The sequence below is a fragment of the Streptomyces flaveolus genome, assembly GCF_044765825.1.
Taxonomy (GTDB): Bacteria; Actinomycetota; Actinomycetes; order Streptomycetales; family Streptomycetaceae; genus Streptomyces; species Streptomyces flaveolus.
In genome coordinates, this window is record NZ_JBIWKU010000006.1 from 1 (window position 1) to 404,410 (window position 404,410).

Below are 404,410 nucleotides of genomic sequence, written 5' to 3' on the forward strand. Positions count from 1 at the left end.
TCAAGGAACGGACGCTTCCTTTGTACTCACCCTCTCGGGCTTTCCTCCGGGCGCTTCCCTTCGGTCTTGCGTTTCCGACTCTATCAGACCGTTTTCCGATCCGATTTCCTCGGTGCTTTCCAGGTTCTCGCTTTCGCGTTTCCCTTTCCGGCGGTTCCGACTCTATCAGAAGTTCCGGGGCGGTTTGACCGGCCGTTCATTTCCGATTAATCGGGAGGATGGCTTCTCCGAATTCGATGATCCAGGAGGAAGCGTATAGATGCTCACCGTCGCCCTCTGGGGTGACCCCATCTACAGGCAACTGTTTGAATCTACCTCCCCGCCAGCTCCGTGTCAACGGCTCTTGCGGGAACGAAGAGGACACTAGCAGCTCGACGGGGGCTGATGCACATCAGGCGGCCGTCGGCACGCCGGCGCTCCGCTCGGACTCGTCGACGTCCCCCGTGTCCCCGGCGCGTACGGCACGGCCGCCGAGCACGTAGACGTAGGCCAGGAAGGCCAGTTCGGCCATCACACCGATGGTGATGCGGGCCCAGGTGGGCAGGCCCGATGGGGTGACGAAGCCTTCGATGGCGCCGGAGACGAACAGGACCAGAGCCAGGCCTATCGCCATGCCGATGGCGGCCCGGCCCTCCTCGGCGAGGGCGGTGCGCCGGGTGCGCGGGCCCGGGTCGACGAGGGTCCAGCCGAGCCGCAGGCCTGTGCCCGCGGCCACGAAGACGGCGGTCAGTTCGAGCAGGCCGTGGGGCAGGACCAGGCCGAGGAAGGTGTCGAGGCGGCCGGCCGACGACATCAGGCCGAACCCGACGCCGAGGTTGAGCATGTTCTGGAACAGGATCCAGATGACCGGCAGGCCCAGGAAGACGCCCAGGATCAGGCAGAGCGCGGCGGCCCAGGCGTTGTTCGTCCAGACCTGTGCGGCGAAGGAGGTCGCCGGGTGGCTGGAGTAGTACGTCTCGTACTGGCCGCCGGGGCGGGTGAGCTCCCGTAGCTCGCTGGGGGCAGCGATGGTGGACTGCACCTCGGGGTGGGCGCCGATCCACCAGCCCAGGAGTGCCGCGACGGCCGTCGAAAGGAGTGCGGTGGGGACCCACCAGTGGCGTGCCCGGTAGACAGCGGCCGGGAACTGCCGGGTCAGGAACCGGGTCACGTCGCGCCAGGAGGCTCGGCGAGTGCCTGTCACGGCACTGCGCGCGCGTGCCACCAGTTGACTGAGCCGTCCGGTCAGCTGCGGGTCGGGGGCGCTGGACTGGATGAGGGAGAGGTGGGTGGCCGTGCGCTGGTAGAGGGCGACGAGTTCGTCGGTCTCTACACCGGTGAGCCGGCGCCGGCGCCGGAGCAGAGCGTCGAGGCGGTCCCACTCCGCCCGATGGGCGGAGACGAAGACGTCGAGGTCCATCGGTGTGCCTGCTCCTCGGCTATCGTCGGCGGCTCGTCGTGGATCAGCTTGTCGTACTGCGGCGCGGTGCGTCCTCAGCTTGGCAGACTGGCGAGGACGGGGGCGGCCAGGGGAAGGGCGGCAGGCGTGAGTGAGCTGGTGACGGGCGAGGCGGTGGCGCTGGAGCTGCGTCCCGCGAGGCTGCCCAGCAGGGCACTGGCCGTCCTGCTCGATCTGGCGGTCGCCGTGGCCGCCTACGTGGTGGGCACCGTCGCTCTGGTGGCGTCCACCTCGTCCTTGGACATGGCGGCCCAGACGGCGCTGTCCCTCGCCGTTTTCGTCCTGGTGCTGGTGGGCGGGCCGATCGCGGTGGAGACGCTCAGTCACGGGCGGTCGCTGGGGAAGATGGCGTGCGGGCTGCGGGTGGTGCGGGACGACGGTGGGCCTATCCGGTTCCGGCACGCGCTGGTGCGGGGCTTGATCGGGGTGGTCGAGATCCTGCTGACGCTCGGGGTGGTGGCCTGTATCGCCTCTCTGGTCTCGGCGCGGGGTCGTCGCGTCGGTGACGTGTTCGCCGGGACCCTCGTCGTGCGGGAGCGGGTGTCGGCCGCGCCGACGGGCTTTCTGCCGCCCCCTCCGCCGTGGCTGGCGGGGCGCTTCTCGGAGCTCGATCTGTCCGCGGTGCCCGATGGTCTGTGGCTCGCCGTCCGTCAGTACCTCGCGCGGATGGGACAGCTGGATCCCCAGGTCGGCTGGACCATGGCGGAACGGCTCGCCTCCGACGTCGCGGCCCGTACGGGTGCTCCGGCGCCGCAGGGTGTGCTGCCGGCCGCGTACCTGGCGGCAGTGCTGCAGGAACGACAGGCTCGGGAGGCCCGGCGGGCCTTCGGCGGCGGGGCGCCCCAGGGCTCGGCCCCTGCCGCGAGGCCGGACGCGCCTCTGCCGTCGGCGCCGCCGGTGACGTACCCGTCGCCGTCGGTTTCCCCGGCGACTCCTCCCGTGCTGCCTCCGACGGCGGCGCCGCAGGGCACCCGGCCACCGGTGGTGCCGCGGGACGCGCCGCAGGGGGAGCGTCCCGCCACCGGGTTCGTGCCGCCGGCATAACGGTTGCCGCTGTCGCGTCCCGCTTACTGCCTCACCGCGTCACCGCGTCATGTCCCGGCGCCCGGTTCCGGCGAGGGGAACACCGACGGCGGTGACTCCAGGTCCTCCAGCTCGATGCCGGGGGCGGCGAGCACCACGTCGCCGGCGATGTGCACGGCGTGCTGTTCGCCCGTGTCCAGGGCTGTGACCTGGTATTCGTCCACGGTGAGGGGGCCGTTGTCAGTGGCGTGTGCTTCGCTGTTCACCAGTGCCCAGGACTGGTCCACGGTGCGGGGGGCGAGGACCGGATCCGTGAGGGCGACGAGGCGTACGCGGGTGGCCGATGCGGAGGGGGTGAGGCGCAGGAGTCGGGCGGTGGCGACGAGGAAGGCCGGGGACGTGCCGGTGAAGGCGTGGGCGCGCACATTGCCTTCGGTGGCGTGGACTCCGGTGGGATCGGTACGTACCCAGGTGACTCCGTCGATGGCGGCGCCGCGCACCTGCCAGTCGGCGGCGTGGAGTTCGAGGCGGATGGGGCGGCCGAGTTCGTCGAGGGCGAGGTCGACGGAGCCGAGGTGGTCTCCGGTGGGGGCGGTCAGCCGGGAGACGTAGCGCCAGCCGGAGGGGCCGGGGGCGCACTGGAAGTGTTCTTCTGCGAGGGGGGTGTGGTCGTGCGGATCGTGGAGCGAATAACGGCCGCGGGGCATGGGGGGTCCTGGGTGGTGACGGGCTGGTCCGGCCGCTGATGCGGACGTGGCGCCAATGGGGCAGGCCCCCGGCACGGGGGTGCGGGGGCCTGCCTCGGAGGAACCGGTGACTCAGTAGCGGTAGTGGTCCGCCTTGTAGGGGCCCTCGACCTTGACGCCGATGTACTCGGCCTGCTCCGGGCGGAGCGTGGTCAGCTTGACGCCGAGGGAGTCGAGGTGGAGGCGGGCGACCTTCTCGTCCAGGTGCTTGGGCAGCACGTAGACGTCGGTCGGGTACTCGTCGGGCTTGGTGTACAGCTCGATCTGGGCCAGGGTCTGGTCCGCGAACGAGTTGGACATGACGAACGACGGGTGACCGGTGGCGTTGCCCAGGTTCAGCAGGCGGCCCTCGGAGAGGACGATGAGCACCTTGCCGTCGGGGAAGGTCCACGTGTGGACCTGCGGCTTGACCTCGTCCTTGACGATGCCGGGGATCTTGGCGAGGCCGGCCATGTCGATCTCGTTGTCGAAGTGGCCGATGTTGCCGACGATGGCCTGGTGCTTCATCTTGGCCATGTCCGAGGCCATGATGATGTCCTTGTTGCCGGTCGTGGTGACGAAGATGTCGGCCTTGTCGACGACCTCGTCCAGCGTCGTGACCTGGTAGCCGTCCATCGCCGCCTGCAGGGCGCAGATCGGGTCGATCTCGGTGATGATCACGCGGGCGCCCTGGCCGCGCAGGGACTCCGCGCAGCCCTTGCCCACGTCGCCGTAGCCGCAGACGACGGCGGTCTTGCCGCCGATCAGGACGTCGGTGGCGCGGTTGATGCCGTCGATCAGGGAGTGGCGGCAGCCGTACTTGTTGTCGAACTTCGACTTCGTCACGGCGTCGTTGACGTTGATCGCCGGGAACAGCAGGGTGCCGTCGCGGTGCATCTCGTACAGGCGGTGGACGCCGGTGGTGGTCTCCTCGGTCACGCCGCGGATCTCGGACGCCAGCTGGGTCCACTTCTGCGGGCTCTCGCTCACCGTGCGGGTGAGGAGTTCAAGGATGACGCGGTGCTCGTCGGACTCGGCGGTGTCGGGCGAGGGGACCTTGCCGTCCTTCTCGTACTCGACGCCCTTGTGGACGAGGAGGGTGGCGTCACCGCCGTCGTCCAGGATCATGTTCGGGCCGCCGGTGGGGGTGTTCGGCCAGGTCAGCGCCTGCTCCGTGCACCACCAGTACTCCTCGAGGGTCTCGCCCTTCCAGGCGAAGACGGGGACGCCCTGCGGGTTGTCGGGCGTGCCGTTCGGGCCGACGGCGATGGCGGCGGCCGCGTGGTCCTGGGTGGAGAAGATGTTGCAGGAGGCCCAGCGGACCTCGGCGCCGAGGGCGACGAGGGTCTCGATGAGCACGGCGGTCTGCACGGTCATGTGCAGGGAGCCGGTGACGCGGGCGCCGGCGAGCGGCTGAGCCTCGGCGTACTCCTTGCGGATCGCCATCAGGCCGGGCATCTCGTGCTCGGCGAGGGTGATCTCCTTGCGGCCGAACTCGGCCAGGGAGAGGTCGGCGACCTTGAAGTCCTGTCGGTTGTCGACAGTCGTCATTACGAGCTGCTCCTCGGATTGGGGTCGAGGTGGTTACGGCTGACCTGCGCGGCGGCGGACACAGGGGTCCCCGAAGAGGACACAGGCATGCCCGCGTACGCGCAGCGCAGTCCGTCGGAGGCCCTCTCTCCCTCGGCCGGTCCCTCCTGGGACCGCCCGACCGCCATCAGCAGCGACGTCTGGCTCCGTCCCAAGCTACACCGCTGAACCCTTCGTCCCCAGTCCGCCTCCGCAGACTTCCGGCCGTTCCGTGCGTGCGTGAAGCACGACCGGGGCCCGCCGAGAGGTTCGGCGGGCCCCGGTCGGGCGGAGAGTGGGGGCGTCAGTGGTGGCCGGTGGCCGGGCCGCCCGGGGTGGCTTCGCGGTCGGAGCCCTTGGCGGCCTCGGACTCGCTGTAGATGTCGGGTTCGAGGTAGATCACGCGGGCGATCGGGACGGCCTCGCGGATGCGGGCCTCGGCGGCGTCGATGGCACCGGCGACCTCGGCGGCGGACTCGTCGTGCCGGACGGCGATCTTGGCGGCGACGAGGAGTTCCTCGGGCCCGAGGTGGAGCGTGCGCATGTGGATGATGCGGGTGACGGTGTCGCCGTCGACGGTCGCGGCCTCGATCTTGCGGACGTCCTCGATGCCCGCGGACTCGCCGAGCAGCAGGGACTTGGTCTCGGCGGCCAGGACGAGCGCGATCAGGATGAGCAGGATGCCGATGCACAGGGTGCCGATGCCGTCCCAGACGCCGTCGCCGGTGAGCAGGGCGAGGCCGACGCCGCCGAGGGCGAGGACCAGGCCGATGAGCGCGCCGAAGTCCTCCAGGAGGACGACCGGCAGCTCGGGGGCCTTGGCGCGGCGGACGAACTCCGTCCAGGACTGCTTGCCGCGCAGGGTGTTGGACTCCTTGATGGCGGTGCGGAAGGAGAAGCCCTCGGCGATGATCGCGAAGACGAGGACGCCGACGGGCCAGTACCAGTGCTCGAGTTCGTGCGGGTGCTTGATCTTCTCGTAGCCCTCGTAGAGGGCGAACATGCCGCCGACCGAGAAGAGCACGATGGAGACGAGGAAGGCGTAGATGTAGCGCTCGCGGCCGTAGCCGAAGGGGTGTTGGGGGGTGGCCTCGCGCTGGGCCTTCTTGCCGCCGACCAGCAGCAGGGCCTGGTTGCCGGAGTCCGCGAGCGAGTGCACGGACTCGGCGAGCATCGACGAGGAGCCGCTGAAGAGGAACGCCACGAACTTCGATACAGCGATCGCGAGGTTGGCGCCGAGTGCCGCCACGATCGCTTTGGTGCCGCCTGACGCGCTCATCTGTCGCGTTGTCCCTTCGCCTTCGCCTGCGTGTGTACGCCGCTGGGGAGGGGCTGGGCCGGTACCGGCTTTGCCCGTCCTTTGCGGTGGGTCATTGTTGCAGCCCGGCCGGGCGCCGGTGCGCCTGACCGGGTTGCCGCATTCCCGTCAGACACGCACGGTGGCACGGAAGAGCGTGCCGTTGCCGGACACTTCGGCCTTTTCGCCCGCCGGGACGAAAACGGACCGGCCGGGGGTCAGGTCGTGCTCGCCCGCCCGTACCGAGCCGGCCGTGCAGAGCAGGATCTGCGGGGCGGGGAGGGTGAGGTCGTGGGGGGCGGCGCCCTCGGGGAGGACGTAGCGCGAGAGGCGGAACTCGTCGATGGGGGTGTCGTAGACCTCTTCGCCGTCGGGGGACGCCTCGGGGCGGAGGACGCCGGGGTCGCCGGGCTCGAAGCGGACGATGCGCAGGAGTTCGGGGACGTCGACGTGCTTGGGGGTCAGGCCGCAGCGCAGGACGTTGTCGGAGTTGGCCATGATCTCGACGCCGAGGCCGTCGAGGTAGGCGTGCGGGATGCCGGCGCCCAGGTACAGGGCCTCGCCGGGCTGGAGCCGGACGTGGTTGAGGAGCAGGGCGGCGAGGACGCCGGGGTCGCCCGGGTAGTGGTGGGCGATGCCGGCGTAGGGCGCGTAGGCGCCGCCGAGGCGTTCGCAGGCGGCCGCGGTCTCGGCGACCGTGCGGGACATCTCCTCGGGGTCGGCGGTGAGGACCGCGGTGAGGACCTCGCGCAGGGCGGCGTCCTCGGGGTGGGCGCGCAGCAGGTCGACGTACGGCTTGAGGGAGGCGACGCCGAGCCCGTCGAGGAGGTCGGCGGTCTCGGTCGGGGCGCGGAAGCCGCACAGGCCGTCGAACTCGGTGAGGGCGCAGATCAGTTCGGGCTTGTGGTTGGCGTCCTTGTAGTTGCGGTGCGGGGCGTCTAGGGGGACGCCGCGGCGTTCCTCGTCCTCGTAGCCCTCCTTGGCCTGTGCCAGGTCGGGGTGGACCTGGAGGGAGAGCGGGGCGCCCGCGGCGAGGAGCTTGAGGAGGAACGGCAGGCGCGGGCCGAACCTGGCGACGGAGGCGGGGCCCAGTTCCTTGTCGGGGTCGGCGGCGACGACGTCGGCGAGGGTGCCCCGGTCGGTGCGGGAGGGGGCGCCGGGGTGGGCTCCCATCCACATCTCCGCCTGCGGTTCGCCGGTCGGCTCGGTGCCGAGCAGGGTCGGGATGGCGGTGGTGGAACCCCAGGCGTAGGGGCGGACGGTGTTGTCGAGGCGGTCCATGGGCTCTCTCTGCCGGTGCGTGCGCGTGCTTGTCCTGGTGCGTGCCTTGTGGGTACGAGATCAGGCGCCGGAAGCGAGCGCCAGGTAAACGGCGGCGAAATCCGTGATGGCGATCAGTTCGGCGAGGGTCTCCAGTTCGCCGCCCGCCTCCGGTTCGAGCTCGCTGATCGGCGTGTCGTGGCCGAGGGCCAGGTCGCGGGCGGTGGGGGCGGCGGTGAGGCCGCCGCTGGGGCGGTCGCGCAGCAGCACCACGCGCGCGTGCAGGGCGGGTGCCTCGTCGACGCGGTCGCGGAAGAAGTCGTCGGGGTCGGCGGCCGCGGCGAGGCGGCCGGCGAGCAGGGCGCTGTGTGCCGCGAGGGCCTCGGGCAGTTCGGCGACGACGGCGGGGGTGCCGGAGAGCTCGGCGAGCGCGGCGGCGAAGCGGCGGCCCGCCGGACCGGCGGAGGTGCCCTCGGTCCAGACGACGGGCAGGGAGTCCGCCACCTCGGCCGCGAGGGTCTTGGCAGGGTTGCTGTACGTCACGATGGCGGGCCCGCAGCGTTCGGCGACCTGGTCGAGGCGGTCGGCGACCTTCTCCACGGCCTCGGGCGGCGCTTCCAGCAGGCCGGTGCGGTCCAGCAGGGCGAGCAGCGGGGTGAGCAGCGCCCACAGGACGCCGGGGGCGGCTCCGGCGAGGGGCTCGTCGTGGTCGTAGGGGGCGGTCGCCATCGGGATGAACAGGCCGTGGGAGCCGTTGACCGAGTCGCTGAGCGGGGAGCGGTCGGGGGCCACGGCGACGACCGTGCAGCCGCGGCGGTAGGCCTGTTCGGCGAGCAGGGCGAGGCCCGGTTCGGAGCCGTCGGGGGTGGCGATGAGCAGGAGGTCCACGGAGCCGGCCCAGCCGGGCAGTTCCCAGCGCAGGGCGCCCGCGGCGGCCGCTACGCCGGTGGGGGCGAGGCGGGTGACGGGGCTGCCGGCGCCGGCCAGGGTGCCGAGGAGGTCGGCGGCGTGGGTGGCGGCGGCTCCGGGGCCGGCGATGAGGACGGCGCGGGGGCGGCCGTCCGGTTTGAGGTTGCCGACGCCGGCCTCGGCGGCGAGCCGGGCGGCGGTGCGTACGCGGGCACCGGCCTCGGCGGCGCCGCGGAGCAGACCGCGGCGGTCGGCCTCGGCGAGGCCGTCCGGGGCGTCGAGGAGCGATTCGTCGAGCATGGCGGCAGTCTCCGATCGCCGGGGCGTTCGTTCGGTCGCGGGTGCGGCGCCTGGCCGGCGGTTACTCGGGGCGGCGGGCTTCGTCGACGAGGAGGACGGGGATGCCGTCGCGGACCGGGTACGCCAGGCCGCAGTCCTGGCCGGTGCAGATCAGCTCCGCCTCCTGCTCCTTGAGGGGGGCGTGGCAGGCCGGGCAGGCGAGGATCTCCAGGAGGCCGGCTTCGAGCGGCATGGGGGTTCCCTTCGGGGGCGGTGGGGCTTGTGTGGATGTGCTGGTCAGGGTACCGCCGGTCACCGGGCCGGTGTCGGGGTCCGGTGGATGTGCGGCAGGCGGTGGTGGTGCGGGGGCGCTGCCCGGCGTTACGGGTGCGCAGCTGGCGCCGGTGCGCGGGGCGGGTGGCGCGGCTCGGCGTTACGGGGGTACGCACCCGGCGCACCCGGCGCGGGGGGCGCGGGGGCGGTCGCGCGGGCCGGCGTCACGGGTGTCGCTGCGCCCACCGGGGTCCGGCGGATGGGAGGCACCCGGTGGTGGTGCGCGGGGGTGGGTCGCGCGGCCCGGCGCTGCCGGGGTGCCGCTGCGCCCACCCGTGCCGCCCCAGCGGCACGACTGCCCGCAGCTATGGCAACTGTCGCGGCTGCGGCAGCGTGGGCGCAGCGCTGCGGTAGCTGGGGGTGGCTAGCTTCGGATGATCGTCAGTGCCTCGTCGCGGATCTTTGTCATCGTCGCCTCGTCGCGGGCCTCCGCGTTCAGGCGCAGCAGCGGTTCCGTGTTGGACGGGCGGACGTTGAACCACCAGTCGGCCGCGGTGACGGTCAGACCGTCGAGTTCGTCGAGGGTGATGCCGTCGCGGCCCTCGTACGCGGCGCGGATCGCGGCGAGGCGGGCCGTCTGGTCGGCGACGGTGGAGTTGATCTCGCCGGAGCCGGCGTAGCGGTCGTACTCGGCGACGAGAGCGGACAGCGGGCCGTTCTGCTCGCCGAGGGCGGCGAGGACGTGGAGGGCGGCCAGCATGCCCGTGTCGGCGTTCCAGAAGTCGCGGAAGTAGTAGTGCGCGGAGTGCTCGCCGCCGAAGATGGCGCCCGTCCTGGCCATCTCGGCCTTGATGAAGGAGTGGCCCACGCGCGTGCGTTGCGGTGTGCCGCCGTTCTCCTTCACGACCTCCGGCACGGACCAGGAGGTGATCAGGTTGTGGATGACGGTGCCCTTGCCGCCGTTGCGGGCGAGTTCGCGGGCGGCCACGAGGGCGGTGACCGCGGACGGGGAGACCGGGTCGCCGTTCTGGTCGACGACGAAGCAGCGGTCGGCGTCGCCGTCGAAGGCGAGGCCGAGGTCGGCGCCCTCCTCGCGGACGCGCTTCTGGAGGTCGACGAGGTTGGCGGGGTCGAGCGGGTTGGCCTCGTGGTTGGGGAAGGTGCCGTCCAGCTCGAAGTACATCGGCACCAGGTCGAGGGGCAGGCCGGCGAAGACCGTGGGGACGGTGTGGCCGCCCATGCCGTTGCCCGCGTCGACGACGACCTTCAGGGGCCTGATGGCGGTGAGGTCGACGAGGGAGCGCAGGTGGGCGGCGTAGTCGGCGAGCGTGTCGCGCCGCGTGACCCTGCCTGGGCGGGAGGACGGCTCCGGGGCGCCGGACGTGCTCCAGCCCTCCACGAGGGCGCGGATCTCCGCGAGGCCCGTGTCCTGGCCGACGGGCGCCGCACCGGCGCGGCACAGCTTGATGCCGTTGTACTGGGCCGGGTTGTGCGAGGCCGTGAACATGGCGCCCGGCAGGTCCAGCGCGCCGGAGGCGTAGTACAGCTGGTCGGTGGAGCACAGGCCGATCTCGGTGACGTCGGCGCCGCGGGCGGCCGCCCCGCGCGCGAAGGCGCCGGACAGGCCCGGGGAGGAAGGCCGCATGTCGTGGCCGACCACGATGGCGTCCGCGCCGGTCAGCTCGACGAAGGCCGCGCCGAACAGCTCGGCCAGCGACTCGTCCCACTGGTCCGGGACCACACCGCGTACGTCGTACGCCTTCACGATCTGCGACAGATCAGCAGCCACGGCCAACCTTCCTGAAAGTCCTGTCGGAGCCCACAAACTACCCGTACGCACCGGCGCGGGTCAGGGCAGCATCCAGCCCAGGACCGGTGTGGACTGTCCGACCACGATCAGGCACATCACCAGCAGCAGGCCGAGGCTCCACGGCAGGACCTTGCGCAGCAGGTCGCCCTCGCGGCCGGCGAGGCCGACGGCGGCGCAGGCGATGGTGAGGTTCTGCGGAGAGATCATCTTGCCGAGGACGCCGCCGGAGCTGTTGCCGGCGGCCAGCAGCTCCGGTGACAGGCCGGACTCGCGTGCGGCGGTCACCTGGAGGGCGCCGAAGAGGGCGTTGGCGGAGGTGTCGGAGCCGGAGACGGCGACGCCGAACCAGCCGAGCACCGGGGAGAGGAAGGCGAGTCCGGCGCCGGCCGCCGCGACGAAGTGGCCGATGGTGGCGGCCTGCCCGGAGAGGTTCATGACGTAGGCGAGGGCCAGCACGGAGGTGACGGTGAGGATCGCGTACCGCAGTTCACGCACGGTCGCGAGCCACTCCCGGAACGCCACGCGCGCGTGGACGCCGAGGACGACGGCCGTGGCCAGCCCGGCGAGGAGCACGAGGGTGCCGCCGGTGGAGACGACCGGCCAGGAGAAGACGTTGCCGCCGACGGGCCTGCCCTGTGGATCGGCAACGTCCAGGAACGGCCAGTCGTACGTCTGGGTCGCCTGGGCCAGCCAGTCCTTGACCGCGGGGATCTGGGCGACCGAGAAGACGGCGACGATCAGGGCGTACGGGGCGTAGGCGCGCAGCACCTCCCGGCGGGGGTCGTCCTCGTCGAGTTCCTCGCTGCGGGCGCCGGTCAGCACGGACGCCCGGACGGGCTCGGCGGCCGGCCTGCGGGCCTGCGGTACGGCGACCAGGGCGCCCGCGCCGACCAGGGCGGCGCCGATGTCGGCGAGCTGGGCGGAGACGTAGTTGGAGGCGACGAACTGGGCGACGGCGAAGGCCACGCCGCAGGCCAGGGCGGGCACCCAGGTCTCGCGCAGTCCGCGCCGCCCGTCGACCAGGGCGACCAGCAGCAGCGGGACGACGAGGGCCAGCAGGGGTGTCTGGCGGCCCACCACGGAGGCGACGTCGTCCAGCGGGAGCCCGGTGACCTGGGCGAGCGTGACCACGGGGGTGCCCATCGCGCCGAAGGCGACCGGTGCGGTGTTGGCGACCAGCGAGACGACCGCCGCGCGCACGGGGTCGAAGCCGAGCGCGACGAGCATGACCGAACAGATCGCGACGGGCGCCCCGAACCCGGCGAGGGCCTCCAGGAGGGCGCCGAAGCAGAAGGCGACGACGAGGGCCTGGATGCGCGGGTCGTCGGAGAGCCGGCCGAAGGAGCGCCGCAGGATGTCGAAGTGCCGGGTGCGGACGGTCATCCGGTAGACCCACAGGGCGTTGACGACGATCCACAGGATGGGGAAGAGACCGAACACGGCGCCCTGCGCGGCGCTGGAGACCGTCTGGTCCAGCGGCATGCCGTAGGCGAGCCAGGCGACGAGTACGGCCGCCAGGAGGCCGGTGAGGCCCGCCAGGTGTGCCTTCATGCGGACGCCGCCGAGCAGGACGAGGACGATCACCAGCGGCAGGGCCGCCACGAGGGCGGACAGGCCGAGGGAGTCGGCGAGGGGTTCCAGTTCCTGGACGTACACGGGCGCCTCCCCGGATTCCGCCATGCGAAAGCGTTTTCTCACGACTTCCGGAATGGTCGTGTCCGCGACAAGGCGACGTCAATGGTTGTGCGGGAAATGGATGTTCAGGAACGGGCGCCCGTGACCGTGGCGCACCGACGGAGGGAGCGGGCCGGGCTCAGTTGTCCGGCGAGCGCAGGACGCGCAGGTGGCCGCGCCGCGCGACCTCCATCGGGTCGGCCGATCGCGCCCCGCCGCCGGCTCCCGCCGCGCGCTCCTGGGGGCGGGCGGCCTCGCGCACCGCGTTGGCGAGCGCTTCCAGGTCGTCGCCACTGGGGCGGGCCGGGGCCGAACCGTCGAGAAGCCGGACGACCTCCCAGCCGCGCGGGGCGGTGAGGCGCTCGGAGTGCTCGGCGCACAGGTCGTAGCAGTGGGGCTCGGCGTAGGTGGCGAGCGGGCCGAGGACCGCGGTCGAGTCGGCGTAGACGTACGTCAGCGTCGCGACGGCGGGACGGCCGCAGGCGGTGCGCGAACAGCGACGTACAGGGCTCACGATGTTGGACGGTACCGCACTCTTGAGCGGGCCGCGACGATCCCCCGCCAGGTCGCATCACCGTGTCGCGATGTGAGACGGGCCACTGTCACCGCTGAGGGCACCCGTGTGACCTGCGCCGACGCCGATTTTCGAGATGCCGGACAGGCGCGCGGGCGGTCATAAGCTGATACAAACAGCGACATTTGCCATGAGATCCATGGTCACGGAGAGATACGGAATTGAGCCCCACCTTGGCCGGAATGGTCATCCGATGACATCCGGTCCGGCGCGCCGCAGCGGCCGCCGGCGTGTCGGGCGCGGTCCGGCGCGCGGAGGCGGCGGGGACTACCCTTCACCAGTGATGGACAACCCCGTGACGCCCCGTGAGGCCGGCCGCCCAGGACCCCGCCGTCGTGATCGCCACGGCCGGGGCATGCGCGGCCCGATCGCACCGCCGCAGGTGCCGCTCGCCGCCAGCCGCGCCGATCTGTTCGCGGACCTGGTGCAGGACTCCGTCGAGCGCCTGGAACGGCGGTGGCCGCAGCTCGCCGACATCGATTTCCACGTCCTCGAGGTGCCGCGGCTGGACGGGGCCGGGCAGGTCTGGAACGACGAGGCGGTGCCGCTGGGCGGCACGGTGCCCGCGCAGGACGGCCGCCGGGGGCGGGTGGTCGTCTACCGGCGGCCCGTCGAGATCCGCACGAAGGGGCGGGACGAGCGGGCGGCGCTGGTGCACGATGTGGTCGTCGAGCAGGTCGCGGAGCTGCTCGGGCTCACGCCGGAGACGGTGGATCCGCGGTACGGGGAGGAGTGAGAGGCGGGCCGGGCCGGCCGGACGGGACCGGCCGGGGGCTCGTCACCGCTGCAGCACCGACAGGTTCTCCTCGGCCTCCGGGACCGCCACCATCCCCCGGTCGTCCGGGAGGGTCTGCACCGTGAAGGCCGCCGCGTCGTCGTCCGGCTGGGTCAGGGTGCGGGCCGCGTACACGGGGCCGCCGGACACCGGCTCGACCGTCACCGCGTAGGTGCCCTTCAGACCGGCCGGGACCGGCGGCGCCACGTCCTGGGTGGTGCCGCCCTTGATCGTGTACGTACGGGACACCGTCGTACCGCCCTCGCTGCCCGCCGACGCCGTGACCTTCACCTGCGCGGCCTCTCGGGGCGCGGCCAGGGACAGGGTGGTGCCCTTGGCGCGGTTGTCCGCCGAGGTGGCGCGCGCCCCGACCGGGCCGGAGGCGGGGATGAACGCCGTCTCCTGCGCGTCGCCCTTGCCCCGGACCACCCGCAGCGCGGCCACGACCGGCACGGACCGGTCCGTCGGCGTCAGCACCAGCGACCCGGCCTCGCCGAGCGTGACCGCGCCGAGGTCGACGCCCGTCGTCATGCCCGCCTTGACGCGCACCGTCTCGTGCCCGGCGGGCGTGATCAGCCCGGTCGGTGAGGCGAGCTGCACCTTCAGGTCGGCGTCGGTGTCACCGGGCGTGAACAGCACCAGGCGTACGGCCGTGGCGTCCTTGGGGATGCCCGGCAGCACCTGGCTGCCCGCGGGGTCCGCGGCCGCGGCCAGCCAGTCGCCGCCGGTCTTGTCGCTCAGGGCCTGCACCGCGGCCCCGACCCGCCCGCTGCGCACGCCGACGTGCACGGTGAGGTCGGTCTCCTGCGCGTCGCTGAGCGTGGACAGCAGGATCGACTCACTGCCGTGGGCGGGCACCGTGATGCCGTCGCCCACCGACGTCTTCACGGCGCCGTCCTTGCCGTAGAGCTCGATGTCGACGACGGCCGCCGAGTCGTCGGGGTTCGTCAGGTGCACGTAGTCGGTGCGGTCGGCCGTCGTGGCGGCGCCGGGGAACCAGAACTGCGTGTCCGGCGCGGTGCAGTTGACGCCCAGCAGGCCGCGGCCCGTGCCGGCGGCGACCTCCGTGGTCTGCTGCACCGTCCAGCCGGGGGCGTAGCTCCCCTCCGCGGTGCCGACGAACGCGGGCGTGTCGGCGCCGGTGGTCTTCGCGGTGACCGGGGTGCCGGGGGCCTTGGGCCGGACGACGGGCTTGCCGGCCTTCGCGTCGCCCTTCTCGCCCGACTCCGCGGTCGCGACGGCGAGTTGGGCCTTGCCCTTGTCCTCGGCGCCCTTGGTGACGGGCGTGAACGACGTGTACGACGTCTCGGCCAGGTCGGAGGTGCTGGGTGCCGGGCACAGCAGGCTGGTGCGCTCCACCGGCAGCCGGGCGGCCGCGGCGGCTGCGGGGTCCGCGCCGGAGGCGTCCGGCGTGGACAGCGCCGCGAATCCGGTGACGGCGGCGAGCGCGGTGGCGCCGGCGATCAGGGACAGGGTGGTGCGGTTCACTGCTGGCTCCCGTCGGGACGCTCACTGCCCGGGCCGTGGGGCTGGTGGGCCTGGGAAGGGTCGTACGGCGTGTCGTATCCGCCCTGGCCGTGGCCGTACGCCTGGTCGTACGCCGGGTCATAGGTGCCGGCGCCGTTCGGGTCGCCGTAGGCGTACGGGTCGTACGGGCCCGCCTCGTACTGGCCGTCCTGGGCCCCCTGGTAGGCGTCCGTCCCGTACGGCTGCTGCTGCCCGTAGGCGGCCGGGTCGTACTGCTGGGCGTCCGGGTACTGCTCGCCGCCGTACGTGCCGTAGGAGCCGTACTCGCCGCCCTGGTAGCCGGACGGGTCCCATGCGTCGGGCGCCTGCTGAGGGACCGTCACCGGGGGCTCCTGCGGCGGGGCGGGGGCCGCGGCGGGGTCCGCCGTCCCGGCGTCTGCCGCGGTGCCGGCCTCGGCCTCGGCCTCGGCCTGGGCCCGCAGCCGCCGCGCCCGGCGTCCCTCGCCGGCGACCGCCTGCGCGGGGACGACCGGCTCGTCGGGCAGGTCGTCGTCGATGTCGCGGCGCCGGCCGGGCAGGGCGAGGACCACCAGGACGACGGCGAGCAGGCCCTGCGCCCACAGCCAGGCGGTGTGCGTGAACGGATCGTCGTAGGTGACGTCCAGCCTGCCGCCGGAGGCGGGCAGTTCGAAGCCCTGCGCCCAGCCGTCGACCGTGGTGCGGGTGAGCGGCTTGCCGTCGAGGGTGGCCGTCCAGCCGTCGGCGGCGGTGTCGGCGAGGCGCAGCACACGGCCCTCGGCGCCGGACGGGATCTTCGTGTGGATCTCCACGGGCCCGGCGGCGACCGGCTGCGGCTCGCCCGTGGCGGCGTCACCGCCGGACACGATGGTCGCGCGTGCGACGTCCCGGTCCACCTGCCACAGCCCGCTGCCGTCCTGCTGGCTGAGCCGCCTCAGGCCCGGCGTGGCGTCCAGGACGCGGACGACGTCGCGGGGGGCGCCCTTGTGCACGAGGACGTAGCGCACGGCGAAGCCGCCGAGCTGATCGGCCTGGTCGGCGCCGGAGCCGGCCACGAGGTTGGCCACGACCTTGTCGAGCCGGCTGTTCCCCCCGTCGGCGGCCAGTTCGCCGTCGCCGAGGCGGACCCCGGCGCCGCGGACCAGCATGTAGCTCACATGGGCGGCGGAGTCGCTGTCGAGGACGAGGGTGCGGGCCTGGTCGCGGGTGACGCTGTCCTCGGCGACGAACGCGGGGACCTGCACGGGGTCGCGGCGCTCCAGCGGCCCGTCCGCGCCGCCGATCATCCAGCCGACGGCGGCGATCAGCGGGCCGACGGCCGAGGCGAGGGCGATGAGCGCGGCGACCGGCTGACGCCAGCCGAAGCTCTGCTCGGCGACGCGCGAGCGTGCTCCGTCCGCGCCCAGGGCGGCGGCGGACAGCAGGGCGATGCCGTAGACGAGGGTGGCCGGGCCCGCCCAGGCGGAACGGTTCGACAGGACCGCGAGGACGAGGGCGACCAGTGCGACGGCCCAGGCCGTCCGGATCGCCAACTGCCGCTCGGAGCGCAGCAGGGCGGCCAGCGCGGCCAGCACGATGCCGATGAGGACCAGCCCGCCGACCGTGCCGGGGCCGCCGGGGCTGGCGCCGAGCAGGTCGAGCGCGGAGGCGGCCGAGGCGCCGTACTCGAGACCGGCCTCGTCGAAGAAGCCGAACGGGAGCAGCGACAGCGACCAGGGCGCGAGCAGCAGCAGGGGCGTGCCGAGCTGGGCGAGCAGGCGCAGCCCGTACGCCGTGATGTCGCCACGGCGCAGGACCAGGACTCCGGCGCCGAGCAGCAGCGCGATGGGCCACACGACGGGCGTGAAGGCGGTGGTGACGGTCAGCAGCAACGCGTACGCCCAGGTGGCGCGCCAGCTGCCGCGCGTACTGGACTGGCCGGTCAGACCGGCGGCAGCGACGCCCGCGCGCGCGGCGAGCGGGAGCAGCACGGCGAGGACGGCGGTGCCGATGCGGCCGCCGGCGAGTGCGCCGGTGGCGGCGGGCAGGAAGGCGTAGGCGACGGCCGCCCACGCGCGCAGCAGCCGGGACGGCACGAGCGGGCGGGAGGCGAAGTACGCCGTGACACCGGCCAGCGGCACCGAGCAGACCAGCAGCAGGGTGACGGCCAGTCCGGTGGAGCCGAGCAGGACGGAGGCGAGCGCGGCGACGATCGCCAGGTAGGGGGGCGCGGAGGCGATGCCGCCGGTGCCCACGGTGTGCCAGGCGTCCACGTACCGCGACCACAGCTCGCCGGCGCCGGCCGGGGCGGGCAGCAGCGCGCCGCCCGCGAGTGCGCCGCCGCCGAGGAGTGCGCGGCAGGCGGCCAGGGAGACGAGCAGCAGCACGAGGAAGAGCACCGGGCCGGGTTTGCGGGCGATGCGCTTGAGGCGGGCGAACTGCTCGATCTCGAGGAAGTCGGCGTCGTCGCCGCCGGGTCCGGACTCGATGCCGCCGCCGTGCCGCCCGGCGCCCGTGGCCGCTTCGGCGTCGGAGCTGCCGGCGAGACTGCCCGCGACCTGTTCGACGGTGACGCGGATGGTCGCGCCGGGGGGCGGGAACAGGGAGCGCAGTTCGTCCTTCTCGACCTGCGGACTCCCGCGTTCGCGCCGTCCCGCGATGATGCGCTCGGGTCGCAACAGGACGCTCAGCAGGCCCCGGATCTCGTCCAGCGCCTGGCCGGGGACCTTGCCGACGAGATAGGCGAGGGTCCGCAGCAGGGTGCCGAGGACGAGGCGCAGCAGCACCCAGGGCAGGGCGGCGGTGCGGACGTTGACGAGGAGGGTGTGGACGGCGCCGGCCTTGTCCACCTTGTGCGGGGAGGCGGTGGTGCGCCCCGCGCAGTCGACGGCGCGGCGTTCGCGGGAGGCCGCCTCGGCGTGGCGGACGACCGCCTCCGGGGCGACCAGGACACGCAGACCGGCGGCGTGCGCGCGCCAGCACAGGTCGACGTCGTCGCGCATGAGGGGCAGCCGGCGGTCGAACCCGCCGAGCCGCTCGAAGACATCACGCCGGATCAGCATGCCGGCGGTGGAGACGGACAGGACGGACCGGACGTGGTCGTGCTGGCCCTGGTCCTGCTCACGGCGGTCCAGACCGGTCCAGCGGCGGCCGGAGTTGGCGATGGAGACGCCGACCTCCAGCAGTTGCCGGCGGTCGTACCAGCCGCGGAGTTTGGGACCGACGACGGCGACGTCCTCGCGGCCGAGTTCGTACTCGTTGTCCACGACGCGCAGCAGCTGTGCCAGGGCGTCGGGTTCGGGGGCGCAGTCGTCGTGCAGCAGCCACAGCCACTGCACTGGCTCTCCGTGCGGAAGGTCGGGAAGGTCGTAGGCGTCGTCGCGCCAGGTGCGCGTGACGGGGTCCCAGCCGCTGGGCCGCCGCAGGTACGCCAGGTCCTCGGAGGTGAGGAGCGGTGCGGTGCGCGCGGCCTCCTCGACGGCCTGGCCGAAGCCGGTGCGCCGGGCGAGGTGCAGCACGCGGTCGTCGCCGAGGGCCTCGGTGACCAGCCGGGCGGAGTCGTCGGCGCTGCCGGTGTCGGCGGCCACGGCGTACTGGACGGGGCGCTCCTGGCCGAGCAGCCCGGCGAGCGCGTCGGGCAGCCAGCGGGCTCCGTCGTGGGAGACGAGGACCGCGGTCACCACGTGGCGCGGGAACTCAGGTGTGGCAGCGAGGTCTTGCTGGGCTGCCGTGTGGCTGTGCACGGACATCGAGGTACGGGCCCCGGTTCGATGGACTGCGGTGGACACCCGTGCCTGTGGGGAACGGCGGGGCGTCTCGGACGAGCGCCCACACTATCGGCTGGCCATGACGACGGCCCGCCGCCTGTGGACAACCCACCTGCGAAGGGCCGTTCATGCCGTTGTGTACAGAGGGAGTGCGCGGTCCGTCGGGCGGCAAGCCGGACGCCGGGTCGGACGGCGGGTCAGACGGCGGGTCAGACGGCGGCCTTCTTCAGACGGCGGCGCTCCCGCTCGGACAGGCCGCCCCAGATGCCGAAGCGCTCGTCGTTGGCGAGGGCGTACTCGAGGCACTCGGAGCGGACCTCGCAGGCGAGGCAGACCTTCTTGGCCTCCCGGGTGGAGCCGCCCTTCTCGGGGAAGAAGGACTCGGGGTCGGTCTGGGCGCACAGTGCGCGCTCCTGCCAGCCGAGCTCCTCGTCCGCGTCGTCGACCAGCAGTTGCTGCACCAGCTCGGTCATGTGCGCCCCTCGTCCGTCTTTCGCGTCCCCGTGATCCAGCCGTTATCGATTCCGGCTGAACGACACGAGTGAAATTACAAGTGTGCTGCTCCGGGCGAGTCAAGCCGAGATCTGCTATTGGGCCCCTTATTCACTCTGCAGAACCAAGCCCATGCAGAAAGTGTTCAAATCGCCATAAACCATGTCATGCCGACGAGGGCACAGGAGCCCCCGCCCCCGCACAGAGCCTGTACAGGGGAGGACGCCCCGGCGTTCGTTCTCGTTCCGACACACACGCCGAAGCGAACCTGATCACATTCGGATCACAGGATCGCAACGGGGGTTGTGCGCCCAGCTTGTGCCGCATGTGTCCCGGAACCCGCATGAGCAAACCTTTCGCCTGCGAGATGGACCGGATGAGGTGAAACACGTCCCACATCACGGGCATCAAGTTGACAGTGCTGGTGTGAGCCGGTGTCCTTGTGGGCATGCTCGCGAACTCGGCACTCACCTCGACCCGCACCGCCGGGTCCCACGGTGCTGCCCGCGCTCGCTGTAGCTGTTGTCGCTGTTCCAGCTGTTGAGCCACCACGCTCCGGCTGACCCGGGTCCACTCGACCCGGCTGTGTGATCCCACGCCCCGACCAGGGCGTTCTGCGCGTATCGCTCCTCCCCCCACTCCCCCGCACTCTCCCGCGAGGAATCACCGCACCCATGAACAGCGACAGCGACCTCCAGATCGCCGGCGACATCCTCGAAGTCCCGCACCTCCTCCAGGCACCGCGCGAGCACCCGGCCACCGTCGCCGAGTTCGCCGGGCTGCTCCGGTCCCTCGCCGCGGACCGCTCCCAGTGGGAGCACCTCGTCCGCTACGACGCGACGACCCGCTGGTACCACCGGCTGCGCACCGGCCCCGGCTACGAGGTATGGCTGCTGTCCTGGCTGCCGGGGCAGGGCAGCGGACTCCACGACCACGGCCCCTCCTCCGGTGTGTGGACGGTCCTGGACGGCGCCCTGACCGAGCGCACGGAACGCGGCACGCGCGCGCTGGGCGCGGGGACGCAGAAGGTGTTCGCGCCGGGGTACGCGCACGAGGTGGTCAACGACACGCTGGAGCCGGCGGTCAGCCTGCACGTCTACTACCCGGGCCTCACCGAGATGCCCATGCACTCCGCGCGGTGCTCGGCCGCCGCGCCCCACGACGCGGACGCCGGCGCCGGGGTGCTGTGACGACCGGCTGACACGGTGTCGTACCCGCCTGCGGGACTGTCCCGCCCGTCGCCCGACCACCACCCCTCAACGAGTCGGCCTGACGGCTGACACACTGTTTTCCATGCGCATTGTGGTTCTGGCAGGCGGCATCGGCGGTGCACGGTTCCTGCGTGGTCTGAAGCGGGCCGCGCCGGACGCGGACATCACGGTCATCGGCAACACCGGCGACGACATCCACCTCTTCGGGCTGAAGGTCTGCCCGGACCTCGACACGGTGATGTACACGCTCGGCGACGGCATCAACGAGGAGCAGGGCTGGGGGCGGGCCGACGAGACCTTCCACCTCAAGGAGGAGCTCGCGGCGTACGGCGTCGGGCCGGAGTGGTTCGGTCTGGGCGACCGGGACTTCGCCACGCACATCGTGCGGACGCAGATGATCAGCGCCGGGTATCCGCTCAGCGCGGTGACCGAGGCGCTCTGCGACCGCTGGAAGCCCGGCGTGCGCCTCCTCCCGATGACCGACGACCGCGTGGAGACGCACGTGGCCGTCGAGCTGGACGGCGAGCGCAAGGCCGTCCACTTCCAGGAGTACTGGGTGCGGCTGCGGGCCTCGGTCCCCGCCGAGGCGGTCGTGCCGGTCGGCGCCGAGCAGGCGAAGCCGGCGCCCGGCGTCCTGGAGGCCATCGCCGAGGCGGACGTGATCCTCTTCCCGCCCTCCAACCCGGTCGTCTCGGTCGGCACGATCCTCGCCGTGCCCGGCATCCGGGAGGCGATCGCCGACGCCGGGGTGCCGGTGGTCGGTCTCTCCCCGATCGTCGGGGACGCGCCCGTACGCGGGATGGCCGACAAGGTCCTCGCGGCGGTGGGCGTGGAGTCCACGGCGGCGGCGGTCGCCGAGCACTACGGCTCGGGGCTGCTCGACGGCTGGCTGGTCGACACGGTCGACGCGGACGCCGTGACGCGGGTCAAGGCGGCCGGCATCCTCTGCCGCGCCGTGCCGCTGATGATGACCGACGTCGACGCCGCGGCCCAGATGGCCCGGGAGGCGCTGACGCTGGCGGAGGAGGTGCGGGAGGCGTGAGCGACGGTGCTCCCGGCTACCGGGTCCGGGCGGTGCCCGGTCTTCCGGAGGTGCAGCCGGGCGACGACCTGGCCAAGCTGATCGCGGCGGCCGAGCCCGGGCTGGCCGACGGGGACGTGCTCCTCGTCACCTCCAAGATCGTCTCCAAGGCGGAGGGCCGCGTCGTACGGGCCGCCGACCGGGAGGCCGCGATCGACGCCGAGACCGTGCGGGTGGTGGCCCGGCGCGGGGCGCTGCGCATCGTCGAGAACCGGCAGGGCCTGGTCATGGCGGCGGCCGGGGTCGACGCCTCCAACACCCCCTCCGGCACGGTGCTGCTGCTGCCCGAGGACCCGGACGCGTCCGCGCGGGCCATCCGCGACGGCCTGCGGGACACGCTGGGCGTCGACGTCGGCGTGGTCGTCACCGACACGTTCGGGCGTCCCTGGCGGGCCGGCCTCACCGACGTGGCGATCGGCGCCGCGGGCGTGCGGGTCCTCGACGACCTGCGCGGCGGCACGGACGCGCACGGCAATCCGCTGGGCGCCACGGTCGTCGCCACCGCCGACGAGCTCGCCGCCGCGGGCGACCTGGTCAAGGGCAAGGCCGCCGGGCTGCCCGTCGCCGTCGTGAGCGGGCTGCCGCAGGTCGTGACCGAGGAGGACGGCGAGGGCGCGCGGGCCGTGGTGCGCGGCGCCCGCGACGACATGTTCCGGCTCGGCACGTCCGAGGCGGTGCGCCAGGCGGTCACCCAGCGGCGCACGGTGCGGGCCTTCACCGACGAGCCGGTCGATCCCGGTGCCGTACGCCGGGCGGTGGCCGCGGCGGTCACGGCGCCGGCGCCGCACCACACGACGCCGTGGCGGTTCGTGCTGCTGGAGTCGGCCGAGTCCCGCACCCGGCTGCTGGACGCGATGCGGGACGCCTGGATCGCCGACCTCAGGCGGGACGGCAAGAGCGAGGAGTCCATCGCCAAGCGGGTGCGGCGCGGGGACGTGCTGCGCAACGCGCCGTACCTCGTCGTGCCCTGCCTGGTCATGGACGGCTCGCACACCTACGGGGACGCGCGCCGTGACGGCGCCGAGCGGGAGATGTTCGTGGTCGCCACCGGCGCGGGCGTGCAGAACCTGCTCGTCGCGCTCGCCGGGGAGCGGCTGGGCTCGGCGTGGGTGTCCTCGACGATGTTCTGCCGGGACGTCGTACGGGAGGTGCTGGGGCTGCCGGAGGGCTGGGACCCGATGGGTGCCGTCGCGGTCGGGCATCCCGCGGAGGAGCCCCGGCCGCGGGCGGAGCGGGACGCGGAGGCGTTCATCGAGGTGCGGTGACGCGGGCTGTGTCGCGGGGCGGTGGCGCGGATCTCGTCACGGGCGGTGGCGCGGATCTCGTCGCGGCGCCGTGACGGGCTTCGGTGACGCTCTACCCTCGTAGGGGCCTCTCGTTCCGCAGGGGCCTCTCCGTTTTCCGTCCCAGGGGCTTCATCGTGGCAGGACGTTTCGCTCCCCGGCCCACGCGCACCACCGTGCGCGGCGGGGAGACCGTCGTGCCCGCGGCCGGAGTTCCGGTGCCCCGGCAGGCCGTCGCCCCCGGGAAGGTACGGGTGTGGGTGCCGGACGGGCCGCTGGAGCTGGGACTGGTCCTCGGGCCGCTGCGGCGCGGGCCGGGCGACCCGACCTTCCGGACGACACCGGACGGCTCGGTGTGGCGGGCCAGCCTCACGCCCGCCGGGCCGGGCACGCTGCGGGTCTCCGCGCACGGCGGTGAGGTGCGGGGCGAAGCCTGGGGGCCGGGCGCGGAGTGGCTGCTGGAGCAGCTGCCGCGGATGCTGGGCGCCGACGACGACCCGTCCGCGTTCGTGCCCCGGCACCGGCTGCTGGCCCACACCTCGCACCGGCGGCCGGGGCTGCGGCTGACGCGGACCGGGCTGGTGCTGGAGTCACTGATCCCGTCGATCCTGGAGCAGAAGGTCACGACGCTGGAGGCGTACCAGGCGTGGCGGCTGCTCGTACGGAAGTACGGCGAACCGGCGCCGGGGCCCGCGCCCGCGCGGATGCACGTGATGCCGGCGGCGCGGACGTGGGCGCTGATCCCGTCCTGGGAGTGGCACCTGGCCGGGGTGGACAACAAGCGGGCCTCGACCATCCTGCGGGCCGTGCGGGTCGCCGCGCGGATGGAGGAGGCGGCCGGGATGGAGCCGGCGGCGGCGCAGGCGCGGCTGGAGCTGGTGTCCGGCATCGGGCCGTGGACCTCGGCGGAGACCGTGCAGCGCAGTCATGGGGCGCCGGACGCGGTGACGGTGGGGGACCTGCATCTGCCGGGGATCGTGGGGTTCGCGCTGGGCGGGGACCGGGATGCGGACGATGCGGTGATGCTGCGGCTGCTGGAGCCGTATGCCGGGCAGCGGCATCGGGCGGCCCGGCTGGTGCTGCTGAGCGGGCGGGTGCCGGGGAGGCGGGCGCCGCGGATGGCTCCTCGGGGGATCGAGCGGCTCTGACGGGGCGGTGTGCGGGGCGTTGGGTGCCCCGGGTCGGTGCGGGGCGGGACGCTGCCCGGCGCAGGCGGAGTGCCCGGCGCCGGCGCGGGGCGAGATGCCGCCCGGCGCAGGCGGAGTGCCCGGCGCCGGCGCGGGGCGGGGGTGGGTCGCGCGGCCCGGCGTTGTGAGGTGCCGCTGCGCCCACCCGTGCCGCCCCAGCGGCACGACTGCCCGCAGCTACGCGGAGAGCGGTCGGCGGCTGGGGCGGCAAAGCTGCCCGCAGCTACGCGGAGAGCGGTCCGCGGCTGAGGCGGCCAAGCTGCCCGCAGCTACGCGGAGAGCGGTCCGCGGCTGAGGCGGCCAAGCTGCCCGCGGCTGTGCGGAGAGCTGGCTGGGGCGGTGGCGCCGGTTTTGGTCAGGGCGTGTCCGAGGAGAAGCGGAGGGACGCTGCTGGTATGTGGGCGTTGCACCAGACTCGGACGCCCGAGCGGAGTTCGTTGTCGGCGCCGATGACCGCGCCGTCGCCGATGACCGTGTCCGTGAGGACCGAGCGGGTGCCGACGCGGGCGCGGGTGCCGATGAGGGAGTCGGTGATGACGGCCCCCGGCTCGATGACCGCGCCGGGCAGGATCGTGCTGCCGAAGACGCGCGCCCCCTCCGCGACGAAGGCGCCCTCGCCCACCACCGTGCCGCCGGTCAGCTTGGCGTCGGGCGCGACGGTGGCCGTGGGCAGGATCAGACGGTCACCGCAGCGGCCCGGTACCGCCGGGGACGGGGCGCGGCCGAGGACCAGGTCCGCCGAGCCGCGCACGAAGGCCGCCGGGGTGCCCAGGTCCAGCCAGTACGTGGAGTCGACCATGCCCTGGAGGTGCGCTCCGGTGGCGAGGAGTTCCGGGAAGGTCTCCCGTTCGACCGAGACCGGGCGGCCCGCCGGGATGGTGTCGATGACCGAACGGCGGAAGACGTACGCCCCCGCGTTGATCTGGTCGGTGACGATCTCCTCCGGGGTCTGCGGCTTCTCCAGGAAGGCCAGGACCCGGCCCGTGCCGTCCGTGGGGACCAGACCGTACGCCCTCGGGTCCGTCACCTTCGTCAGGTGCAGGGAGACGTCCGCGCCCGTCGTCTCGTGGGTGCGCACCAGCGCGCGGATGTCCAGGCCCGTCAGGATGTCGCCGTTGAAGATGAGTACCGGCTCGTCGGGGCTCGAGTGCAGCCGTGACGCCACGTTGCGGATCGCGCCGCCGGTGCCGAGCGGCTCCTCCTCCGTGACGTACTCGAGGTGGAGGCCCAGGGACGAGCCGTCGCCGAAGTACGGCTCGAAGACCTCCGCCAGGTAGCTCGTCGCGAGGACGATGTGTTCGACGCCCGCCGCCTTCGCCCGCGCCAGCTGATGGGTGAGGAACGGCACCCCGGCCGCCCTCACCATGGGCTTCGGGGTGTGCACCGTGAGCGGGCGCAGCCGCGTGCCCTTACCGCCGACCAGGAGGATCGCTTCTGTCACCTGTCGTCTCTGCTTCCTGCCGGGACCGGCCGAACTGTGTTTCGGCCGGCCAGTGTATGCAGACCGTTCCATGGCGCCTTCGATGGCCGTGCGGTGGTGCGTCCTCAGCGGCCCTGGTACTTCGCCGCCGAGGAACGGGCCGTGCCGAGCTTTCCGTAGAGCTGCTTGCCGGGGCAGCTCGTGGCGAAGCCGTCGCGGTGACCCGAGATGACGTTCAGTCGTACGTTCTTACCTTTTCGGTAGAGATTGCCACCACCGGACTTCAGGTATGTCTTCCCGCGCGGATTCATGCCGTAGAGACCGAGCTTCCACGCGGTGAGCCGGGCGACGGCCTTGACCGCGGCGGACGACGGTTTCTTCGAGCCGTAGGTGCCGAGGACCGCGATTCCCATGCTGTTGGAGTTGAACCCCATGGTGTGGGCACCCAGTACCGGCTTCGACACTCCCCCGGCGCGGCCCTCGTAGATCTTTCCGCACTTGTCGACGAGGAAGTTGTAGCCGATGTCCCGCCAGCCCATGCTCTTGACGTGGTAGCGGTAGATACTGCGAATGACGGACGGGGCCTGTGAGCAGCGGTAGTTGTTGCCCGTGGCCGAGTGGTGCACGAAGGCCGCCTTGACCTTCTTCGTGTACACGAACTTCTTCTCGCGCAGCTTCTCGTTCGCGCCCCAGCCGCGGCGCGTGGTGATGCTCGGGCGCGGACCGATGTACGGCTTGGCCTTCTGCTGTTCCGTCAGCGTGCCGAGGGCGAGGAGTTCGCTCTCGGTCTGGATCCGGCTCAGTGCGGGGATCTCGGTGGCACCGAGGGGTGCGAGGACGGCGTTGGCGGCGGAGGCGTCGAGGCCCTCGACGGACGCGAAGACCTCGGCGGACTCGGCGGATCCGACGGCCTCGGCGGCGGCACCGACCGGCTCGACGGATTCGGTGGTCTCGGCGGTTCCGGTGGTCTCGCCGGTCTCAGCGGTTTCGCCGGTCTCGGTGGTGACGGCTGTGGTGCGGGGGCCCTCGCCGGAGGCCGCCGGGTCCGTGGGGGGTTGGGGCGGGGTGCCCTCGCCTGGGTCGACGAGTTCGAGGCGCATGCCGGTGGGGAGTGGGGACGTGGTGGCGTCCTCGGTGCCGTCCTCGTCCCCCGCACGCACCCGCACCTCCACGCCGTCCGACTCGCCCACCCACAGCGGGGCGGTGGCGCCGCGTACCCGGCCGGACGCGCTTTCGGCGGTGCCCGGGTCGGCGGCGTGGTCGGCGTTGTGCGTCTCGAGGTCCTGCCAGGCGGACCAGGTGCCGGTGGCGGTGGCACGGGTGCGGACCTGGACGCGGCCGTGCAGTTCGGTGGCCGGGTCGTCCCAGACCACGCCGACCAGGGAAAAGTTTCGTGTGTTCCGGCGGGGGACGCCCTGTTGGGCGGTGCCGGGGGCGGTGGAGGCGCGGTCGCCGGTGAGGGGCGTGAGCGGCAGCGACTGGGTGCTGCCGGGGACGTACGCCGAGTCCGGTGCCTGTGCCGGTGCTGATGCCGCTCTTCCGGTCGCTGCCGTCGCCGTCGTGGGCGCGGCGGTGAGCGGAAGGGCCAGGGCGGCCGCGCAGGTGACGCCTATTGAGGAAGTGAGGAATCCATGCATGCCCCTGATCCTGGACATGCCGGGACAAATCTGTCCATGCGGGATGTGACGGACCGTAGGGTATTTTCGCCCGATCCGGTGGTGGTGATGTGCCCCGTCCGCCCGGGGCGCGCCTTCGGTCCCGCGTACGCTTGTGCGGGTGAACGCGACCGACCGCACCCCTGCCGACCTGCTGAGTTCCGCGCTCGCCGCGGACCCGGGACGCCCCCTGGTGACCTTCTACGACGACGCCACCGGCGAACGCGTCGAACTGTCCGTGGCCACCTTCGCCAATTGGGTGGCCAAGACCGCCAATCTGCTCCAGGACGAACTGTCCGTCGAACCCGGTGACCGGGTCGCGCTGCTGCTGCCTGCGCACTGGCAGACGGCGGTATGGCTGCTGGCGTGCGCGTCGGTGGGTGTCGTCGCCGACGTGGCCGGTGACCCGGCGGCGGCGGACGTGGTGGTGAGCGGGCCGGAGCCGGAGTCGCTGGAGGCGGCGCGGGCGTGCTCGGGGCCGCGGATCGCGCTGGCGCTGCGGCCGCTCGGGGGGCGGTTCGCGCCGGCCCCGCCGGAGGGCTTCGCCGATTACGCGGTGGAGGTGCCGGGGCAGGGGGACCGGTTCGTGCCGTACGCGCCGGTGGACCCGGAGGCGCCGGCGCTGATCGTGGCCGGGCGGGAGTTCAGCGGGGCGGAGGTCGTGGAGCGGGCTCGGGCGGAGGCGTCGGAGCTGGGGCTGACGGGGCCGGGGGCGCGGATTCTGTCGGGGCTGCCGTACGACACGTGGGAGGGGTTGAACGCGGGGTTGTACGGGCCGTTGGCGTCGGGGGGGTCGGTGGTGCTGTGCCGGCATCTGGAGCGGGCGGGGGACGGTGTGGTGGATCAGCGGATCGAGGCGGAGCGGGTTTCGGTCACGGCGCGGTGAGTTGTCGGCGGCGGTCGGGTGATCCGGCGTTGACGGGGTGTCGGCGCGGGTGGGTGACGGGGCCCGGCGCCGACGGGGCGCGGGGTCGGGTGGGTGACGGGGCCCGGCGCTGACAGGGTGCTGCGCTGTGGCCGGTGACGCGGCCCGGTGTTGACTCGCCGCTGGGTGGGTGACGCGGGTGGGTGACACGGCCCGCGCTGACGGGGTGCCGCCGCGCCTGCCCGTGCCGCCCCAGCGGCACGACTGCCCGCGGCGGGGGCGGCATGGCCACCCGCGGCCTCGTCGGCGCGAGTGCGCACGGCTGAGGCGGCATGGCCACCCGCGGCCTCGTCGGCGCGACTGCCCGCGGCTGAGGCGGCATGGCCGACCGCGGCCTCGTCGGCGCGAGTGCGCACGGCTGGGGCGGCATGGCCAACTGCGCTGCCCCCGGCTGAGGCGGCATGGCCGACCGCGGCCGTGTCGGCGCGACTGCTCGCGGCTGAGGCGGCATGGCCGGTCTCGGCTGGGGCCGGTCGGCGGCGCGGTCCAGCCGGTCGGCGGCGGGGCCGCCGGCTCGGCCCCCGTGGGAGTGACCCGTTCGGCTCAGTCAGGGCCGGGGGTGCGTGAGGGTTCGGGTCATGATCGGGGGAGCGCGCACGCAGGGCACGCTCGTACGGCATGAGGGGTTGAGGCAGACGTGGGCGACAGCGCAGGCGCTTCCTCCGACGGAGCCGGGACCCTGGGACCGGGGGCGGGGGCGTCCGCGACCGGGGACGGCCTGCGGCGCCGGCGAGGGCGGCGCCGGCTGCGGAACTCGGGCGTCGCGGTCACCGTGCTCGGCGTCACGGCCGTGGGCGTCGGCTGGGCGGTGTACGCCAAGCTCAGCGGGAACATCACCGCCGACGAGGCGGCGGCGGCCGAGCTCGCCCGGTACGAGAAGGAGCGGCCCACCTCCCTGGTCCGCGGCGCGCAGAACGTGCTGGTGATCGGGTCGGACTCGCGCTCCGGCGACGGCAACGAGCGCTACGGGCGGGACACCGGGACCGAGCGGTCGGACACCACGATCCTGCTGCACCTCGCGGCGGGCCGGGACAGCGCCACCGCCGTCTCGCTCCCCCGCGACCTGATGGTGAACGTGCCCGGCTGCCACCGCCGGAACGGCTCCGGAACCGATCCGGTGTTCACCCAGCTCAACTACGCCTTCGAGGCAGGCGGTTCGGCGTGCACCATCCGCACGGTGGAGAAGCTGACCGGCATCCGGATCGACCATCACGTGGTCGTCGACTTCCACGGTTTCAAGAAGATGGTCGACGCGCTCGACGGCGTCGAGGTGTGCCTGCGCAAGCCGGTCGACGACAAGGACGCCCAGCTGAAACTGCCCGCCGGCCGGGTGACGCTCGACGGGGAGCAGGCCCTCGGTTACGTCCGGGCCCGCAAATCGCTCGGCAACGGCAGCGACACCGACCGGATGCGCCGGCAGCAGCGTTTCCTGGGGGCGCTCGTCAGCAAGGTGCGGAGCAATGACGTCCTGCTGAATCCGGTGAAGCTCTATCCCGTCCTGGACGCGGCCACGTCGTCCCTCACGACCGACCCGGGGCTGGCGAGCCTGCGGGGTGTGTACGACCTCGCGCGCGGCCTGCGTGGCATCCCCACCGAACGGGTGCAATTCCTGACCGTCCCCCGGGAGTCGTACGCACGCGACGCCAATCGCGACCAACTCGTGCAGCCCGACGCCGAGAAACTGTTCACCCGTCTGCGGACGGACGAACCGGTGGCGGTGGCGGCGGACGGGCGGCGGACAGGGGGCGGAAACGGGTCCGGTTCCGCGGTCGCGGGCGAGCCGCGGGCCGGCGACTCCCCGCAGCCGACGTTCAGCGGGAACACAGCCGCCGAGGACATCTGCGGGTAAAGCGCGTTCCAAGACGACCCAAGGCGGAGCCAAGACATGCGCGGGGCGGCGGACACTTGTCCAGGAAAACGGGCGGATTGACCGGTTGTAAGGACCGTGGAATGTGTCACCGTCGTCGCCGCACGCCGAATCGGGCGGTTAGTGTGAGCGATCCGGTGTGCCCGGCCACGAGGTTTCGTCCTGGGGGTCGCGCACTGTGACCGAGACCGGGCGCCTTGAGGGGAAGGCGCCGCGTGGCCCCGACGGAGGATCGGACAACCGTGGACGCGCAAGGCCGTGGGCGGGCAGAGGACATCGACCCCGCAGACCAGTGGGTGCTCAACCCGGACACCGGCGAATACGAACTGCGACTGACCCCTTCCGCAGCGCAGCCGACGGCCCAGGGCCCCCGCGGCCCGGGCGGGCCGGACCCCTCCGGACCGTCACCCGACCGCACCGCAGAGGCGTCCGCGCCCGTGACCACTCCGGGGCGTGCCGTCCCGGGCTCGCGCAAGCGGCGTGCGGAACCCGACGAGCCCCCTGCCGGGCGGCGGGGCCGGCGGCGGCCGGCGAAGAAGAAGTCGAAGGGCAAGAAGGTCCTGATGTGGACCGGCGGCACCGTGGCGTTCGTCGTCCTCGGTGCCGCGGCGGCCGGGTACCTCTACCTGGAGCACCTCAACGACAACATCCAGTCCGTCGCCGACGACGGCGCGAGCACCGGTGGCTTCCAGAAGAACAAGGCCATCAACATCCTGCTCATCGGCACCGACAAGCGCACCGGCGACGGCAACGAGGGCTACGGCGACAGCGGCAGCGTCGGCCACGCCGACACCACGATCCTGCTGCACGTGTCCAAGGACCGCTCCAACGCGACCGCGCTCAGCATCCCCCGCGACCTGATCGTCGACATCCCCGACTGCCCGACCACGCAGGAGGACGGGACGAAGAAGGTCATCCCCGGTTCCACCGGCGTCCGCTTCAACACCAGCCTCGGTCAGGACGACCGTACGCCCAGCTGCACCATGCGGACCGTCACCGAGCTGACCGGGGTCACCCCCGACAACTTCATGGTCGCCGACTTCAACGCGGTCAAGACGCTGACCTCGGCGGTCGGCGGGGTCGACGTCTGCCTGGCGAAGGACATCGACGATCCGGACTCGCACCTGAAGCTGTCCGCGGGCACACACACCATCGAGGGCGAGCAGGCGCTGGCGTTCGTGCGCACCCGGCACTCGGTGGGCTTCGGCGGTGATTTGAGCCGCATCCAGATACAGCAGCAGTTCCTCAGCGCCCTGATGCGCAAGCTGAAGTCGAACGACACGCTCACCAGCCCGTCCAAGATGGTGAAGCTGGCGGAGGCGGGCACCAAGGCGCTGACCGTCGACGCCAAGCTGGACAGCATCGGCAAGCTGAAGGACCTCGGTCTGGAGCTGGGCAAGCTCGACACCAAGAACCTGACCTTCACCACGGTGCCGGTGGTCGACAACCCGGCCGAGAAGGTCAAGGCGACGGTCGTCCTCCAGGAGCAGCCCGCCGCCGAGGTCTTCAGCATGATCCAGAACGACATCTCGTTCACCGAGGTCAAGCAGCAGCAGAAGAAGGAGGCCGCCGCCGTCGCGGCGCGCCTGCAGGGCACCAAGTCCGAGCCGTCCGAGATCCGCGTCCGCGTCCTCAACGGCGGCGCCCCGGGCGGCAGCGCCCAGGAGGAACTCCTGTACCTCCAGACCGAGGCCGGCGTCACCAAGTCCGAGAACGCCGGCAACGCCCCGGCCCCGGTCGCGAAGACCACCCTGGAGTACGCACCCGACCAGGCCGACCAGGCCCGCGCCCTCGCCGAGATCCTCGGCCTGTCCGGCGCCGCCATGAAGCCCGGCGAGAGCGTCACCAACTCCCAGGGCATGCCCACCATGACACTCACCCTCGGCAAGGACTTCAAGGGCGCCGGGGTCAAGCTCAACGCCACCTCCGGAAAGACTCCGGAGGGGGTGGAGAAGTCCACGGCGGACAAGGTGCAGTGCGCCAAGTGACCTGACGGCCCTCTCTCGCGTCTTACCGGGCGGCCGTGCTGCGGCCGTGGCGGAAACAATCCGCCGGGCCGGCCGTACAGCCAATGGGGCGGTCCGTACGTCCAACTGTGCGAACGGAAAGCGCCCGTGGGCACGTCGGCCGGCGCGAGGGGTGGGGAGAGGGACATGACGCAGAGTGATGTGCGCGGGCAGGGAACGCGCTCCGGTGCCGTCCGGCGCGGGAGGGGCGCCCGGCAGGGGGCCGCGGACGACGAGGGCTCCGGCGCGAGCACGGAGGACCGCACCGGCGGACACGGCGGCCGGCGCGGCGGGGGGCACGGCAACGGGAACGGCCGGCGGTCCGGACGGCGGCGGGCGGGGCGCGGGCGACGGGTGCTCAGGTGGTCCGCGTCGACGCTCGCGGTGCTGATACTCGGGACGGCCGGCGCCGGATACCTCTACTACCAGCACCTGAGCGGCAACATCGAGAAGGGCGAGCGCAACAGCGGCGACTCGAAGGCGCACCGGACCGAGCCGAACGCGGCCGGGCAGACGCCCCTGAACATCCTGCTGATCGGCTCCGACAGCCGCGCCTCCGACGCGAACGTGGCGCTGGGCGGCGGCAAGGACCACCGCGACAACCCGCCGCTGGGCGACGTGCAGATGCTGATCCACCTGTCCGCGGACCGCAAGAGCGCCGCGGTGGTCAGCATCCCCCGCGACACCCGGGTCGACATCCCCAAGTGCACGGACCCGGACACCGGCACGACGTATCCGGCGACCAACACGATCATCAACGAGTCGCTGGGCCGCGGCGGCGCCGGCTGCACCCTGGCCACCTGGCAGAACCTCACCGGGGTCTACGTCGACCACTGGATGACGATCGACTTCGCGGGCGTCGTGTCGATGGCGGACGCCGTCGGCGGGGTCGAGGTCTGCGTGAACCAGAACGTGTGGGACCACCCGCTGAGCGCCGGCGAGAGCGGCGGCTCGGGCCTGAAGATGACGGCCGGCCGGCACAAGGTGCAGGGCGAGGAAGCCCTCCAGTGGCTGCGCACCCGGCACGCCTGGGGCAGTGACCTGATGCGGGCACGGGCCCAGCACATGTACATGAACTCGATGATCCGGACCCTGAAGGACCAGAACGTCTTCACCGACGGGGGCCGGCTGATGAACCTGGCCGAGGCGGCCACGAAGTCCCTGGGCGTCTCGGAGGAGATCGGCACGCCCAAGAAGCTGTACGACCTCGGGATGCAGCTGAAGACGGTGCCGACGGACCGCATCACCATGACGACGCTGCCCACCGTCCAGGACCCCGAGGACGAGAACCACCTGCTGCCGGACGGCGCGAACGCCGAGAAGGTGTGGGCGATGCTCCGCGACGACGTGTCCTTCGACGACAAGGGCGCGAAGACCGGCGGCAAGGGCGCCGGCGGGAGCGGCGGCGAGGGCGCGGGCACCACCGGCCCGGACGGCACCGGCAAGTCCCCCCAGGACCCGGCCGCCCCGGACGCCGAGATCGGCGTACTCGTGCAGAACGCCACCCGGTCCGACTCGCTCGGTCCGGTCAGCGGCCGTGCGGGCACGGTCGCCGAGGCGCTGGCGGAGAAGGGCTTCGACCGGGCCACGAAGGACACCTCGGCGGCACGCTCCGAGGAACGGACCGTCGTCCGCTATCCGAGCGCCGATCTGGCCGGGGACGCGCGGCGGGTCGCGACCGCGCTGGGCATTCCGGCGAACGCGGTGCAGAAGTCGGCGGACGTCTCCGGCGTCACGGTCGTCGTCGGCGCCGACTGGCGCTCGGGCACGGCGTATCCGAAGCAGAAGACGCCGGAGGCAGGCGACCTGCCCGACAACAGCGACGCCCTCAATGGCGCCGACACCGGCACGTGCATGGACGTCTACAAGCCCTACCGCTGGTAGGCGTTCACAGAAATGGGTCGGAATGCCCTGTTGTAGGGGAGTCGAATTTGTCACTGGTGTCGTTCGACGCTGAACTGGGCGGATAGTGTGAGCGCTCCAGTGCCCCCGCCGCGAGGTCCGCCCTGGCGTCGTGCACTTGTTGACCCTTTACCGTGCGCCTTCGGGGGAAGGCGCCGCGTGGCCCCGACGGAGGACTGGGAGACCGTGGACGCGCAAGGACGTGGGCGGGCGGACGACATCGACCCCGCAGACCAGTGGGTGCTCAATCCGCGGACCGGCGAGTACGAACTGCGGCTGCCTTCTTCCGCGCCGCAGCCCGCCGTTCCGAAGCCCCGCAGAAGCGCACCGGGCGAGAGCGACGGGGAGCGCGGCACCGACGGCGCGGCCCGTCGCCGTACGACGGCCCCCGGCCGTGAGGTGCCGCCGCAACGGCGCCGCCGTTCCGCACCCGAGGAGCCGGCGCCCGGGCGGCGCGGCCGGCGGCCGGCGAAGAAGAAGTCGACGGGCAAGAAGATCCTGCTGTGGACCGGCGGCACGACGGCGTTCGTCGTCCTCGTGGCCGGTGTCGGCGGCTACCTCTACCTCAAGCACCTCGAGGGCAACGTCTCGACGACCGACATCGGCGGCGCGGGCAGCAGCAACTTCAGCAAGGACGAGGCCTTCAACATCCTCATCATCGGCACCGACAAGCGCACCGGTGCCGGCAACGAGGGCTACGGGGACCCCGGCAGCGTCGGGCACGCCGACACCAACATCCTGCTGCACGTGGCCAAGGACCGCTCCAACGCGACCGCGATGAGCATCCCTCGCGACCTGATAGTCGACATCCCGGACTGCCCGACCCTCCAGGAGGACGGGTCCGAGAAGGTCGTTCCGGGCCAGCAGGGTGTGCGCTTCAACCGGAGCCTCGGCGAGAGCGGCCGGGACGCGGGCTGCACCATGCGCACGGTGAAGGAGGTGACCGGCATATCGGTCGACCACTTCATGATGGCCGACTTCAACGCGGTCAAGACACTGACCACCGCGGTCGACGGGGTGGAGGTCTGCGTGGAGCACGCCGTCAACGACAAGAAGTCCAAACTCGTCCTGCCCGAAGGCAAGTCCAAGGTGGAGGGCGAGCAGGCCCTCGCCTTCGTCCGCACCCGGCACGCCTTCGGCAACCACGGCGACCTCGACCGCATCAAGGCGCAGCAGCAGTTCCTGGGCTCGCTCATGCGGAAGATGTCCTCCGGCGACACCCTCACCAGCCCCACCAAGCTGGTGAAGCTCGCCGAGGCCGCCACGAAGGCGCTCACCGTGGACAAGCCCATCGGCAACGTCGGCACGCTCAAGGACATCGCCCTGGAGCTGAAGAAGGTGCCGACGAAGAACATCACGTTCACCACGGTGCCGGTGAAGGACAATCCCGCCGAGAAGGTCCCGGTGACGGTCGTGGTGGACGAGGCGAAGGCGCCGCAGGTCTTCACCATGGTCCAGAACGACATCTCGTTCACCGAGGTCAAGCAGCAGCAGAAGAAGGAGGCCGCCGCCGTCGCGGCGCGTCTGCAGGGCACCAGGTCCGAGCCGTCCGAGATCCGCGTCCGCGTCCTCAACGGCGGCGCCCCGGGCGGCAGCGCCGGGAAGGAACTGCTCTACCTCCAGAACGAGGCCGGCGTCACCAAGTCCGAGAACGCCGGCAACGCCCCGGCCCCGCTCGCGAAGACCACCCTGGAGTACGCCCCCGACCAGGCCGACCAGGCCCGCGCACTCGCCGAGATCCTCGGCCTGTCCGGCGCCGCCATGAAGCCCGGCGAGAGCGTCACCAACTCCCAGGGCCTGCCCACCATGACACTCACCCTCGGCAAGGACTTCAAGGGCGCCGGGGTCAAGCTCAACGCCGCTTCCGTGGAGACACCGGAGCTGGACAAGTCCACGGCCGATCAGGTGCAGTGCGCCAGTTGACCTGACGGGCCCGCCGTACGTCTCACAGGACGACCACGGACGGAGGACGGGCCCGCGGCGCGGCGGCAGGGGTGGGGAAGGACGCGGAAGTGACGCAGAGCGGTGTACAGGGGGAGGACACGCGGCAGGCCGCGTCGGACACCCCCGAGGGCGACGAGACGGTCGCGGGCCGGGGGGACGACGGCGAGGACGGCGCCGAGGCCGGTATACGCCGGCCCCGCCGGGGGCTGCGGGTGCTCCGCTGGACCGCCCTGACCCTCGCGGTGTTCCTGATCGGCACGGCCGGTGCCGGTTACCTCTACTACGAGCACCTCAACGACAACATCGAGCAGGACGTCCTGAACCTGGGCGACAGCAAGGTCGCCGCGCCGACGCCGAACGCCGCCGGCCAGACCCCGCTGAACATCCTCGTCATCGGCTCGGACGCCCGGGACAGCGAGGAGAACCAGCAACTCGGCGGCGCGCGCGAGACGTTCGGCTCCACCCCGCTGGCCGACGTGCAGATGCTGGTGCACCTGTCCGCCGACCGCAGCAACATGTCGGTCGTCAGCATGCCCCGCGACACCCTGGTGAAGATCCCGAAGTGCACCGACCCGGACGACGGGACGGTCTATCCGGCGAGCGAAGGCCGGGTGATGACCAATCAGAGCCTCGGCCACGGCGGCCCCGGCTGCACGGTGGCCACCTGGCAGGAGCTCACCGGCATCCACATCGACCACTTCGTGATGGTCGACTTCGCGGGCGTGGTGTCGATGGCGGACGCCGTCGGCGGCGTCCCGGTCTGCGTGGACGCCAACATCCACTCACGTGACGGCCAGGGCCACGGCTCCGGCCTGAAGCTGGAGAAGGGCACCCACCCGGTGAAGGGCGAGCAGGCCCTGCAGTGGCTGCGGACCCGCTACGGCTTCGAGGACGGCAGCGACCTGGCCCGCGCCAAGGCCCAGCACATGTACCTCAACTCGATGGTCCGCGTGCTGCGCGAGAACGCCACGCTCAGCAGCCCGGGCCGGCTGCGCGCGCTCGCCGAGGAGGCCACCGAGGCGCTCACGGTCGACCCGGGCCTCGACACCGTCAAGAAGCTGTACGACCTCAGCAGCGAGCTGCGCACCGTGAAGCCGGAACGCATCACCATGACCACGATGCCCAACCGGTACGTGGGCGCGCGCGTGGAGCCGACCGAGGACGCGGAGCGGTTGTTCCGGCTGGTGCGGGAGGACATCGCGCTGGACGGCAAGGACGCGAAGAAGAAGGAGCCCGGGCCCGGCCGGGACTCGCAGGCCCCCGCCGACCCGGCCGCCGCCGCCGACGAGATCGCGGTACAGGTCCGCAACGGCACCCGCACCGACGACCTCGCGGCGGCCCGCGGGCGCGCCGACACGGTAGCCGGGCTGCTGGTGGAACAGGGCTTCACGCGGGCCGTCGCCGACCCCTCGGTGCTGCCGAGCGAGGACCGTACGGTCGTCCGCTACCCCAGCGCCGACCTGGCGGGCGACGCGCTGCGGGTCGCCGAGTCACTGGGGATTCCGGCGAGTTCGGTCCAGCGGTCGACCGATGTCTCGGGCGTCACGCTCGTCGTGGGCGCGGACTGGCGCGAGGACACGGCCTACGAGGTGCCCGAGGCGGACGACAGCACCCCGGAGTCGGCCGAGGCGCTCAACGGCGCGGACACCGGCGCCTGCATGCACGTGAACCCGGGGTTCACCTGGTCCTGAGCGGCGTCACCGGGCGCCGGCGGCGTCGGCGTCCGGCTGGACCGCCGGGCGCCGCGACGCGATGACCCGCTTCGCCAGCGACCGCGGGCTGGTCAGGAAGCCGAAGCCCCACGACATGTGCATGGTCGCCAGCGCCACCGGGATCTGCGCCCGCGCCTTCGGCCCGAGCCCCTTGCCCGCCGGGAGCGAGCCCACGACGATCGCGGCGAGGTAGCCACCGGGCACGACGAAGCCCCACGGGGTCAGCGCCGCGCCCACCACGACGCCGGCCGCGATCGCGCACACGGCGGCCGGCGGGGCGAGGTAGCGCAGGTTGATGGAGCCGGAGTGGTAGCGGGCGACGACGTGCCGCCAGCGGCCGTAGTCCTTGTACTGCTTGGCCAGCGCCCGCACGGAGGGCCGGGGCCGGTAGGACACCTTCAGCTCGGGCGAGAACCAGATCAGGCCGCCGGCCTCACGGATGCGGAAGTTCAGCTCCCAGTCCTGGGCGCGTATGAACTCCTCGTTGTACCCGCCCTGCCGCTCCAGCGCCTCGCGGCGGAACACGCCCAGGTAGACCGTCTCGGCCGGACCCGCCTGACCGCCCGTGTGGAAGGCCGCGTTGCCCACGCCGATCTTCGACGTCATCGCGGCGGCGACGGCGTCCTCCCAGGCGTTCTCGCCCTCGGCGTGCATGATGCCGCCCACGTTCTGCGCGCCGGTCTCCTCCAGCAGCCGTACGGCCGTGGCGATGTAGTTCGGCGACAGCATGCCGTGGCCGTCGACGCGGACGACGACGGGATGGCGCGAGGCCTTGATCGCGGCGTTCAGCGCCGCGGGCGTGCGGCCCGTGGGGTTCGGCACGGTGTGGACACGGGGGTCCTCGCGGACGAGTTCGGCGGCGATCTCTTCCGTGCGGTCCGTGGACGGACCGACGGCGATCACGACCTCCATCTCGCCGGCGTACTCCTGGGCGAGGATGGCGCGGACGGCGCCGCGCAGGTGCCGCTCCTCGTTGAGGACGGGCATGATCACGGAAACGGCGGGCAGCCGCACGTCGGACTTGGCGTTCATCGGTGCTCACGTTACCGCGAACGGGGGACACGGGTGCGCGCCGCGGGGGTCAGGGCCCCGGTCAGCAGATCGTATGGGCCTACGGTGCTCACGGATCCCACGTCCGGCCCCAGGTCCCGCCCTCGCGGAGGTGTCACCATGCCCACGCCGCCCCGCTCCCCCAGGGTCCCGGCATCGCCCCCACAGGGCGGCCCCCCGCCCCAGCGCACCCGTCCGCGGCCCGCCGGCCGCCCGCCGGGGCCCGCCGTACGGCGGAAGAAGCCGCGCTGGGCCATGCGGGCGGTGACGGGGCTGTCGGTGGTGGTGCTCGCCTCCGCCGGGATCGGGCACGCGGTGCTCTCGGGCCTGGACGCGGACATCGCCCGCGTCGACGCCTTCAAGGACATGAAGAACCGCCCGCGCGACGGTGACGGCATGAACGTCCTGCTGGTCGGCACCGACGGCCGCGACCGGATCAGCGAGGAGGAACGGCGGAAGTACCGGCTCGGCGGCGCGCCCTGCCACTGCACCGACACGATCATGATCGTGCACATCTCGGAGGACCGGGAGCGGGCGAGCGTGGTCAGCCTGCCGCGCGACTCGTACGCCGTGACGCCCGACCACACCGACCGCACGACCGGCGAGCACCACCGGGGACACCCCGTCAAGCTGAACGCGGCCTACGCCGAGGGCGGTCCCCAGCTGACCATCCGCACCGTCGAAAGCATGACCCGCGTGAGGATCGACCACTATCTGGAGGTCGACTTCACCAGCTTCATGAAGACCGTGGACGTCCTCGGCGGCGTGCGGATCTGCACCGTCCAGCCGCTCAAGGACAGGTACACCGGGCTCGACCTGCCGGCCGGCACCCACGAGCTGACCGGCGGGCAGGCCCTCCAGTACGTCCGCGCCCGCCACCTCGACGGGGCCTCGGACCTGAGCCGGATGAAGCGCCAGCAGCGCTTCCTGGCCGCGCTGATCGACCGGGCGACCTCCTCCGGGCTTCTGCTGAACCCGCTCAAGTTCCGCGACGTCACGCGGGCGGTGCTGGGTTCGGTGCGGGCCGACAAGGGGTTCGGCACCGACGAGCTGCTGGCCCTCGGGCGGGCGATGCGGAACTTCTCGCCGTCGTCCTCCGAGTTCACCACCGTCCCGATCGGGCAGATGGGCTACGCCGTCAAGGGCGTCGGCTCGACCCTCAAGTGGGACCCCGCCGAGTCGAAGCGGATCTTCGACGCGCTGCGCGAGGACAAGCCGCTGGCCCCGCCAGGACCGAAGCCCGAGGGACCGGCGCCGGTGCGGGTGCCGGTCGACCCGAAGCAGATCCGGGTCCAGGTGGAGAACGGCACGCACACCGCCGGGCTGGGCCGGCGCGTGGACGACGCGCTGGCCGCGACCGGCTTCCTCACCACCCGGACGCCGGTGAACGCCGCCGACCGCGCGGTGGCACGGACCGTGGTCGCCTTCGACCCCCGCTGGGACAACTCGGCGAAGTCGCTGGCCGCCGCCCTGCCCGGCAGCGAGCTCAGGCCGGTCAAGGGCCAGGGGGCGACGCTGAGGGTGATCGCGGGCGCCGACTTCAGGCAGGTGGCGAAGGTGGGGCCGGCGGACCCCCCGCAGGAGTCGGGCACGGTGGTGCGCGGCGACGAGGTGGTGTGCGGGGAGCGGTGACCGGCCGCGGCCTCAGTTGCCGGAGACGGTGACCTTGTCGTCGTTCTTCAGCTGCTCCACCAGCTTCTCCACCTTGGCGTCGTCCCACGTGAGGTTTCCGCCGACACTGCCGGAGACCGGCATGTTCATCGAGGTGCCCTCGCCGCCGCTGACGCTCTTCATCGCCCAGAACATGCCGGCCAGGTCGAACAGGCCCATGTCCTTGTCGACGATGAGGGAGTCCAGGCCCGCGCCCATGGTCGGGTACAGCTTGAACGGGTTCAGCACGGTCGACGGGGTGGCCACCTGGCTCGCCAGGGCCGACAGGAACTTCTGCTGGTTCTTCGTGCGGTCCAGGTCGGAGCCGGGCAGCGCGTACCGGGTGCGGACGAAGGCCAGGGCCTCCTCGCCGTTCAGGGTCTGCTTGCCCTTCTTGAAGTCGGCGCCGGACTTCTTGTCCTTGATGTCCTGCGGGATGTCGATCTCGACGCCGCCGACCGAGTCCACGATGTTCGCGAAGCCGGCGAAGCCTATCTCCACGTAGTGGTCGATGTGCAGCCCGGTGTTGAACTCGACGGTGCGCACCAGCAGCTCGGGGCCGTCCTCCGCGTACGCGGCGTTGAGCTTCACGTGCCGGCCCGTGCCCTCGTACTTCTTGCCGGACTCGGAGCCGACGAAGCTCGGGATCTCGACGTCCGAGTCGCGGGGCAGCGAGACCAGCGTCGACCCGTTGTCCCCGGTGTGGAGGATCATCATCGAGTCGGTGCGCTTGCCCTCGGCCGAGCCGGTGTGCAGGTCCTTCTTCTGCGCGTCGGTCATGCCCTCGCGGCTGTCGGAGCCGACGATCAGGTAGTTGGTGCCCTCGCCGGCCTCGGGGCGGTCGATGACCTTGGACAGGTCGACCTCGCGGTTGAGCTTGGAGTCGGCCCAGAAGTAGGTCCCGACGGTGGTGACGACCAGCACGGTCACCACCGTGATCGCCGTCCACTTGATCCGGCGCCGCCAGTTCGGCGCGGGGCGCGCACCGCCCGGGCCGGGACCGGCGGGGCCGCGGCCGCCGGGGCTGCCGTAGACCTGGCCGGTGTTGTAGCCGCTGTCGTACGCGTCCTGGCCGCCGTAGCCCTGGCCGTCGACGTACGACGGCTGCTGCGGCACCCCGCCCCCGTACGGAGGGGCCGACCCGCCCGGGCCGGGCGGCGGCACCGCGCCGCGGCGGACCTGACGCATCACGCGGGCACTCTCGGGCTGTGCGCTCGCGCTGCCGCGTCCGTACCGGCCGGCGCGGTTGTCACCGGGTCGTCCCTGGGGCCAATCAGTCATGCGGACCAGTGTGCCGGTCCCGGCGGCGCGGCTGACAGGGGCGTCGGGAAATAGGGGCGGCGCTGTTGCGAAGCTGACACAAATTACTCGGATGTCGTCCCGGCATAAGGTGGACGGCATGACAGACCAGGCAGAACAGGCCTCGGCCGCGGAGTCGGCGACACCGGAGATCCCGGGCAAGCCGACCTCGGCCTCCCGCACCACCCTCAGCCACATCATGACGCACAGCGACACCAACCTTCTGGGCACGGTGCACGGCGGCGTCATCATGAAGCTGGTCGACGACGCGGCCGGCGCCGTGGCCGGACGGCACTCCGGCGGTCCCGCCGTCACCGCGTCCATGGACGAGATGGCGTTCCTCGAACCGGTCCGGGTCGGCGACCTCGTCCATGTGAAGGCCCAGGTCAACTGGACCGGCCGCACCTCCATGGAGGTCGGCGTGCGAGTGCTGGCCGAGCGTTGGAACGAGTCCGCCCCCGCCACCCAGGTCGGCTCGGCCTACCTGGTGTTCGCCGCGGTGGACGCGGACGGCAAGCCCCGCTCGGTGCCGCCGGTGATCCCGGAGACCGAGAAGGACAAGCGGCGCTACCAGGAGGCCCAGATCCGCCGCACCCACCGTCTGGCCCGCCGCCGCGCGATCATGGAACTGCGGGAGCGCCGGGTGGCGGAGGGCTACGAGGACTGAGCGCCCCGCACGCGCGCGAAGGGCGCCCGGGACATCGGTCCCGGGCGCCCTTCTCGTGGGAGAGGCGTTACGGCAGGTTGCGCGCCATGACGATGCGCTGGACCTGGTTGGTGCCCTCGTAGATCTGCGTGATCTTGGCGTCGCGCATCATGCGCTCCACCGGGTAGTCACGGGTGTAGCCGTAGCCGCCGAGCAGCTGGACGGCGTCCGTGGTGACCTCCATCGCCACGTCGGAGGCGAAGCACTTGGCGGCGGCGCCCTGGAAGGTGAGGTCGCTGTCACCACGCTCGGACTTCGCGGCGGCGGCGTAGGTGAGCTGGCGGGCCGCCTCGATCTTCATGGCCATGTCGGCGAGCATGAACTGGACGCCCTGGAAGTCGGCGATCGGCTTGCCGAACTGCTTGCGCTCCTTGACGTAGCCCTTGGCGTAGTCGAGGGCGCCCTGGGCGATGCCGAGGGCCTGGGCGGCGATGGTGATGCGGGTGTGGTCCAGCGTCTTCATCGCGGTGGCGAAGCCGGTGCCCTCCGCGCCGATCATGCGGTCGGCGGGGATGCGGACGTTGTCGAGGTAGACCTCGCGCGTCGGCGAGCCCTTGATACCGAGCTTCTTCTCGGGGGCCCCGAAGGAGACGCCCTCGTCGGACTTCTCGACGACGAACGCGGATATGCCCTTGGAGCGCTTGTCGGGGTCGGTGACGGCCATCACCGTGTAGTACTCGGAGACGCCCGCGTTGGTGATCCAGCGCTTGACGCCGTTGAGCACCCAGAAGTCGCCGTCGCGCACGGCCTTGGTCTTCATGCCGGCCGCGTCGGAGCCCGCGTCGGGCTCGGAGAGGCAGTACGAGAACATGCCGTCGCCCTTGGCGAGCGGGGTCATGTACCTCTTCTTCAGCTCCTCGGAGCCGGAAAGGATCACCGGCAGCGAGCCGAGCTTGTTCACGGCGGGGATGAGGGAGGAGCTCGCGCAGACGCGGGCCACCTCCTCGATCACGATGACCGTGGCAAGGGCGTCGGCGCCCGCGCCGCCGTACTCCTCGGGGACGTGCACGGCGTGCAGGTCGTTCGCCGTCAGGGCGTCGAGGGCCTCCTGCGGGAAGCGGGCCTCCTCGTCGACCGCGGCGGCGTGCGGCGCGATCTTCGCCTCGGCCAGCGAGCGGACGGCGTCGCGGAGCATGTCGTGCTCCTCGGACGGGCGGTACAGGTCGAAGTCAGCCGATCCGGCCAAGGTCTCTCACGCTCCAAAACGCTGTGATGCTGGGCACGCTAACTACCGTTAAGTAACCCAAATTTTAGAACGCCCGGGCTTCCGTGGATAGGTGAGGTAGACGACAGCCGACCAAGGGCCCTGCCCGGTGCCCCGGATATGCTCGGGCGCGCACCTCAGCCGTACACCTCTGGAGCACCCATGGCCCTCAAGATCACCGTGATCGGCACCGGCTACCTCGGCGCGACCCATGCGGCGGCCATGGCCGAGCTCGGTTTCGAGGTGCTGGGCCTGGACGTGGTGCCCGAGAAGATCGAGATGCTCCAGCGGGGCCAGGTCCCGATGTACGAGCCGGGTCTCGAGGAACTGCTGGCCAAGCACGTCGCGGGCATCGAGGGGTCCAGCGGGCGGCTGCGCTTCACCACCGACTTCGCGGAGGTCGCGGCCTTCGGCGACGTGCACTTCCTGTGCGTGAACACGCCGCAGAAGCACGGCGAGTACGCCTGCGACATGTCCTACGTCGACTCCGCGCTGGCCTCGCTCGCGCCGCATCTGCGCGGCCCCGCCCTGGTCGTCGGCAAGTCGACCGTGCCCGTGGGCAGCGCCGACCGGCTGGCCTCCTACCTCGCCGAGCACGCGCCGGCGGGCGGCGACGCCGAGCTGGCCTGGAACCCGGAGTTCCTGCGCGAGGGCTTCGCCGTGCAGGACACGCTGCGCCCGGACCGGATCGTGGTCGGGGTGCGCAGCGAGCGGGCCGAGAAGCTGCTGCGCGAGGTGTACGCCACACCGATCGCCGAGGGTTCGCCGTTCGTCGTCACCGACTTCCCGACGGCCGAGCTGGTGAAGACCGCCGCGAACTCCTTCCTGGCGACCAAGATCTCCTTCATCAACGCGATGGCGGAGGTCTGCGAGGCCGCCGACGGCGACGTCGCCAAGCTGGCGGAGGCCATCGGGCACGACGACCGGATCGGCAGGAAGTTCCTGCGGGCCGGGATCGGCTTCGGCGGCGGCTGTCTGCCCAAGGACATCCGGGCGTTCATGGCGCGCGCCGGTGAGCTGGGCGCCGACCAGGCGCTGACGTTCCTGCGCGAGATCGACTCCATCAACATGCGCCAGCGCGGCCAGATGGTCGAGCTGGCGCGGCAGGCGCTGGGCGGCGGCCCGTTCCTGGGCAAGCGGGTCGCGGTGCTCGGCGCCACCTTCAAGCCCGACTCGGACGACGTACGGGACTCGCCCGCACTGAACGTCGCCGGGCAGATCCACCTCCAGGGCGCCCAGGTGACGGTGTACGACCCGAAGGGCATGGACAACGCCCGGCGGCTGTTCCCGACGCTCGGCTACGCCGACTCGGCGCTGGAGGCGGTGCGCGGCGCCGACGCCGTGCTGCACCTGACGGAGTGGCGGGAGTTCCGCGAGCTGGACCCGGAGACGCTGGGCGAGGTGGCGACGGCGCGGGTGATCCTCGACGGCCGCAACGCCCTGGACCCGGAGGTCTGGCGGCGGGCCGGGTGGACCTACCGGGCGATGGGCCGGCCGACGGCCTGAGTCGTGTCCGCGAAGTCCCTCCGTCCGCCCGGCTACCCGGGACTTCGCCCAGTGCGGCGAGAGCACGTGCCAGGCGTCGCGGGGCGGGACGGACTTCGCGGACACGGCCCAGGGCCGTCCTCGCACTCCCCCGCCATCAGACCCGGCATCGGCGGGTGACGCCGGTTCGGCCGAGGCTCAGTCGGCCGAACCGGCGTCCGTCCGCATTCTGCCCCACCGGGCCGCGCACCGGCCGGTGAACCTCCTGAGCGTTACGCCTCCTTGGCGCGGTACCGGCGCATCTTCGCGCGCGCCCCGCACACCTGCATCGAGCACCAGCGCCCGCGTCCGGCCGGGCTGCGGTCGTAGTACGCCCAGTGGCAGTCGGCGGCCTCGCACGCCTTGAGGCGGCTCCAGGTGCCCGCGACCAGTGCCTCGGCGACGGCGGCGGCGACCCGGGCGAGCAGGGACCCGGCACGGGCCGGGGCGAGGGCGGCGGAGCCGTCGGCCGGGTCGACCGTCACGACCAGCGGGGCCCCGGCCAGCAGCTCGCCGAGCGGGGTGACCGTGGCGTGCGGCGGGTGCCCGGCGTGGGCGAGCAGAGCCGCGCGCAGTGACTCGCGCAGGTCGCGCGCGTCCGGCACCTCGTCCTCCGTCAGACCGAACGGCGCCCGTCCCTCCGGCGTGCCCAGCGAGTCGGCGCCCGTCTCCAGGTCCAGCGTGTTCACCAGGGCCTCGATCACGTCCAGGCCACCCGGTGCGGGCGATCTCTCACTCATGCTTGCGACGTTACCGCCCATACGGGAGCATGGGGTAACCGTTACCGGTTACCCGCACTGTGCAGGTAACCGCTGACTTCAAGGAGGAAGTCATGGCCGTAGCCGAGCTGGGCGTCGTCGTCCTGGACTGTCCCGACCCCCGCGCGCTGGCCCGCTTCTACGCCGACGTGCTCGGCGGCACCGTCGAGGTCCAGAACGACGGACAGGACGAGTGGGTCGACCTGAAACTGCCCGGCGGGCAGGCCCTGGCGTTCCAGGCCGCCCCCGAGTACGTACCCCCGAAGTGGCCCGGGCCCGACGGCGCGCAGCAGTTCCATCTCGACCTCGTCGTGCCGGACCTGGACGTGGCCGAGAAGGCCGTGCTGGAGCTCGGCGCCCGTCCGCTGGACGCCGAGGACCGGTCGCGTTCGTTCCGCGTTTACGCCGATCCCGCCGGGCACCCGTTCTGCCTCTGTGCCTGCTGAAGACACCTCACATCACCGGGAGGAGCCCCATGGCACCCGTGGCCCGTTTCCGTTCCGTCGTCGTCGACTGTCCCGAGCCCCGCGCGCTGGCCCGCTTCTACGCGCAGGTCGGCGGCGGCACTCCCGACGAGGAGGACCCGGACTGGGTGGTCCTCCAGGTGCCCGGCGGGCCGCGGGTGGCCTTCCAGCGGGTGCCGGAGCTCACCCCGCCCGAGTGGCCGCGCTCCGACCGCAACGCCCAGCAGTTCCACCTCGACTTCGACGGCGGGGCGACCTGGGAGGAGATGGACGCGGCGCACGAGAAGGTGCTCGCGCTGGGCGCCCGGCCGCTGGACCTGGAGGACCGGGAGAAGAAGGACTTCATGGTGTACGCCGATCCGGCGGGGCATCCGTTCTGCCTGTGCCGGATCGAGCACACCTGACGCCGGGAGTGCTCAGCCGTCGAGCGCGGCGATCGTCGCGGTCGACGGCGGGCGCCGCAGCTGGGCCGCACGGGCGGTGAAGGCCGCACCCCGCAGCACACGCTGCACGTTCCCCCAGGTCAGCAGGGCGACATCCGCCTCGTCCCAGCCGCGGCGCAGCAGCTCGGCGACGAGCCGGGGGTAGCAGGAGGCGTCGCCGAGCTCCAGCGGGTGGGCGGTTCCGGTGTCGTGGGTGCCGGACAGGCCGACGCTCCGCGGGCCGGCGACCTCACGGACGTGGTCCAGGTGGTCGGCGACGTCCCGGACGGTCGGCCCGGTCTGCTCGGCGGTCAGCGGCACCATGCACAGGCCCCCGGCCGCGCCCAGCTCGGCGAGCAGGTCGTCGGGCAGGTTGGCGGGGTGCGGGCGCAGCGCGCGGGCGGCGGAGCGGGTGCACAGCGCGGGCGCCTTGGAGACGGCGAACGTACGGCGGATGGTCTCCGCGCCGGCGCCCGAGAGGTCGGCGACGACGCCGAGCCGGTTCATCTCGCGGACGACCTCCTCGCCGAACCGGGTCAGCCCGGCCTCGCTCGCCCAGGAGGTGCCGGTCAGGGTGAGCACCCGCAGGCCGAGGGCGTGCAGGGAACGCAGGATGCCGAGGCTGTCGCCGAGCGCGGCGGCTCCGGCGGGGCCGGGCAGCACGGCGACGCGGCCGCAGTTGCGGGCGTCGATGGTCTGCCCCGCGTCGTACGCCAGCCGGAGGCCGTCGGAGTGGGCGCGGACGACCGTCCTGACCAGGTCGAGCTGCTCCAGGGTGGCGCCGACGGCCCGGTCGCCGCCGATGCCCTCGGGCAGGTGCAGCGACCAGAACAGGGCACCGACATGTCCTTCGCGCAGCCGGGGCACGTCGGTGTGGACGCTGCTCTCGCCCAGCTCCAGGTCGTACCAGGACAGATGCTTGAGCGCCCGGGGCAGGCCGCAGTAGCCGTCGGCGACGGGGTGGGCGGCCAGCACGGCGTGGGCCCGGGTCAGCGGCTCGTCGTCGGGACCGGACACGGGCGCGTAGGGCTCGGGCGGGAAGGAGTCGTCGGGCAGCGGCACGGGCAGGTCGTCGAGCTCGCCGGCCTCGGTACCGGTGTGCAGGTCGTCCTGGAGGTCTGCCATGACGGGCTCCGTACGGTCGTCGTGCGTTACGGCCACCGTCACACGGAGCAGGTGGGGCTTCCTGGTGGGCGGCGCGTTCGGGGGTACGGCGCCCGGGGGCCCGCGCTCAGCCGCGGGCCGCGTCGATCACCTCGTCCAGAGTGTCCCGGGAGCGGAGCAGGTCGGCGATGGTCCGGTCGATGCGGGCGCGTTCCGCGGTGAGGTCGGCGACCAGCTTCGGCGTGGCGACGGCGGAGGGCCCGCCGTCCCCGTCCCGCATGCAGGGCAGCAGGTCGGCGATCTTGCTGCTGCACAGTCCGGCCGCGTACAGCTCCTGGATGCGGATGACCCGGTCGACGGCCGCCTCCGCGTACTCGCGGTGCCCGCCGGGCGTACGCTCGGCGGCGAGCAGCCCCTGCTTCTCGTAGTAACGCAGCGAGCGTTCACTGACGCCCGTACGCCGGGCGAGTTCGCCGATCCGCATGCCGTCGCCTCCGGGGCTTGATTCTGACACCTGTGTCAGGTTTTAGCGTACGGGCATGACGAACACAACAGCGCTCTTCGCCGCCGCCCCGCTCGGACCGCTCACCCTCCCCAACCGCCTGGTGATGGCCCCGCTCACCCGCAACCGCGCCGAGGCCGACGGCACCCCGACCCCGCTCATGGCCACGTACTACGCCCAGCGCGCCTCCGCCGGGCTGATCGTCGCGGAGGCCGCGACGCCGAACGCGGTCGGGCAGACGTACCCGAACATCACCGCGATCCACACCGCGCGGCACGTGTCCGGCTGGCGGCGGGTCACCGACGCGGTGCGCGCGGCCGGGGGCGGCGGGATGTTCCTCCAGCTCCAGCACGGCGGCAGGGTCGGGCACCCCGCGACCAGCGGACTGACACCGGTGGCGCCCTCGCCCGTGCCGCTGCCCGAGACGATCTTCACGCCGGACGGGCACCGGCCTGCGGTGGTGCCCCGGGAGATGACCGCGGAGGACATCCGCACCACCGTCGCCGACTTCGTCCGGGCGGCCCGCAACGCGCTCGACGCCGGATTCGAGGGCGTGGAGGTGCACTCCGCCAACGGCCACCTTCTGCACCAGTTCCTGGCCCGCAACACCAACCTGCGCACGGACGGCTACGGCGGTTCGATCGAGGGGCGCATCCGGTTCACGGCCGAGGTGACCGAAGCCGTGGCCGCCGAGATCGGGGCCGACCGGGTGGGGCTGCGGGTCTCCCCCGGCAACACCGTCAACGGCATCGCGGAGGGCGAGACGGAGGAGATCTACCCGGCGCTCACCGAACGGCTCGGCGGACTCGGCCTCGCCTACCTGCACCTGGTCTTCGCCGACCCCCAGGCCCCGGTGTTCCGGAAGATCCGCGCCGGATGGCCGGGGACGCTGGTCGCCAACCCGGTGCTGGAGGAGATCTCCGGCCCGGCGATCGAGGCGGCGTCCGCTCGGCTGCTGGAGGCCGGGGCCGACCTCATCGCCCTCGGCAGGCCGTTCCTGGCCAACCCTGACCTGGTGACCCGGCTGCGCCTGGGCGCACCCCTGAACCAGGTGCGGGACCGCTATCTGATGTACGTGGGCGGGGCGACCGGATACACCGACTACCCCGCCCTCGCGGAGGAGACGGCTCAGCCGTCCAGGTCCTCCAACGTCGCGTTGGACGGCTCCCGAGTCGCCTGAAGCGCCCTGGCCACGTCCTCGGCGGCGCCCAGCACCCGTACCGCGTTCTTCCAGGTCAGCTTGGCCAGGTCGGCCTGGGACCAGCCGCGGTCGAGCAGCTCGGCGACGAGGTTCGGGTAGCCCGAGACGTCGTCGAGGCCCTCCGGCGTGAACGGCGTGCCGTCGTAGTCGCCGCCGATGCCGAGGTGGTCGACGCCGGCGACCTCGCGCATGTGGTCGAGGTGGTCGGCGACCGTGGACACCGTGGCGACCGGGCGCGGGGTGCGCTCCTCGAAGGCGCGGTGGACCTTCATCGCCTCCGGGCTGGTGTCCAGGTGGTGGAAGCCGTGCGCGCGCATGTTCTCGTCGGCGGCGGCCGTCCAGTCCACGGCGGCCTGGAGCACGAACTTCGGCACGAACGTCACCATCGCCATGCCGCCGTTGGCGGGCAGCCGCTCCAGCACGTCGTCCGGGATGTTGCGCGGGTGGTCGCAGACGGCCCGGGCGGAGGAGTGCGAGAAGATCACCGGCGCGGTGGAGGTGTCCAGCGCGTCCCGCATCGTCGTCGCGGCGACGTGCGAGAGGTCGACCAGCATCCCCTCGCGGTTCATCTCCCGCACGACCTCGCGGCCGAAGGCCGACAGACCGCCGACACCGGGCTCGTCGGTCGCCGAGTCCGCCCACGCCACGTTGTCGTTGTGGGTGAGCGTCATGTAGCGCACGCCGAGCGCGTACAGCCCGCGCAGGGTGGCGAGGGAGTTGTCGATGGAGTGGCCGCCCTCGGCGCCCATCAGCGACGCGATACGGCCCTCGGCGCGGGCCGCCTCCATGTCGGCGGCGGTCAGCGCGGCCCGCAGCTCCCCGGGGTGGCGGTCGATCAGCCGCCGTACGCAGTCGATCTGCTCCAGCGTCGCCGTCACCGCGCCCGGCAGGTCCGAGCGGACGTACACCGACCAATACTGCGCGCCGACGCCGCCGGCCCGCAGCCGGGCCAGGTCGGTGTGCAGGTGGGCGGACTGGTCCCCGGCGATGTCCCGGGCGTCGAGGTCGTAGCGGACCTGCTCGCGCAGCGCCCACGGCAGGTCGTTGTGACCGTCGACGACCGGGAACTCCCGCAGCAGCTCCCGGGCCTGGTCCAGCGAGGTCATCCGGGTCACTTCCCGAAGCCGAAGCCGGCCGCCGAGCCCGCGACCTTGTTGCGCAGTCGCTTGCCCTTCTCGGTCGCCTGGTCGTTGAGGTCCTGCTGGAACTCGCGCATCCGGCCGAGCAGCTCCTCGTCGTGGGCGGCGAGCATGCGGGCGGCCAGCAGGCCGGCGTTGCGGGCGCCGCCGACGGAGACGGTGGCGACGGGGACACCGGCCGGCATCTGCACGATGGACAGGAGGCTGTCCATGCCGTCCAGGTACTTCAGCGGCACCGGTACACCGATGACCGGCAGCGGGGTGACCGAGGCGAGCATGCCGGGCAGGTGGGCGGCGCCGCCCGCGCCCGCGATGACCGCCTTGAGCCCGCGGCCGGCGGCCTGCTCGCCGTACGCGATCATCTCGTGCGGCATGCGGTGCGCGGAGACGACGTCGACCTCGTAGGGGATCTCGAACTCGTCGAGCGCCTTGGCGGCGGCCTCCATGACGGGCCAGTCGGAGTCCGACCCCATGACGATGCCCACGACCGGGCTGACCGGGCTCATTCGGTGATCGTCCCTCTCAGGTAGCCGGCAGCGTGACGGGCGCGCTCCAGCACGTCGTCCAGGTCGTCGCCGTAGGTGTTGACATGTCCGACCTTGCGGCCGGGCTTCACGTCCTTGCCGTACATGTGGATCTTCAGCTGGGGGTCGCGGGCCATGCAGTGCAGGTACGCGGAGTACATGTCCGGGTAGTCGCCCCCGAGGACGTTGACCATGACCGTCCACGGTGCGCGCGGGCGCGGGTCGCCCAGCGGCAGGTCGAGGACGGCGCGGACGTGGTTGGCGAACTGCGAGGTGATCGCGCCGTCCATCGTCCAGTGGCCGGAGTTGTGCGGGCGCATCGCGAGCTCGTTGACCAGGATGCGGCCGTCGCGGGTCTGGAACAGCTCGACGGCGAGGTGGCCGACGACGCCGAGTTCCTTGGCGATGCTGAGGGCCATCTCCTCGGCCCGCAGCGCCAGGTCCCGGTCCAGGTCGGGAGCGGGCGCGATCACCGTGTCGCACACGCCGTTCACCTGCTGGGACTCGACGACGGGGTACGCCACCGCCTGGCCGTGCGGGGAGCGGACGACGTTGGCGGCCAGCTCGCGGACGAAGTCGACCTTCTCCTCGGCCAGCACGGGCACGCCGGCGCGGAAGGGCTCGGCGGCCTCCTCGGCGGAGTCGACGACCCACACGCCCTTGCCGTCGTACCCGCCGCGGACCGTCTTGAGGACGACCGGGAAGCCGTCGCCCTCGGCCGCGAAGGCGGCCACGTCGGCCGGATCGCTCACGATCCGGTGCCGGGGACAGGGCACGCCGATCTCGACGAGCTTCGCTCGCATCACCCCCTTGTCCTGCGCGTGGACCAGCGCGTCGGGCCCGGGGCGCACGGGGATGCCGTCCGCCTCCAAGGCCCGTAGGTGCTCGGTCGGTACATGTTCGTGATCGAACGTGATCACGTCGCAGCCCCTCGCGAACGCGCGCAGCGTGTCGAGGTCGCGATAGTCGCCGATGACGACATCGCTGACGACCTGCGCCGCGGAATCCTGAGGGGTGTCACTGAGAAGCTTGAACCTGATGCCCAACGGGATGCCCGACTCGTGTGTCATACGAGCGAGCTGACCCCCGCCGACCATGCCGACTACCGGGAACGTCACACCCCTAGCGTATCGGCCGCGCGGAGCCCACCGGTTTACCGGCCGTTTCCCGGCCGTCGCCCGGCCCCCTCGCCGGGCGATACCCGCGCCCGCAGGAAGATCGCACCCCCGGGTGGTTAGCATGACTGGACCGATGCCAACCGAGGACGGGGGCCTGCACGACCATGGGACATGGTTCCTCGCGTGCCCGTACGGCTCCCCCGGCGCCCTCGGCACCCCGCGGCGGCCTGCGGCAGCGGCTCGACCGGCTGGTCCGTGAGGCTCTGAAGTTCGGCGCGGTGGGCGGCGCGGGCGTGCTGGTCAACCTTCTCGTCTTCAACCTGGTCCGGCACGTGACCGACCTCCAGGTGGTGCGGGCGAGCCTCGTCGCCACCATCGTCGCGATCGTCTTCAACTACCTGGGCTTCCGCTACTTCACGTACCGGGACCGCGACAAGAGCGGCCGCACCCGCGAGATGTCGCTGTTCCTGCTGTTCAGCGCGGTCGGCCTGGTGATCGAGAACGGCGTGCTCTACACGGCGACGTACGGCTTCGGCTGGGACAGCCCGCTGCAGAGCAACATCTTCAAGTTCCTCGGCATCGGCATCGGCACGCTGTTCCGCTTCTGGTCGTACCGCAGCTGGGTCTTCCGCACGCTGCCCGCCCCCGAGCCGAGGCCGCGGCAGGACTCCTTCGGGGAGCCCGGACGCCCGGCGGCGGTACGCGAGGCCGACGGCACCCCCGCGGCCCACCGCTGACGGCGGCTAGCGCACCGTCTCCCCCTCGTCCGACGACGACTTCTTCGGCGGCGTCCGGGACAGGAACAGGCCGAAGACCGGGGGCCGGGACTGGAGCAGTTCCAGGCGGCCGCCGTCCGCCTCGGCCAGGTCCCGGGCGACGGCCAGGCCGATGCCCGTCGAGTTCCGCCCGCTGATCGTGCGCTCGAAGATCCGCGCCCCCAGGTCGGCCGGGACACCGGGCCCCTCGTCGGTGACCTCGACCACCGCCTGGTTGCCCGTGACCCGGGTCCGCAGGGCCACGGTGCCGCCGCCGTGCATCAGGGAGTTCTCGATGAGCGCGGCCAGCACCTGCGCCACCGCGCCCGGCGTGCCCACGGCCGTCAGATGCCGCTTGCCGGAGCTGACGATCGCCCGCCCCGAGCTGCGGTAGGCGGGACGCCACTCGGCGATCTGCTGCTGGATGATGTCGTCCAGCTCGAAGGTGACGGCGGAGCCGCTGCGCGGGTCGCGGGAGTTCGTGAGCAGCCGGTCCACGACGTCCGTCAGCCGCTCCACCTGCGACAGCGCGATCGTCGCCTCCTCCTTCACCGTCTCCGGCTCGTCGGTGAGGGTGATCTCCTCCAGCCGCATGGACAGCGCCGTCAGCGGCGTGCGCAGCTGGTGGGAGGCGTCGGCGGCCAGACGGCGCTCGGCGGTGAGCATCCGGGCGATGCGCTCGGCGGAGGAGTCCAGCACGTCCGCGACGCGGTCCAGCTCGGGGACGCCGTAGCGCTTGTGCCGGGGGCGCGGGTCGCCGGAGCCGAGGCGCTCGGCGGTCTCGGCGAGGTCGGTGAGCGGGGAGGCGAGGCGGTTGGCCTGGCGGATCGCCAGCAGCACCGCGGCGATCACCGCGAGCAGCGCGACCAGGCCGATGATCAGCAGGGTCCGGCCGACCTCCCGGGTCACCGAGGAGCGCGGGTCCTCCACGAGGACCGTCTCGCCCTCCTCGCCGGTGGCCTTGCCGCGGATGACGTCGCCCTCCGGCTTGCTGCCGACCTCGATGACCCGCTCGCCGGGGATGCGGATCACGGCGTACCGGGCCTCCGCGACCTGCTCGCGCAGGAAGCTCTCGTCCACGGACCCGGTGCCGAGCAGCCGGCTGTCCACGATGCTGGCCAGCCGCACCGCCTCCAGGTCCACACGCTCCTGGGCGGTGGTGCTGATCGTCCGGGTCTCGACGATGACGAGGGAGACGCCGAAGACGGCGATCACGACGAGCACCACGGCGAGCGTGGACTGGATCAGTCGGCGGCGCATGTTCCCCTACGTACCCGCGTACGGCCCCGGAGGGCTCAGTTCTTCTCGAAGCGGAAGCCCACGCCGCGCACGGTGGCGATGTAGCGGGGGTTGGCCGCGTCGTCGCCCAGCTTCTTGCGCAGCCAGGAGATGTGCATGTCGAGGGTCTTCGTCGACGACCACCAGGTGGTGTCCCAGACCTCGCGCATCAGCTGGTCGCGGGTGACCACCCGGCCGGCGTCGCGCACCAGGACCCGCAGCAGGTCGAACTCCTTGGCGGTGAGCTGGAGCTCCTCTTCGCCCATCCAGGCGCGGTGCGACTCGACGTCGATGCGCACGCCGTGCGTGGCGGGCGGCTGCTGGGGCTCGGCGGCGCCGCGCCGCAGCAGGGCGCGGACCCGGGCGAGCAGCTCGGCCAGCCGAAAGGGCTTGGTGACGTAGTCGTCCGCCCCGGCGTCCAGGCCGACGACGGTGTCCACCTCGTCGGCGCGGGCGGTCAGGATCAGGATCGGCACGGCGTGCCCGTCGGAGCGCAGCCGGCGGGCGACCTCCAGTCCGTCCATGCCGGGCAGCCCGAGGTCCAGCACGACCAGGTCGATGCCGCCCTGCATCCCGGCGTCGAGTGCGGTGGGGCCGTCCTCACGCACCTCGACCTCGTACCCTTCCCGGCGCAGTGCGCGGGCCAGCGGCTCCGAGATGGACGCGTCGTCCTCGGCGAGCAGTACACGGGTCATGAGCTGATGGTAGTCCGCTCGGAGCAACGCCCGGGGTGAGATCGACGTGAGGGTCTCTTACCTCCGGACATGCCGGACAGGTGCCGTGTCCGGGCCGGGCGCAGGCCGTCCGGCCCGCGCCGCCGCCCCGGTTGCGGACCTGCGGCTGTGGGGTGTCATCCTGGGATGGACCTTCGAAAGACCGTTCGCGGTTCCGTCGTCACCTGTGATCCGCGTCTCAAGTCCTTCCATACCGGGCGGTGTCCTGCCGTATGGTGAATCAGCGCCTGTAGCACCCAGAGGACCTTTGGCGACAGTTCGACGCTGAAGGTCTCTTTCGTGTGCGGGCCGGTCCACGGCCGGCCTCGAAAGGAATGACCTGTGGCCGGGCCTCATCGCGTGCAGAGAAGCGCGCGGAGGCGTGGATCCCGGTGGTCGCCGTCCATCGCTCCGTGATCCGGGGTGAATCCCTCAGGCGTGGGGTCGGACGGGTGAGGCCGCCGGTGCCGGCTGCCCCCCACCGGGCGCGCATCGCCTCATGAGCGCGTCCCGACAGCAAGGAACGACCATGGCGTCCAGCCTGACGAAGGACTCGGTCCGCCCGGGCACCCCCGGTTCCGAGAAGACCTTCTTCGGCCACCCCCGCGGACTGGCCACTCTCTTCATGACCGAGATGTGGGAGCGTTTCTCCTACTACGGCATGAGGGCTCTGCTCCCGCTGTACCTCGTCGCTCCGGGCGGTCTCGGCCTCAGCGCCGGCACCGCGACCGCGATCTACTCGGTGTACCTGTCGCTGGTGTACCTGCTCACGATGCCGGGCGGCTGGTTCGGCGACCGTGTCTGGGGCCCCCGCAAGACCGTGGCCATCGCCGGCGGCGTCATCATGCTCGGCCACCTCACGCTGGCCCTGCCCTCCTCGGGCACGTTCTACGCGGGCCTCGGTCTGGTCGCCATCGGCTCGGGTCTGCTGAAGGCCAACATCTCGACGATGGTCGGCCAGCTCTACGACGGTCCGGACGACCCGCGCCGCGACGGTGGCTTCACCGTCTTCTACATGGGCATCAACCTCGGTGCCTTCGTGGCGCCGCTGACCATCGGCACCATCGGTGAGAGCGTCAACTGGCACCTGGGCTTCGCGCTCGCCGCGGTCGGCATGGCGCTCGGTGTGATCCAGTTCCTGATCGGCAGCCGCCACCTCAACCCGCACTCCAGCGTCGTCCCGAAGCCGCTGTCGGTGGAGGAGAAGACCTCGACGCTGCGCAAGGCCGCGTTCTGGGCCGCGATCGCCGTCGTGTTCTACGCGATCGTCGGCTTCTCCGGCCACTACACGCTGAACTGGATCCTGGTCCCGCTGACCCTGCTCGGCGTGATCATCCCGATCCTGGTGCTGACCCGCATCAAGCGCGACAAGTCGCTGGACCGTGCCGAGCAGTCGAAGATGTCGGCGTACATCTGGTTCTTCGTCGCCGCGGCCGTCTTCTGGATGATCTACGACCAGGGCGGTTCGACGCTGTCGATCTTCGCCGACTCCTCCGCCGAGAACAGTGTCCTCGGCTGGGAGTTCCCGGTCTCGTGGTACCAGTCGGTCAACCCGGTCATCATCATGGCCCTGGCCCCGGTCTTCGCCTCCCTGTGGCTGGCGCTGGCCCGCCGCGGCAAGGAGCCGAGCACGATCGTGAAGTTCTCGTTCGGCCTGGTGCTGGTCGGCGCGTCCTTCTTCCTCTTCCTCGCCCCGCTGGCGATCGCCGACGGCGGTCACAAGGCGGCCGCGCTGTGGCTGGTGGCGATCTACTTCGTCCAGACCTGCGGTGAGCTGCTGCTCTCGCCGGTCGGTCTGTCGGTCACCACGAAGATGGCGCCGGTGAAGTACGCGTCGCAGATGATGGGCGTCTGGTTCCTGGCCGTCACCGCCGGTGACGCCACGACCGGTCTGCTCTCCATCGCCGGCGTCGACCTGAACAAGACGGGCATCGTGGCGCTGGAGGCCACGCTCGCCGTGGTCGCCGGTGCCGCGGTGTGGATGTACCGCAAGCGCGTCAAGGAACTCATGGGCGACGTCCGCTGAGTCCTGCCGGCCGGACCTTGCTGTCGGAGGGCCACCCCATCCTGGAACGGATGCGGTGGCCCTCCGGGCGTTTCGGGGCGGGGGTGTTCCCGCAGCCGCCTCTCCCCAGCGACCGGCAGCCGCACCCGCCACCCCGGCCCCGGGCGGCCACCACGCCACGGCCGGGCACCCTGCCGCCGTGCCGCGGGCCGACCGTCCCGCCCCCGCCCGGCCCGGCACCGCCCACAGCGCGACCCGGCAGCGCAGCACCCGACCCGGTGCGGGGACAGGGATCCGTCCCGGCGGTGGGTCGGGCCCCAGCACGGGGTGCGGGACGGCGCGGGACGCCGGACCGCGGTGCGGGCGGCGCAGCGCGCGCGTGGAGGCTCCCTGGCCTTCTGGCAGCCGCGAGGGCCGTTCGTGGGGTCGTTGAGCCGCGTGGAGGCTCCTGACGCCCTGAACGTGAGCCGCACGCCGCTGCGGCCGGTCGGCCGGACGAGGTGAGGCCGACGGGCACCTGGTGTCCGCCGGGCGGGCCCGCCACGGACCGCGCCTCGGCGCCGTGGACGAACAGCGCAGCGCCAAGGGGACGCCGGGCATGGGGCGTAGGCGTGGGGGCGTGTCAAGGTGTGGCCGACGAACCCGCGGGCTTGGTGGGCGGGCCTGCCACGCGGTGCGGCCGACGGGCGGCGTAACGCGGGCCTCGCGGTGCAGCCGGCGTAGCGCGGGCCTGCCACGGGGTGCGGTCGGCTTGCGTAGAGCGGGCCTCGCGGTGCAGCCGGCATAGGGCGGGCCTGCCGGCGTTTGTGGTCGACGGGCGACTGGGGGGCGATGGTTACGCCGGGGCGCCCAGTTCTGCCCAGACTCGTTTGCCCGTGACGCCCGGGGTCCGTACGACGCCCCAGTCCAGGCACAGACGCTGCACGATGAACATGCCGTGGCCGCCGGGGCGGCCCGCGCGGTGCGGGGTGCGGGGTGCGGGCTGGCCCGCGCCGCGGTCGGAGACCTCCAGCCGGATCACCTTCTTGTCGCAGGTGATCGACAGCTCGTCCGGCCCCTCGGCATGCAGGCACGCGTTGGTGACCAGCTCGGACACGACGAGCAGCACGTCCTCCGCGGCGGCACGCTGGTCGGCTGTGGCGGAGGGCAGCCAGCCCCACGCATACAGCGCCTCGCGGGTGAAGTCACGGGCGAGCGGGACGACACCGCTCTGGTCGTCGAACGTCAGCCTGCGGACCTGGCGGCCACCCGCCACGGCCGCCGACGCGGATGCGGGCACGCCGGTCCCGGGAGCGGGCGCGCCGCCTCCCCCGGGCTCACCGGGCCCGGGGGCGCCCCCCTCGGACGCCCCGGAAGCGCCGCTGGGCTCCGGACCGCGGTCGCCCGGCGAGTAGGGCCGGGTGGTGCTCATCAGCGCTTCACCTCACCGATTCACCAGTTCACGTTTCAAAGTCGTACACAGTCACAGTCACAGTCAGGATGTCTCCTGCCCGACCGGACCGGCTGAACACCCCTGTATTAGCCACGAAACACGGGACGGGGTGAAAACGCCGGCACCAGAGGCCGCACGAGACCCGCCACCGCGCCGGGGCGACGGCTCAGTCGGACTCGTCCGACAGGGCCGCCTCGAGCGTGTCATGGAGGGTGAAGACCGCTTCGGCCCCCGTGATCTCGAACACGCGCGCCACCACCGGCTGCATGGCCACGAGATGTACGCCTCCCCCTGCGGCTTCCGCCTTCAACCGTGCGCCGAGCAGGACGTTGAGTCCCGTGGAGTCACAGAACTCCAGGCGCGAACAGTCGACGACGAGCCGGTTGAATCCCTTCGCGAGGCATTCCTCCAGCGGCTCGCGCAACAGATCGGCGGTGTGGTGATCCAACTCACCCGCCGGAGTCACGACGGCACTGGGGCCCTCTTCGCGCACCTCGACCAGAAGCCGGCCCGACTGTGCGCTGCCGACCGTCCCGCGGTCCATGCCGTTTCTCTCTCCCGACGTCGTGACTGCTGCTGACGCCCTCGAACACTACGCCCTCCCACGGCACTCCGACACCCGAACAAGTGCACACAAACGGACATACCTGCACAGAACACACTTGCGGTGGGCTCGGTAAACCCGGTAGGGCTAGTAGGAACACAGACCCGACACGGCCGGCTTTGGAGGCGCCGCACACCGCAGTGCACGCAATTGGCTTCGGCAGCCGTATGCCGAGAACGATGGAGGACATCATGTCACCCCGGCTCGACGGATCGCGTACCCAGGAAGCGACGTCGACACTCCCTCCGGAACATCTGGATCCCATCGAGCACCATGACGCTGCCGTCGGCCACGACGGCACCCTCGCCGGGCTTCCGGACATCCCCGCCTTCGACGAAGTGACTCCGGCTGACGCCCGAGCCCTGTCGAAGACCCTCTTCGAGCGGCTGGAATCGCTGGAGGAAGGCACCCACGACTACTCGTACGTGCGCAACACGCTCGTCGAGCTCAACCTCGCGCTGGTCAAGTTCGCCGCCTCCCGGTTCCGCTCCCGCAGCGAGCCCATGGAGGACATCATCCAGGTCGGCACGATCGGCCTGATCAAGGCGATCGACCGCTTCGAGATGTCGCGCGGTGTCGAGTTCCCCACGTTCGCGATGCCGACCATCATCGGCGAGATCAAGCGCTTCTTCCGCGACACCTCGTGGTCCGTGCGCGTCCCGCGCCGGCTGCAGGAGCTGCGGCTCGACCTGGCCAAGGCCGGCGACGAGCTGGCCCAGCGCCTCGACCGCGCCCCGACGGTGTCCGAACTGGCCGAGCACCTCGGCCTGTCCCGGGACGAGGTCGTCGAGGGCATGGCCGCCTCGAACGCTTACACCGCCTCCTCGCTGGACGCCCAGCCGGAGGAGGACGACGCGGAGGGCGCGCTCGCCGATCGCATCGGCTACGAGGACCACGGACTCGAGGGCATCGAGTACGTCGAGTCCCTGAAGCCGCTGATCGCCGAACTCCCGCCCCGGGACCGGAAGATCCTGTCCCTGCGCTTCGTGGCGGGCATGACCCAGTCGGAGATCGGCGAGGAACTCGGCATCTCCCAGATGCACGTGTCCCGGCTGCTGTCGCGGACGCTGGTACGGCTGCGCAAGGGGCTCACGGTCGAGGAGTGATCCTCACCGGGTGACGCTTGTCCTCCAGAGGGGCGGTCCGAGCCGGGCCGCCCCCCTTCGGGTTCCGCGCCCGCCGAGCGCCGGACGCCCACTGTTACCCACGGCAACCTCTTTCCTCCCAAGCCTCGTTCCATCACTATGGGCACCCGCAAACTGGCCGGTACGTCAGGACCGGTGCGGTGGCCACGCGGGTGCGAGGAGGCGGACGGATGGCTCGGGTCGACGGGACCGGCGGCGATGCCCAGGCCGGGGACGGGGTGCACACCGGCGCGTCCGACGCGCGGCTGACCGAACTGCTGCGCACCGACACGCCCACCGCGTATCCGGCGCTCCAGGAGCTGCGGGCGCGGCACCAGCCGCCGGTCCTCGCCTACGCCCGGCTGTGCGCGGCCGGCGAGTCCGCGGCACGCCAACTGGCCGCTACGGCCTTCACGCTGGCGGCGCGTCAGGCCGCGCGCGGCACCGACGGCGGCGGACCGTGGCGCCACCGGCTGCTGACGCTGACCGTGGAGGTCGCGGCCGGGTGGGCGGCCGACGAGCGGGCCGCCGGACTCGACCCGGGCCTGCTCCTCGTACTGAACACGGCGGGCACCGGCCGCCCTCCGGTCCCGCCCATGCTGTCCGCCTTCCGCTCCCTGCCGCCCCGGGCCCGGGGCCTGATCTGGTACGGGCTCGTGGACCGGGAGCAGGCCGACCGCACCGCCACGCTGCTCGGCCTCACCCCGCAGGACGTCGTCCACGGCACGGACCCGGCGCTCCAGTCGCTCGCCCAGGCCTGTCTGCGGTCCCGGCTCGCCGCCTCCGACGACCCGCGCTGCGTGGACTTCCAGCGGCTCGTCGAGGAGTCGGTACGGCCCGACAGCCCCCGCGACAGCGCCGATCTGCACGCCCACATGGCGCACTGCGCGCACTGCGCGGCCGCGTACGAGGAGCAGTGCACCCTGCGGGACACCCCGCGCGCGGCCCTGGCGGAGGGTCTGCTGCCGTGGGCGGGCACGGCGTACGCGGCACGCGAGGCGGGCGGTGTCCCGTCCCTCGCGGCCCCCGGCGGGCGGGCGCCGTCACGCCGTTTCGCGCTGGCCTCGGCGGCTCTGGGCGTGGCGCTGGCGCCGCTGCTCTTCCTCCTGCTGTCCCCGGGCGACGCGCCGTCCCGTCCGGCGGCGGACGCGACCTCCGAACCCCCGGCCGGGCCACCGCCGGTGACCGTGACGGCGACCGTCCCCGCTCCCCCGTCCTCCCCGGTGCCGTCCCCCTCGGCGACCTCCGCGTCCCCGTCCCCGACGCCGACGGCGAGCCCGGCCGCCCCCTCGCGCACGGCCCGGCCGACGTCCTCGCCGGCCGTCCCGGCACCGTCGTACCGGCCACCGGGCAGCGCCTACGCCCAGGTGGTGAACGCCGCGTCGGGGCAGTGCCTGGACATCCGCGACGGCGACCTGGAGAAGGGGACGGACGTCGTCATAGCCGCGTGCACCGCCGCCCGCACCCAGCTGTGGCGGGTCGACGCCGGACGCGGCGTGGTCCAGTCGTACGCCGACGACGACTACTGCCTGGACAGTCGCGGCTCGGTCGACCGGGGCGTCGGCATCTGGCTGTGCGACTCGGTCGACGGGCGCAACGGCCAGAACCTCCGCTTCTCGGTGGACGGGCGCGGGGTGATCCGCCCCGGCATCGCTCCCGACCGTGCGGTGACGCCGGGCGGGGACGCGTCGGTGGTCCTCGCCGGGACGGACGCGGGGCGTACGGACCAGCGGTGGCGTGCCGGGGCCGCCGCCTCCTGAGCGCCCCGGCGGGCGTCACACCACGCGTACGCCGCGCCGCCACACCCCGTCCACCAGCGGCACGCCGGGCCGGTAGGCCAGGTGGACGTGGCTCGGGGCGTCGAGGAGGGTCAGGTCGGCGTACGCGCCGGGGGCGACGCGGCCGACGTCGTCGCGGCGCAGGGCCGCCGCACCGCCCGCGGTGGCCGACCAGACCGCCTCGTCCGGCGTCATCCCCATGTCCCGCACCGCGAGCGCGACGCAGAAGGGGACGGAGGACGTGAAGGACGAGCCGGGGTTGCAGTCGGTGGAGAGCGCGACCGTGACGCCGGCGTCGATGAGGCGGCGGGCGTCCGGCCACGCGGCGCGGGTGGAGAACTCGGCGCCGGGCAGCAGGGTGGCGACGGTGTCGCTGTGGGCGAGGGCGTCCACGTCGGCGTCGGTGAGGTGGGTGCAGTGGTCGGCGCTGGCGGCGTCCAGCTCGACGGCCAGCTGGACGCCGGGGCCGTAGGAGAGCTGGTTGGCGTGGATGCGCGGGTGCAGGCCCTTGGCCTTGCCGGCGGTGAGGATCGCGCGGGCCTGGTCGCCGTCGAAGGCGCCCTTCTCGCAGAACACGTCGACCCAGCGGGCGTGCGGGGCGCAGGCGTCGAGCATCTCGCCGGTGACCAGGGCGACGTAGGCGGCCGGGTCGTCGGCGAGTTCGGGGGCGACGACGTGGGCGCCGAGGTAGGTGACCTCGTCGGTGTGGCGGGCGGCGATGCGCAGGGCGCGGGACTCGTCGGCGGTGGTCAGGCCGTAGCCGGACTTGGTCTCGAAGGTCGTGGTGCCCTGGCGCAGGGCCTCCGCGAGGTAGCGGGTGAGACCCGCCTCCAGTTCCGCGTCGCTCGCGGCGCGGGTGGCGGCGACAGTGGTGCGGATGCCGCCCGCGCTGTAGGGGCGGCCGGACATGCGGGCGTTGAACTCCTCGGTGCGGTCGCCCGCGAAGAGGAGGTGGGAGTGGGAGTCGACGAAGCCGGGCAGGACGGCCCGGCCGCCGGCGTCGACGCGGTTGTCAGTGGCGGGTGCTTTGCTTGATTCACCGGTCCACGCGATGCGGTCGCCGTCGATGACGACGGCCGCGTCCCGGACCAGTCCGAGGGGGGAGTTGTCGCCGAGGGAGGGGTCGTTGGTGACGAGTGTGCCGATGTTGGTGATGACGGTGCTGCTGCTCATGGTGTCCGTGACGTCCTCGTGGGGGCGGGGTCGGGTGGTCAGGCGCGCAGGGCTTCGACGGCCCGCGCGAGGGCCTGCGGCACATCGGGGACGTGGGTGTGCACCCCGTCGCGTACGACGTGCCGCCCGCCCACGACCGTGTGCCGTACGTCCGCTGCCGTCGCCGCGAATACGGCCGTCTCGGCGCCGAGCCTGGGCAGCGGCCCCGCTGTTCTGACCGAGTCCAGCGCGATCGTCGTGAGGTCGGCGCGGGCACCGGCCTCGATGCGGCCGGCGTCGTCCCAGCCGAGGGCGGCGTGGCCGTCGGCGGTGGCGGCGCGCAGCAGGGCGGCGGCGGTCCAGTGGCCGCGGGTGCGGGTGCGCAGCCGCTCGTTCAGCTCCATCGCGCGGGCCTCCTCCAGCAGGTCGACGACGGCGTGGCTGTCGGAGCCGAGGGAGAGGGGCGAGCCCGCCCGCTGGAGGGCGGGGGCGGGTCCGATGCCGTCGGCGAGGTCCCGTTCCGTGGTCGGGCACATGCAGGTGCCGGTGCGGCTGTCGCCGAGCAGGGCGATGTCCTCGTCCGTGAGGTGGGTGTTGTGGACGCCGGTGGTGCGGGGTCCGAGCACGCCGTGGTCGGCGAGGAGCCGGGTCGGGGTGCGTCCGTGGGCCCGGCGGCAGGCGTCGTTCTCGGCGGTCTGCTCGGACAGGTGGACGTGCAGCGGGGCCCGCCGTTCCTCGGCCCAGCGTGCCACGGTCGCCAACTGGTCGGCGGGCACGGCCCGTACGGAGTGGATCGCCGCCCCGATCCGTGCGTGATCCCGTTCCTTGAGAACTGAACAGCGTTCCGCCCAGGCGTCCGCAGTCCCGTCGGAGAAGCGGAGCTGGTGGGCGTTCGGGGGCTCGCCGAAGCCGGCGGAGAGGTAGCAGGTGTCGAGGAGGGTGATGCGGACGCCGGCTTCGGCGGCGGCCTCGATCAGGGCCTCTCCCATCGCGTTGGGGTCGGCGTAGGGGGTGCCGCCGGGGGCGTGGTGGACGTAGTGGAACTCGCCGACGGTGGTGATGCCGGCCAGGGCCATCTCGGCGTACACCGCGCGGGCGAGGTCGTGGTACGCCTCGGGGGTCAGCCGGTCGGCGACGGAGTACATGACCTCGCGCCAGGTCCAGAAGGTGCCGGAGCCGACCTGGACGGTGCCGCGCAGGGCGCGGTGGAAGGCGTGGCTGTGGGCGTTGGCGAGTCCCGGCAGGGTCAGGCCGCGCAGGATCTCGGCGCCGGGGGGCGGGGTGGGGGTGTCCGTGCGGACGGCGGTGATCCGGCCGTCCCGCTCCGCGGCGGAGCCGCTGACGGCCACCGTGACGGCGACGCCCGGCTCGACGTGGGTGCCGAGCCAGGCGTGTTCCAGCCAGTACGTCCGTGGGGTGGGGGTCACGTGCGGGCCAGCCCTTCCAGTACGTCGGCGAGTGCGTTCACCCCGGCCACGCAGTCGTCCTCGGTGGCGGATTCGGCCGGGGAGTGCGAGACGCCGGTGGGGTTGCGTACGAACAGCATGGCGGTCGGGACGCGTCCGGAGAGGATTCCGGCGTCGTGTCCGGCGCCGGTGCCGAGGACGGGGACCTTCAGCTCGGTGTCGCTGCCCAGGATGCGGGCGAGTTCGTCGCGCAGGGCGTGGTCGAACTCCACGACGGGTGTGAAGGACTCGCGGACGACGTCGAGGTCGACGCCGTGGGCGGCGGCGTACTCGCGGGCGGCCTTCTCGATGCCGGTGACCACGGTGTCCAGGCTCGCCTGGTCGGCGGCGCGGGAGTCGAGCCAGCCGCGGACGAGGGAGGGGATGGCGTTGACGCCGTTCGGCTCGACGGCGATCTTGCCGAAGGTGGCGACGGCACCGGCGAGTTCGGCCTCGCGGCGGGCGGCGAGGACGGTCTCGGCGTAGCCGAGCATGGGGTCGCGCCGGTCGGCGAGCCGGGTGGTGCCGGCGTGATTGGCCTCGCCGCGGAAGTCGAACCGCCAGCGTCCGTGCGGCCAGATGGCGCTGGCGACGCCGATCCGGTCGCCGGACAGGTCGAGGGCGCGGCCCTGCTCGACGTGGAGTTCGACGAAGGCGCCGATGCGGTCGAGGCGTTCGGCGTCGGGGCCGATGGTGTCCGGGTCGTAGCCGGCGGCTTCCATGGCCTCGGGCAGCGTGATGCCGTCGGCGTCGGTCAGGCGGTGGGCCTGCTCGACGGTGAGCGCCCCGGAGGTGAGCCGGGAGCCGACGCAGGCGAGGCCGAAGCGGGCACCCTCCTCGTCACCGAAGTTGACGATGCCCAGGGGCCTGGTGATCCGCGCTCCCCTGCCGCGCAGTTCGTCCAGGGCCGCGAAGGCGGAGACCACCCCGAGGGGGCCGTCGAAGGCGCCGCCGTCGGGGACGGAGTCCAGGTGGGAGCCGGTGACGACGGCGTTGCCGGCGGCCGGGTCGCCGAGCCAGGCCCACTGGTTGCCGTTGCGGTCGACCTCGTAGACCAGGCCGCGTGCCTCCGCCTGCTGCCGGAACCAGGCCCGGCAGTCGGCGTCGGCGCCGGTCCAGGCGAAGCGGCGGTAGCCGCCGGAGGCGGAGCTGCGGCCGACCGGCAGCAGCTCCGCCCACATGCTGTGGAAGCTCACGCGGCGCCGCCCTCGTGGCCTTCGCGCATCGGCACCCGCACGTGCCGTTCGGCCGCCACCGACTCCGCGATGTCGTACCCGGCGTCGACGTGCCGGATGACGCCCATGCCGGGGTCGTTGGTGAGGACCCGGCGGATCTTCTCGCCGGCCAGGGCGGTGCCGTCGGCGACCGTGACCTGCCCGGCGTGGAGGGAGCGGCCCATGCCGACGCCGCCGCCGTGGTGGAGGGAGACCCAGGAGGCGCCGGAGGCCACGTTGACCATGGCGTTGAGCAGCGGCCAGTCGGCGATGGCGTCCGAGCCGTCGAGCATGGCCTCGGTCTCGCGGTAGGGGGAGGCGACGGAGCCGCAGTCGAGGTGGTCGCGGCCGATGACGATCGGCGCGGCCAGCTCGCCGCTCGCGACCATGTCGTTGAACCGCTCACCGGCCTTGTCGCGCTCTCCGTAGCCGAGCCAGCAGATGCGGGCGGGCAGGCCCTGGAAGTGGACGCGCTCGCCGGCCATCTTGATCCAGCGGGCCAGCGACTCGTTCTCCGGGAAGAGGTCGAGGATCGCCTTGTCGGTCTTGGCGATGTCGGCGGGGTCGCCGGACAGGGCGGCCCAGCGGAAGGGGCCCTTGCCCTCGCAGAAGAGAGGGCGGATGTAGGCGGGGACGAAGCCGGGGAAGGCGAAGGCCCGGTCGTATCCGGCGAGCTGGGCCTCGCCGCGGATGGAGTTGCCGTAGTCGAAGACCTCGGCGCCGGCGTCCTGGAAGCCGACCATGGCCTCGACGTGCCGGGCCATGGACTCGCGGGCGCGGGTGGTGAAGCCCGCCGGGTCCTTGGCGGCGGCGTCGGCCATGTCCTCGAAGGCGATGCCGACGGGGAGGTACGCCAGCGGGTCGTGGGCCGAGGTCTGGTCGGTCACGATGTCGATGGGGGCGCCCATGGCGAGGAGCTGCGGCACCAGCTCGGCGGCGTTGCCGAGGACGCCGATGGACAGCGGCTTGCGCCGGTCGCGGGCCTCGGTGGCCAGGTGGAGGGCGTGGTCGAGGGAGTCGGCCCGCACGTCGAGGTAGCGGTGCTCGATGCGGCGGTCGATGGCACGGGGGTCGCAGTCGATGCAGATCGCGACGCCGTCGTTCATGGTGACGGCGAGGGGCTGGGCACCGCCCATGCCGCCGAGGCCGGCGGTGAGGGTGATGGTCCCGGCCAGGGTGCCGTCGAACTTCTTCGCGGCGACGGCGGCGAAGGTCTCGTAGGTGCCCTGGAGGATGCCCTGGGTGCCGATGTAGATCCAGGAGCCGGCCGTCATCTGCCCGTACATGGTCAGGCCGAGGGCCTCCAGGCGGCGGAACTCCTCCCAGTTGGCCCAGTCGCCGACGAGGTTGGAGTTGGCGATGAGGACGCGCGGGGCCCATTCGTGGGTCTGCATGACGCCGACCGGGCGGCCCGACTGGACGAGCATCGTCTCGTCCTGCTTGAGGGTCTCCAGGGTGCGGACCATGGCGTCGAAGGAACGCCAGTCGCGGGCCGCCTTGCCGGTGCCGCCGTAGACGACGAGCTTGTCGGGGTGCTCGGCGACCTCGGGGTCGAGGTTGTTCTGCAGCATCCGCAGGGCGGCCTCCTGCTGCCAGCCCAGGGCGCTCGGCTGCGTACCGCGTGGCGCTCGGACGGGGCGGGGTCCGGACATGGTCTGCCTCCTGGTGGCTTGCTCCCGGCGGATTGTTACTGCGGATATTCATATCCTCGCTTCGTGAATAGAACTAGTCAATACGCCCGTGTCGGGACGCGGGCGCGTCGCGGATGTTTGGCTGGATGTCCGGTCAGGCGGGCGAAGGGACGGAGGATCGCGTGAGCGACGGCTTGGGCACGAGCGGTGAGCTGGACGGCATCGACGCGGAGCGGGCCGCGCGGCGGGACCAGGCGGTGCGGGCGGCCGTGGAGCAGGGGCTGCTCGGGCCGGACGCCCCGATCGTCGGGCTGCTGGACGTCGCCGGGATCCGGGAGTCGGCGGCGGCGCTGCGGGCGGCGTTCGAGGCGGTGACGGCCCCGGGGACGCCCGTGCTGCACGCCTTCGCGGTGAAGGCGACCCCTCTGGTCCCGGTGCTGCGGCTGCTGCACGAGGAGGGCATCGGCGCGGAGGTCGCGAGCCCGGGCGAGCTGGCCCTGGCGCGGGCCGCGGGGGTGCCCGCGGAGCGGACGGTGCTGGACTCACCCGCCAAGACGCCGGGCGAGCTGCGCGAGGCGCTGGCGCTGGGCATCGCCGTCAACGCGGACAACCCGCAGGAGCTGGGGCGCCTCGACGCCCTGATGGCGGCGGGCCCGAGCCGGTCCCCGCTCGGCATCAGGGTGAACCCGCAGGTCGGCGGGGGCTCCATCGAGGCGCTGTCGACGGCCACGGCGACCTCGAAGTTCGGCGTGGCGCTGCGCGACGAGGGGGCGCGCGAGTGGGTGGTGCGGGCGTATCTGGACCGGCCGTGGCTGACCCGGCTGCACGCGCACACCGGCTCCCAGGGCATCCCGCTCACGCTCATGGCCGAGGGCGTGGCCGCGGCGTACGCGCTCGCCGAGGAGATCAACGAGCGGGCCGGGCGCCGGCAGGTGGACACCCTCGACATCGGCGGCGGGCTGCCGGTGAACTTCACCTCCGACGAGACGGCACCGACGTACGCCGCGTACGCGCGCGTGCTGCGCGAGGCGGTGCCGGGGCTGTTCGACGGGCGGTACGGGCTGGTCACCGAGTTCGGGCGGTCGCTGCTGGCCAAGCACGGCACGGTCGTGGCCCGCGTGGAGTACGCCAAGAACGCCGGGGGCCGGCCGGTCGCGGTGACGCACGCGGGCGTGCAGGTGGCGACGCGGACGGTGTACGCGCCGGGGGCGTGGCCGCTGCGGATCGCCGCGTACGACGGCAAGGGGCTGCCGAAGGAGGGGCCGGACGTGGTGCAGGACGTGGCGGGACCGGCGTGCTTCGCGGGGGACCTGCTGGCGGCGGGGCGTGCGCTGCCGCTGCTGGAGCAGGGGGACTACGCGGCGGCGCTGGACACCGGGGCGTACTACTTCGCGCACCATTACGCGTACAACTCGCTGGCGCGGCCCGCGGTGTACGGGTTCGCCGGGGGCGGGGACGGGGGTGTCGCCTTCGCGACCGTGCGGGAGGCTCAGAGCGTCGAGGAGATCGTGGCCGAGGCGGGTGGTGAGTACGTCGGCTCGTTGAGCGGTCTTCGCCGTGGGGGTGCGGGTGGTTCGTAGGCGGCACGTTCGTCGTGGCTGGTCGCGCCCGCGCGGCGGAGCCGCACAAGCCCCGCGCCCCTGGTGGGGGGCGCTGCGCGCCGCCCCCACCCCCGGTCCCGGCTCCCGGTCAGACCAGTGCCGCCGTCTTTCGCCTCGCCCCGCCAGGGGCCGCGTCGCCGGCCGCGATGCCCGTGCTGCGGTAGGCCTTGACCGTCTTGCCCGCCGGGCGGCCGTTGCGGACGAGCCAGTCCACGCGGACCCACAGCAGGGCGTCCCCGGCCTGTTCGCGGCGGCCGATCCAGGCGGACTTCAGCCACAGCCCGGCGCCGCAGCCCGCCATCAGCAGTCCGGCCGCCGCCGGGACGGCGAAGGCGCTGCCGAGCGCGGCGAGGAAGGCGAGCAGCAGCCACCAGCGGTGGCCCCGGCGCCAGTTGCGCACGGTCACCGCGCGGTCCTGGAGCACGTCGTGCTTGCCCGCGCGGGCGGCCGATCCTGCCAGCGCGGTGTACCGCTTGCGGCGCACGGACGCCACCACGGCCGTCGCCACGATGAACAGCGCCGCACCGGCCAGGACGCCGATCCGGCGTCCGGTCAGTCCCGGCACCAGCATGCCGATGCCCGCCGCGAGTACGCCCAGCCACCACAACGGCGCCGCCCCCGCCCGTACGACGACGGCGACCCGAGCCAGTCCCTGTCCTCCGCGCGCCACGTTCCGGCCTCCTCGTCCCCAGTCCTGTCTGTGCGATGCGTCCGACGGAAGTGTCGGGCGCCGCACTGTAGCGGGGGAAGCTGAGACGAATCTGAGAACCCGTCGGCCGTCCGGGTCACTCCACGAACAGGCCCCGGGCCGCCGCCTTGGCGTCGAACTCCTCCAGCCGGGCCTGGGCGTCCGGCAGGTCGTCGCACATCGCCTCCAGCAGCACCCGGCCGATCAGCATCGGCGCGCAGGCGGTGTCGAAGGCGAGGCCCGTGCCGACGGCGGCGGGCAGCAGCAGGTCGGACACCTTGGCGACCGGCGCGAAGGCGGAGTCGGCGACCGTCACCACCGTGAGCCCCGCCTCCTTGGCGTGGGCGAGGGTGTCGACGACCTCGCGCGGATGCCGGGGCAGGGCGAAGCAGATCAGGGCGCTCGCGCCGGCCCGGACGGCGGCGTCGATGCGGTCGTGGACCATCGTGCCGCCCTCGTTGAGGAGCCGCACGTCGGGGTGGACCTTGGCGGCGAAGTAGGCGAAGCCGTGCGCCTGGGCGGCCGCCGCGCGCAGCCCGAGCACCGGGAGCGGCCGGCTGCCCGCGAGGACCCGGCCCGCCTCCCGCACCGGCCCGGGGTCGGCCAGCGCCTCCGCCAGGTGCCGCAGGTTCTCGATCTCGGCCTCCACGGCCTGCTGGTACTCGTTCACGGCGCCCGTGTCCGTCGCCGCTTCCGCGGGGGCGACCTCGCGCAGGTGCCGGCGCAGCGCCGGGTAGCCGTCGAAGCCGAGGGCGACGGCGAAGCGGGTCACGGACGGCTGGCTGACCCCGGCCAGCTCGGCCAGCTCCACGCTGGACAGGAAGGGCACGTCGGCGGCGCGCCGCACCATGCTGTGCGCGATGCGGCGCTGGGTCGGCGTCAGCCGGTGCCCTTCGAAGAGCGCCTGCAGCCGCGCGGCCGGGCCGTCCGTCCCGATCATGACGTGCTCCCCCTCGACCTATTCACCCGTACCGGATTCTGCATACCGTTATACAGGCGAACGCCGATCGGAGGCACGCGCTGCCGAGGGGCCGGACTGCCCGGGGCTTCTCAGTCGCCCGTGGGCTCCGCCGCCCCCTCCCGCGCGTCGGCGGTCGCGGGCACGAATCCCGGCAGCCACCGGGCCGCCTCCGCGCGGAACGGGATCTCGCACTCCAGCTGGCACAGCACCGCGGTGGCCGCGCCGACGACACGGTTCACCAGCACGTAGGAGGGCGGGAGGTTGAAGCGGCGCAGCAGTCCGCCCTCGCGCAGGTCGACGGACTGCACGACGTCCTCGCGGAGCCATTGGCGCGTGAAGCGGTACGTCTCACCGGCCGACGGCGTGGCCACGGGCAGCAGGAACGCGCCGAGGGCGGCGTGGTCGAGGGGAGCGCCCGCCGTGATGAAGCCCTCCCGCACGAGGAGTTCCTGGGCGGCGGCCCAGTCCCCGTCCTGGGCCAGCCGGATCAGGCTGCCGAGGGCTGCGGGGAAGCCGTCGGGGAGGCGCTTGACGGCGCCGAAGTCCAGGACGCCGAGCCTGCCGTCCGGGAGCAGGCGGAAGTTCCCGGGGTGCGGGTCGGCGTGCAGGCGTCCCGCCCGCTCGGGCCCGGAGAACAGGAAGCGCGCGTACTTGAGGCCCGCGTCGTCGCGCTCGGCCTGCGATCCCTCCCGGATGACGGAGGCGAGCGGTGTCCCCTCCAGCCACTCCGTGACGAGCACCCGGCGGGTGTACGTCACCACGTCGGGCACCAGGATCTCCTTGTCGCCCCGGTACGCGTCGGCGAACGCCTGCTGGGCCTCGGCCTCCAGCCGGTAGTCCAGCTCATCGGCGACCCGTTCGCGCAGTTCGCGCAGCATGGGTTCGACGTCCAGGCCCGGGGTGACCAGCGAGAACAGCCGGATCACGCGGCCGAGTCGGGCGTAGTCCCCGAGCAGCGCCTCACCGGCGCCCGGGTACTGGATCTTCACGGCGACGGTTCGGCCGTCGGTGTGGACGGCCCGGTGCACCTGGCCGATGGACGCGGCCGCCGCGGGCATGTCCTCGAACGCGGTGAACCGTTCGCGCCAGTCGGGGCCGAGCTCCTCCCGGAGGACGGCGTGCACCTGGTCCGCCGGCAGGGCGGGCGCGGCCTCCTGGAGCAGGGTCAGGGCGGCCCGGTAGGGGCCGATCACCTCCGGGGGGAGCGCCGCCTCGAAGACGGAGAGCATCTGGCCGAACTTCATGGCCCCGCCCTTGAGCTCGCCCAGGACACGGAAGAGGTGCCCGGCGGTGCGGCGCTGCAGTTCACCGGCGAGCAGGTCGACGGGCTCCCCCAGCAGACGCCGCCCGAACCCGAGCGCGGAGCGGCCGGCGAAGCCGAGCGGCAGGGACATCAGCCGTGCGCCGCGGGTGAAGGAGGAGCGGGGGACGGCACGGGCGGTGGGAGCGTCGTGCGGCGGCCCCGCCTGCGCGTCCCCGACGTCCGCGGCACGCTCGTCCGCGGGCGCCCCGGCATCCTGGCCCGCCGGTTCCACGGTGCCCTCGTCCGCCGGTGTCCCGGCAGGGTCGTCCAGGAGGTCTCCGGTGCCCTCGTCCGCGACGTCTCCGGTGCGCTCGGCCGCCAGGCCCCTGGTGCGCTCGGCCGTCGGCTCCGCGGGGGGCTCGTTCTTCGTCATCGCGGGCTCCCCGCCGTCACGGTGGCCCGCACGGGGCCCTTGAGTCCGGTCACGGCGTTGGCGATCAGGGCCTGCCCCGCGCCCTCCCCCGTCGTCATGATCGACTCGGGGTGGAACTGCACGGCCGCCACCGGCAGCGTGCGGTGCTCGATGCCCATCACCGTGCCGTCGGCGGTGCGGGCGGTCACCCTCAGCCCGTCCGGCAGCGTCGCCGGATCGGCGTGCAGGGAGTGGTAGCGCCCGGCGCGGAAACGGGCCGGCATGTTCCGGAACACGGTCCCCCCGTCACCGGCGACCTCGACCGACGACGGCTTGCCGTGCACGGGCCACGGCAGCGTGCCGAGGGTCCCGCCGAAGTGCTCGACGATGCCCTGCAGGCCCAGGCAGACCCCGAACACCGGCAGCCCGCGTGCCAGGACCCCGTCCAGCAGGGCGGACATCCCGAAGTCCGCCGGGCGGCCGGGGCCGGGTGACAGGAGCACCAGGTCGGGCGCCACGGTGTCGAGCAGGTCCAGGGGGAACCCGGCGCGGTACGTGACCACCTCCGCGCCGGTCTGCCGGACATAGTCGCCGAGCGTGTGGACGAAGGAGTCCTGGTGGTCGACGAGCAGGACGCGGCGCCGGCCGCCGGTCCGCACCGCCGGCGCGGCTCCCCGCCGTGTGCCGGCCGTCTCCACCGTGTCCCCGCCCGCGTTCTCGACCGCGTCGAGCAGCGCGCTCGCCTTGAGCGCGGTCTCCTCCTCCTCCGCCCGCGGGTCCGAGTCGAACAGCAGCGTCGCCCCGGCCCGCACGGTGGCGACGCCGTCGCGGAACTGGACGGTGCGCAGGGTGAGCGCGGTCTCCAGGCCCCCGTCGAAGCCGATGCGGCCCACCGCACCGCCGTACCAGCGGCGCGGACTGCGCTCGTGCTCCTCGACGAAGGCGATCGCGGCCCGCTTGGGCGCTCCCGTGACGGTCACCGCCCACATGTGGCTCATGAAGGCGTCCAGCGCGTCGCGGTCGTCGCGGAGCCGGCCGCGGACGTGGTCGACGGTGTGGATGAGCCGCGAGTACATCTCGATCTGCCGGCGCGCCAGGAGCTCCACGCTGCCGGGCACGCACACCCGTGCCTTGTCGTTGCGGTCGACGTCCGTGCACATCGTCAGCTCCGACTCCTCCTTGTCGGAGCCGAGCAGCGTGCGGATCTGTTCGGCGTCCTCCTGGGGGTTCCGGCCGCGGGCGACGGTGCCGCTGATCGGGCAGGACTCGACGGTGCCGGCGTGCGGGTCGACGCGTACGAACATCTCCGGTGACGCCCCCACCAGGTGCTCACCGTCGGCGAGGTTCATCAGCAGGCCGTACGGCGCCGGATTGCGGGTGCGCAGCCTGCGGAACACCTCCGACGGCGGTGCCTCGGCGCGCCGGTGGAAGCTCTGGCCGGGCACGACCTCGAACAGGTCGCCGGAGCGGAACCGCTCCTTGGCGAGGCCGACGAGCTCCGCGTACGCCCCCGGGGCGTGGTCGCGCGGGGCGGCCGGCCGGGCCGGCGGCGCGAGGGGCGCGGCGGGCGTGGCGCGGTCGAGCCCGACGGTGCTGCGGCCGGCGTGGGAGAAGTCGTAGCTGTGGCGCACCGCGGTGCCCCGGTGCCGGTCGACGCACAGGATCCGGTCCGGCAGGTGCAGGGCGAGGACGCGGTCGCGGGGATCACGGTCCTGGTGCTGCGGTACGGGGTCGAGCTGCAGGACGAGGTCGTAGCCGAACGCGCCGTACAGGCCCCACACGTCGTCGTGCGGTCCCGCCAGGGCGGCGACGACGGCGCGCAGCACGGTGAAGGCCGAGGGCAGCCGGGTGCGGTCCTCCTCGGCGAAGGGGACCTGGTCGTGCCGGGCGCCGCCGCTCGGGTCGATGGGGACCGTGACGGTGCCCGCGGTGTCGTCCCGGCGGGGCCCCAGCGGGGTCAGGGCGCGGAAGAGCGCGGGCAGCAGGACCCGGCCGCGTTCGTTGAGCGCGCGCAGCCGGACGTCGTCCTGATGGGCGGTCACCTCGACGGGCGGGTCGACGTACGCGATGTCGTACGGCCGGTAGCGGCCCGGCTGGTCGCAGCGGCCCGACATCAGCAGTCCGCGCCGGGTGTCCAGGGCTTCTTCCAGGCGGGCGAGCTCGGTCTCCGCCAGTGCGAGGTCCAGGGGCTCGGACAGGCGGGTCACCTCGGCGCCGGCCGGGGTGGTCCACTGGTGTGCCGTCGCCGCGGTCCGGTGGGTCGTTGCCGTCATCGTGGTCCTTTGCGTCGGGTCGTCGGCGGGTTCGCCGGACTGGTGCGGCCGGAGCCGACGGCCGGGCGGGAGCGGCCGGTGCGGAGCGCCGGTCTCATGCGGCCGAGGTGAGGCCGGGAGTGGCCGGGAGTGGCCGGGGGAGGTCCAGGGGGGCGGCGCGGGCGGCCGGGTCAGACGCCCAGGTCCCGGCCGATGATCTCCTTCATGATTTCGTTGGTGCCGCCGTAGATCGGGTGCACCCGGTTGTCCACGAACGCCCTGGCGACGGGCGTCTCCCGCATGAAGCCGTAGCCGCCGTGCAGTTGGACGCAGCGGTCGAGCACCCGGCGCTGGACGTCGGTGGCCCACCACTTGGCCTTGGCCGCGGCCACCGCGTCGAGGCGTCCCGCGTTGTGCTCGGCCACCGCCCGGTCGACGTAGGTGCGGGCGACGTCCAGTTCGGTGGCCATCTCGGCCAGTTCGAAGCGGACGTGCTGGAACGTGCCGACGGGCTGTCCGAAGGCGGTGCGGTTCTTGCAGTACGCGAGGGTCTGGGCGAAGGCGGTCTCGGCGGCGGCCACGGCGTAGGCGGCGATGCCGAGCCGCTCCTGCGGCAGGTTGGCCGCCAGGTGCAGGAAGGCGCGGCCGGGCGTGCCTAGCAGGTTGGCCGCCGGGACCCGGACGTCGTCGAAGAACAGCTCGGCGGTGTCCTGCGCGGCCATGCCGATCTTCTCCAGCTTGCGGCCGCGGGAGAACCCGGGCATGCCGCGTTCGACCACGAGCAGGCTCAGGCCCCGCGCGCCCCGGCCGGGGCGGGTCCGGGCGACCACGACGACCAGGTCAGCGTGGATGCCGTTGGTGATGAACGTCTTCGCGCCCCGGAGCACGTAGTCGTCGCCGTCCTGGAAGGCGGTGGTCCGGATGGCCTGGAGATCGCTGCCGGCCTCCGGTTCGGTCATCGCGATGGCGGTGACCAGGTCGCCCGAGCAGAAGCCGGGCAGCCAGCGCCGTTTCTGCTCGTCGGTGGCGAGTTCCAGGAGGTAGGGCGCGACGACGTCGTTGTGCAGGGCGAAGCCGATGCCGGTCGCGCCGACGCGCATGATCTCCTCGCTGAGGAGGACCTGGTAGCGGAAGTCGCGGACGCCGCCGCCGCCGTACTCCTCCGGTACGTCGACGCCCAGCAGCCCGAGCTTGCCGGCGCGGCGCCACACCTCGCGGTCGACGAGTCCGGCGCGCTCCCAGTCCGCGTGGAACGGGACGATCTCCCGCTCGACGAAGTCGCGCACCATGGCCTGGAAGTCGCGGTGGTCCTGGGTCAGTTCGCTGTCGCGCATGTCCCTCGCTCCGTCTGCGGGCCGGTCGTGCGGTGGATGATCTGTTCGACGGTTCCGGTGCAGGCCCGGGTGCTGGCCTGCTCGAAGCGCACCTCGGCCACGGCTCGCCGGGTGGAGCAGCTGATCAGTACGGTCTCGATGCGGACGGGGCCGGGCACGAGCGGGGCGTGGTAGTCGACGGACAGGCCGGCGGTGAGGAAGCCGGTGCCGTCCGGGATCGCCGACAGCATCACCAGTCCGGCGAAGTGGTCGACCAGGCAGGCGATCCAGCCGCCGAAGACGACGCCGGGGGTGAGGGTCAGCTCCCCGTCGAAGGACGTCTCGCAGACGACCAGGCCGGGCAGCCAGGAGGTGGCGGGCGGCAGGGTGAGCGTGCGGGCGGCCGGCGGGTCGGGCACCGTGCCGTCGGCCAGGCCGACGAGCATGCGCCGGCCGCTGGTGTCCGCACCGTCCGGTGCCAGGCCGCGCAGCCGGGCCGGCCGGGTGGGTGGCGGGGTGGTTTCGAGCATGCTGGCATCTCCGCGTTTCCAGGGTTCGAGGACCGGTACGGGGTGGGCGCCGCGCCCTGCCGGGCACCGCGCGAGGTCCCGCCGGACACCGGGCGTTCCGGGGCTCCGGCCGTGAGCGCCGCGTCCGGCCGATCGGCCGGCAGGCAGCGGACGCCGGGCCGCTGCCGGGGCAGCCCGGGGTCGTTCGGGGTCGCCGAGCGACGGACCGGACCGCGGCCCGGGGCCGCCCAACGGCCGCCGGACGAACCGGACCCGGACCCGCAGGACGGCTCGGCCCCCGGCGTCGGGCGGCTCGCCACCGCCGCAGGTGCCCGTGGCCCCCGTCGGCCCGCGGCCACCGGACCGGGCAGGACCGCAGCACAGGTCGGTCCACCCCGGCGTCGGACCGCACGGCACCGCAGGTGTCCGCGGCGCCGTGTCGCCGGGCCGGGGTGATGGGGCCGCCGCCGCGACGGGGCCGGGGGACGTACCCCGGCGCGGCGGCGGCCCGGTTCAGGGGGCCGGCGTGCCGTCCGAGGGCGCCGCGCTGCCGAGGTCGGCGACCTGCTCGATGTCGCGGTGCCGGAACGCCATCTCCCGCTCGGTCAGCGCGTCCACGGCGGCCTTGTCGTCCAGGGCGCGCAGCGCTTCCTCGTCCACCTCGTGGAAGCCGAGGACGCCCATCTTGGCCAGCGCCTCCTGGACCCGGGGCCCGAACATCCCGATCTCCTTGAGGCCGGGCACGATGCGCATGAAGACCAGCCGGCGGAACTCCCGCTTGGCGGGCGAGCGCCGGGAGGCCTTGATCGCCTCCTCGCCGTACCCGAGGTGCTGCCAGATCTCGTCGTCGACGTACCGGTCGCGCAGCGCCCAGCAGCCCTCGACGACGAAGTCCTCGCGTTCCTTGAGCTCCGCCTCGGACAGGTGCGGGTAGTAGCCGCGCAGCAGCAGCCGGCCGAAGGCCACGTGCCGGGCCTCGTCGCGGGCGACGTAGGCGCTGAAGGCGCGGGCCAGCGGGTCGCGCAGCCGCTCGCGGTGCACGCCGAAGGTGGCCAGGCCCATGTTCTCGACGAGGATGTGCGCCGCCAGCACCCCGAAGTCCCAGCGGGGCTCGCGCATCGCCTGCTCGAACATGGCGGAGATCGACGGGGACAGGCCGTAGCGCAGCCCGATCTTCGTGTGCAGGAACCGGTTGAAGCCCTCCACGTGCCGGGCCTCGTCCATCATCTGCGTGGCCGCGTACAGCTTGGAGTCCAGGTCCTCCACGGTCAGCAGGATCTTGCCGACCGCGATGAGCGCGGCCTGCTCGGAGTGGAGGAACTGCGAGTACAGCCAGCCGCTGCTGTGCCGGCGCACGATCCGCCGCTCGCTCTCCGGCAGCCGGTCCCACAGCTTGGAACCGGCGATGGAGATGAAGTCGTCGGGCAGGCCCAGCGGGTCGTCGGGGTCCACCTCGTGGTCCCAGTCGAGCCGCTCGTCCATGTCCCACTGGCGCTGCTTGCCCTGCTGGTACAGCCGGACCAGTTTGTCGTTGCGCCGGTCGTAGTCCCACTGGATGACGGCCCTGCCGTTGACCGGGACGGCCCACTCACCGGCGAGGTCCGTCAGGACCTCGGGACGCGTGTAGTCGGTGGTGCTCATGAGGTGTGCTCCCTGTCGGCGATGAGCGTCTGCCGGGCGATCTCGCGCAGGTCGGTGCGCAGGGCCTTGCCCGCCGGGTTGCGCGGGATGCGCTCGATCGGCAGGAAGTGGGTGGGCCGCTTGTAGGGGGCGAGGCCCGCCACGCACAGCCGCAGCAGTTCCTCCGGGTCGAACCGGTCGTCACCGGTGGGCTGCACGAACGCCACCGGCGTCTGGCCCCAGGTCTCGGACGGCACCGGTACGACGACCACGTCGGCGACGTTCCCGGACTGCCGCAGGACGTGTTCGATCTCGGCCGGGTAGACGTTCTGGCCGCCGCGCAGGATGAGGTCGTTGCGCCGGTCGACGACCCAGACCCGGCCGTCCTGGTCCACGCAGCCCACGTCGTGCGTGTTGAGCCGGCCGTCGCGCAGGACGTCGGCGGTGGCCTCCGGGTTCTTCCAGTAGGCCTGCATCAGCCCGTCACCGCTGACCTGGAGCTCGCCGATGACCCCGGCGGGCACCTCGCGCCCGTCGGCGTCGGTGACGCGCAGCCCGGCGCCGAGCATCGGCACGCCGACGCAGACGGCTCCGGGGACCGGCGGCGGCCCGACGGGCGTGTCCGGGCGCAGGGTGAGGACGGGCCCGCCGCCCTCGGTGATCCCGAAGATGGTCTGCAGGTCGGCGCCGAGCCGTTCGCGCGCCTCGCGGGCCAGGTCCTCGGGCATCGGGGCGGCGCCGTGCAGCAGCAGCCGCAGCCGGGACAGGTCGGTGCCGGGCAGACCCTTGGCCCGCAGCAGGAGCCGGACCATGGACGGCACCAGGAAGGCGTGCTCGATCCGCCACCGCTCCAGGGCGGCCAGGCAGCCCTGCGGGGTGAAGCGGTCCAGGACGCAGACGGTGCCGCCCGCGGCCAGGTGGTCCAGGGCGATGACGACGCTGCCGTGGAAGAGCGGGCCGGCGTTGAGGAAGGCGGTGCCCGGGCGCGGGCCGACGTCGGCGATCCAGGACAGCGCGTTGATCTGGAGCGAGCGCTGGTCGACGACGACGCCCTTGGCGCGGCCGGTCGTCGCCGAGGTGTGCAGGATCAGCACGGGGTCGGCCATGCCGGTGCCGGCCTCGTCCGCGGCCCCCGCGTCCGTGGACTGGGCGTCCTCGTCGGGCAGTTCGGCGACGGTCGCGATGTCGGTGACGGGCAGCCCCGGGTACAGGGCGCCCAGCCGGGCCGCGTACGCCTCCTCGGCGACGGCCGCCGAGGGCTCGACGGACTCCATGATGGCGCCGATCTCCGGGTCGGTCAGCGCCGGGTTGACCGGCACCGCGACCAGGCCGGCGACGGCGCAGGCGAAGTAGGTCTCCAGCACCTCGACGCGGTTGGCGCTGAGCACCAGGACGCGGCTGCCGGGCAGGGTGTCGTGGCGCAGCCGGGCGGCCAGGGCCCGTACGTCCCGGTGCAGGGTGCGCCAGCTGACGTCGCGGCGGACGTCGCGCAGGGCGAGGGCGTCGGGGTCCCGGTCGAGGCCCCGGCGCATCACATGGTTCAGCCACATGTCAGCTCGCCTCCGTCCCGGCCAGCCGGGCGACGGCGCGGACCGTGGTGAGGCCGAGGAGCTCCTCGTCCTCCAGCGGCCGGCCGAGCTCGTCCTCCAGGCTCAGCGCGATGCGGATCAGCTCGCCCGAGCCGATGCCGGCGCCGGCGAAGTCGTCGTCGTCGCCGAGCCGGTCCAGCAGGACGGGGTGGTCCAGGCTGCCGCGGATCAGGGCGCGTACGTCGGTCAGGGAGCGGACGGCGGTCATGAGCTCCTCCTGGGGCGGGCGCCGACGCCGACCATCGCCCAGTAGGGGGCAGGTTCGCCGTCGAAGTACACGAGGGGTTCGGCGCTGTCGGTGCGGCAGGGCAGCAGCCGGTTGAAGCGGCTGCCGAGGCAGGCGGCGGCGAACTCGGGGGACTCGGCGACGCCCCGTTCGTCACCGACGGTGGCGACGAAGGCGAAGACCGGGTCGAGCGACTTGTGCACGCCGTCCTCGACGACGTCGCACCAGGCGTGGTCGCTGCCGAACAGCCCGAGGAGGTAGCCGCGGCGGGCGGTCGCCTCCAGTCCGGCCGCGCGCAGCCGGTCGGCGAGCAGCCGGGAGGCGACGACGCAGTCGGCGATGCCGAGTTCCCAGGCCCGGTGGTGGTCGGCGCGCAGGGGTTCGGGCACGGTCTGGTAGACGACGCGGCGTGCGGCCAGGGCGTCGACGACCTCGGACCACGCCTCGTGGATGCGCGGGTCGCGCACGGTGTGCGCGGCGCCGGTCAGCCGGATGGCCGCGGTGTATCCCGAGTCGTGCAGCGGCCGGTCGAACGGGCCGCCCTCCAGCAGTTCCACGCCGGGCGCCGACAGGTCGGGGACCCGCACGGTCACCTTCCGGCCCCCGTCGTCGGCGGCGCGGTCCTCCGCCGCCTCGCCGCCGGCCGTACGGGAGGGATGGACGCCGATCTCCCAGTCGCGCGGTGCGAACCAGCTCGCCCGGGGGGCGGCGGCGAAGCGCATCAGGAAGCGCAGGCCGAGTTCGGGCACGGTCTGGCCGGTGCCGCAGAACATGCCGACGTTCATCAGGTCGTCGTAGTCGAACAGCGGCCCCCGCGCGGAGTCGACGACGTGCGGCAGTCCCGCCGAGGCGAGCCGGGCGACCTGTTCGGGGGCGGCCCGCAGGGCGCGGGCCGCGGTCGGGGTGTCGGTGTCGTAGCGGGCGACGTCGGCCGGCGCGGTGCGGAACCGGTCGAGGGCGCCGAGCAGGGTGTCGGCGGCGGCGGTCTCCACGGTCATATGGAGCTGCCCTCCCGTGTCAGCTTGGCGACGAAGTCCGCCAGTTCGCGCACGGTCGCGGTCTCGAAGAGGAAGTCGTCGGGGATGACGACGTCGCACTCGTCCTCGATCTCGGTGATCGCGCGCAGGGCCTTGACGGACTCGATGCCCGGCACGGCCGACAGCGGCTTCTCGGGGTCGACGGACGACTCGGCGACGCCGGCCTGTGCGGCCAGTGCCCGTACGACGATGTCCAGGGTCGCGGTGACGCTCACGAGTGCTGTCCTTCCGGGGCGGTGGGCAGTGCGGAGTGGTGGCGGCGGTACAGGTCGGCCGCGCCGGAGCGCTTGACCTTGCCGGAGCTGGTGAAGGGGAGGGTCTGCGGGGAGACCGCGAGGGTCTCGACGGCGGTGAGGCCGAGGTGTTCGGCCAGCCGGGTGCGGATGGCCTCGCCGACCGCGCGGGCCGTGTCGGTGTCGAGCTTCGTCTCCCAGATCACGACCATGTACTCCTCGCGGTCGTCCTCCCAGGCGAAGGCGGCGCAGTGCCGGCGGTCGACGCCGGGGGTGGACTTGACGATCTCCTCGACGTCCTCGGCGTAGTAGTTCTGGCCGCGGACGACGGCCATGGCCTTCACGCGGCCCATGACGTAGAGCTCGCCGTCGTGGCGGAAGCCGATGTCACCGGTGCGGAGCATGCCGTCCGGGGTGAAGGGCTGCCGCTCGGCGGGCAGCCCGAGGTAGCCGGGTGTGACGGGGGCGCCGCCGATCTGCACCTCGCCGACCACGCCGTCCTCCAGGGGTGTGCCGTCGGCGTCGCCGATGCGCACCTCGACGCCTTCGACGGGCGCGCCGCAGGAGACGACGGTGCGGGTGGTGGGGCCGGGCTCGGCGGCTTCCCTGACGCGGTCGCCGACGGCCAGGCTGGAACGTTCCGCCTCCAGGCTGCGGTACGGGGATCCGGGGGTGCCGGTGCTGACGATGAGGGTGGCCTCGGCGAGGCCGTAGTTGGGCTGGACGACCCGGGGGCGCAGCCCGTACGGCTCGAACGTCCGCTGGAACTCCTCCAGGCTGGAGCGGCGCACCGGCTCGGAGCCGTTGCCGCCGTAGCGCCAGGCGGACAGGTCCAGGTCGTCGGGGATGCCCTTGGCGGCGGCGGCGACCAGGTAGTCGTAGAAGAAGTTCGGCGCCGGCAGGATCGTGGCGCGGCTGGCGCCGAACTCGGTGAGCCACCGCATCGGGCGGCGGACGAAGTCGCCGGGCTGCCACAGCGAGATCGGCGAGCCGGCGCGCAGTGCGGCGAGCAGCGTGAACAGGCCCATGTCGTGGAAGAGCGGCAGCCACTCGCCGAGCCCGTCCTCGCTCGTCCACCCGGTCCCGGCCTCGATCGCGTCGAGTCCGGCGGACACGTTGGCGTGGGTGACCACGACGCCCTTGGGGGCGGAGGTGGAGCCGGAGGTGTACTGGACGATCGCGGGTGCCGTGCCGCCGCCGTGCGGGGCCGGCAGGTCCTCGCGGGAGTGCGGGGCGTCGGCGATGTCGATGAACGGGATGTGCGGGACGGCCTCGGCGACGCGGGCGACGATCCGGCCGCCGAGGCTGCCGTCGACGAGCATGGCGTCCAGTGCGGCGTCCTCGGCGATGCGCCGCACGTGGGCGGCGTAGGCGTCGGCGCCGCCGAAGGCGACCGGGAGGGCCAGCGGGACGGCCGCCGCGTCGAGGCGGAGCGCGGCGAGCAGGCCGCGGACCCAGGGTTCGCCGTTGGCCATGAGCAGGCCCACCCGGCGCGGGGCGCTGCCGTCGCGGGCCGCGAGGACGGCACCGGCCGTGCGCTCGGCGCGGTCGAACAGGGCGGTGCCGGAGACGGGCTCCTCCGTGCGCGAGGGCGTGTGCAGCAGGGTGCCGTCGCGCAGGCCGCGGGACAGTTCGTGCCAGAGGTGCGTCATGCTGCTCAGGCCTCCTTCGGGGCGGTGGCGGCGGTGCGGTGGATCCGGCCGGCGAGCTTGCGGCGCAGCACGGACCTGCGGACCTTGCTGGTGCCGGTGACGGGCATGGCCTCCCACTCCCAGAAGCGCACCTGGAGGCCGGGGAGGCCGGCTTCGGCGGCGACGGCGTGGAACCGTTCGGCGTCGGGGGTGGTGTCCGGGCGGGGGCAGGCCACCGCGAAGACGGTGCCGTCGTCGTCCTTGACCAGGACGAGTTCGACCAGTTCGGGCAGGGCCTCCAGCAGGTGGTCCTCCTTCTCCAGGAGGCTGCCGACGCCGTCGACGTGCTCGACGGAGCGGTCGAGCAGTTCCAGCGAGCCGTCGTCGAGGAGGCGGCCGATGTCCCCCATGGGCCACCAGGAGTCCGCGGGCGGCATCGGGTCGCCGCCGACGTATCCGCGCATGCGGCCGGGCGAGCGGGTCTCGATCAGGCCGGGCGTGTTCGGCGGCTGCGGGACGCCGTGCTCGTCGACGATCCGGATCTCCATGCCGCCGCCGCTGTGGCCGACGTTGCGCGGCGAGTAGTCGGCCGACTCCTCGCGCGTGACGATGCGCAGGCAGATGGGTCCGGACTCGGTCTGCCCGTAGGCCTGGAAGTAGTGGGCGCGGGGGTGCTCGGAGGCGTTCAGCAACGTCCGCACGGTGCGCGGGTGCATGGCGTCGAAGGTGCTGATGAACCGTTCGACGTGCTGGAAGGGGCGGTCGGGGTCGTCGGCGAGGGACTCCCACTGGATGTAGACGTTGGGGTGCGTCTCCAGGGAGGTCGGGCGGTGCTCCAGCATGAGCCGCTTGACGTTCGCGGGGTCCGGGTCGGCGATGGCCAGCGCGGGCATCGCGGTCTCCAGCGAGGCGAGGGTGCCGGCGCAGGTACGGGCGTGCACGAAGGACAGGTGCTTGGCGTTCAGGTCCTGCGGCGAGTACTGGTCGCGGAAGATCATGATCATCGGGGCGACCATGCCGAACAGGGAACGGGTGGAGTGCGCGGCCATCTTGGGCGCCCCGGTGGTGCCCGAGGAGTGGGTGATGACGAACCACTCGTCGGCATCGCGCGGGCCCGCGGTGTGCGCGAGGCGTTCCTGCAGCGGGACGACCCAGTTCTCCTCCGTCTCCTCCAGGCACAGCACGTTGCGGGTCAGCCGGCGCAGCGCGTGCCGGTGTTCGGTGAGCCGCGACAGGCCGGTCGAGTCCACGACGAGGTACGGGTCGTCCAGGCGGGCGAAGCACTCCAGGAGTTCCCCGGTCTCCATGGCGGAGGAGAGCAGGGCGGGCAGGGCACCGATCTTGCCGAGGGCGCACATCACGCCCTCGACCTCGATGTGGTTGCGCTGCACCACGGCGACGACGTCCCCGCGCCGGATGCCGCCGGCCCAGAACCGGTCGGCGTAGTCGTCGACGGCCCTCGCGAAGTCCGCGAAGTCGCGGACCGGCTGGTCGTACGTGCGCCAGGGCGTGTCGGAGAGGAAGGGGGTGTCGGGGTACTTCTCCGCCGCGACCGCCGGGAGGATCCCGAGGGGTGCGGTCGGCTGCGGCATGACATCGAGCTTCAGTGCGGATATGTCAGGCATGGAAAGTCCCCCTGCTCGGCCTGGCGAAGACGTCCGGGCAGCACGAAGTGCGCGCCGGGTTAAGGCTGTCCGGTGTCGGAAGTGGTCGGGATCGCTCACCGTCCGGTCGGGAGCGGCCGACATGAGACAAGAGGTGGTTTCCGGCCCATGCACTCCACCGGAATCCGAGATTTTCCGGACGCTCCGGCTCCGCCACGGCCGCACCCGGCGCACCCCGGTGCGCGGTGAGCGGCGGAGCCGTGGCCGGGCGGGGTCAGCGCGGGCGGGAGAAGAGCCGCTCGGCGGTCCGGGCGACCAGGTCGGGCCGTTCTTCGTGGAGGTAGTGACCGCACTCCGGAACCACCTGGACCCGCAGGTCGTCGGCGTGCCGGCCGGCCGCCGTCAGCACGCCCGGGGGCAGCATGAAGTCCCGCTCGCCTCCCATGATCACGGTCGGGGTGGTGAGCCGGAGCTTCTTGTACCGGCCCGTCAGCAGCCGGGCGATGTCCCGCAGGGCGAAGGCCCGGTGCAGTGCCTCCCCGGCGCGCGCCCGCGCGGGCTCCCGGCTGGAGCGGACGAACTCCTCCATCGCGTCCGGGGTCCAGACCGTCCGGTCCACCACGCCCTTGCGCATCAGGTAGCGCGTGAACCCGGGCCGGTTGCGCAGCATCCAGCGCCCGAGGAGCGGCTGCTCCAGCAGCGCCGTGTACCAGAACCGCCAGGACTGCGGCATCAGGCGCCGGTGCAGCGGCCAGGGGTGCATCATGTTCAGCGCCAGGTAGTGCGTGACGCGCTCAGGCGCGCCGAGGCAGAGGTGGAACCCCGTCCAGGCGCCCCAGTCGTGCCCGATGAGCCGCACCCGGTCCAGGCCCAGTTCGTCCAGCAGGGCGACCACGTCGGCCACCCTGCTGTCGGTGTCGTAGCCCTTGCCCGGTGCGTCGGACCAGCCGAAGCCGCGCTGGTCCACGCAGATCAGCCGGTAGTGGCCGGACAGCAGCGGGATCAGCCGCCGCCAGCCGTACCAGTGCTGGGGAAAGCCGTGCAGCAGCACGACCGGCTCCCCCTCTCCGGCCTCGGCGACGTGCAGGCGTACGCCGCCCCGCACGGTCACCCAGCGGTGGCGCACGCCCGCCAGTTCGGGCTGGGGCGGTGACGCCGAGACGTTATCCACGGACTCCACGCGAGCTCCTGAGGGTTGTCGGACCGGTTCGTTCGTTCGGTCGGTCAGGAGGCGGCGGCCGTGCCAAAGGTTCCCGCCGGGTACGAGGTCTCCCACGGGCCCGCACCCGGCGGGACGGACCGGGGCCCGGCCCGGCGGCGGACACGCCGATGCCGCCGGACCCCGGCCCGGCATCGGATGACGCGGCCCGCTCGGGCCCCGGGGGGTGTCGTGGGGATCGTGCCGGGGTCGCGGGGCCTGGCACGCGCATCCGCGGCGTTGTCGTCGGTTGCCAGGGCTCCGCTCCGGCGCCCTCCTCCGCCTTGCGGCCGCACGCACCAGACCCCGCTCGGGTCGGTCCGCAGGGCACCGTTGCCCGGAGTCGGCCCGGTCCGAACGACTCCCTAGCTCTCCCCCGCGCACAGCCGCGCGGTCAGCTCGGCGATCTCGGCGGTCTGGGAGCCGTTGAGGCGGGGGTCGCAGGCGGTCTCGTACCGCACGTGCAGACCGTCCTCGGCGACGCCCGCGGCGCCCCCGACGCACTCGGTGACCTCGGCGGGCGTGGCCTCCAGGTGGAGACCGCCGGGGATCGCGCCGGCGGCCCGCGTCGCCGCGAAGAAGCCGCGGATCTCGGCGCCCACCGTCGCCACGTCCCGGGTCTTGTGACCGCTGCCGCCCACATAGGTGTTGCCGTGCATCGGGTCGCACATCCACACCACCCGGTGGCCCGAGCCCGCCACCTCCTCCAGCAGCGGCGGGAGCAGCTCACGCACCTGGCCGGCCCCCATCCGCGAGATCAGCACGAGGCGCCCCGGCTCCCGGTCCGGGTCGAGGCGGGCGCACAGCGCGGCCAGCCGGCCGCGGTCGGTGCCCGGCCCGATCTTGACGCCCACCGGGTTGGCGACCCCGGACAGGAACCGCACGTGCGCCCCGTCGGGGTCACCGGTGCGCGCGCCGATCCAGGGCAGATGGGCGGAGGTCAGGCACAGGCTGCCCGTCACGGGGTCGCGCCGTACCTGGGGCTCCTCGTAGTCGAGCACCAGCATCTCGTGGCTGGTCCACACCGCCGGGACACCGGACACCGTCGCCCCGGGCAGGGCCATGCCGGACTCGGCGAGCTCCCGCAGCAGGGCGAGGACCTCGCGCGCGTGCGCGTGCCCGCGCAGCAGCCGCATCGCGTCGGGTACGCGCGCGGCGGGCTCGGGGCGCGGATCGTTCACGAGGTGCCCGCGGAACGACGGCAGCACGAGGCCGCCGACCCGCTCGGTCGGGGAGGAACGCGGTTTGGCGTACTGCCCGGCCAGCCGGCCGATGGGTATCACGGGCCGGCCCAGCGCGGCCCGCACGGTGCCCGCGGTGCCGTGCAGCTGGCCGACCCGCGCCGCCACGCCGGCGAACGTCGGGGCGTCGAAGGTCTCCGCGCAGTCCCCCAGTTGCACCACGAAGGCCTCCCCGGCGGCGGCCTCGGCGAGGGCGTGGCGCAGGTCGAGGATCTCGTCGGAGCGTACGAGGGGTGCGGCCCCGGCCAGCCGGGCGCGGATCCGGCGCAGCAGCCCTTGATCGGGCCAGTCGGGCTGCTGCGCGGCCGGATGTCCGCGCCAGTCGGACGGCGTCCACTGGGGCACACGGCGGGGTGAGGCGAGTACGGCGGGCGGGTGCATGACGAAATCGGCCTCCGTCGTCGGATGCGGGCAAGGATGCGGGCGAGGGTGAGGGTGAGCGGGGAGGGTGAGCGGGGAGCACGTGCGGAAGCGGGAAGCGGCGCCCGGCCTCAGTCCTGGGGCAGCGCCCAGCACAGGACGCCCCGGTCGGGCAGTTGCCGGACGCTCACGTGGACACGGGTGTCGGGGTGGCCGGCGGCCCAGGCGAGGTAGCCGGCCCCGTCCGGCTCCAGCCGCACGTCCCGCAGCCCCCGCGGGGCCGGGTCCACCACGGCGTGGAGCGCCTTGAAGGCGGACTCCTTCGCGGAGTAGAGGGCGAGCAGGCGCCGCGCGGCCGTGCGGGGCGGGCCGAGCAGCGGGCGTTCGGGACCGCGCAGCACCAGGTGGGCCGCCCGGACGGGCAGCGGGGTCATCTCCAGGTCGACGCCCAGGGTCCGGAACAGGCCCGAGGGGCCCGCGACGGCGACCGCGACACCGCCGGAGTGGCTGATAGACGCGGCGATCCCCTCGGGCAGCCGGGGGCGGGGCCCGTCGCACAGCACGGAACCGGCGGACAGTCCCGCCGCACGCACCGCCCGGTGCAGGGCGCTGCGTCCGATGAGGAAGTCGCTCCGGCGCGCTTCCGGCATGGTCCGTGCCAGGCTCCGCTCCTCGTCGGTCACCGCGACGGGCGGTCCCTCGTGGGCCGAGGCGACCCCGAATCCCATGCCCGGAATGCGCGGACCATTGCTGGAAAAAGCGCGGTGAAGGTTGTGGAGCGGCCCACTGAAATACACGATGCTCGCTTCCCCGTCCGTTGTCGTCGGTATCCGTGAGAACCGGTGACCGGCCACCCGGAGAACCCTTCTCCCGGTCTGCCCGACGGTCGGTAACCTGGTTTCTCACACAAGGAAGAGGCCGCCCGGCACGCAAGTACTCCCTGGGTGTCAAATCCCTTCGTCCGCGGCCCCACGAGCCCATGCCGTAAAGTTTTTCCAGGTCTTGACCATTCCGGGAGACAGTGCGACGCTCCCTCACATACGTAACCTCACGTACGCGTGAAGAGGGAGCGACAGCAATGACCGGTTCGGTGGACAACGGCTGGCCGCTGGCCGAACTCGACCCGATACGCCGGCTGAGGATCATCGCGTCCAGTGCCCGGCACCCGGCCTTCGCCGAGCGCCGCTTCGACGTGCCGGTAGGCCACTTCTGGTCCGTCGCGTCCGACCTCGAGACCGAACTCCCTCTCATCGTCCCGGGACTGCGGTCCTTCACCATCACGGAGTCCTCCGGCGACCGGCTGTCCGGCCGGGCGGTCGGTGCCTTCGGTTACCGCGAGCGCTTCGACGTCGTCCTGCGACCCGGGTGGTGCCTGATGCAGGGCACCGCGCTGACCAGCGGCATGGCCGCCACGCCGGACGGTGACGGCTGCCGCTTCGCCTTCTTCAGCACCCTGCGCCTGCCGGGCGGCGACACGCTGGACCGGATGCGCGCTCCCTGGTCGGCGCGGCGGGCCCAGCGGATGCTCGACCGCCTGGGCGAACGGGTCGCGGTCCGCTCAGCCCCAGGCCGAGCGGAATGACCGCCGGGCCCGGAACAGCCGGGACCTGACCGTCCCCACGGGTATCTCCAGCAGGGCGGAGACCTCCTGCTCGCTCAGCCCCTCGACATGACGCAGCATCAGCACCGCCCGGTGCTCCGGCATCAGGCGGCCCAGCGCGTCCGTGATGTCCGAGGCGAGGTGCAGGTCCCCCGCGACCGGCGGGTCCTCCCACTCCATCGGCACGGTCGGCTGGCGCCGGCGCTGGTTGGCGAACTTCAGCGCCTCCCGCACGGCGATCGCCCGTACCCACCCGAACAGGGCGGCCGGCTCCTTGAGCTGGCGGATGCTGCGGAACACCGCGATCAGCGCCTCCTGCGCGGCGTCGGGGCCGTCCTGCAGCGCCACCGGGCCGCAGATCCGGCCGACGAAGGGGGCGAGGATCTCCAGCAGTTCGTCCATCGCCAGCGCGTCCCCGCGCCGCGCCCCCTCGACCAGGCGGGCCAGCAGCTCCGGATCCCGGTGTCCCGCGTGCCCGTCCCCGCCCCCGCTCACCGCACCCCCGCCGGCGCCGTGACCGGGCAGGGAACGCGGAAGGAATTCCCAGATTCAACCGAATAACCGGACGGCGGGAACGGACGACACCGAACCCTCTCGTATTGACGGGAATTCAAACAGAGCTCGCCGACAGCCGCTTTCCGGATAAATAGCTGCACCATGTGTAACGGACCCCCCGTAGATGGCTAATTCAATAGCCGCACATCGCGCCCACCCTAGCACCGGGTGCAGAAATCCGGGAGGTTGAGCCGAGGAGCCCGCCCGGCCGGGCATATGCCGGATGGCGGCCGCAACAGATCGGCTCAGAACGCATCACCTCTCCACACCTCGGCAATAATCCGGCACGCCGAAAGGGCGCGCAGCGCAGGCCGAAGAGTGCCTCGGCGTCCGCTCCGCCGGGCACTCGCTGTCCGCCACGTCCGATGCCGCCCGGCGAACCGGCCCTCGGCCGCCGGGACGGACGTCCCCACCCGGACAGAGGCCCGCCGGGGGCCATGCACTCCCTCGGCCGCCGATCCCAGTTCCAGCCAGTTCACGGCGGACGGGAGTGCCCGGCCGCCGCCGCTCCTCCTCATCCACGAAAGCTCCCACACCGACGCCGTCCTGGTGCCGCCGCTGGAGCGCCGACGTCCAAGGGAGGAGAACGGCACATGAACACAGCCCGAGCGGGCACCCTGCGCAAGGCCCCTGCCCCACGGCAGGACACACAGGAGGACCCCTGGGCCGCGGGAGGCGTCCTCGTGCGGGCTGCCCAGTCCGGTGACGCCATGGCCCTCAACGAGCTGCTGAGCGTGCTCACCCCGTACGTGACCCGGCTGTGCCGGCCGATCGCCCTCGGGCACAGCGCCGACGCCGTGCAGGAGGCGCTGATCGCGGTCTTCCAGGGCCTGCCCCGGCTCCGCGACCCCCGCGCCCTGTACGCGTGGGTGCGCACCATCACGGTGCGCGAGGCGGTGCGGGTGGCCCGCCGGGCCGAACGCGAGACGCCGGTCTGCGAGTTCGACGACATCGTCTGGCCGGGCAGCCCCGAACTGGCGGTGGACATCCAGGACGTGCTCACCCGCATGTCCACCGAACACCGCGCGGTCCTGGTCCTGCGCGAACTCGAGGGCCTGGACGAGCGGTCGGCGAGCCAGATCCTCGACATCTCCTGCGGCACGATGAAGTCCCGGCTCCACCGTGCCCGTCACAGCTTCCGAAAGGCGTGGCCGCGATGACAACGAACTGGCCTACGGCCGACCTCGACCCGGTCCGGCGCCTGCGCGTCATGGCCGCGGGACTGCACGCCGTCATGTACGCGGAGGCCCATGTCGACCTGCCGGTGACGGACGTGTGGTCCGTCGCCGGGGACCTGGAGGGGGAGCTCCCCCATCTGGTTCCGACGCTGCGCGAGTTCCGGTGCCGTCCCTGCGGCGGGGACCGCTTCCACGGCCAGGCGTACGGCCCCCTCGGCCACACCGCCCGCTTCGACGTCCGGCTCCAGCCCGGCTGGTGCCTGATGCAGAGCCAGTACGTGGTCGGCGGCATGGCGGCCGTCCCCGAGGGGTCGGGCACGCGCTTCGCGGTCCTGGGCGGGCTGCGCCGGCCCTGGTCGGCGCCCCTCCAGACCGCCCTGCGCCCGCTCGGCCGCTCCCGGGGCCTGCTGATGATCGACCGGGCCGCCCGGCGCGCCCGGCTCCGGCGGGACGCCCGGGAGGCCGGCTGAGCACCCGGGGCCCGGCCGCCGCCGGACGGGACCGGAAGCGGCGGACCCCCGCCCGCCGCCCGGCCCGTACCGCTCACCCCCGCCGAAGACGGGGGCTAACCCCCGTGCCGACGCCGTCGCCGCCCCCTACCGTGGGACGCATGACGGGAACCGACGGGCGGGACACCGACCTCAAGAAGGAACTCGACGCCACCCTGCAGACCCGCAGGGAGCTCGGTGAGGAGTACGAGTCGGCGCTGGTCGACTCGTTCCTGGAGAAGGTCGACCAGCGCATCGACGGCGCGGTCGAGCGCCGGGTGCGCCGGCAGTTCGCCGAGCAGCAGATGACGGCGGCCCGGGACAGCCGGTCGCCGCGGTCCACCGACTCCTTCGGCGAGCGCTTCGGCTTCGGCATCGTCTCGCTGGTCCTCGCCGTCCCGCTCTCCGCGATCGGCGGCGGCGTCGCCCACCTCCCCGGGCTGCTGACCGCCTGGGCGGGCATCGTCGGGGTCAACGTCGTCCAGGCCGCCCGCACCAACCCGGGCCTCTTCGGCCGTCGCCGCACCCCCGGCCACGAGGACCGCTGGGAGGACTGAGCACGCCGGAAGACTGCGCGGGGACCGCCGCACCCCCATCGCTGAGGGGCGGGACGACGGCGGTCCCCGCGGGGGACGCGGTGCCGGGCCTCACGGCCGGGCGGCGCGTCCGTGGCGTCCGTGGAGGTCCGGGAGCCGCTCCGGAAGGTCCTCGACGCCGTTCGGTGCCGGCCCGGGCGGGGAGCCGCTCCCGCCCTGCCGACACCCACTACTGTGCCGAACCCGTGTTAAGCGGGTGCTGCGCCAACGTGACGCGCGCGTACCACTTCCGCGAAGTCCTCGGGCTCGCACGGACCGCGGACCTACTTGCCGCCCTTGGCGAGGAAGGCCAGCAGGTCCTGACGGCTCACCACACCCGTCGGCTTGCCCTCGACCAGGACGATCGCCGCGTCGGCGGAGCCGAGCACGGACATCAGGTCGGCGACCGGCTCACCCGAGCCGACCTGCGGCAGCGGGGCGGACATGTGCTTCTCCAGCGGGTCCTCCAGCGAGGCGCGCTTGGTGAACAGGGCGTCCAGCAGCTCGCGTTCCACGACCGAGCCGACGACCTCGGCGGCCATCACGTCCGGGTGACCGGCGCCGGGCTTGACGATCGGCATCTGCGAGACGCCGTACTCGCGCAGCACCTCGATGGCCTGGCCGACGGTCTCGTCCGGGTGCATGTGGACGAGGGAGGGGATGGCGCCGTGCTCCTTGTCGTTCAGGACGTCGCCGACGCGGGCGCTGGGGCCGGCGTCCTCCAGGAAGCCGTAGTCGGCCATCCACTCGTCGTTGAAGATCTTGCTGAGGTAGCCGCGCCCGCTGTCCGGCAGCAGGACGACGACCACGTCGTCCTCGCCGAGCCGCTCGGCCACCTCCAGCGCCGCGACGACGGCCATCCCGCAGGAGCCGCCCACCAGCAGGCCCTCCTCCTTGGCGAGGCGGCGGGTCATCTGGAAGGAGTCCTTGTCGGAGACGGCGACGATCTCGTCCGCGACGTCGCGGTCGTAGGCCGTGGGCCAGAAGTCCTCGCCGACGCCCTCCACGAGGTACGGGCGTCCGGAGCCGCCGGAGTAGACGGAGCCCTCGGGGTCGGCGCCGATCACCTTCACCGCGCCGTCGCTGGCCTCCTTCAGGTAGCGCCCGGTGCCGGAGATGGTGCCGCCGGTGCCGACGCCGGCGACGAAGTGGGTGATCTTCCCCTCCGTCTGCTCCCACAGCTCGGGGCCGGTCGAGTGGTAGTGGGAGAGCGGGTTGTGCGGGTTGGAGTACTGGTCCGGCTTCCAGGCGCCCGGCGTCTCGCGGACCAGGCGGTCGGAGACGTTGTAGTAGGAGTCCGGGTGCTCGGGGTCGACCGCCGTCGGGCAGACGACGACCTCGGCGCCGTACGCGCGCAGCACGTTGATCTTGTCCGTGGACACCTTGTCAGGGCAGACGAAGATGCACTTGTAGCCCTTCTGCTGGGCCACGATGGCGAGGCCCACGCCCGTGTTGCCGCTGGTCGGCTCGACGATGGTGCCGCCGGGCTTCAGCTCGCCGCTCTGCTCGGCGGCCTCGATCATGCGCAGGGCGATGCGGTCCTTCACCGAGCCGCCCGGGTTGAAGTACTCCACCTTGGCCAGGACGGTGGCCCTGATGCCCTTGGTCACGCTGTTGAGCCGCACCAGCGGGGTGTTGCCGACGAGGCTGATCATCGAGTCGTGGAAATGCACCGTGGTCTCCGGATGCCGCAAAAGATGTGGTCGTGATTGGTTCCGCCAGCCTATGGCCTGCCGGCCCCCCGATGCCCTGTGTCGGTCGTTCACTCCCCGTTGAGATTGGGCGACCGTCCGTACGGGGCAAGCAGTGGGTGTACGGCTCGATGGAGGTGGCGGCGACGTATGACGAGTATGTCGAGGGCGAGGGTGGCCCGGCGGATCGCGGCCGGCGCGGCCTACGGCGGCGGCGGGATCGGGCTGGCCGGCGCGGCCGCGGTCGGTCTGCTGCTGGCGGAGGTGCAGCTGGCCAGGCGCCGGGTGGGCAACGGCACACCGGGCCGGGTGCCGAACGCGGAGGGACTGTACGGCGGCACCCTCACGACGGCCGCCGTCACACCGCTGCGGCTGGTGATGCTGGGTGACTCCACGGCCGCCGGTCAGGGCGTGCACCGGGCCGGCCAGACACCGGGCGCGCTGCTGGCGTCGGGGCTCGCGGCGGTGGCCGAGCGGCCGGTGGAGCTGACCTCGGTCGCGGTACCGGGGGCCCGTTCGGACGACCTGGAACGGCAGGTGGGGCTGGTGCTCGCCGATCCGGACCGGGTGGCCGACATCTGCGTGATCATGGTCGGCGCGAACGACGTCACCCACCGCATGCCGGCCACCCGCTCGGTGCGGCACCTGGCGACGGCGGTACGGCGGCTGCGCACCGCCGGCGCGGAGGTGGTGGTCGGCACCTGCCCGGACCTCGGCACCATCGAGCCGGTGCCGCAGCCGCTGCGCTGGCTGGCCCGGCGGACCTCGCGGCAGCTGGCGGCGGCGCAGACGATCGGCGTGGTGGAGCAGGGCGGGCGCACGGTGTCGCTGGGCGACCTGCTGGGCCCGGAGTTCGCCGAGAACCCGCGGGAGCTGTTCGGCCCCGACAACTACCACCCCTCCGCCGAGGGGTACGCCACGGCGGCGATGGCGGTCCTGCCGTCGGTCTGCGCGGCACTCGGCCTGTGGCCGGCGGAGGAGGAGCGTCCCGACGCCGCCCGCCGCGAGGGGTTCCTGCCGGTGGCACGGGCGGCGGCCGAGGCCGCGGACGAGGCCGGCACGGAGGTCGCGGCGGCGATGCCCACGGGCCCGCGGGGCCCCTGGGCCCTGCTCAAGCGGCGCAGGCGCCGGAGGGTCTCGGAGGCGGAACCGGCGACGCCGGCGCAGCCCAGGTAGGCGGGGCGGCGGGGCCCGTGCCCCGAAGGGGGCGCGGGGAACTGCGCGACCTGCCACGGACGTCCCGCGTCCGGCCACGGTCCCCCGCGCCACCGCATCGCGTCCGGCCGACCGCCGGAGGCCCAAGCAAGCGCTTAGAAAGTTGCGGTCCATGTCACACACCCATACCCGTGACCCGGGCCATACGGCCGGGTAACTTCCCAACCAGCCGCCTCATCCCCGCGACGCCACTGGAGCCGTGATGCCCGAAGCCGTGATCGTCTCAGCCGCCCGCTCCCCCATCGGCCGCGCCTTCAAGGGCTCCCTGAAGGACCTGCGCCCCGACGACCTGGCCGCCACGATCATCCAGGCGGCCCTCGCCAAGGTCCCCGAGCTGGACCCGAGGGACATCGACGACCTGATGCTCGGCTGCGGCCTGCCCGGCGGCGAGCAGGGCAACAACCTCGGCCGGATCGTCGCCGTCGAGATGGGCATGGACCACCTGCCCGGCTGCACCATCACCCGGTACTGCTCCTCGTCCCTGCAGACCTCCCGCATGGCCCTGCACGCCATCAAGGCCGGCGAGGGCGACGTCTTCATCTCGGCCGGTGTCGAGATGGTCTCCCGGTTCGCCAAGGGCAACTCCGACAGCCTGCCGGACACCCGCAACCCGCTCTTCGCCGAGGCCGAGGCCCGGACCGCCGAGGTCGCGCAGCAGGAGGGCACCACCTGGCACGACCCGCGCGAGGACGGCCTGGTCCCCGACCCGTACATCGCGATGGGCCAGACCGCCGAGAACCTCGCCCGCGTCAAGGGCGTGACCCGGCAGGACATGGACGAGTTCGGCGTCCGCTCGCAGAACCTCGCCGAGGAAGCCATCAAGAACGGCTTCTGGGAGCGCGAGATCACCCCGGTCACCCTCCCCGACGGCACCGTCGTGTCCAAGGACGACGGCCCGCGCGCCGGCGTCACCCTGGAGGCCGTGCAGGGTCTCAAGCCCGTCTTCCGCCCCGACGGCCTGGTCACCGCCGGCAACTGCTGCCCGCTCAACGACGGCGCCGCCGCCCTCGTGATCATGAGCGACACCAAGGCCCGCGAGCTGGGCCTGACCCCGCTCGCCCGCATCGTCTCCACCGGCGTCTCCGGCCTCTCCCCCGAGATCATGGGCCTCGGCCCGGTCGAGGCGAGCAAGCAGGCGCTGTCCCGCGCCGGGCTGACCATCGACGACATCGACCTGGTCGAGATCAACGAGGCCTTCGCCGCGCAGGTCATCCCCTCCTACCGGGACCTGGGCGTCCCGCTGGAGAAGCTGAACGTCAACGGCGGCGCCATCGCCGTCGGCCACCCCTTCGGCATGACCGGCGCCCGCATCACCGGCACGCTGATCAACTCCCTCCAGACGCACGACAAGCAGTTCGGCCTGGAGACGATGTGCGTCGGCGGCGGCCAGGGCATGGCCATGGTCATCGAGCGCCTCAGCTGAACCGGAACGGGCCGCTGAAAAACCGTCAGTAGCCCCTCGGGGACCCAGTGTCACCCCTCGGCCCAGAACCCCGCTGACACCCGGGTTCTGGGCCGATTTGTGACCCAAACTCCCCCAGGATGTGACCTACCTCTCCCGCCACCCTGATTTCCGCAGGTCAGACCAGCCACACCCGTATCCCACGGGCCCAAAGTCCTGTCCGTTTCGTGACGTTACGCACTGACAGACGGTTAGTCCGCCCTTCAAGCTGAGGTAGGAAGTCGGGGGTCGACTTTGAACCGGGAGTACGTCCGTGAGCGCCATGCCGATCGCCCTGCTGCTCACCACGGCCGCCACCGGCGCCGTGGGCGTCGCCGTCCTGCGCGCTGTGCTCGTGCTGCGCCGCCAGGTCGCGGCCCTGCACACCGAGCTGGCCGAGAGCCGCGCCGCCGCCGCGCGGGGCCGGGTCCCGGCCGCCCGCACCACCAGTGACGCCGAGGAGATACGCGCCGCCGTCGCCGAGGCACTCGCCGAGGAGCGCGAGCGGGAGCTGGCCGAGGCGCGCGCCTTCTGGGCCGCCCAGGAGTCCCGCGACGCCTCCGACGCCCCTCTGCTGCTCGGCCTGTCCGACAGCGAGCTCTTCATGCCCCGCCAGGCCGACCTCGTGGGCCTGGAACCGGTGGCCGAGCCGGGCGCGGACGCCGACGAGCCGGCCGGGGAGTCCGCCGAGCTGGCCGCGGCCCGCCGCCGGCACCCCTCGCACCCGGACTTCGTACCGAACCCGTCGCCGGCCGTGAACGACCACGAGCGCACCGTCGCCGCACTGGAGGAGCTGGCCGCCTCCCACGTCGCGCTGGCGGACGTCCGCCCGGGCCCGCTGGGCACCCTCGACGTGTACGTCTTCGCCGACGGCACCACCCTGTGCATGACGCCGGGCCACCGCGAGACCGCGGAGCGCCTGGCCGCCGCCCTGCGCGCGGGCCGGACGCCGTACCTCCTGGGCGGCTCGGGCATCTCCGGCGCCTACACGCTGACCTTCGCGTGCGGCGAGGAGAACGTCTACATCCTGGCGGACCGGGTCATCGCGTCCCTGTAGCGCCGGGTGCCCGCCTCACACCCCGGCCCGCTTGCGGGCCTCCTCCACCAGCCGCACCGCCTCCTTCACCTGCGCCGCGTCCGTCAGGACGACGGCCAGGTCGTGCGCGGCGACGGCGATCTGGTCGGCGGCGGCGAACATCCCCGCGTCCGGCATCCGACGCGGCTCGGCGTCCGGTTCCTCCACGAGCTGGGCGCGGCGGGCCAGCTCCCTGGCCAGCTCCAGCGCCTCGGCGGCGGCACCGCGCTGCAGCCTGCTCTGCGGGGCGGCCCGCAGCCGGTCGGCGAAGTCGTCCACGGCACGGGTCAAAGGCGTCGTATCAACCACGGCGCGAGCGTACGCGGCGTTCCGGGACTGTTGCCAACGGGCGAACGCTCAGGCACGGTGACCTGAAGGACCGGCTTACATCCCCTTTCGCCCGGAGGCGCCGATGTCCCATGTCTTCTCCGAGGAGACCCACCGCAATCTGCTCGCCCGCATCCCCCACTGCACCGGTCGTGAGATCGCCGACTGGCTGCGCGCCGTCGAGGACGGACCCGCTCTCTTCCGTTTCGAGGAGAAGGTCAGCTGGCTCCGCCACGAACACAACCTCGCGTACGGCCATGCGAAGGCCATCGTCCACGAGTACGACCTGAGGAGGGCCGCGCGCAATCTGCTCTAGGCGTGCACTGTTCCACCGGTGGTGATGAGCCACGAGGACGACGAAGGGGCCCCGGGCACAGTGCCCGGGGCCCCTTCACGCGGCGCTCCGGCAGGCGGGGCGGCGCGGTGGTGCTAGTCGCTGCTGTTGAGGATCGAGATGAGCCGCAGGAACTCCATGTAGATCCACACCAGCGTCAGCGTGAGGCCGAAGGCGGCGAGCCAGGCCTCCTCGCGCGGGGCACCGTAGGCGATGCCGTCCTCGACCTGCTTGAAGTCCAGGGCGAGGAAGCAGGCGCCGAGGATGATGCCGACGATGCCGAAGACGACACCGAGCGCGCCGCTGCGGAAGCCGAGGCCGTCACCGCCGCCGAAGACGGCGAACAGCAGGTTCACCATCATCAGGAAGACGAAGCCGAGCGCGGCCGCCATCACGAAGCCGTAGAAGCGCCGGTTGACCCGGATCCAGCCGGCCTTGTACGCGATCAGCACACCGGCGAAGACCGCCATCGTGCCGATCACGGCCTGCATGGCCGCGCCGTCGGCGATGCGGTTGTCGACGACGCTGGAGACGACGCCGAGGAACACGCCCTCGAACGCCGCGTAGGACAGGATCAGCGCGGGCGAGGCCTTGCGCTTGAAGGACTGGACGAACGCCAGCACCATGCCGATCAGCGCGGCGCCGATACCGATGCCGTACGAGCGGTTGATGTGGGCGTCGTCGACCGGCAGCAGCGCCCAGGCGAGCGCGGCGGTGACGATGAGGACACCGAGCGTGGATCCGGTGCGGACGACGACGTCGTCGATCGTCATCCGGCCGGTGGTCGCCGGCGCCTGCGGCGGCGTGCCGTACTGCTGGCCCTGCTGGGCGTAAGGGTTCTGTGCGTAGGGGTTGCCGGCGGGCTGGGCGTACGGAGCGCCCTGCGCGTACGGATTGCCCTGCGTGGCGACGGCGGGGCCCCCGGCCTGCGGCGCGGCGTTGAAGCCCGCGTAGCCGTTGTCGCGGCTGAACCCCCGTCGCGAGAAGACCGGGTTTCTGCTCCTCATTTCACTCCTCCATGGCCACACTGCGCAGCCTTGGCCTAAGAGTAATAGAACGGCAAAGGATTGACCCTACTGCTTGGGGAGGATCTTTCCCTCGTCCTGTCGCCCAACACGCTGCGCGGGACGGTGATTCCCCTCACTGCCCGGGCCGCGCCCGGCGTTCAGCCGATCGGGAAGCCGGTGTAGGCCTCGGCGAGGTCGGTCTCGGCGGCGCGGGAGGAGGCGATCCGGTCCAGGCGCGCCACCTGGAGGCGGTCGTCGAAGGGCGTGGCGTCGGGCGCGCGGTGCAGGAGGGTCGTCATGTCGTACGAGAACCGCTCGGCCTGCCACACCCGGCGCAGACAGGTGGCGGAGTAGGCGTCGAGCAGCTCGGCGGAGCCGGTCTCCCGCTGGTGCGTCAGGGCGCGGGCGAAGGTGACGACGTCGCCGACGGCGAGGTTGAGGCCCTTGGCGCCGGTGGGCGGCACGATGTGCGCGGCGTCTCCGGCCAGGAAGAGGCGGCCGTGCCGCATGGGCTCGTGGACGTAGGAGCGCATGGGGGTGACGGACTTCTGGGTGATGGGACCCCGCTCGAGGGTCCAGTCGTCGTCCGTCTCGAAGCGGCGTTCCAGTTCGGCCCAGATCTCCTCGTCGCTCCACGCCTCGGCGTCGGTGCCCTCGGGCACCTGGAGGTAGAGGCGGGAGACGGACGGGGAGCGCATGGACAGCAGGGCGAAGCCGCGGTCGTGGCGGGCGTAGACCAGCTCGTCGTGGGAGGGGGCGACGTCGGCGAGGATGCCGAGCCAGCCGAAGGGGTACGTCCGCTCGAAGGTGCGGCTCAGGCCGGCCGGGACCGCCCGGCGGGCCACGCCCCAGAAGCCGTCGCAGCCGACGACGTAGTCGCACTCCAGGACGTCCTCCGCGCCGTCGTGCCGGAAGCGGACGCGCGGCCGGTCGGTGCCGGCGCCCTCGACGGCCAGTGCCTCCGCCTCGAAGAGCAGCGGGCCGCCCTCCTTGAGCTGGAGCGCGATGAGGTCCTTGCAGACCTCGGTCTGGGCGTAGACCGTCACGGACCTGCCGCCGGTGAGGTCGGGGAAGTCGACGCGGTGGCGCCGCTTGTCGAAGCGCAGCTCGATGCCGTCGTGCCGCAGCCCCTCGCGGTCCATGCGTTCCGCCGCACCGGCCGCGCGCAGGACGTCCACCGTGCCCTGCTCCAGGATCCCGGCGCGCTGGCGCCGCTCGACGTAGGCGCGGTCGCGGCTCTCCAGGACGACCGAGTCGATCCCGGCGTTGTGGAGCAGCCGGGCGAGCAGGAGTCCGGCGGGGCCGGCCCCGATGATGCCGACGGTGGTGCGCATCGGTCGTTCCCTTCGATTGGCGTCATTGCCGCGGAGGCTGTCGCGTTGTTCGCGTAGTGAAAATTCCTTCACGAATTTCTGCGCTGAGTCTCGGCCTCCCGTGCTCCGCTGTCAACGGTTCCCGGCCACTTCGCACCGCACGGAAAGGCGGGGGAAGGATGCGGAACCACGACTGCCGCGGAGTCGTCGATTCCCATATGATCGCGCTTTCAGCCACGCTGTGTGGCCCGCTGACCACGGGTATGGGCACGATCGCTGAAACGACGTAGGGGGATGTCGCATGACTGTCGGCTCGATGTCGGTCCTGGGGCTGTCGGAGCTGGAAGAGCAGCTCTACCGCCATCTCCTGAGAAACCCGGGCACGAGACCCAGCGAACTCCAGCCACCGATCCACGCACCGCTCCACGAGATCGAGAGCGCGCTGGAACGTCTCCTCTCCCTGACGGTCGTCACGGAGGGTGCCGACGGCGGCTTGCTGCCGGGAGTCCCCGAAATGGTCGTGGACAATCTGACCGGCATGCGGCTGAGGCAGCTGCACGACGAGATGCGGGCCGTCACCCAGGCCCGGCACCTGGTCGCGTCCTTCCGCGCCGAGCAGGACTCGGCGCCGGCCGAGGCGCCCGACGTGGAGAAGCTCGACAACCTGGACACCATCCGTAGCAAGATCGACACCCTCGCGTTCTTCGCCCGCGAGGAGATCCTGTCGGCCGAGCCGTACACGAAGCTGACGCACGAGAACATCCAGCACGCCCGGCCGCTGGACCTGCGATGTATCAGGCGGGGCGTGCGGATCAGGAACATCGTGCGCACCCAGGCGCTGGAGGATCCCCTCACCGCCGACTACCTGCGTGAACTGGTCTCCCTGGGAGCGGAGATACGCGTGGTGGAGGAGATACCCACCCGCATCCTCGTCTACGACCGCCACATCGCGCTGACACCGGTCGATCCCGCGGACACCTCGCGCGGCGCCCTGGTGGCCCAGGAACCGGGGCTGGTGGCCAACATGGTCGCGCTGTTCGAGGGGACCTGGTCGACCGGTACGGAACTGGCCTCGCTCGGCGACGAGAGCGAGCCGGAGCGGCTGCCGGAGGTCGAGCAGCAGGTCCTGGAAGCCATGTGCCGCGGCACCAAGGACGAGATCGGCGCCCGGCAGCTGGGCGTGTCCGTGCGCACCTACCGCCGTTACGTGGCGAGCATCCTGCAGTCCCTGGAGGCGGCGAGCCGCCCGCAGGCGGCCCTGCTCGCCCGCGAACGAGGCTGGGTCTGAGCCCTTCCGGGCCGGGTGACCCGGACATACGAAAGACACTTGCCATGATGGAAAGTCGGGGTACACTTTCCATCATGGAAAACAGCATCCCGGAAGACCCCGCCGCCGCGCGCTCGGCCCTGGACAGCGCGGCCTCCGCGCGTGCCGCGCTCGCCGACCGCGTCACCGCTCCCTGGTGGTACCACGCCGGGCTGGGCCTCGGCGTGGGCATCGTTTTCACCTCGATCGACCTCGGCGGCAGCATGGTGCCCTCGGGTGTCATCGCGGGGGGCATCGTCCTCCCCGCGGCGCTCACCCTGAGCGTCGCCCGCTCCCGCGGCATCTCGGTCAACCGCTCGGTGTCCGCCCCCGGCACTCGTGGGCTCAACGGCCTGTACCTGGTGCTCCTCCTCGTCCTCGGCGCCCTGGGCCTGAGCCTGAAGCTGGCCGCGGACGTGCCCGGCGCCATGTCGGTGGCCGGCCTCGTGGCGCTCGTCCTCACCGTGTACGTCACCAGGCGCAACGACGAGGCACTGCGCCGCGACCTGCAGCGGCAGGCGTGACCGTGTCCGGTCTGGACGAAGTGATCCACCCGGCGCACCGGCTGCAGATCTGCGCCATGCTCGCGGCGGTCGACTCCCTGGAGTTCTCCGTCGTCCGTGACGCCCTCCAGGTCAGCGACTCCGTCCTGAGCAAGCAGGTCAAAGTACTGCAGACGGCCGGTTACGCCACCGTGCGCAAGGTCCCCATGAACTCCCGCACGCACACCTGGCTCGCCCTGACCGAGGCGGGCCGGGAGGCGCTCGCCGGACACCTCGCGGAACTGCGCCGTATCGCCGCCCTCGCCGACCCGGCCGCCCACTGAATCCACCGGTGTCCGGGGCGGGAGGGTGACGTCAGGGCCTAGGATCGACGATCACGTACGGACCCGGTGTACCCCTCGGCAGTACACCGGGTCCGTACCTGCGTCCCAAGGCCCCTTCAGGCGCCGGCCGGAAGCGACGCCAGGTCCGGAACCACGCCGCCGAGCAGCACCGTGTCCATGGCGACGTCGGCGAAGAGTTCCTGGCCGGCCCGGGCCACCTCCCGCGCGGGGACCTCGGTGAGCAGGCGCGGAAGCGCGGTCAGCCACCCCGGATCCCGGTCCGCGGCGGTCAGCTGGCGCAGCAGGTCGGCCTGCGCGGCCGGGGAGTCGAAGGCGCCGAGCGCCTGCGCGGCACAGAACTCCCGCGCCGCCTCGACCTCCGCCACGGCGAACGGCTCCTGGCCTGCACGGCGCAGTTCCTCGCGGAGCTGCTCGAGCGTCCCCTCGGCGGAGCCGGGCGCCACCCGTGCCCGTACGAAGACACGCGGGGTCCCGAGCATCATGTCCCGCCCGCTGTAGGCCTCGCCCCCCGCGCCGGTCACCGCGCGCAGGCGCCGGGCCAGCCGGGAGCCGAAGTAGCCTCCGAACACCGCCGTGGCCAGGTAGCGGGCCGCTTCGGTCAGTGCGGCGCGCCCGTCCGGCGCCCGCCGTTCGGGCGCGCACAGGGTCAGATGCACCTCGGGTTCGGCCGGATCGCGCAGGACCAGCAGCCGTCCGCCCGCCGACGGCCGCCGCACGGCTTCGGGTTCCGCGGGGGCCGGGCGGCCGGACCGCCAGCCGAAGAGCGCGCCGGCCGCCACGGCGACCGCCTGCCCGGGGTCCAGGTCGCCGAGCAGGACGAGGACACCGCCGCGCGGATCTCCGAGCGGCGGCCGGTCTCCGCCCCGCGCCCGGCCGGGGAGTTCACCGCCCGTGTCCGGTGCGAGCCAGTGCCGGCGCAGGGCGTCGTCGATGAGGCGTTGCGCGGGCGGCCGGGCAGCCGGTGGCACGGCGGGCACGGCCTGAGGGCCGGCGGGTCCGTGCGGGGCGACGAGTTCGGCGAGCAGGGCCAGCCAGCCGGGAAGCCGCTGCGCGGGCGCGCAGCCCGTGACGTCCAGCCACTGTCCGTCCACGGACGCCCGCAGGGTGGCTCCCAGGGTCGCCGCGCGCTCCGTGGCGCGGGTGCGGGCGAGTGCGGCGCGCAGCAGGGTCTCGGTCCCCGCCGGGTCCGCCCAGCCGGCCGGCCCGAGGGGCAGCCGCAGGCGCGCCTCCACGCAGGGCATCCGCCGGTCGGCGACAGCGACCACGCGCGTTCCGTTCTCCCACGTCACCTCGTGCGGGTCCGGCTGTGCCGGCCAGAACGGCACGCCGTACGGCGCCGGGGGCCGGGCCGCGGGCGTGGCCCCGGCCGGGTGGCGCCGGGCGCCGCTCCCGTCCCGGGCGTCCTCGGGGCCGGCTCCGTCGGCGAACGGCCGCCGAGGACGGCTGCGCTCGGTGCCGGGGCGCAGCACCAGCACCGACGCGGCGGACCCTGCCAGCTCGCCGGCGGCACGGGCGACGTCGGCGGGGCCGACGGCGGCGAGATGCCCGGGGAGCTGGTCGAGGAGCTCGGCCCGGCCGAAGAGGATCTCCAGCCGGCCGAGGGCGCGGCACCGGGCCTCCAGGCCCGCGTGCAGCCGGTGATGCTCGCTCACCATCAGCCCGGCCGTCCGCCCCACCGCGTCCGCCGGGGGCCCGTCCGCCCAGTCGGCCCATCGCCGGCCGAGGGCCGTGACCATGTCCCGCGGGTCGGTGCCGGACCGCAGCAGCGCCGTGACCACCAGCGCGTCGGGGTCCTTGGCGTCCAGGGGGCCGAAGAAGCCGCAGCTCGTGCTGACGGGGGGCAGGCCGGCTGCCGGCGGGCCCTGTTCGGCGGTGAGCCGGGCCAGTACCGCGTGCGCCAGGTAGCCCGACAGGTCCGTGTCCGGGTCGGGCAGCCGGTATCCGGCGGCCAGCGCGGTCGCCGCGAATCCCGGCTCGGTCCCCTCCGTCCACCGCTCCTTCGCGGGGCGGGGCTCGGCGAGCACGGGCTCCGGCGGCAGGGGGCGGGCCTCGATGTCCCCGAAGTGCCGCTCCACCAGTGCGCGGACCACCCCGGGGTCCGCAGCGCCGACGACGGTGAGCACGGCGTTGCCGGGCGCGTAGTGGGCCGCGAAGAACTCCGCGCAGTCCGCCACCGTGGTGGTGCGCAGCCGCTCGGGGTCGCCGTACCCGTCGTGCGCGTTGGCGAAGCGCCGGAACAGCACCCCGGGCATCAGCGGCCAGGGGAAGCCCCCGTAGGGCCGGTCGTGCACCGCCTGCCGGATCTCCTGTTCCACACCGACGAGTTGCTCCGCCAGGGCGGCCTCGGTGAAGAGCGGCGCGCGCATCCGGTCCGCCTCCGCGAACAGGGCCTTCTCCAGCGCCTGCGCCGGGACCACCTGGTAGTAGTCGGTGTAGTCCTGGTGCGTGGTGCCGTTGGCGTGGGCGCCGAAGCGGTGCACATGGTCGTAGAAGCGTCCCTCGGGGAGGCTGGCGCTGCCACGGAACATCAGGTGCTCGAAGAGGTGGGCGAATCCCTCCCGGCCGGGCGGCTCGGACCGGAATCCGGTGCCGTAGTGCACGGCGACGGCCACCCTCGGCTGCGGGAACCGGCAGTCCAGCACCACCCGGAGCCCGTTCGGCAGGGTGAACCGGATCGGGCCCGGCTGCGGACGACTGGCGTTCATGGCGTGCGTCTCCCGTGCGTCGTGAAGGAGTGCGGTGCGAAGGGGATGGGCTGCGCCGGCCGGCGGACAGGCACGGTCACAGGTCGACCAGGAACGTCAGGAACGTGGCGTAGTGGTCGAACCCGGCGGTGTGCCAGCCGACGTAGGCCGCGATGTCGTGGACGTGCAGCAGGATGCGCAGCGCCGCGAGCCGGTTCCACTGTTCTCCGGCATCGCGGCCGTACCCCTCGAAGAGCGCCTCCAGCAGGAGTTGCCAGCCTTGCTGGTCGCCGCCCAGCTGCCATCTCAGTTCGACCAGTTCGCCCAGCACCCAGCCGAGGTCGAAGTACCAGGGAGCGACGGCCAGGTCCTCGCCCGTCAGCAGGGCGGCGGACCCGGTGCCGTCCCCGGCGATCAGGGAGCCGAGCCCGGGGGCGCCGTGCACCAGGGTGACGTCGGCATCCTCGCGGACCTGCTGGCACCAGTCGGTGACCCGGCCCCAGCGCTCGGGGCCCAGCCGGCCCCGCAACTGGGCGCCCACGTAGGCGGCGCGGGCGACCGGGGCCCGGCCCGCCAGCCAGGTGTCGAGACGGAGAAGCCCGCGCGGCGGCCCGGGCCGCGGGTCCGTGCCCGTACCGGTGCCCCGGACCGGCGGACCGTCGGCGTGCAGCCGGCGCAGCGCCAGGCCGAGTCCGCGCATCGGTTCGCGCAGCTCGGGCAGCGGACCGGAGGACAGCAGCCCGTTCGCCACCGACTCCCCGCCCGCGATCCGGTACGTGCGGCTCGTCGGGCTGCCGTGCCCCACGGCCAGCCGGACGGCTCCCCTCTCGTCGGCCACGGCCAGCCGGTCGCCGAGCCCCGTGGCGGACCGGAAGGGGTCCGGCGCCAGGCGTCCGGTGGTCCTGGTCCACTCGTGACCACCGGGCACGGCACTGACCCGGGTGCGCAGCAGATCGGTGCCGTACTCCAGCCCGTCGGGCGCCGCGGACACGGCGGAGCCGGTCGCGGACACCGCTTCCCGCCCGCTCATGACCGGGCCAGGTCGGCGGCGAACTGGGCCGGGGTCGCGGGCGGGCCCGGCCGGGCGGCCTCCAGCTCGGCACGGCGGTGTTCCAGCATGCTGACGGCCTCCGGCAACAGCGGTGGCACCCACGCCTCGGCCCGACCGGTGGTCAGGCTGATGCCGGGGTGCGGAGGTACGAGGACGAGGTTCGGCCGGGCGGCCAGCGCCGCCCAGTGGGTCTGGAAGGCGGCGCTCTCCAGCCCGCCGGGAGGCAGGGCGGGGGCCACCGCCACGGGGGCCCGGGTGCAGTGGCAGGCGAGCAGGGCCGGGGAGTCGGCCAGCCCCAGTGCCAGTCGCGCGGTGAAGTGGAACGTCGCGGGATAGACCATCACCGCCTGGGCCCACTCGGCCCATTCGACGTGGCGAGCCGTCGCCTCGTCCTCCGGCCACTCGTCGAACAGCACCTCGCCGACCCGGTGCAGCCGCCCGGCCAGTGCCTGCCGGGTGACGAAGCGCCGGGCGGTCCGGGTGAGCACGAGCTTGATCTCGAGATCGGGATAGGACAGCCGGAGCCAGTCCACCCAGTACGGCATGCCGGTCGCGAACGCGGAACCCGCGGTGACCACCAGCAGCCGGTCGACGTTCAGGGCGGGAGGCTCGGTGTCGGGCGCCTGGGGCGGGACGGCCGGTCCGGGCTCACGGCGGTGATCGCTCACGAGGTCACCTCCGTGAGGATCCGCTCCAGTTCGCGCAGCGCGCTCTGGCCGCCGTAGGTGGCGTTCACTCCCGTCACGTTCAGGACGATCTCGTCGACTCCCGCCTCGTGGAACGCGGCGAGTTCCTCGGCCAGCACCTTCGGCTCCCCGTACAGGAAGGCCCGCCCCGCGACCAGGGCGGCGGCGCCGGCGGCGGGGTCGTCGGTGTCGGCGTCGATGCCGGAGCGGCGCAGCATGTCGACGTAGTGCGGCAGCTGGAGGTGGCCGAGGTTGCTCGCGAGGGCGAGGGCGGCCGGGTCCCGGTCCGGTGCGGCCAGGGCGACCGGGACGATGGACACCAGCCGCGGGACGGCACGCCCGGCGGCCTCGGCGCCCTCGCGCAGGGCGGGGACGATGGTGTCGCGCAGATAGGCGGCGGGCGTGAGCCAGGTGATGGCCGTGTCGGCCACCTCCCCCGCCAGCCGGGCCATCCCGGGGCGCAGCACCCCGAGTCCCACCTCGACGGGCGGACGCGGCACCGGCAGCAGCTTGCCGTGGCAGGTGAAGTAGGTGCCGTCCTGTGCGACGGACTCGCCGGCCAGCAGGCCGCGTACCGCCGTGAGGTACTCGCGCGACGCGGTCAGCGGACTGCGGTAGGGGGCGCCGCGCATGCTGCGCTGGAGCACCGCCGCGCCCGGCCCGAAGCCGGCCACGACGGGGTGACCGGTCGCCGCCGCCACCGACTGCGCCTGGAGCGCCGCCTCGTAGGGGTGGGTGAACGGCATGAGGGTCACGCCCAGCCCGACCGGCACCCGGAAGCCGGACGCGGCGGCGTAGGCGAACGCCTGGTGCGGCTGGTTGAGCATGGCCTGGCCCTGCCACAGCCGGTGCGCGGCGCTCCACTGGGTGAGCGCCGCGTAGGGCAGGATCATCTCCGGCCGCGGCGGGGCGAAGGGCATGAGGATCGAGTACGTGGGCGTGGATCGCTGAGTCACTGGGCCGCTCCTGGCCGGTCTGTCCGCCGGCCGGCGGCCGGGGTCGTCGTTACGGGTCTCATCGGGACGCGGTGCTGAGGGTCTGACCGCTCACCAGGTCGGCGTAGTCGGGGCAGCGGTCGAGGAGGCCCAGGTGGGTTCCCTGGTCGACGACCCGGCCGCCGTCGAGCACGATCACGTGGCCGGCGTGCTGGACGGTGGAGATGCGGTGGGCGACGACCACGACCGCACGGTCGGCGGCGAGTGCGTCCACGACGTCCCGGAGCTTCTGCTCGTTGATGGAGTCCAGGTGCGAGGACGGCTCGTCGAGCAGCACCAGCGGGGCGTCGGACAGGACGGCCCGCGCGAGCGCCAGCCGCTGGCGCTGACCGCCGGAGAGGTCGCTCGCACCGCCCAGGACGGTGTCCAGGCCCTGCGGCAGGCGGCGGATCTCCTCCCCGAGACCGACCCGGTCGAGCGCGGCCATGAGGTCCGCGTCGGCCGGCGTCCGCTCGTGCCCCAGCAGCAGGTTCTCGCGGACGGTGTCCTGGAGCAGCGTGCACGACTGGTCCACGTAGGCGATCTGTGCGCGCAGGTCGGTGAGCGGCCAGTCGGCCAGGTCCCGGCCCAGCACCTCGACGCGGCCGCTGTCCGGTTCCATGAAGCCCTCGATCAGACCCAGGGCGGTGGTCTTGCCCGATCCCGACAGGCCGACCAGGGCGGTGAGGCCGTGGGCGGGGACCGTCAGGCCGACGTCCCGCAGGACCGGCTGGTCGCCGTAGCCGAAGCCGACGTTCTCGAAGCGCACGGCCGCCGGCGCCGCGGACACGGCCCGCTCGGGGACCGTGCGGGGCCGGGGCCCGGCGGCAGTGGCGGCCCGGGCCGAGGTCTCCGTCGGCAGCGCGAACAGGGCCTCGAACCGCTTGCGGGCCACCAGGCCCGTCTGGAGTCCGCTCACACCCGAAGCCGCCATGATCAGCGGTGCGGTGAGCTGGAGGAGGTAGAGCAGGAAGGAGACGAAGTCGGCCAGGCTGAGGTGACCGTGCATCATCCGGCTGCCGCCCCCGATCACCACGCTGACCAGGGCGACCTGCTGGCCGAGAGTGATGATCGGGACCATCAGCGACTCCATGCGGGCCGCGACGGCCTCCAGCTGGGCCACCCGGCCGGCCCGCTCGGCGAGCCGGTCGCCGGTGATCTTCTCCGCGCGGTAGGCCTTGATGATGGTCAGCGCGCCGAGCGCGGCGACGAAGTGCTGCGCCAGCCCCCCGACCTCGCCCTGGACCGCCGTGTAGGTGCGGCGCAGTCCCTTGACCACGAGAGTGATGAGCCCGACCGCGACCAGGAACGCCGCGACGGTGATCAGCAGCAGGACCCAGTCGAGCAGCCCCATGATCACGAGCGTGCCCACGACGGTGATGCCGGCCATCGGCAGCTGCATCGGCCCGATGTCGATGAGGTTCTTGACCATGGCGGCGTCGGCGGTCAGGCGGGAGACGAGGTTGCCGGGGCCCTCCGCCTGGGCGTCGCGCAGCCGCAGTTCCAGGGCATGCCGCATGGTGCGCACGCGCAGCCGCAGGATCAGCCGCCGTCCCATTCCGCTCAGCAGATACGTGGCCAGCGCGCCGGCGGCCGCCGAGCCGAAGCCGGCCGCGACCATGGCCAGCACCCACCAGACCGGGTTGTCCCCGCTCTGGATCACGGCCAGCAGCCGGCCCACCACCATCGGGAGCGCCAGCGTCGCCCCGGTGGAGGCCAGGGCGAGCACGGCGATGACGCCGACCTGCACCCCCTTGCCTCGGGCCAGCTCACGCAGGACGTTCAACCGCCATGCCTCCTCGGCATGCGCGGTGTCCCCGTGCTCGGTGACCACGTGTCCCATACCCGGCTCCCCTCCTCGACCTTCTCGTACCGAGCTCTCAGTGCGCCGCACCGCGCAGCGCCTCTCCGACCTTGACGATCCCGCCGTACCTGAGCAGGCCACCGCGGTAGACGCGGCCGCCGAACCGGATGAGGACGACGATCGCCAGCAGCATCAGCGCGAACGCCGTTCCCACCTGCCACCAGGGCACGTCGCTGGTGGCCATGCGCATGGGCATCGCGGCCCAGGACAGGCCGGGCACCAGGGACACGGCGGTCAGCACCGTGTCGTCCTCGGCGCCGCGGGCCGCCAGGGCGGGTCCGGCCAGGCTCAGCATCTGGAGCATGTTCACCGGCCCGATGACGTGGTTGACGTCCTCCTGCCGGGAGACCAGCGCGCCCGCCACCGCGTAGAGGGTCACGAACAGGACGTAGCCCGGGGCGAACCACAGCAGCAGGTTGGCGGCGGTGCCGATGGCGCCGAGCGGCGCGGTCAGCGCCCCGAACCCGATCGCGGCACCCAGGGTCGCGGTCGCCATCAGCATGATCTGCACCAGGGCCGCGGCGCCCAGACCGACGATCTTGCCGGTCAGCAGATGCCAGGCGCGGGCCTTGGCCAGCAGCACCTCCACGATGCGGCTGGACTTCTCCTCCGCGACGCCCTGGGCGATGCCCAGCCCGGACAGCAGCATCAGGACGAACAGCAGGAGCACACCGATCCCGGCGGTCATCGTCCGTTCCCGCTCCGCGTCCGCGTCCGCGTCGATCGCACTGACGCGCAGGGCCGGCGGGGTGAGCGCCCGTTCGGTCTGTCCGGGCCCGGCGCCGAGTTCCGCCATCTGCTCGACGTGGGCGGCGGTCTGCTCGGCCTGCCGGATCACACGCCCGAGATCCGCGTCCAGGCCGCGCAGCACCAGCACCTCACCGCCGGGCAGCACCGCCGCGTCCACCGTCCCGTCGCGTACCGCCGTGCGGGCGGCGCCCGTGTCCGGGTACTCCTTCACCGTGACGTCGGTGCGCAGCGCCGAGGCGACCGTGCCGCGCTCCCCCACGACGGCGACGGAGGGCGGACCGTCGCCGTCGCCCTTCAGTACGCCGGTCAGGGCGAACGAGAGGGCCATCATCGCGGCGGTCACGATCACCGACGCCCAGAAGGCCTTGTTGCGCAGTTGCCGCACGATCTCGCGCGCGGCGATGACGCGCACCAGTTCCAGGTCGGCACGCCGGTTCATGCCTCCACCGCTTCCCGGAAGATGTCCACGAGGCCCGCTTCCCGCCGGCCGAAGAACTCCACGCGCCCGGCTGCCTGCGCCGCGGCCAGGGCTTCCTGCGCCGCCCGGTCGGACTCCAGCTCCAGGCTGGTCAGCCCGTCCTCCTCGGCCAGCACCCGTGCCCCGGTCAGGCTCCGCGCCCACGCCGGAGTCACGTCGCGCACCGACATCAGCACCCGTCCCCGGCCGGCGGCGCGGCGCAGCTCGTGCACGGTCCCCTCGGCCACCAGACGGCCGCCGCGCAGGATGCCGACGCGGTCGCACAGTCGCTCCACCAGTTCCAGCTGGTGGCTGGAGAAGACGACCGGCACGCCCTCACGGGCGCGCTCCAGCAGCACGTCGGCCATGGCGTCCACGGCGACCGGATCGAGCCCCGAGAAGGGCTCGTCCAGGACCAGGACGGCCGGGTCGTGGATGAGCGCCGCGATGAGCTGGACCTTCTGCTGGTTGCCGAGGGACAGCTTCTCCAGAGGGTCCTTGGGACCGGCCGCCACACCGAGGCGGTCGATCCACTCGGCGGCGCGGCGCCTGGCCTCGCGGGGCCGGACGCCGCTCAGCCGCGCGAAGTACACGAGCTGGTCGAGGGGTGTCATCTTGGCGTACAGGCCGCGCTCCTCGGGCATGTAGCCGAAGCGGCGGCGGGAGTGGGCGTCCGCCTCGGCGCCGTTCCAGCGCACCGCTCCCCGGTCGGCGCGCACCACTCCGAGGGCGATGCGCATGGCGGTCGTCTTGCCGGCGCCGTTGGCTCCGCAGAACCCGAACAGCTCGCCGGGCCGCACGTCGAAGGTCAGGTCGTCCAGGACGCGCCGGCCGCCGAAACTCTTGCGTACTTCGTCGAAGGTCAGCACGGCGTGAACTCGAGGAGGGAGCGCACGGGGGTGACGGGGCCCTCCCACGTGGGGCGCAGACCCGCGGCCTCGGCGAGGGCCTTCACCTGCTCGACGGTGCGCACCGGGGCGGGCATCGTGGCCCGCAGCCACAGTTCCAGGGCCGCCGAGCCGGGGACCTCCCGCGGAACCTGGAGGTTCACCTCGGCGACGAGGACCTTGCCGCCCGCTCCCGCAGCCTCGGCGCAGCGCCGCAGGATCGCGACCGCCCGCTCGTCGGACCAGTCGGCGAGGATGGCCGACAGCAGGTAGACGTCGCCGCCCGTGGGCAGCGGATCGAAGAAGCTGCCGACCACGGCCCGGGCGCGGTCCGCCAGACCGGCGGCGGCGAACCGCCGGCCGGCGACCTCGGCCACGTTCTTGAGGTCGACCAGGGTGCCGTGCAGCCCGGGCTGCCGGCGCAGCAGTTCCATGAGGACGGCGCCGCTGTGACCGCCGACGTCGACCACCCGGCGGACCTGCCGCCAGTCGTAGCTGTCGAAGATCAGCTCCGCGCCCCAGCCGAGCTGCGGCCGTTCCTCGGTCTGCTCCAGTGCCTCGACGAAGGCGGGGTCCTCGTTGACGGTCTCCCAGTAGCCGCGTCCGAAGACCGCCGCGTGGGCCGGCTCCCCGGTGCGCAGCGTGTGCGTGAGGTCGACCAGGGCCAGTTCGGCCCTTCCGTACAGGCCGTCCTGGGCCAGGTGGGCGCGCAGGCTCTCCGGGTGGTCCGAGCGGAGCCGGGCGCCGAGTTCGGTGACGGCGTGGGTGCCGTCGTCGTCGAGGGTCAGCACACCCTTGTCCGTGAGGTGGCGCAGCAGCAGTTCCAGCAGGTCCGCACGGGTGCCGGTGATCTCCGCGAGCTTCGCCACGTCGGCCGGGGCGTCGAGACGGTCCGCGAGACGCAGGGTGGCGGCGGCCCGGATCGCGGCGGGGGTGAGGAGGTCCGCCATCTCCAGCAGATCTCCGCTGTCCTGTTGGTGCGCCATCGGTCGGTTCCCATCTGGTGCGCGGGTGAGCGAAGGGTTGTTCCCCGGCCCCGAGAGGGGAGGGCCGGGTGGGTGAAGACCGCCGGGCGGCCGGCCACGGTGACGCGGACGTTCCATGGCCGGCCGGCCGGCGAGCCACGATCAGCAGCCGCCGGCGATCGTCCTGGCCGAGAACTGGCTGGCGACGAAGCTGGCGGTGGCGCTGGCGATGCAGGCGGGCGAAGTGGCGGGCGCCTCGGCAGCGGCCGTCACGTTCAGCTCACGAGCGTCGCTGTAGGCCTCGTAACCGGCCATCAGCTCCATGATCGCGGTGGTCTTCTCCATGGGATCTCCCTCTCTTCATGTGCTCCGTGAAGGAGCTCTGCCGGCCCGTGCCGGCAGGTTCAGGGGCAGGTCAGCAGGTCAGCTCGTAGGTGGCACCGCTGACCGCGCTCGCCGACGCGGCACACCAGCTGGAGCTGGCGACGCTGGCCGCGCAGACCGGGGTGGTGGCGGGGGCGTCGGCCGCCGCCGTGATGTTCAGCTCGTCGACGTCCGCGTAGGCGTCGTAGTGCGAAACGAGCTCCATGATGGCCATGGACTTGTCCATGAATCTCTCCCTTTTGTTTGCGTTTCTCTTTTTCTCCGGAACCGCTTCGACGCGATTCCTTCGGTGTTCCGTCACCCATGCGCTCGGCATGTTTTCCGTTGATTCGACACCCCTTTTTTCGACAAGGGTGTCCCGCAGGCGGAAAGGTGACGGAATTCGGAGGGTTCCTCGGTTCAGCAGCCGCCGGCGATCGTCTTGGCGGAGAACTGGCTGGCGACGAAGCTGGCGGTGGCGCTGGCGAGGCAGGCGGGCGAAGTGGCGGGCGCCTCGGCAGCGGCCGTCACGTTCAGCTCACGAGCGTCGCTGTAGGCCTCGTAACCGGCCATCAGCTCCATGATCGCGGTGGTCTTCTCCATGGGATTTCCCTCTCCTTGTGTACTGCCGGCGGTCGCCGGCAGGCTCAAGGGGCGGTCAGCAGGTCAGCTCGTAGGTGGCACCGCTGACCGCGCTCGCCGACGCGGCACACCAGCTGGAGCTGGCGACACTGGCCGCGCAGACCGGGGTGGTGGCGGGAGCGTCGGCCGCCGCCGTGATGTTCAGCTCGTCGACGTCCGCGTAGGCGTCGTAGTGCGAAACGAGCTCCATGATGGCCATGGACTTGTCCATGAATCTCTCCTTGTAGACGTCCGTGCGTGCCTGGTCAGGCGGGCACGGAACCTGGAACCCGTAGGCCGGACGGCACTGCGGGACGTTCGGAGGGGGCGCTGTTGTGCGCCGGGCGGGCCGGGTCGATGCCCGCCTCGGTGAAGCGGGCCACGACGGCGCGTTCCACGGCGGTCGCACCAACCGCGCCGTCGAGCAGGGCGCGGGCCAGGGCGGTGGCACGGTGCTGGCCGAAGCTCAGGCCGGACATACCGGGACGGTCGTCCTCCGGTTCCCGGGCGACGGCGACGCCGGGCGCCACGGGCTCGGCGAAGACGGACGTCTCGCTCCCGACGCCGGGCGTACCCGACAGCGCCGCGGCGAGGGCCGGCACCTGCGGCCACGACTCCTGTCCGAGGTACACGACCAGGGCGTCGCGCCGGGGGTACAGCGCCTTGGCGGACAGAATCTTCGAACGGTACGCGACCCCGCGCTCCTCCAGATGACCGAGGGCGCGGGCCCACACCCCGGCGGCGTCCTGCCACCGTGTGACGTGGACGTACACGCGCAGCACCTCCCGGTGGGGGCTGCGCGGCAGCGAGCCGTCCACCACGAAGAACCCGGGCGACAGAGCGGGCCGGCGTGCGGGGACGTCGAGGGTCACGACCTGCCCCGCCGTGAGTCCGGCGTCCGTGCGGACGGCGTCCGCCGGCACCCAGACCCGCACACCGTCCCGTTCGACCAGGGCGCGTGCGTCGGGGCCGTCGTCCTGCGGAGGGACGTGGAGCCGGGCGCGGGCGACGCTCCGCTCGTGCGGCACCGCCGCGCCGAGGACGCGTTCGAAGGCCTCGTCCCTCAGCCGGAAGGACAGCTGGCCCTTCTCCACGAACTGCCCCGCGTGCAGGATGTCGTACAGCGCCTCGGCCAGCAGCCGGCGCATCTCGCGCGGGCTGTCCGCCGTGACCTCCCGGTCGGCCACCTGTGCCCGGGTGCCGTCGTCGGCGACGGTCACCTGCGCGAGCGCTTCCCGCAGTCGGGCGGGCAGTGTGCTGGGAACGATCTGTTCCGGTGCCTGGATCATGCGGCCACCTCGTGTTCTTCGGCGAAGTCCGCGAAGCCGAGCGTGGTCACGAACCTCTCGGGGTCGATGAGCGCGGCCCGGCCGATGCCCGCCGCCGCCCGCTCGATGCCGGAGAGCCTCGACGTCCGGGACGCGCCCGCCATCAGCCGGTCGAGCATGTGCCATCCGGCGTACGCGGTGGCCCTCGTGGCCAGTTGCCCGTCCACCGCGGGACGCGCCTGCCGGTAGCCGCGCCAGAAGGCGGTCACCAGGGGCAGCAGACGCTGCATCTTCTCCGCGCCGCGATGGAGGACGGTCTCGTGCGTCAGTTCGATGTCCTGGAAAGCCGCGTCGCCGCGGGTGGTGACGATGTCCAGAATCGAGCGGTGCAGCCACTCGCCGGCGAAGGCGCCGACGTCACGGGCCGGGTCCGCCAGCCTGAACTCCTCCCAGTCCGTCACCAGGAAGTCGTCGTCCCGCACCAGGAACTGGTCGACCCGCAGGTCGCAGTGGGACGGCACGCGGGGCGCCTCCCGCTCCCTGGCACGCAGCTCCCCGATGGCCCGGACCAGGCTCTCGTCGGTCTGCATCAGCCGCCAGCCCTGGAGCTCGGCGAAGCTCAGCGACTCGAAGACCGGCAGCGGCAGCCCCCGCAGGAACCCCTCCGGCGGATGGGGCGGCCGGGACTCGTCGAGTGCGGGGGAGCCATTGGCCGGCGCCTCGTGGAGCAGCCCGATGGCCCGCCCGACTCGCTCGGCGAGTCCGGTCCCGAAGCTCTCGTCGATCATCAGCTCCGCACCGCTGCGCGCGTCTTCGACGAGGTCGTAGGCGACCAGGGCCGCCTCCTCGTCCGCGCCCAGGAAGGCCGGGCCGCGCAGCGCCGCCGTGGGCAGGGTCTCGGCGAAGGACTCGAAGGACAGCAGGCGCCGCATGCGCGCCCGGACGTCGGCAGCGGGGCCGATCAGGTGCTTGACGAAGACCTTGCGCCCACCGGCGGTGGTGCCCGCCCAGGAGTCGTTGCGCCCGACCGGTGCCGTCAGGGAGTCCCGGACGAACGGTCCCGTTCCCAGTTCGACGAGCAGCGCGTCCACCGACGGCACCTCGTCCAGATCTCGCGGCTTGAAGGTCGCCGCACTGTTGTTGCCCACAATCCCTCACAGACCTCGGAGAGCCGACTGACCGGTCACTGCCAGCCGTTGACGGGGCCGGGTATTCCGGTGATGGGGCCGGGGAGCTCGGGAAGGTGCTCCCGAATATCCTCGATCATCTGCCGGATTTCCCCGGGAATCCGCTCGCCGTTCATCTCCGCGGAATGCGGGACGACCGGTTCCCGGTCCTCGGCGAAGGCGCTGCCGACCGCCATGGGCGATCCGCCGATCAGCAGGGCGGTACCGGCGACCACACCCACGCGGGCCATGGAGCCGGCGACGAGCGAATGGAAATTCCTCTTCACTGTTCCCCCTCGATTTCCCTCTCACGAAGACTTTCTCAGCGTTGCCGGTCACACTCCACAGAGATCGGTGACATGTTGGTGCAGGGGGTGGTCAGGTTGCTGCAGTGCCTGCCGGACGAGCCGGGTGGCGGGCAGCAGGGCGGGCCGGCATCCGGGAGCCCGGCACCGCACAGGGGAACCCGCGGTCTGCCCGGCCGGCTCAGGTGACCGGTGACGGGTGACGGCGACATGTGAGGGCGGCGTGTGACGCCGCGTGCTCCCGCCGGACTTCGGCCGCGCGGGGCAGTCGTCGCGTCCACGGCCTCGTCGCCGAGGCCGGACGCGGGAGCGCGGTGAGTGCCCGGAGCCGGACTTGAACCGGCACGCCCGCGAAGGGGCAGCGAGGTTTAAGCTCGCCGTGTCTGCATTCCACCATCCGGGCAGGCCATGGGCACCGCGTCGAGTGCCTCGACCCTATCGGGACACGCCCCTGCGCCAGCGGGCGGGCGGACCGATGTTGTCTTATTTTATTGGCGCCTGAGGGTGCATCAGCTCCGTGGGCAGGCCATCCGCACTTGCCAACAGCCTTGCCCGCGACGGTCGGCCACGCATGCGGAATGACGGGATTTCACCGTCTCGACAAGGACGCCCGACCTGTTCTCGCGCCCGCGTGCCGCAACGGGCCCGTCACGGGCGCCTCCGGGGTGCCCGTCGGGGTCGCCCGTCATCCGCAGGTATGACACCGGCCGCGGCCGTCCGACCACAGTCGCCCCCCGAAACCGGAACAGCGGCTGACTACACGGCACCCCGCGGCCGGGACGATGGATGACGTCCCCGAGCACACCGCCGTACCGACAGGAGCACCCTTCCCGTGACCACCGCACCCATCGCCGACCGGTCCACCACCGTGGCCGCGCGCGCCACGGAGCTTTCCAAGATCTACGGCCAGGGCGAGACCCAGGTGGTCGCCCTCGACCGGGTCTCCGTCGACTTCCGGCAGGCCGAGTTCACCGCGATCATGGGCCCCTCCGGCTCCGGCAAGTCCACGCTGATGCACTGCGTCGCCGGGCTGGACACCTTCTCCTCCGGTTCGGTGCGCATCGGCGACACCGAACTCGGCTCGCTGAAGGACAAGCAGCTGACCAAGCTGCGCCGGGACAAGATCGGCTTCATCTTCCAGGCGTTCAACCTGCTGCCCACGCTCACCGCGCTGGAGAACATCACCCTCCCGATGGACATCGCGGGCCGCAAGCCGGACAAGCAGTGGCTGGACTCCGTGATCGAGATGGTCGGCCTGTCCGGCCGGCTCGGCCACCGTCCCTCCCAGCTCTCCGGCGGCCAGCAGCAGCGCGTCGCCGTGGCCCGGGCGCTGGCGTCCCGGCCCGAGATCATCTTCGGTGACGAGCCGACCGGAAACCTCGACTCCCGCTCGGGCGCCGAGGTGCTGGGCTTCCTGCGCAACTCCGTGCGGGAACTGGGACAGACGGTCGTGATGGTCACCCACGACCCGGTGGCCGCCGCCTACGCGGACCGGGTGGTCTTCCTCGCGGACGGACGCATCGTCGACGAGGTGTACGGGCCGACGGCCGACAAGGTGCTGGACCGCATGAAGCGGTTCGACGCCAAGGGCCGCACCAGCTGACGCTCCGCCCACCTTCCACCCCGTACGTCTGGACGAAGTAGACCCATGTTCCGTACCGCCTTGCGCAACGTCTTCGCGCACAAGGCCAGGCTGTTGATGACCGTGCTCGCCGTGATGCTCGGCGTGGCGTTCGTGTCCGGCACCCTGGTCTTCGCCGACACCCTCTCCAACGCCTTCCGCAACCAGTCGGCGAAGAGCTACGACGACGTCGCCGTCGCCGTCACCTCGCACGCCGACCCGGACAACCCCAAGGAGGAGCCCGGCCTCTCCGGCAAGGTCCTCGACCGGATCTCCGCCGTGGAGGGCGTCGCCGGCGTGTACGGCCGCGTCGAGGGCTTCGCCGGCGTCGCCGACCCCGACGGGAAGCTCATCGGCGTCGGCTGGTCCAACAAGGGCTCGAACTTCGCCCCCGGCAAGGACGGCAAGGACACCGCCTACACGTTCACCGACGGCTCCGGCCCGGTGAAGGACGACCAGATCGCCCTGGACGAGGAGTCCGCCGCCAAGGGCGAGTACGAGGTCGGTGACCGGGTGCGCGTCGCGACCAACGGCCCGGTGAAGGAGTACACCCTCAGCGGTGTGTTCACCACCGAGGACGGCGCCGTCAACGCCGGCGGCAGCCTGGTCCTCTTCGACACGGCCGTCGCCCAGAAGCAGTACCTCGCGCCGGGCTACTTCGAGAGCGTCACCGTCACCGCCGCCCCCGGCGCGAGCGACACGAAGATCCTCGGCGCGGTCGAGCCGCTGCTCCCGGACACCGCCGAGGCCCGAACCGGCCAGGCGCTCGCGGACGAGCAGGCCGAGCAGATCGAACAGGGCCTGGGCAACCTCAAGCAGGTCCTCCTCGGCTTCGCCGGCATCGCGCTCTTCGTCGGCATCTTCCTGATCTCCAACACGTTCACGATGCTGGTCGCCCAGCGCACCAAGGAGATCGCCCTGATGCGCGCCGTCGGCGCGTCCCGCCGGCAGATCACCCGCTCGGTGCTCGCCGAGGCCGCGCTGGTGGGTCTGGTCGCCTCGGCCGTCGGCTTCCTCCTCGGCATCGGTCTGGCCGTCGGACTGCGTTCCGGCATGGCCGCGTTCGACATGAAGATGCCGGGCGGTCCGCTGGTCCTGTCCGCCACGCCGGTGGTCGCGGCGTTCGCGGTGGGCGTGCTGATCACGGTGTTCGCCGCCTGGCTGCCCGGCCGCCGGGCCGCGAAGATCCCGCCGGTGGCGGCCATGAACAGCGTCCACGCGGTGGCCACCACCAAGTCGCTGGTGGTGCGCAATTCCATCGGTGCGGCCGTCACCGCCCTCGGCGCGGCATTGATCGTGGCGGGTGCCTCGACCGGCGGCGACGACGGCCGGATGTACATCGGGGCGGGCGCGTTCCTCGCGCTGATCGGCGTGATCGTCCTGATCCCGCTGCTGTCCCGGCCCGTGATCGCGCTCGTCCGTCCGCTGCTCGTCGGCCCCTTCGGGGTGGCGGGCAAGCTGGCCGGCCAGAACGCGGTCCGCAATCCGCGCCGCACCGGCGCCACCGCCTCGGCGCTGGCGATCGGGCTGACGCTGGTGACCGGCCTGTCGGTGCTCGGCATCACGGTCGGCACGGCCATCGACAAGATGACCACGGACAACATCAAGGCCGACTACATGGTCTCGATGGCCAACGGCGGCGACCTCGACCGCTCCGCCCTGACGGCGCTGGAGAAGGCCAAGGGCGTGTCCGCGGTCTCGCCGCAGCAGGACGCCTACTTCCGGGTCGACGGCGACTACGTGTCCGCCTCGGCGGTCACCCCGGGCGCCATCGAGAAGGTCCTGAACGTCGACGTCGTCAGCGGCAGCGCGGGCTCGCTCGCCGAGGGCCGGATCGCGGTCGCCGAGAAGACGGCCGAGAGCAGGGGCTGGAAGACCGGCGACACCGTCCCCGTCACCTTCGACGACGACGAGAAGGCCACACTGACGGTCGGCGCCGTCTACAAGGACAGCGAGTTCCTCTCCCCCGTCCTCGTGGACCGGAAGGTCGTGGACCGGCACGAGGCGAAGCCGTCCATCCGGCAGATCTTCGTGAAGGTCGACGGCGGCCAGTCGGCGTCGAACGAGGACGCCCTCGTCGACGCGCTCGGCGACAACCCCGCGATCACCGTGATGGACCGGCAGGACATCCGCGACGAGTTCGGCGGCGCCATCAACACCCTGCTGAACGTCATGTACGGCCTGCTGGCGATGGCCCTGATCATCGCGGTGCTGGGCGTCGTCAACACCCTCGCGATGTCCGTATTCGAACGGCAGCAGGAGATCGGCATGCTGCGCGCGATCGGTCTGGACCGGCGCCGGGTCAAGCGGATGGTCCGGCTGGAGGCCGTCGTCATCTCGGTGTTCGGCGCCGTGGTCGGCATCGGTCTCGGCACGTTCCTCGGCTGGGCGATCGGCGAGACGATCGCGGACCAGATCCCGGGGTACGCGCTGGTCCTGCCCTGGGACCGGATCGGAATCTTCCTGGTGCTGGCCGGTCTGGTGGGCGTCCTGGCCGCGATGTGGCCGGCCCGCAACGCCGCACGGCTGAACATGCTGAACGCGATCAAGACCGAGTGACCTCGCCGCGCCGCGGCAAAGGAGGGCCGGACTCCCCGTGCGGGGGCCCGGCCCTTCGGGTCGTGTCCGGATCAGGCGCGGCCGGGCGCGCCCCACACGCGGGTCCGCAACGGCATCCCGGAGGCGCCCGACTCGGGGGTCTTGACGGCCAGGACCTGGTTGACGCCGATGCGGTTGTGCTCGAAGGCGAGCGCGGAGGCGGCCATGTACAGGCGCCAGACGCGGGCCCGGCCGGGGCTGACGAGCCGGGTGGCCGCCTCCCACCCGGACTCCAGGTTGGTCACCCAGCGGCGCAGGGTCAGCGCGTAGTGCTCGCGGATCGACTCCACGTCGCGCACCTCGAACCCGGCGCGCTCCAGCTGGGTGACGGTGGTGCCGACGGGGGCCAGCTCGCCGTCGGGGAAGACGTACGCGTCGATGAACTCGTCCACGTTGTAGGCGGACTCGTCCTGCTGGGGGCGGCGGGCGATCTGGTGGTTCAGCAGCCGCCCGCCGGGCTTGAGGAGCCGGTGCAGGTCGACGGCGTACTCCAGGTACCGCTCGGCGCCGACGTGCTCGGCCATGCCGATCGACGAGATCGCGTCGTACGGTCCGTCGGCGACGTCGCGGTAGTCCTGGACGCGGATCTCCACCCGGTCGGTGAGCCCCTCGTCGGCGACCCGCTTGCGCGCGTAGGCGGCCTGCTCCTGCGACAGCGTGACACCGACGACGCTCACGCCGTGCTCGCGGGCCGCGTGGATGGCCATGGAGCCCCAGCCGCAGCCGACGTCGAGCAGGCGCTGGCCGGGCTTCAGGCCGAGCTTCCGGCTGACGAGTTCGAGCTTGTCGCGCTGGGCGGTCTCCAGGGTGCCGCCCTCGGCCTCGGGGGCGGGCCAGTAGGCGCAGGAGTACACCATGGACGGGCCGAGGACGAGTTCGTAGAAGTCGTTGCCGACGTCGTAGTGGTGGCTGATGGCCCGCCGGTCGCTGCGCTTGGTGTGGAGGTGGCCGCGGGCTCTGCGGATCTCCTCCGGCGGCGGCGCGGGCGGCAGCGGCGGACCGGCGAGCTTCACGAGCCCCCGTACGGCGGCCCGCACCTCGGGGTCACGGAGGGCGGCGGCGAGCCCCCGGGCGTCCTCGCCGCGTTCCCAGATGAGCCCGGCGAGCAGGTCGAGGGTGGCGTAGAGGTCCCCCTCGATGTCGAGGTCCCCGGCCACCCAGGCCCGGGCCAGCCCCAGCTCGCCCGGCTTGAACAGCAGCCGGCGCAGTGCCCTGCGGTGCCGGACGACGAGCGTCGGCGCACCGGGCGGCCCCGCCTGCGAACCGTCCCAGGCACGAACGCGCACCGGAAGCGGTACTCCCAGCAACTGTTCGAAGAGGTTCTGCAGCCGCAGCGCGGCATCAGCCATGGCGTACCTCCGTGACAAGCGATCCCGGAATGTCCTGACACCACGTAAACACCTGGGACCCCCACGTACAGTCCCCGGCACGCGTTACGACTGAGCAAAATACGTGTACACGGCACGTTTCTGTCGCCCTGTCGGCGCAACGACCGGGGACGACGGCCCGGACACGCCGAAGGGGCCGCCCGCACCACGGATGGCGGGTGGCCCCTTCGGGGTGTTGCCGGTACTACGGTTGCGGGTGACCGGGGGTCAGGAGGCCTTGGCCTCGGTCTTCTCCGCCGGCTTCTCGCTGGCCTTCGGCGCGGCCGGGGCCGGCTTGGCGGCCTCGTAGAACTCCTCGCGCGGGGTCTCGATCGCGCCGAGGGAGACGACCTCGCGCTTGAGGAACATGCCGAGCGTCCAGTCCGCGAGGACACGGATCTTGCGGTTCCAGGTCGGCATCGCGAGACCGTGGTATCCGCGGTGCATGTACCAGGCGAGACGTCCCTTGAGCTTGATCTTCATCTTGCCCATGACGATCATCGCGACGCCCTTGTGGAGGCCGAGGCCCGCCACCGCGCCCTTGTTGGCGTGGCTGTACTCCTTCTGCGGGAAGCCCCGCATGCCGGAGACCACGTTGTCGCCGAGGACCTTGGCCTGGCGCAGCGCGTGCTGGGCGTTCGGCGGGCACCAGGCGTTCTCGTTGCCCGCCTTGCGGCCGACGAGGTCCGGCACCTGGGCGTTGTCGCCCGCGGCCCAGATGTAGTCCGTGCCCGTGACCTGGAGGGTCGGCTGGCAGTCGACGTGACCACGGGGACCCAGCGGCAGGCCGAAGCGGGACAGGGCCGGGTTCGGCTTGACGCCGGCCGTCCACACGATGGTGTTGGAGTCGACCTCGAGGCCGTTCTTCAGCACCACGTGACCGTCGACGCAGGAGTCCATCGAGGTGGAGAGGTAGATCTCCACACCGCGGCTCTCCAGGTGCTCCTTGCCGTAGGCGCCCAGCTTCGGGCCGACCTCGGGAAGGATCTTGTCGGCGGCGTCGACGAGGATGAAGCGCATGTCCTCGCGGGACACGTTCTTGTAGTACTTGGCCGCGTCGCGGGCCATGTCCTCGACCTCACCGATGGTCTCCGCGCCGGCGAACCCGCCGCCGACGAAGACGAAGGTGAGCGCCTTGCGGCGGATCTCCTCGTCGGTGGTGGAGTCGGCCTTGTCGAGCTGCTCCAGGACGTGGTTGCGCAGACCGATGGACTCCTCGATGCCCTTCATACCGATGCCCTGCTCGGCGAGGCCGGGGATCGGGAAGGTGCGGGAGACCGCGCCCATGGCGATGACCAGGTAGTCGAAGGGCAGCTCGTACGCCTCGCCGACCAGCGGGGCGATCGTGGCGACCTTGCGGTCCTGATCGATGGTGGTGACCCGGCCGGTGAGGACCTCCGCCTTCGGAAGCACGCGTCGCAGAGGGACGACGACGTGCCGCGGGGAGATGTTGCCGGCGGCGGCTTCGGGGAGGAAGGGCTGGTAGGTCATGTACGACCGCGGGTCGACGACGGTGACGGTCGCCTCGCCGTAACGCATCTTCTTCTGGATGCGTCGAGCTGCGTACAGGCCTACGTACCCACCGCCTACTACGAGGATCCTGGGACGCTCCGTGGTGCTCATGGCATCGAGTATCCACCCGTCCGAGGGGGGTGGTTCGTGCGCCCCTTCACAAGCTTCGGTGGACGCTGTGCTACTATCCGCCGCTCACGTGACGGAGATCATGGCGGGAGAAGGAACCAGCGTGTAGTGCATCCCGTTGTCAATGCCGCGTGAGCTGCCGCTCCGCGCCTTCGAGGGCGGTGGGCCGGCCCCCGTCGGGCCCTCTCCGGGGCCCCGTCCGGACACCGTCCTGAACACGTTCAAAGGGCAGTTGAACCCCCAAAAGGGTCAACCGACGGTCTTTCGTCGTCCGACGGGGCCGAATTCCTTGTGAAGAACTTCACGAAGTTTGCCGACGAGATGTCGCCGGGGGCCCCTCGCGGGGCCCCCGGGCGCGCTCAAACGTTGTCCGGCCTGCTCAGAGAGCCACCGGAGACCCCTACGCCACCGACCACGCGATGCCGTCGAGGATGTCGTGCTCGCTCACGACGACCTCCTCCGCGCCCGTCCGCTCCATGATCGACAGGAGCACCAGCGCCCCGGCCGCGATCACGTCGACCCGGCCCGGGTGCATCGAGGGCACGGCGGCGCGTTCGGCGTGGGTGGAGCGCAGCAGCCAGTCGGTGATCTCGCGGACCCGGTCGCGGGAGACCCGGGAGTGGTGGATGGCGGCCGAGTCGTACTCCGGCAGCTCCTGCGCGATCGCCGACACCGTCGTCACGGAGCCGGCCAGACCGACCAGCGTGCGCGCCTCGCGCAGCGGCACGGACCGCTCGGCGAGGTCCAGGGCCGCCTCGACGTCGGCCCGTATGGCCGCGATCTGGTCCTCGGCCGGCGGGTCGGTCACCGCGCCGTCGCGGACCAGGTGCCGCTCCGTCATCCGGACGCAGCCGACGTCCACGGAGCGGGCGGCCCGCACGTGGTCGTCGCCGACCACGAACTCGGTCGAGCCGCCGCCGATGTCCACGACCAGGTAGGGCCTGTCGAGGTCCGCGCGGCCGGTCAGCTCCTTCGTCGCGCCCGTGAAGGAGAACTCGGCCTCCTGGTCGCCGGAGATGACCTCCGGCTCCACGCCGAGGATGTCCAGCACCCCCTGCACGAACTCGTCCCGGTTCTCCGCGTCCCGGGAGGCGGAGGTCGCCACGAAGCGCAGCCGCTCGGCGCCGTGCTCCTTGATGATCCCGGCGTACTCGCGGCAGGCGGCGAACGTCCGCTCCAGCGCCTCGGGCGCCAGCCGCCCGGTGCGGTCGACGCCCTGCCCGAGCCGCACGATGGTCATGCGCCGGTCCAGGTCGGTCAGCTCACCCGTCTCCGGGTCCGCGTCGGCCACCAGGAGCCGGATGGAGTTCGTACCGCAGTCGATGGCGGCGACACGGGTCACTTGCCGTCCTCCCCACAGGTCTCGGAGACCGTCACGCACGGCCCCTTGCGCCACCACTCGGGCAGCATCGCGATCGCCTCGTCGCCCAGCGGGTTGACGCCGGGACCGGCCGCCAGCGAGTGGGCGACCAGCACGTGCAGGCACTTCACCCGGTCCGGCATGCCGCCCGCGCTCGGGAAGCCGGTCAGCTCCTCGATCTCGTCGCGCCGCCGGATGTAGTCCTCGTGCGCCGCCCGGTAGGCGCCGGCCAGCTCCGGGTCGGCGGCCAGCCGCTCGGTCATCTCCTTCATCACGCCGTTCGCCTCCAGCGTGCCGATCGCGGAGGCCGCCTTCGGGCATGTCAGGTAGTACAGCGTGGGGAACGGCGTGCCGTCGGGCAGCCGCGGCGCCGTCTCCACGACGTCCGGCTGTCCGCACGGGCAGCGGTGCGCGATGGCGCGCAGGCCGCGCGGGGGACGCCCGAGCTGCTGCTTGAAGGCCTCCACGTCCGCGTCGGTGGGCTCGGTGCGCGGGGTGGTCGGCGGGGGAGTCTGCATGACTGTCTTCTGCTGGTCTTCCTGTTGAGTCACTGCCGGTGGGCGGCGGCGTCGGCCTTGTCGACCCCGTCCCACACGTTCCGGTACCAGGGACGGTCGGCCGCCCCGACGTCGGTGCGCGCCTGCTCAGCCGCGTGCGGGTCGACGACGACGAACCCCGTCTCCCCCGGCATCACGTAGTGCAGCCGCAGGCGGATCTGCTGCTCGGCGTACGCGTCGTCCTGCCAGCGTGCCTTGAGGTCGCGCAGGTCCTCGACCCGCTGGCGGGTCCGCGCCTGCTCCTCGCGCAGGTCGGCGATCTCCGCACGCTGGGCGACGTACTGCCGTATCGGGTAGGCGAGCGCCACGACGAGCGAGCACAGCACCATCGCGAGCAGCGCCGCCCGGCCCGTCAGACGGGAACGGCGGGCCTGCCGCTTGGTCTGCGAACGGTAGACCCGGGCCGCGGTCTGTTCCCCGATGATCCGGATCCTGGTCGCGGTGGAGAAACGGTCCCGGTCCTTCACGGCCATCTGGTCTCCGCCTCCCGTGCACGCGCGTACGTCCCCGCACACGGTACGGGACCGGGTACGGGGACGTACGTACGACGCTGCCTCTTACAGGGGCGGGTCAGCCCTTGAAGCGCGGGAACGCGCTGCGGCCGGCGTACACCGCGGCGTCGTCGAGGATCTCCTCGATGCGCAGCAGCTGGTTGTACTTGGCGACGCGCTCGGAGCGGGCCGGGGCGCCGGTCTTGATCTGGCCGCAGTTGGTGGCGACGGCCAGGTCGGCGATGGTGACGTCCTCGGTCTCGCCGGAGCGGTGGGACATCATGCACTTGAAGCCGTTGCGCTGGGCCAGCTCCACGGCGTCCAGGGTCTCGGTCAGCGAACCGATCTGGTTGACCTTGACCAGCAGGGCGTTGGCGGCGCCCTCCTCGATGCCGCGGGCCAGGCGCTCCGGGTTGGTGACGAACAGGTCGTCACCGACGAGCTGGACCTTGTCACCGAGCTTGTCGGTGATGGTCTTCCAGCCCTCCCAGTCGTCCTCGAACAGCGGGTCCTCGATGGAGACCAGCGGGTACGCCTCGACCAGCTCGGCGTAGTACTCGGTCATCTCGGCGGCCGAGCGCTCCTTGCCCTCGAAGGTGTAGGAGCCGTCCTTGTAGAACTCGGACGCGGCGACGTCCAGCGCGAGCGCGATCTGCTCGCCCGGGGTGTAGCCGGCCTCCTTGATGGCCTCGAGGATGAGGTCGAGGGCCTCGCGGTTGGAGCCGAGGTTCGGGGCGAAGCCGCCCTCGTCGCCGAGGCCGGTGGCCAGGCCCTTGCCCTTCAGCACCTTCTTGAGGGTGTGGTACACCTCGGTGCCCCAGCGCAGCGCCTCGGAGAAGGACTCCGCGCCGATCGGGGCGATCATGAACTCCTGGATGTCCACGTTGGAGTCGGCGTGCGAGCCGCCGTTCAGGATGTTCATCATCGGCACCGGCAGCAGGTGCGCGTTCGGGCCGCCCAGGTAGCGGAACAGCGGCAGGTCGCTGGCCTCGGAGGCGGCGTGGGCCACGGCGAGGGAGACGCCGAGGATGGCGTTGGCGCCCAGCGAGCCCTTGTTGTCGGTGGCGTCCAGGTCGAACATGGCCTGGTCGATCAGACGCTGCTCGGTGGCGTCGTAGCCGACCAGCTCCGGGCCGATCTGCTCGATGACGGCGAGGACGGCCTTCTCGACACCCTTGCCCTGGTAGCGGTTGGGGTCGCCGTCACGGAGCTCGATGGCCTCGAAGGCACCGGTGGAGGCGCCGGACGGAACGGCGGCACGCCCCGTGCTGCCGTCGTCGAGGCCGACCTCGACCTCGACCGTGGGGTTGCCTCGGGAGTCCAGGATTTCCCGGGCTACGACGACGTCGATGGACGGCACGAGCATCTCCTTCTTCAATGTGACGCTTCGGTGTGACGCGGGTCCGCGAGGACCGCAGCGGCTCTGCGGGACGAGCCTAACCGGCTCCGGGCGATCGGCCAGCCGGTCGCCCACCCGATGGACAGAACCGAGAGTAAATTGTTTCCGAACGGAACAAAGACCGTTCGCGGAAACCCGGCGGCCTCCCCCGGCCACCGGGGCGCAAAAAAGCCCGCCCCGGTGCGTACGGGGGAACACGCACCGGGGCGGGAGCAGGGCGGGCCGCCGCTTACTTGAGGTGCAGCTGCTGGCCCGGGTAGATCAGGTCGGCGTCGTCGACGATGTCGTCGTTCAGCTTGAACAGCTTCGCCCAGCCGCCCTGGACGTGGTGCTCCGTGGCGATCGAGCTGAGCGTGTCGCCCTTGACGACCTTGTACTCGCCGTCGCCCTTCTCGACCTTCTTGCCGGTCGGCGTGGTGACGGTCTTCTTCTCGGCCTTCGTCTCGGCCTTGGCGGCCGGACGCTCGGAGGAGCGGGAGGCCTTCTGCTCGGTGGAGCGCTCGGCCGTGGAACCGCTGCTCTGGCTCTGCGAGCTCTCGGAGCTGCCGGAGGACTGCGAGGAACCGCTGTCCTGGCTCTCGGTGGAGCCGCCGCCGTACGCGGCGCTCGACAGGCCGGTGCCGCAGACCGGCCAGGCACCCTTGCCCTGGCTCGCGAGCACCTTCTCGGCGACCGCGATCTGCTGCGTCTTGCTCGCCTGGTCGGCGGTCGAGGCGTACTGCGTACCGCCGTAGGCGGCCCAGGTGGAGGCCGAGAACTGCAGACCGCCGTAGTAGCCGTTGCCGGTGTTGATGGACCAGTTGCCGCCGGACTCGCACTGGGCGACGGTGTCCCACTCGGACGCGGTGGCGGCGGAGGCGTTGCCGGCCGCCATCAGCGGGGCGGCGACGGCGGCACCGGTGACGCCGGCGACGGCGATGACACGGGTGGCCTTGGACGGACGACGGTGCTTGCCCTTGCCGGAAAACAGCATGGTTGATCCCCTCACCGACGCCTGCGAGGTGAGCTGTCGGGTTCGGGCCGGTTGAGTTGCCCGGCCGGGTCCCTTGCGGGACTCGGCTTCACCCCTAGCCGCTCCGGATCGCTGCCCGGTGCGGCACTTACCTTGGGTCCCCCGCTCCTGCCTGCGGCGCTTGACGCGACGACTGTTCCCGTACCGCCACTGGCAGGATTCGGCGTTGCGGCGGTCGGGGCCCGCGGTGGCGAGCGGTCACGACCGTAGACACGCGCTCCGTGGTTTTTCAAAGACGATCACGGCTTCTGAGACCTATCTCTCACGTGATCCAAAACGGACATAGGGCCTCTAACTGTGACGCGAACTACCCCTGGTTTTCGACCGGTTCGCCCCCGACCGTGAGCGTCTGACCGGGCAGGATGTGGTCCGGGTCGGCGCCGACCACGTCCTTGTTGTCGGCGTAGAGGGTGTGCCATCCGCCGGTGAGGTCAAGGGAGTCGGCGATGCCCCACAGACTGTCGCCCGAACGGACGGTGTACGAGCCGTCCGTGAGGCCGCGGCCGCCGTTCTCGCCGCGCGAGGCGTGCCGCCCCGTCGACTCCGCCGTACGGCCGTCCACCGCGCCCTCCTCGGCGCTGCCGCCGCGATGCCGGCCGGCCGTGGACTCCTCGGTGCCTGCGGACTCCGAAGCGGCGTCACTCTGCCCCGACTTGTCCGACTCGTCACCACCCGGTGGGGTGACCCCCGTACCGCCGGACGCCTGCGCGTCATCGCCGGCCGGGGTGCCGGACGGGGTGGACCTGTCGGACTTGACCGTTTCGTCCCCACTGCCCGACGCGGCGTCAGTCGAGGCCGAGGCGGACGGCGAGGGGGACGCGGACTCGGTCCGGGACGGAGAGGGAGTCGCCGAAGAAGACGATTCGGGGACGGACTCCCGGGAATCGGTCAAGCCGGACGACCCGGACGTCCCCGAAGTGCCCGATCCGCTCTTCCCCGCCGACGCCCCGTCACCCGGGGTCGCGGTGCCGCCGGACAGGATTCCCGAGTCGTTGCCCAGCCCCGCGAGCAGGCCGCAGGTCGGCCAGGCGGCGATGCCCTGGGCCGCGAGCACCTTCTCGGCGACGGCTATCTGCTGCGAGCGGCTCGCCTGGTCGGCGCTCGACGCGTAGCCCAGACCGCCGTACTGCTCCCAGATGTCCTGGGACAGCTGCAGGCCGCCGTAGTAGCCGTTGCCGCTGTTCTGGCTCCAGGCACCGCCCGTCTCGCACTCGGCGACCCGGTCCCAGTTCGTTCCGTCGGCCGCGTGGGCGCCGGTGGCCCCCAGGAGCGGGATCGCGATGGCGGAGCCGGTCACTCCTGCAGCGACGACCAGGGCGGGAGCCTGGCGGGGGCGACGGTGACGACCGTTCCCGGAGAGCATGCGACGACCTTTCACGAGACAGCGGGGACGGCGCGGCGAGTGAGGCTCGGCGCCACGCTGATCCGTGAACGTATAGGCAGATGATCGCTTGTCACAAGTTCATGCCGCGCAGATCACGTGAAGATCACAGAGGTGAGCGCGTGTCACCTTTGCGTCGGCGACGGATTGTTCCCGGGCGGCGACGGGACCGGTGTGAACGACACCGGCAGGGTGCGCAGCCCCCGCATGATGAGCCCGCCGCGCCAGCGCAGTTCGGCCGGATCCGCGGCGAGGGCCAGGTCCGGGAGACGGGTGAGGAGCGTGGCGAGCGCGGTCTGCCCCTCCAGCCGGGCGAGCGGAGCGCCGAGGCAGTAGTGGATGCCGTGGCCGTACCCGAGGTGCTGGCTGTCCCGGCGGGAGAGGTCGAGGGTGTCCGGATCGGCGAACCGCTCCGGGTCCCGGTCGGCGGCGGCCAGGACGACGAGGACGGGATCTCCGGGAGCGATGTCCTGCCCGCCGATGGTGAGCGCCTCGGTGGCGAAGCGCCAGGTGGCGAGCTCCACGGGGCCGTCGAAACGGAGGAGTTCCTCCACGCCGGTCTCCAGCAGGCCGCTCTCGCCGGCGGTGAGGGAGGCCTGCAGACGGGCCCGCTGCTCGGGGTGGGTGAGCAGGGCGTACGTGCCGTTGCCGATGAGATTGACCGTGGTCTCGAACCCGGCGAACAAGAGGATGAAGGCCATCGCCGCGGCCTCGTTCTCGGTGAGGTGCTCACCGTGGTCGGAGGCGCGGATGAGACCCGAGATGAGGTCCTCGCCGGGGCCGGGCTCGGCCGGCAGCGCGGCGCGCTTGCGGTGGATGAGGTCGGCGAGATAGCCCCGCATCTTCTTCACCGACCGTGCGACGCCGCCCCGGGGGCCGCCCCCGTGGCGGATCATCATGCCCGCCCAGTCCCGGAAGTCGTCCTGGTCCTCGCGCGGCACGCCGAGCAGGTCGCAGATGGCGTAGATGGGCAGGGGGAAGGCGAATTCGTGGATGAGGTCGGCGGAGCCGGTGGCGGCGAACCGGTCGATCAGGTCGTCGGCGAGCTCCTGCACCCGCGGCGCGAACTCGGCGACGCGCCGCGGCGTGAACGCCTTGCTCACCAGCCGGCGCAGCCTCGTGTGGTCCGGCGGGTCGATGTTGAGCAGATGCGTCATCAGCTCGGCCTTGCGCTCGCCCGGAATGCCGGTCTTCCCCTTGGCGTGCGCGGGCTCGTCGTGGTGCGCCGGGTTCTTGGACAGCCGCTGGTCGGCGAGGGCCTGCCGGGCGTCGGCGTACCGGGTGACCAGCCAGGCCTCCACGCCGCTGGGCAGCGTCGTGCGGTGCACGGGGGCGTGCTCGCGCAGCCAGGCGTAGGCGGGGTAGGGGTCGCTCGCGAACTCCCAGGTGAACAGCTCGGGAGCCGGACGGTCGAAGGCGGGCCGGCCGGTCACCCCTCCACCTCCCTGATCGCGTCCCGGTACGCCCGTGCCGCTGCTCGCAGGGCCGCTTCCGGGTCCGTGCCCTCGGACTCGGCGCGGGCCGCGAGGGCGAGGAGTTGGTAGCCGATGCCCTCGCCCTCGGGCAGCGGCACCTCCAGGCCCGCCGTGCGGGCCCGGGAGGCCAGTTTGGCGGCGAGGGCCAGGCCGGGCTGGCCGAGGGGGACGCCCTCGGTGACCGAGGTGCGCTGCTTCTCCACCGCCTTGGTGCGCAGCCAGTGCTCCCTGACCTCTTCCGGCGTGGTCGCCGTCTCGTCGCCGAAGACGTGCGGGTGGCGGTGGATGAGCTTGGTGACGATGCCGGCCGCGACATCGTCGATCGAGAACGGCGCCTCGGTGTCCTCCTCCGCGATGCGGGCGTGGAAGACGACCTGGAGGAGGACGTCGCCCAGTTCCTCGCGCAGTTCGTCGCGGTCGCCGTCCTCGATGGCCTCGACGAGTTCGTAGGCCTCCTCGATGGCGTACTTGGCCAGTCCCTTGTGGGTCCGCCGGGACGACCAGGGGCATTCCGCGCGGATGCGGTCCATGACCTGGACGAGGTCGAGGAGGCGGGCGCCCGGCAGGTCGTAGGAGGCGGGGAGCAGCTCCAGCTCGGGCATGGAGACGCGGCCGGAGCCGGCGAGGCGGGCCAGGCCGTCGGTGAGGGCCGGCTCGCCCTCGCCGGTCGCGACGACGACCACGGTGTGACCGCCCGCACAGGCGGCGACCAGTTCCTCGGCGGCCGGGGATGCCTTGTCGACCCGTATGCCCGCCTCGCGCAGGTACGGCAGCTGCGGGTGCGCGGCGTCGGCGCACAGCACGCGGTCGGCGGTGCGCAGCGCCTGCCAGGCGGGCCAGGACAGCAGGCCGGGGGCGACGCGGTGGCTGGTGGTGAGCAGGACGATGCGGCCCGGGTCGGGGGCCGTGCCGGGAGCGGGGTCGGCGCTGGTTGCGTTCACGATCCGAACGTAACGCACGGTGCGGGCCGGTCCGTGGGCCGTCCCCGGGCGGCGTCCCCAGTCCCCCGCGGTCGCCGTTACGCCGTCTGCTGGGTTCCGGCCGTCGTGACTTCCCGCACCCACGGTGTCCTGGCGTCGACGCGGCTGCTCTTCTGGACGTCCCAGGTGCCGTAGCGCGGGTTGAGGTCGACGTCGAGCTGCTGGGAGGCCTTGGACAGGGCCTGCCAGAACTCGGGGCGGCTGGTGTCGGTGCCGAGGTGTTCGGCGAGCTTCTGGGCCTCCAGCTGGACGAGGAGGTTCTCGTCGAGGCGCTCGGGGGCGACGCCGTACTGCTGGAGCCAGACGGTCTCCAGCTCCTTGGCGCCGCCGGCCTGCTGCTCCAGGCCGGTGCGCATCTGCTGGACCTCCTTGCGGGAGACGCTCACGCCCGCGTCCTGGGCGGCGCGGTGCAGTACCCGGTCGAGGACCATGCCGTGCAGGGTGTCGCGGGTGAGCGTGCCGGTACGGGCGACGACCTGCTGGTACTGGGTGTCGTCCGGGACGGCGGCCCGCTGCGCGTCGCGTACCTCGTCGACCCGGTTCTCCAGCTGGGCGACGGTGATCCGCTGGTCGCCGACGACGGCGGCCGCGCCGGGATGCGCGTCGTTCCCGCAGGCGGTGAGCAGGGGTGCCGCGGCGGCGATCGCGGCGGTGAGGAGGAGCGCGGTGCGACGGCGGCGGTGCAAGGAAACCTCCCGAGGAGATTGTGCGACGGTGCACAAAGTCTTGCGATGATCGATGGTAGGCAGTGGCCCAGCTTTGGCCAACCCATTCGACCAACGATTCACGGGGACTTCGGGCACCGCCGCGCCGCCGCCGATGGTGCCGGGCCGGTCAGCCGGTGATGCTGCGCTTCTTCGTCCGACGATGGCTGGACATGGCCCATCCTCACCCTGGTGTGTGCGTGTGCTGCGGTGTTGCGTTGCGTGAAACGCTGCGCAACGCATCCCGCGGCGTCTCCGTGTTCGGGAAACGCGGTCCCCAGGGGTGCACAAGATTGTCCCCGCCCGGGGCAAAAAACTAGCCGCGTACCTGGCCGAGCCATTCGAGCGTGCGCCGGACCTCGGCCGCGAGGGGGTGTCCGGGGCCGTGGGTGCGCTCCAGGTCGTGCAGGAGCCGGGCCAGCGTCTCGTGGGCGGCGGCGCGGTCGCCGAGGGCGAGGAGGAGGTGGCCGATGCGGCGGCGGACGTCGTGGGCGAGGTCGGGGTCGCCTGCGACGTACTGGTTCTCGTAGTACGGCAGCAGGGCGCGGTACTCGGCGAGAGCGGCGGCCGGTTCGCCGAGCTGTTCCAGGCACTGGGCGGCGTCGTAGCGGTGGCGCAGGGACTGGGGGTCGGCCTGGCCGGCCTCGGCGGCGCGTTCGTCGGCGAGGCGGCGCAGTTCGGGCAGGGCGCGGCGGTACTGGCCGTCGTCCATGAGGGTGGCGGCGTACTGCTTGCGCAGGGTGCGGACGACCGGGGAGCGTTCGCCGTGCTGTTCGGCGGCGGCGGGCAGGATCGCGCCGAGGATGTCGACGGCCTGGGTGATGCGGCCCTCGCCGAGGAGGCGTTTGACGTCGTCGACGGCGCGGGCGACGTCCGGCTTCCCGGCCTCGGCGACGGGGGCGGCCGGGGCGGGCTGGGGTGCGGGGGTGCGGGCGCGGTCGGGCCAGGGGGCGTGCGGGCGTACGAAGGGGCGGGTGGGATCGAGGGGGCCGCCGGTGGGCATGCCGCGTGCGGGCAGCAGCAGGGCCAGGTGTTCGTAGACCTCCTGCGCGGAGGCGGGGCGGTGCTGGGGGTCCTTGGCGAGCAGGCGCAGGACGAGGGCCTCGAGGGCTTCGGGGACCTCGGGGCGTATGCGGCGCACCGGCAGGGGCGGTTCGTACAGGTGCCGGTGGAGTACGCCGAGGGCCGTGGATCCCGCGAACGGGACGTCGCCGCTGAGCAGTTCGTGCAGGAGGACGCCGAGTGCGTACAGGTCGGTGTAGGGGCCGACGGCGCCGCCCATCGCCTGCTCGGGCGCCATGTAGGCGGGTGAGCCTATGGGAGTGCCGGTATGGGTGAGGCGGGTGGTGTCGGCGTCCATGACGGAGGCGACGCCGAGGTCGAGGACGGTGACGGTGCCGTCCTGCTTCACCATCACGTTGCGCGGTTTGAGGTCGCGGTGGACGATCGGCACGGCGTGCACGGCGCTGAGGACGGCGCACAGTTGGGCGGCGACCGCGACGGCCCACTGCCAGGGGTAGGGGTCGTGCTCGGCGAGGTGGTCGGAGAGGTCGGCGCCGTCGACGTACTGCATGACGAGGAAGAGTTCCTCGCCCTCGCTGCCCGCGTCGTGCACGGTGACCAGGCCGGGGTGGTCGACCTGTGCGGTCACCCGGCATTCGCGCACGAACCGGCGGCGCAGTTCGTCGGCCTCCTGGCCGGCCACCTTGTCGGGGCGCAGCAGCTTCACGGCGACGCGCCGGTCGAGCCGCTGGTCGTACGCCGTCCAGACCTGGCCCATGCCGCCCTGTCCGATGAGCGTGGACAGTTCGTAGCGGCCGGCGACGACGCGTCCTGTCGCCACGGTCACCTCGTGCCCTCGTGGTTGCCGTTGGCGTTGCCGTCGTGCCTGCGGAGGTAGTCGCTGAGCTCGTCGAGTTCGGCGCGGACCTGGTCGATGCGGGCGGGGGCGGGGGTGTGCGGCGGCGGGGTGGGCGCGGGGGCGGGGGTCTGGGCCGGCGGCGTCGGTATCGGGGTCGGCGTCGGCGGCATCGGGGGCGGGGTGTGGTGGGGCTGGGGCACGATCGGCTGACGGGCCGTCTGCGGGACAGTGGTGGCGGTGTACGGCGTCGCCGGGGACTGCGGATAGCCGTACCCCGGGGCCGGCTGCGGCGCGTATCCGGTCCCGTAGCGGAGCTGGTGGAAGTGGCGGACGTCGGCCGCCAGGTAGTACGCCATGACGGCCACGAGCGTGCCGAACAGCAGGGCCATGCCCGTCCAGCCGCCCACGGTGTGGATCTCGTCGCCGGGCTCGGTGCCGATCAGGACGAGGGCGAGCGCGTCCGCGGCCATCGCGGCCACGAACAGGCCCCAGTCCAGCGCCTTGCGTGTGACGATCGCCAGCCGCAGCAGCATCGTCCAGGCCAGCAGGCCGATGGTGAGGACCGAGAGGGCCACGAACAGCACGCGCAGGAAGACCAGCCAGCCCGTCGGGGGTGGCTGCTTCACCGGCTGCGGGTAGCCGTGGCCATGCATGGCTGCTCCTGGTACCTGGGGCGTGGACCGACGTTGTCGGCATCGAGCGTATAGGCCGACACGGACAACCGGCCCAGGGTTGTACCGAACCGTTGTCGTGCTGGTCACTTCCCGTGCCCGGGGCGTCAGTCGGGGGCGACCGTGCCGTCGGTCAGGCCGTCGTACATGCCGCGTACGAGCTGCTCGCCGAGGCGGCCGGCGTGCCTGAGCGCCCGCTCGAACTCGTCGAGGGCGCGGAAGCGGGCGCCGTAGGGGCGCTGTGCGTCCAGCGGGAGCCGGGGGAGCTGGAGACGGCGCACGTCGAGGCGGGTGGCGGTGGAGGCGTAGCTGCTGGCCTGGCGGTTGTTGGCGGTGCCGCGCAGGAACCCGGCGAGGAACCAGGGGTCCAGCGCGGCCGGGTCGGGGCGCAGCAGGACGAGGTGGCGTCCCAGGGCGGCGCCGGCGGTGGCGTCGTCGATCACGCGGGCGACGGAGTCGCCGCCGAGGACCGGCAGGACGACGTCGCCGGGCTCGGTGAGCACGGGTTCCTCGTCGCTCTCTTGGAGGGTGCCGGTGGGGGCGGTGCCGGCGAGGACGTCGAGGTCGGTGAGGACGGGCACGCGCGCGTGGCCGCCGGTCGTGCCGGTGCGCATCTCCAGGGCGCCGCCGCGGGCGAGTTCGCCGACGGTGGTGAGGGGCCAGCGGGGTGTGGCCGGTGCGGTGCCGGCGGGGGGCGGGGTGAGATCGGCGACCAGGCGCAGGGTCTCGCCGAGGCGTTCGCGTACGTCGGTGAGCTGTTCGGCGCCGTCGGCGGCCGTGGGCGGCGGCAGGTGGCGGGCCGGGGCGAGGTCGACGTCGTCGTCGAGGAGTGCGATGACGGGCAGGGAGCGGGCCAGGCCCGGGCGTTCGTCGAGGTGTCCGGCGCGGTCGAAGTCCCGCCACGCGTCGAGTACGGCCTCCCGCACGGCCCGCCAGTCCGGTCCGCCGCGCCCCTCGCCGGCGAACTGCCCCGTGTCGGCGAGCAGTACCTCCGGCTGCGCGGGGGCCTTCTCGGGGCGGCGCAGCACCCACAGGTGGAGCGGGATGTTGTGCGGCGGTGCCGCGCCGACCGGCAGGGCGACGACGGCCCGCAGCGCGCCCCGGCGCAGCAGGTCGGCGCGGATGCGGCGGCCGGAGCGGCGGGAGGCGGCGGCGGGCGGCATGAGGAGGACGGCCGTGCCGCCGTCCGTCAGGCGGGCCAGGGCGTGCTGCACCCAGGCCAGCTCGGACTCGGTGCGGGCCGGGAAGCCGTATTCCCAGCGGGTGTCGTAGGCGAGTTCGCCGTGTCCCCAGTTGCGCTCGTTGAACGGCGGGTGGCACAGGACGGCGTCGGCGCGCAGGTCGGGGAAGGCGTCCGCGCGCAGGGTGTCGCCGGCGGCGATGCGCACGGCGGCCGTGGTGCTCAGGGCGAGCCGCAGTCCGGTGAGCGCGGCCATTTCGGGGGCGCTGTCCTGGCCGTACTGCTCCTGGCCGGGGCGGGCGTCGACCGCGCGCAGCAGGGTGCCGGTGCCGCAGGCCGGGTCGAGCACCGTCCGGGCGGGGCCGGCGAGTTCGGCCATCAGCTCGGCGAGGGGGTTCGGAGTGAGGGTGTAGTGCCGCGGGTTGGCGTCGAGGTGCCGGCCGAGCAGGAACTCGTACGTCTGCCGCGCGCCCTGGGCCGCGGCGAGTTCGGCGGCGCCGCGCAGCAGCGGCACGGAGGGCAGCAGGCGGGGGCTGATCGGGGTGGCGACGGTGCGGTCGCGGTCGGTGCCGAAGCGCGGGGCGAGCACCTGGTCGAGTGCGGCGGGCAGCAGGGCGGCGAGGCGCTCGTCGGAGCCGGCGCTCATGTCCAGCCAGTCGGTGGGGCGGTCGTGGATGAGCAGGAGGACGCAGCCGGCGTGGGTGAGGGCCGTGACCGGTCCTTCGGGGTGGCCGGCGAGTTGCTGCCAGACGCGTTCGCGCAGGGGGACCTCGGCGAGCTTGCCCTGGCCGCGCAGCCATTCCTCGATCTCGGCGAGGGCGAAGGAGGGGCTGGTCTCGGTGCCGCCGACGGGCTTGGGGAAGTCGGCGTGCCGGCGGCGCCAGTTGCTCACGGCCGCGCGGCCGACACCGGCGAGCCGTGCGATTCCGGCGGCGGTCACTTCAGTCGCGTTGTCCTGCACCCGCGCGGCTCCCCTCGTCCGTGTGTGGCGACGAGCATACCGAGGCGGCGTTGGATCGGCGCATTCACAGCCGTGTACCCGGTCACCTCTGTGAACTTGGTTGACTCGGTTCACAGCATCTGTTCTTATTGACCTCGCCAACGGGCGGTCGCCGACAAGAGGCGGTCGCCACAGGGGAGGGGACACAGCCATGGGCATGAAGGGCAAGGTCGCGCTGGGCGCCGTTGTGGGGATCGTCGTCATCGGAGCCGTCTCGGCGAACTCCGGCGGCGACGACGGCGGCTCCGACGGCAAGAACTCTTCGGCGTCCGCCGGACAGCAGTCCGGCGGCAAGAAGGACGCGGATCCCTCCGGGGGCGGCGCGGACACGGCGAAGGCGGAGAAGAAGGCCGCCTTCGAGGGGGACGGCGACTTCGAGGTCGGCTCGGACGTCAAGCCCGGCACCTACCGCACCACCGGCAACACGGACGGCATGTGCTACTGGGAGCGCGCCAAGGACGCCTCGGGCGAATTGGACTCGCTGCTGGCCAACGACAACGTGACCGGCACCGGTTACGTCACCGTCAAGGCCACCGACAAGTTCTTCAAGTCCAACGGCTGCGGCGACTGGGAGGCCGTCGACCCGAAGGCCAAGGGCACTCCCGCCGCCGAGATGTCCGGGGACGGCGGCATGTTCGCGGTCGGCACCGACATCGCCCCCGGCACCTACAAGTCCACCGGCAACACCGATGACGGGTGCTACTGGGAGCGCGCCAAGAACGCCGACCACTCGCTCGAGTCGATCATCGCGAACAACAACGTGTCCGGTACGGCGGTCGTGCGCATCAGCGCCTCGGACGCCTACTTCAAGACGGTCGGCTGCTCGGACTGGCAGAAGACCGGCTGACCCCTCGCCACCCGGCCTCCGCCGGGTCCGTTCACCACCCCCAGCACCACCAAGGAGCCCTCATGCGGCGCACCACTCTCGTCGCCCTCTGCCTCGCGGCAACGACCACCGTGGGACTCACCGCCTGCCAGTCAGGCCAGGACGACGACGGGTCCGGCGGCCCCGGCGCCTCGGCCTCCGCACCCGCGTCGAAGCCGGCGTCGGCATCCGCGCCCGCGGAACCGTTCGCCGGACTGACCGGGGGGCAGATCGCCGACCGGGCCGTCGAGGCCACCACCGGGGCACGCTCGCTGCGCATGACCGGTGACGTCCTGGACGACGAGAGCGGCGGCACCATCAAGCTCGACCTGGCCATGGACCGGCAGGGCCGGTGCGCCGGCACGATGAGCCTGGACGGCCAGGGCCAGGCCGAGCTGATCAAGACCGGCGGCACGCTCTACATGAAGTACGACGAGAAGTTCCTGCGCGCCCAGAGCGAGGGGGAGCCGGCGGCCGACACCGACGCGGCCGTGGCCATGCTGGCGGGCAAGTGGACCAAGATGGCCGCCACCGGCCAGGACGCCAAGGACATGGCGGGCTTCTGCGACCTGGACACGATGCTCGGCGAGATGGAGGGCGCCGGCCAGGACGCGACGCGCGGCGAGCCCGCCACCGTCGGCGGCGCCCCCGCGCTCGTCCTGCACGAGAAGGACGGCGCGGACCGCAACACGCTCTACGTCGCCACCGAGGGCAAGCCGTACCTGCTGCGCTTCGACAGCGCGTCCGAGCAGGACCCCGCCACGATGACCTTCAGCGCGTACGACGAGCCGGTGGCGGCGAAGGCGCCCTCCGGCACCGTCCTGGACCTGGACGCGCTGGGCGGCTGACACCGCACGGCCCGGCTCAGCCGCCGCACTGCCGCAGCATCGCCTCCCGGTCCGGTGCGGTCACCGCCAGTTCGTACTTGACGGCGACCTGGGCGAACCGGACGGCGTACGCGCACCGGATGCCCTTGCTCGGGGGCAGCCAGGAGGCGGGCCCGGAGTCGCTCTTGGCCGAGTTGGCCCGGCCCTCGACGGGGATGAGGTTGAGGGGGTCGTTCGCGAGTTGCCTGCGCTTGCTCTCCGGCCACCGCGAGGACCCCAACTGCCAGCTGTACGACAGCGGCACGACGTGGTCGATCTGGACCTCGCCCGCCTTCTGCTTTCGCCACTCGATCGTCGTGCCCGTGTACGGGTCGTGCAGCGTCATCGCGACGACCACGCAGTTGGAGCCGGACCGGAAGCGCACCTGCTGGCCGTCCCGTCGCAGCAGGTCGTTGCGGGTGTCGCAGCCGTTCCTGGCCAGCGGCACGCCGTCGGCGGTGTCCATCCAGGCGTAGCCGAACTCGTCCCGGTCGTAACCGGTCCTGGGGCCGCGCCCCTTGGTCTTCAGGGACTCGATGAGCTTGCGGGCCGCGGCCCGGTCGGCGTCGCCGGTGACCGGTCCGAGGCCGGGCTCGGTCCCGTCGGGGTTGCGCAGCGGACTGACGGCCTGCCCCGCGGCCGGCGCCTCGGCACCGCCGGCCGACGGCGCGGCCCCGTCACTGTCGAGGCCCTCGCACCCGGCCACCAGGGCCAGGGTGAGCGCCGCGCCCGCGGCCCCTGCGGTACAGATCCTGCTGCGCCGTCCCATGCGCGCCCCTCCCCTTGCTGTTCACCGACACCACCGTAGCGAGGGAGAGGTCCAGACCATACGGGGCCTTAGTGGGCATGCGGAACATATCTGGCGTACGGTCGATGGTGAGTCACGTCTCGGAAGGAGCGCTGCATGGGCTTCCTCGACAAGATGAAGAGCATGGCCGGCAAGGACAAGGACCGCTCCCGGAAGATGTCCGACGCGGCCGAACGCCAGGTCAACGAGCGGACCGGCGGCAAGTACGAGAAGCAGGTCGACGCCGCGCAGCAGCGGGCCGAGGACCAGATGGGCATCGGGCGCGAGCGGGGCGGTGACCGGCCGGAGCGACCGTAGGAGCGCTCCTCATATATCCACATCCGAGCCGTCCACGGGCCTGTTCCGTGGACGGCTCCTCCTTCTCCGGCCCTTTCTGCGACGGGCGCCACGGCGCCGCGCGCGTGGCTACGACCCCAGGATCGAGGTCAGGAACTCGCCCACCCACGCCAGCAGTTCCCGCCCGAGGAGCGGCTTGCCGCCCACCTTCGCGGTCTTCGGGCGCGGCACCAGCACCTGGTGGGCGGTCGCCTTGATGACCGTGCCCGGGTACAGCCGCTTGAGGCGCAGCTCCTGGGACTCGCGCAACTCCACCGGCGCGAAGCGGATGTTGTTTCCCTGCAGCACGATCTCGCCGACCCCGCACGCCCGCGCCAGCATCCGCAGCCCGGCGACCAGCAGCAGGTTCTCCACCGGTTCCGGCAACTTGCCGTAGCGGTCGACGAGTTCCTCCCGTACGGCCTTGACGTCCTCCTCGCTGTTGGCCGAGGCGATGGACCGGTACGCCTGGAGCCGCAGCCGCTCGCCGGGCGCGTAGTCGTGCGGGACGTGCGCGTCGACGGGCAGCTCGATCTTGACCTCGAGCGGCGGCTCCTCCTCGACGCCGCCCTCCAGGGAGGCCCGGTAGTCGGCGACGGCCTCCCCGACCATGCGGACGTACAGGTCGAAGCCGACGCCCGCGATGTGGCCGGACTGCTCGCCGCCGAGCAGGTTGCCGGCACCGCGGATCTCCAGGTCCTTCATCGCCACGTACATGCCCGCGCCCATCTCGGTGTGCTGGGCGATGGTGGCGAGCCGCTCGTGCGCGGTCTCGGTCAGCGGCTTCTCCGGCGGGTAGAGGAAGTAGGCGTAGCCGCGCTCGCGGCCACGGCCGACCCGGCCGCGCAGCTGGTGGAGCTGGCTGAGGCCGAAGTTGTCGCCGCGCTCGACGATGAGGGTGTTGGCGTTGGAGATGTCGATGCCGGACTCGACGATGGTCGTGGAGACCAGCACGTCGAACTTCTTCTCCCAGAAGTCGACGACGACCTGCTCCAGGGCCTGCTCCGACATCTGGCCGTGGGCGGTGGCGATCCGTGCCTCGGGCACGATCTCACGCAGCTTGGCCGCCGCGCGGTCGATGGACTCGACGCGGTTGTGGATGTAGAAGACCTGGCCCTCGCGCAGCAGCTCACGACGGATCGCGGCGCCGATCTGCTTGTGCTCGTAGGGGCCGACGAAGGTCAGGACCGGGTGGCGCTCCTCGGGCGGGGTGGTGATCGTGGACATCTCGCGGATGCCGGTGACCGCCATCTCCAGGGTGCGCGGGATGGGCGTCGCGGACATGGTGAGCACGTCGACGTTGGCGCGGAGCTTCTTCAGCTGCTCCTTGTGCTCGACGCCGAAGCGCTGCTCCTCGTCGACGATGACCAGGCCCAGGTCCTTGAACTTGGTCTCGGAGGAGAACAGGCGGTGGGTGCCGATGACGATGTCCACCGAGCCCTCGCGCAGGCCCTCCAGGGTCGCTTTGGCCTCGGTGTCGGTCTGGAAGCGGGACAGCGCCCGCACGTTCACCGGGAACTGGGCGTACCGCTCGCTGAACGTCCCGAAGTGCTGCTGCACCAGCAGGGTCGTGGGCACGAGCACGGCGACCTGCTTGCCGTCCTGGACGGCCTTGAAGGCGGCGCGGACCGCGATCTCCGTCTTGCCGTAGCCGACGTCGCCGCAGATCAGGCGGTCCATGGGGACCGTCTTCTCCATGTCGTCCTTGACCTCGGCGATGGTGGTGAGCTGGTCCGGGGTCTCCGCGTACGGGAAGGCGTCCTCCAGCTCGCGCTGCCAGGGGGTGTCCGCGCCGAACGCGTGGCCCGGCGCCGCCATCCGGGCGCTGTAGAGCTTGATCAGGTCGGCGGCGATCTCCTTGACGGCCTTCTTCGCGCGGGCCTTGGTCTTGGTCCAGTCGGCGCCGCCCAGGCGGTGCAGGGTGGGGGCCTCGCCGCCGACGTACTTGGTGATCTGCTCCAGCTGGTCGGTGGGGATGTAGAGCCGGTCGCCGGGCTGGCCGCGCTTGGCGGGGGCGTACTCCACGACCAGGTACTCGCGGGTGGCGCCCTGCACGGTGCGCTGCACCATCTCGATGTAGCGGCCCACGCCGTGCTGCTCGTGGACGATGTAGTCGCCCGCCTCCAGGGTGAGCGGGTCGATGGTCTTGCGGCGCCGGGCGGGCATCCGGGCGCCCTCGCGGCCGGCGGCCTTCTGCCCGGTCAGGTCGGTCTCGGTGAGCACGGCGAGCCGGAGCGCCGGGTCGACGAAGCCGTGGTCGATGGAGCCGCAGGAGACGTGCACGACGGACGGGGACAGTTCGCCCAGGTCGTTGTCGAGGCGGGCGGCGATGCCCTCGCCGCCCAGCACCTCGACGGTACGGGCCGCCGGGCCGTGGCCCTCGGTGACGTAGACCGTGCGCCAGCCGTCGGACAGCCAGCCCTTGGTGTCGGCCAGGGCCTTGGCGGTGTCGCCGCGGTAGGTCTCGGGGGCGTGCATGCCGAGCTTGAGGGTGTCCGAGTCGCCCGCCGCGTCAGCGGCGGAGGTCAGCGTCTCGTCGGCGGCGAACGGCGACACCGACCACCACATCACGTCCAGCTCGCGGGCCCGGTCCCGGACGTCCGCGAGGGACCACAGGGAGGCCGCGTCGACGTCGATCGGCGCCTCGCCGCCGCCCGCGGTGGCGGCCCAGGACGCCTGGAGGAACTCCTGGCTCGTCGCCACCAGGTCGGCGGCCCGGGTCCGCACCCGCTCGGGGTCGCAGACGACGGCCATGGCGCCCTTGGGCAGCACGTCGAGCAGCAGCTCCATGTCGTCCACGAGGACGGGCGCCAGGGACTCCATGCCCTCTACGGCGATGCCCTCGGCGATCTTGCCGAGGAGCTCGCCGAGCTCGGGGTGCTCCTCGGCGAGGGCGGCGGCCCGCTCGCGGACCTCGGGGGTCAGCAGCAGCTCGCGGCAGGGCGGGGCCCACACGCCGTGCTCGGCGACCTCCAGGGAGCGCTGGTCGGCGACCTTGAAGTAGCGGATCTCCTCGACATCGTCGCCCCAGAACTCGACGCGCAGAGGGTGTTCCTCGGTGGGCGGGAACACGTCGAGGATGCCGCCGCGCACCGCGAACTCGCCGCGCTTCTCCACCAGCTCCACGCGCTGGTACGCGGCGGCGGCGAGGGCCTCGACGATCTCGTTCAGGTCGGCGCTCTGCCCGGTGCGCAGGGCCACCGGCTCCAGGTCGCCCAGGCCCTTGACCTGGGGCTGGAGCACGGACCGTACGGGCGCGACGACGACCGAGACCGGGCCGGTCTCCGGGTCGTCGGGCCGCGGGTGGGTCAGGCGCCGCAGGACGGCCAGGCGGCGGCCGACGGTGTCGCTGCGCGGGCTGAGCCGCTCGTGCGGCAGGGTCTCCCAGGACGGGTACTCGACGACGCCCTCGGGGGGCAGCAGCGAGCGCAGGGCCGCGGCCAGGTCCTCCGCCTCACGTCCCGTCGCCGTCACCGCCAGGACGGGGCGGTTCGTCTCGCGGGCGAGCGCGGCGACGGAGAAGGGGCGGGCCGCGGGGGGACCGACCAGGTCGACGTGCATGCGGTTGCCGTCGGCGGCGGCGGTGATCGCCTCCGCGAGGGCGGCGTCCTTGACGACGGCGTCGAGCAGACCGTGCAGGCTCATTCGGGGCGCTTTCCGTCCGGGGATGTACAACACGACGGGCCCGACGCGCGCTGCGGGCCGGGGGTGTCCAGCGTACGTCGCTGCGCGGGCGGGTGCGGGGGGCTGTGGATGACGCCCCCGTCCGTGTACGGGTGCCCCGGCGTCGCGGCTCGGTACCAGGGGGCTCCGCCCCCTGGATCCCCGGCCTGTGCCCGCCCACCACCCGACTCGGTGGGCTGCAAGGCTGCCCAGGGGCCATCGACTCGGTCGGCCAGGAGGCGGGCGACCAAAAGAGGCCCGGCGCCCGGGTCCCGTAGGACTCCGGCGCCGGGCCTCTCCCCCGCAACCCCCGTATGCGGTGGCTGTCGGGTGCTACTCCGTCGCGATGGCGTTCAGGACGTTCATCCGGCCCGCCCGGAACGCCGGGATCAGGGCGGCGAACAGGCCCACGAAGGCCGAACCGATGAACACGCCGATGATCGTCGGCCACGGGATGTCGAGGACGTTCAGTCCCTCCAGGGCCAGCAGCTTCTGCGCCGTGGTGCCCCAGCCCATGCCCAGCCCCAGCCCCAGCAGGGCGCCGAAGAGGGCGATGACCACGGACTCCATGCGGATCATCCGGCGCAGCTGGCGGCGGGAGAGGCCGATCGCCCGCATCAGGCCGATCTCGCGGGTCCGCTCGACCACCGACAGCGCCAGGGTGTTCACCACGCCCAGGACCGCGACGATGATCGCGAGGGCGAGCAGGCCGTAGACCATGTTCAGCAGCTGGCCGACCTGGTCCTTGAGCTCCTGCTTGTAGTCCGTCTGGTCCCGCACCTGGTACTGCGGGTACTGGTCCAGCGACTTCTTGAGGGCCGCGTACGCCTGGGTCTCCTGGCCGTCCTTCGCCTTGGCGAACATGATCATGTTCGGCGGGACGCGGTCGGCCGGCAGGTACTTCCGCATCGTGTCGATGCTGATGTACCGGGCGCCCTGGTCGATGGCCACGTCGTCGCTCGTGATGGCGGCGACCTTCAGCTTCGCCGTCTCGCCGCCCTTGAAGGCGACCGAGATCGTGTCGCCGACGTGCACGCCGTGCTTGTCGGCGTAGTCGGAGCCGACCGACATGGCGTCGGCGCCGTAGGCGGCGTCCAGGTCACCGGCGGTGGTCGGGCGGCGCACGTCCTTGGCGTACGTCGGGTCGGCGGCGGTCAGGCCGTCGTCGTCCGTCCTGCCGTCGGGCGAGGTCAGCGTGGCGTCGAGCACCTTGTAGCGGGTGACGTGCTCCAGGCCGGGCGTGGCCTGCATCTTCTTCTCGGCCTGCGGCACGATCCGCTGGTTGCCCTCGACGATGAAGTCCGCGCCGACCGTCTTGTCCAGCTCGCTCGTGGCCGAGGCGACCATCGAGGAGCCGACCACCGACAGACAGGCCACCAGGGCCAGGCCGATCATCAGGGCGGCGCCCGTGGCGCCGGTGCGGCGCGGGTTGCGCAGGGCGTTGCGCTCGGCCATGCGGCCCACGGGGCCGAAGGCACGCAGCAGCACCGCGCTGATCACCCGCACGACCCCGCCGGCCAGCAGCGGGCCGATCACGACGAAGCCGATCAGGGTGAGGACGATGCCCACCCCCAGCATCGACGCGCCGTCGCTCGCCTTGTCCGCCGTACCGGCCGCGTACAGGGCCGCGACGCCGGCGCCGGTGAGGACCAGGCCGATCAGGCCGCGGATCCAACCCGCCTTGCCGTCGGCCGGCGTACCGGCGTCGCGCAGGGCGGCCATCGGGGAGACCTTGCCGGCGCGGCGGGCCGGCAGGTAGGCGGCCAGGACGGTGACCACGACGCCCAGGACCAGGCCGACCACGGGAGTGGCCGTCTTGACGGTCAGGTCGTCGGTGGACAGGTTCATGCCCGCCGCCGACATCAGCTTCATCAGGCCGACGGCGATCCCCACACCGGCCGCGACACCGAGGACCGAGCCGACGATGCCGAGGAACAGCGCCTCGACCAGCACCGAGCGGTTGACCTGCCGACGGGAGGAGCCGATGGCCCGCATCAGGCCGATCTCGCGGGTGCGCTGGGCGACCAGCATGGAGAAGGTGTTGATGATCAGGAAGATGCCGACCAGGAACGCGATCCCGGCGAAGCCGAGCATGGCGTACTTGATGACGTCCATGAACTCGCCGACGTCCTTGCGGTTCTCGTCGGCGGTCTCCTTCGCCGTCTGCACCTTGTAGGTGCCGTCCAGGGCCCGGGAGACGTTCTGCTTGAGCTGCGCGTCCGAGACGCCGGAGGCGGCGGTCAGGTTGAACTGGGTGAACCGGCCCTCGGCGCCGAGCAGTTCGCGCTGGGCGGTCGGGGTGTCGAAGTAGACGACGGCCGCACCGGGGTTGGTGACGGTGAAGGAGGCGATGCCGACGATCCTCGCCCTGAAGTCGCCGGTCTGCGCGATGGTGCGCAGCTCGTCACCGATCTTCAGGTGGTGCTTGTCGGCAGTGTCGGAGTCGATCATCGCCTCGGTCGGGCCGCGCGGGGCGTGCCCGGAGGTGATCTCCATCGACTTGAGGTCGTTCTTCGTCCAGTTGCCGGCGATCGTCGGGGCGCCGCTGGTGGCGCCCACGTTGTCGTTGTCGCTGTTGACGACGGTCACGTTCATCGAGGCGACCGCGCCCTCGGCGGACGCGACGCCCTCGACCGAGCGGACCCGCTCCAGCGTGGCGGCGGGCAGCGACTCGGGCACCCCGCTCTGCGGCGTGTCCTCGGCCTTCGCGTCCTTCGGCCCGACCGTCACGTCCGACGAGGTGACCGCGAACAGCTTGTCGAACGTCGTGTTCATGGTGTCCGTGAACACCAGGGTGCCGCACACGAACGCCACCGACAGCAGCACCGCCACCGCCGAGAGCGCCATCCGGCCCTTGTGCGCGAAGAAGTTGCGCAGCGAGGTCTTCACGACGGTCATGACGTACGCCCCTGGGCGTCGAAGTGGGGGGTCTGGGGCTCTCCCCCAGAAAAACGCAGCATGCGGTCCAGGACGGCTTCCGCGGTCGGGCGGTGCATCTCGTCGACGATCCGGCCGTCGGCGAGGTACAGCACCCGGTCCGCGTAGCCGGCGGCCACCGGGTCGTGGGTGACCATCACGATGGTCTGGCCCAGCTCGTCCACCGACCGGCGCAGGAATCCCAGCACCTCGGCGCCGGCCCGCGAGTCGAGGTTTCCGGTCGGCTCGTCCCCGAAGATGATCTCCGGCCGCGCGGCGAGCGCCCGCGCCACGGCGACGCGCTGCTGCTGGCCGCCGGAGAGCTGGGTCGGCCGGTGCTTGAGCCGGCCGGCCAGACCCACGGTCTCCACGACCCGGTCCAGCCAGGCCTTGTCGGGCTTGCGGCCGGCGATGTCCATGGGCAGCGTGATGTTCTCGATGGCGTTCAGCGTCGGCAGCAGGTTGAACGCCTGGAAGATGAAGCCGATCCGGTCCCGGCGCAGCTGCGTGAGCTTCTTGTCCTTCAGACCGGTGATCTCGGTGTCGTCCAGGTAGATCTGCCCGCCGGTGACGGTGTCGAGGCCGGCCAGGCAGTGCATCAGCGTCGACTTGCCGGAGCCCGACGGACCCATGATCGCGGTGAACTGGCCGCGGGCGATGTCCACGTCCACGTGATCGAGGGCGACCACCCGGGTCTCCCCGCTGCCGTAGGCCTTGACGACCTGCCGTGCCCGCGCGGCAACGGCCGTACGCCCTCCAGTGCTCCCGTGTCGGGGAATGGTTACGGCCGATGTCATGTCAAGTCTCCTATGTCGGTCATCGAGTGAGCCGTCGGTGCCGGCGGTACGTGTACCGCTGAAAGTCCCGTGTGCCTGTGCCGCCGCGTCGGTGGTGCCGGGTCCGCCGCGTCCTGCCGAAGAGTCTGGCCGGAACCAGGGGTCGGGCGCGCTGGTGCTCAGCGCACTCTTTCGCGGGGGAAAACCCCACCCCCGCTGGTCCGGTTCGCCGCCCCCCAGCGGCGTAAAGCCAGATTAAGGACCCGCCGGGGCCCCTCTCGTCCTCCGCCGGTACGAACCCTCCCCGGGCCGTAGTACGGAGGTACCCCTAGGGGCTGTCCACCCGGCGGTGGAGTTCTCCTAAGGGTTGGTCTCCGCCCTCGGACGCACCGAGCCTCCACCCTCCCCCGACGTGAGGCTCAAGTGGCAAGCTGAACCCGGCAGATGGATGCACGGGGCACACACAAGGGGTCCCCGGAGAGCACGAGGGGGAGATCCGGGGTGGGCACCACCAGACCCGCGGTACGCGAGGCCGCACCGGGCGGCGGCACGGGCCGGCGCGGTGCCGTCGTCGCCGCGTTGATGCTCGCGATGGCCCTGGCGGCCCTCGACTCGACCATCGTCTCCACCGCCGTCCCGCAGATCGTCGGCGACCTCGGCGGCTTCTCCCTCTTCTCGTGGCTCTTCTCCGGCTACCTGCTGGCCGTCACCGTCACCCTCCCCGTCTACGGCAAGCTCTCCGACACCTTCGGCCGCAAACCGGTGCTGGTCGCGGGTGCCGCCCTCTTCCTGCTCGGCTCCCTGCTGTGCGCGCTCGCGTGGAACATGGCCGCCCTGATCGCCTTCCGGGTCGTGCAGGGCCTGGGCGGCGGCGCCCTGCAGGGCACGGTGCAGACCCTCGCCGCCGACCTGTACCCGCTCGAGGACCGGCCCAGGATCCAGGCCCGGCTGTCCACCGTGTGGGCGGTGTCGGCGATCGCGGGACCCGGCCTGGGCGGCGTGCTGGCCGCCTACGCCGACTGGCGCTGGATCTTCCTGGTCAACCTGCCGATCGGCGCCCTCGCCCTGTGGCTGATCGTCCGTCACCTGCACGAGCCGCGGCGGGAGACGTCCGGTGCGCGCCCCCGGGTCGACTGGGCGGGTGCGCTGGCCGTGTTCGCCTGCGGCGGGGTGCTGCTCACCGCGCTGGTGCAGGGCGGTGTGGCCTGGCCGTGGCTGTCGGCGCCCTCCCTCGCCCTGTTCGGGACGGGGCTCGCGCTGCTGGCGGCCGTGGTGGTGATCGAACGCCGGGCGGCGGAGCCGATCATCCCCGGCTGGGTGTGGCGGCGCCGGACGATCGCCGCGGTGAACCTCGCGCTCGGCGCGCTGGGCCTGCTGATGGTCGCCCCGACCGTGTTCCTGCCCACCTACGCCCAGTCGGTGCTGGGCCTGGCCCCCGTGGCCGCCGGCTTCGTGCTGTCCGTGTGGACGCTGACCTGGCCCGTGTCTGCGGCGCTGAGCCAGCACGTGTACCGCAGGATCGGCTTCCGCAACACGGCGATGCTGGGCATCGGCACCGCGTCCCTGATCCTGCTCGCCTTCCCCTTCCTGCCCTACCCGGGCGAGCCCTGGCAGCCGATGCTGCTGATGCTGCTGCTCGGTGCCGCGCTCGGTCTGTTCCAGCTCCCGCTCATCGTCGGCGTCCAGTCGACGGTGGGCTGGTCGGAGCGCGGCACGGCGACCGCGTCCGTGCTCTTCTGCCGCCAGACCGGGCAGACCGTCGGCGCGGCCGTCTTCGGCGCGATCGCCAACGGCGTGCTGGCCGCGCGGCTCGGCGGGGCGAGCGACCTCGACTCGGTGACCCGGGCGCTGGACACGGGCGCCCCCGCCGAACCCGTACGGCACGCGATCGCCGAGGCCGTCCACGCGGTCTACCTGGGTGCGGCGGGGGCGGCGGCCCTGGCGTTCGTGGTGCTGCTGGTGGTCGCGCCGCGGAAGTTCCCGGTGCTGAAGGACTGATCGGGCGGGACGGTTGTGCCGGTGCCCTGCGGGAACGGCGCGACGGTGGGCCACGCACCCGAGGTCACGGCAAACCGACCACTCAGTTCGCCGAAAAGGCCCCGCGGCTGTGAACCGCCGAGTAACGTGCGTGGCCCTCCACCCCCCACCTCCCTGCGGTCCGCCTGCGGACCCCAGCCGCGCAAGGAGCACCGGGATGTCCTTCGACCCGTACCCACCACCACGGCACGGCGCGCCACCGTCGTACGAACCCTCCCCGCCGTACGCCACCGCTCCGGCGTACGACACGACCTCGCCGTACGACGCCACCCCGACGTACGCCGTCCGGTCCTGGCAGCCGGTCGGGCACCACAGCGACCTGCGCGTCCTGCGCGGCGCGTACCGCCGGCAGCGGCGCACGGCCACCTTCGCCGCGCTCGGCTACTTCCTGCTGTTCCTCGGCCTGTCGGCGTTCGCCCCGTCGTCCCTCACCGGCGACGTCACCGACGGACTGCCGCTGGGCCTGCTGCTCGCCCTGCTCCAACTCCCCGTCACCTGGCTGGCGATCGTCCTCTACGAGCACACCGCGCGCCGCACCGTGGACCCGCTCGCCGACCGCATCCGCCACGACAGCGAAGTGGACGCCAGGCGGGGGGCGGCACGGTGACCGGATTCGACGACAACGCCCAGGCGATGGCCCTGGTCGCCTTCACCGCCATCGCCACGGTCACGCTGCTGCTGTGCGTGATGACCGGCCCGGACCGGGACGACCTGGACGAGTTCTACACCGGCTACGGCTCCCTGTCGCCGATGCGCAACGGCCTGGCCATCGCGGGCGACTACATCTCCGCGGCGACCGTCCTCGGCACGTGCGGCGTCATCGCCCTGTTCGGCTACGACGGGGTCGTCCTCGCCCTGAGCACCGCGCTGTCCCTGCTGCTGCTGATGTTCCTGATGGCCGAACCGCTGCGCAACGCGGGCCGGTTCACCATGGGCGACGTGCTGTCCCGCCGCACCCCGGCGCGCAGCGTGCGGGTCGCGGCCTGTGTGGTGACCATCGCCGCGCTGCTGCCGATGATGCTGGTACAGCTGGCCGGGACCGGGCAACTGCTGTCGTTCCTGCTGGGGTTCACCAGCGAGTCGGTGCAGACGGGCTGCATCGTCGGCGTGGGCGCACTGATGATCAGCTACGCGGCGATCGGCGGGATGAAGGGCACCGCCCTCATCCAGATCCTGAAGATCGTGATGCTGCTCGGGTCGGGCGCGGTGGTCACCGTCCTGCTCCTGAACCGCTTCGACTGGAACCCGGGCGCCCTGTTCGACGCCGCCGCCCGGGGCAGCGGCGCGGGCCCGGCCTTCCTGCACCCCGGACTGGAGTACGCCGCCGGACCCCGCCCCGGCCTCGACATGGTCTCCTCCCAGCTCGCCGTGGTCCTCGGGGGTGCCTGCCTGCCGCACGTCACGATGCGCATGTACACCGCCTCCAGCGCACGCCAGGTGCGCCGGTCGATGTCCTGGGCGGTGTCGCTGGTGGCCCTGTTCGTGCTGGTCGTCACGGTCGTCGGCCTCGGCGCCACGGCCCTGGTCGGCCGCGAGACGGTCGCGCGGATCGACTCGGCCGGCAACACCGCCTACCTGCTGGGCTCGCGGGCCGCCTTCGGTACGGACGTGACCATGGCGGAGACCCTGCTCTTCACCACCGTCAGCACCGCCCTGTTCCTCACCCTGCTCGCCTCCGTCGCCGGCATGATCCTCGCCTGCGCCAACTCCCTGGCCCACGACGTGTTCGCCACCCGGCTGCGGGAACTGACGCCGCGCCGCGAGATGACGCTGGCCCGGCTGTCCGCCCTGGCGGTGGGCGTGCCCGCGATCCTGCTGGCGACGCTGGTGCAGCACCGCAGCCTGCAACCGCTGGCCACCCTGTCCTTCTGCCTGGGCGCGTCCGCCCTGTGCCCCGCCCTGGTCTACAGCCTCTTCTGGCGCCGCTTCACCCGCAGGGGCCTGCTGTGGACGCTGATCGGGGGCACCGTCACGGTCCTGGTGCTGATGCCGGGCACCAGCCTGGTCTCCGGCACCCCGGTCGCGGCCTTCCCGGACGCCGACTTCAACTGGTTCCCGTTCACCACCACCGGACTGGTCTCCATCCCGGCCGGCTTCGCCTTCGGCTGGCTCGGCACGGTGGCCTCCGGGCGCCGGAAGACGGACGAGCAGCGCCGCCGGTACGAGGCACTGGAGGCGGGGCTCCTCGCGGGGGCGGTGCGCAGGGGCACGTGACGGGGCCCCCGCCCGGCCGGCGGGGCGTCACTCCACGCCGCGGCCCGTCAGCGTGCCCAGACGGCCGCGGGAGGAGCTGATCTGGTCCTGCACCTCGTCCCAGCGCTCCCCGTGTTCGCGCAGCACCCGCTCCGTCTCCCGGGCGATCCGCTCCGCCCGCGCCCGTGCCGCCGCGAGAGCCTCGGACGCCTGGGTCCGCGCCTCCTCCTGCCGGCGTCCGGCCGACTCCTGCGCCTCGGCCAGGGCACGCTCCGCCTCGGCCAGCGCCTGCTCGGCGTGCGCGATCCGCTCCTCGTGGTGGGCGTCCAGGGCGGCCGCCCGGCCGCCCTCCTCCCGCTCGGCCTCCGCCCACCGCGCGGCATGCCCGGCCGACTGTTCGTCGAGCAGCGAGGAGGTGCGCCGCCGCGCCTCCCGCACCGCGGCCAGCGCCTCGCCGCGCCCGGCCCGCACCTCGCGCCGGGCCGCGATCCGCACCTCGTCGGCCTGCGCACGCGCCGCGAGCAGCCGCTGCCGGGCCCACTCGTCGGCCTCGGCACGTACGGCGTCGGCATGCGCCCGCGCGGACTCCCGGACCTCGGCCGCACGCGCCCGCGCCCGGTCCACCAGTTCCTCCGCCCCGCGCCGCCCGCCCTCCCGGACGGCGTCGGCCTCCTCCTGCCCGAGGTGGAAGAGACGGCGCGCCCGCTCCCCGAGCGACGCGTAGTCCTGCGGTGCGAGCCCTGCCAGCGTCTCCCGCAGCCGGTCCAGCTCCGTTCCCATCTCGCGGGCCAGCACGGTGAGCCGGGCGGCCCGCTCCCAGGCGGCGTCACGCTCCCGCGAGAGGGCCTCGGCACACGCGTCGACCTGTTCGGGACGGTAACCCCGCCCCCGTACGGTCACGAAACCGTGCGGTGACACCGATGCGCTGCTCATGCCGGAACCCCTGTTTCGCCCGATCCACTGACAGACTTCCGCGATGTCCGGACATCTTTACGGATCAGACGTAAACACGCATAACGCGACACTCCGCGCACAGCACACAACACTGGCGGACCGGGCCCGCCCCGGAAACGCCGACGGGCCGGGCCGGCCCCCGTGAAGGCGACCGGCCCGGCCCGTCGGTCCGCGTCAGCGGCGCCGCCTCACAGCAGCCCGTCCCACATCTGCTCCAGCAGCACCGACCACCAGCTCTCCGCCGACCCGAGCGCCGCCGGGTCGATCGAGGCCAGCTGCGCCTGGAAGTCCACCGTCCAGCGGCCCGCCTGCTCCTGGTTCAGACCGAACCTGAGCCGCCACATCCGGCCCAGCAGCGCCAGGCAGCGCGCGAACTCCGGCAGCCCCGTGTTCACGAACTGCGGCGGCACGGGCGCACCGCCCGGCCCCGCCTCCACCGGCACCGCCACGATGTTCGCCGTGCCGTACTGCACGCAGATCGCCCGGCCGAAGTCGCTGCCCACGACGAGGTACGAGCCCGCGTCCGACGCCGGCTGCACCCTCCGTTCGGCCGCCAGCTCCGCCAGCGTCGGCACCGGACGGCCCGGCTGGGCCTGCGCCCAGAAGAACGGGCCCATGTCCATCGGCAGCCCCGCCGCCACCAGCGTGTGCGCCACGACCGGCGGCACACCCTGCCGGGACACGGCGGCCTGCTCGAACCGGAAGACGCCCGGCCCGAACGCCGCCGCGAGCTCCTGCCCGATGGCCTCCGGCGGGATCGGCGGCACCGGCTGCACCGGCGGCAGCGGCGCCCGCACCGGCGCCGGACGCGCCGGCCCGTCGGCCACCTGGTGCAGCTCGCCCTGGTGCGCGAGCAGTTGCTGCATGCCCTGCTGCCGGCTCGCGTGATCGGTGCCGTACGGCGCGATGGACGTGATCCGCGCCTGCGGCCACTGCTCCCGGATCATCCGCGCGCAGTAGGCGCCCGGCAGCTCGCACGACTCCAGCTCGGTGTGCAGCTCCAGCACCTGGTCCGGCGGCACGTTCATGGCCCGCAGCTCGTGGAAGATCTGCCACTCCGGGTGCGGCGTGCCCGGCGCCGAACGCCGGATGAGCTGCTGTTCGGAGCCGTCCTGCGCGCGGTAGCGCAGCACCGCCTGGTAACCGGGGCCGACGGTCGGCTGACCGGCGGGCGGCTGCGGATAGCCGTACGCCGGCGGCTGCCCCGGCACCGGCTGACCGGGCGGCGGCATGGCACCGGGAGGCATCGCACCGGGCGGCACGGCACCCGGCGGCATGGGCTGCGCGGCACCGGGGACGCCCGGAGCACCCGGGACCCCCGGAGGCTGCGGCGGGCCGGGCACGCCCGGCGCGGACGGCGGCGGAGGCATGCCGGGGCCGCCCACCGGAGGCGCGGCCAGCACCGTCTCCGCATGGTGCACGGCACCACGCTGCCCACCCGGAGAACCCTGCGCACCCGGGGCACCCGCGGAACCGGGCGCACCGGGAGCGGCGGGAGGCGGCGGCGTACCAGGGCCACCAGCGGCCCCGGGGACGCCCGGCGCACCCGGGACTCCCGGCGCACCCGGCGCACCGGGCGGCGCGGGAGGCTGAGGCGCCCCGCCGCCCGTCCGGCCCGGGTCGGCCAGCATGGTGGCGGCGTGATGCACCCCGCCCGGGGGCGTCCCGCCGGGGGCGCTCGGCGGGGGCGGCGTACCGGGACCGGCCGGACCACCCGGCGCTCCGCCCGGACCTCCCTGCGTACCCGGAGCGCCCGGGCCCTCGGGGCCGAGCGACGACACCAGTTGCGTCGGCACATAACCACCCGCGGGCGCACCCGGCGCGGCCGGCGGCGGCGTACTCCCGGGCCGCACACCCGGCACACCCGGAGCGCCCGGCGGAGGCGGCGTGGTCGAACCCCCGCCGCGCCGCGGAGGCGCCGCCTTGCTGGTGGCGGCGTCGGCGATGTCACCGGCGTTCGGCGGGAGCGGCCGGGCCGGCGTGCTCGGGCCGGCCTGCGGCAGGGGCACGGGCGCGGGAGGCGCGGACGGCGCCGGAGTGTGCGGCGCGGGAGGCGCGGACGGCGGCGGCGTCCCCGTACCCGCGGGAGTCACCGGAGCGTTCGGGTCGCCGACCGCCGGCGCGAACGCCGTCGGCGGAAGCCCGCTGCCGCCCGACATCAGCGCCGTCTTGGCGTCCGGCGCCGCCGAGGGCGGCGGCGTGCCGTCGGCACCGCTCAGCGGCGGGGCGAACACCGTCTCGGGCAGCGGTACGGAACGGTCCTCACCGGCGTCCGCGTTGGTGTCCGTCCCCGCCCAGGGCGTCGCCCCGGCCGGCGCACCCGGCGCCCCGGACGCGCCGGCCCCGGAGGCGTCACCGCTCCCGGCCCCGGCCGCGGGCCACGCCGCGCCACCCTCCCGGGCATCCGCAGCCGCCCCGGCAGAAGGAACAGAGGGGGAAGACGGCGCAGAAGGCGCCGCCGACGGCACCCCCGCCCGCGTCTCGGGAAGCGCCCCCGCACCACCCCCGGAGTCACCCTGCGCGGCCCCGCCACCGGCGTCCCGCTCCCCCCGCCGATCCGGAATGCCCAGCTTGTCCGCCGCCTCCTGCAACCACTCCGGCGGACTCAGCAGGAACGACGTCTGATTCAGATCCACCCGCGCCGCCGGAGCGGGCGCCGGCTCCTCCGCCGCCTCCGGACGGCCGTACTCCTCCTCGTAGCGGCGGATCACCTCCCCCACCGCCAACGCCGGCCACAGCGTCGCCTCACCACTGTCCCGGGCGATCACCAGCCGCTGCGCACCCCCGTCCGAACGCGGCCCGTCCGCACGGTCCTCGGCCCACACCACGAACCCGAGACCGAACTCCCGCACCCGCACCTCACGGTGCTGGTACGCCGGCACCTCACCGTTGATCCACTCTTCCGCACGCTCCTGCGCCTGCGCGAACGTCACCATCGCCAGCTCACTCCCCTACCGGCGCCGAAGACGCCGACGCCACGGGCACCGCACGCGCGAAACCACCGTCCACCATCAGGTTCGCCACCGTCTCCAACTCCGGCGGCGACCCCGCCAGCCGGGACAGGAACACGTCGAAGTCCTCACCGCACGGCAGCAGCAGGCGCTCCACCCGCTCCGCCGGCGCCCACGACGGATCCACGTCCCGCGCGTCGTCGTACGAGCAGAACCACACCGAACCGAGCCGCTCGCCCTTCACCTTCACCGCGAGCAGACCACCCTGGACGAACGCGACGCCCAGATAGTCCTTCGTCAGATGGTCCCGCAGACACTTGTTGACATAGACCAGGTCATTGACCGCCGCCTCCTCACGCACCGTGAAGAACGGCTGGTCCACCAGCAGCCCCAGCTCCGCGTCCAGCGCCGTACCCACCGGCGCGCAGCCACCCGCCGCCTTCAGGAACGACCGGTACGCACCCGGCAGCCGGTACCCGAGGTCCTCCTCGACCCCCTGCACCTGTTGCTCCGTCACCGCCACACCCGACTTCGGCAGACCGAAGTGCGCCGGACGCGTCTCCTGCAACGGCCGCGTCCCCCGCTTGTCCTGGTCCACCGCCGCCGTCGCGATACCGCCGTGATGCCGCAGCAGCGCCTTCACCTCGACCGGCACCAGCTCCATGCGCCGCGACCCGACCGCGTGATGCCACGTCCAGCCGTGCGGCGTCGCCACCGCCGGCACCGTGTCCCACAACTCGTGCCCCGACGCCGACAACGCCGCGTTCGCCGACACGTAGTCCGTCAGCCGCAGCTCGTCGACGCCGAACCCCACCGGCGGCTCCGCGATCTCCGCCACCGCACGGGCGTACGGCGAGAAAACGGGGTAACCACCCTCGTCCACCCGTACCCCTCTCGGGTGACGGGCCGCCCGCACCGGATCCGGGAAATGCACGACCTGCCCGGCGTAGGCCGCGTTCGGCGGCGCGATCTGCCCGAGCCGACCTGTCGTCATGGCGGTAGCCCCCTGCGGCGTCTGTCTGTCTGCACTGTCTTCCATCACCGCACGCGAACGCGGTGCCGACAGCCTATGCGGTACGCCGACACCGGTCACCGGCCCCGCACAACCACCCCCGCCCCACCCGTGACCAGCCGTCACCCTCTCGTGACGGACCGCCCATACCCGGGCGTGTCACCCCGCCCCAGCTTCCGCAGGCGCCACGGGATTTGGCACCCTGTGACCTCCGGGGGGATGCTCAGGAGGGGAACATGACCATGAGTGCAACGCAGACGGGACCACACACCGGCAGGTCCGACGACCCCCGGACCGGCGACCCCCGCATCGGCTGGAGCGCCACCGAGGGCCCCCACGCCCCCACCCTGCGCCACCGCCGCGACGGCATCCTCCCCACCGTCGCCGCCGCCCTCTCCGTCCGCGGCACCACCCTCACCGGCACCGCCACCCGCGCCGACACACCCCCCGCCCTGCACCACCTCGTGCAGGACTTCCTCGACGCCCTCACCAGCGGCCAGCGCGACCGCTTCACCGGCCGCTGCGCCGAGACCATCCTCATCTCCCGGCACCTCACCACCGCCGACTCCGCCCGCAGCAAACGCGCCGCACGCAAACCCATGACCAACGGCGAAGCCCGCAGAGCCCTCAAGCACGCCAAGCTCACCACCCGCCGCATCCGCGAGGACGGCGACCCCCTCCACGGCAGCTTCGCCACCCCCTGCCGCGCCTGCACCGCCCTCAGCGCCCACTTCGGCGTCCGCATCGTCGACCCCACCGCCGACGACTGACCGACCGCCCCACGCCGAACGCCACCACCGACACGAACCAAGGGCAGATGCACGCCGACCGCACCTCCACCACCCGCTTCCCCGTCCCCGTCGACGCCGCCCTGCGCGACGCCGGCTGGCAACCCGGACGCTGGGACATCAAGCAGGCCGAGATCTGGGCCGACACCCTGCGCGAACACACCTCACCCGCCGGGCACCGCCACAGCGTCTTCCCCGCCGCCGTGGAAGCCTGGGCCGAATTCGGCGGCCTCCACATCACCCCCACCGGCCCCGGCCGCCAGATCGCCCCCGCCGGCCTCCACCTCGACCCCCTGCACGGCCTCCACATGGCCCGCACCCTCGGCGATCTCGGCCGCGCCCTCGGCACCCAGACCTGCCCCCTCGGCACCGAGACGGACACCCAGGCCCTCATCGCCGTCGACGCCGAAGGCCGCGTCTACGCCCTCGACCACACCGGCGACTGGTACCTCGGCCCCGACATCGACCAGGCCCTCGCCGCCCTCATCGGCGGCACCCAGCCGACCCGCCTCACCGTCACCGCCGGCTGACCCGCCCCGCGGCTACGACGCCGGGATCACCGCCGACACCCTGAAACCCCCCGCGTCCGTCGGCCCCGACACGAACACACCCCCCAGAGCGGACACCCGCTCCTTCATCCCCACCAGCCCGTTGCCCCCCGACGGCAACCGGGCCGACGACGCCGACGACACCTCCGGCGGCGGCTCGTTCTCCACCTGCATCGCGATCTCCGACACCCGATGCGCGAGCCGCACGTACGTCTTCGCACCCGCCGCATGCTTGTGGACGTTCGTCAACGCCTCCTGCACCACCCGGAACGCCGTCGACTCCACCTCCGGCGCGTACGACCGCTCCTCCCCCTCCACCGACAACGCCACGACCATCCCCGCCGCCGTCGACTGCCCGATCAGCTCCTCCAGCTCCGACAGACACGGCCCCTCCGCAGGACGCTCACCGTCCTCCGCGGCCCGCGAGGCAGCCGCCGCCGCGGCCACCCCCACCGCCGCCAACGGCACCGCCGCCCGCGCGGCACGGCCCCCGTCCGCACCGGCGCGCAACACCCCGAGCATCTCCCGCAACTCCGTCAGCGCCTGCCGCCCCATGTCCCCCACCAGCGCGGCGTTCTTCACCGCCTTCTCCGGATCCTTGCGCGCGACGGCCTGCAGCGCGGCGGCGTGCACCACCATCAGACTCACCCGGTGCGCGACCACGTCGTGCATCTCCCGCGCGATCCGCGTCCGCTCCTCGCCCCGCGCCCACTCCGCGCGCTCCTCCGCCCGCTCCGCGAGCAGCTGCAACTCCCGCTCCAGGCTGTCCGCGCGCTCCCGCAGGCTCTCCATCAACCGCCGCCGCGCCCCCACGTACAGGCCCAGCAGCACCGGCGGAGCGGTCACCCCCAAGGACGTGGCGATCGCCGCGAACGGGATGAACCAGTCGCCGATGTCCAGGTCGTCGGACGCCATGTCCTGCCGCACCCGCACGAACGTGACGATCAACGTGCCCAGCAGCGACATCCCGGCCAGCGACCCGATGATCCGCCGCGGCAGCTCGGACGCGGCCAGCGTGTACAGGCCGACGATGCCCATCAGGAAACCCATCTGCGCCGGCGTGACGGCGATCGCCACCAGCACCACCGCGATGGGCCACTTCCGCCGCACCACCAGCACCGAACCGGCCAGCAACCCGAAGACGACCCCCGCCGCCCACGGAATCCCGGCGTCCCTCGCGAACGGAATCCCCTCCGCCGCGCACTCCAGCGCGGACACGACACCGAGGCTCACATCGAGCACCGCACCGCGCCGCCTGTCCCACCACCCGGGCCCACCCCGGGCCGGTACGTGGTCTTCCCCCGTCGTGGTCATGCCTCCAGCCTACGGGCGCCCCCCGCCCCGTTTCCGGCGACTTTCGCCAAGCGATACGACGCGATATCCCTCGACCCGGCGAGGTGCTCGGCACCCCCTGTGAGGGGCGTGTATCGCGGCATGGGCATCGTGAGTTACGCGCGAGCGCGTCTCCGGTAAGGTCTGAGGCGCCGTCCCCCGTGGTGTAACTGGCAGCACACTGGTTTTTGGTACCAGCAGGACAAGGTTCGAATCCTTGCGGGGGAGCCACTGCGCGAGATCGTCGAGCGGGCCCTGACCACCCTGTCGGGGCCCGCACTCATGTCCGCCGCAAACCACCCCGGTATCCTGCGGATGTCCACCCCCACCCCCTCAAAGCCGAAGGGCATCCCGTGAGCGCCATTCGCCCGGCAGCCGTCGTCGTTCTCGCAGCGGGTGAGGGCACCCGTATGAAGTCGGCCACACCCAAGGTCCTGCACGAGCTGTGCGGACGTTCCCTCGTCGGCCACGTGCTCGCCGCCGCCGGTGAGCTGGAGCCCGAGAACCTGGTCGTCGTTGTGGGCCACGCCCGCGAGAAGGTCACCGCGCACCTCACCGAGGTCGCCCCCGACGTCCGTACCGCCGTGCAGGAGCAGCAGAAGGGCACCGGGCACGCCGTCCGGATGGGGCTGGAGGCCCTCGGTGGTGCCGTGGACGGCACCGTCGTGGTCGTCTGCGGTGACACTCCGCTGCTGACCGGCGAGACGCTGCGGGCCCTCGCCGCCACCCACTCCGCCGACGGCAACGCGGTCACCGTACTGACGGCCGAGGTTCCGGACGCGACGGGGTACGGCCGGATCGTACGGGACGGGGCCTCCGGTGCCGTCACCGCGATCGTGGAGCACAAGGACGCCTCCGAGTCGCAGCGGGCGATCCGTGAGATCAACTCGGGTGTCTTCGCCTTCGACGGGCAGCTGCTCGCGGACGCGCTGGGGAAGGTGCGGACGGACAACAGCCAGGGCGAGGAGTACCTCACCGACGTCCTCGGCATCCTGCGCGAGGCCGGGCACCGCGTCGGTGCCTCCGTGGCCGGGGACCACCGGGAGATCGCGGGGATCAACAACCGCGTGCAGCTCGCCGAGGCCCGCCGGATCCTCAACGACCGGCTCTTGACGCGCGCCATGCTGGCCGGCGTGACGGTCGTCGACCCGGCGACCACGTGGGTCGACGTGACCGTGACCTTCGAGCAGGACGTCGTCGTCCACCCGGGTACGCAGCTGCACGGCACCACGCATCTCGCCGAGGGGGCGGAGGTCGGGCCGAACTCCCGCCTCACGGACACCAGGGTCGGCGCGGGCGCGCGAGTGGACAACACGGTGTCCCTGGGCGCCGACGTCGGTCCGGAGGCGACCGTGGGCCCGTACGCGTATCTGCGTCCGGGTACCCGGCTGGGGCTCAAGTCGAAGATCGGCACGTACGTCGAGACGAAGAACTCCTCGATCGGCGAGGGGACGAAGGTTCCGCACCTGTCCTACGTGGGTGACGCGACGATCGGTGAGTACACCAACATCGGTGCGGCGAGCGTGTTCGTGAACTACGACGGGGAGAGCAAGCACCACACGACCGTGGGCTCTCACTGCAAGACGGGTTCGGACAACATGTTTGTGGCTCCTGTCACGGTCGGGGACGGTGCCTACACCGCCGCCGGCTCGGTGATCACGAAGGATGTGCCGCCCGGTTCGCTGGCCGTGGCCCGTGGCCAGCAGCGGAATATCGAGGGTTGGGTGGCTCGTAAGCGTCCGGGGAGCGCGGCGGCGAAGGCGGCCGAGGCGGTGTCCCGGGAGACCGGTGGCGAAGGCTGACCGGAAACCGGCGCGTCGAACACGGCGTACCGTGATAAGTGCACATCCGCACCCCACCAGCTGAGACGCCTCCGGCACCCAGCCGGACGAGCCTGAAGAGGCTCAGCTGCGAAACCTCTGAGGAGAAAGTGCTGTGACCGGGATCAAGACGACCGGCGTGAAGAAGATGATGTTCTTCTCCGGCCGCGCCCACCCCGAGCTTGCCGAGGAGATCGCCCACGAGCTGGGTGTCGGGGTCGTCCCGACGAAGGCCTTCGACTTCGCGAACGGTGAGATCTACGTCCGTTACCAGGAGTCGGCGCGTGGTGCGGACTGCTTTCTGATCCAGAGCCACACGGCTCCGATCAACAAGTGGGTCATGGAGCAGCTGATCATGATCGACGCGTTGAAGCGTGCGTCGGCCCGCTCCATCACGGTCATCGTGCCGTTCTACGGTTACGCGCGGCAGGACAAGAAGCACCGGGGACGTGAACCGATCTCGGCGCGTCTGATCGCGGACCTGATGAAGACCGCGGGTGCGGACCGGATCCTGGCGGTGGATCTGCACACGGATCAGATCCAGGGCTTCTTCGACGGCCCGGTGGACCACCTGTTCGCGCTGCCGCTGCTCGCGGACTACGTGGGTGCGAAGGTGGACCGTTCGAAGCTGACGGTGGTGTCTCCGGACGCGGGCCGGGTGCGGGTGGCGGACCGTTGGTGCGACCGTCTGGGCGCGCCGCTGGCGATCGTGCACAAGCGTCGTGACAAGGACGTGGCGAACCAGGTCACGGTGCACGAGGTCGTCGGTGATGTGAAGGGCCGGATCTGCGTCCTGGTCGACGACATGATCGACACCGGTGGCACGATCTGCGCGGCGGCGGACGCGCTGTTCGCGCACGGTGCGGAGGACGTCATCGTGACGGCGACGCACGGTGTGCTGTCGGGTCCGGCGGCGGACCGGCTGAAGAACTCGAAGGTGAGCGAGTTCGTGTTCACGAACACGCTGCCGACGCCGAGCGAGCTGGAGCTGGACAAGATCACGGTGCTGTCGATCGCGCCGACGATCGCGCGTGCGGTGCGTGAGGTGTTCGAGGACGGTTCGGTGACGAGCCTGTTCGACGAGCAGTAAGGGTTCTTCAGGGGCCCCCCCCGGGGGTTCCTGAGATCGTTTTGGGTACGGCCTTCCTCTCCGAGTAGACTGCTGAAGTTGCTCGGCGAGGGAGGCCGTACTCGTGTTTCGCGGGTGTGGCTGTCCGTTATCGACGCGCTCTTCGTAGCAGGCCGTTCGTGGCCGGGTGACCACGTCCCTTTCTGGTTCTACGAGGAGTGATCATGTCCGAGGTGAAGCTCACCGCCGAGACGCGCAACGAGTTCGGCAAGGGTGCCGCGCGTCGTATCCGCCGTGACAACAAGGTCCCGGGTGTTCTGTACGGTCACGGTTCCGACCCGCTGCACCTGACGCTTCCGGGCCACGAGCTGCTGCTGGCGCTGCGTACGCCGAACGTGCTGATCGCGCTGGACATCGACGGCAAGACGAACGAGCTGGCGATCCCGAAGTCGGTGCAGCGTGACCCGATCAAGGGCTTCCTGGAGCACGTCGACCTGCAGCTGGTGAAGCGCGGCGAGACCGTGACCGTCGAGATCCCGGTGCAGACCGAGGGCGAGCTGGCCCCGGGCGGCAACCTGCTGGAGCACGTGCTGGCCGCGCTGCCGGTCGAGGCCGAGGCCACGCACATCCCGGAGCAGGTCACCGTGTCCGTGGAGGGTCTGGAGGCCGGTGCCTCCGTCCTGGCCAAGGACATCAAGCTGCCGTCCGGCGTGAAGCTGGCCGTCGAGGACGACGCCGTGGTGCTGCAGGTCCTGGCCGCGCAGGCCGAGGAGCCCGCCGCCGAGGGCGAGGGTGAGGGCGAAGAGGCCGCCGAGGCCTGATCCTCTTCTCGCACGGTCATCGTGTGGTCGGCCGCTGTTCCCGTGCGGGGCAGCGGCCGACGTGTATGTGTGGACGGACGGCGGACAAGGAGACATGGACGTGACGACGGACGCGGGTGCGCCCTGGCTGGTGGCCGGTCTCGGCAATCCGGGCCCCGAGTACGCCGCGAACCGGCACAACATCGGTTTCATGGTGGTGGATCTGCTGGCGGAGCGGATCGGGGCGCGGTTCAAGCGGCACGGCAAGGCGCAGGCGCAGGTGGTGGAGGGGCGCATCGGACCGCCAGGGTCGGCGAACCGGCGGGTGATCCTGGCGAAGCCGATGTCGTTCATGAACGTGTCGGGCGGTCCGGTGACGGTGTTGCGGGACTTCTACAAGGTGCCGGTGGGCAACATCGTGGCGGTGCACGACGAGCTGGACATCGACTACGGCGTGCTGCGGTTGAAGCTGGGCGGCGGGGACAACGGGCACAACGGGCTGAAGTCGATCACGAAGTCGCTGGGTGCGGACTATCACCGTGTGCGGTTCGGGATCGGCCGGCCGCCGGGCCGGATGCCGGTGGCGGATTTCGTACTGAAGGACTTCTCGTCGGCGGAGCGCAAGGAGCTGGACTACTTCGTGGACCGTGCCGCGGACGCGGTGGAGGCTCTGGTGATCGAGGGTCTGGAGCGGGCGCAGAGCACGTACAACTCGTGACTTGTCCGTGCTTGCCGCCCGGGTGAGTTGACCGACCGCATAGGTATGGCCAATGATCCCGGCCATGCCTGCCTCAGCTGCCCCAGCCGCTGCCCGTCCCCGTCAGGCCTCGCGCGCCTCGCGCGCCGTGCTGCGGTTCGGCCGGGTCGCGGCGATGGGCACGGTCGCCGCGTTGATCCTGATCGCCGGGGTGTGGGCGTCGTGGGGGACGGCGCAGCACGTGATGCTGACCAAGGGGCGTGAGCAGGGCACGGTCGAGGTGACGCGGTGCGGGGGCGGTTCGTGCAGCGGTCCGTACGCGCCGGTGTCGGCGGGGTCGCGGGCACGGGAGAGCGTCGTGATCGAGGATTCGGTGGCCGTGTCGAAGGGGCGGACGTACACGGTGGTGGTGAAGCCGGGCAGCGACGACGTGGTGCGTTCGGGTCCGGCCGGGGTGCTGTACGCGTGGGTTCCGCTGGGCGGTGCGCTGCTGCTGGCGTCGGTGGTGGTGGCGGGCGGGCTGCGGCGGACCCGGGCGGCGTGGGTGCTGGCCGGGTCCGGGGTGGGCTTGCTGACGGCGGCGTTCGTCGCGGTGTGACGCGGATACGGCGGTGCCCCCGTGCTCGTGGTGAGCGCGGGGGCACCGTCGTGTGCGGCCGGCGGGGTGTCAGCCGGTGTTGCGCAGGCCGGCGGCGACGCCGTTGACGGTGAGCAGCAGGGCGCGGGCGAGCAGCGGGTCGACTTCCTCGCCGGCGGCGGCCGCTTCGCGCTGGCGTCCGAGGAGGGCGACCTGGAGGTAGGAGATCGGGTCCAGGTAGGCGTCGCGGATGGCGAACGTCTGCTTGAGGACGGGGTCGGCGTCGAGGAGTTCGTCCTCGCCGGTGACCCGCAGCACCTCGGCGACGGTCAGCTCGTGCTCGGTCTTGATGGCCTCGAAGACGTGCTTGAGCTCGTCGGGGACGAGGGTGTCGACGTAGTGCTGGGCGATGCGCAGATCGGTCTTGGCGAGGGTCATCTCGACGTTGGAGATGAAGTTCCGGAAGAAGTGCCACTGCTGGTGCATCTCGTCCAGGACGGTGTCCAGGCCGGCCTCGCGCAGTGCCTTGAGGCCGGAGCCGACGCCGTACCAGCCGGGGACGATCTGCCGGGACTGGGTCCAGCCGAACACCCACGGGATGGCGCGCAGTCCGTCGAGCGAGACTCCCGAGCCGGGGCGGCGGGAGGGCCGCGAGCCCAGGTGCAGGTCGGCGAGCTGGTCGACCGGCGTGGAGGCCAGGAAGTACGTCGGCAGGTCGGGGTCCTCGACCAGCTTGCGGTAGGCCTGGTGGGCGGCCTCGGAGACGACGTCCATGGCGGCGTCCCAGCGGGCGAGGGCCTCGTCGGACTGGCGGGGTGCGGTGTGCAGGGCGGATGCCTGGAGGGTGGCGGCGACCGTCAGTTCCAGGTTCTCGCGGGCCAGGGACGGGATGAGGTACTTGTCGGAGATGACCTCGCCCTGCTCGGTCACCTTGATCTCGCCCTCCAGGGTGCCCCAGGGCTGGGCGAGGATGGCGTCGTGGGTGGGGCCGCCGCCGCGGCCGACGGTGCCGCCGCGGCCGTGGAACAGCCGGAGCCGCACTCCGTACCGGTGGGCGACGTCGCGCAGGCGGCGCTGGGCGCGGTGGATCTCCCACTGCGAGGTGGTGATGCCCCCGAACTTGGAGGAGTCGGAGTAGCCGAGCATGACCTCCTGGACGTCGCCGCGCAGGGCGACGAGGCGCCGGTAGGAGGGGTCGGCGAGGAGGTCCTCGAGGATGGTGTCGGCGGCCTTGAGCTCGTCGGTGGTCTCCAGGAGCGGCACGATGCCGATCTTGGCCCAGCCGGCGTGCAGGTCGATGAGGCCGGCCTCACGTGCCAGCACCGCCGCGGCGAAGACGTCGTCGGCGCCCTGGCACATGGAGATGATGTAGGACTCGATGACCTCGGGGCCGAAGACCTCCAGGGCGCGCCGGACGGTCTGGAAGACGCCGAGGGTCTTCTCGCCGGCCGCGTCCACCGGGGCGGGGGTCGGGGCGAGCGGCCTGCGGGAGCGCAGCTCCTTGGCGAGGAGCTTGGTGCGGTACTCGCGGGGCATGTCGGCGTAGCGCCAGGACTCCTCGCCGAGGCGGTCGAAGAGCTGGCCGAGGGCGTGGTGGTGGGCGTCGGCGTGTTCGCGGACGTCCATGGTGGCGAGCTGGAGGCCGAAGGCGGCCAGGGTGCGGATGGTGCGGGCGAGCCGGCCGTCGGCGAAGAGGCCGCCGCGGTGTTCGCGCAGGGAGGTCTGGAGGATGCGCAGGTCGGCGAGGAGCTCGGCGGTGCCGAGGTAGTCGTGGCCGTCCTCGTGGGGGATGCCCCTGGCGAGGCGCTCCTTGGTGTTCTCCAGCTTCTGCCGGATGCAGGTGGCCTTGAGCCGGTAGGGCTCTTCGGCGTTGAGGCGCTTGTAGCGGGGGCTGATCTCGGGGAGCCGGTCGAGGTCGGCCTGGAGGGAGGTGAGGAGTTCTTCCGTCGCTCCGGTGTAGCGGATGGAGTTGGACAGGAAGCCGCGCAGCTCGTCGATCATCTCCAGGGCGTCGTTGATGCCGTGCTCGTGCTGGAGGATGAGGACGTCCCAGGTGACCTGGGGGGTGACGTTGGGGTTGCCGTCGCGGTCGCCGCCGATCCAGGTGCCGAAGGTGAGGGGGCGGGTGTCGTCGGGGAGCTTGACGCCGGCCCGCTCGAGTTCGGCCGTCAGGTCCTCGAGGACGTCGCCGACGGCGCCGGCGTGGAGTTCGTCGAGGTAGTAGATGGCGTTGCGGGCCTCGTCGGCGGGTTCGGGGCGCACGACGCGGAGTTCGTCGGTCTGCCAGACGAGGTCGATGTTCTCGGCGAGGCGGGTGTCGAGGCGGCGCCGGTCGGACTCGATGACGGGGGTCTCGAGGAGGGCGGCGATGCGGCGCAGCTTGTTGAGGACGGAGCGGCGGGCGGCCTCGGTGGGGTGCGCGGTGAAGACGGGGCGGACGTTGAGGTTGCGGACCGTCTCGCGCAGGTGCTCGGGGTCGGCGTCCTTGAGGCGGTCGGCCGTCCGGGCGAGCAGTCCGCCCTCGGCGGAGCGGCGGGCGCGCAGTTCGCGGCCGCGGTGGACCTGCTCGGTGACGTTGGCGAGGTGGAAGTAGGTGGAGAAGGCGCGGACCAGCTTGGCCGCGGTCTGCAGTTCGGTACCGCGCAGCAGCTCCGCGGCGGCCTCGCCGTCCTCTCGGGTGAGGCGGCGTACCTTCTCGACGAGGTCCAGCAGTTCGGGTCCTTCCTGCCGGACGAGGGTCTCGCCGAGGAGGTCGCCCAGTCGGCGGATGTCGGCCCGCAGTTCGGCGTTGGTGGTCGCCTGGGACACAGTCTGGTCGTCGGCACTGCTCACAGGTGCGGCTCCTTGCAGTGTTGAAGCTCGTCTGGGAGGGAACCCGGACGGCGTCTCGCGCGGCGGGCGCCGCTTACGGGGCTGGACGTCCGGGAAGAAATCTGAGCGGACCGCGCTGTCCGACCGCTCTCCAGGATAGGTGTCGACCGGGACGCGCAGGCTCTCGGGCTCTTGCCGCGGGGCGACGCGCTGCCATACTTACGTCGCCGTAGGTTACGGAACCGTAGGGAACTGTGCGTGGTTTCCGCGGGGAGTTTCCGCAGCCCGGCGCCGGCCATGACCCTCGACCCTCCAAGGACGCGCATGACCATGAGTTCCGATGTGATCCCAGACGCTCCGAAGGCCCCCGACGACGAGTGCGCGGACACCGCCACGCTGGGCGGTGAGCAGAAGCGTTCGATCGAGCAGATCACCCTGCTGCTGTTCATCGCCGTCCCCTTCCTCGCACTGGTGGCGGCGGTGCCGCTGGCGTGGGGGTGGGGGGTGAGCTGGCTGGACCTGGGCCTGCTGGTCTTCTTCTACTACCTGGGCTGCCACGGCATCACGATCGGTTTCCACCGTCACTTCACCCATGGTTCGTTCAAGGCGAAGCGGCCGCTGAAGATCGCGCTGGCGATCGCGGGCTCGATGGCGGTCGAGGGGCCGCTGGTCCGCTGGGTCGCCGACCACCGCAAGCACCACAAGTTCTCCGACGCCGAGGGCGACCCGCATTCGCCGTGGCGGTACGGCGAGACGGTTCCGGCGCTGATCAAGGGCCTGTGGTGGGCCCACATCGCATGGATGTTCGACGAGGAGCAGACCCCGCAGGACAAGTACGCGCCGGATCTGATCAAGGACCCGGCGCTGCGGGCGATCTCCCGCCAGTTCGTCCTGTGGACCGCGTTGTCGCTGGCCCTTCCGGCGCTGATCGGCGGGCTGGTCACGATGTCCTGGTGGGGTGCGTTCACCGGGTTCTTCTGGGGGTCGCTCGTCCGGGTGGCTCTGCTGCACCACGTGACGTGGTCGATCAACTCGATCTGCCATGCGGTCGGCAAGCGTCCGTTCAAGTCGCGGGACCGTTCGGGCAACGTGTGGTGGCTGGCGGTCCTGTCCTGCGGTGAGTCCTGGCACAACCTGCACCATGCCGATCCGACGTCGGCGCGGCACGGCGTGATGCGCGGCCAGCTCGATTCGAGCGCCCGCCTGATCCGCTGGTTCGAGCAGCTGGGATGGGCGTACGACGTGCGGTGGCCGTCACGCTCGCGTATCGATTCGCGCCGCAACACGGACCAAGGCGGCTCCCGCCGCCGGAAGGAAACCGTCGAGGCGGCATGATGGTCGCTGTGGCGACCGACTCCAGCACTCCCAGCAATGACAAGCCACGGCGTGCGCGCCGTACCCGGATGACCGGTGCCGAGCGTCGCCAGCAACTGCTGGAGATCGGTCGCACCCTCTTCGCCGAGAAGGGGTTCGAGGGCACGTCGGTGGAGGAGATCGCGGCGAAGGCCGGGGTGTCCAAGCCGGTGGTGTACGAGCACTTCGGCGGCAAGGAGGGCCTGTACGCGGTGGTGGTGGACCGCGAGATGCGGCGGCTGCTGGACATGGTGACCAGCTCCCTGACCGCCGGCCACCCGCGTGAGCTGTGCGAGCAGGCCGCGTTCGCGCTCCTGGACTACATCGAGGAGTACACGGACGGTTTCCGCATCCTGGTCCGTGACTCCCCCATCCCGCAGTCGACGGGCTCCTTCGCCTCGCTGATCTCCGACATCGCCACCCAGGTGGAGGACATCCTGGGCCGCGAGTTCAAGAACCGCGGCTTCGACGCCAAGCTGGCCCCGCTGTACGCGCAGGCGCTGGTCGGCATGGTGGCGCTGACCGGCCAGTGGTGGCTGGACGTGCGCCGCCCGAAGAAGGCCGAGGTGGCGGCGCACCTGGTGAACCTGGCGTGGCACGGCCTGGACGGCCTGGAGCCGAAGCCACGGCTGATCGGGCACCGGAAGAGTTGACCTACTGACTCACCCTTCCTTCCGGGCGACGGCGAAGACGCGGCGGAAGGGGAACGGGGTGCCGTGCCGGCCGGGCGGGTAGGCCTCGCGGAGGGCGGTGCGGTACTCCTCGACGAACGCGTCCCGGGCCTCCGGATCGTCGTCGAGCGCGGTCAGGACGGGACGCAGGCCCGTGCCCTTGACCCAGTCGAGGACGGGGTCGTCCCCGGTCAGCAGGTGGAGGTACGTGGTCTCCCAGACGTCCGCCGTGCAGCCGAGGCCGGTCAGCCGCTCCAGGTAGGCCCCGGGGGCGAGGACGGCGTCGTCGTGACGCAGGGTGCCGGCGAGGCGGTCCCCCCAGCGCGGGGAGCCGGCGAGGTCGCGCATCAGGCGGTGGCTGGGGGCGTCGAAGTTGCCGGGGACCTGAAAGGCGAAGGTGCCGCCGGGCCGCAGGGCGGCGATCCAGTCGGCGAAGCGTTCGACGTGGCCGGGCACCCACTGGAGGGTGGCGTTGCTGATGATCAGGTCGTGCGGCTCGGCCGGGGTCCAGGTGCGGGCGTCGGCGTGGGCGAAGTCCAGGCGTCCGCCGCCCGGGGTGGGACCGGCGTGCTCCTCGGCCCGCGCGAGCATCTCGGCGGAAGTGTCGTAGCCGGTGACGCGGGCGGTGGGCCAGCGGCCCGCGAGCAGGGTGGTGACGTTGCCGGGACCGCAGCCGAGGTCGGCGACGCGGGGCGGCTCTGCGGCCGGCCCCGCGGGGAGGTCGGGGACGCGGGCGAGGAGGTCGGCGAAGGGGCGGGCGCGGTGACCGGCGTGGCGCAGGTACTGGGCGGGGTCCCAGGTGGGCGCGGTGGCGGACATGGTGCCTCCAGGGAGCGGCCGGACAGGGGTCGGGTACCCAGCGTCACCCAAGATTTATCTCGACGTCAAGATGATTGACCTCAAGAGACTTCACATCGACACAACCACTACACTGATCGTCATGGAGGACGAGGTCGATCGGCTGGTCGCAGCGTGGCGCCGGGAGCGCCCGGACCTCGACGTGGAACCGCTCGAGGTGCTGAGCCGCGTGAGCAGGCTCGCGCGGCACCTGGACCGCGCACGTCGGCTGGCCTTCTCCGAACATCAGCTGGAGCCGTGGGAGTTCGACGTCCTGACGGCGCTGCGCCGCGCGGGCACCCCGTACCAGCTCTCGCCGGGCCAGCTGCTCACGCAGACCCTGGTCACCTCCGGCACGATGACCAACCGCATCGACCGCCTCGCCAAGAAGGGCCTGGTGGAGCGCCTGCCCGACCCCAGCGACCGGCGCGGCGTGCTGGTGCGGCTCACGGACGAGGGCCGGGACCGCGCCGACCAGGCCCTCGCCGGGCTCCTGGACCAGGAGCGCGCGATCCTGGCCGAGCTCTCCCGGGCCCAGCGCAGCGAACTGGCCGCGCTGCTGCGCCAACTGACCGCCCCGTTCGACAACATCCCCGGTTGACGGACCGGGCCGCGGACGCGTCGGTCAGGCGCTGTTGCTCTCCTCCGACCCGATCCGCCCGGGAGGCCCCAGGTCGACCGGCCCCACCCCGGCCCTGCGCGCCAGCGCGACGGCGGCGAGGGTGGAGTGGACGCCCAGCTTGCCCAGCACGTTCTGCATATGGGTCCGCACCGTGTGCGGGGACAGGTACAGCCGCTCGGCGACCGCCTTGCGGCCGAGCCCGGCGACCATGCAGCGCAGCACCTCCCGCTCGCGCGGGGTCAGCGACTCCACCAGCCGCTCGCTCTCGGTCCGGTGCTTGCGGGCGGCGGTCAGCTCGCGCAGGACGCCGGTGAGCAGCGCGGGCGGCAGATGCGTCTCGTCGCGCAGCACCCCCCGGATGACGCTGAGCAGCCGCGACAGGGAACAGTCCTTGGCGACCCATCCGCAGGCACCGGCGCCCAGCGCCAGGGCGGCCCGCCGGGGATCGTCCTTCTCGGCGAGGACGACGATCCGCACGCCCGGCTGCGCCGACCGCACCCCGGTGACCAGCGAGATGCCGTCCACCAGCCCGTCCTCGTTGCCGTCCCGCACGGGCACGGCCGGCCGGGCGCCGGGCACATGGCCGCCCAGGTCGGCGTCGACGAGCAGCACGTCGAACCGCCGCCCCTCGGCCGCGGCCCGCTCCAGGCAGCGCAGCGCGGCCGGGCCGCTGCCGGCCGCGGAGACCTCGACGTCCGGCTCGGCGGCCAGGGCGGCCGCGAGCGACTCGGCGAAGATGCGGTGGTCGTCGACGACCAGGACTCGGATGCGCACCACGGAACCCCCTTCCCCACGCTCCCGGGGAGCAGGGGATACGTCGCCAAAGGACGACACCGGCGCGGGCACGGAGCCCGAAGCCCCCGTATCCGTCCTCGTGTTCGGTACCGGGGACGGGTCGCCGCAGCCGCACGGCCGCCGCCGTGCGTAACCGCTACCCCCGTCCCGGGCTCCGTACCCGGCTGTCTCGCCCCCTGATCGGCACCGGCCCCCACCGGTGCTGTCCATCAGAGTACGGGCGGGCGCCGGGAGCGGAAGGTTATTTGCAGAACTGACAGCCGGGCGCGTTTATGGTGAGCCGCATGTTTCGTCTAGTGACAGAAGTAGACAAAGCACGGCGCGATCTGCTGCGCACCCGCCTGCGGGAGACGAACACGGCCGCCTCGTCGATCCTGCGTTCCCTGCGCGGCACCCCTCACGAACGCGAATTCCCGCTGCACGTCTGGGCCCTGGACGACGGGGGCGGCCTCGCGGGCGGTCTGGTCGGGCACACCTGGGCGACCTGGCTGCACGTGACCTATCTGTGGGTGGACGGCCGGTGCCGGGGCGCGGGGCTGGGCGCCGCACTGCTGGGCGAGGCGGAACGGGCGGCCCGCGACGAACGGGGCTGCGCGGCGGCGCGCGTGGAGACCTGGGACTTCCAGGCCCCCGGCTTCTACCGCGGGCGGGGCTACGAGGTGGTGTGCGTGATCCCCGACTATCCGCCGGGGATCACCGAGTACACCCTGGTCAAGCGGCTGGGCTGATCCGCCGCGCGCCCGCCGAGGGCACCGCCTCGAACACCCGGGGAGCGAGGAAGCCGGCCGCGGCGAACGCCTCCTCCACCGCCTTGGTGACGCCGTCCACGTCCGCCGTCTCCACCAGCACGATCGCCGAGCCGCCGAAGCCGCCGCCGGTCATCCGCGCGCCCAGGGCACCGGCTTCCAGGGCGGTGTCGACGACCAGGTCCAGCTCCGGGCAGGAGATGCGGAAGTCGTCCCGCAGGGAGACGTGGCCATCGACGAGGACCGGGCCGATGGCGCGGGTGTCGCCGGACTCCAGGAGCGACACCACCCGCTCCACGCGCTCGTCCTCCGTGACGACATGGCGCACCAGGCGGCGCACCTCCTCCTCGTCGCCCAGCCGTTCGAGCGCCGCGTCCAGTTCCCCGTACGGCACGTCCCGCAGCGCGTCGACGCCCAGCAGTGCGGCGCCCTTCTCGCAGCCGGCGCGGCGCTTGCCGTACTCGCCCTCGCTGTGCGAGTGCTTGACCTGCGTGTCGACGACGAGCAGGCGCATGCCCTCGGCGGCCAGGTCGAAGGGGATCTGGCGCTGCGAGAGGTCGCGGGTGTCCAGGAACAGGGCGTGGCCGGCCTCGCAGCACGCGGACGCCGTCTGGTCCATGATGCCGACCGGTGCGCCGACGTAGACGTTCTCGGCGCGCTGGCACAGGCGGGCCAGCTGCCAGCCGCGCAGGCCGAGGGAGTACAGGTCGTTCAGGGCCAGGGCGACGACGACCTCCAGGGCCGCCGACGAGGACAGGCCGGCGCCCGACGGGACCGTCGAGGCCAGGTGGATGTCGGCGCCGGTGATCTCGTGCCCGGCCTCGCGCAGGGCCCAGACGACGCCCGAGGGGTACGCCGTCCAGGACTTGTCGGCCTCGGGGGTCAGGTCGGCGACGCGCAGTTCGACGGGGCCGGCGCCGATGTCCGCCGAGTGCAGGCGCAGGACGCCGTCGTCGCGCCGGGAGACCGCGGCGACCGCGGTGTGGGGCAGGGCGAACGGCATGACGAAGCCGTCGTTGTAGTCGGTGTGTTCGCCGATGAGGTTGACCCGGCCCGGCGCCGCCCACACCCCTTGCGGCCGCTCCCCGTACAGCTCGCGGAACCGCTCCCCGACCGTCTGCGCGACAGCCTCGCTCATGCCCTGACCCCTCGCCCTTCCGTGCTTCTTCAGGTACTGCAGGTCTACTTCGCGTGCCGCTGCGCGAACTCCCACGCGTCGGCGACGATTCCCGCGAGGTCCGCGCGGGACGGGTTCCAGCCCAGCTTCTCGCGGGCGGTGCCGGCCGACGCCACCAGGGTGGCCGGGTCGCCGCCCCGGCGGGGGGCCACGACCTCGGGGATCGGGTGGCCCGTCACCCGGCGGACGGTCTCGACGACCTCGCGGACCGAGAAGCCGTTGCCGTTGCCCAGGTTGCAGATGAGGTGCTCGCCGGGGACGGCCGCGTCCAGGGCGAGCAGGTGGGCCTCGGCCAGGTCGGCGACGTGGATGTAGTCGCGCACGCAGGTGCCGTCCGGCGTCGGGTAGTCGTCGCCGTAGACGGAGATCGCCTCGCGCCTGCCCTGCGCGACCTGGAGGACCAGCGGGATCAGGTGCGACTCGGGGTCGTGCCGCTCGCCGTACGCGCCGTACGCCCCGGCGACGTTGAAGTAGCGCAGCGAGACCGCGCCCAGCCCGTGGGCCGCCGCCTCCCCGGTGATCATGTGGTCGACGGCGAGCTTGGAGGCGCCGTAGGGGTTGGTGGGCTTCGTCGGCGCGGACTCGACGATCGGCACCTCGTCCGGCTCGCCGTAGGTGGCGGCCGTGGAGGAGAAGACGAGCCGGCGCACACCCGCCGTGCGCATGGCCTCCAGCAGGGCCATGGTGCCGCCGACGTTGTTGTCCCAGTACTTCTCGGGCTTCACGACCGACTCGCCGACCTGCGAGAACGCGGCGAAGTGCAGGACGCCGTCGAACGAGGCGTCCAGCCATTTGGCCGCGTCGCGGATGTCGCCCTCGATGAACGTGGCGCCCGCCGGCACGCCCTCGCGGAAGCCCGTCGAGAGGTTGTCGAGGACGACGACCTCGTGGCCGGCCTCCAGCAGATGCTGGGCGACGACACTGCCGACGTAACCGGCCCCGCCCGTCACCAGGTACTTCCCGCTCATGAACTCGCTACCTCTCGCAGTCGCTCGGCCGCGCGCTCCGGGGGCACGTCGTTGATGAACACGTTCATGCCGGACTCGGAGCCCGCGAGGAACTTCAGCTTGCCGGACGTACGGCGAATAGTGAAAAGCTCCAGGTGCAGCGCGAAGTCGTCCCGCGTCACGCCCTCGAAGTCCTCCAGCTGTCCGAACGGGGCCTGGTGCCAGGCCGCGATGTACGGCGTCGGGGGCTCACCCTCCCCGAAGATCCGGTCGAAGCGCCTCAACAGTTCCAGATAGACCTGGGGAAACTCTGTGCGCGCCGCCTCGTCGAGGCCGAGCAGGTCGGGCACGCGCCGCTTGGGGTAGAGGTGGACCTCGTACGGCCAGTGCGCCGCGTACGGCACGAAGGCGGCCCAGTGCTCGCTCTCCAGGACGACGCGCTCGCCCGCCAGTTCCTCCTCGACCACCGCGTCGAACAGGTTCGCCCCGCCGGTCGCCTCCTTGTGCGCGGCGAGTGAACGGAGCATCAGGGCGGTGCGGGGGGTGGTGAACGGGTAGGCGTAGATCTGCCCGTGGGGGTGACCGAGCGTCACACCGATCTCGGCGCCGCGGTTCTCGAAGCAGAAGACCTGTTCGACGGAGGGCAGATGCGACAGCTCCGAGGTGCGGTCCGTCCAGGCGTCGAGCACGAGCCGGGCCTGTTCCTCGCTCAGGTCGGCGAACGAGGCGTTGTGGTCGGAGGTGAAGCAGACGACCTCGCAGCGGCCGGAGTCGCCGGCCAGCGAGGGGAAACGGTTCTCGAAGACCACCACGTCGTACGACGCGTCGGGGATCTCGCTCAGCCGCTCACCCGCGGACGGGCACAGGGGGCACTGGTCGGCGGGCGGGTGGTAGGTGCGGCCCTGGCGGTGCGAGGCGATGGCCACCGAGTCCCCGAGCAGCGGGTCGCGGCGGACCTCGGAGGTGGTGACGGTCCGCTCCAGCGGGCGGCGGTCCACGGCGTCCCGCACCGCGTCGTCGCGCAGGTCGTAGTAGACGAGCTCGCGACCGTCGGCCAGCCGGGTCGAGGTCTTCTTCACTGCCGCACTCCTCTACGCCCACACCCAATCACTCAACACAATCAAACATAACACTTCACAACCGACCAGCACCCCGATCATCACAATCAAACAAAGAACATCACCTGAAGTGTTCAATTACTGAACACGGAGGCGTAGGTTCCGCTCCGGATCAGTTCGCGCAACGAAGCGAGTTCGTATGCATACCCCCACATATCTAGCCGCGGAGCTTCGCCTCCCCACCAACTGGCTCGACTACACGATCCTCGGGATCTACTTCGTCGTCGTCCTCGGCATCGGCTTCGCCGCCCGCCGCTCGGTCAAGACCAGCCTGGACTTCTTCCTGTCCGGACGGTCGCTGGCCGCCTGGATCACCGGTCTCGCCTTCATCTCGGCCAACCTCGGTGCCACCGAGATCCTGGGGATGGCCGCCAACAGCGCGCAGTACGGCGTCTACACGACGCACTGGTACTGGATCGGCGCCATTCCGGCGATGGTCTTCCTCGGCCTGGTGATGATGCCGTTCTACTACGGCTCGAAGGTCCGCTCGGTGCCGGAGTTCCTCCTCCTCCGCTTCGACAAGGCGGCACACCTGCTGAGTTCGATCCTGTTCGCCTTTGCGGCCATCCTGATCGCCGGCGTGAACCTCTACGCCCTCGCGATCGTCGTGGAGGCGCTGCTCGGGTGGCCGGAGTGGGTGGCCATCGTGATCGCCGGCTTCTTCGTCCTGGCGTACATCACCCTCGGCGGACTCTCCTCGGCGATCTACAACGAGGTCCTCCAGTTCTTCGTGATCATGGCGGCGCTCATCCCGATCACCATCCTGGGCCTGAAGAAGGTCGGCGGCTGGGACGGCCTGTCCGACTCCCTCACCCAGTCCCACGGCGCCGACTTCATGACCTCGTGGGGCGGCACGGGCATCGGCAGCGCGAACCCGCTGGGCGCCAACTGGCTGACCATCGTCCTCGGCCTCGGCTTCGTGCTCTCCTTCGGCTACTGGACGACGAACTTCGCCGAGGTGCAGCGCGCCCTGTCGGCGAAGAACCTCTCGGCGGCCCAGCGCACGCCGCTGATCGCCGCGTTCCCGAAGATCTTCATCGTCTTCCTGGTGATGATCCCGGGCCTGGTCGCCGCGGTCCTCGTCCCGAAGATCGGCACGCCGGGCTCGGACCTCCAGTACAACGACGCGATCCCGTACCTGATGCAGCAGTTGCTGCCCAACGGCGTGCTCGGCATCGCCGTGACCGGCCTGCTGGCGGCCTTCATGGCAGGCATGGCGGCGAACGTCTCCTCCTTCAACACCGTCTTCACCACCGACATCTGGGCGAAGTACGTCGTGAAGGACCGCGACGACGCGTACTACGTGCGCTTCGGCCGCCTGATCACGGTGATCGGCGTGCTGGCCTCGATCGGCACGGCGTTCCTGGCCTCGTCGTTCTCGAACATCATGAGCTACCTCCAGACGCTGTTCTCCTTCTTCAACGTGCCGATGTTCGTGGTCTTCATCATCGGCATGTTCTGGAAGCGGGCGTCGATGAAGTCCGGCTTCTGGGGGCTGATCGCGGGCACCACCGCCGCGATGGTCAACTACTTCGTCATCTACAAGCAGGGCATCATCGACATCCCCTCCGACCAGGGCGCCAACTTCGTCTCGGCGATCGCGGGCTTCGTCGCCGGAGCGGTCGTCATGGTCGCCGTGTCCCTGTTCACCAAGCCCAAGCCGGTCTCCGAGCTCCAGGGCCTGGTCTACGGCACCCGCTCCCCCGGCATGTCCGAGCCGCCCGCCGCGGGCGACGACGCGTGGTACCGCAAGCCGGCGCTGCTGGGCTGGGGTGCGGTCGTGCTGGCCGCCGCCTGCTACATCCCGTTCTCGTTCTGATCGCGGGAGGATTGAGAGAAGATGTCCGATTCCTACTCCGACAAGAACGTCCAGGACGAGGTCTCCGAGCTGGAGAGCAAGTCCGCCACCGCCGCGCGGCTGTTCGACATCCGGCGGATCATCGGCGGGCTGTTCGTGGTCTACGGCGTCATCGTGACGATCGCGGGCTTCGTGGCGTCCGACGACGACATCGACAAGGCGCAGGGGGTGAACATCAATCTGTGGACCGGGGTGGGGATGCTGCTGCTGGGCCTGTTCTTCCTGGTCTGGCTGAAGCTTCGGCCCATCGCCCCGCCGGCACCGCCGGTGGACGAGGCCGCGCAGAAGTGACGGCCGGGTTCTGACGTCGGTCCCTCCACCGGCGTCACCCGGTGCGGGTGCGGCTCGGCGCTGCGGGGCGCCGGCGCTCAGGCGGAACGGGGGTGGGTGACGCAGCCCAGCGCTGCCGGGTGCCGCTGCGCCCACCCGTGCCGCCCCTGGGGGTACCTCCCAGGCCGTTCAGGCACTGGGGGAGGCACGACTGCCCGCAGCTACGTCGGCATAGGCAGCGGCCCGCGGCTGCGGCGGCGTAACGCGTCGGGATGCAACGACGGCGGTCAGCCGCGTACGGCGGGAAGGGGACGTGTCGGGGGGTGTCCGCCCGCAGCGGTTGGCGCGTCCGCGCCGGGCACTTCTGTGGCCGACCGATTCCGCGCCGTTCCGAGGACGGACACCCCCCGACACGACCCCGACCCACCCACCACCGAAGGCGCTACGCGCACCCCCACCACACCCGCACAGGCCGCCGCAGGCACCCCGCCCCACCACCGGAGGCACCCGCAGGCACGATGCTCAGCCGCCGGAGGCACCCGCTCGGTCCAGCAGGCCCGTCCGTGCCGCCAGCGCGGCCGCTTCCAGTCGGGAGCCCACGCCCAGTTTCATCAGGACCCGCTGGACATGCGTACGCGCCGTCGAAGGCGCTATGCCCATGCCCGCCGCGATCAGCCGAGTGTCCTCGCCGTCGGCGACCCGGACCAGGACCTCGACCTCCCTCGGCGTCAGCATCGACAGCAACCGCTGCCCCTCGTCGTCGGGCTGGGCCGCCGGATTCAGCAGCTCTCCGAACGCCCCCTGGAGCAGCGCCGGCGCCACCGCCGCCTCACCCGCCCGCGCCTTCATGATCGCCCGCTCGACGCCCTCGATGCGCTCGTCGTGCCGGACGTACCCCGACGCCCCCGCCGCGAACGCCGCCGCGATCCCGCGCGGACTCGGCACCGGCCCCAGCACCAGCACCGCCACCTGCGGCCGCTCCCGCTTGACCCGCACCACCGGGTCGAAGATCCCCGGTTCGGCCGGTGTCGCCGTGCCCAGCAGGCACACCTCCGGCGCCCGGCTGATCACCAGCTCCGCCGCCCCCGCGGCGGGCGCCGCCGCGGCGAGCACCCGGTGCCCCCGCAGCTTCAACGCCGAGGCCAACGCCTCGGCGAGCAATCGGTGGTCGTCGACCACCATGAGCCGCACTCCCATAGAGCAACCCCCAGTCCCCCCGGCCCGCGGCCCCCCGGCCCCGCCTCATGCCCCCGGAAGCTACACGCTAGTGCGACGTCGCGCTGCCCCTACCGGTAAGAACTGCCCCGGAACGCCGAAATCCCTCGCAATACGGCCCCGCCCCTGAACAGGGACGGGGCCGTGAACGCACGCCCGAGGGGGATCGGCCGGCTCAGCCGCCGGTGCCGAACCCGATGGCCAGGTACTCCTTCTCGTCCGCACTGGTCAGCTCACTGGCGTACACCTGCGACATGTACAGGTGGCCCTGGGAGTACAGGTACTCGGAGTACTCCGGCAGCATGCTGGTCTCCACGTCCCGCACCGCCTCGGTCGCCGGGTTCTCCAGCAGCGTGGTCTCCTTGAACGACCCACCGTCGATGCTGACGATCTGGCCGCCCTTGTCGTACGGCGGGCGCTTGTAGGCGATCACGTTGCCGCCGTCCATGCGCAGCGGGGTGATCGTGTAGCCCTCGCCGGCGTCCGCGCGCTGCCCGGTCTGCTTGCCGGTGGCCAGGTCGAGGGCGACGATCTCGTTGGTCCGGGAGTACCCCTCGCCACCGCCCTCGTGCTCCTCGGTCGGGATGTAGATCCGGTCGTTGCCGACCACGAGCCCGGAGCACTGCTCGATCTTGCTGATGGTGTCGCAGCGGGCGGCGTACTGCTCGCCCGGCGCCGAGATGCGGGTGCGCAGCTTGCCCGTCTTGTTGTCGATGGAGAAGAAGTCCGAGATGCCGCTGCCGTCACCGGCGGAGTCGCCGACGTCGGCGGCCACGACCAGCGGGTTGGTGGAGACGATGCCCGCGTACTCGATGCCCTTGGCCATCTTGTACTCCGAGAGCACCTTGCCGGACTTCGGGTCGAGGGTCTGGATGTTGAGCTGCCGCGCGTCGTACGTGCCGCACTTGCGCACCGCGACCAGCTTCTCGCCGCCGCCGTAGCCCGCGTCGTAGCAGGAGTCGGTCGGTTTCGGGGACCACAGGACGTTGCCGCTGGCGAGGTCCCAGGCGACGCCGCCGCTGGTGCTGCCGGCGGCGACGGTGCCGCCGCTGATCGTGACGTTGTCGAAGGAGATCGGCTGGTCACCGGACTTGGCGGTCTTCGTCCACACCGTCTTGCCGGTGTTCAGGTCGATCAGCGCGACCTGGCTGCAGCCGTGCGAGGGCTCGGCCTTGGTCGGCATGGCGGGCTCGTGGACGACGACCGCCTTGTTGTCCTCGGTGAGGTGCCGGCTGGTGGTGCAGACGGGGCCCGCCAGCGGGACGGTCCACAGCTTGGTGCCCTTGTCGGGGTCGTAGCCGACGATCTGGGCGATGCCGCTCTTGGCGTAGACCGAGTCGGTGAGCCAGGAGCCGGAGACGACGATGCTGCTGTCGTCCTTGCTCACCGGGGGTGCCGGGACCTGGAAGAGGACCTTGGCGGACGGGTCCGACGGCACCTTCTCCTCGCCGCCCGAGGAAGTGCCGCCGGTGCCGCCCTTCTCGCCCGTGCCGCCCTTGCCGCCGGTGCCGCCGCTGGAGCCCGCGGTGGTGTTCTTGTCGTCGTCCTTGCCGGAGGAGCTCGCGTACCAGACGCCGCCGCCGACGATGAGGGCGATCGCGACGACGGCCGCCACGATGATCGCCATCGATGCGCTGATCTTCCGCCCGCCGCCCGTCGCGCCGGGCTGGGCCGGCATCGGCGCGGTCGCCCCCGGATATCCGTAGCCGGGCTGACCGGGCTGCCCCGGCTGACCGTACGGCGGCGTCGGCTGCCCGTAGGGACCGGGCTGCTGCGGCTGTCCGTACCCGCCCGGCTGGCCGGGGTAGCCGTAACCGGGCTGGGGCGTCTGCGGGGGCTGCGGATACCCGTACCCCGGCTGCGGCGCGCCCACCGGCGGGGTCGGCGGGGCCGCCGGGGGCGTCCCCGGGGCCTGGGGGTAGCCGTACCCGGGCTCGGGAGCCTTGCCGAGGTTCGGCCCCGACGGCGGGGCGGGGGGCTGCGGCGGCTGCGGCGGCTGGTCCTGTGGCGGGCCGAAACCGCCTCCCTGCGGGGGCTGGTGGGGCGGCGGGGGCGGCGGCTGGGTCATGGCGTGAGTACCTCGGAGAGCGGAGACGACGGGGCCGGCCGGACGGGCCGGACGGCCCCGGCGGGGCGGACGGCGGGGGCGAAGAAGGTCACTTGCCGTAGGCGAGCATCAACTTCTCCTTCGCGTCGTCGTTCCCGGTCAGACGGGTGCTGGAGATGTAGAAGCGCCCGTCGGCCCAGTCGATGTCCCGCGAGTAGAAGCTGTCCTCGACGTCCGCAGCGCCCTGCGGGTTCTGGAGCAGCTTGGCCGGCGTGTGGCTGCCGCCGCCCGTCGGGATCGACACGACCTGGCCGCCCGCGTCGTACGACGGCTCCACGTAGGCGACGAGCGCGCCGCCCTCGGCCTTCACCGGCAGCATCGACTCGTCCGCGGGGGACTTCGTGCGCCACTTCTCCTTGCCGTCGGCGAGGTTGACCGCGACGATCTCGTTGGCCCCGGTGGTCGCCTCGGTCGGCAGGTAGAGGGTGTTGTCGGCGACGACGACGCCCGTGCAGCCCTGGAGGTCGCGTTCGAGGATGGCCCAGCCGCACTCGGGGGCGAAGTCCTCGTCGACGTCGACCTGCGCCTGGACCCGGCCGGCGGAGGTGAAGCTGGAGATGTTCCAGACCTTCTTGTCCTCGTTGGTGGCGTAGACGACGAGCGGGTCGACGGAGTAGGCCCGCCCGACCTGCCAGCCCTTCTCGTACTTGTAGGTCCACAGGACCTTGCCGGTCTTCGGGTCGAGGCCCTGCATCTCGTCGTGCGCGTTGTCGCCGCCGGCGCCGCAGGAGGCGACCTGGACGAGCTTCGTGGCGCTGCCCGCGAATCCGGCGGGGAAGCAGGCGTCGCCGTACCGCTTCTTGTCGTACAGCTTCTTGCCGCTGGTGACGTCGTAGGCGGTGCCGGACTGGGAGCGGCCGACCATCAGGGTGTTGCCGCTGACGGTGAGTTCGAGGGAGAGCGTCGAGTCGAACAGCTCGCCCTCCGCCACCTCTTCCTTCCAGCCCTGCTTGCCGGTGGCGAGGTCGATCTGCTGGAGCTGGTTGCACTCCGCGCGGTCGCTGGAGCCGCTCATGTAGGCGACGACGATCGTGTTCTGGGCCGTCCTGTCCGGGGTGACCGCACAGATCTTCTGCGGGAAGGTGATCGGGTCCCAGGTGGGCTTGCCGTCACCGACGTTGTAGGCGAAGAGCTGCTTGTACGCCGCCTTCACCGCGGCCTTGTCGGTGATCCACATGCCGTCGGCGTCGGCGCCGGAACCGGGGGCGTCGGGCGCCTCCTTGTACCAGAGCACCTTGGACTCCCCCGCCTGGCGGCCCTCGTTGAGGTCCTCGGGGTCCTCGCCGCCGTCGCCGCTTCCGTCACCCGGGTCGACCGGGGCGCCGCCGGAAACGGAGGGCTTGGCGTCGTCGCTCTTCTCGGCGACCGGCTTCTTGTCCTTGCCGTCGTCCCCGGTGCCGGTGACCGCCCACACGGTGCCGCCGATCACGAGCAGGGCCGCGACCGCGGCGCCGATCACGAGGGCCGGCTTGCCCTTGAAGGGGTTGCGGGATCCGGAGCCGCCGGGCGGCGGGGTGCCGGGCGCGCCGGGGAACTGGGGCTGCGGGTAGCCGTAGCCGGGCTGCTGACCGTACGGGCCCGGCTGCTGGGGCTGGGCGTACGGGCCGGAGGTGTACGGGCCCGGCTGCGCGTACGGACCGGGCTGCTGCTGCGGGTAGCCGTACCCCGGCTGCGGCGGTCCGGGCGGCGGGCCCTGCGGAGGCTGGGGCGTACGGGGCGGGCCCTGCGGGGGCGGAGGCGTCTGCGGCGCTCCGAAACCACCGCCCGGCGGCGGATCCTGCGGTGCTCCGAAGCCACCCGGCTGCGGCGGCTGGTTGGGCGGCTGGCTCATCAGCGCGTTCCCCCTTATTGCTCACTGATTTTTCGCCACGCTCCGAGGTACGCGCTGGCCTCGGAAGCGTCATCGGGCGGTCTCAGACAGTCTTCAGACGGCCCTTTCTATCACCAGGTACCGACAGCACACCGGGCCGCGTCCGCCCCTGTTCCCAAGGGAGGACCGGCCCGTGATGCCTCCGTTACGCGCCTTCACGCCCCCTTCACGCGGCGCGCGCCCCGTATGCGCAGGGGTCCGCCGCGGATCAGGCGTCCTCCGCCAGTTCCAGCCAGCGCAGCTCCAGTTCGTCGCGCTGTCCGGCCAAGGTCCGCAGCTCGGCGTCCAGTTCGGCCACCTTCGCGAAGTCCGTGGCGTTCTCGGCGATCCGGCTGTGCAGCTTGGTCTCCTTCTCGGAGATCTTGTCGAGCTGCCGCTCGATCTTCTGGAGCTCCTTCTTGGCGGCGCGCACGTCGGCGGCGCTCTTCTCCCCCGCCTCCGCGGCCGGCTTCGCCGCCGGTGCGGGGGAGCCCGCCGCCGCGGCCTCCTCCATCCGCTGCCGCCGCTCCAGGTACTCGTCGATGCCGCGCGGCAGCATCCGGAGCGCGCCGTCGCCGAGCAGGGCGAAGACGCGGTCGGTGGTGCGCTCGATGAAGAACCGGTCGTGGGAGATGACGATCATCGAGCCGGGCCAGCCGTCGAGGACGTCCTCCAGCTGGGTCAGGGTCTCGATGTCGAGGTCGTTGGTGGGCTCGTCGAGGAAGAGGACGTTGGGCTCGTCCATGAGCAGGCGCAGCAGCTGGAGACGCCGCCGCTCACCGCCGGACAGGTCGCCGACCGGCGTCCACTGCTTCTCCTTGCCGAAGCCGAACGTCTCGCAGAGCTGGCCCGCGGTCATCTCGCGGCCCTTGCCGAGGTCGACGCGCTCGCGGACGCGCTGCACGGCCTCCAGCACCCGCCAGGTGGGGTCGAGTTCGGCGACCTCCTGGGAGAGGTAGGCCAGCTTGACGGTCCTGCCGACGCGCACCTTCCCGCCCGCTGGCTGCTGTTCGCCCTCGCTGCGGGCGGCGTCGGCGAGCGCGCGCAGCAGGGAGGTCTTGCCGGCGCCGTTGACGCCGACCAGGCCGATGCGGTCGCCGGGGCCGAGCTGCCAGGTGACGTGCTTGAGCAGCACCTTGGGGCCGGCCTGGACGGTCACGTCCTCCAGGTCGAACACGGTCTTGCCGAGCCGGGACGACGCGAACTTCATCAGCTCGCTGCTGTCGCGGGGCGGCGGGACGTCGGCGATCAGCTCGTTGGCGGCCTCGACGCGGAAGCGGGGCTTGGAGGTGCGGGCGGGGGCGCCGCGCCGCAGCCAGGCCAGCTCCTTGCGGACGAGGTTCTGCCGCTTGGTCTCCTCGGTGGCGGCGATGCGCTCGCGCTCGGCGCGGGCGAAGACGTAGTCGGAGTAGCCGCCCTCGTACTCGTAGACGTCGCCGCGCTGGACGTCCCACATGCGGGTGCAGACCTGGTCGAGGAACCAGCGGTCGTGGGTGACGCAGACGAGGGCGGAGCGGCGTTCGCGCAGGTGCCTCGCGAGCCAGGCGATGCCCTCGACGTCGAGGTGGTTGGTGGGCTCGTCGAGGACGATCAGGTCCTGCTCGTCGATGAGCAGCTTGGCGAGCGCGATCCGGCGCCGTTCGCCGCCGGAGAGCGGTCCGATGACGGTGTCCAGCCCCTGCGGGAAGCCGGGCAGGTCCAGCCCGCCGAACAGGCCGGTCAGCACGTCCCGGACCTTGGCGTTGCCCGCCCACTCGTGGTCGGCCATGTCTCCGATGACCTCGTGGCGGACGGTGGCCTCGGGGTCGAGGGAGTCGTGCTGGGTGAGCACGCCGAGGCGCAGCCCGCCGGAGTGGGTGACCCGTCCGGTGTCGGGCTCCTCCAGCTTGGCGAGCATCCGGATCATGGTCGTCTTGCCGTCGCCGTTGCGGCCGACGACACCGATGCGGTCCCCTTCGGAGACGCCGAGGGACACGCCGTCGAGAAGTGCACGGGTGCCGTACACCTTGCTGACGTTCTCGACATTGACCAGGTTGACGGCCATTTCTCTCCTGCCTGGGGGACGATCGACCCTCCAGGGTAGTCCCGGCCGCCGGTACCCAGGGTTTGCCGTTGGGATCAGGCCGACCCGAGCACCGTCGCCCCCGCCGCCGGGCCCGACGCCGTGCGTACGTCGCGGCAGGTGCCGGACGCCCTCAGCACCCCGGCGATGTCGGACGCGGACCGGGCGTCCGGGGCGAGGAAGGCCGTGGTCGGGCCCGAGCCCGAGACCAGCGCCGCCAGCGCCCCCGCCGCCCGGCCCGCCGCGAGGGTGTCGGACAGTTCGGGGAAGAGGGAGAGCGCGGCGGGCTGGAGGTCGTTGGTGACCGCGACGGCGAGGGCCGCGGGGTCGCCCTTGGCGAGGGCGTCGAGGACGGGCTGCGCGGCGACCGGCTCGGGGATGTCCCGGCCCTCCGCCAGCCGGTCGAACTCCCGGAAGACGGCCGGCGTGGACAGGCCCCGCGCGGCCAGCGCGAACACCCAGTGGAAGTCGCCGCCGACCTCCAGCTCCGTCAGCCGCTCGCCCCGCCCGGTGCCCAGCGCCGCCCCGCCGACCAGGCTGAACGGGACGTCGCTGCCCAGCTCGGCGCAGATCTCCAGCAGCTCGGCGCGCGAGGCGCCGGTGCCCCACAGGGCGTCGCAGGCGACCAGGGCGCCGGCGCAGTCCGCGCTGCCGCCCGCCATGCCGCCGGCGACGGGGATGTCCTTGGCGATGTGCAGGTGGACGTCGGGTTCGCGGCCGTACCGCTCGGCGAGGGCGAGGGCCGCGCGCGCCGCCAGGTTGGTGCGGTCCAGCGGGACCTGGTCGGCGTCCGGGCCCTCGCAGGTGACGCGCAGGGCGTCGGCCGGGGTCGCGGTGACCTCGTCGTACAGCGAGACCGCGAGGAAGACGTTGGCCAGGTCGTGGAAGCCGTCGGCGCGGGCGGCGCCGACCGCGAGCTGGACGTTGACCTTGGCGGGGACGCGGACCGTCACGCTCACTTGCTCGTCACTCCTTGTGTTCGGCGATACGCGCGAACTCTTCCACGGTCAGCGCCTCTCCGCGCGCCTGTGGCGACACGCCCGCGGCGACGAGGGCGGCCTCGGCGGCGGCGGCCGACCCGGCCCAGCCGGACAGAGCGGCCCGCAGCGTCTTGCGGCGCTGGGCGAACGCGGCGTCGACGACGGCGAACACCTCGCGCCTGGACGCGGTGGTCTTCAGCGGCTCGGTCCGCCGGACGAGTGACACCAGTCCGCTGTCGACGTTCGGCGCGGGCCAGAAGACGTTGCGGCCGATGGCGCCGGCCCGCTTGACCTCGGCGTACCAGTTGGCCTTCACGGACGGCACGCCGTACACCTTCGAGCCGGGTCCGGCGGCGAGCCGGTCGGCGACCTCGGCCTGGACCATGACGAGGGTGCGCTCGATGCTCGGGAAGGTCTCGAGCATGTGCAGGAGGACGGGCACGCCGACGTTGTAGGGCAGATTGGCGACGAGCGCGGTCGGGGCGGGGCCCGGCAGCCCGGTCACCTGCATGGCGTCGGAGTGGACGAGCGCGAACCGGTCGGCACGCCCGGGCATCCGGGCGGCGACGGTGGCGGGCAGGGCGGAGGCGAGGACGTCGTCGATCTCGACGGCGGTGACCCGGTCGGCCACCTCGAGGAGGGCCAGGGTGAGCGAGCCGAGACCCGGTCCCACCTCGACCACCACGTCGTCGGGGCGTACCTCGGCGGTGCGGACGATACGGCGGACCGTGTTCGCGTCGATGACGAAGTTCTGGCCGCGCTGCTTGGTGGGGCGCACGCCGAGGGCTGCCGCGAGTTCGCGGACGTCGGCGGGGCCCAGAAGGGCGTCGGGGGTGGGGCTGCTCACCCCGCAAGGGTAGCCGGGGGCGTCCCCCGGGCGGCCCGGGGCGGCCGGGCACCGCCGGTCATCCCCGCAGCCGGGCCCCGCAGTGCGGCCAGGCACTCGCCCCGCTGCGCACGTAGAGCTTCTTGGCCCGGTACGTCTGCTCCCCCGCCGGGGCGTCCTGGGGTCGGCCCTCCCCGCCGAGGCTCCGCCAGGTGGCGGTGTCGAACTGGTAGAGGCCCCCGTACGTCCCGGAGGGGTCGACGGCGTCCGCGCGCCCGCCGGACTCGCAGGCGGCCAGGCCCTGCCAGTTCAGGTGGTCGGCGCCCCGCACGGAGACGGGCCGCGGCCGGGTGCCGACCCGCACGACCTGGGGGCGGGGCTCGCGCACCACCTCGGTGCGCAGCCTGCGCGGCTTCTGCCGGACCCCGTTGACGGTGCGCACGGCGTACGTGGTGCGGCGCAGTCCGGGCTGTCCCGCCTGCTCGACGACCTCGGTGCCCCGGGGCAGGGAGGAGTCCTCCGTCCGTTCCTCGGCGAAGGGGAGGGGGTCCTCGCGGACCTCCGTGGTGTCGGTGACGCGCAGCACGGTGACGGTCTGCCCGTCGCGCGGGAAGCCGGCCCCGGGGACGGACGTGGTGTCCTGGCCGCGCAGGGTGACGCCGGCCTGCTCGACGGCCTCGTGCACGGTCGCGGCGTTGGTGCGGATGGTGCGGGCCCGGCCGTCCGCCATGACCGTCACCACGCGTTCGGTGCGGACGTCCAGGGCCAGCCCTTCGCGTCCGATGCGCCGGGAGCGCGAGGTGGACAGGTGGGCGCCCTCCGTCCGGACCCCGAGCTGCCGCAGCGCCTCCTCCACCGTCTCGGCGGTGGTCCACACCTGGCGCCGGTGGCCGTCGAGGGTGAGCAGGACGGGCCGCCCGTAGTGGACGGCGATCTCGTCGCCGCTGGTGAGCGGCGTGCCGGGGGCGGGTGAGACGACGTCGTGGGCGCCCACCGGGACGCTCTCCTCGGCGAGCAGTTCGGTCACGTCGTCGGCGAAGGTGTGCAGGGTGCGGGGCCTGCCGTCGACGGTCAGCTCGACCGCCTTGTCCTTGGCGACGAAGGCGGTGGTGCCGCCGGCGAGGAACGCCACGACCAGCGCCTGTGGCAGCAGTCTGCGCACGGTGCCGTCCGCGCGCCCGGCGTACCGGGTCCGGCGCCGGTGCGCGGCCCGCCCGCCCGGCGCGGGGACGGCCGCGCGCGGTGGGGCGCTCTGCCGGGGCAGTGCGGGCCCGGCCGCCTCGTAGGCGGGCCGGTACGTCTCCCCGTAGGGCAGGGTCGGCGCGCTGTGCACGTCATACGGTTCACAGGTCTCGTAGGGCTCGAACTGCGTTCTGCTCACGCCGACAACGCTCCAGGGGTCCGGATCGGGCCCCCAGAACCTAGCCGAGCGTCCGTCACTCTCCAAAGCGACGCGGCTACGTCGAGTGACGCACCGTATGTCCGTATGTGTGTCTGTCCGTGTGTCCGTACGTGTGTCAGTAGCCGAAGGCGCGGGCCGTGTTCGCCGCGAGGGCCGTCGCCAGGGCGTCCTCGTCGATGCCCCGCACGGCGGCCATCGCCCGCACCGTGACCGGCACCAGGTAGGGCGCGTTGGGGCGGCCCCGGTAGGGGACCGGCGTCAGGAACGGCGCGTCGGTCTCCACCAGGACCAGTTCCAGCGGGGCGAGGGCGAGGGCGTCGCGCAGGTTCTGGGCGTTCTTGAAGGTGACGTTGCCGGCGAACGACATGTAGTACCCGGCCTCGGCGCAGATCCCGGCCATCTCCGCGTCGCCGGAGTAGCAGTGGAAGACGGTGCGCTCGGGGGCGCCCTCCTCCTTGAGGACGCGCAGGACGTCGGCGTGGGCGTCGCGGTCGTGGATGACCAGGGTCTTGCCGTGCCGCTTGGCGATCTCGATGTGGGCGCGGAAGGACCTCTCCTGGGCCTCCTTGCCCTCGGGCCCGGTGCGGAAGTAGTCCAGGCCCGTCTCGCCGACGCCCTTGACCTGCGGCAGCGCGGCCAGGCGGTCGATCTCCGCGAGGGCGTCGTCCAGGGCCGCGTCCCCGCCGGGCTGCCGCGCGCCCTGCCGGGACCAGCCGTCGGGGTCGCCGTGGACGATGCGCGGGGCCTCGTTGGGGTGCAGGGCGACGGTGGCGTGGACGGCGTCGTACTCCGCCGCCGTATCGGCCGCCCAGCGGGAGCCGGCGAGGTCGCAGCCGACCTGGACGACCGTGGTGACGCCGACGGACGCGGCCTTCGCGAGGCCCTCCGCCACCGTGCCCGACTGCATGTCGAGGTGGGTGTGCGAGTCGGCGACCGGCACCCGCAGGGGTTCGGGGAGCGGCGGGGCGTCGTTCTTGTCGGTCCGGTCCGAGGCGTTCGAAGGCATGCCCCGATCCTACGAAAGGAGCATGCCGTACGGATTTCCGCAGGTCGCGGGAGGTCAGCTCACCCTGCGCCGGAGGTGGAGGGCCTGGAGGAGGTCGGACAGGTGCCAGTGCCGGTGCCCGGACGGGATCGCCGGCGTCCCCGGCCCCGGCTGCTCGGGCACCTGCGGGACCTCCAGCGGCCCGGCCGGGGGCACCCGGTGGACGCCCTGCGCGGTGCCGCGCACCGAGGCGACGCTCCCCGGCCGCATGATCCGTACGACGTGGCTGTCGCAGTTGGCGCACGTGGGCCGGCTCAGCGGGGAGGGCACTGTGCGGCCGTCCGCCACGTAGCGCACGAACTCGCGGCCGTCGGCGTCCTTGTGATGCTCTATCTCGAACGACTGCTCCCAGCCGTGCCCGCATCGCATGCAGGCGAACGAGTACGACTCGTGGCCGACGGCGGTGGCTCCGGCCCGCAGGCCGGGCTGCCCGGTGATCTCACTCATACCGGCTCCTGCTGTCCGCTGGACGTGGGAAACGGGTACGTCCCCCTTCGTCCAGTGGACGCCTCGCCCGACAGGAACGCATCAGTCCTGTCGACTGTTGGACCCGTTTTGGACGTTCCTTGCCCAAGCGCCCCCGGCGGGCGGGGCGGGGCTTTGCCTTGCCGACAGCCTGTTTGCCCACCCATGGGGCGCAGGCGCGCATGATGCCCGTCCTGCCCGCGCAGGCGCGCAACGCCTCCTCGTTCCCGCGCGGGCGCGCACGGCCGTCGTCTGCGCGCCGACGCGCATCGTCCCCGTCGCCCCGCGCAGGCGCGGACAGCCCCTCCTCTCCCGCGCGGGTGCCCTCGCGTCCCGTCCTATGCGCCGGCGTGCTTCGCGGCCACCACCGCGTCGAACACCTCCCGCTTGGGCACGCCCGCCTCGGCGGCCACCGCGGCGATCGCCTCCTTGCGCCGCTCCCCGGCCTCCTCGCGCACCCGCACCCGGCGCACCAGTTCCTCGGCGCCGACCTCCTCGGGCCCGGTGTCCGGTGCGCCCTCGACCACGACGGTGATCTCGCCGCGCACCCCTTCGGCGGCCCACGCGGCGAGCTCACCGAGACCGCCGCGCCTGACCTCCTCGTACGTCTTGGTCAGCTCCCGGCAGACGGCGGCCCGCCGGTCGGCGCCGAACACCTCGGCCATCGCCGCGAGGGTGTCGTCGAGGCGGTGCGGGGCCTCGAAGTAGACGAGGGTCCGGCGCTCCCCGGCGACCTCGCGCAGCCGGCCCAGCCGTTCGCCGGCCTTGCGCGGCAGGAAGCCCTCGAAGCAGAACCGGTCGACCGGCAGCCCGGACAGCGCGAGGGCGGTGAGCACGGCGGACGGGCCGGGCACGGCGGTCACCTTGACGTCCCGCTCGACGGCCGCGGCGACCAGCCGGTAGCCCGGGTCGGACACCGAGGGCATGCCGGCGTCGGTCACCAGCAGCACGCGCGCGCCGCCCACCAGCTCCTCGACCAGTTCGGGCGTACGGGCGGACTCGTTGCCCTCGAAGTACGACACGACGCGCCCCTTGGGCGTCACCCCGAGCGCCTGGGTGAGCCGGCGCAGCCGCCGGGTGTCCTCGGCGGCGACGACGTCGGCGCCCGCGAGTTCCGCGGCGAGCCGGGGCGGGGCGTCCTGGACGTCGCCGATGGGGGTGCCCGCCAGTACAAGGGTTCCAGTCACGCCCCCATCCTCCCAGGGGTGCGCGGACGGGGACGCATCCGGACCGGGGAGGGCCGTGCGCGGGACGTGCACAGCACGGTTCCCTACGATGGCGCGGTGACCAGTACCGCGTCCTCCACGGACCTCCGGCAGGACCAGGCACCGCCCGACCAGGGGCCCACCTGGCAGCAGCGGCTGCGCCGCTTCGGCTACACGGCGGGGCTGCCCGCGGGCGATGTCCGCGACCGGCTGGTGCCGCCGTACACGCGGCCCGGCCCGCGGCTGTGGATCTTCCTCGGCCTGTCGAAGACGGCGGCCGACCGGATCGGGCGCTGGTCGGGCTGGGGCGGTCCGCTGCTGGTGACGCTGCTGGCGGGCGTGCTGCGGTTCTGGAACCTGGGCAGCCCGAAGGCGGTGATATTCGACGAGACGTACTACGCCAAGGACGCCTGGGCGCTGATCCACCGCGGTTTCGAGGTCAACTGGGACAAGAACGCCAACGACCTGATCCTGAACTCGGGCGGGCACGTCCCGATCCCGACGGACGCGGCGTACGTCGTGCATCCGCCGGTCGGCAAGTACGTGATCGGGCTGGGCGAGCTGATGTTCGGGTTCGACCCGTTCGGCTGGCGGTTCATGACGGCTCTGCTCGGCACGCTGTCGGTGCTGCTGCTGTGCCGGATCGGACGCCGGCTGTTCCGCTCCACGTTCCTGGGGTGCCTGGCGGGCGCGCTGATGGCGGTGGACGGGCTGGCGTTCGTGATGAGCCGCACCGCGCTGCTGGACAGCGTGCTGATGTTCTTCGTGCTGGCCGCGTTCGGCTGCCTGGTCGTGGACCGCGACAGGGCCCGCGGGAAGCTCGCCGCCGCGCTGCCCGTGGACGCCGACGGCCGGGTCCGCCCGGACGCGCACGTGGCGGAGACGCTGCGGCTCGGGTGGCGGCCCTGGCGGCTGGCGGCCGGGGTGATGCTGGGCCTGGCCGCGGCCACCAAGTGGAACGGCCTGTACGTCATGGCGGCGTTCTGCGTGATGGCCGTGCTCTGGGACGTCGGCTCCCGCCGGGTCGCGGGCGCCCGCCGGCCGTACCTGGCGGTCCTGAAGCACGACCTGGGCTGGGCGTTCCTGTCGACCGTGCCGGTCGCCGTCCTCACCTACATCGTGACCTGGACCGGCTGGATCCTCTCTCCCTCCGACGGCTCCGGCGGCTACTACCGCGACTGGGCGACGGCCGACGGCCGGACGAGCTCCTGGTCGTGGCTCTTCCCGGACTGGTGGCGCAGCCTGTGGCACTACGAGACGCAGGTGTACGAGTTCCACACCCACCTGACGTCTCCGCACACGTACCAGTCCAACCCGTGGAGCTGGATCGTCCTGGGCCGCCCGGTCTCCTACTTCTACGAGTCGCCGGGGGCCGGCACGGACGGCTGCCCGGCCGACGCGGGCGAGAAGTGCGCCCGTGAGGTGCTGGCGATCGGCACGCCGCTGCTGTGGTGGATCGGCTGCTTCGCGCTGCTGTACGTCCTGTGGCGCTGGGCCTTCCGCCGCGACTGGCGCGCGGGTGCCATCGCCTGCGGGCTGGCGGCCGGCTATCTGCCGTGGTTCCTGTACCAGGAGCGCACGATCTTCCTGTTCTACGCCGTCGTCTTCCTGCCCTTCCTGTGCCTGGCGGTGGCGATGCTGCTGGGGGCGATCGTGGGCCGGCCGGGCTGCGGCGACACCCGGCGCGTGGTGGGGGCGACGGGCGCGGGCGTGCTGGTGCTGCTGATCGCCTGGAACTTCATCTACTTCTGGCCCCTGTACACCGGCACGGCGATCCCCATGGAGGAGTGGCGGTCGCGGATGTGGCTCGACACCTGGGTCTGACGCGACCGCGTCTCATTCGGACAACATCCGGAAACAGCCGTACCGCTGGCCGCTCCCGGCACCTAGAGTGCAACCCACAACTACTTCTGAACGCGTTCAAGAAAGCGCGTACAGGGGTCCGACGGGGAGGGGACTGCCATGGGCAGGGGGGTGAAGGTCGCCGTCATAGGCGGCGTGTTCGCCGTGATGGTGGGCGGGGCCGGGTACGGCGCCTACAACGTCGTGTCGGCGCTGGACGGGGGCGGGGGCTCCGGGGCGGCCGGGGCGTCCACGAAGAGCGGGCCGCCGAGCGGCGACGAGGTGAAGGAGACCGCGGACAAGTTCCTCACCGCCTGGGAGAAGGGCGACGCGGCGACGGCGGCCTCGTACACGAACAACGCCGCGGTCGCCGGGACGCTGCTCACCGCCTACGGCGAGGACGCCGGCATCACCGGCGTCGAGATCACGCCCGGCGAGGTGAGCGTGAGCGGCATGACCGTGCCGTTCACCGTGAAGGCGAAGGTCTCCCACGACGGCGAGTCGAAGCCGCTGACGTACCGGAGCGAGCTGACCGTGGTGCGCGGGCAGACCTCCGGGCGGGCACTGGTGGACTGGGACCCGGCCGTCGTCCACCCCCAGCTGAAGGACGGCGACACGCTGGTCACCGAGGAGTCGGCGACCCCGCAGATCCAGGCCAGGGACCGCGACGGCACCGTGCTGACGAAGGAGAAGTACCCCTCGCTCGGCCCGGTCCTCGCCACGCTGCGCGAGAAGTACGGCGACAAGGCCGGCGGCACGCCCGGCGTCGAGCTGGCGATCCGGCACACCATGACCCAGGCCCCGGACACCCCGCTGCTGACGGTGACCGAGGGCAGGCCCGGCACGCTGCGGACGACGCTCAGCGCGAGCGTGCAGGCGGCGGCCGAGCGGGCGGTGGCCAAGTTCGAGGAGTCCTCGGTGGTCGCCGTCAAGCCGAGCACCGGTGAGGTGCTGGCCGTGGCGAACAACCGCGCGGACGGCTTCAACGCCGCCTTCCAGGGCCGGGTCGCCCCCGGTTCCACCATGAAGATCATCACCGCCGCCATGCTCATCGACAACGGCGTGACCTCGATGGACGGCCCGGCGCCCTGCCCCGACACGGCGACCTGGCAGAGCCAGACCTTCAAGAACCTCACCGACATGAAGCCCGACATGAGCGCCACGCTCGCGGACACCTTCATGCGGTCGTGCAACACGGGCTTCATCAAGCTCATCGACGAGGAACCGCTCGACGACTCGTCGCTGACGCGGGAGGCCGAGGAGCGCTTCGGGCTCGGGCGGGACGACTGGCAGACCGGCATCGTCTCCTTCGACGGCAAGGTGCCCGCCGTCAGCGGCCCCGACCGTGCCGCGGGCGCCATCGGCCAGGGCCAGGTCCAGATGAACCCGCTGAACATGGCCTCGGTGACGGCGACCGCCATCACCGGCGAGTTCCGCCAGCCGTACCTGGTCCCGCCGGAGCTGGACGGCCGGCAGCTGGCCACCGCCAAGGGGCTGCCGCAGAGCACCGCCTCCCAGCTCAAGCAGATGATGCGGCTCACCGCGACCCGGGGCACCGCCATGAACGCCATGTCCGGGCTCGGCGGCGAGATCGGCGCCAAGACCGGCTCGGCCGAGGTCGACGGGCAGACCACGTCCAACAGCTGGTTCACCGGCTTCCGCAACGACGTCGCGGCGGCGGCCATGACCGAGCAGGGCGGTCACGGCGGTGACGCGGCCGGTCCGATCGTCGCGGACGTGCTGCGGGCAGGCGGCTGAGCACGCTCCGCCGGGGCGGGACACCCCCTAGGGTGGTCGCCGTCGTGGCAAGGGCGCGGCAGCAGGGACCCGGGATTTCCGGGCAACGCGGAGGAACGGGACGCGAGTGGGCAGCAGAAGGGCCGTCGCCGGGCGACGGAAGACGAGACCGGCCCTGGTCGGTGGAGTGGTCGCCGTGGTGGTGGGCGCGGGAGCCGGCGCGTGGGCGCTGTACGGCGGCGGGGCCGCGGCCGAGGAGACCGGGCGGACGACGTCCGAGGCGGCCGAGGAGAAGGCACCGGCCGGTCCGCTGACGGCGGCCGAGGTCACCACGGCCGCCCAGCGGTTCCTCACGGCCTGGCAGCGGGGCGACGTCGCCGCCGCGGCCGCCGCGACCGACGACGCCGAGGCGGCCACGGCCCTGCTCACCGGCTGGACGAAGGACGCCCACGTCACGGACGCCACGCTCACCCCGGGCACCCCGGCCGGCACCAAGGTCCCGTTCTCCGTCAAGGCGACGGTGGCCTACGGGGGCGGGGCACAGGACGGGACCCAGCAGGACGCGACCCAGCAGGACGCGACCGGGCAGAGCACGTCCCCACAGGCCGCCTCCCCGCAGGGCGAGGCGGTCAGCAAGCCGCTCGCCTACGACAGCGCGCTGACCGTCGTCCGCCGGGCCGGCGACGGCGCGCCGCTCGTCGACTGGCACGCCGCCGTCGTCCACCCCGAGCTGAAGGACGGCGACACGCTGGTCACCGGCGAGGCCGGGACGCCCCCGGTCAAGGCGCTGGACCGCGACGGCGGGGAGATCACCGCCGCGACGTACCCGTCGCTCGGCACCGTCCTGGACGGGCTGCGCGAGAAGTACGGCAAGAAGGCCGGCGGCACGGCGGGCATCGAACTGCGCGTGGTCCGCGGCAAGGAGTCCAAGGCGGCGAAGGCGTCCGACAAGACGCTGCTGGAGCTGAGCGAGGGCACGCCGGGCACCGTGCGGACGACCCTGGACCCCGGCCTCCAGGCCGCCGCCGAGCAGCAGGTGGCGGGCAAGGCGCGGGCGTCGGTCGTGCTGCTGCGCGCCTCGACGGGGGAGATCCTCGCGGTCGCCAACGGCGGCCACGGCTTCAACACCGCCTTCCAGGGCTCCCTCGCCCCCGGCTCCACGATGAAGGTCGTCACCGCCTCGCTGCTCATCGAGAAGGGCCTGGCGTCGGCCGACAAGCAGCACCCGTGCCCGAAGTACTTCAGCTACGGCGGCTGGAAGTTCCAGAACGACGACGAGTTCGAGATCAAGAACGGCACCTTCAAGGCCAGCTTCGCCCGGTCCTGCAACACCGCCTTCATCAGCCAGGCCCCGAAGCTGGACAACGACGACCTGACCGAGCAGGCCCAGCAGGTCTTCGGCCTGTCGAGGAACGACTGGGCGATCGGCGTGCCCAGCTTCGACGGCTCGGTGCCGGTGCAGAGCGCGGCGCCGATGGCCGCCTCCCTCATCGGGCAGGGCGGCGTGCGGATGAACCCGCTGAACATGGCGTCGGTGTCGGCGACCGTGCGCACCGGCACCTTCCACCAGCCGTACCTGGTCGCCCCGTCGGTCGACGGGCGCAGGACGGCCAAGGCATCCCGCACGATGTCCGCGTCGACGCTGGGGCAGCTGCGGGAGCTGATGTCCTACACGGCCACGAGCGGCACGGCGGCCGAGGCGATGGCCGGGGTGAGCGGTCAGGTCGGCGCGAAGACGGGGTCCGCCGAGGTCGACGGCCAGGACAAGCCCAACGGCTGGTTCACCGCGTACCGGGGCGACCTGGCCGCGGCGGGCGTGGTCCAGCAGGGCGGCCACGGCGGCGACACGGCGGGGCCCATCGTGGCGGCGCTGCTGAAGGCGGGCGGCTGAGCGGACGGTTCCGGCGGGCGGCCGGACGGGCGGCGCAGGGGCGGCCGGGCAGACGGGCGGCTCAGTGCGGCACCGGCTCGGCCGCCGCCGCGTAGGTGCGGCGCAGGAACCGGATGAGCGCCCTGGTCTCGAACTGGACGACGGAGCACCCCTGCGGGGAGTGGAACTCGACGACGGCCTGCACCCGCCCGCAGGGCCACACCCGCACCTCCCCGCTCCCGGCGGGCGTCCGCAGTCCCCGCTCCAGCAGGTCCCGGGAGAACCTCCACTCGCGCGCGAGGGGACTGCGGCCCCGGCCGGGCAGCGCCACGCACACCGAACGCGGGTCGTGGTCGGGGTCGTAGCGGAGGACGACCGGTATGGCGCCGCCGTCGTCCTCGTCGGGCAGGTCCGCGTCCGTGAGGATGTGGGCTCGTGCGTACTCTTCGACAACGGACATCGGATCGCCCCTCACGCTCTGTCACCTGTGTGGAAGCTGTGCGCCCACCCCTCCTTAAATGTCCCATACTTCCCGAATGACACACTTTGGGAGCGAGACGCTCTCCGCGCCGCGCGGTCGCCCGTCCCACAGCCGAGATGACGAGCACCTCGCTCTTGCAAGAGGTTCGCAACAAGCCTCTATCATCGACCCGTGCATGTACCTGACGGATTCATCAACGCCCCGACCTCCGCCGTGACCGGAGTCGTCGCCGCCGGCGCCATCGCGGTGAGCCTGCGCGGCGCGCGGCGCGAGCTGGACGAGCGGACGGCGCCCCTCGCGGGCCTGGTCGCGGCGTTCATCTTCGCGGTGCAGATGCTGAACTTCCCCGTCGCCGCGGGAACCAGCGGGCATCTGCTCGGCGGCGCGCTAGCCGCGATACTCGTCGGTCCCTACACCGGGATCCTGTGCGTCTCCGTCGTCCTGCTCATGCAGGGCATCCTCTTCGCGGACGGCGGCCTGACCGCGCTCGGCGTGAACATCACCGACATGGCGATCGTCACGACGGTCGTCGCCTACGCCCTCTTCCGGGGCCTGGTGAAGGTCCTGCCGCGCACCCGCCGCTCGGTCACCGTCGCCTCCTTCGTCGCCGCGCTCGTCTCCGTCCCGGCCGCCGCCCTCGCCTTCACCGTCCTGTACGGGATCGGCGGCACCACCGACGTCTCCATCGGCAAGGTCGCCACCGCGATGATCGGCGTGCACGTCCTGATCGGCATCGGCGAGGCCGCGATCACCGCGCTGACCGTCGGCGCCGTCATCGCCGTACGCCCGGACCTCGTGTACGGCGCGCGCGGCCTCCAGCAGCGGCTGAAGCTGCGGGTGAACGGCGAACTGGTCGACGCCCCCGACGCCGGGCCGGCCCCCGCGCCCGTCGCCGCCCGCTCGCACCGCAAGGTGTGGATCACCGGCCTGGTCGCCTCCCTGGTCCTCGCCGGGTTCGTCAGCTTCTACGCCTCCGCCGACCCGGACGGCCTGGAGAAGGTCGCCGCCGACAAGGGCATCGACAAGAAGGCCGAGGAGCACGCGAGCGCCGACTCCCCGCTCGCCGACTACGGCGTGAAGGACATCACGAACGCCCGCGTCTCCGGCGGTCTCGCGGGCGTCATCGGCGTCGGCGTCACCGTCGTCGCGGGCAGCGCGGTGTTCTGGGCCGTGCGCAGGCGACGCACCGACGACACCTCGCCGAGCGGCACGACGGCCGTCACCACCGGCGGCACCAGCGACACGGGCGTCTGAGATGGGCGCCGGACACGCGCACAGGCTCTACCGGCACGGGCACTCCCCCGTGCACGGTCTGCCGCCGCACACCAAGCTCGCCGCGGCCTTCGCCTTCGTGGTCGTCGTGGTGTCGACCCCGCGCGAGGCGATGTGGGCCTTCGGCCTGTACGCCGTCCTGCTGGCGACGGTGGCCTGCGCGGCCCGCGTCCCGGCCGGATTCCTGCTCAAACGCCTGCTGATCGAGGTGCCGTTCGTCGCGTTCGCGGTGCTCATGCCGTTCGTGGCGGAGGGCGAGCGGGTCGACGTCCTCGGCCTGTCGCTGAGCGTGAGCGGCCTGTGGGGCGCCTGGAACGTCCTGGCCAAGGGCACCCTGGGCGTCGCCGCGTCCGTGCTCCTCGCCTCCACCACCGAGCTGCGCGAACTGCTGCTCGGCCTGCAGCGGCTGAAACTGCCGCCGCTGCTCGTGCAGATCGCGTCCTTCATGATCCGCTACGGCGACGTCATCACCGACGAGATGCGGCGGATGCGGATCGCCCGGGAGTCGCGGGGCTTCGAGGCGAAGGGCGTCCGGCACTGGGGCGTGCTCGCCAAGTCCGCCGGGGCCCTGTTCATCCGCTCCTACGAACGCGGCGAGCGCGTCCACCTGGCCATGGTCAGCCGAGGGTACGCCGGTTCGATGCCGGTCATCGACGAGGTGACCGCGTCCCGGGCGCAGTGGTCGTACGCACTGACCCTCCCGTGTGCGGCGCTCATCGTCTGTCTGCTGGGATGGGTGCTGTGACAGCTTCTCTGGAGGTCTCCGGCCTCGCCTTCGCCTACCCCGACGGGCACCAGGCCCTCTTCGGCGTGGACTTCTCCGTCGCCCGCGGCGAGCGGGTCGCGCTGCTCGGTCCGAACGGCGCCGGCAAGACGACCCTGGTGCTCCACCTCAACGGCATCCTGTCCGGCGGCACCGGCACGGTCACCGTCGCCGGGCTGCCCGTGGACAAGCGGAACATGGCGGAGATCCGGCGCCGGGTCGGCATCGTCTTCCAGGACCCCGACGACCAGCTCTTCATGCCGACGGTGCGCGAGGACGTGGCCTTCGGACCGGCGGCGGCCGGGCTGAAGGGGGCCGAGCTGGAGGCGCGCGTGGACCGGGCGCTCGGCCTGGTCGGCATGGCCGCGTTCAAGGACCGGCCCCCGCACCACCTCTCCTTCGGCCAGCGGCGCCGGGTGGCGGTCGCGACCGTGCTCGCCATGGAGCCGGAGATCCTGGTCCTGGACGAACCGTCCTCCAACCTGGACCCCGCCTCCCGCCGCGAACTCGCCGACATCCTGCGCTCCCTCGACGTCACGGTCCTGATGGTCACCCACGACCTGCCCTACGCCCTGGAGCTGTGCCCCCGCGCCCTGGTCCTCAGCGACGGCGTGATCGCGGCGGACGGCCCGACCGCCGACCTGCTCTCCGACGACGCGCTGATGCGCGCCCACCGCCTGGAACTGCCCTTCGGCTTCGACCCGCGGTCGGTGACGACGGGTACGTGAGGAATCGCAGGCGGACGGTGGCTGTTGCACCCACTGCCGCAGGCGAGGGGCCGGGGCAGGCCGGGATATCGGGAAGGGGCGCAGGGAAGTGGACGCGAGCGTGGACGTGCACGGCACAGTGGCCGGGGGTTTCGAGCCGGTCAGGGACGCGTTCGCACGGAACTTCGCGGCGCTCGGGGACCGGGGCGCGGCGGTCGCCGTCTACCGGGACGGGCGCAAGGTCGTCGACCTGTGGGGCGGCACGCGCGACGTCGACGGCACCGAGCCGTGGCGCCGGGGCACCGCCCAGGTCGTGCGCTCGGCGACGAAGGGCGTCGCCGCCGCCGTACCGCTGCTGCTGCACCAGCGCGGGGAACTGGACCTGGACGCGCCGGTGGGCGAGTACTGGCCCGAGTTCAAGGCGCACGGCAAGGAACGGGTGCTGGTCCGGCACGTGCTGAACCACCGGGCCGGGCTGCCGGTGCTGGACCGTCCGCTCACCCCCGAGGAGGCCCTCGACCCGCTGCGGGGCCCCGAGGCCGTCGCCGCCCAGGCACCCGTCTGGGAGCCGGGCACCGACCACGGCTACCACGCGCTGACCTACGGCTGGCTGCTCGACGAGCTGGTGCGCAGGGTGACGGGCGGGCGCAGCACCGGCGAGTGGATCGCCGACGAGATCGCCGGCCCGCTGGGCCTGGACCTGTGGCTCGGCCTGCCCGCCGAGGAGGAGAGCGCGGGCCGCGTCGGCCGGGTGGGCCGCGTCGAGGATCCCGAGCCCTCCGGCGGGCTGCGCCTGCGCCCCAAGCGCTCCGTCACCGAGGCGTACGAGGACCCGGACTCCCTCACCCGCCGCGCCTTCGCCGCGATCACGCCGTTCCCGGACCAGAACGACCCGGCGTACCGGGCGTCGGCCCTCCCGGCGACCAACGGCATCGCGACGGCCGACGCCCTGGCCCGTTTCTACGCGGCGCTGACCGGCGAGGTCGACGGCGTGACGCGGCGCGTCCGGCTGTTCGACCCGGCGACCACGGAACGCGCCCGCACCGAGGAGTCGGCGGGCCCGGACCGGGTGCTGGTCGTGGGCACCCGCTTCGGCCTCGGCTACATGCTGCACGGCAGCGCGTCCCCGTTCCTGTCCCCCGGCTCCTTCGGCCATCCCGGCCGCGGCGGCGCCCTCGGCTTCGCCGACCCTCGGACCGGGATCTCCTTCGGCTACGTCACCAACGGCTTCCGCAGGACCGTGACGGCCGACCCGCGGGCGCAGGCCCTGGTGCGGGCGGTGCGGGCGTCGCTCGACGCGGGCTGAGACCCGGCGGGGGACGGAGCCGCCCGCCGGGGTACCGGCTCAGACGTGGATCGGGTGGGAGATCCGCCCCGACGCGTCGTCGATCTCGCTGTGCGCCTTGGTGAGCAACTGCATCGCGAGTTCGTTCAGCGCCCGCGCACCGGCGACCTCCTCCCCGACCCGGGGCTGCTGGGAGTCCACCCGGTGACGGCTGGCGTGGCCGTGCGCCCGCACCTCCGTGCCGTCGGGCAGCCGCACCATCGCGACCGCGCGCGTGTGCTGGTCGTCCTCCATGAACTCCAGCTCGACATGCCATCCCACAGCGGTGTGCATCATGACGATCACCTCCGGAACACCTCCTTCCAGGGTGCTCCTCGTCGTCGCCGCCCGCACTATCCGATGTGCAGCATCAGCCCGATCCCGACGACCAGGAGCCCAGCCGCCGCGATCCGTGGCGCGCCGAACCGCTCCTTGAAGAAGAGGGCGCCGATCGCCGCGCCGACCAGGATCGAGGACTCGCGCAGCGCGGCGACCGGCGCGAGTTCGGCACGGGTCTGCGCCCACAGCACCAGGGCGTAGGCGAGCACGGACAAGGCCGCGCCGAGCAGTCCGAGACCGGCGTACGGGCGCAGCAGGGCCAAGGCACCGGCGCGGTGGCGGTACAGGAAGTACGCCGGGAGGACGGCCCCCTGCACCGCCATCAGCCAGGCGACGTACCCGAGGGAGGACCCGGAGGCGCGGACGCCCAGCCCGTCCATGACGGTGTACGCCGCGATGGTCACCCCGGTCGCGAGGGCCGCGCCGATCCCCGCCCAGTCCGGCCGGCGTCCGCGCAGCCCCCACAGGGCGACGCCGGTCAGTCCGGCGCAGGCCAGCACGATGCCCGCGGTCGCCCATCCGTCGGGCACCTCGTGCGCGAAGACGGCGGCCAGCACGGTGACCAGCAGGGGCGCGCTGCCCCGGGCGATCGGGTAGGCCTGCCCGAAGTCGCCCAGCCGGAAGGAGCGCATCAGCAGGGCGTAGTAGGCGATGTGGATCGCGGCGGACGCGAGGAGATACGGCCACGCGCAGGCCGCCGGGAGCGCCGTGAACGGCACCAGCGCGAGCCCGATGAGCATCCCGCCGCCCGAGATCAGGGCGAAGCCGGTGAGCTTGTCGGTGATCCGGTGGGCGATGGCGTTCCAGCCGGCGTGCGTGACCGCGGCGAGCAGGACCGCGGCCGTGACCAGAGGGGTCACACGGAGGGCTCGCGCACGTCCACGAGGGCGGCCCCCGCGGTGGCGACGAGATCCTTGGGGGCCATGGGGAAGACGGCGTACGGGGTGCCCGCGGCGGCCCACACGGTGTCGTGCGCGAGCAGGGACCGGTCGGCGAGCACCCGGGTCCTGCTGCGGTGCCCGAAGGGCGGCACGCCGCCGATGGCGTACCCGGTGGTCTCCCGCACGACGTCGGCCTTGGCCCGCGTGACCTTATCGGCGCCGAGTTCCTCGCGGACCCGGTCCACGTCGACGCGGGAGGCCCCGTCCATGAGGACCAGCACGGGCACCCCGTCCGCGGCGAAGATCAGCGACTTGCAGATCTGGCTCAGCTCGCACCCGATCGCGGCGGCGGCCTCGGCAGCGGTCCGCGTGGCCTCCGGAAACCGCCGGACCTGCCCGACGAGATCATCGAGCCCGAGCTCCCGCAGGGCATCGGCGAAACGGGGGTGGGCGTCGGGGGTGCCATGGGTCGTCGTCATGACCGGCACCGTAGCGGTGGATGTAGGGCGCAGGCGACCTTGCGGGGACTGTGGGAGGGGGTGGGGCCGATGGGTCAGTTCTCCGGGGCCGACGGGGACGGGGTGGCCGGCAGCGGGCTGATGCCCGGCTCGAAGTGGGCGCGGAGATAGATCCGGGTGCGCCCGGGCGCGTAGTCGTGCGCGTACAGGCTGACGCAGCGCTTGTCGGACAGGCCGTAGGCATTGGAGACGTCGGAGCCACCGGACTCCCCGGTGGTCTCGGCGGAGCCGGGGCAGACGTCGCCGTAACGCATGCCGTCCTCGAACGTCTCGGGCTCCGGGAGCCCGAGGTGGGCGAAGTCGTGGGAGGTGCCATCGGCCTGTGCGGAGGTCGGTTCGAGCCACTTGCCCTCTGGGGGGTGTTCCGCCAGGTAGGCATCCGCCTCCGACCTGGTCAGGGTGAAGCTGAGAAGGCCCGTGTCGAAGCGGGAGGTGACCTGGTACGCGGCTTGCGTGGATCGGGCCGTGGTCGGAATGCCGAGGCCCATCCGCTCGCTCATCCACTTCGGCGTGATCCCCTCGGCCCACCGCACGTCCGCCGCCTGTTCCGTTACGCGGTCACCGGCACCGTCCGAGCCGTCGAGGAGCCATCCGGCCGCGGCCACGGCGCCTGAGAGGACCAGCACACCGGCGGTCACGCCGGCGACGAGCCATCGAAGGCGGCGGCCACCGCCGCCCTCGGCCTCGTTTCTGCCCTGATCGGGGGCCCGATAGGGATTCGTGTCGTTCATCGGCCGCCCGCCCTTCCCACCGGCATCCCGGTCGCTCGGTCCTGTTGTTGCTCCCGACCGGGGTTCAATCGCCCGTCCCTGCTCTCGCCAGGGCCCGGTAGTGAATCGCCTGTGGGCCCCGAGGATCCGAGGTCGTAGTGCCTGACGCTGCTGCTGCCCGACATGTCGAACTCCTGGGCGAGGCCCACCCGGTGCAGCTTGGCCATCTGTCCGTCCGGAACGCTCAGCGGACCGATGTCGACGCCCTTGCCCTGGTCCCAGTTGTAGCGGTCCCAGACGTTCACCTGGTAGTCGATGCCGACCCTCGGGTTGCCGTTCGCGTCCGGAACGGCCGTCACCACACCGGTGAGGTTGGTGTTGGCGCCGCCCACCGCGTAGAACCAGTTGGGGTCGTCCTCCGGGGAGAAGTAGAAACCCTTGGACCGCTTGGCCTCGACCGGGAAGGCGACCGCCTTCCCGCCGTTCTTCCTGAACTCCTCCAGGGCCTGCTTGCGCCAGTCGTCCTGGTTCATCAGGACTATGCCGTCGGTGTATGTCTTGAAGGCGGGGACGTCCGCCATCATCTTGTTCACGGGCAGGTTCATGGGACTGCCGCTGTTGCCCAGGTAGTGGGCCATGTGGCGGGACGCGTCCGTCATGCCCTTCCAGTCCGCGCCCTCCGTCAGCAGTTCCATCTTCTGCTTGGTAACCCACTCGTCGAAGCCCGGAGACTCGGACCCGTGCTTGCCCGAGCCCGCGTCCGGTGCGATCTGCGGCATGGCCGGGCTCAGGATGCCCGCCGCCATCAAGTCGTCCTTCCGGGCCTGCCAGAGCTGTGCCCGTGCCTCGGGACTCAGGGATCCCCACAGGCGCCTCAGTTCGTCACGCTGCTCCGGGCTCGCGTCTCCGGCGAGATCGGCCAGTTCCCTCGCGCGCGGCAACTGCTCCTCGTCGAGGGACGTGTACCTGGCGTGCCCCGCGTTCTGCGGGTCGTTGCCGTGGCTCTTGCGCAGCGCGCGTACGGCCGCCGCATCGACCTCGGCGGCGTGCGTGACGATGTCGGTGAGGGTGTCCGCGTACCACTGCATGCGGTCCTTGGTGCGCTGATCAGGCCCTTCGGCGGTGCACATCGCCTCCGTCACACGGACGGTTCCGCCCGGCCCGTCGAATACGAGAAGGCCGGGGTCCGGCGGTTCATGGCTCGGATCGCCTCTGCGTGCGGCATCGGTCAGGCCCTGTGCCTGCTTCTGGTACCGCGTGAGCTCCGCGTGCGCATCGGTGAGGACGTTGGCGATGCTCTCGGCCTCTGTGTGGAGATCCGTGAACTCTTTGGCCGTCTTCCGCACGAAGTCCCTGGTCACTCCAGCGTTGACGCCCTTCCAGCGGGCACCGTCGGACTTCTTGGTCAGCCCGTCGCGTACGTCTGTCGTGAGATCGACCAGTTCACCGGCCATCTTCCTCCAGTCCGAGGCCGCTGTGCCCAGCTTGGTGAGATCGAGGGCCATGAGGTCCGAGTACGAGAAATCCCCCATGGTGCTTCCTACTTGAAGTATTCGTTCAGCACGGACACCGGCAGCGGTCCGGTGCGGCCACGGATCTCGGCCGCGATCTTGGCGTCCTCCTGCGCGTACAGCTTCTTGCTGTAGTCGAGGTGGTTCGAGATGTGCGCGCAAGCCTGCAGTACGTGCTTCACCTGCGAGGTCCAGATCTCGACGGTCGACTCCAGCTCCGAGCCGAGCCCGAGGCCAGCGCTCTTGAGCAAGGCCGCGGCCTGCATGGTGGACCCGGATCCGCCCTTGTCCGCGCCCGCCCCCGCGATGTCCGCCCTCTTCTTCAGCTCGCCGTGGAGGATGAACGCCTCATGGCCGACCGCCCCCAAGTCGTCCTGAAACACAACGAGATCCTGGTCCCCGGTACCTTCAGAACCGACCTGGTCAATCTGCGTTCGGACCTCATGGCTGTCTCGTACCGCCGTCTTGGCGCTCTCCCACTCGTCCCACACCATGCGCCCTCCCCCGTCCTGCCCGTCACCACCACGGGCTCGGATATGGCTCATCACCGATCGCACGTGCGAATCTATCAACTCCTCTGCTCTGCAAGCCCATTGGTTTGGCCGGCGGGCACCCCGGGCCGATCGGGGGAAAGAAGAGGCCGGTGAGGGCCGCCCCGTCCCCGCGGAGCCCTCACCGGCCGGTCTGCTGGGTGTGGTGTGTCAGGTGCGGGCCGGTACCCGGTCCTCGTCGGGGTCGGTGTGCTTGCGGTCGGCGGCCGTGCGCAGGCCCTCGCCCTCGACGTCCACGTTGGGCAGGGCGCGGTCCAGCCACTTCGGCAGCCACCAGGCCTTCTTGCCGAGCAGGGCGAGGACGGCCGGGACGATGGCCATGCGGACCACGAACGCGTCGAAGAAGACGGCGATCGCCAGGCCGAAGCCGATCATCTTGATCATGGACTCGCTGGAGCCGATGAAGCCCGCGAAGACCGCCATCATGATCACGGCCGCGGCCGTCACCACCCGTGCACCGTGCTTGAAGCCGGTGACGACGGCCTGGTTCGGCTTCTCGCCGTGGACGTACGCCTCCCGCATGCGGGTGACCAGGAAGACCTCGTAGTCCATCGCCAGGCCGAAGACGACGCCCACCATGAAGATCGGCATCATCGACATGACCGGGCCGGTCTCCTCGACGCCCAGCAGGCCGGACAGCCAGCCCCACTGGAAGACCGCGACGACCGCGCCGAGCGCCGCCATGACGGAGAGCAGGAAGCCGAGGGCCGCCTTCAGCGGGACCAGGACCGAGCGGAAGACCACGATCAGGAGGAGGAAGGCCAGGCCGACGACCAGGACCAGGTAGGGCAGCAGCGCGTCGTTGAGCTTCTGGCTGACGTCGATGTTCATCGCCGTCGCACCGGTGACCAGGGTCTCCGCGCCGGTGTCCGCCTTGATGTCGCCGCCCGCGTCACGGATGGCGTGCACCAGGTCCTCGGTCTGCACGGAGGAGGGCTTGGAGTCCGGGATCACGGTGATCGTCGCGGTGTCGCCGGCCTTGTTGGGCGCGGGCGGGGTCACCGCCACGACGCCGTCCAGGCCCTTGATCTCCTCGGAGACGTCGGTGAACGCGTCCTTCGGGGCGTCGGTGCCCTTCGCGTCCACCACGACCATCAGCGGGCCGTTGAAGCCTGCGCCGAAGCCGTCCGACAGCAGGTCGTACGCCCGGCGCTGGGTCGTGGACGTCGGCTGGGAGCCGTCGTCGGGCAGGCCCAGTTCGAGGGAGGTCGCGGGGACCGCGGCAGCGCCGAGGCCGATGACGCCGAGCAGGAGCACGGCGACGGGGCGGCGGACGACGAAGCTCGCCCAGCGGGTGCCCATGTTGGCCTTGGCGGGCTTGCCGGCCTCGCTCTTCCGCGCGGCGCGGGCGCCGCCCAGCAGCTTGCCCTTCTCACCGGCCGGCTTGACCTTGCGGCCCGCGTAGCCGAGCAGCGCGGGGATCATCGTGAGGGCGATCAGGACCGCGATGGCGACCGTGCCGGCCGCCGCGACGCCCATCTTGGTCAGCATCGGGATGTTGACGACCGCGAGGCCCACCAGCGCGATGACCACGGTGAGGCCGGCGAAGACCACGGCGGAGCCCGCCGTGCCGACGGCCCGGCCGGCCGCCTCCTCCCGTTCGCGGCCCTCGGCGAGTTCCGCGCGGTAGCGGGAGACGATGAACAGGGCGTAGTCGATGCCGACCGCGAGGCCGATCATCATCGCCAGGGTGGAGGTGGTGGAGCCCAGGTCCAGCACACTGGCCAGCGCGGTGATCGAGGAGACGCCGATGCCGACGCCGATCAGCGCGGTGAGCAGCGGCAGTCCGGCGGCGATCAGCGAACCGAAGGTGATGACGAGGACGACCGCGGCGATCGCGATGCCGATGATCTCCGTGGCGCCCGACTCCGGGACGGCCTGGAGCGCGTCACCGCCGATCTCGACGGTCAGCCCTGCGTCGCGCGCCTGCTGCGCCGCGTCCTCCAGGGCGTCCTTGGTGGACTCCTCCAGCTCCATGCCGGAGACGTCGTACTTCACCGAGGCGTAGGCGATCGTGCCGTCCTTGCTGACGGCGTTGCCCTGGTAGGGGTCGGCGACGGAGGCGACCTCGGAGCCGTCCGACAGCTCGTGGACGGTCTTCTCGACGGTTGCCTTGTTGCCGGCGTCCGTCATCTTCTCGCCGGCCGGCGCCTTGAAGACGACGCGTGCGGTCGCCCCGTCGGCGCTCTGGCCCGGGAAGCGCTGTTCGAGCAGGTCGAAGGCCTTCTGGGCCTCCGTGCCGGGGATGGAGAAGGAGGAGTTGCCGGCGGGCGGGGCGCTGGCCGCGCCGACACCGGCGAGTGTCAGCAGCGCCACCCAGATCAGGGCGACGAAATGCCGTCGCCGGAAGGCGAGCCGGCCGAGTTTGTAGAGGAATGTGGCCACGAGGGCGTACTCCCGGTCAGGTCGTGGGGTCTTCAGGGCAGGGGTGATCAGCCCGACGACGTGAGCGGTGACGTCAGGTGGGGCTCATACGGGGGGCTCAGGTGGGGCCTGGCCGAGGGACGTGTCAGGAGGCGTCGACGCCGAGAGCGGGGAGGATCACGGCGTCGATGTAGGAGGTGAGGAAGGCACGGGTCGGCGGCTGGTCGTCGAGCAGCGTGCGGGTGGCGAACCCGCCGACCAGCATGTGCACGAGGAAGTCCAGTGCCGGACAGTCCGGTCTGACCTCGCCCCGGTCGACCGCGCGTTGCAGCAGCCGCCGGAACTCCGCCATCTCCGGTTCGATGAGCTGTTCCCGGAACGCCAGGCGCAGGTCCGGATTCTGGTGCAGCGCCATGGCCACGCCCCGCATCAGCGCGGAGTTCTGCTCCATGGTGCAGTCGTCCTCGCGGGACATGAGGGCGTGCAGGTCACCGCGGAGGCTGCCGGTGTCGACCTCGCCGATCTCGCCGGGCTTGCCGTGCCGGATGGCCTTGACGACCAGCTCGGGCTTGCCGCCCCACTGGCGGTAGAGCGTCGCCTTGCTGGACCGGGTGCGGGCGGCCACGGCGTCCATGGTGAGGGCGTCGTAGCCGACTTCCCGGAGCAGGTCGAGCACGGCGCCGTACAGCTCGGCCTCGCGCTCGGGAGTGATCCGACTGCGGCGCGCGGTCGCGGCCTCGGTCATCTCGCTCTCCCCCTCTCCGTTCTCTTCGCTCAGAACGACACCGTTTCGTACACACCTAATCTACACCCGCCCACTAGCGAAACGAAACGGTTTCGTTCGTGTTGTGGGTCACGGTTGTCAGCTCCCCATAAGTTGCCGGTGCCCAGCCCGCGGCAAAGCATGGGATGGGTGAGTTATCTGCGCCTTCCCCACCTCAGCGGCGACCGGCTGTGCTTCGTGGCCGAGGACGACCTCTGGCTCGCCGACCTCGACGGTCCGGGCCGCGCCTGGCGGCTCACCGTCGACCGCACCAAGGTGGGCCACCCGCGCTTCTCGCCCGACGGCCGCCACATCGCCTGCACCAGCTGGCGCACCCTGGTGCCGGAGGTCCACCTCGTGCCGGTGGACGGCGGACCCGGACGCCGGCTCACCCACTGGGGCGGCTTCGACACCCGCGTCTGCGGCTGGACGCCCCCCGACCCCGACGGCAGCAGCGCCGTCCTCGCCGTCGCCTCCCACGGCGAGCCCTTCTCGCACCTGACCTGGGCCTACAAGATCTCCCTCGACGGCGACCCCGGCCGCAAGCTGCCCTGGGGCCCGGTCACCGACATCCAGGCCGCCGACCTCGACGGCGAGCGCAGGACGCTCCTGCTCACCGGCACCCCGCCGCACGAACCCGCCTCCTGGAAGCGCTACCGGGGCGGCGCCACGGGCCGGCTGTGGCTGCACGGGCAGCGACTGCTCGCGGACCTGGACGGGCACCTCGACTCCCCCATGTTCACCGGCGGCCGGATCGCGTTCCTCTCCGACCACGAGGGCGTCGGCAACCTCTACTCCTGTGCCCACGACGGCTCCGACCTGCGCCGCCACACCGACCACGACGCCTTCTACGCCCGGCACGCCTCGAGCGACGGCACCCGGGTGGTGTACCAGTGCGCCGGCGACCTGTGGATCGTCGACGACCTGTCGTCCGGGTCGGTGCCGCGCCGCCTCGACGTCCGCCTGAGCGGGCCGCGCGCGGGACGGCGCACGTACCAGGTGCCCGCGGCGCAGAACGTGGGCGGCATCTCCGTCGACGAGACGGGCCGCGCGAGTGCCGTCGTCGTGCGCGGCAGCCTCTACTGGCTCACCCACCGCGACGGCCCGGCACGCACCCTCGCCGACACCCCGGGCGTACGGGTCCGGCTCCCCGAGATGGTCGGGGCGAGCGGACGGGTCGCGTACGTGACGGACGCGGACGGCGAGGACGCCGTCGAGATCTCCTACCTGCCGCGGGCGACGGGGGGCCGGGCGCCCCGGCGGCTGGCCTCCGGCAGGCTCGGCCGGGTGCTGGAGCTGGTCTCGGACCCGGCGGGCGAGCGCCTCGCCGTCGCCGCGCACGACGGGCGGCTGCTGCTGCTCGACGTCTCGGAGGAGACGGAGGGTGCCGAGGCCCTGGAGGGGGCCGGCGGTGCCACCGCCGGCGAGGACGACGCCGGGACGCCCACCGGGGCGGACCCGGACGGCGAGGCCGTGGGCACGGAGGCGAATCCCGAGGCCGCGGACACCGGCACCGGCACCGGCACGGACGCGAGCGGAGCGGCCGCGGGGGACGCCGGCGGTGTCGTCACGGAGTTGATCCGGTCGGACAACGGCCCCGTCCGCGACCTCGCCTTCTCCCCGGACGGGGCCTGGCTGACGTGGTCCCACCCCGGGATCGGACGGTCGCTGCGCCAGATCAAGATGGCCCGCATCGACGGAGCGGACGGACCGGTCGTCGTCGACGTGACCAACGGCCGCTTCGAGGACGAGAACCCGGTGTTCACCAGCGACGGCCGCTATCTCGCGTTCCTGTCCTGGCGCGGCTTCGACCCGGTGTACGACGTGCACACCGGGGACCTCTCCTTCCCGCTGGGCTGCCGGCCCTACCTGGTGCCGCTGTCGTCGGCGACCCCCTCCCCCTTCGCACTCAACCCGGAGGGCCGCCCGGCCGCCGGCGGTCTGGACCCGCTGGAGGACGAGCCCGGCGAGGGCGGCCCGGTGACCGTGGAGGCGGAGGGCCTGGAGGCACGGGTGACGCCGTTCCCGGTGACCGCCTCCAAGTACTCGGCGCTGCACCCGGTCGCGGGCGGCGGCCTGGTCTGGCTGCGCTGGCCGATCTCGGGCGCGCTCGGCGAGACCTTCGCCAACCCGGACGACCCGAGCGAGCGCCCCACGCTGGAGCACTTCAGCCTCGCCAAGGCGAAGAAGTCCGAACTGGTCAACCACCTCGACTGGTACCGGATCAGCGGCGACGGCACCCGGCTGGTCGTGCTCGACGAGGGCGACCTGCGCGCCGTACCGGCGACCGAGGCGGGCGACGGCGACTCGACCACCTGGATCGACCTGCGCCGCATCCTGCACGAGGTCGACCCGCCCGCCGAGTGGCGCCAGGCGTACGACGAGGCCGGCCGCCTGATCCGCGCCTACTTCTGGGACCCCGGCATGTGCGGCATCGACTGGGACGCGGTGCTGGCGCAGTACCGCCCGCTGGTCGAACGGGTCGCCTCCCCGGACGAGTTCGCCGACCTGCTGCGCGAGGTCCTCGGCGAACTGGGCACCTCGCACGCCTACGTCGCCGCCGCCCGCCGCAACGAGGGCCCGGCGCACTACCAGCGCTGGCAGGGCCTGCTCGGCGCCAACTTCGTGTGCCGGGACGGCCGCTGGATCGTCAAGCGGATCCTGCCCGGCGACTCCTCCGACTCCAAGGCCCGCTCCCCGCTGGCCGGCACGGGCATCCGCGAGGGCGCCGCCCTCACCCATGTGGGCGGCCGCCCGGTCGACCCGGTGGCCGGGCCGTCCCCGCTGCTCGCCGGCGCGGGCGGGACGACCGTGGAGCTCACCTTCGCACCGGCCGGGGACGGTCCGGGACCCGCCCGCCGCGTCGCCGTCGTCCCGCTGATCGACGAACGCCCGCTGCGCTACCAGGACTGGGTGACCAAACGCCGTGAGGTGGTACGGCGGTTGAGCGGCGGACGCTGCGGCTATCTGCACATCCCCGACATGGGCGGCTCCGGCTGGGCGCAGTTCAACCGCGACCTGCGCATGGAGGTGTCCCGGCCCGCGCTGATCGTGGACGTGCGCGGCAACGCGGGCGGGCACATCAGCGAACTGGTCATCGAGAAGCTGACGCGCACGATCCTGGGCTGGGACCTGACGCGCGACGCCCAGCCGGTGTCGTACACGTCCAACGCCCCGCGCGGGCCGGTGGTGGCGCTCGCGGACGAGGCGACGTCCTCCGACGGCGACATGATCACGGCCGCCATCAAGCTGCTGCGGCTCGGCCCGGTGGTCGGGCAGCGCACCTGGGGCGGCGTGGTCGGCATGACCGGCCGGCACCGGCTGGGCGACGGCACGGTGATCACCGTGCCGATGAACGCGGCCTGGTTCGACGCGTACGGCTGGTCCGTGGAGAACTACGGCGTCGCCCCCGACGTGGAGGCGCTGCGCACCCCGCTGGACTGGGCGGAGGGCCGCTACCCGGTGCTGGACGAAGCGGTGCGGCTCGCGCTGGAGCTGCTGGAGGCCAACCCGCCGACCACGCCGCCCGGATACGACGCCGTACCGGACCGGTCCCGGCCGCCGCTGCCGCCGCGGCGGTGACGCGGAGGGCACGGGCGAAGGGCCCGCGCGAAGGGCCCGCCCACCGTCCGTGCCGCGCGGGCACGCGCGAAGGCGCCCTCCGTGCGGCGGAGGGCGCCTCCTGGGATCAGCCGCTACGCGTCAGGCGTCGTAGCTCTCCTCGAAACGCTCGTCCCCGTCCCGGCGGCGCGAGGACGGGTCCATCTTGTCCTCGTGACGGCGGTCGCGGTTGTGCATCTGGTCCTTGGCCTGGTCGGCGCGCTGCTTGCCCTGCTCGGCACGCTGCTTGCCCTGCTCGGCACGCTGCTTGCCCTGCTGCTGCATGCGCTCGGCCTTGTCCTGGAACTGGTCCTTGATACCCATGTGGGTTCACTCCTGTGGTGTTTCGGGCCGGCCGGATCGGCCGGGCCCGATCAGATTCACACGGGCGGTGACCCTGCGCATGTCGATCAGTGACGGACCGTAGCCGAGGTCGTCCGGTGCTGTTCGTCGGCCGCTCCGCCCGCCCCGACCAGCCCCGTGCGCATGCCGTTCAGCCGGTCCGCGAAGCGCCGCATCTCGCGCTGCCCGACGGTGCCGATGACGCCCGGCAGATACCCGCGCACGCCCTGCATGCCGCGCAGCCACCACTGCCCGTAGACGTGGGCGGCGCGCCGCTCGATGCCCTCCACGAGCCGGTCCACCGCCGGACCCAGCGGATACGTCTTGTTCGACGGCCACGGCAGCCGCTGCCGCAGCTCCCGCATGACGTCGTCCTGGTCGGCGCCGCGCACCATGTCGGTGTCGGTCCAGGACAGATAGCCGACGCCGACCTTCACGCCCCGGTGGGCGACCTCGGCGCGCAGGCTGTGCGCGTACGCCTCCACACCGGACTTGGAGGCGCAGTACGCGGTCATCATCGGCGCGGGCGTGATGGCGGCCAGGGACGCGATCTGCAGCAGATAGCCGCGGCTCTCCATCAGCACCGGCAGGAAGGCGCGGGCCGTCACCGCCGAGCCGATCAGGTTGACCTCGATGACCCGCCGCCAGGACTCCGGGTCGGAGTCGACGAACGGACCGCCGGTGGCGACACCGGCGTTGGCGACGACGATATCGACCTTGCCGAACCGCTCCTTGACCTCGCCGGCGACCCGGGCCATCACCTCGTGGTCGGTGACGTCGGCGTGCCAGACCTCGCTCTCGGTGTGCAGCCGCGCCGCGACCTGCTTGAGCCCGTCCGGCTCCAGCCCGACCAGGGCCACCTTCACCCCGCGCGCGGAGAGCTTGCGGGCCAGCAACTCCCCGACGCCCCGCGCCGCTCCGGTGACGACGGCGACGCGTCCTTCCAGGCTCACCCTGCTCATGCGCTCTCCTCGGCGTGTACGGCGTCCGGCTTCGCGGACGCGGCGGTTATGTGGGCGGCGGCGAGCGCGCGTATCTTCCCGGTGACCAGCTCCGGCGCCTCCACCGGCGTCATGTGGCCGAGCCCCGGGAGTTCCGTCAGGCCCACGCAGTCGGGCAGCGCCGCCGCCAGCGCGCGGGCGTGCACGGGCGGGGTCAACCGGTCCGCGGTCCCGACGACCACCTCGACCGGCATGCTCAACTCCCGCACGCCGTGGTCGAGGTCGAGCAGGTCGAGCACCTGCGACCAGGCGTGACGCGCTCCGCGCGGGCAGGCGTGCACGATACGGGCGCACGCCTCGACCATGTGCGCGGCCGAACCCGGGCCCATCGTCCCGTACTTGAGGATCCGCAGCGCCAGGGGCGTGACCGGCCCGAGCGGCGCCCGGGAGCCGAGGATCCGCCGGGTCAGCCAGGTGCGCACCCGGCCCTCCCGCAGCGGCAGCACGGTCGCGGACGCCACCAGCCGCGAACTGCCCGTGCTGCACAGCAGAACGGCCGCGGCGTGCTCGCGCACCGCCGGCCGCGCGGCGGCGGCCAGGACCGTCATCCCGCCCATGGAGTGCCCGGCGATCACGGCCCGCTCGCCCGGCGCCAGCGTGGCCGACAGGACGGCCTCGAGGTCGTCGGCGAGGGCGTCGGTGCCGCACACCGGGTTCACCGGGCTGCGGCCGTGACCGCGCTGGTCGTAGGCGATGACCCGGTGGTCGGCGGACAGGGCGCGGATCTGCGCCGCCCAGAAGGCGGTGGAGCAGCACCAGCCGTGGGAGAGGACGACCGCGGGCGCGTCCTCGGGGCCGTGCACCTCTACGTGCAGCCGGGCCCCGTCGGCGGAGGTGACGGCCAGCTCGCGGGCGGGCACGGGCGGGGCGTAGGGACCGGAGGCGACATGCGCGAGGCGGCTCACGCGCCCACCTCCGCGCTCCGGGAGGCGGGGGCCGTCCGGGCGGCCGGGGCGCGCACCACCTCGTACTCGGCGAGGTCCACGCGTCGCGTCGCACGCCGGAACTCGGCGGTCGTGCCGGGCCAGATGGTGGTGTTGCGGCCGCTCGGGTCCAGGTACCAGCTGGTGCAGCCACCGGTGTTCCACACGGTGCGCTTCATCCGCTCCTGCACCCGGTGGTTCCAGCCCCGCACGGCGGTGGCGCGGGCGTCGAGGGCGACCCGGCCGCCGAGGACGTCCAGCTGCCGCAGGTAGTCGGCCATGTAGTTCAGCTGGGACTCGATCATCAGGATCATGGACGAGTTCCCGAGGCCCGTGTTGGGCCCGATGATCGTCATCCAGTTGGGGAAGCCGGCCGCCGTGGCGCCGCGCAGGGCCTCCATGCCGCCCTTCCAGGTCTCGGCGAGGGTCCGCCCGTCCGCGCCCGCGACCCGCTCGGCGATGGGCATGTCGGTGACGTGGAAACCGGTGCCGAAGATGATCACGTCGACCTCGGCCTCGCTGCCGTCCGCGCCGACGAGGGTGCTGCCGCGGACCTCGCTGAGACCGCTCGCGACCACGTCCACGTTCGGCCGGGCGAGCGCCGGGTAGTACGCGTTCGACAGCAGGATCCGCTTGCAGCCGATGCGGTAGTCGGGGGTGAGCTTGGCGCGCAGGGCCGGGTCCTTGATGGCGGCGGCCATGTTGCGCTTGGCGATCTTCTCGACGAAGCCCAGCTCGTCGGGATGCTTGGTGAAGGCCTGCACCTGGAGCTCCCGGATGCCCCACAGCAGGCCGCGGCGCAGCTTGGTGGTGACGGGCAGCGCCCGGTGCAGGGCGCGCTCGGCGCCGCTGATCGGCCGGTCCATGCGGGGCATCACCCACGCCGGGGTGCGCTGGAAGAGGGTGAGGCGGCCGACCTGCGGCTGGATCGACGGCACGATCTGGATGGCGGAGGCGCCGGTGCCGATCATGGCGACCCGCTTGCCGGTGAGGTCGTAGTCGTGGTCCCAGCGGGCCGAGTGGAAGACCTTGCCGGGGAAGGTGTCGAGGCCGGGGACGTCCGGGACCTTGGGGTCGGACAGCGGGCCGGTGGCGGAGACGACGACGTCGGCGGTGAGGGTCCCGCGCGCCGTCTCGATCTCCCACCGCAGCTGCTCGGCGTCCCACGCCATCCGCTTGACCTCCGAGCCGAAGCGGAGGTGCGGACGCAGCCCGAAGGTGTCGGCCACGTGCTCCAGGTACGCCCGGATGTGCCGCTGCCCCGAGAAGGTGCGCGGCCACTCGGGATTGGGCGCGAAGGAGAACGAGTACAGGTGGGACGGCACGTCACAGGCGCACCCCGGGTAGCTGTTGTCCCGCCAGGTGCCGCCGACGCTGTCGGACCTCTCCAGGACGACGAAGTCGGTGATCCCCTCACGGCGCAGCCGCACGGCGGCCCCCAGCCCGCCGAAGCCGGACCCGATCACCGCCACCCGCACGTGTTCTTGAACCTGCTCGTGCTCGGCCATCCCGAAGCCTCCACGCATCGCCTAGAACTCTGCCAGTGAACACTGGCGCAATGGGGAGAGTAGAACAGCTCCGTACTGATGGGTAGGGGGCGCGACAAGGAAAGTTACCGGCGGTACGACATAGGCTTCCGGCGTGGCAGAAGACGCTGGAGACGCTGGACGACCCGATGGCCCGCGCGAGTACCGCATGGAGGAACTGGCCCGGCTGGCCGGCATCACGGTGCGCACCCTGCGCTTCTACCGCGAACGCAAACTCATCCCGCCGCCCCGCCGCGAAGGCCGCATCGCCTGGTACGACGACCACCACCTGGCCCGCCTGCGCACCATCGCCGCCCTCCTGGAGCGCGGCCACACCCTCAGCGGCATCGCCGAACTCGCCGACGCCTTCGACCACGGCCGCGACGTCGGCGACCTGCTCGGCATCGGCGAGCCCACCGAGGAGACCCCGGTCCGCCTCACCCCCGAGGAACTCGCCGCCCGCTTCGAGGGCGAGGTCACCCCGGAGAACCTCGCCGCCGCGATGGAGCTGGGCTACCTCGGCACCGACGGCGACGAACTCGTCCACATCAGCCACCGCCTGCTGGACGTCTCCTCCGCCCTGGTCCGCGAGGGCATACCCCTCGCCGAGGTCCTGGACGCCGGCAAACGCGTCCGCGACCACGCCGACGCCCTCGCCGAACTCTTCGCCGACCTGATCCTCCGCCACGCCCCCGAACAGGACCTCCACCGCCTGCGCCCGCTGGCCCGCAGCGTGGTGGAGGCGGAACTCTCCCTGGCCCTGGACCGACGGCTGCGCCAGGGGCCGGACGAGGGTCAGCGCTCGTAGACGACGGTCACCGGCGCGTGGTCCGACCAGCGCTCGGCATGCGTGGCGGCCCGCTCGACGTACCCCTTCACGGCACGGGCGGCCAGCCCCGGCGTCGCCACGTGGTAGTCGATGCGCCAGCCTGAATCGTTGTCGAAAGCCCGCCCCCGGTACGACCACCACGAGTACGGTCCCTCCACGTCGGGGTGCAGGGCGCGCACCACGTCGACGTAGCCGCCGTCCGCCGGGTCGAGGACGCGGCCCAGCCACTCGCGCTCCTCCGGCAGGAAGCCGGAGTTCTTGGTGTTGCCGCGCCAGTTCTTCAGGTCCGCCTGCCGGTGGGCGATGTTCCAGTCGCCGCAGACCAGGACCTCGCGCCCCTCGGCGGCGGCGCGCTCACGCAGCTCCTTGAGGTGGGCGAGGAACTCTCCCATGAAGCGGACCTTCTCCTCCTGGCGCTCGGTGCCGACCTCGCCGGAGGGCAGATAGAGGGAGGCGATCGTCACACCCGGCAGGTCGGCCTCGACGTACCGGCCGCCGGTGTCGAACTCCGACGAGCCGAAGCCGACCTGCACACGGTCGGGCTCACGGCGGGTGTAGAGGGAGACGCCGGCGCGGCCCTTGGCGGCGGCGGGGGCGTGCGTCACGTGCCAGCCCTCGGGCGTGCGGACGTGCTCGGGCAGTTGCCGGGGCTCGGCCCGTACCTCCTGGAGGCACAGCACGTCGGCGGAGGTGCCCGCGAGCCATTCCACGAAGCCCTTCTTCGCGGCGGCGCGCAGACCGTTCACATTCACGGAGGTCACGGTGAGCATCAGCGCACGATACCGGCACACTGGACGACGTCCCTCTCCCGAGTGCGCATCAATATACGGTAGGAAGCATGAACATACGCCGGGTCCCCTTCGACCACCCCGACGCCGTGAAGCTGAACGACGAGGTCCAGGCCGAGTACGACCTGCGCTACGGCGACGGCGGCGACGCCACCCGGCTCGACGCCTCGGACTTCGCGCCGCCGAACGGCCTCTACCTGGTCGCGTACGACGAGAACGACGTCCCGGTCGCCTCCGGCGGCTGGCGCAGCCAGGACGCCAACGGCGAGGGCAACCGCGACGGGGACGCCGAGCTCAAGCGGATGTTCGTGATCGAGCAGGTGCGCGGCCGCGGGCTGGCCCGCCGCATCCTGGCCGCCCTGGAGGAGGACGCCCGCGCGGCCGGCCGGTCCCGCATGGTCCTGGAGACCGGCACCAAGCAGCCGGAGGCCGTCGCCCTGTACCTCTCCAGCGGCTACGAGCCCTGCGAGAAGTTCGGCTACTACCGCTTCCACGAGGAGAGCCTCTGCTACGCGAAGGCCCTCCAGGCCCCGTAGGGCCCTACTCGGGCAGGTATGCCTGGCCCTACCCCAAGTCTCGCCCCTGCCGCACCGACCCGGAGGGTCCCCTCGCGGTTTCGTGGACCCCACGAAACCGGACGAGTGGGGGCAGCGGGAGACATGGGCATCACGACTACCGGGACCAGCGCGGTCGAACTGCGTTCCGTCAGCAGGCAGTACGGGGCGGGCGGCGGCCGGGTGGCCGCTCTCGACGGGGTGTCGCTCGCCTTCCCGGCCGGCACCTTCACCGCCGTGATGGGCCCGTCCGGCTCGGGCAAGTCGACGCTGCTGCAGTGCGCGGCGGGTCTGGACCGGCCCACGTCGGGTTCGGTGCGGCTCGGGGAGACGGAGCTGACCGCGCTGAGCGAGCGGCGGCTGACGCTGCTGCGCCGGGAGCGGATCGGGTTCGTGTTCCAGGCGTTCAACCTGCTGCCGTCCCTGACGGCCGAGCAGAACGTCGCGCTGCCGCTGCGCCTGGCCGGGCGGCGCCCGCGCAGGGCCGAGGTGCGGGAGGTGCTGCGGCGGGTCGGGCTCGGTGAGCGCGCCCGGCACCGCCCGTCCGAGCTGTCGGGCGGCCAGCAGCAGCGCGTCGCGCTGGCCCGGGCGCTGATCACCCGGCCCGAGGTGCTCTTCGGCGACGAGCCGACCGGCGCCCTCGACTCGCGCACGGGCCGTGAGGTGCTGGCCCTGCTGCGGGGCATGGTCGACGACGACGGCCGCACGGTCGTCATGGTGACCCACGACCCGCTGGCCGCGTCGTACGCGGACCGGGTCGTGTTCCTGGTCGACGGGCGGGTGCACGGCGAGCTCGCGGGTGCCGCGGCCGGGCAGATCGCGGCGCGGATGGCCACGCTGGAGGCCGCGGACCAGGAGGCCGTGCCGTGCTGACCGTCGCCCTGCGCACTCTGCGCGTCCGCTGGACCGCCTTCGCCGGCAGCTTCGTCGCCCTGGCGCTGGGTGTCGCCCTGCTCTCCGTGATGGGCCTGGCCCTGGCCTCCTCGCTGAACGCCCCCGAGCGCCCCCCGGAGCGGTTCGCGGCGGCGCCCGTGGTGGTGCGGGGGCAGGACACGCTGCGCGTGCCGACCGCGAACGGTGTGCGGACGCAGCCGCTGGCGCACCCCCGCCCGGTGCCGGCCCGTACGGTGGCGGCGCTGCGCGCGCTGGGCCCGGTCACCGAGGACCGTGCCTTCCCCGTGCGGGTCGAGGGCGGGCCCGGCGCTCTGGTGGGCCATCCGTGGTCGACGGCGGCCTTCGCCCCGTACGAGCTGAGCGCGGGACGCGCGCCGGGGGCCGCCGACGAAGTGGTGGTCACGGGCGGCCGGTCGGCCGTGGGCGAGCGGCTGCGCACGTCCTGCGGCACCGTGCGCGTCGTCGGCACGGTGGAGGATCTCGGTTTCGAGCGGGCCGTCTTCTTCGCGGACGCCCGCGCGGCGCGGCTGTCGCCGACGAGTACGCAGCTGGTGGTCGACGCGGACCCGGCGCAGGTGCGGCGGGTGGCGGGGGACGGCGCCCAGGTGCTGACCGGTGCGGCGCGGCGGCTGGCGGACGCCGATCCGGACCGGGACCGGGAGGCGGTGACGGCGTTGAACGCCCTGTTCGGGACGGCGGGTGGGGTGGCCGGCTTCGTGTCGGTGTTCGTGGTGGCGTCGACGTTCTCCTTCACGGTGGCGCAGCGGCGCCGGGAGTTCGGGCTGCTGCGTACGGCGGGTGCGACGCCGGGCCAGGTGCGCCGGCTGGTGGCCGTCGAGGCGCTGCTGGTCGGTGTCCTCGCCTCGGCGGCGGGCTGCGCGCTGGGCGCGTACGCGGCACCGCGGCTTGCGGCGTGGGTGGTCGGGCAGGGGCTGGCGCCCGGCTGGTTCGCGATCGGCGACCAGGTGTGGCCGTATCACCTGGCCTTCTGGACGGGGCTGCTGGTGGCCCTGTGCGGGGTGGTGGCGGCATCCTGGCGGGCGGGGCGGACCGGGCCGGCGCAGGCGCTGCGCGAGGCGTCCGTGGACACCGGGACGCTGACCCGGGGTCGTCTGGTGTGCGGTACGGCCCTGCTGCTGACGGCTGCGGTGACGCTGGTCCTGGCGCTGCTGACCGACCCGGGCGATCTGCTGCACCGCAAGACGTACATCAGCCGGCCGATGCTGCTGATCTCGGCGGTGGCGCTGCTGGCTCCTCTGCCGGTGCGCCCGCTGACCCGGCTGCTGGCCTGGGGGCCGTCCCGGCTGCCGGGTGCGGGCGGGATGCTGGTGCGGGAGAACGCCGCCGCGTCCGTCCGGCGCACGGCGTCCGTCGCGGCGCCGGTGCTGGTGACGGTGGCGCTGACCGGGTCGCTGCTCGGGGCGACGGCGACGCTGGAGGGGGCGCGGGCGGCCGAGGTCCGGGAGCGGACGGTGGCGGATCTGGTGGTGACGGCGGACGGTGGTCTGGGCCGGGACGCGGTGCGGCGGCTGCGCGCGGTGCCCGGCACGGCGGCCGTCTCGGCGACCGCGCCGACCGCCGTGTACGTCGTGGAGGAGGGCGTGGCCCTGATCCGCTCCGCGGCCCGGGCGGCCGACCCGGCGGCACTGGCGGCGACCGCGCGGATCCCGTTGGCGGGCGGCCGGATCAGCGACCTCGACGACGACTCGATCGTCGTCAACGAGGAGTGGGAGCGGCACACCGTGGGGCAGCGCGTCACGGTCCGGCTCGGCGACGGCACCCGGCGCTCGCTGCGGATCGCGGCGGTGATGCCGGTCGGCACCGGCGACAACGGGGCGTACGTCACCCCGGCGAACGCGCGGGGCGCGGCCGTCGACCGGGTGGAGGTGAGGGTGGCGCGGGGCGCGGACCGGGAGGCCGTGGCGGCGGGGCTGCGGGAGGCGGTGCGGTCCTCGGGCGGACGGGTGCTGTCCCGGCAGGCGTGGCTGCGTGCGACGGCGCCGGGGACGGACGGGACGGCCCGTGCGGGTTTCCTGCTGGTGCTGGGGATCGCGCTGCTGTACGCGGGGATCTCGCTGGCGGCCACCCTGGTCATGGCGACCTCCGACCGGCTGCGGGACCTGGGCGTCCTGCGGCTGGCGGGGGCGACCCGGGGGCAGGTGCTGCGGCTGGTGGCGGCGGAGGCGCTGACGGTGGTGGCGGTCGGCACCGTGCTGGGCGTGCTGGTGGCGGCGTTGAACCTGTGCGGGATGCGGGGCGCCCTGGCCCTGTTGTCGGCCCCGGCCGCCCCGTCGGCGCTGCCCTGGACGGCGCTGGGGGCGGTGGCGGGGGCGTGCGGGGTGGTCGCCGTGCTCGCGGCGACGGTCCCGGCGGCTGCGGCGCTGCGGCGCGGGGCGGGTGAGGGGCTGTCAGTCCGCGCGGCGGGCTGAGGCCCCGGGGCGGTCGGCCCGGCTCCCGGGAACACGATGAAGCCCCTGTCAGTAATCCCTGACAGGGGCTTCATGCTGCGTGGACCTGAGGGGATTTGAACCCCTGGCCCCCTCGATGCGAACGAGGTGCGCTACCGGACTGCGCCACAGGCCCTTGCAACGAGTGAAACTTTAGCACCCCGATCGGCCTGCTCAAAAATTCCTTCCCCGAGGCCGGGCGCGGGGCGCTACTCGTTGGCCGCGCGGGGGCGGTCGCCGTCCTCGTACTGGTCGAACAGCGGTGTCCGGCCCCGCTCCCGGGAGCGGCGGGCGGACGCGGCGCGGCGGACGCCGCTGCGGCCGGGGGCCTCGGCCCGGTCCTCGGCGCCGTCGGCCGGGTGGTCCGGTGCGGGCCGGGCCGCCGCGTCCCGCTGGTCCGTGCGGTCGGGGGCGACGGCGCTGGAGCGGGCCGAGCTCCACGCGTCGGGCGCCGCGAGGTCCACGTCGGGTGTGGCGCGGGGGGCGACCGGCGCGGTGACGTAGGTGGGCAGGGGGACCGGCACGGGGTCCCAGCTGTCGCCCTGGCCGGGCCGCCGCTGCCGTTCGCGCTGCTGGTCGACCCACTCGGCGTGGTCGGTCTGCTCCACCAGCGCCCGGCGGTCCGCGGCGAGCGCGGAGAGCCCGGCGTCGGGTTCGGTCTCGGGTGCCTCGTCCGGCTCCTCGGCGTCGGGGTCGCCGGTGATGTCGGCACAGGCTCGCCGGCGCGGCTGGCGCTCGCGCAGCCGCTGGGCGGCGACCTCGGCCTGACGGCGGTCCATGTGGAAGGCGAACCGGCGGCGTTCCTGGGACCGCAGGTAGGCGATGTAGGCGCTGAGCAGCACCGCGGGCACGCCGGGCGCCCACAGGAACGCCAGTCCGCCGACCGCGGCGACGACCGAGCCGAGCGTGAAGGCCAGGAAGAGCATCACGGTGGTTCGCCGTCGGCGTGCGAGCACCTTCAGGCGCCGGGCGCGGGCCGCCGCCGGTGAGCCCGGGGCGGGCCGGGCGGCGGGCACCCGCTTGCGGGCCGGTGCGGCACCGGAGTCGGGGGCCTGCGCGGGTCTGTCGCGGTCGGGGCGTCCGTCCGTCTCGGCGCGGGCCGGTGCGGGCCGCTCTTCGGTGTGCTGCGGGGCCGGCTGGGTGTGACGGCGGGTCTTGGACACGGCGAAGGCCCGGACGTCCACCGAGTCGGTGACGGCGTCCGGGGCGTCGGCGTCGGGCTCCGCGTCGTCGGCGGAGCGCGACCGCAGGTCCTTGGCGTACCGGCGCTCCATGCCCGCCCGTCCGGACAGCAGCCGGATGGCGGTGCTGAAGCGTTCCGTCGGACGGGCTTCGTTCAGCTCGTCCTGCCTACGGAGCCACATCGGCACCAAGTAGGCGGCCCAGGCCCCGACGATGACTGCGTAGATGAGGCCGCTGCTGCTCACGTCTCACACGGTAGAGGGGTTTGCGTGGGGCCATCCGCCAATTGGGCCGGTGTGTCGCACGATCAGGCTGATATTTCGAACTTTTTTTGCGACCGATGCGACCAGCTGACTGTCAGGGTCGCGAATTACCCGCTCCCGTGTGGTCACGGCCCGATCAATTTCGAACGTTTATTCAATTCCGGTGCTCGGCCGGGCCGGATTCCCCGGGCTGTTCCGCGTGCTCCGCTCCCGTGACCGGTGCCAGCGTCGCAGCAGGCCCTCCGGTACCTCTTCCGCGGTGAGCGCGAACACCAGATGATCGCGCCATCCGCCGTCGATGTGGAGATAACGCGGCCTGAGGCCCTCCTCGCGGAATCCGAGTTTTTCCACGACCCGGCGGCTGGGCCCGTTCTCCGGGCGAATACAGACCTCGACACGGTGCAGGCCGACGGTGCGGAAACAGTGGTCCACGGCCATCGCGACGGCCGTGGGTATCACCCCGCGCCCGGCCACCGCCTCGTCCACCCAGTAACCGACGTGGCCGGAGCACATCGAGCCCCAGGTGATCCCGGCCACCGTCAGCTGTCCGACCAGCCGCCCCTGGTACTCGATGACGAAGGGCAGCATCCGGCCCGCGTTCGCCTCGGCCCGCAGGTGACGGACCATCTGCCGGTACGTCGGCCGTTGCGCGAGCGGCCCGCCGGGCGAGGGCGGCGGAATGGTCGCCTCCCACGGGCGCAGCCAGTCGCGGTTGCGCCGGTTGACCTCGCGCCACGCCCGCTGGTCGCGCAGCTTTATGGGCCTGAGGACGATGTCGCCGTCCACCAGCTCGACGGGCCAGGATGGGCTGTTCAGCTCGCACCCCCACTGCCGGCGGTTCTGGGGTGGTCACCGCCGCGGAGCTGGTCCACGGCGTGCTTCAGCAGGGGCTCCAGGACCGCGAGGCCGTCCTTCACGCCGCCGGTGGAACCCGGCAGGTTGACGATCAGCGTCCCGCCCGCCACCCCGGCCAGGCCGCGGGAGAGCGCCGCGGTGGGCACCTTGTCGCGGCCGTACGCCCGGACGGCCTCGGCGATGCCGGGGACCTCGTGGTCGAGCACCGCCCGGGTCGCCTCGGGGGTGCGGTCGGTGGGCGAGATGCCGGTGCCGCCGGTGGTGACGATCACGTCGTAGCCCGCGTCGACGCCCGCGCGCAGGGCTGCCTCGACGGGGTCGCCGTCGGGAACGACCTGCGGGCCGTCGACGGCGAAGCCGAAGCGCCGCAGGCCCTCGGCGATCAAGGGGCCGCCCTTGTCCTCGTAGACACCGGCGGCGGCCCGGTTGGAGGCGGTGACCACCAGGGCGCTGTACGGCGCGAGCAGGGCGTCGCCCGCCGACGCGTGAGGTGTCATGTCCGGCTCCAGTCGCCCGACTTGCCGCCCGTCTTCTCCTCCACGCGCACGTCCGTGATGACCGCTCCCTTGTCGACCGCCTTGACCATGTCGATCACGGTGAGCGCGGCGACGGAGACCGCGGTGAGCGCCTCCATCTCGACACCCGTGCGATCCGTCGTCCGCACCGTGGCGGTGATCTCCACGGCGTCGTCCGCGACCGACAGGTCCAGTTTCACACCGGAGAGCGCCAGGGGGTGGCACAGCGGGATCAGTTCGGGGGTGCGCTTGGCGCCCATGATGCCCGCGATCCGGGCGGTGGCCAGGGCGTCGCCCTTGGGGACCCCCTCGCCGCGCAGCAGCTCGATCACGCGGGGCGCGACCAGGACGCGTCCGGTGGCGCGTGCGGTGCGCGCTGTCACGTCCTTGGCGGACACGTCGACCATCCGGGCGGCGCCCGCCTCGTCGATGTGCGTCAGCCGGCCTTGCGTGTCCTGGCCGTCCTGGGTGGGTCGGTCCTGCGTGCTCATGCTGTGTGGCGCTCCCGGTCCGGGCCCGGCGCGGTGCGGCGCGTGGGCCTGCTGTGCGCGACACGGTACCGCCAACCGGGCGGGGTCAGCGGAGCAGGACCACCTCGACCTCGGTGCCGGGCTCGACCGATTCGACGTCCTCGGGGACGACGATCAGCGCGTCGGCGTGCGCGAGGGCCGCCACGAGGTGGGACCCGGCGCCGCCGACCGGGGTGACCGATCCGTCGGCGCAGGTGCCGCGCAGGAACTGCCGGCGGCCCTTGGGCGAGCTCAGCGCCTTGTCGGCGGTGAGGGTCGCGGTGGTGGTCGGGCGGTGCACGTCGGCGAGGCCCATGAGGGTGCGGATGGCGGGGCGGACGAACAGCTCGAAGGAGACGTACGACGACACCGGGTTGCCCGGCAGGGCGAGCAGCGGGGTGTGGTCGGGGCCGATGGAGCCGAAGCCCTGCGGCTTGCCGGGCTGCATGGCGAGCTTGCGGAACTCCACGCCGCTGCCCGGCTCGTCCTCGTCGGCGACGTGCGCCAGCGCCTCCTTGACGACGTCGTACGCCCCGACGCTGACCCCGCCGGTGGTGACCATCAGGTCGGCGCGGACGAGCTGGTCCTCGATGGTGTCCCGCAGCGTCTCGGCGTCGTCGGCGACCGCGCCCACGCGGTAGGCGATGGCGCCGGCGTCGCGGGCGGCGGCGGTGAGGGCAAAGCTGTTGGAGTCGTAGATCTGACCGTGGGCCAGTTCCTCGTCGGGCTGGACGAGTTCGCTGCCGGTGGACAGCACCACCACGCGCGGGCGGGGGTGCACCCGGACCCTGCCGCGCCCGATCGCGGCGAGCAGGGCGATCTGCGGCGGCCCGAGGACCGTGCCGGCCTCCAGGGCACGGTCACCGGACTTCACGTCGCTGCCCGCCGCACGCACGTGCGCGCGCGCCTCGGCCGGCCGGTACACGTGGACCTGGCCCTCGGCGCCCTCGGGGGCGAGGCTGCGGGCCCGCATTCCGGCGACCGGGCCCTCGCCGAGGCCGCCGTCCGTCCACTCGACGGGGACGACGGTCTCGGCGCCGGGCGGCAGCGGGGCGCCGGTCATGATGCGGGCGGCCTGGCCGGGGCCCACGGACGTCGGGTCGGCCTGTCCGGCCGCCACATCGCCGACGACCTCCAGGACGGCGGGGAACTCCTCGCTCGCGCCGGCCACGTCGGCGACCCGCACCGCGTACCCGTCCATGGAGCTGTTGTCGAACGGCGGCAGCGAGACCGGCACCATGATGTCGTCGACCAGGACGCACCCCTGGGCGTCGAGCAGGTTCAGCTCGATGGGTTCCAGGGGGCGGACGGTGGCGAGGATGTCGTCCAAGTGGTCCTGCACCGACCACAGCCGGTCCGGACCGAAGTCCGCTCCTGCGTGGTCGTGGCCGGTGTCACGGGGCGCGGCGCTGCTCAACGTCGTTACATCTCCTCGGCTACGTAACTGCGGAGCCAGGTCCGGAAGTCGGGGCCCAGGTCCTCACGTTCGCACGCGAGCCTGACGATGGCCCGCAGATAGTCGCCGCGGTCGCCGGTGTCGTAGCGGCGGCCCTTGAAGACGACGCCGTGCACCGGGCCGCCGGCCTTCCCCGCGGCGGTGGCCGCCGTCGTGTGCGTCTCGGCGAGCTGCTGGAGGGCGTCGGTGAGCTGGATCTCGCCGCCGCGGCCGGGCTCGGTCTTGCGCAGTATGTCGAAGATGTGCGGGTCGAGGACGTAGCGTCCGATGATGGCGTAGTTGGAGGGGGCGTCGGCCGGGTCGGGCTTCTCGACCAGTCCGCTCACCTTGACGACGTCGCCGTCCTCGGTGGCCTCGACGGCGGCGCAGCCGTAGAGGTGGATCTGCTCGGGCTCGACCTCCATGAGGGCGATGACGCTGCCGCCGTACTGCTCCTGCACGTCGATCATGCGCTGCAGCAGCGGGTCGCGCGGGTCGATCAGGTCGTCGCCGAGCAGGACCGCGAAGGGCTCGTCACCGACGTGCGGGGCGGCGCACAGCACGGCGTGGCCGAGGCCCTTGGGGTCGCCCTGGCGGACGTAGTGGATCATCGCGAGGTCGCTGGACTCCTGGACCTTGGCCAGCCGGCTCGCGTCGCCCTTCTTCTGGAGGGCGGACTCCAGCTCGTAGTTGCGGTCGAAGTGGTCCTCGAGGGGACGCTTGTTGCGGCCCGTGACCATGAGGACGTCGCCGAGACCCGCGGAGACGGCCTCTTCGACCACGTACTGGATCGCCGGCTTGTCGACGACCGGCAGCATCTCCTTGGGAGTGGCTTTGGTGGCCGGCAGGAACCGGGTACCAAGTCCGGCTGCGGGGATGACAGCCTTGCTGATCCTGGGGTGGGACTGAGTCATGCCCGCCACCATATCCGGTGACTTTGGGAGAATCCGCAACTCCGGATCACCCGCGCTCATATGAGCATACGAGAACGGTACAGGAGCCACTTTTGACGCTCAGCGGACATGCCGACGAGTCCGGCAAGCGAGCCCTGCGGCGGGAGTTCCTCATGGTGAGGGACGGTCTGACGGCGGACGAGGTGCGCGAGGCGGCGGACGCGCTGGCCGGACGGGCGCTCGCGCTGCCCGAGGTCGAGGGGGCGGGCGTCGTGGCGGCGTACGTCTCCGTGGGCGCCGAGCCGGGCACCCTCGCGCTGCTGGACGCGCTGCGGGCGCGGGGCGTGCGCGTGCTGTTGCCGGCGCTGCTGCCCGACAACGACCTCGACTGGGGTGTCTACGCCGGGGAGGACTCCCTCACGCGCGTGCGGCACGGCGGGCGGATGGCCCTGTACGAACCGGGCGGCGAGCGTCTCGGCCCGGACGCGGTGACCGCCGCCGACGTCGTGCTGCTGCCGGGCCTGGCGGTCGACGAGCGCGGCATGCGGCTGGGGCGCGGCGGCGGGTCGTACGACCGGGTCCTCGCCCGGCTGGAGCGGGCGGGCGCGCGGCCCGCGCTGCTGGTCCTGCTGTACGACCGGGAGGTCGTCGCGCACGTCCCCGAGGAGCCCCACGACCGGCCGGTGGACGCGGTGGTGACGCCGTCGGGGGTGCGCAGGTTCCGCTGACGCGCCCGGCGCCCCTGCCCCTCTCGCGGACGTGAAACGGCCTCCACGCACGCGTGGAGGCCGTTTCGGGTTCCGTTGCCGGCGCTACGGCTTGAGCACCAGGGTGTCGCTGGTGCTGTCGTCGACCGCCTTCGCGGAGAACGACCAGGGCAGCAGCTCACCGTCGGCCCACTTGTCCGTCTGGTCGGTGTAGTGGGCGCTGTAGGCGTGGCCGGAGGCGCCGGTGAGGTTGATCCACCGCGACTTGTCGAGGTCGCCGAGGTTGACCACCATCCGCATGGACGGCACCCACACCACTCCGTAGCCGCCGGCCGCGTTCCAGCCGGTGGCGTTGACCGCCGCCTCGCCGCCGCTGAGCTTCCACGGGCCGCGGTTCAGGGCGTACTTCACGAAGCCGGGGCCCTCGGTGCCGAGGGTCTGGTTCTTCAGGAACAGGCGGTGCAGCCGGCCCCAGTTCCAGCTGTCGATGTCCTTGCCGAGCTTGGCGGTCAGCTCCCAGCGGGCGTCGACCATGGCCCGCTTGAACAGGTCGTCGCGGTTGTGGTCGGCGCCCTTGCGGGTGCCGTTCGCCGGCGTCGTCCACCAGTCGCTCTTCGGCTTGTCCAGCAGGGTGCGGACGACCTCGAACCAGCGGTCGCCGCCGTCCGGCTGCGCCTGGTCGGCGTCGCGCTGACCGCACTCGTAGACCTTGCTGACCTCGTCCGCGGGTCCGGTGCTGTTGACCGGGTCGACCCACAGGCACTGGCCCTCGACGCGCAGCTCCTTGGGCAGCTTGTTGCCGAAGGCGAGCTTGAGGATGTTGCGCCAGACCGCGTTGAAGTAGGCGGCGGCGGCCGAGTCGGCGTCCTGGGTGTAGTCCCAGCCCTCCAGCAGCTTCTGCGCCTCGCGCACGTCCTTGTCGGCGACGTCGATCTTCAGCAGCTGGGGCACGAGCAGCTTGGCCATCTCGCTGCTGTTGTCCAGCTGCATCTGCCGCATGTCGTCCGTGGAGATCTTGCCGCCGTCCTTGATCTTCTGCTCGATCAGGGCGGTGATCCGCTGACTGCGGGTGCCGTAGCCCCAGTCCGTGGTCAGGGTGTACGGGTACTTGTCCTCGTCGATCACGGCCTGGTTGGCGGTGACGACGTAGCCGCGGTCGGGGTCGAACTCGTAGGGCAGCTCGTCCGGGTCGATGTACTTGCCGGTCCAGCGGTACTTGGAGTTCCAGCCCGGAGCGGGGACCGAGCCGTCGTGGCCTTCGGCGCGGATCGGGATCTGGCCCGGCAGCGTGTAGCCGATGTGGCCCTCGGTGTCGGCGTAGACCAGGTTCTGGGAGGGCACGTCGAACAGGGCGGCGGCCTCGCGGAAGGCGTCCCAGTCCTTGGCCCGGTCGATCGCGAAGACGGCGTCCATCGTGGTGCCCGCGTCCAGCGCCGTCCAGCGCAGGGAGACGCCGTAGCCGTCGGCGCGGTCGGGTGCCGCGGCGTCGACGGTGGCCTTCTTGCCGACCTTCACGAGCTCGTCGTCGCGGTCGGAGAGGAGGGGGCCGTTGTTGGTCTCGCGGACGACGATCTTCTTCGACTGGCCGCCGGCGACCTTGATGGTCTCCTCGCGGGTCTCGAAGGGCACGACCTTGCCGTCGTACTGGTAGCCGTCGCCGGTGATCTTCTCCAGGTACAGGTCGGTGACGTCGACGCCGGAGTTGGTCAGGCCCCAGGCGATGTCCTGGTTGTGGCCGATGACGACGCCGGGCATGCCCGCGAAGGTGTAGCCGGTGACGTCGTACTGGCACTTGGCGGAGACGGTGCGGCAGTGCAGGCCCATCTGGTACCAGACGGAGGGCAGCGAGGGCGACAGGTGCGGGTCGTTGGCCAGCAGCGGCTTGCCGGTGATGGTGTGGTCGCCGGAGACCACCCAGGAGTTGGAGCCGATGCCGTTGCCGTTCACGCCGACGGCGGTGGGCAGGTCGTCCAGGACGTTCTGCAGGCCCGCGAGTTGGCTCTCGAGGGCGCTGCCGGAGCCCGTGCCCGTACCGGTGCCGGTGCCGGCACCCGTGCCGGTACCGGTGCCCGTGCCGTCCGTGGAGCCGTCGCCGCCGCCCTCGAACGTCTCGGTGAGCTCGTCGTACTGGCCCTCCTGGACGATGGCCTTGTTCCGGCTGTACGGGTACGCCGGGTACAGGTCGGCGATCTGCTTGGGGCCGAGGCGGCTGGTCATCAGGGCGCGGTCGATCTCGTCCTGCATGTTGCCGCGCAGGTCCCAGGCCATCGCCTTCAGCCAGGCGACGGAGTCGACCGGGGTCCAGGCCTGCGGCTTGTAGTCGTTGGTGAAACCGAGGGCCGCGTACTCCAGCGAGATGTCCGCGCCGTCCTTGCCCGCCAGGTAGGCGTTGACTCCCTTGGAGTACGCCTGGAGGTACTTCTTCGTGGAGGCCGACAGCTTCTCGTCGTACTCCTGCTTCGCCACCCGGTCCCAGCCGAGGGTGCGCAGGAACTCGTCGTTGTCGACCTGGCCCTTGCCGAACATCTCCGACAGGCGCCCGGAGGTCATGTGGCGGCGCACGTCCATCTCGTAGAACCGGTCCTGCGCCTGGACGTAGCCCTGCGCCATGAACAGGTCCTCGTCGGAGGAGGCGTAGACCTGCGGGATGCCGTAGCCGTCGCGCTTGACGTCGACCGGACCGGCCAGACCGTCCAGCGTGACGGAGCCCTTGGTCTGCGGGAAGGACGCGCGGACGGTGCTGATGGACCAGTACGCCCCGTAGGCGAGGCCGCCGATGATGGCCAGCACCAGCACGAGGACGAGAAGGCGCGCTTTGCGCCCCTTCTTCCTGCCGGACTTGCCGGGCTGCTGACCCGAAGAGGCGGTGTTGGTGGGGGGCATCGCTGTCCTTGCTGTCCTAACACGAGCGGCAGGGGCGGGCTGTGCTTTGTACTGAACGCTGGAGCAACTGTAGGCGCAGGGCCCGCTCCCCCTTGACGCGGAGTCGGGTACCGGCGCGCACGGGCGTTCGATCTTGCCAAGCCGAGCGTCAAGAAATCGTCAAGAGTTAGGTAAGGTAACGAAGTAATCGACCGCGGACTCCCGCGGCTTCGTGTGCCATGTATGTGCGCTCACGCGCGCTGTGTCCGCACACCCACCCGCGCCTCGTGGCGTGCGCACGAGCGACCGCGCCCCCGCGCGCATGCTGTAAGCGCACCACGATGCGCGCGGGTGACGTGCGCCAGGGAAGGGAACGGCCGCTGACTGTCCACCACCTCAACCAGCTTCTGCTCGTCTGCTCGCTCGTCCTGCTCATCGCCGTGGCGGCGGTCCGGATCTCCTCGCGCAGCGGGCTCCCCAGCCTGCTCGTCTACCTGGCCATCGGCGTCGCCATGGGCCAGGACGGCATCGGCGACATCCGGTTCGACAACGCCGAACTGGTGCAGGTCATCGGGTACGCGGCCCTGGTCGTGATCCTGGCCGAGGGCGGCCTGGGCACGAAGTGGAAGGAGATCAAACCCGTCCTGCCGTCCGCCTCCGCGCTGGCGCTGGCCGGAGTCGCGGTGAGCGTCGGCGTGACCGCCGCGGGCGCGCACTACCTGACCGGGCTGGAGTGGCGGCAGGCGCTGATCGTCGGCGCGGTGGTGTCCTCCACGGACGCGGCGGCGGTCTTCTCGGTGCTGCGCAGGATCCCGCTGCCCTCGCGCATAACGGGCACGCTGGAGGCCGAGTCCGGCTTCAACGACGCCCCGGTGGTCATCCTCGTCGTCGCCTTCTCCACCGCCGGACCGATCGAGCACTGGTACGTGCTGCTCGGCGAGATCGCCCTGGAGCTGGCCATCGGCGCCGCCATCGGCCTCGCGGTGGGCTGGCTGGGCTCCTGGGGGCTGCGGCACGTGGCGCTGCCCGCCTCCGGCCTGTACCCGATCGCCGTCATGGCCATCGCCGTCGCCGCCTACGCGGCCGGTGCCATGGCGCACGGCAGTGGCTTCCTCGCCGTCTACCTGGCCTCGATGGTGATGGGCAACGCCCGGCTGCCGCACTGGCCCGCCACCCGCGGCTTCGCCGACGGGCTCGGCTGGCTCGCCCAGATCGGCATGTTCGTGCTGCTCGGCCTGCTGGTCACCCCGCACGAACTCGGTGACGACGTCGTCCCCGCCCTGGTCATCGGACTGGTGCTGACCATGGTGGCCCGGCCGCTCAGCGTCGTGCTGTGCCAGCTGCCCTTCCGGGTGCCCTGGCAGGAGCAGGCCCTGATGTCCTGGGCCGGGCTGCGCGGCGCCGTGCCCATCATCCTCGCGACGATTCCCATGGTGGAGGGCGTCGACGGCAGCCGCCGGATCTTCAACATCGTCTTCGTCCTGGTCGTCGTCTACACCCTGATCCAGGGCCCGACCCTGCCCTGGCTGGCCCGCAAGCTGCACCTGGGCAAGGGGGACGAGGCCGCCGACCTCGGCATCGAGTCGGCGCCCCTGGAGCGGCTGCGCGGACATCTGCTGTCCGTCACGATCCCCGAGGGCTCCCGGATGCACGGCGTGGAGATCAGCGAACTGCGGCTGCCGGCCGGAGCCGCCGTCACGCTGGTCGTGCGGGGCGGCACGTCGTTCGTGCCCCTGCCGACGACGGGGCTGCGGCGCGGGGACGAACTCCTCGTCGTCGCCACCGACCCCGTCCGGGACGCGGCCGAGGCCCGGCTGCGCGCGGTCGGCCACGGCGGCAAGCTCGCCGGCTGGCTCGGCACCGACGGACACCGGCACTAAGGACGGGTGAGCGGGGTCCGGGTGCTCGCTTTCACAGGTGCCGGCCCGCTTGACCCCTGTACGATGAAGGCGGCACCTGATCGAACCAACTCTGCCTGACGCAGAGCTGGCGCGACCGTATGGCGGCCGGAACGCCCCGTGAGCCGGGCTCCGGTATCTACCGCAGTCCGCGCAAGAGGACAGCTCTCGGCGCACCCGCACGGCGAACAGCCACCAGGCGGGACCGGCGCTACCAGGCGGCAGAAAGGCACGGCCGTGGCATCCACGGTCACCCCGTCGAAGAAGTCGCCGGAGGAGACGCGGCACAACGCGCCCTCCCGCCCCGGATACGGACAACTGCTGCGTACCCGCGGCGCCTGGACGTTCCTGCTTCCCGGCTTCGCGGCCCGCCAGCCGTTCGCCATGCTGACGATCTCCATCGTGCTGCTGGTGCAGCACACCACCGGCTCCTACGGCGTCGCGGGCGCCGCCGCCGCCGTCACGGGCGTCTCCATGGCCCTGTTCGCCCCCTACAGCGGCCGGCTCGCCGACCGCTTCGGGCAGCGCGCCGTCCTGCTGCCCGGCGTGCTCGTGCACACCCTGTCCGGCCTGACCCTGACCGTCCTCGCACTCTCGGACGCCCCCCTGTGGGCGCTGTTCGCGGCGGCCGTGCCCACCGGTGCCTCGGTGCCGCAGATCGGGCCCATGGTGCGCGCCCGCTGGGGCGTGAAGCTGGGCGGCTCCCCGCTGATGAGCACGGCGGCGGCCTTCGAGTCGGTCACGGACGAGCTGACCTTCGTCCTCGGCCCGCTGGTGGCGACCGCTCTGTGCACCGGGGTGGACCCGGCCGCCGGCCTGGTCACCGAGTCCGCGCTGACCCTGGTGGGCGGTCTGCTGTTCGCCGCGCAGAAGAGCACCCAGCCGCGGGTCGGCGGCGGTGACGGCCACGCGCGCGTGGAGCACGTTCCGGCGCTGCGCGTGCCCGGTGTGCGCGTGCTGGCCGTGATCTTCCTGGGCATCGGCTCGGTCTTCGGCGGCATGCAGGTCTCGCTGGCCGCGTTCACCGAGTCGATCGGCGAGCCGGGCATGAACGGCGTCCTGTACGGCGTCTTCGCGGCTGGCAACATGCTCTCCGGTCTGGCCTGCGGCGCCATCGCCTGGAAGGTGGCCCCGCAGCGGCGCCTGCTCGTCGGCTACACCGCCCTCGCGCTGACCGCCTCCGGCCTGTGGGCCGCGCACTCGGTGCTCGTACTGGCCGGCCTCGGCCTGCTCGTCGGCATGTGCATCGCGCCCGCCCTGGTCACCGGGTACACGCTCGTCGACGACCTGGTCCCGGCGGGCGCCCGCACCGAGGCCTTCACCTGGCTGACCGGCGCCGTGGCGCTCGGCCAGGCGGCGGCCGTCACGGTCGCCGGACAACTGGAGGACCGCCTCTGGGACGGCGCCGGGTTCCTGGTCCCGATGGGCGGCACGGTGCTCGCGCTGGCGGTGCTGGTGGGGCTGCGTTCGCGGCTGGCGACACCGCCCCGCGGCCGGACGGTCGCACGTGGCGTCGGTCACCGCACGCCCGCCACAGTGGACTGAACCCGAGGAATACGTCACTATGGATCGTCGTTAGCACTCATCGAGTGAGAGTGCCAGGAGGAAGACAGTGCCGACGTACCAGTACCAGTGCACCGAGTGCGGCGAGGGCCTCGAGGCGGTGCAGAAGTTCACCGACGACGCCCTGACCGAGTGCCCGAACTGCCAGGGCCGCCTGAAGAAGGTGTTCTCGGCGGTCGGCATCGTCTTCAAGGGCTCCGGCTTCTACCGCAACGACAGCCGCGGCAGCTCGTCCAGCAGCTCGCCGGCGTCGTCGAAGCCCGCCTCGACGACCTCCTCGTCGTCCTCCTCGGACTCCGGTTCGTCGTCGGGCTCGGGTTCGTCGTCGAACTCCGGCAGCTCCTCCTCGAGCACCACCGCCGCATAGCGCTTCTCACCGGGACCCTGCCGTCGGACGACGGCAGGGTCCTCGGCGTTCCCGGATCCGGGGGGCGGCTAGGGTCTGGGGCATGGCGAACAAGGTGAACGCCGAGATCGGCGTGATCGGCGGCTCCGGTTTCTACTCGTTCCTCGACGACGTGACCGAGGTCCAGGTGGACACCCCGTACGGGCCGCCCAGCGACTCCCTCTTCCTCGGCGAGGTCGCCGGCCGGCGGGTCGCCTTCCTCCCCCGGCACGGGCGCGGCCACCATCTGCCGCCGCACCGGATCAACTACCGGGCCAACCTGTGGGCGCTGCGCTCGGTCGGCGTGCGCCAGGTCCTCGGTCCGTGCGCGGTGGGCGGGCTGCGACCCGAGTACGGGCCGGGCACGCTGCTGGTGCCGGACCAGTTCGTCGACCGGACGCGGTCCCGCCCGTCGACGTACTTCGACGGGACGCCGCTGCCCGACGGCACGGTGCCCACCGTGGTGCACGTGTCGCTGGCCGACCCGTACTGCCCCGCCGGGCGGGCGGCCGCGCTGAAGGCGGCGCGGGGCCGGGACTGGGAGCCGGTGGACGGCGGCACCCTGGTCGTGGTCGAGGGGCCGCGCTTCGGGACGCGCGCGGAATCGTTGTGGCACCGGGCGCAGGGCTGGTCGGTGGTCGGCATGACCGGCCACCCGGAGGCGGCACTCGCCCGTGAGCTGGAGCTCTGCTACACCTCGCTGACCCTCGTCACCGACCTCGACGCCGGGGCCGAGAGCGGCGAGGGCGTCTCGCACGAGGAGGTGCTGCGGGTGTTCGCGGCCAACGTGGACCGGCTGCGGGGCGTGCTGTTCGACGCGGTGGCGGCACTGCCGGCGGCCGGGGAGCGGGACTGCCCGTGCGGGCATGCGCTGGGCGGGATGGACCCGGGGATCGCGCTGCCCTAGCCCGGCAGGGACCGACCCGGCCCGGCAGGGCCCGGCGGGCATGCGGAACGCCCGGATCGGGTGAGGGAGTTTTCCCCAACCGGCCGGCGGTCCACGGGCCTCGGCGGGAGACGGCGAAACGCCTCATCGTGGGTGCGCAAGCCGATCCCTCGTCACAGGTGGTGGTCACCGTGTCCCGTTCCGCCGTTCCCTTCCCGCAGCCGCTCGGCGCCGACGCCCCGCCCACCTGCGAGGTGCCACACTTCGCTCCGGTGCGGGTGCGCGGCGGACGTCATCGGCTGCACCGGCTCGTCCGGCACCGGCGGCGTGCCGTGGCCGCCGGTCTCGCGGTCACCGCCGCGGCGCTGGTGGCGGCGGGCCCGCATCCGGGCACCGGGGCGCAGGACGGCGGCCGGGCGCGCGGGCATCCGATGTCCGACCGGGCGCGCGAGCGGCCGGCCGCGCGGACGGTGGCGGCACCCGTGCGGATCGCCGACGCCGCGACGGTGCGGCTGCTGGCGCCGGGCGACCGGGTCGACGTCGTCGCGTCCGAGGAGGGCGCGGGCGGCGGGCTGTCCGTGATCGCGCGGGGAGCGCGGGTGGTGAAGGTGCCGGAGCCGGAGGCCGGGGTGCCGGGGGACGGAGCGTCGGAGGCCGGGATGCCGGGGGCCGGGGCGCTGGTCGTGCTCTCGGTGCCGCCCGCCACCGCGCACCGGCTGGTCGGCGCGGGGGCCCGGGCGCGGCTGGCGGTGACGCTGTGCTGAGCCTGTCAAGTCCCTCATGGGTGGGACCGGACTGGACAGCACCGCCGGGCATCGGCGTAGGTTGCGGAGCGTTTTGTTCCACAACCTGTTCATGTGAGGAGTGCCCCCGAGGTGAGCGCGAAGAAGGATCCGAGCGTCTGGCAGGGCTTCAAGGCCTTCCTGATGCGCGGGAACGTCGTCGATCTGGCAGTCGCGGTGGTCATCGGCGCCGCCTTCACCAACATCGTCAACTCGGTGGTGAAGGGAATCATCAATCCGCTGGTCGGTGCGTTCGGCACGCAGAACCTGGACAGCTACAGCTCCTGCCTCAAGGGCCCGTGCACCGGTACGGGCGACAGCGCGACCGGCGTCCGGATCCTGTGGGGTTCGGTGCTCGGCGCCACCCTCACGTTCGTGATCACGGCGGCCGTCGTCTACTTCCTGATGGTCCTGCCCATGTCGAAGTACCTGGCCCGCCAGGAGGCCCGCCGCAAGGCGCGGGAGGGCACGCAGGAGGTCGTGGAGGTGTCCGAGCTGGAGGTGCTCAAGGAGATCCGCGACGCGCTGGTCGCGCAGCGCGGAGCGGGCCACGACCGCACGTAACGCGAACGGTCCGTCGGCGGGCGGCCGCCCGCGCCGCTCAGAGGTGGTGGGGCGGCTTCTCGTCGAGGAAGCGCTTCAGGTCGGCCGCGCTGTCGGCGTCGGGCCGCTCGCCCCATCCCCGGTCGGTGTCGTCGGAGGTCTGCTGGTCGAGCGGGTCGTCGAAGACCAGCGCGGGCTTCGGCGCGCGGGGCTCGGGTTCGGGGGCGGTGGTCATGGCTCCAGGGTACGGCCCGCCCGCGCGCGAACACGTCCGCCTCGTTCCGGCCCCGCGCGAGCACGCCCGTCTCGTCTCTGCTGTGCTGGGACCCATGACGTCCAGTCCCACTCCGCCGCCCGAGTCCTCCGCCCCGGCCGCCGGCCACCGGCCGCTGCGCAGGCTCACGGCCCGGCCCCCTCACGAGTCCCATCGCGTCGCCTCGCCGCTGGAGCTCTTCTTCGACCTGTGCTTCGTCGTGGCCGTCGCCCAGGCGGGCGTCCAACTGGTGCACGCCGTCGCCGAAGGCCATGCCGGCGAGGGGATCCTGTACTACGCGATGGTCTTCTTCGCCATCTGGTGGGCGTGGATGAACTTCACCTGGTTCGCCTCGGCGTACGACAACGACGACGTGCTCTACCGGGTCGTCACCCTGGTACAGATCGCCGGTGTCCTGGTCCTCGCCGCCGGGATCTCCCGGGCCTTCCAGGACCACGACTTCCTGGTCATCGTGGTGGGCTATGTGATCATGCGGCTCGCCATGTCGGCGCAGTGGCTGCGGGCGGCGCGCGGTGCCGGACCGGCGGAGCGCGCGATGACCCTGAGATACGCCGGTGGCGTGCTGCTCTGCCAGATCGGCTGGGTGGGGCTGCTGTTCGTGCCGGACGCCGGGCGGGCGTGGCTGTTCCTGGTGATGGCGGTACTGGAGCTGTGCGTGCCGACGTTCGCGGAGAAGGACCACCAGTCGTCCTGGCACCCGCACCACATCTCCGAGCGGTACGGGCTGTTCACGATCATCGTGCTGGGCGAGACCATCGCCGCCGCCACGGTCGCGGTGCAGTCGGGCATCGCCGAGAACGACGCGCTGGGCGAGCTGCTGCCGATCGCGGTGGGCGGTCTGCTGATCGTCTTCGCCGCCTGGTGGATCTACTTCGTGGTGCCCGTCCACGGTCATCTGCGCTCCAGCAGGCAGGCGTTCGTGTGGGGGTACGGCCACTACCTGGTCTTCGCCTCGGCGGCGGCGGTCGGGGCGGGGCTGGAGGTGGCGGTGGAACAGGCGGTCGGCAAGGCGCACATCTCGACCCTCGCGGCGTCCGCCGCGGTGACCCTGCCGACGGCGATGTACCTGATCACGGTGTGGGTGCTGCACGCGCGCCACTTCAAGGTGGGCATCGCGCAGCAACTGGTCCTGCCGACCGCCGCGCTGCTGGTGATCGGCTGCACGTTCCTCGGAGACGTGGCGGTGCTCGCGGCGGGCATCGTCCTGGCGCTGGCGGTCGCGACCGGGGTGGTGCTGACGGCCCTCGCGGGCCCGCCGGAGCGGAGTACGACGGCACCGGCCGCCTGAGCGCCCGCCGTCCGGGCCGGCCCGCCGGCTGCCGTCCGGACCGGCCGCTGTCCCGCCGGGTCCGCCTGTCGCCGGTCGGGGGGCCGGGGACCGGCCGACACTGGGGGCATGACAGTTGACGCAGTGACGGACGTCGCCGGGGTGCGGGTGGGGCACGCGACGCGCATCGGCGACGGGTGGCTCACGGGGACGACGGTGGTGCTGGCGCCGGAGGGCGGGGCGGTCGCCGCCGTGGACGTGCGCGGCGGTGGTCCCGGCACCAAGGAGACCGACGCGCTCGACCCGCGCAATCTGGTGCAGCGGGTCGAGGCGGTGGTGCTGACCGGTGGCAGCGCCTACGGGCTGGACGCGGCGTCGGGGGTGATGGCCTGGCTGGAGGAGCGGGGACGCGGGGTGCGCGTCGGACCCGGCCCGGCGCACGTCGTGCCGGTGGTGCCCGCCGCCTGCGTCTTCGACCTGGGGCGCGGCGGGGACTTCCGGGCCAGGCCGGACGCGGCGACCGGGCGGGCGGCCGTCGAGGCGGCGCACGCGAGCGCACCGGGTGCGCGGGTGGCCGAGGGAGGTGTCGGGGCCGGCACGGGGGCCGTGGTGGGGCTCCTGAAGGGCGGGGTCGGCACCGCGAGCACCGTGCTGGAGTCGGGCGTCACGGTGGCCGCGCTGGTGGTGGCCAACGCGGCGGGGTCGGCGATGGATCCGGAGACGGGGGCGCTGTACGGGGAGTTCTTCCAGGGACGGCGCGTGGAGTATCCGGCGGCGGACGTGCACGAGGCGGCGCGGCGGCGCCTCGCCGAGGTCGCGGCGCGCAACACACCGCCGCCGCTCAACACGACGGTCGCCGTGGTCGCCACCGACGCCGGGCTGTCCAAGGCACAGGCCCAGAAGCTGGCCGGCACGGCGCACGACGGCATCGCGCGTGCCGTGCGGCCGGTGCACCTGCTCAACGACGGGGACACGGTGTTCGCCCTGGCGACCGGTGAGCGCCCGCTCGACGCGACGCAGCCGCTCGCGCTGAACGAGGTGCTGGCGGCGGGCGCGGACATGGTGACGCGGGCGATCGTTCGGGCGGTACGCGCCGCCGGTCCGGTGGACGGGCCGGGCGGAGCGTGGCCCTCGTACGGCGAGTTGTACGGCGAGTGGTACGGGGACGCGCGCGGGGCGTCGTAGCGGAAGGGGCGTCCGGCGGGGGCGGTGTCCAGGCGGGGGCGGGCGTCCGGCGGGAGCAAGTGCCGGGCAGGGAGGGGCGATTGTCGCGGTTCTGTCACTGATCGGCTTTTCCGACGTTCGCCGGGAACCCCGCCGGCCGCCGGTCCGCTCTTCAGGGCTGAAGCGGACATCGCACATCACCTGAACCTGGAGCAGCCCGTGACAACGCAGGACATATCAGCGCGTCGTGCACTGGTGGCCTGCGCCGCCCTCGTGGTCGGCGCCCTGACCCTCACCGCCTGCGGCGGCAGCGCCAGCGCCGACGACAAGAGCGGCGGTGACGGCAAGGACGGCACCGGCTCGGTCAAGACCTCCGTGGCGAAGGTCGTGATCTCCGCGAAGGACGGGTCGACCGGTGCGTCGATCAACGCCACCGGCGTGAAGGTCAGCGACGGCAAGCTGACCGACGTGAAGATGACGGTCGCGGGGGCGGGCACGGCCGTACCGGGCTCGCTGTCCGCCGACGGCACGAGCTGGAAGCCGAAGGAGCAGCTGGAGCGCGGCACGAAGTACCGGATCAGCGCGACCGCGAAGGACGCGAACGGCCTGCCGGCCGCTGCCGACTCGACCTTCACCACCGTCTCCTCGGACAACAGCTTCATCGGCACGTACACCCCGGACGGGGGCGCCACGGTGGGGGTGGGCATGCCGGTGTCGTTCACGTTCGACAAGGAGATCGGCGACAAGAAGGCCGTGCAGTCCCACATCTCGGTCACCTCCAGCAGCGGGCAGGAGGTGGTCGGGCACTGGTTCGGCTCGCAGCGGCTCGACTTCCGGCCCGACGACTACTGGAAGGCCGGCTCCAAAGTCACGATGAAGATCGACCTGGACGGGGTGGAGGGCGCGAACGGCGTCTTCGGCGTGCAGAAGAAGACCGTCACCTTCACCGTGGGCCGCTCGCAGGTCTCCACGGTCGACGTGAACACGCAGACCATGACGGTCGTGCGCGACGGCGAGACGGTCAAGTCGGTCCCGATCTCGGCGGGCAGCGCGGAGAACCCGACGTACAACGGCAAGATGGTGATCTCCGAGAAGTCCCTCCAGACGCACATGGACGGCTCGACGGTCGGCTTCGGCGGCGAGTACGACATCCCGGACGTGCCGCACGCCATGCGGCTGAGCAGCAGCGGCACCTTCATCCACGGCAACTACTGGTATCTGCAGGGCAATCCGCCCTTCGGCCGCCAGGGCACCAGCCACGGCTGCGTGGGGCTGCGGGACGTCCAGGGCGGCCAGGGCGACACGCCGAGCAAGTGGTTCTACGACCACTCGCTCATCGGGGACGTGGTCATCGTCAAGAACTCCCCGGACGACACGATCGCGCCCGACAACGGCCTCAACGGCTGGAACATGGGCTGGAGCGAGTGGGTCGCCGGCAGCGCCGTCTGATCCCGGCCGGGTTCGGCCGATAGGCACGCTGAGCAGCGATTTTTGACGGTTCGCCGGGTCGCGCGGGAACTCCTCGCGCGACCCGCGCGTTTTTCGTGCGTACGTTTTCCCGGTTCCCAAACATGATGTCCGACCGAGGGGCTACGGTATGCACCCACCAGGTGACATGCAGCAACGCCGGGAGAAACCTTGAGCGTTCCGTACGAGACGGCAGCGTACGAACCAGCCGAGTCGCCCGAGTCTCCGGAGGAGCACCTCATGCGACTGCTCGGCCGCGCCCTGAACTCGTTCGAGCTGCCCGACGAGACGATACGGCGACTGGACTGCGCGCTGGCGCACGACGGTTCGCTGCACTCCGCGCACCACAGCGCGGGACTGCATCGCGAGACGTACCGGCACACGTGGCTGCTCGCCGACGGCTCGGCACTCACCCTCTGGGAGCTCGTCCACAACACCGCCCCGGGCGGTGAGGCGCAGCACGAGGTGTACGTCGACGAGGAGGAGCTGCGCGCCGCCACCGCGAGGCTGGCGCTGCCGCCGGACACGCCGGACTTCGAACTGCCCGTGCCGGTGCAGCTGTCGCCGATCCCCACCCCGCGGCACGTCTACGTCCAGGGCGGCTCGGCGGACCACGCCCGCCGGCTGCTGCGGCGCGCGGAGAACGCGGACCGGCCCGGCGCGGACACCGCCGCCCTGCTGGCCACGGCGACCGCCCACCAGATCACGCAGGCCTTCGGCGGCCCCGGCCGCACGGGCCGCCCCGCGGTCGGCTTCTCGCTCTACGAGCACGCCTTCCTGCTGCGTGACGGCGCCGAGGTCTCCCTGTGGGAGGTCGAGCACACGGCCACGCCCGACGGGCGGCACATGTGCGAGGTGTACGTCAGCGAGGACGCGGCCCGCCGGGCCATGGAGCGGCGCGCGGCGCAGGTGTCCTGAACCGCCGTCACCGGCCGGTCGTACGACAGCCGGGCCGGGCCCTCGTCGGACCCGGCCCGGCTGTCACCGTGCCCACAGGCTTCCTCAGGCCGCCACCGGCTCCTTCGTCCCCGCCGTCGAGGCCGACGGGGCCCCGTCGCCGCTTCCCGGTGCCGCCGTTCCGGGCGCCTGCTTGCGCAGCCCCTTGAGGACGATCACCAGGGCCGTGGTGACGCAGACGCCGGCCGCGATGGCGACCAGGTAGAGCAGCGGGTTGCCGATCAGCGGGACCACGAAGATGCCGCCGTGCGGGGCGCGCAGCGTCGCGCCGAAGGCCATCGACAGGGCGCCGGTGAGCGCGCCGCCCACCATCGAGGAGGGGATGACCCGCAGCGGGTCGGCCGCGGCGAACGGGATCGCGCCCTCGGAGATGAAGGAGGCGCCCAGCACCCAGGCGGCCTTGCCGTTCTCGCGCTCGGCGGCGTTGAACAGCCGGCCGCGCACGGTCGTGGCCAGGGCCATCGCCAGCGGCGGGACCATGCCGGCCGCCATGACCGCCGCCATGATCTTCATCGCCGAGTCGCTGGGGTCGCTGACCGCGATGCCGGCCGTGGCGAAGGCGTAGGCGACCTTGTTGACCGGGCCGCCGAGGTCGAAGCACATCATCAGGCCGAGCAGCGCGCCGAGCAGGACGGCGTTGGCGCCGGACAGTCCGCTCAGCCAGTCGGTCATCGCCTTCTGCGCGGACGCGATGGGTTTGCCGATCACCACGAACATCAGGAAGCCGACGACCGCCGAGGAGACCAGCGGGATTACCACCACCGGCATGATGCCGCGCAGCGCGGCCGGGATCCGCACCCGCTGGATCGCCATCACCACGGCACCGGAGATCAGACCGGCCGCCAGACCGCCGAGGAAGCCCGCGTTGATGGTCAGCGCGATCGAGCCGCCGACGAAGCCGGGGACGAGGCCGGGCCGGTCGGCCATGCCGTAGGCGATGTAACCGGCCAGGACCGGGACGAGGAAGCCGAACGCCACGCCGCCGATCTGGAAGAGCAGCGCCGCCCAGCTGTCGGCCTGCGACCACACGAAGTGGTCCATCACCGACGGCGCCTTGTTGATCTCGTAGCCGCCGATCGCGAAGCCGAGGGCGATGAGCAGACCGCCCGCCGCGACGAAGGGCACCATGTAACTGACGCCCGACATCAGCCACTTGCGCAGCTTGGTGCCGTAGCCCTCGCCGGGCTCGCCGCCGCGCTCGACGGGCGTCGCGCCCGGGGACGCGGAGGTGACCTCGCCGCGGGCCGCCTTGCCGCGGACCTCGGTGATCAGCTCGCCGGGGCGGTTGATGGCCGCCTTGACGCCGGTGTCGACGGTGGCCTTCCCGGCGAAGCGGTCCTTGTCGCGCACGGGCACGTCGTGGGCGAAGATCACGCCGTCCGCCGCCTCGATCACCGCCGGGTCGAGCCGGGTGAAGCCGGCCGAGCCCTGGGTCTCGACGGCGATCTCGACGCCCGCCTCGCGGCCCGCGTTCTCCAGCGACTCGGCCGCCATGTAGGTGTGGGCGATGCCGGTGGGGCAGGAGGTGACGGCGACGATGCGGAAGGGCCGCTCGGGCTCCGCCGCCGGCGTCTCGTCGCTCTCGACGCCGCTCGTGGCGCTGCTCGCCGTGCTGCCCGTGGCGGTCTCGGCGGAGGCCGCCGCCGAGACCGCCACGGAGTCCTCGTCGCCGTCGGAAGCCGCCGGCTCCTCCCCGCGGATCAGCGCCGCGGCGGCCCCGGCGTCGCCCACCGAGCGGAGCGCGGCCGTGAACTCGGCGTTCATCAGCTGCCGGGCCAGGGACGAGAGGATCGTCAGGTGGGCGTCGTCGGCGCCCGCCGGAGCGGCGATCAGGAAGATCAGGTCGGCCGGGCCGTCCGCCGCGCCGAAGTCGATGCCGGGCGCGCTGCGGCCGAAGGCGAGGGTCGGCTCGGTGACGTGCTCGCTGCGGCAGTGCGGGATGCCGATGCCGCCGTCCAGGCCGGTCGGCATCTGTGCCTCGCGGGCGGCCACGTCGGCGAGGAAGCCCTCCAGGTCGGTCACCCGGCCCTGGGCCACCATGCGTTCGGCGAGGGCGCGCGCCGCCGCTTCCTTGGTGTCGGCGGACAGGTCGAGGTCGACCAGATCCGCGGTGATCATGTCGCTCATCGCGGGCTCCTTAGCTCGCGTATCGCCCGGAACGCGGGGTGGTGGGCGAGGGTGGGGACGGAGGTACTGCGGGGAGGGGTGGTGCGCTGGGAAGTACTGGGGACGGGGGTACGGGGGTGAAGGCCGAGGAGGGCGCCGGCGCCGCGCGGGGCGGTCATGACACCGGCTCCGTCAGCGCCCGGTCCACCGGCACCCGGTCCGTGACCGTCACCGCGGCCGGGTCCAGGTCGGCCGGTGTCGGCATGACACTGCCGGGGAGCCGGACGGCCGCGGCGCCGTGCGCGACGGCGGAGGCGAGGGCCCCCGGTCCGCCGCCGCCGGCGATGAGGAATCCGGCGAGGGAGGAGTCACCGGCGCCGACGTTGCTGCGGACGGCGTCCACGCGGGCGCTGCCGAACCAGGTGCCCGCGTCGTCCACGAGGAGCTGCCCGTCGGCACCGAGGCTGGCGAGCACGGCACGCGCGCCCAGTGCGCGCAGCTCCTCGGCGGCCTTCACGGCGTCGCCGACGGTGGCCAGGGGGCGCCCGACGACCTCGGCGAGCTCCTCGGCGTTGGGCTTGACCACGTCGGGCCGCTCGCTCAGCGCCTCGCGCAGGGCGGGCCCGGAGGTGTCCAGGGCGATGCGGACTCCGGCGGCGTGCGCCCGGGCGACCAGGGCGGCGTACCAGGACGGGGCGAGTCCGCGGGGCAGGCTGCCGCAGCAGGCGATCCAGTCGGCGCCGCGCGACTGCCGCCGTACGGTCTCCAGGAGCAGTTCCTGTTCGGCCGCCGACAGTTCGGGCCCCGGAGCGTTGATCTTCGTCAGGACGCCGTCGGCCTCGGCGAGCGCGATGTTGGAGCGGGTGGCCCCGGCGACGGGCACCGGCGCGACCTCGATGCCCTGGGCGTCGAGCAGGTCGGCGACGAGCGCGCCGGGCGCGCCGCCGAGGGGCAGGACCGCGACGGTGCGCTGCCCGGCCGCCGTGACCGCACGCGAGACGTTCACGCCCTTGCCGCCCGGATCGACCCGCTCGCCGGTGGCACGGACGACCTCGCCGCGGTCCAGTGAGGGCACCTCGTAGGTGCGGTCCAGCGACGGGTTGGGGGTGACGGTGAGGATCATGCGCGTACTACTTCCGTGCCGTCGCGCTCGATGGCGGCGGCGTCTTCGGGGCTCAGCCCGCTGTCGGTGATCAGCAGGTCCACGTCGCTCAGGGCGCCGAAGCGGGCGAAGTGCTCCTGGCCGTGCTTGGAGGAGTCGGCGAGCAGCACCACGCGCCGGGCAGCGGCGACGGCGGCCCGCTTGACCGCGGCCTCGGCGAGGTCGGGGGTGGTCAGGCCGTGCTCGGCGGAGAAGCCGTTGGCCGCCACCATCAGCACGTCGGCGCGGATCTCGCCGTAAGCGCGCAGCGCCCAGGCGTCCACGGCGGCCCGTGTACGGTGCCGCACGCGCCCGCCGACCAGGTGGAGCTGGATGCCGGGGTGGTCGGCGAGGCGGGCCGCGATGGGCAGGCTGTGGGTGACGACGGTGAGCTGCGCCTCGGGCGGGAAGGCGGCGGCCAGGCCGGCCACCGTCGAACCGGCGTCCAGGATGACCGTGCCCTCGGCGGGCAGTTCCGCGAGGGCCGCCTTGGCGATCCGCTCCTTCTCGCCGGCCGCCGTGGACTCGCGCTCGGCGAGGTCCGGCTCGAAGTCGAGGCGCCCGGCGGGGATGGCGCCGCCGTGCACCCGGCGGAGCAGACCGGCGCGGTCGAGGGCCTTGAGGTCGCGGCGGATGGTCTCCGCCGTCACCTGGAACTCCTCGGCCAACGACACGACGTCCACCCGGCCGCCGTCCCGGGCGAGCCGGAGGATCTCCTGCTGCCGCTCCGGTGCGTACATGCCTGTTCACCTCCACCTTGTGCCCGAACGTGTGGTTTCACGGGAGGCTACGCCCGGTTTTCGGGAATGTAAACAGGCAAGTGGAAGTGATCAGACACAACCGGGCATGAACGGGCGTGGGCCTGAGGCGAGTGGGGGTCGAACCCGGGACGGGGGGGGGGGGGGGGGGGGGGCGGCCCGGGGCGCCCCCCCCCCCCCCCCCCCCCCCGCCCCCCCCCCCCCCCCCCCCCCCCCCGCCGGGGGGGGCCCCCCCCCCGCCCCCCCGCCGGGGGGGGGGGGGGGGGGGGGGGGGGGGGGGGGGGGCCCCCCGGCGGGGGGGGGGCGCCCCCCCCCCCCCCCCCCCCCCCCCCCCCCCCGCGTCCCCGTTCGGCCGTCGACCGCCCCGTCGTCAGACCAGTGCGGGCTTCTTCTCCGCCGCCGCGGCCTCCTCCTGCGCGTCCGCCCCTTCCACGTGCTGGGCCGGCCGCTCGGGCAGGGCGAACATCAGCAGGAAGATGGCGCCCATCACCGCGGCCACCCAGCCCAGCGCGTTCTGGAAGGCGTCCGCGTAGGCCGGGCCGATGCCGGCCCTGGTGAGGTGGTCGTCCATCGTGCCGAAGAAGACCACCGACACCAGGCCGAGTCCGAGCGCGTTGCCCATCTGCTGCACGGTGTTGATCAGCCCGGACGCCGCACCGGCGTGCTCGCGCGGCACCTGGGACAGCACCGCGTCCGTCAGCGGGGCGACGATCAGGCCCATGCCGAGACCCATGACGACCAGGGGCAGCGCCATCTGCCAGGACGTGATGCCGAGTCCGTACCGCTCGGCCTCCCAGATGTAGAGCAGCACTCCGGCCGCCATCACCAGCGCGCCCGCCTGGAGCACCTTGCGCCCGAAGCGCGGGACCAGCTGCTGCACGGACAGGCCCGCCGCCGTCGACACCGCGATCGAGAACGGCACGCCCGTCAGGCCGGACCGCAGCGGGCTCCAGCCCAGCCCCACCTGCATGTAGAGCGTCCACACCAGGAAGAAGATGCCGAGACCGACCCCGAAGACGGTCTGCACGGCGATGCCCGCCGCGAAGCTCTTGACCTTGAACAGCGACAGCTCGACCAGCGGGGACCCGTCCCGCGCGCTCTTGCGCCGCTCGTACGCCACCAGCACCGCGAGGACGACGAACGCGCCGCCCATCGACACGTACCCCCACAGCGGCCAGCCCAGCTCACGGCCCCGGGTCAGCGGGTAGATCAGCATCAGCAGGCCGAGGGTGACCAGGGCGACGCCGACCAGGTCCAGCTTGAGGGCGCGCGGGGCCTTGGACTCGGTGATGAAGCGGCTGCCGAGGATCAGGCCGGCGATGCCGACCGGCAGGTTGATGAGGAAGATGGGCCGCCATTCCAGGCCGAAGAGGTTCCACTCGGTGAGCAGGGCGCCGAGCAGCGGGCCGGAGACGGCCCCGAGTCCGACGATCGCGCCGAACAGCCCGAACACCTTGCCGCGTTCGTGCGCCGGGAAGGTGGCGTGCACGATCGACAGCACCTGCGGCACCATCAGCGCGGCCATGCCGCCCTGGAGGATGCGGGAGGCGACCAGCATCTCCGGGTTCACCGCGAAGCCGCACAGCGCGGACGCGAGCGTGAAGCCGCCGATGCCCACGAGGAACAGCCGCTTGCGGCCGTGGATGTCGCCGAGCCGTCCGCCGGTGATCAGGCCGGCGGCGAAGGCAAGGGCGTATCCGGCGGTGATCCACTGGATCTGGCTGAAGGAGGCGCCCTCGTCCCGCTGGATCGACGGGATCGCGATGTTGACGATCGTCACGTCGACGAGGTCCATGAACGCCGCCGTCATCACGATCGCGAGGGCGAACCAGCGCCGGCGGTCGCCGCCCGCGGCGGGCCGGTCCTGGGGTGTGTCCGGGGTGTGCGTGAAGGTCATGGGACCAAGCTAGGACCCCAGTAGGCCAGATCATGTCCTATATCTGGGGCATCCTCGGCTCATGACGACGGACACTCCGGCCCGGCTCCTGACGCTGCTCTCCCTCCTCCAGACACCCCGCGAGTGGCCCGGTGGCGAGCTCGCCGACCGGCTCGGGGTCTCCCGCCGCACGGTCCGGCGGGACATCGACCGGCTGCGCGAACTGGGCTACCCCGTGCAGGCGACCATGGGCTCCGACGGCGGGTACCGGCTGGTCGCCGGCAAGGCGATGCCGCCGCTCGTGCTCGACGACGAGGAAGCGGTGGCGATCGCGGTCGGGCTGCGCGCCGGGGCGGGGCACGCGGTGGAGGGCGTGGACGAGGCGTCGGTGCGGGCGCTGGCCAAGCTGGAACAGGTGCTGCCGTCGCGGCTGCGGCACCGCGTCGCCACGCTGCAGGCCGCGACGACGCCGCTGACCAGTGGGGACGGGCCGAGCATCGCGCCCGAGACGCTGACCGTGATGGCCTCCACGGTGGCCGGACATGAGCGGCTGCGGTTCGCCTACCGCGCCGGGGACGGCACCGAGTCGCGGCGCCTGACGGAGCCGTACCGGCTGGTGTCGACGGGGCGGCGCTGGTACCTGGTCGCGTACGACGTCGACCGCGACGACTGGCGGACGTTCCGGGTGGACCGGGTGAGCGAGCCGTTCGCGACGGGCGCGCGGTTCGCTCCGCGGGAGCTGCCGACGGGGGACGCGGCGGAGTATCTGCGCCGGTCCATGCAGCGGCGCGGCGACTCGTACGAGATCGTCGTCACCTTCGCCGCGCCGGTACGCGAGGTCGCTGCCCGGCTGCCGGGGTGGCTCGGCCCGCCGGAAGCGCTGGACGACGGGACGTCGTGCGTGCTGCGGGCCACGGTCTCGGACGCGGTGGAGTGGATGGCGGTACGGCTCGCGATGCTGGGGGTGGACTTCCGCGTCCAGGAACCCCCGGAACTGGTGACCAGCGTACGAACCCTGGCAGCCCGCCTGACCCGAGCCACGGAGACCTGACCCCTCCCCACGCCCCCCGGCGCACCGCCCAACCACGGGCACCCGTGCCGCCAGGCGCGACACGGGCGGGCCCGGCGACACCTCGGCACCACCGAGTCACGCGACCCACCGCCGTACCCCAGCCCAGCCCGGCTGCGCGGCCCACCCGGGCGCCGCCCACCCCACCGCGCTACACCCCCGGCGCCTCCTCCCACACGAACCCCCGCAGCACGTCGAGGTTCTCCAGCGCCAGGTCCAGCGCCCTCCCCGCCTCCTCCGCGGACGCGGCCCAGTACTCCACCGCCACCCGCACCGCCGCCCCCGCCGTGGCGGCGGCGAAGCGGAGCCGGGGTCCGGCCACCGGCGCCTCGGCAACGTTGTCGTCGCCCTCACGGCGCGCCGCCGCGACCCGCTCGGCCAACGCCTCCCCGAGCGCCCGCTCGGTCAGGTGGCACACGTCGGCCCACACCTTCCGCAGCGCCGGACTCGTCTCGGCCAGGCGGATCAGCGTCCGGGCCCCCTCCCAGGACGCGACGGACACCCCGGCACCCGGCGTCAGCGTGTGCCGCGCCGCGTGTTCCAGGGCCTGCGGCGGGGACAGCTCGGCCGGGGCGTCCCGTACCGCCTCGATCCAGCGCTCGGCGCCCAGGGCGTAGAGGGGCGCGACGGCCTCCTCCTTGGTGGCGAAGTACCGGTAGAAGGTGCGCGGGGCGATGCCGGCGGCGTGCGCGATGTCCTCGGCCCGGGTGGCCCGCAGGCCCTGGTGCACGAAGAGGCGGGCCGCCGCGCGGGCGATGTCCATGCGGGTCTCGGCCTTGCGCCGCTCGGTCAGCGAGACCGGTGGCCGGCCGAGGGCGGGAGTACGGGTGGTGCTGCTCACTTCGGCAGGCTATGCCGCTGTGGCAGAATCTGCCATCCGGCGGGTCACCCCGGGGTTCAGGTTCGGGGTGGCCCGCTCGTCATGGCCCGCGCAGTCGTGCCCCCGCCCGCAGACGGAGAGAGCCGGGCTGCGGCACCCGGGGGGGGAGGGGCGCCGAGCCCGGCTCGGGAAGTCCCGGCGCCGGGGGGAGTGCGTCGGGACCTGGTCCAGTGTGCGTCGGATCCGGTGCGGATCGGGGCCCGAACCGCCGGGCCCGGGATTCTTGTTCCCGGGCCCCTGCCGCTTGAAGCAGCGTTACACGCCATGTTTGCGCGGGCTTCGGCCACCGGCGTACGCCCCAGGCGTCACGCCACGCCCCCGCCTCACGGGGCCGTCCTGCGACGGCCCCCGACGTCTTACGCCGCCGCCTCGAAGCCGGTGTCACGCGCCAGCTTCTTCAGCTCCAGCAGCGCGTGCTTCTCGATCTGCCGGATCCGCTCGCGGGTGAGTCCGTGCTCCTTGCCGACCTCGGTCAGCGTGCGCTCGCGGCCGTCGTCGATGCCGTAGCGCATCTTGATGATGGAGGCCGTGCGCGGGTCGAGGCGGCCGATCAGGTCGTCCAGCTCCTCGCTGCGCAGCAGCGTCATCACGGACTGCTCGGGCGACACGGCGGAGGTGTCCTCCAGCAGGTCGCCGAACTGGGTCTCGCCCTCGTCGTCCACCGACATGTTCAGCGAGACCGGGTCGCGGGCCCAGTCGAGCACGTCGACCACACGCTCCGGCGTCGAACCGAGCTCGGCGGCGATCTCCGCGGGCTCCGGCTCACGGCCGTGCTCGCGGTTGAACTCGCGCTGCACGCGCCGGATCCGGCCGAGCTCCTCCACGAGGTGGACGGGCAGGCGGATGGTGCGCGACTGGTCGGCGATCGACCGGGTGATGGCCTGGCGGATCCACCAGGTCGCGTACGTCGAGAACTTGAAGCCCTTGCGGTAGTCGAACTTCTCGACCGCCCGGACCAGGCCGGCGTTGCCCTCCTGGATGAGGTCGAGGAGCGGCAGACCGCTGCGCGGGTAGCGGCGGGCCACGGCGACGACCAGGCGGAGGTTGGAGCGGATGAAGACGTCCTTCGCCCGCTCACCCTCGGCGATCAGGGCCTCGAGCTCCTCCCTGGTGGCATCCGCCCCGGTCTCCTCGTAGCCTTCGAGGACCTGCCGCGCGAACACACCCGCCTCGATGGTCTGGGACAGCTCGACCTCCTTGGCGGCGTCGAGCAGCGGGGTCCGCGCGATCTCGTCGAGGTACATGCCGACCAGATCGCGGTCGGCGAGCTCGCCGCCGTTGGCGCGGACGCTGGTTGCCGCGTCGGCCGTCTCGCCGGTGGCGGACTTACGACGGGCGACGGCACGGGTTGCCATGCGTGCTCCCTTGCGATGAGTGGTTCAGCGGGTGGTCCAGTGGACGTTCGGCACTGTGGGGGTCGTCTCCGGTCTCTGCCTTGCTGTTGCGGAATCCGTCTCCGGACTCCCTCGGGACTCTCCTCGGGTGCCCTGCATCCGATGGAAACAACGACTGGAATCCGGACAGAATTCCCAACCCGTCCCCCGATTTTTCTGATCATGCAGTACCCTGTGCCGCCGCAGGAGGGGGAACGATGCCGTCGGAGCGCACGGATGTCCAGGTCAGGCCGGGGGTCGAGGACGACCTCAAGGCCCTCACGGAGCTCTACAACCACTACGTACGTGAGACGCCCATCACGTTCGACACCGACCCCTTCACCCCGGAAGAGCGCCGTTCGTGGCTGCTCTCCCACCCTGAAGACGGCCCGTACCGGCTGAGGGTTGCCACGGACGCGGACTCACAGGAGATTCTGGGCTACGCCACATCCAGCCCTTATCGCGCCAAGCCCGCGTACGCGACCTCGGTGGAGACCACCGTCTACGTCGCCCCGCACGCCGGCGGCCGGGGCATCGGCACGCTGCTCTGCACGGCGCTCTTCGAGGCCCTGGCCGGCGAGGACCTGCACCGTGCCTACGCGGGCATCGCGCAGCCCAACGAGGCCTCCGTCCGGCTGCACGAGCGCCTCGGCTTCCGGCACGTGGGCACGTACCGCGAGGTGGGCCGCAAGTTCGGCCGCTACTGGGACGTGGCCTGGTACGAGAAGCCGCTCCCGCACCGCCGCGAGGGGTAGCCGAGCCGTCAGCCGAACTGCACCGACCGCTTCGCCAGCCCCATCCAGAACCCGTCGATCACCGACTTGCGCAGGTCCAGCTCGCCGGCCGCGTCGGCCGCCCCCATCGTGACGAACAGCGGGGCGAAGTGTTCGGTGCGCGGGTGGGCGAGCAGGCCAGCCGGGGACTTGCGGGTGAAGTCGAGCAGCGCGTCCACGTCGCCGGTCTCGAGCGCGCGCCGCCCCCAGTCGTCGAACTCCGCGGACCAGGCGGGTACGCCGCCCTGGCGCAGGGCGGCCAGGTTGTGGGTGAAGAACCCGGAGCCGACGATCAGCACGCCCTCGTCGCGCAGGGGCGCCAGCCTGCGGCCGATCTCCATCAGCCGGACGGGATCGAGGGTCGGCATGGACACCTGGAGGACCGGGACGTCGGCGTCCGGGTACATCTCCACCAGCGGGACGTACGCGCCGTGGTCGAGGCCGCGGTCGGGGACGTCCTGCACGGGCGTACCGGGGGCGCGCAGCAGCTTGCGGACGGAGTCGGCGAGCTCGGGGGCGCCGGGGGCCTCGTAGCGCACCTGGTAGTAGTGCTCGGGGAAGCCCCAGAAGTCGTAGACGAGCGGCACCGTACGGGTGGCGCCGAGGGCGAGCGGGGCCTCCTCCCAGTGGGCGGAGACGACGAGGATCGCCTTCGGGCGCGGCAGGCCGGCGGCCCAGGCGGCCAGCTCGCCGGGCCAGACGGGGTCGTCGGCGAGGGGCGGGGCGCCGTGGCTGAGGTAGAGGGCGGGCATGCGCTCCCGGACGTCGGTCGACATGGCGGCGGCTCCCCATCACTGACTGTTGCTTGAAGTCTCAATCTCTTTCACCGCCGAATGTACGCCCTTTTTGTTTAACTTTCAAGAAATAGTCTCGTACAGTGGGATACATGAACACGGCACCCATCCCGGCCCCGGCCGACGAGCCCCGCTGGCTCACCGACGAGGAGCAGCTCGTGTGGCGCTCCTACATCGAGGCCGCCACCCTCCTGGAGGACCACCTCGACCGCCAGCTCCAGCGCGACGCGGGCATGCCCCACGTCTACTACGGCCTGCTGGTCAAGCTCGCCGAGTCGCCGAGGCGGCGCCTGCGGATGACGGAACTGGCCAAGTACGCGAAGATCACCCGCTCCCGCCTCTCGCACGCGATCGCCCGCCTGGAGAAGAGCGGCTGGGTGCGCCGCGAGGACTGCCCGTCCGACAAGCGCGGCCAGTTCGCGGTGCTCACGGACGAGGGGTACGCGGTTTTGCGGAAGACGGCACCGGGCCACGTGGACGCCGTGCGCCAGGCCGTGTTCGACCGGCTCACCCCGGAACAGCAGAAGTCCCTCGGCGAGATCATGCGGATCGTCGCCGAGGGACTTCAGCCCGCCGAGGCGGGAGCGGACCTGCCCTGGCTGCGCTGAGCGGATCGCTCAGGAGCCGGGCAGGTCCGCGGGGAACCGTGCGTACGGGGCGTCCCCTCCCCCTCCGCACGGGTGGCACAGGTGGTGCTCAGGGCCCGAGGGGTGTCACCGGCCGGTGTCAGTGGGCGACGACCGGCACCGGCAGCTCGTCCTCGACCCCGTCGCCGGAGCCGGACCCCGTGACGGGCGTGCTGCCCGGACGGCCGGCGTTGACGAAGGTCAGGGCGATCACACCGGCGGCCACCAGGATGCCGACGGCGAACCAGATCGCGCTGGTGTAGCCGTGCACCATGCCCTCCAGCTGGACGAGCTGCTGCTGGGACCGGCCGGCCGCGCCGCCGATGTGGTCGGCGATGTACGACGTGGTGGCCGAGGCGGCGATCGTGTTCAGCAGCGCCGTACCGATGGCGCCGCCCACCTGCTGGGAGGTGTTGACCATCGCGGAGGCGACACCGGCGTCCCGCGGCTGCACGCCCTGGGTGGCCAGGGACATGGCCGGCATGAACGCCGTACCCATGCCGAGACCGAGCAGCAGCATGCCGGGCAGCAGCACGGCGGCGTAGGAGGTGTCGACCTCCAGCTGGGTCAGCAGCAGCATGCCGACGGCGGCGACCAGGAAGCCGGGGCCCATCAGGAGACGGGCCGGGACGCGGGTCATCAGACGGGCGCCGATCTGGGTGGAGCCCGTGATCATGCCCGCGACCATGGGCAGGAAGGCGAAGCCGGTCTTCACCGGCGAGTAGCCCTTCACGATCTGCAGGTAGTAGGTCAGGAAGAGGAACAGGCCGAACATGCCGATGATGGCCAGGCCCAGCGAGAGGTAGATACCGCCGCGGCTGCGGTCGGTGACCACGCGCAGCGGCAGCAGCGGGGCCTTGACCCGCTGCTCGACCAGCACGAAGGCGGCCAGCAGCACGACGGAGCCGGCGAACATGCCGATCGTCAGGCTGTCGCTCCAGCCGGCCGACTCGGCGCGGGTGAAGCCGTACACGAGCGCGACCAGACCGAGGGTGGACAGGATCACGCCGGGGACGTCGAGCGGGGAGCGGTTGCGGCCGCCCTCGGGCTCACGGATGACCAGGTACGCACCGGCCGCGGCGACGACCGCGAACGGGACGTTGACGAAGAAGGTCCAGCGCCAGTCCAGGTACTCGGTGAGGAAGCCGCCGAGGATCAGACCGACGGCGGCACCGCCACCGGCGATGGCGCCGTAGATGCCGAACGCCTTGGCACGCTCCTTGGCGTCCGTGAACATCACGGCGAGCAGGGAGAGCGCGGCGGGCGCGAGCAGCGCGCCGAAGGCGCCCTGGAGAGCGCGGGAGCCGAACATCATCGCCTCGTTGGTGGCCGCACCGCCGAGCGCGGACGCGACGGCGAAGCCGGCCAGGCCGAGGACGAAGGTCCGCTTGCGTCCCCACAGGTCGGCGATCCGGCCACCGAACAGCAGCAGACCGCCGAAGGCGAGGGCATAGGCCGTGACGACCCACTGCCGGTTGCCGTCGGAGATGCCGAGGTCCTGCTGGGCGGAGGGCAGGGCGATGTTCACGATGGTCGAGTCGAGGACGACCATCAGCTGGGCGAGCGCGATGAAGACGAGCGCCTTCCAGCGGCCGGCGTCCGGGACGCCGGGAGCCTTGACGGCTGCTTGAGACATGGGGATACCCACTTCGGGACTTCGTGACGGAAAAAGGTCGGTAAAAGGGACGACTGGAGCCGGGGCGACGGCCACGGGGCCGCCGTCCTCAGGTCAGACGGTCATGAGTCACGGAACTACTGGTGACGGGCTACTGGTCGCGGACGTACTGGTGGTGGACTACTGGTCGCAGGGCCGGCGCAGGTCCTCCAGGGTCACGGCCGTCCCCGGCAGGGCGGAGCGGGCGGGAGCCCGCAGCCCGTCCAGGAACAGCTGCAGATGGCGATGGACGAACCGGTCGGCGCTCACGCACCCCGTACCGGCCGGAGGCCGGCTGAGCTGGGCCGCGGCGATCATCACATCGCCCACGCCCACGTCACTGCGGAGCTGCCCGGCCGCGGCGGCCCGTTCCATGACCTCGGCGACGAGCCGCTCGACCCGGTCGCGCGCCGCCTCCAGGTCGGGGTGGTGCTGGTCGAACGTGCTGGACACCATCGGGCACAGCGCGCTGATCCGCTCGTCGGCGGCGGCATGCACGAAGCGCTCCAGCGCCTCGAACGCGTCGCCGGTCTCCGCGAGGGCCAGCTCGGCCGCCCGTGCCGTACGGTCCATGACCGAGCAGACGACCTCGCGGACGAGGGCGTCGCGGTCGGGGAAGTTGCGGTACACCGTGGCGTTGCCGACACCGGCCCGGCGGGCGACCTCGTCGAGCGGCACGTCGGGGCCGTGCTCGACGAACATCTCCCGGGCGGCGGTGACGATCCGCTCCCGGTTGCGCAGGGCGTCGGCGCGCGGCCGGGTCGCCTTGCGCTGCACGGGGGTCGCGGTCTGCACGGCATACTCCTCGGGACTGAGGGGGCGATCCGGGGAGCGTCTCCCCGTTTCACTCGGACACAGGGCTAAACGGGGAAACGATCCCCGGTTATTTCCCACCCGCAGAACGATTCGCGGTGACCTGCGTCACACCTCTTCGAGCGTCCTCCGACGCCTGCCCCGAAGGTGCCCGCGCGGGCTCCCCGCCGGGCCGCGCAGAGGCCGCGAACAGGGCCGCGAGCTGCACGGACGCCCCGATCCCGGACACCGCCGGAGGCTACCCGCGAGAAACCCACGATCGGTCCGCCCCAGCGAGCGCCCGCACACCCCTCGACACAGGGTGAGCGCAAGGGTGCAGCCGGTGACCGGCGGCTGCCGTCCTCCGGGAGGTCAGCATGCAGCCGCAGCCGCAGGTGCGGCCGCCGAGCCGTCGGATACGCATGCGCCGGCCGGCCGCGATCGCGACGGTCGCCGTCCTGACGCTCGCCGTCAGCACCTCGGCGGGCACCGGCCGGCTCGCCCCCGGTACCTCGACGGCCGGCCCGAGCCCGGCCACCCTGTCCCGCTCCTCCGCGCACGGCCCCTGCATGATCAGCGGCGGCTCCGAGATCCAGATGTCGGAAGGCGTCCCGACCTCGTCCGGATACGCCCGCTCCACCGGCACCGTCCGGGCTCTCAACCTGATGATCGACTTCTCCGACGCGCCCGGCGAGGGCAAGGCCCTGGACCGGTACGACGAGTTCTTCCCGCAGACCCGGGAGTGGTTCCGCACCAGCTCCTACGGCCGCCTCGACTACCGCCCCGAGACCCCGATCCACGGCTGGCTGCGCATGCCCAAGTCGTTCGCCGAGTACGGCATAGAGCGCGGCGCCCCCTTCGATCCCGGCTACCGGGCCCTGGTGCAGGACCTGGTGTCGGTGGCCGACGCGAAGGTGGACTTCCGCGGTTACGACCTGCTGAACGTGCTGGTGACACCGAACGCCGGCCCCTCCGCCCTGGACACGGTCCTGTCCGTCACCTTCGCCGGCAACACCGAGGCCCCGGTCGCCGACGGCGTCCCGGTGGCGAACGCGTCCTTCGTCTACTCCCGGCAGGACGACGGCTCCGGCTCCTACGACAAGACCGGCTACCGCGTCCTCCCCCACGAGAACGGCCACGTCTTCGGCCTGCCCGACCTCTACACCCAGGAGGGCGGCGGCGCGGTCGGCCACTGGGACATCATGAGCGAGGACTGGGGCGCCGACAACGACCTGCTCGGCTGGCACAAGTGGAAGCTGGGCTGGCTCGACCCGTCCCAGGTGCACTGCGCGTCGCGGCCGGGCACGACGGAGTACACGCTGACGCCGCTGGCCCGCAAGGGCGGTGACAAGCTGGTCGTCGTACCGCTCAACGGGAAGTCCGGGTACGCGGTCGAGCTGCGCACCCGCGAGGGCAACGACGAGGCCGTCTGCCGCGAGGGCGTACTGATCTACAAGGTCGACGCGGACGTGGACACGGGGATGGGCCCGGTCACGGTGTACGACTCCCGCAGAAACAGCGGCGGATGCACCCGCAGCCCCAACGTCCACGCCGAACTCTCGGACGCCGCGTTCATCCCCGGCGAGACCTTCAAGGACCCGCGCCGGGGCGTCACGATCACGGTGTCGGGGGCGGACTTGAAGGGGGACCATCAGGTGCGGGTGACGCGGGGCTGACGTCCCGGCGCGGCGGGGGCCGAAGCATGGGAGAGAGGGGACTGTCGGTCCCCGCATTACGGTAGGCCTGCCGCGACCGCCGTACCGGAGAGCCGATGCCCGCCAACCACACGAACGACACCGCCGACCCGATCGACGCCGGGGGCGCCGGGCAGGTGCGGGGCACGGGGGGCGGCGTCGCACCGGCCGAGGCGGTCACGCCGCTGCTGCGGGGCATCACCGTCCTGCGGCGGCTGACCGAGGCGGACGGCGGCACCCTCAGCCTCAGCGGGCTGGAGAAGGCCACCGGCCTGGCCCGCTCCACGGTCGACCGCGTCACCGCCACCCTGGCCCGCATGGGATACGTCCGCCTGGACGGCCGCGACGTGACCCTCGCCCCCCGCCTGATGGAACTGGGCAACGCCTACCTCTCCGCCCTGCGCCTCCCCGCCCTGCTGTCCCACCGGGCCGACGCCCTCGCCGACGAGCTGGACGAGTCGGTGTCCCTGGCCGTCGGCGACCGGGACGGCGTCCGCTTCATCCACCAGGCCACGCGCCGCCGGGCGATGTCCCTGAGCTTCCGCATCGGCGACCTGCTGCCCGCCGAGCGCACCGCACCCGGCCCGCTGTTCGCCACGGAGTGGACGCAACCCGACTGGCGCCACTGGCACGACCGCCGGGCGACGGACCCGGAGGACCGCTCCTTTGCTTCCGTACCGCCACGCGACCACGCCGCCGTCCCCGACGCGGACTTCGAGCGCCGTACGGCGAGGGCGGCGGCCGACGGCTGGGCCCTGGACGACCAGCTGATCGAACCGGGCCTGGTCGCGGTCTCGGCCCCGGTACGGGATCCGGGCACCGGCCGGGTGGCGTGCGTGGCGAGCGTGGTGAGCCACACCAGCCGCCACACGGCACAGGACCTGCGCGCCGCCCTGCTGCCCCGCCTGCGCTCGGCGGTGACGCAGATGGAGGACGACCTGCGCCACGCCCCGCCACCGGCGCCGGGCCCCCCGCCCGCGGGCCTCGCCACCTGGACGGGCGCGTCGAAACAGGAACTGGGCCGGGAATTCGTGGAGTCCCTCGCCCGCGGTCTGACCGTACTGACGGCCTTCGGCGAGAGCAGGCCCGCCCTCACCCTGACGGAGGTCGCGAAGGCGACGGGCCTGGCGCGGGCGACGGTCCGCCGGGCCCTGATCACCCACGAACACGCGGGCCTGGTGACACAGTCCCCCGACCGCACCTTCACCCTCACCCCCCGCGTCCTCTCCCTCGGCTTCCCGCCCCTCTCCCGCCTCTCCCTCCCCCAGATCGCCCAGCCCCACCTGACCGCACTGGCGGCCCGGGTCAACGAGTCGGCCTCCCTGGCCGTCCTGTCGGACTCGGGCGAGGAGATCCAGTACACGGCGCGGGCCTCCCCGAGCCGCGTGATGAGCGCCCGCATCACCGTGGGCGCCCGCCTCCCGGCCCCGGCGACCGCCCCGGGCCGCGTCCTCCTCGCGGACCTGGAGGAGGCCCTGGTCGACGAGGAACTGGAAGCCGGCCTGCGCTCGATCGCGGTCCCGGTACGCGACCGCACGGGCCGGGTCGTGGCCGCGGTGAACGTGGCGATGCACGCGGCCCGCCGGACGACGGAGGCGTGCGTGACGGAAATCCTCCCGGAACTGCGCCGGACGGCCACCGCCATCGAGACGGACCTCCGCACAGCGGGCCGCTTCACCCCCGTCCCCCCGACCTGACCACCCGCTACACTGTCGGCGGTGGCACAGCCGTACCACCGCACCAGGCCTTCGTAGCTCAGGGGATAGAGCACCGCTCTCCTAAAGCGGGTGTCGCAGGTTCGAATCCTGCCGGGGGCACCAGAGGAACGTCTGGTCCGAGGCCCTTCCGTCCGATGCACGGGAGGGCCTTCGTCCTGGCAGCGCACATGTAGCACGCCCGCTGCCACGCCCGGCGGTGCGGTCGTGTTCCTGCCGGGTGGGGGTCCTCGCGGTCACGATACTGAGCGCATGCCCGGCCAACTCCGTGCCAAGGTCCTGCCGGACCGTCAACGCCGTTCTCTGGACGACCTTCAGCAAGACCTGGATCTCTCGTCGGGGGACAGCCGGTCGAAGCAGTCGGCCTTCTGGACCATGCTCACGCTGTCCGCCGTCATCGCGGCCGGGGGCATCCTGACGGACTCCACCGCCACCGTCATCGGCGCCATGATCATCGCCCCGCTCTCCACTCCCATCATGGGCATCGCCCTGGGGGCCGTACAGCGCCGCCGCACCACCGCCGCCGCGTTCGTGGCCTCCGGGGGCCTGCTGGTGGTCCTCGTCGGGGCGGTGGCCTCACTGGTGGTGCCGCAGTCCTACGACCTGCTGACCAACAGCCAGATCTCGGGCCGGACCTCCCCGGGACTGATGGACCTGATCTCCGCTCTGGCCACGGGCTTCGCCGGCGCCGTGGCGCTGGCCCGCAAGGACGTCGCCGCCGTCCTGCCCGGAGTGGCCATCGCGATCTCCCTCGTACCGCCCCTCGTGGTGACCGGCGTCTGCGCCGGCCAGACGGCGTGGTGGCCGGCGCTGGGCGCCCTGGTGCTCTTCCTGTCCAACCTCTTCGCCCTCGTCTTCGCCGGCATGGTCGTCTTCGCCGGCCTCGGGTACACCCACACCGCCGGACGGCGCACCCCTCACGGGCCTCGCCGCGCCTACGTCATGCTCGGGCTGCTCTTCACGGCCGTCCTGCTCCCCCTGGGCGCCAACACGGTCGCCACCGTCCTGCTCAACACCTGGACCCTGCGGGCCAAGAGCGCCGCGGAGCGGTGGCTCACGCAGAGCCCGGGCGCGATGGTCACCAGCGTCGACGCACAGTCCAGGACCCTCTACATCCACGTGCGCAGCCCTGGTGACCTGCCCCCGATCGACGGGCTGCTCAGCAGCCTGGAGGGCCACATCCCCGACGGCATCCCCATCGTCGTCGACAGCACACGCGGCCGGCAGATCACGGCCGGAAAGGTCGGCGGCTGACGCCCTCGGACGGCTGCGTTCAGTGGGCCACCGTGATGAGGTGGTCGGGGCCGGGGGTCTCCAGTTCGTCGATCACCGCGGCGGCCAGGTCCTCGGCGCTGATCCAGGATCGGCCGTCCGCGTCGAGGAGCAAGGTGTCGGTGCCGCGGCGGTAGTGGCCCGTGCGTTCGCCGGGTTCCAGCAGGGCCGGTGGGCTCAGGTAGGTCCAGTCCCCATGGGTGTGGGACCGGCAGGTCCGTAGCTGGGCGATGCCCGCGGCGGCCACGGCCTTGATCTCGGTCGGTACGTATTCCGGGTCGTCGGCGACCAGCAGATCGCCGTCGCCGGGGCTGCGCAGTGCGCCGGCGCCGCCGACCACGAGGACGCGGATCCCGAGCTGTGCGGCGATGTCCAGCACCGTCCGGGTGGCGCCGACCAGGAACGCCTCGTCGACCGGCACGGTCCGCAAGGTCACGACGACGGCGTCCGCCGCGCCATGGGACGCGGACCCCCCGAGTGCCTCGCGCAGGGCGGGTGCGTCGTCGACGTCCACCGCGATCGGCGTGACGTTCGGGCTCCTCCCGTCATCACCCGCCGGTTTCCGGGACAGGGCGAGCATCTGGTGGCCGCGGGCGCCGCCCTCGGTGATCACCCGGCTGCCGACCATCCCGGTGGCGCCCAGTACGGCGATCGTCATGCGTGTCCTCATCGGGCCCGTCCTTCTCGTATCTCGTCGTCGTGCAGCTGGTCTTCTCGGATTCCGGGCCCCTCCGCCGGTCCGCCGCGCGCCGGGACGTCGAGCTGCGCCGCCAGCAACGCCGCCAGTGCGAGGGCGAAGCCCCGAGGGTCTGCAGCAGGCTCAGTGACTCGCCCCAGGAGGCGGGGGGCGAGTGCGGTCAGTGCGACGGTGGCCGCCCGGTGCGCGTACGGGATGCTCGGCGGCCCCGGCGCCCGCGCGGTTGTGGTGTGCATATGAGGGAGTCTCAGTTCCAGCCGGTCATGAGTCCAACACATGCTTGTCATCACAGCGATGAACCAGAACGATGACTGTGTGGATCTGCAGCAGATGCGCTACGTCGTCGCCGTGGCGAGATCGCCGAAGAGACGTTCGTGGACTTCGTGAGCGGCACGCCCGCCCGGGACCGGTCCGATCAGGCGTTCGCCGCCGCGGGTCTGGTCCGCCATGTCGCGTACGAAGCCGGGGTCGTGGAGCTGATCACCCGGCTGATCGCGCGCGGGCTCGGCGTCGCGTTGCTGCCGTCGGCGTTCATCCGGCCGCGGGCCGCCGACGACCCCGGACTGGCGCTGGTCCCGGTGGTCGACGGGCCGCATCGCGTCGAGTACCTGGTGTGGAACCCCTTCAACCCGAGCCCGGCCACCCGGGCGATGCTCGACGTCCTCGGGACCGGACCGCCGTCCACGGCGCCCTGACACTTCGTGTCACCTCTCCGCCGCGAGTTCCTTCAGCGCGATGTTGAGGCGGAGCACGTTCACCCGGGGTTCGCCGATGAAGCCGAGGGTGCGGCTCTCCGTGTGCTCGGTGACGAGTTTCCGGACCTCTTCGACGGGCAGGCCGTTCCTCTCGGCGACCCGGTGCGCCTGGAGGTGCGCGTACTCGGGGGAGATGTCCGGGTCCAGGCCCGAGGCGGAGGAGGTGACCGCGTCGGCGGGTACGTCCGAGGGGTCGACCCGGTAGCCGGGCACCGAGTTGTCCTTCACCACGGCGGCCTTGGCGTCCTTCACCCACTGGACGAGCTCCGCGTCGTCGGCGGAGCGGTTGGTCGCGCCGGACAGGAGCAGGTTGTACTGGGTGTTGACGCTGTTGGTGCCGAGGCCGCGGGCCGGGCGGCCCTGGAACCACTTCAGGTCCGGCTCGGGGGCCGGCCGGCCCGTTTCCGACGGCAGCTCGTAGGTCTGGCCGATCAGGGACGAGCCGACGACCTTGCCGTCCGCTGTGATCTCGGAGCCGTTCGCCTTGCCGGGGAAGAGCCCCTGGGCGATGCCGGTGATCAGCAGGGGGTACGCGATGCCGGTGACCACGGTCAGGACGAGGAGGGCGCGCAGGGCCGCTCCGAGGAGCCGGGCCGTGTTGGTCAGGGAGGTGTTCATGTCCTTCACCGGATCCCGGGGATCAGCGAGACGATCAGGTCGATGAGTTTGATGCCGATGAACGGGGCGATCAGCCCGCCCAGGCCGTAGACGGCCAGGTTGCGCCGGAGCATCCGGTCCGCGCTCGTCGGCCGGTACCGCACGCCCCGCAGGGCGAGCGGGACCAGCGCGACGATGATCAGCGCGTTGAAGACGACGGCCGACAGGATCGCGGAGTCCGGCGAGGACAGGCGCATGATGTTGAGCTTGTCCAGGCCCGGGTGGACCGTGGCGAACAGCGCCGGGATGATCGCGAAGTACTTGGCGACGTCGTTGGCGATGGAGAACGTGGTCAGCGCGCCCCGGGTGATGAGGAGCTGCTTGCCGATCCCGACGATCTCGATGAGCTTGGTCGGGTCGGAGTCGAGGTCGACCATGTTGCCGGCCTCCTTGGCGGCCGACGTGCCCGTGTTCATCGCCACGCCGACGTCGGCCTGCGCGAGCGCGGGGGCGTCGTTGGTGCCGTCGCCGGTCATCGCGACCAGCTTGCCGCCCGCCTGCTCCCGTTTGATCAGGGCCATCTTGTCCTCGGGGGTGGCCTCCGCGAGGAAGTCGTCGACGCCCGCCTCGTCCGCGATCGCCTTCGCGGTCAGGGGGTTGTCGCCCGTGATCATGACGGTCCTGATGCCCATGCGGCGCAGTTGCGCGAAGCGCTCGCGCATGCCCTCCTTGACCACGTCCTTGAGGTGGACGACGCCCAGGACGCGGGCCCCGCGTTCGTCCTCGACGGCGACGAGCAGCGGCGTGCCGCCCGCCGCGGCGATCCGGTCGGCGGTCGCCTGCGCGTCGTCGGCCACCGCCCCGCCCCGCTCCCGCACCCAGGCGAGCACCGAACCCGCCGCGCCCTTGCGTACCTTGCGGCCGTCGAGGTCCACGCCGGACATGCGGGTCTGCGCGGTGAACTGGATCCACTCGGCGCCCACGAGTTCGCCCGGATCAAAGGCGCGAAGCGCTTCCTCGGAAGGGTGGTGGGCGACGGGTGGGCGTTCGCGCAGCCCGTACCTCTCCTTGGCCAGGACGACGACCGAGCGGCCCTCGGGCGTCTCGTCGGCCAGCGAGGAGAGCTGGGCGGCGTCGGCCACCTGGGCCTCGGTGGTGCCGCGCACCGGCACGAACTCGGCCGCCCGCCGGTTGCCGAGCGTGATCGTGCCGGTCTTGTCCAGCAGCAGCGTGGAGACGTCGCCGGCGGCTTCGACCGCGCGGCCCGACATGGCCAGGACGTTGCGCTGGACGAGCCGGTCCATGCCGGCGATGCCGATCGCGGAGAGCAGGGCGCCGATCGTGGTCGGGATCAGGCAGACCAGCAGCGCCACCAGCACGACCAGGGTGAGGTCGGTGCCCGCGTAGTCGGCGAACGGCGTCAGCGTGGCGCAGGCCAGCAGGAAGACGACGGTCAGCGAGGCCAGCAGGATGTTCAGCGCGATCTCGTTGGGCGTCTTCTGCCGGGCCGCGCCCTCGACCAGGTTGATCATGCGGTCGATGAAGGTCTCACCGGGCCTGGTCGTGATCTTGATGACGATGCGGTCGGAGAGGACCCTGGTGCCGCCGGTGACGGCGGACCGGTCGCCGCCGGACTCGCGGATGACGGGCGCCGACTCGCCGGTGATGGCCGACTCGTCGACGGACGCGACACCCTCGACGACGTCGCCGTCGCCGGGGATGACGTCCCCGGCCTCGCAGACGACCAGGTCACCGACCGTCAGCTCGGTGCCGGGCGCGACGCTCCCGTCGACCCGGCGGGCGACCGTGTCGGTCTTGGCCTTGCGCAGGGTGTCGGCCTGGGCCTTGCCGCGGCCCTCGGCGACCGCCTCCGCCAGGTTGGCGAAGATCACGGTGAGCCAGAGCCAGGCACTGATGGTCCAGCCGAACCGGTCGCCGGGGTCCGTGAGGGAGAAGACCGTGGTCAGGACGGAGCCGACGAGGACGACGAACATGACGGGCGACTTCACCATCACCCGCGGGTCGAGCTTGCGGAACGCGTCGGGCAGCGACGCGACCAGTTGTCCGGGGTCGAAGAGGCCCGCGCCGGGACGTCCCTGTCCGGAGGGGTGCCCGGTGGGCGCGTCGTCGTGCGGTGCCCGGGGCTGGGTGGCTGTGGACATCGTGTCCTCGTGCTTCTGCGTGTCGGTGGTCATGCCGCCAGCCCCTCGGCGAGCGGACCCAGGGCGAGCGCCGGGAAGTAGGTCAGACCGGTGATGATCAGGACGGCGCCCACCAGCAGGCCGGAGAACAGCGGTTTCTCGGTGCGCAGGGTGCCCGCGGTGGCCGGGACGGGCTGCTGCTCGGCGAGGGAGCCGGCGAGCGCCAGGACGAACACCATCGGCAGGAAACGGCCGAGCAGCATGGCGAGGCCCAGGGTGGTGTTGAACCACTGCGTGTCGGCGTTCAGACCGGCGAACGCCGAGCCGTTGTTGTTCGAGGCGGAGGTGTAGGCGTACAGGATCTCGGAGAAGCCGTGCGCTCCGCTGTTGGTCATCGAGTGGCCCGGGGTGGGCAGGGCCAGCGCCGCGGCGGTGAGGGTCAGCACCAGTGCGGGGGTGACGAGGAGGTAGCAGGCGGCGTACTTGATCTCGCGGGTGCCGATCTTCCTGCCCAGGTACTCGGGGGTGCGGCCGACCATCAGACCGGCGATGAAGACCGCGATGACCGCCATGACCAGCATGCCGTAGAGGCCGGAGCCCACGCCGCCCGGCGCGATCTCGCCCAGCATCATCCCGAGCAGGGTGATGCCGCCGCCGAGGCCGGTGAAGGAGGAGTGGAAGGAGTCCACCGCACCGGTGGAGGTCAGGGTGGTCGACACCGCGAAGATCGACGAGCCGCCGATTCCGAACCGGACCTCCTTGCCCTCCATCGACGCGCCCGCGATGTCCGGGGCGGGGCCGTGGTGGGCGAACTCGGTCCACATCATCAGGGCGGTGAAGCCGACCCAGATGGTGGCCATGGCCGCGAGGATCGCGTAGCCCTGGCGCACCGAGCCGACCATGACGCCGAAGGTCCGGGTCAGCGCGACCGGGATCAGCAGGATCAGGAAGATCTCGAAGAGGTTCGTGAACGGGGTGGGGTTCTCGAACGGGTGGGCGCTGTTGGCGTTGAAGTAGCCGCCGCCGTTGGTGCCCAGCATCTTGACGGCCTCCTGCGAGGCCACCGCGCCGCCGTTCCACTCCTGCGTGCCGCCCATGCCGTGCTCACTCAAGAATTGGCCGACCTCGTGGATGCCGGAGAAGTTCTGGATGACCCCGCAGGCCACCAGGACGACCGCGGCGACGGCGGCGAGCGGCACCAGGAGGCGGACGACTCCACGGACCAGGTCGGCCCAGAAGTTGCCCAGTTCACCGGTGCGCGCCCGGGTGAAGCCGCGCACCAGGGCGACGGCGACGGCCATGCCGACCGCGGCGGAGACGAAGTTCTGCACGGCCAGCCCGGCGGTCTGTACGACGTGGCCCATGGCCTGCTCGCCGTAGTACGACTGCCAGTTGGTGTTGGTCACGAAGGACGCGGCGGTGTTGAACGCCTGGTCCGGGTCGATCGAGGCGAAGCCCAGCGAGCCGGGCAGCACGCCCTGGAGCCGCTGGAGCAGATAGAGGAAGAGGACGCCGGCCAGGGAGAAGGCGAGCACGCCGCGCAGGTACGCGGGCCCGCGCATCTCCGTGTCCGGGTCGGCTCCGATGCCCCGGTAGATCCACTTCTCGACCCGCAGGTGCCTGGAGGAGGAGTAGACCCGGGCCATGTAGGTGCCGAGGGGGCGGTGGGCGAGCGCCAGCGCCGCGATGAGCGCGAGCAGCTGGAGCACGCCGGCGAGGACGGGGCTCATGTGCTGCTCAGAACCTCTCCGGGCGGATCAGGGCGAGGACGAGGTATCCCAGCAGGGCGACGGCCACGATCAGGCCGACGATGTTCTCGGCGGTCACAGCTTCGTCACTCCCTTGGCGACGAGAGCCACGAGCGCGAACACCGCGATTGTGGTGACGACGAAGGCCACGTCGGCCATCGCGAGCTCCTAGTGAGGTGCGGAGAAGCATCTGACACGGAGAGGAAAGCCCCTCCGTGACCGGATTCGACCGCCGTTGATGACCTCCTTACGGCGGCCCGAACTCCTTTGACGCTTCCCTGACGGCGCGCGGCCGCCGGCCCTCACGACTGCCGTACCGCCGCCGCACTGCAGCACTGCCGTGGTACCTCAGGCCGCCCGGAGCCGCGGGCGGCGGACGGTGGCGTCCGTGTGCTGCCGCAGCCGCTCGCCGTTGCCGGCGGCCGCGGACCGCGAGCGGTTCCGCGCGAAGACGACCAGGCGCAGGACGGCGAACCGCGCGACGCCGGTGAGTGCGGAGGCGGACAGGTAGACGACCTGCTCCAGTACCGCGCCGGGCGCCGCCACCAGCTGGTGCAGGACGAGCATCGCCCCGCACGTCACCGCGTACGCGGCGGCCGCGGACCCGGCCGACTGCGTGTGCTGGCGCCAGGTCGCGCGTCCGCCCGCGCCGAAGGTGAAGCGGGCGTGCAGTTCGGTGGCGAGGAGCGTGGAGACCACGGTGATCGCGGCGTTGGCCAGGGCCCAGGGGATCCAGGAGGCGAGGGCCGCCACGGCGAAGCCGGCCGCGAGCCCGACCCCGCCACCGCACAGGACGAAGCGGGCGAAGGACGCGAAGGCGCCGGGTGCCGCCTGCTGTCGGACCTGTTCCGTGTTCACGATCCACCCCCTCCTCGCCGACCCCTTCAGCGATGGCACCATAATGGCACACGTATGGCGTCACTGACATCTCATTTGGCGCAGCCTGCCTTCCCGGATGGCACCACCCGGCCGGGGGAGCTGCGGATGCGCGGGTCGACGACTCTGACGGCCGTGAACGCGAACGGGGCGGCGTACTCCGACGTGGTGTCGGAGTACGCCGCCCCGCGGGTGGGACGGTCGGTCTCGCGGTTACTTCGGGTCGCGGTCGAAGGCCGACTTCGACCAGAAGTAGCCGAGCGCGGTGAGAGCCAGGCACCAGCCGAGGGCGAGCCAGCCGTTGTGGCCGATCCCGGTGCCGAGGAGCAGGCCGCGCAGGGTCTCGATGGCCGGGGTGAAGGGCTGGTACTCGGCGATCGGCTGGAACCAGCCCGGCATCGCGTCCACCGGCACGAAGGTGCTGGAGATGAGCGGGAGGAAGATCAGCGGCAGCGCGTTGTTGCTGGCCGCCTCGGCGTTCGGGCTGATCAGGCCCATGCCGACCGCGATCCAGGTGAGCGCCACGGTGAAGAGCACCAGCAGCCCGAACGCCGCCAGCCACTCCAGGGCCGTGGCGTCCGTGGACCGGAAGCCGATGGCCACGCCGACGGCGCCCACGAGGATCACGCTCATGACCGACTGCACCACGCTGCCGACGACGTGCCCGATGAGGACGGAGCCGCGGTGGATGGCCATGGTGCGGAAGCGGGCGATGATGCCCTCGCTCATGTCCATGGAGACGGACACCGCGGTGCCGATCGTGGTGCTGCCGATGGTCATCAGCAGCAGGCCCGGCACGAGGTAGGCGATGTACTCGGCACGGTCGGCCCCGCCGCCCCCGATGCCGGCGCTCATCACGTCGCCGAAGACGTAGACGAAGAGCAGCAGGAGCATGACCGGAGTGAGCAGCAGGTTCAGGGTGAGGGACGGGTAGCGCCGGGCGTGCAGGAGGTTGCGGCGCAGCATCGTGGACGAGTCGCGCACCGCGAGGGAGAACCGGGACGGACGGGCGGACGCCATGGGGGTGCTCATCGGACGGTCTCCTTGGGCTGGTCGGTGCCGCCGGTCAGGGCGAAGAACACGTCGTCGAGGTCGGGGGTGTGCACGGTCAGCTCGTCCGCCTCGATGCCGGCCGCGTCCAGCAGGTCGAGGACGGAGCGCAGTTCGCGCTGGCTGCCGCCCGAGGGGATCTGCAGCGTGAGCGCCTCGTCGTCCCTGGTGACCTCCCGCAGCCCGGCGGCGGCGGACCGGTAGGCGGCGGGGTCGGAGAAGCGCAGGCGTACGTGTCCGCCGGGAACGATCCGCTTCAGCTCCTCGGCGCTCCCCTCGGCGGCGATCCTGCCGTCGTTCAGCACCGCGATGCGGTCGGCGAGTTCGTCGGCCTCCTCCAGGTACTGGGTGGTGAGGAAGACGGTCACCCCGCTCGTGACCAGTTCGCGGATGATGCCCCACATGGTGTGCCGGGAGCGCGGGTCGAGGCCGGTGGTCGGCTCGTCGAGGAAGATGATCCGCGGGCTGCCGACCAGGGTCATCGCGATGTCCAGGCGGCGCTTCATGCCGCCGGAATAGGAGGAGGCGGGCTTCTTCGCCGCGTTGACCAGGTCGAACCGCTCGAGCAGCTCGGCGGTCACCCGCCGGCCCTCCGCACGGGAGAGGTGGTGCAGGTCCGCCATCAGGAGCATGTTCTCCTCGCCGGTGATCAGGCCGTCGACGGCGGAGAACTGCCCGGTGACGCCGATCGCCGCCCGCACACCGTCCGGTGAGGTGGCGATGTCGTGGCCCGCGACCTGGGCCTGCCCGCCGTCGGCGGAGACGAGCGTGGAGAGGATCTTCACGGCGGTGGTCTTGCCGGCGCCGTTCGGACCGAGCAGCGCGAAGACGGAACCGGCGGGGATGTGCAGGTCGATGCCGTCGAGGACGGTCTTCTCGCCGTACGACTTGCGCAGTCCGACGGCGGAGACGGCGGCCGGCGCCGGCCGGTCGTCCGCCTGCCTGGGCGTGGGCATGACAGATGAAGGCATGGAGCCCTCCCGTTCGAAGGGTGAAGTGGCTGGGGCGGGTCGGCGGTGCGCGGAGTCGCGGCTGGTCAGACCTTGGCGCGGCGGACGTCGATGGTGCCGTACCGGGTGCGGGCGCGGACCTTGACGGTGTCCTCGGCCTCCCCCGGGGCGTCGGACGCGGTGAGCGTGTTGCGCACCCGCCCGGCGTCCGAGTGCGCGTCGAGCCAGGCGGCCGTGCCCTCGCGGATGCCGACCTCGATGGCGCCGTAGGAGGTCTCCAACTGCACCTCGCCGCGGACCACCTCGCCCACCCGCAGTGCGCCGTGGGCGGTGGTGGCGGTCAGCGAGCCCTCGACGCGGGTGATGTTGATGTCACCGTTGGCGTGGCTCACCCGCAGGTCACCGATGGCGGTGCCGACGGTCGTGGCGCCGTGCGAGTTCTTCAGGACGGCGGAGCCCTCGACCAGGCCGACGCGCACGCTGCCGGAGCTGGTGGTGATCTCCGCCGTGCCCTCCACCCGGTCCACGGTGACCGAGCCGTGGGAGGCGGTCAGCTGGAGCGGGCCGGTGATGTCCATGCGGACGTCACCGCCCGAGGTCTTCACCCGGACCTCGCCGAGCCGGCCCTCGCCGAGCACCTGGGTCCAGGAGCCGGTCGTGTCGATGCGCGAGCCCGTGGGCAGTTCCACCGTCACGTCGACGGAGCCGGTGGGTCCGATGAAGCGACGCTCCTTGGTGCTGATCGTCAGGACGCCGCTCGAGTAGGAGACCTCGGTCTGCTCGGCGGCCCGTACGTCCTTGTCCCGCTCGGGGTCGCCGGGCCGCACCTCGACGACGGTGTCGAGCCGGTCGCCCGCGGTGAACCGGATGGAACCCGCGCCCACGTGGGCGGTCACCGCGATCGGTTCGGGAGTGTCGAAAGAAGGCATGGCTGTACCGTCCTCGTGAGTCCTTGGGGTGTCCCCGCTGGTGGGACGTGGGGTGGGGTTGCTGTGCTTCTTCGAGGTGCGGGCGTGGGCGCGGTCAGCGCACCCAGCCGGTGAAGCTCTGTCCGACACTGCGGGTCCGCTCCGTCGCGCGCGGCGCGCCGCCGCCCTCGACCGCGGCCGACACGGCCCGCACCAGCCACGCGTTGACCGACAGGCCCTCACGGCTCGCGGCCTCCTCGGCACGCGCCTTCAGGTGGGCCGGCAGACGCAGGTTGACGCGGGCGGTGCCGCCCTCGTCGCCTTCGGCCGGGGCCGGGGTGGGAAGCGGTCCGGCGGGCACGGCCGCCGGCTCGGCGGAGGCGCCGCCGTCGGTGGGCGGCGGTGTCACGACGAAGTCGGGGTCCAGCCCGCGCAGCCGCACGTCGACCGAGCCGGGGGCGAGTTCACGAGTGATCTCGTCCATCGCGGCGGAGAGCACATTGAGCATGGTCAACCGGGTCGCCGACTCCAGGGGAGCCGTGAGCCGCTCGGCCAGCTCGCGGGCTTCGTCGCCGCCGGCATCGGCGGCCACCACGAGTTCGCGGCGGAGGGTGTCGACATACGGGGTGAGGTCCATGACGCCATCATGGCACCATGATGGCGTCATGCGCAAGCACTCATGGCGTCTCATGCCACCAAGCATGGTGACACCCACTCTGACCTGCAGAAAGGTCGGAGTGGGTGTTTCGGGTGGCGCCTGTGCGAGCATGTCGAGGCGCGTCCAGTGGCACGTGGTGGCACCGGGTGGCGCCGAATGGCGCCAGGCCCGCACTCCTCCTGGGCATTCTCACCAGGGACCAGTCGGCCGGGGTGCGTTGCTCCCCTCGCCTTCTGGTAACCCGTGGGGAGCACACCCACGCACACCCGCCACACGACGAGGTGAGAACCATGGTGCTGTTGGGTCTCCTGCTCATGGCGTGCGCCGCCGCCTTCGCGGGCCTGCTGATCGCGTACAACCTGTCCGGCAGTCCGGACTACACGGTGACCCTGCTGGGGAGCCAGCCGTTCACGATCAGCACCCTCGGGGCGTTCCTCGGCGGGATCGCCCTGACCCTGATCTTCGGCCTGGGCATGTGGATGCTGCTGGGCGGCACGATGCTGGCGCGGCACCGCAGCAAGAAGCACCGCCTGGGCAGCACCGGCACCACGGGTGAGACGACGGAACACCGCCGCCCGGCCGCCCACCGACCCCACTGGCTCCGGCCGCACGGCCACGGCCACTGAGCCTCAGCGGCGCCCGGAACGACTCGCGCTACGACGCCCGCCCGCTGGTGGCCCTGCTCGTCGCGGGGATGCGGCAGGCGGGGTGATGTGGGCGGGCACGGCCTGGGGCCGCGCCCGCTGAAGGACGTACGTGCTGCGGGAGTCCGGGTCGCCGAAGAAGAAGTAGAGCTCGAGCGCGTCGCCGTCGTCGCGCCGCAGCTCGAAGGTCCACGTGTAGGCCGGGGGTGCCGCTTCGGGGGTCTCCGCAGTGCCGGGAGGCTCGTCGGGGGCGGGCGTCCGCGTGGCCGACGCGGTGCGGGAGGCGAGGGTGAGGCGGACGTGCGGGCCGTCGTTCCAGCCGGCGGGTTCGTCGGTCAGTCGCCAGCGGCCCGTGCCCGACACGCGCCACCGGTCGTCGAAGTCGAACTCCTGCCCGTCCAGGAGGCGGATGTCCGCCGTCCCGTCCGGCCGGAGGACGACGTTCGTCCGGTCGTAGCCGTCCCAGGAGCCCACGACGTCCGTTCGCCGCACGTCGCGCGGGGCGGGCACATCGTCGTACATGTGCGGGTTGCACCCCGCGAGGGTGAGGACGAGCGTACAGGCGGCGGACGTCGCGTACCGCCGGGAGCGGCCGGACGAGGGGGTCGGCATGCCCGCATGCTCCCACCTTTTTTGAACGCGTTCAATACTGCTGCTCACCCCGCTGGTGGCGCAGCGGGCGCGGAGCCGGCGGCAGGGCGGGCCGCGGGGCGTGTCGGGCCTCGGGGCTAGCATCCGTCCATGACGACCGCAGAGAACACGCGCAACAACGACAGCCTCCCCCTCGACGTCGAGATCGGCGCCCTCCAGGGCGGGGCCGCCGACCTCGCCCAGTACGCCGGCCGGGTGGTGCTGGTGGTCAACGTGGCCTCCAAGTGCGGGCTGACCCCGCAGTACTCCGGCCTGGAGCGGCTGCACGAGCGGTACGCGGAGCGGGGCTTCACGGTGCTCGGCGTGCCGTGCAACCAGTTCATGGGGCAGGAGCCCGGCAGCGCCGACGAGATCGCCGAGTTCTGCTCGGCGACGTACGGGGTCACCTTCCCGATGACCGAGAAGGTGGACGTCAACGGGGAGGACCGGCACCCGCTGTACGACCGCCTGACCGGCTTCGCCGACGCCGAGGGGCACAGCGGGGACATCCGCTGGAACTTCGAGAAGTTCCTGATCGGACGGGACGGCAAGGTCGCGGCCCGCTTCTCGCCGCAGACCGAGCCGGAGTCGGCCGAGGTCGTCGCGGCCGTCGAGGAGCACCTCGCCGGTTGACCTTGCCCCTGGGGCAGGGCCGAGCCTCGTCGTCGCCGGGCGGAACAGGCCGCCCGGTGACGGAGGACGACGACGTGGACGACGCGCGCGACGACGAGTTGCTGACCATCGGTGCTTTTGCCGCGCGGGCCCGGTTGTCGGCCAAGGCCCTGCGGTTGTACGACCGTCTGGGCCTGCTGGCGCCGGCCCATGTGGACGAGACCACTGGCTACCGCTACTACCGGGCCGGCCAGGTCGAACGCGCCCGGCTCGTGGCGCTGCTGCGGCAGCTCGACATGCCGTTGGCCCGGGTCGCCGAGGTGGTCCGGGCGGACGGGCCCGGCGCGGCCGGCCTGCTCGGCGCGTACTGGGCGGACGTGGAGGCGCGTTTCGCCGGGCAGCGCACGCTCGCCGCCTACCTCCGTGCACGGTTGTCGGGAAGGGACTCCGAGGTGTACGAGAAGTTCGCGGTCGAGACGGTGGACGTGCCCGGGCAGGTGCTGATCACCGAGACCCGGCACACGCTGGCGCACGAGCTGCCGGCGTGGATCGGTGCCTCGCTGGGGCGGTTGGAGGAGGCGGCCCGCGGGTGCGGGGGCGTGGTTGCGGCACCGTTCGTCGCCTACCACTCCGAGGTGTCGATGGAGAGCGACGGCCCGGCCGAGTCGTGCGTTCCGGTCGCCGACGAGACGGCGGCGCGGGCGTGGGCGGAACGGCACGGGCGCACATGGGAGGCGCGGGTGCGGGTGGAGCCGGCCCGGCGGCTGGCCTTCACCCGGGTCACCAAGGCCCAGGTGGCCCATCCGCAGATCCTGGCGGCCTTCGAGGCGGTGGAGGCGTGGATCGCCGACCGGGGTCTGACCGTGGACGGGCCGTGCCGTGAGGTGTACTTCGCCGACTGGGACGCGGCCGGACCGGAGGATCCGGTGTGCGACGTGGCGTTCCCGGTGAGGTGACCGCGCCGCCGGAGTGGAAAGGGCCCTCTCGGCAAGGTCGGCGAACTGGACGAGAGGGCTCTGCCGGCGGTGCCGGTCGGGCCGTGCGTGGAGTCGTCAGCCCTTGACCGAGGTCACGAAGGCGTTCCACGCGTCGGCGGGGAAAGCCAGGACCGGGCCCTCGGGGACCTTGGAGTCGCGGACGGCGAGTGCCGTCACGACCGGGGACTTGACCTCGACGCACGCGCCGTTTCCTCCGGAGTAGGAGGACTTGGTCCAAGATTCCGTGGCGCCCTGAAGAATTGCCATGTCTGCTCCGATGGCGAGTGAGTGCGGTGTACGCCAATGACGTTTGATCTTTGGCGTGATCGACGCTACTCGCTGACCTCGCCGATCGGAGCGACCATTCACCCGACCGGATGGCATATTCCAGCGACTCTTCCAGCACTATGCAGCAGGGGTGTACGATCCGCCGCCCTCAGCGCGCGTACTCCTTCGCCACGTCCTCGATGAGCTGGCGGGACTGCTCCACGTTCAGCGCCTGCGCCCGCAGATGCTCGTACATCACCGTGTATTTCTGCACGTCCTGGGCTTTCTCCAGGTACAGGTCGCTGGTGACGCCCTCGATGTACACGACGCTGGAGTCGGCCGCGTCGGCGAACTCCAGGATGGAGTACTGGCCGTTGATGCCGGGGTGCGCCCCGACGTCGAAGGGCAGCACCTGCACGGTGATGTGCGGCAACTGCGACATCTCGGCGACGTGCTCCAGCTGTTCGCGCATCACCTGCTTGCCGCCCACCACGCGGCGCAGGGACGCCTCGTCGAGAACCACCCACAGGCGCAGCGAGTTGGCCTCGGCGGAGATGCGCTCCTGACGCCGTATGCGGACCTGGACCCGTTTCTCGATGTCGGCGACCGACGTCTCGGGCAACGCGCCCTGGATCAGCGCCTCCGCGTACGGGCGGGTCTGCAACAGGCCGGTGATGATCTGGGGTTCGTACGTCCGCAGCGACTCCGCGTCGGTCTCCAGGCCGATGTAGACGCTGTACGGGATGTCCCCGAAGGCGTGCCACCAGCCCTGCTGGCGCGAGTCCTTCGCCATCTGCATCAGGGAGTCGACGACCCGCTGGTCCTCGACCTCGTACACCCCGCACAGGTCGCGGACGTCGCGCTGGCTGATGCTGCGCCGGCCGTTCTCCAGGCGGCTGATCTTCGACTGCGAGACCAGCAGCCGCTCCGCCACCTCCTCGGCCGTCATGCCCTTGAGCTCGCGGAGCCGGCGCAGCTCCTGGCCCAGCCGGCGCCGCCTGACGGTGGGATTGACATTGGACGCCACGGGACGTGCACCTCCGGCTGCGTGACTCATACCTGCCACTTTGCGTATCTGCTGCTGAGCAGACTGCCACCAAGGGGCTTTCTACCGCTGGCAAACGGTCGATATGCGCCGCGTACACGCCAGTTCGGGCTCGCACCCGCGCACATGGCCGCGCGGGGCGGCGGGTCCGGCCCCGTCCGGATGTGCCGGACGTACGGTCGGTCCCGCCGCCCCGCGCGGACCTGCGGCTCCCGTTACCGGGTCTCGGGGACTGTCGGTGCGGCGGTGCGTGATCGTGCGTGGTGCGGTCCCGCGTGTGGTGCCGGTGATGCGGCTCAGTGGACCACGGCACGCGCCATGGATCCGTGGCGCGGTTGCGCCGGAACACCGCGGGCGGGTTCCGGGGCGGGCCTCGCCCCCGGTCCGGCGGCCTGCCGGCCGGCCGGTGCCGGGCTGCGGCGCGGCTGGGCCGCCGCACCGTTCTGGACGTCCATCACCGCGTGCGCCACCAGGCCGCCCATGGGGTCGTGCCGGATGAGGTCCCGCAGCCGGGACCGCGACGAGCGCCCTTCGTTGCCCGGGTAGAGGTGCTTGCCGAGACCGACCGCGTGGGCCAGCGCGGCGAGCGCCGCGGTCCGCGGGTCCGGCGGTACGCCGGTGCGGATCGCCGAGTCCAGCCGGGCCTTGATCTCCCGGCTGATCGCCGTGTCCGTCGCCTGGTAGCGAGTCGTCGGCAGCACCCCGCACATCTGGCCCTCCACGGCATGCACCATGCCGCAGCGCTCCAGATGCGAGAGATAGGTCTGGCGCAGCCCCAGGCGGGGTCCGCCAATCCAGTTGACCGCCCGTACGGGAGCGCCACGCCTTCGCAGCAACTCCAACGCGCAGTCGAGTGTTGGATCTCCAGTCGGCCGTGGGGCCACCACGGCGATACGATCCCCGTCTGGGGCTATCCGTCCGGCCAGCGCCAGCTCCACCAGCTGTGCTCCGGCCAGACCGAGGTCGAGCGACTGCGGCTGTGCGGTGGTACCCGTGGTCGGGTCCAGCGCCAGCAGCAGAAGCTCCTCCGGAAGTGTTCTGCGGCTCCTGCCCATCCATGCCTCCCCGCGTGGATGACAGACAGGGTGACCCCTCTCACATTGGTCTGTCGAGGGTGCGTGACCGGTTCGTAGTGGAACCAGTAGGTATGTCGTTCTCGTCTACCGCGTGGGTTCTACCCGTACACAGGACACTGGTACATGGTTCGGTAGCGCACACATAACGTGCGGCGCATGGAGGAGGCATCGGTGGCGGGCGAGTCCCCCGACAGGTCGAAGCAGCGCGAGTCGTCGGAAGAACCGACGTCGGGGAGCGCGGGTCCGGTTCCCGAAGCCAGGACCGAGGCGAGCGAGACGCGTGATCCGCGGCTGGCGGTGGCGCGGGAGGCGTCCGCCGGGTCCGCGAAGTCCGGCGGGGGTGTGGACACGGCCACCCGGGTGTTGTCGGTCCGCGACACGGAGACCGGGGCGGAGACGCCGGGGGCGGCGCCGCCGGGCGACGGCGGGGCCGGGAACAGGACCGCGGTGGACGACGAGGCGGGAACCAGGACCGAGGCCGAGGCGGACGCCGACGTGGAGACCGAGGCCGAGACGGACGCCACGACCGGCGCCAAGCCCGAGGCCGGCGCCGCGGTGGAAGCCGGGACCGACGCCGGGCCCGACGCCGCGGCGGACGCCGAGACCGGTGCCAAGCCTGAGACCGTGACGGATGCCGAGGCCGGGGCAGACGCCGAGGCCGGCGCCAAGCCCGAGGCCGGGGCGGCTGGCGAGCCCGAGGCGGAGGCCAGGAGCGAGGCGAGGCCCGAAGCCGCGACCGACGCCGATGCTGACGCCGAGCCCGAGGCCGGCACCGCGCCCGGCACGGAGGCCAAGGCTGACGCCGAGCCCGTGGCCGACGCCGATGCTGACGCCGCGCCCGAGACGGGCACCGAGGCCGACGCCGAGGACGGCGACGGTCCGCAGGGGGCCGGCGAGAAGAGCCCGTCGGACACGTCCGGTGACGGCCGGCTCCGCGACGCCGTCGCCGCGTGGGTCGCGACCGCGGACGAGCGGGCCGCCGCGAACGCCCGGCACGAGGCCGCGGACGAGCCGGAGGACGCCGTGTCCCCCGGGGAGCCGGCGCAGGACGCCGACGCGGCCGCCGACGGGCCGGAGGACGCCTCCGGGGAGCGCGCGGGCGACCGCGCCGACGCCGACCCGGAACCCGACGCGGACGAGAAGGCCGAGGCCGGCACGGGGCCCGTCGACCAGCCCACCGCCGTCTTCAAGGCCGTACGGCCGCCCGCCGAGCCCCCCGTCGACCAGCCGACGACCATGCTGAAGCTGGGTGACGCCGGCAAGAAGGGCGAGAAGGCCGACAGGACGGACAAGGCCGGCAAGGCCGAGACCGAAGCCGAGCGCACCAGCAAGTTCGTCGCCCTGCGGCACCCGGACGACCCGGCGACCCGCAAGCCCCCGCGGCCCGCGCAGCCCGGCTCCGAGGCGCCCCGCGCGGCCGCCGCCGGGGCCACCGCGGCCGTGCCGCAGGTGGGTCCCGAGCGGACCACGCAGCAGCCGCTGCCGCCGAAGCCGCCGCTGGACCTGCTGGCGGAGCTGACGAACACCCCGCCGCCCCCGGAGACCCCGCTGCGGACGACCGTGCGCCGGGTCAAGATCTGGACCCCGCTGGTCATCCTGCTGGTGATCGTCTTCGGCGTGGTGCAGGCGATGCGCCCGCTGCCCGAGCCGACGCTCGACCTGACGGCGCAGGAGAGCTTCACCTTCGAGGGCGGCAAGCCCGAGATCCCGTGGCCGTCCAGCGGACAGGCCGCGCTCGACGTGCAGGGCATCGGCTCGTTCGGCTCGTCCGGTGAGCAGAAGCCCGTGCCGATCGCCAGTGTCGCCAAGGTCATGACCGCGTACATCATCCTGCGCGACCACCCGCTCAAGAGCGGTGCCGACGGCCCGAAGATCAAGATCGACCAGGCCGCCGAGGACCAGTCACAGGCGGGCCAGGAGTCGACCGTCAACGTCACCGCGGGCGACTCGATCTCCCAGCGCGAGGCCCTGGAGAGCATCCTCATCGCGTCCGCGAACAACGTGGCGCGGCTGCTGGCCCGCTGGGACGCGGGGTCCGAGAAGGCGTTCGTGGAGAAGATGAACGCCACCGCCGAGGACCTCGGCATGACCAACACGACGTACACCGACCCGTCGGGCCTGAACAACACGACGGTGAGCACGGCCGTGGACCAGGTGAAGCTGGCCAAGGAGGCGATGAAGCAGCCCGCGTTCCGCGAGGTCGCCGCGATGATGTCGTACGACGACTACAAGGGCGAGAACCACGGCAACTGGAACCAGCTCGTCGGTCACAACGATGTCGTCGGCATCAAGACCGGCACCACCACCTCCGCGCTCGGCAACCTCGTCTTCGCGGCGAAGAAGGAGGTCGGCGGCGAGACCCGGACCATCGTCGGGGCCGTGGTGCGCCAGCCGGCGACCGCGGACCAGGGGATCCTCGCCGCCGCGCTGAGCGCCGGCGACAAGCTGATCCGGTCCGCGCAGGACACGCTGCAGTCCTCGACGATCCTGAAGAAGGGCTCCGTCGTCGGGTACGTCGACGACGGCCTCGGCAACCGCACGCCGGTCGTCGCCACGCAGGACGTCAAGGCCGTCGGCTGGGCGGGGCTGACGGTCAAGCTGACCTTCGAGGCGGACGACGTGCCGCACACGGCGAAGGCCGGCACCAAGGTGGGCACGCTCACCGTGGGCGACGGCGGGGTCAGCGGCGCGGTGAAGGTCCCCGTCGCGCTCCAGCAGGACCTCGTCGAACCGGCCTTCACGGACAAGCTGACCCGTATCGGCTGACCGCCGGTCCGCCGGGCCGGACCGCGACACGGTGCCCCGCGCCCCTGCGGGCGAGCAGAAGCCGCAGGGGTGCGGGGCACCGCCGTGGGCGAGGAAGCCAGGGCCCGCGGGTGCGTGCTAGCGTCACGAAACGGGGCAGGTCGCCGGGTCGCGGGAACGCGGCCGTGAAGAGTACGGACGGACGCGGCCGAAAGCAGAAGACGGGACACGGGGAGTGCCTTCAGGTGGCCACTGCGGAGCCGACACGCGCCGACGACGCCGATCCGGGTTCGGGAGCGGGCCCGCGACCACGCGTACCCGCGCCCCGCAAGGACGGCGGGGACAGCGGGCGGGCCGGTACCGGCCCGGCGGACGGCGGCCGTGAACCACACCGTGCCGGGCCGGAGCCTGCCGAGCCGGAAGCGCCGTCCGCGGTGAAGGGCGCCTTCCTGGCCGTGCGCGAGCGCATGCTGCGTCATCCCGTGCTGTCCGTCACCGCCCTCGCCGGGGTGCTCCACATCGTCTGGTTCTTCACCTTCGCGAACAGTGGCGGCGACCTCGCGGCGCAGGACGCGTGGGCGGAGTTCGTCGGCCGGCACCCGGCATCGGCGTACAACCTCGCCTGGTACGGCGGCATGCACCCGGTGTCGTACAGCGTGGTGTCGCCGTATCTGATGTCGGTGTTCGGCGTCCGGACCACGATGATGATCGCGGGGACGCTGTCGGCCGGGCTGCTGACGTTGATCCTGATCCGCAGCCGGGTGGTCCGCAACCCGCTGTGGGCGTCGCTGGCGGGCCTGTTCGGACTCCTGGGCAACGCGGTGTCGGGGCGGGTGACGTTCGGCCTGGGCACGATGTTCGCGCTGGGCGCGGTGGCCACGGTGTTCTGCTGGCCGCACCGCTGGCGCCACGAGCGCTGGGCGAAGGCCCTGTGCGCGGCGCCGCTGGCCGCGCTGTCCACGATGTCCTCGCCGGTCTCGGGCCTGTTCGTGGGTCTGGTGGCGGTGGCGCTGTTCCTGCAGAAGCGCCGTCCGGGCGCCTGGGCGCTGGGCCTGGCGCCGGCCGCGGTGGTCGCGCTGTCGGCCTGGCTGTTCCCGTTCTCCGGCACCCAGCCCATGGGCTTCGGCTCGACCGTGCTGCCGTTGCTGTACGCGGGTTTCGTCTTCGTGTTCGTGCCGAGCACCTGGAAGACCGTGCGGATCACGTCGGCGGTCTACGGGCTGTCGGTGCTCCTCGTCTGGGTGATCAGCTCCCAGATCGGCTCCAACATCACGCGCCTGTCGATGCTCTTCGCCGGGGTGGCGCTGGTGGCCGCGCTGCCGTTCACGGTGCCGCGCACGCGCAAGTGGTACGCGCTCGTGGTCGCGCTCGCCGGCTTCGTCGGCTGGATCGGCTTCAAGTCGGCCGACGACGCCGTCCACACCACGCCCGCCGCCTCCTGGGCGCGCGAGCTGGCGCCGCTGCTGAACGAGCTGCAGGAGGTCGGCGCCGAGAAGGGCCGCGTGGAGGCCGTACCCGCCCGCTCCCACCGCGAGGCCTCGGCCCTCGCCCCGTACGTGAACCTGGCCCGTGGCTGGACCCGCCAGGCCGACATGGAGCGCAACCCGCTCTTCTACGACGACACGCTCAACTCGGCGAACTACCACGAGTGGCTGCAGCGGTGGGCCGTGCACTACGTGGTGCTGCCCAAAGACGAACCGGACGGCGACGGCGGCAAGCGCGAGCGGGAGCTGTTGCAGCGGGGGCTGCCGTACCTCAAGCAGGTCTGGGGCGACGCCAACTGGCAGCTCTTCCAGGTGACCGACCCGACGCCGCTGGCGGAGCCGGACGCGGTGGTCCAGCGGGCCGAGCAGGACGAGTGGGTGATCGACGTCCGGCGGGCCGGCCCCGTCCTGGTCCGGATGCCGTACTCGCCGTGGCTGAGCCTCGTCGACGCCGACGGCAAGAAGCTCAAGCCGCCGCAGGAGACGGAGGCCTCCAAGGACCGTCCCGAGGGCTCGCCGAAGGCGTTCGAGAACGTCAACGGCTGCCTGACGGAGACGGACGAGACCGTCGACGGCGACAGGTGGACGGTGCTGATCGCCCCCGAGGCGGGCACCTACCGGCTGGCGGCGCCGTACGGGCTCTCGCGGGGCACCCCCTGCCCGGACGAGATGAAGGACGAGCTCAAGGACCAGTTGGCGGATCAGCTCGGGGACGAGCTGAAGTTCGCGCCCCAGTAGCTTCCGAGCTGGGCAGACGGCCGGGAACCCGATCCACGGGTCCCGGCCGACGCATGTCCTTGGCGTTCATGTGCGTGAACTGAGGTCAGCAAGTCGAACCTTTTTACTCGCTCTTGACCCTCCGCTTCCTTGTCGTGCCCGCGCCGACGCAACCACGATGAGCGGGCACTTCGCCGCGCGCCTCGCCCTCACCCCGCTCTTGCGAAGTGCCAGCCGGCTGAGCGGAGTTCACAAGGCGGACCCCGGAAGGGGGCACATGAACGGTCTCGACTGGTCCGTGCTGATCGGCTACTTCGCCGTGATGGTGGCGATCGGCGTCTGGTCGCACAAACGCGTGGACAACGTCAGCGACTTCTTCACGGCCGGCGGCAAGATGCCCTGGTGGCTGTCCGGCATCTCGCACCACATGTCGGGTTACAGCGCGGTGATGTTCACCGGGTACGCGGGCATCGCCTACACCTACGGCGTCACGTCCTTCGTCACCTGGTCGTTCCCCATCGCCCTGGGCATCGCCGTCGGGTCGAAGCTGTTCGCGCCACGCATCAACCGGCTGCGCTCACGGCTCCACGTGGCCTCTCCGCTGGAGTACCTGAAGAACCGCTACAACCTGCCGACCCAGCAGGCCCTGGCCTGGTCCGGCATGCTGCTGAAGATCGTGGACGTGGCCGCGAAGTGGGCGGCCATCGCCACGCTGCTGTCGGTCTTCACCGGCATCTCCCTCAACCAGGGGATCCTGATCACCGGCGTCATCACGGGCATCTACTGCACGATCGGCGGCCTGTGGGCCGACGCGCTGACCGAGCTCGGCCAGTTCATCATCCAACTGATGGCCGGCGTCGCGATGTTCGTTGCCGTCGTCATGAAACTCGGCGACCACGGCGGCTTCTTCGGCGTCTGGGACGAGCCCGCCCTCCAGGGCCACGGCAAGCCGCTGGTCGGCCCGTACGGGACGGTGTTCCTGCTCGCCTTCCTCTTCATCAAGCTCTTCGAGTACAACGGCGGCATGCTCAACCAGGCCCAGCGCTACATGGCCACGAGCAACGCCCGCGAGGCCGCGCGGTCGGCGCGGCTGTCGGCGGTGCTGTGGCTGGTCTGGCCGGTGGTGCTGTTCTTCCCGATGTGGATGTCGCCGCTGCTGGTGGAGTCGCAGAAGCCGGACGGATCCGACTCCTACGGCCTGATGACCGAACAGCTCCTGCCGCACGGACTGCTGGGCCTGGTCATCGTCGGCTTCTTCTCGCACACCATGGCCATGTGCTCGTCGGACGCCAACGCCATCGCGGCCGTGTTCACCCGCGATGTGGCACCGGTCGTGTCGGCGCGGGCACGGGCCTGGGGCGAGCGGTCCGGGCTGGTCGCGGCGCGCGTGACGACGGTCGTCTTCCTCGCGCTGTCTATGGCGGTGGCCACACAGGTCAACTCGCCGACGTTCAAGGACATCATCACCGTCGTCATCAAGTGGGTGGCCGGTCTGATGGGCCCGATCGCGATCCCGATGATGCTCGGGCTGCTGCGGCCCTTCCGCCGCTCGGGACCGACGGCCGCGCTCACCAGCTGGGCGGCCGGCCTGCTCGCCTTCTGGCTGGTCAACTACCCGATCAACTGGAGCGTCGAGGGCGGGGTGCCCCTGGAGTACCAGGTGTCCGTCCCGCTGGCGGTCTCCCTGGTCCTCTACGTCCTCATCGGCTACCTGAAGCCGGAGGACACCCCGGAGCGGCTCGCGATCATCGAGCGGGTCAACACGGACGGGGACGACGACGCCTCCGGAGCGGCGGCGGCCGTCCCGGCGCCCGCCGGAGACAGGGGCGACGCGGTGGGGCGGACGCGGGTGAAGGACTAGCTCGCGTCCGCACGGTCCCTCCGTACGCCCGGAGGGCGGACCCCGCGGCGTCCGGTGCGTGCGTGCCGGGCGCGGTCCCCCGTACCGGGTGGCACTCGGGGCTTCGCCCGGCGCGGCGACAGCACATGCCAGGCGTCGCGGGGCAGGAGGGACCGTGCGGACACGGCCCGGCGCCCGCTCACGCCCTGGGATATCTCGCCAGCCAGCCCGGGGACGAGCCCGCCGGTCCGTGCAGTGCGGGCCCCTGGGTCATCTCCATGGCGAAGTCGTCGGCCAGTTCCAGAATCGTCGGACGGCCCTCCAGCTCGGCCAGCCAGGCCGGCGGGAGGGCCGTCTCGCCGTGCAGGGCCCCGAGCAGCCCGCCCGTCAGCGCGCCGGTCGCGGCGGAGGGCCCGCCGTGGCCGACGGCCAGCCGCAGCCCGTGCCGTACGTCCTCGGCGACGAGGGCGCAGTACACGGCCGCGGCGACCAGCCCCTCCGCCGTGCCCTCGCCGGCCAGCTCGGCCACCCGCGCCGGCGTCGGAAGCCCCTGCCGCACCGCGCCCAGCGCGTGCTGCAACGCCTCCGCCACCGGCTCGTGCCCGGGCCGGACGGCGAGCAGCGCGAGCGCCCGCTGCACGGCCGCGTCCAGGCTCTCCCCCCGCGCCAGCCCGTGCACGACCACGGCGTACGCGCCCGCCGCGAGGTTCCCGGTGGGGTGGCCGTGGGTCTGCGCCGCGCACTCCACGGCGAGCTGGGCGACGAGTTGCGGCTCCCAGCCGACCAGCAGCCCGAACGGCGCCGACCGGGCGGCTGCCTCGGGCCCGCGCTCACCGGGGTTCTTGGGCGCCTCGGGGGTCCCCATCGTGTCGTCGCCGAGCCCGAGCAGCAGGGCGCGCGTGGGGCCCCGGCGGGCGTACAGCCACTCCTCGCGGGCCAGCCACCCGTCGTCCTTGCGCCGCTCGTCGGGCCCCCAGTCCCGCTGGGTCGCGGACCAGCGCCGGTACGCCCGGTGGAGGTCGGTCGGCGGATGCCAGGCCCCGGTGTCGCGCCGTACCTGGGCGCGGATCAGCCCGTCGACGGAGAACAGGGTGAGCTGCGTGAGGTGGGTGACGGCACCGCGCCGCCCGTAGGCGGGGACGAGATCGGCCGGTCCCCCGGGGCCGTGCGCCTCGCGGACGGCGTCGAGGTCCATCCCGTCGACGGGCGCCCCGAAGGCGTCCCCGACGGCCACCCCCAGCAGGGTTCCGCGCACCCGGCTCCGGAAGTCCTGCTGCTCGGCACGACCCCACACGGCAGCACCGCCCGTCGCGCCCACCTGACCTCCCGCGGCATCGCCCCTACGTACGACGCGAGCACTGTAATCGAACGGGCACGGTCGATTCAGGGTGCGGAATGGGGCGAAAGCATGGCCTGGCCGGTCAGACGGGTACAGCCGTCGGCCGTACCGGGTGACGTCTCACACGTACGGCGTTCACCGGCACGATCACGACGCCCTCGTCGGATGAGCGCCGGGCCCGTGGGGAATGAGGTGGGCATGACCACCACCACTTCGCGGGCCCTGCCCCTGGCCGCGGCCCTCCTCACCGGCACAGTCGCCCTCTACATGGCGCTGGTCGCCTTCGGGAACATCACCGACTTCGGGACGAACCAGGCGTTCGTCCAGCACGTGCTCGCCATGGACACCACGTTCAAGGACGACGACCTGATGTGGCGGGCCGTCACCAGCGAGGGATTGCAGAACGCGGCGTACGTGGCGATCATCGTCTGGGAGACGGTGGCCGCGCTCGTGCTCGTCGCCGGTACCTGGTTCTGGTTCCGGCGGGACCGTGCGAGGGCCCGCAAGGTCTCCACCCTCGGCCTGCTGATGGTGATGCTGCTCTTCGGCGCCGGTTTCATCGGCATAGGCGGGGAGTGGTTCGCGATGTGGCAGTCGGACACCTGGAACGGGCTGGACGCGGCGACGCGGATCTTCCTGCTCAGCGGCGTCGTGCTGATCGTCACGCACCTGCCGCTGGAGCGATCCGGTACTACGGGACGACCGTGACCTTCGTGCCGGCCGTCGCGAACGTCCAGACGGCCTGGCCGTCCGCCTTGGGCAGCCGGATGCCGCCGGTCTTCGTCCCCGGGACGGGCGGCGGGGGCGAGGAGCCGTCGACCGCGTTGGAGAAGGCGACCGAAACGCCGTCCTCCAGGGCGAAGTAGACGATCTGCTCGATCTGCACGCCGTCGGAGCCGGTCGTGACGCCCTTGGTGCGGGTCCCGACCGTGTAGGCGCCGGGGTCGGGGCTGACCGTGCCGGGCCACACGGTGAACGTCCGGCGGGAGGCGTCGCTCGCGTCGACCAGCCAGACCCGCTTCTGGCCGAGGGAGTAGACGATGCGCCGCCCGGTGCCGGAGCCGTCCGGGACCGGGGCCGGCGCCGTCTCCTTGGGCCTGGGGGACGCCTCCGCCGTGGCCGACGGGTTCGGCTCGGCCACGGTGGCGGTGGGGTGCGGGCCCCGGTCCGCCTGCACGGTCAGGACACTGACCCCCGCTATCGCTCCCACGGTCAGACCGGAGACCCAGGCCCACGAGGGAAGTCGGGCAGGCACGGGCACGCATCTCCTCAGCTACGAGAACCCCGACACACCGGGGGTCCGATCATCGTACTGTGAGCGGCCCGTGCCCCGGTCCGGCGGCGGTCGGTCCGGCGGCGGTCAGTCCAGCACCGGCAGCAGCTCCGGCAGGTGCCCGTCGGAGGCCGTCGCCGCCCGCTGCCGCTCCTCGGGGACCTCGCCGTACAGCGTGGTGCGCGGCTTGGCCGGGCGGCCCGCCGCGTCCGCGACCGCGATCAGGTCCTTGACCGACTTGTAGGAGCCGTACGACGAGCCCGCCATGCGGGAGATCGTCTCCTCCATGAGCGTGCCGCCGAGGTCGTTCGCGCCGGAGCGGAGCATCTCCGCCGCCCCCTCGGTGCCCAGTTTCACCCAGCTTGTCTGAATGTTGGGAATGTGCGGGTGCAGCAGGAGACGGGCCATCGCGGTGACCGCCCGGTTGTCCCGCATGGTGGGCCCGGGCCGCGCGATGCCCGCCAGGTACACCGGCGCGTTCGTGTGGATGAAGGGCAGCGTCACGAACTCCGTGAAGCCGCCCGTGCGCTGCTGGATGCCGGCGAGGGTGCGCAGGTGGCCGAGCCAGTGGCGGGGCTGGTCGACGTGGCCGTACATCATGGTGGAGCTCGACCGGATGCCCAGCTCGTGGGCCGTCTCGACGACCTCGATCCACGTGGCCGTGGGCAGCTTGCCCTTGGTCAGGATCCAGCGGACCTCGTCGTCGAGGATCTCCGCCGCCGTGCCGGGGATGGAGTCGAGGCCCGCCTCCTTCGCCGCGCTCAGCCACTCGCGGATCGACATGCCGGTGCGGGTGGCGCCGTTGACGACCTCCATCGGCGAAAAGGCGTGCACATGCATGCCGGGGACGCGGGTCTTCACCGCCTTCGCGATGTCGAAGTACGCCGTGCCCGGCAGGTCGGGGTGGATGCCGCCCTGCATGCAGACCTCGACCGCGCCGACCTCCCACGCCTGCTGGGCGCGGTCCGCGACCTGGTCGAGGGAGAGCGTGTAGGCGTCGGCGTCCGTACGGCGCTGCGCGAAGGCGCAGAAACGGCAGCCCGTGTAGCAGACGTTGGTGAAGTTGATGTTCCGCGTGACGATGTACGTCACGTCGTCGCCCACCGCCGACCTGCGGACGTCGTCGGCCACCTGGCACAGGGCGTCCAGCGCCGGACCGTCGGCGTGCAGCAGCGCCAGCGCCTCGTCGTCCGTGAGCTTCGTCGGGTCGTCGGCGGCCGTCGCCAGCGCCTGGCGTACGTCGGTGTCGATGCGCTCCGGAGCCATGCCGGGCGCCGCCGCCTCGCGCAGGGCGCCCCAGTCGCCGTACACCTCGTCGAAGTCGTCGCGGCGGTCCGAGGTGCGGCCGTCGGTGTCGATGGTGCGGTGCAGGTCGGTGCGGCCGGACGCCTCGAAGACCTCGTCCGGCTCCTGCCACGGGTGGCCCTGGACCGTCGCGTCCTCGCGCGCGAGACCGGTGTCGGGGTCGGCGAGCGCGCGGACGTGCGGCAGCAGACGCGGGTCCAGCCAGGGCTCGCCGCGCCGGACGAACTCGGGGTAGACGCACAGCCGTTCGCGCAGCTCGAAGCCGGCCGTGCGGGACTTCTCGGCCAGCTCCTCGATCTGCGGCCAGGGACGCTCGGGGTTGACGTGGTCGATGGTGAGCGGAGAGACCCCGCCCCAGTCGTCGATGCCGGCCCCGATCAGGCGCTCGTACTCCGCGTCCACCAGGTTGGGCGGGGCCTGGAGGCAGGCCGACGGGCCCATGATGTGCCGGGCCACCGCCACCGTGGCGACCAGCTCGTCCAGCTCGGCGTCCGGCATGCCGCGCATCGCGGTGTCCGGCTTGGCGCGGAAGTTCTGGATGATCAGTTCCTGGATGCCGTGGTAGGCGCGGGAGACCTTGCGCAGCGCGAAAAGGGACTCCGCGCGCTCCTCGTACGTCTCCCCGATGCCGATGAGGAGGCCGGAGGTGAAGGGGACCGAGGAACGGCCGGCGTCCTCCAGGACCCGCAGGCGGACGGCGGGCTCCTTGTCCGGGGAGCCGTGGTGGGGACCGCCGGGCTCGGACCACAGGCGGGTGGCGGTGGTCTCCAGCATCATGCCCATGGAGGGCGCGACCGGCTTGAGCCGCTGGAAGTCCGTCCACGTCATGACGCCCGGGTTGAGGTGCGGGAGCAGGCCCGTCTCCTCCAGGATGCGGATCGAGACGGCGCGGACGTAGGCGATCGTGTCGTCGTAGCCGTGCGCGTCGAGCCACTCGCGCGCCTCGGGCCAGCGGTCCTCGGGCTTGTCGCCGAGGGTGATCAGCGCTTCCTTGCAGCCGAGGGCGGCACCCTTGCGGGCGATGTCCAGCACCTCGTCCGGCGACATGAACATCCCGTGTCCCTCACGGCGCAGCTTGCCGGGGACGGTGACGAAGGTGCAGTAGTGGCACTTGTCCCGGCACAGCCGGGTCAGGGGGATGAACACGCTCTTCGAGTACGTGATGACGCCGGGGCGCCCGGCGGCCTCCAGGCCGGCGTCCCGCACCCGGGCGGCGGACGCGGTGAGGGCGTCGAGGTGCTCACCGCGGGCCTGGAGCAGCACCGCGGCCTCGGAGACGTCGAGGGCGACGCCGTCCCGGGCGCGTTTGAGGGCGCGACGCATGGAGTTCTCGGTGGGACCGGTCGCACCGGCGGGGTCGGCGGGGTCGGCGGGTCCGGTTCCGGAGGTCGCGGAAGTCGTCATCCTTCGAGCATACGAGCGGCGTGATCAGGACGCGGCGCGCTTCCCGTCCCCCACCGGCCGGTTTCCGGCCCTCCATCCGCCGACCCCCTTTCCTTGCCCGGGAGTTCACGGCTCAATACGAGGGTTGCACGCACCACCCCTGCACCACCCGTGCCATGTCACCCACGACACCTGGGGAGAGCAGCATGTGCGAGGACGACCACGCCGGGATCGGCAGACGCGCGGTGTTCGTGACGGGAGCCGCCGCCGCACTTACGTTGGGGACCGTGAGCTTCGCTTCGGCAGCGGGCGGCCCGGACCCGCGGACGAGAACCGTACGCGGCACCCTTCCCCCCGGGTCCCCCGACTTCGTGTACGTCCCGGTCGACGTCCCGCCGGGCGTGCGGGAGATCAGGGTCTCCTACACCTACGACCGGCCGGCCGTCCCCGCCGGGACGCCGGGCAACGCCCTCGACATCGGCGTCTTCGACGAGCGCGGCACCGAGCTGGGCGGCCGGGGCTTCCGGGGCTGGTCGGGCGGGGCCCGCACGGAGTTCTTCGTCCGCGCGGACGACGCCACGCCCGGCTACCTCCCCGGGCCGGTGCGGCCGGGCACCTGGCACATCGCGCTCGGTCCGTACACGGTCGCGCCGCAGGGACTGTCGTACGAGCTGACGATCACACTGACCTACGGGGAGCCGGGCGAGACCGCACGGCCGGTGTACCCGCCGTCGCGGGCCAGGGGGCGGGGCCGCGCCTGGTACCGGGGCGACTGCCACCTGCACTCCGTCCACTCCGACGGCCGCCGCACCCTCGCCGAGATCGCGGCGCTCGCGCGGGCGGCGGGGCTGGACTTCATCAACTCCTCCGAGCACAACACGCACTCGGCGCACGCGCACTGGGCGGACCTGGCCGGCGACGACCTGCTGGTCATGCTGGGCGAGGAGGTGACCACGCGGAACGGGCACGTGGTCGCCCTCGGCACCGACCCCGGGACCTTCGTCGACTGGCGCTACCGGGCCCGCGACAACCGCTTCGGCCGGTTCGCGCGGCAGATCCGCCGCGCCGGCGGCCTGGTCGTCCCGGCCCACCCGCACGCCACCTGCATCGGCTGCAACTGGAAGTTCGGCTTCGGGGAGGCCGACGCGGTCGAGGTGTGGAACGGGCCCTACACGCCCGACGACGAGGTGGCGCTGGCCGACTGGGACGGCATGCTGGTCGCCTCGGTGCGGGACGGCCGCGACTGGATCCCGGCCATGGGCAGCAGCGACGCCCACCGGGACCCGGACGTCATCGGGCTCCCGCAGACCGTCGTCCTCGCCGACGACCTGACCCGGGAGGCGATCCAGGAGGGCATCCGGGCGGGACGGTCGTACGTCGCCGAGTCGGCGAAGCTGTCGCTCGCCCTCACCGCGTCGGGCGGGCGCGGCGAGCACGCCGGCATCGGCGAACGGCTCCCCGTCGCCCCGGACACCCCGGTCACCGTCCGCCTGGAGGTGACGGGCGCCCCGCGCTGCACGGTCCGGTTCGTCACGGACCAGGGCGTGCTGTTCACCGGCCCACCGCTGCCGGTGTCCGGCGCGGGCACCGTGGAGTGGCGGACGACGGCGTCGTACGCGGCGTACGTACGGGCGGAACTACGGCACGAGACTGCCGCGGGTCCCCTGCCGGGGGCACTGGCGGCGTTCACCAACCCGGTGTTCCTGGGGCGGCGGTAACCACCCCGCCGTCGTCGAGGTCGGCGACGACCGCCGCGTGGTCGGAGGGCCAGACGCCGGCCACGGGGGCGGCGCCCGCGCGGCGTACCGTGCGGACGGCGCCCAGTCCGCCGGGGCCGGGCGAGCCGACGTGGACGTAGTCGATGCGGATGCTCGGCTCGCCGTCGGCGTGGGACACGTACGGGTTGGCCGTGTCCCAGGTGCCGCCGGGCGCACCGGGGTCGGCGTGGTCCCAGGCGTCGTGGAGGGGCCCGGAGCGCAGGGGACGGAGTTCCGGGGAGCCGGGGCGGGCGTTGAAGTCGCCGGTGACCACCGGCGGGTGGGCGGTGCCGTGGCGGTGCTCGGCGACGAAGCGGGCGAGGGCGCTTACCTGTTCGCGACGTACCGACGAGGCACGGGACGCCGAGGTCAGGTGGGTGGTGAAGAACGGGACCCGATGAGCGGGCGCGTCGAGGCGGGCGTAGAGCGCGAGCCGTCCGTCGTCGAGGTCGCCGGGGACGGGCAGGCGCAGCACGGCCCGCTCCACGACGGGCCAGCGGCTGAGCACCGCGGTGCCGATGCCGACCGTGTCGTCGCCGATCCGGCGCTGCCAGGGGCCGGGCACGGGCGAGGGCGCCCAGGCCCAGTGCAGGCCGAGTTCACCGGCCAGCCACCCGGCGAGGTTCTCGCCCTCGGTGGCCCACACCTCCTGGAGTCCGACGACATCGGGCTCCAGGTCGCGCAGGACGGCGAGGATCGCCTTCTGCCGGTCGGCCCACGGGCCGAACCTCCACCACAGGTTCCAGGTCACGACCCGCACGCCCGCACCGCCCGTCTCTCCGCCCGTCCGCACCTTCCCCTTCAGGTTTTCCAGGGAACGTGACTCCACCCACGTAAACGCGCGGGCTTCCTGCGTCGGGGGCTAAGCCGCCGCGCAGAGGACCAGCCCGGCCCTGTTGAGGACGTTCGTCGCGCCGACGTGGTCCGCGTTCGCCGCGAACCCGCACGCCGTGCACTGGAACCTTTCCTGGGTGACGCGGTTCTCCTTCGCTACGTGCCCGCACTCGGGGCACGTGCGGGAGGTGTTGCGCGCGTCCACCGGAACCGTGAGGCGACCGGCACTCTCAGCCTTGTTCGCCAGGATTCCGAGAAACTGCGCCCAACCCGCGTCGCCGATGCTGCGGTTGAGGCTGGCCTTCGCAGCAGCACCGTTCGGCAAGAAGCTACCGGGCTGCTCGGGGTCGGCCTTGGGTGCGGGGCTCTTGGTCATGCCCACTGTGTTCAGTCGCTCGTGCGCGATCACGTCGTGGTCGGTGATCAGCGTATGTGCGGTCTTGTGATGGAAGTCGGCGCGCTGCCGCCGGATCTTGCCGTGCAGCTTGGCGACCTTCCGGGCCGCCGCGCGATGGCGCTTGGTGCGCTGCCGGGTCCGCTTCGGGAACGTCGCGAGGTGCCGCTGCGCTTCGGCAAGTTCGTCGGCCATCGCCTGGAGGAAGCGCGGGTTGGCGACGTGTTCGCCGTCCGAGGTGGTGAGGAAGTGGGCGATGCCCATGTCGACACCGACGATCGCCCCGGTGGGCGGCAGCTCCTTGGCGGGCACGTTGTCGCAGGTGAGGACGACGTACCAGCGGTTCCCTTCGCGCTTCACACTGATCGTCTTGACGCGGCCCTGTACGGGCCGGTGCTGGTGCACACGGACGTGTCCGACGCCCTGGAGCCGTACGCGGGTCTGCCCATCGTGTGGGGTGGAGTCCCAGCGGCAGCCGTCGCCGTCCTTGGGAAAGGTGACGGTGTCGAAGTGCCCTGCGCTCTTGAAACGGGGGTAGCCCGGGGTCTGCCCGGCCTTGACCCGGCGGAAGAACGCCTGGAACGCCTTGTCGAGACGGCGCAGGGTGGCCTGCTGGGAGGAGAACGACCAAAGGCCCTGCCGCTCCGGGTCGAATGCGCGGATGTCTTTGAGCTGGGCGGACTGGTCGCCGTACTTGATGCTCGTCTTCGAGCTGTGCCGGTAGGCATCCCGGCGCTCCTGCAACGCGCCGTTGTACAGGGAGCAGTGGTCCCGCAGCATCTCGCCAAGCGCTGCCGTCTGACGGGCCGTGGGGCGCAGGAGGAACTTGTACGCGCGGATCACGAGCCGTCCCCCTTCTTCCACGGGCATTCCCACTGATACCAGTGGTCGAGGCTGTCTCGGTGGACGCGCACGCTGGACGGGTCGGCAGGCAGGGACCGCGACCACACCACTGTCACGACAATCCCACCTGCCAAGTGCAGTCGTCCGCCGCGAAGACGGAAGCCACGCCGTGTGTAGTTCAGGGTGGGATCGGCCTCACGCTTCCTTTTAGGGCGCGACATTCCCGCCCGGCGTTGCACAGGCAGCCGAACTTGGATGTCTTTCAATGCCTTCACCCGGGATGCCCCGAAATCCCGCCTCGGTGAGCACCCGGTCCAGTCGCGCAGGACCGCACCTTCCCCCTCCCGATGAGCTCTCCCGGACCGTGCGACACACTCGTTCCACACCCACCGACATCGGTCCCATTCCGCCAACAAGACTCTGCGAGCGGTCGACGACACACGAAGCCGGAAGGTGTACCGGACACGTCCGGCCTTACCGGAATCCGTTGGTGTCGTCATGCCGCAAACGTAATCGCATGATTCGCCGGGCTCTTCGACCCCATCAAAGGTCACTCGAACGAGTGACCGACTGCGGCTTGGTGAGGAACCTGTGATCGGCGTCTCCCACGGCTGACGAGGTCGGCAGGAACAAGGCAAACTGACCTGGTTGCTCAGGATGTCTAGGGGGACGGCATGGACGGTGGACCGCGGGTTCCGGAGCAGCGGCTGCCCGGACCCCCGGCGCAGCCGGAGCAGTCGGCCGCGCTGCGCTTCGGCGTGCTCGGTCCGGTGCGCGCCTGGCGCGGCGACGAACCGCTGGCCACCGGCTCCCCGCAGCAACGCGCCCTGCTGGCCGCCCTGCTGCTGCGCGAGGGCCGCACGGCCACCGCGGCCGAGCTGATCGACGCCCTGTGGGGCGAGGAACCGCCGTCGCAGGCACTGGCGGCGGTACGGACGTACGCGTCCCGGCTGCGGAAGGTCCTGGACCCCGGCGTGCTGGTGAGCGAGTCGGGCGGCTACGCCGTGCGCGGGCTGGGGAACGACGCCCTGGACCTCTCGCTCGCCCAGGACCTGGCCGCCGAGGCGGAGAAGGCGCGGGCCGCCGGGGACCTGTGCGGCGCCCGTGACGTGCTGCGGCGCGCGCTGGCGCTGTGGGACGGCGAGGCGCTGGCCGCCGTGCCGGGCCCGTACGCGCAGGCACAGCGGGTCCGGCTGGAGGAGTGGCGGCTCCAACTCCTGGAGACGCGGCTGGACATGGACCTGGAGCAGGGCTGCCACGCGGAGGCCGTCTCGGAGCTGACCGCACTGACCGCCGCACATCCGCTGCGCGAACGGCTGCGGGAGCTCCTCATGCTCGCCCTGTACCGCAGCGGGCGCCAGGCCGAGGCCCTGGCCGTGTACGCGGACACCCGGCGCCTGCTCGCCGACGAGCTGGGCGTCGACCCGCGGCCCGGGCTGCGGGAGCTGCAACAGCGCATCCTCCAGGCGGACCCCGCCCTGGCGGAGCCGTCCGCGCCGGCCGCCGAGTCGGCCGCGGCCCCGGTCCGCCCGGCGCAACTACCCGCAACGGTGCCGGACTTCACCGGCCGCGCGTCCTTCGTGCGGGAGCTGAGCGAGGTGCTGGGCTCGGCGTCGGGTGCGGAGGGCCGGGTGATGGCCGTCTCCGCGCTGGCCGGCATCGGCGGCGTCGGCAAGACGACCCTCGCGGTGCACGTGGCCCACCGGGCGCGGGCCGCCTTCCCGGACGGGCAGCTGTACGTCGACCTCCAGGGCGCGGGGGCGCGGGCGGCGGAGCCGGAGACGGTGCTGGGCGCCTTCCTGCGCGCCCTGGGCACGGCCGACTCGGCCGTCCCGGACACCCTGGAGGAGCGCGCCGCCCTCTACCGCTCCGTCCTGGACGGCCGCCGCGTCCTCGTCCTGCTGGACAACGCCCGGGACGCCGCACAGGTACGTCCGCTGCTGCCCGGCACGGACGGCTGCGCGGCGCTGGTGACGTCGCGGGTGCGGATGGTGGACCTCGCCGGGGCGCATCTGGTCGACCTGGACGTGATGTCCCCGGACGAGGCGCTGGCGCTCTTCACGAGGATCGTGGGCGAGGAGCGGGTCGCCTCGGAGCGGAAAGCGGCGCTGGACGTGGTCGCGGCGTGCGGTTTCCTGCCGCTGGCCATCCGCATCGCGGCGTCCCGTCTCGCGGCCCGCCGCACCTGGACGGTGTCCGTCCTCGCCGCCAAGCTGGCGGACGAGCGACGCCGGCTGGACGAGCTGCAGGCCGGTGACCTGGCGGTGAAGGCCACCTTCGAGCTGGGCTACGGGCAACTGGAACCGGCCCAGGCCCGCGCCTTCCGCCTGCTGGGCCTGGCGGACGGCCCGGACATCTCCCTCGCGGCGGCGGCGGCCCTGCTGGACCTCCCGGCGGAGGACACGGAGGACCTGCTGGAGTGCCTGGTGGACACGTCCCTCCTGGAGTCGGCGGCACCGGGCCGCTACCGCTTCCACGACCTGGTCCGCCTCTACGCGCGTGCGTGCGCGGAACGCGACGAACACCCACCGAGCGAGCGGGGGGCGGCGCTGTCGCGGCTGCTGGACTTCTACCTGGCGACGGCGGCGGGCATCTACGCGATGGAGCGTCCGGGGGACCGGCTCGTGGACCATCTCGAACCGACGCGGCACGAGGGGCTTCGGTTCGCCGAGGGAACGGCTGCCCTCGACTGGTTGTACACCGAAGGAGCGTCCCTTCTGGCGAGCGTGCGGCAGTCCGTCGGATCGGACCGGCTGCGTCGCGGCGTGGACCTTCTGTGGGCAGCGAAGGACCTCGCGGAGTCAGGTGCCAACTCGCGCCAGTACGAGGACACGGCTGTCGCCGTGTGCGAAGCCGCACAGCGCGCCGGAGACGACCGTACCGAAGGCCGGGCGCGGACCACGCTCACGAACGTCCTTCTCGTGTCGGGCCGGATCCGCCAGGCAGCCGACGAGGCCCGCCTCGCCATGGAGCGGGCAGCCTCCGCGCATGATGTCGCCGCCGGCAGCTGGGCCGCCAACGACCGAGGACTCATCTCGCTGCATCAGCATCGGTACTCGGACGGCAAGGTCTTCTTCGAACAGGCCATCCGAGGATTCGGCGCGGCGGGCAATCAAGCAGGTGAGGCAACGACCCTGTTCAACCTGTCACGCGCGCACCTGGCTCTGGGCGACATCGCCAAGGCTGTCAGTATCGCCCGCCACGGGCTGGCCCTGCTCTCCGAGTTGGGCAGGACGATGCGGCTGGCCAACGGGCACTACGCGCTCGGCATGGCCCTGACGAAGGCAGAGCGGCACACGGAGGCACTCGGACAGTTCAGCGACGCTCTGACCATTTTCGTGGACCACCGCCAGCGCCTGTGGGAAGGGACCACCCACTTCCGGATCGCCGAGGCGCACATTGCCGCCCGTCGCCCTGCCCAAGCGGCGCAGCACGCCGAGCAATCCCTCGCCATAGGCTGTATCGGCGGCGATCGAATGAGGGGCAATGTCCTGACACTGCTCGGGCGTGCCCTCTCCGCACTGGGCCAGGCGGACCGCGCCAAGGCCTGCTGGCACGACGCACTCCGACTCTACGAGGATCTCAGCGCCGCCGATGCCGATGACGTACGTGCCCTGCTCTCGCCGGTGGACGCAGCCTGAGCGGCAGCGTGTCGGGGGGACCGCCACAGGCGTTCAGCGTTCGTTTATCCCACTCCCACATGCTTTCAATCGCCAGACCGTCGCGTCGGGGGGCAGACGGTCCGACGAGGAGCCGGCCGGGTTAGTGTTCGGCTCCGACCGCCCGTCCGGTGGCCCACGGGGGAGCTTCCGGACGGGCGTTTCGCACCCTGACCCTGTCGCCACAGAGGAGTACGGATCGATGAGCGAAGAGAAGGCCACAGCCGCCAAGCCGTTGGACAACCAGATGCCCACGCCGCCGGCCAAGGACGACGCCATCACCACGATGGACAACCAGATGCCGGCCCCGCCCGCCCTGGACGACACCATCACCACGATGGACAACCAGATGCCGGCCCCGCCCGCCCTGGACCTGGACGGCAAGTAGACCTTTTCCCGCACGGGGATCGGCCGCGGCGGCGCGGAGGGGGAGCCGCCGCGGCCGATGTGTGTCCGGAATCGGCCAGTTCCGGCCAAGGCGTGGCCTGAGTTGTTCGAAGGGGTCGAACGAGGGCCCGGGGGTCACTAGGGTCTCCCCGTCGTGTCGGTGTACGTCGGTGATGTTCCCGGGAGGGAGGCCCCGGCCGGTGAGTCCGCGAGCGATGAAGGCGCTGCTCCGTGCCCTCGGCAGGGAAGCCGCCCAGGACGTCGAGAGGCCGGCGGAGCCGGAAGCCGTCATGCGGGCCTTCTGCCGGGCCATGAGCGTGCGCGCGGAGCGGCCGGTGGAGCTGGTGTTCCGGGCGTTCCCGGCGGACATCCCGGTGTCGGGGCTGCGCCTCGACCTCGGGGACCGGTCCCTCGTCGTGGTCGAGGAACGCACCGTTCCCGAGGCGCAGTTGGTGATCCTGGGCCACGAGCTGTGGCACGAGGAGCAGCGCGACTGCGGACACCACCTCGCCGGGCTCGCCGACGCCTCCGCGCGGGCCGTCGCCTCCCCGCAGCAGGCGTCCGACGCGGTACGGCGAACGGCGGAGCAGATCCTCGCCGAGGCCGAGGTGCCGCGCGACGCGCTGCTGGCCGTCGCGGCCCGGGCCGAGTCGCCGGACGGGCACGAAGTGGCCGCCGAGACCTTCGGGTTGCTGTTCGGCCGCGAGGTGCGCACCTGGATGCACGGCCGGTACGCCGAGGGCCCGGTCTCCCCGGCGACCGTGGAGGGCCGCATGAACCTGACGCTGACCAACCGCGGCGGGCGCCTGCTCTGATGGGCCCGCACTTCCACATCCCCTACGCCCTGCCCACCGTCCTGCTCGCCCTCGCCGTCCTGCTCAAGCTGCCGACGTTCGTGCGGGCCTGGCGCAACCCCGAGGTGCGGGCGACGACCCTGCTGCTGGTGTGCGCGACGTGCGTGCTCGTCGTCGTCACGCCCGTCAACATCGAGCGGCTCAACGCGTGGACGGGCATCCCCAACTTCGCCTCGCCCTGGGCGTACTCGTTCCTGACCGCGTCCGGCGCGACCGGGCTGGCCATGATCACGCGGTGGCGGGAGCCTCCGTCGGAGCGGCGCAGGCGCGGCATCCGCCGCATCCACTGGGCGTACGGCGGGGTCGTGGCCGGGCTGTGGGTGACCTTCTTCCTGGCCAGCGTGCCGGAGCCGCGCGTGTACGACCTCGACACGTACTACGCCGGCACCCCGTGGATGCGCGAGCACATCCTGCTCTACCTGGGCGCGCACGCGGTGACCGGCATCGTCGCCACGCGGATGCTGCGGCAGTGGTCGCCGACCGTGACCGACCGCTGGGTGAAGTCGGGGGTCGTCTTCCTGCTGCTCGGCTTCGCCGCCGGGCTGGTCTTCGACGCGGCGAAACTGGTCGCGGTGGGGGCCCGCTGGTGCGGGGTGGACTGGGACGTCCTCAGTACGCGCCTCGCGCCGCCGTTCGCGCTGCTCCAGGCGTCGCTGGTCGCCGTCGGGTTCATCGTCCCGCAGGCCGGGCCCGCGCTGCGCAACGCGGTGCGCGACCAGCGGGAGTACCTGCGGCTGCGGCCGTTGTGGCGGGCGCTGCGGGTGCTCGCGCCGGCGGCGGCACCGGCCCGCTTCGGCCTCTGGGTGCCGTTGGACCTGCGGGTCATGCAGCGCCAGCAGCGCATCCACGACGCGCTGCGGCTGCTGGCCCCGCATTTCCGCCACGACGTCCACGAACGGGCCCTCGCCGCGGCGCGGGCCGCCCACGGTGAGGCGCGGGCCCGCGACCTCGCCGGCGCCGTCGCGCTGCGCGCCGCCATCGACGCCTACGCGGCCGGTGTCCCGGCACCCGCGACCGAGCGGCCGCCGGGCATCGGCACCGACATCAGCGACCACATCGGCACCATCTCTCTCGCCCTGTACCGACGGCGTGCCCTCGCCGCCCTCGGCCGCCGGGTGACCAGCACAGAAAGCGGCCTCAACGCCCATGCCTAGCAACCCCGTCGCCCACCGGCCGCGCGCCGTCGTCCTCGGCGCCAGCGCGGCGGGCCTCTTCGCCGCCGCCGCGCTCACCGAGTTCGCGGACGTCACGGTCGTCGAGCGCGACGTCCTGCCCGAGGGGCCCGAGCCGCGCCGGGGTGTTCCGCAGGCCCGGCACGCGCATCTGGTGTGGAGCGGCGGTGTGCGGGCCCTGGGCGAGCTGCTGCCGGGGCTCGTCGACGACGTGGTGTGCCGGGGCGGGCGCCTGGTCCGCATCATGGGCGACATGGTGTCCCGGGCCCCGAACGAGGTCTGGTTCCGCAGGTTCCTGGCGACCCACCACCGGAATCTGGTCTGCTCGCGCGACCTGCTCGACTCCGTCGTCCGCGACCACGTCCTCAAGAGCGAGCGGATCACCCTGCGCCAGAACACCGCCGCCCTCGGCCTGGAGGGCGACGCCCGCCGCGTGAACGGGGTCCGCGTCCGGGCTGGCGACGGCGAGCACGTGCTGGGCGCCGACCTCGTCGTGGACGCGACCGGACGCGGCTCCCGCGCCCCGCGGTGGCTCGTCGACCTGGGCCTGCCCCGGGTCACCGAGCGGGAGGTCGACGCCGGCCTCACCTACGCCACCCGCGTGTACCGCGCCCCCGGCACCACCGCCGACGGCGCCTTCCCACTGATCAACGTGCAGGCCAACCCGGCCAAGGCGCCCGGGCGGGGCGGCGTCATCCTGCCCGTGGAGGGCGACCGGTGGATCGTCACCCTGGGCGGTACGCGGGGCGGCGAGCCCGGCGCCGACCCGGACGCCTTCGTGCCGTTCGCGCTCGGCCTCGCCGACCCGGTCATCGGCGAGCTGCTGCGGGACGCCGAACCGCTCGGCGACGTCACCGTCACCCGCAGCACCGCCAACCGCCGCCGCTACTACGAGAAGCTGAGGCGCCGGCCCGACGGCTTCGTCGTCCTCGGGGACGCCGTCGCCGGGTACAACCCCGTCTACGGGCACGGCCTGACCGTCGCCGCGCAGAGCGCCCTCGCCGTCCGGGACGTGCTGCGCCGCACCGCCCTCACGGCGCCCGGAACGGCCGGTGCCCTGCAGCGCGCCGCGGCCCGCCCGGTCGCCGGCGCCTGGGACCTGGCCGTCGGCCAGGACGCCTTCTACCCGGGCGCCGCCGGCACACCGCCGACCGCGGTGGAAAGGCTCCTGGCCCGCTACGTCGACCGGGCCGTCGCCACCGGCGCCGGCAACCCGCGTGCCATGGGTGCTCTGCTCGACGTGATGAGCATGGAGCGGCCCCCGACCCGGCTCTTCTCGCGGGACATGCTGGTGCCCATGCTGTTCGGCCCGCGGAAGCCGCACCTCCAGGGGCCGCCGATCAGCGAGGCGGAACGCCGGGCGGCCCGCTCCTGACCGCCTGGTGCCGCGTCACGTCAGCGGCAGGACTTCCTCGTCGTCCAGCTCGCAGTGGTCGACGGTCCTGCCGGACGCGTCGACCGCGAGGCGCACGCGGGTCGCGGTGCCGGCGGGGACGGTGGTCTCCTGGCGGGCGTCGTCGATCGTGACGTCGCCGCCGTCCTTGAAGAACACGGTGACGGCGAAGGTGTACGCGCGGTTGTTCGGGTTGGTGACCTCGACCGTGGCGTACGGGTCGTCCTCGGTCGCGCAGCTCACGAGTTCCACCGTGGCGGCCTGGAGGGCGCTGCCGCCGCTGTCGCCTCCGCTGCCGCCGCTGTCGGTGTCGTCGTCGTGGTCGGAGCCGGAGTGGCCGTAGCCGTAGCCGTAGCCGCCGCTCGTGCCGCTGCCGTAGGAGTCGTCGTCCTTGTAGACGTCGCCGTCCGACGAGGACGACGAACTGTCGTGGTCCTGGCTGCTGCTGCTGCAACCGCCTCCGCCGTCACCGCCGCCGCCGTGGCCGTGGCCGCGTCCAGTCGAGAAACCGGTCAGGCTGAGCACCACCAGTGCCGAGATCGCCGTGTACCTGAACGCCCGTCCCCGTGTCGTCATGGCCCCCACGCTAACCAGACGCTGTCACGATCATGTCACCGCCCTGCCACGGCCGGGCACGCAGTGTGACCGGCCCGGGGCGGACCGCGTCACGTCGTACGGGCCGTCCCCGTGCCCTTCTCCGCGTCCAGCGCGTACACGCAGCGGTCCTTGCTGCAGGCGTACACGATGCCGTCCCGCACGACCGGGGAGCCGGTGATCTCGCCGCCCGTGGCCAGCTTCCAGCGCAGGCGGCCGTCGTCGGCCTTCAGCGTGTACAGAAGGTGGTCGGTGGAGCCGAAGTGGATCCGGCCCTCGGCCACCGCGGGCGCGCCGACGATCTCGCCGCCCGCCTGGAAGCGCCACTTGGGCGTGCCGGTGACGGCGTCCAGGGTGTACAGGCCCTTGCCGCTGCCCACGTGGACGTGACCGGCGGCCACCAGGACCGGGTCGGTGGAGGAGCGGCCCTCCGTCGCGATGCGCCAGCGGTCGCGGCCGTCGGTGGCGTCGAGGGCGTACACCGTGCCGAGGTAGTCGGCCAGGTAGACGCCGCCGCCGGTCACCGCGGGGCCCGGCACGAAGACCGGCGGGGAGAGGAAGACCGCCGGGGCCTCGAAGTGCCAGCGGACGTGTCCGGAGGTGACCTCCAGCGCGAGGACGCGGGTGCCGGCCGCGACGTACACGTAGCCGTCGGGCGCCTGGGCCAGGCGGACCGGCACGCCGCCGCAGGACGCCGCGTCGCCGATGGGGTACGACCAGCGCTCGTCGCCGGTACGGGCGTCCAGGGCGCGCAGCCGGGCGTCCTGCCAGACGTACACCGTGCCGTCGTGGACCGTCGCGCCCGCCTCCGGGGACTCGAAGTCGGTCTGGGCGCCGGTGATCTCCCACAGCTTCTGGCCGCCCGAGGCCTCCCAGGCCTGGACGCCGCCGCCGCGGGTGGCGGTGACGACCGTGCCCCGGTCGGCCTGGAGGGAGTAGACCCAGGCGTCCGTCTGGACGCGCCACAGGTCGGCGCCCTCCCGCGCGTCCAGGGCGAAGAGGGTCGGGCCGTCGGAGGCGTGGATACGGCCGTCCGCGACCGCCATCGACCAGGCCACGTCCCGGGTCTTGAAGCGGCGCCGTCCGGTGGCCACGTCCAGGGCGTGCACCTCGAAGGAGGTGACGTAGACCAGGTCCCCGTCGACGGACGGCGTGCCCCAGACGTCGTTGGACATGCGGAAACGCCAGGGGCGCCAGCCGCTCGCCGCCGCCTCGGGGGGCGTCGCGGGGGCGGCCGGTGCCGGTACGGCCGGGTCGGCGCCGTTGACGCCGGGTCGCGGCCGGGACCAGGAGGCGGCGAGGGCGGACTCCGGCGGGGGCGGGGCGACGGCGGCGGCGCGCATGTCGGCGACGCGCGGGCCGGGCCCGATGGGCACCGCGGCGCCGGCCAGCTGGACGGGCCCGGTGTCCGGGGCGCCGACGGGCACGGGCGCCGGGACGACGGGGTCGTGCGAGGGCGGGGGCGGCAGCGGGGGCGCCGGTACGGCGGGCCGGACACCGCCCGAGCCGCCGCTGCGCCCGCCGGCCGTCGCCGCGGGGCGGGTCGTGGTGCGGCCGCCGCGCCGTCCCTCGATCAGCCCCACCGCCCGTTCGGGCAGCCACGCCGACGCCGTACCGCTGTCGTCGGAGCCGGAGCCGAACAGGTGGGGGGCGAGCTGGGACTGGAGGTCGGCGGGGTTGGGGCGGGCCGTCGCCTCCATCTGCATGCACGACTCGATGAGCGGACGCAGCTCGTCCGGGAGGCCCTCCAGGTCGGGGCCCTCGCGCAGCAGCATGAAGACCGTCTCGACCGGGTTGGCCCCGTGGAAGGGCGGGTGCCCGGTGGCGGCGAAGACCAGCATGGAGCCGAGCGAGAAGACGTCGCTGGCGCCGGTGACGCTGCGCGAGTCCTTCGCCTGCTCCGGGGACATGTACGCGGGGGTGCCGACGGCGACGTTCGTCATGGTCAGACGGGTGTTCGAGACGCCGGAGGCGATGCCGAAGTCGATCACCCGGGGGCCGTCCTCGACGACGAGGACGTTGGACGGCTTGAGGTCGCGGTGGACGAGCCCGGCGCCGTGGATCGACTGGAGCGCCTCCGCGACGCCCGCCGCCAGCCAGCGCACGGCCTGGGCCGGCAGCGGCCCGCACTCGTTCACTATTTCCTCGAGGGAGGGCGCGGGGACGTACGCGGTGGCCAGCCACGGCACGGCGGCCCGGGGGTCGGCGTCGACCACGGCCGCCGTGTAGAAGCCGGAGACCGCGCGGGCCGCCTCCACCTCGCGCGTGAAGCGGACGCGGAACAGCTGGTCCTCGGCGAGCTCCGTCCGCACCGTCTTGATCGCCACGCGCCGGCCGGACGCCGAGCGCGCCAGATAGACCAGCCCCATGCCGCCGGCGCCGAGCCGCCCCAGCACCTCGAACGGCCCGATCCGCCGCGGATCGTGCTGCGTCAGCTGATCCACCACTTGCCTGCCACCTCCCCGTACGAGCCGCGCCACCCACATATGTACGCGACCGACGTGCAGCGTCTCACCACCGCACCGCCGCGGCGGCACACACCCCGATTCTTCCTGTCCGAGGCGCTGGTGGCGAACCCTGGGACAATCGGGGTGTCACGTCCCAATCCCGGGCGAACGCCCGCCCCGGAGGGGTATTGCGGCGGCCCTCAGCGCTGGAGCACCGCGAAGGACGCCCCCTGGCCGTCCGAGACGACGGCCACCCTCCCGTACGACGTCTCGAACGGCGGCACCCGCACCCGCCCGCCGAGCCGGGCCACCGTGCCGAGCGCCGCCTCGCAGTCCTCGACCCGGAAGTGCACCAGAAAGTGCGGCGGCATCTCGGCGGGGAAGACGTCGGTCACCGCGGCGCGGCCCACGTCGGGCGCGGCGCCGGGGCCGAAGAGGGCGTCGTGGAACAGGCCGCCGTAGAAGGCGTTGGCGGCCTCGGTGTCGCGGGTGTACAGCTCGGCCCAGGCGAAGGTGCCCGGCTCGTGCCGCCTGCCGAAGCCGGCGAAGGCGCTCCCGCCGGCGCCGGAGGGCCCGCCGGTGCCGGCGGCCGGCTGCCACAGGGCGAAGACGGCGCCCTGGGGATCGGCGACGAGTGCGGTCGTGCCCAGTCCGTCGACCGGCCTGGGAGGCGTGACGACCTGCCCGCCGGCCTCCCGGATCCGCGCGGTCAGCGCGGCGGCGTCCCGGGCGGCGAAGTACACCGTCCACACGGTGGGCATCCGGCCGTCCGTCTTGGGCACCAGCGCGGCGACGGGCTCACCGTCCAGCCGGGCCCACACGGAGGCGCCGGGACCCGTCTCGTCGAAGGTCCATCCGAAGAGCTCGCCGTAGAAGCGCTTGCCCGCCCGGACGTCGGAGAGCTGTGCGTCCACCCAGCAGGGGACACCTTCTGCGTACGCGGACGCCCTCGGGGCGGATGCACCGTTTTCGGCCATACCGCCAACGTAACCGCGTCGCGCGCACCCCGCAGACCAGGCACAGCAGCCACTCTGCGCCCGCGCACCCCATTTGCACTCGGCCGAATCGCGCCGGGAACGGCCGTCGGTAAGCTGACGGCATGACAGGACAAGTGCGCACCGTTGACGGCCGCGTGGCCGGTCGACGCGGGCAGGCGACCCGGCAAAAACTGCTCGACTGCCTGGGCGACATGCTGAGCTCCTCCCCCTACCGGGACGTCAAGGTCATCGATGTCGCCCGGAAGGCAGGCACGTCGCCCGCGACCTTCTACCAGTACTTTCCGGACGTCGAGGGAGCCGTTCTGGAGATCGCCGAGCAGACGGCCGCCGAGAGTTCCGGGCTGGCCGAGCTGGCGGCGGGCCGCTCGTGGGTCGGCAAGTCCGGCTGGCAGACGGCACAGGAACTGGTCGACGGGTTCCTGGAGTTCTGGCGGAAGAACGACGCGATCCTCCGGGTGGTCGACCTGGGCGCCGCGGAGGGCGACAAGCGGTTCTACAAGCTCCGGATGAAGATTTTGAACTCGGTGAACACGGCCCTCGCGGACTCCGTCGCCGAACTGCAGGCCAAGGGCAAGGTCGACAAGGACGTGAACCCGGCGGCGATCGCCGGTTCGCTGGTCACCATGCTCTCGGCCGTCGCCTCGCACCAGAAGGGCTTCACGTCCTGGGGCGTGAAGCAGGCCGAACTCAGGCCGAACCTGGCCCTGTTGATGTACCTGGGCATCACCGGCAAGAAGCCCACGAAGTAGCGCGCCCGACCGGTACGCGGCAGCCTGTCAGCCCTGCCCCACCCGCCACGCCCCGCCCCTCGGACGCCCTCACCCACGTCGGTGACTCCTCCACCCCCGCTCCCCCACGCCTCCTTCCCGTCAGGCGCCCACCCGTCGCCGTCGACCGGCCCGCAGGGGAACAACCGCCCGCCCGTCCGGTGTTGCGACCGGTGCAGGACCCGAACAGCCGGACGCCCGAACGCCGTTGGAGGAGACCGGAATGGTCCTGACCCGCGAAGAGCGTGAGCAGTTCCTGGCAGAACCCCACATCGCCGCGCTGGCGGTGGACGCGGGAGCCGGACGCGCCCCGCTGACCGTGCCGATCTGGTACCAGTACGAGGCCGGCGGCGACGTCTGGATCATGACCGGGCTCGACAGCCGCAAGAACCAGCTGATCAAGGCGGCCGGCCGGTTCTCCCTCATGGTCGACCGGCTGGAGCCCACCATCCGGTACGTGTCGGTGGAGGGCCCGGTCGTCGAGACGGCCCCCGCGACCGTCGAGCTGCTGCGGGAGATCTCCGCCCGGTACCTCCCGGCCGAGAAGGTCGACGGCTACGTCGACTTCGCCTGGAAGAACCACGGCGAGCAGGTCGTCGTCCGGATGCGGCCCGAGCGCTGGGTCTCCTCCGACCTCGGCCAGGTGTGAACCGCAGGGGGAACGCCCCTCCCCCGGCCCGTCTCCACGTGACAATCGGGGCATGGAAACCGATCTTCACGAGCTGCTGAGGTCACTGCGGGTCTGGGACCCGGCGGTCACCGAGCTGCCCCCGTTCGACCCGGCCACCGCGCCCGGCGACCCGCTGCCGCTGTTCACCCGGTGGCTCGCCGAGGCGGTCGCGGCCGGCCAGAGCGAACCGCACACCGTGTCCCTGGCGACGGCCGACGCCGAGGGGTGGCCGGACGTACGGATCGTGATGCTGCACGGCGCGGACGCGGACGGCTGGTCCTTCGCCACGCACGCCGACAGCCGCAAGGGCCGCCACCTCGCCGCCCGGCCGTACGCCGCGCTCGTCTTCTACTGGCCGGTGCTGGGCCGCCAGGTCCGGGTCCGCGGTCCGGTCGCCGTGGCCCCGGCCGAGGAGGCGCGGGCCGACCTGCACGCCCGGTCGACCGGCGCGCTGGCCGCCGCCCTCACCGGCCGGCAGAGCGCGCCGCTGAGCTCGCCGGACGAGCTGGCGCGCGCCTCCGAGGCCGCCTGGGAACAGGCCGGGCGGGAGCCGGACGCGCCCGTCCCGTCCTGGACGCTGTACCGGCTGCGGCCGGAGGAGGTGGAGTTCTTCCAGGGCGACGCCCGGCGCCGCCACGTACGCCTCTCCTACCGGCGGACGGAGGAGGGCTGGCGCACGCAGTTGCTGTGGCCGTGAGCGGGACACCGGCGGCGAGCGGTCACCGCACGTCGGGAGCGGCCGGCTCGGCGTCGGTCGCCAGCCGGGCGTGCAGGTGCGCGTCCCGGAACGCGTCGCGCCGGTCGGCCTCGAACATGGCCCCGCGCATCGTGCCCTCGCAGACGTACCCGCACCGCTCGGCGACCCGGCAGGAGGCGTCGTGGCCCAGCGCGTGGCCCAGTTCCAGGCGGTGGAGGCCGAGTTCGGCGAAGGCCCAGCGCGACGCGAGGAGCAGGGCGCGGGTGGCGACGCCCCGGCCGCGGGCCTCGGGCAGCACCCAGTAGCCGACGTGGGCCTGCCGCAGGGGCAGGTTGATCTCGTTGACGCCGACGTGCCCGAGCGTCGTGCCGTCCGCCCCGTCCGTGATCCGGAACGACGCGGACCTGCCCGCGCCGGCGTCCCGTGCCCGGGCGCGCAGCGACTCGCGGGCCGCGCTGAGGTCGGTCATCGGCATGAGCGGCGTGTTCCAGCGCCGGAAGTCGGGGTCGAGGCAGCCGCGCAGCCACGTCTGCACGTCGGCGTCGCTGCCGGCGTCCCAGGCACGGAGGCGCAGGCCGTGCCCACGCGGTGCGGTGACGGAGGGGGCGAGGGTGCGTATACGTGTGGGGGCCATCGGTCCATTCAAGCCGACCGGGGGCCGGCGGTGCCCGCGGGTTTTCCCGTGACCAATCCGCAACCGATTCCGGTCTTGACCGAGACCCATCAAGCGGACCCGGGATTACGCTCGCCGCATGGCCGACTCCACAGCGTCCGCTGAACAGCGGTCCGCCCACCCCGCGGACCTCCCCGTGTACGTCATAGGCGCAGGCCCGGGCGGCCTGGCCGTCGCCCACGCGCTGCGCGCGCGGGGGCTGCGGGCCGTCGTCCTGGAGCGGGCCGACCGGGTCGGCGCGTCCTGGCGGGGCCACTACGACCGGCTCCGCCTGCACACCACCCGCCGCCTGTCGGCACTGCCGGGCCTGCCGATGCCGCGCCGCTTCGGGCGGTGGGTGGCCCGCGACGACGTGGTGCGGTACCTGGAGAAGTACGCCGACCACCACCAGCTGGAGATCGTCACCGGTGTCGAGGTCTCGCGCGTCGAGCGCGCGCCCGACGGCACCGGCTGGCTGCTGCACGCGTCCGGGGGCCGCGAACTGACCGGCGCCGCGGTCGTGATCGCCACCGGCTACAACCACACCCCGCGCCTGCCGGACTGGCCCGGCCGGGACACGTACACCGGCGAGCTCCGGCACGCCGCCGAGTACCGGAACGCGGCTCCCTACGCCGGCCGGGACGTCCTGGTCGCCGGCGTCGGCAACACCGGTGCGGAGATCGCCGTGGACCTGGTGGAGGGCGGCGCCGCACGGGTGCGGCTGTCCGTCCGCACCCCGCCGCACATCGTCCGCCGTTCCACCGCCGGCTGGCCCGCCCAGTACACCGGCGTCCTGTGCCGGCGGCTCCCCGCCGGCCTGGTCGACCGGCTGGCCCGGCCGCTGGCCCGGATCAGCGTGCCCGACCTGTCGGCCCAGGGCCTGCCGCGCCCCGAGGCCGGGCTGTACACCCGGGCACGGCAGGGCGCCATCCCGGTGCAGGACGTCGGACTGATCGACGCGGTCCGCTCGGGCCGGGTGGAGAACGTGGCCGCGGTGGCCGGCTTCGAGGACGGCAAGGTCCTCCTCACGGACGGCTCCCGCGTCGCCCCCGACGCGGTGATCGCGGCCACGGGTTACCTGCGGGGCCTGGAGCCGCTGGTCGGCCACCTCGGCGTCCTCGGCCCGGACGGCAGACCGGCCGCACGAGGCACCCGCCCCCCGGCGCACGCCCCCGGCCTGTACTTCACGGGCTTCACCAACCCGATCAGCGGCATGCTCCGCGAACTGTCCCTGGACGCGGCCCGCATCGCCAAGGCGATCGCGAAAGCCGGGGGCAACCGCATCTCACGCCTGCCGGGCTGACGGCGGCCTCAGCCGCAGGTCACGACACCCCGAGCACCGGAACCGGCCGGCGGCGGATCACCAGGGACATCAGGGCCGCCACCGCGCACAGGGCGCCCGAGGCGTACCAGACGACGTCGTACGTGCCGAAGGTGTCGCGGGCGACACCGCCGAGGAAGGCGACGAGGGCCGCGCCGACCTGGTGGGAGGCGAGGACCCAGCCGAAGACGATCGCGCTGTCCTCGCCGTACTGCTCGCGGCACAGGGCGAGGGTGGGCGGGACGGTGGCGACCCAGTCGAGGCCGTAGAAGACGATGAAGAAGATCATCGGCGGGTGGACGCCGGGGGCCAGCAGGAAGGGGAGGAAGAGGAGGGAGACGCCGCGCAGGGCGTAGTAGACGGCGAGCAGGCGGCGCGGTTCGAAGCGGTCGGTGAACCAGCCGGAGGCGATCGTGCCGATCACGTCGAACACGCCGATGACGGCGAGCAGCGAGGCGGCGGCGGTCAGCGGCATGCCGTGGTCGTGGGCCGCGGGCACGAAGTGGGTCTGGATCAGGCCGTTGGTGGAGGCGCCGCAGATCGCGAAGGTGCCGGCCAACAGCCAGAACGGGCCGGTGCGCACGGCGGAGAAGAGGACGCCGAGCGCGCGGCGGGCGGCGCCGGGGACCGGGGCGGGCTTCGGCACGAACTCCTCGGCGCCGTACGGCTTCAGGCCGACGTCGGCCGGGTGGTCGTGCAGGAGGAGCCAGACGAAGGGGACCACGGCGAGGGCGGCGAGGGCGACCGTGACGGCCGCGGGGCGCCACTGGTACGTCTCCACGATCCAGGACAGCAGCGGCAGGAAGATCAGCTGTCCGGAGGCCGAGGCGGCGGTGAGGACGCCGGTGACCAGCCCGCGCCGTTCGGTGAACCAGCGGTTGGTGACGGTGGCGGCGAAGGCCAGCGCCATCGAGCCGGAGCCGAGTCCGACCAGCAGGCCCCAGCACAGGATCAGTTGCCAGGCGGACTCCATCCACACGGTCAGACCCGAGCCGAGCGCGATGACGGTGAGGGCGACGGCCACCACCCGGCGGATGCCGAACCGGTCCATCAGCGCGGCGGCAAAGGGTGCGGTCAGGCCGTAGAGCGCGAGGTTGACGGAGACGGCGGCCCCGATCGTGCCGCGCGACCAGCCGAAGTCGTCCTGGAGCGGGTCGATGAGGATGCCGGGCAGGGAGCGGAAGGCGGCGGCGCCGATGATCGTCACGAAGGTCACGGCGGCCACCCACCAGGCACGGTGCACCCGGGGGCCGCGGCGCGGCCGGGTGGGCTCGGACCGCCGCGCGGCCGCTGTGGCGTCGGTTGTCTGGGTCACGTCACCGAGCTTCCCCTCCCGGCGCCGCCCGATCGAGTGGCCCGAAAGACAGGGTTCGCTAGGATCGGGCCATGACGTCCGACCGTACGCACCGCCCGCACCACGTCGTCGTCCTCGCCCTCGACGGCCTGCTCCCCTTCGAACTGGGCATCCCGCAGCGGATCTTCGGGCGCGCCCGCGACGAACACGGCCGCCGGCTGTACGAGGTCGTCACCTGCTCGGTCCGGCCACCGGGTCCGGTGCAGACGGACGCCGACTTCGCGATCCTGGTCGAGAACGGGCCCGAGGCGCTGGCCGGCGCCGACACGGTCGTCGTCCCGGCGTCGTACGAGCTGGGCCCGGTGTACGAGGAGGGCACGCTGACCGAGGAGCTGGCCTCCGCGCTGGCGCGGATCCGGCCCGGCACCCGGCTGGTCGCCATCTGCACCGGGGGTTACGTGCTGGCCGCCGCCGGTCACCTCGACGGCCGCCCGGCGACCACGCACTGGGCCTCCGCCGCGCACTTCCAGCGCCTCTTCCCGAAGGTCCGGGTGGACGCCGACGTGCTGTTCGTCGACGACGGCGACGTGCTCACCTCGGCCGGCGTCGCGGCCGGGATCGACCTGTGCGTGCACATCGTGCGCCGGGACCACGGCACCGCCGTCGCCAACGACGTGGCCCGCCGGACCGTCGTACCGCCCTACCGCGACGGCGGGCAGGCGCAGTACATCGAGCGGCCGGTGCCCGATCCGCAGCAGTCGTCCACGACCAACGCCCGCGCCTGGGCGCTCGGCCGGCTCCAGGAGCCGATCCAGCTGCGGGACATGGCCGAGCAGGAGGCCATGTCGGTGCGCACCTTCACCCGCAGGTTCCGCGAGGAGGTCGGCGTCAGTCCCGGCCAGTGGCTGACCCGGCAGCGGGTGGAGCGGGCCCGGCATCTCCTGGAATCCACCGGTCTGTCCGTCGACCAGGTGGCCCGTGAGGCGGGTTTCGGGACGGCACAGTCGATGCGGCAGCATCTTCAGGCGGTGCTCGGCGTCACACCGACCGCGTACCGGCGGACGTTCCGCGCAGAGTTGTCCACAGCCTGTGGACAGTGAGGGCGTCACCGGAAGGTGTCGGCCGGCGGCGCGGCGCCGTCCGCCCCGAGCATGGGCACCGCACGCCGCCACCCGACTCCGGCGCTCCCGCCCGGCTCCCGTCGCCCCCGAGGGAACCGCCGCCGAATCACGACCCACACTCGTCGAGGGCTCCGTCACCGAGCCCTCGTCGTCCCCTCGCGGCGAATCGTTGCCTACAAGCGTGAAGAAACGGTCACGATCCGTCAACCGGCCGGAAGGCTCTCCTCACTTGACGCCCGCTCGCGCGGGACGCGCACGGAAGCACGGCCCGGCGCACCACCGCATCGGCACCGGCGCAAGCGGGAGCCGATGCGCCCGGCACACCCCGCGTCGGACCTACACGACTTCGTAGGCCAGCCCCTCAGGGGCCGCCGCGCCGCCCGCACAGGCCGGCGGGGCGTCCCCGGACTCGGGGCAGCGGTCCAGCTCGCACCAGATGCGCTTGCCGGCGCCCTCGCGGCTCCAGCCCCAGCGGTCGGCGAGCCCGTCGACGAGGGCGAGGCCCCGGCCGCCGGTCGCGTCGCCGTCCACGCACCGGGGCACCGGGGCGCAGCCGCTGGTGTCGTCCACCTCGAGGCGGACCGTGGACTCCTCGCTCACCGAGCCCGGGAGGACGAGCCGCAGCACGGCGGGGCAGCCGGTGTGCACCACGGCGTTGGTGACGAGCTCGGAGACGAGCAGGACCAGTGTCTCGGCGAGTTGCTCGTCGGCCTGTATCCCGGACCCGGCGAGCCGTGAGCGCGCCCACCGACGGGCTCGCCCCACCTCTGCGGGGTCGGGCCGGATCTCCAGCTGCACTTGAAGCACCTGCACCGCTCACACCATCCGAACCGGCGGACACAAAGGCTCGCGCCTCACGAGGGCCACGATCGTAGCCATTTTCTGCATGGCCAGAACAACGGCCGGGTCGGGGTTCACGGAATGTGAATCCCGTGCGGGACAGCATGGTTGACGTACAGTCACCCCAACAAGCGCTTCGGGCATATTCCAGCGCGAAGGAGTACCCGTGCGGCATACTGTGCGACGCTCGGTCCGGACAGTCGAACAGGCGGCGGCCGACGGCCGTTCCGCCGTGCGGGGCAAGGCACACACGCCCGGTCCCGGAGCCGCCCGGCGGGCGGCACCGGCGCGGCCGGCGCTCGGGAGCACTCGCATCCCGCACAAGGTACCGGAGCACGGCGCCGACTCCGGGCCGTGACGGGGCACCCCCCGGTCACGACCGGGTGCCGACGCTCAGTGATCGCGCACTGCCACGATCCGCGACACCGCGGGCGGGAACCCCGCGGCGCCGCGCGTGTCACTCGGGCACGGTGAACCAGCGGGCGAACGCCGGGACGGCCTCGGCCTCCCCCACCTTGCCGTCGCCGTCCGTGTCGAGGGCGGCGGCGACGGACCGGGCGGTGTCCCCGGGGACGCCGAGCGCGGTGAGCACCCGCGCGGTGTCGGGGACGGTGACGGCTCCGTCGCCGTCCGCGTCGGCGACGGCGAGGGCCGCGTGCAGGAACGGGCGGGCGATCTCGGCGAACCGGTCCGGGTTGTCGCGCAGCCGCTTGACCGCGGCGGTGACGAACTCCTCACGGGTGATGCGCTGGTCGCCGTCGCGGTCGGCGATGCCGGCCATGCCCTGCCAGAGCGCCTCCGCTCCGCCGTACAGGGCCTGGCCCCTGTCGGACCGGGCGGCGACGGCGAACTCGGCGAGCAGCGCCTTGGCCGCCGCGTTGAAGTCCTGCCGGTCGATGTAGCCGTTGCCGTCCTGGTCGAAGGTGGCGAACCGCGCCGCGATCCTGCGCTCGTACTCGCTGCTGACCATGTCTTCTCCGACCGCCTTCACATCACGTCGGTGGGTGCGTCTCGCACGGAGGGTACGACGCCCGGGGCACGCCCGCAGGGCGAACGGATGCCCGTCCCTCCCCCGGGCACGCTCCGGTGCGCTCCTACGCGGAGAGCGGGCGTGGTTCGTCGCCGGTCGCCGAGGCGAGGTCGGGGTGGACGTCGAAGAGCCGGCGCACCCCCAGCGCGCCGAGGACCCGGTTGACGTGAGAGCCGTCGACGGCACCCTGGGCGGGCAGTATCAGGCGCAGCCGGCCCTGGCAGGAGCGGATGAGGCGCCGGGAGGCGATGAGCACCCCGACCCCGCTGGAATCGCAGAACAGGACCTCGGAGAGGTCCAGGACGAGGCTGTGCCGTCCCTCGGCCACCTCGTCGTGCACCCGCTGCCGAAGCACCGGGGACGTCACCAGGTCCAGTTCGCCCGACACCTGGAGCACGGCCCAGTCGCCCCGCTCGCCGCCGGTCACATTGAACGTCACCACCATGCCCTTCATTCGTCGGTACGTCCGGACCCATCCGAAACGGAAGCCATGCTTACGCTTCTTGGCCGCGCGCCTGCCCACCGGCCGTTCCCGCAAACACCCGGCCGGAAACGGCCCCCGATCAAAAGAGGCTTGTTTCAGACGGTTTCGATCCTGTTCGATCGAATTCGGTCGCACGATGGAGGGTAGGGGGTCGATCTGAGAGACCGATGAGCGCCCTACCACCTGCGGCCCGCCGGGGGCGCGCATTGACACAAAGGGGCGTGCGTTGTCGGACGTGCCGACTACATTCGAGGAGACGGTGGCCACAGGCTGGAGGCCGGCACGGGACCGGCCCGGCCGTCGGGGCCGAGCAGGGGGGTGGAGGAGCCGTATGGCGAAGAAGGACCTGCCGCTGCGCTGGGACCGCAAGATGCAGCAGCGGCTCGCCCGGGGCGAGGCCGCCGCCCTCGGTGAGCTCTACGACCGGTTCGCCTCGCTCGTGCACGGCCTCGCCCACCGCGTGCTGGACGACGAGCGGGCCGCCGACCACATCACCCGCGACGTGTTCGCGCACGTCTGGGAGCACCCGGACACCTACGACCCCAGGCAGGGCCCGCTGCGCAGCTGGGTCGCCACGCTGACCCACCGCCTGGCCGTGCAGCGGCTGAGGACCACCGAGGCGGCCGCCCTGGCGCGCGGCGGCCCCGGCACCACCGAGGAACTGGAGCGCAAGGTGCGCCACGCCTCGGTCGCCGCCCGCGCCGACTACATCGTCCAGTCCATGCCGGCCCCGCTGCGGGCCGCCCTGGAGCTGGCCTACTTCCAGCGCCGCGACTACCGCCAGACCGCCGCCGACCTCGGCGTCACGGAGGACGAGGCCCGCCGCCGCCTGCGCCTGGGCCTGCAACTGCTGGCCACCGCCCGCGACGCCGGATCACCGGGGGCACCCCCGGGATACGGGGGTGCGGCATGAGCGGGGCGTACGACGAGCACGGTGACAACGGCGGGCGCGACGAGCGTGACGAACGCGACACCCGCGACAATCCCGGTGCTCTCGGTGATCGCGGTGATCGCGGTGATCGCGACGAGAAGGACACGTACGACGGGAGCGAGGCGTACCGCGGCGTCGGCGGGCCGGGCCGCGCACCGCGCATACCGCTGCCGCGTGCCTCCGTCGAGGACGGCGGGCGTCCGCTGCCCGCAGTGGAACCGGCCGCACCCCTCGCACTGGAGCATCACGTGCTGACCTCCCTGCTCGGTGCCTGGGCGCTGGCCGCCTGTTCCCCGGAGGAGGCCACGGCCGTCGAGGAGCACCTGGGCGACTGCGGTGCCTGCGCGGAGGAGGCGCTGCGGCTGCGCGACGCCGTCGGACTGCTCCAGCGCCCGGAGAGCCTCGACCTGGATCCCGCCCTGCGCACCCGTGTCCTGGAGGGCTGCCTGGAGCGCCGCCCACCACGCATCCCGGTGCCCGAGTGGGCCACGCCGTACGACGCCGAGACGGCGCGCCTGGACGCGCTGCTCCAGGACTTCGGGGACTCCGAGTGGCACGCGCCGGTACGGCTGCGCTGGTTCGGGGACGACGGCACGGCGAGCCGGCGTACCACCGTCGCCGGGGTCATCGCGCACCTGCTGACGGTCGACGGACTGGTCGGGGTCGCGCTGGGCCTGCCCGACCCGCTCGGCGAGATCACCGCCCAGGCACCGGCTCCGGCGAGCCGCACCGAGGCCTACTGGCGTGCCTCGCACTACCCGCCCACGCGCGCGGTGCGGGCGCCGTGGCGCGAGCAGAGCCACGCCCTCGTCCGGACCGTGGCGTTCACCGGCAGCACGGGCGGCACCGGCGGCGGCACGGGCCGGATGCCGGTCTCCTACGGCGACTTCGAGCTGCCGCTGCGCGACGCCATGCTGGACCGGGCCTTCGAGTGCTGGGTGCACGCGGAGGACATCGCCGAGGCGGTGGACTACCCCTACGAGCCGCCCTCGCCCCGCCATCTCAACCGCATGATCGACCTCGCCGCGCGGCTGCTGCCGGGCGTCCTGGCCGCGCGCCGCAGGGCCGGGCTCGCCGCGCCCGCCGGCGGCCGGCATCTGGTCGCGGCGGGCGAGCCGGGGCGCAGCCTGCGGCTGGAGATCGAGGGCTCGGGCGGCGGCGAGTGGCTCATCCCGCTGGACTCGCCGGCGGCGGTGGGCTCCGCGGATCACGAGGTGGCCCATGTCGCCCTGGACGGCGTCGAGTTCTGCCGCCTGGCCGCGGGCCATGTGCCTCCGGCGGAGGCGGCGGCGGGGCAGGTGGGCGACCGGGAGGCGATCCGGGACGTCCTGTTCGCGGCGGCGAGCCTGAGCCGGATGTAGGGGGCGGTCGCGGTGTCGTCGGCGGCCGCGGGCCGTCGTCGGCCGGCCGCGCGGTTCCCCGCGCCCCTTGAGGTGCGTGTACTGGGCGTGCCCCGAAGGGGCGCGGGGAAACTGCGCGAACAACCCCACGCACCCGCAGTCGCCGACGAGACGGAACGCCCCGGGCTCCTAGGCGAACACGACCGTCCGCCGCCCGTTCAGCAGAATCCTCCGCTCGGCATGCCACTTCACGGCCCGCGCCAGCGCCTGGCACTCCACGTCCCGCCCGACGGCGACCAGCTGGTCCGGCGTGACGTCGTGGCCGACCCGCTCGACCTCCTGCTCGATGATCGGCCCCTCGTCGAGGTCGGCCGTCACATAGTGCGCGGTCGCGCCGATCAGCTTCACGCCCCGGGCGTGCGCCTGGTGGTACGGCTTCGCACCCTTGAAGCTCGGCAGGAAGGAGTGGTGGATGTTGATGATCCGGCCGCTGAGCTGCTTGCACAGGTCGTCGGAGAGAACCTGCATGTAGCGGGCCAGCACGACGAGTTCGACGTTCTCCTCGCGCACGAGCTCCAGCAGCCGCGCCTCCGCGTCCGCCTTGGTGTCCTTCGTCACGGGGATGTGGTGGAAGGGAATGTCGTAGGACCCCACCAGCTCCGCGAAGTCGGTGTGATTGGACACCACGGCGGCGATCTCCACGGGCAGCGCGCCGATCCGGGCCCGGAACAGCAGGTCGTTCAGGCAGTGCCCGAACTTGCTGACCATGAGCACGATGCGCATCTTCTCGTCGGCCCGGTTGATCTGCCAGTCCATGTGGAACGCGTCGCCGATCGCCGCGAAGCTGGCACGCAGCTTGTCCACGGTCACCGGAGCGTCGGCCGAGAAGTGGACGCGCATGAAGAACAGGCCCGTGTCGTGGTCGCCGAACTGCTGGCTGTCCTCGATGTTGCAGCCGGTCATGAACAGGTAGCTCGACACGGCGTGCACGATGCCCTGCTTGTCGGGGCAGGACAGGGTGAGGACGTACTGGTCGGCCGGTGCGGCGGCGGGGCTGGACTGCTCGTTCATGGGGGACAGGGTCCCATATCCGGCCCCGCCGGGCCGACGGCCGCCCGTCAGGCGGACCGCGTCATGATCCGCAGCGCCTCGAGGCTGCGCGGCTCCGAGTCCGGCTCGTCGCCATCGCCGGTGGCCAGCCGCACGTGCGCGTCCCGCGCCGCCCGCACCGCCTCCGGCCAGTCCGGGTGGTCGAGGTAGGCGGCCACCGGGGCGTCCGGCCCCACCTGGTGCATGATCCGCAGGACCCTCAGCACGGCGCTGTCGACGAGGGCCGCCTCCTGGGAGTCGCGGAAGATGGTGCCGACGTACTTCTCCGCGGACCAGTGGTCCAGCCAGGTGTCCTCCACCAGCCGGTACACCGCGTCGGTGACGTCGCCGTAGCCGGGCGTACCGGCCAGCCAGACGTCCCGCTGGAAGGCGGGCGCGGAGAGCATGTGCAGCGCGGAGCGCACCTGGCTGCGCCAGCGCCACCACGGCATGTCGTTGAGTGGCATGCCGCCCATGGTGGAGGAGCGGCGGCCGCGACGGGAAGAGTTCTCCGAACCTTGCACGGTCATCGATCGTACGTTCCCCTCCACCCGTGGCGTACCGGCCCCCGCAATTCACCTCGGCGTCACCATGCGTTGACCGGAGGTCACTTCCAGGTTATCCGTGTGGCGGAATCGTGCGTGACCATGACCGGCAGGCGACGCAACCGCAGCACATTCGTCCGCGGCCTCCCGGGCCGCTCCCGGCCCGCCCGAGCCGGGGCGCTGACCGCGGGTGCGCTGGCGGCGTGTGCGTCACTCCTCGCCGGTTGCGGGGTCGTCCCCGGTGTCACGGGGGGTTCCGGGGACGATCCGATCACCGTCATGACCTGGGCACCCTCGGACACGGGCGCGACGAACAAGCCCGGCATGCCCGCCTTCGCGCGTGCCTACGCCCGCTGGGTCAACGCCCACGGCGGCCTGGGCGGCCGCAGGCTGAACGTCCTGACCTGCAACGACCACAACGACAGCGTGGCCGCCGCGAAGTGCGCCCGCCGCGCCGTCAAGGAGGGCGCGGTCGCCGTGGTCGGCTCCTACAGCCAGCACGCCGACTCGTTCTTCCCCGTCCTGGAGGGCGCCGGCATCCCCTACATCGGCGGCTACGGCATCACCAACGCCGAGTTCACCAGCCCCCTGTCCTACCCCGTCAACGGCGGCCAGCCCGCGCTGCTCGCCGGTCTGGGCAGCGCGCTCGCCGAGCCCTGCGGTCCCGTCACCCTCGTCCGTCCCGACACCATCGCCGGCGACCAGCTGCCCGCGCTGCTCGACTCGGGGCTGACCGGGGGCGGGCATTCCCCGACCCACGACCAGCGGGCGGAGGAGGACGCCACCGAGTACGACGGCGAGTCCGACCGGGCGCTGCGGCAGGCGACCGCCGACCCGGGCCGGAAGGGGTGCGTGGTGCCGGTCCTCGGGGACCGCACCGGCACCTTCATGGACTCCTTCCGGCGGGCCCGCGAGGACTATCCGGAGGTGCGGACGGCGACCGTGCTCGGCAGCGTCGACCAGTCGACCGTCAACGCGTCCGGCGGGGCCTCGGGGCCCTACGAGGGCGCGTACGTCACCGGCTGGTACCCGGAGGTGAGTGATCCGGGCTGGAACGGGATGAAGAAGGTCATCCAGGAGCAGGCGTTCGGCGACAACAGCGTCGACGCCGCGGACGCCGGGGTGCAGACCACCTGGATCGCGTACACCGTGTTCAAGGAGGTCGTCGAGTCCCTCGGGGACGGCGGGGTCAGCGCCGATCGTGTCACCCAGGCCCTGGACGACGGGCTGAAGGTCGGCACCGGCGGCCTCACGCCGACACTCCGGTGGAAGTTCCAGGACAAGCTGGCCTCGGTCGGCTTCCCGCGGCTGGTCAACACGGAGGTCACCCTGCAGGTCGTGCGGCAGGGCCGGCTGGTGTCGGCCCGCGAGGGGGCCGTCGACACCACACAGACCCTGCGCCACGCCGACATCGCCTGAGGCGGGCCGGGCCGGTCACGGCGAGCCATCGGCAGACGGGCGGGCCGTGCGAGCCCGCCCGCGGGCGGTCACAGCTGGGTCGGCTCGCGCTCGGTCAGGCCGTACTGCTTGGCGATGGTGTTCCAGAGGTCGGCGGCCTTCGCCTTCTCCTTGCTCGCCGTGCCGCTCGCCCGGTTGGCGTCCTTGGGCTGGGTGGCGGCCTTGCCCTTCTTGCAGCCCTTCTTGCCGGCCGTCCGGTCGGCCCAGGCCGCGTAGTGGTTGTCGGCCGACGCCGAGGCCTGCCACGCCTTGGTGAGCGCGGCGGTCAGCTCGGCGTGGGCGGGCAGCTTGTCCACGGACAACTGGGAGAGGCTGGTGACCAGACCGGTGCGCTGCTTGGCGGCCTCGCGCAGGTCCTTGGCGGCCTGGGGCAGGTTGTCGCAGGACTTCACGTCGGCCACCGCGTTGATCACGGTGGTCCGGCTGCTGCCGCTCTCGGCCAGCAGCTTGTCCAGCTCGACGGCCTGCTGCCGGACCGGGTCGGCGGACGGTGACGCCGAGGCCGAGGCCGACGCGGACTCCGCGGGGGCCGTGGCGGACACGGTCTGGTTGTCGGCCTTGTCGTCGCCCCCGTCCCCGCCGGCCATCATCGCGCCGGCGCCGATCCCGACGACGACGATGCCGACGCCCACGGCCGCGAAGAGCGGCAGGCGGGAGCCGGTCCGGCCGCCGCGGCCGCCCCGGCCCGCGTCGTCGTGGCCGCCGCGGCGCCTGCCGCCGCCGCCCGGACCCTGCGGGACGTACGCGGACGGGTCGGCGGAGTGCGCGGGGCCCGGCTCGTCGAAGCGAGGCATCTGCTGGGTGGCGGAGGCGGGACCGTCGGCGCCGGGGGCGCTGCGGAAGAGGCTGTCGAACTCGGCGGGCGGCTGCCGGCCGTCGTCGGCGCCGGGAATGCCGCCGTGGGGCCCGGCGGGCACGGGCGCGATGTACTGCGTGGCCTCGGCGTCGGGGTTGGGGGCGGCCGCGGGGTGCGGGGCGTGCTGCGGCGCGTGCCCGAGGAAGTGCGTCGCGTCGGAGGGGGTACCGGCGGGTCTCTCGGGAGGCAGTGCCCCCGGAGAGACGGGGGGTATGTACTGCGTCGCCCCCTCGTCGGCGGGCATGCCGACCGGCGGCAGGTACTGGGTGGCGCCCTCGTCGGCCGGCGGGAGCGGCACGGACTGCTGCCCGTACTGGCCGTGCTGGCCGTGCTGGCCGTGCTGGCCGTACGCCTGCTGCCCGTACGCGGGTTGTCCGTACTCCGGCTGCCCGTACGGCGGCTGCGCGCCCTGTCCGGCGGCGGGCTGACCGCCGTACGCCGGGGGCTGCGTGTTCTCCGGGGGCAGCGGGCCGGGGCCCGCCTCGGGCGGCAGGCCGCCGGGGCCCTGCGCGGGCCAGCCGTGCTGCTCGGCGGGCGGGCGGCCGGTGTCCGGGGATCCCCAGGGCTGGGCACCGGGCGGAGTGGGCCAGCTCTCCCCCTGGGGCGGGCCGTACTGCTGCCCGGGCCCCCACGGCTGGTCCCAGGCCTGGGCGCCGGGCGGCGCCGAGGCGGGCGCGGGCCGAGCGGCCTGCGGTCCGGCGGGACCGCCCGCCGGGCCCGGCAGCAAGGGCGCACCGCCGTCCGAGGGCAGCACGATGCCTTCGCGCGCTTGCCGCGGCGAGGGCTCCTCGCCCTGTCCACTCTGCGTCACCGGGACTCCTGTGAATGGGGGACCTTCGGAATCGTCGGCTCACGCTACCGGGTACCACGAGCCCCCTGCCACGCCGCCCGGGGCGTGACCTTCTTCCCTGTGACCGCAGTAACAAAACCGGGCCCCGGCACGCTGTTTACGTTCCTTTCCGCTCTCCGCACAGTGTTTCACCGCACGTTCACGCATCGAAGGCCCGTCGGCTCACGCGGCGGCGGGCAGTTCGAGCCGCGCCCCGAACTCCCTTACCACCGCCTCCTCCCGGTAGGGCTCCAGGCGCTGCTGGAAGTCCTCCAGGTACTCGGCGCCCCGGTTGGAGCGCAGCGTCTCCAGCAGGTCCACGGCCTTCAGCGCGGTGTGGCAGGCCTGTTCGATCTCCCGCTGCTGCACCTGCGCGGTGGCGAGCAGCACATGGCCGATGGCCCGCCTGCGGGCCCGCGACTCGGGGTGCCCGGCCAGGGACTCCTCGGCGCACCGCGCCGCCGCGTCGGCCTGCCCGAGGTCCCGGTGGCAGTGCGCCAACTCGTCCGCCAGATAGGCCTGGTCGAAGTGGGCGATCCACGCCGGGTCGTCCCCGGAGGCCGGATCGGCCGCGTCCATCGCCTCGACCGCGCGCCCGGCGGCCGCCTGGGCCGACCGCGCGTCGCCGAGCAGGGCGTGGCCGCGCGCCTCGGCCGCGTGGAACATCGACTCCGCGCGCGGGGTGACCCGCCCGCGCGCACCCTCCTGCGCCGCGCGCGCCAACTGCGCGATCTCGCGCGGGTTCCCGAGCTGCGCGGCCAGGTGACTCATCGACGCGGCGAGGACGTAGCCGCCGTACCCGCGGTCGCCGGCCGCCTGCGCGAGCCGCAGCGACTGGATGTAGTACCGCTGGGCCAGGCCCGGTTGCCCGGTGTCGACGGCCATGTACCCGGCGAGCTCGGTCAGCCGGGCGACGGTGGCGAACAACTCCCGCCCGACCGTCTCCCGGTAGGAGCCCGCGAGCAGTCCGGAGACGACACTGTTGAGGTAGTGCACGACGACCGGGCGCACGTGCCCGCTGCCGTACTGGTGGTCCAGGTCCACCAGCGCCTGCGTCATCGCCCGCACGGCCGCCACGTCGGACTGGCCCACCCGCGGCCCGGCCGAGCGCGACACCTGCGGGTCGGGCGCGGAGATCAGCCAGTCGCGGCTCGGTTCGACCAGCGCGGACGCGGCGACGGAGGAGCCGGACAGGAAGTCCCGCCGCCCCACGTCGCTGCGCCACAGTTCGCAGACCTGCTCGATGGCTCCCAGTACCGTCGGCGAGAACTGGAGGCCGACGCCCGACGCGAGGTTCTTGCCGTTGGCCATGCCGATCTCGTCGATCGTGACCGTACGGCCGAGCTTGCGTCCCAGCGCCTCCGCGATGATCGCCGGTGCCCGCCCGCGCGGCTGCTGTCCGCGCAGCCAGCGGGCCACCGACGTCTTGTCGTACCTCAGGTCGAGGCCGTGCTCGACGCCGCACATGTTCACCCGGCGGGCGAGGCCCGCGTTCGAGCAGCCCGCTTCCTGAATGAGCGCCTGCAGCCGTTCGTTCGGCTGTCGCGCCACGAGAGGCCTTGCGGCCATGGCGTACCCCCATACGGTCTCGATGCTGTCTCGGCGGAACGAGAGATTTCCGGCCGTGAAGATCAATGCCCCGCCGATGTGCCGACAATGCGAGGCTTGTGAGGTTTGCCGGGGTAACGGTCGGTGCCGGCCCCAGACGTGGCTACCCAGCTCCGACCGTGGATCCTCCCGCGCGCCCCCGCATGTGCACCCATGCGCCCCGGGTGCGGGATCGATGCTCCTCCCCCGCGCGCGGGGGAGCCGTAACCGGTGGTGGGTGCGGGAGTTGAGTTCCACGTGGAAGAGACCATCCCGGGCACCGAAACCGCTCACATCCCGCAGCAGCGCGGAACGTCGCTGCTGGAGACCGCCGTCCGCTATGCCGAGGAGCGCCACTGGGACGTGTTTCCCGGGACCTGGCTGGAAGCCTCCGACGGGGTGCAGCGCTGCTCCTGCGGGGAGGCGGCGTGCGCCGCCCCGGGGGCGCACCCGGCGCGCGAGGGCTGGGTGACGCAGGCGACGGGCAGCGCGACCGTCGCCCGCCGGCTGTGGCAGAAGCATCCGACGGCGTCGGTGCTGCTGCCCACGGGGCGGACGTTCGACGCGATCGACGTGCCCGAGAGCGCGGGGTTCCTGGCGCTCGCCCGGATGGAGCGGATGGCGCTGACGCTCGGGCCGGTGACGCTGGCGCCGGACCGGCGGATGCGGTTCTTCGTTCTTCCGGGGGCCACGGTGAAGGTGCCCGAGCTGGTGCGGAACCTGGGCTGGTCTCCCCGGTCGCTCGATCTGACCGTGCTCGGGGAGGGCGGGTACGTCGCCGCGCCGCCCACGCGGTACGGGACGCGGGGGGCCGTGCAGTGGGTCTGCCGGCCCACGTCGGCGAACCGGTGGCTGCCGGATGTGGAGGAGTTGATCTCGCCGTTGGCGTATGCGTGCGGCAGGGATCGTTAGGGCACGCCTGTTCGCCTGCCGGGTTGTTGTTTCGTCGGCGGCTGCGGGTGCGTTGTGGTTGATCGCGCAGTTCCCCGCGCCCCTTCGGGGCGCTCTCCCCCCCCGTAGGGTTCCTGTCGACGGAGGGAGTCGTGGTGGATGCAAATGCCGTGCGGGTTCAGGGGCTTTGGAAGCGGTTCGGGCAGCAGGTCGCCGTGGGCGGGATCGATCTGGAGTTGCCCGCGGGCAAGTTCATCGGGCTCGTCGGGCCCAACGGGGCCGGGAAGACCACCACGCTCTCCATGGTCACCGGGCTGCTCCGGCCCGATCAGGGATCGGTCGAGGTGGTCGGGCACGACGTGTGGCGCGATCCGGTCGAGGTGAAGGCCAGGATCGGGGTGCTGCCCGAGGGGCTGCGGCTGTTCGAGCGGCTGTCGGGGCGGGAGCTGCTCGCCTACTCGGGCCGGCTGCGCGGACTGCCCGGCGCTGAGGTGGACAAGCGGGCCACGCAGCTGCTGGACGTGCTCGACCTGGCCGGGGCCCAGCACAAGCTGGTCGTCGACTACTCGACCGGCATGCGCAAGAAGATCGGCCTCGCGACCGCGCTGCTGCACAACCCCGAAGTGCTGTTCCTGGACGAGCCGTTCGAGGGCGTCGACCCGGTGTCGGCGCAGACGATCCGGGGTGTCCTGGAGCGCTACACCGCGTCCGGCGCCACCGTCGTCTTCTCCTCGCACGTGATGGAGCTGGTGGAGTCGCTGTGCGACTGGGTGGCCGTCATGGCCGCCGGACGCATCCGCGCCACCGGCACGCTCGCCGAAGTCCGCGGTGATGCGGCCTCGTTGCAGGAGGCGTTCCTCGAACTCGTCGGCGCGGGCGTTCGGGACGCCGGCAGCGACCTCGACTGGCTGGGCGGCGGGACGCGATGAGCGCGCGGACCGCCCCCGCCGCCCCGGCCACGCCCCTGACGGCCGTCTTCGTACGGCTGAAACTGTCCCTGCTGCGCAACGGGCTGCGCCAGTCCGGCGGCCGGCGGGCGGCCTACGTCGCCTCGGCCGTCGTCGTCCTGCTCTTCGCCGCACTCCAGCTGATCGGCCTGATCGCCCTGCGCGGGCACGCGCACGCGGACGCGCTGGTCGTGCTGCTCGCGGCGGTGCTCGCATTGGGCTGGGCGGTGATGCCGCTGTTCTTCCCGAGCGGCGACGAGACGCTCGACCCGACGCGGCTGGTGATGCTGCCGCTGCGGCCCCGCCCGCTGGTGCGGGCCCTGCTCGCGGCCTCGCTGGTGGGCATCGGACCGCTGTTCACGCTGTGCATGTTCGCCGGTTCCGTGGCCGCGGTCGCGCACGGCGGGGCGGCGTTCGCCGTCGGCGTCGTCGGTGCCGTCCTCGCGCTGCTGGTGTGCGTGACCCTCGCGCGGGCCGTCGCCGCCGCCAACGTCCGGCTGCTGACCAGCCGCAAGGGCCGCGACCTGGCGGTGCTGAGCGGGCTGGTCGTCGCGGTCGGGGCGCAGCTGGTCAACTTCGGCGCGCAGCGGCTCGGCACGTCCGGTCTCGAGCAGCTCGACCCGGTGGCCGGCGTGCTGCGCTGGGTGCCGCCCGCGACGGCGGTCGGCGCGATGGACGCGGCGAGCGACGGGTCGTACGGCGTCGCCCTCGCCCAGCTGGCGCTGACCGCGGCGGCCCTGGTGCTGCTGCTGTGGGTGTGGGCGCGGCACCTGACCCGGCTGATGACCTCGCCCGACGGGTCCACGCTCCAGGCGGCCGAGGGCAGGCCCGCCCGCGAGCCGGGCTCGGCGGGCCTGGCCCGGCTGCTCCCGGCGGGCCGCACCGGCACCACGATGGAGCGCTCCCTGCGGTACGTGTGGCGCGACCCCAAGACCAAGGCGGCCTGGGTGACCTCGCTCGCCATCGGCCTGATCGTGCCGGTGTTCAACGCCTGGCAGGGCACCGGCTCGGTCTACTTCGCCTGTTTCGCCGCGGGGATGCTCGGCATCCAGATGTACAACCAGTTCGGCCAGGACACGTCCGCCTTCTGGATCGTCGCGATGACGATCTCCTCGCCGCGGGACGCGTACGTCGAGCTGCGCGCCCGGGCGCTGGCCCTGCTGCTGATCACGCTGCCGTACGCCACCCTCGTCACCGTCCTGACGACCGCGATGCTCGACGACTGGCGGACGCTGCCCGAGGCGCTCGGCCTGTCCTTCGCGCTGCTCGGAGCGATGCTGGCGACCGGCGCCTGGACGTCGGCCCGCTTCCCGTACTCCATTCCGCAGGAGGGCCACAAGAACGTGGTCCCCGGCCAGGTGGGGCTGGCCTGGATCTCCATCTTCGGCGGGATGGTGGGCGCCGCCCTGCTGTGCGCGCCGGTCATCGCGCTGACCATCTGGCTGAACGTGCGCGAGGGCGGCGACGCGTGGAGCGCGGTCCTGCTGCCGGTGGGCGCGGTGTACGGCGCGGTGCTCACCCTGCTCGGCCTGCGTCTGGCCGCCCCGCACACGGCGCGGCGGCTGCCGGAGATCCTGACGGCGGTGAGCAAGGGATGACGGCGGCGGGGAGGCCGCCCCGCCCCTCGGGTCACCCCACCTCAAGTTCGGCAAGGGCCCCGTACCCGTACCCGTCGCCCCGCTGCAGAAGGCGCCGGTGCGTGTGGGAAACGTTGATGCGGCCGGCGGGCGTGATCAGACAGTGCTGCCCTCTGGCCCGTACGGACACGCGGCCCGTCCATGTCCCTGACCACGTGCCACCAGGCACTACGGCCCGCACGAGATCCCCGGTGATGAAGCCGAAGTGCTGCTTGCCACGTGTACGACGCAGCCGCGGGAATCCGTACCGGTCAGGGGTCGTCCGCGCGTACGAGCCGCGTCCGGTGGCCTTGACGACGAGCACACGCTCGGCGAACCGTACGATCCGGTCTCCCCGCTCGTGATCCTGGGGCTGGTCACTCGACGACCTGGCGGGTGGGGAGCGAGTGACCTCCCTTCTTCGGTGGTCACGACGCTAGTGATCTCGGAGGCGGGAGAGGAACAGATGGGCATGAATAGCTATGACGTATGAATTCCGCTGTATCCACACCTCGCAGCCCTGATTGCTGATAAAAGCTTTGTGATCTGCGTACCTGCTCGCTGACTACTTGATTGAAGGCGCGTGCGCTGGTCACCTACCGTTCCGCGCATGACGCAGCGGCGGACGATTCTGAGTGGGTCCACGTTCGAGGAGCGGATCGGGTACGCCCGGGCCGTCGTCGACGGGGACCGGGTGCACGTGTCGGGGACCACCGGGTTCGACTACGCGGCGATGACCATCGCCGACGACGTGGTGGAGCAGGCCGAGCAGTGCCTGCGCAACATAGGGTCCGCGCTGGCCGAGGCGGGCTGCACGTTCGCGGACGTGGTGCGGGTGCGGTACCTGCTGCCCGAACGGGAGGACTTCGAGCCCTGCTGGCCCGTGCTGCGGCGGGTGTTCGGCGAGGTGCGGCCGGCGGCCACGATGGCGGTGTGCGGGCTCTCGGACCAGCGGATGCGCATCGAGATCGAGGTGGACGCGCGCCGGGGGCCCGTCGTGCCCGGCCCGAGGCTGCGGATCGAGGCCGTGGACGGCGAGGGCATGGCCGAGGAGTGGCGACACGTCCACAACGAGATCGTGCCGCCCGCCGCGATGTCCCTGGCGGACGTGCGCGAGCGCAGCGTCCGGTACCGGCTGGAGAACGCCTACCTGGGGGACGTCCTCGTCGGCTGCTCCACCGTGCGTCCGCCCGAGGGGGAGGAGCGGGTGGCGACCGTGATCGCCCGCGTGCTGCCGGCCTTCCGGGGGCGCGGGATCGGCGCGGCGCTCTACGAACGGGGGCTGGCGCACGCGCGCGGGCTCGGCGCCGGGGCGGTGGAGACGGTGGTGCTGGCGGCCAACGAGGACGGGCTGCGGTTCGCCGGGTCGCGCGGGTTCACCGAGCGGGAGCGGTACGTGCTGGACGGCGAGAGCGACGAGTGGGTGGATCTGCGGCTGGCGGCCGGGGTGTGACGGCGGGACCCTTGATGACAGGGGCGTATGCCGAGTTTCCGCTGCGCAACGATTTCTCCAATCTTGCGGGAACCCGGTGTGTGCTGCATCACGTTCGAGTTGAATGAAGGCCAGTGAACGAACCGGCGTACGGTACGGCGGACGCAGCCTGCAGGGGGTTCAGGTGAGTGCTTCCCGGCGTAGTGGGACCACTGACGAGCTGGGGCCGGACGAACCGGAGCAGCCCGAGCGGGACGGCGCGGACCTGTTGGCCGCGCTCCTCGACGGGATGGACGCGGCGCTGTGCGCCTTCGACGCGGAGGGCGTCGTCACCCACTGGAACCGCGAGGCGGAGCGGATCCTGGGCTGGACCGCGGCCGAGGCCGTGGGGCGGCAGGGGTTCGCGGGCTGGGCGGTGCGCAGCGCGGACGCCGGGGAGGTCGAGGAGCGGCTGCTGTCCGCGATGCGGGCGCCGGGGCGTCAGGTGAACGAGTTCGCGTTGCTGACGAAGGACGGCGGACGGGTGCTGGTGCGCACCCAGTCGGCGGCCGTGCGCGGCCCGGACGGCAGGCCCGCGGGGGTGTACTGCGCGTTCAGCGAGGTGCACGCGCAGATCGACCTGGAGCGGTCCATCGCGCTGAGCGAGGCGCTGCTGGAGGAAGCGAGCTGGGGTGTCGTGCTCGTGGACGTGGACCTGCGGCCCGCCGTGGTCAACGCGCACGCGGCGCGCGCGCTGGGCACCGGCCGGACGTCGGTACTGGGCCGGCCGCTGGGCGATCTGCTGTCCCAGGGAGTGGAGGAACTGGAGAGCGCGCTCACGCACGTCCTGGCGCAGGGCGCGCCGCCGGCGCCCGCCGAGATCTGGGTGAGTGTGCGCACCCCGGACGGGGAGCGGCGGCGGTGCTGGCGCAGCGGGTTCGTGCGGCTGGCCTCGCCCCTGGCGGAGGAGCCGGTGCCGCTGGGCGTCGGCTGGCTGTTCCAGGACGTCACCGAGGCCAAGCAGGGCGAGCAGGAGGCGGCGCTGCTGCGGTTCCGTGCCAATCAGCTCCACCGGGCGGCGCGGGCGGCGGGCGAGTGCGAGGACCCGGCGGAGGCGGCGACCGTCCACCTCGACTTCGCGCTGGCCGGGTTCGCGGACCACGCGCTGATCGACCGGGTGGCCGGCGGGGCGCTCGCGGACTCCGGGTCGGCGGATCCGGTCCGCCTGGTCCGGGTGGCGACGACGCCCTCCGGCGCGCCGGGGACCAGCCTGCCGTCCGGGGCGGCCGGGCTGCCGGTGCGGTACGGCGAGGGGCACCCGGCGCTGCAGTGTGTGGAGCGCGTCGGCTCGGTGCGGGCCAGCGCGGGCGCCGGCGCCGTGCCGCCCGAGCAGGCGCGCCGGTGGGCCGAGGCCCGGCAGTGGCCGCCGGACACGGTGCACGCCCTGTGCACGGTGCTGCGCAGCCGGGGGCGGACGCTGGGCGTCCTGACGTTCCTGCGGGGCGCCGGCCGCAGCGCCTTCGAACGCCCCGACGCGATGTACGCGGAGGACGTGGCGGTACGCATCGCGACGACGCTGGACCTGGCCGGAGCGGTGGCGGAGAAGTAGGCGCGCCCCTCGGGCGGGACCGGCTGCCCGCCACCGTGCGGTCGGTGTGCCGGTGACGCGCCGCCGCCGAAGTGCTCGCGGTGTTCGCAGGTCAGTGCCGGTAGAAGATCCGGTCGCCGTACTCCGCCAGCACGCGGCCGTTCCACTCGTGGCCGCCGTCCACGTTGCCGGAGCGCAGCAGGGGCGGTTCGATGCCGTGCCCGGCGAGGGCGCCGGCCGCCGTGGCCATCACGGCCTGCATCAGCGCCGTGGTGACGACCGTGGACGCGGGTGCGAAGGGCGCCGGGACGGTGTCGAGGGTGAGTTCCGCGTCCCCGACGGCGATCTTGGAGTCGAGGACGAGGTCGCAGTGGTCCTTCAGGAAGGTGCCGGAGGTGTGCCGGGACCTGGTCTCGGAGGCGTAGGCCACCGAGGTGACGCCGATGACCTTCACCCCGAGCGCGCGGGCGTTCATGGCCATCTCCACGGGGAGCGCGTTGCGCCCGGACAGGGAGATGATCACCAGGGCGTCGCCCTCGCGCAGGGGCGAGGAGTCCAGTACGGCGCTCGCGAGGCCGTCGACTCGCTCCAGGGCGGAGCCGAGCGTGGCCGGCATGACGTCGACGCCGACGACGCCGGGCACGGCGAGCAGGTTCATCAGGGCGAGTCCGCCGGCGCGGTAGACGACGTCCTGGGCGGCGAGGGAGGAGTGGCCGGCGCCGAAGGCGAAGAGGCGGCCCCCGTCGCGGACGGTGTCGGCGAGCAGTGTGCCGGCCGCCTCGATGGCGTCGGCCTCCTCGTCGCGGACGCGTCGCAGCAGGTCGATCGCCGCGTCGAGGAACTGGCCGGCCGGCTTGCGGTCGCTCATGCGGGGCCCCTTCGGTGTGGCTGCGTCGCGGATCACGGTGCGGTCTGGACCTGTGCGGTGTCAATACGGCCGAGCGGGCCGTGCCGTGCGGTGTTCCGGTGGTGCCGGGCGCCCCGGCTTGCCGCGGCGAGGGACGCTTGTCGGTGGTATGCGTCAGAATTGAATGCAGGGCCAGCGCACGCGCCGGCGGGCCTCCGCCTCCGGCTGATCTCACCAAGGGGCACGAATGTCCGGACTGATCGACACCACGGAGATGTATCTCCGCACCATCCTCGAGCTGGAGGAGGAAGGTGTGGTCCCCATGCGTGCCCGGATCGCCGAGCGGCTCGACCAGAGCGGCCCGACGGTCAGCCAGACGGTGGCGCGGATGGAGCGCGACGGTCTGGTGTCCGTGGCGGCCGACCGGCATCTGGAGCTGACCGACGAGGGGCGCCGGCTGGCCACGCGCGTGATGCGCAAGCACCGGCTCGCGGAGTGCCTGCTCGTCGACGTGATCGGCCTGGAGTGGGAGCAGGTGCACGCCGAGGCCTGTCGCTGGGAGCACGTGATGAGCGAGGCCGTCGAGCGCCGCGTGCTGGAGCTGCTGCGGCACCCGACCGAGTCGCCGTACGGCAACCCGATCCCGGGCCTGGAGGAGCTGGGCGAGACGGACGGCGCCGACCCGTTCCTGGACGAGGGCATGGTGTCGCTCGCCGACCTCGGCCCGGGCCCCGAGGGCAAGACGGTCGTCGTGCGCCGCATCGGCGAGCCGATCCAGACGGACGCGCAGCTGATGTACACGCTGCGCCGGGCGGGCGTGCAGCCGGGCTCGGTGGTGAGCGTGACGGAGTCGGCGGGCGGCGTGCTGGTCGGCAGCGGCGGCGAGGCGGCCGAGCTGGAGGCGGACGTCGCGTCCCACGTGTTCGTCGCCAAGCGCTGAGCCCAGGCGTCCGCGCGGGCCGGTCGCGGGGCCGTCGGGCGGACGGTGACGCGGGGGGCCTCGCGCCACGGCGCCGATCCCGTCGATTCCGGGACGGGGTGCGCCGAATCGCAGCGGTCGCGCGCTTCGCGTGCGAGGCTGTCGCGTGAGTGCAGAGGCGTGAGGCTCTGGGCCGTGGTCCGACAGCGATGTCGGACCGGCCGGAGAGGGGGAGGGACATGCCGGAGAGACGGAGAGGGCCCCGGCGCCTTGCGGCGCCGGGGCCTGTCCTCCCCTGTGCTGACCCGGAGCCCCGAGCTCTCAGGGTCAATCCCCTCGGACCGTTTTCCCCGAGCGGTCCGCCTCCCGCTGAAGATCTCCCCGCGGCGACGGCGATCAATCCCTGAGGGGTGTCACTCGAATGAGGGGTGTTGCCCAGCGGGACGGCATTTTCGAATACCCATTCGATACTCTGCGGTTGTCGGACAGGAACGGCCCGTACGACAGGCGCCAGGTATGACAAGCGCGGATACGAAAAGAAGCGCAGGGACGACAGGGCGCAGGCACGACAGGGCGCGACACTTGGGGGTGCCAGGACCTATGGCGCGGCGCATCGACGTGACCGGGGCGGGCGGGGTACGCCTCGCCGCCTGGGAGTTCGGCGACCCTCCCAAGACCGACGGGACGCACGGCACGGATCCGGCGGACGCGCACGGCGGCCTCCCGGGTGTGCTGTTACTGCACGGCCTGATGGGCCGCGCGTCGCACTGGGCGCCCACGGCACGCTGGCTCTCCGCGCGCCACCGGGCCGTCGCCCTCGACCAGCGCGGCCACGGCCGCAGCGACAAGCCCCCACAGGGCGCCTACACCCGGGAGGCCTACGTCGAGGACGTCGAGGCCGCCCTGGAGCAGCTCGGCCTCGGCCCGGCCGTCCTGATCGGCCACGCCATGGGAGCGCTCACCGCCTGGCAGCTCGCCGCCAAACGGCCCGATCTGGTCCGCGGCCTGATCATCTGCGACATGCGGGCCTCCGCGCTCGGCGCCGCCTCGCAGCACGTGTGGGCCGAGTGGTTCAAGGCTTGGCCGGTCCCCTTCGCGACGCTCGCCGACGTGCGCAAGTGGTTCGGCGAGGACGACCCGTGGGTGGAGCGGCCGAACCCGGCCCGGGGCGAGTTCTACGCCGAGGTGATGGCCGAGTCCCCGGACGGCTGGCGCCCCGTCTTCGAACCCGAGCAGATGCTGCGCTCCCGCGAGACCTGGGTGTACGACGCCCACTGGGAGGAGCTGGCCCAGGTCCGCTGCCCCACCCTGGTCGTGCGCGGCCTGGACGGCGAGCTCGGCCGGGCGGAGGCCCAGGAGATGGTCCGGGTCCTGCCGCGCGGCCAGTACGCGGAGGTCGCCGACGCCGGCCACCTCGTCCACTACGACCAGCCGGAGGCGTGGCGGGCGGCCATCGAACCGTTCCTGGACACGCTCGGTGCGTCAGAGTCTCAGGAAATGGGTTGATCTGCCGGGGACGCCTTCCTAGTGTGGCTGTTACTTCGGAAAGGAGGTGGTTCGGCACATGTATGAATACCGGACGGAAGAGGTGGCTGCGGGCTAGCGGCCCGTCACCACACCGAGTGCGGTGCCGGACCAGCGCGTGCGAGAAGCGCGCAGCCGGCCCAATCCCGAGCAGTCACCCGACCCGCGAGTCGCCGGTACGTCCGGCCGGCTCCTCCACGGAGGAACCAGACTCGCGGGTCGTCTGCGTGCTGCGGGACTTCTCGCGGATCAGCCCGCGATGTCCGCGTAGCCCTCGACCTCGCGCGGGTCGCGGGGGCCCGGGCCGGTGTAGCGGGCGGAGGGGCGGACCAGGCGGCCCGTGCGCTTCTGCTCCAGGATGTGCGCCGACCAGCCGGCCGTGCGGGCGCAGGTGAACATGGACGTGAACATGTGGGCCGGGACCTCGGCGAAGTCCAGCATGATGGCCGCCCAGAACTCGACGTTGGTGGCCAGGACACGGTCGGGACGGCGGTTGTGGAGCTCCGTCAGGGCCGCCTTCTCCAGGGCCTCCGCGACCTCGTAGCGGGGCGCGCCCAGTTCGCGGGCGGTGCGGCGCAGGACGCGGGCGCGGGGGTCCTCGGCGCGGTAGACGCGGTGGCCGAAGCCCATGAGGCGCTCGCCGGCGTCCAGGGTCTTCTTGACGTAGGCCTCGGCGTCCCCGGTGCGTTCGATCTCCTCGATCATGCCGAGGACGCGGGAGGGGGCGCCGCCGTGCAGCGGGCCGGACATGGCGCCCACGGCGCCGGACAGGGCCGCGGCCACGTCGGCGCCGGTGGAGGCGATGACGCGGGCGGTGAAGGTGGAGGCGTTCATGCCGTGCTCGGCGGCGGAGGTCCAGTAGGCGTCCACCGCGGCCACGTGCTTGGGGTCGGGCTCGCCGCGCCAGCGGATCATGAAGCGTTCGACCACCGACTGGGCCTTGTCGATCTCGCGTTGCGGGACCATCGGCAGGCCCTGGCCGCGCGCGGACTGGGCGACGTAGGACAGGGCCATGACGGCGGCGCGGGCGAGGTCGGCGCGGGCCTGCTCGGCGTCGATGTCCAGGAGGGGCTTGAGGCCCCAGACCGGCGCCAGCATGGCGAGCGCGGACTGGACGTCGACGCGGATGTCGCCGGAGTGCACGGGGATGGGGAAGGGCTCGGCGGGCGGCAGTCCGGGGTTGAACGCGCCGTCGACGAGCAGGCCCCACACGTTGCCGAAGGAGACGTGTCCGACCAGGTCCTCGATGTCGACCCCGCGGTAGCGGAGGGCGCCGCCCTCCTTGTCGGGTTCGGCGATCTCCGTCTCGAACGCGACGACTCCCTCTAGCCCGGGTACAAAATCGGACATCAGGCGGCTCCTCGTGGTCGTGATGTGTGGCGACCGGCGCGGGGACGAGTGCGGTCGTCCCCAAGGATCCACGGCCGTGTGCCGGCTCGCGGTCCCTGCGGTCACCCGTGTGATGCCCCGTCCGGCGGGCGCTCATCCAACCGGGACGGAACCAGCACGATATCCCCGGGTGTCACCTTTGGGGAGGGGTCGCGGCACTCAGTGCCACTCAGTGACGAAGGACACCGCGGAGCGCGGCCGCGCGGATGCGGCAGGATGGCCGTCGTGACCGACCGCGATGCCGTCCCCTTCGATCTTCCCTCGATGCGCAAGCAGTACCGGGCCGACGGGCTCGCCGAGAGCGAGCTCGCCGCCACGCCCGTCGAGCAGTTCGCGCGCTGGTTCAAGCAGGCCGCGACGGAGGGCGGCCTGTTCGAGCCGAACGCCATGGTGGTCTCCACGGCGGACGCCGAGGGCCGGCCCAGCTCCCGCACGGTGCTCCTGAAGCACTTCGACGAGCAGGGCTTCGTCTTCTACACCAACTACGACTCCCGCAAGGCGCGCGAGCTGGGCGAGAACCCGCACGTGTCGCTGCTGTTCCCCTGGCATCCGATGGCCCGCCAGGTCATCGTGACGGGCGTCGCGCGGCGGACCGGGCGGGACGAGACCGCCGCGTACTTCCGGACCCGGCCGCACGGCTCGCAGCTGGGGGCGTGGGCCAGCGTCCAGTCCGCGGTGGTGCCCGGCCGGGACGCCCTGGACTCCGCGTACGCCGAGCTGGCGGCGCGCTATCCGAAGGGCGAGCGGGTGCCGGTGCCGCCGCACTGGGGCGGGTTCCGGGTGGCGCCGCGCGCGGTGGAGTTCTGGCAGGGCCGGGAGAACCGGCTGCACGACCGGCTGCGGTACGTGGCTCAGGCCGACGGGAGCTGGCGGGTGGAGCGGCTCGCTCCGTGAACCGCCGGGCGGGCCCCGTGGGTGCGGGCCCGGGGTGCGTCAGTCCAGCGCCCCGTCCAGCAGGTCCGCCCACTGGGCCACGACCCGTTCCCGCCGGCCGGCGTCGTCGGTGAGGAGGTTGGCGAGGCCGAGGCCGCGGGCCATGTCCAGGAGGCCCTGGACGGTCTCGCGGACGCCGGGGCGGCTCTCGTCGGCGCCGAGGAGGTCGACGGCGATGCGGTGGGTCTCGCGGCCGACGCGGGCCTCCAGCTCGGTCACCCGGCCGCGCAGCTGTTCCTCGTTGGAGGCGGCGACCCACAGGTGGAGCGCGGCCCGGAACAGGGGCCCGGTGTAGAGGTCGACCAGGGCGGCCACGACGGCGCGGCGGTCGTCGGCCGCCGCGCCCTCGGGGAACAGGGCGCGCAGCGCGCCCGAGCGTTCCTCGGCGACGTACTCGACCGCCGCCGTGAACAGGTCCTCGCGGGTCGGGAAATGGTGCTGGGCGGCGCCGCGGGAGACGCCGGCGCGTTCTGCGACGACGGAGACCGTGGAGCCGGCCCAGCCGTGTTCGGCGAGGCAGGCCACGGCGGCTTCGAGGAGCCGCTGCCGGGTGGCCCGGCTGCGGTCCTGCTTGGGTACTCGCTCGGCACGGTCGGCCGTGCTCACACCACCCATTCCGGATCCCGTCGTTCGAGGAAGGCCGTCATCCCCTCGCGGGCCTGCGGGGAGGAGAACAGCCGGGCCGAGAGCGCGGTCAGGGCGGCCGCGTCCCGGTCGAAGGCCTCCAGCACCCTAGCCGTGAGCAGCCGTTTCGTCTCGGCCAGGCCCTGCGGTGAGGCACGGCGCACACCGTCGAGGACGGGTGCGAGTACGGCGTCCACGTCGTCGCCCGCCGCCGTGACCAGGCCGGTGCGGGCGGCCTCGGCGGCGTCGAAGCGCTCGCCGGTGAGGTAGTGCCGGGCGAGGGCGCGGGGGTCGGTGCGGGGCAGCACGGTGAGGCTGATGACGGCCGGGGCCACCCCGATGCGGACCTCGGTGAAGGCGTACGTCGACGTGCTGGACGCGACGACGACGTCGCAGGCGGCGAGCAGGCCGAGGCCGCCCGCGCGGACGTGCCCGGTGACCCGGGCGATCACCGGTTTCGGCAGCTCCACGATCTGCCGGAGCAGGGCGACGAGGGCGTCCGGGTCGGGCGGGTCCCGCAGGTCGGCGCCGGCGCTGAAGGTGGTGCCGGTGTGGGTGAGGACGACGGCGCGGACGCCGGTGTCCTCGCCGGCCCTCGCGAGCGCGTCGGCCAGCTCGGCGACGAGGGCGGCGGAGAGGGCGTTGCGGTTGTGCGGGGAGTCGAGGGTGAGGGTCTCGACTTCCCGCGCACGCGTGCGGTCGATCAGGGTCACGCGCGGCCTCGCAGTTCACGGCGGAGGATCTTGCCGCTGGCCGCCCGGGGCACGGCGTCGATGAAGGTGACCCGGCGGACGCGTTTGTAGGGGGCGACGCGTTCGGCGACGTACATCATGACCTCTCCTTCGGTCGGCCCTTCGGCGGGCGCCCGGCGCACCACGTGGGCGTGCGGCACCTCGTTGCCGTCGTCGTCGTGGGCGCCGACGACGGCCGCGTCGGCGATGCCGGGGTGGGTGAGGAGCAGGGCCTCGAGTTCGGCGGGGGCCACCTGGAAGCCCTTGTACTTGATCAGTTCCTTGACGCGGTCGACGACGAACAGCCAGCCGTCGGCGTCGACGTGTCCGACGTCCCCGGTGTGCAGCCAGCCGTCCCGGTCGATCATGGCGGCGGTGGCGTCGGGGCGGCCGAGGTAGCCCTTCATGACCTGGGGGCCGCGGATGAGGATCTCCCCGGACTCGCCGGTGCCGAGGTCCTTGTCCGGGTCGTCGAGGGAGACGATGCGCATCTCGGTGCCGGCGATGAGCTTGCCGACGGTTCCGGGCGGCGCGTCGGCCATGGCGTCCAGGGGGACGACGTGGGTGCCCGGGGACAGTTCGGTCATGCCGTAGGCCTGGCCGACGGGCGGCAGGCCGAGCCGCCGGGAGCAGGCGGCGGCGAGCCCCGCGTCCAGGGGGGCGGCGGCGCTGACGACGTACTTCAGCGAGGACAGGTCGTAGTCGGCGACCCGGGGGTGCTTGGCGAGGGCGAGGACGATCGGCGGGGCGACGTACAGGCCGGTGATGCGGTGGTTCTGGATGGCGGCGAGGAACTGCTCCAGGTCGAAGCGGGGCAGGACGACGACGGTGGCGCCGAGCCGCAGCGGGGCGTTCATGAGGGCCGTGAGCCCGTAGATGTGGAACAGCGGGAGCACCGCGAGGATGCGGTCGCCCGGTCCGGCCGCGATGGCGGGCTGCAGCTGGGCGAGGTTGGTGGCGATCTGCCGGTGGGTGAGCATGACGCCCTTGGGGGTGCCGGTGGTCCCCGAGGAGTACGGCAGGGCGGCGACGTCCTCGGCCGGGTCGATGGCGACCTCGGGTTCGGGCGCGGTCGAGGCCAGCATGTCGATGAGGGAGCGGTGACCGGGTGCGCTGTCGCACACGAAGATCTCCTGTACCCCGCCCGCGAGTTCGGCGGCCCGGCGGGCGGTGTCCAGCAGGGGCGAGACGGTGACGATCCAGCGGGCCCGCGCGTCGCCGAGCTGCTTGGCGAACTCCTCCGCCGTGGCGAGCGGGTGCACGGTGGTCACCGAGGCTCCCGCGCGCGTGGCGGCGTAGAAGGCGAGCGGGAAGGCGACCGTGTTCGGGCTGTGCAGGGCGAGGACGTCGCCCTTGCGCAGGCCGGCCTCGGCGAGGGCGGCGGCGACGCGCCGGTGGAACCGGTCCACCTGCTCGTAGGTGAGCGTGGTGCCGTCGGTGCCGTCGATCAGTGCCGGGGTGTTCCCGAAGACGGCGGCCCGGCCGAGCACGGCGTCGTGGATGGGCAGTTCGACGGGCGGGACGTGTGCGTACTCGCTGCGGAACACGGTTCCTCCACGGGGGGCTAGTACGACTTGGGCAGGCCCAGGGTCTGGTGGGAGACGTAGTTGAGAATCATCTCCCGGCTCACCGGGGCGATACGAGCCACGCGCGACGCCGTTATCAGCTGGGCGAGCCCGTACTCGCGGGTGAGTCCGTTGCCGCCGAGGGTGTGCACGGCCTGGTCGACGGCCTTCACACAGGCCTCGCCGGCCGCGTACTTGGCCATGTTGGCGGCCTCGCCCGCGCCCATGTCGTCGCCGGCGTCGTACAGGTGGGCCGCCTTCTGCATCATCAGGCGGGCCAGTTCGAGGTCGATGTGGGCCTGGGCGAGAGGGTGGGCGATGGCCTGGTGGGCGCCGATGGGGGTCTTCCAGACGGTGCGTTCGCGGGCGTACTCGACGGCGCGGGTCAGGGCGTAGCGGCCCATGCCGATCGCGAAGGCGGCGGTCATGACGCGCTCGGGGTTGAGGCCGGCGAAGAGCTGGAGGAGTCCGGCGTCCTCGTCGCCGACGAGGGCCTCGGGGGGCAGCCGTACGTCGTCCAGGACGAGCTCGAACTGCTTCTCGGCGGCGTTGAGTTCCATGGCGATGGGGCGCCGCTGGAAGCCTTCCGCGTCGCGCGGGACGATGAACAGGCAGGGCTTGAGTGTGCCGGTGCGGGCGTCTTCGGTGCGGCCGACGATGAGGGTGGCGTCGGCGATGTCGACGCCGGAGACGAAGACCTTGCGGCCGGTGAGCAGCCAGTCCCCGCTCGCCGGGTCGCGGCGGGCGGTGGTGGTGATGCGGTGGCTGTTGGAGCCGGCGTCGGGTTCGGTGATGCCGAAGGCCATCAGGCGGCTGCCGTCGGCCAGGGCGGGGAGCCACTCCCGCTTCTGGGCCTCGGTGCCGAAGCGGGCGATGACGGTGCCGCAGATCGCCGGGGAGACGATCATCATGAGCAGGGGGTTGCCGGCGGCGCCCATCTCTTCGAGGACGAGGGAGAGTTCGGTGATGCCGCCGCCGCCACCGCCGTATGCCTCCGGCAGGTTGACGCCGATGTAGCCGAGCTTGGCGGCGTCCCGCCAGAAGCGCCTGTTGTCGGTGCCGAGGGTGCGGGGGTGGCTTCTGGCGAAGGCCGATACCGCTTCGCGGAGGGACTTGTGCTCTTCGGATTCGAGTACGGGGGTCATGCGGCTCCTTCGTCTGCGGGTCTCGTCGTGGCTGGTCGCGCAGTTCCCCGCGCCCCTAGGGTGCTTGCACTACCGCCAGGAGAGAGCCGACCGTCACTTGCTGTCCCGGTACGGCGTTCAGCGCGGCGAGTGTTCCCGTGACCGGGGCGGTGATCTTGTGTTCCATCTTCATCGCCTCCAGCCACAGCAGGGGCTGGCCCGCCGTCACGGTCGTGCCCTCGGTCAGGCCTTCCGCGACGCGGACGACCGTGCCCGGCATGGGGGCGAGGAGGGAGCCGGGGGCGTGCTGGGTGGTGGGGTCGGGGAAGCGGGGCAGGGGGGTGAGGACGGTGGTGTTCGCGTGGACCCGGTCGCCGTAGCGGGCGATCTCGTACGTGTGCCGGACGCCGTCCGCTTCGAGGACGACGCGTGCGGCGTCGGCGTGGAGGACGCGTACGCCGTCGGCGGTGAGGCCGTCACGGGTGTGGTGGTAGCGGACCTCGTGCTCCTCGCCCGCCAGCGCGTACCGCTTGACCTGCGGCTGTGACGGGACGTTCCGCCAGCCGCCGCCGAACCGGGAGCGGCCGTGGGCGTCGGCGAGGGCGGCGGCCAGCGGGGCGAGGGGGTCCGGGGCCGGCTCGGTGAGGGCGGCGAGGTGGCGGTCGTAGAAGCCGGTGTCCATGCGGGCGGAGGTGAACTCCTCGTGCCGCAGGGAGCGTACGAGCAGGTCCCGGTTGGTGACCGGGCCGTGGATCGCGGCCCGTTCCAGGGCGCCGGCGAGGCGGCGGACGGCCTCCGCGCGGGTGGGGGCGTGGGCGACCGCCTTGGCGAGCATCGGGTCGTAGTGGACGCCGATGTCGTCGCCGTCGGTGTAGCCGGTGTCCAGACGGACGCCGTCCGGGACGGCGAGGCGGTGCAGGCGGCCGGTCCGGGGGGCCCAGCCCCGCGCCGGGTCCTCGGCGTACAGGCGGGCCTCCACGGCGTGGCCACGCGCGGGCGGAGGGTCGGCTTCGAGGGCGTGGCCCTCGGCGACGCGGAGCTGGAGGGCGACCAGGTCGATGCCGAAGACCGCCTCCGTGACGGGGTGTTCGACCTGGAGGCGGGTGTTCATCTCCAGGAAGTGGGCCCTGCCGTCCGCGACGAGGAACTCGACGGTGCCGGCGCCGGCGTAGTCGACGGCGCGGGCGGCCCGGACGGCCTGCTCGTACAGGTCCTCGGTGAGCGACGCGGTCAGTCCCGGCGCCGGGGCCTCCTCGATCACCTTCTGGTGACGGCGCTGGAGGGAGCAGTCCCGGGTGCCGAGCGCCCACACCGTGCCGTGCGTGTCGGCGAGGATCTGCACCTCGACGTGGCGGCCGTTCTCCACATAGGGCTCGACGAACACCTCGCCGTCGCCGAAGGCGCTCGCCGCCTCCGCGCGTGCGGCGGTCAGCTCGGCGTCGAGGTCGGCCAGCCGCCGTACGACGCGCATGCCGCGTCCGCCGCCGCCCGCCGCGGCCTTGACCAGCACCGGCAGGTCGGCCTCGGTGACCTCGCCCAGGGGCGCGATGCCCATCAGTTCCTTGGCGCGGGTCTTGGACGCCATCGCCTCGATGGCCTCCGGCGGCGGCCCGATCCAGGTCAGGCCCGCGTCGGTGACGGCGCGGGCGAAGTCGGCGTTCTCGGAGAGGAAGCCGTAGCCGGGGTGCACGGCGTCGGCGCCGGCCGTGATCGCGGCCTTCACGATCAGGTCGCCGCGCAGGTAGGTGTCGGCGGACGCCGTTCCCGGCAGCCGGACCGCGGTGTCGGCCACGCGCGCGTGGAGGGCGTGCTCGTCGGCGTCCGAGTACACCGCGACGGTCCGGATTCCCGACTCCCGGCAGGTGCGGAAGACACGGCAGGCGATCTCGCCCCGGTTGGCGACGAGGACGGAAGTGATCACTGGTTCCTCACCCCTCACATTCGGAAGACGCCGAAGCCACCGCGCGCACCTTCGTAGGGCGCGGTGTGGACGGCGGACAGGCACAGGCCGAGGACGGTGCGGGTGTCGCGCGGGTCGATGACGCCGTCGTCGTAGAGCCGCCCGGACAGGAACATGGGCAGCGACTCGGACTCGATCTGCTGCTCCACCATGGCGCGCAGCGCCGCGTCCGCCTCGTCGTCGTACGGCTGTCCCTTCGCGGCGGCCGACTGGCGGGCGACGATGGAGAGCACCCCGGCGAGCTGCTGCGGGCCCATGACGGCGGACTTGGCGCTGGGCCAGGCGAACAGGAAGCGCGGGTCGTAGGCCCTGCCGCACATGCCGTAGTGCCCGGCGCCGTACGACGCCCCCATGAGGACGGACAGGTGCGGGACCCGCGAGTTGGAGACGGCATTGATCATCATCGCGCCGTGCTTGATGATGCCGCCCTGCTCGTACTCCTTGCCGACCATGTAGCCGGTGGTGTTGTGCAGGAAGAGGAGCGGGATGTCGCGCTGGTTGGCGAGCTGGATGAACTGGGCGGCCTTCTGCGACTCCTCGCTGAACAGGACGCCCCGCGCGTTGGCGAGGATGCCGACCGGGTAGCCGTGCAGGCTCGCCCAGCCGGTGGTGAGGCTGGTCCCGTACAGCGGTTTGAACTCGTCGAAGTCGGAGGCGTCGACGATCCGGGCGATGACCTCGCGCGGGTCGAAGGGGGTCCTGAGGTCGCCGGGGACGATGCCGAGGAGTTCCTCGGGGTCGTACGTGGGCGGCTCGGCGGCCGGTGGATCGGCGTACGCCTTGCGGTGGTTGAGGCGGGCGACGACGCGGCGGGCCTGGCGCAGGGCGTCGGGCTCGTCCACGGCGAAGTAGTCGGCGAGGCCCGAGGTGCGGGCGTGCATCTCGGCGCCGCCCAGCGACTCGTCGTCGCTCTCCTCGCCGGTGGCCATCTTGACCAGCGGCGGCCCGCCGAGGAACACCTTGGCGCGCTCCTTGACCATGATCACGTGGTCGGACATGCCGGGGATGTAGGCGCCCCCCGCCGTGGAGTTGCCGAAGACGACGGCGACGGTGGGGACGCCGGCCGCGGACAGCCGGGTCAGGTCGCGGAAGATCGCGCCGCCGGGGATGAAGATCTCCTTCTGCGACGGCAGGTCGGCGCCGCCGGACTCGACCAGGCTGATGCAGGGCAGCCGGTTGGCGAGGGCGATGTCGTTGGCGCGCAGGGCCTTCTTCAGCGACCAGGGGTTACTGGCGCCGCCGCGCACGGTCGGGTCGTTGGCGGTGATCAGGCACTCGACGCCCTCGACGACGCCGATGCCGGTGACGAGGGAGGCGCCGACCGTGTACTCGCTGCCCCAGGCCGCCAGCGGCGACAGCTCCAGGAAGGGCGTGTCGGGGTCGAGGAGCAGCTCGATGCGTTCGCGGGCGAGCAGCTTGCCGCGTTCGCGGTGCCGGGCGACGTACTTCTCGCCGCCGCCCGCGAGGGCCTTGGCGTGCTCGGCGTCCAGCTCGGCGAGTCTGCCGAGCATGGCCTCGCGGTTGGCCCGGTGGTCGGGGCCGGCCGGGTCGACGGTGGTGGGCAGGACCGTCACAGGAGTACCTCCGGGATGTCCAGGTGGCGGGCGCGCAGCCATTCGCCGAGCGCCTTGGCCTGCGGGTCGAAGCGGTGCTGGGCGGCGACGCCCTCGCCGAGGATCGACTCGACCACGAAGTTCAGGGCGCGCAGGTTCGCCAGCACGTGCCGGGTGACGGGCAGGTCGCGGGCCTCCGGGATCAGCTCCCGGAACCGGTCGGTGGTCAGCTCGTGCGCGAGCCAGCGCCAGGCCTCGTCGGTGCGGGCCCACACGCCGACGTTGGCGCTGCCGCCCTTGTCGCCGCTGCGGGCCCCGGCGACGAGCCCGAGGGGCGCGCGCCTGCGGGGCCCCGGCGGCAGCGGCTCCGGCAGGGGCGGCTCCGGTACGGCCGCCGGTACGGCGGTGCCGGGAGCCGGTGCCACGGGGACGCGCCGGCCGTCGTGGAGGACGGCGACGTGGTCGACGCCGTCCTGCGGGACGTAGCCGGCCTCGAAGACCCCGTAGGGCGAGCCCTTGCCGGGGGGCGCCGACACATGGAAACCGGGGTAACCGGCGAGGGCCAGTTCGACGGCGGCCCCGCTCAGTGCCCGTCCGACGGCCTGCTGATCGGCGTCGCGGACGACGAGCCGCAGCAGGGCGCTGGCCGTCTCCTCGGTCGGCGCGTCCGGCCGGTCGGTGCGGACCAGGTCCCAGCGGACGTCGGTGACCTTGGCGAGGGCGGGTTCCATCTGCGCCCGTACGAGGGCGGCCTTGGCCTCGATGTCGAGGCCGGTGAGCACGAAGGTGACCTCGTTGCGGAAGCCGCCGAGGCGGTTGCGGCCGACCTTCAGGGTGGGCGGCGGGGCCTCGCCGCGGACGCCGTCGATCCGTACCCGGTCGGGGCCGTCCTGGGTGAGCCGTACGGTGTCCAGCCGGGCGGTGACGTCGGGACCCGCGTACCGGGCGCCGCCCGTCTCGTACAGCAGCTGGGCGGTCACCGTGCCGGTGTCGACGAAGCCGCCGGTGCCGTCGTGCTTGGTGATGACGCAGGTGCCGTCGGCGTGCAGCTCGGCGAGCGGGAAGCCGGGGCGCCGGACGTCGCCGTCCCGGAAGAAGGCGTAGTTGCCGCCGGTCGCCTGTGTCCCGCACTCCAGCACGTGCCCGGCGACGACCGCGCCCGCGAGCCGGTCGTACTCCGTCGCCGCCCAGCCGAAGTGCGCGGCGGCGGGCCCGGTGACCAGGGCGGCGTCGGTGACCCGCCCGGTGACGACGACGTCCGCCCCCGCGCGCAGGCACTCGGCGATGCCGAAGCCGCCGAGGTAGGCGTGCGCGGCCAGCGCTCCCGGGTGGGCGGCGGTGAGGTCGTCGCCCTCGACGTGCGCGACCCGTACGGGGATGCCGAGCCGGCCGGCGAGGGCGCGTACGGCGTCGGCGAGTCCGGCGGGGTTGAGTCCGCCGGCGTTGGTGACGATGCGGACGCCCCGGTCGTGGGCGAGGCCGAGGCACTCCTCCAGTTGGCGCAGGAAGGTGCGCGCGTACCCCGCGTCGGGGTTCTTGAGCCGGTCGCGGCCGAGGATGAGCATGGTCAGTTCGGCGAGGTAGTCGCCGGTGAGGACGTCCAGGGGGCCGTCGGTGAGCATCTCGCGCATCGCGTCGAAACGGTCGCCGTAGAAGCCCGAGGTGTTGCCGATACGGAGCGGCGCCGTCACCCCTCGGCCCCCTTCGGCTTCCGTCCCGCTCCCGGCGGTCCGGCGAAGGCCTGGGCGATGTCCAGCCAGCGGTCGGCGTCCCGGCCCTCGGCGGTGAGGGCGAGGTCGGCGCGGTGGGCGCGCTGGGTGACCAGGAGGCAGAAGTCGAGGGCGGGGCCGGTGACGCGCTGTTCCCCGTCCTCGGGGCCGTACGTCCACGGGTCGCCGTCCGGTCCGGTGAGTTCGACGCGGAACGGCTCGGCGGGCGGGGTGAGACCGTGGGCCGCGTAGGCGAAGTCCCGGGTGCGCACGCCGATGCGGGCGATGTGTCGCAGGCGGTCGGTGGGCGGGCGCGTCACGCCGAGCGCCTCGGCGACGTCGAGGCCGTGGGCCCAGGTCTCCATGAGCCGGGCGGTGGCCATGGAGGCGGCCGCCATGGGCGGGCCGTACCAGGGGAAGCGGGCGCCGGGGGCCGACTCGCGCAGAGCGGTGCCGAGCCGCCGGCGGCCCTCGCGCCAGTACTCCAGCAGCTCGGCGGGGGCCCGGCGGGCGGTTTCCTCCGCGGCCTCGTCGACGAAGGTGCCGGGCGCGGCGAGGGCCTTCTCCACCAGCGCCTTGAAGCCGTCCTCGTCGGTGACGGCGACCAGGGCGGACCGGTCGGTCCAGGCCAGGTGGGCGATCTGGTGGGCGATCGTCCAGCCCGGGGCGGGCGTGGCGAGCGCCCACTGCTCGGGGCTCAGCGGGGCGACCAGCGCGTCGAGCTCCTCGCTCTCCTCGCGCAGGTCGTCGATCACGGGCGTCGGGTCGGACACGGGCGCTCCCCTCGGGCACGGCGGCGTGCGGCGCGGTGGTGTGGAGCATGGCAGCGGAGGCGTAAACAATCAAGCATGCTTGCATGAATTTCGGCGGGGCCGGGGCGGGGCGTGTCGCCGGAGCGGGGCCGGGGCGGGGCTGGGTTGGACGCGGCGCCCCGGGCCGGGGCGGAGTTGGGTTGGACACCGCGCCCCGGCGGGGGGCGCTGGGGAGGAGCAGGCCGAGAGCCGGGCTGGGACCGAGGCTGGACCCGGCGGGGCACCGGGGCGAAGGCGGGGCCGGGACGCGGACCACACCGGGACCGGGGGGCGGCCGGAACCCGATCGGAGTACCGCGCCAGGCCGGAAGCCGGAGGTGGGGCGGAAGCCGGAACCCGGTCGGAGTACCGCGCCGGACCGGAGGCCGGAGCCGGGGCGGAGGGCAGAGCCCGGCCGGAGGCCCGCGCCGCCGGGGCGGAGGCCGGAGCCGGGCCGGGAAACGTCCCGACCCCCGTGCCGGGTGGGAGCCGGGGCGGGGGCCGGGAGCGGGGGTGTCGGGGAGCGCGGCGTCTACTGGCCGTCGGCTCCCGGGCCCGGGAGGGGCCGCTTCGCGCGGCTTCGCCGGCCCACCTGGGTCCGTACCGCGCCCATGCTCGCCGCCACGACCAGGGCGATGGCGGCCGACTGCGTGGCGGACAGGGCCTGGTCGAGGATGAGGAAGCCGGCCGTCGCGGCGATGGCGGGCTCCAGGCTCATGAGGATGGCGAAGGTCGGCGCGGGCAGGCGCCGCAGCGCGAGCAGTTCGAGCGTGTACGGCAGGACGGAGGAGAGCAGGGCCACCCCGGCGCCCAGCGCGAGCGTCACGGGGTCGATCAGCTTGGACCCCGACTCGGCGATGCCCAGCGGCAGGAACAGCACCGCGCCGACCGCCATGGCGAGGGCCAGCCCGTCGGCCTGCGGGAAGCGGCGGCCGGTGCGCGCGCTGAAGACGATGTACGCGGCCCACATCACGCCCGCCCCCAGCGCGAAGGCGGCACCGGCCGGGTCGAGACTGTCGAAGCCGCCGCCGCTGAGCAGGAAGACGCCGGCCAGCGCGAGCGCGGCCCACACCAGGTTGACCGCGCGCCGGGAGGCGAAGACCGACAGGGCGAGCGGGCCGAGCACCTCCAGGGTGACGGCGGGGCCGAGGGCGATGCGGTCGACGGCCTGGTAGAAGAGGCCGTTCATGCCGGCCATGGCGATGCCGAAGACGACGACCGTGCCCCAGTCGGCGCGGGAGTGGCCGCGCAGCCGGGGACGGCAGACCAGGAGCAGGACGACGGCGGCCACGACCAGCCGCAGGGTCACCACGCCGAGGGCGCCGGCCCGGGGCATGAGGCTCACCGCCAGCGCGGCGCCGAACTGCACGGAGATCCCCCCGGCGAGGACCAGTCCGACCGGGCCGAGGGAACCCCAGCGGCCGGCCGGGGCACCACCCGGCGCGGGCGCGTGGCCGACGGCCTGCGCTGCCTCGGGGCCCGCCGTGGAGGCGGCCGGGGAGGGGGTGCCGGGGGTGGCGCTGGAGGTGCTCACGAGGGCTCCGGGACGGTCTGCGGGTCGACTTTGTTCATCGTGCTGTACGGCACAGTCCAGGGTAATGGACTTAGACAGGCGCGTAGCCCTGCCATGCAACTGTCGGGGGCGGGGTGTGCGGCTGTCAACGGACGTCCGCCTGGCGGGCGGGACCTCCCCGGACGGGTCCGCTCACCGAGGCGGTAGCGTCCGCGGCGTGAGACGACTCCTGGCCCGCCTCTGGCGCCTGCTGCGCCCGCTGCAGAGCCGCATCGTGTGGTTCCTCAACGCCAAGTTCGTCGTCGGCGTGACCGGCGTCGTGCGCGACGACGAGGGGCGGGTGCTGATGCTGAGGCACCGGATGTGGCCGCCGGGCCGCCAGTGGGGTCTGCCGAGCGGCTTCGCGCGCAAGGGCGAGGACTTCCGGGCGACCGTGGTGCGCGAGGTCCGGGAGGAGACCGGCCTGGAGGTGGAGGTGGGCCGGCTGGTCATGCTGACCAGCGGTCTGCGCACCCGTCTGGAGGTGGCGTACGAGGCCCGTCTGCTGGGCGGCGAGCTGCGCCTCGACCCGTTCGAGATCCTGGAGGCCCGCTGGTGCCGCCCGGACGACCTCCCCGAGGGCATCCAGCCGGTGTGCGGTCCGCTGGTGCGGGGCGAGACGGTTCCCTGAGCCGCCCCTGGTGTCGCACGCGCCGGTGCCCGATCAGACGCCCCTGGCCACCCACCTGAGGTGCCGCTTCGTAAAGTGGCCGGGCCGTTTCCTCGGCACCCGTGCGACGCCCGAGTCCGGAGTAGTCCTGGCCATGCTGTTCGACGTCACCCGCGGCGAACTCGCCGACATCTTCGGCGAGGACCGGCTCGCCACCCTGCCCGCCACCGCCTTCCCGCCCCTCGCCGCGGGCACCGAGGGCGCCCGCCTCCTGCAGACCGTCGGCGTCCCCACCGGGACGCTCTCGCTGCGTGAGCCCGACGGGGAATCCGGACGGCTGCCCCTCGTCCGGGACGTCGTCGCCGCCGAGGACTTCGAGGCCGCCTCACGTGACGCGGGCGACTGGCCCGTCATCGGCTGGCTCCTCAACGCCCACCTCGCGCTGGATCCCGGCGGCGGCAAGGTGTACGCCTTCGACCCCGACGAGGAGACCGTGCGGGAACTCCACACGGACGCCTCCTCCCTCGTCCGGGTCACCGTGCGGTTCCAGCGCCTGCTGGACGAGTTCACCTTCGGCGACGACGGTGACGAGGAAGCCGGCTTCGAGCGCCTGGAGCGCGAGGTCGAGCGCGTCCGCCGGGAGACGAACGGTGTCGACCCGCTCCCCTTCCAGGACGACGAGACGCTCTGGTCGGTGGTCGGCGACGAGATCGCCATGGGTCAGCGTTTCCAGGGCGACAGCCCGGGAGCCCGCTCGCTCTACGGGTGATCGCCGGGCGCCGCCGGTCAGCCCATGCTCTTCGCGCCGTCCAGTGACTCGCGGATGATGTCGGCGTGGCCGGCGTGCTGAGCGGTCTCGGCGATGACGTGCATCAGCACCCGGCGCGCCGACCAGTGCGTGTCCTCGAACCACGGGGCCTTCGGCAACGGCTGCGTGGCCCCCAGGTCGGGCACGGTGGCGATCAGGTCGTCGGTCCGGCGGGCCACCTCGGCGTAGTCGGCCAGTACACCGGCCAGCGTCTCACCGGGCAGCATCCTGAACTCGTCGGCCCTCCGGGCCCAGTCGGCCTCGGTCATGGCCGTGAAGTCCCCCATCGCCGACGGACCGTCCAGGATGAAGTCGCCCCACTTCCGCTCGACCGAGGTCACGTGCTTGATCAGGCCGCCCAGACAGAGCTCACTGGCCGTGGTCCGGAGCCCGGCCTGCTCGTCGGTGAGGTCGCGGGTGGTGAAGCGCAGGAAGTGCCGGTGCTTGGCCAGCATCGCCAGCAGGTCGGCACGCTCGTCGGCGACGGCCGGGGCCTCGGTCGCGTCGTGGGTGGTCAGGTCGCGGGTGGTCGTCCCGTCGGAGGTCATGGTCTTTCCGCCTTCCGGTGTTCCTGTTTCGTCGGTCGAGGACCACGCTATGAGCCATCGAGGTCAGACCGTGTCCTACATCACGCGGAAGCAGCAGAGCGCCCGGAGAGGCTCTAGTGGGCGACTCCCCCGCCGCCCATCAGCAGGCCCAGCCCCTCCGTGTCGTCGAAGCTGTCCCCGGAGAGCCGGGTGACGCCCTCGGCGGAGGGTCCGCCGGCCGTGCCGGGCAGCAGGTACGCGACGCCGTCGACCGTGTCGCTGCCCGGCGCGGCCACGACGAGGTCGGCACGTCCGTCGCCGTCCAGGTCGGTGAGGCCCACGGCGCTGCCGAAGTCGGCGTCCCCGCCCGGTGCGGCGCCGAGGTCGTCGCCGTCGAACAGCCGGGCACCCTCACCGCTGAGCCCGTCCGGGCCGCCCGCCAGGAACAGCACCTGCTCCGGGCCCGGCTTCCCGTACACGTCCCAGCGGGGGGCACCGGCCACCACGTCCGCGTATCCGTCGCCGTTGACGTCCCCGGTGTCCAGGGCGACGAGGACGGCGTCCTCGTCCTGGGGTTCTTCGCCGGGCACGCCGGGCGTGTCGCGGTCGACGGTCGTCGTCCGTTTCCCCGGCCCGGCCTCCGACCCGTACACCACCGTCACCGAGCCGGGGCTCGCGTCACCGCCCCGGGGGCTGAGGACGAGGTCGTCGTAGCCGTCCCCGTCCACGTCACCGACCGCGCCCTCGCCCGCGTCGGGGAGCCGCGTGCCCTCGGGCTGCGTGAGGCCGTCCCGGCCCCCGTGCAGATAGCTCACCGGCCGCCTCTGCTCGGCCCAGGGCGCCTCGGGGTCCGGGTCGGCCTCGTGGAAGCTCACCAGGTCGTCGATGCCGTCGCCGTCGAGGTCCCCGGCGAGGAGGTCGCCGTACTTCGCGCTCTCGACGTCCGGCGCGGGCCTGCGCGGCGCGGGAACCCGGTCCGTGCCGGCCGGGGTGCCGTCGCGCCCGAAGGGCCCCTTGAGCAGCCCCTTGTCGGAGCCCAGCCCGAAGACCAGGTCGGGGTGGCCGTCCCCGTCGAAGTCACCGGCGACGAGCTGCTCGTCCAGGATCGGGTCGTTGTCCCAGGCGACATGGCTGACGTCCGTGTCGGGCACCCGGGTGGCGCGCGACAGCCCGTCCCCGGAACCCCACACGATGATCACGCTCGGCTTCCAGTCGAAGACGGAGGCCGCGAGGTCGGTGTACCCGTCCCCGTCGAAGTCGCGGGCCACGACGTCCGTCCCGAAGAAGGCCTCGTCACGGTTCTTCCCGGGAATCCCGGCATCGTCCTGGGTGAGGTACTGGCACCGGCCGATCCCCGTCCCCGCCCCCGTCCCGTACGCCACCTCGATGCTCCCGCCCCCGCTCCCGCCCTCCACGCTGCCCGTGGAGCCGAAGGCCAGGTCGGGGTGCCCGTCACCGTCGAAGTCGGCGGCGCCCTCCGGGGCGGGCGCGGCGGCCGCGGTGCCGTGGGCGCCGGTACCGCAGCCGCGCGGCGAGGCGACGCCGGCCGGCTCGTCGCCGGCGACCACCACCCCCACGGCGACGGCCAACGCGACGACGGCCGCACCGCCCCCGGTCACCCACGCCCGCTTGCCGACCCGCCGCCGCGGCTCCTCCGCTCGATCACCCGAACCGTCCATACGGACGATCACGCGGGGCCCGCGGCCCACGGTTCCACGACGTCCCGCCCGGAGGTCGAGTTCCACCGGCCGCAGGGCCCCCTGAGTCCGACCGTCACTCCCCCGTCAGCCCCTCCGCCAGCACCTCCGCCAGATGCCGCCCCCGCACCCCCGCCAGCTGCTCCAGCTGTGTCCGGCACGAGAAGCCGTCCGCCAGGACCACCGCCCCGTCCGGTGCCTGACGCACCGCCGGCAGCAGCTGGTCCTCGGCGCAGGCGGCCGAGACCTCGTAGTGGCCCTTCTCGAAGCCGAAGTTGCCCGCGAGGCCGCAGCAGCCGCCGCTCAGCTCACCGGTCAGGCCCGCCGCCTCGCGCAGCCGGCGGTCGGCCGCGTCGCCCAGCACCGCGTGCTGGTGGCAGTGGGTCTGGCCGGTGACCGGGCGGTCCACGGCGGGCGGGATCCAGTCGGGGGCGTGGCGCTCCAGGGCTTCGGCGAACGTCAGGACACGGGCGGCGAGCCGGGCGGCACGCGGATCGTCGTGGAGCAGCTCCGGCAGGTCCGTGCGCAGGGCCGCCGCGCAGCTCGGCTCCAGGACGACGACCGGCGCCCGCGTCTCCAGCACCGGCGCCATCAGGTCCAGCGTGCGGCGCATCACCGCGCGGGCGCGGTCCAGTTGGCCCGTGGAGACGTACGTCAGGCCGCAGCAGACCCGGCCCCGGCGGGCGGTCAGCAGGGCGGCCGCCGACCTCGATGCGCCGTCCCCGACGGCCCGGCCCCGCAGCGTCGGGGGGAGCGCCACCCGCAGTCCCGCGGCCTCCAGCACCCGTACGGCAGCCCGGCCCACGGACGGCGACAGGTGCTCGGTGAAGGTGTCGGGCCAGAGCACCACCAGGTCGCCGGACCGCCCGGCGGCCGGACGCCGCCTGCGCCACCACCGCGTGAACGTCTGCCCGGTCAGCCGCGGCAGCTCCCGCTCGCCCGCGATCCCGCCCAGCCGTTTCGCCACCGCGGCCAACGGCCGGACCGAAGCAAGGGCGTTGACGACCGGAGCGGTCCGGGTCCGCGCCGCCCAGCGCAGCCACACCGGCAGCCACCCCATCGCGTAGTGGGCGGCGGGGCGGCGCCGGCCCGCGTAGTGGTGGTGCAGGAACTCCGCCTTGTACGTGGCCATGTCCACCTCGACCGGGCAGTCGGAGCGGCAGCCCTTGCAGGACAGGCACAGGTCCAGGGCGTCGCGCACCTCCGTGGACCGCCAGCCGTCGGTCACCAGCTCACCGGCGAGCATCTCGTGCAGCAGCCGCGCCCTGCCCCGCGTGGAGTGCTCCTCCTCGCCCGTCGCGCGGAACGAGGGGCACATCACCCCGGAGCCGGAGACCGACGCCGTACGGCACTTGGCGACGCCGACGCAGCGCCGCACCGCCGCCGAGAAGTCGCCCCCGTCGGCCGGGTAGCCGAACTCCACGTCCACCGGGTCACGCGGCAGGACGGCGAAGCGCAGGTTCGCGTCCAGCGGCGCCGGGCGCACCAGCATCCCCGGGTTGAGCAGGTCGTCCGGGTCCCAGACGCCCTTGGCCCGCTCGAAGAGGGCCACCGTCTCCTCGCCGTACATCCGCGGCAGCAGCTCCGCCCGCGCCTGCCCGTCCCCGTGCTCCCCGGAGAGGGAGCCTTGGTGGGCCACGACCACGTCCGCCAGCTCCTGCGAGAAGCGGCGGAAGCGGGCCACCCCGGCGTCCGTCAGCAGGTCGAAGTCGATGCGTACGTGGATGCAGCCGTCCCCGAAGTGGCCGTACGGCGTGCCGCGCAGGCCGTGGGCGGCGAGCAGGCTCCGGAAGTCCCGCAGGTAGCCGCCCAGCCGCGCCGGCGGCACCGCGCAGTCCTCCCAGCCCGGCCACGCCTCCGCCCCGTCCGGCATCCGCGTCGCCGTACCGCTCGCGTCCTCCCGGATCCGCCACAGCGCCCGCTGCCCGGCCGGGTCGGTCACCACCAGCGCGTCCACGACATCGGCCGCCCGCACGACGGCCTCCGCACGCGCGCGTGCCTCCGCCGGCGACTCACCGCCCGTCTCCACGAACAGCCAGGCCCCGCCCCGCGGCAGCCCCCGCGTGGACGGCACCAGGTCCACCGCCATGCCCTCCACGGTCAGCGGCCCGAGCGGCAGCAGGCCGGCCGCCGCCTCCGCGGCCCCGGCCTCGTCGGCGTAGCCCAGCACCGCCAGCGCACGCGCGGGTGGCGCCTCGACCAGCCGGACCTCCGCCTCGGTCAGCACGCCCAGCGTGCCCTCCGAGCCGCAGAAGGAGCGGGCGACGTCCGCGCCGTGCTCCGGGAGCAGCGCGTCCAGCGCGTAGCCGGAGATACGGCGGGGCAGGTCGGGGAAGCCGGTGCGCAGCCGCGCCAGGTCACCGTCCACCAGCTCGCGCAGGCCCTCCGGCGCCCCGGCCCAGTCCCGCCCGAGCCGCAGCCGCCGTCCGCGCGCGGTGAGCACGGTCAGCTCGCGCACGCTGTCCGCCGTGGTGCCCCAGGCCACCGAGTGGGAGCCGCACGAGTTGTTGCCGATCATCCCGCCGAGCGTGCAGCGGCTGTGGGTGGAGGGGTCGGGGCCGAAGCGCAGACCGTGCGGGGCGGCGGCCTCCTGGAGACGGTCGAGGACCAGGCCCGGCTGGACGACGGCGGTGCGTGCCCCGGGGTCGAGGGAGACCAGCCGGTTCATGTGCCGGGTGAAGTCCAGGACGACGCCCGTGCCGGTGGCCTGCCCCGCGATCGACGTGCCCCCGCCGCGCGCCACGACCGGCACACCCCGCTCCCGGCACACCTCCAGCACGGCCGCCACGTCGTCGGCGTCCCGCGGCGCCACCACACCGAGCGGGACCCGCCGGTAGTTGGACGCGTCCATGGTGGTCAGCGCCCGGGAAGCGACGTCGAATCCGACCTCGCCCCGGACGGCCCCGCGCAGTGCTGCCTCCAGATCGGTCATGCGTCCAGGATGAGCTCTCGTAGCTCAGTACAGGTCCGCAAGGCGGAGATCTCGTCTCATCGGACGGACATGTCACCGCCCGGTTTCGCCCAGGGGGTAGCCTCCGGCTCGTGGCTGAGATCCAGATTCCTGCTGACATCAAGCCCGCGGACGGTCGATTCGGCGCGGGTCCCTCCAAGGTGCGGGTGGAGGCGCTGGACGCGCTGGCCGCCACCGGTACGTCCCTCCTCGGGACCTCCCACCGCCAGGCCCCGGTCAAGAACCTGGTCGGCACGGTCCGTGAGGGCATCCGCGAGCTGTTCCAGCTCCCCGACGGTTACGAGGTGATCCTCGGCAACGGCGGCTCCACGGCGTTCTGGGACGTCGCGACGCACGGCCTGATCGAGAACAAGTCGCAGCACCTCACCTTCGGCGAGTTCTCCTCCAAGTTCGCCAAGGCGGCCAAGCTCGCCCCCTGGCTGGCCGAGCCGACGGTCGTCTCCGCCGAACCGGGCACCCACCCCGAGGCGCGGGCCGAGGCCGGCGTGGACGTGTACGCGTTCACCCACAACGAGACGTCGACCGGTGTCGCCATGCCCATCAAGCGTGTCGCCGGCGCGGACGAGGGCTCCCTCGTGCTGGTCGACGCGACCTCGGGCGCCGGCGGCCTGCCCGTCGACATCGCCGAGACCGACGTCTACTACTTCGCCCCCCAGAAGTCCTTCGCCTCCGACGGCGGCCTGTGGATCGGCGTCTTCTCCCCGGCCGCCATCGAGCGCGCCGAGCGGATCCACGCGTCCGGCCGGCACGTCCCGGAGTTCTTCTCGCTGCCGACGGCGATCGACAACTCCCGCAAGAACCAGACGTACAACACCCCGGCGCTGGCCACCCTGTTCCTCCTCAACGAGCAGGTGGAGTGGATGAACGGCCAGGGCGGCCTGGACTTCACCGTCCGCCGCACCGCGACCTCCGCGCGCACGCTGTACGGCTGGGCGGAGGACGTGAAGTTCGCGACGCCGTTCGTCACCGACCCGGCCAAGCGGTCCCAGGTCATCGGCACCATCGACTTCTCCGACGATATCGACGCCGCCGCCGTCGCCAAGGTGCTGCGCGCCAACGGCATCGTCGACACCGAGCCGTACCGCAAGCTCGGCCGCAACCAGCTGCGGGTCGCGATGTTCCCGGCGATCGACCCGGCCGACGTCGAGGCGCTGACCAAGTGCATCGACTACGTGATCGAGAAGCTCTGATCACCACTCCCGTTCGACGGTGAGGGGCGCCCGGCATGCCGCCGGGCGCCCCTCGCCGTTCTCCCGCTCCTACCGGCTGAGCCGCTGGAAGCGGCGCACCGCCAGCGGCAGGAAGACCGCCGTCAGCACCACCGGCCAGACGCCCGCCATCAGCAGCGCGTGCTGCTCGACCCACGAGTCGCCGCCGCCGGCCGGCGTGCCGAACAGGTCGCGGGCCGCCGCCGCCGTGGAGGAGATGGGGTTCCAGGCGGCCACCCAGCCCAGCCAGTCGGGCATGAGCTGCGGGGCGACGAAGATGCTGGAGATCATCGTCAGCGGGAAGGCGACCGCGAACAGGCCGCCCGCCGCCTCCGGGTTGGGCACGAGCAGGCCGAGCCACACGCCGACCCAGATCAGCGCGAACCGCAGCCACAGCAGCAGCCCGAACGCCGCCGCGAAGCGCCAGCCGCCGTCCGGCCGCCACCCCATGGCCAGCGCCGTCAGCATCATGATGGCCAGCTCGGCGCAGGCGACCACGAGGTCGGTGACGCCCCGTCCCGCCACCACCGCTGAGGACGACATCGGCATGGACCGGAACCGGTCGATGACGCCCCTGGTCGAGTCGTGGACGACGACGGTCGCGGTGTTGATGAAGCCGAAGGCCATGGTCATCACGAACATGCCCGGCATCAGGAAGTCCTTGTAGTCCCCGCCGCCGGGCACGGTCATCGCGCTGCCGAAGACATAGCCGTAGAGCAGGACCGACAGAATCGGGAAGCCCAGCTGCCAGGCGATGTTGACGGGCTGGCGCTGGTAATGGGTCAGACCGCGGCGGACGATGTTGCCGCAGTCGGCGAGGAGCCAGTACAGCCGCCCGCGCCCGCGCGGGGCCGTCGTCAGGTCGAGGGCGCTCATGCCGCCACCGCCTCCGTCTCCGCACGGCCGGCACGGTCCGTCCGGTGCCCGGTCAGGCGCAGGAACACGTCGTCGAGGCTCGGCCTGCGCAGCCCGATGTCCTCCACCGCGACCCCCTCGTCCTGGAGGGTGCGGGCGACCTCGGTCAGGGCGGACACCCGGTCGGTGACCGGCGCGTGCACGCGCAGCGCCTCCTCGTCGGCCTCGGGTTCGCCGTCGCAGACCCGGGCGACCACCTTCACCACCCTCGGGAGGTCCGCCCGTTCGGCGACCACGACCTCGACGCGGTCGCCGCCGACCAGGTTCTTCAGCCCGTCCGGGGTGTCGTCGGCGATGGCGCGGCCCTGGTCGATGACGGTGATGCGGGAGGCGAGCTTGTCGGCCTCCTCCAGGTACTGCGTGGTCAGCAGCACCGTCGTGCCGCTCGCCACCAGTGCCCGCACGGAGTCCCAGACCTCGCCGCGGCTTCGGGGGTCGAGGCCCGTCGTCGGCTCGTCCAGGAACAGCACGGACGGCGCAAGGATCATCGAGGCGGCGAGGTCGAGGCGGCGCCGCATGCCACCGCTGTACGTGCCGACGCCCAGGTCGGCGGCGTCGGTCAGGTCGAACTGCTCCAGCAGCTCGACGGCGCGGGCCCGGGCCCGCCTGCCGCCGAGGTGGAACAGGCGCCCGAACATCTCCAGGTTCTGCCGGCCGGTGAGCACCTCGTCCACGGCCGCGTACTGCCCGGTGAGTCCGATCCGCGCCCGCACCTCGCGCGCCTGCCGGGCGACGTCCAGACCGGCCACCTCGGCCCGCCCTCCGTCCAGCCGGACCAGTGTGGACAGGATGCGCACGGCGGTGGTCTTGCCGGCGCCGTTCGGTCCCAGCAGGCCGTGCACGGCGCCCTCGCGGACGGCCAGGTCGAAGCCGTCGAGGGCGTGCTTCTCGCCGTACCGCTTCCGCAGGCCCTCGGCCCGTACCGCGTGCCCGTCGCTCATGGGTCCCCCTCTCGCTCCTCAACTGAGTACACCGTACCCGATTACGCGTACGCCGTACCCAGTTTTTTCCCGCGGACCTAGACTGACCCTCATGGCGAGCGGTACGGAGACCAGCGGCAGCGGCGACATCAACCGCACCCTGGAACTGTTGTGGGACACCGGCCGGCGGCCCAGCCGCGGGCCCAGACCGGGCCTGACGCTGGAGCGGATCGTCGAGGCCGCCGTCGAGGTCGCGGACCGCGACGGGCTCGGCGCGGTCTCGATGCGCCGGATCGCCACGGAGCTGGGCACCGGCGCGATGTCCCTCTACCGCTACGTCCCCGGCAAGGGCGAGCTGATCGACCTGATGCTGGACCGCGTCCAGCGCACGTCCCAGGAACCCGACGACTTCGGTGACGGCGGCTGGCGCTCGGCGCTGGAGGCCCTCGGCCACGCCACCCTCACCCTCTACCGCCGCCACACCTGGCTGCTGGAGGTCAACCAGTCCCGCCCGATCCTCGGCCCGGCCGCCCTGGACGGCATGGAGAAGGTGCTCACCCGGATCAGGCCGATGGGCCTCACCGACCCCGAACTGGTGTCGGCGATCGTCATGATCGACGGGTATGTCGTCGGAGCCGCCCGCACGCAGGTGTACCAGGAGGAGGCCGAGCGCAGCTCCGGGCTGACGGACACCCAGTTCTGGCAGGCTCAGCAGCCGGTGCTGGAGAAGGCCATGACGAGCGGGCGCTACCCGGTGCTGGCTTCCCTGTCCGAGGACGCCTTCGGTACCGGCTTCGACCACTTCGAGTTCGGGCTTCAGCGCATCCTGGACGGGCTGGAGGTGCTGGTGGCCGCGCGGCGCGCGGCGGGCGGCTCAGCGGCGCCGGAACAGCCGTCGTAGCCCGAACAGGGCCGCGCACGCCACGATCAGGCCGAGCGCGCCGACCTTGAGCGTGTCCCCGCCGGCCCCGTCCTCACCCGAGGCCCCGCTCCCGCCGCCCGGCGAGGCGTCGCCCCCGCCGGACGGGCCGCCCCCGGGCGCGTCCTCGGCCTTGACGGGGCTGTTCGCGCCCTCCATCCCGAGCAGCAGCTTCTCGCCGTCGGCGGTGTAGGTGGCGGACTCGCCCTGCCCCAGGGGCACGCTGATCCGGCCCTTGCGCTGGATCTTCCCGCCGTTCCAGGCGTACCAGATGCCGCCGAGGTAGCCGCGCACGGCGAGCTGCTCGCCGTCCGGGGAGAACGCGGCGTCGGTGGCCCACAGATCGACGGGGACGGTGGGCCGGAAGACGTTGGTGCCGGAGGAGGACAGCTTCGCCGGGCCCTCGTACAGGTGCCCGCCGTCCTCGTTCTTGTCGATGATGTAGACGCGCCCGGTCTTCGGGTGGACGACCATCGACTCGGCGTCGCGGGCGCCGTCCGCGTACTTCACGACGTACTGCGTGGCCTTGACCGTCTGGTCCCTCAGTTCCTTCGGCTCGGGCAGCTCGTAGATCCACACGTACGGCCAGGTGCCGCCGAGGTTGTCCCCGATGTCGCCGACGAAGATCTTGTTGCCGGGGCCGATGGAGATCGCCTCGACGTCCCGGGGCGTGCCCACGCCGGAGAGCGCGACGCGTGCGACGGTCTCGCCGGTGGCGCCGTCCACGGCGTAGAGGTAGGGCCCGTTGTCCTGGTCGTTGTGCGTCCAGTAGACGCCGGGGTGCAGGCGGGAGGCGGCGAGGCCGCTGGACTCGGTGATGCGCGGGTCCTTGATCGTGAACCCGTCGCTTCCGTCGTCCCCGTCGGCGGCGGAGGCGGGCACGGCGAACGCGCCCACGAGGAGGGCCGAGGCGAGGAGGGCGAAAGAGCGGCGCATGCGCCAAGCCTGCCATCCCGCGCCGGTGTTCACGGTGGCGGTCGTCCCGGGTGGTCGGGCTCACATCGCGTCGGCCAGGCGGATCGTCCATGATGAGCGGATGCTCAGGTTCATGTTCGTCGGTGACTCCATGACGATCGGAAGCGCCGGCGAACACACGTGGCGCTACCGCATGTGGCAGCACCTGCGCGCCTCGTACGGCCGTCCCTTCACGTTCGTCGGCCCCCGCGAGACGCTGCACGACCCGTCGACGGACGCCCCGACCTCGTACGCCTACGCCGACCCCGGTTTCCCCCGCGCCCACCTGGCCGGCTGGGGCGAGGGCTGGCACCACATGACGCCGCTGATCGGCGACGCGGTCCGCGCCCACCGCGCGGACGTGCTCCTGGTCTCCCTCGGCCTGATCGACCTCGGCTTCTACACCAGCCCGGAGCAGACCGCGGACAACGTCCGCGCCTTCGTGGCCGCGGCCCGGTCGGCGAACCCGCGCGTCCGCGTGGCCGTCATGCCCGTGATCACGAACATACGGGTGGAGGCCGACGCGCCCTTCGCCGACCAGGTCCACCGCTTCAACGAACTCCTGGCCAAGACCATCGGCGACCTCGACGAACCGGGCTCCGCCCTCCTCCTCGTCCCGCCGCCGGCGTCGTACGACTTCCACGAGGACACGTACGACGGCACGCACCCCAACGAGGCCGGCGAGCACAGGATCGCGGGCGCGTTCGCCCGGGCGCTGCACGAGGAGTGGGGCCTGGGCGGGGAGTACACGGCGTCGTAGCGCGACCGCGAGCGCGCGGAACCGCTTGCCTGGAGCGCACTCCAAGCCGTTGGCTTGAGGACCATGAAGTACACGCAGCTCGGACGCACAGGACTCAAGGTCAGCCGGCTCGTCCTCGGCACCATGAACTTCGGTCCGCAGACCGACGAGGCCGACAGCCACTCGATCATGGACGCGGCGCTGGACGCGGGCATCAACTTCTTCGACACCGCCAACGTGTACGGCTGGGGCGAGAACAAGGGCCGTACCGAGGAGATCATCGGCAACTGGTTCGCCAAGGGCGGCGAGAGGCGCGACAAGACCGTCATCGCCACCAAGGTGTACGGCAACATGGCCGCCGACGGCGACGCGTGGCCCAACCACGACAAGCTGTCCGCCGTGAACATCCGCCGGGCCGTCGACGCCAGCCTGAAGCGGCTGCGGACCGACCGCATCGACCTGTACCAGTTCCACCACATCGACCGCGCCACCGGCTTCGACGAGATCTGGCAGGCCATCGACACACTGGTCCAGCAGGGCAAGGTGCTGTACGCCGGGTCCTCGAACTTCCCCGGGTACAAGATCGCCCAGGCCAACGAGACCGCCGCCCGGCGCGGCGGCACCATCGGCCTCGTCAGCGAGCAGTGCCTCTACAACCTGGCCGAGCGCCGCGCCGAGATGGAGGTCATCCCGGCCGCGCAGGACTACGGCCTCGGCGTCATCCCGTGGTCGCCGCTGCACGGCGGGCTGCTGGGCGGCGTCATCAGGAAGGAGGTCCAGGGCGGACGGCGCGCCTCCGGGCGGGCGGCCGACACCCTGGCCGACCCCGCGAAGCGCGCGCAGATCCAGGCCTACGAGGACCTGCTCGACAAGCACGGCGTCGAACCCGGCGAGGCCGCGCTCGCCTGGCTGCTGACCCGGCCCGGCGTGACCGGCCCCATCGTGGGCCCGCGGACCGCCGAGCAGCTGACGTCGGCGCTGCGGGCCGTGGAGCTGGAGCTGTCCGAGGAGCTGCTGAGCGGGCTGGACGAGATCTTCCCGGGGCCGGGGCCCTCGCCGGAGGCCTTCGCCTGGTAAGGCGCGCGGGCTCCGACGGTGGCGGCGGCCTCGGCTAACCGAGCGCCGCCGCCACCGCCACGACGACGAACATCAGCACGAGCACACCGGCCATGATCCGGTTACGGGTCTTCGGGTCCACGCCCCCGAGCCTAACCGGACGCGCCGAGCGGGCTGCGGGCGACCGTCTCGTAACGGGGCTGCTCGCCCGGCACCCCGGACCTCGGCAGGTTGCTGCGCACCAGCGCCAGGTCCGTCACGGTCCAGGTGCGGCTGGTGAAGCCGTCCAGCGCGTCGACGTACGGCGCCACGTCGAACGCCTCCCGGCTGCGGGCCAGCGTCAGGTGGGCCTTGTAGCGCCGGTGCTCGCCCATCGGGACGCCCGCCTTGCGCGCCGCCGACTCGGCACGTCCGGCGAGCAGCCGCAGGGCGGGCAGGCCGCCCTCGGCCCCCACCCACAGGGCCCGCCCGTGCCCGAACTGGCCGCCGCCGCGCAGCGCCAGCTCGAAGGGCGCGGTGCGGTGCGCCGCCCGCTCCAGGCGGGCCGACAGGTCGGGTACGACGTCGTCGTCGACCTCGCCGTAGAAGGCGAGCGTGAGGTGCCACCCCGGGCGGCCCGTCCAGCGCAGCCCGTCCGCGCCGGGCAGCCTTCTCAGCGCGGCCACCTCGGCGGCGAGGCCGGCGACGACGTCCTCGGGGGGCAGTACGGCGGCGAAGAGTCTCATGCCGTCACCTTCCCAGACCGCCAGGACGGGGCCTACGCCGCCGGGGCCAGCTCCTCCCTGCGCTCCCGCGGCACGAAGCGCACCTGCGGGTGCCCCCGGTGCCAGCCGACCGACAGGCGGAGGTTGCCGACGCGGGCCAGGACCAGGCCGATCACGGCCGCCGCGGTGGCCGCGACGGCACCGCCCGCGGCGAAGCCGACCCGGGCGCCGTAGGTGTCGGTGACCCAGCCGACGATCGGGGCGCCGACCGGGGAGCCGCCGAGGAAGACCATCATGTACAGGGCCATGACGCGGCCCCGCATGGCCGGGTCGGTGGACATCTGGATGCTGGTGTTGGCGGTGACGTTGACCGTCATGCTGAAGACGCCGATCGGGATCATCAGCAGGGCGAACAGCCACAGCTCCGGTGCCGTCGCCGCGACGATCTCCAGGACGCCGAAGCCGAGAGCCGCCGCGATCAGGACCCGCAGCCGGGCGGTGCCGCGCCGGGCGGCGAGCAGGGCGCCGGCCAGGGAGCCGACGGCCATGAGGGTGTTGAAGAGGCTGTACGCACCGGCGCCCGCGTGGAAGACGTCGTCGGCGAAGGCGGACAGGAACACCGGGAAGTTGAAGCCGAAGGTGCCGATGAAGCCGACCAGGACGATGGTCCAGATCAGCTCCGGGCGCCCGGCGACGTAGTGCAGACCCTCGCGGAGCTGGCCCTTGCCGCGCGGGGCGCGCTGGACGACGTGCAGCTCACGCGCGCGCATCAGCAGCAGGCAGCTCAGCGGCGCCACGAAGGACAGGCCGTTGGCGAGGAACGCCCAGCCGGTGCCCACGCCGGTGATCATCAGGCCGGCGACGGCGGGGCCGACCAGGCGGGCGGACTGGAAGTTGGCCGAGTTCAGGCTGACCGCGTTCTGGAGCTGGTCACGGCCGACCAGCTCGGAGACGAAGGACTGCCGGGCCGGGTTGTCCATGACGGTGGCCAGGCCCATCGCGAAGGCGGCGACGTAGACGTGCCAGACCTGGACCTGCCCGGTCAGGGTGAGCGCGGCGAGGGCGAGCGCGGTCAGGGCCATCGCGGACTGGGTGACCAGCAGCGTGGGCCGCTTGCGCAGGCGGTCGACGAGGACGCCGCCGTAGAGACCGAAGAGCAGCATCGGCAGGAACTGCAGGGCCGTCGTGATGCCGACGGCCGCGGAGGAGCCGGTGAGGCTGAGCACCAGCCAGTCCTGGGCGATGCGCTGCATCCAGGTGCCGATGTTGGAGACGACCTGGCCCAGGAAGAACAGGCGGTAGTTCCTGACCTTCAGGGAGGCGAACATGGACGTCTTGCGCGGGGCCCGGGGGGCCTTGGACAGGGAGTCGTCGTGGTCAGGTGCGGGGACGGAAGCTGCTCCGGGTCCCGTACTCAAAAGTGGTCGCCTCCTCGCGAATACTGCTTACAGGTGTGCGAGCTTCTCCAGCACGGGGGCCGCTGCGCGCAGCTTCGCCCACTCGTCCTCGTCGAGCCCGTCGACCAGCGCGGCCAGGAACGCGTTCCGCTTGCGGCGGCTCTCCTCGAGCATCACCACGGCCTGCTCGGTCTGCGTCACGACCTTCTGGCGCCGGTCCTCGGGGTGCGGCTCCAGCCGGACCAGTCCCTTGGCCTCCAGGAGCGCCACGATGCGGGTCATGGAGGGCGGCTGGACGTGTTCCTTGCGGGCGAGTTCGCCCGGGGTCGCGCTGCCGCAGTTGGACAGGGTGCCGAGCACCGACATCTCGGTGGGGCTGAGCGACTCGTCGACCCGCTGGTGCTTGAGCCGACGGGACAGCCGCATCACGGCGGAGCGCAGGGAGTTCACGGCGGCTGCGTCGTCGCCATGCTTGAGGTCCGGCATGGTCCTTAGCGTAACTCATTAGGCTAGCGAAATACCAACGCGCACCCCGCCGACTGCCCGTGACTCCCGCCACGGAAACCCAAGCTTCACCCGTACGAGTGAGCTATTTCCGGAAACCGGAGCATCCCCCGGCCGGCGGAGGCGACCCTCGTGCGCATGGGGACCAGCGTGCTCAGCCTGCGGATGGACGGGGAGCTGCTCGAACGGCTCCGGCACCATGCGGCGAAAAGAGGAATGAGCGTCCAGGACTATGTCGTCCGGACGCTCATTCGCAATGACTTCGACGAGCGGTTCCAGTCCGCCGTCGAGGAGACGGAACGGTTCTACGGGGTGCCGTGACCCCGCGGGATCAGGTCAGGCCCAGGGCCGGCATCAGGTAGTAGAAGGCGAAGACCGCCGAGACCGCGTACATCGCCACCGGCACGTCACGGCCCCGGCCCACCGCCAGGCGCAGCACCGTGAAGGTGATGAAGCCCATGCCGATGCCGTTGGTGATCGAGTACGTGAACGGCATCATCAGCATCGTCACGAAGGCCGGGACGGCGACCGTGAAGTCGGACCAGTCGATCTCCTTGATCGAACCGGCCAGGATCAGGAAGCCGACCGCGACCAGCGCCGGGGTGGCCGCCTGCGACGGGACCATCGTGGCGACCGGCGTGAGGAAGAGGGCCATGGCGAACAGCGCGCCGCTGACGATGTTGGCGAAGCCGGTCCGGGCACCCTCGCCGACGCCGGCCGTGGACTCCACGAAGCAGGTCGTGGCCGAGGCGGAGCTGGCACCGCCCGCGGCGACCGCGACGCCGTCCACGAACAGGACCTTGTTGATGCCCGGCATCTGGCCCTTCGCGTCGGTCAGCTTGGCCTCGTCGCTGACGGCCATGATCGTGCCCATGGCGTCGAAGAAGCAGGACAGCAGGACGGTGAAGACGAAGAGGACGCCGGTCAGGATGCCGACCTTCTCGAACCCGCCGAACAGGCTGACCTGGCCGACCAGGCCGAAGTCGGGCGTGGAGACCGGGTTGCCGGGCCACTCCGGGGTGGTCAGACCCCAGGAGGGGACGTCGGCGACGGCGTTGATGATCATCGCGATGCCGGTCATCACGACGATGGAGATCAGGATGGCGCCGGGGGTCTTGCGGACGATCAGCGCCAGCGTGAGCAGCACACCGAGGACGAAGACCAGGACGGGCCAGCCGAGCAGATGACCGCCCGTGCCCAGCTGGAGCGGGACGGTGGTCTGGGCGGCGTCCGGCATCCGGGTGACGAACCCGGAGTCGACGAGGCCGATGAGCATGATGAACAGGCCGATACCGATGGCGATGGCCTTGCGCAGCCCGAAGGGCACGGCGTTCATCACGCGCTCGCGCAGACCGGTGGCGACCAGCAGCATGACCACGAACCCGGCCAGCACCACCATGCCCATGGCGTCCGGCCAGGACATCCGCGGGGCGAGCTGGAGGGCGACGACGGAGTTCACGCCGAGACCGGCCGCGAGCGCGATCGGGACGTTGCCGATCACGCCCATGAGGAGCGTGGTGAACGCCGCCGTCAGCGCGGTCGCGGTGACCAGCTGACCGTTGTCGAGCTGGTGGCCGTACATGTCCTTCGCGCTGCCCAGGATGATCGGGTTCAGCACGATGATGTAGGCCATCGCGAAGAAGGTGGCGAGGCCGCCCCGGATCTCACGGGGCAGCGTGCTGCCGCGCTCGGAGATCCGGAAGTAGCGGTCGAGCGCGTTCTGCGGGGGCCGCCGGTCTTCGGGCGACTCAGGGGACGGGGGGACCTTGGCGGCAGCCGAGGTGGACATGCGAGACCTCATCACCAACAGGTTCCCCCACGGCCTTGTTGGTGTTTTCTACGAATGAAAGCGGTCAGAGACAAACGGATTCAGTATGAACGTATGAGCCGCAGATCGCTATCTCCGCGCGTAGACCCTTGCGCGTCGCCCGCCCTCGTAAGCTGTACGCATGGCGAAGTGGACACCTACGCATGAGGCGCCGGAGCCCCTGGAGGGCCCCGTGGTCGCGACCATCACCGGCGGCACCATCCTCTGGTTCGTCCTCTTCCTGGCCCAGCTGCCCTTCTACGGCTGGTTCGCCGACCACGGGCACACCTGGTGGGTGTGGACCTGCCTGGCCGGCGGCGGGCTCGGCCTGATCGGCATCTGGTACGTCCGCAGGCGCGACGCCGCGATCAAGCGGGACGCCGCCGCCCGGCGGGACGACACGGCCCCGCAGGCCCGGCCCACCGCGTAGTACCAGGGCAGCACACGGCGCCGGACCTCCTCGTACCCAGGTCGGATCTTCCGCACATCCAGCGGGTGAAGCCGCAAAACCGCACGTACCGTCGAATGCATGACGCATATCGACGCGGGTGCCGCACTCGATCCGGCGCATCCCGTTCCCCTGTCGTCGCCGGAGACGGGGCTGACCACCGAAGAGGTCGCCGAGCGGGTCGCGCGCGGACAGGTCAACGACGTACCGGTGCGCAGCAGCCGTTCACTCGGCGAGATCGTCCGCGCCAACGTCTTCACCCGCTTCAACGCGATCATCGGTGTGCTGTGGGTGATCATGCTGATCGTGGCGCCGATCCAGGACAGCCTGTTCGGCTTCGTGATCCTCGCCAACACCGGCATCGGCATCCTCCAGGAGTGGCGGGCGAAGAGGACCCTCGACTCCCTGGCCCTGATCGGCGAGGTCAGGCCGGCCGTGCGCCGGGACGGGAAGAGCGCCGAGCTCAGCACCTCGCAGATCGTGCTGGACGACGTCATCGAGGTCGGCCCCGGGGACAAGGCCGTGGTCGACGGGGTGTGCGTCGAGGCCGACGGACTGGAGATCGACGAGTCGCTGCTGACCGGCGAGGCCGACCCGGTCGTCAAACGGCCCGGGGACCAGGTCCTGTCCGGCAGCTTCGTGGTCGCGGGCGGCGGCGCGTTCCGGGCGACCAAGGTGGGGCGCGAGGCCTACGCCGCTCAGCTCGCCGAGGAGGCGTCCCGCTTCACCCTCGTCCAGTCCGAGCTGCGCTCCGGCATCTCCACGATCCTGAAATACATCACCTGGATGATGGTCCCGACCGCGATCGGCCTGATCATCAGCCAGCTGCTCACCAAGGACGACGCCTTCAGGGAATCCGTCGCGCGCACCGTCGGCGGCATCGTGCCCATGGTCCCCGAGGGCCTGGTCCTGCTCACCTCCGTCGCCTTCGCGATCGGCGTGATCCGCCTCGGCCGCAAGCAGTGCCTCGTCCAGGAGCTGCCCGCCATCGAGGGCCTCGCCCGCGTCGACACGGTCTGCCTGGACAAGACCGGCACGCTCACCGAGGGCGGCATGGACGTCACCGGACTGCGCACGCTCGGCGGCGCCGACGAGGAGTACGTCCGCGCGGTGCTCGGCGCCCTCGGCGAGTCCGACCCGCGCCCGAACGCCTCCCTCCAGGCGATCATCGACGCCTATCCGGTCGCCGAGGTCGCCGAGGACTGGCGCTGCACCGAGTCGCTGCCGTTCTCCTCCGCGCGCAAGTACGCCGGCGCCACCTTCGACGAGGACGACGGCTCCTCCAGCACCTGGCTGCTGGGGGCGCCCGACGTGCTGCTGGCCGAGGACGACCCCGCCCTCGCCGAGACCGTGCGGCTCAACGAGCAGGGCATGCGGGTGCTGCTGCTCGCCCGCGCCACCCGGGACCTCGACGACGCCGAGCCGGCCGAGGGCGCCGTGCCGACCGCGCTGGTCGTGCTGGAACAGCGGCTGCGGCCGGACGCCGCCGACACCCTGCGCTACTTCGCCGACCAGGACGTACGGGCCAAGGTCATCTCCGGGGACAACGCGGTCTCCGTCGGCGCGGTGGCCGCCAAGCTCGGGCTGTCCGGCACCACCGTCGACGCGCGCCGGCTGCCCGCCGAGCGGGACTCCATGGCCGCCGAACTCGACGCGGGCACGGTGTTCGGGCGGGTCTCCCCGCAGCAGAAGCGGGACATGGTGGGTGCCCTCCAGTCGCGCGGCCACACGGTCGCGATGACCGGCGACGGGGTGAACGACGTCCTGGCGCTGAAGGACGCCGACATCGGCGTGGCGATGGGCTCGGGCTCGGAGGCCACCCGGGCGGTCGCGCAGATCGTGCTGCTGAACAACAGCTTCGCCACCCTGCCGTCGGTGGTGGCCGAGGGCCGCCGGGTCATCGGCAACATCACCCGGGTCGCGACGCTGTTCCTGGTGAAGACGGTGTACTCGGTGCTGCTGGCGGTGCTGGTGGTGTGCTCGCGCGTCGAGTACCCGTTCCTGCCCCGCCATCTGACGCTGCTGTCCACCCTCACCATCGGCGTCCCGGCCTTCTTCCTGGCCCTCGCCCCGAACAAGGAACGGGCCAGGCCGCACTTCGTGAGGCGGGTGATGCGGTACGCCGTCCCGGGCGGGGTGGTGGCCGGGGCGGCGACCTTCGTGACGTATCTCGTCGCCCGGCACCACTACAGCGGGCCCGGGGCGCTGGACGCCGAGACCAGCGCGGCGACGCTGACGCTGTTCCTGATCTCGATGTGGGTGCTGGCGATCGTCGCGCGGCCCTACACCTGGTGGCGGGTGCTGCTGGTCGCGACGATGGGGCTGGCCTTCGTGGTGGTGCTGGCGGTGCCGTGGCTGCAGGACTTCTTCGCGCTGAAGCTGGTGGGGGTCACGATGCCGTGGACTGCCGTCGGGGTGGCGGTGGTCGGTGCGGGCCTGTTGGAGCTGGTGTGGCGGTGGGTGGGCCGCAGATTCCCGGCGTGACGGCCGGCCCCTGAGGGCCGCGGGCCGCCGGCGCGCCGTCGTGACTGGTCGCGCCCACACGGCGGAGCCGCATGTCGGCACGGCCCCGCGCCCCTTACGGGGCGCGCTCACCCCCCTCGGCCGGAAAGAGTGCCCCGGCTCAGTCGAACCAGCGGTCCCTGGCCAGTTCCTCCGTGCGGGTCGGGTCCTCCAACAACGCCGCCACCTCGAACCGCCGCGGCCACTGCCCCGCCGCCCAGGCGAGGCCCGCCGCCACGCCCTCCAGGGTCGCGGCGTGCAGCACGCCCCCGGGCGTGAGGCGCCAGTCGATCTCCACGCCGTCGACCACGAGCTCCTCGTGCTCCACGTACGACGCCGGGGTCCGCGCCCCGAGCAGCACCCGCACCGGCTCCGGTACGTCGTGCTCGGTGCCCTCGGAGTGCACCTCGCCGGTGACGGACTCGCTCAGCCGCCGCACCTGGAACAGCTCCGCCAGCTCGGCGGCCAGCGCCGGCCGTACCGGCAGCAGCGGGACGCCCGACGTGAAGGGCAGCAGGTCGGGCGAGTCGACCACGACGGCGTCGGAGGCGTCCACCACCTCGACACGGCCGTCACGGACGGCACGCAGGTCGTCCGGCAGGGTGACCTGATCCGGGTCCAGCTCGGCCAGCGCCCCGTACAGGGCGTGCAGCTGCGCGGCCGTGACCGGGCGGTCGGGGTCGGCGAGGCGGTCCAGCAGCTCGGCCGCGCCGCCGGGCTCGTCCAGCAGGGCGGCCACGGACGTGCGCACGCCCAGCGCCCGCAGCACCTGCTCGTCCTCGAAGCCGGTCGCGTCCGCCTCGTCGTACAGGCCCCGCAGGAGCGGGTCGCCGCCGGCCGCGCGCAGTCCGGCCGGGCGCCGTCCGCCGAGCACCGGGTGCCCGCGCAGCCACCACGCGGTGTACGGGCGTACGACCTCGTGGGTGCCGTCGTGCAGCAGGACGCGCACCGGCTCGACCAGGGCGTCCCGCAGCGGCGGCTGCGACAGCAGGGCGAGGGCGCGCGGCCACTGGTCGTCGTCCACCAGGTCCAGGTCGCGCACGGCGACGATCTCGGTGGCGACCGGCGGGACGGGGCTGTCCGGGAAGCGGTCGAGGACGTCCTCGCTCCACACGTCCACGGCGTCCAAGAGACCCGCGTCGTCGGGCTCGGCGAAGTCGCCGTCGCGGGGCTCCAGTTCGTCAGGATCCAGGACGACGTCGGTGGCGCGGACGAGGGCGAAGGTGACGAGGACACCGCACGCGGCGAGCGGCTGCGGCCCCCACTTCTCGGCCAGCTCCGCGTCCACGGCGGCGAGTTCGTCCTCGCGCATGACCTGGGCGAAGGGACCGCCGGGGAAGACGAGTTCACCGGCCGGGGAGAGTTCGCCGTCCTCGTCGGGCAGGGCGAGCGCGCCGAGCCACGGCTCGTCGCCGGCGTCGAGTCCGGCGTCGCGGACCAGGCCGAGGACCGTGTCGGCCAGCTCCTCGGCGTCGAGGGCGTCCTCCTCCCAGTTCATGCCGCCCTCGTCGTCCAGGGAGGCGGCGACGGCGGCCCGGACCTGCGGGGTGGTGAGCACGGCACGCGGGGTGGCCGGGAGGGCGCCGAGCTTCTCCAGGATCGGATGGGCGGCGTCCGGGTGGGCGACCTTGAGACCGAGGCGGGTGAGGACCTCGGGGTCGAGGGAGGCGGCGTCCGGGGAGGGCAGCAGCACCTGCCGGGGACCGATGGTGGTCCGCCCGTCCGCCAGGGGCACCGGCAGGCCGGACAGCCGCTCGGGGTCGACGCCGGCGAGGCTGTCGTAGAGCCGCCGCCACCACGCGGGGTCCTTCTCCAGCCCGGCCAGCCGGTCGATCGCGTCGGTCAGCGGCACCCGGGCCACACCCAGCGTGCGCAGCTCAGGCCGGCGCTCCAGGCCACCGGGCAGCAGGGTGGGCAGCACCTCGGCGAGCACGCCCACCGTCTCCGCGCCCGCCCCCTCGACCACCTCGGCGTCGCGGGGACGCAGGGACTCGGGCAGGTCACCGACGGCCGGGACGCCGGGCAGCCCCTCGGCGTCCTGGGGCTCCGGCAGCTCGCCGGCGCCGCGCGGTCCGGCGGCGGGCGGCAGGAAGGGGGTGCGCGGCAGCCGGTCGAGGATCGCCCGGCGCAGCGCGCCGTCCAGTTCGCCCTTGCCCAGCGGGCCGGGCACGAGGCCGATGATGCCGGCGGCGACCGGACGCCAGCCGGCGAGGAGGGCGGCGTAGGCGTCCGCCGCGCGCTGCGTCAGGAAGTCGGTCAGCGGGCCGGGCGCGGCGTGCCGGCGGGTCGAGTCCAGCGGGAACGACGCGATGAGCAGGGCGGGGACGCCGAGGGGCTCGTCGCTGGGGGTCGGGGCGTGCACGACGGGGCTGGTACGGGGCCGTGCGGGCCCGCCGTCGGCGTCCACGGGGACGGCCCACGTCACGGACCAGTGGGGGCGCAGGCGTTCCTCCACCGGCCGGTCGGCGAGCAGGTCGGGCGTGAGCGGACCGTGCGCGGCGGCGGTACGCCAGCGGGTGGTCCCCTCCCGGGAATCCTCTACGACGGTCAGGGCGCCGTCCGTGCGGCGGCGCAGCGTGCGTACGTCGTCCCCGGCCTCGATCACGACCTCCTCGAGGCCGGGCAGGGCGAGGAGCAGCGCGTCGTCCACGGCGTGCAGGAGCCGTTCCGCGAGGTCGGCGGCAGCCGCGTCCCGCAGCGGCAGGATGACGGCCGTGTCGTACGGGTCGGGGGCGCTGCCCTCGGCGGGGAACGGCAGCCGCAGCAGCGGCACATGCCCGTCGCGCCGCCGGATCTCGTCGCCCAGGCCGGGGCTGTGCAGGGCGGTGTCGGCGGCCAGTCCCCGCGCCTCGGCCAGAGACCAGCGCACGCCGCCGTGCCGGCCGACGACGGCGGGTTCGTCGGTGACGGCGAGGACGGCGGCGAAGCCGACGCCGAACCGGCCGACCGCGCCCTCGCCGCCCTCCCGTTTGGCGGAGGCGCGCAGCGTGGACAGCGACTCGGCGCCGGCCGCGTCCAGCGGGGCGCCGGTGTTGGCGGCGACGACGACGCCGTCGCGCAGGGTCAGCCGGAACCGGCCGGGCACACCCGCGCGGGCGGCGGCGTCGGCGGCGTTCTGGGCGAGCTCGACGACCAGCCGGTCGCGGTAGCCGCCGAGGACGAGGTCCTCCTCGGCGTTGGCGTCCTCACGGAACCGGGCGGGGCTCGTCGCCCAGGCGTCCAGCACCCCGCGCCGCAGACGTGCCGTAGCGAAAGGGTCCGCACCCTCGTCGGCGGGCCGCTCGAACATGCTCACGGTCACTCTCCTCTTCGACGGACCACGAAGGTACCGCGAGGACACATCCCCGCCGGCCGGCCGCCCGACGACCGGGACGACCAGCATCGCCTCCCGGCCGGCCCCGGCGACCTGCGCCCGAGTACCGGCCGACGCCGCCTCTCAACCCGCTCCCGACGACCCACACCCGAATACCTGCCGACGCCGCCCCTCGACCCGCCCCAGCGGCCGGAGACAATGCCGGCCCAACGCCGCCTTCCACGCCGTCCCAGCGGCCGGAGACCGTGCCCGCCAACGCCGTCCTCCAGCCCGCCCCGACGACCCGCGACGAACGCCGGTCAGCGCCGTCCTCCAGCGGTCCCAGCGGCCAAAGACCGAATGCCGGTCAGCGCCGTCCTCCAGCCCGCCCCAGCGGCCCGCGACGAACGCCGGTCAGCGCCGCCCTCCAGCCCGTCCGGCGTTCGAGGACGAGGCCGTCAAGGCCGATGGGGGTCCGGGGGCGCGAGCCCCCGGGGACGCGAGCCACGACGCACCCGCACCCGACCACACCGCGGCCGACTCAGGAGTGCCCGAGCTCCGCCGACGCCTCGTCCTCGGTCGCCGGCACCGACCCGGAGTCCGGCGCCGGCCGCAGCGGGAACGGGTCGATCCGCGTCTCGTCGATCACCGGCGGAGCCGGCTGCGGGGTCTTCGGCATCACCGCGGCCTCGGAGTGACCGCCGCAGCCGTAGGCCAGGGACACGACCCGGCCGTCCGCCGGGGAGAACTCGTTGGCGCACACGCCGAAGGCCTGGCCCAGCGAGCCGCCGATGCGGGCGAGGAAGCCGCAGGAGGCACAGGTGGCGGGCGCGGCCTGCGCCATCGCCGTCTTGGGCCCGAACGCGTCCTCCCACCGGTCGGCGGCGACGTGCAGGCCGTAGCGGGAGAGCACCCGCGCACGGCGCAGGCCCAGCTCCTCGGCGACCGCCGCGATCGTGCCGCGGGCCGGCGTGGTCGACAGCTCGGCGGGTGGCCCGGCCGTGACCTCGGCGTCCTCGGCCTCGACCAGGTCGGCCATCTCGTGGGAGACGACGGAGTTCGGCGGCGGCTCGTCCTCGCCGATCCAGCCCGGCTCCAGCCGCAGATCCTCCGCGTCGGTGGGCAGCAGGTCGCCGGGCCCCATGTCACCGGGCCGCAGCCGCTCGCTCCACGGCACCCACTCGGGGGCGAGAAGGGCGTCCGGGCCGGGCAGCAGCACCGCCTCGTCCACGGTCACGATCTTGGCGCGGGAGGCCCGGGCCACGGTGACGGCCCACCGCCAGCCGCGGTAGCCGAGCTCCTTGGCGGCGAAGTAGTGCGTGACGACCCGGTCGCCCTCCGACACCAGCCCCTCGTGCTCGCCGACGACGCCGGGTGCGGCGGCCTCCTCGGCTGCGGCGCGGGCGAGGTCGACGGCCTCGGCGCACAGACGGTCAGGGGTGCGGCTTCGCGTTGTCGCTGCGCTCACAGGTATCGCTTCTCTCCATACGCCGTCTCACGAGTGCACCGCTGCCTGCGAGGGGCGGACGGAGCGGACCTGTGGACCGCGTCGACGTCCGCGCCCGATCGCGCTCGGGCACACCTACGTCATCCATTCTGCGGTATGGCCGTAAGGCGCGCGGCCGAGAACGTTCGCCACGGCGCGCTAGGCACGCTACCTGCTCCTGTCCGCTGGGCCTACACCGACGGGAGTTTCGGCGAGGGCACGATCCCGCTTCGACACGGCCTCGCCCCGGCGCGGAGCCGGAAAGAACCCGTACGGGACCCCTGCCCGGCCCGGGTCGGACCCGCCCGGACGCCGGTGCCGGGCGCGGTACCGGAGCGTGTGGCGGACCCGGCACCGGCCCTCGTGCCGCCCTCGCGCCGCGTCCCGGGCCGGGCCCCGCACCCGCGCCGTACCGCCCCCGGACCTGCCCCGCGTCCCCGGGTGCGTCACCCGACTCGTCGGTGCCGTCCGTGCCGTAACGGCGCTAGAGGCCGGGCTCTCGGGGCACTATGACGGAGTGGCAGCCGCACGGACGGAGTTCAAGGGCGGGAGCAGGGGACGCGGTCCCGGCTTGTTCCGCGCGGTCGGCCGTGCCCTGCGTCTGCCGGTGACCGGGACCGTGCGCGGCATCCGCCGGGCGACGCACGCGCACGGAGCCGGCGAGTCCGGCCTCGGCAAGCTGATCGAGCTGCACGGGGTGAACGGCGCCGGCGACGTCATGATCACCGTCGCCCTCGCCTCCACCGTCTTCTTCTCCGTGCCGACGGACGAGGCGCGCGGCCGGGTCGCGCTCTACCTCGCCATCACCATGGCCCCGTTCACGCTCCTCGCACCGGTCATCGGCCCGATCCTGGACCGGATCCCGCACGGCCGCCGCGCGGCCATGGCGACGGCGATGGGGGCCCGCGCGCTGCTCGCGCTGGTGCTGTCCGGGGCGGTGATCACCGGCAGCATCGAGATGTACCCGGCGGCGCTCGGCGTGCTGGTCGCCTCCAAGGCGTACGGCGTGGTCAGAAGCGCGGTGGTGCCCCGGCTGCTGCCGCCCCGGTTCTCCCTGGTGAAGGCCAACTCCCGGGTGACGCTGTGCGGACTGCTCGCCACCGGCGTGGCCGCGCCGATCGGGGCGGGGCTCCAGCATCTGGGGCCGCGCTGGCCGCTGTACGGCGCGTTCGTGATCTTCGTTGCGGGGACCGTCCTGTCGTTCACGCTGCCGCCCAAGGTGGACTCGGCGCGGGGCGAGGACCGGGCGCTGCTCGCCGCGGACGAGCGGCATCTGCACGGGCCGCACCGCCGGACCGGCAAGCGCCCCGGGCTGCGCACGGTGGGCCCCGCGGTCACCCACGCGCTGGCCGCCAACGCCGCCATCCGCTGCCTGACCGGCTTCCTGATCTTCTTCCTGGCGTTCCTGCTGCGCGTCCATCCGATGACGGGCCAGAGCGCGGCCGTGTCGCTCGGGATCGTGGGCGTCGCGGCCGGTGCGGGCAACGCGCTGGGCACGGCGGTCGGGGCGTGGCTGCGGTCCCGGGCGCCGGAGATCATCATCGTGACGGTCGTCGCGATCGTGCTGGGCGCGGCGCTCACGGCCGCGGTGTTCTTCGGGGCGGTGCTGGTGGCGTGTCTGGCCGCGATGGCCGGCTTCGCGCAGGCGCTGGCCAAGCTGTCCCTGGACGCGCTGATCCAGCGGGACGTGCCCGAGCACGTCCGCACGTCGGCGTTCGCCCGCTCGGAGACGCTGCTCCAGGTCGCCTGGGTGTTCGGCGGGGCGGTGGGCATCGCGCTGCCGCTGAACGGCACGCTGGGCCTGTCGGTGGCCGCCGCGATCGTCGCCGCCGGATGGCTGACCACCGTACGGGGGTTGATCGGTTCGGCCCGGCACGGCGGCACCGCGCGGGCCGGAGTGGCGTGACCACGCCACGCCGTACCCAGGTGGGGGGACGGCCGGAGCCGCAATATAGCCTTCGTCCATGACCACGTTGCCCCGCGGCGCAGCCGCCATCGGACACCGCGTTGTGCGACGCCGCCGTGCCGTCGCCGCCGCCGGTGCCGTATCCGCCGGACTGCTCCTGCTGTCCGCCTGTGACGAGCCGACTGCCATGTCCACGATCACGGTCGGCAGTGACTCGGTCAGCTCCGAGGCCACCTGCGGAGGGGAGGGCAAGGCCCTCTCCGACGACGAGATCAACAAGTGTCTGAAGGACCCGGACGTCAAGTCCATCACCGTCGACCAGGACGAGACCGTCCGCTTCGGCGTCGACCCGGAGATCGCCGACGATCACTGGACGATCCTGATGAACGGGCAGCAGCTCGTCGAGGACAGCAAGAAGACCTACCGCACCATCCCGGGCAGCGTCTTCTTCAACGCCCAGTACGGCGCCCAGGGCAACTCGACGAACGTCGCCATCGCGGCCCGGGACGGCAAGGACGGCAGCCAGAAGGTCACCGGCGTGTGGGTCTTCAAGCTGAAGAAGGACAACTGACCACGCTCTCCGTGCGCGTCCTCGTGGCCACCGCGGTCCCCGCCGAACGGGACGCGGTGGCTCAGGCGTTCCCGCGGCCGGCGGTGGAGACTCCCCGGCCCGGGGTGGTCCTGCACCGGCTTCCGGACGGTCCGGACCTGCTGGCGGCCGGTGTCGGCCCCGCCCTCGCCGCCGCCTCCACCGCCGCCGCCCTGACCGCCGCGGCCCTGGACGGCGCCCCGTACGGCCTGGTCGTCTCGGCCGGCATCGGCGGCGGCTTCGCGCCCGGCGCGCCCGTCGGCTCCCTCGTCGTCGCCGACGAGATCACCGCCGCCGACCTGGGCGCCGAGACCGCCGACGGCTTCCTGCCGGTGACCGACCTCGGCTTCGGCACCGTCACCCACCGCCCGCCCGCCGGGCTCGTCCGCCGGGTGGCCGCCGCGACCGGGGCCCGCCCCGGCACCGTCCTGACCGGCTCCACCGTCACCGGGACCGCCGGACGCGCCGCGCTGCTGCGCGCCCGCCACCCCCGCGCCCTCGCCGAGGCCATGGAGGGCTTCGGCGTCGCCGAGGCCGCCGCCGCGCACGGGGTGCCCGTGCTGGAACTGCGCGCGGTCTCCAACCCGGTCGGACCGCGCGACCGCGCCGCGTGGCGTATCGGCGACGCGCTCGCGGCCCTGACGGACGCCTTCGGGAAGCTCGCACCCGTCCTCACGAGTTGGAACCCACATGACAACTGAGCACTTGCAGATCGCGTACTCGCCCTGCCCGAACGACACCTTCGTCTTCGACGCCCTGGCCCACGGCCGCGTCCCCGGTGCCCCCGCCGTCGACGTGACGTTCGCCGACATCGACATCACCAACGGCATGGCCGAGCGCGGCGAGTTCGACGTGCTGAAGGTGTCGTACGCGGTGCTGCCGTACGTCCTCGGCGAGTACGCCCTGCTGCCCTGCGGCGGCGCGCTGGGCCGGGGCTGCGGGCCGCTGGTGCTGACCCGGGAGGCGGACGCCGATCTGCGCGGCCGTACGGTCGCGGTGCCGAGCGAGACGTCGACCGCGTACCTGCTGTTCCGCCTCTGGGCGGCGGACACCGTGCCCGGCGGGGTCGGCGAGATCGTCGTCATGCCGTTCCACGAGATCATGCCGGCCGTGCGCGACGGGAAGGTCGACGCGGGCCTCGTCATCCACGAGGCGCGCTTCACGTACCAGAACTACGGGCTCCACAAGCTCGCCGACATGGGTGAGCACTGGGAGCTCACCACCGGGCTGCCGATCCCGCTCGGCGCGATCATCGCCAAGCGGTCGCTGGGCACCGAGGCGCTGACGCGGCTCGCCGACGCCGTCCGCACGTCCGTGCGCGCGGCGTGGGACGACCCCGAGGCGTCCCGCCCGTACGTGATGGAGCACGCCCAGGAGATGGACCCGGCCGTCGCCGACCAGCACATCGGGCTGTACGTCAACGAGTTCACCGCCGACCTGGGCGAGGACGGCTACGCGGCGATCCGGGGCCTGCTGACCCGCGCCGCGGCCGAGGGACTGGTACCGGCCCTCGGCCGGGACGCGCTGCACTTCCCGTAGGGCGGGTCAGACGTCGAGCTGGTCGGCGACCGCGCGGAGCAGGCCGGCGATCTTCTTGCCGGCGGTCTTCTCGGGGTAGCGGCCCCGCTCCAGCATCGGGGTGATGTTCTCGAGCAGGGTCGTCAGGTCCTGGACGATGGAGGCGAGTTCGTCGGGCTTCTTGCGCTGCGCGGCGGCGACCGACGGGGCCGGCTCCAGAAGGGTCAGGGACAGGGCCTGGTCACCGCGCTGGCCGGCGACGACGCCGAACTCCACGCGCTGACCCGGCTTCAGTGTCTCGACTCCGGCGGGGAGGACCGAGGAATGGACGAAGACGTCACCGCCGTCGTCACGGGAGAGAAAGCCGAAGCCCTTCTCGGTGTTGAACCACTTGACCTTGCCGGTAGGCACGTCTGTCCTCGTCCTCGTACTCGTCGGAAAACTGCTCTTGATAGCACTCGGGCGGGTCGAGGGACCCGCCGGTACCCAGGCTAATGGTCTTCAGGCCGGTGACAAGACGTCCCCCGGTTGTTCCTTCGGGCTGGGAACTACCCTGGTCGGGTGCGTGACAAAACCCAAACGAATTCCGCCGTGCCCGGTGACCGACTGATCCGCGCCGGCGCGATCGTCTTTTTCGTCGGCGCCGTGGCCACACTGGTCACGGTGGCCCCGCTGTTTCTGGGGACGACGCCCTTTCCCACCTACATGTTCGGACTGAGCATGCTCATGGGAGTGGGTTTCCTGGTCTCCGGCGCGGGGGTGCTCCGGTCGATCGCCGCGGGGCGGCGTCAGGCGCGGGCCGTGGACGGCCCGTCGCCGTCGCGGTAGCCCGCGAGCCACTGGGGGAATTCCGTCAGATCGGTCAGGACGACGTCGGCACCCGCCTCGCGCAGTTCCTCGGCGCTGCACGGTCCGCTGGCCACGGCGACGGAGAGGGCCCCCGCCGTGCGCGCGCCGCGGACGTCGCCGAGGTGGTCGCCGACGTACACGTCCGCGCCGTGCTCGCGCAGCGCCACGGCCTTCTGCTCGGCCCACAGGTCGCCGATCACCGCGTCCGGCTCGATGCCGAGGTGCTCCAGGTGCAGCTTGGCGTTCGGCTCGTACTTGGCGGTGACGACCACCGCCCGTCCGCCGGCCGCCCGCACCGCCTGGATCGCCTCCCGGGCGCCGGGCAGCGCGGTCGTGGCGGTGACGGCGTACGTCGGGTACATCTCCCGGTACAGGTCGGCGGTGGCCGCGATCTCGTCGGCGGGGAACCAGTTCGCCAGCTCCTCCACCAGCGGCGGCCCGAGCCGGGTGACGGCCAGGTCGGCGTCGACGTACGTCCCCGTCCGCTCGGACAGCGCCAGGTAGCAGGCGCGGATGCCGGGCCGGGAGTCGATCAGCGTCATGTCGAGATCGAAGCCGACGGTGGGAGCGGAGCCGGGGCGGAACGTGGAGGCCATGCCGCCATTGTGCCGGGCGCCCGCCGGGACCCGGCCGGGGGTGCGGTGCCGGTCCCCCGGGGGCAGCGGGACCGGCACAGGGCCGACGGTCCTCCGCGCCCGCAGGCCGACCGGTGCCCGAAGCACGCCGCCACGCCCGGACCGGGACCGACGCCGTGGGGGTGGCCGCCGGGGGCGAGCGGGGCGCGTCGGGGACCGGCAGGGCGCGCGGCCCTCTGATCCCCCGCCGGGCGTGAGCCGGGGGCGCGGTCCCCGGGGCAGACGCGGACAGCACGCGGGCGCGGTCCCCAGGGCGAGTCGGGCAGGAGGGAGCTGCCCCCAGGGCAGCGCAGGCCGGCACGGGGCACGGGCCCACGGCAACGCAGGGCAGACACGCGAGCGCGGGCCCCCACGGCAACGCGATCCGGCACAAGGGCACGGGCCCACGGCAGCGCGGGGCAGACACGCGAGCGCGGGGCCCCGTGCCGGTTGGTCAGGGGCGGGGGCGGCGGGAGCGCCAGAGGAGGTAGAGGGCCGTGGCGACGGCCGCGGAGCGCAGGACCCATGGCCAGGTCTCGGCGACGGCGTCGTTCATGTGGCCCTCGGCGACCGGATCGCCCCAGCGGCCCTCCGTGCGGCCCCAGAGCCAGACGACACCGGCCGCCAGGACGGTGCCGGGCAGGCCCAGTACCGCCCACTTCGCCTGGGCCGGGGTCAGGCGGCGGGAGAGGTAGGCGATCAGCCAGCCGAGGCCCAGCGGGACGAGGCTGCCGAGTACGGCGCCGGCGATCAGCAGGGCGGCGGCGAGCAGCAGGAGGGGGTTGTTCCAGCCGCCCGCGGGCCACAGGCGGCGCGATGCGCGGGCGGGGCGGGCCTTGCGCGGCTTTGAGGCGGCGGGCGGATCCGCCGCCTCCTCCGCCTCGGCCTCCACCGGCGCCTTCCGGCCGCTCGCGTCCTTGCCGTCCTTCTCCCCCGGTTTCCCCGGCGGCGGCCTGAGCAGGTCCGGGATCTCCACTCCGCCGACGAACCCCGGCACGCTGTCGCCGCCGCCCCCGAACGGCCCGTCGTCCACCCGCCACCAGTCCGGCTGCACGGCGCTGTCCCCCAGCTCCTGCGCGCTCGCCAGATGCGGCGAGGAGGCGGCGGGCTCGGGTGCCGACGGCGCGGCGGGGCGGGGACGCGGCACGGCGCGCCGCAGGCCCTTGCGTCTCTCCCCGTTCTCCGGCTCGTCGTCCCGCTGCACGGGCACGGTGGCGGACGGCGCCCGGGACGCCCCGCCGGACCCGCCGGTGCCACCCGCCGCGTCGACGACGTCGTCGGGGCTGCCGATCCGGTCCAGGATGCGGCGGACGGCGGCCGGGCTGTCGACGGTCGTCTTCGCGCGGCGCCGGTCGATCTCGTTGCGCAGCTCGGACACCAGCCGCATGCGCGTGGCCGACGGCAGCTGCCGTTGCTGGGCCACGTCGCCGACGCGGCTCAGATACTCGTAGACGACCTGGTCGCTCTCGATCCCCACGAACCCCTCCGGGGCGGGTGAGTGGTGATACCCCGTCGGACGAAGGTACCGAATGTTCCCGGGCGCGGCAGACGCCCCCGCGGACGGGACCGCACCGCGCACGCGCCGCCCCACCGTCGTACCCACCCGCTAACGTTGGCCGGATGAGCACCGAGGAGAAGTCCGCGGCCCCCCGGTCCCTCGCGGAAGCGCTCCGCGCGAGGGACGACGTCTCCCTGGCCGCCCTCCTGCGCAGCCGCCCCGACCTCATCACTCCCGTGCCCACCGACCTCACCCAGCTCGCCACCCGGGCAGGCACCCGTGCCTCGGTGGTGCGTGCGCTGGAGCGGCTGGACCGGTTCACGCTGCAGACGGCGGAGGCGCTGGCCGTGGCGGCGGACCCGGCGACGTACGGCGAGCTGCTCGGTCTGCTGGCCGGTGACGACGGTGATCCAGCCGTCGCCGGTGCCCTGCCGCGGGCTCTCGCCCTTCTGCGCGAACAGGCCCTGGTGTGGGGCGGCGACGACCGGCTGCGGCTGGTGCGCACGGCCCGCGAGCTGCTCGCGCCCTCTCCGCAGCATCCGTCCCCGACCGGTCTGGGGCCCACCGTGCGGGAGGCCGCGGCGGGGATGTCGCCCGGCCGCGTCCAGGAGATCCTGACCACCCTCGGTCTGCCCTCGACCCACGACTCGGTGACCGCCCTGGCCGGGCTCAGCGCCCTGTTCACCGACCGGGAGCGGATGGCGGCCCTGCTGGCCGAGCTGCCGGCGGGCTCCGTCGAGGTGCTGGACCGCCTGGTCTGGGGCCCGCCCTACGGCCAGGTCACCCACGATCCGGCGCCCCACCTGCGGCGGCTGCTGGACCGCGGCCTGCTGCTGCCGACCGCGCCCGGCACGGTGGTCCTGCCCCGCGAGGTGGCCCTGCATCTGCGCGCCGGCCGGGCGCACCGCGCACCCGAGCCGGTGCCGCCGGTGGTGGAGGCCGCCGCCACGCACCGTCCACAGGTTGTGGACGCCACCGCGGCCGGCCAGGCCCTCGCGGCGCTGGCGACCGTCGAGGAACTGCTGAAGGACTGGCACGAGGGCGGCCCGGCGGTGCTGCGGGCCGGCGGACTGAGCGTGCGCGACCTCAAGCGGACGGCCGTCGCGCTGGACGTGCCCGAGCCGGTCGCCGCGTTCTGGGTCGAGCTGGCCTACGCGGCCGGGCTGCTGGCGTCCGACGGCGAGGCGGACGAGCGGTACGCGGCGACCCCGGCGTACGACGACTGGCGCGAGCTGCCCGCCGCCGAGCGCTGGGCGCGGCTCGCCGAGGCGTGGCTGACGGCCACCCGGACACCGGGGCTGGTCGGCGGGCGGGACGCCAAGGACCGGGCGCTGTCGGCGCTCGGCCCGAACCTGGACCGGTCGGCCGCGCCCGAGGTGCGGCACCGGGTGCTGGCCCTGCTGGCCGGGCTGCCGGAGGGTTCCGCGCCGGCCGAGGAGTCGGTGCTGGCGAGGCTGCGCTGGGAGCGTCCGCTGCGGGGGCCGCGTCGCGACGGGCGGGACGGCGAGGACGACGACCTGCGCACCCGACTCGCCCGCTGGACGCTGTCCGAGGCGGAGCTGCTGGGCGTCACCGGACGCGGCGCGCTGGCGGCGCCGGGGCGGGCACTGATCGGCGCCCCCGAGCCGCCCCGGCCGGCGGACACGCCCGAGGAGTCCGACGGCCCGGGCGCCAAGCTCCCCGTCCACCACCGCGCGCCCGCCGCGCTCCCCTCGCCGAGCGCCGCCGAGCGGGCCGCCGCGACCGCGACCGCCGCCCGGCTGCTCGCACCCCTGCTGCCCGAGCCGCTGGACCACGTGCTGTTGCAGGCCGACCTGACGGCGGTGGCACCGGGGCCGCTGGAGCGTCCGCTCGCGGACATGCTCGGGGTGCTCGCGGACGTGGAGTCGCGGGGCGGGGCGACCGTCTACCGGTTCACGCCGGGCTCGGTGCGCCGGGCGCTGGACGCCGGCCGGACCGCCACCGACCTGCACGCCTTCCTCGCCCGGCACTCCAGAACGCCGGTGCCGCAGCCGCTGACGTACCTGATCGACGACGTGGCCCGCCGGCACGGGCAGCTGCGGGTCGGGGCAGCCTCGGCGTACGTGCGGTGCGACGACGACGCGACGCTGGACGAGATCCTCGCCGACAAGCGGGCCGCCGGTCTCGGTCTGCGCCGCCTCGCGCCGACCGTGCTGGCCGCGCAGGCCGACCCGGCGGCGCTGCTGGAGGGGCTGCGTGCGATGGGGTTCGCGCCGGCCGCCGAGTCCGCCGGGGGCGCCGTGCTGATCGCCCGCGCCGACGCCCACCGCACGCCGCCGCGTTCGGCGCCGGAGCCGGTCCCGGACGGGCCGCCGGTGCCCGACGACACGCTGCTGACGGCCGCGATCCGCGCCGTCCGGGCCGGTGACCTGGCGTCCACGGCCCCGCGCAAGCCCGGCCCGGGCAGCGGCGAGGGCACGCCGGCCGCGAACGGCGAGCTGCCCCGCACGGGCGCGGCCGAGACCCTGGCCACCGTGCAGGCGGCCGTGCTGACCGGCGAGGCGCTGTGGATCGGTTATGTGAACGCCGAGGGCGCGGCCAGCCAGCGCGTCATCGCCCCGATCCGCGTGGAGGGCGGTTTCGTCACGGCGTACGACCACACGGCGGACGAGGTACGCACGTATCCGCTGCACCGGATCACGGGCGTGGCGGAGCTCGCCGACGACGCGACCTGACACGTTCCGCTCCGCGGTCCCGTACACCGGGTTCCGCTTCGGTGCGCACTTTCGGGCGTACGGGACGGTTCATGCACGCCACGCCGAGGCTTTCCCACCTGAGAGGGAGCTTTTTCCATATTCCGCATCGGTCCGTCGGGCCGGGGGCAGCCACCGGGTGTCCTACCGCCGAACCGAAAGGAAGTTTCCGATGCGTGCGGTTCGTCGTGTCGTCACCGTCGGGGTCTTGGCCGCCGCGGTCGGCATCGATCTGGGTGGGGGCCTCACCTTCTGACCCGTCCGTCCCGCATCTGTGTCGTGAGCGGGCCGGCCCCAGTCCTCTCCCTGGGGCCGGCCCGCTCCGCTTCCCCGCTGAGCATTCCGAAAGGCCGGACAGCGCCATGTACTCGAAGCTTCCCGATTCCGCCCGCTCCGCCGTCGCCGTCTCCATCGCCGCCCTGATCACCGCGGCCGCCCTGTTCGGCTCGCTCGCCCCGAAGGCCACAGGGCTGCCGGTGGCGGGCGGCGGGCAGCCGGTCACCGAGGGGATCACCGCGGAGGGACCGCTGGTCGACAACCTCACGCTGCGGTAGCGGGCACCCTCGCGCCGCGATCAGGCACACTGGACGATTGGCCGAGCCGTCGTCCGGCCGTACGCACGCGAAAGGGTGCCGCCCGTGAATGGTCCGCTCATCGTCCAGTCCGACAAGACCCTGCTCCTGGAGGTCGACCACGAGCAGGCCGACGACTGCCGCCGTGCCATCGCGCCCTTCGCCGAACTGGAGCGGGCACCGGAGCACATCCACACCTACCGGCTGACCCCGCTGGGCCTGTGGAACGCGCGGGCGGCGGGGCACGACGCCGAGCAGGTCGTGGACGCGCTCGTGCAGTACAGCCGCTACCCGGTGCCGCACGCGCTGCTCGTCGACATCGCCGAGACGATGGACCGCTACGGACGCCTCACCCTCTCCAAGCACCCGGCGCACGGACTGGTCCTGACGACCACCGACCGGCCGGTGCTCGAGGAGGTCCTGAAGTCGAAGCGGATCGCCCCGCTGGTCGGCACCCGCATCGACCCCGACACGGTCGCCGTGCACCCCTCCGAGCGCGGGCAGATCAAGCAGACGCTGCTGAAGCTGGGCTGGCCCGCCGAGGACCTCGCCGGGTACGTCGACGGCGAGGCGCACCCGATCGAGCTGGCCGAGGACGGGTGGACGTTGCGCCCGTACCAGAAGCAGGCCGTGGAGAACTTCTGGCACGGCGGCAGCGGTGTCGTCGTCCTGCCGTGCGGCGCGGGCAAGACGCTGGTCGGCGCCGGGGCGATGGCGCAGGCCAGGTCCACGACGCTGATCCTCGTCACCAACACCGTCTCGGCCCGGCAGTGGAAGCACGAGCTGGTGAAGCGGACCTCGCTGACCGAGGACGAGATCGGCGAGTACAGCGGGACGAAGAAGGAGATCCGGCCCGTCACCATCGCCACCTACCAGGTGCTGACGACCCGCCGTAAGGGCGTCTACCCGCACCTGGAGCTGTTCGACTCCCGGGACTGGGGGCTGATCGTCTACGACGAGGTGCACCTGCTGCCCGCGCCGGTCTTCAAGTTCACCGCCGACCTTCAGGCGCGGCGCCGGCTCGGGCTCACCGCGACGCTGGTCCGCGAGGACGGCCGCGAGTCGGACGTGTTCTCGCTCATCGGCCCCAAGCGTTTCGACGCGCCGTGGAAGGAGATCGAGGCGCAGGGCTACATCGCGCCCGCCGACTGCGTCGAGGTCCGGGTCAACCTCACCGACTCCGAGCGGCTCGCGTACGCCACCGCCGAGACGGAGGAGAAGTACCGCTTCTGCGCGACGACCGCGACGAAGCGGAAGGTGACGGAGGCGATCGTGCGCCGCTTCGCCGGGCAGCAGATCCTCGTCATCGGCCAGTACATCGACCAGCTCGACGAGCTGGGCGAGCACCTGGGCGCGCCGGTCATCAAGGGCGAGACGTCCAACGCCCAGCGGGAGAAGCTCTTCGAGTCCTTCCGGCAGGGCGAGATCAGTGTGCTCGTGGTGTCGAAGGTCGCGAACTTCTCCATCGACCTGCCGGAGGCGACGGTCGCGATCCAGGTGTCCGGCACCTTCGGTTCGCGGCAGGAGGAGGCCCAGCGTCTGGGCCGGGTGCTGCGGCCCAAGGCCGACGGTCACCAGGCGCACTTCTACTCGGTCGTCGCCCGCGACACGCTCGACCAGGACTTCGCCGCCCACCGCCAGCGCTTCCTGGCGGAACAGGGCTACGCCTACCGGATCATGGACGCGGACGAGCTGCTGACGGAGGGCTGACGGCCGCCGCGCCGTGACCGGGCCCGGTCACGGTCACGGCTCGGGCAGGGTGAAGACCAGCAGCAGGACGAAGAGGGGCGGCAGCAGCGAGGCGCACGCCAGGCAGGCGCGCAGGGTGCTCCACCGGCGGGTCCACGGGATCACCCAGGCGGCGACCCAGGCGCCGAAGGTGAGGAAGCCGCCGAAGTACAGGGTCCCGTAGATCAGCGACAGTGAGGTCGTCAGGGCCTCGGAGCAGTCGTCGGGGCCGCAGCTGTCGGTCGCCATGGCCGACAGTCCGCCGAGGAACAGCGCCGCCGGGCCCAGGACGATGAGGAGCCCGGTCGCGACGGCCGGGGCGATCCAGGCGCGCCGGTCCCGGCCGGCCCGCCGCGGCAGGTACGCGGGCGGCTGCGCCGTGCGGTGCTGTGTGGTCATGCGGCCAGTGAAACCGCGCGGCCGGTGCCCGCGCACCGGCGGACGTACTCAGCCGCCGCGCGTCGGTGTACTCAGGCCGCCGGCGCGCGTACGGACGTCACCGGCGGCGGACGCGCGTACGGACGTCACCGGCGGCGGACGCCCGCCTCCTCGCCGTACTCGCCGAGGACGACCACGTCGAAGGCGGCGCCCGCGAACACCTTGACGGCGCGCAGGGCGTCACCGAGCCGGTGCCGGTGGCTGCCGGCCACGGGCGTGGCGCCGGACGGGCGGCCCGGTGCCGGGGCGGGGGAGATGGTTGCTGCGCTCATGTCTCCATAGTGCGATTCGGGACATACGGCTGTCATCGGTCTCCGGGCCGACCCCGCGCCGCCGTCCGCTACGACCGTGGAGGGAGTACATCCCCCAGTGCGGCGGACTCGATCCCCTAGGGGCTGCCGGAGAAAGCCGTTGGCCCGCGCCGCACTCCTTCCCCTAGAATCTCCGCTCTTGCCCGCCTCCCCCTCGGAGTGCTGCCGTCCGGACGGAAACCGGTCGGCCCACCGCGCAGCCCGCGCCCACTGAACCGCAGGTCATCCGGAGGCACCCCCTTGTCCACGCCCGTCCACGACGACCCTCTGTCCCGCGAGCGCGCCCATCTCACCGCGTCCCGTTCCGCACTGCGGGCCATGCGGGAGGACGTCGAGTCCCTCGACATCACCGACGTCACCGCGAACTGGGTCAACGCCGCCGTCCTGCAGAGCCAGATCGAGGAGCGCATCAAGGCGCTCGCCGACCTCAGCGACACCCCGCTGTTCTTCGGCCGGCTCGACTACCTGCACGCACCGGGGGCGGAGCGGGCGGAGGGTGCCGAGGGGGAGCGCTTCTACATCGGGCGACGGCACGTGCACGACGCGGACGGCGACCCGATGGTGATCGACTGGCGTGCGCCGGTCTCGCAGCCGTTCTACCGGGCGTCGAAGAAGGACCCGCTGGACGTCGGGCTGCGCCGTCGCTTCGGGTACACCGGCGGGGACCTCACGGCGTACGAGGACGAGCACCTGTCCGACCCGGCCGAGGCGGCGACCACCAGCAAGCTGCTCCAGCAGGAGATCGAGCGGCCCCGTGTCGGCCCGATGCGGGACATCGTGGCGACCATCCAGCCCGAGCAGGACGAGATCGTGCGCGCCGGGCTCGCCGGGTCGGTCTGCGTGCAGGGCGGCCCCGGCACCGGCAAGACCGCCGTCGGTCTGCACCGGGTCGCCTACCTCCTGTACGCCCACCGCGAGCGGCTCGCCCGCACCGGCACGCTCGTCATCGGGCCGAACAAGTCCTTCCTGCACTACATCGAGCAAGTCCTGCCCGCGCTGGGCGAGCTGACGGTCCGGCAGGCCACCGTCGACGACCTGGTCGCGCACGTCGAGGTGCGCGGCACGGACGACGCCGCGGCGGCGGTGATCAAGGGGGACGCGCGGATGGCGGAGGTGCTGCGCAGGGCCCTGTACTCGCACGTCACGCCGCCCACCGAGGGGATCGTGGTCGTGCGCGGCTCGCGCCGCTGGCGGGTGGCGGCGTACGAGCTGGAGGAGATCGTGCGCGAGCTGCTCGCCCGCGACATCCGCTACGGCGCCGCCCGCGAGGCCCTTCCGCAGCGCGTCGCGCACGCCGTGCTGGTGCAGATGGAGCGGGCGGGCGAGGCGCCGGACGACCGGGTGCAGAACGCGGTGGCGCGCAACGCCGCGGTGAAGGCTGCGGTCAAGGCCGTCTGGCCGCAGGTCGACCCGGCGAAGCTGGTACTGCGCCTGCTCACGGACGCGGACTTCCTCGCCGAGCACGCCGAGGGCGTCCTCACCGAGGACGAGCAGAAGACGATCCTGTGGGTGAAGCCGGCCCGGTCGGTGAAGTCCGCCAGGTGGGCGCCCGCGGACGCCGTGCTGATCGACGAGGCGACCGACCTGATCGAGCGCACCCACTCCCTCGGGCACGTGGTCCTCGACGAGGCGCAGGACCTGTCCCCCATGCAGTACCGCGCGGTGGGCCGGCGCTGCACCACCGGCTCGGCGACCGTCCTCGGCGACCTGGCGCAGGGCACCACGCCCTGGGCGACGCGGAGCTGGGAGGAGGCGCTGGCCCACTTGGGCAAGGACGAGGCGGTGATCGAGGAGCTGACGGCCGGTTTCCGCGTGCCGACGGACGTCATCACGTACGCCTCGCGGCTGCTGCCGTCCATCGCGCCCGGTCTGACGCCGGTGGCGTCGATCCGTGAGAACCCGGGCTTCTTCGAGATCCGCGCGGCCGCGGGCGGTACGGCCGACGTGGTGGCGGCGTGCCGCGAGCTGCTGTCACGGGAGGGATCGGTCGGCCTGATCGCCGCCGACGCGCGCGTGCCGGGGCTGGCGGACGCGCTCACCGCCGCGGGGATCGGCCACCTCGGCCCGGGCGAGGAGACGACACGGGCCACTCGCCTGACCCTGGTCCCGGCGTCACTGGCCAAAGGCCTGGAGTACGACTACGTGGTCCTGGACGAGCCGCAGGCCGTGGTCGACGGCGAGCCCGACGAACGCACGGGCCTGCGCCGCCTGTACGTCTGCCTGACCCGAGCGGTCTCGGGCCTCCTGGTGACCCACGCGACGACACTGCCGCCGCAACTGGCATAGCTGCGGACGTCGCACGCCCCGCCCCGCAGCATCGCACAGCCGCACGTCACGCCCCCCGTAGCTGCGCACAGTCGCACGTCACGCCCCCGTAGCTGCGGGCAGTCGTGCCGCCCCTGGGGGTACCTCCCAGGCCCTTCAGGCACTGGGGGAGGCACGACTGCCCACGGCTATGCGGCTGCGGCGCGGGCGCGCCGATGCGGGTACGCCTGTGCGGCTACCCGCCCAGCACCCGCCGCCACTCCCCCACCGCGTCCGCAGACACCGGCCCGTCCCACCCGGAGGGCCTCGCCGCGCCGCCGATGTGGAAACCGTCGATGCCCGCGTCCAGCAGCGTCGGCACGTGCTCCAGTCCCAGCCCGCCCCCCACCAGAAGCTGCTGCTCGTACCCCGGCTCGCCCCGCCGCCGCGCCTCCGCGAGCAGCGTCGGAAGGCCTTCGCCGACGCCCCCCGCCGCCCCGGCCGTCAGGTACGTGTCCAGCCCGGGGAAGTCGGCCAGCTGCTTGCGCACCGCGTCCCGGTTGGCGGCCCGGTCGATGGCCCGGTGGAACGTCCACCGGCATCCCTCCAGCGCCCCGGCGACCCGCTCCACCGCCCGCAGGTCCACGTCACCGTCCGCGTCGAGGAAGCCGAGCACGAACTGGTCCGCCCCGGCCCCCCGCATCTCCCCGGCGATCCCCACCAGCCGCTCGACGTCCCCGGCGGCGAACCCGTCCGCCAGCCGCAGCATCACCCGCATGTCGATGTCGACGGCGGCGCGGATCGCGGCGACGGTCCCGGTCGACGGGGTGAGTCCGTCGGCCGCCATGTCGGTGACCAGTTCGAGGCGATCCGCGCCTCCGGCCTGGGCGGCGACCGCGTCCTCGACGTCGAGGGCGATCACCTCCAGGACTGCACGCTTGCTCATGGGACCCCATTCGTCGGGCTTCGTCGGGCTTGCTCGGCTGTCCGGACCGCTACAGGTCTAGTCCAATTCAAGCGTACGCCCCGACAGCCTGCCAGGGGTCCCCTCACCGCGGACCCGCCGCCGCTCAGTCGCCGAAGATGTTCAGCTCCGCCGCCTCGACCCCGGCGAGCTCGTACCCGGCCCCGGCGTCCACCGGCCGCCCCGCGTAGAGCCGCACCAACGTCGGCGCGTCGCCGATGAACCGCCCCGGCGGCCGCTCGCCGCTCACCTCGCCCAGCTTCAGCGGCTCGTCCACGTCGTCGAGGTCGGCGTGCAGCGGGACGTGTCCGAGGTCCCGCGTGACCGTGGTCAGCAGCGTGAGCGCGTCCGGCAGCCCGCGCCCCGCGTACGCCCCCGGCTCGCCGAAGGCCACCCGCACATCGCCGGCGTGCACCCACTCGCCCAGCGCGACCCGGTCCAGCACGCCACCCGCACGGCCGATCACCGGCCCGGCCTCGGTCATGCCGCGTTCCAGCTCGTCGACGATCCGGGCGTTCGGCCAGTCGGCACGCTCGGCGATGTCCCGGTCGTTGGACGCGGGCGAGAAGACGCCCTTCTCGAAGCGGCCCTCCACCACCCGCATCAGCGCGGCGGAGCAGTGCGCCAGCACGTCCCGCACGGTCCAGCCCGGACACGCCACCACCGGCAGCGCGAAGTCACCGTCCGCCCGGGACCGCAGCAGCGGCACCAGTTCGTCCCGTTCGACGGTCAGCAGCCGCCCGGGCAGCTCGGGGTCGCGTACCTCGTTCACATCAGCAGGAGTCGTCATGGCCTCCACGCTAGGGCCTGCCGGTGGGCCCGGTCGCGGGACAATGTGGGCATGGCCGATCTCGACGCCCTCCGCGCCCGCTTCGCCCGCGCCCTGAACGGAGCCCGGGGCTCCGACGCCGGGCCGGACCCGGCGCCGTACGCCGACAACCTGATCGCCCGCTGGCAAGAGCCCCAGCGCCGCTACCACACGCTCGCCCACCTCACCGCGGTCCTCGACCGCGTCGACGAGCTGGAGCAGTACGCGCACGATCCGGACGCCGTGCGGCTGGCCGCCTGGTTCCACGACGCCGTGTACCTGCCCGAGCGGTCCGAGAACGAGGAGCGGTCGGCGCGCCTGGCCGAGCGCGCCCTGCCCGAGGCCGGCGTACCGGCTCGGAGGACCGCGGAGGTGGCCCGGCTGGTGCGGCTCACCGTCTCGCACGATCCCGCCGACGACGACCGCGACGGCCAGGTGCTGTGCGACGCCGACCTGGCGGTCCTCGCCTCGCCCCCGTCGGCGTACGCCGCCTACACGGCCGCCGTCCGCGAGGAGTACCACTTCGTGCCGAACGACGCCTTCCGCGAGGGACGTGCCGCGATCCTGCGTCAACTGCTCGGCCTGCCACGGCTGTTCCGCACGCCGTACGGGCAGCGGGAGTGGGAGGCGACCGCCCGCTACAACCTCACCGGCGAGCTGGAAATGCTGTCGCCCGGCGGTGACCCGGCCCCGTAACGTGCCCCGCATGCGGACCATGGGCGGGGATCAGGTGGAAGAGGCGGTGGCGGGCGCGGTGGCGCTGCTGCGCACGGCGACGGACCGGGACTGGGAGGGAGTACGGGCCGGGCGGCTGGAGTGGAGCTGCCGGTACACGGCGGAGCATGTCGCGGGCGACCTGATCGCGTACGCGGGCCAGCTCGCCGGACGCGCCACCGGCGCCTACGTCCCCTTCGAGATCACCCTCGACGAAGGCACCGGCAACGAGGGCGTCCTCCAGGTGATCGAGACGACGGGCGCGCTGCTCGCCGCCACCGTCCGCACCACCCCGCGCGAGGTCCGCGCCTTCCACCCGTATCCGTTCCGCAGCGCGAACCGCGAGGGCTTCGCCGCGATGGGGGTCGCCGAAGTACTGGTGCACACGCACGACATCGCCGAGGGCCTGGGCCTGGCGTACGAGCCGCCCGCCGCACTGTGCGAGGACGTACTGACCCGGATCTTCCCGCACGTCCAGCCCGGCCCCGGCCACTGGCGCACCCTGCTGTGGGCCACCGGCCGCGGCGAGCTGCCCGGACGCGCCCCGCTCGACGCGTGGCGCTGGAACAACAACCTCGTGATCCCCGCCGGACGCCTCACCCTCCAGGGCGTCACCCCCGCCGCCGCCACCGACCTGGCCGCGGGCGGCGACGGCGGGTTCGTGTGGGTCGACGGCGGGCCGTACCAGGGCACGCGGGACGCCGCCGGGATGCTGCTGAAGGCGTACGAGGCGGGCGTACACCGGCCGGAGTGGGGCGTGTTCACGCTCGTGCGCACCGAGGACGGGCGTGCGGTCGGCGGCATGGGCTTCCACGGCGCGCCCGACGAGGACGGCCGGGTGGAGATCGGCTACGACCTCGCCGAAGCCGCGCGGGGCCACGGATACGCCACCGAGGGTCTGCGCGCGCTGTCCGCCTGGGCGTTGGAGCGCGACGGGGTGACGTCGGTGTTCGCGACGACCGAGCCCGCCAATCTGCCGTCCCAGGCCGTCATCACACGCGCCGGTTTCACCCGGGTCGCGGGGGAGGACGAGGAGCAGTTCGCCTACGAGTTGCGGGGCGCGCGCCCCTGACCGGCGCCCTTGCGCCGCCGCAGCCCCGCCCCGTGCAGCAGCCGCACCACCTCGCGGCTGCTGACCTCCAGGGCGCCGGCGGACACGGCGTCCGCGTACCGGTGGGCGGGGAGGTCGTAGTGGTCGCGCTCGAAGGCGCGGCGCGGCACGCCCAGGGTCTCGGCGAACGCGTGCAGTTCGGCGTAGGACGTGTCGCTGACGAGGTGCGACCACAGGCGGCCGTGGCCCGGCCAGGTCGGCGGATCGATGTAGATCACCGGGGCGTCCTCACGACGACTGCATGCCGCCCGTGGCGTGGCCCAGCGAGCCGACCGCCGCGACCTTCACACCGGCCTTGCCGCACACCCAGTGCGGGTCCGGGCCGAGTTCCGGTTCGACGTCGAGCGCGTGCGGGTCGCCGGAGCCGCACACCGGGCACAGCGGCCAGCGGCCGTACCGCTCCAGCAGGGCGTCCTGGACGTCCTGCGCGACCAGCCCGGCCACGAACTGGGCGCCCTCGGGCCACTGCTCGACCCACCAGCGCCGCTGCACGACGGACTCCTCGACGAGCGACACGACGTCCGCCTCGGCCACCTGGCCCGCCACCAGGTCGGCGAGCACGAGGGCGCGTGCGGCGTGCAGGGCCTGCTCCAGGGGGCTGATGGGGTCCATGCCCCCATTGTGCGCACTCTTGACCCGGAGACCGAAACGAAAATATCTTTCATGAGTGACCGATGAAGTGAAGGAAACTTTCGCGAGTGCGTCCGGCGGCCGTCGCGCCACCGGAGGCGGGAGCGCGCCGCCCGCGCCCGCCGCCCTCGCGGCCAAGGTGCGCACGCTGGCGCCTTCGATGACCCGCTCCATGCAGCGGGTCGCCGAGGCCGTCGCGGGCGACCCGGCCGGCTGCGCGGCCCTCACGGTCACCGGCCTCGCCGAGCTCACCGGCACCAGCGAGGCCACCGTCGTACGCACCGCCCGCCTGCTCGGCTACCCCGGCTACCGCGATCTGCGCCTCGCACTCGCCGGGCTCGCCGCGCAGCAGCAGTCGGGACGCGCACCCGCCATCACGACGGACATCGCGGTCGACGACCCGATCGCCGACGTCGTCGCCAAGCTGGCCTACGACGAGCAGCAGACCCTCGCCGACACCGCCGCCGGACTGGACACCGTCCAGCTCGGCGCGGCCGTCGCCGCACTCGCCGCCGCCCGCCGCACCGACGTGTACGGCATCGGCGCCTCCGGTCTGGTCGCCCAGGATCTCACCCAGAAACTCCTGCGCATAGGGCTGATAGCCCACGCCCCGAGCGACCCGCACCTCGCCGTCACCAACGCGGTGCAGCTGCGCGCCGGGGACGTCGCCCTCGCCATCACCCACTCCGGATCGACCGGGGACGTCATCGAGCCGCTGCGGGTCGCCTTCGAACGCGGGGCGACGACCGTCGCGATCACCGGCCGCCCCGACAGTCCCGTCACGCAGTACGCCGACCATGTGCTGACCACGTCCACGGCGCGGGAGAGCGAGCTGCGGCCGGCGGCGATGTCGTCGCGGACCAGTCAGTTGCTGGTGGTGGACTGTCTGTTCGTGGGGGTGGCGCAGCGGACGTACGAATCGGCTGCGCCGGCTTTGGCGGCGTCCTATGAGGCGTTGGCCCATCGGCACGGTCATCGCGGTAGACCGTAGGACTTGATCGTCGTGGGCGGCCGGCGGCCGAGTGTGGCTGGTCGCGCCCACGCGGCGGAGCCGCACATCGATACAGCCCCGCGCCCCTCAGGACAAGACAGGCACCGACGTCGGAAAGAGCCGCTCCTCCATGACCTCCACGCCCCATCACCCCGATCTCCGTTCCCAGTTGGAGACGTTGACCACCGAGGCGTTCCGGCCCGAGCTGGCCGAGATCGACCGGATGTCCACCCTCGACATCGCGCGGGCGATGAACGGCGAGGACGCCGCCGTGCCCGCCGCCGTCGCCGCGCGGCTGCCCGAGATCGCCGCCGCCGTCGATGCCGTCGCCGCCCGGATGAGCCGTGGCGGCCGGCTGGTCTACGCGGGCGCCGGCACGGCCGGCCGGCTCGGTGTGCTGGACGCCTCTGAGTGCCCGCCCACCTTCAACACCGAGCCGGGGCAGGTCGTCGGCCTGATCGCGGGCGGCCCGCAGGCCATGGTCACCTCCGTCGAGGGCGCCGAGGACTCCGCCGAGCTGGCCCGCGCCGACCTCGACGCCCTCGCCCTCACCGCCGACGACACGGTGGTCGGCGTGTCCGCCTCCGGCCGCACCCCGTACGCGATCGGTGCCGTCGAGCACGCCCGCGCGCTCGGTGCGCTCACCGTCGGCCTGGCCTGCAACGCGGGCAGTGCGCTGGCCGCCGCCGCCGAGCACGGCATCGAGGTCGTCACCGGACCCGAGCTGATCACCGGCTCCACCCGGCTGAAGGCCGGTACGGCGCAGAAGCTGGTCCTCAACATGCTGTCGACGATCACGATGATCCGGCTCGGCAAGACCTACGGGAACCTGATGGTCGACGTCCGCGCCTCCAACGAGAAGCTGCGCGCCCGCTCCCGCCGTATCGTCGCGCTCGCCACCGGCGCCGGGGACGCGGAGATCGAGCGCGCCCTGGCCGCCACCGACGGCGAGGTCAAGCACGCCATCCTGACCCTGCTGGCCGATGTCGACGGCCCGACGGCCGCCCGCCTTCTGGAGGACTCCGACGGTCATCTGCGTGCCGCGCTGGCGGCGGCGCAGGGCTGAGCGCACGCTCGGCAGGTGCACAAGGATCCCCATGCCACGGCCGCCGCGCTGCTCCCCCTGGTCGGCGGCCCCGCGAACGTCACCTCCGTCGCCCACTGCATGACCCGCCTCCGCCTGGGCCTGGCCGACCGGTCCCGGGTGGACGACGCGGCGCTGCGGGCCCTGCCCGGTGTGCTCGGGGTGGTGGAGGACGACGGGTCGTACCAGGTGGTGCTGGGCCCGGGGGTGGTCGGGCGCGTGACGGAGGCGTTCGAGGCCCTCCTGGCGGCCGGGGGCGGCACGGCGGACGAGCCCACCCGACGCGCGGCCGGGGGCGGCACGGCGGACGGCCTCGCCCGGCGCGGGGCCGAGCTGAAGGCCCGGCAGAAGCAGCGCAACGCGACGCCGCTGAAGTCGGCGCTGCGGCGGGTCGCGAACGTCTTCGTCCCCCTCATCCCGGCCCTGATCGGCTGCGGCATCGTCGCGGGCGTCGCCGGTCTGCTCACCAACCTGGGGTGGCTGCCCGGCCTCACCCCCGCCCTGGCCGCCGTCTCCTCCGCCTTCATGGCGCTGATCGCGGTGTTCGTCGGCCACAACACCGCGAAGGAGTTCGGCGGGACGCCCGTCCTGGGCGGCGCGACCGCCGCCGTCGTCGTCTACCCCGGCGTGGCGAAGGTGACCGCGTTCGGCGTCGCGCTCGCCCCCGGCCAGGGCGGCGTCCTCGGCGCGCTGGCGGCGGCACTGCTCGGCACGTACGTCGAGAAGTGGTGCCGCGCCCGCCTCCCCGGCACGCTGGACGTGCTGCTCACCCCGGCCCTGACGGTGCTGCTCTCCGGCCTGGTCACGCTGTACGTCCTCATGTACGCGGCCGGCGAGGTAGCGACGGCCGTCGGCACGGCGGCGGACCGGCTCCTGGCGACGACGGGCGCCCTGGCCGGCCTCGTCCTCGGCGGCCTCTTCCTCCCCCTGGTGATGCTGGGCCTGCACCAGGCGCTCATCCCCATCCACACCACGCTCATCGAGCAGCAGGGCAACACCGTGCTGCTGCCCGTCCTGGCCATGGCGGGCGCGGGCCAGGTCGGCGCGGCGGCGGCGGTCTACGTCCGGCTGCGCCACGACACGTCCCTGCGCACGACGATCAGGTCGGCGCTCCCCGCCGGGCTGCTGGGCGTGGGCGAACCGCTGATCTACGGCGTCTCGCTCCCCCTCGGCCGCCCCTTCCTCACCGCCTGTGTGGGCGGGGCGGCGGGCGGCGCGTTCGTCGGCCTGTTCGCGATGCTCGGCACCGACGTGGGGGCGACGGCGATCGGTCCGTCGGGCTGGGCGCTGTTCCCGCTGCTCGCGGGTTCCGGAGGGTGGGCGGCGACGGCGGGCGTGTACGGCGGCGGGCTGCTCACCGGGTACGTGGTCGGGTTCGCGGCGACGTACTTCTTCGGCCTCGGCGACAGCCTGCGCGCGGCGGAGGCGGGCGGGACCGTCGGTGCCGTGTGCGACCCTGAGGAGCATGAACCACGCCCAGCTGACCGCCCTGGGCCGCGCCCTGCGTCTCCTCGGTGAGCACGGCGAGGCCCTGACCGCCGACACGCCCGACGCCAAGGTGCACGAGATCCGCGCCGACCTGAAGCGCGCGCTGGACCGGCTGGAGGAGAGCGTCACCACGACGGCCCCCAGCACCCGCTGCCCCGAGCATCCGAACGGACCGGTCGACGAGGCGGCCCCCGACCTGTGCCTCCTGTGCGAGACCCGCCGCCGCGCGGCCCGCCGCGCCGAGTACGGCGGCGGCCCCCTCCCGGCCCGGCCCGCCGAGCCGGCCCCGTCCCGCTACGGGATGCGCGGCGACCGGCCGCAGCCCCAGCAGCGCTGGCTGCCGGAGCTGTGGACCGGCCAGGCGTGGCAGCTGTGCGGCACCCCGCGCCGGGACCGCCGCGAGGCCGAGCTGTACATCGCCGCCCAGTTGCGCGCCCCGCGCGCGGCGATGGCGTACCGGCTGGTGCACGAGTTCACGGACTACGAGGTGCTGCGGGTGTGGGGGACGCCGGTGCGGGTGGACATCGAGCCGATGGGCTGAGGCGGCACCGCCGCGGCGTCAGCGGACGACGTCGAAGACGTTCTTCTGGATGCCGTTGGCGTACGCCTCGTGCTCGACGAGCCTCAGCTTCTGGGTGTCCTTGTCCGTGTCGCTGAACAGCCGCTTGCCCGCTCCGAGGAGCAGCGGGAAGACCAGCAGGTGGTAGCGGTCGATGAGGCCGGCGTCCGAGAGTGCCCGGTTGAGGGTGGCGCTGCCGTGCAGGATGATCGGGCCGCCCTCCGTCTCCTTCAGCGCGGCGACCTCGTCGAGCGAGCGCAGGATCGCGGTCTCGCCCCAGCCGGACACCAGGTCGCCGTCGGTGAGGGTGGTGGAGACGACGTACTTCGGCATCACCTTGTAGTCGGCGAAGTCCTCCATGTCCGGCCAGACCGCGCTGAACGCCTCGTAGCTGACCCGGCCGAGCAGCATCGCGCCGGCCTCCTTCTGCTCCCGTCCCTTGATCTCGTACGCCTCGGGGAGGAACTCCAGGTCCTTGAAGGTCCAGCCCGCGTTCCGGTAACCGGGCTCGCCGCCGGGCGCCTCCACGACTCCGTCGAGCGAGACGAAGGCGGTGCTGATCAGGGTGCGCATCTGGGGTCTCCTGGGTTGGCTCGTGGTTCCGGTGGCTCATGATCCCGCTGTAACGCGGTGCCTTCTCCCTCTTCGACCCCGGCGCTCGCGAAAACTCATCGGTCGCCGCCCCGGCCGGCGGCCGAGCGGGTCACCCCGAGGCCCGAGACGACGACGATGAGGCCCGCCAGACCGTGGGCGGCCCAGAGACCACCGGTCAGGCGGTCGTCCGCCGCCCGCTCCTCCTGGGCCTTCCTCTGCTGGTCGTACGTCCGGGTGCCGGCCGAGCGGCCGTCCGTGAAGTCGTAGAGGTCGCACGTCTCCCCCGGCTTCATGGGGCCGGACCGCTCGGCGTCGCCGTACTCCACGATGATGCCGTCGCAGCGCGGGGTGCCGTCCGCGGTCGCCGCCCGGCACAGGAAGTACGCGCCGACGGCCACGGGCACCAGGAACAGGCCCAGCAGCGCGCCGCGGACCCTCACACCCCCGCGCCCAGCAGGGGCAGCGCGGCGAACTCGTGGCCCTCCCACAGCCGCCGCGAGGTCTCCTCCGGGTACGGCACGACGGCCGGCTCGGCGTCCAGGACCTGCACCAGGCGCCGACCGGTGTCGTACGCGGGCCAGCCGGGGTCGCCGGTGCGGGCGAACGCCGTCCAGGAGGCACGGAAGCGGGCGGAGAGGGCCAGCGCCTCCGGGGACGGTTCCGCACCGGCGAACAGCAGCACGCCCATGTCGGCGTCGAAGGTGCCGAACAGCAGCGGGAGGTCCAGCGCGTGGCAGGCGCCGAGGGCCCCGCCGTTGCCCGGGGCCGGCCAGGTCAGCTCGTAGACGTACGACCGGCCGCCGCCCGCGAGGTGGGCCTCGGCCAGGCGCAGCGACGGCATGGCGAACAGCCAGTCGGTCTGGACGCGTTCGTACAGCTCGCCGGGGGACGCGTCGGGGAAGGCGGCGCGGTAGCTCCGCTCGCCGTCGGGGCCGGGGGCGAACATCCGCAGGGCCGAGGCGGCGCGCTCGTCGGTGATCCGGTCCGAGGTCCCGGCCATGGAGCTGAACAGGCGGAACTCGTCGCGGTTGTGCCCGACGATCAGGTCGATGTCCCGGGAGGCCCCGGACGCCAGCGCCTGCCACGGCGTGACCGGCAGGACCTCGCCGTCCACGACCGGCGAGTAGGGGGTGACCGTGGGCGCGGCCCGGCCCCAGCGGTCCACGTGCTGGAGCATCTTGGCGGCCAGCGTCTGTCCGGCCGCGACCAGCCGGTCCGGCGCCACCGCCGACAGGTCGGCGACGGTCGGCCGCAGGCCCGCCTCGGCGGCGAGCGCGCCGGCGACGTCCCGGGCGAGCGCGTCGGAGAAGAAGGTGCCCGGCACGCTCTGGGCGATGGCCCGGCGGAACAGCCCGGCCGCGCGCGGCATGGCCAGCAGCGCGGCGAGGGAACCGGCGCCCGCCGACTCGCCGAAGACGGTGACCTGGTCCGGGTCGCCGCCGAACGCGGCGATGTTGTCCCGCACCCACTCCAGCGCGGCGACCTGGTCGAGCAGGCCCCGGTTGGCGGGCGCCCCCTCGATGTGGGCGAAGCCCTCCATGCCGACGCGGTAGTTGAAGGTGACGACGACGAGGTCGCCGTCCTCGGCCAGGCGGCGGGCATCGTAGCCGGGGCTGCCGGCGTGGCCGAGCTTGTAGGCGCCGCCGTAGATCCACACCATCACGGGACGGTGGGCGGCCGGGTCCGGCTCGGGCGTCCAGACGTTGACCGTCAGCCAGTCGTCGCCCTCCGGCGCGCCCGGTGCGCCCGGTGCGCCGGCCTGTCCCACGAGTCCCAGGTCCTGCGGGGGCGGCGGCCCGAACGCGAACGCGTCGCGTATGCCGTCCCAGGGCCGGGCCGGGCGCGGTGCGGCGAACCGGGCATCCCCCACCGGCGGCTCGGCGAACGGGATGCCGCGGAAGACGGTGAGAGCGTCCTCCCGCCGTCCCCGCACCGCACCGGTGGCGGTGCGCACCACGGACTCCTGGGCCTCGGGGTTCGTCATCGATCACTCCCTGACTGGTCGCCGCCGGCCGTACGTGCGGCAGTAGTTGGTGATCCCACGGACCCTATGCCGCGGTGCGCGACGGGAGCGGCCCGGGGTTCAGCTCAGGGACTTCAGCGCCGCCGCGTCGAACGGCGTCAGCTCGTCGAAGCGGCCGTCCAGGACCTTCCGGGCCCACTGCGGGTCCTGGAGCAGGGCGCGGCCGACGGCGACGAGGTCGAACTCGTCGCGCTCCATGCGGTCCAGGAGGTCGTCGAGGCTGCCGAGCCCGGCGCCCTCGCCCTGGAACGCCTTGCCGAACTCGCCGTCGAGGCCGACGGAGCCGACGGTGATGGCGGTCTTGCCGGTGAGCTTCTTGGTCCAGCCGGCGAGGTTGAGGTCGGAGTCGTCGAACTCGGGACGCCAGTAGCGGCGGGTGGAGGCGTGGAAGGCGTCGACGCCGGCCGAGGCGAGCGGGGCGAGGATCGCCTCCAGCTCCTCGGGGGTCTCGGCGAGGCGGGCGTCGTAGGCGTCCTGCTTCCACTGGGAGTAGCGGAAGATCACGGGGAACTCGGCCGAGACCGTCTCCCGCACGGCGGCCACGATCTCCGCGGCGAACCTGGTGCGGGCCACGGGGTCGCCGCCGTAGGCGTCGGTGCGGCGGTTGGTGCCGGCCCACAGGAACTGGTCGAGGAGGTAGCCGTGGGCGCCGTGGATCTCCACGCCGTCGAAGCCGATGCGCTCGGCGGCGGCGGCGGCCTCGGCGAAGGCGCCGATGACGTCGTCCAGGTCGCGCTGGGTCATGACCTTGCCGGTGACCTCGTCCTCGCCGATGCGCAGGCCCGAGGGGCCGACGGCGGGGGCGTCGGGGAACGGCTGGTCGCCCTGCTTGCGCACCATGCCGATGTGCCACAGCTGCGGCACGATCGTGCCGCCCGCCGCGTGCACGGCGTCGGCGACCTTCGCCCATCCGGCGAGCTGCTCGTCACCGTGGAAGCGCGGCACGCGGTCGCTCTGCCCGGCGGAGTCGTGCCCGACGTACGTCCCCTCGGTGACGATCAGGCCGACACCGGCGGCGGCGCGGCGCGCGTAGTACGAGACGACGTCCTCGCCGGGGATGCCGCCCGGGGAGAACATGCGGGTCATCGGCGCCATCGCGATGCGGTTCGGCACGGTCAGGCCGTTGATGACGGCCGGGCGGGCGAGGATCTGCGCGGCGCGCGAGGCGGCTTCGGAGGCGGTGACGGTCACGGGGGAACTCCTCAGGAGGTACCGGTCAGTATGTGCATGCGCATGGATGCCTGCACCCGTGCAACCGGCATGCCCGCCACCGTCATTCCGGCCGTCCGCCATCCGTGACCCGGCTCACACCCGCCCGCGGCCCCCGCGGGCCGCGACGCGCCCGAGGGCGGCACCCCCGGCCTTGGCCAGGAGTGCCGCCCTCGGTACGTGAAGGACGGTCGATCAACCGGAACCGGTCGATCAGAAGTCCATGTCACCGCCCGGCATGCCGCCCGGAGCGGCCGCGGCGGCCTTCTCCGGCTTGTCGGCGATGACGGCCTCGGTGGTGAGGAACAGCGCGGCGATGGAGGCGGCGTTCTGCAGCGCGGAACGGGTCACCTTCGCCGGGTCGATGATGCCCTCGGCGATCATGTCGACGTACTCGCCGGTCGCGGCGTTCAGGCCGTGGCCGACGGTCAGGTTGCGGACCTTCTCCACGACGACACCGCCCTCGAGACCACCGTTGACGGCGATCTGCTTCAGCGGGGCCTCCAGGGCGAGCTTCACGGCGTTGGCGCCGGTCGCCTCGTCACCCGTCAGCTCCAGCTTCTCGAAGACCTGGGAGGCCTGGAGCAGGGCCACGCCACCACCGGCGACGATGCCCTCCTCGACGGCCGCCTTCGCGTTGCGGACGGCGTCCTCGATGCGGTGCTTGCGCTCCTTGAGCTCGACCTCGGTGGCGGCACCGGCCTTGATGACGGCCACGCCGCCGGCCAGCTTCGCCAGGCGCTCCTGGAGCTTCTCGCGGTCGTAATCCGAGTCGCTGTTCTCGATCTCGGCGCGGATCTGGTTGACCCGGCCCTGGACCTGCTCGGCGGAGCCGGCGCCGTCCACGATCGTGGTCTCGTCCTTGGTGATGACGACCTTGCGCGCCTTGCCCAGCAGGTCGAGCGAGGCGTTCTCCAGCTTGAGACCGACCTCCTCGGAGATGACCTCGCCGCCCGTGAGGATGGCGATGTCGCCGAGCATGGCCTTGCGGCGGTCGCCGAAGCCCGGGGCCTTGACGGCGACGGACTTGAAGGTGCCGCGGATCTTGTTGACGACCAGGGTCGACAGGGCCTCGCCCTCGACGTCCTCGGCGATGATCAGCAGCGGCTTGCCCGACTGCATGACCTTCTCCAGGAGCGGCAGCAGGTCCTTGACGTTGCCGATCTTGGAGTTGGCGATGAGGATGTACGGGTCGTCGAGCGACGCCTCCATACGCTCCATGTCGGTGGCGAAGTACGCCGAGATGTAGCCCTTGTCGAAGCGCATACCCTCGGTGAGCTCCAGCTCCAGACCGAAGGTCTGGGACTCCTCGACGGTGATGACGCCTTCCTTGCCGACCTTGTCCATGGCCTCGGCGATGAGCTCGCCGATCTGGGTGTCGGCGGCGGAGATGGAGGCCGTGGAGGCGATCTGCTCCTTGGTCTCGACGTCCTTGGCCTGCTCGAGCAGGGCGGCGGAGACGGCCTCGACGGCCTTCTCGATACCGCGCTTCAGCGCCATCGGGTTGGCACCGGCGGCCACGTTGCGCAGACCCTCGCGCACCAGGGCCTGGGCGAGAACGGTCGCGGTGGTCGTACCGTCACCGGCGACGTCGTCCGTCTTCTTGGCGACTTCCTTGACCAGCTCGGCGCCGATCTTCTCGTACGGGTCCTCGAGCTCGATCTCCTTGGCGATGGAGACACCGTCGTTGGTGATCGTGGGCGCGCCCCACTTCTTCTCGAGGACGACGTTGCGGCCCTTGGGGCCGAGCGTCACCTTGACGGCGTCCGCGAGCTGGTTCATGCCGCGCTCGAGGCCGCGCCGCGCCTCCTCGTCGAACGCGATGATCTTGGCCATGTGAAGTGGTCCCTCCAGGACTGGGGGTGATTCCTTCGGACCGCGCCCGCGCCCGCGACGGACGGCTCGCCGGCCTCGTGGGTTCCTTCCCCACCCGGCCTGCGGGCCTCACCGACCCGGTCCTTCGTTGTCACTCTCACCTTCAGAGTGCTAACGCCAATGATTAGCACTCGCCCCTGTCGAGTGCAAGCGCCTCTCGGGGATCGAGCCGGTCGCTCAGCCGCCCGCGAACACCGGCGGGCCCCGGTCCCGGGCAGGCCGAAGGGCCCGTACCCCAGGGGGTACGGGCCCTTCGGAGAAGACCGTTGGCTTGCGCCGGCCGCACGTCTCAGGCGCTGAGGCGAACCATGTCGGCCTGCGGGCCCTTCTGACCCTGCGAGATCTCGAACTCGACCCGCTGGCCTTCTTCGAGGGTGCGGTAGCCGTCCATCTGAATCGCGCTGTAGTGGACGAAAACATCCGCACCACCGTCGACCGCGATGAAGCCGTACCCCTTCTCCGCGTTGAACCACTTGACGGTGCCCTGAGCCATGCCTAACTCCCCTATTACTGGCCCTTGCACAGATCCGCACTTCGCGGATCCGGGTCAGACCTCACCCCCCAATGGGTGGGGGCGTGCGCCGGAACGCGTCGACCGCGGCTGAATGTATCTGTCCAACTGCCGTCTGCAACAGGTCAATCGGACGAGAAATCTGGACGTAGCCGGTCCGGAATGTGGCGAGAATTCGCCTGAATTCGGGTCAAGTCGGGCTACACAAAGCGAACAAAAGCCGCGAAATACGCCCACACTTTGGCTACATCTTGTCGGGCCTGCGGCGGGAATTCCGGAGCACCGTCTCGGTGATCGGGAGCGCGTTCCCCAACTCTACCGCGCTCAATCACATGGAATTGCCCCCTCCGCTTCTCTGACGGAGGGGGCAATTCCATGAACTCTGCGTAACACGGTCACCGGAGGCGACCGGGCGGGCGGATCAGCCGCCGGCGACCGCCGGGATGATGGACACGCCGGCACCGTCCGGCGTCGCCGTCTCCAGGCCCTGCTCGAAGCGGACGTCGTCGTCGTTGACGTAGACGTTGACGAAGCGGCGCAGCTTGCCCTGGTCGTCCAGGACGCGGGCGGCGATGCCGGTGTGGTTCTTCTCCAGGTCCGTGATGACCTCGGAGAGGGTCGCGCCCTCGGCGGCGACCTCGGCCTTCCCGCCGGTGTAGGTGCGCAGGATGGTGGGGATGCGAACGGTCACGCTCATGCGAGGCCAGCCTCTCGGAAGGAGTCCAGGTTGGGGCGGATCGTCGCGGTCAGGCCGGTGCCGGCCACCGCGTCGAGGGTCTTGAGGCCGTCGCCCGTGTTGAGGACGACCGTCGTGAGGGACGGGTCCAGGACGCCGTTCTCGATCAGCTTCTTCGTGACGCCGACCGTCACACCGCCGGCGGTCTCGGCGAAGATGCCCTCCGTGCGGGCGAGCAGCTTGATCGCGTCGACGACCTGCTCGTCGTTCACGTCCTCCACCGCGCCGCCGGTGCGGCGGGCGATGTCGAGGACGTAGGGGCCGTCGGCCGGGTTGCCGATCGCGAGGGACTTGGCGATGGTGTTCGGCTTCTGGGGGCGGACGACGTCGTGCCCGGCCTTGTAGGCGGTGGACACCGGCGAGCAGCCCTCGGCCTGCGCGCCGAAGATCTTGTAGGGCTTGTCCTCGACCAGCCCGAGCTTGATCAGCTCCTGCAGACCCTTGTCGATCTTCGTGAGCTGGGAGCCGGACGCGATCGGGACGACGAGCTGGTCGGGCAGCTGCCAGCCGAGCTGTTCGCAGATCTCGTACGCGAGGGTCTTGGAGCCCTCGGCGTAGTACGGCCGCAGGTTGACGTTGACGAAGCCCCAGCCCTCGCCGGCCGGGTCGCCGATCAGCTCGGAGCAGAAGCGGTTCACGTCGTCGTAATTGCCCTCGATGCCGACGAGTTCACCGCCGTAGACGGCGGCCATGACGACCTTGCCCTGCTCCAGGTCGTGCGGGATGAACACGCAGGAGCGGAAGCCGGCCCGGGCGGCGGCGGCGCCGACGGCGCCGGCGAGATTGCCGGTGGAGGAGCAGGACAGGGTGGTGAAGCCGAACGCGCGGGCGGCCTCCAGCGCCTGGGCGACGACGCGGTCCTTGAAGGAGTGCGTCGGGTTGCCGGAGTCGTCCTTGACGTACAGACCGCCGGTGACGCCGAGCTCGCGGGCCAGGTTCTCGGCCTTGACCAGCTTGGTCCAGCCCGGGTTGATGTTCGGCTTGGTCGCGACGTCGGCCGGGACGGGCAGCAGGGGCGCGTAGCGCCAGATGTTCGCGGGGCCCGCTTCGATCCGCTTGCGCAGTTCCTCGGTGTCGTAGGCCGAGAAGTCGTAGGCGATCTCCAGCGGGCCGAAACACTCCTCGCAGGCGAAGACCGGGCCGAGGGGCACACGGTGACCGCATTCGCGGCAGGAGAGCGCCGCGGCGGGGCCCAGGTCCACGGGGGAGGCGGGGGAAGCGGTGGTGTCGGTGCTGCTTGCGACAGTCTGCACAGCCATGTGAGGCGAGGCCCTTTCTCCTCATCTTCCTCACGACGCATCTCGCCGTGAGACGGATTTGGCACCTTCCCTAGCCGGGAGCCTCGCGCTGCGATCGACAGTGATCTGCGAGAACCGACTGGAGGGTTGCCGGGGCTTCATCGGGCCGTATCCCTCTGCCCCTCTGGATGAGCGGTATGTGGTTGTTTTGCACTGGTTCACACGGCGACCCCGGCATGCGCCGGTCATCCGCGTTGTTCAAGACTGTAACCGAAGGCCAGGACGGTTGAGATAGTCGTCCGTACCGCGAGATGGATCACAAAGGAGCCCACCGACCGTGCTGGAAGAAGTCGAGCGCTGGCTTGGCACACGCTCCTGGTCCGTGGCAGACCGCACGCTTCCCCAGATCATGGCCGCCAAGCGCGCCACGGGCCAGTCGGTCAGCGTGGTGCTGCCCGCGCTCGACGAGGAGGCGACCGTCGGCGACATCGTCGCGGTGATCCGCCGGGAGCTGATGCGGCGGGTGCCGCTCGTCGACGAGCTCGTGGTCGTCGACTCCGGGTCGACCGACCGCACGGCGGCGGTGGCCGCGGCGGCGGGGGCGCGTGTCGTCCCTCGCGACGAGATACTCCCCCGCATCCCGGCCGTGCCCGGCAAGGGCGAGGTGCTCTGGCGCTCGCTGCTGGTCACCGGCGGGGACATCGTCTGCTTCGTCGACGCCGACCTGCGCGAGTTCTCCGCCGACTTCGTCTCCGGCATCGTGGGCCCGCTGCTCACCGACCCGGAGGTCCACCTCGTCAAGGCCATGTACGACCGCCCGCTCGACGCCGCCCCGGGCGAGGGCGGCCGGGTCACCGAGCTGATGGCCCGCCCGCTGCTCAACCTGCACTGGCCGCGGCTGGCGGGCTTCGTCCAGCCGCTCGGCGGCGAGTACGCGGCCCGCCGCTCGCTCCTCGAACAGCTCCCCTTCCCCGTCGGCTACGGGGTGGAGCTGGGCATGCTCGTCGACTCGCTGCACCTGGTGGGCCTGGACGCGCTCGCCCAGGTGGACGTCGGCGTCCGCCGGCACCGTCACCAGGACGGCCGGGCGCTGGGCCGCATGTCCGCAGCGATCTACCGCACCGCCCAGCTCCGGCTGGCCCGCGGCCATCTGCTCCGGCCGGCCCTCACCCAGTTCGAGCGGGGCGCCGGCGGCTTCGAGCCGCGCACCTACGCCGTCGACACCGAGGAACGGCCCCCGATGACGGAGATCGCGGAGTACGCGTCCCGCCGGGTGGCCTGAGCGTCACGTGACCGAATCGCTGCCGAGGTGACGCGCGGGCACGTTTGAGGATTTGGGGGCCGGGCTAGGTTGAGGCGTATGGCTTCAAGCTTCGGTGCTGCTCAGGTGCTGGTCGCCTCCAATCGGGGGCCCGTCTCGTACGAGGTGCGGGAGGACGGTTCGCTGCATGCCAAACGGGGCGGTGGCGGACTGGTCTCCGGGTTGTCGGCCATCGGGCCGGACGCGGACGCCTTGTGGGTGTGCTCCGCACTGAGCGACGGCGACCGCGAGGCGGTGCGGCGCGGAGTGGGCGAGGACGGCGTACGGATGCTGGACGTGCCGGCCGGCGTGCACGCGGACGCGTACAACGGGATCGCCAACTCGGTGCTGTGGTTCGTGCACCACATGCTGTACCAGACGCCCCTGGAGCCCGTCTTCGACGCGGAGTTCCGGCGGCAATGGGCGTCCTACGAGGCGTTCAACCGGGCGTTCGCCGAGGCGCTGGCCGAGGAGGCCGCCGAGGGGGCGGTCGCGATCGTGCAGGACTACCACCTGACACTGGTGCCGGGCATGCTGCGCGAGCTGCGGCCCGACCTGCGGATCGGTCACTTCTCGCACACGCCGTGGGCGCCGGTCGACTACTTCCGGATGCTGCCGGACGACATCGCCGAGCAGGTGCTGCGCGGGATGCTGGGCGCCGACCGGCTCGGGTTCCTCACCCGGCGGTGGGCCGACGCGTTCACCGCCTGCTGCGACGCGCTGGTGGGCGGGCTCGGCGGCACGGAGATCGGCGTCCACGGGCTGGGGGCCGACGCGGACTTCCTGCGGAAGCGGTCGCACGAGGCCGACGTCGACGAACGGATGGCGGCGCTGCGCGACGAGATCGGCGAGGGGCGCCGGACGATCGTCCGGGTGGACCGGACCGAGCTGTCCAAGAACATCGTGCGGGGCATGCTCGCGTACCGGCGGCTGCTCGCCGACCGGCCCGAGTGGCGCGAGCGGGTCGTGCACGTCGCCTTCGCCTACCCGTCGCGGCAGGACCTCGCCGTGTACCGGGAGTACACGGCCGAGGTGCAGCGGGTCGCGCAGGAGATCAACGCGGAGTTCGGGACGGCCGGGTGGACGCCGGTCGTGCTGCACGTGAAGGACGACTTCGCGCGGTCGCTGGCGGCGTACCGGCTGGCGGACGTGGCGCTGGTCAACCCCATCCGGGACGGGATGAACCTGGTGGCGAAGGAGGTGCCGGTCGTCTCCGACGAGGGGTGCGTGCTGGTGCTGTCGCGGGAGGCGGGGGCGTACGAGGAGCTGGGTGACGACGCGCTGGTGGTGAACCCGTACGACATCTGCGGAACGGCGGACGCGCTGCACGAGGCGTTGTCCGTGCCGGCGGGCGAGCGGGCCGAGCGGTCGAAGCGGCTGTCCGCGGCCGCCACCGCGTTGCCGCCGGCCCGGTGGTTCCTGGATCAGCTGGCGGCGCTGCGGGGCTGACGCAGGAGAGGTCACTGCCCCTGGACGGGCGGGCAGTAGCCGGTCTTGTCGCCGATGGAGTTGATCTCGGCGTTGGACCTCGGGTCGCCCGCGTAGTCGAGCTGGTCCGTGCACTTCTTGCCGTCCTGCACGGGAGTGCCGGACGGGGCGGCACCGCCCGACTGCGGCTCGGGGCACGTGCCGGTGTCCTCGCCGATCGAGTTGATCTCCGCGTTGGACCTCGGGTCGCCCGCGTAGTCGAGCTGGTCCGTGCACTTCTTGCCGTCCTGCACGGGAGTGCCGGACGGGGCGGCACCGCCCGACTGC

General features: G+C 72.7%; 347 protein-coding genes, 4 tRNA genes, 3 pseudogenes and 2 riboswitches. Of the genes and pseudogenes, 142 read left to right on the plus strand and 212 right to left on the minus strand.

Annotated elements, in window-relative coordinates; translation table 11 throughout:
- Positions 1-391: 391 nt before the first annotated feature.
- A complete protein-coding gene (locus ACIRG6_RS19115) occupies positions 392-1,399 on the minus strand; it encodes a stage II sporulation protein M (protein WP_403323683.1) in 1,008 nt (335 codons plus the stop codon).
- A gap of 126 nt (positions 1,400-1,525) precedes the next feature.
- Here ACIRG6_RS19115 and ACIRG6_RS19120 point away from each other — a divergent pair, with 126 nt between their 5' ends.
- Complete coding sequence (locus ACIRG6_RS19120) at positions 1,526-2,482, plus strand: RDD family protein (RefSeq protein ID WP_403323685.1); 957 nt, start codon at positions 1,526-1,528, stop codon at positions 2,480-2,482.
- A 47-nt stretch (positions 2,483-2,529) separates the two neighbouring features.
- Here ACIRG6_RS19120 and ACIRG6_RS19125 read toward each other — a convergent pair whose 3' ends face one another.
- The 9 genes from ACIRG6_RS19125 to ACIRG6_RS19165 all read right to left on the minus strand — a co-directional run bounded on the left by ACIRG6_RS19125 (position 2,530) and on the right by ACIRG6_RS19165 (position 12,771).
- A complete protein-coding gene (locus tag ACIRG6_RS19125) occupies positions 2,530-3,168 on the minus strand; it encodes a hypothetical protein (protein WP_350725898.1) in 639 nt (212 codons plus the stop codon).
- A 111-nt stretch (positions 3,169-3,279) separates the two neighbouring features.
- Complete coding sequence (ahcY, locus tag ACIRG6_RS19130; protein WP_189234456.1) at positions 3,280-4,737, minus strand: adenosylhomocysteinase; 1,458 nt, start codon at positions 4,735-4,737, stop codon at positions 3,280-3,282.
- A gap of 322 nt (positions 4,738-5,059) precedes the next feature.
- Entirely contained in the window at positions 5,060-6,034 is a 975-nt protein-coding gene (locus tag ACIRG6_RS19135; RefSeq protein ID WP_318213103.1) for a cation diffusion facilitator family transporter, read from the minus strand.
- 147 nt (positions 6,035-6,181) lie between these two features.
- Positions 6,182-7,333, minus strand: a complete 1,152-nt coding sequence (manA, locus tag ACIRG6_RS19140) for a mannose-6-phosphate isomerase, class I (protein WP_364818504.1) — start codon at positions 7,331-7,333, stop codon at positions 6,182-6,184.
- Positions 7,334-7,393: 60 nt separating this feature from the next.
- Positions 7,394-8,521, minus strand: coding sequence for an SIS domain-containing protein (locus ACIRG6_RS19145; RefSeq protein WP_364680951.1), 1,128 nt, complete (start codon positions 8,519-8,521; stop codon positions 7,394-7,396).
- A 61-nt stretch (positions 8,522-8,582) separates the two neighbouring features.
- Positions 8,583-8,753: a Trm112 family protein gene (locus ACIRG6_RS19150; protein ID WP_176155080.1), complete on the minus strand. Its 171-nt coding sequence runs from the start codon at positions 8,751-8,753 to the stop codon at positions 8,583-8,585.
- 444 nt (positions 8,754-9,197) lie between these two features.
- A complete protein-coding gene (locus tag ACIRG6_RS19155) occupies positions 9,198-10,562 on the minus strand; it encodes a phosphomannomutase/phosphoglucomutase (protein ID WP_364818498.1) in 1,365 nt (454 codons plus the stop codon).
- Between the two features lie 60 nt (positions 10,563-10,622).
- Positions 10,623-12,239, minus strand: a complete 1,617-nt coding sequence (locus tag ACIRG6_RS19160; protein ID WP_403324083.1) for an L-lactate permease — start codon at positions 12,237-12,239, stop codon at positions 10,623-10,625.
- 157 nt (positions 12,240-12,396) lie between these two features.
- Positions 12,397-12,771 (minus strand): DUF3499 domain-containing protein, encoded by a 375-nt coding sequence (locus ACIRG6_RS19165; protein ID WP_216353433.1) that lies wholly within the window; start codon positions 12,769-12,771, stop codon positions 12,397-12,399.
- 343 nt (positions 12,772-13,114) lie between these two features.
- On the opposite strand from ACIRG6_RS19165, the gene ACIRG6_RS19170 reads away from it, so the two are divergent.
- A complete protein-coding gene (locus tag ACIRG6_RS19170) occupies positions 13,115-13,567 on the plus strand; it encodes a metallopeptidase family protein (protein ID WP_318216270.1) in 453 nt (150 codons plus the stop codon).
- A gap of 42 nt (positions 13,568-13,609) precedes the next feature.
- Here ACIRG6_RS19170 and ACIRG6_RS19175 read toward each other — a convergent pair whose 3' ends face one another.
- The 3 genes from ACIRG6_RS19175 to ACIRG6_RS19185 form a co-directional block, all read right to left on the minus strand.
- Positions 13,610-15,094: a DUF5719 family protein gene (locus ACIRG6_RS19175; protein WP_403323689.1), complete on the minus strand. Its 1,485-nt coding sequence runs from the start codon at positions 15,092-15,094 to the stop codon at positions 13,610-13,612.
- Positions 15,091-18,819, minus strand: a complete 3,729-nt coding sequence (locus ACIRG6_RS19180) for a glycosyltransferase family 2 protein (RefSeq protein WP_403323690.1) — start codon at positions 18,817-18,819, stop codon at positions 15,091-15,093. Before ACIRG6_RS19180 ends, ACIRG6_RS19175 begins: the two co-directional genes overlap by 4 nt.
- Before the next feature lie 227 nt (positions 18,820-19,046).
- Positions 19,047-19,310: a WhiB family transcriptional regulator gene (locus ACIRG6_RS19185; RefSeq protein ID WP_003975777.1), complete on the minus strand. Its 264-nt coding sequence runs from the start codon at positions 19,308-19,310 to the stop codon at positions 19,047-19,049.
- A 693-nt stretch (positions 19,311-20,003) separates the two neighbouring features.
- Between ACIRG6_RS19185 and ACIRG6_RS19190 the strand changes: the two genes are divergently transcribed.
- The 4 genes from ACIRG6_RS19190 to ACIRG6_RS19205 all read left to right on the plus strand — a co-directional run bounded on the left by ACIRG6_RS19190 (position 20,004) and on the right by ACIRG6_RS19205 (position 24,052).
- Positions 20,004-20,519 (plus strand): cysteine dioxygenase, encoded by a 516-nt coding sequence (locus tag ACIRG6_RS19190; protein WP_239766202.1) that lies wholly within the window; start codon positions 20,004-20,006, stop codon positions 20,517-20,519.
- Positions 20,520-20,622: 103 nt separating this feature from the next.
- Positions 20,623-21,582: a 2-phospho-L-lactate transferase gene (gene cofD, locus ACIRG6_RS19195; RefSeq protein ID WP_318213110.1), complete on the plus strand. Its 960-nt coding sequence runs from the start codon at positions 20,623-20,625 to the stop codon at positions 21,580-21,582.
- Positions 21,579-22,886 carry a coenzyme F420-0:L-glutamate ligase gene (locus ACIRG6_RS19200; RefSeq protein ID WP_403323693.1) on the plus strand — a complete coding sequence of 436 codons (1,308 nt, stop codon included), beginning with the start codon at positions 21,579-21,581 and terminating at the stop codon, positions 22,884-22,886. Before cofD ends, ACIRG6_RS19200 begins: the two co-directional genes overlap by 4 nt.
- 155 nt (positions 22,887-23,041) lie before the next feature.
- Positions 23,042-24,052, plus strand: coding sequence for a DNA-3-methyladenine glycosylase family protein (locus ACIRG6_RS19205; RefSeq protein ID WP_364818488.1), 1,011 nt, complete (start codon positions 23,042-23,044; stop codon positions 24,050-24,052).
- Between the two features lie 394 nt (positions 24,053-24,446).
- Here ACIRG6_RS19205 and ACIRG6_RS19210 read toward each other — a convergent pair whose 3' ends face one another.
- The gene (locus ACIRG6_RS19210) at positions 24,447-25,532 is read right to left on the minus strand and encodes a mannose-1-phosphate guanylyltransferase (RefSeq protein WP_403323695.1); all 1,086 of its coding nucleotides are present in this window, start codon (positions 25,530-25,532) and stop codon (positions 24,447-24,449) included.
- 104 nt (positions 25,533-25,636) lie between these two features.
- Positions 25,637-27,148 carry a peptidoglycan recognition protein family protein gene (locus ACIRG6_RS19215; protein WP_403323697.1) on the minus strand — a complete coding sequence of 504 codons (1,512 nt, stop codon included), beginning with the start codon at positions 27,146-27,148 and terminating at the stop codon, positions 25,637-25,639.
- Between the two features lie 139 nt (positions 27,149-27,287).
- On the opposite strand from ACIRG6_RS19215, the gene ACIRG6_RS19220 reads away from it, so the two are divergent.
- The 6 genes from ACIRG6_RS19220 (at position 27,288) to ACIRG6_RS19245 (ending at position 37,501) form a co-directional block, all read left to right on the plus strand.
- Positions 27,288-28,052 (plus strand): TIGR03089 family protein, encoded by a 765-nt coding sequence (locus ACIRG6_RS19220; RefSeq protein WP_365023741.1) that lies wholly within the window; start codon positions 27,288-27,290, stop codon positions 28,050-28,052.
- A 676-nt stretch (positions 28,053-28,728) separates the two neighbouring features.
- Positions 28,729-29,940 carry an LCP family protein gene (locus ACIRG6_RS19225; RefSeq protein WP_403323699.1) on the plus strand — a complete coding sequence of 404 codons (1,212 nt, stop codon included), beginning with the start codon at positions 28,729-28,731 and terminating at the stop codon, positions 29,938-29,940.
- Between the two features lie 260 nt (positions 29,941-30,200).
- A complete protein-coding gene (locus ACIRG6_RS19230) occupies positions 30,201-31,946 on the plus strand; it encodes an LCP family protein (RefSeq protein WP_403323701.1) in 1,746 nt (581 codons plus the stop codon).
- A gap of 165 nt (positions 31,947-32,111) precedes the next feature.
- Positions 32,112-33,848, plus strand: a complete 1,737-nt coding sequence (locus tag ACIRG6_RS19235) for an LCP family protein (RefSeq protein ID WP_364680984.1) — start codon at positions 32,112-32,114, stop codon at positions 33,846-33,848.
- A gap of 204 nt (positions 33,849-34,052) precedes the next feature.
- Positions 34,053-35,789: an LCP family protein gene (locus tag ACIRG6_RS19240; RefSeq protein ID WP_364818546.1), complete on the plus strand. Its 1,737-nt coding sequence runs from the start codon at positions 34,053-34,055 to the stop codon at positions 35,787-35,789.
- Positions 35,790-35,878: 89 nt separating this feature from the next.
- Positions 35,879-37,501: an LCP family protein gene (locus tag ACIRG6_RS19245; RefSeq protein ID WP_403323703.1), complete on the plus strand. Its 1,623-nt coding sequence runs from the start codon at positions 35,879-35,881 to the stop codon at positions 37,499-37,501.
- A 6-nt stretch (positions 37,502-37,507) separates the two neighbouring features.
- Here ACIRG6_RS19245 and ACIRG6_RS19250 read toward each other — a convergent pair whose 3' ends face one another.
- A complete protein-coding gene (locus ACIRG6_RS19250; RefSeq protein WP_403323705.1) occupies positions 37,508-38,554 on the minus strand; it encodes a glycosyltransferase family 2 protein in 1,047 nt (348 codons plus the stop codon).
- 138 nt (positions 38,555-38,692) lie between these two features.
- Here ACIRG6_RS19250 and ACIRG6_RS19255 point away from each other — a divergent pair, with 138 nt between their 5' ends.
- The gene (locus ACIRG6_RS19255; RefSeq protein ID WP_435879503.1) at positions 38,693-40,204 is read left to right on the plus strand and encodes an LCP family glycopolymer transferase; all 1,512 of its coding nucleotides are present in this window, start codon (positions 38,693-38,695) and stop codon (positions 40,202-40,204) included.
- A 12-nt stretch (positions 40,205-40,216) separates the two neighbouring features.
- Here ACIRG6_RS19255 and ACIRG6_RS19260 read toward each other — a convergent pair whose 3' ends face one another.
- Complete coding sequence (locus tag ACIRG6_RS19260; RefSeq protein WP_403323707.1) at positions 40,217-41,503, minus strand: LCP family protein; 1,287 nt, start codon at positions 41,501-41,503, stop codon at positions 40,217-40,219.
- A 118-nt stretch (positions 41,504-41,621) separates the two neighbouring features.
- Here ACIRG6_RS19260 and ACIRG6_RS19265 point away from each other — a divergent pair, with 118 nt between their 5' ends.
- Positions 41,622-42,188, plus strand: a complete 567-nt coding sequence (locus tag ACIRG6_RS19265) for an acyl-CoA thioesterase (RefSeq protein ID WP_189234374.1) — start codon at positions 41,622-41,624, stop codon at positions 42,186-42,188.
- A gap of 67 nt (positions 42,189-42,255) precedes the next feature.
- On the opposite strand, the gene ACIRG6_RS19270 is transcribed toward ACIRG6_RS19265, so the two are convergent.
- The gene (locus ACIRG6_RS19270; RefSeq protein ID WP_239766185.1) at positions 42,256-43,413 is read right to left on the minus strand and encodes an acyl-CoA dehydrogenase; all 1,158 of its coding nucleotides are present in this window, start codon (positions 43,411-43,413) and stop codon (positions 42,256-42,258) included.
- A gap of 180 nt (positions 43,414-43,593) precedes the next feature.
- Here ACIRG6_RS19270 and ACIRG6_RS19275 point away from each other — a divergent pair, with 180 nt between their 5' ends.
- Positions 43,594-44,937: a UDP-glucose dehydrogenase family protein gene (locus ACIRG6_RS19275; RefSeq protein ID WP_364680993.1), complete on the plus strand. Its 1,344-nt coding sequence runs from the start codon at positions 43,594-43,596 to the stop codon at positions 44,935-44,937.
- 251 nt (positions 44,938-45,188) lie between these two features.
- On the opposite strand, the gene ACIRG6_RS19280 is transcribed toward ACIRG6_RS19275, so the two are convergent.
- Positions 45,189-45,695, minus strand: coding sequence for a CGNR zinc finger domain-containing protein (locus ACIRG6_RS19280; RefSeq protein ID WP_364680996.1), 507 nt, complete (start codon positions 45,693-45,695; stop codon positions 45,189-45,191).
- A 92-nt stretch (positions 45,696-45,787) separates the two neighbouring features.
- Between ACIRG6_RS19280 and ACIRG6_RS19285 the strand changes: the two genes are divergently transcribed.
- Together ACIRG6_RS19285 and ACIRG6_RS19290 are read left to right on the plus strand one after the other, a co-directional pair.
- The gene (locus ACIRG6_RS19285; protein ID WP_364680999.1) at positions 45,788-46,159 is read left to right on the plus strand and encodes a VOC family protein; all 372 of its coding nucleotides are present in this window, start codon (positions 45,788-45,790) and stop codon (positions 46,157-46,159) included.
- Between the two features lie 29 nt (positions 46,160-46,188).
- Positions 46,189-46,581, plus strand: coding sequence for a VOC family protein (locus ACIRG6_RS19290; protein ID WP_318213124.1), 393 nt, complete (start codon positions 46,189-46,191; stop codon positions 46,579-46,581).
- Between the two features lie 12 nt (positions 46,582-46,593).
- Here ACIRG6_RS19290 and ACIRG6_RS19295 read toward each other — a convergent pair whose 3' ends face one another.
- Entirely contained in the window at positions 46,594-47,724 is a 1,131-nt protein-coding gene (locus tag ACIRG6_RS19295) for a dipeptidase (protein ID WP_403323711.1), read from the minus strand.
- A 106-nt stretch (positions 47,725-47,830) separates the two neighbouring features.
- The gene (locus ACIRG6_RS19300; protein ID WP_239766550.1) at positions 47,831-48,187 is read right to left on the minus strand and encodes a MerR family transcriptional regulator; all 357 of its coding nucleotides are present in this window, start codon (positions 48,185-48,187) and stop codon (positions 47,831-47,833) included.
- 55 nt (positions 48,188-48,242) lie between these two features.
- Between ACIRG6_RS19300 and ACIRG6_RS19305 the strand changes: the two genes are divergently transcribed.
- Positions 48,243-49,385, plus strand: a complete 1,143-nt coding sequence (locus tag ACIRG6_RS19305; RefSeq protein ID WP_403323713.1) for an alkene reductase — start codon at positions 48,243-48,245, stop codon at positions 49,383-49,385.
- On the opposite strand, the gene ACIRG6_RS19310 is transcribed toward ACIRG6_RS19305, so the two are convergent.
- Genes ACIRG6_RS19310 through ACIRG6_RS19320 form a run of 3 tightly spaced genes read right to left on the minus strand, consistent with a single transcriptional unit; the run spans position 49,334 to position 52,187 of the window.
- Positions 49,334-50,512: a dipeptidase gene (locus ACIRG6_RS19310; protein WP_403323716.1), complete on the minus strand. Its 1,179-nt coding sequence runs from the start codon at positions 50,510-50,512 to the stop codon at positions 49,334-49,336. The two genes, ACIRG6_RS19305 and ACIRG6_RS19310, sit on opposite strands and share 52 nt — an antisense overlap.
- 5 nt (positions 50,513-50,517) lie before the next feature.
- On the minus strand, positions 50,518-51,051 hold the full coding sequence (gene purE / locus ACIRG6_RS19315; protein ID WP_225638376.1) for a 5-(carboxyamino)imidazole ribonucleotide mutase: 534 nt from the start codon (positions 51,049-51,051) through the stop codon (positions 50,518-50,520).
- Positions 51,048-52,187, minus strand: a complete 1,140-nt coding sequence (locus ACIRG6_RS19320) for a 5-(carboxyamino)imidazole ribonucleotide synthase (RefSeq protein ID WP_364681013.1) — start codon at positions 52,185-52,187, stop codon at positions 51,048-51,050. The genes purE and ACIRG6_RS19320 overlap by 4 nt, the downstream gene beginning before the upstream one ends.
- A 164-nt stretch (positions 52,188-52,351) precedes the next feature.
- Here ACIRG6_RS19320 and ACIRG6_RS19325 point away from each other — a divergent pair, with 164 nt between their 5' ends.
- A complete protein-coding gene (locus ACIRG6_RS19325; RefSeq protein ID WP_318213130.1) occupies positions 52,352-52,924 on the plus strand; it encodes a GtrA family protein in 573 nt (190 codons plus the stop codon).
- Between the two features lie 6 nt (positions 52,925-52,930).
- Here ACIRG6_RS19325 and ACIRG6_RS19330 read toward each other — a convergent pair whose 3' ends face one another.
- Both ACIRG6_RS19330 and ACIRG6_RS19335 read right to left on the minus strand, forming a co-directional pair.
- Positions 52,931-54,202, minus strand: a complete 1,272-nt coding sequence (locus tag ACIRG6_RS19330; protein ID WP_364681016.1) for an ATP-binding protein — start codon at positions 54,200-54,202, stop codon at positions 52,931-52,933.
- 35 nt (positions 54,203-54,237) lie between these two features.
- Positions 54,238-54,915, minus strand: a complete 678-nt coding sequence (locus tag ACIRG6_RS19335; protein WP_239766172.1) for a response regulator transcription factor — start codon at positions 54,913-54,915, stop codon at positions 54,238-54,240.
- Between the two features lie 547 nt (positions 54,916-55,462).
- Here ACIRG6_RS19335 and ACIRG6_RS19340 point away from each other — a divergent pair.
- The gene (locus tag ACIRG6_RS19340; protein WP_225638379.1) at positions 55,463-56,959 is read left to right on the plus strand and encodes an MFS transporter; all 1,497 of its coding nucleotides are present in this window, start codon (positions 55,463-55,465) and stop codon (positions 56,957-56,959) included.
- Between the two features lie 814 nt (positions 56,960-57,773).
- Here ACIRG6_RS19340 and ACIRG6_RS19345 read toward each other — a convergent pair.
- Positions 57,774-58,349 carry an ATP-binding protein gene (locus tag ACIRG6_RS19345; RefSeq protein ID WP_364681021.1) on the minus strand — a complete coding sequence of 192 codons (576 nt, stop codon included), beginning with the start codon at positions 58,347-58,349 and terminating at the stop codon, positions 57,774-57,776.
- A gap of 187 nt (positions 58,350-58,536) precedes the next feature.
- Positions 58,537-58,914: an STAS domain-containing protein gene (locus ACIRG6_RS19350; protein ID WP_161164769.1), complete on the minus strand. Its 378-nt coding sequence runs from the start codon at positions 58,912-58,914 to the stop codon at positions 58,537-58,539.
- Between the two features lie 239 nt (positions 58,915-59,153).
- Here ACIRG6_RS19350 and ACIRG6_RS19355 point away from each other — a divergent pair, with 239 nt between their 5' ends.
- Positions 59,154-60,080 (plus strand): RNA polymerase sigma factor SigF, encoded by a 927-nt coding sequence (locus tag ACIRG6_RS19355; protein ID WP_239766170.1) that lies wholly within the window; start codon positions 59,154-59,156, stop codon positions 60,078-60,080.
- Positions 60,081-60,289: 209 nt separating this feature from the next.
- Positions 60,290-61,858, plus strand: a complete 1,569-nt coding sequence (locus ACIRG6_RS19360) for an RICIN domain-containing protein (RefSeq protein ID WP_403323720.1) — start codon at positions 60,290-60,292, stop codon at positions 61,856-61,858.
- A 15-nt stretch (positions 61,859-61,873) separates the two neighbouring features.
- Here ACIRG6_RS19360 and hutI read toward each other — a convergent pair whose 3' ends face one another.
- From hutI to hutU, 4 genes are read right to left on the minus strand one after another with little or no spacing between them, the layout of a single operon-like run.
- Complete coding sequence (gene hutI / locus ACIRG6_RS19365) at positions 61,874-63,049, minus strand: imidazolonepropionase (protein ID WP_364681027.1); 1,176 nt, start codon at positions 63,047-63,049, stop codon at positions 61,874-61,876.
- 38 nt (positions 63,050-63,087) lie between these two features.
- Positions 63,088-64,455, minus strand: a complete 1,368-nt coding sequence (locus ACIRG6_RS19370) for a formimidoylglutamate deiminase (RefSeq protein WP_403323724.1) — start codon at positions 64,453-64,455, stop codon at positions 63,088-63,090.
- Positions 64,452-65,669, minus strand: a complete 1,218-nt coding sequence (locus ACIRG6_RS19375; RefSeq protein ID WP_403323727.1) for an allantoate amidohydrolase — start codon at positions 65,667-65,669, stop codon at positions 64,452-64,454. The genes ACIRG6_RS19370 and ACIRG6_RS19375 overlap by 4 nt, the downstream gene beginning before the upstream one ends.
- Entirely contained in the window at positions 65,666-67,339 is a 1,674-nt protein-coding gene (gene hutU / locus ACIRG6_RS19380) for a urocanate hydratase (protein ID WP_403323728.1), read from the minus strand. The genes ACIRG6_RS19375 and hutU overlap by 4 nt, the downstream gene beginning before the upstream one ends.
- A 125-nt stretch (positions 67,340-67,464) precedes the next feature.
- Here hutU and ACIRG6_RS19385 point away from each other — a divergent pair, with 125 nt between their 5' ends.
- On the plus strand, positions 67,465-68,898 hold the full coding sequence (locus ACIRG6_RS19385) for a type III PLP-dependent enzyme domain-containing protein (protein WP_403323731.1): 1,434 nt from the start codon (positions 67,465-67,467) through the stop codon (positions 68,896-68,898).
- Positions 68,899-69,007: 109 nt separating this feature from the next.
- Here ACIRG6_RS19385 and ACIRG6_RS19390 read toward each other — a convergent pair whose 3' ends face one another.
- From ACIRG6_RS19390 to ACIRG6_RS19465, 16 genes are all read right to left on the minus strand, one after another.
- Positions 69,008-69,589 carry a hypothetical protein gene (locus ACIRG6_RS19390; protein ID WP_403323733.1) on the minus strand — a complete coding sequence of 194 codons (582 nt, stop codon included), beginning with the start codon at positions 69,587-69,589 and terminating at the stop codon, positions 69,008-69,010.
- 115 nt (positions 69,590-69,704) lie between these two features.
- Positions 69,705-70,547 (minus strand): MurR/RpiR family transcriptional regulator, encoded by an 843-nt coding sequence (locus ACIRG6_RS19395; protein WP_364681041.1) that lies wholly within the window; start codon positions 70,545-70,547, stop codon positions 69,705-69,707.
- A 110-nt stretch (positions 70,548-70,657) separates the two neighbouring features.
- Positions 70,658-71,962 carry an ABC1 kinase family protein gene (locus ACIRG6_RS19400; protein WP_403324085.1) on the minus strand — a complete coding sequence of 435 codons (1,305 nt, stop codon included), beginning with the start codon at positions 71,960-71,962 and terminating at the stop codon, positions 70,658-70,660.
- 278 nt (positions 71,963-72,240) lie between these two features.
- The gene (locus ACIRG6_RS19405; RefSeq protein WP_403323735.1) at positions 72,241-74,496 is read right to left on the minus strand and encodes an anthranilate synthase component I; all 2,256 of its coding nucleotides are present in this window, start codon (positions 74,494-74,496) and stop codon (positions 72,241-72,243) included.
- Positions 74,497-74,666: 170 nt separating this feature from the next.
- Positions 74,667-75,809, minus strand: a complete 1,143-nt coding sequence (locus ACIRG6_RS19410; RefSeq protein ID WP_350717513.1) for an acyl-CoA dehydrogenase family protein — start codon at positions 75,807-75,809, stop codon at positions 74,667-74,669.
- Positions 75,791-76,318 (minus strand): PaaI family thioesterase, encoded by a 528-nt coding sequence (locus ACIRG6_RS19415; protein ID WP_403323738.1) that lies wholly within the window; start codon positions 76,316-76,318, stop codon positions 75,791-75,793. Before ACIRG6_RS19415 ends, ACIRG6_RS19410 begins: the two co-directional genes overlap by 19 nt.
- Positions 76,319-76,810: 492 nt before the next feature.
- Positions 76,811-77,938, minus strand: coding sequence for a ferritin-like domain-containing protein (locus ACIRG6_RS19420; protein ID WP_189234346.1), 1,128 nt, complete (start codon positions 77,936-77,938; stop codon positions 76,811-76,813).
- A complete protein-coding gene (locus tag ACIRG6_RS19425; protein WP_364818442.1) occupies positions 77,935-79,467 on the minus strand; it encodes a class I adenylate-forming enzyme family protein in 1,533 nt (510 codons plus the stop codon). The genes ACIRG6_RS19420 and ACIRG6_RS19425 overlap by 4 nt, the downstream gene beginning before the upstream one ends.
- 1 nt (position 79,468) lies before the next feature.
- A complete protein-coding gene (locus ACIRG6_RS19430) occupies positions 79,469-79,714 on the minus strand; it encodes a phosphopantetheine-binding protein (RefSeq protein ID WP_225637810.1) in 246 nt (81 codons plus the stop codon).
- A complete protein-coding gene (locus ACIRG6_RS19435; RefSeq protein ID WP_364681053.1) occupies positions 79,711-80,730 on the minus strand; it encodes a hypothetical protein in 1,020 nt (339 codons plus the stop codon). Before ACIRG6_RS19435 ends, ACIRG6_RS19430 begins: the two co-directional genes overlap by 4 nt.
- On the minus strand, positions 80,727-80,984 hold the full coding sequence (locus tag ACIRG6_RS19440) for an acyl carrier protein (protein WP_189234342.1): 258 nt from the start codon (positions 80,982-80,984) through the stop codon (positions 80,727-80,729). Before ACIRG6_RS19440 ends, ACIRG6_RS19435 begins: the two co-directional genes overlap by 4 nt.
- Positions 80,981-82,654, minus strand: coding sequence for an AMP-binding protein (locus ACIRG6_RS19445; RefSeq protein ID WP_403323742.1), 1,674 nt, complete (start codon positions 82,652-82,654; stop codon positions 80,981-80,983). Before ACIRG6_RS19445 ends, ACIRG6_RS19440 begins: the two co-directional genes overlap by 4 nt.
- Positions 82,655-82,659: 5 nt before the next feature.
- Positions 82,660-84,258 carry a class I adenylate-forming enzyme family protein gene (locus tag ACIRG6_RS19450; RefSeq protein ID WP_318213150.1) on the minus strand — a complete coding sequence of 533 codons (1,599 nt, stop codon included), beginning with the start codon at positions 84,256-84,258 and terminating at the stop codon, positions 82,660-82,662.
- A gap of 253 nt (positions 84,259-84,511) precedes the next feature.
- On the minus strand, positions 84,512-85,417 hold the full coding sequence (locus tag ACIRG6_RS19455; RefSeq protein WP_364681060.1) for an alpha/beta fold hydrolase: 906 nt from the start codon (positions 85,415-85,417) through the stop codon (positions 84,512-84,514).
- Positions 85,418-85,800: 383 nt separating this feature from the next.
- Complete coding sequence (locus ACIRG6_RS19460; protein WP_364681062.1) at positions 85,801-87,057, minus strand: 3-deoxy-7-phosphoheptulonate synthase; 1,257 nt, start codon at positions 87,055-87,057, stop codon at positions 85,801-85,803.
- Positions 87,058-87,167: 110 nt separating this feature from the next.
- On the minus strand, positions 87,168-87,764 hold the full coding sequence (locus tag ACIRG6_RS19465; RefSeq protein WP_239766146.1) for a 4'-phosphopantetheinyl transferase superfamily protein: 597 nt from the start codon (positions 87,762-87,764) through the stop codon (positions 87,168-87,170).
- 350 nt (positions 87,765-88,114) lie between these two features.
- Here ACIRG6_RS19465 and ACIRG6_RS19470 point away from each other — a divergent pair, with 350 nt between their 5' ends.
- On the plus strand, positions 88,115-88,618 hold the full coding sequence (locus ACIRG6_RS19470) for a hypothetical protein (RefSeq protein ID WP_403323746.1): 504 nt from the start codon (positions 88,115-88,117) through the stop codon (positions 88,616-88,618).
- Here the strand turns inward: ACIRG6_RS19470 and ACIRG6_RS19475 are convergent.
- On the minus strand, positions 88,595-89,131 hold the full coding sequence (locus ACIRG6_RS19475; protein ID WP_391983695.1) for an RNA polymerase sigma factor: 537 nt from the start codon (positions 89,129-89,131) through the stop codon (positions 88,595-88,597). The genes ACIRG6_RS19470 and ACIRG6_RS19475 overlap by 24 nt on opposite strands.
- Before the next feature lie 653 nt (positions 89,132-89,784).
- Between ACIRG6_RS19475 and ACIRG6_RS19480 the strand changes: the two genes are divergently transcribed.
- The 3 genes from ACIRG6_RS19480 (at position 89,785) to ACIRG6_RS19490 (ending at position 91,414) form a co-directional block, all read left to right on the plus strand.
- Complete coding sequence (locus ACIRG6_RS19480) at positions 89,785-90,351, plus strand: RNA polymerase sigma factor (protein ID WP_364681071.1); 567 nt, start codon at positions 89,785-89,787, stop codon at positions 90,349-90,351.
- A complete protein-coding gene (locus tag ACIRG6_RS19485) occupies positions 90,348-90,839 on the plus strand; it encodes a hypothetical protein (protein WP_403323749.1) in 492 nt (163 codons plus the stop codon). The genes ACIRG6_RS19480 and ACIRG6_RS19485 overlap by 4 nt, the downstream gene beginning before the upstream one ends.
- A gap of 140 nt (positions 90,840-90,979) precedes the next feature.
- On the plus strand, positions 90,980-91,414 hold the full coding sequence (locus ACIRG6_RS19490) for a hypothetical protein (RefSeq protein ID WP_403323750.1): 435 nt from the start codon (positions 90,980-90,982) through the stop codon (positions 91,412-91,414).
- A 302-nt stretch (positions 91,415-91,716) separates the two neighbouring features.
- Here ACIRG6_RS19490 and ACIRG6_RS19495 read toward each other — a convergent pair whose 3' ends face one another.
- Entirely contained in the window at positions 91,717-93,105 is a 1,389-nt protein-coding gene (locus ACIRG6_RS19495; protein ID WP_350717486.1) for a cystathionine beta-synthase, read from the minus strand.
- A 168-nt stretch (positions 93,106-93,273) separates the two neighbouring features.
- On the opposite strand from ACIRG6_RS19495, the gene ACIRG6_RS19500 reads away from it, so the two are divergent.
- The 3 genes from ACIRG6_RS19500 (at position 93,274) to ACIRG6_RS19510 (ending at position 96,836) form a co-directional block, all read left to right on the plus strand.
- Positions 93,274-94,299 carry an SGNH/GDSL hydrolase family protein gene (locus ACIRG6_RS19500; RefSeq protein WP_350717484.1) on the plus strand — a complete coding sequence of 342 codons (1,026 nt, stop codon included), beginning with the start codon at positions 93,274-93,276 and terminating at the stop codon, positions 94,297-94,299.
- Between the two features lie 241 nt (positions 94,300-94,540).
- On the plus strand, positions 94,541-95,761 hold the full coding sequence (locus ACIRG6_RS19505) for an acetyl-CoA C-acetyltransferase (protein ID WP_239766140.1): 1,221 nt from the start codon (positions 94,541-94,543) through the stop codon (positions 95,759-95,761).
- A 292-nt stretch (positions 95,762-96,053) separates the two neighbouring features.
- On the plus strand, positions 96,054-96,836 hold the full coding sequence (locus ACIRG6_RS19510; protein WP_350717480.1) for a hypothetical protein: 783 nt from the start codon (positions 96,054-96,056) through the stop codon (positions 96,834-96,836).
- 15 nt (positions 96,837-96,851) lie between these two features.
- Here the strand turns inward: ACIRG6_RS19510 and ACIRG6_RS19515 are convergent, their stop codons facing one another.
- Positions 96,852-97,163 carry a hypothetical protein gene (locus ACIRG6_RS19515; RefSeq protein ID WP_318213160.1) on the minus strand — a complete coding sequence of 104 codons (312 nt, stop codon included), beginning with the start codon at positions 97,161-97,163 and terminating at the stop codon, positions 96,852-96,854.
- 103 nt (positions 97,164-97,266) lie between these two features.
- Between ACIRG6_RS19515 and ACIRG6_RS19520 the strand changes: the two genes are divergently transcribed.
- Positions 97,267-97,497 (plus strand): DUF4287 domain-containing protein, encoded by a 231-nt coding sequence (locus ACIRG6_RS19520; protein WP_225637830.1) that lies wholly within the window; start codon positions 97,267-97,269, stop codon positions 97,495-97,497.
- Positions 97,498-97,610: 113 nt separating this feature from the next.
- Here ACIRG6_RS19520 and ACIRG6_RS19525 read toward each other — a convergent pair whose 3' ends face one another.
- Together ACIRG6_RS19525 and ACIRG6_RS19530 are read right to left on the minus strand one after the other, a co-directional pair.
- Positions 97,611-98,522, minus strand: a complete 912-nt coding sequence (locus ACIRG6_RS19525) for a Bax inhibitor-1/YccA family protein (RefSeq protein WP_365020807.1) — start codon at positions 98,520-98,522, stop codon at positions 97,611-97,613.
- 158 nt (positions 98,523-98,680) lie between these two features.
- Positions 98,681-99,856 (minus strand): 4-hydroxybenzoate 3-monooxygenase, encoded by a 1,176-nt coding sequence (locus tag ACIRG6_RS19530; RefSeq protein ID WP_403323755.1) that lies wholly within the window; start codon positions 99,854-99,856, stop codon positions 98,681-98,683.
- Between the two features lie 280 nt (positions 99,857-100,136).
- Between ACIRG6_RS19530 and ACIRG6_RS19535 the strand changes: the two genes are divergently transcribed.
- The 3 genes from ACIRG6_RS19535 (at position 100,137) to ACIRG6_RS19545 (ending at position 101,967) form a co-directional block, all read left to right on the plus strand.
- Positions 100,137-101,123: a helix-turn-helix transcriptional regulator gene (locus ACIRG6_RS19535; RefSeq protein WP_365020803.1), complete on the plus strand. Its 987-nt coding sequence runs from the start codon at positions 100,137-100,139 to the stop codon at positions 101,121-101,123.
- Positions 101,124-101,197: 74 nt separating this feature from the next.
- Positions 101,198-101,665, plus strand: a complete 468-nt coding sequence (locus ACIRG6_RS19540; protein ID WP_364681089.1) for a hypothetical protein — start codon at positions 101,198-101,200, stop codon at positions 101,663-101,665.
- 2 nt (positions 101,666-101,667) lie between these two features.
- The gene (locus ACIRG6_RS19545) at positions 101,668-101,967 is read left to right on the plus strand and encodes a transcriptional regulator (protein WP_239766546.1); all 300 of its coding nucleotides are present in this window, start codon (positions 101,668-101,670) and stop codon (positions 101,965-101,967) included.
- A gap of 116 nt (positions 101,968-102,083) precedes the next feature.
- On the opposite strand, the gene ACIRG6_RS19550 is transcribed toward ACIRG6_RS19545, so the two are convergent.
- From ACIRG6_RS19550 to ACIRG6_RS19625, 16 genes are all read right to left on the minus strand, one after another.
- Entirely contained in the window at positions 102,084-104,693 is a 2,610-nt protein-coding gene (locus tag ACIRG6_RS19550) for a M16 family metallopeptidase (RefSeq protein ID WP_403323758.1), read from the minus strand.
- 76 nt (positions 104,694-104,769) lie between these two features.
- The gene (locus ACIRG6_RS19555) at positions 104,770-105,702 is read right to left on the minus strand and encodes a hypothetical protein (protein ID WP_364681094.1); all 933 of its coding nucleotides are present in this window, start codon (positions 105,700-105,702) and stop codon (positions 104,770-104,772) included.
- Complete coding sequence (locus tag ACIRG6_RS19560; RefSeq protein WP_364681097.1) at positions 105,699-106,391, minus strand: flavoprotein; 693 nt, start codon at positions 106,389-106,391, stop codon at positions 105,699-105,701. The genes ACIRG6_RS19555 and ACIRG6_RS19560 overlap by 4 nt, the downstream gene beginning before the upstream one ends.
- Positions 106,388-107,329 (minus strand): LLM class flavin-dependent oxidoreductase, encoded by a 942-nt coding sequence (locus tag ACIRG6_RS19565; protein ID WP_239766545.1) that lies wholly within the window; start codon positions 107,327-107,329, stop codon positions 106,388-106,390. Before ACIRG6_RS19565 ends, ACIRG6_RS19560 begins: the two co-directional genes overlap by 4 nt.
- Positions 107,330-107,423: 94 nt before the next feature.
- Positions 107,424-109,226, minus strand: coding sequence for an ABC transporter ATP-binding protein (locus tag ACIRG6_RS19570; RefSeq protein ID WP_403323762.1), 1,803 nt, complete (start codon positions 109,224-109,226; stop codon positions 107,424-107,426).
- A gap of 37 nt (positions 109,227-109,263) precedes the next feature.
- On the minus strand, positions 109,264-110,436 hold the full coding sequence (locus tag ACIRG6_RS19575; RefSeq protein ID WP_365020799.1) for an ABC transporter permease: 1,173 nt from the start codon (positions 110,434-110,436) through the stop codon (positions 109,264-109,266).
- Entirely contained in the window at positions 110,433-111,323 is an 891-nt protein-coding gene (locus ACIRG6_RS19580) for an ABC transporter ATP-binding protein (RefSeq protein ID WP_318213171.1), read from the minus strand. The genes ACIRG6_RS19575 and ACIRG6_RS19580 overlap by 4 nt, the downstream gene beginning before the upstream one ends.
- Positions 111,317-112,327 carry a methyltransferase gene (locus ACIRG6_RS19585; RefSeq protein WP_364681108.1) on the minus strand — a complete coding sequence of 337 codons (1,011 nt, stop codon included), beginning with the start codon at positions 112,325-112,327 and terminating at the stop codon, positions 111,317-111,319. Before ACIRG6_RS19585 ends, ACIRG6_RS19580 begins: the two co-directional genes overlap by 7 nt.
- A gap of 141 nt (positions 112,328-112,468) precedes the next feature.
- Positions 112,469-112,651 (minus strand): LxmA leader domain family RiPP, encoded by a 183-nt coding sequence (locus ACIRG6_RS19590; protein ID WP_189234319.1) that lies wholly within the window; start codon positions 112,649-112,651, stop codon positions 112,469-112,471.
- A gap of 70 nt (positions 112,652-112,721) precedes the next feature.
- The gene (locus tag ACIRG6_RS19595; protein ID WP_239766123.1) at positions 112,722-112,916 is read right to left on the minus strand and encodes an LxmA leader domain family RiPP; all 195 of its coding nucleotides are present in this window, start codon (positions 112,914-112,916) and stop codon (positions 112,722-112,724) included.
- Positions 112,917-113,089: 173 nt separating this feature from the next.
- Positions 113,090-113,272, minus strand: a complete 183-nt coding sequence (locus ACIRG6_RS19600; protein ID WP_239766125.1) for an LxmA leader domain family RiPP — start codon at positions 113,270-113,272, stop codon at positions 113,090-113,092.
- A gap of 55 nt (positions 113,273-113,327) precedes the next feature.
- Positions 113,328-113,522 carry an LxmA leader domain family RiPP gene (locus tag ACIRG6_RS19605; protein ID WP_239766123.1) on the minus strand — a complete coding sequence of 65 codons (195 nt, stop codon included), beginning with the start codon at positions 113,520-113,522 and terminating at the stop codon, positions 113,328-113,330.
- A 34-nt stretch (positions 113,523-113,556) separates the two neighbouring features.
- A complete protein-coding gene (locus ACIRG6_RS19610; RefSeq protein WP_364681112.1) occupies positions 113,557-114,579 on the minus strand; it encodes a T3SS effector HopA1 family protein in 1,023 nt (340 codons plus the stop codon).
- Positions 114,576-115,706, minus strand: coding sequence for a class V lanthionine synthetase subunit LxmK (gene lxmK / locus ACIRG6_RS19615; RefSeq protein WP_403323766.1), 1,131 nt, complete (start codon positions 115,704-115,706; stop codon positions 114,576-114,578). Before lxmK ends, ACIRG6_RS19610 begins: the two co-directional genes overlap by 4 nt.
- 35 nt (positions 115,707-115,741) lie before the next feature.
- The gene (locus tag ACIRG6_RS19620; protein ID WP_350717451.1) at positions 115,742-116,011 is read right to left on the minus strand and encodes a hypothetical protein; all 270 of its coding nucleotides are present in this window, start codon (positions 116,009-116,011) and stop codon (positions 115,742-115,744) included.
- A gap of 337 nt (positions 116,012-116,348) precedes the next feature.
- Positions 116,349-116,432 (minus strand) — tRNA-Leu (locus ACIRG6_RS19625).
- Positions 116,433-116,861: 429 nt separating this feature from the next.
- On the opposite strand from ACIRG6_RS19625, the gene ACIRG6_RS19630 reads away from it, so the two are divergent.
- Both ACIRG6_RS19630 and ACIRG6_RS19635 read left to right on the plus strand, forming a co-directional pair.
- Positions 116,862-117,632, plus strand: coding sequence for an ABC transporter ATP-binding protein (locus tag ACIRG6_RS19630; RefSeq protein ID WP_318213176.1), 771 nt, complete (start codon positions 116,862-116,864; stop codon positions 117,630-117,632).
- Between the two features lie 45 nt (positions 117,633-117,677).
- Positions 117,678-120,209 (plus strand): ABC transporter permease, encoded by a 2,532-nt coding sequence (locus ACIRG6_RS19635; RefSeq protein ID WP_365020795.1) that lies wholly within the window; start codon positions 117,678-117,680, stop codon positions 120,207-120,209.
- Between the two features lie 71 nt (positions 120,210-120,280).
- Here the strand turns inward: ACIRG6_RS19635 and ACIRG6_RS19640 are convergent, their stop codons facing one another.
- The 14 genes from ACIRG6_RS19640 to ACIRG6_RS19705 form a co-directional block, all read right to left on the minus strand.
- Complete coding sequence (locus tag ACIRG6_RS19640; RefSeq protein ID WP_403323770.1) at positions 120,281-121,597, minus strand: class I SAM-dependent methyltransferase; 1,317 nt, start codon at positions 121,595-121,597, stop codon at positions 120,281-120,283.
- 246 nt (positions 121,598-121,843) lie between these two features.
- On the minus strand, positions 121,844-123,238 hold the full coding sequence (locus ACIRG6_RS19645) for an NAD(P)/FAD-dependent oxidoreductase (protein WP_225637840.1): 1,395 nt from the start codon (positions 123,236-123,238) through the stop codon (positions 121,844-121,846).
- 418 nt (positions 123,239-123,656) lie between these two features.
- Entirely contained in the window at positions 123,657-124,598 is a 942-nt protein-coding gene (locus ACIRG6_RS19650; protein ID WP_403323772.1) for a Ppx/GppA phosphatase family protein, read from the minus strand.
- Complete coding sequence (locus ACIRG6_RS19655; protein ID WP_318213179.1) at positions 124,595-125,134, minus strand: DUF501 domain-containing protein; 540 nt, start codon at positions 125,132-125,134, stop codon at positions 124,595-124,597. Before ACIRG6_RS19655 ends, ACIRG6_RS19650 begins: the two co-directional genes overlap by 4 nt.
- 29 nt (positions 125,135-125,163) lie before the next feature.
- On the minus strand, positions 125,164-125,646 hold the full coding sequence (locus ACIRG6_RS19660) for an FtsB family cell division protein (protein WP_239766109.1): 483 nt from the start codon (positions 125,644-125,646) through the stop codon (positions 125,164-125,166).
- Positions 125,647-125,743: 97 nt separating this feature from the next.
- Positions 125,744-127,024 carry a phosphopyruvate hydratase gene (gene eno, locus ACIRG6_RS19665; protein ID WP_239766108.1) on the minus strand — a complete coding sequence of 427 codons (1,281 nt, stop codon included), beginning with the start codon at positions 127,022-127,024 and terminating at the stop codon, positions 125,744-125,746.
- Between the two features lie 268 nt (positions 127,025-127,292).
- A complete protein-coding gene (locus ACIRG6_RS19670; protein WP_364818412.1) occupies positions 127,293-128,036 on the minus strand; it encodes a transglycosylase family protein in 744 nt (247 codons plus the stop codon).
- A 3-nt stretch (positions 128,037-128,039) separates the two neighbouring features.
- Positions 128,040-128,205, minus strand: a riboswitch (cyclic di-AMP (ydaO/yuaA leader).
- Positions 128,206-128,382: 177 nt separating this feature from the next.
- On the minus strand, positions 128,383-129,438 hold the full coding sequence (locus ACIRG6_RS19675) for a LysM peptidoglycan-binding domain-containing protein (RefSeq protein ID WP_364818409.1): 1,056 nt from the start codon (positions 129,436-129,438) through the stop codon (positions 128,383-128,385).
- Positions 129,439-129,581: 143 nt separating this feature from the next.
- A complete protein-coding gene (locus ACIRG6_RS19680) occupies positions 129,582-130,889 on the minus strand; it encodes a cytochrome P450 family protein (protein WP_318213182.1) in 1,308 nt (435 codons plus the stop codon).
- A complete protein-coding gene (locus ACIRG6_RS19685; protein ID WP_403323776.1) occupies positions 130,886-131,872 on the minus strand; it encodes a nucleoside triphosphate pyrophosphohydrolase in 987 nt (328 codons plus the stop codon). Before ACIRG6_RS19685 ends, ACIRG6_RS19680 begins: the two co-directional genes overlap by 4 nt.
- 77 nt (positions 131,873-131,949) lie before the next feature.
- A complete protein-coding gene (locus tag ACIRG6_RS19690; RefSeq protein ID WP_364681136.1) occupies positions 131,950-132,597 on the minus strand; it encodes a SurA N-terminal domain-containing protein in 648 nt (215 codons plus the stop codon).
- A 334-nt stretch (positions 132,598-132,931) separates the two neighbouring features.
- Positions 132,932-134,422: a serine/threonine protein kinase PkaE gene (gene pkaE / locus ACIRG6_RS19695; protein ID WP_350717586.1), complete on the minus strand. Its 1,491-nt coding sequence runs from the start codon at positions 134,420-134,422 to the stop codon at positions 132,932-132,934.
- A 38-nt stretch (positions 134,423-134,460) separates the two neighbouring features.
- Positions 134,461-135,129, minus strand: a complete 669-nt coding sequence (locus ACIRG6_RS19700; RefSeq protein ID WP_350717429.1) for a hypothetical protein — start codon at positions 135,127-135,129, stop codon at positions 134,461-134,463.
- Positions 135,130-135,254: 125 nt separating this feature from the next.
- Entirely contained in the window at positions 135,255-137,288 is a 2,034-nt protein-coding gene (locus tag ACIRG6_RS19705; RefSeq protein WP_364681138.1) for an N-6 DNA methylase, read from the minus strand.
- Positions 137,289-137,478: 190 nt separating this feature from the next.
- Between ACIRG6_RS19705 and ACIRG6_RS19710 the strand changes: the two genes are divergently transcribed.
- Positions 137,479-138,174, plus strand: coding sequence for a hypothetical protein (locus tag ACIRG6_RS19710; RefSeq protein WP_364681141.1), 696 nt, complete (start codon positions 137,479-137,481; stop codon positions 138,172-138,174).
- Positions 138,175-138,236: 62 nt separating this feature from the next.
- Positions 138,237-139,040: a hypothetical protein gene (locus tag ACIRG6_RS19715; RefSeq protein WP_364681144.1), complete on the plus strand. Its 804-nt coding sequence runs from the start codon at positions 138,237-138,239 to the stop codon at positions 139,038-139,040.
- Positions 139,041-139,056: 16 nt separating this feature from the next.
- On the opposite strand, the gene ACIRG6_RS19720 is transcribed toward ACIRG6_RS19715, so the two are convergent.
- Positions 139,057-139,827: an HNH endonuclease family protein gene (locus tag ACIRG6_RS19720; RefSeq protein ID WP_364681147.1), complete on the minus strand. Its 771-nt coding sequence runs from the start codon at positions 139,825-139,827 to the stop codon at positions 139,057-139,059.
- Between the two features lie 135 nt (positions 139,828-139,962).
- Between ACIRG6_RS19720 and ACIRG6_RS19725 the strand changes: the two genes are divergently transcribed.
- Positions 139,963-140,163, plus strand: coding sequence for an antitoxin (locus tag ACIRG6_RS19725; RefSeq protein ID WP_364681150.1), 201 nt, complete (start codon positions 139,963-139,965; stop codon positions 140,161-140,163).
- Positions 140,164-140,271: 108 nt separating this feature from the next.
- Here the strand turns inward: ACIRG6_RS19725 and mfd are convergent, their stop codons facing one another.
- From mfd to ACIRG6_RS19740, 3 genes are all read right to left on the minus strand, one after another.
- A complete protein-coding gene (mfd, locus tag ACIRG6_RS19730) occupies positions 140,272-143,826 on the minus strand; it encodes a transcription-repair coupling factor (protein ID WP_364818395.1) in 3,555 nt (1,184 codons plus the stop codon).
- 351 nt (positions 143,827-144,177) lie between these two features.
- The gene (locus ACIRG6_RS19735) at positions 144,178-146,742 is read right to left on the minus strand and encodes an ABC transporter permease (protein ID WP_365020788.1); all 2,565 of its coding nucleotides are present in this window, start codon (positions 146,740-146,742) and stop codon (positions 144,178-144,180) included.
- Entirely contained in the window at positions 146,739-147,557 is an 819-nt protein-coding gene (locus tag ACIRG6_RS19740; RefSeq protein ID WP_403323783.1) for an ABC transporter ATP-binding protein, read from the minus strand. Before ACIRG6_RS19740 ends, ACIRG6_RS19735 begins: the two co-directional genes overlap by 4 nt.
- Before the next feature lie 480 nt (positions 147,558-148,037).
- Here ACIRG6_RS19740 and ACIRG6_RS19745 point away from each other — a divergent pair, with 480 nt between their 5' ends.
- The 3 genes from ACIRG6_RS19745 (at position 148,038) to ACIRG6_RS19755 (ending at position 151,787) form a co-directional block, all read left to right on the plus strand.
- Complete coding sequence (locus ACIRG6_RS19745) at positions 148,038-149,534, plus strand: MFS transporter (RefSeq protein ID WP_364673584.1); 1,497 nt, start codon at positions 148,038-148,040, stop codon at positions 149,532-149,534.
- A 196-nt stretch (positions 149,535-149,730) separates the two neighbouring features.
- Positions 149,731-150,180 carry a DUF485 domain-containing protein gene (locus ACIRG6_RS19750; protein WP_364673586.1) on the plus strand — a complete coding sequence of 150 codons (450 nt, stop codon included), beginning with the start codon at positions 149,731-149,733 and terminating at the stop codon, positions 150,178-150,180.
- A 26-nt stretch (positions 150,181-150,206) separates the two neighbouring features.
- Positions 150,207-151,787 carry a sodium/solute symporter gene (locus tag ACIRG6_RS19755; RefSeq protein WP_364674368.1) on the plus strand — a complete coding sequence of 527 codons (1,581 nt, stop codon included), beginning with the start codon at positions 150,207-150,209 and terminating at the stop codon, positions 151,785-151,787.
- Between the two features lie 27 nt (positions 151,788-151,814).
- Here the strand turns inward: ACIRG6_RS19755 and ACIRG6_RS19760 are convergent, their stop codons facing one another.
- From ACIRG6_RS19760 to ACIRG6_RS19770, 3 genes are all read right to left on the minus strand, one after another.
- Positions 151,815-152,699 (minus strand): cellulose-binding protein, encoded by an 885-nt coding sequence (locus tag ACIRG6_RS19760; protein ID WP_403323785.1) that lies wholly within the window; start codon positions 152,697-152,699, stop codon positions 151,815-151,817.
- Between the two features lie 209 nt (positions 152,700-152,908).
- Entirely contained in the window at positions 152,909-155,656 is a 2,748-nt protein-coding gene (locus ACIRG6_RS19765; protein WP_403323790.1) for an SUKH-4 family immunity protein, read from the minus strand.
- A gap of 7 nt (positions 155,657-155,663) precedes the next feature.
- Positions 155,664-156,665 (minus strand): SMI1/KNR4 family protein, encoded by a 1,002-nt coding sequence (locus ACIRG6_RS19770; protein WP_318216275.1) that lies wholly within the window; start codon positions 156,663-156,665, stop codon positions 155,664-155,666.
- A 260-nt stretch (positions 156,666-156,925) separates the two neighbouring features.
- Here ACIRG6_RS19770 and ACIRG6_RS19775 point away from each other — a divergent pair, with 260 nt between their 5' ends.
- Both ACIRG6_RS19775 and ACIRG6_RS19780 read left to right on the plus strand, forming a co-directional pair.
- Positions 156,926-157,453 (plus strand): YwqJ-related putative deaminase, encoded by a 528-nt coding sequence (locus ACIRG6_RS19775; RefSeq protein ID WP_239766541.1) that lies wholly within the window; start codon positions 156,926-156,928, stop codon positions 157,451-157,453.
- A gap of 47 nt (positions 157,454-157,500) precedes the next feature.
- Complete coding sequence (locus ACIRG6_RS19780) at positions 157,501-158,001, plus strand: SUKH-3 domain-containing protein (RefSeq protein ID WP_351018088.1); 501 nt, start codon at positions 157,501-157,503, stop codon at positions 157,999-158,001.
- Positions 158,002-158,013: 12 nt separating this feature from the next.
- On the opposite strand, the gene ACIRG6_RS19785 is transcribed toward ACIRG6_RS19780, so the two are convergent.
- Complete coding sequence (locus ACIRG6_RS19785; RefSeq protein ID WP_318213195.1) at positions 158,014-159,333, minus strand: sensor histidine kinase; 1,320 nt, start codon at positions 159,331-159,333, stop codon at positions 158,014-158,016.
- 173 nt (positions 159,334-159,506) lie between these two features.
- Here ACIRG6_RS19785 and ACIRG6_RS19790 point away from each other — a divergent pair.
- From ACIRG6_RS19790 to ACIRG6_RS19815, 6 genes are all read left to right on the plus strand, one after another.
- Positions 159,507-159,582, plus strand: a tRNA-Gln gene (locus ACIRG6_RS19790).
- A 122-nt stretch (positions 159,583-159,704) separates the two neighbouring features.
- Positions 159,705-161,153 (plus strand): bifunctional UDP-N-acetylglucosamine diphosphorylase/glucosamine-1-phosphate N-acetyltransferase GlmU, encoded by a 1,449-nt coding sequence (gene glmU, locus ACIRG6_RS19795; protein WP_318213196.1) that lies wholly within the window; start codon positions 159,705-159,707, stop codon positions 161,151-161,153.
- A 133-nt stretch (positions 161,154-161,286) separates the two neighbouring features.
- Entirely contained in the window at positions 161,287-162,261 is a 975-nt protein-coding gene (locus ACIRG6_RS19800) for a ribose-phosphate diphosphokinase (RefSeq protein WP_077799968.1), read from the plus strand.
- Positions 162,262-162,464: 203 nt separating this feature from the next.
- Entirely contained in the window at positions 162,465-163,061 is a 597-nt protein-coding gene (locus ACIRG6_RS19805) for a 50S ribosomal protein L25/general stress protein Ctc (RefSeq protein ID WP_350717402.1), read from the plus strand.
- A 94-nt stretch (positions 163,062-163,155) separates the two neighbouring features.
- Positions 163,156-163,758 carry an aminoacyl-tRNA hydrolase gene (pth, locus tag ACIRG6_RS19810; protein ID WP_403323794.1) on the plus strand — a complete coding sequence of 201 codons (603 nt, stop codon included), beginning with the start codon at positions 163,156-163,158 and terminating at the stop codon, positions 163,756-163,758.
- Between the two features lie 52 nt (positions 163,759-163,810).
- Positions 163,811-164,335, plus strand: coding sequence for a hypothetical protein (locus ACIRG6_RS19815; RefSeq protein WP_364673595.1), 525 nt, complete (start codon positions 163,811-163,813; stop codon positions 164,333-164,335).
- Between the two features lie 69 nt (positions 164,336-164,404).
- On the opposite strand, the gene ppc is transcribed toward ACIRG6_RS19815, so the two are convergent.
- Entirely contained in the window at positions 164,405-167,146 is a 2,742-nt protein-coding gene (gene ppc, locus ACIRG6_RS19820) for a phosphoenolpyruvate carboxylase (RefSeq protein ID WP_350717398.1), read from the minus strand.
- Between the two features lie 303 nt (positions 167,147-167,449).
- Here ppc and ACIRG6_RS19825 point away from each other — a divergent pair, with 303 nt between their 5' ends.
- Both ACIRG6_RS19825 and ACIRG6_RS19830 read left to right on the plus strand, forming a co-directional pair.
- Positions 167,450-168,460: an acyl-CoA desaturase gene (locus ACIRG6_RS19825; RefSeq protein WP_318213200.1), complete on the plus strand. Its 1,011-nt coding sequence runs from the start codon at positions 167,450-167,452 to the stop codon at positions 168,458-168,460.
- Positions 168,457-169,131, plus strand: a complete 675-nt coding sequence (locus ACIRG6_RS19830) for a TetR/AcrR family transcriptional regulator (RefSeq protein ID WP_161163718.1) — start codon at positions 168,457-168,459, stop codon at positions 169,129-169,131. Before ACIRG6_RS19825 ends, ACIRG6_RS19830 begins: the two co-directional genes overlap by 4 nt.
- A gap of 9 nt (positions 169,132-169,140) precedes the next feature.
- On the opposite strand, the gene ACIRG6_RS19835 is transcribed toward ACIRG6_RS19830, so the two are convergent.
- Positions 169,141-169,968, minus strand: coding sequence for a trans-aconitate 2-methyltransferase (locus ACIRG6_RS19835; RefSeq protein ID WP_403323798.1), 828 nt, complete (start codon positions 169,966-169,968; stop codon positions 169,141-169,143).
- A 121-nt stretch (positions 169,969-170,089) separates the two neighbouring features.
- Between ACIRG6_RS19835 and tamR the strand changes: the two genes are divergently transcribed.
- Positions 170,090-170,587 (plus strand): MarR family transcriptional regulator TamR, encoded by a 498-nt coding sequence (gene tamR / locus ACIRG6_RS19840; protein WP_188181585.1) that lies wholly within the window; start codon positions 170,090-170,092, stop codon positions 170,585-170,587.
- A gap of 24 nt (positions 170,588-170,611) precedes the next feature.
- Here the strand turns inward: tamR and ACIRG6_RS19845 are convergent, their stop codons facing one another.
- Positions 170,612-171,385: a response regulator transcription factor gene (locus tag ACIRG6_RS19845; RefSeq protein WP_239766074.1), complete on the minus strand. Its 774-nt coding sequence runs from the start codon at positions 171,383-171,385 to the stop codon at positions 170,612-170,614.
- Positions 171,386-171,675: 290 nt separating this feature from the next.
- Between ACIRG6_RS19845 and ACIRG6_RS19850 the strand changes: the two genes are divergently transcribed.
- Positions 171,676-172,131, plus strand: a complete 456-nt coding sequence (locus ACIRG6_RS19850) for a GNAT family N-acetyltransferase (protein WP_189233264.1) — start codon at positions 171,676-171,678, stop codon at positions 172,129-172,131.
- Here the strand turns inward: ACIRG6_RS19850 and galK are convergent.
- From galK to galT, 3 genes are read right to left on the minus strand one after another with little or no spacing between them, the layout of a single operon-like run.
- Positions 172,115-173,287, minus strand: coding sequence for a galactokinase (galK, locus tag ACIRG6_RS19855; protein ID WP_403323801.1), 1,173 nt, complete (start codon positions 173,285-173,287; stop codon positions 172,115-172,117). The genes ACIRG6_RS19850 and galK overlap by 17 nt on opposite strands.
- 44 nt (positions 173,288-173,331) lie before the next feature.
- Positions 173,332-174,294 (minus strand): UDP-glucose 4-epimerase GalE, encoded by a 963-nt coding sequence (gene galE / locus ACIRG6_RS19860; protein ID WP_318213206.1) that lies wholly within the window; start codon positions 174,292-174,294, stop codon positions 173,332-173,334.
- Positions 174,291-175,352, minus strand: coding sequence for a galactose-1-phosphate uridylyltransferase (gene galT / locus ACIRG6_RS19865; RefSeq protein ID WP_239766064.1), 1,062 nt, complete (start codon positions 175,350-175,352; stop codon positions 174,291-174,293). The genes galE and galT overlap by 4 nt, the downstream gene beginning before the upstream one ends.
- A gap of 178 nt (positions 175,353-175,530) precedes the next feature.
- On the opposite strand from galT, the gene ACIRG6_RS19870 reads away from it, so the two are divergent.
- Together ACIRG6_RS19870 and ACIRG6_RS19875 are read left to right on the plus strand one after the other, a co-directional pair.
- Positions 175,531-177,210, plus strand: coding sequence for a sodium:solute symporter family protein (locus tag ACIRG6_RS19870; RefSeq protein WP_364818370.1), 1,680 nt, complete (start codon positions 175,531-175,533; stop codon positions 177,208-177,210).
- A 21-nt stretch (positions 177,211-177,231) separates the two neighbouring features.
- A complete protein-coding gene (locus ACIRG6_RS19875; RefSeq protein WP_364673610.1) occupies positions 177,232-177,540 on the plus strand; it encodes a hypothetical protein in 309 nt (102 codons plus the stop codon).
- 501 nt (positions 177,541-178,041) lie between these two features.
- Here the strand turns inward: ACIRG6_RS19875 and ACIRG6_RS19880 are convergent.
- The 10 genes from ACIRG6_RS19880 to rsmI all read right to left on the minus strand — a co-directional run bounded on the left by ACIRG6_RS19880 (position 178,042) and on the right by rsmI (position 190,657).
- Positions 178,042-178,716 (minus strand): helix-turn-helix transcriptional regulator, encoded by a 675-nt coding sequence (locus ACIRG6_RS19880; RefSeq protein ID WP_239766057.1) that lies wholly within the window; start codon positions 178,714-178,716, stop codon positions 178,042-178,044.
- 193 nt (positions 178,717-178,909) lie between these two features.
- On the minus strand, positions 178,910-180,802 hold the full coding sequence (locus ACIRG6_RS19885) for an outer membrane protein assembly factor BamB family protein (protein WP_403323803.1): 1,893 nt from the start codon (positions 180,800-180,802) through the stop codon (positions 178,910-178,912).
- A gap of 88 nt (positions 180,803-180,890) precedes the next feature.
- Positions 180,891-182,672 (minus strand): outer membrane protein assembly factor BamB family protein, encoded by a 1,782-nt coding sequence (locus ACIRG6_RS19890; protein ID WP_364673615.1) that lies wholly within the window; start codon positions 182,670-182,672, stop codon positions 180,891-180,893.
- Between the two features lie 247 nt (positions 182,673-182,919).
- Complete coding sequence (locus ACIRG6_RS19895) at positions 182,920-184,734, minus strand: ABC-F family ATP-binding cassette domain-containing protein (protein ID WP_318213211.1); 1,815 nt, start codon at positions 184,732-184,734, stop codon at positions 182,920-182,922.
- A 74-nt stretch (positions 184,735-184,808) separates the two neighbouring features.
- On the minus strand, positions 184,809-185,711 hold the full coding sequence (locus tag ACIRG6_RS19900) for a 4-(cytidine 5'-diphospho)-2-C-methyl-D-erythritol kinase (protein WP_403323806.1): 903 nt from the start codon (positions 185,709-185,711) through the stop codon (positions 184,809-184,811).
- Positions 185,712-185,718: 7 nt separating this feature from the next.
- On the minus strand, positions 185,719-186,579 hold the full coding sequence (gene rsmA, locus ACIRG6_RS19905; protein ID WP_403323809.1) for a 16S rRNA (adenine(1518)-N(6)/adenine(1519)-N(6))-dimethyltransferase RsmA: 861 nt from the start codon (positions 186,577-186,579) through the stop codon (positions 185,719-185,721).
- Between the two features lie 58 nt (positions 186,580-186,637).
- Positions 186,638-187,939 carry a ubiquitin-like domain-containing protein gene (locus ACIRG6_RS19910; RefSeq protein ID WP_403323812.1) on the minus strand — a complete coding sequence of 434 codons (1,302 nt, stop codon included), beginning with the start codon at positions 187,937-187,939 and terminating at the stop codon, positions 186,638-186,640.
- Between the two features lie 136 nt (positions 187,940-188,075).
- Positions 188,076-188,966 carry a TatD family hydrolase gene (locus ACIRG6_RS19915; RefSeq protein WP_364673627.1) on the minus strand — a complete coding sequence of 297 codons (891 nt, stop codon included), beginning with the start codon at positions 188,964-188,966 and terminating at the stop codon, positions 188,076-188,078.
- A 54-nt stretch (positions 188,967-189,020) separates the two neighbouring features.
- Entirely contained in the window at positions 189,021-189,452 is a 432-nt protein-coding gene (locus ACIRG6_RS19920) for a hypothetical protein (protein WP_364673629.1), read from the minus strand.
- A gap of 356 nt (positions 189,453-189,808) precedes the next feature.
- Positions 189,809-190,657 (minus strand): 16S rRNA (cytidine(1402)-2'-O)-methyltransferase, encoded by an 849-nt coding sequence (rsmI, locus tag ACIRG6_RS19925; protein WP_225636460.1) that lies wholly within the window; start codon positions 190,655-190,657, stop codon positions 189,809-189,811.
- 96 nt (positions 190,658-190,753) lie between these two features.
- On the opposite strand from rsmI, the gene ACIRG6_RS19930 reads away from it, so the two are divergent.
- From ACIRG6_RS19930 to ACIRG6_RS19940, 3 genes are all read left to right on the plus strand, one after another.
- Positions 190,754-192,499 (plus strand): dolichyl-phosphate-mannose--protein mannosyltransferase, encoded by a 1,746-nt coding sequence (locus ACIRG6_RS19930; protein ID WP_364673632.1) that lies wholly within the window; start codon positions 190,754-190,756, stop codon positions 192,497-192,499.
- A gap of 138 nt (positions 192,500-192,637) precedes the next feature.
- Positions 192,638-194,275: a penicillin-binding transpeptidase domain-containing protein gene (locus ACIRG6_RS19935; RefSeq protein WP_364673635.1), complete on the plus strand. Its 1,638-nt coding sequence runs from the start codon at positions 192,638-192,640 to the stop codon at positions 194,273-194,275.
- 106 nt (positions 194,276-194,381) lie between these two features.
- Positions 194,382-196,145, plus strand: coding sequence for a penicillin-binding transpeptidase domain-containing protein (locus ACIRG6_RS19940; protein ID WP_403323816.1), 1,764 nt, complete (start codon positions 194,382-194,384; stop codon positions 196,143-196,145).
- A 61-nt stretch (positions 196,146-196,206) separates the two neighbouring features.
- Here the strand turns inward: ACIRG6_RS19940 and ACIRG6_RS19945 are convergent, their stop codons facing one another.
- Complete coding sequence (locus ACIRG6_RS19945) at positions 196,207-196,584, minus strand: SsgA family sporulation/cell division regulator (protein ID WP_364673640.1); 378 nt, start codon at positions 196,582-196,584, stop codon at positions 196,207-196,209.
- A 192-nt stretch (positions 196,585-196,776) separates the two neighbouring features.
- Between ACIRG6_RS19945 and ACIRG6_RS19950 the strand changes: the two genes are divergently transcribed.
- The 4 genes from ACIRG6_RS19950 (at position 196,777) to ACIRG6_RS19965 (ending at position 200,653) form a co-directional block, all read left to right on the plus strand.
- Positions 196,777-197,859: an energy-coupling factor ABC transporter permease gene (locus tag ACIRG6_RS19950; RefSeq protein ID WP_364673642.1), complete on the plus strand. Its 1,083-nt coding sequence runs from the start codon at positions 196,777-196,779 to the stop codon at positions 197,857-197,859.
- Position 197,860: 1 nt separating this feature from the next.
- Positions 197,861-198,622 carry a cobalt ECF transporter T component CbiQ gene (gene cbiQ / locus ACIRG6_RS19955; RefSeq protein ID WP_403323819.1) on the plus strand — a complete coding sequence of 254 codons (762 nt, stop codon included), beginning with the start codon at positions 197,861-197,863 and terminating at the stop codon, positions 198,620-198,622.
- Complete coding sequence (locus tag ACIRG6_RS19960; RefSeq protein ID WP_225636466.1) at positions 198,610-199,368, plus strand: energy-coupling factor ABC transporter ATP-binding protein; 759 nt, start codon at positions 198,610-198,612, stop codon at positions 199,366-199,368. Before cbiQ ends, ACIRG6_RS19960 begins: the two co-directional genes overlap by 13 nt.
- Before the next feature lie 100 nt (positions 199,369-199,468).
- Positions 199,469-200,653: a serine hydrolase domain-containing protein gene (locus ACIRG6_RS19965; RefSeq protein WP_364818535.1), complete on the plus strand. Its 1,185-nt coding sequence runs from the start codon at positions 199,469-199,471 to the stop codon at positions 200,651-200,653.
- Between the two features lie 39 nt (positions 200,654-200,692).
- On the opposite strand, the gene ACIRG6_RS19970 is transcribed toward ACIRG6_RS19965, so the two are convergent.
- The 8 genes from ACIRG6_RS19970 to ACIRG6_RS20005 all read right to left on the minus strand — a co-directional run bounded on the left by ACIRG6_RS19970 (position 200,693) and on the right by ACIRG6_RS20005 (position 208,290).
- Positions 200,693-200,968, minus strand: coding sequence for a DUF1876 domain-containing protein (locus ACIRG6_RS19970; protein ID WP_239766039.1), 276 nt, complete (start codon positions 200,966-200,968; stop codon positions 200,693-200,695).
- A gap of 56 nt (positions 200,969-201,024) precedes the next feature.
- Complete coding sequence (locus ACIRG6_RS19975) at positions 201,025-201,870, minus strand: EamA family transporter (protein ID WP_403323821.1); 846 nt, start codon at positions 201,868-201,870, stop codon at positions 201,025-201,027.
- Positions 201,867-202,370 carry a YbaK/EbsC family protein gene (locus ACIRG6_RS19980; protein ID WP_403323824.1) on the minus strand — a complete coding sequence of 168 codons (504 nt, stop codon included), beginning with the start codon at positions 202,368-202,370 and terminating at the stop codon, positions 201,867-201,869. Before ACIRG6_RS19980 ends, ACIRG6_RS19975 begins: the two co-directional genes overlap by 4 nt.
- A 74-nt stretch (positions 202,371-202,444) precedes the next feature.
- Positions 202,445-203,140: a hypothetical protein gene (locus ACIRG6_RS19985; protein ID WP_364673658.1), complete on the minus strand. Its 696-nt coding sequence runs from the start codon at positions 203,138-203,140 to the stop codon at positions 202,445-202,447.
- Entirely contained in the window at positions 203,137-204,651 is a 1,515-nt protein-coding gene (locus ACIRG6_RS19990) for a hypothetical protein (protein ID WP_364673659.1), read from the minus strand. The genes ACIRG6_RS19985 and ACIRG6_RS19990 overlap by 4 nt, the downstream gene beginning before the upstream one ends.
- Positions 204,652-204,659: 8 nt before the next feature.
- Positions 204,660-205,124, minus strand: a complete 465-nt coding sequence (locus tag ACIRG6_RS19995; protein WP_364673660.1) for a hypothetical protein — start codon at positions 205,122-205,124, stop codon at positions 204,660-204,662.
- Between the two features lie 207 nt (positions 205,125-205,331).
- Positions 205,332-207,566 (minus strand): MMPL family transporter, encoded by a 2,235-nt coding sequence (locus ACIRG6_RS20000; RefSeq protein WP_403323825.1) that lies wholly within the window; start codon positions 207,564-207,566, stop codon positions 205,332-205,334.
- Between the two features lie 124 nt (positions 207,567-207,690).
- Positions 207,691-208,290, minus strand: coding sequence for a TetR/AcrR family transcriptional regulator (locus ACIRG6_RS20005; RefSeq protein ID WP_364673663.1), 600 nt, complete (start codon positions 208,288-208,290; stop codon positions 207,691-207,693).
- 159 nt (positions 208,291-208,449) lie between these two features.
- On the opposite strand from ACIRG6_RS20005, the gene ACIRG6_RS20010 reads away from it, so the two are divergent.
- Positions 208,450-211,890 carry a S41 family peptidase gene (locus tag ACIRG6_RS20010; RefSeq protein ID WP_403323827.1) on the plus strand — a complete coding sequence of 1,147 codons (3,441 nt, stop codon included), beginning with the start codon at positions 208,450-208,452 and terminating at the stop codon, positions 211,888-211,890.
- Between the two features lie 120 nt (positions 211,891-212,010).
- Here the strand turns inward: ACIRG6_RS20010 and ACIRG6_RS20015 are convergent, their stop codons facing one another.
- The 4 genes from ACIRG6_RS20015 to ACIRG6_RS20030 all read right to left on the minus strand — a co-directional run bounded on the left by ACIRG6_RS20015 (position 212,011) and on the right by ACIRG6_RS20030 (position 215,682).
- Entirely contained in the window at positions 212,011-212,232 is a 222-nt protein-coding gene (locus ACIRG6_RS20015; protein ID WP_364673668.1) for a hypothetical protein, read from the minus strand.
- An 86-nt stretch (positions 212,233-212,318) separates the two neighbouring features.
- The gene (locus ACIRG6_RS20020) at positions 212,319-213,212 is read right to left on the minus strand and encodes an SDR family oxidoreductase (protein WP_350717333.1); all 894 of its coding nucleotides are present in this window, start codon (positions 213,210-213,212) and stop codon (positions 212,319-212,321) included.
- Complete coding sequence (locus ACIRG6_RS20025) at positions 213,209-214,156, minus strand: alpha/beta fold hydrolase (protein ID WP_364818288.1); 948 nt, start codon at positions 214,154-214,156, stop codon at positions 213,209-213,211. The genes ACIRG6_RS20020 and ACIRG6_RS20025 overlap by 4 nt, the downstream gene beginning before the upstream one ends.
- Entirely contained in the window at positions 214,153-215,682 is a 1,530-nt protein-coding gene (locus ACIRG6_RS20030; protein ID WP_403323829.1) for a flavin-containing monooxygenase, read from the minus strand. The genes ACIRG6_RS20025 and ACIRG6_RS20030 overlap by 4 nt, the downstream gene beginning before the upstream one ends.
- A gap of 187 nt (positions 215,683-215,869) precedes the next feature.
- On the opposite strand from ACIRG6_RS20030, the gene ACIRG6_RS20035 reads away from it, so the two are divergent.
- Positions 215,870-216,508, plus strand: coding sequence for a MerR family transcriptional regulator (locus ACIRG6_RS20035; RefSeq protein ID WP_364818533.1), 639 nt, complete (start codon positions 215,870-215,872; stop codon positions 216,506-216,508).
- On the opposite strand, the gene ACIRG6_RS20040 is transcribed toward ACIRG6_RS20035, so the two are convergent.
- Complete coding sequence (locus ACIRG6_RS20040; protein WP_364673676.1) at positions 216,496-217,299, minus strand: exodeoxyribonuclease III; 804 nt, start codon at positions 217,297-217,299, stop codon at positions 216,496-216,498. The genes ACIRG6_RS20035 and ACIRG6_RS20040 overlap by 13 nt on opposite strands.
- Positions 217,300-217,367: 68 nt before the next feature.
- Here ACIRG6_RS20040 and ACIRG6_RS20045 point away from each other — a divergent pair, with 68 nt between their 5' ends.
- The 3 genes from ACIRG6_RS20045 (at position 217,368) to ACIRG6_RS20055 (ending at position 221,194) form a co-directional block, all read left to right on the plus strand.
- Positions 217,368-217,853: a GNAT family N-acetyltransferase gene (locus tag ACIRG6_RS20045; protein WP_318213232.1), complete on the plus strand. Its 486-nt coding sequence runs from the start codon at positions 217,368-217,370 to the stop codon at positions 217,851-217,853.
- Between the two features lie 123 nt (positions 217,854-217,976).
- The gene (locus ACIRG6_RS20050) at positions 217,977-218,744 is read left to right on the plus strand and encodes an ABC transporter ATP-binding protein (protein ID WP_365021551.1); all 768 of its coding nucleotides are present in this window, start codon (positions 217,977-217,979) and stop codon (positions 218,742-218,744) included.
- Positions 218,738-221,194 carry an FtsX-like permease family protein gene (locus ACIRG6_RS20055; RefSeq protein ID WP_403323832.1) on the plus strand — a complete coding sequence of 819 codons (2,457 nt, stop codon included), beginning with the start codon at positions 218,738-218,740 and terminating at the stop codon, positions 221,192-221,194. The genes ACIRG6_RS20050 and ACIRG6_RS20055 overlap by 7 nt, the downstream gene beginning before the upstream one ends.
- Positions 221,195-221,274: 80 nt before the next feature.
- Here the strand turns inward: ACIRG6_RS20055 and ACIRG6_RS20060 are convergent.
- The 7 genes from ACIRG6_RS20060 to galU form a co-directional block, all read right to left on the minus strand.
- Positions 221,275-221,348, minus strand: a tRNA-Ala gene (locus ACIRG6_RS20060).
- Between the two features lie 73 nt (positions 221,349-221,421).
- Complete coding sequence (gene sepX / locus ACIRG6_RS20065) at positions 221,422-222,639, minus strand: divisome protein SepX/GlpR (protein WP_364673686.1); 1,218 nt, start codon at positions 222,637-222,639, stop codon at positions 221,422-221,424.
- A gap of 168 nt (positions 222,640-222,807) precedes the next feature.
- Positions 222,808-223,446, minus strand: a complete 639-nt coding sequence (locus ACIRG6_RS20070; protein WP_403324089.1) for a GNAT family N-acetyltransferase — start codon at positions 223,444-223,446, stop codon at positions 222,808-222,810.
- A 23-nt stretch (positions 223,447-223,469) separates the two neighbouring features.
- Positions 223,470-224,009 (minus strand): MogA/MoaB family molybdenum cofactor biosynthesis protein, encoded by a 540-nt coding sequence (locus tag ACIRG6_RS20075; RefSeq protein WP_364818276.1) that lies wholly within the window; start codon positions 224,007-224,009, stop codon positions 223,470-223,472.
- On the minus strand, positions 224,006-224,518 hold the full coding sequence (gene moaC / locus ACIRG6_RS20080; RefSeq protein ID WP_318213237.1) for a cyclic pyranopterin monophosphate synthase MoaC: 513 nt from the start codon (positions 224,516-224,518) through the stop codon (positions 224,006-224,008). Before moaC ends, ACIRG6_RS20075 begins: the two co-directional genes overlap by 4 nt.
- 85 nt (positions 224,519-224,603) lie before the next feature.
- The gene (glp, locus tag ACIRG6_RS20085) at positions 224,604-225,953 is read right to left on the minus strand and encodes a molybdotransferase-like divisome protein Glp (protein WP_403323833.1); all 1,350 of its coding nucleotides are present in this window, start codon (positions 225,951-225,953) and stop codon (positions 224,604-224,606) included.
- Positions 225,954-225,958: 5 nt separating this feature from the next.
- Positions 225,959-226,885 carry a UTP--glucose-1-phosphate uridylyltransferase GalU gene (gene galU / locus ACIRG6_RS20090; RefSeq protein ID WP_318213238.1) on the minus strand — a complete coding sequence of 309 codons (927 nt, stop codon included), beginning with the start codon at positions 226,883-226,885 and terminating at the stop codon, positions 225,959-225,961.
- A 152-nt stretch (positions 226,886-227,037) separates the two neighbouring features.
- Here galU and ACIRG6_RS20095 point away from each other — a divergent pair, with 152 nt between their 5' ends.
- Positions 227,038-227,592, plus strand: a complete 555-nt coding sequence (locus ACIRG6_RS20095; RefSeq protein WP_350717571.1) for a 5-formyltetrahydrofolate cyclo-ligase — start codon at positions 227,038-227,040, stop codon at positions 227,590-227,592.
- 84 nt (positions 227,593-227,676) lie between these two features.
- On the opposite strand, the gene ACIRG6_RS20100 is transcribed toward ACIRG6_RS20095, so the two are convergent.
- The gene (locus tag ACIRG6_RS20100) at positions 227,677-230,454 is read right to left on the minus strand and encodes a penicillin acylase family protein (protein ID WP_364818273.1); all 2,778 of its coding nucleotides are present in this window, start codon (positions 230,452-230,454) and stop codon (positions 227,677-227,679) included.
- Between the two features lie 320 nt (positions 230,455-230,774).
- Here ACIRG6_RS20100 and ACIRG6_RS20105 point away from each other — a divergent pair, with 320 nt between their 5' ends.
- The 6 genes from ACIRG6_RS20105 to mscL all read left to right on the plus strand — a co-directional run bounded on the left by ACIRG6_RS20105 (position 230,775) and on the right by mscL (position 236,511).
- Positions 230,775-232,313: a potassium/proton antiporter gene (locus tag ACIRG6_RS20105; protein WP_364818271.1), complete on the plus strand. Its 1,539-nt coding sequence runs from the start codon at positions 230,775-230,777 to the stop codon at positions 232,311-232,313.
- A gap of 255 nt (positions 232,314-232,568) precedes the next feature.
- Positions 232,569-233,876 (plus strand): MFS transporter, encoded by a 1,308-nt coding sequence (locus ACIRG6_RS20110; protein WP_364673699.1) that lies wholly within the window; start codon positions 232,569-232,571, stop codon positions 233,874-233,876.
- Positions 233,877-233,943: 67 nt separating this feature from the next.
- Complete coding sequence (locus ACIRG6_RS20115; protein ID WP_364673702.1) at positions 233,944-234,261, plus strand: FmdB family zinc ribbon protein; 318 nt, start codon at positions 233,944-233,946, stop codon at positions 234,259-234,261.
- A gap of 82 nt (positions 234,262-234,343) precedes the next feature.
- Entirely contained in the window at positions 234,344-235,186 is an 843-nt protein-coding gene (locus ACIRG6_RS20120) for an S-methyl-5'-thioadenosine phosphorylase (RefSeq protein WP_318213243.1), read from the plus strand.
- 170 nt (positions 235,187-235,356) lie between these two features.
- Complete coding sequence (locus ACIRG6_RS20125; RefSeq protein ID WP_364673705.1) at positions 235,357-235,929, plus strand: RcpC/CpaB family pilus assembly protein; 573 nt, start codon at positions 235,357-235,359, stop codon at positions 235,927-235,929.
- Between the two features lie 111 nt (positions 235,930-236,040).
- Positions 236,041-236,511 (plus strand): large conductance mechanosensitive channel protein MscL, encoded by a 471-nt coding sequence (gene mscL / locus ACIRG6_RS20130; RefSeq protein WP_239766006.1) that lies wholly within the window; start codon positions 236,041-236,043, stop codon positions 236,509-236,511.
- A gap of 37 nt (positions 236,512-236,548) precedes the next feature.
- On the opposite strand, the gene ACIRG6_RS20135 is transcribed toward mscL, so the two are convergent.
- Positions 236,549-236,725, minus strand: coding sequence for a hypothetical protein (locus tag ACIRG6_RS20135; RefSeq protein WP_364673708.1), 177 nt, complete (start codon positions 236,723-236,725; stop codon positions 236,549-236,551).
- A gap of 94 nt (positions 236,726-236,819) precedes the next feature.
- On the opposite strand from ACIRG6_RS20135, the gene ACIRG6_RS20140 reads away from it, so the two are divergent.
- The 4 genes from ACIRG6_RS20140 (at position 236,820) to ACIRG6_RS20155 (ending at position 241,580) form a co-directional block, all read left to right on the plus strand.
- Complete coding sequence (locus tag ACIRG6_RS20140) at positions 236,820-238,052, plus strand: low temperature requirement protein A (RefSeq protein WP_364673711.1); 1,233 nt, start codon at positions 236,820-236,822, stop codon at positions 238,050-238,052.
- Positions 238,053-238,160: 108 nt separating this feature from the next.
- The gene (locus ACIRG6_RS20145) at positions 238,161-239,216 is read left to right on the plus strand and encodes a P1 family peptidase (protein WP_365021543.1); all 1,056 of its coding nucleotides are present in this window, start codon (positions 238,161-238,163) and stop codon (positions 239,214-239,216) included.
- Positions 239,217-239,414: 198 nt separating this feature from the next.
- Positions 239,415-240,644 (plus strand): L,D-transpeptidase family protein, encoded by a 1,230-nt coding sequence (locus ACIRG6_RS20150; RefSeq protein ID WP_350717297.1) that lies wholly within the window; start codon positions 239,415-239,417, stop codon positions 240,642-240,644.
- Between the two features lie 189 nt (positions 240,645-240,833).
- Complete coding sequence (locus tag ACIRG6_RS20155) at positions 240,834-241,580, plus strand: DUF6227 family protein (RefSeq protein ID WP_364673718.1); 747 nt, start codon at positions 240,834-240,836, stop codon at positions 241,578-241,580.
- A gap of 84 nt (positions 241,581-241,664) precedes the next feature.
- Here ACIRG6_RS20155 and ACIRG6_RS20160 read toward each other — a convergent pair whose 3' ends face one another.
- From ACIRG6_RS20160 to ACIRG6_RS20175, 4 genes are all read right to left on the minus strand, one after another.
- Positions 241,665-243,746, minus strand: a complete 2,082-nt coding sequence (locus ACIRG6_RS20160) for a PTS fructose transporter subunit IIABC (protein WP_364818263.1) — start codon at positions 243,744-243,746, stop codon at positions 241,665-241,667.
- A 154-nt stretch (positions 243,747-243,900) separates the two neighbouring features.
- Positions 243,901-244,848, minus strand: a complete 948-nt coding sequence (pfkB, locus tag ACIRG6_RS20165; RefSeq protein WP_364673724.1) for a 1-phosphofructokinase — start codon at positions 244,846-244,848, stop codon at positions 243,901-243,903.
- Positions 244,845-245,606: a DeoR/GlpR family DNA-binding transcription regulator gene (locus ACIRG6_RS20170; protein ID WP_189233206.1), complete on the minus strand. Its 762-nt coding sequence runs from the start codon at positions 245,604-245,606 to the stop codon at positions 244,845-244,847. The genes pfkB and ACIRG6_RS20170 overlap by 4 nt, the downstream gene beginning before the upstream one ends.
- 388 nt (positions 245,607-245,994) lie before the next feature.
- Positions 245,995-247,521: an MFS transporter gene (locus tag ACIRG6_RS20175; protein ID WP_364673730.1), complete on the minus strand. Its 1,527-nt coding sequence runs from the start codon at positions 247,519-247,521 to the stop codon at positions 245,995-245,997.
- A 61-nt stretch (positions 247,522-247,582) separates the two neighbouring features.
- Between ACIRG6_RS20175 and ACIRG6_RS20180 the strand changes: the two genes are divergently transcribed.
- Positions 247,583-248,551, plus strand: coding sequence for a helix-turn-helix transcriptional regulator (locus tag ACIRG6_RS20180; protein ID WP_364673733.1), 969 nt, complete (start codon positions 247,583-247,585; stop codon positions 248,549-248,551).
- Positions 248,552-248,720: 169 nt separating this feature from the next.
- On the opposite strand, the gene ACIRG6_RS20185 is transcribed toward ACIRG6_RS20180, so the two are convergent.
- Positions 248,721-249,410 (minus strand): TetR/AcrR family transcriptional regulator, encoded by a 690-nt coding sequence (locus tag ACIRG6_RS20185; RefSeq protein ID WP_403323841.1) that lies wholly within the window; start codon positions 249,408-249,410, stop codon positions 248,721-248,723.
- Positions 249,411-249,805: 395 nt separating this feature from the next.
- Positions 249,806-250,804, minus strand: coding sequence for a sigma-70 family RNA polymerase sigma factor (locus tag ACIRG6_RS20190; RefSeq protein WP_225637955.1), 999 nt, complete (start codon positions 250,802-250,804; stop codon positions 249,806-249,808).
- Between the two features lie 236 nt (positions 250,805-251,040).
- Between ACIRG6_RS20190 and ACIRG6_RS20195 the strand changes: the two genes are divergently transcribed.
- Positions 251,041-251,577 (plus strand): GNAT family N-acetyltransferase, encoded by a 537-nt coding sequence (locus ACIRG6_RS20195; RefSeq protein ID WP_364673739.1) that lies wholly within the window; start codon positions 251,041-251,043, stop codon positions 251,575-251,577.
- An 8-nt stretch (positions 251,578-251,585) separates the two neighbouring features.
- Here ACIRG6_RS20195 and ACIRG6_RS20200 read toward each other — a convergent pair whose 3' ends face one another.
- Positions 251,586-252,371: a dioxygenase family protein gene (locus ACIRG6_RS20200; RefSeq protein WP_364673742.1), complete on the minus strand. Its 786-nt coding sequence runs from the start codon at positions 252,369-252,371 to the stop codon at positions 251,586-251,588.
- Positions 252,372-252,481: 110 nt separating this feature from the next.
- Between ACIRG6_RS20200 and ACIRG6_RS20205 the strand changes: the two genes are divergently transcribed.
- A complete protein-coding gene (locus tag ACIRG6_RS20205; RefSeq protein ID WP_239765980.1) occupies positions 252,482-252,997 on the plus strand; it encodes a MarR family winged helix-turn-helix transcriptional regulator in 516 nt (171 codons plus the stop codon).
- 118 nt (positions 252,998-253,115) lie between these two features.
- Here the strand turns inward: ACIRG6_RS20205 and ACIRG6_RS20210 are convergent, their stop codons facing one another.
- On the minus strand, positions 253,116-254,651 hold the full coding sequence (locus ACIRG6_RS20210; protein WP_318213256.1) for an MFS transporter: 1,536 nt from the start codon (positions 254,649-254,651) through the stop codon (positions 253,116-253,118).
- A 159-nt stretch (positions 254,652-254,810) separates the two neighbouring features.
- Positions 254,811-255,464, minus strand: coding sequence for a TetR/AcrR family transcriptional regulator (locus ACIRG6_RS20215; protein ID WP_239765978.1), 654 nt, complete (start codon positions 255,462-255,464; stop codon positions 254,811-254,813).
- A 374-nt stretch (positions 255,465-255,838) separates the two neighbouring features.
- On the opposite strand from ACIRG6_RS20215, the gene ACIRG6_RS20220 reads away from it, so the two are divergent.
- The 4 genes from ACIRG6_RS20220 (at position 255,839) to ACIRG6_RS20235 (ending at position 260,124) form a co-directional block, all read left to right on the plus strand.
- Positions 255,839-257,137: a M6 family metalloprotease domain-containing protein gene (locus tag ACIRG6_RS20220; protein WP_403323845.1), complete on the plus strand. Its 1,299-nt coding sequence runs from the start codon at positions 255,839-255,841 to the stop codon at positions 257,135-257,137.
- Positions 257,138-257,232: 95 nt separating this feature from the next.
- Positions 257,233-258,852 carry an IclR family transcriptional regulator domain-containing protein gene (locus ACIRG6_RS20225; protein WP_403323847.1) on the plus strand — a complete coding sequence of 540 codons (1,620 nt, stop codon included), beginning with the start codon at positions 257,233-257,235 and terminating at the stop codon, positions 258,850-258,852.
- A 47-nt stretch (positions 258,853-258,899) separates the two neighbouring features.
- Positions 258,900-258,975 (plus strand) — tRNA-Arg (locus tag ACIRG6_RS20230).
- Positions 258,976-259,122: 147 nt separating this feature from the next.
- Positions 259,123-260,124, plus strand: coding sequence for a DUF389 domain-containing protein (locus ACIRG6_RS20235; protein WP_403323850.1), 1,002 nt, complete (start codon positions 259,123-259,125; stop codon positions 260,122-260,124).
- A gap of 19 nt (positions 260,125-260,143) precedes the next feature.
- Here ACIRG6_RS20235 and ACIRG6_RS20240 read toward each other — a convergent pair whose 3' ends face one another.
- Positions 260,144-260,812 carry an NAD(P)-dependent oxidoreductase gene (locus tag ACIRG6_RS20240; RefSeq protein WP_403323853.1) on the minus strand — a complete coding sequence of 223 codons (669 nt, stop codon included), beginning with the start codon at positions 260,810-260,812 and terminating at the stop codon, positions 260,144-260,146.
- 380 nt (positions 260,813-261,192) lie between these two features.
- Here ACIRG6_RS20240 and ACIRG6_RS20245 point away from each other — a divergent pair.
- A pseudogene (locus ACIRG6_RS20245) lies at positions 261,193-261,534 on the plus strand (LysR substrate-binding domain-containing protein); the annotation flags it as partial.
- A 9-nt stretch (positions 261,535-261,543) separates the two neighbouring features.
- Here ACIRG6_RS20245 and ACIRG6_RS20250 read toward each other — a convergent pair.
- The 9 genes from ACIRG6_RS20250 to ACIRG6_RS20290 form a co-directional block, all read right to left on the minus strand.
- Entirely contained in the window at positions 261,544-262,212 is a 669-nt protein-coding gene (locus ACIRG6_RS20250; protein ID WP_403323854.1) for a potassium-transporting ATPase subunit C, read from the minus strand.
- 5 nt (positions 262,213-262,217) lie between these two features.
- Entirely contained in the window at positions 262,218-264,386 is a 2,169-nt protein-coding gene (gene kdpB, locus ACIRG6_RS20255) for a potassium-transporting ATPase subunit KdpB (RefSeq protein ID WP_403323856.1), read from the minus strand.
- Positions 264,383-266,062, minus strand: coding sequence for a potassium-transporting ATPase subunit KdpA (gene kdpA, locus ACIRG6_RS20260; RefSeq protein WP_403323858.1), 1,680 nt, complete (start codon positions 266,060-266,062; stop codon positions 264,383-264,385). Before kdpA ends, kdpB begins: the two co-directional genes overlap by 4 nt.
- Before the next feature lie 7 nt (positions 266,063-266,069).
- Complete coding sequence (kdpF, locus tag ACIRG6_RS20265) at positions 266,070-266,159, minus strand: K(+)-transporting ATPase subunit F (protein WP_350720008.1); 90 nt, start codon at positions 266,157-266,159, stop codon at positions 266,070-266,072.
- Between the two features lie 269 nt (positions 266,160-266,428).
- Positions 266,429-266,980 carry a GtrA family protein gene (locus tag ACIRG6_RS20270; protein ID WP_403323861.1) on the minus strand — a complete coding sequence of 184 codons (552 nt, stop codon included), beginning with the start codon at positions 266,978-266,980 and terminating at the stop codon, positions 266,429-266,431.
- Between the two features lie 189 nt (positions 266,981-267,169).
- Positions 267,170-267,988 carry an ABC transporter permease gene (locus tag ACIRG6_RS20275; RefSeq protein WP_318213270.1) on the minus strand — a complete coding sequence of 273 codons (819 nt, stop codon included), beginning with the start codon at positions 267,986-267,988 and terminating at the stop codon, positions 267,170-267,172.
- Complete coding sequence (locus tag ACIRG6_RS20280; protein WP_364673929.1) at positions 267,985-268,977, minus strand: ATP-binding cassette domain-containing protein; 993 nt, start codon at positions 268,975-268,977, stop codon at positions 267,985-267,987. The genes ACIRG6_RS20275 and ACIRG6_RS20280 overlap by 4 nt, the downstream gene beginning before the upstream one ends.
- A gap of 65 nt (positions 268,978-269,042) precedes the next feature.
- Positions 269,043-269,885 carry a DUF4097 family beta strand repeat-containing protein gene (locus tag ACIRG6_RS20285; RefSeq protein WP_364673932.1) on the minus strand — a complete coding sequence of 281 codons (843 nt, stop codon included), beginning with the start codon at positions 269,883-269,885 and terminating at the stop codon, positions 269,043-269,045.
- Positions 269,886-269,979: 94 nt separating this feature from the next.
- Positions 269,980-270,501, minus strand: coding sequence for a toxin-antitoxin system HicB family antitoxin (locus ACIRG6_RS20290; RefSeq protein WP_364818230.1), 522 nt, complete (start codon positions 270,499-270,501; stop codon positions 269,980-269,982).
- Between the two features lie 311 nt (positions 270,502-270,812).
- Here ACIRG6_RS20290 and ACIRG6_RS20295 point away from each other — a divergent pair, with 311 nt between their 5' ends.
- Positions 270,813-271,148: a hypothetical protein gene (locus ACIRG6_RS20295; RefSeq protein WP_365020914.1), complete on the plus strand. Its 336-nt coding sequence runs from the start codon at positions 270,813-270,815 to the stop codon at positions 271,146-271,148.
- A gap of 3 nt (positions 271,149-271,151) precedes the next feature.
- On the opposite strand, the gene ACIRG6_RS20300 is transcribed toward ACIRG6_RS20295, so the two are convergent.
- Positions 271,152-271,778: a hypothetical protein gene (locus ACIRG6_RS20300; RefSeq protein WP_403323865.1), complete on the minus strand. Its 627-nt coding sequence runs from the start codon at positions 271,776-271,778 to the stop codon at positions 271,152-271,154.
- Positions 271,779-271,907: 129 nt separating this feature from the next.
- Here ACIRG6_RS20300 and ACIRG6_RS20305 point away from each other — a divergent pair, with 129 nt between their 5' ends.
- Together ACIRG6_RS20305 and ACIRG6_RS20310 are read left to right on the plus strand one after the other, a co-directional pair.
- Positions 271,908-272,429 (plus strand): glutathione peroxidase, encoded by a 522-nt coding sequence (locus ACIRG6_RS20305; protein WP_364673941.1) that lies wholly within the window; start codon positions 271,908-271,910, stop codon positions 272,427-272,429.
- Between the two features lie 56 nt (positions 272,430-272,485).
- Complete coding sequence (locus ACIRG6_RS20310) at positions 272,486-273,364, plus strand: MerR family transcriptional regulator (RefSeq protein WP_364818221.1); 879 nt, start codon at positions 272,486-272,488, stop codon at positions 273,362-273,364.
- A gap of 96 nt (positions 273,365-273,460) precedes the next feature.
- Here the strand turns inward: ACIRG6_RS20310 and ACIRG6_RS20315 are convergent, their stop codons facing one another.
- From ACIRG6_RS20315 to ACIRG6_RS20325, 3 genes are all read right to left on the minus strand, one after another.
- Complete coding sequence (locus ACIRG6_RS20315) at positions 273,461-273,652, minus strand: DUF397 domain-containing protein (protein WP_350719989.1); 192 nt, start codon at positions 273,650-273,652, stop codon at positions 273,461-273,463.
- Positions 273,653-273,821: 169 nt separating this feature from the next.
- Positions 273,822-274,679, minus strand: a complete 858-nt coding sequence (locus ACIRG6_RS20320; protein ID WP_239765949.1) for a helix-turn-helix domain-containing protein — start codon at positions 274,677-274,679, stop codon at positions 273,822-273,824.
- Between the two features lie 314 nt (positions 274,680-274,993).
- Positions 274,994-275,752, minus strand: coding sequence for a GOLPH3/VPS74 family protein (locus tag ACIRG6_RS20325; RefSeq protein ID WP_189233184.1), 759 nt, complete (start codon positions 275,750-275,752; stop codon positions 274,994-274,996).
- A 177-nt stretch (positions 275,753-275,929) separates the two neighbouring features.
- Between ACIRG6_RS20325 and ACIRG6_RS20330 the strand changes: the two genes are divergently transcribed.
- From ACIRG6_RS20330 to ACIRG6_RS20340, 3 genes are all read left to right on the plus strand, one after another.
- Positions 275,930-278,539 carry a D-alanyl-D-alanine carboxypeptidase gene (locus ACIRG6_RS20330; RefSeq protein WP_403323869.1) on the plus strand — a complete coding sequence of 870 codons (2,610 nt, stop codon included), beginning with the start codon at positions 275,930-275,932 and terminating at the stop codon, positions 278,537-278,539.
- Between the two features lie 224 nt (positions 278,540-278,763).
- Positions 278,764-280,740, plus strand: a complete 1,977-nt coding sequence (locus tag ACIRG6_RS20335; protein WP_403323872.1) for an MFS transporter — start codon at positions 278,764-278,766, stop codon at positions 280,738-280,740.
- 256 nt (positions 280,741-280,996) lie between these two features.
- Positions 280,997-282,580 carry a sodium:solute symporter family protein gene (locus ACIRG6_RS20340; RefSeq protein ID WP_364673952.1) on the plus strand — a complete coding sequence of 528 codons (1,584 nt, stop codon included), beginning with the start codon at positions 280,997-280,999 and terminating at the stop codon, positions 282,578-282,580.
- 178 nt (positions 282,581-282,758) lie between these two features.
- Here the strand turns inward: ACIRG6_RS20340 and ACIRG6_RS20345 are convergent, their stop codons facing one another.
- Positions 282,759-283,877, minus strand: a complete 1,119-nt coding sequence (locus ACIRG6_RS20345) for an ADP-ribosylglycohydrolase family protein (protein ID WP_350719980.1) — start codon at positions 283,875-283,877, stop codon at positions 282,759-282,761.
- A 219-nt stretch (positions 283,878-284,096) separates the two neighbouring features.
- On the opposite strand from ACIRG6_RS20345, the gene ACIRG6_RS20350 reads away from it, so the two are divergent.
- Entirely contained in the window at positions 284,097-284,606 is a 510-nt protein-coding gene (locus ACIRG6_RS20350) for a DUF2165 domain-containing protein (protein ID WP_364673955.1), read from the plus strand.
- On the opposite strand, the gene ACIRG6_RS20355 is transcribed toward ACIRG6_RS20350, so the two are convergent.
- Complete coding sequence (locus ACIRG6_RS20355; RefSeq protein WP_364673958.1) at positions 284,590-285,153, minus strand: hypothetical protein; 564 nt, start codon at positions 285,151-285,153, stop codon at positions 284,590-284,592. The genes ACIRG6_RS20350 and ACIRG6_RS20355 overlap by 17 nt on opposite strands.
- 105 nt (positions 285,154-285,258) lie before the next feature.
- Positions 285,259-287,880, minus strand: coding sequence for a bifunctional FO biosynthesis protein CofGH (locus ACIRG6_RS20360; protein WP_403323876.1), 2,622 nt, complete (start codon positions 287,878-287,880; stop codon positions 285,259-285,261).
- Between the two features lie 185 nt (positions 287,881-288,065).
- On the opposite strand from ACIRG6_RS20360, the gene ACIRG6_RS20365 reads away from it, so the two are divergent.
- Positions 288,066-289,577: a CehA/McbA family metallohydrolase gene (locus tag ACIRG6_RS20365; protein ID WP_403323878.1), complete on the plus strand. Its 1,512-nt coding sequence runs from the start codon at positions 288,066-288,068 to the stop codon at positions 289,575-289,577.
- On the opposite strand, the gene ACIRG6_RS20370 is transcribed toward ACIRG6_RS20365, so the two are convergent.
- From ACIRG6_RS20370 to ACIRG6_RS20380, 3 genes and pseudogenes are all read right to left on the minus strand, one after another.
- Complete coding sequence (locus tag ACIRG6_RS20370) at positions 289,546-290,376, minus strand: endonuclease/exonuclease/phosphatase family protein (protein WP_403324092.1); 831 nt, start codon at positions 290,374-290,376, stop codon at positions 289,546-289,548. The two genes, ACIRG6_RS20365 and ACIRG6_RS20370, sit on opposite strands and share 32 nt — an antisense overlap.
- A gap of 102 nt (positions 290,377-290,478) precedes the next feature.
- The gene (locus tag ACIRG6_RS20375; protein ID WP_403323881.1) at positions 290,479-291,687 is read right to left on the minus strand and encodes an RNA-guided endonuclease InsQ/TnpB family protein; all 1,209 of its coding nucleotides are present in this window, start codon (positions 291,685-291,687) and stop codon (positions 290,479-290,481) included.
- A gap of 35 nt (positions 291,688-291,722) precedes the next feature.
- Positions 291,723-292,187 (minus strand): annotated as a pseudogene (locus ACIRG6_RS20380) (RNA-guided endonuclease TnpB family protein); the annotation flags it as partial.
- A 174-nt stretch (positions 292,188-292,361) separates the two neighbouring features.
- Here ACIRG6_RS20380 and ACIRG6_RS20385 point away from each other — a divergent pair.
- The 5 genes from ACIRG6_RS20385 (at position 292,362) to ACIRG6_RS20405 (ending at position 299,134) form a co-directional block, all read left to right on the plus strand.
- A complete protein-coding gene (locus ACIRG6_RS20385; RefSeq protein WP_365020930.1) occupies positions 292,362-295,328 on the plus strand; it encodes an AfsR/SARP family transcriptional regulator in 2,967 nt (988 codons plus the stop codon).
- 220 nt (positions 295,329-295,548) lie between these two features.
- Positions 295,549-295,734, plus strand: a complete 186-nt coding sequence (locus tag ACIRG6_RS20390) for a hypothetical protein (RefSeq protein ID WP_364673971.1) — start codon at positions 295,549-295,551, stop codon at positions 295,732-295,734.
- Positions 295,735-295,933: 199 nt separating this feature from the next.
- Complete coding sequence (locus ACIRG6_RS20395; protein WP_364673973.1) at positions 295,934-296,548, plus strand: toxin; 615 nt, start codon at positions 295,934-295,936, stop codon at positions 296,546-296,548.
- Positions 296,548-297,741 (plus strand): MAB_1171c family putative transporter, encoded by a 1,194-nt coding sequence (locus tag ACIRG6_RS20400; protein WP_350719956.1) that lies wholly within the window; start codon positions 296,548-296,550, stop codon positions 297,739-297,741. The genes ACIRG6_RS20395 and ACIRG6_RS20400 overlap by 1 nt, the downstream gene beginning before the upstream one ends.
- Positions 297,734-299,134 carry an NAD(P)/FAD-dependent oxidoreductase gene (locus ACIRG6_RS20405; RefSeq protein ID WP_365020935.1) on the plus strand — a complete coding sequence of 467 codons (1,401 nt, stop codon included), beginning with the start codon at positions 297,734-297,736 and terminating at the stop codon, positions 299,132-299,134. The genes ACIRG6_RS20400 and ACIRG6_RS20405 overlap by 8 nt, the downstream gene beginning before the upstream one ends.
- 15 nt (positions 299,135-299,149) lie before the next feature.
- Here ACIRG6_RS20405 and ACIRG6_RS20410 read toward each other — a convergent pair whose 3' ends face one another.
- The 3 genes from ACIRG6_RS20410 to ACIRG6_RS20420 all read right to left on the minus strand — a co-directional run bounded on the left by ACIRG6_RS20410 (position 299,150) and on the right by ACIRG6_RS20420 (position 303,170).
- The gene (locus tag ACIRG6_RS20410) at positions 299,150-299,728 is read right to left on the minus strand and encodes a hypothetical protein (RefSeq protein ID WP_403323884.1); all 579 of its coding nucleotides are present in this window, start codon (positions 299,726-299,728) and stop codon (positions 299,150-299,152) included.
- An 89-nt stretch (positions 299,729-299,817) separates the two neighbouring features.
- Positions 299,818-302,193: an outer membrane protein assembly factor BamB family protein gene (locus tag ACIRG6_RS20415; RefSeq protein ID WP_364818193.1), complete on the minus strand. Its 2,376-nt coding sequence runs from the start codon at positions 302,191-302,193 to the stop codon at positions 299,818-299,820.
- Positions 302,194-302,393: 200 nt separating this feature from the next.
- Positions 302,394-303,170: a VOC family protein gene (locus ACIRG6_RS20420; RefSeq protein ID WP_403323887.1), complete on the minus strand. Its 777-nt coding sequence runs from the start codon at positions 303,168-303,170 to the stop codon at positions 302,394-302,396.
- Positions 303,171-303,304: 134 nt separating this feature from the next.
- Between ACIRG6_RS20420 and ACIRG6_RS20425 the strand changes: the two genes are divergently transcribed.
- From ACIRG6_RS20425 to ACIRG6_RS20435, 3 genes are all read left to right on the plus strand, one after another.
- Positions 303,305-303,940 carry a TetR family transcriptional regulator gene (locus ACIRG6_RS20425; RefSeq protein WP_318216282.1) on the plus strand — a complete coding sequence of 212 codons (636 nt, stop codon included), beginning with the start codon at positions 303,305-303,307 and terminating at the stop codon, positions 303,938-303,940.
- Between the two features lie 241 nt (positions 303,941-304,181).
- Positions 304,182-304,607 (plus strand): pyridoxamine 5'-phosphate oxidase family protein, encoded by a 426-nt coding sequence (locus tag ACIRG6_RS20430; protein ID WP_403323890.1) that lies wholly within the window; start codon positions 304,182-304,184, stop codon positions 304,605-304,607.
- Between the two features lie 52 nt (positions 304,608-304,659).
- Positions 304,660-305,325 (plus strand): pyridoxine/pyridoxamine 5'-phosphate oxidase, encoded by a 666-nt coding sequence (locus tag ACIRG6_RS20435; protein ID WP_239765916.1) that lies wholly within the window; start codon positions 304,660-304,662, stop codon positions 305,323-305,325.
- 22 nt (positions 305,326-305,347) lie between these two features.
- Here the strand turns inward: ACIRG6_RS20435 and ACIRG6_RS20440 are convergent, their stop codons facing one another.
- Positions 305,348-305,959, minus strand: a complete 612-nt coding sequence (locus tag ACIRG6_RS20440) for a GNAT family N-acetyltransferase (RefSeq protein ID WP_364673992.1) — start codon at positions 305,957-305,959, stop codon at positions 305,348-305,350.
- 118 nt (positions 305,960-306,077) lie between these two features.
- On the opposite strand from ACIRG6_RS20440, the gene ACIRG6_RS20445 reads away from it, so the two are divergent.
- Positions 306,078-307,280, plus strand: coding sequence for a flavin-containing monooxygenase (locus tag ACIRG6_RS20445; RefSeq protein ID WP_403323892.1), 1,203 nt, complete (start codon positions 306,078-306,080; stop codon positions 307,278-307,280).
- Between the two features lie 19 nt (positions 307,281-307,299).
- Here the strand turns inward: ACIRG6_RS20445 and ACIRG6_RS20450 are convergent, their stop codons facing one another.
- Positions 307,300-308,613, minus strand: a complete 1,314-nt coding sequence (locus tag ACIRG6_RS20450; RefSeq protein ID WP_359395721.1) for an MFS transporter — start codon at positions 308,611-308,613, stop codon at positions 307,300-307,302.
- Positions 308,614-308,684: 71 nt separating this feature from the next.
- On the opposite strand from ACIRG6_RS20450, the gene ACIRG6_RS20455 reads away from it, so the two are divergent.
- On the plus strand, positions 308,685-309,692 hold the full coding sequence (locus ACIRG6_RS20455; protein ID WP_403323895.1) for a GlxA family transcriptional regulator: 1,008 nt from the start codon (positions 308,685-308,687) through the stop codon (positions 309,690-309,692).
- Positions 309,693-310,049: 357 nt separating this feature from the next.
- Here ACIRG6_RS20455 and ACIRG6_RS20460 read toward each other — a convergent pair whose 3' ends face one another.
- The 3 genes from ACIRG6_RS20460 to ACIRG6_RS20470 form a co-directional block, all read right to left on the minus strand.
- Positions 310,050-310,511, minus strand: coding sequence for an ATP-binding protein (locus tag ACIRG6_RS20460; RefSeq protein WP_364674388.1), 462 nt, complete (start codon positions 310,509-310,511; stop codon positions 310,050-310,052).
- Between the two features lie 499 nt (positions 310,512-311,010).
- Entirely contained in the window at positions 311,011-311,523 is a 513-nt protein-coding gene (locus tag ACIRG6_RS20465; RefSeq protein ID WP_350719934.1) for an EF-hand domain-containing protein, read from the minus strand.
- 124 nt (positions 311,524-311,647) lie between these two features.
- Positions 311,648-312,028, minus strand: a complete 381-nt coding sequence (locus tag ACIRG6_RS20470) for an STAS domain-containing protein (protein ID WP_189233881.1) — start codon at positions 312,026-312,028, stop codon at positions 311,648-311,650.
- Between the two features lie 370 nt (positions 312,029-312,398).
- On the opposite strand from ACIRG6_RS20470, the gene ACIRG6_RS20475 reads away from it, so the two are divergent.
- Both ACIRG6_RS20475 and ACIRG6_RS20480 read left to right on the plus strand, forming a co-directional pair.
- Positions 312,399-312,980 carry a sigma-70 family RNA polymerase sigma factor gene (locus tag ACIRG6_RS20475; RefSeq protein ID WP_364674004.1) on the plus strand — a complete coding sequence of 194 codons (582 nt, stop codon included), beginning with the start codon at positions 312,399-312,401 and terminating at the stop codon, positions 312,978-312,980.
- Entirely contained in the window at positions 312,977-314,359 is a 1,383-nt protein-coding gene (locus ACIRG6_RS20480; RefSeq protein ID WP_403323899.1) for a zf-HC2 domain-containing protein, read from the plus strand. Before ACIRG6_RS20475 ends, ACIRG6_RS20480 begins: the two co-directional genes overlap by 4 nt.
- 168 nt (positions 314,360-314,527) lie before the next feature.
- Here the strand turns inward: ACIRG6_RS20480 and purU are convergent, their stop codons facing one another.
- Both purU and ACIRG6_RS20490 read right to left on the minus strand, forming a co-directional pair.
- Positions 314,528-315,409 (minus strand): formyltetrahydrofolate deformylase, encoded by an 882-nt coding sequence (purU, locus tag ACIRG6_RS20485; protein WP_239765906.1) that lies wholly within the window; start codon positions 315,407-315,409, stop codon positions 314,528-314,530.
- 47 nt (positions 315,410-315,456) lie between these two features.
- Positions 315,457-315,957, minus strand: a complete 501-nt coding sequence (locus ACIRG6_RS20490) for an SCO4402 family protein (RefSeq protein WP_364674012.1) — start codon at positions 315,955-315,957, stop codon at positions 315,457-315,459.
- 117 nt (positions 315,958-316,074) lie between these two features.
- Between ACIRG6_RS20490 and ACIRG6_RS20495 the strand changes: the two genes are divergently transcribed.
- Positions 316,075-317,391 (plus strand): ABC transporter substrate-binding protein, encoded by a 1,317-nt coding sequence (locus ACIRG6_RS20495; protein ID WP_403323903.1) that lies wholly within the window; start codon positions 316,075-316,077, stop codon positions 317,389-317,391.
- 68 nt (positions 317,392-317,459) lie between these two features.
- On the opposite strand, the gene ACIRG6_RS20500 is transcribed toward ACIRG6_RS20495, so the two are convergent.
- Positions 317,460-319,097: a hypothetical protein gene (locus tag ACIRG6_RS20500; protein ID WP_403323906.1), complete on the minus strand. Its 1,638-nt coding sequence runs from the start codon at positions 319,095-319,097 to the stop codon at positions 317,460-317,462.
- Positions 319,098-319,298: 201 nt separating this feature from the next.
- The gene (locus ACIRG6_RS20505) at positions 319,299-320,684 is read right to left on the minus strand and encodes a tetratricopeptide repeat protein (protein ID WP_403323909.1); all 1,386 of its coding nucleotides are present in this window, start codon (positions 320,682-320,684) and stop codon (positions 319,299-319,301) included.
- Between the two features lie 276 nt (positions 320,685-320,960).
- On the opposite strand from ACIRG6_RS20505, the gene ACIRG6_RS20510 reads away from it, so the two are divergent.
- The 5 genes from ACIRG6_RS20510 to ACIRG6_RS20530 all read left to right on the plus strand — a co-directional run bounded on the left by ACIRG6_RS20510 (position 320,961) and on the right by ACIRG6_RS20530 (position 327,176).
- Positions 320,961-321,614, plus strand: coding sequence for a bifunctional DNA primase/polymerase (locus tag ACIRG6_RS20510; RefSeq protein ID WP_403323912.1), 654 nt, complete (start codon positions 320,961-320,963; stop codon positions 321,612-321,614).
- 131 nt (positions 321,615-321,745) lie between these two features.
- Positions 321,746-322,522 carry an ABC transporter ATP-binding protein gene (locus ACIRG6_RS20515; protein WP_364674023.1) on the plus strand — a complete coding sequence of 259 codons (777 nt, stop codon included), beginning with the start codon at positions 321,746-321,748 and terminating at the stop codon, positions 322,520-322,522.
- Positions 322,519-324,138, plus strand: a complete 1,620-nt coding sequence (locus ACIRG6_RS20520) for a transporter (protein WP_403323915.1) — start codon at positions 322,519-322,521, stop codon at positions 324,136-324,138. The genes ACIRG6_RS20515 and ACIRG6_RS20520 overlap by 4 nt, the downstream gene beginning before the upstream one ends.
- A 628-nt stretch (positions 324,139-324,766) precedes the next feature.
- A complete protein-coding gene (locus tag ACIRG6_RS20525; protein ID WP_403323918.1) occupies positions 324,767-325,609 on the plus strand; it encodes a GNAT family N-acetyltransferase in 843 nt (280 codons plus the stop codon).
- A 103-nt stretch (positions 325,610-325,712) separates the two neighbouring features.
- Positions 325,713-327,176 (plus strand): PAS domain-containing protein, encoded by a 1,464-nt coding sequence (locus ACIRG6_RS20530; RefSeq protein WP_403323921.1) that lies wholly within the window; start codon positions 325,713-325,715, stop codon positions 327,174-327,176.
- A 91-nt stretch (positions 327,177-327,267) separates the two neighbouring features.
- Here ACIRG6_RS20530 and ACIRG6_RS20535 read toward each other — a convergent pair whose 3' ends face one another.
- Positions 327,268-328,023 carry an SIS domain-containing protein gene (locus ACIRG6_RS20535; RefSeq protein WP_318213316.1) on the minus strand — a complete coding sequence of 252 codons (756 nt, stop codon included), beginning with the start codon at positions 328,021-328,023 and terminating at the stop codon, positions 327,268-327,270.
- A gap of 226 nt (positions 328,024-328,249) precedes the next feature.
- Between ACIRG6_RS20535 and ACIRG6_RS20540 the strand changes: the two genes are divergently transcribed.
- Positions 328,250-328,942: a metal-dependent transcriptional regulator gene (locus ACIRG6_RS20540; protein WP_225637286.1), complete on the plus strand. Its 693-nt coding sequence runs from the start codon at positions 328,250-328,252 to the stop codon at positions 328,940-328,942.
- A 579-nt stretch (positions 328,943-329,521) separates the two neighbouring features.
- Positions 329,522-330,427, plus strand: coding sequence for an alpha/beta fold hydrolase (locus tag ACIRG6_RS20545; protein ID WP_364674035.1), 906 nt, complete (start codon positions 329,522-329,524; stop codon positions 330,425-330,427).
- A 267-nt stretch (positions 330,428-330,694) separates the two neighbouring features.
- Here ACIRG6_RS20545 and ACIRG6_RS20550 read toward each other — a convergent pair whose 3' ends face one another.
- Positions 330,695-331,795 carry a citrate synthase 2 gene (locus ACIRG6_RS20550; RefSeq protein WP_239765895.1) on the minus strand — a complete coding sequence of 367 codons (1,101 nt, stop codon included), beginning with the start codon at positions 331,793-331,795 and terminating at the stop codon, positions 330,695-330,697.
- Between the two features lie 255 nt (positions 331,796-332,050).
- Here ACIRG6_RS20550 and pdxH point away from each other — a divergent pair, with 255 nt between their 5' ends.
- Positions 332,051-332,728 (plus strand): pyridoxamine 5'-phosphate oxidase, encoded by a 678-nt coding sequence (gene pdxH, locus ACIRG6_RS20555; protein ID WP_403323925.1) that lies wholly within the window; start codon positions 332,051-332,053, stop codon positions 332,726-332,728.
- 39 nt (positions 332,729-332,767) lie between these two features.
- Here the strand turns inward: pdxH and ACIRG6_RS20560 are convergent, their stop codons facing one another.
- The 9 genes from ACIRG6_RS20560 to ACIRG6_RS20600 form a co-directional block, all read right to left on the minus strand.
- Entirely contained in the window at positions 332,768-333,382 is a 615-nt protein-coding gene (locus ACIRG6_RS20560) for a TetR/AcrR family transcriptional regulator (protein WP_318213319.1), read from the minus strand.
- Positions 333,370-334,104, minus strand: coding sequence for an enoyl-CoA hydratase family protein (locus ACIRG6_RS20565; RefSeq protein WP_403323928.1), 735 nt, complete (start codon positions 334,102-334,104; stop codon positions 333,370-333,372). Before ACIRG6_RS20565 ends, ACIRG6_RS20560 begins: the two co-directional genes overlap by 13 nt.
- Positions 334,101-335,669: a 4-coumarate--CoA ligase family protein gene (locus ACIRG6_RS20570; RefSeq protein ID WP_403323931.1), complete on the minus strand. Its 1,569-nt coding sequence runs from the start codon at positions 335,667-335,669 to the stop codon at positions 334,101-334,103. Before ACIRG6_RS20570 ends, ACIRG6_RS20565 begins: the two co-directional genes overlap by 4 nt.
- Before the next feature lie 17 nt (positions 335,670-335,686).
- Complete coding sequence (locus ACIRG6_RS20575) at positions 335,687-336,832, minus strand: acyl-CoA dehydrogenase family protein (protein ID WP_364674046.1); 1,146 nt, start codon at positions 336,830-336,832, stop codon at positions 335,687-335,689.
- A 55-nt stretch (positions 336,833-336,887) separates the two neighbouring features.
- The gene (locus ACIRG6_RS20580; RefSeq protein WP_364674049.1) at positions 336,888-338,732 is read right to left on the minus strand and encodes an acetyl/propionyl/methylcrotonyl-CoA carboxylase subunit alpha; all 1,845 of its coding nucleotides are present in this window, start codon (positions 338,730-338,732) and stop codon (positions 336,888-336,890) included.
- A gap of 14 nt (positions 338,733-338,746) precedes the next feature.
- Positions 338,747-340,345: an acyl-CoA carboxylase subunit beta gene (locus ACIRG6_RS20585; RefSeq protein ID WP_364818158.1), complete on the minus strand. Its 1,599-nt coding sequence runs from the start codon at positions 340,343-340,345 to the stop codon at positions 338,747-338,749.
- Positions 340,342-342,015, minus strand: coding sequence for an acyclic terpene utilization AtuA family protein (locus ACIRG6_RS20590; protein ID WP_403323934.1), 1,674 nt, complete (start codon positions 342,013-342,015; stop codon positions 340,342-340,344). The genes ACIRG6_RS20585 and ACIRG6_RS20590 overlap by 4 nt, the downstream gene beginning before the upstream one ends.
- Positions 342,012-342,806 (minus strand): TIGR03084 family metal-binding protein, encoded by a 795-nt coding sequence (locus tag ACIRG6_RS20595; protein ID WP_364674058.1) that lies wholly within the window; start codon positions 342,804-342,806, stop codon positions 342,012-342,014. The genes ACIRG6_RS20590 and ACIRG6_RS20595 overlap by 4 nt, the downstream gene beginning before the upstream one ends.
- Positions 342,807-343,355: 549 nt before the next feature.
- Positions 343,356-344,357: an EamA family transporter gene (locus ACIRG6_RS20600; protein ID WP_364674061.1), complete on the minus strand. Its 1,002-nt coding sequence runs from the start codon at positions 344,355-344,357 to the stop codon at positions 343,356-343,358.
- Between the two features lie 196 nt (positions 344,358-344,553).
- Between ACIRG6_RS20600 and ACIRG6_RS20605 the strand changes: the two genes are divergently transcribed.
- Together ACIRG6_RS20605 and ACIRG6_RS20610 are read left to right on the plus strand one after the other, a co-directional pair.
- Positions 344,554-345,006: an NUDIX hydrolase gene (locus ACIRG6_RS20605; RefSeq protein WP_239770864.1), complete on the plus strand. Its 453-nt coding sequence runs from the start codon at positions 344,554-344,556 to the stop codon at positions 345,004-345,006.
- Positions 345,007-345,139: 133 nt separating this feature from the next.
- Positions 345,140-345,754, plus strand: coding sequence for an SUKH-4 family immunity protein (locus ACIRG6_RS20610; protein ID WP_364674391.1), 615 nt, complete (start codon positions 345,140-345,142; stop codon positions 345,752-345,754).
- A gap of 17 nt (positions 345,755-345,771) precedes the next feature.
- Here the strand turns inward: ACIRG6_RS20610 and ACIRG6_RS20615 are convergent, their stop codons facing one another.
- The 3 genes from ACIRG6_RS20615 to ACIRG6_RS20625 all read right to left on the minus strand — a co-directional run bounded on the left by ACIRG6_RS20615 (position 345,772) and on the right by ACIRG6_RS20625 (position 350,949).
- Positions 345,772-346,341, minus strand: a complete 570-nt coding sequence (locus tag ACIRG6_RS20615) for a DinB family protein (protein ID WP_403323939.1) — start codon at positions 346,339-346,341, stop codon at positions 345,772-345,774.
- A 113-nt stretch (positions 346,342-346,454) separates the two neighbouring features.
- Entirely contained in the window at positions 346,455-347,999 is a 1,545-nt protein-coding gene (locus tag ACIRG6_RS20620; protein WP_403323942.1) for an FG-GAP-like repeat-containing protein, read from the minus strand.
- A gap of 94 nt (positions 348,000-348,093) precedes the next feature.
- Positions 348,094-350,949 (minus strand): FAD-binding and (Fe-S)-binding domain-containing protein, encoded by a 2,856-nt coding sequence (locus ACIRG6_RS20625; protein ID WP_403323944.1) that lies wholly within the window; start codon positions 350,947-350,949, stop codon positions 348,094-348,096.
- Between the two features lie 110 nt (positions 350,950-351,059).
- Between ACIRG6_RS20625 and serC the strand changes: the two genes are divergently transcribed.
- Complete coding sequence (serC, locus tag ACIRG6_RS20630; RefSeq protein WP_403323946.1) at positions 351,060-352,178, plus strand: phosphoserine transaminase; 1,119 nt, start codon at positions 351,060-351,062, stop codon at positions 352,176-352,178.
- Between the two features lie 69 nt (positions 352,179-352,247).
- Here serC and ACIRG6_RS20635 read toward each other — a convergent pair whose 3' ends face one another.
- Both ACIRG6_RS20635 and ACIRG6_RS20640 read right to left on the minus strand, forming a co-directional pair.
- On the minus strand, positions 352,248-353,072 hold the full coding sequence (locus ACIRG6_RS20635; protein ID WP_350719875.1) for an ABC transporter permease: 825 nt from the start codon (positions 353,070-353,072) through the stop codon (positions 352,248-352,250).
- Complete coding sequence (locus ACIRG6_RS20640) at positions 353,069-354,052, minus strand: ATP-binding cassette domain-containing protein (protein WP_403323949.1); 984 nt, start codon at positions 354,050-354,052, stop codon at positions 353,069-353,071. The genes ACIRG6_RS20635 and ACIRG6_RS20640 overlap by 4 nt, the downstream gene beginning before the upstream one ends.
- 91 nt (positions 354,053-354,143) lie before the next feature.
- Here ACIRG6_RS20640 and ACIRG6_RS20645 point away from each other — a divergent pair, with 91 nt between their 5' ends.
- A complete protein-coding gene (locus ACIRG6_RS20645; RefSeq protein ID WP_364674075.1) occupies positions 354,144-354,932 on the plus strand; it encodes a TetR/AcrR family transcriptional regulator in 789 nt (262 codons plus the stop codon).
- Here the strand turns inward: ACIRG6_RS20645 and ACIRG6_RS20650 are convergent.
- Positions 354,906-355,886: a WD40 repeat domain-containing protein gene (locus tag ACIRG6_RS20650; RefSeq protein WP_364674077.1), complete on the minus strand. Its 981-nt coding sequence runs from the start codon at positions 355,884-355,886 to the stop codon at positions 354,906-354,908. The two genes, ACIRG6_RS20645 and ACIRG6_RS20650, sit on opposite strands and share 27 nt — an antisense overlap.
- A 100-nt stretch (positions 355,887-355,986) precedes the next feature.
- Here ACIRG6_RS20650 and ACIRG6_RS20655 point away from each other — a divergent pair, with 100 nt between their 5' ends.
- Complete coding sequence (locus ACIRG6_RS20655) at positions 355,987-356,664, plus strand: GDSL-type esterase/lipase family protein (RefSeq protein WP_403323951.1); 678 nt, start codon at positions 355,987-355,989, stop codon at positions 356,662-356,664.
- Positions 356,665-356,727: 63 nt separating this feature from the next.
- Positions 356,728-357,720: an aldo/keto reductase gene (locus ACIRG6_RS20660; RefSeq protein WP_403323953.1), complete on the plus strand. Its 993-nt coding sequence runs from the start codon at positions 356,728-356,730 to the stop codon at positions 357,718-357,720.
- A 131-nt stretch (positions 357,721-357,851) separates the two neighbouring features.
- Here ACIRG6_RS20660 and thpR read toward each other — a convergent pair whose 3' ends face one another.
- Genes thpR through ACIRG6_RS20675 form a run of 3 tightly spaced genes read right to left on the minus strand, consistent with a single transcriptional unit; the run spans position 357,852 to position 360,286 of the window.
- Positions 357,852-358,424, minus strand: coding sequence for an RNA 2',3'-cyclic phosphodiesterase (gene thpR / locus ACIRG6_RS20665; RefSeq protein WP_364674087.1), 573 nt, complete (start codon positions 358,422-358,424; stop codon positions 357,852-357,854).
- 32 nt (positions 358,425-358,456) lie between these two features.
- Positions 358,457-359,821: an MFS transporter gene (locus ACIRG6_RS20670; RefSeq protein WP_364674090.1), complete on the minus strand. Its 1,365-nt coding sequence runs from the start codon at positions 359,819-359,821 to the stop codon at positions 358,457-358,459.
- A gap of 27 nt (positions 359,822-359,848) precedes the next feature.
- Complete coding sequence (locus ACIRG6_RS20675; protein WP_189233922.1) at positions 359,849-360,286, minus strand: MarR family winged helix-turn-helix transcriptional regulator; 438 nt, start codon at positions 360,284-360,286, stop codon at positions 359,849-359,851.
- 150 nt (positions 360,287-360,436) lie between these two features.
- Between ACIRG6_RS20675 and ACIRG6_RS20680 the strand changes: the two genes are divergently transcribed.
- Positions 360,437-360,625, plus strand: coding sequence for a ribbon-helix-helix protein, CopG family (locus ACIRG6_RS20680; RefSeq protein ID WP_189233923.1), 189 nt, complete (start codon positions 360,437-360,439; stop codon positions 360,623-360,625).
- A 10-nt stretch (positions 360,626-360,635) separates the two neighbouring features.
- Here the strand turns inward: ACIRG6_RS20680 and ACIRG6_RS20685 are convergent, their stop codons facing one another.
- Entirely contained in the window at positions 360,636-362,093 is a 1,458-nt protein-coding gene (locus ACIRG6_RS20685; protein WP_239765873.1) for an NCS2 family permease, read from the minus strand.
- 160 nt (positions 362,094-362,253) lie between these two features.
- Between ACIRG6_RS20685 and ACIRG6_RS20690 the strand changes: the two genes are divergently transcribed.
- Positions 362,254-362,541, plus strand: coding sequence for a DUF2530 domain-containing protein (locus ACIRG6_RS20690; RefSeq protein WP_364674095.1), 288 nt, complete (start codon positions 362,254-362,256; stop codon positions 362,539-362,541).
- Positions 362,542-362,640: 99 nt separating this feature from the next.
- Positions 362,641-365,043: an HAD-IC family P-type ATPase gene (locus ACIRG6_RS20695; RefSeq protein ID WP_403323956.1), complete on the plus strand. Its 2,403-nt coding sequence runs from the start codon at positions 362,641-362,643 to the stop codon at positions 365,041-365,043.
- Positions 365,044-365,182: 139 nt separating this feature from the next.
- Here ACIRG6_RS20695 and ACIRG6_RS20700 read toward each other — a convergent pair whose 3' ends face one another.
- Together ACIRG6_RS20700 and ACIRG6_RS20705 are read right to left on the minus strand one after the other, a co-directional pair.
- A complete protein-coding gene (locus tag ACIRG6_RS20700) occupies positions 365,183-368,356 on the minus strand; it encodes a sacsin N-terminal ATP-binding-like domain-containing protein (RefSeq protein WP_403323958.1) in 3,174 nt (1,057 codons plus the stop codon).
- A 538-nt stretch (positions 368,357-368,894) separates the two neighbouring features.
- Entirely contained in the window at positions 368,895-369,821 is a 927-nt protein-coding gene (locus tag ACIRG6_RS20705) for a DUF3027 domain-containing protein (protein WP_350719850.1), read from the minus strand.
- Between the two features lie 535 nt (positions 369,822-370,356).
- Here ACIRG6_RS20705 and ACIRG6_RS20710 point away from each other — a divergent pair.
- Genes ACIRG6_RS20710 through ACIRG6_RS20725 form a run of 4 tightly spaced genes read left to right on the plus strand, consistent with a single transcriptional unit; the run spans position 370,357 to position 373,873 of the window.
- Positions 370,357-371,745: an MFS transporter gene (locus tag ACIRG6_RS20710; protein ID WP_403323960.1), complete on the plus strand. Its 1,389-nt coding sequence runs from the start codon at positions 370,357-370,359 to the stop codon at positions 371,743-371,745.
- A 58-nt stretch (positions 371,746-371,803) separates the two neighbouring features.
- Entirely contained in the window at positions 371,804-372,316 is a 513-nt protein-coding gene (locus tag ACIRG6_RS20715; RefSeq protein ID WP_318213337.1) for a DUF2771 domain-containing protein, read from the plus strand.
- Between the two features lie 23 nt (positions 372,317-372,339).
- Complete coding sequence (locus tag ACIRG6_RS20720) at positions 372,340-373,035, plus strand: futalosine hydrolase (protein WP_403324095.1); 696 nt, start codon at positions 372,340-372,342, stop codon at positions 373,033-373,035.
- Positions 373,025-373,873, plus strand: a complete 849-nt coding sequence (locus ACIRG6_RS20725; RefSeq protein WP_403323962.1) for a 1,4-dihydroxy-6-naphthoate synthase — start codon at positions 373,025-373,027, stop codon at positions 373,871-373,873. Before ACIRG6_RS20720 ends, ACIRG6_RS20725 begins: the two co-directional genes overlap by 11 nt.
- Positions 373,874-373,879: 6 nt before the next feature.
- On the opposite strand, the gene ACIRG6_RS20730 is transcribed toward ACIRG6_RS20725, so the two are convergent.
- Positions 373,880-374,263 (minus strand): cold-shock protein, encoded by a 384-nt coding sequence (locus tag ACIRG6_RS20730; protein ID WP_189233933.1) that lies wholly within the window; start codon positions 374,261-374,263, stop codon positions 373,880-373,882.
- Between the two features lie 150 nt (positions 374,264-374,413).
- Here ACIRG6_RS20730 and ACIRG6_RS20735 point away from each other — a divergent pair, with 150 nt between their 5' ends.
- Positions 374,414-374,680, plus strand: a complete 267-nt coding sequence (locus tag ACIRG6_RS20735) for a hypothetical protein (RefSeq protein ID WP_403323963.1) — start codon at positions 374,414-374,416, stop codon at positions 374,678-374,680.
- Here the strand turns inward: ACIRG6_RS20735 and ACIRG6_RS20740 are convergent.
- Together ACIRG6_RS20740 and ACIRG6_RS20745 are read right to left on the minus strand one after the other, a co-directional pair.
- Positions 374,641-375,297 carry an HAD family hydrolase gene (locus ACIRG6_RS20740; protein WP_403323965.1) on the minus strand — a complete coding sequence of 219 codons (657 nt, stop codon included), beginning with the start codon at positions 375,295-375,297 and terminating at the stop codon, positions 374,641-374,643. The two genes, ACIRG6_RS20735 and ACIRG6_RS20740, sit on opposite strands and share 40 nt — an antisense overlap.
- A 472-nt stretch (positions 375,298-375,769) precedes the next feature.
- Positions 375,770-376,792, minus strand: a complete 1,023-nt coding sequence (locus ACIRG6_RS20745) for a hypothetical protein (RefSeq protein ID WP_403323967.1) — start codon at positions 376,790-376,792, stop codon at positions 375,770-375,772.
- Between the two features lie 143 nt (positions 376,793-376,935).
- On the opposite strand from ACIRG6_RS20745, the gene ACIRG6_RS20750 reads away from it, so the two are divergent.
- From ACIRG6_RS20750 to ACIRG6_RS20760, 3 genes are all read left to right on the plus strand, one after another.
- Complete coding sequence (locus ACIRG6_RS20750; RefSeq protein ID WP_364674111.1) at positions 376,936-379,509, plus strand: helicase C-terminal domain-containing protein; 2,574 nt, start codon at positions 376,936-376,938, stop codon at positions 379,507-379,509.
- Positions 379,510-379,889: 380 nt separating this feature from the next.
- Positions 379,890-380,081 carry a hypothetical protein gene (locus ACIRG6_RS20755; RefSeq protein ID WP_364818124.1) on the plus strand — a complete coding sequence of 64 codons (192 nt, stop codon included), beginning with the start codon at positions 379,890-379,892 and terminating at the stop codon, positions 380,079-380,081.
- Positions 380,082-380,165: 84 nt separating this feature from the next.
- Positions 380,166-381,809: a DNA repair helicase XPB gene (locus ACIRG6_RS20760; RefSeq protein WP_364674115.1), complete on the plus strand. Its 1,644-nt coding sequence runs from the start codon at positions 380,166-380,168 to the stop codon at positions 381,807-381,809.
- A gap of 33 nt (positions 381,810-381,842) precedes the next feature.
- On the opposite strand, the gene ACIRG6_RS20765 is transcribed toward ACIRG6_RS20760, so the two are convergent.
- Both ACIRG6_RS20765 and ACIRG6_RS20770 read right to left on the minus strand, forming a co-directional pair.
- Positions 381,843-382,226, minus strand: a complete 384-nt coding sequence (locus tag ACIRG6_RS20765) for a hypothetical protein (protein ID WP_364674117.1) — start codon at positions 382,224-382,226, stop codon at positions 381,843-381,845.
- Between the two features lie 125 nt (positions 382,227-382,351).
- A complete protein-coding gene (locus ACIRG6_RS20770) occupies positions 382,352-382,537 on the minus strand; it encodes a hypothetical protein (RefSeq protein ID WP_189233941.1) in 186 nt (61 codons plus the stop codon).
- 279 nt (positions 382,538-382,816) lie between these two features.
- On the opposite strand from ACIRG6_RS20770, the gene ACIRG6_RS20775 reads away from it, so the two are divergent.
- Positions 382,817-384,862, plus strand: a complete 2,046-nt coding sequence (locus ACIRG6_RS20775; RefSeq protein ID WP_403323970.1) for a HelD family protein — start codon at positions 382,817-382,819, stop codon at positions 384,860-384,862.
- A gap of 214 nt (positions 384,863-385,076) precedes the next feature.
- Here the strand turns inward: ACIRG6_RS20775 and ACIRG6_RS20780 are convergent, their stop codons facing one another.
- Complete coding sequence (locus ACIRG6_RS20780; protein WP_364674123.1) at positions 385,077-385,766, minus strand: copper homeostasis protein CutC; 690 nt, start codon at positions 385,764-385,766, stop codon at positions 385,077-385,079.
- A gap of 124 nt (positions 385,767-385,890) precedes the next feature.
- Positions 385,891-386,574 carry a maleylpyruvate isomerase family mycothiol-dependent enzyme gene (locus ACIRG6_RS20785; protein ID WP_403323972.1) on the minus strand — a complete coding sequence of 228 codons (684 nt, stop codon included), beginning with the start codon at positions 386,572-386,574 and terminating at the stop codon, positions 385,891-385,893.
- Positions 386,575-386,625: 51 nt separating this feature from the next.
- Between ACIRG6_RS20785 and ACIRG6_RS20790 the strand changes: the two genes are divergently transcribed.
- On the plus strand, positions 386,626-387,288 hold the full coding sequence (locus tag ACIRG6_RS20790) for an HD domain-containing protein (RefSeq protein ID WP_318213346.1): 663 nt from the start codon (positions 386,626-386,628) through the stop codon (positions 387,286-387,288).
- Between the two features lie 10 nt (positions 387,289-387,298).
- Positions 387,299-388,378 (plus strand): GNAT family N-acetyltransferase, encoded by a 1,080-nt coding sequence (locus tag ACIRG6_RS20795; protein WP_364818115.1) that lies wholly within the window; start codon positions 387,299-387,301, stop codon positions 388,376-388,378.
- Here the strand turns inward: ACIRG6_RS20795 and ACIRG6_RS20800 are convergent.
- The gene (locus ACIRG6_RS20800) at positions 388,351-388,635 is read right to left on the minus strand and encodes a DUF4031 domain-containing protein (RefSeq protein WP_364818112.1); all 285 of its coding nucleotides are present in this window, start codon (positions 388,633-388,635) and stop codon (positions 388,351-388,353) included. The two genes, ACIRG6_RS20795 and ACIRG6_RS20800, sit on opposite strands and share 28 nt — an antisense overlap.
- Before the next feature lie 10 nt (positions 388,636-388,645).
- Complete coding sequence (locus tag ACIRG6_RS20805) at positions 388,646-389,029, minus strand: hypothetical protein (RefSeq protein ID WP_350724786.1); 384 nt, start codon at positions 389,027-389,029, stop codon at positions 388,646-388,648.
- A gap of 67 nt (positions 389,030-389,096) precedes the next feature.
- On the opposite strand from ACIRG6_RS20805, the gene ACIRG6_RS20810 reads away from it, so the two are divergent.
- The 4 genes from ACIRG6_RS20810 to ACIRG6_RS20825 all read left to right on the plus strand — a co-directional run bounded on the left by ACIRG6_RS20810 (position 389,097) and on the right by ACIRG6_RS20825 (position 393,151).
- Positions 389,097-390,038 (plus strand): MurR/RpiR family transcriptional regulator, encoded by a 942-nt coding sequence (locus tag ACIRG6_RS20810; RefSeq protein WP_225635278.1) that lies wholly within the window; start codon positions 389,097-389,099, stop codon positions 390,036-390,038.
- A gap of 130 nt (positions 390,039-390,168) precedes the next feature.
- Positions 390,169-391,104 carry an N-acetylmuramic acid 6-phosphate etherase gene (gene murQ, locus ACIRG6_RS20815; protein WP_403323976.1) on the plus strand — a complete coding sequence of 312 codons (936 nt, stop codon included), beginning with the start codon at positions 390,169-390,171 and terminating at the stop codon, positions 391,102-391,104.
- Positions 391,105-391,119: 15 nt separating this feature from the next.
- Complete coding sequence (locus tag ACIRG6_RS20820) at positions 391,120-392,640, plus strand: PTS transporter subunit EIIC (protein ID WP_403323978.1); 1,521 nt, start codon at positions 391,120-391,122, stop codon at positions 392,638-392,640.
- Positions 392,588-393,151 (plus strand): hypothetical protein, encoded by a 564-nt coding sequence (locus ACIRG6_RS20825; protein WP_350724780.1) that lies wholly within the window; start codon positions 392,588-392,590, stop codon positions 393,149-393,151. Before ACIRG6_RS20820 ends, ACIRG6_RS20825 begins: the two co-directional genes overlap by 53 nt.
- Positions 393,152-393,169: 18 nt before the next feature.
- Here the strand turns inward: ACIRG6_RS20825 and ACIRG6_RS20830 are convergent, their stop codons facing one another.
- From ACIRG6_RS20830 to thrC, 8 genes are all read right to left on the minus strand, one after another.
- Positions 393,170-393,742: a dihydrofolate reductase family protein gene (locus ACIRG6_RS20830; RefSeq protein ID WP_364674143.1), complete on the minus strand. Its 573-nt coding sequence runs from the start codon at positions 393,740-393,742 to the stop codon at positions 393,170-393,172.
- 95 nt (positions 393,743-393,837) lie between these two features.
- On the minus strand, positions 393,838-394,203 hold the full coding sequence (locus tag ACIRG6_RS20835; RefSeq protein WP_364818104.1) for a hypothetical protein: 366 nt from the start codon (positions 394,201-394,203) through the stop codon (positions 393,838-393,840).
- Positions 394,200-395,747, minus strand: a complete 1,548-nt coding sequence (locus tag ACIRG6_RS20840; RefSeq protein WP_403323981.1) for a carboxylesterase/lipase family protein — start codon at positions 395,745-395,747, stop codon at positions 394,200-394,202. Before ACIRG6_RS20840 ends, ACIRG6_RS20835 begins: the two co-directional genes overlap by 4 nt.
- 99 nt (positions 395,748-395,846) lie before the next feature.
- Entirely contained in the window at positions 395,847-396,977 is a 1,131-nt protein-coding gene (locus ACIRG6_RS20845; protein ID WP_350724772.1) for an NADH:flavin oxidoreductase, read from the minus strand.
- A 231-nt stretch (positions 396,978-397,208) separates the two neighbouring features.
- On the minus strand, positions 397,209-398,831 hold the full coding sequence (gene groL / locus ACIRG6_RS20850) for a chaperonin GroEL (RefSeq protein ID WP_189233956.1): 1,623 nt from the start codon (positions 398,829-398,831) through the stop codon (positions 397,209-397,211).
- A gap of 328 nt (positions 398,832-399,159) precedes the next feature.
- Positions 399,160-399,363: a cold-shock protein gene (locus ACIRG6_RS20855; protein WP_004929928.1), complete on the minus strand. Its 204-nt coding sequence runs from the start codon at positions 399,361-399,363 to the stop codon at positions 399,160-399,162.
- A 439-nt stretch (positions 399,364-399,802) separates the two neighbouring features.
- Positions 399,803-400,078: a MoaD/ThiS family protein gene (locus tag ACIRG6_RS20860; RefSeq protein ID WP_189233957.1), complete on the minus strand. Its 276-nt coding sequence runs from the start codon at positions 400,076-400,078 to the stop codon at positions 399,803-399,805.
- Positions 400,075-401,376, minus strand: coding sequence for a threonine synthase (thrC, locus tag ACIRG6_RS20865; RefSeq protein WP_350724767.1), 1,302 nt, complete (start codon positions 401,374-401,376; stop codon positions 400,075-400,077). Before thrC ends, ACIRG6_RS20860 begins: the two co-directional genes overlap by 4 nt.
- Before the next feature lie 18 nt (positions 401,377-401,394).
- Positions 401,395-401,550, minus strand: a riboswitch (SAM riboswitch).
- Positions 401,551-401,692: 142 nt separating this feature from the next.
- Here thrC and ACIRG6_RS20870 point away from each other — a divergent pair.
- On the plus strand, positions 401,693-402,637 hold the full coding sequence (locus ACIRG6_RS20870; RefSeq protein WP_364674154.1) for a glucosyl-3-phosphoglycerate synthase: 945 nt from the start codon (positions 401,693-401,695) through the stop codon (positions 402,635-402,637).
- A gap of 78 nt (positions 402,638-402,715) precedes the next feature.
- Complete coding sequence (locus ACIRG6_RS20875; RefSeq protein ID WP_403323986.1) at positions 402,716-404,104, plus strand: alpha,alpha-trehalose-phosphate synthase (UDP-forming); 1,389 nt, start codon at positions 402,716-402,718, stop codon at positions 404,102-404,104.
- An 11-nt stretch (positions 404,105-404,115) separates the two neighbouring features.
- On the opposite strand, the pseudogene ACIRG6_RS20880 reads toward ACIRG6_RS20875, so the two are convergent.
- Positions 404,116-404,410, minus strand: a pseudogene (locus ACIRG6_RS20880) (hypothetical protein); the annotation flags it as partial.

Bases quoted from the DNA above. Each gene is read 5' to 3' on its own strand.
- ACIRG6_RS20490 (WP_364674012.1), bottom strand. From the start codon at position 315,957: ATGACCGTGCAAGGTTCGGAGAACTCTTCCCGTCGCGGCCGCCGCTCC.
- ACIRG6_RS20385 (WP_365020930.1), top strand. From the start codon at position 292,362: ATGGACGGTGGACCGCGGGTTCCGGAGCAGCGGCTGCCCGGACCCCCG.
- ACIRG6_RS19235 (WP_364680984.1), top strand. From the start codon at position 32,112: ATGACGCAGAGTGATGTGCGCGGGCAGGGAACGCGCTCCGGTGCCGTC.
- ACIRG6_RS20480 (WP_403323899.1), top strand. From the start codon at position 312,977: ATGAGCGGGGCGTACGACGAGCACGGTGACAACGGCGGGCGCGACGAG.
- ACIRG6_RS19430 (WP_225637810.1), bottom strand. From the start codon at position 79,714: ATGACCGCCGTCCGCTCCCTGACCGACGTACGCGCCCTGATCCGCGGC.
- ACIRG6_RS19135 (WP_318213103.1), bottom strand. From the start codon at position 6,034: ATGAGCGCGTCAGGCGGCACCAAAGCGATCGTGGCGGCACTCGGCGCC.
- ACIRG6_RS20875 (WP_403323986.1), top strand. From the start codon at position 402,716: ATGGCTTCAAGCTTCGGTGCTGCTCAGGTGCTGGTCGCCTCCAATCGG.
- ACIRG6_RS19725 (WP_364681150.1), top strand. From the start codon at position 139,963: ATGGGCTTCCTCGACAAGATGAAGAGCATGGCCGGCAAGGACAAGGAC.
- ACIRG6_RS20785 (WP_403323972.1), bottom strand. From the start codon at position 386,574: ATGACGACTCCTGCTGATGTGAACGAGGTACGCGACCCCGAGCTGCCC.
- ACIRG6_RS19945 (WP_364673640.1), bottom strand. From the start codon at position 196,584: ATGTCCGTTGTCGAAGAGTACGCACGAGCCCACATCCTCACGGACGCG.
- pfkB (WP_364673724.1), bottom strand. From the start codon at position 244,848: ATGATCCTCACCGTCACCCCCAACCCGTCGCTGGACCGCACCTACGAG.
- hutI (WP_364681027.1), bottom strand. From the start codon at position 63,049: ATGAGCAGCAGCACCGTCATCACCAACATCGGCACACTCGTCACCAAC.
- ACIRG6_RS20285 (WP_364673932.1), bottom strand. From the start codon at position 269,885: ATGCCTTCTTTCGACACTCCCGAACCGATCGCGGTGACCGCCCACGTG.
- ACIRG6_RS19340 (WP_225638379.1), top strand. From the start codon at position 55,463: ATGGCGTCCAGCCTGACGAAGGACTCGGTCCGCCCGGGCACCCCCGGT.
- hutU (WP_403323728.1), bottom strand. From the start codon at position 67,339: ATGTCCGGACCCCGCCCCGTCCGAGCGCCACGCGGTACGCAGCCGAGC.
- ACIRG6_RS19335 (WP_239766172.1), bottom strand. From the start codon at position 54,915: ATGACCCGTGTACTGCTCGCCGAGGACGACGCGTCCATCTCGGAGCCG.
- ACIRG6_RS19995 (WP_364673660.1), bottom strand. From the start codon at position 205,124: ATGGTGTGGGACGAGTGGGAGAGCGCCAAGACGGCGGTACGAGACAGC.
- ACIRG6_RS19355 (WP_239766170.1), top strand. From the start codon at position 59,154: ATGGAGGACATCATGTCACCCCGGCTCGACGGATCGCGTACCCAGGAA.
- ACIRG6_RS19505 (WP_239766140.1), top strand. From the start codon at position 94,541: ATGCCCGAAGCCGTGATCGTCTCAGCCGCCCGCTCCCCCATCGGCCGC.
- ACIRG6_RS20100 (WP_364818273.1), bottom strand. From the start codon at position 230,454: ATGCCCCCCACCAACACCGCCTCTTCGGGTCAGCAGCCCGGCAAGTCC.
- ACIRG6_RS19185 (WP_003975777.1), bottom strand. From the start codon at position 19,310: ATGACCGAGCTGGTGCAGCAACTGCTGGTCGACGACGCGGACGAGGAG.
- ACIRG6_RS19125 (WP_350725898.1), bottom strand. From the start codon at position 3,168: ATGCCCCGCGGCCGTTATTCGCTCCACGATCCGCACGACCACACCCCC.
- ACIRG6_RS19420 (WP_189234346.1), bottom strand. From the start codon at position 77,938: ATGAGCACCACCGACTACACGCGTCCCGAGGTCCTGACGGACCTCGCC.
- galE (WP_318213206.1), bottom strand. From the start codon at position 174,294: ATGAGCGGGAAGTACCTGGTGACGGGCGGGGCCGGTTACGTCGGCAGT.
- ACIRG6_RS20235 (WP_403323850.1), top strand. From the start codon at position 259,123: ATGCCCGGCCAACTCCGTGCCAAGGTCCTGCCGGACCGTCAACGCCGT.
- ACIRG6_RS19805 (WP_350717402.1), top strand. From the start codon at position 162,465: ATGTCCGAGGTGAAGCTCACCGCCGAGACGCGCAACGAGTTCGGCAAG.
- ACIRG6_RS19735 (WP_365020788.1), bottom strand. From the start codon at position 146,742: ATGACCGTCGTGAAGACCTCGCTGCGCAACTTCTTCGCGCACAAGGGC.
- ACIRG6_RS20740 (WP_403323965.1), bottom strand. From the start codon at position 375,297: ATGGCCTCCACGTTCCGCCCCGGCTCCGCTCCCACCGTCGGCTTCGAT.
- ACIRG6_RS19970 (WP_239766039.1), bottom strand. From the start codon at position 200,968: ATGATGCACACCGCTGTGGGATGGCATGTCGAGCTGGAGTTCATGGAG.
- ACIRG6_RS19600 (WP_239766125.1), bottom strand. From the start codon at position 113,272: ATGGAGAAGACCACCGCGATCATGGAGCTGATGGCCGGTTACGAGGCC.
- ACIRG6_RS20805 (WP_350724786.1), bottom strand. From the start codon at position 389,029: ATGGACCCCATCAGCCCCCTGGAGCAGGCCCTGCACGCCGCACGCGCC.
- ACIRG6_RS20795 (WP_364818115.1), top strand. From the start codon at position 387,299: ATGCGGACCATGGGCGGGGATCAGGTGGAAGAGGCGGTGGCGGGCGCG.
- ACIRG6_RS19115 (WP_403323683.1), bottom strand. From the start codon at position 1,399: ATGGACCTCGACGTCTTCGTCTCCGCCCATCGGGCGGAGTGGGACCGC.
- ACIRG6_RS19595 (WP_239766123.1), bottom strand. From the start codon at position 112,916: ATGGACAAGTCCATGGCCATCATGGAGCTCGTTTCGCACTACGACGCC.
- pth (WP_403323794.1), top strand. From the start codon at position 163,156: ATGGACGTGACGACGGACGCGGGTGCGCCCTGGCTGGTGGCCGGTCTC.
- ACIRG6_RS20105 (WP_364818271.1), top strand. From the start codon at position 230,775: ATGCGCGCGGGTGACGTGCGCCAGGGAAGGGAACGGCCGCTGACTGTC.
- ACIRG6_RS19640 (WP_403323770.1), bottom strand. From the start codon at position 121,597: ATGGCTGATGCCGCGCTGCGGCTGCAGAACCTCTTCGAACAGTTGCTG.
- ACIRG6_RS20465 (WP_350719934.1), bottom strand. From the start codon at position 311,523: ATGGTCAGCAGCGAGTACGAGCGCAGGATCGCGGCGCGGTTCGCCACC.
- ACIRG6_RS19410 (WP_350717513.1), bottom strand. From the start codon at position 75,809: ATGCGCGACAGCGAACTGACCCAGGACCACCGCGACTTCCAGGCCATG.
- ACIRG6_RS20540 (WP_225637286.1), top strand. From the start codon at position 328,250: ATGTCCGGACTGATCGACACCACGGAGATGTATCTCCGCACCATCCTC.
- galU (WP_318213238.1), bottom strand. From the start codon at position 226,885: ATGACTCAGTCCCACCCCAGGATCAGCAAGGCTGTCATCCCCGCAGCC.
- ACIRG6_RS20635 (WP_350719875.1), bottom strand. From the start codon at position 353,072: ATGAGCGCCCTCGACCTGACGACGGCCCCGCGCGGGCGCGGGCGGCTG.
- ACIRG6_RS20615 (WP_403323939.1), bottom strand. From the start codon at position 346,341: ATGACCTCCGACGGGACGACCACCCGCGACCTGACCACCCACGACGCG.
- ACIRG6_RS19675 (WP_364818409.1), bottom strand. From the start codon at position 129,438: ATGCTCTCCGGGAACGGTCGTCACCGTCGCCCCCGCCAGGCTCCCGCC.
- ACIRG6_RS19275 (WP_364680993.1), top strand. From the start codon at position 43,594: ATGGCCCTCAAGATCACCGTGATCGGCACCGGCTACCTCGGCGCGACC.
- kdpA (WP_403323858.1), bottom strand. From the start codon at position 266,062: ATGAGCCCCGTCCTCGCCGGCGTGCTCCAGCTGCTCGCGCTCATCGCG.
- ACIRG6_RS19280 (WP_364680996.1), bottom strand. From the start codon at position 45,695: ATGAGTGAGAGATCGCCCGCACCGGGTGGCCTGGACGTGATCGAGGCC.
- ACIRG6_RS19500 (WP_350717484.1), top strand. From the start codon at position 93,274: ATGACGAGTATGTCGAGGGCGAGGGTGGCCCGGCGGATCGCGGCCGGC.
- ACIRG6_RS19870 (WP_364818370.1), top strand. From the start codon at position 175,531: ATGCATACCCCCACATATCTAGCCGCGGAGCTTCGCCTCCCCACCAAC.
- ACIRG6_RS19415 (WP_403323738.1), bottom strand. From the start codon at position 76,318: ATGCTCGAAACCACCCCGCCACCCACCCGGCCGGCCCGGCTGCGCGGC.
- galK (WP_403323801.1), bottom strand. From the start codon at position 173,287: ATGAGCGAGGCTGTCGCGCAGACGGTCGGGGAGCGGTTCCGCGAGCTG.
- ACIRG6_RS19715 (WP_364681144.1), top strand. From the start codon at position 138,237: ATGCGGCGCACCACTCTCGTCGCCCTCTGCCTCGCGGCAACGACCACC.
- ACIRG6_RS19555 (WP_364681094.1), bottom strand. From the start codon at position 105,702: ATGAGCGGGCGGGAAGCGGTGTCCGCGACCGGCTCCGCCGTGTCCGCG.
- ACIRG6_RS19565 (WP_239766545.1), bottom strand. From the start codon at position 107,329: ATGCCCTTCGCCCCGCCGCGGCCGGAGATGATCCTGCCCTACGCGGCG.
- ACIRG6_RS20455 (WP_403323895.1), top strand. From the start codon at position 308,685: ATGACGTCCGACCGTACGCACCGCCCGCACCACGTCGTCGTCCTCGCC.
- ACIRG6_RS19775 (WP_239766541.1), top strand. From the start codon at position 156,926: ATGAGTGCAACGCAGACGGGACCACACACCGGCAGGTCCGACGACCCC.
- ACIRG6_RS20695 (WP_403323956.1), top strand. From the start codon at position 362,641: ATGACGCATATCGACGCGGGTGCCGCACTCGATCCGGCGCATCCCGTT.
- ACIRG6_RS20780 (WP_364674123.1), bottom strand. From the start codon at position 385,766: ATGAGCAAGCGTGCAGTCCTGGAGGTGATCGCCCTCGACGTCGAGGAC.
- ACIRG6_RS20295 (WP_365020914.1), top strand. From the start codon at position 270,813: ATGGTGCTGTTGGGTCTCCTGCTCATGGCGTGCGCCGCCGCCTTCGCG.
- ACIRG6_RS19215 (WP_403323697.1), bottom strand. From the start codon at position 27,148: ATGCATGGATTCCTCACTTCCTCAATAGGCGTCACCTGCGCGGCCGCC.
- ACIRG6_RS20525 (WP_403323918.1), top strand. From the start codon at position 324,767: ATGACGCAGCGGCGGACGATTCTGAGTGGGTCCACGTTCGAGGAGCGG.
- ACIRG6_RS20190 (WP_225637955.1), bottom strand. From the start codon at position 250,804: ATGGCAACCCGTGCCGTCGCCCGTCGTAAGTCCGCCACCGGCGAGACG.
- ACIRG6_RS19700 (WP_350717429.1), bottom strand. From the start codon at position 135,129: ATGCATGGCCACGGCTACCCGCAGCCGGTGAAGCAGCCACCCCCGACG.
- ACIRG6_RS20290 (WP_364818230.1), bottom strand. From the start codon at position 270,501: ATGGACCTCACCCCGTATGTCGACACCCTCCGCCGCGAACTCGTGGTG.
- ACIRG6_RS19250 (WP_403323705.1), bottom strand. From the start codon at position 38,554: ATGAACGCCAAGTCCGACGTGCGGCTGCCCGCCGTTTCCGTGATCATG.
- ACIRG6_RS19575 (WP_365020799.1), bottom strand. From the start codon at position 110,436: ATGAACCGGCGTGCCGACCTGGAACTGGTGCGCGTCATCGCCGCGCGC.
- ACIRG6_RS19350 (WP_161164769.1), bottom strand. From the start codon at position 58,914: ATGGACCGCGGGACGGTCGGCAGCGCACAGTCGGGCCGGCTTCTGGTC.
- ACIRG6_RS20530 (WP_403323921.1), top strand. From the start codon at position 325,713: ATGAAGGCCAGTGAACGAACCGGCGTACGGTACGGCGGACGCAGCCTG.
- ACIRG6_RS19885 (WP_403323803.1), bottom strand. From the start codon at position 180,802: ATGACCCAGCCGCCGCCCCCGCCGCCCCACCAGCCCCCGCAGGGAGGC.
- ACIRG6_RS20050 (WP_365021551.1), top strand. From the start codon at position 217,977: ATGGGCATCACGACTACCGGGACCAGCGCGGTCGAACTGCGTTCCGTC.
- ACIRG6_RS19425 (WP_364818442.1), bottom strand. From the start codon at position 79,467: ATGTGGCTGAACCATGTGATGCGCCGGGGCCTCGACCGGGACCCCGAC.
- ACIRG6_RS20715 (WP_318213337.1), top strand. From the start codon at position 371,804: ATGACCACGTTGCCCCGCGGCGCAGCCGCCATCGGACACCGCGTTGTG.
- ACIRG6_RS19170 (WP_318216270.1), top strand. From the start codon at position 13,115: ATGGACAACCCCGTGACGCCCCGTGAGGCCGGCCGCCCAGGACCCCGC.
- ACIRG6_RS20860 (WP_189233957.1), bottom strand. From the start codon at position 400,078: ATGAGCGTGACCGTTCGCATCCCCACCATCCTGCGCACCTACACCGGC.
- thrC (WP_350724767.1), bottom strand. From the start codon at position 401,376: ATGGCTGTGCAGACTGTCGCAAGCAGCACCGACACCACCGCTTCCCCC.
- moaC (WP_318213237.1), bottom strand. From the start codon at position 224,518: ATGAGCACGCAGGACCGACCCACCCAGGACGGCCAGGACACGCAAGGC.
- ACIRG6_RS20270 (WP_403323861.1), bottom strand. From the start codon at position 266,980: ATGGTGCCATCGCTGAAGGGGTCGGCGAGGAGGGGGTGGATCGTGAAC.
- ACIRG6_RS20545 (WP_364674035.1), top strand. From the start codon at position 329,522: ATGGCGCGGCGCATCGACGTGACCGGGGCGGGCGGGGTACGCCTCGCC.
- ACIRG6_RS19815 (WP_364673595.1), top strand. From the start codon at position 163,811: ATGATCCCGGCCATGCCTGCCTCAGCTGCCCCAGCCGCTGCCCGTCCC.
- ACIRG6_RS19780 (WP_351018088.1), top strand. From the start codon at position 157,501: ATGCACGCCGACCGCACCTCCACCACCCGCTTCCCCGTCCCCGTCGAC.
- ACIRG6_RS19585 (WP_364681108.1), bottom strand. From the start codon at position 112,327: ATGGCGCACCAACAGGACAGCGGAGATCTGCTGGAGATGGCGGACCTC.
- ACIRG6_RS19540 (WP_364681089.1), top strand. From the start codon at position 101,198: ATGGAAAACAGCATCCCGGAAGACCCCGCCGCCGCGCGCTCGGCCCTG.
- ACIRG6_RS20495 (WP_403323903.1), top strand. From the start codon at position 316,075: ATGACCGGCAGGCGACGCAACCGCAGCACATTCGTCCGCGGCCTCCCG.
- ACIRG6_RS20770 (WP_189233941.1), bottom strand. From the start codon at position 382,537: ATGAGCGCAGCAACCATCTCCCCCGCCCCGGCACCGGGCCGCCCGTCC.
- ACIRG6_RS20250 (WP_403323854.1), bottom strand. From the start codon at position 262,212: ATGAACACCTCCCTGACCAACACGGCCCGGCTCCTCGGAGCGGCCCTG.
- ACIRG6_RS19750 (WP_364673586.1), top strand. From the start codon at position 149,731: ATGTCCTTCGACCCGTACCCACCACCACGGCACGGCGCGCCACCGTCG.
- ACIRG6_RS20470 (WP_189233881.1), bottom strand. From the start codon at position 312,028: ATGGTGGTGACGTTCAATGTGACCGGCGGCGAGCGGGGCGACTGGGCC.
- ACIRG6_RS19525 (WP_365020807.1), bottom strand. From the start codon at position 98,522: ATGAGGAGCAGAAACCCGGTCTTCTCGCGACGGGGGTTCAGCCGCGAC.
- ACIRG6_RS19655 (WP_318213179.1), bottom strand. From the start codon at position 125,134: ATGCAGACTCCCCCGCCGACCACCCCGCGCACCGAGCCCACCGACGCG.
- ACIRG6_RS19980 (WP_403323824.1), bottom strand. From the start codon at position 202,370: ATGACGACGACCCATGGCACCCCCGACGCCCACCCCCGTTTCGCCGAT.
- ACIRG6_RS20610 (WP_364674391.1), top strand. From the start codon at position 345,140: ATGCTGTTCGACGTCACCCGCGGCGAACTCGCCGACATCTTCGGCGAG.
- ACIRG6_RS19890 (WP_364673615.1), bottom strand. From the start codon at position 182,672: ATGAGCCAGCCGCCCAACCAGCCGCCGCAGCCGGGTGGCTTCGGAGCA.
- ACIRG6_RS20655 (WP_403323951.1), top strand. From the start codon at position 355,987: ATGCTCAGGTTCATGTTCGTCGGTGACTCCATGACGATCGGAAGCGCC.
- ACIRG6_RS20690 (WP_364674095.1), top strand. From the start codon at position 362,254: ATGGCGAAGTGGACACCTACGCATGAGGCGCCGGAGCCCCTGGAGGGC.
- ACIRG6_RS19770 (WP_318216275.1), bottom strand. From the start codon at position 156,665: ATGACGACAGGTCGGCTCGGGCAGATCGCGCCGCCGAACGCGGCCTAC.
- ACIRG6_RS20030 (WP_403323829.1), bottom strand. From the start codon at position 215,682: ATGGCCGAGCACGAGCAGGTTCAAGAACACGTGCGGGTGGCGGTGATC.
- ACIRG6_RS19445 (WP_403323742.1), bottom strand. From the start codon at position 82,654: ATGACGCACCTCTGGCACGAACTGTCCCGCGGCCTGCGCGACGGCACC.
- ACIRG6_RS20040 (WP_364673676.1), bottom strand. From the start codon at position 217,299: ATGCTCACCGTGACCTCCGTGAATGTGAACGGTCTGCGCGCCGCCGCG.
- ACIRG6_RS20170 (WP_189233206.1), bottom strand. From the start codon at position 245,606: ATGTACGCACCGGAGCGGCAGCAGGAGATCCTCCGGCTCGCCCGGGAC.
- ACIRG6_RS20180 (WP_364673733.1), top strand. From the start codon at position 247,583: ATGACGACGGACACTCCGGCCCGGCTCCTGACGCTGCTCTCCCTCCTC.
- thpR (WP_364674087.1), bottom strand. From the start codon at position 358,424: ATGAGACTCTTCGCCGCCGTACTGCCCCCCGAGGACGTCGTCGCCGGC.
- ACIRG6_RS20725 (WP_403323962.1), top strand. From the start codon at position 373,025: ATGACAACTGAGCACTTGCAGATCGCGTACTCGCCCTGCCCGAACGAC.
- ACIRG6_RS20685 (WP_239765873.1), bottom strand. From the start codon at position 362,093: ATGTCCACCTCGGCTGCCGCCAAGGTCCCCCCGTCCCCTGAGTCGCCC.
- ACIRG6_RS20015 (WP_364673668.1), bottom strand. From the start codon at position 212,232: ATGGGTATCAAGGACCAGTTCCAGGACAAGGCCGAGCGCATGCAGCAG.
- ACIRG6_RS19460 (WP_364681062.1), bottom strand. From the start codon at position 87,057: ATGCACCCGCCCGCCGTACTCGCCTCACCCCGCCGTGTGCCCCAGTGG.
- ACIRG6_RS19285 (WP_364680999.1), top strand. From the start codon at position 45,788: ATGGCCGTAGCCGAGCTGGGCGTCGTCGTCCTGGACTGTCCCGACCCC.
- purU (WP_239765906.1), bottom strand. From the start codon at position 315,409: ATGAACGAGCAGTCCAGCCCCGCCGCCGCACCGGCCGACCAGTACGTC.
- ACIRG6_RS19150 (WP_176155080.1), bottom strand. From the start codon at position 8,753: ATGCCGCTCGAAGCCGGCCTCCTGGAGATCCTCGCCTGCCCGGCCTGC.
- ACIRG6_RS20305 (WP_364673941.1), top strand. From the start codon at position 271,908: ATGACGACCGCAGAGAACACGCGCAACAACGACAGCCTCCCCCTCGAC.
- ACIRG6_RS19550 (WP_403323758.1), bottom strand. From the start codon at position 104,693: ATGAACGCCAGTCGTCCGCAGCCGGGCCCGATCCGGTTCACCCTGCCG.
- ACIRG6_RS19265 (WP_189234374.1), top strand. From the start codon at position 41,622: ATGACAGACCAGGCAGAACAGGCCTCGGCCGCGGAGTCGGCGACACCG.
- ACIRG6_RS20210 (WP_318213256.1), bottom strand. From the start codon at position 254,651: ATGTCTCAAGCAGCCGTCAAGGCTCCCGGCGTCCCGGACGCCGGCCGC.
- ACIRG6_RS19895 (WP_318213211.1), bottom strand. From the start codon at position 184,734: ATGGCCGTCAACCTGGTCAATGTCGAGAACGTCAGCAAGGTGTACGGC.
- ACIRG6_RS19760 (WP_403323785.1), bottom strand. From the start codon at position 152,699: ATGAGCAGCGCATCGGTGTCACCGCACGGTTTCGTGACCGTACGGGGG.
- ACIRG6_RS19470 (WP_403323746.1), top strand. From the start codon at position 88,115: ATGACCGGTTCGGTGGACAACGGCTGGCCGCTGGCCGAACTCGACCCG.
- ACIRG6_RS20750 (WP_364674111.1), top strand. From the start codon at position 376,936: ATGAGCACCGAGGAGAAGTCCGCGGCCCCCCGGTCCCTCGCGGAAGCG.
- groL (WP_189233956.1), bottom strand. From the start codon at position 398,831: ATGGCCAAGATCATCGCGTTCGACGAGGAGGCGCGGCGCGGCCTCGAG.
- ACIRG6_RS20400 (WP_350719956.1), top strand. From the start codon at position 296,548: ATGGGCCCGCACTTCCACATCCCCTACGCCCTGCCCACCGTCCTGCTC.
- ACIRG6_RS19405 (WP_403323735.1), bottom strand. From the start codon at position 74,496: ATGACGGCAACGACCCACCGGACCGCGGCGACGGCACACCAGTGGACC.
- ACIRG6_RS20440 (WP_364673992.1), bottom strand. From the start codon at position 305,959: ATGGCCCCCACACGTATACGCACCCTCGCCCCCTCCGTCACCGCACCG.
- ACIRG6_RS19305 (WP_403323713.1), top strand. From the start codon at position 48,243: ATGACGAACACAACAGCGCTCTTCGCCGCCGCCCCGCTCGGACCGCTC.
- ACIRG6_RS20325 (WP_189233184.1), bottom strand. From the start codon at position 275,752: ATGGGCAGGAGCCGCAGAACACTTCCGGAGGAGCTTCTGCTGCTGGCG.
- ACIRG6_RS20475 (WP_364674004.1), top strand. From the start codon at position 312,399: ATGGCGAAGAAGGACCTGCCGCTGCGCTGGGACCGCAAGATGCAGCAG.
- ACIRG6_RS19645 (WP_225637840.1), bottom strand. From the start codon at position 123,238: ATGAGCACCACGGAGCGTCCCAGGATCCTCGTAGTAGGCGGTGGGTAC.
- ACIRG6_RS19450 (WP_318213150.1), bottom strand. From the start codon at position 84,258: ATGCCTGACATATCCGCACTGAAGCTCGATGTCATGCCGCAGCCGACC.
- tamR (WP_188181585.1), top strand. From the start codon at position 170,090: ATGGAGGACGAGGTCGATCGGCTGGTCGCAGCGTGGCGCCGGGAGCGC.
- ACIRG6_RS19260 (WP_403323707.1), bottom strand. From the start codon at position 41,503: ATGACTGATTGGCCCCAGGGACGACCCGGTGACAACCGCGCCGGCCGG.
- ACIRG6_RS19295 (WP_403323711.1), bottom strand. From the start codon at position 47,724: ATGGCAGACCTCCAGGACGACCTGCACACCGGTACCGAGGCCGGCGAG.
- ACIRG6_RS20430 (WP_403323890.1), top strand. From the start codon at position 304,182: ATGGTCCTGACCCGCGAAGAGCGTGAGCAGTTCCTGGCAGAACCCCAC.
- ACIRG6_RS19670 (WP_364818412.1), bottom strand. From the start codon at position 128,036: ATGCTGTTTTCCGGCAAGGGCAAGCACCGTCGTCCGTCCAAGGCCACC.
- ACIRG6_RS19480 (WP_364681071.1), top strand. From the start codon at position 89,785: ATGAACACAGCCCGAGCGGGCACCCTGCGCAAGGCCCCTGCCCCACGG.
- ACIRG6_RS19755 (WP_364674368.1), top strand. From the start codon at position 150,207: ATGGCCCTGGTCGCCTTCACCGCCATCGCCACGGTCACGCTGCTGCTG.
- ACIRG6_RS19635 (WP_365020795.1), top strand. From the start codon at position 117,678: ATGTTCCGTACCGCCTTGCGCAACGTCTTCGCGCACAAGGCCAGGCTG.
- ACIRG6_RS19915 (WP_364673627.1), bottom strand. From the start codon at position 188,966: ATGCCTTCGAACGCCTCGGACCGGACCGACAAGAACGACGCCCCGCCG.
- ACIRG6_RS20625 (WP_403323944.1), bottom strand. From the start codon at position 350,949: ATGACCGATCTGGAGGCAGCACTGCGCGGGGCCGTCCGGGGCGAGGTC.
- cofD (WP_318213110.1), top strand. From the start codon at position 20,623: ATGCGCATTGTGGTTCTGGCAGGCGGCATCGGCGGTGCACGGTTCCTG.
- ACIRG6_RS20840 (WP_403323981.1), bottom strand. From the start codon at position 395,747: ATGACGAACCCCGAGGCCCAGGAGTCCGTGGTGCGCACCGCCACCGGT.
- ACIRG6_RS20205 (WP_239765980.1), top strand. From the start codon at position 252,482: ATGAACACGGCACCCATCCCGGCCCCGGCCGACGAGCCCCGCTGGCTC.
- ACIRG6_RS20575 (WP_364674046.1), bottom strand. From the start codon at position 336,832: ATGACCCCCGTACTCGAATCCGAAGAGCACAAGTCCCTCCGCGAAGCG.
- ACIRG6_RS19850 (WP_189233264.1), top strand. From the start codon at position 171,676: ATGGTGAGCCGCATGTTTCGTCTAGTGACAGAAGTAGACAAAGCACGG.
- ACIRG6_RS20005 (WP_364673663.1), bottom strand. From the start codon at position 208,290: ATGACCGAGGCCGCGACCGCGCGCCGCAGTCGGATCACTCCCGAGCGC.
- ACIRG6_RS20095 (WP_350717571.1), top strand. From the start codon at position 227,038: ATGGTGAGGGACGGTCTGACGGCGGACGAGGTGCGCGAGGCGGCGGAC.
- ACIRG6_RS19145 (WP_364680951.1), bottom strand. From the start codon at position 8,521: ATGCTCGACGAATCGCTCCTCGACGCCCCGGACGGCCTCGCCGAGGCC.
- ACIRG6_RS19490 (WP_403323750.1), top strand. From the start codon at position 90,980: ATGACGGGAACCGACGGGCGGGACACCGACCTCAAGAAGGAACTCGAC.
- ACIRG6_RS19960 (WP_225636466.1), top strand. From the start codon at position 198,610: ATGGGTGCTGTGACAGCTTCTCTGGAGGTCTCCGGCCTCGCCTTCGCC.
- ACIRG6_RS20640 (WP_403323949.1), bottom strand. From the start codon at position 354,052: ATGAGCGACGGGCACGCGGTACGGGCCGAGGGCCTGCGGAAGCGGTAC.
- ACIRG6_RS19710 (WP_364681141.1), top strand. From the start codon at position 137,479: ATGGGCATGAAGGGCAAGGTCGCGCTGGGCGCCGTTGTGGGGATCGTC.
- purE (WP_225638376.1), bottom strand. From the start codon at position 51,051: ATGAGCCCGGTCAGCCCGGTCGTGGGCATCGTCATGGGGTCGGACTCC.
- pdxH (WP_403323925.1), top strand. From the start codon at position 332,051: ATGGCCGTCGTGACCGACCGCGATGCCGTCCCCTTCGATCTTCCCTCG.
- ACIRG6_RS19345 (WP_364681021.1), bottom strand. From the start codon at position 58,349: ATGAGCACCACCCGGCCCTACTCGCCGGGCGACCGCGGTCCGGAGCCC.
- ACIRG6_RS19435 (WP_364681053.1), bottom strand. From the start codon at position 80,730: ATGACCGTGGAGACCGCCGCCGCCGACACCCTGCTCGGCGCCCTCGAC.
- ACIRG6_RS19830 (WP_161163718.1), top strand. From the start codon at position 168,457: ATGATGGTCGCTGTGGCGACCGACTCCAGCACTCCCAGCAATGACAAG.
- ACIRG6_RS20360 (WP_403323876.1), bottom strand. From the start codon at position 287,880: ATGACGACTTCCGCGACCTCCGGAACCGGACCCGCCGACCCCGCCGAC.
- ACIRG6_RS19395 (WP_364681041.1), bottom strand. From the start codon at position 70,547: ATGATCGGGACGGACGGCCCGGCCGCGCGGCTGCAGGCGCTCTTCGAA.
- ACIRG6_RS20660 (WP_403323953.1), top strand. From the start codon at position 356,728: ATGAAGTACACGCAGCTCGGACGCACAGGACTCAAGGTCAGCCGGCTC.
- ACIRG6_RS19785 (WP_318213195.1), bottom strand. From the start codon at position 159,333: ATGACCACGACGGGGGAAGACCACGTACCGGCCCGGGGTGGGCCCGGG.
- ACIRG6_RS20340 (WP_364673952.1), top strand. From the start codon at position 280,997: ATGAACGGTCTCGACTGGTCCGTGCTGATCGGCTACTTCGCCGTGATG.
- ACIRG6_RS20120 (WP_318213243.1), top strand. From the start codon at position 234,344: ATGGCGAACAAGGTGAACGCCGAGATCGGCGTGATCGGCGGCTCCGGT.
- ACIRG6_RS19920 (WP_364673629.1), bottom strand. From the start codon at position 189,452: ATGAGTGAGATCACCGGGCAGCCCGGCCTGCGGGCCGGAGCCACCGCC.
- ACIRG6_RS20075 (WP_364818276.1), bottom strand. From the start codon at position 224,009: ATGACACCTCACGCGTCGGCGGGCGACGCCCTGCTCGCGCCGTACAGC.
- ACIRG6_RS20135 (WP_364673708.1), bottom strand. From the start codon at position 236,725: ATGACCACCGCCCCCGAACCCGAGCCCCGCGCGCCGAAGCCCGCGCTG.
- manA (WP_364818504.1), bottom strand. From the start codon at position 7,333: ATGGACCGCCTCGACAACACCGTCCGCCCCTACGCCTGGGGTTCCACC.
- ACIRG6_RS20365 (WP_403323878.1), top strand. From the start codon at position 288,066: ATGTGCGAGGACGACCACGCCGGGATCGGCAGACGCGCGGTGTTCGTG.
- ACIRG6_RS19400 (WP_403324085.1), bottom strand. From the start codon at position 71,962: ATGTCCCTGCCGCTCGGCTTCGCCGGCCGCTCCGCGCTCGGGTTCGGG.
- ACIRG6_RS19190 (WP_239766202.1), top strand. From the start codon at position 20,004: ATGAACAGCGACAGCGACCTCCAGATCGCCGGCGACATCCTCGAAGTC.
- ACIRG6_RS20405 (WP_365020935.1), top strand. From the start codon at position 297,734: ATGCCTAGCAACCCCGTCGCCCACCGGCCGCGCGCCGTCGTCCTCGGC.
- ACIRG6_RS19300 (WP_239766550.1), bottom strand. From the start codon at position 48,187: ATGCGGATCGGCGAACTCGCCCGGCGTACGGGCGTCAGTGAACGCTCG.
- ACIRG6_RS19360 (WP_403323720.1), top strand. From the start codon at position 60,290: ATGGCTCGGGTCGACGGGACCGGCGGCGATGCCCAGGCCGGGGACGGG.
- ACIRG6_RS19720 (WP_364681147.1), bottom strand. From the start codon at position 139,827: ATGGGACGGCGCAGCAGGATCTGTACCGCAGGGGCCGCGGGCGCGGCG.
- ACIRG6_RS19660 (WP_239766109.1), bottom strand. From the start codon at position 125,646: ATGGCCGTGAAGGACCGGGACCGTTTCTCCACCGCGACCAGGATCCGG.
- ACIRG6_RS20825 (WP_350724780.1), top strand. From the start codon at position 392,588: ATGAACCACGCCCAGCTGACCGCCCTGGGCCGCGCCCTGCGTCTCCTC.
- ACIRG6_RS19610 (WP_364681112.1), bottom strand. From the start codon at position 114,579: ATGATCCAGGCACCGGAACAGATCGTTCCCAGCACACTGCCCGCCCGA.
- ACIRG6_RS20420 (WP_403323887.1), bottom strand. From the start codon at position 303,170: ATGGCCGAAAACGGTGCATCCGCCCCGAGGGCGTCCGCGTACGCAGAA.
- ACIRG6_RS20390 (WP_364673971.1), top strand. From the start codon at position 295,549: ATGAGCGAAGAGAAGGCCACAGCCGCCAAGCCGTTGGACAACCAGATG.
- ACIRG6_RS19835 (WP_403323798.1), bottom strand. From the start codon at position 169,968: ATGTCCGCCACCGCGCCCACCTGGGACCCCGCCCAGTACCTGCGCCAC.
- ACIRG6_RS20140 (WP_364673711.1), top strand. From the start codon at position 236,820: ATGACGTCCAGTCCCACTCCGCCGCCCGAGTCCTCCGCCCCGGCCGCC.
- ACIRG6_RS19880 (WP_239766057.1), bottom strand. From the start codon at position 178,716: ATGGGAGTGCGGCTCATGGTGGTCGACGACCACCGATTGCTCGCCGAG.
- ACIRG6_RS19825 (WP_318213200.1), top strand. From the start codon at position 167,450: ATGACCATGAGTTCCGATGTGATCCCAGACGCTCCGAAGGCCCCCGAC.
- ACIRG6_RS19570 (WP_403323762.1), bottom strand. From the start codon at position 109,226: ATGGGACACGTGGTCACCGAGCACGGGGACACCGCGCATGCCGAGGAG.
- ACIRG6_RS20560 (WP_318213319.1), bottom strand. From the start codon at position 333,382: ATGGGTGGTGTGAGCACGGCCGACCGTGCCGAGCGAGTACCCAAGCAG.
- ACIRG6_RS20435 (WP_239765916.1), top strand. From the start codon at position 304,660: ATGGAAACCGATCTTCACGAGCTGCTGAGGTCACTGCGGGTCTGGGAC.
- ACIRG6_RS20620 (WP_403323942.1), bottom strand. From the start codon at position 347,999: ATGGACGGTTCGGGTGATCGAGCGGAGGAGCCGCGGCGGCGGGTCGGC.
- ACIRG6_RS20410 (WP_403323884.1), bottom strand. From the start codon at position 299,728: ATGACGACACGGGGACGGGCGTTCAGGTACACGGCGATCTCGGCACTG.
- ACIRG6_RS20200 (WP_364673742.1), bottom strand. From the start codon at position 252,371: ATGTCGACCGACGTCCGGGAGCGCATGCCCGCCCTCTACCTCAGCCAC.
- ACIRG6_RS20330 (WP_403323869.1), top strand. From the start codon at position 275,930: ATGGAGGAGGCATCGGTGGCGGGCGAGTCCCCCGACAGGTCGAAGCAG.
- ACIRG6_RS20020 (WP_350717333.1), bottom strand. From the start codon at position 213,212: ATGAGCAGGGTGAGCCTGGAAGGACGCGTCGCCGTCGTCACCGGAGCG.
- ACIRG6_RS20550 (WP_239765895.1), bottom strand. From the start codon at position 331,795: ATGTCCGATTTTGTACCCGGGCTAGAGGGAGTCGTCGCGTTCGAGACG.
- ACIRG6_RS20445 (WP_403323892.1), top strand. From the start codon at position 306,078: ATGGCCGACTCCACAGCGTCCGCTGAACAGCGGTCCGCCCACCCCGCG.
- ACIRG6_RS20350 (WP_364673955.1), top strand. From the start codon at position 284,097: ATGACCACCACCACTTCGCGGGCCCTGCCCCTGGCCGCGGCCCTCCTC.
- ACIRG6_RS20505 (WP_403323909.1), bottom strand. From the start codon at position 320,684: ATGGCCGCAAGGCCTCTCGTGGCGCGACAGCCGAACGAACGGCTGCAG.
- ACIRG6_RS20520 (WP_403323915.1), top strand. From the start codon at position 322,519: ATGAGCGCGCGGACCGCCCCCGCCGCCCCGGCCACGCCCCTGACGGCC.
- ACIRG6_RS19520 (WP_225637830.1), top strand. From the start codon at position 97,267: ATGTCCCATGTCTTCTCCGAGGAGACCCACCGCAATCTGCTCGCCCGC.
- ACIRG6_RS19740 (WP_403323783.1), bottom strand. From the start codon at position 147,557: ATGACATCGGCCGTAACCATTCCCCGACACGGGAGCACTGGAGGGCGT.
- ACIRG6_RS20535 (WP_318213316.1), bottom strand. From the start codon at position 328,023: ATGAGCGACCGCAAGCCGGCCGGCCAGTTCCTCGACGCGGCGATCGAC.
- ACIRG6_RS19990 (WP_364673659.1), bottom strand. From the start codon at position 204,651: ATGGGGGATTTCTCGTACTCGGACCTCATGGCCCTCGATCTCACCAAG.
- ACIRG6_RS19605 (WP_239766123.1), bottom strand. From the start codon at position 113,522: ATGGACAAGTCCATGGCCATCATGGAGCTCGTTTCGCACTACGACGCC.
- ACIRG6_RS19530 (WP_403323755.1), bottom strand. From the start codon at position 99,856: ATGCGCACCACCGTCGGCATCATCGGGGCCGGCCCCGCCGGACTCCTG.
- ACIRG6_RS20175 (WP_364673730.1), bottom strand. From the start codon at position 247,521: ATGACCTTCACGCACACCCCGGACACACCCCAGGACCGGCCCGCCGCG.
- ACIRG6_RS19875 (WP_364673610.1), top strand. From the start codon at position 177,232: ATGTCCGATTCCTACTCCGACAAGAACGTCCAGGACGAGGTCTCCGAG.
- ACIRG6_RS20645 (WP_364674075.1), top strand. From the start codon at position 354,144: ATGGCGAGCGGTACGGAGACCAGCGGCAGCGGCGACATCAACCGCACC.
- mfd (WP_364818395.1), bottom strand. From the start codon at position 143,826: ATGAGCCTGCACGGTCTGCTCGACGCCGTCGTCAAGGACGCCGCCCTC.
- ACIRG6_RS19485 (WP_403323749.1), top strand. From the start codon at position 90,348: ATGACAACGAACTGGCCTACGGCCGACCTCGACCCGGTCCGGCGCCTG.
- ACIRG6_RS20275 (WP_318213270.1), bottom strand. From the start codon at position 267,988: ATGAGCACCCCCATGGCGTCCGCCCGTCCGTCCCGGTTCTCCCTCGCG.
- ACIRG6_RS19590 (WP_189234319.1), bottom strand. From the start codon at position 112,651: ATGGAGAAGACCACCGCGATCATGGAGCTGATGGCCGGTTACGAGGCC.
- ACIRG6_RS20240 (WP_403323853.1), bottom strand. From the start codon at position 260,812: ATGAGGACACGCATGACGATCGCCGTACTGGGCGCCACCGGGATGGTC.
- ACIRG6_RS20315 (WP_350719989.1), bottom strand. From the start codon at position 273,652: ATGGCAATTCTTCAGGGCGCCACGGAATCTTGGACCAAGTCCTCCTAC.
- ACIRG6_RS19290 (WP_318213124.1), top strand. From the start codon at position 46,189: ATGGCACCCGTGGCCCGTTTCCGTTCCGTCGTCGTCGACTGTCCCGAG.
- ACIRG6_RS20160 (WP_364818263.1), bottom strand. From the start codon at position 243,746: ATGAGCGACATGATCACCGCGGATCTGGTCGACCTCGACCTGTCCGCC.
- ACIRG6_RS20035 (WP_364818533.1), top strand. From the start codon at position 215,870: ATGGAGGAACTGGCCCGGCTGGCCGGCATCACGGTGCGCACCCTGCGC.
- ACIRG6_RS20300 (WP_403323865.1), bottom strand. From the start codon at position 271,778: ATGCCGACCCCCTCGTCCGGCCGCTCCCGGCGGTACGCGACGTCCGCC.
- ACIRG6_RS19465 (WP_239766146.1), bottom strand. From the start codon at position 87,764: ATGGGATTCGGGGTCGCCTCGGCCCACGAGGGACCGCCCGTCGCGGTG.
- ACIRG6_RS20195 (WP_364673739.1), top strand. From the start codon at position 251,041: ATGCCGTCGGAGCGCACGGATGTCCAGGTCAGGCCGGGGGTCGAGGAC.
- ACIRG6_RS20765 (WP_364674117.1), bottom strand. From the start codon at position 382,226: ATGACCACACAGCACCGCACGGCGCAGCCGCCCGCGTACCTGCCGCGG.
- ACIRG6_RS20010 (WP_403323827.1), top strand. From the start codon at position 208,450: ATGGGATGGGTGAGTTATCTGCGCCTTCCCCACCTCAGCGGCGACCGG.
- ACIRG6_RS19985 (WP_364673658.1), bottom strand. From the start codon at position 203,140: ATGAACGACACGAATCCCTATCGGGCCCCCGATCAGGGCAGAAACGAG.
- ACIRG6_RS20830 (WP_364674143.1), bottom strand. From the start codon at position 393,742: ATGCGCACCCTGATCAGCACCGCCTTCGTCTCGCTCGACGGAGTCGTG.
- ACIRG6_RS20755 (WP_364818124.1), top strand. From the start codon at position 379,890: ATGTACTCGAAGCTTCCCGATTCCGCCCGCTCCGCCGTCGCCGTCTCC.
- kdpB (WP_403323856.1), bottom strand. From the start codon at position 264,386: ATGACCACCGACACGCAGAAGCACGAGGACACGATGTCCACAGCCACC.
- ACIRG6_RS19330 (WP_364681016.1), bottom strand. From the start codon at position 54,202: ATGCGCCGCCGACTGATCCAGTCCACGCTCGCCGTGGTGCTCGTCGTG.
- ACIRG6_RS19310 (WP_403323716.1), bottom strand. From the start codon at position 50,512: ATGACCTCGCTGGACCAGGCCCGGGAGCTGCTGCGGGAGTTCCCGGTC.
- ACIRG6_RS20280 (WP_364673929.1), bottom strand. From the start codon at position 268,977: ATGCCTTCATCTGTCATGCCCACGCCCAGGCAGGCGGACGACCGGCCG.
- ACIRG6_RS19255 (WP_435879503.1), top strand. From the start codon at position 38,693: ATGCCCACGCCGCCCCGCTCCCCCAGGGTCCCGGCATCGCCCCCACAG.
- ACIRG6_RS19765 (WP_403323790.1), bottom strand. From the start codon at position 155,656: ATGGTGACGTTCGCGCAGGCGCAGGAGCGTGCGGAAGAGTGGATCAAC.
- ACIRG6_RS20225 (WP_403323847.1), top strand. From the start codon at position 257,233: ATGCCCGCCAACCACACGAACGACACCGCCGACCCGATCGACGCCGGG.
- ACIRG6_RS19935 (WP_364673635.1), top strand. From the start codon at position 192,638: ATGGGCAGGGGGGTGAAGGTCGCCGTCATAGGCGGCGTGTTCGCCGTG.
- murQ (WP_403323976.1), top strand. From the start codon at position 390,169: ATGACCTCCACGCCCCATCACCCCGATCTCCGTTCCCAGTTGGAGACG.
- ACIRG6_RS19180 (WP_403323690.1), bottom strand. From the start codon at position 18,819: ATGTCCGTGCACAGCCACACGGCAGCCCAGCAAGACCTCGCTGCCACA.
- ACIRG6_RS19385 (WP_403323731.1), top strand. From the start codon at position 67,465: ATGTCCGGTCAGGCGGGCGAAGGGACGGAGGATCGCGTGAGCGACGGC.
- cbiQ (WP_403323819.1), top strand. From the start codon at position 197,861: ATGGGCGCCGGACACGCGCACAGGCTCTACCGGCACGGGCACTCCCCC.
- ACIRG6_RS19535 (WP_365020803.1), top strand. From the start codon at position 100,137: ATGACTGTCGGCTCGATGTCGGTCCTGGGGCTGTCGGAGCTGGAAGAG.
- ACIRG6_RS20675 (WP_189233922.1), bottom strand. From the start codon at position 360,286: ATGCCGGACCTCAAGCATGGCGACGACGCAGCCGCCGTGAACTCCCTG.
- ACIRG6_RS20650 (WP_364674077.1), bottom strand. From the start codon at position 355,886: ATGCGCCGCTCTTTCGCCCTCCTCGCCTCGGCCCTCCTCGTGGGCGCG.
- ACIRG6_RS20790 (WP_318213346.1), top strand. From the start codon at position 386,626: ATGGCCGATCTCGACGCCCTCCGCGCCCGCTTCGCCCGCGCCCTGAAC.
- ACIRG6_RS20855 (WP_004929928.1), bottom strand. From the start codon at position 399,363: ATGGCTCAGGGCACCGTCAAGTGGTTCAACGCGGAGAAGGGGTACGGC.
- ACIRG6_RS20145 (WP_365021543.1), top strand. From the start codon at position 238,161: ATGACAGTTGACGCAGTGACGGACGTCGCCGGGGTGCGGGTGGGGCAC.
- ACIRG6_RS19325 (WP_318213130.1), top strand. From the start codon at position 52,352: ATGGGACATGGTTCCTCGCGTGCCCGTACGGCTCCCCCGGCGCCCTCG.
- ACIRG6_RS20220 (WP_403323845.1), top strand. From the start codon at position 255,839: ATGCAGCCGCAGCCGCAGGTGCGGCCGCCGAGCCGTCGGATACGCATG.
- ahcY (WP_189234456.1), bottom strand. From the start codon at position 4,737: ATGACGACTGTCGACAACCGACAGGACTTCAAGGTCGCCGACCTCTCC.
- ACIRG6_RS20045 (WP_318213232.1), top strand. From the start codon at position 217,368: ATGAACATACGCCGGGTCCCCTTCGACCACCCCGACGCCGTGAAGCTG.